This window comes from Olleya sp. KKT75 (genome assembly GCF_055635485.1).
The window spans coordinates 2,950,415-3,411,787 of sequence record NZ_CM145759.1 but is presented as its reverse complement, the minus strand read 5'-3'; the positions used below and the strand labels follow the sequence as shown (position 1 = coordinate 3,411,787).

The following is a 461,373-nucleotide window of genomic DNA, read 5'->3' as shown; positions in this document are numbered from 1 at the left end:
ATCAAAAAGGATATACAAAGATTATCGAATATAAGAATGGCGCATTATGGATGGCCTTTTATGGCGAATCTAATAATTTTACAACACCATTATTTGCTTCAGAAATAATACAAGCATTTGATAAGGTGACACTGCCAGATTTTAATGAAACAGCAACACCAGAATACGTAAAAGCATCTATATATGAGCCAGAAGAGTTAGACCGTTCTGGATTTTATAAAATGCTTTGGGGAGAACATTTTAGAAAAGATTATGCTACAGCCGTAAATGTAAAAACAGCGCTTTTAGATACATTATATGGTGGATTATCTATTATTAGAAAAGGGGGAGGACATCAAACCAATTCACTACGTTTAGAAACAAAAGATGGACGCGAATTTGCTATGCGCTCAGCTAAAAAAAGTGCGTTGCGTTTTATTCAATATTTCCTGTTTAAAACTCAGTATTTAGAGCCAGATGTTGAGGATACTTATTTTATTCAGTTATTACAAGATTATTGGACTACAGCAAATCCTTATGGAAGTTTAACTATAGGAGACTTATCTGATGCGTTAGATATTTATCATGCTAATACTGAAATGTATTATATCCCAAAACAAAAAGCATTAGATAATTATAACGATGCTTTTGGTGATAAAATTTATTTTATTGAAGAACGTATAACAGATGGTCATGGAGATGTAGCAAGTCTAGGAAGCACAAATACTATAGAAAGTACTACGGATTTACTAGACAAACTACGTAGAAAAGACAAAATAGCGATAAACGAGAGTTTATATATTAGAACCCGTTTATTTGATAATATAATTGGAGATTTTGATAGACACGCAGACCAATGGCGTTGGGCAGTCCAAAAACAAGAGGATGGTACAGATCTTTATGAAGCAATACCTAGAGATCGTGATCAAGCATACGCAGATTTTGATGGTTTTATGCTTGGTGCTTTAACCGTATTAAGTCCCCCTATGCGTTTTATGCAACGTTATGACGGTACATATAATTCCACACGATGGTTTAATGATGCTGGAGATGATGTTGATTTTGCTGTGTTGACCAAGCATACACAAGAAGATTGGCTGCGCGAAGCACGTTTTATAAAAGAAAACTTAACGACTGAAGTTATTGATAAAGCATTTAGTAATTTTCCTAAAGAGATTGATCAGACAAAAGTAGCTAGAACAAAAAAAGCCTTATTAGGACGATTAGCTAAAGTTGAAGAAAATGCAGTAAGCATTTATGAATACCTTCGTACTTGTGTTATTGTAACAGGAACCGATAAAGATGATCATTTTGTAATTACACGTAAGCCTGACGGAATTACAAACGTTAGTATCTACCGAATTAAAAAAGGAGAGAAAACAGATAAGTATTTAGATGTTGATTATGATAAGTCCATTACTAACGAAATATGGATTTACGGATTGGATGACGAAGATATCTTTGAAGTGAATGGAAAGAGTAATAAGTACATCAAAATTAAAATAATTGGTGGACAAAATAATGATACGTACCGTATTAATAACAAAAGAAATCTGCGTGTATTTGACCAGAAATCAAAGCCTAATACGTTTGAAACTCCTGTGTCAAAAACATTGTCTGATAATTACGATTTAAATACATATTATTTTAAGAAAAACCGTAGAGATATCAGAAACACACTACCTATTATTGCTTTAAATCCAGACGATGGACTTAAAGTAGGAGCAACGTTTAACTACACAAAAAACTCTTTACAACGTAACCCATTTACAGCAAAACACAGTTTAAGTCTTGCTTATATTACTGAAACATCGGGAGTGCAAATTGATTATTCTGGAGAATTTGCCAACGTATTTGAAAAGATAAACCTTGGTATAGAAGCAGGATATTCTTCTTCTAGTTATACTAACAATTTTTTTGGCTTCGGAAATGAAACCCTAAATTTTGAAGACGACCTAGATCTAGATTTTAATAGAGTAAGATTAAGAACACTGTCTTTTGCGCCATCGCTTATTTATCGCGGGTACTATGGTAGTTCTATAACCTTAGGTGCAAGTTATGAAAATATAGAAGCAGAAAAAACAGCAGGTCGATTTATAGAAGTCGTTGGTGTTAATCCGGATGTTTTTGAGAGTCAAAGTTTTTATGGTGTAGAAGGGGTTTATGAGTATAATAACTTTGATAATGCAGCATTACCTAAATCAGGAATTGGATTTAAATTGACAGCAGGTTACAAAGCTAATTTTGAAAGCGATAAAAGTTTCTCATACGTTATTCCTGAGCTTAGGTTAACAAAAAAAATTGACAGTCGTGGTATTTTAGTCTATGCTACAAAACTTAAAGCACATGTTAATTTAAGTAATGAGTTTGAGTTTTATCAAGCAGCATCCATAGGAGATGGAGATGGTTTAAGAGGATTTAGACAAGAACGCTTTAGCGGAAAAAGTGCCTTTTATCATAACTCTGATTTAAGACTATCTCTTGGTAAAATACGAAATGCTTTTATTCCGATTGCTTACGGCTTTTATGGTGGATTCGATTATGGTCGTGTATGGGTAGAAAACGACAATTCTAATGAGTGGCACACGTCACCAGGTGGAGGTGTGTTTTTTAACATTGCAGGATTTACTACTGCCAACTTCGGCTATTTTAGTTCTGACGAAGGTGGAAGATTAAACATATTACTAAGTCTAGCATTCTAATTAAAAACCAACGATATGAAAAAACCAATACAAGTATTTAAAGTCAGTGAATTAAAAAATAAAGAACCGGAACATGCATTAGTTAATGGATTAGATTTAGTTATTGTTAAGTTTGACGATGCTATTTCAGTCCTTTACGGACGTTGTTTGCATCGTGGCGCATTAATGTCAGACGGTCATATTGATGGTCATAATCTAATTTGTGGTGTTCATGGATGGGATTACCGTGTAGATTCTGGAGTTTCGGAATATAATAATAAAGAAGTACTTCATAAATTTTCGACTAAAATAGAAGGTGATGACTTATATGTAGACGCATTTGAAATAGATGCCTATTTGGTTAATAGCCCGCAACCCTTTAATCGTGATGCTTATTTAGGTGCTTATGCAGATACACATCCAGAAGATACAGAGCCATACACAGGTTATATTAAAGAACTAGCACAAAATGGCTTAAAAAACATAGGGCATCATGGGTTTTCAGCATCTATGGGTGTGGATAGAAATACGTTACCAAAATGGAATGACATTCAGTTTTTACCAGCACAATTAGCAACAAGACCATTGTTAGATGAGGAGGCAGTAGCAACTAAGGTTACAATTGGTTCAAAAGCAAAAAAACCGTTACATCTTGATATTCCGTTATTTGTAAGTGATATGAGTTTTGGAGCATTATCTCGAGAAGCTAAAATAGCACTATCAAAAGGTGCAGAGTTAGCAGGAACAGGAATTTGTTCTGGAGAAGGTGGTATGCTTCCGCAAGAACAAGCTAATAATAGCAAGTATTTTTACGAGTTGGCTTCGGCTCAATTTGGATTTTCATGGGATAAATTAGATCATGTACAAGCCTTTCATTTTAAAGGCGGTCAAGGTGCTAAAACAGGAACAGGAGGCCATTTACCAGGCAGTAAAGTTAGTAAAGAAATTGCTGAGGTTAGAGGCGTAAAAGAAGGAGAGACTGCAATATCACCTGCAGCAAATCCTAATTTTCATACTGTTCAGGATTTTAAAGCGTTTGCAGATAAAGTACGTCAACGTACAGGAGGGATTCCTATTGGATTTAAAATAGCAGCAAGTCATATTGAAAAAGACATACAGTTTGCTTTAGATGTTGGTGTGGATTATATCATTCTTGATGGTCGTGGTGGCGGTACGGGTTCTGCACCAACCATATTAAGAGATCATATAAATGTACCAACCATACCCGCTATAGCTAGAGCTAGAAAATATTTGGATCGTGTGGGCGCTACAGAGGTTACGTTGGTGGCTACAGGAGGCTTACGTGTGGCAGAAGATTTTGCAAAAGCAATGATGTTAGGTGCCGATGCAATTGCGGTTTCTAATTCGGCATTACAAGCTATTGGTTGTTTAGGGATGCGTGCTTGTGGTACAAATAATTGTCCAGTAGGTATCGCAACTCAAAAAGAATCGTTGCGTAGTCGCTTGATTATAGAGTCTTCGGCTAAACAATTATATAACTATTTTGATGCGACTAATGATTTAATTAAAGTAATTGCAAGAGCTTGTGGTTATGATGATGTGACTAAATTTAATCAAGAGGATTTGTCAACTTTTGATTATGAGATGCACAAACTAACAGGGATTAATTACGCAGGAATACAATAACATATTATGGAAAAACAAATGCATTTAGCAGCACAATATTTAGCTGCAGCAGGAATTAGTTTTCTTGAAAAAAAAGACGATGATAGTCATACAAATTTAGGGTTTAGTATTAAAGACCAATGTTTATATACGCACACACTTTCTAAAAACGAAGACGTATTAGGTTTAGATTACAAAAATTTTGCACTGGTTTGGAGCTCTAAAACTGGGACTACAAGTTTAAATCTGGATGGTGCGACGCACAGTACAATTTTACAATGGCTTTCAAACACCGCAAAAAGCAATCTTAATAAATTGTATACCTATAAGTTTCATTATGACTTACCATATACCATAGATGCTACTTATACTTTTAAATTATCGGATATTGATAGATTAAAAACGTTATCAGCACAACGTGTATTAGTAGAAAAAGTAATTCAACAATTAAAAAAGGCATACCATTTAGAGACACCTTGTAGAGTTTGGCCTCATCATTTTGATACAGGTATTTATACGGCGTTTCCAGATAGTAATATCACGATAGGATTGGGCTTAGCTATTCCCGACAGTGTTTCAAAAACATTCTATTTTTATATTTCTGGTTATAAAAATGGTAAAACTATGGATACTTCTGGTTTTTCTAATTTAGCTCTTGGCGAGTGGAAATCGGATGGGTTTACGGGTGCAATTTTAGAATTATCAAATACAACAGAAGCTGATGGCGTTTCCTTTTTTAAGGAAGCTATTAGTCAATTACAAACAAAATAAATAAATAAGATGAATAATAAATTTTTAAAAAGTATTGTAGCCGGAATTATAGCAACGATTGCCATGACAGTATTAATGGTAATATCAGGAAAATTAGGAATGCCAAAAATGGAACCGCCACATATGTTAGCGACAACTTTAGGAGCTCCCGTAGTGGTTGGATGGATGATGCATTTTATGATTGGGGTCTCGTTTGCACTAATTTATACTTATGTTATTAGTGGTTGGTTTGAAAAGATTAATTCTGTTGTACTAAAAGGTGTTGTTTTTGGAGTAATAGCAGCTGTTATGGCAAAGGTAAGTATGACAATAATGGGTAAGATGTTTGATACAATGCCTGCGCCTTCTGGTAACATGGCTTTAGTATTAATGGGACTAGTTATGGGACATATTTTATTTGGTATTGTTGTCGTGTGGTTTATCCACCGTAAATAATCTCATTTTAACTGCTGTTCTGAGAAGAGAATAGCTTGAATTGTTATAATCTTAACAAGAATTATAAGTCTTAATTTACAACGTATTGATATGAGTAGTAAAAAAACAGAAAAAGCAGAAGATAACTACCTTATGGATGAGTTAAAGATTGATAAGGATACACTTAAATCTTTAAAGAAAAAATTAGCTAAAATTGAACCAAGGTCTGAGCGTGGTGTCGAAACGTTGTTTCGTTTATTATCCAAAAACCAGTACACCTTAAATACGATGATAGATAGAAAATCTAACATTCTTATTTCAATTAATGCATTAATTTTGTCATTAATAATCGGTACTGTAATGAGTCAGTTAGATGCTGATCCACATCTTATTTTTCCTGTGGTTATGATACTTGTTACAAATTTGATATCTATAACGTACGCTATATTTGCAACACGTCCAGAACTAGTGCATGGTGATAAAGGTGCCCGAAATCTTATGTTTTATGGTAATTTTCAAGATATGGAAGAAGCTGAATATGTGGATAGTATTACTCAGTTAATGAATCAAGGAGATGAATTATACAAAACTATTGCAAAAGACACCTTCTATCTAGGGAAAACAATCGATAGAAAATTTAAGCTCTTACGTAAATCTTTTAATGTGTTTTTAGTGGGAATTATTATGTCAGTTATGGGCTTTATAGCTTGTCACGTATTTTTTGGAGGACTGATGTAAAACACAAGTCACTTGTAAAACATGTAATTACAATTAAAGTATTATAAATAAAAAAGCCTTACATAAAAATGTAAGGCTTTTTGCGGAGAGTAAGGGATTCGAACCCCTGGAGGTGTGACCCTCAACAGTTTTCAAGACTGCCGCATTCGACCACTCTGCCAACTCTCCAAAGTGTCTCATTAGGTATTCCCTAATTGCGAGTGCAAATATAGATAGGATTTTAGTTTTATTCAAATAAAAAAGAAGATTTTTTTGTTTTTTTTTCAATCAAGGTCATAGTTTGTTAGTAATCAATTAATAAGATAAATTGATTGCTTTCTAACCTAAATTAAAAGCATAACCGTTATTTTTGACGAAAATTGAAATATGGATATAATAAAGCAACTTAACTGGAGATACGCCACAAAAAGTTTTGATACACAACGGTTAGTTTCAGATAAAGATATAAAAGCGCTTACAGAAGCTTTTAACCTAACTGCTACGTCTTATGGTTTACAACCATTAAAATTGATGGTTATTAAGGATAAAGACTTACAATCACAATTGGTTCCGGTTTCTTTCAATCAAAAACAAGTAGGAGAGGCTTCTCATCTATTAGTATTTTGTATAGAATCGCAGATGGATACTACATTTATTACTAGTTATTTTGATAGGGTTAAATCTATTAGAAATACGGAAGATGCTATTTTAGATCCTTTTAAAACATTTTTAATCGAAGATTTTAAAAACAAATCACAATCAGAAAAAGAAGCTTGGGCTGTAAAACAAGCCTATTTGGCTTTAGGTAATATAATGACGGTTTGTGCATTATTAAATATTGATGCTTGTCCAATGGAAGGTTTTAGCCCATCGGATTACGATACTGTTTTAGGATTGGAAGCGCTTAAGCTTAAATCGGTTTTAGTAATGCCAATTGGATATAGAGCTAAAGACGATTTTATGGCGGACTTACAAAAAGTAAGGCGTCCAATAAAAGACACCGTAATTATGCGTTAACACAATAAAGTGGCAAGATTATTGTTATTTCATAAAAAGCAATACTTTTGTAATGCATTAAATTTATTAAAAAATGAAAAAATTACTGCTTGTATTTACTTTATGTGTATCATTTTCAATGCTTGCGCAGGATGATGATTACGAAGATTATTCATCTAATTTAAATTGGCTGACAGATTTAGCAGAAGCTAAACAAGAATCAATAAGCTCTAAAAAGCCAATTTTAATTTATTTTACAGGAAGCGATTGGTGTGCACCTTGTAAAATGTTGAAAAAAGATTTTTTCTACACAGAAGCTTTTGAAGAAAAAGCAGACCAATTTGTACTTCTAATGATTGATATGCCAAGACGTACGGACATCATCTCTAAAGAGCAACAAGAAAAAAACAATAATGTTGTTAGTAAATACAATACATCAGGAGGTTACCCTAATTTAGTAGCTTTAAATGATCAATTACATATTATAGGAGAATTATCTGGTTATACTTTTTTAAGAGAAACAGACAGACATTTTGCTTTTATAGAAGCGATTCTAGAAAATTACTAGACTACAAGAATATAAGACATTTAAAAAACGCCCAAATTAAGTTTGAGGCGTTTTTTTTATAGCTTAAATTCTTTTAAATTTGACTAATAACAAAAAATATATAGATGCCAGGATTTGAAAGCTTTGGAGATTTAGAGCGAAAAGAAGTAGAAGATGTACTAGATAATGGAGTATTAATGCGTTATGGTTTTGATGGCATGCGTAATGGACATTATAAAGCAAAGTCTTTAGAATCAGAAATACAAAAAACACTACAGGTTAATCACGCACAATTAGTAACTAACGGGACAGCAGCTGTATCTGTAGCTTTAGCTTTAGCGGGTATTGGAGCAGGAGATGAGGTAATTATGCCTTGTTTTACGTTTGTCGCTAGTTTTGAAGCTATTATGATGTTGGGTGCTATTCCTGTATTAGTGGATATAGATGATACATTAACCTTAAACCCAGAAGCGGTTAAGGCTGCTATTACATCTAAAACAAAAGCAATCATGCCTGTACATATGTGTGGTAGTATGGCTAATTTAGATGCGCTTAAACAAATAGCGGATGATCATAACTTAAAACTGGTAGAAGATGCTTGTCAAGCTATTGGAGGAACCTATAAAGGAAAGTCTTTAGGTACCTATGGTGACTTAGGATGTTTTAGTTTTGACTTTGTTAAAACAATAACTTGTGGAGAAGGTGGAGCAGTAGTTACTAATAATCCAGAGTATGCAAAACATGCGGATTTGTTTACAGATCACGGTCATGACCATATTGGGAGTGATAGAGGGGCAGAGACACATCCTTACTTAGGTTATAATTTCCGAATATCAGAATTGAATGCTGCTGTAGGTTTAGCACAAGTTAGACGTTTAAAAGACTTTATTGCCATTCAGAAAAAAAACTATACCATTTTAAGAGAGGCGTTATCAGCTATTCCTGAGGTGACATTTAGAACTGTACCCGAAGGAGGAGAAGAGAGTTATGCTTTTTTAAGTTTCTTTTTACCAAATTTAGAAACGACAAGAAAAACATCGGCTGCATTTAAAGATAAAGGAGTAGATGTTTGTTTTCATTATTATGATAACAACTGGCATTATATTAGAAAATGGGATCATTTAAAAGATATAAAAACCTTATATCCAGTTTCTAAAGAAGTTAAAGACGGACTAGCATATCTAAAAGACAAAACATTTGAAAAATCAGACCATTTTATTGGTAGAAATATTTCTTGTTTAATCAAGTTATCTTGGACGGAAGAAGAAACAAAACAACGCGCTAAACTTATGGTAGAAGCCATAAAAGAATCACTTTAGTAAAACATAATTATAAAAAAAGCTCCAATTATTATAATTGGAGCTTTTTTTTATGTCTTATAATTAGCTTAGTAAGCGACGTACTCTACAATCTCTAAACCATATCCTATCATTCCAACACGTTTAGTTTGTTGAGAATTAGAAATTAGTTTTAATTTATGAATGTTTAAATCATGAAGTATTTGTGCTCCAATTCCAAAATCTCTACTATCCATTGCAATTGCTGGTGCTTTTACAATAGTATTTGGTTTTTGCTCACTTTTTAATAATGATAAACGTTGTAAAAGATTCATCGATTCAGCTTCCTGATTGATAAATAGGATAGCTCCTTTTCCTTCCTCGTTAATAACACGGAACATGTCATCTAATTTTTCGTCAGCATTGTTGGTTAATGTTCCTAAAATATCATTATTTACTAAAGTAGAATTAACACGTGTTAAAACGGTATCTTCTTTTTTCCAATCCCCTTTAGTTAAGGCAATATGTACTTGGTTATTTGTTGTTTGTTGGTAAGCTCTTAATCTAAAACTACCAAATCTAGTTTCAATATCAAAATCATCTTTCTTTACAATTAAAGAATCGTGATCCATTCTATAAGCAATCAAAGCTTCGATAGATACTAGTTTTAAGTCAAACTTTTTAGCAACTTCAATTAATTGAGGTAAACGTGCCATTGTTCCGTCTTCGTTCATAATTTCTACAATAACTCCCGCTGGTTGTAAACCTGCTAGTCTTGCAAAATCTATAGCTGCTTCTGTATGTCCTGTTCGTCTTAAAACACCACCTTCTTTAGCAACTAAAGGAAAAATATGACCTGGTCTTGCTAAATCAAAAGGTTTAGTCTCTCCATTAGTCAATGCTTTAACTGTTTTAGCTCTATCTCCTGCAGATATACCCGTAGTAACACCTTTACCTTTTAAATCTACAGAAACCGTAAATGCGGTCTCCATATGATCTGTATTATTGGTAACCATCATGTGTAAATCTAATTCCTCACAACGTTGCTCTGTTAAAGGTGTACAGATTAAACCACGACCGTGAGTGGCCATAAAGTTTATCATTTCTGGTGTTACTAATTCGGCAGCAGCCACAAAGTCTCCTTCGTTTTCTCTGTCTTCGTCATCAACGACTATAATAACTTTTCCTGCTTTAATGTCTTGTATAGCTTCTTCAATTGTATTTAATTGAAAAGAAGTTTTGTTTTCTTTATCTGTAGTAATCATAATAAATGTGTTGTGCTGCAAAGATATTGCATATTTATTACTTAGTGTAGCTAAGCGTTTGTTTTTTGGCGCCTTTTAAAGTGTACTAATGGGTAACCTATAAAGCCTAATAGCGTCAAAAATGGGCTTTCTTTTTTCTGTTTTAACGTCTGTATTATTGTATTGTAAGCAAAGTATGATTTTACGTAATTATAAATAAATACAATAAAACTGATAGCACTAATTTGTATGCCTGCTAATGCTAACTGTGGTTGCTTATTGTTTTTTAATATAAAATAAGAGACAAATAATATCGCTGTAATGGTAAAGAATAAAAGACTTAATCTTGAAATTATCCTATAGTCTTTAGTATCTGCATCCGTTAAAACAATAGGAGCTTTTTCTGTCACATCAATTATCGACTGTGGTTTTAAACCATTGTAATTAGTACCTATAGATAGTTTTTGCTTACGTAAAAAGTTAGTTAAAGGGTATATAATAGCCCCAATAACTTGTTGTACTATCGTTTCTTTTTTATGCTCGGTTTTAGAAATTAAACTATTAAAAGAAGTACAAGATTTTATATAGTTAAACACAAATACTATTAATGCAATCGCACTTATTTGTAATCCTGCAGTTGCAATTTGTGGTAGTTTATTGTTTTTTAGTACAAAGTACAGCAGTGCTAATACTATGGCAATAGCAAAACTTACACTGCTTATTTTTGAGAGTATTTTATTATTTTGAATGTCTTTGTCTTCAAAATATACAATAACAGCATCATTGTCTAAAGCATTAACTTGTAGTTTTCCTTTATTAAATTTTTGGTTGAACCATTGCTTAATTGGCTCAGTAATATGATCAAATTCAAAAATACCGCGATCTTGCGTTGCTCGCTTGGTTAAAAAGATACTTAAAGGTAGCATGATTAAGGTTGAGAACCATGCGGAGAGGGCGGGATGGAGGTTTCCATTTTTTGCGCTATTCTCTGCAAATAGACCAATAAAGTGATAGCTTAAAAATAATACAATAGCTATTACCATTGGTAATCCTAATCCTCCTTTTCTTATTAATGCGCCCAATGGTGCACCAACAAAAAAGAGTATAATACAAGCAACAGCCAAAGCAAACTTTTTATGTAATTGTATTCCGTGTTTATAAATCGAAGAATTTTTAACTTTGATTTGACCTTTTTTTGACTTTATAATTTGTTGTGTACTAGAGATACTATTAATAGCGTAGTCTAAAATTTGTATTTTACGCTTATCATTAAAAATATCAAGTATTACGCCATCATAAACACTGTCTTTTTTAGCATTTACGGTTAAGTTTAATGTTGCTAAATTGGTTCTGGCAAATAAAGCAGTTGAAAATTCTTCAATAACATTATTACGGTCTGTTTTTAATGAGTCAATAGCCTCATTTAACTCCGCAACATTTAGCATGGTATATTTACTATCAATATTTTTCTCGTCTAAATCAATATTATTTAATTTAGATAAGTCCATATTCATAACGTGCTTTTTAAAAGCAACTTTAGTAAAAGGCTTTTTGTTACGGTCAGCTATTTTTTTAGGAGGAGTATCATCATAATAATAGCCATCATGTAGGATTAGTTTTAAAATATTGGAATCTTCAGCACTAGCTAGTTCTCCAGTTTTAGCTATTATTGTTGTGTAGTTACCAGAAAAGCCTTTACCGCTTTTTTGATGTATTGTAATTCCTTTTAAAAACTTACCGTTTAACCCAGATTTTTCTACAACTTTTATATTGAAACTTTCATCGATATCATTAAACTGTCCTTCTGCAATAATCATTGCCGGTTTTACTTTAGCAATGTTTTTACGTAGGTTATAACTATTGTATTCCGCCCAAGGAATAACATTATTACTAAAAAAGAAGGTTAGTACGGATAAGCCAACAATAAAAATCCCTAAGCCTGACATGGCCCGTTGCAGGGATATACCTGTAGATTTCATGGCTGCAAACTCATAATTCTCGGCAAAATTACCAAAAACCATAATAGAAGCCAATAAGATTGTAAGTGGTAAAATTAAAGGAATTAGCGTAGGTGTTATGTACATCAAAAACTTTAGGACTGTTGCTAAGTCTAAGTCTTTACCTGCTAATTCTTTAATATATAACCAAATGGCTTGTAAAACAAAAATCAGCATGAGTATAACAAACACGCTGATAAAGGTTTTAAGATATGATTTTAATATGTACCTATCTAATATTTTCACTTAAGATTAATCCAGTTTATTGATGTAATAGTCCTTGTACTTTGTTTCGTCAAAGGTAAATAAGGATTTTGATAAAGGCTCATTAGTTTTAAAAGAATTTACAGTTAAAGTTGTTTTTGTACCATTTTTTCCAACTTCAATTAATCTGTAAATATGTTTTGTTTTAGTGTCAACACCTAGCAGTACATATTTGATTTCAGAATTTGAATCAATAGGAATTAACTTTACATATTGTATCTTTCTTCCACTAACATCTTGTATGATGTCCATTTTATAAGTAAACCCTTCTTTATAAAAAGACAACATTTTACTTGGTGTAATTGTACTTTCATCTTGGTCACTACCTTTAGAGACAGTCACTTCTTCATCTTCAGGACTGATACTGTAAATAGTTGTACCATCAAAAATACGTGTAATACCTAGGATGTTTAAGCGATAGTTTTCGCCTTGCATCACTACGTCACCTTTAGTTTCTTGTTTGATGTTTTCTTCGCTATTTTCTAAAACATATTTAAAATCTATAGCAATGTTATCATAACCTTTTGCTTTAGCAGACACTTCATTAAGTAACTTTTTTGCATCGTTATCTTGTGCAAAAATGGTACTGCTAGCTAATAAAAATAATACTAATAATTTTTTCATTTTAAATGTAATTTATTTCTTTTCGTTTTCTAATAGTTGATCAAGAGCTATTAAATCTGGTACTAACACTTGTCTGGCTTTACTACCTTCAAAACCTCCTACAATACCTGCAGCTTCTAATTGATCAATTAATCGACCTGCGCGGTTGTAACCTAGTTTTAATTTACGTTGTAATAAGGAAGCAGAACCTTGTTGTGCTGTAACAATAATTTGACAAGCATCTTTAAACAAAATATCTCTGTCTGATATATCTACATCAAGACTTGTGCCACTTTCTTCACCTACATATTCTGGTAACAAATACGCATCAGGATATGCTTTTTGATTCCCAATAAAATCGACAATTTTTTCTACCTCTGGCGTGTCCACAAATGCACATTGTACACGGATCATATCATTACCTTGTGTGTATAACATATCTCCACGTCCTATTAGTTGATCTGCACCACCCGCATCTAAAATAGTTCTAGAATCTATCTTACTAGATACTCTAAAGGCGATACGTGCCGGGAAATTGGCTTTTATAATACCTGTAATAACATTTACAGAAGGACGTTGTGTTGCTATAATTAAGTGGATACCAATGGCACGTGCTAATTGCGCTAAACGTGCAACAGGGGTTTCTACTTCTTTTCCTGCAGTCATAATTAAATCTGCAAACTCATCTACCACCAAAACAATGTATGGTAAATACGCATGTCCATCGTTTGGATTTAATTTACGTGCTTTAAATTTAGTATTGTATTCTACAATGTTACGACACAATGCATTTTTAAGCATTTCGTAACGGTTGTCCATTTCTATACATAACGAGTTTAATGTATGTATAACCTTGGTATTATCTGTTATAATAGCTTCTGCTTCATCAGGAAGTTTAGCTAAATAGTGTCTTTCAATTTTATTGAATAACGTCAATTCTACTTTCTTAGGATCGACTAATACAAATTTAACTTCCGCAGGATGCTTTTTGTATAGTAATGACGTTAATACGGCATTTAAACCAACAGATTTACCTTGTCCTGTAGCACCTGCCATTAATAGGTGAGGCATTTTTGCTAAGTCAATAACTAAAGTTTCATTACTAATAGTTTTACCAATTGCAATTGGTAAATGCATTTCTGTTTTTTGGAATTTTTGAGAGGCAATTACAGAACGCATCGATACTATTGTCGAATTTTTGTTTGGCACCTCAATACCAATCGTTCCTTTTCCAGGAATAGGGGCAATAATCCTAATTCCTAAAGCGGATAAGGATAGTGCAATATCGTCTTCTAAGTTTTTAATTTTTGAAATTCTAACACCAGCTTCTGGTACAATCTCGTATAACGTTACGGTAGGCCCAATGGTTGCTTTAATACTAGAAATTCCGATTTTGTAGTTATTTAATGTATCTACAATACGGTTTTTGTTTTCTTCTAATTCCTCTTGGTTAATAGTAACCCCTTCGTTATCGTACTTTTTAAGTAAATCTAAAGGCGGAAATTGATAATTACCTAACTCTAAAGTTGGATCAAACTGTCCAAAGTCTTCCACTAACTTATTCGCTAAATTATCAGTTTCAGACAGTTCTTCTTTTACTGCTTCAACTTCAATTTCCATTGGTAATTCTTCCTCTTCTTCAACTTTCGGAATTTCAATTTCAATTGGAGGCGATGTTACAGCTGCTTTGACAACAGGTTTAACAGGTTCTTGTGTTAGCTCGATAGGTTTGTTAGCTTCAATTTTTGAATGATTAGAAATTGTAGGTTCTACTTTTTTATCGACATCAAAAGCAGATTTTATGTCTTCGGCTTCATCAGAATGTGCATTATCAACAGGCACAAAGTCTTCATTAAAATCGTCTTTAATATTGTTTTTTGCTTTCTTAAATATAGCAGCAATACGTTGTGGCGTAAATTTAAATCTAATAGCTAGGTAGCTAATAAATGCGAATGCCAATAGTAGGATGGTTCCAATCTTACCAATATAATCTTGAAAAAAGCTATTAATTTCAAAACCTATTGTTCCGCTAAGGCTATCATTTTTGTAAGTAAAAAATCCAAAAAGAACAGATAACCAAATCATTACTAAAATCCCCCAAAACCAATGCTTACGTAATTTGTCTTTACTCAAGTCCGTTAGTACGTATACTCCAGATAAAAAGGTGAGTCCAGAAATAATAAAAGCAGCAATACCAAAACCACGTTGGATAAACAGATCACTGATCCAAGCACCAAGCTTACTTAGCCAGTTTTTTGTTTCAATATCTCTTGATGCAAACTCACTTAACGCGCTTTGATCAATTTTTCCGGTAAATAAATAGGATAAAAAAGCGATAAAAAACAAGACACCTAAGATAATCAAGAAGCTCCCAAGAACTAATTTTTGTTGACTACTTAGTTTAAAATCAGGGGTTTTAATGCTGATTTTCTTTTTAGGTTTAACTGTTTTTTTTGCTTTAGCCATTATTGGGTTTTAGTTTGGGTAAAAATACAAATAGTTAACGTTTATCCTAATGGATAATTGTTTAAAATACCTTTGGAATATAAATAATCAAACCAATGATGGATGCAGCTATAGACGCTATAAAAACAGCACCAGCAGCAATATCTTTAATAAAACCAATTTTTTCGTGATGTTCAGGATGGATAAAATCGGCAATAGCCTCAATAGCGGTATTAACACCTTCTATACTCATTACTAATCCTATGGCAAAGCATTGCATTATCCATTCTGTAGAAGATATGTTGTAATAAAAACCACCTATGGTCATAATAACAGCAATACAAAACTGAATTTTTATACTAGCTTCTGTCTTTAAAAGTAAGAGCATGCCTTTAAAGGCATACCCTACACTTTTTAAACGATTGATTACAAAAGGTTCTTTTTTACTCATTTAATAACGCCTCAAGTGACGCTTTGTAATTAGGTTCGTCAGCAACTTCTTGTACTTGTTCTGTATATTTTACAACGCCATTTTCATCTAAAACAACAACGCATCTAGAATCTAATCCTTCAAAAGGACCAGTAGCAAACTCTAAACCATAGTCTTTACCAAACTGTCCTGTTTTAAAATCTGATAACATCACTACATTATCAAGCCCTTCTGCACCACAAAAACGGGCTTGTGCAAATGGTAAATCTCTAGAGATACATAATACTTTAGTGTTTTTCATTTCTGCAGCTTCTTTATTAAAAGAACGTACAGAGGTTGCACAAGTACCAGTATCAACACTTGGAAAGATATTTAAAACCACTTTGTGTCCTTTAAAATCTGATAGTTTTTGAATTGATAAATCACTTGCAGTTAAAGTAAATTCTGGAGCTTGAGATCCAACTTCTGGAAGATTTCCTATTGTTTCGACAGGAGTACCGCCTAATGTTATTTTTGCCATTTTGAATTGTTTTGGTTAAAGTATAAAATTAACAATAAATAGATGTTTAAACTATTTGTTTTCTTTTTTTATTCATTTTTAAAATTGAATCTGAAAATCAATGGATTGCTACTATGGTTTAGTTAATAAAGTGTTAAACGTCTATTTTTTAAAAACCGCCTTGCTTGTGTTCTCGTTTATATGGCTGTAACAAATAAATAACCATTTTAATAAAACACTAAAATTATGAACACTACAACATTAATTAAATCAGCAGTATTTACAGTCGCATTATTTACATCAATCAGCGGTTTTTCTCAAGATAAGATGATGAAAAAAGACAAAATGAAAACCGAAAAAACAGTTATGGTTGGTGGCGCAGAGATGTATCCAAGTAAAACTATTGTTGCAAACGCGGTAAACTCTAAAGATCATACCACATTAGTAGCAGCAGTAAAAGCAGCAGGATTAGTAGACACTTTATCTAGCGAAGGACCATTTACTGTATTTGCACCAACTAACGCTGCTTTTGAAAAATTACCAGAAGGTACAGTAGAGACATTATTAAAACCTGAAAATTTAGAAACATTACAAACGGTATTAAAAAACCATGTGGTGGCAGGAAAAATAAATGCAAAAGACCTTTTAAAGTTAATTAAAAAAGGAAACGGAAAAGCGACAATCACAACAGTTAGTGGTGGGACGCTTACTGCTTGGTTAAAAGATAAGGACGTGTACATCACGGATCAAAACGGAAACTCAGCAAAAGTAACTATCGCAGATGTTAATCAATCTAACGGTGTGATTCATGTTATTGATACTGTAGTATTACCTAAGTCTTAATTTACTAGGGATTTATTAAGCTTAATTAAAGGCTACTTTGTAATAGAAGTAGCCTTTTTTTTGTTTGATTAGTTAGGTTTGGTTAACTTTAAAGACCTAATAGGTGATAAGCTGTATAAGTAAAAGTTATGCTAAAATAAATACAATCAATTTTATTTATCGATTATCGATTAAGTAATAGATTAGTTTTATCAAAAATTAAAACGTAAAAAAACATATCATATGGATCATAGTAATAGTGGAGACGCAAGCAAGTGCCCTTTTTTAAGTGGAACTGTTAAACATACTTCGGGAGGAGGAGTTGAAAATAGAGATTGGTGGCCAAACGAATTAAAATTAAACATTTTACGTCAAAATGCTTCAAAATCAAATCCAATGGGAGACGATTTTGATTATGCAGAAGCATTTGCCAGTTTAGATTTTGTGGCGCTTAAAAAGGATGTTACAGATTTAATGACAGACTCTCAAGACTGGTGGCCTGCAGATTATGGACATTACGGTGGATTAATGATACGTATGGCTTGGCATAGTGCCGGAACCTATAGAGTTGGTGATGGACGTGGTGGTGCAGGAGCAGGAAACCAACGTTTTGCACCTATTAATAGTTGGCCAGATAATGGTAACTTAGATAAGGCACGTTTATTATTATGGCCAATTAAACAAAAATATGGTAACAAAATATCTTGGGCAGATTTAATGATTCTTGCTGGTAACTGTGCGTTAGAGTCTATGGGCTTTCCAACGTTTGGTTTTGCTGCGGGACGTGAAGATGTTTGGGAACCAGAACAAGATGTATACTGGGGAAGCGAAACAGAATGGGGTGCAAATGAAGACCGTTACGAAAATGGCGATTTAGAAGATCCGTTAGCAGCAGTAATGATGGGATGGATTTATGTAAACCCAGAAGGACCAAACGGTGTTCCAGATCCATTAGGATCAGCACATGATGTTAGAGAAACTTTTGGTAGAATGGCAATGGATGATGAAGAAACCGTAGCTCTAGTTGCAGGTGGGCATACCTTTGGTAAAGCACACGGTGCAGCAGATCCAAATAAATATGTTGGCAAAGAGCCGCATGGCGCAGCAATTGAAGAAATGAGTACCGGTTGGAAAAATAGCTTTGGTACAGGTGTTTTGGATGACACTATTACTAGTGGGATTGAAGGGGCATGGACACCAAACCCAACACAATGGGATGCGGACTATTTTGACGTGTTATTAAACTATGACTGGGAGCTTACAAAAAGTCCAGCGGGTGCACACCAATGGAAGCCAACAGCAGCTTCTAATGCTAAACGTGCACCAAAAGCAGGAGATGCTAATGGTAGACAAGATTTAATGATGACTACCGCAGATATCGCTTTAAAAGTGGATCCTGCATATTTAGAGATTTCTAAACGTTTTCACGCAGACCATAAAGCCTTTGAAGATGCATTTGCACGTGCTTGGTACAAATTAACACACCGTGACTTAGGTCCTGTGTCACGTTATTTAGGACCAGAAGTCCCTAAAGAAGAATTGTTATGGCAAGATCCAGTACCAGCAGTAACTTACACATTAAGTAATGCAGATATTACAACTTTAAAAGACGCTATTTTAGACTCAGGATTAACTATTTCTCAAATGGTAACTACCGCTTGGGCATCTGCGTCAACGTTTAGAGGATCGGATAAAAGAGGTGGTGCTAATGGTTCTAGAATTAGATTAGAACCACAACGCAGTTGGGCAGTAAATAATCCAGCAGAATTGGATGCGGTTTTAATAATATTAGAAGGCATTAAAGCTGACTTTAAAGGCGAAGTCTCTTTAGCCGATTTAATTGTATTAGCCGGTAATGTTGGAGTAGAACAAGCAGTTAAAAATGCAGGGTATACGTTAACACCAGGATTTACTCAAGGTAGAGGAGATGCAACGCAAGCACAAACAGATATCGAACAGTTTGGTTATTTAGAACCTTTAGCGGATGGCTTTAGAAACTATATCAAACCAGGCATTAAGATTGCAGCAGAAGATTTATTAATAGATCGTGCTAACTTATTAACCTTATCAGTACCAGAAATGACGGTTCTTGTTGGTGGTTTACGTGTGTTAGGTGCTAATTATGATGGTTCAAATCATGGTGTTTTTACAGAAAATAGAGGACATTTAACTAACGATTTCTTTAAAAACATATTAGACTTTACTTATACTTGGAAAGCTACTGATGATGATCAAACTGTTTTTGAAGGACGTAACCGTAAAACTAACGACGTTAAATTTACTGGGACACGTGCCGATTTAATCTTTGGTTCTAACACAGAGTTAAGAGCTATTGCGGAAGTATATGGTGCTAACGATGGTCAAGAGCGTTTTGTAAAAGACTTTGTAGCAGCTTGGACTAAAGTGATGAACTTAGATCGTTTTGATTTAAAATAATAAACAATACAGTAATTATAAAAGGAATGGGTCTAACAACGCATTCCTTTTTTTTATAAAAAATATCCAAAATGGAAACTATAAAGACCCTTTTTGAAAGTATAAAAAATAACGATAATGCCACTTTAAAAGCATTGTTAAGTGCTAATCCTAAATTAGCAGACTCTAAAGATCAGCGTGGTTTTACACCCTTAATTTTAGCCACTTATTTTGATAACGAAGCTGCCACTAAAATTTTAGTAGAACATAACGCGCCTATTAACGCTAAAGATGCCTCAGGAAATACAGCTTTAATTGGTGTTAGTTTTAAAGGAAACGTCGCTTTTGCCCAGTATTTAATTGAAAATGGTGCCGATTTAAATGCAGTAAATGCCAACGGAACAACTGCTTTGACCTTTGCCACACAATACAATAAAGTAGACATAGTAAAACTACTTTTAGATCATAACGCAGATGCAACCATTAAAGATAACGATGGTAAGACAGCTTTGGAGTATGCGGTGGATAAGAAGTTTACTGAAATTGCTACGCTTTTAGGGTAGTTTTTTTGTGGTGTTTTAAAATGAAACCAAGTTTAAATTAGGTTAATTATCTGGTTTTGAACTTGGTTTTTTGACTATAAAATTATATTGTTTTTAGTAAATTTAAAATGCTTGATTTTTTTATAACCAAATCATTTAATTTGTGTTCGTATTCATATCTTTCTAACTGTAATGTATTTAAATCATGTGAATAATCGACACCTCCATACCATTTAAATTCATTGGCGTATTTGCTTCCAGTTGTTTTTCCATATAATCGGAAAGAAAATATTTTTTTTCCATCTCTTTCAAAGGGTGTGAAAATTTTAATTTCCCAACCAAGTCCTTTTTTTATTTCTATACAATGTTCTTTGCTGTTTTCATATTCAGAAAAAATTGAAGTTAATTCATTTATTGATTTCATAAATAATAATGTTTTGTTTCTGTGAGAAAATTAATTTTTTATTTTGCGGAAACTGCGGTAGTATTAGTCTAAAATTTTTTGAACTTCTCAAGTTCATTTTCTAACTAAATATCTTTATTATAATGTTTCTCATACTCTAACATAATTATCTAAATCCCTAATTTTAAATGTATCTCCAACGGATTTTCCTTTCAGAGCAACTAATAAAGCTAATAAATATCAAATAGAAAACCCACGAGTATTCTCATAAGTTTGCTAGAACTAGCTATAAATTATATATTTCGTTTGCAGTAGTTTTACCAATCATTCTCTTTATCAACTTTATCAGCAATGTTGTTTTTTAGAGTTTCTATAAAACTATTGAAATATGATTCTATTTCTAATTTAGTATTTATAGCTCTTTTAATTATTTTGCCTTTTTTATTGAATACACTCCAGCCACTAAAGTTTTTATTTACATTAAAGGTTATTTTTTTATTTTGATACATATAATACATTTCGAAGGAAACCACTTCAAATTTGACTTTTCCATCCTTAAATTCTAAGGCAATCATATAATTTGATTCAATATTATGTTTTCCATTAAGCGGAATATTATATGTTGCAATTTTGTTTGTATGCGTACTGAAACTTATAAATTTGTTTTCAATATTTCCTTTTGTAACAAATTCAGGATTTTTATAGTTTTTTTGAATAAATGCTATTGAGTTATTATATAATTCAGAAGCATTTTTTTTAGGAATTTTTATTACAACATAACTCTTATTTAAATCGTCAGAATTCATAATTCCTTTCGGCGTTAATTCGATTGTTTGACTAAAAGCAAACTGGAATGAGATAAAGTATATTAAAAATAGAAATTTTTTCATGGTGATGAATGTATTAAACTAACGTCTTTATGTATGATTAGTTACGTGTTTTAAGCACGTAATCTAGCAATAAATTATATACAGTGTTAGCTACTGGTTTTTTCTTCAAATGTATATTTCCCAAGTCTTAAGATACAGAAAAAAACTAATGTAACTGCTTGTAAATTATAGTCCGAATATTGTAAAAATGAATGAGCAATATTATTCCTTAAATTCTTTCCCTTTTGTGTGAAAGTGTATTTGAACAATTCAATGTCTTTTGCTGTAAAGTGTTTTTTGGTTGTTGGATTATCCAATAATTCTTCAAGAAGCTGTTCTTTTATTTCTCCTCTTTTTGAAGTGGACGTATTTCCACCAGATAAGCGAATAAAATCTCTCAAGGCACCTTCAAACTTTACAGTCAATGAATCCATAGCTAATATGAAATTATTTATTTTATTAGTATTCATTAAAACGGAAAGTTCAAATTGTGCAAATAAATTATGAATTCCAGGTGCAAGCATTGTCAACCAAGATGAGTTTTGGTCAATCTCATTGTCAGTCATTCCTCTTTTGAATTTCATTCCATACCACGTTTGGACTTCTAAAAACTCGAATATTTTATAATAATTTAGTTTACCTGTTATAATTCCATCAACGAATACTTTTAAGAAAAGACTAAAGCATTTAACTCCGTGAGCAATTGTGTAGCTTTGAATTATTTCTTTGTCAATTTTACCCGAATCTTCAAGATTTTTAAAATTACTGTTTATATCAAAAACGCTGGTAATGAATAGATTACTAATAGAATTTTTTATAGATTTTTTTGCATTTTCTTCATTTTCAATTGGGTCAACAAGAATATCTTCATTTATCGAAAAGAAAGCAAGAATTCCGTCTGTTGGCATATCCAAAATGATTTTTGATTTCATATTTAGATACTCATTAAACATTTCTGTTTCCTTCTCACCAAGTTCCCAATTTACTTTTCCAAGTTTTACCGTTTGCTTTAGTCTATTATATTCTTTTAGATTTTCTTCAGCTTCTTCTATTTTACCTGCAAGTCTTAAATATTTTGCTTTTGTTCCGATTGTAGTAAACTTAACAAAATCAGTGTCTTCTTGATGTTGTTCTAAAATTAGGTCTTCGTTTTTTGCTAATAATTCATACAGTTCATTTAGAGGAAGTCCAATTAAATTATAAAGTCTAATTCCAGTTTCGAGTTTGTTTTTATTAGTGAAATATGAAACTGGTTTATCATCTTCAATCCATTTTGGTAATTTAGATGCTATATCATTTAATTCTTCTTTTGAGAGCGTATTATTATCTAAAATAGAGTTTAAGATGTTTGGTTTAAACCATTTTGGTAAGTCATTAACTAATGTTATAGCTGTCTCTTTAGCTATATCTATTTTCTTCTTTGATATTTTTGAAATGTGCAATATGGCAGATAGAATTATTGGTAATTCACGAGCTTCTTCTGCCTTAATTCTATTTATCGTTTGGATATAATTGTCAATTGCAATTTCTGCATATTTGTTATGCTTTGTTCCTTGCCATAATAAATGTGAATATCTGGATTTTAACCAAGTATTTTCAGTTGTCTCTAACCTATTCTTTAAATATTCAAGGTCATCTTTGTCTAATCCAATGCTCGCTATTTGACCTTTCGTATCAGTAACTTGAACATTGGTTATTAATTCTCCTTTATTTAAATTATAGTTTAATGATTTTCTCTCAACGATTAGCTTTTTTTTCCAATCGCCTTTTATTCTTTTTGTTGGTTTAAGTTCTCTTTGAATATTCCAAATACTCAATGAATTCAGATTTTCAATTGAGTTATAGAATTCTTTTAATTCATCTGGAATTTCATTCATATGAGTTTTGTTAAACTTGTAGCTAACGGGTTTGTGTATGATTTCGTTGCGTGTTTAAGCACTAAAGTTAGCAAATAAATCACAGATAGAAAGTCCGCGAGGACTTTCGTAAGCAGGCTAGAATCTAGCAATTAATTTTATACGTTGTTGGCAATAGTTACTTTACGGTTTGTTCAAATTTAACTGACTCTTTTCCATTTGTTATAACAATGTTATAAATCCCTTTTTTTAGTCCTAGGTTGCAGTTACTTGTTTTGTTTTCAACTTCCATTATGTCAATCGGAACAGCCAAATTAATATTTTCTCCTTTTTTAAATGCCAAAACCATAATAGGAAATTCTATTTCTATATCTGTTAGTTTTATTGAGATATTTTTATTTCCATTTTCAAATAACCATTTTGGTCTGTCATTAACATACTCTGTATTTGGATGAAAAACAGCAATATCTGCGTATGATTCATCACGTTCATATTTTAATGGATTATCTTCATTGTCAATTAGAATAGAAGATTCTTCAATCTTAATGGCTTTTAAAAAAGGATGATTAAATTTTGGATTACTAACTTCACTATATTTAGTTTGATTAATCGTTAAAGGATTTATTCCTGTATATTCAAATAGTCTGCTAGCCATCGCTTTTTCAAAATAATCGTGATTACCTTCAAGTACGTGGTCATAACCACAATGAATTAGAAATTTTTCATTTGGTCTTTTTTCAATTACTTTTTGAATGTTTTTTGCTTGTTCTATTTCTCTTTCTTTTCCATTTACATTTTTCGTTTGCTCGTAAGCAAATAAGTTATATCCAATTTCTAAAGCGTCTCTAACTAAATTTCCAAATTGTGGGTCTTTTATATAATAACCTGTTTTCCAAATTGGATATTTTTGATTGTTTAAAGCAATATTTAAACTATCTGAAGTATCTAATGCCTCGAGTCCTAAATTTGTATAACCATTGTCATATAATTTTTTAAGAAGTGATTTAGTGAATACACGATGGAATGAATTATGATGAGCTTCGTTTATTATCACTATTCTATTCTCTTTGGATTTTTCAATTATATAATCGGAAGCATTTATTGTTCTGTATTTAAGGTTTATTGAATCTATTTGCGATTTAGAAAAGTTTTTTTCTTTTCCTTCAGATTCCAAATCTGATTGAATTAAAGCATTTCTATAATCTCCTTTTGCTGCATAAGCAGTAGCAGATATTTGATATTTCCAAGGAACAGTATCTTTAGCCGTTTTTTTGTCGATTTCAGATGAAAATTGATACTTCGTTTTAAAATCAATTTTTTCAATTACTCTTTTTTCTTCTTTACAAGAGATTAATAAGAGAATGATTGTTAATGTGTAAAATGTTTGTCTCATAATTATTGCCAACGTGTTTGTGTATGATTAGTGGCGTGTTTAAGCACCTAATTTAGCAAATAAAAACCGAATAGAAAATCCGCGAGGATTTTCGTAAGTAGGCGAGAACCAGCCATTAATTATACACGGTGTTGTGTGCAGTTTTTTATTCCGCTTTTATTTGTTCTGTTAAATATGAAATTTCAGGATTTTTCTTATTCACTAATATTTCAATTTGTTTTCCTTTCTTTAATTCACCAATTTTTTCAAGAATTACATCTCGTTCATAATTTTCATTCTGATAGTTATAAGAGAATGAAAGAACACTCAAACTTTCTTTTTCAAATGTTTTAGTTACTATTCCATTTGTAAAATCAAAGTCGTTTTGGTTTAATATTATTGGTTTTGTATAATCAACTTCCGAAATTTCAGGTTTTGATTTAGAGTATTTAATTCTATAAAATTCTCCAATATTAAAGATTCTTGAACTTAAAGGTCGAGTTTCGTATTTTATTCCGTCAACATTATATTCGAGAAAGTTTGTTTTTGATTTGTATGTATTATTTCCAATAATTCTGCAAAATGTAAACTCAAAATTTTCAGACAATAATTTTTCTCGATTTTCATTGTCGTAATTTTTGTAAAAGAAAAAAGCACAGATAATAATTCCGAGTAAAAGTATTTTCAGATAAACGTTTTTCTTTTGTTTCGGTGTTAAATTGTCTTTTTCTGTTTTCATTCAGTTTTTTGAGGTCTGCTGAGTAATTGCACACAACGGATTTGTGTATGGTTAGTTGCGTGGTTAAGCAACTAATTTAGCAAATAAATCACAGATAGAATATTCCGCAGGAATGTTCGTAAGTCGGTAGTGACCTAGCAATTAATTATACACGGTGTTGTGCACTGTTTTTATTTTTTCAGATACTGTTTAGCATCTCTTATATTCAATTCCGTTTCGTCAACTCCTTGTCCAGTTCGGTTTTCGTTAAAGACAGGTTCGCCAAGTCGGTCAAGTCCAATTAATATTTGAAAAACTGCAATTCCATTTTCGTTTTCCAATTCCGTTCGCAACCACTTTTTATATTCGGCTATTAAATTCCGATTTCCGATTTTTGATAAGCTCCAATATCCACTAACTCGTTCGCCCTCGTTTTTATAAATTCCAGAGTTCAGTCCGTCGACTATTATATTTTCCAATTCAGTCGGTTTATATTTGGTCAGTTTAGATTCCGCAATTATTCCTTTTTCAAATTCCGAGTGAGAATTTCCGTTTTCCTTTTCGAAAATAAAAGCAACTTCTGTAAACTGTTCATTTGTTAATTTCATCACTGTTTTCAATTCGGCGTAACGGTTTTCTCAAATAGTACACAACTAGTTATATGATTACTTTTGTTCCTCATATCCCGTAAATATACCGGATATGGTTAGTTTAGTTTTGCTTATATCTATTAAGACATAAAAAACGAAGTTACTTTTTATTCATTTAAAAAACTATAAGTAGAACTACGTATTTTTCTAAACTACAGCCAAGTTACAAAAGTCTGATTACTATACTTTACGGGAAACCGTAACCACCATTTATTTTAAATAAAATAGTCTCTATTAATTATATAAACGGTCTGTTTACATAGCTATTAGAGACTAAAAAAGGGTAAAGCCTGAAAACGAAAAGCAGTTATAATAAGGGGTGTTTATATCTGGTTAACTTTTTTGTTGACATCGGGATCTGCTTTTGTTTTGCAAAGTCTTTGTTGTTTTAAAGCGTTTATGATTTGTTGTGTTTATTATCAGTTTTTTTGAATTAGATTGGTGTTTGGTGTTAATTAGTTAGCGTTAATTGCATTGCTAACAGGTTGTATTTGTTTTTTTTCTTTTTTGTTGTAACAATATTTTCCCAAATTCGATTCCATTTACCGCCAATAAAATACCAACTATTTTGGTCTGTTTCTGAAAAAATTGTTCCAAGAGCAGGTTCGTAAGAAATTCCATTTTCTTTGGTCTTTGTTTCGGTATTGGTGTATCTGTATTCGTGTTTGTTGGTTTCAATTATTAACCATTCTATTGCAATAAAAAAACCATCTTTTGGGAATTCGATATTTAAATTTGAGAGGTCAATTTCAGTAAATTTTTTGCCTTTTTTTGCGATTCCAATAATATTTTTGTCATAGATGTAATTTTCTGGAGCTCCATTTTTTGCTACACTGTATAATCTAATATTAAATTTAGAATCGGATACATCGCTATTAGTTAGAAGTTTAAGTTTGCTTAAAAACGGTGTTTTGTTGTAAGTTGAATCAAATTTAAAATAACGCGCTGTTATCCATGGTTTTGTTGAACAAGAAAAATAGCTACTAATATTAGCTTTTTTAAACTGTCCTATGGTTAAATTTTTAGTTTCCTTTTTTGAAGTTAAGACAACTTCGCTGAGCTGTGTTATTATTGGTTTTAATTTAAGTTTGCTTTTTATGGCATCTGATGCTATTTTTTTTGTTTCAAATCCAATAGCCGAAAAATGAATAACTTTAGGTGTATCTATATCTAATGTAAATGCTCCGTTAATATTGGAAGTGGTTCCAATATTTTCATTTTCAACCCAAATATTAACATAAGCTATAGCTTTGTTGGTAGTGCTGTCAATTATTACTGATTTTAATTGACTATAACAATGGTTTGAAAGTAGTAAGACTGCTATCGCTACTAGTTTTTTCATATACTAAGAATCTCTTTTTATTTTGGTTAAACTACTAATTAATAAAAGTATAAAGTATTAGTACACTTGTAATGGACTTCTTTTAAAAGTATTGTTGTCTAGTTATTTAACTCTAATTTGATTAAACAATTAGTCTGTTAATTATCACTAGGTTTTAAAAAAAGCTTGTAAAACGTTATAAATTTATTGCGTTTTAATGCACATCAATACCGTCAAAAAATATTTGAGATAGTGCAGTATCCTCATATTTATCGCCTTTATAGACTTCTAAGATTTCAAATTTAATCTTCCAATTAGGTAATGTTTTTAGTTTTTCTTGATATTTTCTTTGAGAATACCCAATAGGTTTATCTAATCTAATGGATTGCAATGCATAACAATCTTTAAGATTAATGACCCCATAAACGGTATCGTTTATATATAGTTTAAGCTTTTTTACACGGGAGTTATTCTTCCAAGTGGTTTTGCTTTTTATATAACCATTTGCAATTTTAATAGTGGTTAAGCGCGGGTGGTTTGGAACAAATGAAAACGTAACAGATTCTCCAATACCATAGCCTTTTACACCTTCTACCCAAGCTGTTTGATAACTAAAGTCAGAAATGTTATTGACGCTATACGTATTTGCGTTTTCCGATTTTAAAAAGGAGGAAGCGCTAACGGTGTAGTCTCCCGCGCCACAATACCAGGAGCAACCTGCACCTTCTACATCCCACATTGTGCTGTAGGTTTCGTCATATTTTTCTAAAAGCGCTGCTTCTTGGTCTGTTAGGTTGTTCCAACTTTTTTTATTGGAAGCAATAGCTTCAAGTAATTGGTCTCTTTGTTGCCAGTCCTTTTGCACCTGAATCCCAAAATCGAAATCCATTCCAATTATTGTTTCCAGTTGTTTTAGATCCTGAATAAAAACGTGACACGTTATAAATAAAATGATGATGATTAGATGTTTCAATTTGAGTTGTGTGTGTGTTTATGGTGTTTTATTATTCTGATCCTTCTAACGTTTTCTGTAACTCAGAATGTGTTTGATTGTCTATAATATCGCTTAGTGTTCCGCTTTTAAAATCATATCTCTTGATTAAAATAGGTTCGTTATAAGACTCGTATTGTCCGTCATTATTTTTGTCTATTCCAAATTCAATAATTAAATCAGTACTGTTATTTAAAAACTTATAATTGAAAACATCCATGCCTTCAATACTTACTTTTTTCATTTCTTTTTGCTTAAACGAATAGATATAAAGTGATTTAAAATCTTCTAAATTTAAAACGCCATCTTTATAGGTGTCCTTTTCTGACGCTTGCATTAATAACAGTATATCATTATCAAAATACGCTGTATGTATGGTATTAAAATTGACACGCTTGTCAAATAGTTTTTTGTTGATCTGATTGTTTTGATCATAAATAATAACATTGTTGTAAGCACCATAAAAGCCACTAGAGTATCTGTTGTTAGAGCTTGCATATTGTTCTCCTGAAGCACTTACAAATCCATTTAAGATGCCATTAATATCTTCTTTTTGATTCAGCATTTTATGAGACACCGGGATTATGTAAACAGATTTTAAGGTGTCAATTAATTTTGGTGTTTCGTAGGATATGACTTGTAGACGTTTATTTTCTTTTTGTAGTTTTTCAATTTTTTCGTCAGATAATATTCCTGTTTCAACATCGTCATAAGAAGAGTAGTCACGATTTTCTTTAATTATAATTGAAATAAAAGCTATTAAAGCTATTACTAAAAAAAGGGCTGCTAGTGTTCCTAGAATTGCCAGTAGTTTTTGATTGTAATTTTTTACTTTTTCAATTTTCATTGTGTAATAGCGTTAGTTGTAATGGTGTTATTTGTGATTAGTTTAGGTAAACTGTCTTTGTTGGATGTCTAATTTAGTGAATAAAAGCGGAAGAGTAGGGCTTTGTTTATAATATTGGTTGTGCCTTTTGTTATTTACTTCTAACTGTATTAGTCCGATGCTGGTGGCGGTGGTGTAATCCTTTTAGCTTCTAAGTCCGTGAAATCAAAAAAGACCAACTTTTGATCGTTTAATGCGTCAATTGCTATTTTTTTGTCCTTTTCTAACTTAGCGTATTCCGTTTGATACCATTTTTTTGACAAATAGTTTTTGTAATCAGTAATGCCTTTACTTATTTCAGTTATTACTGGTTGTAAATAAGTAACAGGAATGTGTTTTTTGTAGAAATGAAATTCAAATTGACCTTTAGAAATGGAATCGAATACATCTGTATTTGGAACTCTGATTTTATATTTTAATTTTGATGAAACTTCCATTGTTCCGTTTGCATTTTTAAGATAGTTGAAGGCTAAATACCTTAACGAATCAATAGTTGTTAATGACTGATTAAACAGTAGTTTAGTATTGTTAACTGAATCAATTGTGGCATTGTATCTATTGCAAACAATAAAATCCGAAAGGCTATCTTTTAAAAATAAATACTCTGAAATAGCATTTTCTAAATTGTTAGAATTAGGATGGTTCTGAATGAATGTAGCGTAGTCTCTATAATGCCTTGATGTTTTTACCACATCCCAATCACGCTCTTGCACGTCTTTTTTCTCAATGTTTTTGCATTGAGTGGCAAATATTAAAATAAATAAAACGTTTACTTTTATTCTCATTTTTCTAATTAAGCAAGTAATTTACAACAGTTTATTTTATAAATAAAGTAAGCGATTAATTATAACTAACCCGTCAGAATGTAAGCTACTAATTGGAAATTATTTAAACAGTCATAAGATCTTAGAATAGATAATATTAAAAATTGATGTGAAACTAGACGTTATGCGACATAAAAAAAGCCACTTTACAACTGTAAAGTGGCTTTTAAAATAGTATAAATTAGTAGCGTGGTTTAATCGTTTTTAGCAAAATACCCATCATTTGATACAGCTTTATCACTTACAGATATGCTTCCTGTTTTAAACCATACTTCTGCATAGTTACCATCTGCATATTGCTTTTGGATATCGCCACCATGTGTTTCTGCTCCAGAGCACCAGTTTTTATTTACGTCAGGAGATTTTCCGTTAGTCTGATTGTAACATCCAAGTTTAAAGAAACAACCTTCTCCTGTGTATGCTTCTTTACGCTCCACACCATCTTGACCAATTGGAAAAAATAGTTTTTGAGTTTGTACAGGGATATCTGCTTTAGTAGCGTATTCTGATTGTAATAAGTTTTTAGTAAACGTTTTAGTTTCGTGTCCTGGACTTGTAAATGTAAGATGCATAATACCTTGCTTTACAACTACATTATAACTAAATTCTTCGCCTAAGGCTATACCATCTTCAGGTTCTGCCGGAAATGTATTAGCATCGCTACCCACTACAGAAAAATCGTTACCCCAAACAGCAGAAGAATAATCCCATCGCTTAGCATTATCGTCTCCTGCAGTATTAATTTCGTAATGCCAAAAGACAGAACCTTTAGTTTGACCAGGGTATTTTTTGTAAAATATTTTTAATGGCTCGTTTTCAAAAGCATCAGCACTATGTATTTGACCAACTACCACAGCGTGCGATGCAGCAACACGTGCATCTCCTGTTGCAGACACATTCATTACTTTTAATGTCGCAGATAGTTTGTCATCAGCAGTTTCTGGATACCATTTTTTTGTTTGTGCTAGTTCGGTTCTGGTGTTATTTGATGTTCCGTGAGTATCACCACCATTTGGCGATTTAAACACAACCCAGTTGTCTTTTCCATCGTTTTGTGTGTAGAAAAAATCTTTGTTTTCAAAATTTGTTGCAATTCCTGCATTTGAACCATCACCTAAAATAAGTTTCCATTGATCAAAAAACGGAATAACACTACTAGCGTATACTGTTTTTGGAGCGACTTCCGTTTTAGGCATTTCCGCTTGTTTTGTTTCTTTTTTACAGCTACTAAGTGTTGTTAAAGCACATAGAAGTAAAGTAGCTGAAATTGTTGAGATACTTTGTTTTGTCATTGTAGTTTAGTTTTTTTTGGTGGTATAGCGTAACAATACATTTATATTGCCTTGCATTAATAACAAAACCAAGGTATGCAAAATTTGGTTAACCAATTATTTATTTAACAAAAAAAACCACTTTGCTAGCACAAAGTGGTTTTAATAATTACTAATTTTTCTTTTTCAATTACTTATCAATAGACCCTAAAACACGTTTCATAAATCCGTTTACTGCATCTTTTTTAGTTGCACCGTCTTTAATCATTTTATTAACTTCAATTGCACCGTACATATTAGAGATTAACTCTCCAATAACGTCTAATTCTTCATCTTTAAGAGATGGTACTTCAGTTAAGGCTTCTAGAGTTTCAATAGTTTCAACGATGTAATCTTCGTCATTGTCCTCTATAAATTGTGTTAAGTGTTTTATTACTGGTAATTTCATTGATAATTGTTTTTTGTTGTCTGTTTAAACGCAGTTAAGCTTTTGGCTGTAACTGCGGGCAACCTGACATTTATGTGTTATGCTACTTCGTCAACTAACTCTTTTAAAACGTCAAATTTGTTAGTCTGTGTTTGATTTACAAATTGTCCACCTTTAAATGTTGCAAACGTTGGTAAATTATCTACAGTAGCTAATTTTCTTGATTCCGGAAATTTTTCCGCGTCAGCGATAACAAATGTTATATTTTCTAACTCGCTAGCTAATTTCTTAACCTTTGGTTTCATGATACGACAGTTACCACACCATGTAGCCGAATATTGTACTACTACAGTGTCGTTATTTGCTATAATTTCGCTTAAGTTATCTTGACTTAGTTCTTGTAACATAATAATTTAGTTTACGTGATTTGCTAAATAAGCTGCAGTACCTTTAGCGTTAGCTTGCATTGCATCTTTACCTTCTTCCCAGTTTGCAGGACAAACTTCACCTTTTTCTTGTACATGCGTTAATGCATCTACTAAACGTAAGTATTCTCCAACGTTTCTACCTAATGGCATGTTGTTGATACTTTCGTGTTGTACGATACCATCTTCGTCAATAATATAAGTTGCTCTGTAAGTTACGTTGTCACCTTCTACTTGTACAGTTCCAGTTTCTTCATCGTAAGTTTCGTTTTTGATATCTAAAATACCTAAGATGCTAGATAAGTTACGGTTACTATCTGCAAGGATTGGGTAAGTAACACCTTCAATACCACCATTATCTTTTGCTTGACTTAACCATGCAAAGTGTACTTCTGGAGTATCACAAGACGCACCAATAACGATTGTGTTTCTTTTTGCGAATTCTGCCTTAGCAGCTTCAAAAGCATGTAATTCTGTTGGGCAAACAAAAGTAAAATCTTTAGGATACCAGAATAATACTACTTTTTTGTTGTTGTTTTTTGCTTCTTCAAGAACGTTGATTTTAAAAGTATCACCCATTTCGTTCATTGCATCCACATGTAAATCTGGGAATTGTTTTCCTACTATTGCCATTTGTTTAAAATTTTATAATTAATACATTGTTTTTTCAGTGTGCAAAGATACATTAGAAGGTAAAAAAAAATAGCCTAATAAAATTTTTAAATCTTATTAGGCTATAAATTTTAATTATAGTAAACTCTAAACTGTATAATTTACAGTTATTTATCTTTTAGTTGTCTGATTTTAATATTAAGTGCAGCAAAAAATAAGGTTGTAAATGGACTTAGCCAGTTAAAAATGGCATAAACAAAATACTCTCCAACACCTACGCCTAAAACACCAGATTGGTATGCACCACAGGTATTCCATGGTATAAGTACAGAGGTTACAGTACCAGAATCCTCTAGTGTACGACTTAAGTTTTCTGGCGCTAGTCCTTTATCTTGATATGCTTTTTTAAACATTTTACCAGGTATAACCAGCGCTAGGTATTGATCTGATGCAATTGCATTTAACCCTAAACAGCTTATTACCGTACTAGCAAACAATCCAAAGACTGTAGTGGCTAGTTTTAATAGTTCTCTTGTAATACGTGATAAGGCACCAATTGCGTCCATTGTACCACCAAATACCATTGCACAACATATTAGTAGGATGGTCCAAAGCATCCCGTTCATCCCACCTGCACTAAATAATTTTTTTAATCTTTTTATGGTGATTAGTTTTTCTAAGTTTTCGGCTTTAGCCTTAACAACAGCAGCGTCTGCATAATCTGGAGCTAAAAAGCTTTGTAAACTTTGTAGTGTATGCACACCTTTTAAATCGTCATCTGAAAATAGATTTTTAAGTTGTGGGTCGTTATTAACTTTCTCTATATCTGCAGGAGATAAGTTAGCTAGATATTCTGCGTTATCAATTTCTACACTAGTATCTGTTAATATAGAGGTTACAACTGTTTTGGTAGAAGAGTTTGTTATGTTTTCAATTAATTTAGATTGAAATATAAAGGCGAATACTGCTGCTAAAAGTACACCAGAAATTAAGGCTGCTACAGGTTTAACTTTAAAAAGAATTAATACAACTACAGCTACTGGTACTAAAAAAAGAAGCGGTGTAATATTAAAGTATTTGTCTATTGTTCCTAAAATGAAAGAGGTATCAGAGCTACCTGTAGATTCTATGCTTACACTCATGATAGAAAACGCTATAAGTGTAATAATTACTGTTGGTACAGTAGTAATACTCATGTATTTTATATGTGTAAATAAATCTGTTCCCGCCATTGCAGGCGCCAAGTTTGTTGTATCACTTAAAGGTGACATTTTATCTCCAAAATAAGCTCCAGAAATTACGGCTCCAGCAATCATACCTGGGCTAATCCCTAAAGCTGTACCAATACCAATAAGCGCAATACCAACAGTTGCAGAGGTGGTCCAAGAACTACCTGTAGCAATAGATATTACTGCACAAATAATAACAGAAGCCGGTAAAAATATGGATGGATTTAAAACTTGTAATCCATAATATACCATAGCAGGTATTACACCACTAATTAACCAAGTTCCGGCTAAAGCACCAACTAAAAATAAAATCATGATCGGGACAAATACACTTTGTAAGTTTTCCCATATTTCCTTTAGCATTAGTTTATAGTTTACTTTATTAAAGAAACCGACAACTGCTGCAATAGCACCTGCGATTAATAAAATAAACTGATTAGAATATGCACCTAAAGCTTCGCCATCTGCCACAAATATGTTGTAAGCTAGCATACACATTAGCAATACAACAGGTATTAATGCTTCCCAAATGTTTAGTTCTTTATTCTCTATAATGGTTTGATCTTGGATTTCTATTTCCGAAAGATTGTCGTCTTGCATTTAGTTAGTTTTTTGGATATGTAATGTTACGATTTTACAAGAAGCTATGCAAATGGATTTGAGTGCTGACAATTAGGCAGTTATCTGTAATTGTTAAGTTGAGTCTTTAAAGGAGTAACTTTTTGCTAACAATCTCAAAAAAAAGGGATAGATAATATACCATTGCTTTTGGGGTAATTTTGTGAATGATTTTAACTTTTGTTACAAGCGTGTTGCTTTTTGTTTTAACCAAATTAAAAAAGGTAAGCTGTTTTGTGTTTTTATAATCGTTTAAAGTGTTGATATTAATAGCCATAAAAGGTTCATATAAGCCTATTTTAACTGACTTTATACACACTTAATCTAAAATTAGCAACTTTAAGTATACTATAACATTATTTTACGACTAACGCTCCTACATTAGCAATGTAAATTAAGATTCTAGCTATGAAAAAAATATTATTTTTTGTTTTATTACTTTCTTTTATTGATAGTAATGCCCAAGTTGGTATTAATAACGTAGATCCTAAATCTCTTTTAGATGTTTCTGTAACTACACCTGCAGCTCCTAATTTTAACGATGGGTTGCTGTTACCTCGTTTGGATGTATTTCCAGCAATTAATCCAAATGTGGATCAAAATGCTATGGTAATTTACTTAAACAATAATTTAACAGGCGTAAATATAAGTGGAACAACTAAGGATTATAGTTCTGGGTTTTATTATTGGGATAATGCTGTGACAGATTGGAAGCCTTTTGATACGGTTGATTTAGATGACGATTGGTATAAGGCGGAAACTACTATTCAATCAACAAATATAGCAGATGATATTTTTACTGAAGGTAAGGTTGGAATAGGACATGATAAACCATTGTACGGATTAGATTTATTATCTAATGACGAAGAACGAGCTTTAAATATTAAAGTTCAAGGACTTAATAATAATAGTGTTTTTGCGATGTACAATGAAATGAGTATTGAAGGAAGCGGTATACACCATGGTCTTTATAATAGATTTAGCCAACCCATTACAGCATCAGGTGAACATAGAGGTGTTGGTACATTTTTTATAAGTGATAATAACAATACGCACACAGGCATTTATAATGAAGATAATACTGATGGTACGGGTAACCATCGTGGTGTTTACTCTCAATTAGGAGGTGATGCTAGTGGTATTATTGAAGGGGTAAGAAGTAGAGTAACCGCTTCGGGAAATGGCTCTCATTATGGAACTAGAAGTGAATTATCTGGTACTGGAACAGGTACCCATATTGGTAGTTTTAATTTACTCTCAGGAGTTGGAACTGGTGTTCAGTTTGCCATGAGAAATACAATTACCAACTCAAATAATAATACACATTACGGTATTAGTAACACAATCTCTGGAGTAGGAAACGGAAGTCATTTTGGGGTTAATAATGTTTTAAATGATGGAAATGGGACTAATATTGGAGTCAATAATCAAATAAGTGGTACTGGAAATGGAACTAAGATAGGAACTAGTAATAATATAAATAACGAAGGATCAGGAAATCATTTTGGAACAAAAAATGAGTTAAGTGGAATAGGGAGTGGTGTTAAATACGGAACACAAAATATAATTGATACTGATGCAGGAGGTATTCATTATGGTGTATATTCAAAAGTAGAAAAAGTAGGTTCTTGGGCTGGTTACTTTTTAGGAGATGTTAGTGTGTCACAAGATGTAACTGTATTAGGAAGAGTAACTGCTAATAATTTTGTAGCCACTAACGGTGGTTTCGCTACAGGTTATGCGGATTATGTTTTTGAAAAGTTTTTTACGGGAGAATCAGGAATTAATTCAGAGTATAAATTTAAGTCTATTGAAGAAACAGAAGCTTTTGCAAAAAAATACAATCATCTTCCAGGAGTTAAATCTTATGAAGAAATTAAAAATAATGGATTCAGAATTGATTTAAGTGAATTGACTTTATCTTCATTAGAAAAATTAGAAGAACAATTTTTATACATCACACAATTAAACAAAAAAATAAAGATTCAGGATGCTGTTATTGAATCTCAAGACAAAAAAATAAAGAATTTAGAAGATAGACTTCTTAAAATAGAAGCCCTTTTGAATCAATAATCTAATTTTTAAATAGAATCAAAAAAGCCTGAACATTAAACATGTTCAGGCTTTTTTATTGTGTGAATTATTTTGGTTATGCCATTGCTGTTTGTAAAACACCAACTTCAATCATGCATGCTTTTATCATGTTAAAGGTGCGTTGGATATCATCATCTAAACCAATAGAAAATCTAATTAGACCTTCGCTTAATCCCATTTCAGCTTGTTCCTCTTGTGGTATTTCAGAAGATGTAGAGGTTCCGGGAGCACTAAATAATGTTTTGTAAAACCCTAAACTTACAGCTAAGTAACCCACATTTTTTTCTTGCATTAATTCCATTAAGGCGTTTGCCTTGTCTAGTGATCCTGCATCAATAGTTAGCATACCTCCAAAACCATAGGCTTCATTCATCATAGACTTAAACACATCATGAGAAGGGTGAGAAGTTAATCCTGGATATACGGTCTTTATGCCTAAGTCTTCAAATTTCTCAGCTAAATAAGCTGCGTTTTTACTGTGTTGCTTCATTCTAATATGTAACGTTCTCATATTTTTCAATATTGAAGATGAGCGCAAACTATCCATAGAAGCACCAAGTAACATGCTAGCGCCATCAATGACACTTTTAAGTGAATTAACAAAGTCTGCACTACCACAAACAACACCTCCCATAGTGTCCGAAGAGCCATTAATAAATTTAGTTAAACTATGTATTACAATATCTGCTCCTAATTGCGCAGGCGAAATTGATAAAGGAGAAAACGTATTATCTACAACTAATGTTAGATTATGTTTTTTTGCTAAAGCGGCTAAGCCTTTAATGTCTGCAACTTCTAATAAAGGATTACTAACAGACTCGCAATACAATACCTTTGTGTTTTTAGTAATTGCAGCTTCTACAACGTCTAGTTTAGTAATATCCACAAAAGACGTTTCAATGTTCATTCTAGGTGTAAAGTTCTTTAAAAAAGCATAAGTACCACCGTAAATCGTTCGGCTAGATACTATATGATCACCAGCACCACAAAGTTGTAAAAGAGTAGGTGTGATAGCGCCCATTCCTGATCCTGCAACATTTGCGCTTTCTGTTCCTTCCATAGCAGCTAATGCTTCGCCTAAATAAAGGTTAGAAGGTGTAGAGTGTCTAGAGTATAAATAGCAACCATCTGTATTACCTTCAAAAGTATCAAACATGGTTTTTGCTTTCAAAAAAGTATAAGTAGATGAGTCTGAAATAGAGGGATTTACACCTCCAAATTCTCCAAAATATTGTAAGTCCTGAATGTTGTCTGCTGGTTTAAATGACATAAGTATGATTTTAGTATTTATTATATCAAATATGCATATTATTAGAATAATAATCAATGCTTGGTTAAGTATTAGGAATATAAAACTATATAATTGTGTTTTCTCGGAAAATAAAGTATGTATATTTGAATTTAATCTAATTAGACTGAAAATTTTTCGATTATGACCTTTGATGCAATAGACAGAAAACTCCTTCAATTACTACAAAATGATAGTAAACAGACTAATAAAGAGTTATCTAACAAACTAAATTTATCCGTAACCGCTGTTTTTGAGCGTATTAAAAAGCTCGAAAATAATGGCGTAATAAATAAATATGTAGCGTTAGTTAAAAAGGAGAAGGTCGAAAAAAGCTTTGTTGCGTATTGCCATATTAAACTGTCACAACATATCCAAGAGTATGTGGTACAATTTGAAAAGGAAGTAACAAACTTAACAGAGGTTTTAGAGTGTCACCATATTAGTGGTGATTACGACTACATTTTAAAGGTTATGGTTAAAGATATGGAAGCCTTTAGAGAGTTTATGGTAGAAAAACTAACCAACATTAATCATATTGGTAGCACGCATAGTATGTTTGTTATTAGCGAAGTAAAGAGTACAACTGCAATCCCAATTTAATAAATGGCACATGTTTTGTATTTAGATAAAAATCTTAAAAAGAAGATTAGTTTGATGTTATTTAGCATTGTAGTTTATTTTTTAGTTAAAAAAAACACATACCAAAGCAACCCTTTCTTCTTTTTTTGCGTCTTTATAAATAAATACAATCATTTAAAATCGCTATAATTATGAGAAAGTTGTTTACTTATCTGAGTGTTATATTATTGTTAGTGTCATGTAACAGTATCGAGACCTATAATTTACAAGTCACCAAACAACATCCGGTACAGGATTTACAAGATGATGTTGATGCTATTTATAAGCAGTTAAAACGCAACCATCCACATTTATACCAATTTACTCCAAAAGAAACTTTAGATTTTAAGTTTGATAGTTTAAAAACCGCCATTACTAAACCAATGGACAGTCGCACGTTTTATAAGCAATTAGCAGAGGTTACAAAATATGTAGGTCAAGGACATTTTTCTGTTGCACCACCTTCAAAAAGATTTGATAAAAAAGAGCGAGAAAAACAAAGTAAATTAAAATTTGGAATCAATTTTTTAGAGTTTGAATATTTGGATGATCAACTTTTTGTTGTTGATGCATTAGGACAGGATTCGGTTTTAATTAATGCTCAAGTTTTAAAAATAGGAAATGAAGCACCTCAAAAATTAATAAAAAAATACAAACGTATTATTGCTTCAGATGGTTACAATACAACATTTCATGATAGGGTAGCGGGTAGACGTTTTCTTAATTATTACATTAAAGATAAAGGTCATTTTGATAGTATTTCTTTGACTTTAAAAACACCAGATTCTACTTTTATAAAAAAATATAAAAGAGTTAGTAATAAAGATAGCACAGCGTTAAGCTTAGAAATCGACAAAAAAGAGGTTAAAAAAGATACAATCAGACTAACAAAAGCAGCGCGTAAAGCTAAAAAAAGAGAAGCAAAAGCGTTAAGGGATTTTAATAGTAAACATGGCTATACGTCAATAAAATTTTTCCCGGAAGTAAAAACATATAACCGGAACTTAAATTTTGTTGGTAAGGATAGTACTGTAGCTTTATTAAAGATAAAATCGTTTACTAAAGGTAATTTTAAAGGCTTTTATGACGATACTTTTACATCTTTAGATTCTTTAAAAACAAAAACATTAATTATTGATTTAAGAAATAACTTTGGCGGACGCTTGTCTGAAATTGCTTATTTATACTCCTATCTTTCAGATAAAAATGTGACGTTTATTAATAAAAGTGAAACCAAAACCAGATTGCCATTTCTAAAAAGTATTATGAGTAATGCTAACCCTTTTGGAATTAAAGTTTTAGCGGGTGTTTTATCTCCGGTTATAGCTCCGATTGAGTATTTTAAAAGCAGCAAAAAAGATGGTAAACTGTATTACACATTAAAACAAGCAAAACTTAGCGAGGCGAACCCATTAAATTTTAAAGGTAAAATTTATGTGCTAATTAATGGTAATTCCTTTTCGGCATCATCTGTATTATCTTCTCAGCTTCAAGGTACAAAACGTGCTACTTTTGTTGGAGAAGAGACCGGTGGCGCTTATAACGGGACAGTAGCAGGATTAATGAAAATGTATATATTGCCTAATACAAAGGTAGAAGCTAGGATAGGGTTATTGCATATAGATACTAAACAGAAAACTGGTACCGATGGTTATGGCGTTAAACCTGATGTAGAAATAATTCCGACTTATCAAGATCGTTTAAATAACATTGATCCAGAATTACATTGGGTTTTAGAAGATATAGAAGCGCAAAAGTAAACTTGGATATTGAATTAGAACTTATCTCTGATTTAAAAGTGAATACCACATATGGTTTTCATTTGTCTATATTATTATAAAATTAGCTTTAAGTCGTTAGTAAATAATCACACAAAATTGTACTTTTGTTATAGAAAGTAACAATTAATAATTTCCGCGAAAGCGAAAAAATAAAATATATGAGTCAATACGACGTAGCAATTATCGGTTCAGGACCTGGTGGATATGTAGCAGCAATACGTTGCGCACAATTAGGAATGAAAACTGCAATTATTGAAAAATATTCTACTTTAGGTGGTACATGTTTAAATGTTGGATGTATACCAAGTAAAGCATTATTAGCCTCTTCACATCACTATGAAGAAGCAACTAAACACTTTGAAGATCACGGAATTGAAATTCCGGGTGAAATCAAAGTAAATTTAGAAAAAATGATTGGTCGTAAGCAAGCAGTTGTGGATCAAACAACTGGTGGTGTTGACTTTTTAATGAAGAAAAACAACATTGATGTTTTTACTGGAGTTGGAAGTTTTAAAGATGCTACTCACATTACTATTGAAGGTGAAGAAACAACTGTAATTGAAGCAAAAAACACCATTATTGCTACAGGAAGTAAGCCGTCAAGTTTACCATTTATTACTTTAGATAAAGAACGTATAATTACATCTACTGAAGCTTTAAAACTAAAAGAAATCCCTAAACACATGATTGTGATTGGTGGTGGTGTTATTGGTTTAGAATTAGGTCAAGTTTACAGACGTTTAGGTGCTGAGGTTACTGTTATTGAGTATCAAGACAGAATCTTACCAACAATGGATGGTGCATTGTCTAAAGAGTTAAATAAAGTCTTTAAAAAGGCTAAATTTAAAATGATGTTATCTCATAAAGTGCAATCTGTAGAGCGTGCTGGAGATGAGGTTATTGTTAAAGCTGAAAACAAAAAAGGAGAGGTTGTGGAGTTTAAAGGAGACTATTGTTTAGTATCTGTTGGACGTAAGCCTTTTACTGGTGGTTTAAATGCTGAAGCTGCAGGTGTAAAATTAACAGACAGAGGTCAAGTGGAAGTTAATGAGCACTTACAAACTAATGTATCTAATATCTACGCTATTGGAGATGTTGTAAAAGGTGCAATGTTAGCGCATAAAGCGGAAGAAGAAGGTGTTTTTGTTGCTGAAACTTTAGCAGGTCAAAAACCACATATTGATTATAACTTAATTCCTGGTGTTGTTTACACATGGCCAGAAGTTGCTGCTGTTGGAAAAACAGAAGAGGAGTTAAAAGAATCTGGAGTAGATTATAAAGTTGGTCAATTTCCTTTTAGAGCGTTAGGTCGTGCTAGAGCAGGAGGTGACTTGGATGGATTTGTAAAAATCCTTGCAGATAAAAAGACGGACGAAGTATTAGGAGTACACATGATTGGAGCACGTTGTGCAGATTTAATTGCAGAAGCGGTTACAGCTATGGAATTTAGAGCATCTGCCGAAGATATTTCGCGTATGTCACATGCACATCCAACATTTGCAGAAGCGGTAAAAGAAGCTGCTTTAGCTGCAACTGATGATAGGGCATTACATGTTTAAAAGTTAAGTTGAGAATCCGCTTTCGCGGAAATAAAATTTAAAAAAAAAGCGAACCAATTTGGTTCGCTTTTTTTATGTAAATAATTTTTAAGGGTAGAGTTGATTTATTATAATTATTTATTATTGAATTGTTTTTGGTTTTAGATGTAACTATGCGTAAAGTTAACTAATTGACTACGGGAACGCTAATACGCTTTTATAATTGACTGTTTGTGTAGTACTTTGGTTGTTAGATAAAAGTATGTTTAAAGCACAAAAAAAAAAGCGAGCTAAATAGCTCGCTTTTTTTTTATTTATTATTACGTTTATTGTAATTTTTATCTCCTCTAGTTTTAGGTTTCTTGTATTTGGCAGCAATCTTAAACTTATAACTCCCCCCTAAGTTTTCCTTACTGTTTTTTTCTGATTTTTCATGAAAAGCAGGTCCAGGTGCGTCTATATCCTTTCGTTTGGTTGGATTGTTACGTTCCTTAATTACAGTACGTTCTTCTTCAATCAACTCCGTAGAGATCACAACTTCCTTAGGAATTTGTAATTCAGGAATTTCCATTTGCATTAATGTCTCAATCTTTTCAAGGCCTTCTTGTTCTTTTATTGTAGAAAAGATAATGGCTTGCCCTTCGCGCTCTGCACGACCAGTTCTACCAATTCTGTGCATGTAGTTTTCTGGATAATCTGGCGTATCAAAGTTAAATACGTGTGATACGTTATCAATATCTAAACCACGTGCCATAACGTCTGTAGCAACAAGAATACGATTTACACCTTCTCTAAATTGCTCAATACTACGTAATCTATAGTTTTGTGTTTTGTTAGAGTGTATAACACATAATTCTTCATTAAAAAACTCGTCTAAAGCTTCAAATAATCTATCAGCCATACGTTTGTTAGACACAAAGACTAAGGCTTTATTATAGGTTTCAGCATCCTGAAATAAGTGTACTAATAAATTAAGTTTAGTATAATAATTAGGAACACTGTATTTTGTTTGTGATATATTTTCTAATGGCGTACCAGAAATTGCAATAGATACTTTTTGAGGAGCAGTAAAGAAATCTGTAATTAACGCGTCAACATCATCCGTCATTGTTGCAGAAAACATAATGTTTTGTCTACGTTCCGGAAGGATATCAAAAATATTAATTAATTGATGTCTAAACCCTAAATCTAACATAACATCTACTTCATCAATAACTAGACGCTCTAAAGACTTAAGTTGTAGTACACGACTAACCGCTAAATCATATAAACGTCCCGGCGTTGCAACAATAATATCTTGACCTTGTGCAACTGCTTGTTTTTGTGTGTTAATGTTTGTTCCTCCATAAACACCAAGCACACGTGTGTTTATATATTTTGCTAATTTTTCAATCTCATCAACAACTTGTACTACTAATTCTCTAGTAGGTACTAAAATTAAAACACGAGGGTTTTCTTGCTTAGAAAATTTTAGGTTTTTTAGTATTGGTAACATGTAGGCAAAAGTTTTACCTGTACCAGTTTGTGCAATACCAACCATATCTGCCCCACTAGCAACTACATTAAAAGCTTCTGCTTGTATTGGAGTTGGTTGTGTAAAACCTAGGTCGTCAATTGCGTTATATAAAGGGGTATTTAAATTTAAATCTCTAAAGCTCAAAACGTATTATTTTAGCCTACAAAATTACTACTAATATTTTGTTTACCCTAAATGATGCTCATGTATTTGTATACTGTAATTTGCATTAAAGGTTTCGTTTTGTGGTAATTTGATAATCCCTTCTTTTTCGGTTAGTTTTTGTGATGTGTTTTCAGCATCAGCAATACCTAACCAAGGTTCTATACAAACATAAGGTGCGTTTGGTTTTGCCCAAATACCTAAATAATTAAAGTCTTTAAAGGTCATATTTAGTATTTCGCCATGAGTTTTACTAACTAAAGCGACCTGTCTAGATTGTAAATCCTTGAAAATAAGCGCATCTTTAGTAAATAAATCGGGTCTTAATTGGATGCTGTTTTTAGTGTCAAAAGCAGGTTTTGTTTGATTGGTAACTAAACCATTATCCATATTTAACAAATAGGTTTGAGCGGTTTCGTCAGTCTCAAAAACCAAGTTGTAATCGGTATAATTTTCATCTTTATAAACAGGACATTTAAAAGCAGGATGTCCGCCAATACTAAAATAAATGCTTTGATTATCTAAATTTTTAACCGTGTGATTTATATGTAACGTGTTATTAATTAAAGTGTAAGTGATTAAAAATTCAAACTTAAAAGGAAACTGTTTCAGTAAGTCATCATTGTACATTAAACTAAACGTCAAACTGTTTTTGGTTTGATCTATTAGTTTAATAGCATCACTATGTCGTGTAAATCCATGTTTTGGTAATGTGTATGTTTTGCCTTCAAAGGTGTATTTGTCATTTTTTAAAGCACCAATTATAGGAAACAAATTAGGTGCGTAGCCGCCCCAAATGTTAGGATCTGCATGCCACATAAACTGATTGTCATTTTTTACGGAAGCAATCTCACATAATTCTGCGCCTTTCGGTTTAACCGAAATTTTTAATACCTCATTTGATAGTTCAAACATCTGTTTTATATTTAATCTCATGACTAAAATACTCGTTTTTTTTAACATTTCTGTTTAACTTTACACAACATTTTTATAGTGAGAACAACGACAAAACATAAACTGACTAATCCTGAGGACTTCAAGCAAAATTTATTGTCTTGGAGCCAACAATTTGACGATGTCGTTTGGCTAGATTCTAACCAATATCAGCAACAGTATTCTAGTTATGATGCCGTTTTAGCTGTGGATGCCTTTACAGGGTTTCAAACGGATTATAAGAATGCGTTTGAACAGTTTAAAGAATACCAAACGTTAGCTAATGACTGGGTTTTTGGTTATTTGTCTTACGATTTAAAAAATGATGTAGAGCATTTAAAATCTGCTAATTATGATGGTTTAGCATTTCCTGATTTGTATTTTTTTCAACCTAAAAAAATCTTTTTAATTAAAGGTGATACTGTCGAAATGCAGTATTTAAAAATGGTTGATGATGAAGTGGAAATGGATTTAAATCAAATACGTCAGTACAAGGATGAACGACGTGACAATTTGCCGAATGAAAACGACCCAATTAAAATTGAACTGAGAATAGAAAAAGACGCGTATTTTGATAAGATAAAAACCATGCTTAGTCACATACACCGAGGTGATATTTACGAAGCTAATTTTTGTCAAGAGTTTTATGCAGAGGACACCGTTATAAATCCGTTAGAGATTTATAATAAACTTAATGCCATTTCAAAACCACCATTTGCGACGTTTTTAAAGCTAAATGATAAATATCTGATGTCAGCGTCACCAGAGCGTTACATTAAAAAAGAAGGCACTAAAATTATATCGCAACCTATAAAAGGGACCGCAAAACGTGAGGACGATTTTATATTGGATTCTATTTTAAAAAACAACTTGGTTACGGACCAAAAGGAGCGTAGTGAAAACGTGATGATTGTAGATTTGGTGCGTAATGACTTATCGCAAACCGCAACAAAAGGGAGTGTTAAGGTTGAAGAGTTATGTAAGATTTACACCTTTGATCAAGTACATCAAATGATATCTACAGTAACCTCTCAGGTGGCAGAAAACACACATCCAATAGATATTATTAAAAGTACGTTTCCTATGGGAAGTATGACTGGAGCTCCAAAAATTTCGGCAATGAAAATTATTGAAACTTTAGAAGAAACCAAACGCGGTTTATATTCTGGTGCAGTCGGCTATATTTCGCCAACAGGCGACTTTGACTTTAATGTTGTAATACGTAGTATTTTATATAATGCCAGTGATAAATACGTGTCATACTCAGTTGGAGGCGCCATTACTGCAAAATCAGATCCTTTAAACGAATATGAAGAATGCTTGCTTAAAGCGAAAGCCATGAGGACGGTTTTAGAAGGTGGTAATTAGGCAAAAGGCATAAGTAAAAAGGCATAAGATATTAGCTAAAGGTTAAATTAGAAAGAAAAGAAGCTAGTATAAAAAAACGTAAATTTGGTAAATGAAGAGTTATAGAGATTTGATAGTTTGGCAAAAATCAGTAGACATGGTAACTCATGTTTATCGTTTATTGAAGGGGTTTCCTGAAGATGGAAAATATGGCTTGACTTCGCAAATAAAAAGAAGTGCTGTCTCTGTTTCATCTAATATAGCAGAAGGTTATGGTCGTAATTATACTAAGGAGTATGTTCGATTTTTAAATATTTCTAGAGGATCATTATACGAAATGCAAACACAGTTACAAATCGCAATTAATTTAGAGTTTTTAAAAAGTAATGACTTAAATGATGTCAATGACTTGTCTTTACAAATAGAAAAAATGCTTAACGCTTTAATAAAAAAGTTGGCTGTATAATTTATGCCTTTTTACTTATGCCTTATAACTTAAAAGAACACTTCCAAAATCACATTAACAATACGCTTCCTTTTCTTAAAAACAGCAAACTATTACTTGCTATTTCAGGAGGTTTGGACAGTGTTATTTTAACGCATTTATGTAAAACATCTGGTTTAGATATTACATTGGCACATTGTAATTTTAATTTACGAGGTATTGAAAGCGATGGAGACGAAAAATTTGTTTTGAATCTAGCTAATAGTTTAGATTTAGAAGTGTTTACTGAAAGTTTTGATACTAAGGCTTACGCCGAAAGTAATAAAGAATCCATCCAAATGGCAGCAAGAACATTGCGTTATGATTGGTTTCAGGAATTAGCAACACAGTTGGGTTTTGATTATATTTTAACTGCTCATCATGCAGATGATAATTTAGAAACTTTTTTAATTAATCTGACTCGAGGAACAGGTTTAGAAGGTTTAAAAGGTATTCCGGAAATAAATGAAAACATTGTTAGACCATTGTTGCCATTTTCTAGAGAAACTATCGAAGATTTTGCGGTTTCAAACCAAATACAATGGAGAGAAGATAGTAGTAATGCATCTACAAAATACCTGCGTAATAAGTTAAGACATGATGTTATTCCGGTTTTAAAATCTTTAAATAGCAATGTTTTAACCAATTTTAAAAACACATTAAATAATCTTAATGATACAGCAGATATTGTGGAAGAAAGTGTGCAAGCGGTTTTAAAACGTGCAATAATTGATATTGATGATACTCAAATAAGTTATAAAATTTCGGAGTTTATTAAAGTTAGTAATCCTAAAGCATATCTATTCGAAATATTTAAAGATTACGGATTTACCCAATGGACAGATATTGTTAATTTGTTGACCGCACAAAGTGGAAAGCAAGTGTTTTCTGCAACGCACCAATTACTTAAAAATAGAGAGACTTTAATTTTAAGTGAATTAAAAACGGAGGATAGTCAGCATGAAAATGAAGGGTCTGTATTAATAACTAATTTTAAAAACGAGTTAGATGTGTCGTTAGGCGTTTTGTCTTTTGAAACCACAGAGAGTATAGAAAAATTGGACACCTCCACGGTGTTTATTGATAAAGAAACGTTAAAATTACCATTAACTGTAAGACATTGGGAAGAAGGAGACTATTTTTACCCTATTGGCATGCAAGGTAAAAAGAAGCTTAGCAAATATTTTAAAGATCAAAAGTTGTCTTTGTTAGACAAGAAAAAGGTTTTATTATTGTGTAGTCAAGATAAAATTGTTTGGGTTATTAATCATCGTGCAGATGATAGATTTAAAGTAACCAATCAAACCAAATCAATACTAAAAATTAAATTATCAAAATGAAGCATATAACCGCTTTTATACTGTTTTTTATTACAGCATTTACTGTAAATGCGCAGTTAGATCCTGTAAAATGGACCACTGAGGTCGAGAAAATATCTGACACAGAATACAACTTGATTTATAATGCTAAAATTGACAACCATTGGCATGTCTATTCTCAGACGTTACCTGAAGGAGGCGCAATTCCTACTGAGTTTTTTTATCAGGAAGATGTTTTAAACAAAGATTTTGAGTTAGTTGGTAAGGCTGTGGAAAGTGAGAGCATCACTGAGTTTGATAAAGTCTTTCAAATGGAGTTGTCTTATTTTGATAATGCGGCAACATTCACTCAAAAAATAAAGGTTACAAATCCAAATATCTCTTCAATTGAGGCTGAAATTAGTTTTCAAGCGTGTGATGACACAAAATGTATTTTTGAAAGCGAAATTGTAACGTTTCAGTTAAAAGAAGAGAAGCAATCTAAAATATTTGATCCTGTAAAATGGACGTCTTCAATAAAAAAGTTAAACGATACTGATTATGAGTTAGTTTATACAGCAACGTTAGAAGACAAATGGCATATTTATTCTCAGAATAATACGGAACCAATGGGACCTATTCCAACTGAGATTACTTTTAAGGATAACGAGAATAAAGATTATAAGACTATTGGTAAGCTAGAGGAGTCTCAAACTATTACAAAGTATGAAAATGCGTTTGCAATGGATGTTACTTATTTTGAAAAACAAGCAATCTTCACTCAAAAAATACAAGTACTAAATCCTGCGATTAAAAAAATTGAGGCGGAAGCGTATTATCAAGCTTGTGACGACGAAAAATGTTTGGCGCCAACGACATTTCAATTTATAAACAATCTTGATGGAAGCCAAGGTCTTGTGGAGACTTTAGCTATTGATCCACAAGATTTAGAAAAATCAAGAGCACTTAGTTTAGGTGTTACTGGTTGGGATAAATACAAAAAGGAAGACGTTAAAGAAGAGACTAACTTCGGAATATTTGTCCTTGGATTTATTGGAGGTTTAATAGCTTTATTAACGCCTTGTGTCTTTCCAATGATACCTTTAACGGTTTCATTTTTTACAAAAAGTGCTGAGAATTCTCAAAAGGGATTAGCTAACGCGATCATTTATGGGCTTTTTATTTTAATCATATATGTGTTATTATCATTGCCATTTCACTTTTTAGATTCATTAAATCCAGAAATACTAAACACGATATCTACTAATGTGACGTTAAATATTATTTTCTTTTTGATTTTAGGCTTTTTCGCATTTTCATTCTTTGGATTTTACGAGATTACTTTACCTGCATCATGGGGAAATAAAATGGATGAAACATCGTCTAGAATTGGTGGTTTTATCGGTATCTTTTTTATGGCGTTGACCTTAGCAATTGTATCTTTTTCTTGTACTGGTCCTATTTTGGGGTCATTATTAGCAGGCTCGCTAACAAGTGATGGTGGCGCTATGCAATTAACAGCCGGAATGAGCGGTTTTGGATTAGCTTTAGCTTTACCGTTTACATTATTTGCAATGTTTCCAAAATGGTTAAATTCATTACCTAAATCTGGAGGTTGGTTAAATTCAGTTAAAGTAGTTTTAGGATTCTTAGAATTAGGGATGGCATTTAAGTTTTTATCAAATGCAGATTTAGTTAAACATTGGGGACTTTTAAAGCGTGAAGTATTTATCGGTATTTGGATTATAATTGGGATAGGTCTATTACTTTATTTATTAGGAAAAATTAAGTTTCCGCATGATAGTCCACTAAAAAAGTTAAGCTTTAGTCGCATATCATTTGCTGTACTAGTGGGAGCATTTGTTATTTATTTAATTCCTGGATTGACTAATACAAAATATGCTAACTTAAAATTATTGAGTGGTTTCCCACCACCTTTACCATATAGTCTTTATGAAAAAGATAGCGATTGTCCGTTAGGTTTAAATTGTTATAAAGATATAGACCAAGGTCTTGCAGCAGCAAAAGAAGAAAATAAGCCAATCATGTTAGATTTTACAGGTTGGGCATGTGTCAACTGTAGAAAAATGGAAGAACAAGTGTGGAGTCAAGATGCTATTTATCAAATCTTAAAAGACGAATACATTATTGTATCTTTATATGTGGATGACCGAAAAGAATTACCAAAAGAGGAACAATTTAAATTTGTTAAAGCCAATGGTAATTTAAAAAACATCAAGACCATTGGGGACAAGTGGGCAACATTACAAACTTTAAATTTCCAAAATAATTCGCAACCATTCTATGTTTTGGTTAATGATAAAATGGAACTTTTAAATCATACAACTGCATATACGCCAAGTGCAGACGAGTATCTTGAATGGCTGAAAGAGGGATTAGAAAATTTTAAAAAATAAATAAAAAATCCTGCAATTGCAGGATTTTTTTACTGTTATATAGTACAACATGAAAACAATACAAGGACAAATAGTAGACATACAAAATAAACGTATTTTTAGTGGAGAAATCACTGTGGATTCAGGTAAAATACAATCTATCACAGAAAAAGAACACGATGTAAAACATTATATTTTACCAGGTTTTGTAGACTCACATATACATATTGAAAGCTCGATGTTAGTACCATCAGAGTTTGCTAAAATAGCAGTTAAACATGGTACAGTGTCTACCGTTAGTGATCCGCATGAAATTGCCAATGTATTAGGTGTCGCGGGAGTGGAGTTTATGATTGATAACGGTAAGAAGACACCGTTTAAATTCAATTTTGGAGCACCAAGTTGTGTACCAGCAACTACTTTTGAATCGGCTGGAGCAGTTATAGATTCTGATGACATTAAAACGCTTATGGCTAATCCAGATATTAAGTATCTAGCCGAAATGATGAATTACCCTGGCGTGTTGTTTGATGATGAGGAAGTACTTAAAAAAATAGCGTGGGCAAAACACTATAATAAACCCGTAGATGGTCACGCACCAGGTTTAAGAGGTGATGACGTTACTAAATATATCAATGCAGGAATTAGCACAGATCACGAATGTTTTACCTATGATGAGGCATTAGAAAAGCTTCAAAAGGGAATGAAAATCTTGATTAGAGAAGGTAGTGCTGCTAAAAACTTTGAAGCTTTAATCGATTTATTACCTGAGCATTATCAAAACATGATGTTTTGTAGTGACGATAAGCATCCTGACGATTTATTATTAAACCATATAAACGCTCTTTGCGCTAGAGCAGTAGCAAAAGATATTGATGTGTTTAAAGTGCTGCAAGTAGCTTGTGTCAATCCTGTAAAACATTATAATTTAGATGTTGGATTATTACAAAAAGATGATGTTGCAGATTTTATTATTGTTGAAGATTTAAAAGATTTTAAAACATTACAAACGTATATAAATGGTGAGTTAGTGTTTGACAATGGAACGTCTTTAATTAAGCACGTAGATTTTGAAAATCTTAATAATTTTGATACTGAAATTAAAACGATTGAAGACTTTAAAGTCGAAAGTACAGCTAAACAAATACGCGTTATTGAAGCTTTAGAAGGACAGTTGGTAACTAATCAATTAATTGAAGAAGCAACAATCTTAAACGGAAATTTAGTATCAAACACAGTTACTGATGTCTTAAAAATGACAGTAGTTAACCGTTATAAAAACGACGAGCCAGCGTTAGCGTTTATTAAAAACTTTGGTTTAAAAGAAGGTGCCATTGCAAGTTCTGTGGGACATGATTCTCACAATATAATTGCGGTAGGTGTTAGCGACGAAGCCATTTGTAAAGCAGTTAATTTAATAATTGAAAATAAAGGTGGTATTTGCGCGGTGTCTGATACTGATCAAAAAATAGTATCGCTTCCTGTTGCTGGAATTATGAGCGATAAAAATGCCGAAACTATTGGGCACGCTTACGCGGAATTGGATGCGTTTGCTAAACAATTGGGGACAACATTAAATGCACCTTACATGACCTTGTCTTTTATGGCATTATTAGTTATTCCTTCACTAAAATTGAGTGATAAAGGCTTGTTTGATGGTGGAAAATTTGAGTTTACTAGTTTAGAGGTTTAGTGTTTATATACTAGCTAAACAATTGTCATTTTGAGCGCAGTCGAAAAACTTAAGTTTTTTAGCATTTTGAGTGCACACAATGTGACAGAATTTTTAAAAATAAAAAAACAACCATTAAATGCCAATCCTAAAATCCACATATAAACCTAAATTTATGTTCAGAAATGGGCATATTTCAACGATTTATTCAGGTGTATTACGTAAAGTAGAAGGCGTAACTCAAAAGCGAGAACGTATTACTTTACTAGATACTGATTTTATAGACTTAGATTGGAGTTATGCTGGTAATAAGACTAAACAACTACTAGTGGTTTTACACGGTTTAGAAGGTAATGCACAACGCCATTATATGCTAGGATCTGCTAAAATGGCTAACCAAAACAATATGGATGCGGTTTGTGTTAATTTTAGAGGGTGTAGTGGCGAGGTAAACAAAACCTTTCAATCTTACCATTCAGGAAAGACGGACGACTTAGCTTCAGTTATAAAACACATTACGACTCAGTTTGATTATGATACAATCTACCTAAATGGATTTAGCTTGGGTGGTAATGTTATTTTAAAGTATTTAGGTGAAACATCAGATTTACCAAAACAAATTAAAGCAGCAGTAACAGTATCTGTTCCTGTATATTTAAAAGGATCTTTAGAACAACTAATGTCCTCTAAAAACTATGTGTATTCAAAGAAGTTTCTAAGAAATTTGAGAAGTAAACTAGTAGAGAAACAACAGTTGTTTCCTCAAAAAATAAACAATCAAGATTTGAGTGCTGTAAAAACTCTAAAAGATTTTGATGATGTATATACTTCAATAGCGCATGGTTTTAAAGATGCTTATGATTATTATGAACAAGCTAGTAGTCTGCAGTATTTAAAACACATTTCAATTCCTACTTTACTGATAAATGCACAAAACGATTCTTTTTTATCAAAAGAATGTTACCCGATTCAAGAAGCAGAACAAAATGCTAATTTTTATTTAGAAATGCCTAAATATGGTGGACATGTTGGTTTTTATGATGAACAAAACACCTATTATTCGGAAAAACGAATGCTTCAGTTTATTACTAATTTATAGCGTACAGCTCTAGTTTCAGTTTAGTAATAAAATACCTATCTTTAGTTTTTTTAAATCAAAAATTAATGAAACGTATCCTTCTTTTATTAGCCATAACGCTAGTATTTTCGTCTTGTAAAGACCAACTAAAATTAGACACCACTACCACGGGAAAAGTAAAAGACACTTTTATTGTAGCAGAACATTATAATAAAAAAGAAGTCTCTATTGCTATGCGTGATGGTGTAAAATTACATACCACTATTTATTCGCCTAAAGATACTTCTAAACAGTATCCAATTTTAATGCAACGTACACCTTACAGTTGCAGGCCTTATGGAGATGCCGAGTTTAAATCAAAGATAGGACCTAATCAATATTTAATGAGAGAGGGTAATATTATAGTTTATCAAGACGTTAGAGGACGTTGGAATAGTGAAGGGGTTTATGATAACATGAGACCGTTTATACCAAATAAAACAGGCAAACAATTTGACGAAGCTAGTGATACGTATGACACTATAGATTGGTTAGTAAATAATGTAGATAATACTAATGGTAATGTGGGGACTTGGGGAATTTCTTATCCTGGGTTTTATGCGACTTATTCTACATTATCGGGCCATCCTGCTTTAAAAGCAGCTTCTCCTCAAGCTTGTATTAGTGATTTCTTTTTTGATGATTTTTTCCATAACGGTGCTTTTTTGTTAAGTTATTGGAGAGCAACGACCCTATTTGGTTACATGAAAGATAAACCAACAACAGAATCTTGGTATGAGTTTCCAAAACTAGGAACAGAAGATCAGTACCAATTCTTTTTAGATGCAGGACCACTTAGCAATTTAAATTCATATTTTAAAGGTGATAATGTCTTTTGGAATCAAATTCAAAGCCATCCAAATTATGATGAATTCTGGCAGAGTAGAGGAATTCTACAACATTTAAAAGATATTAAACCAGCGACGCTAGTCGTAGGAGGTTTATTTGATGCAGAGGATTTATACGGACCATTTAATACGTATAAGTCTATTGAAAAAAATAGTAAAAACTATAACGGTGTTGTCTTTGGACCTTGGAGTCATGGGGATTGGGCAAGAAGTAATGACCGTCAAGTAGTCGGTAATATTCATTTTGGAGATAGTATCTCTGATTACTTTCAGAAGAATATCGAAACTAAATTCTTTAACCATTTCCTAAAAGAAAAAGCAGATGGTACAGTGGATTTACCAGAAGCTCACTTTTTTAATACAGGAACCAAACAATGGTCAGATTTTACGGCTTGGCCACCAGAAAATAGCGTTAAAGAAAACTATTTTATGCAGCCAGATCAACGTTTAACGCAAAAAGCAAATCGTATGATAGCGACTAGCGATTTTATTAGTGATCCAAAAAAGCCTGTACCATACACAGAAGATGTTAAAGTAGTATTTACACCACGTAAATTTATGACGGACGATCAACGTTTTGCTTCAAGACGTCCTGATGTTTTAACTTTTGAAACTGAAGTTTTAGAAAACGATGTGACTTTGGCAGGAGATATTTTAGCTAAACTACAGGTGTCTACAACCGGTAGTTCTGCAGATTGGATTGTTAAGGTTATTGATGTTTTTCCTGCTGACACAGAAAATACTGAAGACGTACAAGACCACTTAAAATTAAGTAATTACCACATGCTAATTAGAAGCGAAACCATGCGTGGACGTTTTAGAAATAGTATGACTAATCCAGAACCATTTGTTCCAAATCAAAAAACTGCTGTAAATATTACGTTGCAAGATGTGTTACACACTTTTAAAAAAGGACACAAAATACAAGTACAAGTACAAAGTACATTTTTCCCTTACATAGATATCAATCCACAAACGTACGTTGATAATATATTTGAAGCTAAAGCATCTGATTTTAAAGCGCAAACACACAAAGTTTATAACGATTCTGCAATAGAGTTTTCAGTTTTAAAGTAATGTCTTGAATCTTTTTCCTACTTTTAGTATCTAAACCAACCATTTTATGCTAAGAAAAGTTTTTGGAAGTGCGGTCTTTGGCGTTGAGGCTACGACAATAACAGTAGAAGTTAATATAGATAGTGGTATCGGCTACCATCTTGTTGGACTACCGGATAATGCGATTAAAGAAAGTAATTTTAGGATTGCGGCAGCGCTACAAAACAATGGTTATAAAATTCCTGGAAAAAAGATAATTATCAATATGTCACCAGCAGACCTTCGTAAAGAAGGTTCTGCTTATGACTTGACGTTGGCAATGGGTATTTTAACCGCGTCTAAACAAATTGCAGCAGACAATTTAGAAGACTTCTTAATCATGGGAGAATTATCCTTAGATGGAAGCTTACAACCTATTAAAGGGGCTTTGCCAATTGCAATTAAAGCAAGAGAGGAAGGTTATAAAGGTTTTATATTACCTATCCAAAATGTAAAGGAAGCTGCGATTGTTGACGGATTGGAAGTGTATGGTGTAGAAAATATTAGTCAAGTCATTAAATATTTTGATAAGGGTCAGCCTTTAGAACAAACCATCATTAATACACGAGAAGAGTTTGAAAAGAACTTAGATTTTCCTGAATTCGATTTTAGCGATGTACGTGGTCAAGAAAGTATTAAACGTTGCATGGAAATTGCAGCAGCAGGCGGACATAACATAATCTTAATTGGTCCTCCAGGTGCAGGAAAAACAATGTTAGCCAAACGTTTGCCTAGCATATTGCCTCCAATGACCTTACATGAAGCTTTAGAAACTACAAAAATACATAGTGTCGTGGGACGTGTTAAAGACACCGGTTTAATGTCTCAAAGACCATTTAGAAGTCCGCATCATACTATTAGCGACGTCGCTTTAGTTGGTGGTGGGGCGTATCCACAACCAGGAGAAATATCGTTATCTCATAATGGGGTGTTGTTTTTAGACGAATTACCAGAATTTAAACGAGGTGTTTTAGAAGTTATGCGACAACCTTTAGAGGATAGAGAGGTGACTATTTCTAGAGCTAGATTTACAGTTACGTATCCCTCATCTTTTATGTTGGTGGCTAGTATGAATCCTAGTCCTAGTGGTTATTTTAACGACCCAGATTCTCCTATAACCAGTAGTCCAGCCGAAATGCAACGCTATTTAAGTAAAATCTCAGGTCCACTTTTAGATAGAATAGATATACATATAGAAGTTACACCGGTACCTTTTGAAAAATTATCTGAAGAACGTAAAGGCGAATCATCTGTAGACATAAGAAAACGGGTGACTAAAGCCCGAAAAATACAAACCACCCGTTTTGAAACATTTGAGAACGTACATTATAATGCACAAATGTCTACCAAACAAATTAGGGTGTATTGTAAACTAGAAGAAGCTTCTAAACAATTATTAAAAACAGCAATGGAACGTTTAAATCTTTCTGCAAGAGCTTATGATCGTATTTTAAAAGTATCCAGAACTATTGCTGACTTAGAGGAAAGTCAAGACGTTTTAGGGAGCCATATTAGCGAAGCCATACAATATAGAAGTCTAGATAGAGATGGTTGGTTAGGATAATTTAATTAGTAGGTGCTACAATCGGTTTCTTTTTCATAATTTAGCAAGGCTATTAATTAATAACTATATGCTTAAAAAGGAAACCTAAATAAGGTTTTTGTTTTTAAGTAAAACTAAACTTATGGAACAAACTGAAAACGGATTACCAAAGGGAATTATCACATCAACAGAAGCAAAAGTGCTAAGTGATGAATGGACAAACTTAAGAAAAGAAGCCAATGACAAGGCGCAAGGAGGTAAAGGAGACAACAGGTCTTCTTGGTACTCTTTAGATGATTTACAAGCATTTATTAACAGTGTTAAAGAAAAATATGAAACGGCTAACGGGTTACGTTTTTATTTAGGTGTAAATAAAGATGCTGGCAAAGGAAATGGTTTAACTACAATTTTTATGGTGCCGACAGAGCCAAGTACTGAGGATGATGACGATTTAAATACTGATATTACAGATGCTGATGGTTTAGATAGAGGATCAAATGGACACCCTCCAATAGGTGCTTACCCTCAATAAATTTTATTTGTAGATATCCTTAGTATTATTAAAATAGTTTAATACTATTGTAAAAAAAATGGCAGCCATTAAAATATATACGCCTGTTGAAGGCATTATTTGATGGCTGTTTTTTGTTTGTAAAACATCTCATGTTTTGAGGTTAATTTAATAAACTAAACAATAATAAATAAAAGTTATACAATTAATAATGAGCTCTTTTCTTTTAGAAAATTATGTATTGATTTATCGTAGTGCAGAAATACTAGCAGCAGTGGCGGGTTTGGTTTTGTATAAAAAATTTAAAACTAAAGCAGTAAGGCTTTTTATTTGGTTTTTGGTTTATGTCCAATTTATTGAAATAGTTGGAGCTTACCCATTGTTTTTAGCTAAAACGGAGCAGTTTAGTTGGTTAAAAAGCATAATTAAAAACACGATTTTTGATAGAAATTTTTGGTTTTTTCAAGTCTTTTGGACTGTTTTAAGCACAGCTATTATAGCTCTTTATTTTATTTTAGTAAATAAAAATAATGGAATAAAAAAAGGTTTAAAAATACTCTTAATCAGCTTTCTAATATTATCAACAATTATTCTTATTGTGGACTACAATGCGCTACACACTAATTCTATTTTTTCATTAGAAATTTTAAGTTTAATCGTTATTTTAAGTGTAACAATATGTTACTTTATTCAATTACTTGATTCTGAGCAAATATTAAAATTTTATAAATCTTTAAGTTTTTATATCGCTATTGGCGTTTTCTTTTTTTGGTTAGTGACAACACCATTGTATTTTTTCGAGCAATACTTTAATGCTAATGACTACGCTTATGTACATATAAAAAATTATGTGTATTTATTTTCTATAGTTTTTATGTACCTTTCTTTTGCTATTGGTTTTATTGTGTCCACGCCAGAAAAGGAAATTGAAAAGTAAAGTGTTAGTTTTAAAGGTTTAAATGTTGTTTAGGTTTTTTTTAGTACATTTAAAACGCTATTAATTACTAAACAAAAAACAAATGAAAAATTTAGGAACTCTTATCCTAGGTATTCTTCTTGGTGCATTACTTATGTATTTTTACTTAAATACATCTAATACAGGAGAAGCAGTAACCACGACTATCAAACCAAATGGCATTATTACACCAACTGAAGCCAAATTATTAGATTACACTTTTGACTTAAGACATAAACTTGTTAGTGACAGTATTGTTAAAAGACCTGATAATAGATCCTGTTGGTGGTCCATAAATGACATTACAAACTACTTACAGTATTCTAAACACAAAGCAGATAGTTTGGGGTATGCTATGAATGGTTTAAGAGTCTATTTAGGCGCCTATCCTGAAACAAAAGGTTTAGTAGGTTATACTACGATGTTTATGGTGCCAACTGGTGTTAAAACGCAAATAAATAAAGATGCTAAATTTGGTCCTTCAAAAAGTAATGATCTTACCCAAATTGGACCTTTAAATATGGGGTCTGCAGGTAATCCGCCAAACTCTAATTATCCTCAATAATTAAATATTGGAAACATTTTTAAAACAAAACTATACTATAATTACTCATGGGATTGAGTTTTTAGCAGTGTTGGTAGGTATATTGTGTTTAAAAAAATACAAACGTACGACAGCTAGATATTTTATCTATTTTTTAATTTATGTCTTTTGTGTCGATTTTATTGGATTGTACCCAAGTATGTACGGGAAAATTGAATGGTTGTCTGTGGTTAAAAACTCTAGGTTTCAATATAATTATTGGCTATTTACTATATTTTATATACTAGGTAGTATTTTGTTTTTTATGTTTTACTTTAATAAAATACTAAACAACAAGACCTACAAAACTGCTGTATTACTTATTGGGAGTATCAGTTTTATAATAGCGGTATTTTATATTGTATTTAATATTGATCTCTTTTTTATAGGATTTTTACCGTTACTTAGTGTTTTGGGTTGTATATCCATATTAGCTTACACTATTTTTTATTTTATTGAATTATTACAAAGCACTAAAATTCTAAATTTTTATAAGCTTTTAGATTTTTATATAAGTATCGCATTATTTTTTTGGTGGTTAATAACAACACCAGTTGTATTCTATAGCGTTTATAACTCCACCGAAGACTGGGATTTTGTGTTTCTAAAATGGCAAATATTTATGTTTTCAAACCTATTTATGTATTTAACATATGCTGTAGGACTAATAGTATCAAAACCACTTACTGAAGATCACCTTTAAATATGATAGAATTTATAACCAAGTATTTTAATTTTATTAGCTATGGTTTTGAGCTGTTACCAGCTATAATTGGTCTTGTAGTGTTTAAGAAACATAAGCACACAGTAACAAGGTGTTTTATCTACTTTTTAGTCTATATTGTTTTTGTGGAATGTGTAGGTATTTGTTTTATCTATTTTAGAGAACTAGGGGTAATACAGTTTTTAAGGCTATATGGGTTGCGTAGTACTAATTGGTTTAATGCTTTTTGGATGTTTGGAAGTATTTTATTTATTTTAAAATATTACCATTTACTTTTAGAAACAAAGCTTTATAAAACAATAATTAAGTACACCGCTTTGGTCTTTACGATAATTTTTGTGCTACATGTTATCTTTAATTTTGAGTTGTTTTTAAAAGCACATCCGCCAATATATTTTATTTTGGATGCTTCTGTTGTTTGTATATGTGTTGCTTTGTATCTGTTAGAATTATTAAAAAGTAATGCTGTTTTAAACATGTTTACAAGCTTTGGTTTGTACGCATCAACCGGGCTTTTTGTTTGGTGGTTAGTAATTACACCAATAATATTTTACGATCAATACAATACCACTGCAGATTGGGATTTTGCAAATTTAAAACGACGTGTATTTCTGTTTGCTAATATATTTATGTATACTTGTTTTGCTATTGGTCTTATTATTTCTAAACCACATTTAAAAAATGACTAACCTTTTATTGTTTATACAAAAACTTCCTGTGTCTACAGCTGCAGAGCGCTATCTATTAATATACATGATTGGCGTTTTACTTATTGTAACGTCTTTAGTTGTACTTTTTTTTATTGTATTTCAGAAGCGAAAAAACAAGCTTTTAATAGATAAGTTTGAACAAGAAAAAACCTTTCAAGAAGAGTTATCCATTGCACAAACCGAAATTCAAGAACAAACACTAAAAAACATTGGATGGGAGCTTCATGATAATGTTGGTCAGCTATTAGCAGCAGCAAGTATGCAGTTAAACATTTTAAAGACAAAAGTGGATGAAGAGACTAAAGAAAATTTTTCTGAAGCTTCAGACTACGTCAAGCAAAGTCTTAAAGAAGTAAGGATGCTGTCACGGTCTTTAAACAACGAGGTTATTTTAAATATAGGGTTTGAGAAATCAATTTCTAACGAGTTAAGTAGACTTAAAAAAATGAAGTTTGCAACAGCAGAGTTGCAGGTTAAAGGAGACGTTGTGCCTTTTAATAACAAAAAGCACGAGATAATTGTATTTAGGATATTACAAGAGTTTTTCTCTAATACAGTTAAATATTCTGAAGCTAAAAACTTAAACGTTATACTTCATTATTTAAAAGATCAATTACTAATAGAGGCCACAGATGATGGTATTGGTTTTGATATGGCCACCGTACAAGAAGGCTCAGGGTTATTAAACATGAAAAGTCGTGCCGAGCTTATAAATATGTCTTACGCTTTGACGTCTACAAAAGGTGAAGGCGTAAAATTACAATTAGGATATCCTTTTGTTAATCTATCAAACTACTAGTAATTGGTATATTATAACCAATTTAATACTTTTCTAACCAAGTCTAATTTTCCATTATAAGGTGCATAACGCACAGGTATATCTAGCCAATTGGCTTTTTTAACAACTCCTTTTTTATGGCTAAAAGTGTCAAAAGTATAGTGTCCATGATAAGCCCCAAGACCACTATTTCCGACACCTCCAAATGGTAATCTGTGATTAGCAAAGTGTACAATGGTGTCATTGATACAACCACCTCCAAAAGAGAATTTTTGTATTAATTGTTTCGCTTTCGCGGAATTTGAGCCAAATACGTATAAGCTTAATGGTTTGTTATAAGACAAAATAATAGTTTCTAATTCCGAATCATTTTGATAAGAAATCACAGGAAGAATGGGGCCAAATATTTCGTCCTTCATGACTTCGCTATCAAGCGTTGGGTTATCAATAACAGTAGGCGCAATGTATAACGTATCAGCATCTGTTTGACCACCAATAATACAGTTTTGATTGGTTAGCATTTTTGATAAACGCTCAAAGTTTTTAAGGTTTATAATACGCGCAAAATCTTTAGATTGTTGCGGTGTGGTAGAATAGGCTAATTCAACCTCATGTTTCATAGCTTTATAGAACGCGTCTTTTTTGGAATGATGAATTAAGATATAGTCAGGAGCAATACACGTTTGTCCAGCATTAACAAATTTACCCCAAACGATACGTTTTGCTGCTAACTTAATATTAGCAGTATCGTCAATAATACATGGGTTTTTACCGCCTAATTCTAAAGTGGTTGGTGTTAAATTAACAGCAGCAGCTTTAGCAACTATTTTACCGACGTTAACACTACCTGTAAAGAAAATATAATCCCAATGTTGCTCTAGCAATTTAGTAGAAGTGTCAACACCACCTTCTACAACTGTAACGTGTTCTGGCTTAAATACTGTTTTAATAATATCACTGATTAAAGCAGAAGTATGTGGCGTTAATTCGCTTGGTTTTAAAACAACCGTGTTTCCTGCAGCAATAGCGCCAACTAAAGGAGCTATTGCCAATTGGTAGGGGTAATTCCATGGTGCGATAACTAAAACGCTTCCATAAGGTTCTGCATACAAATAGTCAGAAGACGGAAAGTTTAATAACGCAGGAAATACACGTTTAGGTTTGGCCCATTTGTTTAACTTTTTAATGGTGTGTTTTAAATCCTGAATAACTATAGCTGTTTCTGTTAAAACAGATTCGAATTCTGGTTTTTTGAAATCGTTATACAGCGCATCGGTAATATCTTGCTCTCTTGCTACTAATTGATTTAAAAGTGCTTTTAAAAGTGTTTTCCTATGGGTGATGCTTAACGTTTGACCTGTTTTAAAATAGCTTTTTTGATCGTTTAGTAATTCCGGAATCATGCGTGTGTGTTTATATAAAGGTAACGTATTTTATTGGTTTGCTATTGTTGCGTTAGTGGTAGTAATGGCATCCTTTTTTTGCTGCCATAAATGGCGAAAAAAGATATAACCCTTCGACTGCGCTCAGGATAAATTTAAATACGACCCTTGTGGTAACGCCTATAAACTATAAACAAGCGTCCCAAATAGGATCTTTAGGTAAGGGTGCTGTTATGTTTAAATTGTCTTGAGAAACTGGATGGATAAACTTTATGTTTCTGGCATGTAAACTAATACTTGCGTCTTTGTTGCTGCGATCAAAACCGTATTTTAAATCGCCTTTAATAGGAGAACCAATATTAGAGAGTTGCGCGCGTATTTGATGATGGCGTCCCGTTTCTAGGTTAACTTCTAAGAGATAATAATTATCTAATGTCTTGATTGTTTTATAATGCAGAATAGCTTTTTTGCTTTCTGGAATTTCCTTTATATAAGCGGTAGACTTATTATTTTTAGGATTCTTTTTTAGCCAGTGTATTAAAGTATCTGCTTCTTTTTCGGGTTTGTTTTTAACTAAAGCCCAATAGGTTTTAGAAATTTCTTTGGATACAAATAACTTATTTAAACGGGGTAGGGCTTTACTGGTCTTTGAAAAGATAACTAAACCAGTGGTTGGTCTGTCTAATCGGTGTACGGTCCCTAAATAGACCTTACCTGGCTTGTTGTATTTGTCAGCTATAAATCCTTTAACAACATCACTTAAAGGTTTGTCTCCCGTTTTATCGCCTTGTACAATATCTCCTGCACGTTTATTTACTACGATGATATGGTTGTCCTCGTAGATGACTTTTAGGTTGTCTTTATTGGAAAGTATTTTAGGCACAAGTTATAAGCTAAAAGCCAATAGCAATAAGCTAAAAGCTGAATTAATACTGTTCTTTATCACTAGGGAAGTCACCACTTTTTACATCTTCTCCGTATTGCTTCATAGCATTAGTCATGTCTTCGTAAAGATTCATGTATCGACGTAAAAATCTTGGGTTAAACTCGTGTGTCATACCAATCATATCATGTGTAACTAGTACTTGTCCGTCAACACCAGCACCAGCACCAATTCCGATAACAGGAATAGAAACACTTTCTGCTACTTCTTGCGCTAATTTAGCCGGTATTTTTTCTAATACAATTGCAAAACAACCTGCTTTTTCTAACATTAAAGCGTCTTCCTTAAGTTGTACAGCTTCTTGCTCTTCTTTAGCACGTACAGTGTAAGTACCAAATTTATATATAGACTGTGGCGTTAATCCTAGGTGTCCCATAACAGGGATACCAGCATGTAAAATACGTTTTATTGAGTCTTTTACTTCTTTACCACCTTCCATTTTAACAGCATGTCCGCCAGATTCTTTCATGATTCTGATAGCAGAACGTAACGCTTCTTTTGGATCACTTTGGTAACTACCAAATGGTAAATCTACAACAACTAATGCGCGATGTATAGCACGTACAACAGAAGAGGCGTGATAAATCATTTGATCTAAAGTAATAGGTAAGGTTGTCTCATGTCCAGCCATTACGTTACTTGCAGAATCACCTACTAATATAACATCTGTACCGGCACCATCTACTATTTTAGCCATAGTGTAATCGTAGGCAGTAAGCATGGAGATTTTTTCTCCATTCTTTTTCATATCTACTAATGATTTAACGGTAACTCTTTTGTATTCTTTTTTTGCTACAGACATATTGCGTTGTTTATATAGATTGTAAATGTACTAAATTAAAGACGTATTGCTAAATTTTTCTTTTAGACTGAGTCCCTTATACTTAGCCTTTTTATATGTTATTGGTGCTAGTAAAAGCTAATGGCATTGTATTGTTAAACGGATTAGCAATCGGACATGTTTACTCTAACAGCTAAACCGCCTTCACTAGTTTCTTTGTATTTTGTATTCATGTCTTTTGCAGTTTCCCACATGGTATCCACGACTTTGTCTAATGGTACCTTTACATTTTTAGGGTCTGTATCCAAAGCAAGCTCTGCTGCATTAATAGCTTTTATGGCACCCATACTGTTACGCTCTATACATGGTATTTGTACTAAACCTCCAATAGGGTCGCAAGTAAGACCTAAATGATGTTCCATTGCAATCTCTGCTGCAATCATAACTTGTTCTGTACTTCCGCCAAGTAAGTCGCATAAAGCTGCTGCCGCCATAGCAGAAGATACACCAATCTCCGCTTGACAGCCTCCCATTGCGGCACTAATAGTTGCGCCTTTTTTAAAGATGCTTCCAATCTCGCTGGCTACAAGTAAGAATTTTTTAATGTCATCAAAGTTGGCATCATGATTTTCGATTACCATATAATACATTAAAACAGATGGTATTACTCCAGCACTTCCGTTTGTAGGCGCTGTAACAACACGTCCAAGGGATGCGTTAACCTCGTTTACTGCTAAAGCGAAGCAGCTTACCCATTTTAAGATTTGTCTAAATTTGACTTCACTATTCCTGATGCTTTCTAACCACTCTTGAGGTGTAGTGTAAGGCATTTCTATATTTAAACGTTTGTGTGTGTCAAAAGCGCGACGTCTTACGTTTAGTCCTCCAGGTAAATTACCTTCTGTATGACACCCAATAAACATGCACTCTAGCATAGTGTCCCAGATGCGGTGTAATTCAAAATCAATTTCTTCGTCCGTTCTAAGAGAGCGTTCGTTTTCTAAAACTATTTCTGATATTGTTTTGTTTTCACTTTGACAAAAGGCTAGTAACTCGGTAGCTTTATCAATAGGATACGGGAATTCTTTTTTTAGTTCTTTATTTTCGGCATCGACCGTACGTTCTTCTTTAACAACAAATCCACCACCAATGGAGTAGAAGGTAGAGGTATGTATTTCTGTTTCAGCGTAAGCGGTAAATTTTATTCCGTTAGAGTGAAACGGTAAAAAAGCACGGTTAAATATAATGTCTTCTTTTTTGTCAAAAGAAATAATACGTTGGTTGTCTAAAACAATTTTATGAGTATTAGTAATAGAGGCAATTATAATATCAATAGTATCTGTAGGTATACGTTCTGGATCTGCGCCACTAAGTCCTAACATGACTGCTAAATCTGTGGCGTGCCCTTTTCCTGTTAAAGATAATGAGCCATATAAGTCAATAGTAACACGTTGAACTTGGTCAAATAAGTTAGCTGCTTTAAGCTCGTGTATCCAACGCTCTGCAGCGCGCCAAGGACCCAAAGTATGAGAACTAGAAGGACCTACACCAATTTTAAGCATGTCAAAAACCGAAATACATTCCATATTACTATATCGTTTTAGTATTAGCCGACAAATATAGTTTTTTGTTGGACATATAATAGTTAAAATAATAGTCTTCTTTATTAAGATTCTGCCATCATGTCAGTTAGGTTGTCTTGGCATAATCATTGACTTACTGATACCGTAACAATTACAATACAAAATTTAAATTATATAAAATTATGAGTAAGATTATTGGAATCGATTTAGGAACAACAAACTCTTGCGTTTCTGTAATGGAAGGTAACGAAGCAGTTGTAATCCCAAACGCAGAAGGTAAACGTACAACACCTTCAGTTATCGCTTTTGTTGAAGGAGGCGAAATTAAAGTTGGTGATCCAGCAAAAAGACAAGCAGTAACTAACCCAACAAAAACTGTTTATTCTATTAAACGTTTTATGGGTAACAAGTACTCTGATTCTAAAAAAGAAGCAGAACGCGTACCTTACAAAGTAGTTAAAGGTGATAATGATACACCACGTGTAGATATTGATGGTCGTTTATACACGCCTCAAGAATTATCTGCTATGGTACTTCAAAAAATGAAGAAAACTGCTGAAGACTATTTAGGTCAAGATGTAACTGAAGCAGTTATTACTGTACCAGCTTACTTTAATGACTCACAACGTCAAGCAACTAAAGAAGCAGGAGAAATTGCAGGTTTAAAAGTACGTCGTATCATTAACGAGCCAACAGCAGCAGCTTTAGCTTACGGAATGGACAAGAAAGGTACTGACCAAAAAATAGTAGTATTTGATTTTGGTGGAGGAACACATGATGTATCTATCCTTGAATTAGGAGATGGTGTATTTGAAGTATTATCTACAGATGGAGATACGCACTTAGGTGGAGATGATGTTGATCAAAAAATTATTGATTGGTTAGCTGATGAGTTTAACGCAGAAGAAGGTATGGACTTAAGAAAAGATCCAATGTCTTTACAACGTGTTAAAGAAGCAGCAGAAAAAGCGAAGATTGAATTATCTTCTTCTGAGCAAACAGAAATCAATTTACCATATATTACAGCTACTGCAAGTGGACCAAAACACTTAGTACGTACATTAACACGTTCTAAATTTGAGCAGTTAATTGACGATTTAGTAAAACGTACTATTGAGCCTTGTCAAACAGCTTTAAAAGCAGCAGGTTTATCAAAATCTGATATTGACGAAGTTATTTTAGTAGGTGGATCTACACGTATCCCAGCAGTACAAAAAGCAGTAGAAGCATTTTTTGGAAAAGCACCTTCAAAAGGAGTTAACCCAGATGAGGTTGTATCTTTAGGAGCTGGTATCCAAGGTGGAGTATTATCAGGAGATGTAAAAGATGTATTACTTTTAGACGTAACACCTTTATCATTAGGTATCGAAACTATGGGTAACGTATTTACTAAGTTAATCGAAGCAAATACAACTATACCAACTAAAAAGTCTCAGGTTTTCTCTACAGCAGCAGATAACCAACCATCAGTAGAGATTCACGTATTACAAGGTGAACGTGCTATGGCAGCAGATAACAATACAATTGGACGTTTTCACTTAGATGGATTACCACCAGCACAAAGAGGTGTTCCACAAATTGAAGTAACTTTTGATATTGATGCAAACGGAATTATTAAAGTTTCTGCAGGAGATAAAGCTACAGGAAAAACACAAGATATTCGTATTGAAGCATCTTCTGGTTTAACTGAAGAAGAAATTAAGCAAATGAAAGCTGATGCAGAAGCAAACGCTGAATCTGATGCTTTAGCAGCAGAAAACGCTAAGACTTTAAACGAAGCTGATTCTATGATTTTCCAAACAGAAAATCAATTAAAAGAATTTGGTGATAAATTATCTGATGATAAAAAAGCACCAATTGAAGCAGCTTTAACTGAATTAAAAGCAGCTTACGAATCTAAAGATGTAGCAGTTATTAAGCCAGTTTTAGAGAAAATTAACGAAGCTTGGAAAGTAGCTAGCGAAGAAATGTACAAAGCACAAGCAGATGGACAAGCTGGGCAACCAGGTCCTGATGCAGGAGCAGATACAACTGAAAACAGTGATGTTGAAGATGTAGATTTCGAAGAAGTAAAGTAAGCAGAGAACCAAGTTTTGTTTTGTAAAACTTGAGTGAATCACTTATGCTCAGCTTGACTGAGTATCTTATTAGATTTAACATATATAAAAACGCAATCATTAATTTGATTGCGTTTTTTTGTGTTAATAATTGGAATAAAAAAACTATGCATGCATAATAAATTTATGCTATATTTGTTTAAACAATTTAATGATTATGGAAACTAAATTAACTCAGCTTTTAAATATAAAATATCCAATTATACAAGCACCAATGTTTTTAGTGTCTAACGTTGCTATGGTAACGGAAGGGATGAAGGCTGGTATTGCTGGATGTATTCCTGCACTTAATTATAGAACATTAGAGCAGTTAAGAGTTGCTATAATAGAGTTAAAAGCTAATAAGGTTGAAGGAGGCTCTTTTGGGTTTAACCTAATAGTTAACAAGTCCAACATTAAATATAAAGAACAACTAAGGGTCTTATGTGAAGAAGGTTGTGATTTTATAATTACATCTCTAGGAAGCCCAGAAGAAACTATAAAACAGGCTCACAAAGCAGGTATAAAAGTGTTTTGTGATGTTACAGACTTACGTTTTGCTAAAAAAGTAGAGCAGTTGGGTGCAGATGCTGCTATTGCTGTTAATAACGAAGCAGGAGGGCATAGAGGTAATTTAACACCTCAAGAGTTGACTAATCAATTAAGTCAAGCCTTAACAATTCCTGTAATATCTGCAGGAGGTGTAGGTTGTAAAGCGGATATTGATAAAATGATAAGTTACGGCGCAGAAGGTGTGTCTGTTGGTAGTCCATTTATTGCATCTGTAGAAGCAGGAGTTACTGACGAGTATAAGCAGGCTTGTGTCGATTACGGCGAAAAGGATATTATCATGACAGAGCGTATCTCTGGGACACCTTGTACAGTAATCAATACACCTTACGTACAAAAAATAGGTACAAAGCAAACGTGGATAGAGCGCGTTTTAAATAAAAACAAGAAGTTGAAAAAATGGGTTAAAATGATTCGTTTTTCAATAGGGATGAAAGCCACAGAAAATGCAGCTAAAAAAGCAACTTATAAAACTGTTTGGGTTGCAGGACCAAGTATTGAGCATACTAAAGCAATATTACCAGTTAGGGATATTGTTGCTAACCTTGTAGCTTAATACTAGCAATACATGTCTAATAATTCTAAAAGAGTTAAAAGAATTGTTTTTGCTGGTCTCTTCTTTTTTGTAATCATGTTTATTGGTGTTTTTTGCGCTTTGATGTATGATTCTAAAAAAGATGTGTCTGAAGACGAACGCTATGCTAAATGCTTAAATATACCATTCAAACTAAAAGAGCATGCTACTATACGTTGGAATGCTAATAATTTAAGATTTAAAAATTACAGCTTAATTTTAAATGAAGCTACAGCATATGATACGCCAGAGGTAAAATCTGTCAAAATATATCAACCAGGAGAGACTGTTACTTTTATTTCGGCAAAATCTTATTCTAGTTTACATGTTGGTACAACGTATTATTTGATTGGACGTGATACCTTAGATACAGGAGAAGTTATTGATTTTGAGTATTATTACACAGGAGACTTCCCTCTGTTTGAGTAGTGTTATTATTTGTTTTGATTATGATTGCAGTAATTGACTTTATAAAACAGCCTTATTTCAACCTTATATTTCCGAATTTTAATTCCTATTTTTACATTCTAAAACAAAATAAGTGCAAAATATTACCATAGCCATAGACGGTTTTTCATCTACAGGAAAAAGTACAGTAGCAAAGCAATTAGCAAAACATTTAGGTTACATTTATGTAGACACTGGTGCAATGTATAGGGCGGTTACTTTATATACTATGCAAAATGGTTGGATTGATAAAGATCAGTTTGATGTTGATGCTTTAGTTTCAAACCTTGACAAAATAGTAATAAGCTTTACTTTTAATCCAGAATTAGGATTTGCAGAAGTCTATTTAAACGGTGTTAATATAGAGCGAGAAATTAGAACTTTAGAAGTCTCTAGTTTTGTTAGTAAAGTAGCAGCGATCCCAGAAGTGCGTTACCAGTTGGTTAAACAGCAACAAAAAATGGGTAAAGATAAAGGTGTCGTTATGGATGGTCGTGATATTGGAACAGTTGTGTTTCCTTACGCAGAATTAAAATTGTTTATGACAGCATCAGCAGATAAACGTGCCATAAGACGTTTTGATGAGTTGATTGGTAGAGGAGATGATGTAAAATACGAGGACGTATTAAGAAATGTACAAGAAAGAGACTATATAGACTCTCATAGAGAAGACTCCCCATTAGTAAAAGCAGAAGATGCTATAGCCATTGATAATTCTGATTTAACATTAGAAAAACAATTTGATACTGTACTTAATTTAGTAAATAAGACACTAGAAGATTTAGCCTAATTAGATTAAAGCATAAAAAAAAAGCGAATTGTTGGCTTACGCTTAACAATCCGCTTTTACTAATTGGTATAAAATGCCTATAAATTAGGGATTTTTAGTTCTTGATCTACATTGATCATATCAGGATTCTTTAAGATATCCTTGTTAGCTTCAAAAATAGCAGTGTATTTAGATGCGTTACCGTAGTAATGCTTAGCAATTTTACCTAAAGTGTCTCCACCTACAACAGTATGTCTTGCATACAGACTTTCGTCTGCAACATCAATGTTTGCCATAATATCAGAAGGGCTATCTCCACCAGCAGCTTTGATTGCATCCCACATTAAGTTTTTCTCATATTGCGTACCAGCAGTTCCTTTAACTTTTAATACACCATTTTCTTCAGTAACGTCTCCGTTAGCGATCTTTAATTTTTCTCCTAAATCAAGTACACCTTGATATTTTGCTCTTACAGCCATAAATAATTTGTTTTTAAATATTAATTCTTGATTAAATATAGTAAATAAAATAATAGGTTGATTATCTAAAACCTTATTTAGAATCAACTTAGATAAAATGATTGATTTATCCGATTAAAAGCATTTTTTAGTTTAAAACTATAATTAATTAGTATGCTGAAGCTCAGTGTTTTAATATTTTTATATTACTATTAGGCTGTATTATTAAAAAGTAGTATTTTTGCACTCCTTTTTGGCGCATACAAGAAAGATGAAAAGGGATTAAAACAATTTTATTTATAACACTTCTGTGTGTTAGCGCCTAAATCTTCTAGACATAACAGAATACAAAAACATAATGTATTTATATTTCAGCGAAAGCGGGAAGTACATTATTAAATTTATTTAAATGGCTGAAAAAGCAAAACAAGCAGAAGTTGCATCTCAAGAAGCAACTGCAGAAACAAAAGTAGCTCCAGTAGTATCTGAAGCTCAAGCAAACCCTGAAAAATTCTTAGCAGATTTTAACTGGCACAATTACGAAGAAGGAATTGATGAAGTTGAAGATTCTCAATTAAAAGAATTTGAAAAATTAGTATCAGAAAATTTCGTAGATACTTTAGATGATGAGGTTGTTGAAGGAACAGTAGTGCACATGACAGATCGTGATGCAATTATTGACATCAACGCTAAATCTGAAGGAGTTATTTCTTTAAACGAATTTAGATACAATCCAGACTTAAAAGTAGGAGACAAGGTTGAGGTGTTAATTGATGTACGTGAAGACGCAACAGGACAATTAGTATTATCTCACAGAAAGGCTCGTGTAATTAAGGCTTGGGATAGAGTAATTAAAGCTAATGAAACTGGAGAAATCGTTAATGGTTTTGTTAAATGTCGTACTAAAGGTGGTATGATTGTAGATGTTTTTGGTATCGAAGCATTCTTACCAGGATCTCAAATTGATGTTAAGCCAATTAGAGATTACGATCAGTACGTAAACAAAACTATGGAATTTAAAGTTGTGAAAATCAACCACGAATTCAAAAACGTAGTAGTTTCTCATAAAGCTTTAATTGAAGCTGATATTGAAGAGCAGAAAAAAGAAATCATTGGTCAACTAGAAAAAGGACAAGTATTAGAAGGTGTTGTTAAAAACATTACTTCTTATGGTGTGTTTATTGATTTAGGTGGTGTTGATGGATTAGTTCACATTACAGATTTATCTTGGTCAAGAATTAACCATCCAAATGAGATTGTTGAGTTAGATCAAAAATTAAATGTTGTAATCTTAGACTTTGATGAAGATAAGTCTAGAATCCAATTAGGTCTTAAGCAATTATCTAAACATCCTTGGGATGCTTTAGGAGAAACTGTTGCTGTAGGTGATAAAGTTAAAGGTAAAGTTGTTGTAATCGCTGATTACGGTGCATTTATCGAAGTTGCAGAAGGAGTTGAAGGTTTAGTACACGTTTCAGAAATGTCATGGTCTACTCATTTACGTTCTGCTAACGACTTTGTAAAAGTTGGTGACGAAATTGACGCACAAATCTTAACTTTAGATAGAGAAGATCGTAAAATGTCATTAGGTATCAAGCAATTATCTGCTGATCCATGGACAGATATTACAACTAAATATCCTGTAGGTTCTAAGCATTCAGGTATTGTACGTAACTTTACAAACTTTGGTGTTTTTGTTGAATTAGAAGAAGGTATTGATGGATTAATTTACATCTCTGACTTATCTTGGACTAAGAAAATCAAGCATCCATCTGAGTTCTGTAACGTAGGTGATACATTAGATGTAGTAGTATTAGAGTTAGATGTTGAAGGACGTAAATTATCTTTAGGTCATAAACAAACAACTGATAATCCTTGGGATAAATACGAAACTGAGTTTGCTTTAGGTACAACACACACAGCTGAAATCGCTGATGTTGTAGATAAAGGAGCTACTATTGAATTTAACGAAGATATCGTTGCTTTCGTACCATCTCGTCACCTTGAAAAAGAAGACGGTAAGATGTTAAAGAAAGGTGATTCTGCAGAATTCAAGATTATCGAATTTAATAAAGAATTCAAACGTGTTGTTGCATCTCATACTGCTATATTTAAAGCAGAAGAAATGGCAAATGTAAAAGCAGCTGTTAAAAAGGCAGCTTCTCAAGCTGACGAAGCTAAACCAACTTTAGGTGATGCTAACGAAGCTTTACAAGCGTTAAAAGATAAAATGGACGGTAAAGTATAAGCTTTAAAGTTTTTATCAATATTAAAAGCCTCTCAGAAATGAGAGGCTTTTTTATTTGGTACAAAAACAGCTTTCAACTTATAATAATTTACTTTACCTTTGTTTACCAAACCCGTTTGGAATACTATGAGTCAAAAAGTGCTACTTAACGCTACAGAAGTCAACATCATTCTACATAGATTGGCTTGTCAACTCATTGAAAATCATAATGATTTTTCTAATACCGTTTTAGTTGGTATACAACCTAGAGGTAAATATTTGGCTAACCGTTTAGCAACCATGCTAAAAGAGGATTACAAAATTAAAAACTTACAATTAGGACATCTAGATATTACGTTTTATAGAGATGATTTTAGAAGAGGAGACACCACATTAGAAGCTAATACTACAGAGATTAATGTACAAGTTGAAGATAAAAATATTGTTTTTATTGACGATGTACTTTATACTGGACGTAGTATTCGTGCAGCTTTGACCGCAATTCAATCTTTTGGAAGACCTAAAGAAATTGAATTATTAACCTTAATAGACAGACGTTTTAGTAGACATTTACCTATACAACCAAATTATAGAGGTCGTCAAGTAGATGCTATAAATAACGAAAAGGTAAAAGTAAATTGGATGGAAAATGAAGGGGAAGATGCTGTATATTTAGTTAATAACTAAACATAAAATTGCTTAAATGCTTTACATAGCATTTGTCTAATAACATAGTAAGTTAATTAAAGTAACAAGATTATAATCATCAATACAATAGCAATTAAAAAACTGCTATTTAAAACTGAAAACAAATAATATGGGCGAGTTAAGTGTCAAACATTTATTAGGAATCAAGTATCTTAATAAACAAGATATAGAGCTTATTTTTAAGACAGCAGATCACTTTAAAGAAGTTATTAATCGTCCTATTAAAAAAGTACCATCTCTTCGTGATATTACTATTGCGAATTTGTTTTTTGAAAACTCTACACGTACAAAACTGTCTTTTGAATTAGCAGAGAAACGATTGTCAGCGGATGTCATTAATTTTTCGGCTTCGCAATCGTCAGTAAAAAAAGGAGAAACATTAATAGATACTGTAAATAATATATTATCCATGAAGGTGGATATGGTTGTTATGCGCCATCCAAATCCAGGAGCAGGTGTCTTTTTATCCAAGCATGTTAATGCTAGTATCATCAACGCAGGAGATGGAGCGCACGAGCATCCAACACAGGCCTTATTAGACAGCTATTCTATAAGAGAGCGTTTAGGTAGTGTTAAAGGTAAAAACGTGGTTATTGTTGGAGACATACTACACAGTCGTGTTGCATTATCTAATATTTATGCTTTAAAGTTACAAGGCGCTAATGTCATGGTTTGTGGTCCTAAAACATTATTACCAAAACATATTGAAAAATTAGGAGTAAATGTAGAAACTAATTTAAGAAAGGCACTTAATTGGTGCGACGTAGCAAACATGTTACGTGTGCAAAATGAGCGAATGGATATAAGTTATTTTCCATCTACAAGAGAATATACACAACAATACGGAGTTAATAAGGCATTATTAGATAGCCTAGACAAAGAGATTACAATAATGCACCCTGGACCAATAAATAGAGGTGTAGAGATTACTAGTGACGTTGCAGATTCTAAACAAGCCATTATTTTAGATCAAGTACAAAATGGAGTAGCGGTTAGAATGGCGGTAATTTACTTATTAGCTTCTAAAATAAAACAATAGTTATGATTATAGATCAAAATGAAAACTTAGCAATTATAACCCAAGAAAATGCTACGGTTATAGAATTAGTTAAAAAAATAGAAACACTATATCCTAAATTTAAAAATAATAATATTATCGTTAATTTAAACGCTACAAAAGTGGTGTCTTTAAAAGATGTTATTGAGTTTTTAAGAGTATCTAATCAACACCGCGCTGCAAAACATTCTTTTGTAATAGTTAACGAAGGTGCAGATACAGACAACACGCCGGACGAAATAATAATTGTACCAACGCTTCAAGAAGCACACGACATTATTGAAATGGAAGTTATGGAACGCGATTTAGGGTTTTAAAACACCTTTTTAGTGAATTTTATTTTGTCTTATAATTAAATTAATATTCTTTAATGAAATTAAATATCTTAGGTTGTTACAGTGCAACACCGCGTACATTTACTAATCCTACATCTCAAGTATTAGAAATTAATAATCACATTTTTTTAATAGATTGTGGAGAGGGAACGCAAGTACAACTAAGAAAAAATAAAATTAAGTTCAGTCGCATTAAGCACATTTTTATTTCGCATTTACATGGCGATCACTTTTTTGGGTTAGTCGGATTAATTTCTACTTTTAGATTATTAGGACGTGATACAGAACTGCATATTTATTCCCCGAAAGGGTTAAAAGAAGTCATTACACTTCAAATGAAGTTAGCCAATTCTTGGACTAATTATAAGCTTACGTTTCATGAGTTAACTAATAAAGATTCTGAAATTGTTTTTGAGGATGAAAAGGTTGAAGTACACACCATCCCTTTAGATCATAGAATTTACACAAACGGGTTTTTATTTAAAGAAAAGCCAGGAGACCGTAAATTAGATATGAATGCTGTTTTAAATGAAAATATAGATGTGTCTTATTATCGAAAGTTAAAACAAGGGGCAGATGTTACAAATGAAGTGGGAGAGGTTGTAAAGAACGAAACCGTAACCAAAGCACCTAATAAACCTAAAAGCTATGCATTTTGTAGCGATACTGCTTATAAAGAAGATATAATACCACTTATAAAAAACGTAGACGTATTATATCACGAATCTACTTTTCTAGAAAAACATGCTAAATTAGCAGCCCCAACAAAACATAGTACTGCAAAACAAGCAGCAAGTATTGCAAAGCAAGCTAATGTTGGACAGTTAATATTAGGACATTATTCTACACGTTACGACGATTTAAATGTTTTTAAAACCGAAGCACAAACAATCTTTGACAATGTTGTACTTGGTGACGATGGTAAAGTTTTTGAGTTTTAAATTTTATAACGCCTATTAACTACAAAAAGGCTTAGAAGAAGTAATACAATTAATAGTACACTATTAAAGTATAAGATGTTTTTGTCACTTACGTGGTTAAGTGTTAATAATAAAAAGGATACTATATTAAGTATTCCTAAACCAACTAATACTTGTTTTAAAAATAAGGCTAAACCTTTACTATCTATTTTTGCTTTTTCAGAAGGACTTAATGTATTGTATCCAGCAATTAGATCTGGATATTTCTTCACTAAAAAACCACAAATAATTAGAATTATACTTACCAAAAGTTGAGAATACATCATGCCTTAAAAATAGTAAAAAACGCGTAAATTTACATATAAATTAATGTTATGGAAAAAGACTTAAGTAATTACAGAAAAACTTACGAGAAAGGAGCGTTGTTATTAAAAGACACACCTGAAAACCCATTAGAGCTTTTTAGGTCTTGGTTTAATGAAGTGGATCAACATTTTCCTGAAGACGAAACTAACGCGATGACAGTTGCTACTATTGGTAGCGACGGATTTCCTAAAAGTAGAGTGGTGCTTCTTAAAAAATTTACATATGAAGGCTTTATTTTTTATACTAATTATGATAGCGAAAAAGGAAAAGCGATACTTAATAATCCAAATGTATGTTTATCCTTTTTCTGGCATGGTGCAGAACGACAAATCATAATTAAAGGAAAGGCGGAAAAAATAGCAGAGAATTTAAGTGATGGTTATTTTGAATCTCGTCCACGTGGTAGTCAACTAGGTGCAATAGTATCAAATCAAAGTAGTATTGTAGAGAGTAGAGAGGTATTAGAATCTAAATTAAGGCAGCTTGAGCTTGATTATGAAGGGAAAGAAATTGAGAGACCTTCGTTTTGGGGTGGCTTTATTATAAAACCTATTTCTATTGAGTTTTGGCAAGGTAGACCTAATAGATTACATGATAGAATTCTATATGCATTAGATGCTGAGTTTAATTGGGTTAAAAACCGTTTATCGCCATGATTTAATCGTTTAAATACATTTAAAATATGTATTTCATCGATTAAAAGCATATTGAAACGTCAAAAAGCATGTTTTTAATCGATTTTAACATTTCTTTAACAGTTTGTTAGAGTAACCTGTTCTATTTTTAAAGTCCCAAACCTACTTAACTCTTTAAAAATGAGAAAATTTACCTACCTACTGACTGTTATGTTACTAACAATAACCTTAACATCTTGTTCAACTGATAGCTTAGATGAAACAGCAGATTATAATGTTGAAGCTCTAGTTATCCCAGAAGCAAAACCAATTGAAATTGAAATTTTAGAACTTATTAATCAACACCGTATAAGTATTGGTTTAAACGTTTTGGTTAGTCACCAGCTTATAAAAGGACAAGCTTTTAGTCATACAGATTATATGACAGATATTAATGAGGTAAATCACGATCATTTTTTTAACAGAAAATCGTTCTTAGTAGATAATGCAGATGCCGTAAAAGTATCTGAAAATGTCGCTTATGGATTTTCAAGTGCTGCATCAGTAGTAAATGCCTGGTTAAATAGTGAAGGACATAGAGGTAATATTGAAGGTGATTACACAGATTTTGAAATTTCTGCAGAGTTAGGAGAAAATAACAAATGGTATTTTACTAATATTTTTATGAAGAAATAATTATATTTTTTACATGATTTTTAATTGATGTAAAAATCACGGATTTATAATAGTATTAAAAAGCCTCAACAATAGTTATATTGTTGAGGCTTTTTTTATGTAGACCAAATTTGTAACAATTATTTAGGGAATGGCGTTTATAGTTATAGATATAAGTCTCTTTCTGTTATTAGGGATTACGAATTTTAACTAATGTAATATGTACATGCTATTTTAGTTATAAGCGTTGTTTTAAGGCTTCTTGTGTAGGAGTTAATACTTTTGTTGTATAATAACTGTTATAGCAAAGCGGCTGCGCTTAATGTTGTTAATTGATACAATTGCCTATAAAGTTTCAACGTATTATAAAAGAATGCGAAAAATACAATGTTGTTTTTAGATATAATTATTCACTAATCCGCATAACATAAAAAAAGCCTTTCTAATTTAGAAAGGCTTTTTTTTATTTATTTGTATTGATTTGTGATTATAAACTTAGATCGTCTATTCTCTTCATGTTCTTTATCAGTACATTTTACACCGTTAGTACAGTGATTTAGTATTTGTGATTCTCCATACCCTATAGCACTTTGTATTCTGCCGTCCTCAATACCTCTTGAGTAAAGATAATCTCTAGTTGACTTAGCACGTCTATCAGACAATTTTAAATTGTAAGCATCACGTCCTCTAGCGTCAGTATGAGATTCGATTTTAATAATCATCTTAGGATGTTCTCTCATTACAGCAACAATATTCTCTAATTCATATGCAGCATCAGTTCTAATGTCTGATTTATTGTAATCAAAGTAAATTGGGTTAATAACTATTTCATTATCTACAATTAACGGATCTAAGTATAAATCTATAGTTGTTTCATCTCCGTTATTTGGCGATGTTACAAATCCTTGTTTGTCTGGTCTATAAATTACTCGCTCACCTAAAACTGTAAACGTCTTATCGCAAGCGATATCTTTAAACTCGTATTTTCCATCTTTTTCAGTAAAGTAGGTATCTATAACTTTACCATCTATGTCTAGTAATGCTACTCTTACTTTATCTAAAGGCTCGTTAGATAGTTTATCGTATGCTACTCCAGATACAGTTTGTTTACATTCATATTTACCAAAAGCATAGATGTCATCACCACCTTTTCCTCCTTCACGATTTGAAGAGAAGTAACCTGATTGCGTTTCTGTATCAATAAAGTAACAAAAATCATCAAAAGGACTATTATAAGGCGCTCCAAGATTTTTGATAAATACTTCCGTAGAATCGTTTCTTTTTATCTTTAATAAGTTAGTTTCAAATATATCAAGTAATCCTAAATTTAAATTGGCATCACTAGAGAAGTATAGGGTAGAATCTTTTGCTACAAATGGAAACTTTTCGTTTCCTTCCGTATTAATTTCTGCTCCTAAGTTTTTAGGTACACCGTAAGTGCCATCCGATTTTATTGATACTTTATATAAGTCGGTTTGACCAAAACCACCTTCCATATCAGATACAAAATATAACGTTTTGTTATCAGGACTTAAAGCTGGTGCGCCACAAGAATAAGCATCGTTATTAAAAGGAAGCTCTACTACATTGCTCCATTTTTCTCCCGATAGCGTTGCTTTATATATCTTTAAATTAGAGGTTCCTTCTTTTGAATATTTACGTTTCTCTTTTTTATTAACGTTATTTCTAGTAAAGTACATTGTTTTACCATCATTGGTAATAGTCACTAAACCTTCATGATCATCTTTTGTATTAATTGACGAATTAAGTTTTTGTGGTTCACTAAATGTTTTTGCAGCTTTTTCTATTTTAGTATCAACTTCAAAAATATTTAAGAAAGGCTCGTTATTCCAATCATATAATTCTTTTTCGTCTGTAATAGAATCTTTAACCCAAGTAGAGTAGAAGTACATTTTATCTTTAAACTCATAACCTCCAAAATCAGAATACTGTGTGTTTAATTCTAAATTTTCAGTATCAACATACACTTTTTCAGTATTAGTTAATTGGTTATAGTTTTCCATACTAAAAACTTCAATATCCTTGATACGTTTATCTTTGGTATTTTTTAGTTTGAAGTCTCTTAAATACTCATTTGCTAAATCGTATTTTTTTTGACTTCTTAGAGTTTGTATATACTTATAAATATATTCAGGATCAATTGTTGGATATTTGGTTATTGCTTTATTGTACCAGAATTCAGCTTTTTCAACTTTACTGATATTAAAGTAACTATCACCAATTCTTTTTAGAATATACTCCGTACTATCTTCTTTTTTTAAAGCCTCTTTATAAAGTTCTGCTGCTTTTTCATAAGAGAAATCTCTAAAAAAGTTATCCGCTACTTTTGTTTGTGCGACAGCTTGTTGTACAAATAAGAAAAGTACTAAATATGAAATAATTTTTATTTTCATTTTAAAAATATCTAGGTGATTTTACACGTTTTGTAGGTTTGAATACTTCAAACATTATTAAGATTTCATGTGTTCCTCCAGTATATGGTCTCAAGTCAGTAATATAATGTTCGTAAGCATATCCAATTCTCATTTGTGGCGATACTTGAAAATCTGCTAAAGCTCCGATTGTTGATGTATCTCTGTTATATCTATAACTACCACCTAACCAGAATTTTTCGTTAAATAAGACGTGTGCACTAAGATCAAAAGATATAGGTGCTCCGTTAGTTACTTTTACTAGGGCAGAAGGTTTAAGTTTTGTGTTTTCGTCTAAATCAAACACATAACCTCCGGTTAAATAGTATCCAACACGTTCTAGCGCTATATAATCTACTTCAGGATCTAAAGCACTTTGATTGTAATCCGTATTAAGAATTCTTGGTGCAGATAAACCTACATACCATCTGTTTTGGTGCAAGTATGCACCAACACCTATGTTAGGGTTCCATCTATTAGTAAAGTTACTAAAGAAAGGGTCTATAGCTACTGATGGATCATCTAAGAAACCTTCTTGATCTAAATTATAGTGTGTAAAACCGGCTTTTAATCCGAATGCTAATTTTGTTTTCTCAGAAAGCTCTATAGTATATGAAAAGTCTCCGTAAACAAAAACAAAATTTTCGTAACCTAACTCATCATTAATTACAGATAATCCTAGACCAATTTTCTCATTTTTAAGCGGAGCATGCACAGATACTGTTGAAGTGGTTGGCGCACCTGCTAATCCAACCCACTGGCTTCTGTGTAAACCAACAACACTAATAGTTTCTCTACTTCCAGCATAAGCAGGATTAATAGCAATAGTGTTAAACATGTATTGAGAAAATTGTGGTAATTGTTGAGCTAATGCATTTGCACAGCTCAACAGTAATATTACTCCAATACTATATAATTTTATTTTTTTCATTTATAGTTTTTATTTTGTTCCTAGGTAAAGAGGACCTGCTATTGGTTCGATTCCACTATCTAATATTTTTACTACATAGTAATATGTTCCGTTTGGTAGTCTACCTGCAGATCCAACTGATCCACTTGGACTTTGACCATTCCAATCATTTTGGTAATCTTTAGTTTCGAAAACGATATCACCAAAACGGTTAAATATTTGTAATTCTATTATGAAACCACATTCGTTTAATCCACCAACTGTGAAATACTCGTTATAGTTATCACCATTTGGAGTAACAGCTTTAGATATTTTTAAATCATCTTCTCCACATGGAAGTACTGTACAGTCATCATTAATATTAATAGTTAATTCATATGTGTTTAAACATCCTCCATTTAAAGTTGTGTAAGTAAAGACATAGTCTCCTAGTTCTACTTCAAGAGGATCAAACATTCCATCAACAATTTCTGTACCATTAGTTACAACCGTCCATTCTATAGTTGTATCGGCATCGGTTGGTAAGAATTGGTAAAGATCTATCACCCCATCTTCATTACATCTATCAGCCGTTAATGGTGTAGTAAAGTCTTCTGTAATCACATTAATTGTATGTGTAATTACTGTATCATTACCACAGTCATCAGTAGCTGTCCAAGTCCATACTAAGTTGTAAACTTCTTCATTACCAGTAAATGTTGTAGTTTCTTCAAATGTAATCTGTACATCATTTACAGAACAGTTGTCTTCAAATACTAATACAGGTACTTCAGGAACATTAGAACATATAACACTTGTTGGTAATTCTAAAGGTGTAACTAATGCAGGGCCTGTTGTATCCACTATAGTAACTGTAGCAGTGAATGTACTAGCATTACCAGTAGCATCCGTTAAAGTATATATTACTTCAATTGTTCCGCTAGCACCACAAGTAGATACTAAATTAGCAAAGTCATAATTTGAAGTTACTGTAACGTTATTGTCACATGCATCTGTAGCACAATTTTCAAGAGCTGTAATATTAGTCTCGTTCCATACTTCAGCAAGTAAAGCATTATTGTCACCATCACATTCAATCGTTTCATCTAGAACCGCACAAGTTGAAACGTTAGGCGGAGTAGTATCTTCGATTAAGTCTGTAGTTGTTTGACCTGTAGCTGTTGCTATTTCTCCATTTAGAATCGCTGTAGCTGTTACAGTAGCTGTATTGACAACTTCTGTAGCATCAATATCTGATTGTGTTACTAAATACGTTGCAGTATAAATCCAAGTTTCAGTAGGTTCAAGAATATTGTTACTGTTTACATCACCAGAAACAAATGTTACTGATACAGGCGTCGCTGCATTATCTAGTAATGGGTCTGTTATCACTACATTTTCTAATGATAGAGTACCAGGGTTTGTAACAGTGAATGTATATGTTATTGTTTCACCTACTTCAGTACATTCATTACTATTATCATTATTGAAAACACCAGTTTTAACAATATCAAGTAAAGCTGTAGGCGTACAGAAAGTTACTTCTGTATTATTCTCATCAATCACATAAGTATCCGTAGCAGTTACATCTGTATTACCAAGAATTTCAATACCATCCACAGTTACTGTGTTAGTAATCATTCCAGCATCAACATCCGCTTGCGTTACTGTGTAGTTATTAGCAGTATAGATCCAAGTTTCTGTTGGCTCAATCACACCGTTAGTGTTAGTATCACCAGCAAGTACTAGATCAGCAGTAATATCACCACCTAATAAAGCATCTGTAATAGTTACCGTATTAATAGATACTGTACCCGTATTAGTTACAGTGAAAGTATATGTTACTTCGCTACCAACTACTAAACACGCTTCACCGTTTGCAATTGCAGCGGACTTAACAATGTTTAAACCATTAGTAGGCGTACAGAAAGTTACTTCTGTATTATTCTCATCAATCACATAAGTATCCGTAGCAGTTACATCTGTATTACCAAGAATTTCAATACCATCTACAGTTACTGTGTTAGTAATCATTCCAGCATCAACATCCGTTTGCGTTACTGTGTAGTTATTAGCAGTATAGATCCAAGTTTCTGTTGGCTCAATCACACCGTTAGTGTTAGTATCACCAGCAAGTACTAGATCAGCAGTAATATCACCACCTAATAAAGCATCTGTAATAGTTATTGAGTTAACCGATACTGTACCCGTATTAGTTACAGTGAAAGTATATGTTACTTCGCTACCAACTACTAAACACGCTTCACCGTTTGCAATTGCAGCGGACTTAACAATGTTTAAACCATTAGTAGGCGTACAGAAAGTTACTTCTGTATTATTCTCATCAATCACATAAGTATCCGTAGCAGTTACATCTGTATTACCAAGAATTTCAATACCATCTACAGTTACTGTGTTAGTAATCATTCCAGCATCAACATCAGCTTGCGTTACTGTGTAGTTATTAGCAGTATAGATCCAAGTTTCTGTTGGCTCAATCACACCGTTAGTGTTAGTATCACCCGCAAGTACTAGATCAGCAGTAATATCACCACCTAATAAAGCATCTGTAATAGTTATTGAGTTAACCGATACTGTACCCGTATTAGTTACAGTGAAAGTATATGTTACTTCGCTACCAACTACTAAACACGCTTCACCGTTTGCAATTGCAGCGGACTTAACAATGTTTAAACCATTAGTAGGCGTACAGAAAGTTACTTCTGTATTATTCTCATCAATCACATAAGTATCCGTAGCAGTTACATCTGTATTACCAAGAATTTCAATACCATCTACAGTTACTGTGTTAGTAATCATTCCAGCATCAACATCAGCTTGCGTTACTGTGTAGTTATTAGCAGTATAGATCCAAGTTTCTGTTGGCTCAATCACACCGTTAGTGTTAGTATCACCCGCAAGTACTAGATCAGCAGTAATATCACCACCTAATAAAGCATCTGTAATAGTTATTGAGTTAACCGATACTGTACCCGTATTAGTTACAGTGAAAGTATATGTTACTTCGCTACCAACTACTAAACACGCTTCACCGTTTGCAATTGCAGCGGACTTAACAATGTTTAAACCATTAGTAGGCGTACAGAAAGTTACTTCTGTATTATTCTCATCAATCACATAAGTATCCGTAGCAGTTACATCTGTATTACCAAGAATTTCAATACCATCTACAGTTACTGTGTTAGTAATCATTCCAGCATCAACATCAACTTGCGTTACTGTGTAGTTATTAGCAGTATAGATCCAAGTTTCTGTTGGCTCAATCACACCGTTAGTGTTAGTATCACCCGCAAGTACTAGATCAGCAGTAATATCACCACCTAATAAAGCATCTGTAATAGTTATTGAGTTAACCGATACTGTACCCGTATTAGTTACAGTGAAAGTATATGTTACTTCGCTACCAACTACTAAACACGCTTCACCGTTTGCAATTGCAGCGGACTTAACAATGTTTAAACCATTAGTAGGCGTACAGAAAGTTACTTCTGTATTATTCTCATCAATCACATAAGTATCCGTAGCAGTTACATCTGTATTACCAAGAATTTCAATACCATCTACAGTTACTGTGTTAGTAATCATTCCAGCATCAACATCAGCTTGCGTTACTGTGTAGTTATTAGCAGTATAGATCCAAGTTTCTGTTGGCTCAATCACACCGTTAGTGTTAGTATCACCCGCAAGTACTAGATCAGCAGTAATATCACCACCTAATAAAGCATCTGTAATAGTTATTGAGTTAACCGATACTGTACCCGTATTAGTTACAGTGAAAGTATATGTTACTTCGCTACCAACTACTAAACACGCTTCACCGTTTGCAATTGCAGCGGACTTAACAATGTTTAAACCATTAGTAGGCGTACAGAAAGTTACTTCTGTATTATTCTCATCAATCACATAAGTATCCGTAGCAGTTACATCTGTATTACCAAGAATTTCAATACCATCTACAGTTACTGTGTTAGTAATCATTCCAGCATCAACATCAGCTTGCGTTACTGTGTAGTTATTAGCAGTATAGATCCAAGTTTCTGTTGGCTCAATCACACCGTTAGTGTTAGTATCACCCGCAAGTACTAGATCAGCAGTAATATCACCACCTAATAAAGCATCTGTAATAGTTATTGAGTTAACCGATACTGTACCCGTATTAGTTACAGTGAAAGTATATGTTACTTCGCTACCAACTACTAAACACGCTTCACCGTTTGCAATTGCAGCGGACTTAACAATGTTTAAACCATTAGTAGGCGTACAGAAAGTTACTTCTGTATTATTCTCATCAATCACATAAGTATCCGTAGCAGTTACATCTGTATTACCAAGAATTTCAATACCATCTACAGTTACTGTGTTAGTAATCATTCCAGCATCAACATCAGCTTGCGTTACTGTGTAGTTATTAGCAGTATAGATCCAAGTTTCTGTTGGCTCAATCACACCGTTAGTGTTAGTATCACCCGCAAGTACTAGATCAGCAGTAATATCACCACCTAATAAAGCATCTGTAATAGTTATTGAGTTAACCGATACTGTACCCGTATTAGTTACAGTGAAAGTATATGTTACTTCGCTACCAACTACTAAACACGCTTCACCGTTTGCAATTGCAGCGGACTTAACAATGTTTAAACCATTAGTAGGCGTACAGAAAGTTACTTCTGTATTATTCTCATCAATCACATAAGTATCCGTAGCAGTTACATCTGTATTACCAAGAATTTCAATACCATCTACAGTTACTGTGTTAGTAATCATTCCAGCATCAACATCAGCTTGCGTTACTGTGTAGTTATTAGCAGTATAGATCCAAGTTTCTGTTGGCTCAATCACACCGTTAGTGTTAGTATCACCCGCAAGTACTAGATCAGCAGTAATATCACCACCTAATAAAGCATCTGTAATAGTTATTGAGTTAACCGATACTGTACCCGTATTAGTTACAGTGAAAGTATATGTTACTTCGCTACCAACTACTAAACACGCTTCACCGTTTGCAATTGCAGCGGACTTAACAATGTTTAAACCATTAGTAGGCGTACAGAAAGTTACTTCTGTATTATTCTCATCAATCACATAAGTATCCGTAGCAGTTACATCTGTATTACCAAGAATTTCAATACCATCTACAGTTACTGTGTTAGTAATCATTCCAGCATCAACATCAGCTTGCGTTACTGTGTAGTTATTAGCAGTATAGATCCAAGTTTCTGTTGGCTCAATCACACCGTTAGTGTTAGTATCACCCGCAAGTACTAGATCAGCAGTAATATCACCACCTAATAAAGCATCTGTAATAGTTATTGAGTTAACCGATACTGTACCCGTATTAGTTACAGTGAAAGTATATGTTACTTCGCTACCAACTACTAAACACGCTTCACCGTTTGCAATTGCAGCGGACTTAACAATGTTTAAACCATTAGTAGGCGTACAGAAAGTTACTTCTGTATTATTCTCATCAATCACATAAGTATCCGTAGCAGTTACATCTGTATTACCAAGAATTTCAATACCATCTACAGTTACTGTGTTAGTAATCATTCCAGCATCAACATCAGCTTGCGTTACTGTGTAGTTATTAGCAGTATAGATCCAAGTTTCTGTTGGCTCAATCACACCGTTAGTGTTAGTATCACCCGCAAGTACTAGATCAGCAGTAATATCACCACCTAATAAAGCATCTGTAATAGTTATTGAGTTAACCGATACTGTACCCGTATTAGTTACAGTGAAAGTATATGTTACTTCGCTACCAACTACTAAACACGCTTCACCGTTTGCAATTGCAGCGGACTTAACAATGTTTAAACCATTAGTAGGCGTACAGAAAGTTACTTCTGTATTATTCTCATCAATCACATAAGTATCCGTAGCAGTTACATCTGTATTACCAAGAATTTCAATACCATCTACAGTTACTGTGTTAGTAATCATTCCAGCATCAACATCAGCTTGCGTTACTGTGTAGTTATTAGCAGTATAGATCCAAGTTTCTGTTGGCTCAATCACACCGTTAGTGTTAGTATCACCCGCAAGTACTAGATCAGCAGTAATATCACCACCTAATAAAGCATCTGTAATAGTTATTGAGTTAACCGATACTGTACCCGTATTAGTTACAGTGAAAGTATATGTTACTTCGCTACCAACTACTAAACACGCTTCACCGTTTGCAATTGCAGCGGACTTAACAATGTTTAAACCATTAGTAGGCGTACAGAAAGTTACTTCTGTATTATTCTCATCAATCACATAAGTATCCGTAGCAGTTACATCTGTATTACCAAGAATTTCAATACCATCTACAGTTACTGTGTTAGTAATCATTCCAGCATCAACATCAGCTTGCGTTACTGTGTAGTTATTAGCAGTATAGATCCAAGTTTCTGTTGGCTCAATCACACCGTTAGTGTTAGTATCACCCGCAAGTACTAGATCAGCAGTAATATCACCACCTAATAAAGCATCTGTAATAGTTATTGAGTTAACCGATACTGTACCCGTATTAGTTACAGTGAAAGTATATGTTACTTCGCTACCAACTACTAAACACGCTTCACCGTTTGCAATTGCAGCGGACTTAACAATGTTTAAACCATTAGTAGGCGTACAGAAAGTTACTTCTGTATTATTCTCATCAATCACATAAGTATCCGTAGCAGTTACATCTGTATTACCAAGAATTTCAATACCATCTACAGTTACTGTGTTAGTAATCATTCCAGCATCAACATCAGCTTGCGTTACTGTGTAGTTATTAGCAGTATAGATCCAAGTTTCTGTTGGCTCAATCACACCGTTAGTGTTAGTATCACCAGCAAGTACTAGATCAGCAGTAATATCACCACCTAATAAAGCATCTGTAATAGTTATTGAGTTAACCGATACTGTACCCGTATTAGTTACAGTGAAAGTATATGTTACTTCGCTACCAACTACTAAACACGCTTCACCGTTTGCAATTGCAGCCGACTTAACAATGTTTAAACCATTAGTAGGTGTACAGAAAGTTACTTCTGTATTATTCTCATCAATCACATAAGTATCCGTAGCAGTTACATCTGTATTACCAAGAATTTCAATACCATCTACAGTTACTGTGTTAGTAATCATTCCAGCATCAACATCAGCTTGCGTTACTGTGTAGTTATTAGCAGTATAGATCCAAGTTTCTGTTGGCTCAATCACACCGTTAGTGTTAGTATCACCCGCAAGTACTAGATCAGCAGTAATATCACCACCTAATAAAGCATCTGTAATAGTTATTGAGTTAACCGATACTGTACCCGTATTAGTTACAGTGAAAGTATATGTTACTTCGCTACCAACTACTAAACACGCTTCACCGTTTGCAATTGCAGCGGACTTAACAATGTTTAAACCATTAGTAGGCGTACAGAAAGTTACTTCTGTATTATTCTCATCAATCACATAAGTATCCGTAGCAGTTACATCTGTATTACCAAGAATTTCAATACCATCTACAGTTACTGTGTTAGTAATCATTCCAGCATCAACATCAGCTTGCGTTACTGTGTAGTTATTAGCAGTATAGATCCAAGTTTCTGTTGGCTCAATCACACCGTTAGTGTTAGTATCACCAGCAAGTACTAGATCAGCAGTAATATCACCACCTAATAAAGCATCTGTAATAGTTACCGTATTAATAGATACTGTACCCGTATTAGTTACAGTGAAAGTATATGTTACTTCACTACCAACTACTAAACACGCCTCACCGTTTGCAATTGCAGCCGACTTAACAATGTTTAAACCATTAGTAGGTGTACAGAAAGTTACTTCTGTATTATTCTCATCAATCACATAAGTATCCGTAGCAGTTACATCTGTATTACCAAGAATTTCAATACCATCTACAGTTACTGTGTTAGTAATCATTCCAGCATCAACATCAGCTTGCGTTACTGTGTAGTTATTAGCAGTATAGATCCAAGTTTCTGTTGGCTCAATCACACCGTTAGTGTTAGTATCACCCGCAAGTACTAGATCAGCAGTAATATCACCACCTAATAAAGCATCTGTAATAGTTATTGAGTTAACCGATACTGTACCCGTATTAGTTACAGTGAAAGTATATGTTACTTCGCTACCAACTACTAAACACGCTTCACCGTTTGCAATTGCAGCGGACTTAACAATGTTTAAACCATTAGTAGGCGTACAGAAAGTTAACTCTGTGTTGTTTTCATCAATTACGTATGTATCATTTGCTTCTATGCTTGTTGTTCCGTCAGGCTCTAATCCGCTTACTGTAACACTGTTCGTGATTATACCGGTATCAACGTCCTCTTGTGTTACGGTATAATTTGGAGCTGTATAAACCCAAGTTTCAGAAGGATCAAGTAAACCATCGTTATTGGTGTCTCCTGTCAAAGTTACATCAGCAGTAATATCACCACCTAATAACGTATCAGCAATTGTTATAGAGTTAATAAGTAAATCACCAGGATTTGTAACTGTGAATATGTATGTTACTAAATCTCCAGCTACAATACAGTCATTTCCATTAGCATTAACCGCAGATTTCACAACATTTAATCCTGCTAAACCATCAATTGTAATATAAACTGTAGCTGTATCACAAGCTTGGTCAGTGTTATCATCACAAATAGTATAAGTGAAAGAATCTGTACCAGAAAACCCTGGGTTAGGAGTATAAGTAAAGTCACCGTTTTCTTCTATAGTCACTATTCCATTAGTAGGGTCTGTATTAGCAGTTACTATTTGATTATCCCCTTCAATATCATTATCATTTACTAATACATTAGCTACTAAATCAGTTGTTGGTGTTGTAAAGTATGCATCATCATTAGCATTAGTTGTATTAGGCGAATCAGTAGGTTGTACAGTTACTGTTACAGTTGCAGTATCACAAAGTGCAGGATTAGCATCATCACATATAGTGTAAGTAAAAGTATCCTCACCAATAAATCCATCATTAGGAGTATAGATAATTTCACCTGTAGGACTAATAGTAACTGTTCCGTTATCCGGAGTAGTCGTATTAGTTACAGTAATTGTATCACCATCAGGATCAAAATCGTTAGAAATTACAGGAATAGTAATCGGTGTTCCTTCTGGAGTTGTCGCAGTATCAGCGTTAGCGATAGGCGCTTCATTTTCAGGACCACTTACCGGTAATACTTCAATGTATACAGTAGCTGTATCACATGCTTGTGGGTTACCATCATCACAGATTGTGTACGTGAAAGTATCCTCACCAGTAAATCCAGCGTTAGGAGTATAAGTATAGTTACCAGCAGCATCAATAGTTACTGTTCCGTTAGCAGGATCAGTATTAGCAGTTACTGTTTGGTTATCACCTTCAAAATCTTCATCATTAGTTAATACATTACCAGTTACCGGTTGGTCTTGGAATGTATTATTAATATCTGCGATAGCATCAGTAGTATTAGCAATACCACCCACTGTAATATATACTGTAGCTGTATCACAAGCTTGGTCAGCATTATCATCACAAATAGTATAAGTGAAAGAGTCCGCACCAGAGTACCCAGGGTTAGGCGTATAAGTAAAGTCACCAGAAGGAGACATTGTTACAGTACCATTAGTTGGGTTTGTATTAGCAGTTACTGATTGATTATCACCTTCAATATCATTATCATTTACTAATACGTTTTCTGTTACATCAGCTCCAGGAGTTGTAGTATAGGCATCATCATTAGCATTAGTTGTATTAGGCGAATCAGTAGGTTGCACAGTTACTGTTACAGTTGCAGTATCACAAAGTGCAGGATTAGCATCATCACATATAGTGTAAGTAAAAGTATCCTCACCAATAAATCCATCATTAGGAGTATAGATAATTTCACCTGTAGGACTAATAGTAACTGTTCCGTTATCCGGAGTAGTCGTATTAGTTACAGTAATTGTATCACCATCAGGATCAAAATCGTTAGAAATCACAGGAATAGTAATCGGTGTTCCTTCTGGAGTTGTCGCAGTATCAGCGTTAGCGATAGGTGCTTCATTTTCAGGACCACTTACCGGTAATACTTCAATGTATACAGTAGCTGTATCACATGCTTGTGGGTTACCATCATCACAGATTGTGTAAGTGAAAGTATCCTCACCAGTAAATCCAGCGTTAGGAGTATAAGTATAGTTACCAGCAGCATCAATAGTTACTGTTCCGTTAGCAGGATTTGTATTAGCAGTTACTGTTTGATTATCACCTTCAAAATCTTCATCATTAGTTAATACATTACCAGTTACCGGTTGGTCTTGGAATGTATTATTAATATCTGCGATAGCATCAGTAGTATTAGCAATACCACCCACTGTAATATATACCGTAGCTGTATCACAAGCTTGGTCAGCATTATCATCACAAATAGTATAAGTGAAAGAGTCCGCACCAGAGTACCCAGGGTTAGGCGTATAAGTAAAGTCACCAGAAGGAGACATTGTTACAGTACCATTAGTTGGTTGTGTGTTAGCAGTTACTGATTGATCATCACCTTCGATATCATTATCATTTACTAATACGTTTTCTGTTACATCAGCTCCAGGAGTTGTTGTATAGGCATCGTCATTAGCATTAGTTGTATTAGGCGAATCTGTAGGTTGTACCGTTACAGTTACAGTTGCCGTATCACAAAGAGCAGGATCAGCATCATCACATATAGTGTAAGTAAAAGTATCCTCACCAATAAATCCATCATTAGGCGTATAAATAATTTCACCTGTAGGACTAACCGTTACCGTTCCGTTATCTGGAGTCGTTGTATTAGTTACAACTATTGTATCACCATCTGGATCAAAATCGTTAGATATTACAGGAATAGTAATCGGTGTTCCTTCTGGCGTTGTCGCAGTATCAGCGTTAGCGATAGGCGCTTCATTTTCAGGACCACTTACAGGTAATACTTCAATGTATACAGTAGCTGTATCACATGCTTGTGGGTTACCATCATCACAGATTGTGTACGTGAAAGTATCTTCACCAGTAAATCCAGGATTAGGGATATAAGTATAGTTACCAGCATCATCGATAGTTACTGTTCCGTTAGCAGGATCAGTATTAGCAGTTACTGTTTGGTTATCACCTTCAAAATCTTCATCATTAGTTAATACATTACCAGAAACTTCTTCATCTTGGAATGTATTATTAATATCTGCGATAGCATCAGTAGTATTAGCAATACCACCCACTGTAATATACACTGTAGCCGTATCACAAGCTTGATCATCATTATCATCACAAATAGTATAAGTGAACGAGTCTGCACCAGAATATCCAGGGTTAGGCGTGTAAGTAAAGTCACCGTTATCCTCTATAGTTACAATACCATTAATAGGGTCTGTATTAGCAGTTACTATTTGATTATCCCCTTCAATATCATTATCATTTACTAATACGTTTTGTGTTACATCAGCTCCAGGAGTTGTTGTATACGCATCATCATTAGCATTAGTTGTGTTAGGCGAATCAGTAGGTTGTACAGTTACTGTTACAGTTGCAGTATCACAAAGTGCAGGATTAGCATCATCACATATAGTGTAAGTAAAAGTATCCTCACCAATAAATCCATCATTAGGAGTATAGATAATTTCACCTGTAGGACTAATAGTAACTGTTCCGTTATCCGGAGTAGTCGTATTAGTTACAGTAATTGTATCACCATCAGGATCAAAATCGTTAGAAATTACAGGAATAGTAATCGGTGTTCCTTCTGGAGTTGTCGCAGTATCAGCGTTAGCGATAGGCGCTTCATTTTCAGGACCACTTACCGGTAATACTTCAATGTATACAGTAGCTGTATCACATGCTTGTGGGTTACCATCATCACAGATTGTGTACGTGAAAGTATCCTCACCAGTAAATCCAGCGTTAGGAGTATAAGTATAGTTACCAGCAGCATCAATAGTTACTGTTCCGTTAGCAGGATCAGTATTAGCAGTTACTGTTTGGTTATCACCTTCAAAATCTTCATCATTAGTTAATACATTACCAGTTACCGGTTGGTCTTGGAATGTATTATTAATATCTGCGATAGCATCAGTAGTATTAGCAATACCACCCACTGTAATATATACTGTAGCTGTATCACAAGCTTGGTCAGCATTATCATCACAAATAGTATAAGTGAAAGAGTCCGCACCAGAGTACCCAGGGTTAGGCGTATAAGTAAAGTCACCAGAAGGAGACATTGTTACAGTACCATTAGTTGGGTTTGTATTAGCAGTTACTGATTGATTATCACCTTCAATATCATTATCATTTACTAATACGTTTTCTGTTACATCAGCTCCAGGAGTTGTAGTATAGGCATCATCATTAGCATTAGTTGTATTAGGCGAATCAGTAGGTTGCACAGTTACTGTTACAGTTGCAGTATCACAAAGTGCAGGATTAGCATCATCACATATAGTGTAAGTAAAAGTATCCTCACCAATAAATCCATCATTAGGAGTATAGATAATTTCACCTGTAGGACTAATAGTAACTGTTCCGTTATCCGGAGTAGTCGTATTAGTTACAGTAATTGTATCACCATCAGGATCAAAATCGTTAGAAATCACAGGAATAGTAATCGGTGTTCCTTCTGGAGTTGTCGCAGTATCAGCGTTAGCGATAGGTGCTTCATTTTCAGGACCACTTACAGGTAATACTTCAATGTATACAGTAGCTGTATCACATGCTTGTGGGTTACCATCATCACATATTGTGTAGGTGAAAGTATCTTCACCAGTAAATCCAGGATTAGGCTCATAAGTATAGTTACCAGCATCATCAATAGTTACTGTTCCGTTAGCAGGATCAGTATTAGCAGTTACTGTTTGATTATCACCTTCAAAATCTTCATCATTAGTTAATACATTACCAGTTACCGGTTGGTCTTGGAATGTATTATTAATATCTGCGATAGCATCAGTAGTATTAGCAATACCACCCACTGTAATATATACTGTAGCTGTATCACAAGCTTGGTCAGCATTATCATCACAAATAGTATAAGTGAAAGAGTCCGCACCAGTATACCCAGGGTTAGGCGTGTAAGTAAAGTCACCAGAAGGAGACATTGTTACAGTACCATTAGTTGGGTTTGTATTAGCAGTTACTGATTGATTATCACCTTCAATATCATTATCATTTACTAATACGTTTTCTGTTACATCAGCTCCGGGAGTTGTAGTATAGGCATCATCATTAGCATTAGTTGTATTAGGCGAATCGGTAGGTTGCACAGTTACTGTTACAGTTGCAGTATCACAAAGTGCAGGATTAGCATCATCACATATAGTGTAAGTAAAAGTATCCTCACCAATAAATCCATCATTAGGAGTATAGATAATTTCACCTGTAGGACTAATAGTAACTGTTCCGTTATCCGGAGTAGTCGTATTAGTTACAGTAATTGTATCACCATCAGGATCAAAATCGTTAGAAATTACAGGAATAGTAATCGGTGTTCCTTCTGGAGTTGTCGCAGTATCAGCGTTAGCGATAGGCGCTTCATTTTCAGGACCACTTACCGGTAATACTTCAATGTATACAGTAGCTGTATCACATGCTTGTGGGTTACCATCATCACATATTGTGTAGGTGAAAGTATCTTCACCAGTAAATCCAGGATTAGGCTCATAAGTATAGTTACCAGCATCATCAATAGTTACTGTTCCGTTAGCAGGATCAGTATTAGCAGTTACTGTTTGATTATCACCTTCAAAATCTTCATCATTAGTTAATACATTACCAGTTACCGGTTGGTCTTGGAATGTATTATTAATATCTGCGATAGCATCAGTAGTATTAGCAATACCACCCACTGTAATATATACTGTAGCTGTATCACAAGCTTGGTCAGCATTATCATCACAAATAGTATAAGTGAAAGAGTCCGCACCAGTATACCCAGGGTTAGGCGTGTAAGTAAAGTCACCAGAAGGAGACATTGTTACAGTACCATTAGTTGGGTTTGTATTAGCAGTTACTGATTGATTATCACCTTCAATATCATTATCATTTACTAATACGTTTTCTGTTACATCAGCTCCGGGAGTTGTAGTATAGGCATCATCATTAGCATTAGTTGTATTAGGCGAATCGGTAGGTTGCACAGTTACTGTTACAGTTGCAGTATCACAAAGTGCAGGATTAGCATCATCACATATAGTGTAAGTAAAAGTATCCTCACCAATAAATCCATCATTAGGAGTATAGATAATTTCACCTGTAGGACTAATAGTAACTGTTCCGTTATCCGGAGTAGTCGTATTAGTTACAGTAATTGTATCACCATCAGGATCAAAATCGTTAGAAATTACAGGAATAGTAATCGGTGTTCCTTCTGGAGTTGTCGCAGTATCAGCGTTAGCGATAGGCGCTTCATTTTCAGGACCACTTACCGGTAATACTTCAATGTATACAGTAGCTGTATCACATGCTTGTGGGTTACCATCATCACAGATTGTGTATGTGAAAGTATCCTCACCAGTAAATCCAGCGTTAGGAGTATAAGTATAGTTACCAGCAGCATCAATAGTTACTGTTCCGTTAGCAGGATTTGTATTAGCAGTTACTGTTTGATTATCACCTTCAAAATCTTCATCATTAGTTAATACATTACCAGTTACCGGTTGGTCTTGGAATGTATTATTAATATCTGCGATAGCATCAGTAGTATTAGCAATACCACCCACTGTAATATATACTGTAGCTGTATCACAAGCTTGGTCAGCATTATCATCACAAATAGTATAAGTGAAAGAGTCCGCACCAGTATACCCAGGGTTAGGCGTGTAAGTAAAGTCACCAGAAGGAGACATTGTTACAGTACCATTAGTTGGGTTTGTATTAGCAGTTACTGATTGATTATCACCTTCAATATCATTATCATTTACTAATACGTTTTCTGTTACATCAGCTCCGGGAGTTGTAGTATAGGCATCATCATTAGCATTAGTTGTATTAGGCGAATCGGTAGGTTGCACAGTTACTGTTACAGTTGCAGTATCACAAAGTGCAGGATTAGCATCATCACATATAGTGTAAGTAAAAGTATCCTCACCAATAAATCCATCATTAGGAGTATAGATAATTTCACCTGTAGGACTAATAGTAACTGTTCCGTTATCCGGAGTAGTCGTATTAGTTACAGTAATTGTATCACCATCAGGATCAAAATCGTTAGAAATTACAGGAATAGTAATCGGTGTTCCTTCTGGAGTTGTCGCAGTATCAGCGTTAGCGATAGGTGCTTCATTTTCAGGACCACTTACCGGTAATACTTCAATGTATACAGTAGCTGTATCACATGCTTGTGGGGTACCATCATCACAGATTGTGTACGTGAAAGTATCCTCACCAGTAAATCCAGCGTTAGGAGTATAAGTATAGTTACCAGCAGCATCAATAGTTACTGTTCCGTTAGCAGGGTCAGTATTAGCAGTTACTGTTTGGTTATCACCTTCAAAATCTTCATCATTAGTTAATACATTACCAGTTACCGGTTGGTCTTGGAATGTATTATTAATATCTGCGATAGCATCAGTACAGTTAATAAGTATTTCAGTAGTTACTGTTGTTGTACATCCATTAGCATCTACTACTGTTATTGTGTAGTTAGCTTCAGGTAAGCTAGCAAATGTACCATCTGTTTGGTAGTTAGCTCCACCGTCTATAGAATAGGAGTAAGGAGCAATACCTCCGGCACCTTCTATTATAATTGTACCTAAACCTTCACAAACAATATCTGTTTGAGTTGTAATAGTTGCAGAAACACTAGTTGCAGGTTCTAATATTGTTGCTGATTGTGTTGTTTCACAACCTTTAGAATCCGTAATAGTTACAGTATAAGTACCAGCAACTACATTAATTAAATCTTCAGTAGTTGAAGCGTTAGTGTCATTCCATAAAAAAGTATAACCTCCATTACCACCATTAACCGCTAAGTCTAAAGAGCCAGTAGCATCATCCTTACATAGTATGTTAGAAACAGCAATAGCAGAACTTAAGATGTTTGGTTCGTTAATTGTTATCGTTGTACTTGTAGTACATTGTGTTACAGTATCCGTTACTGTTATAGTGTAATCTCCAGCAGGTAAATTGCTAACAGAAGTTGTCGTATTAGGAATAGTATCCCAACTATAATTAAAGTTTCCAGATCCACCAGTTACGGTAGCTGTTATACTTCCATTGCTTTCGCCAAAACATATTGCAGGATTAGAAGCACCTGTTACAGATAGATTATTACAAGTCCCCGGGTTAACAGTTACTGTAGTAGAATCTGTACAACCATTAGCATCGGTAACAGTTATAGTATAATCTCCGGCACTTAATCCTGAGATTGCATTTGTAGTTTCTCCTCCAGGAGACCAAGAATAACTATAAGGTTCAACACCTCCAGTAACCACAGCTGTCGCTGTACCGTCACCTGTAGTTGGTCCAGACTCATCCGTTGTTGTAGCTGTTACGTCTAGCGCATTACTTGGTTCTGTAATAGCAATTGTTTCTTCCACCGCTTGACATACGGTCCCATCAATCGTTACACTTACAGAATATACACCTGAAGATAAACTAGCTAATGTACTAGATGTTACAGCTGTATCAGTTTGTACGTCAGAAACCCCATCGTTCCAAACAAAAGTAAAAGTAGCACTTGGATTAGCATCAGAGTTAGCTGTTACCGTTCCAGAACCAGTTGTGTCACCTGTACAAAGTACATCGGTAACATTTGTAATTGCAATTTCTGCATCACAAGTATTAACACATTCAATTACTATACTTTGAGTTATTGTACAATTATTAGCGTCCGTTATAGTTACACTGTGAGTTCCATCAGATAATCCTGTAGCATTTGCAGTCGTTTGACTTCCAGCAGAAGCACTCCATAGGTATGTGTAATTTGCTGTACCACCAGATACTATGGCAGTAGCTTCACCGTTAGAACAACCTTGTGCAGTTGTCGCATCTACTTTAGTTATATTTAAACTTAAAGCAGAAGTAGGTTCAGTAATTGTAGCGCCAATAGATGTAGTACAGTCGTTAGCATCTGTAATAGTTACATTATATGCACCAGCTATTACATTTGATAAATCTTGACTAGTTGAATTACTTACATCATTCCAAACATATGTATAAGGAGCTGTTCCTCCTGTTACTGTAATATTAATACTTCCGGTTGCTTCACTGTTACATAATACATTTGTAACACTTGTTATTGAAGCTTCTAAAGCAGCTGTAGGTTCTGTTATTGTAATCGGTTGATTAAATGTACATCCATTTGCATCTAATACGATAACAGTATAATTTCCTTCTAAAAGATCATTAAAAGTTCCTGAAGTCACATAATTAACACCATTATCTATAGAGTAGGTGTAAGGCGTAATACCACCCGCACCTTCAACAGTTACTGTTGCAGAATTAGTACCAAAGCAATCCACGTTAGTTTGACTTGTAATTGAAGCTGAAACAACAGCAGCAGGTTCTAATATTGTTGCAGAGTTTGTTGTTTCACAACCTTTAGAATCCGTAATAGTTACAGTATAAGTACCAGCAACTACATTAATTAAATCTTCAGTAGTTGAAGCATTAGTGTCATTCCATAAAAATGTATAACCACCATTACCACCATTAACAGCTAAATCAAGAGATCCAGTAGCGTCGCCTTTACATAATATATTAGTAACTGCTATCGCCGAACTTAAAACATTAGGTTCGTTTATTGTTATAGTTGTGTTTGTAGTACATAAAGTTACATTATCTATAACTGTAATAGTATAATCTCCAGCAGGTAAATTGCTAACAGAAGTCGTCGTATTAGAAATAGTATCCCAAGAGTAACTAAAGTTTCCAGATCCACCAGTTACAGTAGCTGTTATACTACCATTACTTTCTCCAAAACATATTGCAGGATTAGAAGATCCTGTTACAGATAGATTATTACAAGACCCTGGGTTTACAGTTACACATGTAGTATCTGTACAACCATTAGCATCGGTTACAGTTACACAGTATTCTGCTGCACTAAGCCCTGTAAGAGCATCAGTAGTTTCTCCATTAGGAGTCCAAGAATAAGTATAAGGAGCTACACCGCCAGTTACTATTGCAGTAGCAGTACCATCACCAGTGGTAGGACCAGACTCATCAGTAGTTGTAGCAGTAACATTTAAAGCATTACTAGGTTCTGTAATAGCAATAGTTTTAGCAACAGCTTGACAAACTGTTCCATCAATTGTTACGCTTACAGAATATACACCAGCAGATAAATTGGCTAATGTACTAGAAGTTACAGCTGTATCAGTTTGTACGTCAGAATTTCCATCGTTCCAAACAAAAGTAAAAGTAGCACTTGGATTAGCATCAGAGTTAGCTGTTACCGTTCCTGCACCAGTTGTGTCACCTGTACAAAGTACATCGGTAACATTTGTAATTGCAATTTCTGCATCACACGTATTAACACATTCTATTACTATACTTTGAGTTATAGTACAATTATTAGCATCTGTAACAGTTACACTATGCGTTCCATCAGATAATCCTGTTACTGAAGCAGTAGTTGCACTACCTGCAGATGCACTCCATAAATAAGTGTAATTTGCTGTACCACCAGATACAATTGCAGTAGCTTGTCCATTTGCACAACCTTGGGCAGTTGTAGCATCTACTTTTGTTATGTTTAAACTAAGAGGACTAGAAGGTTCAGAGATTGTAGCTCCAACACTTGTAGTACATCCATTGTCGTCTGTAATTGTTACATTATATGCACCAGCTAAAACATTTGATAAATCTTGACTAGTTGAATTACTTACATCATTCCAAACATATGTATAAGGAGCTGTTCCTCCTGTTACTGTAATATCAATACTTCCGGTTGCTTCACTGTTACATAATACATTTGTTACAGTTGCGATAGTAGCTCCTAAAACAGGTTGTGTTACGGTTAACGTTTGTATGTGCTCTGTTGTAAGATTACATTCATCAGTTGCAGTCCAAGTCCTTGTAATTGTTATTGTTCCAGTACAAATATCACCCGTAGTAGTTTCACTAAAAGTAACATCAGCATCTCCGCAATTATCTGTAGCAGTTAATGTTGGAGCAGTAGGAATAGCATCATAATCTACAGTATCATTAGCAGGTAAATTTTCATTAAAAGTAGGAGGGGTCGTATCTTCTATAGTTAATATTCCTGTTATTAGTGTAATATTTCCACAATCATCAATTACGGAGTATTCAGCTTCTATTGTCCCACCTCCACAAGCGTTTGCTACAAAATCAGAATAATTAAAATCTGAAGTTACATTGTTTGCAGAGTCCGTGTTACAATCATCAGTACCACAGATTCTTAATGCTGCTATGTTAGCATTATTCCATTGGAAAGCTTCAGATTGATTTGAAACATTATCACATTCTATAGTCTTATTAATGTCTGCGCAATTGGCTAAATCTGGACCTGTTGTGTCTTCTATAGTTATTGTTGCACTTGTTGTTGATGTATTATTACATTCATCTTTAACAGTATAAGTTACAGTTATACTACCACTAGTTCCACAATCATATATAAAATTAGAGTAAACATAGTTAGACGTTACCACTAGGTCTGCAGAGTCAGTACAATTATCGGTACTACAATTTTGTAATAAGTTAATATTATCAGTATTCCAAGTATCTATTATAGTTTTGTTATCAGAACTTGAGCACTCTTCGTTTGTTTGTGCAATTAGGTTACAACTAGATAAATCAGGTGCGGTAGTATCCTTAATTGTAATTGTAGTAATAGCAGTTGAAGTATTACCACAATCATCTGTTGCAGTAAAAGTTCTACGAACTACTATAGTACAATTAGCGTTAGATGTTATAGTATCTATATAAGTTACAGATTGTACTTGTGTATCATCTGATGTATTATAATTTGAAAGTGTACCAAAAGTAGTAAGGACATTATTAGAAACTGAAGTACTATAATTAAACTCAGTATTAGTAGCTGTTATATCGTTTGCATTACAACCTTCTATACTTAATGTACTAGGTACTGTAATTACAGGGTTAGCATTGTCTTGAGAACCAACAATAATATTATCCATGTAAGCCTCGCAACCGTTTGTGTCTGTTACTAAAACACTATAGGTTCCGGTTGGAACGTTATTTAGGTCTTGTGTTAGAGCACTGTTACTCCATGCGTAAGTATATGGACTTGTACCACCAGAAATTGTAATGTCAATAGCTCCGGTATTTCCGGTATCACATGCAGCATTAGTTAAGGCAACATTAGATATCTCTAAAGCACTATTAATTGTTGTAGATGTAAAGCTAGTACACCCAAGTGTGTTAGAGACTAATACAGTATAACTCCCTGGTGCTAAATTATTAAATGTTGGAGAACTTTGATAAGGACTTCCATTAATAGAGTAGGTGTATTGACTTCCAACAGGGGACGTCACCGTAATGGTACTAGTATCATTAGTATTATTACAACTTATATCTAAAACAGGACTAGCAGGTAAAGGTTGATAATTTAACGTAACTGTTGCTATATCACAAACGGATTGGTTTGGTGCAGGTAGACATACTTGATATTGAAAAGTAACAGTTCCTGTAAAACCAGGTGTTGGTACATAACTGTAATTTCCGTTTGAAGCTAAAGAAAAAGATTGCCCAGCTGGACTAGGTCCAGATATTAAAGTGTATGTAGAGTTATCTGGTGCAGTTGCTATTTCGCTTAATTCACCTCTAGCGGTATCATTTACACACTCTTCGAAATCGCCATCAAGTGCATATTTTTGAAGTAGAAAAAATTTACCATCACCATGATCTCGTGTTGCAGCAACAAATTCTATCTTAGTAATTTTAGATCCTGTAGGAGCAATAGAGTTTAAATAAAATAATCCAATACCAATAGTTTGTCCGTTTTCATTACAACGTCCAGACCTCCAATAGTCAGAGTTGTTTGCAGGAACTCCAAAAGTACAATCTCTATAATCACCAGTATTTCTAACAAATGTATTTCCTAATTGTTGCTCTGGACCTCCACCAACTGGTGTACCCCATACTTCAACATAAAAACAGTTGTTTCCACCTCTTTCTGTAACCGCCAAAATACCACCTTGATTAGATGGTATAGGATTACTATAAAAAATAGTTTGTCTTTGCGCATTGGAAACTTCTGCTTTGGTAAAATTACCACACATATTTTCTCCATTTGGATTGGCAGTAAAATAATGATTCAAGTTTTTGTCTTGAAAAGCACTCAATGCTTTAGTGTTCCAGTTTGGGTCACTACTTGTATTTGCTAAAGTAGTTCCATTTTCAAGAATCATGTTTGGAGAGTTTCCGTCAGGACCTAGAATTGTCATCTCATAAGATGTCGGTACAACAAACGTATTATATACGTCTCCGTTTACAGTAACAGAACTTATTGTAGCTGGATTACTAATACCAGCATTTTGATTATCCGACCACTGAAAGGTAACTCCAGTTTGAATCGATGGTGATTGTGTTTGCGCAAATGCAAAACAACTAAACATCAATCCGATTAGCACAGCTAACACTGATTTTGAATATTTCAAATTATTTTCTATTTTTCTCAAAATTTATAATTTTTTAACTTATATCTTATTTTTTTTGTAAAATCTATAACAAACACAAAACCACCGACCGCATTAAGCTGTAAGTGTATTACGATTAAATAGTAAAAGAGAATGTTGTATTCCCATAACATTATATGTCTTTACTGCGTTATATTATATTTTTAACTAATCATTTCAGCCAAAATATGCTACAGTTTAAGGGAGGTGCCACATAGTGACAAACGTAGGTATTCTGTAATTACTTAGATTCAGGGACAAATTTAACTAATTCTTTAACAAAAGAAAGCTGATTTAGGTGCCTAATCAAATATATATGTTATAGCACATATAAAACCGATAAAAGGTATTACTTAATTCGGTAAACGTAAAAATACGTATTTTAACGACAACTATGAGTAAAATTTTACAATTTATTAGACACTCTAAATCTTCTTGGCAATTTCAAGTGGATGATCATGACAGACCATTAAAAAAAAGAGGAGTAAATGATGCGCTTTTAGTCTCTAAACACTTAAAAACTATTCTTTTAAAGCCAGATGTTATTTTTTGTAGTTCTGCACAAAGAACAAAATCGACAGCAACGTTGTTCGTCGATATATTGGAATTGAAAAACGTCAATTTTGAAGTAAAAAAAGCACTTTATGACTTCTCAGGACCATCGGTTTTAGACGCTATTAAAACATGCGATGATTCTGTTACCGTTTTAATGCTTTTTGGACATAATTTTGCTTTAACAAATTTATGTAACTCTCTAGGAAACATAAGTATTGACAACGTAACAACGTCAGGTTTTGTACAAATAGAATTTGATCAAAACTCATGGAAAAATATACAAAATGGTAAAACCACAAAAATTGTATTTCCAAAACATTTAAAATAGACAATCTAATTAGATATATTTGTAGTAAATTCTGAAAATAATGACTAACCATATTATTGATAATAAATATGTAAACAGAGAATTAAGTTGGTTACAATTTAATCATCGTGTGTTACAAGAGGCTGCAGACGAGTCTGTTCCGTTAATAGAGAGACTCCGTTTTTTAGGTATTTTCTCTAATAATTTAGACGAATTTTTTAAAGTACGTTATGCAACTGTCAAACGTATTGATTATGCAGGAAAAGCTGGTAAAAGTCAGTTAGGTGGTATAAAGGCTTCAGAGCTTTTGGATATTATAACAAACACGGTAATTAAACATCAAACCGAAAGTTTGAAAATATTACATGATATTCAGAAAAAATTAGAAGCAGAAAATATTTTCATTTTAAGAGAAACTAAAATCTCAAAAACTCAAAAGCAATACCTTAGAAGTTACTTTTTAGAAAAAGTGAGTCCTGCGTTAGTTACTATTGTTTTAAATTCTGAAATAAAACTACCAAATCTTAAAGACAGTGCAGCTTATCTTGCTGTTAATATGTATATGGAAGATGGTAGTAATCAATATGCTTTGATAGAAATTTCAAAAAGCATGGATCGTTTTGTTGTATTACCCAAAAACGGGGATACAGACAATATTATAATGTTGGATGATTTGTTACGTTTATTTTTAGACGATATATTTAACATTTTTGATTACAAAAAAATTACAGCTCACATGATTAAAATTACTAGAGATGCCGAGTTGGATCTAGATAGTGATTTGACCAAGAGTTTTATGGAAAAAATCAGTGACAGTGTAAAGGATAGACAAGAAGGAGAGCCGGTTAGATTTGTTTACGATAAAACCATTGATAAACCTACATTAGCATTTTTAATGGATAAAATGGGGATTGATAATACGGATAGTATTATCCCTGGAGGTAGATACCATAATCGCAGAGATTACATGGGGTTTCCTAGTTTAGGACGTAAAGATTTATTGTATGAAAAAATTGTGCCATTAAAAGTAAAAGGATTGAGTCTAGAAGGTAGTATTTTTGAGGCAATTGCTAAAAAAGATTATTTGCAATATGCGCCTTATCATACCTTTTCTTATGTGGTTAAATTTTTAAGAGAAGCTGCTTTAGATCCTAAAGTAAAAGCAATTAAAATTACTATATATAGATTAGCTCAAATTAGTCATGTTGCAAGTTCTTTAATTAATGCAGCAAAAAACGGTAAAAAAGTGACGGTCTCTATGGAGATTCAAGCACGTTTTGACGAAGAAGCTAATATCGCTTACGCGGAACAAATGCAGCGGGAAGGTGTTAATTTAATCTTTGGTGTGCAAGGATTAAAAGTGCATAGTAAAATGTGTTTGATAGAAAGAGAAGAAGATAATAAATTGAAACGTTATGGTTTTATAAGTACTGGAAATTTTAACGAATCCACAGCAAAAATTTATACAGATTACACCTTATTTACTGCCAATCAAAAGATTTTAAAAGACGTAAATAAAGTGTTTAACTTTTTTGAAGTCAATTATAAAATTTACAGATTTAAACATATAATTACGTCTCCGCATTATACAAAAAACAAGTTTTTTCAACTAATTGACACCGAGATTAAAAATGTAAAAGAAGGAAAGCCTGCCTACATTAAATTAAAAATGAATAGTATTTCTAGTTACCAAATGGTAGACAAGTTATACGAAGCAAGTCAAGCAGGTGTTAAGATACAGATGATTGTTAGAGGTATTTGTTGTTTGGTTCCTGGTGTAAAAGGGATTAGCGAAAATATTGAGGTTATTAGTATTGTAGATAAGTTTTTAGAGCACACAAGATTATATGTATTTTGTAATGATAATGCACCTAAAGTGTATATTTCTTCTGCAGATTGGATGACTAGAAATATTGAAAATAGAGTAGAAGTAAGTTGTCCTATTTATGACGAAGAAATTAAGGAAGAATTGATAGATACCTTCCACATTTGTTGGAAGGATAATGTAAAAGCTAGGATTTTAAACAAAGCACAAAACAATACTTATAAAAGAAATAACGAACCTAAATGTAGGTCTCAATTTGAAGCTTACACCTATTTAAAAAATAAATTAGATGCTTAATATTCAAAAATATGCAGCTATAGATATTGGGTCCAATGCCGTTAGATTACTTATATCTAATATAGTCGAAGAAAGAGATAAGCCAACGCGTTTTAAAAAAAGCTCGTTAGTCAGGGTTCCGGTGCGTTTGGGTGCAGATGTATTTATTAAAGAGCAGATTTCAGAATACAACGTTAATCGTATGTTGGATACCATTCATGCGTTTAAATTGTTAATGAAAACGCACGGTGTTGTAAAGTATAAAGCATGTGCAACATCAGCAATGAGAGAAGCAAATAATGGAAGAGAAGTTGCTAAGTTTATAAAACAAAAAACAGGAATTCAAATAGATATTATTGAAGGCGAAGAGGAGGCTGCCATAATTGCAGCTACAGATTTACAGTCGTATATAGATGCCAATAAGACTTATCTTTATGTAGATGTTGGTGGAGGGAGCACGGAGTTTTCTGTAATTGATAAAGGTCAAAAAACAGCATCCAAATCGTTTAAAATCGGAACCGTCCGTTTATTAAACGATATGGTGAAAAAAGAAGCTTGGTTAGAACTTGAAAACTGGATTAAATCTGAGACTGTAAAACATGAAAAAATAGAAGTTATTGGATCCGGAGGAAACATAAATAAAATATTTAAAGTCTCTGGTAAAGCCATGGGAAAACCATTGTCTTATTTTTACTTAACCTCTTATTATAACATGCTTCAAACGTATTCTTACGAGGAGCGTATTTCTATTTTAGATTTAAATCAAGATAGGGCAGATGTTATTATTCCAGCAACACGTATTTATCTGTCAGCAATGAAATGGTGTGGCGCAAAAGATATTTATGTACCCAAAATTGGACTTGCAGATGGTATCATAAAAAGTATGTATAATGATACTGTTTCTAGTCATACAAAGTTAAAATAATACATTTTATCTATTTAATGTATCATATTATTGAAAAAAATATATCTTTACTTCTACAATCAAGTATTAAATAAACCAATTTAAGTTTTCAAAACATGAAAAAAACTATTTTACTATTAACTTTTGTTTTAGCCTCGTTTTATGGGTATGCACAAGACGCGTTATACGGTGTAAGAGCTGGATATAATATTTCTAATTTAGATTTTGATCCTAGTGTTCCTGCTGGAGTTGCAAATGCACATAGAAACGGATTTGCTATTGGTTTTTTTGGCGAATATAGTTTAACGGATTCATTTTCTTTTGCACCAGAAGTTCAGTTTTCTGCAGAAGGAGCAAAAGATCAAGAGTTACGTATCAATTATATTCAAGTGCCATTATTTTTTAAATATAAAATAGACTCAGCTTTATCTGTTGGTTTAGGTCCTCAAGCGGCTTTAAAAGGACATTCTTATGAAGACGGATTGACAAATTTAGGTTTTTCGGTATTAGGAGGTTTAGAGTATTTAATTACTGACGAGTTTTTTATCGATTTTAGATATTCGTATGGATTATCTAATGTTTTAGATGATAATGATGCTGGTTTAGAAGCAAAAAACACAAACATGCAAATAGGTTTTGGAGTAAAATTCTAAACATAATATATTATAATAAAAAAGCCCATTCTAATTTAGAATGGGCTTTTTTATTTAGCAATTTTATTTATCCGTGTATGGTTTCTTTTTTACTTAAATCTTGCATTATTTGTGCTTCATATTCTAGTAAATCATTCCATTTTTTATCAACTTCTGTACGATCGCCATATTGTCTTGCAAATCCTAAAAACATGGTGTAATGGTTAGCCTCACTAACCATTAATTTACGATAAAACTCAGCTAAAGATTTATCCTCTAATTCTTCAGACAATAATCTAAAGCGTTCACAACTTCTAGCTTCTATTAATGCGGCATATAACAGTCTATGGACTAACTGTGTTGTTCTACTTCCTCCTTTAGGAAAAAAGGTAATCAATCTTAAAACGTAATCGTCCTTGCGGTCACGACCTAAAATCCAACCGTTTTCTATTATCAAATCATGGACCATTTTAAAGTGGCTAATCTCTTCTTTAACTAAAGCAACCATTTCTTGTACTAGATCCGTATATTCAGGAAAACTAACTATTAAGGAGATTGCTGTACTTGTTGCTTTTTGCTCGCAGTAAGCATGATCTGTTAAGATTTCTTCTATGTTTTTTTCTACTATATTTACCCAACGTGGATCTGTTGGTAATTTAAGTCCTAGCATGTCTTAGGTGTTAAAAGTTAACTCTGTTTTGTTATGTTGTAATCCCCATTTGCTTCAATAGTTAAATTGTATGTTGGGCAATTTGTTGATCTAGGAATACATTGGGATGCAATAATGTGTACTTTGTTTGTTTCCAAGCTTTTTTGTTGGTCTATATAAATCTCAGTGCTTACATAGTCGCTAACTTTTTCAGACAGAAAATTGTCATCCATGACTTGCTTAAATATTGGTCTATCATCTTTGAAAACTTCAATTTCAGAGACAAATTCTCTATAGTAATTATTGTTAGTTATATAGTCTTCTTCAAAAGATTGTAACACAGCTTTAGTCATGTCTGTGTAACTTTTTATTGTAACTCTGTAACCATTGCTTAAAATGGTATCTGTGCTTGTTTCAGTATAGCTTTCTGGGAAGTATTGTGTCTGTTCTGCAAAGGATTGATATAGGTTTTTTTCAATAAGAATATCCCTTGGTTTTTTATTAACATGATGACGACCATCACAACTTAATAATACAAGGATCAGCGCAAATAGTAAAAAAGCAAATTTGTTCATAGTTAAACGTCTAAGTCAAAAGTGGTACGCAATAGCTCTAAATTAGGGTTTTTCTCCTTTAGCTTCTCGTATTTTTCTAGAGGCGTATAGGCATATTTAGTATCTAATTCTTCATTAATAGTTATATCTAATGTGATATCGTAATTTTTTAAGTTTTTACGTAAATAAGACATGAGATCAAAAGACTGACGCTCCACTTCAACTTTGTTTGTCGCGTTTGGAAACGTTAGTTGAATAGAAAATCCATCAGGAGCCAAAGTAGGCTTGTCAATAGATAAGATAGAGGCTAAATTAAATTTACCTTCGCCTTCAATTTTAGTTACAAAAGCATTCCATACCTCCGTTAATTCGTCTTGATTAAATGGTTCTCTTGGTAAGTTTTCTTCGTCCACAACAACATCTAATTGTCTAATTTGATGTTCCTTTTTAGCTCTGATACTTTTTAAAGATAAACCAGAAGTACGTTTTGTTTTAGAGGCTATACCGTTTTCTAAAACAATTTTAGGTGTTACAGGTTTAGCGGGTTGTTGTGGAGTAGGTGTAGCTTTTACAACAGGTACAGTAGCTTGTGGTACATTAACCTTTACAGGAGTAATGCCTATTTTTTTAAAGTAAGATGGCGGAATTATGAACCGACTACTATTTTTTTTTTCTCCATCAAAAGTGATAGAGGCAAGTTGCATTAAAGTTAATTCGACTAAGAGTCGTTGGTTTTTACTACTCTTATATTTTAAGTCACACTCATTAGCTAAGTTAATTCCTTTTATTAAAAAGTCTTGACTTGCTTTTTGAGATTGTTCTAAGTATTTGTTTTTGGTGTCTTCACCAACTTCTAAGAGCTCTATAGTAGTTGGGTTTTTGCAAACTAGCAAATCTCTAAAGTGAGAGGCTAATCCAGCGATATAGTGATGACCATCAAAACCTTTTGCTAATGTTTTATTAAATTGTATCAACAGTTCAGGGATCTTATTTTCTAAGATATACTCTGTGCTTTCAAAATAGGTTTCGTAGTCTAAAACGTTTAAGTTTTCAGTTACAGCTTGCCTTGTAAGTTCTTTACCTGCAAAACTTACAACTCTATCAAATATAGATAGGGCATCACGCATGGCACCATCAGCCTTTTGAGCGATGATATGTAAGGCGTCATCCTCAGCATTTACACCTTGTTCTTTAGCAATATATTTTAAATAGTTTTTAGCGTCTTTAACAGTAATACGTTTGAAATCAAAAATCTGACAACGTGATAAAATGGTTGGAATTATCTTATGCTTTTCTGTAGTTGCTAAAATAAAAATACAATGTTTTGGTGGCTCTTCTAACGTTTTTAAAAAGGCATTAAAGGCAGCTTGAGATAACATGTGGACCTCGTCAATAATATAGACTTTATATTTTCCAACTTGTGGTGGTATACGGACCTGGTCTGTTAAATTTCTAATATCATCAACCGAGTTGTTTGATGCGGCATCTAGTTCAAAAATATTAAAGGCGTAATCTTCCTCTCCAGTTTCGTTACCGTCACTGTTAATCATTTTTGCTAAAATACGTGCACAACTTGTTTTACCAACCCCACGCGGACCCGTAAATAATAAAGCTTGTGCTAGGTGATTGTTTTCAATAGCATTAAGTAGTGTATTGGTAATAGCAGATTGTCCAACAACATCCTTAAAGGTTTGTGGTCTGTATTTTCTTGCCGATACTACAAAGTGTTCCAATGCTACAAAATTTATTTTAGCGTCTTTTTGATGCTATTATTAAGATGTAACAAATTTAAAAAATAGAAGGCTAATTAAGAAGTCTAAACTGTGATTTTATTTATAGTTATCAACAAAACAGTATTAATCCTTAAAGTGGAAACAATTTAAAGATTATAGCTTTAAAAATGTCTAGTTTATTGTAGTTTTGCTTTCAGTAAATTGCCTTATCGCTTTAAATTTATTTTAAAGAGGAAAGTCCGGACACCGTAGTGTAATCATAGTGGTTAACAGCCATCCGCCGAGAGGTGAGGAAAAGTGCAACAGAAAGAATGTACAGGTCATGCTGTAGTGAAACCAGGTAAACTCTATGAGGTGCAATACCATGTATACTAACGTTTGAGCGTACACGCGCGATTGTTAGAGGGTAGGTAGCTAAAGCGTGTTGGTAACAGCAAGCTCAGATAAATGATAGGGGCTTCTTAGGAAGTACAAAATCCGGCTTATAGATTTACTTACTTATAAAAAAAACCATCTAGAAATAGATGGTTTTTTGTTTTTACTCTTCTTCGTCTGAAGTTATATTTTCAAAAAAGCTAAAGGTGTTTCCTCCATAACTTTTAGAGTGGCTATAATTTATTATGCCTGATAGGTCTGTATATTTAGAGTGTTCTACAATAAGTAAACCGTCAGTTTCTAAAAGATTATTAGCAAATATTAAATCTGGAATTTTAGTGAAATCTTCAACAGAAAAATCATAAGGCGGATCCGCAAAAATAATAGTATGTTGTTGTTTGCTGCGTTCTAAAAATTTAAATACATCACTTTTTATAGTTTGTATGTCCATTTCAAAGCTAGCAGCGGTCTCGTTAATAAACTTAATGCAACCATGATCTTGATCTACACTTAAAATATTTTCTGTACCTCTAGAGGCAAACTCGTAGCTTATGTTTCCTGTTCCTGCAAATAAATCCAATACAGAAATGTCATCTAAATAATATTGGTTATTTAAAATGTTAAACAAGGCTTCTTTGGCCATGTCTGTTGTAGGTCTTACGGGTAGCTTTTTTGGAGCAGTGATTCTTCTTCCTTTAAATTGTCCTGATACAATGCGCATTATAAGCTTTTTAGTAATGTGAAATTTGAGTGATTGTGTGTTGGTTTTTCCGCGAAAGCGTAAGTGTCCATTCTATTGCCAAAAGATACGTGTCTGATGTATTTATAAGCTATTTCAAACAACGGACTGTCCTTGGTTACTTCACCTAGAAACAGTACTTCTATGGTTTCTGGGTTAAGCTGTAATTGCTCTAAGGTAAACAATAAATAATAAATAAAATCTTCTTTTGTCTGATGTTCAAATGTATTGTATAGGGTTAGCTTTCCTTTATTGATAACAATAATTTCAAAATTTGTGTCTGACACATGGACATAAACTTTTGGAGTATTGCTGTGTTTTTCAAAGGTCAATAATTGTTCTATTAAAATAGTAGAAAAATGATTGTAAGTAAAGCTGCCAAATTGATCAAATATAAAGTTATTAATGTTAGTAAAAGGCACGTAAACATTAACACTATCGTTTGGATGGATGTCATCAAACGTTATAAAATCAGTTTTTAAAATTTTAGTATTAAATTTTAAATAATCGGCTAAAGTGTCTTCATTAAATAATGGTTTTGGAACAACTGTGGACCAATCATTAACATGTATGACATTTATAGCTTTAAAAGGCTGTTTTAATACAGTTTCTGTATTAAAAAGATGTTTGATAGCATCTAATAATTCTGATGGCGTTTTCTTAACAGAAAAGCGTTCAGATTTAAGTGTAACTATAGTTTTTGTATTTGTATCTAAAACACAAAAAGAATGTCCACTCAAACTAATTTGAATGGACAATTCTAAGTTGGTTAATTCGTTATTATTACTAGTCGTTACTGCCATAAGTTTTTGGCCAGTTTCCGATTGTTTTTACTTCATCCATAGATCCTACACGTAGTGCATCTCCATTTACTCCTTCAACAGATATTACTTGACTTTCTTTAAGTACTAAGTTTTTATCTTGATCATATAAGACATCTGTTTTCATTACAAACGCTTCAAATACTGGAATTTTATTTCCATTTTCATCTTCAATCTCTCCTGCGTTCATTGTAAATTTAGTTCCTTCTTTTCCAAGAGGTACATTCATCATTTGCTTATATCTATCAGTACCTTTGAACAAACGATTTTTTACAGGTTCAAATCCGATAGTATCTGTTATAACAATTTCCTTAGTTGTTGTTACACCACCATAACGTTTTGTAGCTTCAACATCAATAACTGTTGAATCTCTTCTGTCTATTAATGTGAATTTACCGTTTTCAATAAATTTAATTAAAGTATCATAACTTTTAGTAAACTTACCTGTAACAGTTCTGTGTGCTAATTGAGAATCTCTAATGTCTACTAAACGTTCAATTGCAGCTCTGTATCTTTTTTCTTTTAATTGGTTAAACTTAATTTCTCCATATACAGAGTTAAAAGTTAAGTATCCTAAATAAGCAATAAGTGCCCAAAGTGCGATGGTAATAAATGGTTTTGCTTTTGTTGGAATAAATTTGTCAATAAGCCAAACAATCAAAATTGTTAGTAAAATTGCTCCAAGTATAATAAGTGCTAATTTTATCATAAGTATTTTATTAAATTTAATTAAGGTCTGTGACAAATCTACAATTTTTTTTTATTCGTAAAAACCATTGTTGGTAAAAATGATTTATATATTTGATAAAAAGTTTTCAATCCACACTATTTAATGACCAGTTCTCAATTTTATTCCCTTATAAGACAGCATTTTCCGTTCAATCCAACCTCAAAACAAGATATTTTACTTTTACAACTTTCTGAGTTTATTTTAAATGATAAAGAAAATGGCGTGTTTTTGTTAAAAGGTTACGCTGGTACTGGTAAAACCACCATTATTGGTACGATTGTGACAAATTTGTGGCACGCAAAAAAAAGTGCAGTTTTGATGGCTCCAACGGGTCGAGCAGCTAAAGTTATCTCCAATTATTCTAAAAAAGAGGCGTTTACTATCCACAAAAAAATATATTTTCCGAAAAAAGAAAAGGGTGGAGGTGTAAAATTTGTGTTACAACCAAATAAACATAAAGACACTATTTTTATTGTTGATGAAGCTTCGATGATACCAGATTCGCCAAGTGATTCTAAACTTTTTGAAAATGGATCGCTTTTGGACGACTTAATGCAATATGTTTATCAAGGTCAAAGATGTAAATTGCTTTTAATAGGAGATACAGCCCAATTACCTCCAATAAAATTAGATTTAAGTCCTGCATTGGACGAAAACACACTAAGTCTAAATTACAACAAGTCTGTGACTAAAATGGAATTAGATGAAGTTGTAAGGCAAGGTGAAGGCTCTGGTATTTTAGAAAACGCAACTATTTTAAGAGAAACTATCGCTGATGGCTTTTTTGATAGCTTTAAGTTTAATTTAAAGTCTTTTAAGGACATCGTTAGGCTTGTAGATGGTTATGAGATTATGGACGCTATAAATGATGCGTATAGTTCTTTTGGATATGAAGACACAAGTATTATTGTAAGAAGTAATAAACGCGCTAATTTATACAACCAGCAAATACGTAGTCGTATTTTGTTTAGTGAGAACGAATTGTCTTCTGGAGATTATTTAATGGTTGTAAAGAATAATTATTTTTGGTTAAAACCTACATCCGAAGCTGGTTTTATTGCTAACGGAGATATTGTAGAAGTTTTAGAAATTTTTAGCATTAAAGAATTATATGGCTTCAGATTTGCAGAAGTAAAGGTTAGGATGGTTGATTATCCTAAAATGCAACCTTTTGAAACTGTTTTGATGTTAGATACTATTGAGGCAGAAACACCGTCTTTACCTTATGAAGAGTCTAACAGATTATATCAAGAGGTTCAAAAAGATTACGAAGATGAAACCAGTAACTATAAAAAGTTTTTAAAAATAAAGGGCAATAAGTTTTTTAATGCCTTACAAGTAAAGTTTAGTTATGCAATAACATGTCATAAGTCTCAAGGTGGACAATGGAATACTGTTTTTGTAGAACAACCTTATCTTCCTAACGGAATTGATAAAGATTACTTAAGATGGCTGTATACAGCTATAACTAGAGCAAAAGATAAATTGTATTTAATTGGTTTTAAAGACGATTTTTTTGAAGAAGACCATTAAATTATTATATTTTTATGCTCCAATTTAATTCTTAGATGAAAATAATAGCAATGATTCCGGCACGATATAGTGCCTCACGTTTTCCTGGTAAGCTAATGAAAGATTTAGGCGGAAAACCGGTAATTACTCGTACTTATGAAGCTACAGTAGAGACCAAACTATTTGATGACGTTATTGTGGTTACTGATAGTGATATTATTTTTGACGAAATCACTAAAATTGGTGGTCATGTTTTAATGAGTACTAAGCAACACGAATGTGGAAGTGACCGTATTGCAGAAGCAGTAGAGAATTTAGATATAGATGTTGTTGTAAACGTGCAAGGTGACGAGCCTTTTACTGATACAGAATCTCTTAAAAAACTAATAAAAGTATTTAAAGAAGATACAGATAAGCAAGTCGACTTGGCATCATTGATGGTGCATATTACAGATTGGGACGAAATTAAAAACCCTAACACGGTTAAGGTTATTGTTGATCAGCAAAACTTTGCGTTATATTTTTCAAGAAGTCCAATACCGTATCCAAGAGACGAAGCAGTACCTGTTAAATACTTTAAACATAAAGGCGTTTATGCTTTTAGAAAAGAGGCCTTAATGGATTTTTATAGGTTACCAATGTTGACTTTGGAAGCTTCAGAAAAAATTGAGTGTATAAGATATTTAGAATACGGAAAGCGTATCAAAATGGTAGAAACAGATATTCAAGGTGTAGAAATAGATACTCCTGAAGATTTAGAGCGCGCAAAAAAACTATGGAAGTAGATTACAGACATATTAAAGTTATTGGTTTTGATGCTGATGACACGCTTTGGGTTAATGAAACCTATTTTAGAGATGCAGAAGTGCAGTTTGCTAAATTGTTAAGCCAATTTGAGACTGAAAATAAAATAGATCAAGAGCTGTTTAAAATGGAGATGAAAAATCTTCCAGTTTATGGTTACGGTGTTAAAGGGTTTGTGCTGTCAATGGTAGAAATGGCTTTGGAACTATCCAACAATACAGTCTCTAATCAAACCATATTTAAAATTTTAGATATTGGTAAAGAAATGATTAATCAAGAGGTAGAGTTGTTAGATGGCGTGGAAGAAGTCTTGAAGCAATTATCTCAAAAATATAAATTAATAGTTGCAACTAAAGGCGATTTATTAGATCAGGAACGTAAACTTGAAAAATCAGGATTATTAGATTATTTCCATCATATTGAGGTTTTAAGCGATAAAAAAGAAGCTAATTACTCTAAATTATTAAATCATTTAGAGATTAAACCTTCAGAGTTTTTAATGGTAGGTAACTCTTTAAAGTCAGATATTTTACCATTAATTAATATCAAGGCAAGTGCAGTACATGTACCTTTTCATACAACTTGGTTGCATGAACAAGTAAATGTAAATCAAGAAGAATCTAAACAATACAAAACAATAAAAAGTCTTAAAGACTTGCTTAAAATTTTACAGTAAAAGTGAAACTATTAGATATTAATACATGGGACAGAAAGCAACATTTTGAGCATTTTTCAAAGCTTAAAGATCCCTATTTTGGTGTTACTATTCCGTTTAATGTGGAACATGCTTATCAGTATGCAAAAGATAATAAAGTAAGCTTTTTTGGTGTGTATTTACACGCTTGTATGACGGCTATTAATGCGGTAGAAAATTTAAAATATAGAATTGTAGATAATACGGTTCAAATTTGTGATACAATACATGCATCGGCAACAATTATGCGATCCAATAATACTTTTGGATTTTCATTTATAGATTATGATAAAGACTTACATGTGTTTTTATCTAATTTATCTGCGGAAAAACGAAGAATAGAGCTTACACCGGATCTGTTTCCACCGGTTAATGGTTTAAATTGTATACATTGTTCTGCGTTACCTTGGCTTGATTTTTCAGGTCATAAAGAGCCTGTATCGGGTCAAATGGATTCAGTACCAAAATTAGCATTTGGTAAAGCAGTAAAACAACAAAGTAATCTGGTTATGAATGTAGCTATTAATGTTAATCATGCTTTAGTAGATGGTTATCATATTAGTTTATTTTCAGAAATATTTCAGAAAAACTTAAATAAGTAATAAATTTACAATCTAAGACGAAAAGTCAATGAGTTATAAAAATTTTCCAATGGTGTCCAAAGTTATATTTGGACGAGGTAGTTTTAATCAATTAAGCGATATTTTAGAGCCTAATAGGTTAAATACTAGTGCGCCATTTATCTTTTTTGTGGATGATGTTTTTAAAGGTAATCCTTGGTTAACCTCCAGAATACCGTTATCCTATCAAGATAAAGTCGTTTATGTTTCAGCTAATGAAGAGCCAAAAACAGAACAAATAGATGCATACGTAGAAGATATTATTGTTTCCTTTAACGAAAGACCATCTGGTATCATAGGTATTGGAGGTGGATCTTTATTAGATATCGCTAAAGCTGTTGCTATTATGATTAATAATGATGGTGAAAGTAAAGACTATCAAGGATGGGATATCGTTAAAAATCCAGCGGTATATCATGTTGGTGTACCAACTATTTCAGGAACAGGAGCAGAGGTGTCTAGAACCACTATTTTAACTGGACCAGAACGTAAACTTGGTATTAATAGTGATTACACACCATTTGACCAAGTGCTTTTAGATCCTGAATTAACAAAAGATGTCCCAAAAGACCAATGGTTTTATACAGGAATGGATTGTTATGTACATTGTATTGAGTCACTTAACGGAACATATCTTAATGCATTTAGCCAATCTTATGGCGAAAAAGCGTTAGAATTATGTGAAGAGATATTTTTAAATGATGATTTACCAGCTGAAGAATCTCAAGATAAATTAATGATGGCTAGTTGGCACGGTGGGATGAGTATTGCTTATTCTCAAGTAGGAGTTGCACACGCTATGAGTTATGGTTTGGGATATTTATTAGGTGTTAAACATGGTATCGGTAATTGTATTGTTTTTGATCATTTAGAAGCGTATTATCCAGAAGGTGTTGCTGTTTTTAAGCAAATGAAGGAAAAACATAATATAACGTTACCGCAAGGTATTTGTGCAGATTTATCTGATAAGGATTTTGATATTATGATTAATGTCGCTCTAAGTTTAGAACCACTTTGGGAAAATGCAATTGGTAAAAACTGGAAAAAAACGATTACTCATGACACGCTAAAAGCGTTGTATAAAAAGATGTAACATGCATTGGTTAGCTAAATTTGTTTATTTTAAAATCATGGGTTGGAAAGTTGTAGGTAATACTAACTTTTCAAAGGATACTATTAAAAAAGCTATCATTATTTCTGCGCCGCATACTAGTAATTTAGATTTTATAATCGGAATCTTGTTGCGAAAAATCACACAGGTAAAAACAAATTTTATTGGTAAAAAAGAGCTTTTCACATGGCCTTTCGGCTATTATTTTAGAGCAGTAGGTGGTGTGCCAGTTGATCGAAAAAATAAAGAGAATAAAGTACAGACAATTGCCAAGTTGTTTGAAAATAAAGAGGAGTTTAGATTAACGCTTGCGCCTGAAGGGACAAGGAGTAAGGTAGACGAGTGGCGTACGGGGTTTTACTATATAGCAAAGCAAGCTAACGTGCCCATTATAATGTTTACATTGGACTTTGGAAATAAACAAAATACTATTTCTGAACCTTTTTTTCCTACCGATAATATTGAAGAAGATTTTAAGTTTATGAAATCTTTTTTTAAAGGTGTAAAGGGTAGGATTGAAAAAAATATTTAGTTTTTTTATTAAAATTAGAATCTTGGTATGACATTTGATTTATAATAAGTGTAGTACACAATGAAACATAAAGTAAACTATAAGTCCCTAAAAAGAAACATTTATCTACTACAACACAACGCTATAATAAAAAAAGCGACTTTAATTATAAATTAAAGTCGCTTTTTTGTTACTAATTAGATTTGAATCTAATTTTTATTATGAATTTCTTCAGTTTCGCAACCAAATAAACTCTGCTCAGAGATTAGTTTAGAGACTCCTTCTGGTAGCATTTGTTGCCATCCTTCTTCGCCTGTAGCAATCATTTTTAGCACTCTTCTAGAGAACACGTCTAAAGTTGCAGGATCAAAGTCTGTAATGTCTACAACCTTTCCGTTATATTTAAAAAACTTATAAAGCTCCTTCATTCTAGGATGTACTTTTAAAGTATCGCTTGTTGTAAGTGTACCATCCGATTCTTTCATTGGATATAAGTAAACACGTAAATCTTTAAAGAATAATTTACCAAACGCTTCTAAAATACCACCACTTAAATGTCTGTAGTATTTTTCATCAAAGATATCCACTAGGTTATTGACACCCATCGCTAATCCCATTCTACTCTTAGAGTATTGAGAGAAATATTCGACTAACTTATAATATTCTTGGAAGTTAGAGATTAATACAGTGTGACCTAAAGAACATAGTAATCTTGCACGATCCATAAAATCCTGTTCGTCAATTTCACCTTCGGCTCTTAAGTTTGAAAGGGTAATCTCAAAAATAACTTGCGTGTTATTTTCATCAACCTTATTTTCTTTGATAAACATGTCTAACGATTTCTCGTACATGTCAATATTTACTTTGGTTACGGGTCTAAAACTACCACGTAAGGCTAATATGTTCTTTTTATATAATACTCTTGCAGGTAATACGTTATTTCCGTCAGGAGCAAACATAATAGCATCAGTCATACCATTTTTAACCAGTTGTAAACTCATTAAACGGTTATCAACGTCTTTAAAAACAGGACCTGAAAAGTTAATAGTATCAATTTCAATTTGATCTTTATCTAAATGATCGTATAAGTAACGTAGTAATTTTCTAGGTTCGTTATACTTATAAAAAGCACCGTAGATAAGGTTTGTTCCTAATATACCAAGTGTTTCTTGTTGTAATCTTGCATCGTTTTCTTTAAAACGTATGTGTAATACAATTTCATTATATTCTTCTTCTTCAGGATCAATTTGGTATTTGATACCAACCCAACCATGTCCTTTATACTTTTTTGCAAAATCTATGGTAGCCACAGTGTTTGCAAAACTAAAAAACATTTTGTGTGGATTTTTTTCACGATCAATACGCTCTTCAATCAATTTAATTTCATGAGATACCATTTTACGTAAACGCGCTTCCGTTACATAACGTCGGTCGTTTTCAATACCATAAATAGCATCACTAAAATCTTTATCGTAGGCAGACATTGCTTTCGCAATAGTACCAGAAGCACCTCCAGCTCTAAAAAAGTGACGAACAGTTTCTTGTCCAGCTCCAATTTCAGCAAACGTACCGTAAATATTTTCGTTTAAGTTAATACGTAATGCCTTGTCTTTCAGAGAGGGAATGTTTTCAAACTCTTTATCTCCTTTTAGCCTAATTTCCATATAAAAATCACAATATTGTTAAGTTTTACAAAGGTATCAAATAAGTATATCAAACAAAATAAATAACTTATTTTTGTGTAAAATCTTCGACAATTGAAAATTACATTTTTAGGCACAGGTACATCACAAGGTATTCCCATTATTGGAAGTACACATCCTGTGTGTTTAAGTACTAATTCTAAAGATAAACGTTTACGAGTATCTATAATGGTAGAGTGGGATGACAAGATTTTTGTTGTAGACTGCGGACCAGATTTTAGACAACAAATGTTATTGGCTAATCCAGAAAAGATTGATGCGCTTTTATTTACACATGAGCATGCAGATCATACTGCTGGCTTAGATGATATTAGACCGTTTTGTTTTAGACAGGGCGATTTACCAATATATGCTCATAAACGAGTTATAGAACAGCTTAAAATAAGGTTTGAATACGTTTTTGCAACAGAAAACAGATATCCAGGTGCGCCAACGGTTTCTGTAAATGAAATTAAAAACGAAGCTTTTACTATAGCTGGAAAATCAATTATTCCTATTGAGGCTTTGCATTATAAATTACAAGTCTTTGGTTTTAGATTTGACAATTTTGCTTATTTGACGGATGTTAAAACTATTACGCAAACAGAATTGGATAAGCTAAAAGATTTAGATGTTTTAGTCATCAATGCCTTGAGAATTAAAGAACACATTTCGCATTTAAATTTGGAACAGGCTTTAGAGATTATTGCTTTGCTTAAACCTAAACGCGCTTACTTGACTCATGTTAGCCATTTATTAGGGTTTCATGACGAGGTGGAAAAACAATTACCAGAAAATGTTTTTCTGGCTTATGATCAATTAAAAATTACAATCTAAATAATTATTAGAATGAAGAATAAAATATTTATGTACCTGTTTATTTTCGCCTCACTAATCGTGGTGTTTCAATATGTAAATTCTAAAAAAATACTAGATGCAGGCGAAAAACGTATGGGCATTTTTATTGCTAAAAACGAAGCACTTAAGGACTCTTTAGCAAACCAGAAAGAGGAGTTGTCTGATTTGTCTTTGTTTGATTTGCGTTATAACCAAGAGGCTCAAGATTATTTTTATAACAAGAAACTAGATAGCGATTCATTAATTCCGTTTATAAAAAACGAATTATATAAATTAAATGAAACGGATGGTCAACATCCTTTAATACCATTTGCAGCGTCAGAAGGCAGAAAAATGCAATTTAACACCATTAAAATGCTTAATCACAGATGGATTGTTGCCGATTTCTCTGATGGTCAATATTGGGGAGAAATATTAATAAAGTATTTTGTAACGGGTGCTGAAGAAGTAGAATTTGAGGTATTAGACTACTTATTGTATACTAGGTAATCATCTAATATATAATTTACTTAACGCCTAAGGGTTTGTTTTTTAGTGTTTTGATCCAAGTTTCACCATAGTTTCTCCTTAAAAATTCTGAAATAATTTTGTTATTTTCAATTGCAGCACCAAAAGCTAGAGGATCGATAGCACAGTTTTCAATAATAAAACCAATATTGTATTCTTTTTTAAATTGAATGTATTCCTCGGAGATGTTATTAGTAATTCCGTTGGCTATAAAATTTACGCTTCCTGACTTTATTCGGTCTGCAATGTCTCCGTCCGAAAGTTTATCCTGCTTAGTTAAGTTTTTTTGTAATGAATATTTATTTTGAAACGCATTGTTTTTCGCAATTAATCTAATATAAATTATATTTTTATTTTTAGTGATTTTTTTAGGATAGGATATGGAGGAGATGAAATTGTAGGTTGAAAAACTAAAATTATACTTTCCTTTTTTGGGTAGTGTAATATTAAAACTATCTGTGCTAGTTACTAATACTTTGGTATTTGTTTCAGAGATTATAAACTGACCGGTGCCAAATGGGGTATCTGATAAGTTTTCAAAAACCACCTCTGCGACTATTTCTTTATTTGATGCGCTGGAGGTGGTTATAGTAAATAATAGGATTGTTGTTAATAGTAGATGTTTCATAATACTGAATTTATTTTATTCAAATATTACAAATTAGTAGTATCCCAAAAACTTACAATTAGTTAAAACCTGTTTTTGATTAGGGAACCATACGTTTTATTTAGGGAACAAAATCTATATCAAAGTATCTAGCCAATTTTTGAACTCATAAAAATTTTGAGGTGCAACACCATGACCAACAGGAAACTCCTTAAATTGGTTTTTAATGTTTAAAGCATCTAAAAATTTTGGTGCTTGTCTTGCCCAATCTACAGGTATTACTTGATCAACACTTCCATGAGAACAGTAAAAGTTTAAATGCTTGTAAGCAGACTGATCTTTAACGTCAAATAAATCTTCGTTAACATAACCGCTTAGTGCAATAATATTGTTGACTTTTTCTGGGTAGGTTAGGGCTACTGCGTAGCTTAATATACAACCTTGACTAAATCCTAAAAGTGAGACACTGTCTTTGTTTACAGGATAATTGGCTATAGCTTGATCTATAAAAGTAGCTATTAAATCTCTAGATTTTATGGCTTGTTCATTATCGCTCCATTTACCTTTGTCCGCATCAAAATTGATAGCATACCAAGCATTTCCGTAAGGTTGCATTGGATAGGGGGCTCTTACCGAGATTATAAATAATTCTTCCGATAATTCCGTTGCAAAACTAAAAAGGTCATTCTCGTCACTTCCATAACCATGAAAGAGTATAAGTAAAGGGGCGTTTTCTTTTAAAGACGATGGCCTTGTGATGTGATGTAAGTTAAAGTTTTCCATTATTAACCAATTGCTTTAAATAGTTTTTGAAATAGAGGTCCAATAACGGGAATAGGTTTCATTGACCCGTTTACTGCTGTCATTACGCCTAAAAATAATAAGGCTCCCATACTTACCCAAAAGGCAAGTGATATTTGCATATTATCAAATTGACTAACAAAATAACCAATTAACATCCATAAAAGACACAAGCCTAAGCCTTGTCTATTATGGAAGCTTGTAAATTCGTTTTTCTTTTCGCCATTCATTATTATAGCTATAACGCTACCAATTATTGTCAGGTAACTAACTACAGCGTATATTTTTCCTTCTTCGATTGTCTCTTGATTCATTATATTATAATACTATTTTATTATTTGCAATTATCCCGTATGCTTTTCCTTTTAAAGCTTGGCCTAAAAAAGCACTATTCTTAGATTTTGAAACGATATCAGATTCCGTGAAAGCGTAAGTAATAGTTGGATTAAATAACGTAATATTTGCTATTTCTCCTTCGTTTATACTACTTGTTTCTTGACCAAATCTAGTTTTCCCTTTAGTTAACAATTGGATTGCTTTTTTAGTAGATACCACTGTGTTTAAAGCGCCAAAAGCACTTTCTAGTCCTATGGTTCCAAAAGCAGCATGGTCAAACTCGACCTTTTTATCTTCAATAGTTTTTGGATTATGATCACTAGTAACCATGTCAATCGTACCGTCCTTTAGACCTTCTATTAAAGCGTCAATATCCTTTTGTATTCTAAGTGGTGGGTTGACTTTATAATTAGTATCAAACTCTACTAAAACGTCATCTGTTAAGCATAAGTTGTGGATTGCTACACTACAGGTTACATCCAACTTTTTACTTTTAGCAGCTCTAATAAGGGCAACACTTTCTGCAGTAGAAATAGTTGGAATATGTAATTTTCCTCCCGCATATTCTAATAAAAACAGATCACGCGTTACTTGCAAAGCTTCGGCTAAATTAGGGCTTCCTTTTAAGCCTAGCGATGTACTATTAAACTCTTCGTTTACAATTCCTTTTCCAGAAATTTTAGTTTCTAATGGGAATGAGCACACTAAACCATCAAAATTACTAGCATATTGCAATGCTATTTTTAAAAGGTTAGGATTACTAATTGGTTTTTTATAATCAGAAAAAGCAACTGCTCCGGCATTTTTCATATCAAAAAGCTCTGCCAAATCAACACTTTCGCTATTTTTAGTTAACGCACCGATAGGTAATAGTTTGACAGCATGGTTTTGCGCTTTTGATAATACAAAAGCAACATTTGCATTGGTATCTATTACTGGATATGTATTGGCTTGAAGCGCAACAGTAGTAAAACCAGATTTAGCAGCTGTTTTTAAACCATTTTCTATGGTTTCGCGATCTTCAAAACCAGGTTCTCCAAAACAAACACTACTATCAAACCATCCTTGTGAAAGGTGCAGGTTATCTAAGCTTATTGTTTTGTAATTATTGGTATTGTCAATGCTTGTAGCAATTTTAGTAATCTTACCTTTTTCAATTAAGACATCACAAATTTCGTTATGAAATTTGCTTAAAGGGTCAATGATTGTTGCTGTTTTTATTAAGACGTTCATTTCAAGTATTTTAAGATGAGCATTTCTATAATTAATAACACGAGCCCCAAAATTACAAACCATTTCCATAACTCGTTAACTTTGGTGTCGTTATTTATGTTTTCAAACACGGTAGTAATATTGTTGTTAACCGTGGCGTGTTTTACATCATCTAAATTAATGTAGTTTAAATTACTTTCTGCTCTATTATAATTATAGCTTACGTTTTGGAGGATTGTAGTATTGTTTTTTAAATCGTATATCCCTGATTTTTCGGGAATATCATTAGTCTTAATAACCACTTTGTTATTAAAATAATTTTGTTCTGGTATTATTTTGTCAGTACCATTAACTAAAGTTAAAACACGGTCTTGTTGGATATTAACAGGGACATCATAACTATTATTTTGTCCAATTGTGTAATATAAAGTGGTAGTGTTTAAACTTTGTTTTGCAATGTTGTAAAACGTTGGAACAATTAAATTTATATTTTTAAAATTAGAATTAGTCTTATTTATTGGCGCAGAAAACACATAAACAGATTTGTTTTGAGATAAAAAGGGTTTGGCATCTTCAAATTGTAAAACAGCGGTTGTTTTAGTATTTGTTTGCGGGTAATAACGATTAACTTTTGGGTATTGAAAATTATCTACTTGTTTTTCAAAAACACCATTGGCGTACAATGGATGTGCATAATTGATGGTTGTGATACGTTTTTCGGCTGTATTTAAAGCTTCAAAAGGAGCAAAACCAAAACGTTGTAAAAACGTATTGTAATCGGATAATTTACCTTTTAGAGATGGTATTAAAACCACTGCGCCTCCTTTGTCCGTAAAAACTTTTAAAGCGGTTACTAAGCTGTTTGGTAAAGTTTCCGTTTCATCAATAACTATTAAATTTTGTGTATCAAATAAACTGTAATCTAAATTGCTTGTTGTTTTTGTAGTTAATACAAATTCATCTTCAGTAAAAATCCGACTTAAATACGATGTATTAGTATCACTAATGGCTAAAACATTAATTTTTGAAGTTTCATTAATATTAAAATATAGCGCATTATCAAACTGTAATTGCTTGTCTTCAATAGTGACTTGACCCTTGATAATTTTATTATTAGGAATATTAAAAATAGCAGTTGCTTTGCCATCTAAATCGACAGAGGCTTTGGATAATAAATTACCGTTGTCAAATAATGAAATTGGTAAATTCTTAACCTCTAAACCATTATTTTTTAAAACAACAGTTAACTCTAAACTATTAGGATCTTGTTTGGAAATAAATAAGCTATCTACAGCAATGTTATTAGCACTTACGGGTTTTAATTGTACTAAATTTATAGCGATAGTCGTATCTTGTTTAATGTTTAATGTTGCTTTTTTTTGCTGAAAATCAGATATAAATATTAAGTTTTTAAGCGTGTTTTTATCACTAGAAAAGGCCTTTTTAGATTTTAGCAAAGCAGCGTCATAAGGCAATTGGTTAGAAACATAATCCAGTTGTAAAAGCTCATTTTTTATGGCTTTAATAGTTGTATTTCTATAACTTTCTGTATTAGTTATTAAAGATAATGTTTCGGTTTCCGGTATGGTTTCAATTAGATCCTGAACGGCACGTTTTAACAGGTCTCCTTTTTCACCTTTTGCTTGCATACTAAACGAGTTATCTAGGTAAATAACGGTTTCGGTTTTAGTATTAAATGCGTTTGTTTTTGATAAATAGGGTTGGGCAAAAGCAATAATAATTGCTGCTAATAATAGCAATCTAGTTAAAAGGGTTAACCACTTTTTAATTGTTGCACTTTTTCTAGTTTGTAATTGTACTTTTTTTAGAACAGCTACATTAGTAAAATAAACTTTTTGAAATTTTCTAAGCTGAAATAAATGAACAATAATAGGAATAAGCAGTAAGAAAAGCGCGTAAAGAAGTTCTGGGTTTTTAAACTGCATTAATTTTAAAGTTTGTCAAAGATAATAATTGCATTTATAATAAGTGTATATCCAAAATAACATTTTAACAAAAACTTAATGTATGTATTGTGTAACAAATTTTACATTTGAGCGTCTTTTAAGCAAGACCATTAACAAACACACAGATTTAATATGAAAAAACTTCTAGTAACAACTATTGCAACAGGCCTATTATTAGTGGGTTGTAACAGTACCAAAACATCGGATAAACTTGCATCACAGTCGCCAATAGCAACGTCTATAGATTTATCTAAAGTAGTAGATGATAAAGCACCTGTAACTATTAATCCAGGACGTTTTACAGCTCAAACCGTAACGTATAGATTGCCTAGAGTTGTGCAAGGAACATATTCTGTGAGTGATTTTGGGAAGTATATTGACGATTTTAAAGCAGTAGATTATAAGGGTAATGCTTTGCCTGCAACTAAAGTAGACACTAACACATGGACTATTGCAAACGCAACACAGTTAGACTACATTACGTATAATGTTAACGATACATTTGATCAAGAAGTTACAGGTGGAATAGGTGGAGAGGCACCATTTTCTCCAGCAGGAACAAATATAGAGCCGACTAACTATGTCTTAAATTTACATGGGTTTATTGGTTATTTTGATAGTTTAAAAGACAATCAATACAGTTTGGACGTGACTGCTCCTGCAGACTTTAAACGTACATCCGCATTACAAGAAACGGGTAAAAAAGTAAGTCAAGATGGTAAGTTTGCAACGTCTAGTTATTTTGCACCTCGATATTTTGATATTACAGATAACCCAATGTTTTATGGAGATTTGGATGTTGAAGAATTTCAGGTTGGAGACATCAAGATTGTATTAAGTGTTTACTCGCCAAATAAAGTACACACAGCAGCAAGTATTAAAGCTGTAATGGAAAAAATGATGCAAGCACAAAAAGCATATTTAGGAGATGTAAATAGCACACCGCGTTATGATATCTATTTATATTTATCTGAAGGAAAGCCAGACTCTCCAAAAGGTTTTGGAGCTTTAGAGCACCATACGTCTACGGTGGTTGTTTTAGAGGAGAATTCGCCTTTTGAAGCTTTAGCCGAAAGTATGATAGATGTTGTATCACATGAGTTTTTCCATATTGTAACTCCGTTGAGTGTTCATTCTGAGGATGTTCATTATTTTGATTATAATAAACCAACATTCTCTAAGCATTTATGGATGTACGAAGGTGTAACAGAATATTTTGCTACATTATTTCAAGTTGATCAAGATTTAATTGACAGTGAAGAATTTTACGGAGATATTTTAGGTAAAATCCAAACATCAGCTAATATGGATGATAGCATGAGTTTTACTACAATGAGTGAAAACGTATTAGATCAACCCTACGCGCCACAATATTATAATGTATACATGAAAGGTGCTTTAATTGGTATGTGTGTAGATATTTTAATGCGTGAAGAGAGTAACGGAAACAGAGGTATTTTATCTTTAATGAAAGAATTATCTAATAAATATGGTAAAAACAAGCCTTTTGAAGATGATAAATTAATAGAAGAACTTACTGCAATGACGTATCCAAGTGTTGGTGAATTTTTAAATACACATGTTGTAGGTGGTACACCAATTGATTACGCTGTGTTTTTTGAAAAAGTAGGTTTATCTTTAGATAAAGGACGAGTTAAAACTAATTATATCCAGAATGATGGTGCTTTAATCTTTACACCAAATAGAGAAACAATGACTATTCCTTTTGGAGAAGCAGTTAAAGACAACAGTTTTTGGGCAGAAAACGGGGTATTACCGGGAGATGTTATTAAAACGGTTGATGGTAAAGAATTAAATATGGGAACTGCTCAAGCTATTATTACAAGTATGTATATGTGGCAGCCAGGTACTGATATTAATGTTGTATTAGATAGAGGTGGAAAAGAAATTGTTATTAAAACAAAAACGACACAATCCTATACAACAGGGACTAAATTAATTGAAAATCCAAATGCTACTGCTGCTCAAAAGGCAACTAGAAAAGCGTGGTTAAAAGGTTAATTTAATTACAAAAAGTTTGGCATAGAAGTTGAATTAACTAACTTAGAGAATGATTTATAGTAGTTATAAATTGTTTGGGCTAATAAACTTTAAAACATATTACAATGAAAAAATTAATTCTTATTGCTTTTACTTTATTTTTAGGAGTAAATACAGCAATGGCACAGGATGCTAAACAAATTGAAGATGCTAATTACGTTATTCTTTTAGACAGTAAAGTGTTTCATTATACAGCAAATGGTGTTGTACAATTAGATGAAGCAATAACGTTACATGATGGGACGGTTGTAGAGACAAACGGAACTTATGTAAACGGTAAGAAAACAGGTAAGCTTGAAGATGGACAATGTTTAGGAATGAGTGGTACATTGTATAAAGACCAAGAAACATTAACAAAGAAGCTTATTAAACTTATGAGGAAATCATAACTTATAATACTGATAAAAAAAAGCCTAATCTTTAGATTAGGCTTTTTTTTTATTTTGAAATAGTAAAAGTAAACGTGCTTCCCACATCTATTTTGGACTGTAAAGTAATAGTCCCGTTTAATTTTTTTACTAAGTTTTTTACTGTAAATAAACCAATTCCAGTTCCTTTTTTACCTGAGACATCAGTTTGGTTATTGTTATTAAACAATTTAAACACTTCGTCTTGCTGATTAGCAGGAATTCCATTTCCGTTATCGGTAACAGAAAAGATATGAAAATTTGAGTCTTCAGAATAATTTAAAACGACCTCAGGATTAGGTTTGTTGTTATACTTTAATGCATTATCAACCAAGTTTATTAATACTTGTGTTACAGCTGCTTTATTAATAAATATTAGAGCTGAATTTGGTGTTGTTTTAAAATGCTTATCATCTAATAAATGGATGCGTTGTACACTAGAAAATAGAGTGTCTATTGCAATATATTCTTTATCTGCATTTAAAAGTTCGTTGGCTTTATAATGGATTAAGATACCATCTATGTAATTTTTAAGCGATTCAGCAGATTCTTCAATATAATTGATATACTCTACAGAGGCTTCTGTTAAAGTATTGTCTTCTTCCTCTTTTAAAAAACTAGTTAAAGACATGATATTAGCTAAAGGCGATTTTAAATCATGTGAGACATGACTAGCAAATTTATTTAGCTCAGCATTACGATCTAATAATTCTTGTTTAGAGTCGGCTAAAAGGCGATTATTCAACTTTAAATCAAACAAATTAATAACTTGTTTAGCAATTGTAATTAATGCCTTTTTTTGCAGTTTAGTAAGTTGTCTAGGTTTATGATCATAGATGCATAAAGTCCCTAACGCTAATCCGTCTGTATTTCTTAAAGGCACACCGGCATAAAATATAGCTTTAAAACCGTCAACTAACGGGTTATCTTTAAAACGAATGTCTTCGCGGGCATCTTCTACAATAAAAATATCGTCTTCGTGTAAAATAGCGTGCCCACAAAAGGAGATGTCTCTTGGAGACTCCTGTATATCTATACCATGATGTGATTTAAGAAAATTACGATCAGTATCTAATAGCGTAATTAAAGAAATTGGTACATCACAAATAGTTGCAACTAAACTAGTAATATTATCAAAATCACTTTCAGGAAGTGTATCTAATAAATTATATTTTTTGACACAGGATATGCGTTCCAGTTCATTTTTAGGAAAATCAGGTTTGATCATTAAAAGAAATAAATATTACACTATTTTTTACGAAAATACTGATAATTTGGACTTTAAGTGTTAAAATTTTTCAAAAACACCTAAGCCGAATAACGCAAAATCATATTTAACAGGATCATTGCTATCCAAAGCTCTTAAAGCAGTATCTAATTCGGCTAAAGCCTTCCCATCATTTTGTTTGCGTTTTAATAACCCTAGTTTTCTAGCAACATTACCGGAGTGTACATCTAACGGGCATGATAGCTGTGCAGGGTTAAGGGTAGTCCAAATACCCAAATCTACATTTGTATTATTGGGTCTAACCATCCAACGTAAAAACATGTTTATTCTTTTAGCTGCACTATTTTTTAGCGGATCACTAATGTGTTTTTGTGTACGTTGCAAGTGTTCTATTTCAAAAAAAGTTTGCTTAAAGTAATGGATAGACTGCTGTAAGCTATCGTTTTGGGCGTGTTTATTAAATACTGCTTCTAGACCGTCGTGGTTTTTATAAATGTGTTGTAACCCTTTTATAAAAGTTATAAAATCTAAGCCATTAAATGTACGATGCACAAACGCTTCTAGCTTTTCTAAATCAGACTCTTGATGATTCATAACAAAATCAAATGGTGATTGGTCTAATAAATCCATCATTTTATGACAATTAGTAATAATGCTTTTACGGTTTCCCCAAGATATTGTAGCACTTAAAAAACCAGAAATTTCAATGTCTTCCTTTTTTGTAAATAAATGCGGAATTTGTATTGGGTCACTTGTAATAAAGTCAGGTTTATTGTACTGTTCTACTTTATTATCTAGAAAATCTTTAAGGTCTTTTTTATTCATTTATGTTATTCTATGATATAAGTGTTTGATACTGCTGTAAATGTTTCTTGATTAGAGTTTTGTATAGCTACTGTTAAGTTAAAAGGGCTATCTGATTGAATGGTTTGATCAAAAAATAAAACGATTGAATCAGGAGCTCTTGACAATGTGTTTTCTTCACTATCTGTAGTGTTGTAAAATTGACTAATATCTAACGGATTGTCTATATTATAATAAGCAAATTTCATTATGCTATTTAAACTTTGACCAGCAGCAATACCATTAATTTCTTGGTCTGCGGTAATATTTAGATCTGTAAATTCTGATTGATATATGTATACATTGTCAGGACAACTTGTTGCTACAGCAGTATTAAAGTTGAATGATGATGCATTTATTACACTAACATCATCGTAGTCATAAATTATATTAAGATAGACTATTAAGTCTTCTGACGTCGTAGTAATTGGATCTTCTGTGTCGTTAAAAATTTCAATAGATTGTAAATTAACCAAATAAGTTTTTTCTTTACAACAGGAAAACAATACAAATTGAAGACTTAGAAAAAAGAGTAGGGAATAAGCGGTTTTTTTTAACATTGCTTTTATTTATAGATGTCAAAACTACACTTTGGTTGCGTGAAAAAATCTGATTTTAATTTTTAAGACATAAATATTACAGACGGAATAATTAAAACAGCATTATAACACGCATGTAATAACATGGAGTATATCAAACCTAATCGGACACGTACATATCCAAAAACTAATCCAACAACAATCTGTGGAGCGACTAATAATGGTGATAAAAGTATAAGTTGTGGCGTTATTTCAAAATTAAAAAGATGGACATACCCAAATAACAGAGAAAATGTATAAAATGCTATTTTAAAATACTTTTTACTAAAAAGTGTAATAGGTCCTCTAAAAATTAATTCTTCTATTATTGGTGCTAAAATTACTGCTGAAGATATAATATAAAGTGGTGTTTCTTCTTCAAATAATTTTGATACCGCGTGATCATCGGAGCTATAAACACCTAAAGCTTCTAAGAGCGCAATTATAAGACCAAAACCTAGTCCTAAAGCTATACAAATAGGGACACATGCTAACACAATGCCTACTTTTTGTTGTATAGTAGCGTGTTTAAGTTGTTTTAAACGTGGGTTTTTTACATACTTTAAAATAGAGGAAAATAACTGCTTCATATGTTATATTATTTTTCCGTCTACCATAGTTAATTTTCGGTCTGCTAGATTTGCTAATTCTTCGTTATGTGTAACAATTACAAAGGTTTGTCCAAATTGATCTCTTAATTTAAAAAATAAGTTATGAAGATTCTCTGCACTTTCACTATCTAAATTTCCAGAAGGTTCATCAGCAAAAATAAGTTCGGGATTATTTACTAACGCTCTAGCTACTGCTACACGTTGCTGTTCTCCTCCAGATAACTCGCTTGGTTTATGATTGTAGCGATGTGATAAACCTAAAAAGTCAAGTAATTCTTTAGCTCTGTTTTCAGCTTCAGCTTTATTTGTTCCTTTAATAAAAGCAGGAATACAGACGTTTTCCATTGCTGTAAATTCAGGTAATAACTGATGAAACTGAAAGATAAACCCTATATGTTGATTTCTAAATTGTGCAAGTTGCTTGTCTGATAATCCAGTAATTTGTTTACCATTAATTTCAAGCGTACTTTTTGTTTTATTATCAATAAAATCTAAGGTTCCTAATATTTGTAACAATGTTGTTTTTCCTGCTCCAGAAGCCCCAACAATAGATACTATTTCTCCTTTTTTAATATGGACGTCTACACCTTTTAAAACGTGTAAATCGTCATAATATTTATGTATATTTTTTGCTTTAATCATAGTTACTTATAAAGTACGGAAATTACTACTTTATATATTCTTAGGCAACAATTAACTGGTTTTGCTTTTCTTTTTGAATACGTTCTTTAAATCGTTATAATCAATAAAGTAGACTAATTTTAACGAAAACGTATTACGTTGCTCTTGTTTAAATAGGTCTTCTGTGCTATCAAAGAAGCTAGCTTCAGAGTCGTTAGAAAAATTAAATATTTGATTTCTATATAAGGCAGTAAGGTTACTTCCTGGCGCAAATTGCCAAGTATAACTTAAATCTAAATTCCATGTGTTAAAGTTAATGTCTGGATCAAAATCGGGATCACTGCTTATGTTGTTTTTGGTATATATATCAGATCTGTTTAAAGTCCCATTGTCTTGTAATACATACAAACTATTGTCATAGGTTACTGTACTTAAATAGTTTCTAAAACTTAAGGTTAAAGCATTAAAAGAGTTAAAGTTATAACTTCCAGAAATACTAGCAGTCATATCCACACGGTCACGCTGTCCAAATAAAATTCTGTCGTCAATTTCTTGACCATTAACATAACCTCTATCGGCAGTATAGTTGTCATAATCAAACCCAAGCACCATTAAAAATTTGTCGTTAAATTTAAATCTAGGATTTAAACCAAACCATATATTATTAAAATTTTTACGAGTATCGTTAAATAAACGTCCGTATCCTAAATTAGCATCTAAAGCAAAAAACAAGTTGTAGTTACTAGAAATCCACATATTAGCTTGCGCATAATTTTCTGTAACAAAATAGCTGTCAAATCCGTTTCTAGGCTCAAAATAGTCATATTGTTTTCCAAAATTCCAATTACCGTTTATTCCAAGATTGTGTAGTGTTTTTGTTTGTCCATTAAAATTAAACCCAGTATTAGCCCCAGTAAATGTATTAGGATTAGCCAATTGATTGTAGTTTATCCAAGTCCCTAAATAGGTGTTATTAAAGTTTTTTGAAGGCTCAAAAGTACGATAGCTAACCTCTGCATTAAAATTGCTGTAATTGTTTCTAAACAATATCCCTAAGTCGTTGATATCATAGTTTTCATCAGCATAGTCATAAGTTGCACTATAACGTAAATTACCACTGTTTTTACCTAAACCAAGACGTGCAGTGTAACCATTGTCTTTATTCTGAACATCATTAAATGTGCTCATTTTAACTTCGGCTATAGCCCCATAAGTATTGCTTTTGTTTACTAAATCTAATAATAGACCAGTAACATTGGCATCTCTAAAATCACCATCTCTAGTCACATTAGTATTAATTAAGGTAATAGCAGAGTTTTTATTAAACTGTTGGTCTAATACCATAATGTTATAATTGGCAAGAGGCTCTATAACTTGGCTTCTTTTAAGACCAGTATCTTCATTTGTAATGGATACTTCGGTTTTTTCGGTAACAGCATTAAAAAAACCAATTCCTAATCCATTTTTAGTACGTCCAGAAACCTTAACTGCATTTAATAGCTGTATTTTTTCAGGAAAATCGCCAACTGACTCATTATCGTCTAAACTTAATCGTCCTGAGGCACGGTCTCCAATACGTCTAGAGTAAAATAGATTTCCTTTGCTAAATAAATCGACACCTTCAGTAAAAAATTGACGTTGTTCAGAGAATTGTTGTTCAAAAGGTCCTAAGTTTAATTGTACATCGTCAAATCCAGCTTGACTAAAATCGGGGATTAATGTAGCATCTAAAGTTAAGTTTTCGGTTAAACCGTATTTAATATCCATTCCGGCAGCAAAATCACTATCTGTTTCGCCATCAAAAGTACTTACCAATCCAGAAGCGTAAGGAAAAAAGCTAAGTCGGGTAGGAGGTGTGATGTTTTTAATTCCTTTTAACTCGGCATTATACAATCCAATATTACCTTTTGTAACATCAATTGCACTCCACGTCATTTGCTCACGTGTTTTTCTGTAATGTCTATGAAATTGAATTCCCCAAGTCGGATCTTCTTGTTGCGTAAAACGTAAAGCACGGTACGGAATTTTAATCTCTACAATCCAACCATCATCCACTAATTTGACGCTACTTTCCCAAACCGCATTCCAACCAAAGTCTTCACCATAATTTGGGCTTTCAACAGCGTCAGCTTGTGTTCCGGAGCTAAACACAAAAAATTCAGTATTATTTTGGGCGTCATTATTAGGATTAAAAATTAAACCAAAAAAGTCTGACTGTCCAAAATTATCACGTTGTGTAAATTGACGCATAATATCTTCTGGGTTGTCATAACAATATGCAGCGACATAAATACCAGTATCGTCATAGGTCATTTGGACCTTTGTCTTTTTATTATCGGGCGCTGTATCTCCTACATCTGGTCTAAACTCTGTAAAGTCTGTTGCAATTTGTGCATCGCTCCAAGCTTTATCATCCAAAACACCATCTATTTTTGGAGGGTAGTCGGTACGTTTAATTTGATAAGATTTTTTGTCTTGGGCTAAGGTCTGAAAAGAGATTAGTAATGCAAAAAAAGTGATTAAAAAAGGTTTCATTAAATTTTGATTGATGGTTTCTGTAGTAAAGACAGTAAAATTATTCCTTTGTTACAGTTTTAGATTACAAATCTAAATTTGATGTTAAAAAAAAACTCCTAATTAAACGTTAAAAATTTATTTTGACTATTGTCGAATAAAGAAAAGCTATGCGGAATTAGTTATTTTTATACTATGAAAGAAGAAAATTTACAAATAGCCACTTTTGCTAATGGCTGTTTTTGGTGCACAGAAGCTGTGTTTTTAAGAATAGAAGGAGTGGAAAAGGTCGTGTCTGGTTATACAGGTGGGACTATTAAAAACCCTGCTTATAGAGAAATAGGTACAGGACGAACAGGACATGCAGAAGGTATTCAGATATTTTATGACGAAAATAAGGTTACTTTTACAACGTTATTGGAGTTGTTTTTTGCAACGCACGATCCAACAACATTAAACAGACAGGGACATGATGTGGGGACACAATATAGATCTGCTATTTTTTATAATTCTGAAAGTCAAAAAGAACAAGCGGAAGCTTTTATTGATTTATTAGAAAACGAAGCTGTTTTTGATAGTCCTATTGTTACAGAAGTTACTGCGTTAGGACCATTTTATATAGCAGAAGCCGATCATCAAATGTATTATGACAGAAACCGAGAAACATCTTACTGTCAGTTTGTTATAGATCCAAAAATTAATAAGATAAAAAAGTATTACAGTACTAAATTAAAAGAAAACACGCCTAAAGATGCCATATAAAAAGTTTGAAGAGTATAACGTTAAAGTTACAGATGATGTTAAAAACCGTTATAAAAATATTATTGAAGATTTAGGTGAAGACACACAACGTGAGGGGTTACTAAAAACACCAGAACGTGCTGCAAAAGCAATGCAATATTTAACGCAAGGGTATGATCAAGATGCAGCAGAAATCTTGAAAGGTGCTATGTTTAAAGAAGATTACAATGATATGGTTATTGTTAAAGATATCGAGTTTTATTCGCTTTGCGAACATCACATATTGCCATTTTTTGGAAAAGCGCATATTGCTTACATCCCTAACGGACATATTGTAGGTTTAAGTAAATTACCAAGAATTGTAGATGTATTTTCTAGACGTTTGCAAGTACAAGAGCGATTAACACATCAAATATTAGATTGTATAAATGACACATTACAACCGGAAGGTGTAGCTGTAGTAATAGAAGCAAGTCACATGTGTATGCAAATGCGCGGTGTGCAAAAACAAAACAGTGTCACGACAACTTCTGGGTTTAGAGGTGCTTTTCAAAACATAGAAACGCGTACAGAGTTTTTAAATTTAATAAGTTCTAAATTAAGCTAGATTTTTGGAATACTATTTGCTTTATATTAAATAGAATTACAAAATATTATAAATGATTTTTAACGACACAAACAAATACACAAAACTATTTTTAGGGCTAATTTTTGATGCTCTAGGATATGTTTCTTTTATTATACCTGGTATTGGCGAATTTGCTGATATTGTTTGGGCGCCTGCGTCCGCATGGTTAATGACTAAATTATACAAAGGTCGAACCGGAAAAATAGCTGCTGTTTTTACCTTTATTGAAGAAGCATTGCCTGGGTTTGATATTATACCATCCTTTACCTTAATGTGGTTATATACGTATGTCTATAATAATAAGTCTAAAGAGGAAACCATAACGGTTAAATAAAAAAACAAGTAACAAAAAAGCTGCATCCTATTAAGATGCAGCTTTTTTATTTATAGTATAGTTTTCTAATGGCAATAAAAATTAAAATCATCCCAGAGTAACCAACAAAAAACGGTATGATGTAGTCTTTTAATCCTAAAACTAATAACACAGCAATTATCAATAACTGAAAACCTAATCCAAAAGTAGAAATTGAGGTCATTAACCATTTAGGCACTATTTTACCGTACGCCGCTCTTGGGTCTAGAAAATAGATGGTTTTATCAAAACCGCCATATAAGGCTGTATATAATTTAAAAAGAATATTGACATGGCGTTGTTGTTCTCCTTTTAAAGCAGTGGGTATTTTAGTTTCAAAAATGCGACTGGTTGTATCACCATCAAATTTGTTTCTTAAAATAACGTAGTAATAATTGTATAAAGTACCTTGTAATTGTATGCCTAAAAAGGCTAATAGTGTTAACCAAATTGAGGTATCCGTTATATACCAAATAGCTATAAAAATTATGGCATTTAATAATATATCTGCAACCGAGTCTAGGTAACGCCCCGTATAAGATGGTGTTTGTTTTACTCTAGCTAACTCGCCATCCGCTGCATCCAAAATTGATTTTAGAATTAAAAAAAAAGCAGCCCACCAATAATTGCCATTAATAATAAAATATACAGCTATTAAACCGGATATAATAAAGGCTAAAGTAACATGGATAGGCGTAAAAGAGGTGTTTTTTAAACTGTTGGCAATAATTTGAGCAATAGGTCTTCCATAGTCTGAAAGATCTATAAATTTATGCGCTTTTGGTAATTTTGACATGTAAAGTCATAAGATAGATAGGTGTTGCGGAATATACCAAGTTGATACTTAAAATAGAAACTTCCAATTATAGTAAAGTATGCAAAGATAAGACTTTATAGATTGTACTGTATTGCTAAATTGTTGATTATAATATTTTAGTTAATAGTCCGATATTCTTTTTAATTATAATTGAAAACAAGAAGTTGCAACATATAGGTTTTAACTAAATCATAATTTACTATTGCGTGATACCGTTTAGAATAATATCACGCTCTAAGATTGAATAATTACCATAACAATTATAACTTTAGTTACAAGTTGTTATGCAAAGCTAAAATTTCAGATTCAGTTAAAGCCACATTGTAAAGCCTTACTTCGTCAATAACACCTTTAAAAGTATTACTTTCTAATCGTAACCTTGAACCAATTAATAAAGGGAATGAATTTGTATTACTTTCTCCATTAATAATAACAGAATCTTCCAGGACTCCATTTACGTATAAAAACATCTCAGAATCCTTTAAGACTCCCGTTATTAAATACCATTCATTTATTTGATACCCTTGCTTACTGACGTGGTTTATTGTTGCTCCATTTTCTGTAGTAGCAGTAAATGAGATGGTACCTGTCGCGGACATACTTAATCCATAAGGCACAGTTCCTATTCCATTTACGGCAGCACCTTTTCTTATAATTGTTTGCGATTTGATTTCTTCAGTGTTAACAAGTGCTGAGATTGTAAATTCATTTGTTAAATTTAATGCCGCACTGTGGTTAATTTCTATAATATCATCTATACCATTAAATCTAAAAGCACTGTTGTCTATCCCTTGGTTGTCAGTACTTAAAATGGCACCTTTAACCAAACTAGTATTCTCTAAATTTACTTGGTCAATAGCATTACCATTAAAAGGAAAATAAGCGACTAAATTTTTATTGCTTGTATCAATGGTTTGCATATCATCATCGTTATTACAACTAATTAGTGCTAAAAATAAAAGTCCAAAAAGTAATGTTGTGTTTTTCATAATTGATAAGTTAGGTTTAGTCTCCATCTAGCACATTTATTATGCCAATTTGAGTAATTTTTAATTTAAATTTGAGAGGCTTAATTTCGTTTTTAGTAAAATAATATGCTAATATATTTTAGACTTTATTTTTACTCAAAAAAAGGCATGATTTTAATAGCTTCTTTAGAATACGTTACCTGTTTGTTTTTTAGTTTTTTAAATTCAGCTTTAATAAAATCATTGCAATAGTTTCTAAAAGCTTCTTCTGATATTTGAGAACCGCAATAGGTAATATAAAACTTGAATGTATCGTCATACAACTGATAATGGTGTGGTCGCTCAATAGCTGATCGGTGAATTATTTTATTTAAAGCTTTCATGTTATTTAAACTATATGTAAAATAACGAGAACGTATGGTATCCTTTTTTAAATTGTAACGACTATTCATTTTAATAATTGGACGGTTTAAATATTCAGGAGTGGGTTTAAAATATGTGAAAATAATAAATTGGTCTAAAACAGTATCGGCGACAATAGTTTTTACTTGGCGCGACACGTTGTTAAATTTAGTTTTAACCTTTAAAACCTTTTTTTCTTTCTGTAAATAAGTATTTAATGCTTTTGTAGCTGATTTATTATATGATATTTGACTGGTAGGAAAATGCTTTTTTAAAGCATAATAATCTAGTGATGGATAAAGTGTTACATCGCTTGTTGTAAATAAACTATCATTTGTACACACATATATAAATGGATAATTTTTTTGAGTTTTTTTTATTAGCTGACTAACACTATCTAAAGATTTGGTATAAACCTCTATTGAATTTTCTAATTCTTTATCGGAACCTCCTATATTAATTTGACGATGTTCTTGTTCTAATTTGTAATTTTTTATCAGACTAGGACCAAACCAACCTATCAGATAAATTAGTACAACCGCACCTAATATAGCTACTTGGAAAGTCCTGTATTTTAGTTTTTCGTTCATTTTTTTAATAATTTTGAACATTATAAAATTATAAAAACTAACCTATTTTATAGTGTTTTATGGAGGTTTTACCATATATAATCGTCTAATTTAATAAATAAAATACAGATATTAATAGCAAGTATTTTTATAATTAATATAATGCTAACCTTTAAGTATGCGTAGCAGTTTTCTATATGGAGCATACTTGATTTAAATCTAAGGTTGTATTTTTACTTAGCCTAAATTTTATAAGAAATGTCATCTACTAAATATCAATTTAATCAAGTATTAGAACGCAAAGAAACAAATGCCATGTCTCTTGAAGGTTATAGAGGGTATCTTTTTGATCCAGAGGAAGACCTTAGTGGTAAATATCAAGAGGCAGATTTTATCAAAATGTGGGTTGCAGATATGGAGTTTGCTATTGCTCCAGAAATTATTAATGCTATGAAAGCGCGTTTAGAGCATCCTTTATTGGGATACTCTATGGTTGCTGATCCTTCTTATGCTTTAAGTTTTAAGCAATGGTGTATTAAGCGTTATAATTGGGCGATTGACATAAAGCATTTAGTACACGCCAAGGGTGTTGTCCCTGCTTTATATGATTTGATTGGTCATATTTGTAAATCAGATCAAAAAGTATTGATTATTACGCCTTCTTATGCCTTTTTTAAGCATGGAACGGATTATAATGAGGTAGCGTTGGTCTGTTCTGATTTGCTAGAAGAAAAAGGTGAATTTAGAATGGATATCGATGATATAAAAATTAAAGCTTCAGACCCTAAATGTGTTTTAGCAATATTTTGTAGTCCACATAATCCTTCGGGAAGATTATGGTCTAAAGAAGAGTTAGTAGCGTTTGGCGACGTTTGTTTAGAAAACGGATTGACTATTATCTCTGACGAAATTCATTGTGATGTGCTCCGTAAAGATAAAATTTTCACACCATTGGCTAGTCTTTTTCCTAATTCGGATAAGATTATCACTTGTATGGCACCAAGTAAAACATTTAACCTTGCGGGGAATATGTTTGCTAACATTATCATTCCTAACGAAGCATTACGCCTTAAGTACAACGAAAATTATTTACCTGTAGAAAATCCATTAAGCATCGTAGCAGCTAAGGCTGCTTATTCAGAAGGGCATGCTTGGTTGGTTGAGTTGATAGATTATTTAGATGATAACTTTAAGTACTTAAAAGCACAATTAGATACCTATTTACCTAGGGCGACATTCAAAATTCCGGATGCAACGTATTTGGCTTGGGTAGATGTTAGTTATTATTTTAAGGATAATGAAAACCTTACTTTATTCTTTGCTAAAAATGCTGGTGTTTTACTTGAAGGAGGCAATATGTTTGTTGCTAATGCTGATGGCTATATTAGATTAAACCTAGCGTGTCCTAGAGTAATATTGGAAGAAGGCTTATGCCGAGTAATAAAAGCTATATTAGAAAAGTAATTGTTTTTATGTGGTATTGTAAAACGTTTTTTAGTTTTTATTCTATTTAATATTTGAAGGAAGCTAAAGTTTCTGTCAATTGTTGAATATTAATATTTTGGAATTATTATCAAAGTCAATTTACTTAATTTGATATTTAGTAAGAGATGCTTTTAAATATTTAGCTTAAAGCGTCTAGAGTTTTTTATCATAAATCTAATGATGCCAATTGGTATAATATGGTATTTAATGATCTTGTTGTTTTTCTATCAACTCAGAACCAAAATCTTTAATTTGATCTATTATTGGTAAAATTTTTTGTCCTTGAATAGTTAGTGAATATTCTACTTTAGGCGGAATTTCTGGATAAGCTTTTCTATTTAAAATTCCTGCTTTAGTTAAGTTTTTTAGCTCTTGAATCAGCATTTTTTCACTAATTTGAGGAATAAGTCTTTTTAGTTCTCCAAACCTTCTTTTTTCATTACCAATTTGAAAGATTATAAGTAATCTCCATTTTCCTCCTATGACGCCTAGCGCAATATTTACAGGACAGTTTTCACTTATTAACATTTTTTTAATTTTTATTAAGTATTTGATTATCAGTTTTACATACCTTTTTGTAAGTACCTTACTTTTATGTAGGTACTTGTAAAAAGTCAGGTAATGTAATACTTTTGAATTATAAATTAATATATAAAATAATAAACATGAAAATATTTGTATTAGGGGCTTCTGGTTTTCAGGGAGGTAGTATAGCACAAGAGTTAATAAGAAAAGGACATGATCTGGTAACATTAAGACGTTCTGAAGGCAATCTGCCACTTCTACCAAATATAAGTGTTGTAACAGGAGGGTTAGAAAATATTGACGCTTTAAATAAAGCATTAATTGGTGTAGATGCAGCTGTTTTTACTTTCCCTTTATTATTTGATTTAAATTTAGTGAAAGAATATACTTTGAATTTTATTAAGGCAGCAAAAGCACAAAATATTCCCCATGTTGTATTTAATGTTGGTTTTGACTTACCAGAACAAAAAGAGGGGTTATTAGCTCTTAACATTAAATCTCAGATTAAAACATTATTTGATCAATCTGGGCTTAATGTAACAACATTAGTACCTGATATTTATATTGATAATATTTCTGCACCATGGTCAATTCCTGTAATTTTAAACAATGGTATTGTTCCTTATCCAGTTGCATCAGGACATAAGGTACCTTGGATTAGTCATTCAGATTTAGCAAAATATGTTGCGTCTGCTATTGACAAACCGGAATTGTCAGGTAGTGTTTTACCTATTGGTGGTAATTTATTTTCTGGTGAAGAAATAGCAGCTGCTATTTCATTAGAAATAGGAAAAGAGCTTCGTTTTATTTCAGTAACTCCGGATGAATTTGAGAATAAAATTTCACCAACTTTTGGAGAAGTTGCAGGAAGAGAAATCTCAAATCTATATAGATATGTGGAAAGCAATAGAAATCAAATCATTGCTAAAGATTTTAAAAGAACACAAGAAATATTAGGGGTGACTCCACAAAACTTATCGGAATGGGTTAAGTCTGTAAATTGGGAATTACCAGCATAATTTTTAAAGATTTAGTACAGGTTGCTTCATAAAGTAATCTGTATTAAATTTAGTTTAAAAGGTCCATGGAGACATTCTTAAATTTAACTTTTATATTGTAATATGTGTATTTAATCATGGTTTAATAAAGCTGAAAATCGAAAAGAATTATGTCACAAAAATAACTGACTACTAATTAGTTAACTTTTGGATACAGAAATTAAATTATAATTAGAACAGATTATAAGCATGTTGTTAGGTAAATTTAGAATTGTCTGTGTTTTTATTTCGTTTTTAGATTGAATCAGTTTTTGATTTTTGACAACCCAATCCATTCGTGTTCAATATCCTTCATTAATAAAGCATTATCAAATTGGACAGAACCTTTTGGGAAAATACTTTCATTTTCAAAAAAACTTGATCTTACGTGATCAACTTCTAAAAGAGATACTTTCCAATTATAGACTTTTAATTCAAGGCCATCAAAATTATTTTTGTCGGGAGAATAGCCCACTGCGCCATTTTCAAAGAATTTAGAAGCACAGTCTAAATTTTCAAATACACTTTCGGTATTCCAAGTATTTGTTTCTTTTGCTGTTATGGATAGTGCAGTACCGTCATGACTTATAAAAGCGACTTTGTACTGTCCGTCTTTTTCATTTATTGTGAAATTTGCTAAATGATGGATTCCTGGAAATATAGTTCCTCCAGCTAATGCATTTAACTTGGAAGACGTATCTCTTCTTGGTATATAAACACCTTCTTTTTGCTTACCATTTTCAGTCCATACAACAGCAATACGATGTGCGCCATTTTCAGATGAAATTCCGATTTGTTTAGGCAAACCTTTTGGTCTGATGTCCTTTAATCTTATCAAACAGATTCCTGCAACACCTTTTCCATTTACTAATTTAGGTTTAAAAGGTTTTGGTAAATAATTTTCTAAGACCGCTTTATCAATTTGATAATTGATTAAAATTCGTCGGTCTATAATTCCTTTTATTTTTGGGATTTTCATTTGATTGATTAAATATAAAGGACTTTTTTTACTAAGTTTTTTTGTTTAATGTTGGTTCTGTTTTTGTGCCTATTTTAACATGATATTAAAATTCTGCTAAAGCAAAACTATAGACTGTTTTACCTTTATTTTATTACAGTAATCGTTTTCTATATTTAGTTTAATTGAATAATAATTAAATCTCAGTTAATAAGTTAAGAGAGCTTGTCATGTCGTTACTTTTAAAGCTTATTAAATATACTGGTTTATCCTTTTTGGAAGGGTTAGCTATTATAAATTCCATTTTATTATTTGTGTATTTTTCCAATATTACAGACGCTTTCTCTTTTGCTTCTGTGATTGTTATCTTATCGGTCTCTAATTCCTTGTTTAATGCTTCAATTTTAGGATTAACCTCGTGTTCATTCATTAATAAACTTTCAAGTGAGACTCCTTTTTTGTCCAAAATTTTTACCGATTTATTAGCTATTAAAATATTGGCAATCTGCCATTCTTTTTGTCCTTGACCGTTAGTTTCAAAAAGAATATATCCAATGCTACCGGTCAATGAATATACAGGTGTAGTTCTGTCTAATTTAATTTTGTATATTTTTTTTATAGAGTCTATTTCTTTCCCTGTTAGGGTTCTTTCTGTACTTAAAGTCTCTAATAGACTAGACTGTGTCCTTTTCATTTCTCCTTTATCTTGATAATAACTAATTACACTAATTAGACCTATTATAAACATAATAGCAAAAATAATTAATTGGATAGCTCCCATAAAAATTGGTGTTTTGGTAAAAAAAAATGTAAGATAATAACGTTTATTTAAAACTCCTTTTTTTTGTAAGATTTTTCGATATTTAATTTTAATTCGCCTTTAACTAATTCGTAATGATTTTTTATAAGCACTTCACCTTCTTTATATATAAACTCATTATAATATTCGTTGATTTGATTAAATTGAAAAAGATGACCAGTATTTGGTTCGCCATCTTTAAAATTTATTTCAACAGTTTTACCGTTTATTGGATTTATGGATCTTTCTAAAACCACGGTATTATTAACAAAAGTTTGTTCTGATAATAAATCGCCTTCATAAAAAACTTTTTGAATACCTTCTCTTTTACCATTTTTATAGTTTGTGTGAATAGCTATTAAAAAATCATTTTGAATATCTAAACCATCAATAATTTGTGAACTTGAAGAAAGGTATATCCCTATACCTATTAATTTATCACCTTTATTACTCATCCAATATACGGTATCTTTTTCTGCACCAAATACACGTGTTTCTAGGTTACGAAAATAATTTGGGGCTTCTAATTCTACTTGTTTTATTAATTTGCCCTTTTTATAGTATTGCTTATAGGAATTGTAAGCGTAAACACCATCATAAACTTTTCCGTTTCTATATTCAGTGGTATAGTCGATTTTACCATTTTTTAAATAAGTTGTACTTAAACCGTGTAGTATGCCCTTTTTGTAATGAGCCGAACTGAGTTTTTTTCCATCAGAATTATACCATACTATTTTGTCTTCTAAGGTTTCTTTTTCTAGATCAGAAAAATACCCTTCCATTTGTAGGTTCCCATTAATGTAAAAATCTTTTATATGAAATAGAGAGTCGTTTTTTTTAGTAAGTATCCTGTAAAATTCAGCTTTATCTTTAGTCGATGTATTCCATTCTGAATCAAAATAAATTTTGGTTTGACTGTAAGTATTTATTGATATAAATAGAAATAATATTATAGCTACTAAGCGTTTTAAATCTTTTCTCATTTTTTAATACTGTTTTGATTCTTTAGAAATGTCTATATTAAATAAGGTTTGTTATAAATTTTACAACCTAATTTAGTAAATAAAATTAGAATAGAAAATTTTCTAAGATTTGTAATAGTAGTAGAGAAGCGTTAGTATTTATTGTTTTTCAGAGATAATGTATATGTTACATGGATTATAGATCACTTAAAATTATGCTACTCTTATAATTATTAACAGATTAATAGCAAGCGGCTATTTCCACCTTTTTCCTTAGGTGCGCGGTGTATACAAGGTAGGACTTGGCTTCTTGGGTGATCAACTGCTAGCTTCCATAAATGACCAACGCCTAGGTTTATAATATTAGCATTAGGTTTGGGCTGATAGTGTAAATCAAAGAAATACTCGCTTAAAAACGATTCAAAACCATCATCAGCACCATCATATAGTTTTTTTAATTCCTGACGTATTTCTGGTACCAATATTTTCTGATTGGCTTGTGTATTGGGTAATATCTCACTAGGTTCTCCGTGATAAGTGCATAAAAAAGTATTGGTTGGTATAGGAGAACGGTCTACATGAAAAGAGTACACATCCGTTGGAAAAAGGGGATAGGCATCGTCTCTTTGATAACTCTTGATCACATTAAGTATTGGAGAGGCGCCTTGCGCTTTTAGCGTCTCTAAATCATTTAAAATAATATTACGGGCGAGTTGTCCCTGTGCACTCAATTTTAGATCTAGTAGCTCTTCTTGATTAAGTTCTACTATAGTTTCGTTTTGTTCTATTTGCTTAATAATTTCAGAAAAATCACCTACTAGATTACGAGTCCAACAACTTGCGTTAATTTCCGCTTGAAAAGGTATAGATATAAGATCTTTAAAATTTGTGACATATCTAATTTGTTTCTCAGTTTGAGATAAATCTATCATATTGGTGTATAATGTGATTGTATTTGATTAAATGAGTGTTTAAACGTCTAATTTAGGGAATAAAAAACAGAAATAATACTACGTAGGAAATCTTTTAAAGTGAATTTAACGTAGGTTAACTATTCATTATATATGGTGGTGCAAAATGTTTTTTAGACCATTTAAGAGGGGTTAAGTTTTACGTTTTCAGGAAATCCAGATGCCACAAAAACGCATTTTTGATTATTTTGTTACTAACCGCTTTTTTTATTTTCAGTTTAAATTCAAAAAATAATTCCAATATTTAATCCAATACCATTTGCTTTAATAATATTATCAGATGTTCCAATGCCTTCGTTGGTTAAACTAACATTTTTATGAGAATAGGAAAGATCAGATATTAAAAATAATTTTTCAGAAATTTTAAATTTATAGCCTAAACCAATATTGAAAGCCAATCCTTTTCTTAATTCAGAGTTTTTTCCGCCAATTTTTAATGTAGGTCCAATATCTAAAAATGCATAAAATGAATCCGCTTTATCAGACATATAAGTTCTTATATCCAGCATGACAGGTAAAGTGGTGAAATTATTATCACTATCAAGTCCAATTGCAATTCCAAGTGAGAGATAAGGAGAAATAAAATAACCATTTACAGTTTGCAAACTCCAAGCATGAGACTCACTATTATCAAGATCCGATAGTATGATTTTTTCACCTTCTATAATTAATTCTTGTTTTACAGAGGTGTTGGTAAAATATCCAATTTTTGTAATGTTAAAGAATCCTTTATTTTTTATTGACATCTCCAATGCCAATTTCATTTTGTGCAAAACTAAAAACAGTGGTTAATAGTAGAAAGAGTAAAATAAATTTTTTCATTTATTTTAGGTTTAGTTTGGTAAAAGCTTTAATATTTGATATTTGCACCTAATTTAGTAAATATCTATTGACCAATAAAATCCGCGAGAGTTTTAATAAGTAGGCTATAATTAGAAATAAATTATATACATTGTTATGCACAGGCTTTCTACTCAATTTTTTCAGCTAGTTTGTTTTTTAATCCCATTACTGTTGTTTGCTTCAATTCTAATGTAATTTCTTTTTTAGAGCTTATTTCGAATTCAATTAAATCAAAATATGGTAAATCGTCTATATAAGAAGTTGCCATAATATAAGCTTTCTCTCCAATGGGTAAAATTAAATCCTCTGCGTCATTATGAGTGAATCCGAAAGAACCATCCATTCTTTCGTAACCAGGAATGTACATATTTTTATTTGGTAATAAAAGCGAAGTAAATACATATGAAAAATCCTCATTTTTAACTTTTAGGCTTAAGTCTACAATTTCAGATTTTGGGTCATTAAAAAATTTGTCAATATTCGCCCAACCTAATTTTTTGACAGAAAAGATATAACTCGTATTAAAATCTTCTACAAATCCATTTTCTCCTTTTTTTGTTATAATCTCTGGAATAAATAAACCATTATGACTCTCTTTTAATTTAACTGTATCTCTTGAAATTCCGATTATCACGATATTAGCTTTTTGAAATTGAATTTTATCTCCTATTTTTCGTTCAGGATTCCAAAACCATTTGCCAAGTACCTTATCATCAAAGTTAGCGATATTGTCAAATTGATAAGTTATAGTTTTATAGGATTGTTCTAGACTTTTTAGTTTGTTGTTTAGAATACTATCTTGATTTATCCAATTTATTGATAAACTATCCTTTATTCCCTCAAAAATCAACATTTCATTGTCCAATTTTTTTGTCGGAATTATAATTCCGATTTCTTTTCCGTCTTTTAATTTTATTGTTTTGTTGTTTGAGTAAGCAGTTATTAATAGCATTCCACCACTTGATAAAAGTTTATTATTACTCGTGGTTGTTAAATTGCCATTAATAAAGTCAATTGGATTGAAAACCTCTTTTATTTCTACTTGAATTTTATTTATTGAGTTCTCTTTTTTAAGTTGAAAGGAATTAGCATAAATTCTATATTTAGAACCTTTTTTTGTTACAAGAATAGTGTCCGTTTTTGCGTCAATATTAAAATATTCACTTTCAATATTTTCTTGATTGTATAATTCAGTGAATATTTTAGCTTTATTTTCAGCTATTGTATTTCTGCCATCTTTACACGATGAAAAAGCTAAAATTAATAATAAAGCAATTACGATTGTTTTTCTCATAGGTGTTTTTTTAGCTTGCGTAGAACGTTGATGTATAAGAATAGTTGCGGGTTTGTATGCGAGGAATTTCCGAAGGAAAATCAGACTTAACAAAAGTGCAATTACCTTTGATTAAGCACAATGTAGCAATTATTTTTATATGGTGTTAGGCAATGTGTTTGTTCATCTTATTTAAATTATCTTTTAAACTATCCATAAGCATAAGTGTCAATTAATTAAAAGTGCTTTTTAATAACTGTAATAAATTTTTCTGGAATACTAAAAGAAATTGGAGGTTGTGCAGCTGAATGTTTTTATAAAGACATTTTTTAACTTTTTTTTAACACAAAATCAAACAGACCAGTCTGTTTGATTTTGTAAGTTTGCATTCAACTTTAAATTATAAAAATTATGTACGACATGAAGCAATTGAATAAATTAGGAGCTTTAGGAAAAGGCGCACCTGCTGCAATGGAAGCTTTTCAAGCATTGGATAAAGTGGCTATGGGAGAAGGCGCAATTCCTATAAAATATAAGGAATTAATCGCTTTAGCAGTAGCACTTACTACTCAATGTCCTTATTGTCTTGAGATTCACAAGAAACATGCACTTGAAGCAGGAGCGACTGAAGAAGAATTAGCAGAAACAACTTTTATTGCAGCAACCTTAAGAGCAGGTGCAGCAGTGGTTCATGGTACGCACCTTATGAAGTAATTGTTTTAACTGTTTATTAGCGCAAGTCTCCCAATGGGAGACATTTGTGCTAGAAACTTATAAATAGCTGTAATGAATTACTCAATAAGGAATAACTTATATTTAGGAGTTTAAATCTTTAATCAATAATAAAAACGGATGTCGATAACTAGAACAGATATAACTCCACGTATGAGTAGGATTGTTGAACATAATAATACTATTTATCTTTGTGGCCAAGTGGCAAAAGATGGTACTAAAGGCATCAAAGAACAAACGATAACAACACTAGAAAAGGTTGAAGAATTGCTTAACAAAGCGGGATCTGATAAAAAACACATCCTTTCTGTAACCATTTATGTGAGAGATATGAAAGACTTCGCTGCAATGAATGATGTTTGGGATGCATGGGTAGCGGAGGGTTATCAGCCTACACGTGCATGTGTTGAAGCGCGTATGGCGAGACCCGAATTACTTGTAGAAATGTCTGTAGTTGCTGCAAAAATAACAGCATAAAAAACCTAAAATAACCTTATACTTTTTGTCAATTTAAATTTTTAAAATCATGCCATCTAATAACTACCAATTTAATCAAGTATTAGAACGTAAAGGAACCAATGCTATGTCTGTTGAGGGCTATAGAGGTTATCTTTTTGATCCAGAAGAAGATCTTAATGGTAAATACTCGGAAGATGATTTTATTAAAATGTGGGTGGCAGATATGGAGTTTGCTATCGCTCCAGAAATTATCAATGCTATGAAAGAACGCTTAGAACATCCATTATTGGGATATTCTATGGTAGCCGATCTTTCTTATGCGTTAAGTTTTCAAAAATGGTGTGTAGATCGTTATCAATGGAAGTTTAACATAGCACATTTAGTGCATGCAAAAGGTGTTATTCCTGCTTTATATGATTTGATTGGTTATCTCTGTAAACCAGATGAAAAAGTATTGATTGTTACTCCTTCTTATGCGTTTTTTAAGCATGGAGCTGATTATAATGGCGTAGAGTTGGTTTGTTCTGATTTGACAGAAGACCATGGTGAATTCCATATTGATATGGATGATATTAAAAAGAAAACGTCTGATGAAAAATGTGTTTTGGCGGTTTTCTGTAACCCTCATAATCCAACAGGGAGATTATGGTCTAAAAAAGAATTAGTGGAGTTTGGCGAAGTTTGTTTAGAAAATGGATTGACTATTATTTCTGATGAAATTCATTGTGACGTAATCCGTAAAGATAAAATTTTCACACCTTTGGCGAGTCTTTTTCCTAATTCGGATAAAATTATTACGTGTATGGCGCCAAGCAAAACATTTAACCTGGCAGGTAATTTGTTTGCTAATATCATTATTCCCAACGATGCATTGAGAATGAAATACAATGAGCATTATTTGCCTGTAGAAAACCCATTGAGTGTTGTAGCTGCTAAAGCCGCTTATTCAGAAGGTCATGCTTGGCTTATGGAATTGACAGATTATTTAGATGCTAATTTTAAGTACCTAAAAGAACAATTAGATACCTACTTGCCTCAAGCAAAATTTACAATTCCAGATGCAACCTATTTGGCATGGGTGGATGTTAGTTATTATTTTACGGATAATGAAAACCTAACCTTGTATTTTGCAAGACATGCAGGTGTTTTATTGGAAGGTGGAAATATGTTTGTCGCTAATGCAGATGGCTTTATTCGATTAAACCTTGCTTGTCCTAGAGTCATTTTAGAAGAAGGTTTGCGCAGAGTTATACAAGCTATTTTAGAAAAGTAGCTGATTTTAGTCGGTCTTTATGGAAGTATTTTTTTTATTTAATAGCATAGCACACAAATCTTTTGCTTCCTTAATAGGCCAATCTGCTTGATGTAAATTGCTTTCAACTACTGCTCCTTCATATAGTAAATATATTTTTCGTGATAGCGACTTGATTTCTGCTTCTTTAATATCGTCCAAGTTATCTGTTACGAGTTTAGAAATAAATTGAAGAAACTTATTTTTTTGATTTTGTATTTCATTTCTAATATTCTCATTATCTCCTGATATTTCTGACACAGTTTTGATAGACCAACACCCATTAAAATCTTCGGTATGATAGAATAATTCAAGAAAACCGAAAATAGCTAGTATTTGTGATTTTCCTTTTGGTTTGGAAGTGGTAAATTCTTCAATTTCTATATTAAAATTTGTGTCTTTGAAACGCAGAAAGGCAATACAAATATCTTCTTTGGATCTAAAATGAGCATAAAGTGTCGATTTAGCAATGCCAGCTTCAGAAACAATTTCATTTATTCCTGTAATATTATAACCATTCTTATAAAATAAGGATGATGCTGTCTCAATAATTCTATTTTTGATTTCGGAGTGTTTCACTTAGCAAATATACAAAACATTATAAAATAAGACAGGTCTGTCTTTTATCTAATAATGCTTAACGTTTAATTTATGATACATTTTGTAAAATGTTTCCATATTAATGTTGTTTTTCTTTCCTTCTGTAACTACATAGCCCGTTAAACTTTCTAGTTCCGTATTTTTTTTTCTGCTTCGAAAGTCAGAGTGCATAGAAGTGGTCGCATCATCTGGAAGTGATTTAAGTTTCTCTATAACTAGCTCTTCCTGATTTTTATCAATATTAATTTGCTTTGATATAGCCAAATTCGTGACCTCGTTTATTAAACTGATTAACAAGTCAGACTTTTCTTTACTCTTTAAAATAGTACCAATCTCTGTATCAAAGTATGCTGTAGCCGTAGCAATAGAAGATAAAAAAATGAACTTCTCCCAAATGATTTTATTAATGTCCTTTGATAAATCAGATTTAATATTTGATTTTAAAAGCGCATTCTGAAGAAATTGTAGTTTTTCATTTCCTCCAGTATCAATACCAAAGAATAATGAATGAACATGCCCTCTTTTTATAATCAATCCAGGCTCTTCTAATCTTGAAACAAGATACACACAACCTTTTGCAATAAGGTTCTTGGGCAGTTGCTTAGAGATCTTATCTTTACTATCAACTCCATTTTGTAAAGGTATAATTATGGTATCATCATTAATAGATGGCAATAGTTGTATTACAGTTTCCTTCAAGTCATATGTCTTGGTACATATTAGAATATAATCAACAATACCAAAATCACTTACTTCATCCGAAATTAGGTTTGGTTTGATAATCGATTCAACTTCATTGTCATTAATTCGTAATCCAGATTCTTGAATTTTTATTAAATTCTTTCCTCTAGCAAGAAAAAAGATATCAAGCTCCTTACTATCATAGTATTCTTTAGCGAGTAATCCTCCAAAGTATCCACCTATGCCTCCAATTCCAGCGATTAATATTTTCTTTTTTGACATTTTTGATATAATTGTGCCTAACTCGTTATATAACAACTAAAGTAGTGAATATCCCACAAAATTCCCGGGATATCCACACTTTTTGTAATAATTGTTACATAGTATACCCCAGACCAATGCTGATATTACGTCCCATATTTGCAATGCCTTCAGATTTTAATCTTGATAGGTGATTAATGTAGACTTTGTCTGTTAAGTTAGTACCAGATAAACTAATTTGTAAAGGGTTATTAAATAAGCTAACGGTTGTACCAAAACCTGCACTTAGTAGTGTATAACTTGGTGTGGTGGTTTCAAAAGCACTAATGTTACTTTGTAAAAAGGTGCTTTTTAATTTTACAAACGCATAACTTTTTGTAAAGGTTGTGTTCTCAAACTCTACACGTAAGGTATTAGTTAAGCTATTGGCAGGGATTAATGGCAAATAGTCTTTGTTTTCTTGCTGTCCAATAACGGTTTCAAAACTAGACTCAACATGTAACCAATCTAAAGGGTGTGGATGTAAATGTAATCCAAATTCGCCACCATACAAACGGGCATCACTTTGCAAGTAGTTATACACTGGTGTATCATCAATAGTTTCGCCATTAGGCGCTAAGAAAATATAATTATTAATATGATTGTAAAAACCGTTTGCGAATACTTCAAAGTGTTTGTTGTTATATTCTAAAGCTAAATCGCTTTGGAAGTTTTGCTCATTTTTAAGTGCAATATTTCCAATTTCATAACGGTTTGTTCCTTCGTGGGTTCCGTTTGAGGCTAATTCAGATAAATTAGGAGCTCTAAATCCGCTAGCTAAATTTAATCTTACTACTGTGTTTTTTAACAAGCTAGCTTTGATTCCGGCTGCACCATTAATACTATTATATTGCTTTTTTATACTGTTATTAATGTTGATATTACGGTTGTCAAATCTTGCTCCTAATTGGACGTCAAAGGTTTCAAAATGTATGTGAGACGTTGCTAGTACACCAACATCATTAGTGGTTGCATCTGGTATTAATAATTCTTCTCCATAATTGGTATTTACTTGATTCATCCCTTGCAAGCCAACAATAGTTTCAAATTTACCTAACGTTGGTAAATTATATTTTACATCATAATTAAACGTCTTAAGTTTCATGTGCAACGCAGGTGCTTCTGCTTCTAGCTCGTCGTCATGGTCTTCATCTTCATGTGCTTCTTCGTCGTGCTCTTCATCCTCGTGCGCGTCTTCGTCGTGGTCTTCATCATCGTGGTCCGCGTCATGGTCGTGATGATGGTCTTCAAATTCTTTTCTATCGTTATAAATAAATCCAAGATTAACATCTAAACTAGAATTGTTAAAAAACCAAGTACTTTTAGAACTTAAAATATGATTTGTTAAGGATTGGTATGGCTCTAACGGTGTCCTGGAGTTTGATTGTGCTCCGATTTCTTCTGGGATACCTAATTTAGATAAGTTAACGTTGTATCTAAAATCAGTTTTAAAATTAGTGCTTTGGTAACCTAAACCTGCTTTTAAATCTTGCTCTCTAAACCGTGTATTTGTTACACTATAATTTTTAGTTTCGTAATCACTATGTTCCGCTTGACTAGCACGTATTAAAAACTTAAACTGATCTGCAGATTTTTTAAAGCCCACATTAGTACTGTAACCTTCTGTATTTGAAAAATAGCGCGTATTAACATCTGTTTTACTGCTGTTTGATGCGGCATAACGTTCTGGATTTAGATATAACACACCTCCAAGTGCATCACTACCATATAGGAGGGACGCTGGTCCTTTTATAACCTCGACACTTTCTATACCAGCATCATTAACTCCCAAGCCATGCTCAGCTCCAAATTGTTGATTTTCTAGTCGTACGCCTTGTGCATACACTAAAACACGATTACTACTTAGTCCTCTAATGACTGGTTTTCCAATGCTTAAACCAGTAGTAACACTTTCTACACCTGCAATATTTGTAATACCTTCAGACAGGGTAACAGCTCCTTTTGCTTGTAAATCTGATATTTTTTCCTGTTCCACTTTCATAACGTTATCTCTTTGAAGTTTATGAAACGGAGTGGATAATATGACCTCGTCCATTTCGATAACAGAAGGGATGATTTCAAATGTTAAAAGTTGGGTAGTAGGAAGGGTAATATTTTGAGATATAGTTTCAAATCCAATAACGGAAACCACTATTTTTTGTGTTCCCGATGGTAAATTATTTATTGTGAATTGACCATTACTATCTGTAGTTGTTCCTTTTTCTAACTGAGGAAAGTAAATGGTAGCATCAGAAACGGTTTCTGACGTATTTATAATTGAGACCTGCCCAGACAGGCTTTGTTGTGCTATTGATACAGTAGAAACTACAGCCAATAGCATAAAATATAAAGTTTTCATTTTATGAATTTTTAGTATAAATGTTGAATGATAAAAGATGTTTTCCGAAGAAAACTAACATGTATTTATACTAATTGTGGGGGACCACGAAGTGCAAAACCAAGTTTTTGGTAATCGCTAACAAACTGATATTGAGAGGTGATTAAAGTTTGCTTTTTATATGGTTTTAAAAATGTAACTGTTTCAAAATTAATAGAAAAAACAGGGTTTACTTTAAACTTGAAAAACTCACATTCTAAATTAATTTCATGCATATGTTTTGTTGAATAATCTGTACAAACCTCATGCTTGTGATTTTCAAAAATATGCGTAAACTTTACCGCAGATGGCATTAACACAGCTAATAGAAGGACTATTGCTGCAATTTTAAATGCGATGTGCTGTTGTTGTTTCAATTAATCTACAAATTTGCCTAAACCAAAACGCCTAATCATTTTCTTTTCAAATTCCCAAAAAAATTTGTGTTGACCAGATAGCCAACCAAAACAAACTAGCATTATTTGGTAAAATATTATGCCAATGATAATGTATAATGCCCAATAGACAAAAACATTTAAGTTTTCTTTAGTAATTCCAAGCCAAGAAATAATTGGTCTTCCAATAAATACGGAAGAACTTCCGGTTACTGCAAAGACAAGAAAAATACGAATCATTTCCCATCTGTAATCAACTTTCCATTTGTTTTCTAGTTTTTTAAATAGAAATAAAAAGAACTTTAACAACGCATATGTAATTACAATTGCTAAAACAATTGTTAAGATTAGATTGTTGTCAAACAGCAATTTAGCCAGTTTAAAGCTAGAGTAACCTAACCCTACAATACCAAGTAAGGGGAAGAGGAGTTGCCAATTTTGTTGGATGTCCCAACGTGTTTTAAATTTTTCCATTTTAATTTTTGTCGTCGCAAAGGTATTAAAAGGGCTTTAATTAGTAGGTATACGACCGCCTAAAAGATTTTGTTTATATCTATTTTGAAAGTACACAAAGTAGTTATATAATTGGTAATTAACGTCGTAACCATAGTCTATGTTAGATCTATAATCTATTTGCATCTCGTATAAAGTAGCATTATAGCGTTGTGGTTGCATTACACGCGTATTCCATTGTGTCACATAAAAAATATTTTTATTTTCTAAAAAGGACTGAGAGTGAAACCCTTTAGGTCGCGCTCTACTTGCTAACCAAGCATTAAATCCAGGTTCTATAATCAAGATTTCGTAGTCAGAATCGTCACTACTTAAGGTAATAGTATCTCCAACCTGTGCTGCGTCTTTTGTTATTGTAGCAGTTTTTTTATTTGTACCACAGCTAAAAGCTATAAATAGGATAGCAACAATTAATATTAAATTTTTCATACTATTAGATTTTATTAAAAATACAACATTTATCAGGCATTATAAAACAAAAAAGAAGCCAAACAATTGTTTGGCTTCTTAATATTATAAATAGGGGTATATCTTATTTTCCGAAAAGACCACCTAGTAAACCACCTAGTCCTCCTTTATTAGATCCTCCTAAAACCATTCCTGCAACATCATCAATAATGCTACCATCACCGTCGCTGTCTAACATTTTTTCAAGAAAGCTTTGCTCTTCAGTTACAGCACCTTGACTACTAGCACCACCAAGTAAACCACCTAGTAAATCACCGATTCCGCTAGAAGAACTTACATTGTTTTGTGACGCTTGTTTACCTAAAACACCCATTAATATTGGTGCAGCTACTTTTAAGATACTGTCTACAGCGCTTGAGTCCATACCAGCCTTTTGACCTAATACTTGCTCTACGCCAGCTCTTTTGTTTCCTAAAACATGACCTAATATTTTATCTCCGTCATTAGTTACTTCTTCGTTAACACCACCACCAAATAAACCACCAAGGTTATCTAGTATACTTCCGTTGTGCTTACCGCTAATAGCTCCCATTAATCCTTCAGCACCTTCTGGTGTAGAAGCATTACGTTCCATTGCTTTCATTAAAACTGGTAAAGCCATCGCTAAAAGACCTCCTGTTTTTGCTTGGTCTTGTCCAGTTGAACCTGCAACACCGCTTATTATTGTTTTACCTAAATCTGAGTTTAAAAGATCGAAAATTCCTGCCATTGTATATAAAAATTAATAGTTAATAATATTGATACTTACAAAGTACAAAAAAAAGCCACATCTTAACAATGTGACTTCTTTATAATTTAATCCGAACTAAAGAATCGACAAAACGACTGATTTATCCGTTTAAAAGTATATTTTTGATTTGAGTTGCTAATTCAGTACCAATTCTATCTTGTGCTTCGTTTGTAGCAGCTCCAATATGTGGTGTTAATGATATTCTACCATTCATTAATAACTGTACAGCTGGCGTTGGTTCGTTTTGAAATGTATCTAAACCAGCAAAGGCTAGTTTACCATTTTCTAAAGCAGTAACCAATTCTACTTCATTAACTACACCACCTCTTGCAGCGTTAATAAGGGCAGAGCCATCTTTCATTAAATCAAATTCAGCTTTACCAATCACGTAATCCTTTTGAGCCGGTACATGTAATGTCACAAAATCTGATTGTTTTAAAACGTCTTCCATAGATTCTGTTTTAATAGAAAAATTTACAGACTGTCCATCAAAAAAATCAACCTTTACATCTGCATTTTCAATAAACTTATCTGCAGCAATTACTTTCATTCCTACACCTAAACCTATTTTTGCTACTTCTTGACCAATACGACCAAATCCAATAACACCTAAAGTTTTTCCTCTTAACTCAACACCTTTTGCGTAATTTTTCTTTAATTTTTTAAACTGAGAATCACCATCTAAAGGCATGTTTCTGTTAGCATCGTGTAAAAATCTTACGCCACCATATAAGTGAGCAAACACTAACTCTGCTACAGATTGAGAAGATGCTGCAGGTGTATTAATAACATGCAATCCTTTTTCTCTAGCATATTCTACATCAATATTATCCATACCAACACCACCACGACCTATAATTTTTAGGTTTGGACAAGCATCAATTAAATCTTTTCTTGCTGTAGTTGCACTTCTAACTAATAGTACGCTAATAGCGTTATCGTTAATATAATTTATCAATTGTTCTTGGGCAACGGTTGTTGTGTTAACTTCAAAACCTGCTGCTTCTAATGCATCAATTCCACTTTGAGATACACCATCGTTTGCTAATACTTTCATAATAATTGTAATTGCGTTATTCCTTATTATTTAGGATAACCATTTATTCTATTTATTTTTTTGCCTATGTAGTAAACACTTATTTATTGTAACTGTTTACATTACTAGTTTAGGCTTTACTTTCTAACTCGTTCATTACTTCAACAAGTACTTTTACACTATCTAATGATAAAGCATTGTACATACTTGCTCTGTAACCACCAACGCTTCTGTGTCCGCTTAAGCCATTAATTCCAGCTTCTTTCCACATCGTATCAAACGTTTCTTTTAAATCCTCGTTAACTAATGTAAATGTTGCATTCATGTCAGAACGGTCTTCTTTTGCTGCAAATCCTTTAAATAAAGGGTTTAAATCAATTTCAGAATACATTAAACGTGCTTTTTTATCGTTTTCTTGCTCGATAGCTTTAATACCACCTAAGTCTTTTAACCATTGCATAGTCAACATAGACGTATATACTGCAAAAACAGGAGGCGTATTAAACATACTACTTTTGTCAATATGTACTTTATAGTCTAACATTGAAGGAATTTTACGTGATACTTTACCTAAAATGTCTTCCTTAACTATAATTAAAGTTGTACCTGCTGGTCCCATATTTTTTTGAGCACCTGCATATATTAAATCAAATTGAGAGAAATCTAAAGTACGAGAGAAGATATCACTACTCATATCACAAACTAATGGGATTGGAGACTTTGGAAAACTTTTCATTTGTGTTCCAAAAATAGTGTTGTTGGAAGTACAGTGAAAATAATCAAGATCTTCAGGAATATCAAAACCTTTAGGAATGTAGTTGTAGTTAGCGTCTTTTGATGAGGCAACTTCTATAATATCGGCATAAATTTTAGCTTCTTTAATGGCTTTATCTGCCCATGTTCCTGTATTTAAATACGCTGCTTTTTTTTCTAATAAATTTTGAGCAACCATTAAAAACTGCATACTAGCACCACCTTGTAAAAATAAAGCTTTGTAACCTTTACCTTCTAGTCCTAATAACTCTAAAGCTAAAGATCTAGCTTGTTCCATTACATCCACGAAGGACTTGCTTCTATGCGAAATCTCGATTAATGATAATCCATTATCAAAATCTAATAAAGCTTCTGATGCTTTTTGTATTACTTCTTTAGGTAAAACGCATGGTCCTGCGCTAAAATTGTGTTTTTGCATGAGTACAAGTTTTTGTTTCTGTTGTAACAGAAATTATCTTTATTTTTCAGTTAACAAAGGTGCTAAATATTGATTTAAAATAAGTTAAGAATATAATAATTTATTAACTAGATTTCTAATAAAAATGCAATAGTATCAACATCATCAGCATAGTCTGAAAGTTCTGGTTTTTGTGTTTTTCCAAACGGAATTTCATTTTTATAAAAGCCATCGGCGACAATACATTGTATTAGATCTTTATCAATATCAAGCTTTTGTTTTAAGGTGTCTTCAGTGTCATAATACTCATAAAACACTGTAGCTATAGGTGACCCATAACTTTGGTCTTCTTTTATCATCAAAAACCCATTTTCTAACATATCAAATTCGCTCATTATATACACGGCTTTATTATAGTCGTAATTATTAGCGTATTTAGATTCGTTAACAATAGGATGCCATTTGTACATCGCTGCAAAGAAAGCATCAAAATTATAACCTTTTGGTATAAACAGTTTGGATACATTTCTGCAACCTAAACCATAGTATCTAAAAATATCTTCAGAAAGTAAATCTAATTGCTCTTTAGTTTCGTTACCAGTTAATATGGCAGCAGAATTTCTGTTTTTTCTAATTATGGAAGGCTTGTTTTTAAAGTAGAATTCAAAATAACGCGCCGTATTATTACTACCGGTAGCAATAACAGCATCAAATGCCTCTAATTTATCTTCTGTAAATTTTATTTTTCCTTTTAATTCAGGTGCTACATGCTCTAGATATTTAGCTAAATAGGGTAGTAGGTGCTTATCGTTAGACGATTGTTTAACCAAAACATGGTGACCTGAAACTAAAACACATAAAAAATCATGAAACCCAACAAGTGGTATGTTACCTGCCATTATTATGGCTACTGTTTTTGGGGTTACTTGGTCTGTATTATAATTGTTTAGCCATTGTTTTATATTGTCTTCAGAAAGTTGCGTGCTCCAACCATCTAATGAAAATCTAATATTTTCTTTTGTAAACCAACCGTTATATTCTTTCGCTAATTTAATTTGATGCTTAAAACCATCAAAAAATAAATCGTTGTGAAGTATGTTTTCCTTTTTTTCTACTTCTTCAGAAGAAAATTGGCTGATAAAACGCCCTAATTGTATAAAAGCTTCAGTAATGTGATCTTTGTTACTCATTATTATTTGTATAACACCTTTTTTGGCTTTATTTTTGTACCGCAAAGTTAAGTAAACAAAAAAGATTAAAAAACGCTATGGCAATTATTATAACAGACGAATGTATTAACTGTGGAGCATGTGAGCCGGAATGCCCAAATACTGCAATTTATGAAGGTGCTGACGATTGGAGATACAAAGATGGTACTAGTTTAAATGGTAAGTTGGTTTTAACTGATGGAAAGGAAGTTGATGCTGATGAAGCGCAAGAGCCTATTAGTGACGAGATTTATTATATAGTACCAGATAAATGTACAGAATGTGTTGGTTTTCATGAAGAACCACAATGTGCTGCAGTATGTCCTGTAGATTGTTGTGTACCGGATGACGAGCATGTAGAAACTAAAGACACCTTATTAGGAAAGCAAAAATTTATGCATCCTGATGGATAATTAAAATATTTAAATCTAAAAAAGCTCAAGTTTATACTTGGGCTTTTTTTTATTTATAGTTTTTGAGCAACCACAGCGTAACAATCAAACATGTAAGCGGGTTTATCAATAAACGCTAAAATTTTATAGTTATTAAGATAGAGTAGTAGTTCCCATTCGTTTTTAGTGAAAGCTCTAACTTCTGATGTGTCATTTGCTATTAGTTTTTTGTTATGACCCTCTATTTTATAATATTTAGAATCCCAATCAAACATAAAATTGTTAGACGTATTAGTGTTTAGTTTGCTATCTCTGGAGTAATGGCTATTGTTAAACGAAGCCTTGTGCGTTAGAGTTGTACCTCCTTTTATTTGTTTAAAAAAACGATTAGCGTCAATAAAATCAAAACACAAAATACCATTAGGTTCTAAATTAGTATAAATAGATTGTAATGCGTTATTAATGTCTTGATTAGTTAATAGATAGCTTGAGGTGCGTCCGGTAATTATGACACTTTTAACGGGAGTACTTAGTTTAAAATTTCTCATGTCTCCTTGAGTAAATAATCCCTTTGGATTGTTTTGTATGGCTAAATCAATCATAGCTTGACTATAATCCAATCCTTGATAGTTGCACTGGTTGTCAATAAAATATTTTGCCAAATGACCTGTGCCAGATCCTATTTCTAAAACACTGTCTTTATTATGGTCTTTTAAAATGGTATTGTAAAACAGATATTCTTGCTTATAATCAATAAAGCTTTGATACATGTTATCATATATTTTTTCGAAACCATTGGAATATAAACTTTGCATAATAATTGTAATTGATAGGTTAGCTTACAGGGTTTGCTTGTAATACTTAAATATAAAAAAAAATGCTGCTCAATTTGAGCAGCATTTTAAATATACTTTTTAAACTAAGTTAAATTAGAACTTGTAGTTTACAGAAAAGTTAAACATTGTTCCTAATTGACTAAAATGGAAACCATCATAAGTCATTTGAGAATAACGTTGATTAAATGTAATTAAGTTAGACTGATTTTGCGTTGCAGCAGCATCAGCAAGAATAGCATCTCCAGCAGCATTTTCTGCTTTAAATTTCCACTCAGGTAATACATTTAAAAGGTTGTTTACGTTTAATGATAACGTTAATTTGTCCGTTGCATTAAAGTTGATACCTAAATCTGTAACAATTTTTGGAGTAAACTCAGTACGTAAATCAGTACTCATACCTTGTTGCTTAAATGTAGTTTTACCAAAATAAGTATTGTTTAAAGAGAAACTAAATTTATTAATGTCATAGTTTGCACCTAAAATCCACTTAGTTTCTGGTCTAGAAGTAAAGAATAAAGCTTCTTGAGTTGCATTTACAACAGATTGTCCTGCGTTAGCTACAATAGCAATATCTTTTACAGCACCATCTCTTTCGTTTTGGATCGTATAATTTCCTGATAAGTTAATATCTAAATCACCTTCACCTATTTCGATGTTTTTCTTACTTAAAACAACATCAATACCTGATGTTCTTGTGTCTATAGCATTAGAGAAAAAACTTAAATCACTTAAATTGTTGTTTGTTAATAAGATATCTAACGGGTTAGTAGCATCTCCAGTTGCACTGATTTCTGATCCTAATACAATACGGTCTTGTACGTTGATACTGTAATAATCAACAGTAAATGTTAAGTTATTAGCTAATTTTCCACCAAAACCAATAGTAAAGTTGTTAGACGTTTCTGCATCTAATTCTGGAATACCTAATAATTTAGCTTGTGTAGATACATTGTTAATTAAACCTCCAACTTGAATACCTTGTCCTGGTACAAAGCTATATTGTGCTTTTTGCGTATAGATTTGGTGTAATGTTGGTGCTCTAAATCCAGAAGAGATAGATGCTCTAGCAGTTAAATTATCAGTTATTTTGTAACGTGTACTAAATTTGTAAACAAATGTATTACCAAAATCAGAATAGTTTTCTGTTCTAACAGTACCACTTAATAAGAAAGCATCAGATACATCATAATCTAAAGAGAAATAAGCTCCAATATTATAACGGTTGAATTTACCAGAGTTTTCAGGACTATTTCCTGCAAAAGAATCTGCTCCACCACCATCATAAGATGATAATTCACCTTCAATTACTTCAAAAGTTTCATTTCTAAACTCAGCACCAAAACCAACACTTACTTTATCAGATAATACTCTTGAAATATCAATGTTACCTACGTTATGTGTGAATTTAGTTCCTCCTGGGTTAAAAGATTGTTGACTATTCGCACCGTATAAAGGCGTTGCTTCAAATTCATCAGTTGCTGGGTTATAACTAACGCCATAAACTTCATTTCTGTTATGAGATTGGCTAACAGTATATGTTTGTGTGTTTCCACCTGTAGTGTAACTTAAGTCAACATTCCAGTCGTTTATTTTAGTTTTAACACCTACAGTTCCATGATAATCATTCAATAAACCTTCAAAAGTAGGTACATAACCATCATATCCACCAGCTGTATTAGGATTGTCCCCAGGGAAAAAATCAGCTAAATAAGGGTAGTCATCAACAGTTCTCCAATAAGGTGTTCTGTAGTTAGCAAAACTGTTTACTTTTTTGTAAACATATGCTGCATTAAAATATAATTCTGTGTCTTCACTTAAATCTAATCCAGAATTGATTAAGAATTTAGAAGATGCATTTTCAGGTGATCCATTAATGTTATTAGCATCAGGGTTACGAGATAAAAATTCTTGTACATCTGCAAGGTCAGCACCAAAATCGGCAGCTTCTCCTTCTGCATTTACAGTACCAGGTCTGTTTGCTAAGTTTGTTTTAGAAAAATCAATTGTATAATTGATAAAACCTTTATCATCACCAATTGTAGAACCGTTGTTTACAGCAATTCCAATCATTTCTCCATCACCTTCACTAGTAATACCTGTTCTTAATGTTGCAGAACCTTTGTTTACTTCGTCTTTTAATATAATGTTCATTACACCAGCAATTGCATCAGATCCGTATTGTGCAGAGGCACCATCACGTAAAATTTCTACACGCTTTATTGCATCTGTAGGTATTGCAGAGATATCTGCACCTGTTTCTCCACGACCTGGAGACGTTTGTGTATAAAGTAATGCACTTAAATTTTTACGTTTACCATTAATTAAAATTAATGTTCTACTTGGTCCCATGTTTCTAATTTCATAAGGATCTAATAAAGAAGTCGCATCATTAACAGGTGTTTGTACCGTGTTAAAAGATGGTATTCTGTACTGTAGCGCTTTGTCAAAAGTTGCTTGACCTGTAGACGTTAATTCTTTAATTCCAACAACGTCAATTGGTAATGCACTATTAACATTACTTCTTGGTGCTGTTCTAGATCCAACTAATACAACCTCGTCTAACGTTTCTCCGCTAGCCATAGTAATATTAATACTTGTTTTACCATTAACAGCTACTTCTTTAGTGTCGTAACCAACATAGCTAAATACTAATGTTGCTCCACTAGAAACACTTAACGAGTATTTTCCGTCAAAGTCAGTAGTTGTTCCGTTACTTGTACCTTTTTCGATAACATTTACGGTTGGGATACCAAAGCCATCATCTCCGGATACCGTTCCGGACACATTGGTTTGGGCATTTGCAAAAGCTACAGAAAGAAGTAGCAGAAACAATAATTTAAGTTTTTTCATTTTTGATAGGTTTTAATTAATTGATTGCTAAATTATGTTAAAATTTTCACAATACAATTACGTATACTTAAAAATTTAGCTATTTAATTGGTTAGAATATAAAATTAACATCATAAAAATGATTTTTTTTCAGTGTAATTCTAAAAAAATTAAAAATTTATCAAGTCGTTAATTGTTGTTCAGATAGTACTATATTTGCAGCCTTAAATTATCATAAATTTTTTGTACATGAAAGCAGGTATAGTAGGATTGCCAAACGTTGGGAAGTCAACGTTATTTAATTGTTTATCTAACGCAAAAGCGCAAAGTGCCAACTTTCCGTTTTGTACTATTGAGCCTAATATAGGTGTGGTAAATGTGCCAGATCCAAGATTAGAAAAATTAGAAAGCTTAGTTAACCCAGAACGTGTTTTACCAGCAACTGTAGAGATTGTTGATATTGCAGGTTTAGTAAAAGGGGCAAGTAAGGGAGAAGGTTTAGGGAATCAATTTTTAGGAAACATTAGAGAAACTGATGCTATTTTACATGTATTACGTTGTTTTGATAATGATAATATTATACATGTTGATGGTAATGTAAATCCTATTAGAGATAAGGAAACTATCGACATGGAGCTACAACTTAAAGATTTAGAGACTGTAGATAAAAAATTAGATAAAGTTAAACGTGCTGCAAAAACAGGAAATAAAGAGGCTCAAAAAGAGGAAGCTGTTTTATTAAAATTGAAAGCAGGTTTAGAAGCAGGTGTATCTGTAAGAGCATTAGAGTTTTCTGATGAAGATTTAGAGGAGTTTGTTAATCCGGCGCAATTAATTACAGGAAAACCTGTATTATATGTATGTAATGTAGATGAAGAAAGTGCTGTCTCTGGAAATGCTTACGTGGATCTTGTAAAAGATGCTGTTAAGGACGAAAACGCTGAAGTAATTGTTTTAGCTGTTGGTACAGAAGCTGATATTAATGAGTTGGATGATTATGAAGAACGTCAAATGTTTTTATCAGATATTGGTTTGGAAGAGCCAGGATCTGCTAAATTAATCCGTTCTGCTTACAAATTATTAAATCAACAAACGTATTTTACTGCAGGTGTAAAAGAGGTAAGAGCTTGGACTATAAATGTGGGTTCTACAGCGCCACAAGCTGCGGGTGTTATTCATACTGATTTTGAAAAAGGGTTTATTCGTGCTGAAGTTATTGGTTATAACGACTATGTTGAGTACGGAAGTGAATCTAAAGTAAAAGAAGCAGGAAAAATGAAAGTAGAAGGAAAGGCATATGTCGTTAAAGATGGCGATGTAATGCATTTCTTATTTAATGTATAAATAATATCACTATTGGAGTTAAATTTATCAATTTGATTCTAATCAGATATAAATCACTAAAACGAGATGAATTTTCATCTCGTTTTTTTTATTTCACTACCTTTGTATTATGCCTTTAATCGAAATAAAAACAATAATACATTCAGATATTCAAACCTGTTTTGATCTGTCCAGAAATATAGATTTCCATAAGGACTCTATGGCACATTCTAACGAAAAAGCTATAGCAGGAAAGACTTCTGGTTTAATTGGTTTAAATGAATGGGTGACTTGGGAAGCGTTTCATTTTGGCGTAAAACAGAAGTTAACGTCTAAAATAACAGCGTTTGATTCGCCTCACTATTTTGTAGATGAAATGGTCTCCGGAGCCTTTAAAAGTTTTAAGCACGAGCATATTTTTGTTTTTGAAGGCGGTAAAACAATTATGACGGATAAATTTTGGTTTAAATCACCTTTTGGTGTATTGGGCCGATTAGCAAATAATCTGTTTTTAAAAAAATACATGACAACACTTTTAAAAACTAGAAACCAATATTTAAAGGATAAAGCCGAAAATTGTTAAAAATCAACGTTCTGAACAATAATATCTATTTATTGTTAATTACTTTATCGCCTCAAGGTTTCATTTTTTAAAGGGTTATATTATATTAGCAACGTATCTCAAATTGCACCTAAATTTTATGTCAGAACAAACTAAATATACCGAAGACAATATACGATCACTAGACTGGAAAGAACATATCCGTATGCGTCCAGGGATGTATATTGGTAAGCTTGGTGATGGATCGTCTCCAGATGACGGTATATATATTCTGCTTAAAGAGGTGTTAGATAACTCGATTGACGAGTTTGTAATGGGTGCTGGTAAAACTATTGAGATTTCTATACAAGGTAGTAAAGTTATAGTGCGTGATTATGGTCGTGGTATTCCGTTAGGAAAAGTGGTAGATGTTGTGTCTAAAATGAATACCGGTGGTAAATACGATTCTAAAGCCTTTAAAAAATCGGTAGGATTAAATGGTGTTGGTACAAAAGCAGTAAATGCATTATCTTCTTATTTTAGAGTAGAATCTTCTAGAGACGGAAAAAGTGCTTCAGCAGATTTTGCACAGGGTAATTTAATGGACGAAGAGTTTTTAGAAGAAACAACGCGTCGCAAAGGGACTAAAGTCTCTTTTGTTCCGGATGAAATTATATTTAAAAACTACAAGTATAGAGCAGAGTATATTGTAAAAATGCTTAAAAACTATGTGTACTTAAATCCGGGGTTAACCATTGTTTTTAATGGAGAAAAGTACTACAGTGAAAATGGTTTAAAAGATTTATTAGCTGAAAAAATAGCCGAAACGGATTTGCTATATCCAATCATTCATCTTCGTGGAGATGATATTGAAGTGGCGCTTACACATAGTAAAACGCAGTATAGTGAGGAGTATAATAGTTTTGTAAACGGACAAAACACCACGCAAGGTGGAACACACTTAAATGCCTTTAGAGAAGGAATAGTAAAAACTATTCGTGACTTTTTTGGAAAACAATATGATGCTTCAGACATACGTAAATCTGTTGTTAGTGCTGTAGCTATTAAGGTTATGGAACCTGTTTTTGAGAGTCAGACTAAAACAAAATTAGGGTCTACGGACATGGGAGGAGAGCTTCCAACGGTACGTACTTATATCACTGATTTTTTAAAAACACAATTAGATAATTATCTACATAAAAATTCTGATACAGCAGATAAAATTCAACGTAAAATTTTACAGGCAGAGCGTGAGCGTAAAGAGTTGTCAGGAATTAGAAAATTAGCCAAAGACCGTGCTAAAAAAGCGAGTTTACATAATAAAAAATTACGAGACTGTCGTGTTCATTTTGGAGACGCCAAGCACGAGCGTAATTTAGAGAGTACGCTGTTTATAACAGAGGGAGACTCTGCATCTGGTAGTATTACTAAATCTCGTGATGTTAATACACAAGCTGTTTTTAGTCTAAAAGGAAAGCCTTTAAATTGTTATGGGTTAACTAAAAAAATCGTTTACGAAAACGAAGAGTTTAACCTCTTGCAAGCGGCACTAAATATAGAAGAATCTTTAGAAGATTTAAGATATAATAACGTCGTAATAGCAACGGATGCCGATGTGGATGGAATGCACATTAGATTATTGTTAATCACTTTCTTTTTGCAATTTTTTCCAGAAGTTATAAAAGAAGGACATTTATATATACTACAAACACCTTTGTTTAGGGTCCGAAATAAAAAGGAAACTATTTACTGTTATAGTGATCAAGAAAGACGAGATGCTATTGAAAAGCTAAAACCAAAACCAGAAATTACTCGATTTAAAGGTTTAGGGGAAATTAGTCCAGATGAATTTGTGCATTTTATTGGAGAAGACATAAGATTGGATCCAATTATGCTGGATGATAATATGTCTATTGAAGATTTACTATCCTTTTACATGGGAAAAAACACGCCAACACGACAAGAGTTTATTATTGATAACCTAAAAGTTGAACTTGATTTAATTGAAGAGGATAAATAGATGATAGAAGAAAACGACGACCTAACCAACGACGACTTAGTTAACGATAACCAAGACAATTTAGAGCATCAAGAACCCCAAGAGCCTCAAGAAACTATTACCAGAATTACTGGTATGTATAAGGAGTGGTTTTTAGATTATGCCTCATATGTAATATTAGAACGTGCAGTACCAGCTATAGAAGATGGTTTTAAACCTGTACAACGACGTATCATGCATTCCATGAAGGATTTGGATGATGGTAGATATAACAAAGTAGCTAATATTGTTGGACATACTATGCAGTATCACCCGCACGGAGATGCAAGTATTGCAGATGCTATGGTCCAAATTGGACAAAAAGATTTACTAATAGATACGCAAGGTAACTGGGGTAACATCTTAACCGGAGATCGTGCAGCAGCTTCAAGATATATTGAAGCTAGGATTTCTAAATTTGGTTTAGACGTTGTTTTTAACCCAAAAATAACACGATGGCAATCGTCTTATGATGGTCGTCGTAAGGAGCCTACAAATTTACCAGTTATGTTTCCTTTATTGTTAGCGCAAGGAGGAGAGGGAATTGCGGTAGGATTATCTACAAAAATATTACCTCATAATTTTATCGAGCTTATTGACGCTTCTGTAAAACATTTACAAGGCAAGCGTTTTACGATATTACCAGATTTTCCAACAGGAGGTATTGCAGATTGTAGTGATTATAATGATGGTTTACGTGGTGGAAAAGTGCGTTGTCGTGCAAAAATCAGTCAATTTGATAAAAACACGTTAGTAGTTAATGAGTTGCCTTTTGGAACAACAACATCGTCATTAATAGATTCTATTTTAAAAGCGAATGACAAAGGGAAAATTAAAATAAAGAAAATTGAAGATAATACTGCTGCTACAGTAGAGATTCTGATTCATTTACCTGCAGGTTTGTCTCCAGATAAAACTATTGATGCCTTGTATGCTTTTACTGCGTGCGAATCGTCAATTTCGCCATTAGGCTGTGTTATTGAGGATAATAAACCATTATTTGTCGGAGTAACCGAAATGTTACGTCGTAGTACAGATAATACGGTCGATTTATTAAAACAAGAACTTGAAATAAAGCTAAGTGAATTTGAAGAGCAGTGGCACTTTGCTAGTTTAGAGCGTATTTTTATTGAAAATCGTATCTATCGTGATATAGAAGAAGAGGAAACTTGGGAAGGTGTAATTAAAGCTATAGATAAAGGACTTCAACCACATATTAAGCATTTAAAACGTGCAGTTACAGAAGAAGATATTACACGTTTAACAGAAATTAGAATTAAGCGTATTTCTAAATTTGATATTGATAAAGCACAGCAAAAAATTGATGCACTTGATGCTAGTATCGCAGAAGTAAAACATCATTTAGCTAATTTAATTGAGTATGCTATAGCTTATTTTGTTAGGCTTAAAAAAGAGTACGGAGAAGGACGTGAGCGTAAAACAGAATTACGTGCATTTGAGGATGTGGATGCTACAAAAGTTATTATTAGAAATACTAAACTTTACGTAAACCGTGAAGAAGGGTTTATAGGGACGTCTTTAAAGCGTGACGAGTATGTTGGTGATTGTAGTGATATTGATGATATTATTGCGTTTACTGCGGAAGGTAAAATGATGGTTACCAAAGTAGATAGTAAAACGTTTATAGGTAAAAACATTATTCACGTTGCTGTTTTTAAGAAAAAGGATAAGCGTACTATTTATAATATGATTTATCGCGATGGGGCAAAAGGACCATCTTATGTCAAACGTTTTGCGGTAACCTCTATAACTAGAGATAAGGATTACGATTTAACTAACGGTAATAAAGGGTCTAAATCTTGGTATTTTTCAGCTAATCCAAATGGAGAAGCAGAAGTTGTTGCTATTAGTTTAAGACAAGTCGGTAGTGTTAAAAAGTTAAAGTGGGATTTAGATTTTGCAGACATTTTAATTAAAGGGCGTGCGTCTAAAGGAAATGTTGTCACTAAACACGCAATAAAAACTGTAGAGCTTAAAGAAAAAGGAATCTCCACATTAAAACCGCGTAAAATATGGTTTGATGATACTGTTCAAAGACTAAATGTAGATTCTAGAGGAGAATTGGTAGGTGAATTTAGAGGTGAGGACAAGTTGTTAATTATAAACCAAAAAGGTATTGTAAAAACAGTTACACCAGAAGTGACATTGCATTTTGATGACGATATGATTGTTATGGAAAAATGGGTGCCTAAAAAACCTATTTCTGCTATTTATTTTGATGGTGAAAAAGAGCGTTATTACGTGAAACGTTTTATTATCGAAAATGAAAATAAAGAAGAGTCGTTTATAACGGAGCATGAAGGGTCTCAGTTAGAAATAGTTTCTACAGATTGGAAACCAGTTGCAGAAATTGTTTTTGCTAAGGAAAGAGGTAAAGAACGAAAAGAAAATGAAGAAGTTAATTTAGAAGAGTTTATTTCTGTAAAAGGAATTACTGCTCTAGGTAATCAATTAACTAAGGATAAGGTAAATGCTATTAATTTATTAGAATCTATTCCATACGAAGCTCCAGAAGAAGTGCCTGCACAAGAGGTGGAGGTTGTTGAGGAAGAAGTTGTAAAGGTAGAAAAAGAAACTCCTAAAGCAGAGCCAAAATCTCCAGAACCTATAGTAAAACAAACATCTAAACCTGATTCTAAGGAAGAAAAGCCGAAATCAGATAAAAAAGATGATGATGATACGGACACAGGTTATGGGTTGGATGATAAAGGTCAGGTGACGTTATTTTGATAAATCTATTATTCTTTTAACTAAAAAAAAAGCCCAACTATAAAGTTGGGCTTTTTTTTTACTAATGTTTTCGAAGGGGTTTATATTAATTCTTCTTGCTAATTTTTTGATTCAGAAATTCAATAAATAAAGAAAAAGCAATTGCAAAATACAAATACCCTTTAGGGATTGCACCTACTGTATTCCCGAAAAAGGTGGTATGCGATAGGTGACCAGCTTCGGTAATAAGCATAAACCCTATTAAGATCAAGAAGGATAAACCTAAGATTTGTACACTAGGATTTTTGTCTATAAATAGTCTTATTTTGTTAGCAAATGCAATCATAATACCTATCGATATAACAACAGCAATAATCATCAAAATCAGGTTGTAGTTGTGATTATCTGATAATCCATTGGTCATTCCTACTGCTGTTAATATAGAGTCTATGGAGAATATAAAATCTAAAATCAATATCTGAATAATAGCTTGTTGAAAGGACTTAATCACTTTTCCTTTAACTTCATCTTCATCATGTTTTGGTGTTTCTACCTTCTCTCTTATTTCTGATGTAGATTTATATATTAGAAATAAACCTCCAAAAAACAGAATTAGTGCTTGCCAGCTAATTTCCAAATGCATCCAATTTAAATCTAGTTTATAAAACGGTTCAGAAAGACCAACTAAAAACGACACAAAAAATAGCAATATAATACGTTGCACCATAGCTAAAAGCAATCCAATGTTGGTGACTTTAGCGCGCTGCTCTTCGGGTAGTTTATTGGCTGCAATAGATATAAATACAATATTATCTATTCCTAGAATTATCTCTAAAAACGTTAAAGTAATTAATGCAAAAATAGCATCGCTGGAAGTGAAAAATTCTAACATAATTTATTTTTTAATATAGGCAATACCTTTTTGCTTGTTAGTCTCGCCAACATAAGAATATTCAAAAGTATAAGACGAATCTGTCGTGGTTAGTATTTTTAAATGAACATCTTTACGTTCGGCCATGTTTTTGGGATTAATGGTTTTGTAAATAACTTCACAGTTGTTTACCCATCTTACGCTTGAGCTATCAATTTTACCATCGTAGGATTCTATTTGTAAATTTTCAGTTCTAGTAAATGTAGATTTATATATTTTGTCAGCAACTTTGACTTCGCTATAAAATTGCCCAGTTTTAAAATCGGTACAATTACGTTCCACATTATAGCAGCTAAAAAAAGAGGTCAATACTATTAGGTATAAAAATTTTAATTTCATCAAAAAAGAGTTTAAACAAAATTAATGAAATGTTTGATTATAATATCAAAAATCCAACCTTTCTATAAATCGCGTATTTGAAAATTTTATGTACCTAACTACAAATTCGTGAAATTTGAAAATTATAAGAAAAAGTGATCAAAATCAATAATTCTAAAATTTTATAGTTTTTTGTTGAATTTTCAAATTATATCAATTTTCTAAATTTTCACCAAATAGAAAATTTCTTGAAAAAAATATTTTCAATTTGAAAAATAAAATAGTGGAGGCAGAATTACGAATTTTCAAAATTTGAAAAACTTCCATCCGAATAAAAAATTACGATGCGTTCAATAATTTTTCCATTGGAAGATTTATGATTTAAATTTTTTAATAAATCAGAATTTTTTGGTTCTACTGGATTTTCATTTTTTGAATCCGTGAATAAATTTTGGTCATCTTTTTTTGAAACTGATGCAATTGGTTCTTGTCTATTTTGAGATTCAATTTTTGGAAATTCACCCTTTCCATTCATCAACCAATATAATTCTACTTCCGGAAAAGAGGAGAGTACTTTTAAAACAAACTCCAAACTTGGCTTGTTTCTACCTGATAAAATGTGCGATATGCTAGAGCGTTGAACGCCTATTTTTTCGGCAAAAGAAGAGGCGCTTTCACTATAGTATTCGATGACTTTTTGTAGTCTTTTTGAAAAATCTGCGTTGTTTAACATGGTGGTACAAATGTAAACATTTACAGGGTATAAACAGTGTTACAAATGTAAAACTTAACTAAGTATTATGATTTTGAAGAGGTAAGCAAGTGTTAATACATTAAATAATAACTTTAAATAGATTAATGTAAGTAACTGAAAACAAATTGTTTGTATTTATAAATGGTTATTTGGTAATATTCAGAACTTTAGTAAGTTAAATTTGCACACTTTCTAATCACTTTTGTTTACAACCGTAAATTACAAATGTAAATTATAGTGTTTACATTTGTAAATAAGTATTTGGTTACATTTGTAAACGAAACAAGCACGCATGAATCATACATTATTAAACAACTTATTTAAGACCTATAAAGAGTCATCACTTTATGGGCGATATATTACCTTAGATAATCTTACTCCCTTAATAACTAACTTGCCCTCTAGGTTTAAATCAGAAATTATTGGACAGTCAGTTCTAGGAAAAGATATCTATACTATTACATTTGGTACAGGACCAAAAAAAGTATTGCTTTGGTCGCAAATGCATGGCAACGAATCCACGACAACGAAGGCTGCTTTTGATATGTTAAACAGCTTTATTGAAGATGATTTAAGTTCTATTTTAGAAACTTGTACCATTAAATTGATACCAATGCTTAATCCAGACGGATCAGAAGTCTATACTAGATTAAATGCTAATCAAGTGGATTTAAATAGAGATGCTCAAGAGTTGACACAGCCAGAAAGTCGTGTGCTTTTAGATTGTTATAATGCTTTTAAACCTGATTTCTGCTTTAATTTGCATGGGCAACGTACATTATTTAGTGCTGGCGAAACTAATAATGTGGCAACCTTGTCGTTTTTATCACCTTCAGCAGATAGTGATAGAAGCTTAACTGTGGCTAGAAAAAAGGCGATGTCTATTATTAATGCTATAAATACAACGTTGCAATCGGACTTACCTGATCAAATAGGGCGTTATGATGACGGTTTTAATATTAACTGTGTTGGTGATGCTTTTCAGTTTTTAGAAACGCCTACGGTGCTTTTTGAGGCTGGACATTATAAGGATGATTACAATAGAGAAGAGGTGAGGCGTTTTATTTATAAGTCTTTATTGGTGGGTTTAGATTGTATTGCAAACACGGTTGTTAGTGGTGATGATTATGTAGATTATTTTTCTATTCCAGAAAACGGTAAGTTATTTTATGATATAATTATTAAAAATGCTCAATTTGATGATGGTATTAAAGATGTAGGTGTTAATTATCAAGAAAGATTGGTGGATAAGGAACTAATGTTTGTGCCGCAAATTGTTTTTATTGGTGATTTATCCGATTTTTACGGACATAAAGTGCTGAATGCGAATAATAGTAGGATTTTTACTGCAAGTAATCAGGTGGTGTTTGAAGGTTACGAAAACGATTTCGTAAATATAGATAATGTGAAATTATCATTAAATCTTTAATTTTCTTCAATTTTGATGTAGATAATTTATGAAAAATGTTTTATTTTTGTGTTTTATTTAATAAAATTACAAAATGGCAAAGTTTAAACTAGACGAAATTGATCACCAGATTCTTGATATGTTAATCGAAAACACAAGAGTTCCTTTTACAGATATAGCAAAAAAATTATTAATTTCTGCTGGTACTGTTCATGTTAGGGTGAAGAAAATGGAAGATGCAGGGATTATTAAAGGGTCTTCTTTAACATTAGATTACAAAAAATTAGGGTATTCATTTATAGCTTACGTTGGTGTTTTTCTTCAAAACACTTCAAAAACATCATTCGTTTTAGAGCGTATTGCTGAGATTCCTTATGTTACGGTTGCGCATGTTACTACAGGTAAATTCAATATTTTCTGTAAAATTAGAGCTCGAAATACAGAGCATGCAAAGGATGTTATTTTTATGTTAGATGACATTGAAAGTGTTTATAGAACAGAAACTATGATATCTTTAGAGGAGAGTATAAATGATAAAAAACGTTTAATGCATAGCATTTTTAACGATTTATAGATTTTTGCAGTACACAATTATAAAGCGCTTCATTTTATGAGGCGTTTTTTGTTTAATTTTATTAAAAAATATTTTAATGACTATTTCAGATTTACAAAAAGATGAGTATTTACCTTATTTTAAAGGTTATATCGATCAAGCAGAGGGTGTAACGTTATTATCGGGCTTAGAGTCTAGCTTTAAAACGATATATGACTTCTATCTTACAATTGCTCCTGCAAAATTAGAGTATAGATATGATGAGGGTAAGTGGACCATAAAAGAGATTATTAGTCATTTGATAGATACTGAGCGTATATTTTGTTACAGAGCTTTGCGCTTTGCTAGGCAGGATAAAACCGCACTTTCAGGATTTGATGAGAATGAGTACGTGTTAGCTTCTGGTGCTTCAGAGCGTTCTATTGCAGATTTGTTAGAGGAGTACACTTTAGTTAGGAAAGCAACAGTAGCTTTGTTTAAAAGCTTTTCTGATAACGCGCTTAAGAGTAAAGGTGTAGCTGGTAGTGGAGCAGTTTCTGTTAGGGCTTTAGGGTTTTTAGTTATCGGACATGAGAAGCATCACGTAAATGTGATTAAGGAGCGTTACTTGAAGTAGTTATTCTTCTTCGTTAGAAATAATGTAGTTGCTATCTTCTGGCCTGTTTTCTGGGTTGTCTTTAAAATCAATTACTATATGACCATCACTGTTTACTGTAGCATCATCAATAGTATCAACATTGGTCATGGTGTAATGTAGCTTGCTGCTAACCTTTACTAAAAAGATGGTGTCTTGGCTTGTAACCTCATTAGCTTCAATGGTTTGGTTGTGGTGGTTGTCAAAGGTAATAATATCCTTGTCTCCATAACCATCGGGAAACTTTTGAGTTAACAGTGTTAGTACTTCTGGTGTTAACTTTTTATAATCTACAATAACTTTTCGCATACCAATATGTTTTAAATTAACTGGTTAGGATAGTCTTGCATTGCTGCAATTACTTAAAATTAAGCAATTTTTTAATACAATGAAATTATTCGTTATAAAAATTTAAAGATTTGATTAATAGGTCGTTATGGATGACGCAATTAATTTCAGGATTACCAATAGCGTTTAGTAATACAAAGTTAATGGTGCCTTTTTCGTTCTTTTTATCAAACTTCATCAATTCAATAATAGGTGCGTAGTCTTTTTCCGGAATGTCTATTTTTTCATACACTTTTAGCGTATTCTCTTTGATTGATTTTGTTTTCTCAGTTGGAAAATTTAGTAATTGACTAGATAAGTAGGTTTCTAAAATCATTCCTATTGCAATAGCCTCTCCATGTAGTAAAGATTTGGTCTCATGATTTAGATAATAAGACTCAATTGCATGCCCTAAAGTATGACCAAAATTAAGCGATTTTCTTAAATTTTGCTCCGTTGGATCTTGTTCTACAATATCTTTTTTAATTAAGACAGAGTCGTATATAAGCTGATCTAAGTCTTCAAGTGTTAGATTAGATAAAGCGGATAACTTGTTGTAATACAATTCGTCACGTATTAATCCGTGCTTTAGCATTTCGGCCAAGCCAGAACGCATTTCTCGACTAGATAACGTTTCTAAATAGTTAGTATCAATTAAAACCATGTTAGGTGTTTTTATAATTCCTACCTGGTTTTTTATGTTTCCTAAATCCACACCATTTTTACCACCAATAGAAGCATCTACCATAGATAAAAGTGTCGTTGGGATATTTATAAATTTAATTCCTCTTTGGTAGGTGCATGCAACAAAACCACCTAGATCAGTAACAACTCCACCGCCTAAATTTAGCATTAGTGTTTTTCTGTCTGCTCTTAACTCAGATAAAGTTTGCCATACGCCGGAACAAGTTTCTATAGTTTTATTTTGTTCTCCTGCTTCAATTTCTATTACTTCAATAGTTAAGTCAGTTTCTAATTGTCTTAAAAAGATTGGTAAGCAGTGCTCTGAAGTGTTGCTATCTACTAAAACAAAGATGTTTGAAAACGAATGCTGGTTAATGTATTTATTAAGCGCTGTGTAACAATCATCATTGAATTGTATGCTGTAATCTTGAGTTTGAATAGGAGTCATAAATACTTTAAAACGTTAGAACGTAAAATTAATAGTTTTTTTAAAAAATAATGGTAATAGATGGTATATTTGTTTTGACTAAAACGAAATTATAATATGGCAAAGGTTACTTTTTTTGAAAACACAGAAGTTGCATTTAAGCTTAAAAGCGATTCTGAATTAGAACGCGCTTATTTTTTATTTAAAATGATATCTAACCAACCGTTGGTTAGGATAGGTACGGCAGCTACTAATTTTGCTTTAAAAGCACATCTACCGGTAGAAGGTTTAATACGTGCTACCGTGTTTGATCATTTTTGTGGTGGTGTTAATGAGGACGACTGTTTGTCTGTTATTGATAAGATGTATACTGCTGGTGTATGTTCTGTTTTAGATTACTCGGTAGAAGGAAAAGCTATTGAAAACCAGTTTGATTCTGCTAAAGAAAAAATAATGAAGCTGGTTGAGTTTAGTGATGAGAAAGAAGCTATGCCTATTGTTGTGTTTAAACCAACAGGTTTAGGGCGTATTTTCTTGTTTCAGAAAAAAGGAGAAGGTAAAGTATTTACTGAAGAGGAAGCGCAGGAGTGGAATAGAATTGTAGATAGATATCATTCTATTTGTAAATTAGCTAAAGCCCGTGATGTTGAAGTTTTGATTGATGGAGAAGAGAGTTGGATGCAAGATGCTGCAGATCAATTGGCGGAGGATATGATGAAAATTTATAACACGGATAAGCCTATTGTGTATAATACGTTACAAACTTATAGACATGATCGCTTAGCGTTTTTAAAGGCTTCTCATGCGCGTGCTAAATCTGGAGGTTATACTTTAGGTTATAAGATAGTTCGTGGCGCATACATGGAAAAAGAGCGTGAACGCGCTAAAGATAAAGGGTATGCATCCCCAATTTGTAAAGATAAAATCACCACAGATAAAAACTTTAATGATTGTCTGTTGTATATATTAGATAATTTAGAGACTATTTCCATCTTTATTGGAACGCATAATGAAGAGAGTTCTTATTTAGCATTACAATTGATGGAAAAATTAGGTGTTGATAAAAAAGATAACCGCGTTTGGTTTGGTCAATTATATGGTATGAGTGATCATATTAGTTTTAATTTAGCAGCTCAAGGTTATAATGTTGCAAAGTATTTGCCATTTGGACCTGTTAAAGATGTGATGCCTTATTTAATTAGACGTGCAGAAGAAAACACTTCGGTTGCAGGGCAAACAGGTCGCGAATTAACATTATTAAAAGCAGAGCGTAAGAGAAGAAAACAAAAATAACACGTTAGTTGTTATGCGGTAAAATAAAAAAAGAGCGATTTGTTATAACAAATCGCTCTTTTTTGTATTTAAAATAGAATAGTCTTTAGTCTAAAAATGTTATGTTTTTTAAAGTTGCAATACTGTCACAGTTCTCAATATAAAACTCTAAATTTTTATTGTCTTTAGTTTCGCCGTATATATAATAGACGCCACAAGGTTTTTTTCTAGCTTCACTTTTAGAGAAATCAATATCTCCTTCTTTAAGAATATAACTTATTGAAGCTGTATCAATAGTTTTTGATGCTATTAATGCTTCGCTTTCTGAAGAAAAATGTAGTGTTTTTGTTCTAATGTTTTTAAGGACTCTAGCTTCTGGGCCATAACTATACTCGCAAGACACACCTCTTCCGTTTAAGAAAAAAGCTAAAATTACAAGTCCAATTGCAAATCCACCAAAGTAATAACCAAATCTGTGTAATATTTTCATTCTAAAGTTTTGAATTGCAAATTTAGAATATTAATAGGTTAATATCACTATGTTTTAGGTCAAACCATTCTCCAACTGCACGACTAGTTAAAATACCATGATAAAAATACAGCCCATTTTTAAGTCCTTTATCAAAACGAATAGCGTGTTCTAATCCACCATCATCCGCAATTTTAAGCAGATAAGGCGTAAATATGTTGCTTATAGAGGCCGAAGCTGTTCTAGAATAACGTGCTGGAATATTTGGAACGCAATAATGAATAACTCCGTTTTTACGATAAGTAGGGTTATCATGTGTTGTGATTTCGCTAGTTTCAAAACAACCTCCCATATCAATACTAACATCAATAATTACAGAGCCTTTTTTCATGTTTTCAACCATGGTTTCGGATACTAAAATTGGAGATCTGTCTTTTCCTCTTACAGCACCAATAACAACGTCACAACGTTTTAAGGCTTTGCTTAAGTATTTTGGTTGAATAGTTGATGTGTATATTGTACGACCTAAATTAGCTTGTAAGCAGCGTAGTTTAGTAATAGAGTTATCAAACACTTTTACGTTTGCTCCAAGACCAATAGCGCTTCTTGCTGCAAATTCGCCCACTGTACCAGCGCCTAAAATAACAACTTCTACAGGTGGTACACCGCTAATATTACCAAACATTAAACCGTTACCGTTGCTAGAGTTGCTTAATAATTCTGATGCAATCAAAACGGAAGCAGTACCCGCAATTTCACTTAATGCTCTAACAGCAGGAAAAGCCCCATCTTCGTCACGAATAAACTCAAAAGCCAAAGCGGTAATGCGTTTAGCAGCAAGTTTTTCAAAATATTTTTTGGTTTGTGTTTTTATTTGAAGCGCAGATATTAATGTAGTCTGTGGGTTTATTAATTCTAATTCGTCTAGAGTAGGAGGTTCTACCTTTAAAATCATAGGACAAGAATATACTTTTGCGGTATCTTTTGTGACTTCCGCTCCAGCTTCGCTATAATCTTTGTCACTAAAATTAGCGCCTTTTCCTGCTTCTGATTCTATTAAAACGCGATGTCCATTACTTACAATTGCAGAAACAGCATCGGGAGTTAGGCAAACACGCTTTTCTTGAAAAGCAGTTTCCTTAGGTATTCCTATAAAAAGCTCGCTTTTATGTTTGTATATTTCTAAAGTTTCCTCTTGAGGAAGTAATTGTTCTTTAGAAAAAGGAGAGAGCGGTTTAGACATAATTAGAGTGATTTTTAAAACTGAAACAAATTACAAAATTATTATAATTAAAAGCATTAAAAATGTAGTCTTATTTTAGTCTAAAGTAATGATAGTCTTTTTGTTTGAAAATTAGTTACTGGAAGTACGTTAGGTTTAGAAGTATTGCTTGACTTTTCCCCAAAATGTTTTAGGTCTAAAGGTTAATTCGTCTTCTAAATCTTGCATTGTTTGTCCAGCACTATTAATTGAGTTGAATAGTCTGGCTCTTACTAAATAAATAGAAGGTACTATAATACCCATTATAGGTACTAGATGAACTAATTGGAATTCGTCAATAAAGTAAAGTTCTTCATTCATAACACCAATTGATTGGTAACTGTACATAGCAATAGGAACAAGTAATGCGTGATACCACCAATGACGACAGGTGAAAAACCAAATAAATAGTAATATCAAGGGGATAGCTTTCATTAAAAACACCCAAAGCCCAATTTGTACGCTACCGAAATGACCACTACTTACAGTTCCGAAAGATGTTGTCCAATTTTCATTGTCAGGAACATATTCATATAAATAAAACAAAAAGGGAGTTACAGCTATAAATATAGCTATAATACTCCCCTTAAAGATGTTCTTTGAATAAGTAATCTTATCCGTGCTTTGCGATTTTAATTTTTCGTTTATCAACTTCTGTTGTTTGTTGTCCATTTAAATCAATAAGATTTGTTGCTTGAGCTGTAAATAATACACCTCCGAAAATAGCCATAGCTATTACATACTTTTTAGTTTTCATTTGTTAGGGATTTAATTAATTATACGTCTAAACTATATAAATTATCCTTACAAAAATCGACTAAATGTTAAAATTATGTTAAAAAACGTGTTTTATTATTTTTTTGATGTGGTTAAAACCGCACTTGGTCAAAAATACACTTTTTATTGAAAGAAAAAAGCGAAAGTTTACTTGATATTTTCAATCGATATAGTTCTTGATGTGTTTTCTGACAAAGTTATTTTTACAACAGAATATTTGTCTTGTATCAATGGTTTCAATAGTTCTGGCCATTCTACAAAAACAAAGTTGTTATTGTAAATGTAAGTATCTATACCAAAGTCATATAGCTCGTCTTCGCTTTCTATGCGATACAAATCAAAGTGATAAATGGACTGGTTTTTTGCTAAATACTCGTTAACTATGGAGAAGGTAGGACTGCTAACAACGTCATTACTCCCTAAAAGTTTAATTAAAGTCTTAATGAGTGTTGTTTTACCAACACCCATTTCGCCTTCAAATAATATTATTTTAGAATCTACAGTCTCAAGAAGTGTTTTTGCTACTGTTTCAACGTCATTTAATGTATAATGTATTACCACTGTATTTATTTTTTGAGCAAAAATAAATTATTTAGGACTTAAAACTACAAACGGAATAATCATTTCTTCTAAAGAGACGCCACCATGTTGGTATGTATTACGATAATAACTAACATAATGGTTGTAGTTATTTGGATAAGCAAAGAATAAATCGCTTTTAGCGAATATAAAAGAGCTATTCATGTTAATAGAAGGTAGGTGTATTGTTTTTGGATCTTTAGCAGCAAGGACATCTTTGTTTTCGTAACTTAAACTACGTCCTGTTTTATAACGTAAGTTTAAACTAGTATCTCTATCTCCAATAACTTTAGATGGGTTTTTTACATTTATTGTACCGTGATCTGTAGTTATGATTAATTTAAAGCCCATTTGTTGCGCTTGCTGTATCATTTCTAATAAAGGTGAGTTTTTAAACCAACTCTGTGTTAAACTACGGTAAGCTTTGTCATTAGAGGCTAGTTCTTTTACTACATCCATTTCCGTTTTAGAGTGTGATAGCATGTCTACAAAATTATAAACAACAACAGTTAAGTCGTTATCTTTTAGTCCTCTAAAATTGCTTGCTAATTTTTTTCCTGAAGCTAGATTCGTGATTTTGTAATATTCGTGTTTTAGGTTGCTTAGACCTAAGCGTTTCATTTGTGCGTTTAAAAAATCTGCTTCATGCAAATTTTTACCACCTTCATCTGTGTCGTTTTTCCAATATTCAGGGTGTAGTTTTTCCATATCACTAGGCATTAACCCAGAAAAAATGGCATTTCTAGCATATTGTGTTGCTGTAGGTAAGATGCTATAAAAAGCTTCTTCTTTTTGTTTTTTATAATGGTTACTTATAAAAGGTTCAAACGCTTTCCATTGGTCATAACGTAAATTATCTACTACAACTAAAAGTGTAGGTTGCTCTTTGCTTAGTTCTGGCGCAATACGTTCTCTAAACAACGTGTGTGATAATATAGGTGCATCCGTATTTGGCTCAAACCAAGACGGGTAATTTTTGTCAATAAATTTACCAAATTGTGTGTTGGCTTCGTTTTTTTGAGATTCTAAAATCTCAAACATACTTGGATCCTCGATGTCTTCAAGCTGAATTTCCCAATAGATAAGCTTTTTATATAGATCTACCCATTCTTCATAACTATTTACCATAGCCATATCCATAGCTATTTTTCTAAACTCTTGTTGGTAGTTAGATGTTGTTTTTTCTGATACCAATCTAGAGTGGTCTAAGTTTTTCTTCAGACTTAGTAAAATCTGATTCGGATTAACCGGTTTTATAAGGTAATCGGCAATTTTGTTACCAATAGCTTCCTCCATAATATATTCTTCTTCACTTTTAGTAATCATTACCACAGGAAGCGTGTCTTGTTTTTCTTTAATTTCATTTAAAGTCTCCAAACCTGTTAAGCCAGGCATGTTTTCATCTAAAAAAACAATATCAAACTTCTGTTCGTCTAGGATTTCTAAAGCTTCTGTTCCAGAATTACAAGTGGTTACATTGTAGTTTTTTTTCTCTAAAAACAGGATATGAGGCTTTAATAAATCTATTTCGTCATCAACCCAAAGAATATTTATATTGTTCATGTATATTTGTGTATATTAATTAAATAAAGGCTTAAGCTTGAAAGCAAGTAACAAACTTAAAATACTAAACGACCCAATTTACGGATTTATTACTATTCCAAATTCGATAATTTTTGATTTGATAGAACATAAATACTTTCAGCGTTTGCGACGCATATCGCAAATGGGGTTGTCTTATTTAGTATATCCAGGAGCACATCACACTAGATTCCATCATGCTATTGGCTGTATGCATTTAATGCAAAAAGCAGTTCAAGTACTACGTTTTAAGGGTGTTGCCATTTCTGAAGATGAAGAAAAAGCGTTATATATAGCTATTTTATTACATGATATTGGACATGGTCCTTTTAGTCATGCTATGGAACATAGTATTGTAAGTGGTATATCTCATGAAGAGATTTCGTCCTTATTCATGCAAGAATTGAATAAAGAATTTAACGACGATTTAACACTTGCTATTCAGATTTTTAAAGGTGAGTATCACCGTAAGTTTATGTTGCAGCTAATTTCTAGTCAAATAGATATGGACCGCGCAGATTATTTAAAACGTGATAGTTTTTACACAGGTGTGTCAGAAGGTAATATTAATAGTGAGCGTTTAATCACCATGCTTAACGTTAAAAAAGACGAGCTGGTTGTAGAGGATAAAGGTATTTATAGTGTCGAAAAGTTTTTAGTAGCACGACGTTTAATGTATTGGCAAGTATATTTACATAAAACAAGTTTGGTAGCAGAACAGTTATTAATAAGAGTTTTAAAACGCGCTAAAGAGTTAGTTAAAAATGGTGTAAGTCTAGAAGCCAGTAAACCATTAAAATTCTTTTTAGAGAATGAAATTACTTTAAAGGAATTTGACTCTACGTGTTTAGAGACATTTGCAAAGTTAGATGATTACGATATTGTTACTGCAATGAAAAATTGGCAATACCATGATGATTTTGTTTTGAAAAACCTTTGCGACATGATTATTAATAGACATTTGTTAAAAATTAAAATCAAAAAGAAACCAATCAAAAAACAAGTTTTAGCAGATCATATGACATCCTTATTAGGTAGATGTGATATATCAGAGCATGAAGCGAGTTATTTTGTGTTTACAGGTCAGATTAGTAATCAGGCGTATTCACAAAAAAAACAGAACATAAATATTTTGCACAAAAGTGGTAAAGTAGAGGATATAGTTAAGGCTTCAGACCAAATAAGTCTTAAAGCGCTCTCAAAACCTGTGACTAAATATTATATATGTTATCCAAAAGCCCAACTTTAGCACATTTTTTCTATTTTTGTTGACAATGAAATTTACTGCAGAACAAATAGCTGGTATTTTAGATGGTACTGTAGAGGGTAATCCTCAAGCAGAAGTCTCTAAACTATCCAAAATTGAAGAAGGAGTGGAAGGCGCTTTGACCTTTTTGGCAAACCCTAAATACACTCCTTATATATACACAACAAAAGCAACCATTGCTATTGTTGGTAATGACTTTGTACCGGAGCATGATATAGCGTGTACATTAATAAAAGTAGAAGATGCTTATAAATCGTTTTCAAAATTATTAGAATATTATAATCAGGTTAAACTTAATAAGTTTGGAATAGAACAACCAACATCAATCTCTGAAACCTCTAAAATTGGTAAGGATATTTATATTGGTGCGTTTTCTGTAATAGGAGAGAATGTTACCATTGGAGACAATGTAAAGATTTTTCCTAATTGCTATGTAGGAGATAATGTTAGTATTGATGATAATACAGTGTTGTTTTCTGGAGCTAAAATATATTCTGAATGTGTTATTGGAAAAAACTGTGTTATTAATTCTGGAGTAATAATTGGAGCTGATGGCTTTGGTTTTGCGCCTAATGAGGCAGGAGAATACACAAAAGTACCACAAATTGGTAATGTTATTTTAGAAGATTTTGTGGATGTTGGAGCAGCAACTACAATTGATAGAGCAACCTTAGGGTCGACTATAATTAGGCGTGGTGTTAAGTTAGACAATCAAATACAGATTGCACATAATGTTGAGATTGGTAAAAACACTGTAATTGCAGCCCAAACGGGTATTGCGGGTTCTACCAAAATTGGCGAAAATTGCCAAATAGGAGGTCAAGTAGGTTTTGCTGGGCATTTAACTATTGGTAATAACGTAAAGATACAAGCCCAATCCGGTATTGGAAAAAACATAAAGGATAACGAAATTTTACAAGGATCTCCAGCATTTGGTTATGGAGATTGGAATAAATCGTATGTTTACTTTAAAAATCTTCCAAAACTGGTAAAAACTATAAACGAATTAGAAAAAAAAGGCAATGGGAATAATTAGTACTGACATAAAGCAAAAAACCATCCAAAAGGAAATATCCCTTAAAGGTGTAGGCTTACATACAGGAAAAGAGGTAACATTAACTTTTAAACCTGCTCCAGTAAATGCTGGATTTGCTTTTAAAAGAATTGATTTAGAAGGAAGCCCCGTGATTGAGGCAGATGCCAATTATGTTACAAACACGCAACGTGGTACTTGTTTAGAAAAAAACGGAGTTACTATTCAGACTTGCGAGCATGTTTTAGCAGCTTTGGTAGGTTTGGATATTGATAATGCCATTTTAGAAATGGATAATTCTGAACCACCAATTATGGATGGATCTTCTAAGTTTTTTGTCGAAGCAATTGAAGCTGCAGGTATAGAGGAGCAAGATGCTTTTCGCGAAGAGTATGAGGTTTCTGACGTTATATCTTATATGGACGAAGAAACGGGGAGCGAGATTTTAGTAATGCCAGCTAAAAACTACCAAGTAACAACTATGGTAGATTTTGGAACTAAAGTATTAGGGACTCAAAATGCAACTTTAACAAAGTTAGCAGACTTTAAAAAAGATATTTCAGACTCTAGGACTTTTAGTTTTTTACATGAATTAGAAGCGCTTTTAGAACACGGATTAATAAAAGGAGGAGACTTAAATAATGCTATTGTTTATGTAGATAAAGAGTTATCAGAGTCTACAATGGAAAAACTAAAAAAAGCATTTAATAAAGACTCTATTGCGGTTAAACCAAACGGGATATTAGACAATTTAACATTGCATTACCCAAATGAAGCAGCAAGACATAAGTTATTAGATGTTATTGGAGATTTAGCTTTAATCGGAACACGTATTAGAGGTAAAATAATAGCTAATAAACCAGGCCATTTTGTAAACACTCAGTTTGCAAAAAAGATGTCTAAATTAATTAAAAACGAAAGACGTAATAACGTACCAAAAATAGATTTGAGTCAAACACCAGTTATGGATGTGATGCAAATCATGGATATGTTACCACATAGACAACCATTTTTATTACTAGATAAGGTTTTTGAATTATCAGATAGCCATGTTATAGGACTTAAAAATGTGACCATGAACGAAGAGTTCTTTAAAGGTCATTTTCCAGGAGCTCCAGTAATGCCAGGGGTTTTAATTATTGAAGCTATGGCGCAAACAGGAGGTATACTAGTATTAAGTACTGTACCGGATCCGGAGAATTATTTAACCTTTTTTATGAAAATGGATAAAGTTAAATTTAAACAAAAAGTAGTACCAGGAGATACGTTAATTTTTAAGTGTTCGTTAATAACACCAATTAGACGTGGTATCTGTCATATGCAAGGTTACGCCTATGCTAACGGTAAATTATGTGCTGAAGCAGAATTGATGGCACAAATTTCAAAAGTAAAATAATACAAAAACGTTATTGTAATTTAATTACTAAAATGTTTTTACAAATTTATTAGAACAAAACAATAAAGATGAACCAACCCTTAGCATACGTACATCCAGGAGCAAAAATCGCCAAAAATGTTGTTATTGAACCATTTACGACTATATACAATAATGTAACAATAGGAGAAGGTACTTGGATAGGTAGTAATGTAACTATAATGGAAGGCGCGAGAATAGGGAAAAATTGTAATATTTTTCCAGGTTCTGTAATTTCGGCTGTACCACAAGATTTAAAATATAACGACGAAGACACATTAACTATAATAGGAGATAATGTTACTATTAGAGAATGTGTTACGATAAATAGAGGAACTACAGATAGAATGAAAACCGTAATTGGTGACAATTGTCTGATTATGGCCTATTGCCACATTGCACATGATTGTATTGTTGGTAATAACTGTATTTTTTCTAATAATTCTACATTAGCAGGACATATTAATATAGGTGACTATGTTGTATTGGCTGGGATGACGGCTGTACATCAGTTTTGTTCAGTGGGTAGTCACGCATTTGTAACAGGAGGATCTTTAGTACGTAAGGATGTACCACCGTTTGTAAAAGCGGGGCGTGAGCCATTATCTTACGTTGGTATTAATTCTGTTGGTTTACGTAGAAGAGGTTATACTACAGAGAAAATAAGAGAAATTCAGGATATATTCAGAATTTTATATCAAAAAAATTATAATAATACCCAAGCTGCAGGAATCATTGAAGCAGAAATGGAAGCGACTACAGAACGAGACGAAATTCTTCAGTTTATAAAGAATTCTCATCGTGGAATCATGAAAGGGTATTTTAAATCAAATTAAAAATTAAAAAAAAAGATAAATGGCAAGTACTTCAGATATTAGAAACGGACTTTGTATTAAATATAATAACGATATTTATAAAATAATCGAGTTTTTACATGTAAAACCAGGAAAAGGACCAGCGTTTGTTAGAACAAAAATGAAAAGTGTAACTAACGGAAAAGTGTTAGATAATACATTTTCTGCAGGTCATAAATTGGAAGATGTAAGAGTAGAGACACATAAGTTTCAATATTTATATAATGATGGCGAATTTTATCATTTTATGAATGAAGCGGATTACACTCAAATTAGATTATTAGAATCTGCTTTAGATACGCCAGGTTTAATGAAAGAAGGTGAGGTAGTTACTATTCAAATTAACTCAGAAGACAACATGCCACTTTCTGTAGATATGCCTGCAACGGTTATATTAGAAGTAACAGCTACGGAGCCTGGAGTTAAAGGAAATACTGCAACTAACGCAACTAAGCCTGCAACTGTTGAAACTGGAGCTACTGTAAACGTGCCTTTATTTATTAATGAAGGAGACAAGATTAAAGTAGAAACAGAAAAAGGGACGTATAAAGAACGTGTTAAAGAATAGTCAAGTCGCACAATGAGATTCCCTAAACCATATACTTTAGAGACTATTGCTAATCTAATAGATTGTAAATTTATTGGAGATGCAAATTTTGAGGTGTTAGGCATGAATGAGATTCATGTTGTGCAACCCGGAGATATTGTCTTTGTAGATCATCCTAAATATTACGATAAGGCATTACTTAGTGCAGCTACCATTGTTTTAATTAATAAAGAGGTAGATTGTCCTGAGGGTAAAGCATTGTTGATTAGTGATGATCCGTTTAGAGATTTTAATAAATTAACGTCACATTTTAAGCCTTTTACTAGTTCAAACTCTGCTATTTCGGCTTCAGCCAAAATTGGAAAAAACACAGTAATACAGCCTAATTGCTTTATTGGAAACAATGTTGTGATAGGAGATAATTGTGTGATCCATTCTAACGTTAGTATTTATGATGATGCTGTTATTGGTAATAACGTTACCATCCATGCAGGAACCATTTTAGGTGCTAGTGCTTTTTACTATAAAAACAGACCAGAAGGATTTGATCAGTTAAAATCTGGAGGTAGAGTCGTTATAAAAGATAATGTAGATATTGGAGCACTTTGTACTATAGATAAAGGTGTAACAGGAGATACTATTATTGGAGAAGGCTCTAAATTGGACAATCAAATACAAGTTGGACATGATACCGTGATTGGTAAAAAATGTTTAATAGCTTCTCAAACGGGTATTGCTGGATGTTGTATTATTGAAGACGAAGTAACACTTTGGGGACAAGTAGGTACAACTAGCGGTATAACTATTGGTAAAAAAGCAAATGTTTTAGGACAAACAGGTGTTACAAAATCAATTGCTGGAGGAAAGTCGTATTTTGGAACACCAATAGAAGAGTCAAGAGTAAAATTAAAAGAGCTAGCTTATATTAAGCGAATTCCTGAAATAATTAAACAATTAAAAAATAAGTAGATGTCAGCCAGAGCAGTTGTAAAAGCCTTTTATAATTTAGATTTAGCAAAAGCAGAAGATGCTATTAAAATGTTTGACAAAGATTGTCAGTTACATTGGAATAGTAGCAATGGTTACACAGCTTTAGATTATGATGGCATAAGTAAAAAATTAGCAGAAGTAAGACAGTCTTTTGTAACGTTTACTTATAAATTAAGTCATTTGTTAAAAGAAAATGATACAATAACTGCAAGATATACGGCGTATGCGGCAACTATTGAAAGACCGGATAAAGTAGAGCCAATAGCGCATTTTATTTCTATTTGGGAAGTCAAGGACGGACTTTTATACAAAGGACATGAAATAAGTCAATTGTTTGACGAAAATCCATCTAGCTTATCTTCATATTCTTAAAAATAAAAATTTAAAATACTTTTAGTAATAGCAATCAAAATCTTACTTTTGCATTGCAAATAACAATTCAATACAAAACTTCTTAATCAATACAAAACATGAGCGTTTTAGTAAACAAAGATTCAAAAATAATAGTTCAAGGATTTACAGGTAGTGAAGGTACTTTTCACGCCGGACAAATGATTGAATACGGAACAAATGTAGTAGGTGGTGTAACACCAGGTAAAGGTGGTCAAACACATTTAGACAGACCAGTTTTTAACACAGTTCAAGAAGCTGTAGATAAAGCAGGAGCAGACACAACTATTATTTTTGTACCACCAGCTTTTGCAGCAGACGCAATTATGGAAGCTGCTAATGCAGGAATAAAAGTAATCATTTGTATTACAGAAGGTATTCCTGTAGCAGATATGATTAAAGCTGCAGCATATATCAAAGATAGAGACTGTAGATTAATTGGCCCTAACTGTCCAGGAGTTATTACTCCAGGAGAAGCTAAAGTTGGTATTATGCCAGGTTTTGTTTTCAAAAAAGGAAAAGTAGGTATCGTGTCTAAATCTGGTACTTTAACTTATGAGGCTGCTGATCAAGTTGTAAAACAAGGATTAGGAATCACTACTGCTATTGGTATTGGTGGAGATCCAATTATCGGAACAACTACTAAAGAAGCTGTTGAGTTATTAATTAACGATCCAGAGACTGAATGTGTTGTAATGATTGGTGAAATTGGAGGTCAATTAGAAGCAGATGCTGCTAACTGGTACAAAGCTTCAGGTAGTAAAAAACCTATCGTTGGTTTTATCGCAGGAGAAACTGCACCAGCAGGACGTACAATGGGTCATGCAGGAGCAATTGTAGGTGGATCTGATGATACAGCTCAAGCTAAAAAAGCAATTATGAGAGAATGTGGAATTCACGTTGTAGATTCTCCAGCAGAAATTGGAAAAAAGGTTGCCGAAGTTATGGTATAATCAATTTAACGCTAATGTGTTAAAATATTCCAAATAAATAAACGTTTAAAGTTCGTTGGCTTAATTTAGCTAACGAACTTTTTTTATTAATATAACCAACCAAAAAACATGAAACATTTAAAATTAGTCTTGGCTTTAGCTATGATTACTTTTGTTGCCAGTTGCAAAAAAGGTAATTCGGATCAATTAGCTGTTAAGACAGAAACACAAAAAGATGCCAATGGTTTTAGTTACGAGAGTGTAACTAACGATCCAACGGGTCTACGCTTATATACTTTAGACAATGGTCTACAAGTGTATTTAAGTAAAAACACAGAAGAGCCTAAAATCCAAACTTATATTGCTGTAAGAGCTGGGTCAAACTATGATCCTAAAGAGTCTACGGGATTAGCGCACTACTTAGAGCACATGGTTTTTAAAGGAACTGATAAAGTAGGTACTGTAGATTGGGAAACTGAAAAAAAGTACTTAGATACTATTTCTAATTTGTACGAAAAGCATAGAGCTACTAGAGATGGTGGAGAGAAATTAGAAATTTATAAAGAAATTGATAGAGTATCTTTAGAGGCTTCAAACTATTCAGTAGCTAATGAGTATGATAAAATGTCAAGTTCTTTAGGAGCTACTGGTACAAATGCTTATACGTGGTTTGAGCAAACAGTATATACAAATAAGATTCCTGCTAATGAGTTGGATAAGTTTTTAGCTTTAGAAAGTGAGCGTTTTAGCCAAGTAGTTTTGCGTTTATTTCATACAGAATTAGAAGCAGTTTTTGAAGAATTTAATAGAGGTCAGGATAGTGATGGACGTAAGCGTTATGCTGCAATGTTAGAAGGTTTATTCCCAAAGCATCCTTATGGGCAACAGACTACTATTGGTACTGCAGAGCATTTAAAAAATCCATCAATGGTGGATATTCACAATTATTTTGATAAATATTATGTACCAAACAATATGGCTGTAGTATTAGTTGGAGATTTTGATTTTGAAGCAACTATTAAAAAGGTAAATACAACGTTCGGGAAATTTGAAAGAAAAGAAGTAGCTCATCCAGTATTACCTACAGAAGCACCATTAACTACAATTGTAGAAAATGAAGTCTTTGGACCAACAGCAGAAAGTCTTTCTATTGCATTTAGAACAAGTGGCGTAAATACAGAACAAGAAAAATTTGTAACATTAGCAGATATGATTTTGGCTAATGGTAGTGCTGGTTTATTAGATTTAAACTTAAATCAAAAACAATTAGTGCAATACGCAGGATGTTCGACTACATTTTTAAATGACTATGGTTATCATTCTTTTAGTGGTTCGCCAAAAGAAGGTCAGTCTTTAGAATCCTTAAAAGGTTTAATCTTAGAGCAAATTGAAAAGCTTAAAAAAGGTGAGTTTGAAGACTGGATGATTGATGCAGTGGTTAACGACTTAAAAAAATCTCAATTAAGTCAATACGAAAACAGTACAGCTGTTGCTGATGCATATGTGAATGCTTTTATTCATGACGAAAAATGGGAAGATAAAGTTAAGTTTATAGATGACTTAAAGAAAATTACAAAACAAGAATTAGTAGATTTTGCCAATTCATTTTATAAGGACAATTACGTTGTTACGTATAAACGTAAAGGTGCAGACGATAAAATTGTTAAAGTATCAAATCCAGGAATAACGCCAGTTAACTTAAATAGAGGTGCTAATTCTAAGTATATCGAGGACTTTAATAAAATGAAATCTGAAGATTTAAAACCTGTATATGTAGATTATGCATCAGCTATAAAAGAAACTAAAACAGATAGCGGTATTAAAGTATCATATATTGAAAATGAAACAAATGACTTGTTTGACATGAACATCATTTTTGACATGGGAAGCGATAATGATAAAAAATTGGATTTAGCTGTTGGTTACTTAGAGTATTTAGGGACTGAAAAATATTCAAACGAAGATTTGAAAAAAGAGTTTTATAAGTTAGGTGTAGATTATTATGTAAACACTGGTAACGAGAAAACATACATTGGTTTAAGTGGTTTAAAAGAAAACTTACCTAAAGGACTAGAATTATTAGAAGAGTTACTTGATAATGCAGTGCCTAATCAAGAAGCGTATAATAAATATGTGCAATCTATTGCTAAAGGAAGACAAAATAACAAAACTAATAAAGGAAGTATCTTAAGAGGTGGGTTATTAAATTATGCTAAATACGGTGAAAACTCTAGTTTACGTAATATCATCTCTGTTAGTGATTTAGAAAAAGTTAATCCTCAAGAATTAGTGGATTTAACTAAGGATTTAAAAAACTACAAACAACGTATGTTTTATTATGGTAAGGATGTGGACAATGCAGTTTCTGCTTTAAATACATCTCATAAAGTAAGTGCTGATTTAAAAGACTACCCAGAAGCAATGACTTTTGAAGAAAAAGAAACAGGTGGAAACGTGTTTTTCGTAGATTTTGATATGGTACAATCAGAAATGATGTTTTTAGCTAAAGGAGAGCCTTTTAAGGCAGAAAACATGGCTGCATCAACATTGTTTAATACATATTTTGGTGGAGGATTGTCTTCTATCGTTTTTCAAGAGATTAGAGAGTCTAAGTCCTTAGCATATTCAGCTTGGTCTAATTACAGCACAGCTAGAGAAAAAGGGGATGCAAATTACGTTATGGCTTACATTGGTACACAAGCAAATAAGATGCCTCAGGCGGTTGATGCTATGATGGAACTTATGAATGATATGCCAGAATCTGAAGCGCAATTTAACGCAGCTAAAGAGTCTACATTAAAAAAGATAGCAGCGCAACGTATTAATAAGTCTAGTATTTTCTGGAGTTATGAAAGACTTCAAAAATTAGGAATGTCTGAAGATAACAGAGAAGCAATGTATAATGCTATTAAAGATATGACTTTAGCAGATTTACGCGAGTTTTTTAATGCAAATATCAAAGGAGAAGATTACAATGTTATGGTAATCGGAAACAAGAAAGATGTAGATTTAACAGCATTAAATAAATTAGGTAAAGTTCAAGAAATGGACATTGACCATATATTTAATTACGAAAAATCTGAAGATGTTAAAATGTAGTATGACATAAGTAGTGTAACTGCATCTTATAGACCTATTAAAACCTCATAATTAGTATAAATTATGAGGTTTTTTTATACATAACAATTTGTAATTACTATATTTGAAATAGAAAACTAACAACTGGTTTTCGGTTAAACCGAAAACAAATTAAATATAATTTTAATGAAACTTTTAGAAGGAAAAACAGCAATTATTACAGGTGCTTCAAGAGGTATTGGTAAAGGTATTGCTCAAGTATTTGCTCAGCAAGGTGCAAATGTTGCATTCACATACAGCTCATCTGTAGAAGCTGCTAACGAGTTAGAAAAAGAATTAATAGCTTTAGGTGTTAAAGCAAAAGGATATAAAAGTAACGCAGCTAGTTTTGAGGAAGCTCAACAATTAGGTGAAGACGTACTTGCAGAGTTTGGAAGTATTGACGTATTAATTAATAATGCAGGAATTACTAAAGATAATTTATTAATGAGAATGGGTGAGGACGATTTTGATAAAGTTATCGAAGTTAACCTTAAGTCTGTTTTTAACATGACTAAAGCGGTACAACGTACAATGCTTAAGCAACGTAAAGGGTCTATTATTAACATGAGTAGTGTAGTAGGAGTTAAAGGTAATGCTGGACAAACTAACTATGCGGCTTCTAAAGCTGGTATTATTGGTTTTTCTAAATCTGTAGCTTTAGAGTTAGGATCAAGAAACATTAGAAGTAACGTGATTGCTCCTGGTTTTATTGAAACAGAAATGACAGCAAAACTAGACGAAGAGACAGTAAAAGGATGGCGTAATGCAATTCCATTAAAACGTGGTGGTACTCCAGAAGATATCGCAAATGTTTGTGTGTTTTTAGCATCAGACATGTCTGCTTATGTAACAGGTCAGACGTTAAATGTTGATGGAGGAATGTTAACATAATCTAATTAATGTCAACAGAAACACTATTATATATCATATTAGCAGGAGTAGTCGCACTATTATTAGCGTTATTCCAGTATAATTATAAAGCAAAAGGCGCAGCTAAATCTAATGCGCTTTTTGCTTTTTTGCGTTTTATTACCTTGTTTTCAGTATTGTTATTGCTAATCAATCCAAAATTTGATCAAGTAAAGTATTATACGGAAAAACCCAACTTAGTTGTTGCAGTTGATAATTCTTCATCTTTAAAGCATTTAAAACAAGATGATAATGCAAAAATAGCTTTAAATACAATTACTAATAATTCAGCATTAAAAGACAAATTTAATATTGAAGTGCTTTCTTTCGGAAATACATTAAATAGTAGTGATAGCTTATCCTTTTCAGAAAGTCAAACAAATTTAGATAAGGTTTTTAGACAACTAACTCAAGTTTATAAAAACACAATTTCGCCTACCATACTAGTCACTGATGGTAATCAAACCATTGGTAGTGATTATCAGTTTTCTGCTAAAAAATATAACCAACCCATCTATCCAATTATATTGGGAGATACAATAGTATATTCAGATTTACAGATAAGTAAGCTAAATGTCAACAAGTATGCTTATTTAAAAAATAAGTTTCCATTAGAAGCTATAGTTGTGTACAGCGGTAAGCAAGCTATTACTAGTAAGTTTATAGTAACAAAAGGTAATACTACTGTGTTTTCTAAAGTTGTACGATTAGATCAGACTAATAATAGTCAAATTTTAAACGTTACGTTGCCAGCAAATAGTGTTGGTGTACAGAGTTATAAAGCGCAAATAATTCCGTTAGAAACAGAGAAAAATAAGGTTAATAATTACAAGAATTTTGCAGTAGAAGTTATTGATCAAAAATCGAAAATTGCTATTGTTAGTAGTGTTTTGCATCCTGATTTAGGGGCTTTAAAAAAGAGTATTGAAAGTAACGAACAACGTGTCGTTGAATTTGTTTCTCCAAAAGAGATAGTAAAACAATTAAATGATTTTCAATTAGTTATATTGTATCAGCCAAACAATCTATTTAAGGAATTAATTACGGCATTAGAAAAACAGAATAAAAACAAATGGATTATTTCAGGTCCTAAAACGGATTGGTTGTTTTTAAATAATGCTATATCAGATTATAGTTTTGAGGTCACGTCTCAGACCGAAGATTATCAACCAAATTTAAATACTAATTACACACCTTTTATTGTTGATGATTTAAACTTTGAAAGCTTTCCGCCTTTAAACGCTACGTTTGGAGATGCAGAATTTAATCAGCCTTTTGAGACCATTTTATTTAAAACAGTATCTGGTATAAAAACCGAACAACCATTATTAGCAACTTTAGAGATTAGCGGAAGAAGGGAAGCTGTTTTATTTGGAGAGGATTTATGGAAATGGCGTGCACAGAGTTATTTAAATGCTTCTAGTTTTATAGAATTTGACAATTTTATTGGCAAATTAGTGCAATACTTAGCCTCTAATAAACGTAAAAACCGATTAGAAGTCGATTATAATTCGTTTTATAACGGAAGTGATGATATGATTATTAGCGCTCAGTTTTTTAATAAAAATTACGAGTTTGAAGCTAATGCCTCATTAGTCATCACATTAAAAAATAAAAAAACAGGTGAGACTATAACAAGACCTTTAGTTTTAAAAGGGAATAATTATCAAGTCAATTTAAATGGATTAGCTTCTGAGGACTATGACTTTACGGTTAAAGCGTCACCTGATAATATTTCGGTTGGTGGTAGATTTAAAATAATAGAATACAACGTCGAGCAACAATTTTTAAATGCAGATGTAACAAAACTACAGCAACTAGCTACTAATAGTCATGGAGAAGCTTATTTTGTTAATAGTTACACGGCATTAGCAGATAATTTATTAAACGATAAACGTTATCAAGCCATTCAAAAAAGTAATAAAAGTGTCGTACCTTTGATAGATTGGTATTATTTGCTATTTATTATAGCCTTAAGTTTAGCTATAGAGTGGTTTTTAAGAAAATATAAAGGATTAATTTAAAAATATAAAAAGAAGTTATGGAAAAATTACCAAAAATTGCATTTCCGTTTTTAATTGCGGCTGTGATAGTAATAGTTTTAATTGCTAAATCTGCGGTTACAATAGATTCAGGAGAGGCAGGTGTCCTTTTTGAGACTTTTGGTGAAGGGGTTGTTATTGATGAGCCACCAATGGGAGAGGGGTTTCATATTGTAGCACCTTGGAATAAAGTATATGTTTACGAAGTACGTCAGCAAGAACTTTTTGAAAAAATGAAGGTGTTATCTTCAAACGGTTTAGAAATTCAAATTGATGCTTCAGCTTGGTATGAGCCAGTGTATGATCAATTAGGAAATCTTCACCAATCTTTAGGTCAAGATTATTTACAACGTGTAATACAACCTGCTATTCGTAGTGCTGCAAGAAGTGTTATTGGTCGTTATACACCAGACGATTTGTATTCTACTAAACGTGATGCTATTCAAGTTGAAATTTTTCAAGAAACTAAGAAAATACTTGATAAACAATATGTTCAATTAAATGAGGTGTTGGTTAGAGATGTAACGTTGCCTCCAACAATTAAAGAGGCTATTGAACGTAAATTAAAGCAAGAGCAAGCATCATTAGAATATGAGTTTAGACTTGAAAGTGCAAGAAAGGAAGCTGAGAAAGTTATTATTGATGCAAAAGGTAAAGCAGAATCTAACCGTATTTTAAGTGCATCATTAACAGATAAAATTTTACAAGATAAAGGTATTGAGGCTACAGTAAAGTTGTCTGAATCACCTAATAGTAAAATTATTGTTATTGGATCTGGAGATAGTGGTATGCCAATTATCTTAGGAAATCAATAATTTATTGTACAAATATTAATATTTTCATAAAAATTAAAACTAATTACATTTTGGTTTGGTTTTTAAAATAAAATTTAACAATATTTGTAAAGAAGAAAAAGAAGACATGAACTTTATTCAATTACATCATCATCATTTCCATACTAGCACTCAAGCCAGTTAGAAATGTATTGAATAAAATCAAAATATATTTTAAAACCGTTTGAGTAAATCAAGCGGTTTTTTGTATTTATATACTTTCCGAAAGATTTACTCAAATTTTCAAAAGAATCTAAAAAATTAAAAAGAAAAGAAAATGAGTAAATTAAAAATTGCAGTTCAAAAATCAGGAAGATTAAACGAGGATTCTATGCGAATTCTAAAAGAGGTTGGTATTTCCATAGATAATGGTAAAGACCAATTAAAAGCGTCTGCAAAAAACTTTCCACTAGAAATTTTTTATCTACGTAATGGGGATATTCCACAATACCTTAAAGACGGTGTGGTAGATGTTGCTATTATTGGAGAAAACGTATTAATAGAAAAAGGGAATGGGATTACAATTTCTGAAAAACTTGGATTTTCTACTTGTAAAGTTTCTGTGGCAGTACCAAAAGGAGTAAAGTACAATTCAGTAAAAGATTTAGAAGGAAAACGCATCGCAACGTCTTACCCAAATACTGTTAATCAGTTTTTAGAGAAAAACGGAGTAACAGCCAACTTACACATTATTAATGGTTCTGTAGAAATTGCTCCAAATATTGGATTAGCAGACGCTATTGTAGATATTGTCTCTAGCGGAAGTACTTTATTCAAAAACGGATTAAAAGAAGCAGAGGTTATTTTAAAGTCAGAAGCTGTACTAGCGGTTTCTCCTCAGATTTCTGATGACAATCAGGCTATTCTTGATAAATTACAATTCAGATTACAATCTGTTTTAAAAGCTAGACAATCACGTTATGTATTATTAAATGCACCAAATAACAAGGTGGAGGATATTATAAATATTTTACCAGGAATGAAAAGTCCAACGGTCTTACCATTGGCGCAAGAGGGTTGGAGCTCAATCCACTCTGTAATTAATAAAAACGATTTTTGGGAAATTATTGACGAACTAAAACTAAATGGAGCAGAAGGTATCCTAGTTTGTCCAATCGATAACATGGTATTATAATGAAAACTATAAACAACCCAGAAAAAGCAACGTGGTCAGACATTTTGCAACGTCCAACACAAACTGTTAATGATATAGAAGCTACGGTAACTCAAATTTTTGAAGACGTACAACGTAACGGTGATCAAGCAGTTGCTAAGTACACGCAATTATTTGATGGTGCAGAATTAAAAACAAATATCGTTACAGTTGAAGAAATTGAAACAGCAAGTGCCAAAGTTTCAAAGCCATTAAAAGAAGCCATTCAGCAAGCAAAAAGCAATATTGAAGCGTTTCATACCGCGCAAAAAACCGAAAAAGTTAGCGTACAAACAACAGAAGGTGTTAACTGTTGGCAAGAAAAAAGAGCGATTCAGAAAGTCGGGATTTACATACCTGCAGGTACAGCGCCTTTATTTTCGACGGTTTTAATGCTAGCAGTGCCTGCGCAAATTGCAGGCTGTAAAGAGATTGTATTATGTTCGCCACCAAATAAAGAAGGTAAAATTGCTAACGAAATTTTATATGCAGCACAACTTTGCGGAGTGACTAAAATTATAAAAGTTGGAGGAATCCAAGCTATTGCTGGTTTAACGTTTGGTACAGCAAGTATTCCTCAGGTTTATAAAATATTTGGACCAGGAAATCAATTTGTAACTGTTGCTAAGCAATTATCAACTAAATATGGTGTTGCTATTGACATGCCTGCAGGTCCAAGTGAGTTATTAGTTGTGGCAGATGATACTGCAAATGCTAGTTATGTGGCTTCGGATTTATTAAGTCAAGCAGAACATGGTGCAGATAGCCAAGTCATTTTGGTGTCTACCTCTCAAAAGTTAATTGACGCTGTCGCGGAACAGATTCAGCTTCAGCTAAAAGCGCTTCCAAGACAAGACATTGCACAACAAGCTATAGATAATTCTAAATCTATTTTAGTTGAAACTGATGCCATAGCACTAGATTTAATTAATCAATACGGACCAGAACACTTTATTGTTTGTACAGATAATAACGATTTTTATGTGGACGGTATCGAGAATGCAGGATCGGTATTTTTAGGTAATTACACACCAGAAAGTGCTGGAGATTATGCGTCTGGAACTAATCACACCTTACCAACTAATGGATTTAGTAAAGCCTATTCTGGCGTGAATTTAGATAGTTTTACAAAAGCGATTACCTTTCAGAATATTACAAAACAAGGGTTGCTAAATATTGGAAACACTATTGAGTTAATGGCTGAAGCCGAAGGATTACAAGCACACAAAAACGCTGTAACAATTCGTTTAAAGGATTTAAAATAATGCAACGTCATACTGAACTGGTTTCAGTATCACACAAGTTTAAATAATGAGACACTGAAATAAATTCAGTGTGACGCGATGTTTGAAAGAAGAGTTAAGAAACGAGAAACGAGAAACAGGAAACAAGAATCATGGATTATGAATCGTGAATCATGAATTAAAGTTCGAAACACCATCGCAACGTCATACTGAACTCGTTTCAGTATCACACAAGTAAAATAATGGGACACTGAAATAAATTCAGTGTGACGTGATGTTTGAAAAAAGAGTTAAGAAACGGGAATCATGAATCGTGAATTGTAAATTATTAATCATTATTTAAAGTTAGAAACACCATTGCAACGTCATACTGAACTCGTTTCAGTATCACACAAGTATAAATAATGAGACACTAAAATAAATTCAGTGTGACGCGAGATTTGGAACGATAGTTAAGAAACTAGAGTTATGAAACAAGAATTATGAATCGTGAATCATGAATTAAAGTTCGAAACACCATCGCAACGTCATGCTGAACTGGTTTCAGTATCACACAAGAATAATACAACAGAATACTGCCAATACATTTAGTAATAAGAGAAAATGAACCAAAAAATAAACATAAACAATCTGGTTAGAGCTAACATAAAAGCGTTAAAACCGTATTCTTCTGCAAGAGATGAGTTTAAAGGGACTGCAGATGTTTTTCTAGATGCAAACGAGAATCCATTTGGAGATTTAAACAGATATCCTGATCCGCAGCAAAAAGAGATTAAGGATAAATTATCTGCTATCAAAAAGGTCGCAACAGACCAAATTTTTATTGGAAATGGTAGTGACGAAGTTATTGATTTAGCGTTTCGTATTTTTTGCGAGCCAGGAAAAGACAAGGTTTTAACCTTTACGCCAACGTACGGGATGTATAATGTGTCTGCCAACATCAATAATATTGAAGTTATAGAACAACCGTTAATTAATGATTTTCAGATTAATTTAAATCAATTACAACCGTATTTAGATTTTGAAGATGTTAAAATCATATTTATATGTTCGCCTAATAATCCAACAGGAAACAGTTTAAATCCAGATGATATTGAATATATTTTGGAGAATTTTAATGGTATCGTGATTGTGGACGAAGCTTATATTGATTTTAGCGCACAAGCGTCATTTATTAAAAATATTGATAAATATGATAATTTAATTGTTAGTCAAACTTTTAGTAAAGCGTGGGGATTGGCAGGTGTTAGAGTAGGTGTTGCTTATGCTAGTCAGGCTATAATTACACTTTATAACCGTGTTAAACCGCCTTATAATGTTAGTACTTTAAACCAAGAAGCTGTTTTAAAAAGTTTGAATAATTTGGAAGAAGTGACTCAAAACATAGAGACTATTCTTGAGGAAAGAACGAAGTTAAAAGAGGCTTTAAGCAAATTAGCGATAGTAAAAAAAATATATCCTACAGACTCTAATTTTTTGTTAGTAGAAGTGGAAGATGCTAATAAAACGTATCAATATTTAATTGAGCAGAAGGTCATTATTAGAAATAGAAATACACAAGTTAAAAATTGCATTCGAATAACTGTTGGGACACCGGAAGAAAACAATACATTAATCGAAACATTAAAATTAGTATAACGTGTCATTCTGAACTGGTTTCAGAATCTCACTACAAAAAATAGCACATGAAAAAAGTATTATTCATAGACAGAGACGGAACATTGGTATTAGAGCCACCTGTAGATTATCAATTGGATAGTTTAGAGAAGTTAGAGTATTACCCAAAAGTGTTCCAATATATGGCTAAAATAGCTTCAGAATTGGATTACGAACTGGTAATGGTTACTAATCAGGATGGTTTAGGAACAGATTCATTTCCTGAAGATACCTTTTGGCCTGCACAAAATAAAGTGATGACTGCTTTTGAAAAGGAAGGCGTTGTTTTTAGTGCTGTTTTTATTGATAAAACATTTCCGCATGAAAATGCAGAAACACGTAAACCTAGAACTGGTTTATTAACGCAGTATTTTGATAAAGAAAAGTATGATTTAGCAAATAGTTTTGTTTTAGGAGATCGAATTACGGACATGGAATTGGCTAAGAATTTAGGCGCTAAAGGTATCTTTTTGTCTGAAGATCCAGAATTGGGAGTTGATGAAATTGAAACATCAAAACAAGCTATTTTAGATTGTATAGCATTGACTAGTACAGATTGGGAAGCAATCTATGAGTTTTTGAAATTAGAAGATCGTGTTCAAGAAATTACTAGAAACACTAACGAGACTAAGATTTATATCAAATTAAATTTAGATGGTTCTGGAAAAAATGATATTAATACTGGTTTATCCTTTTTTGACCACATGTTAGACCAAATTGGTCGTCATGGCGCAATGGATTTAACTATTAAAGTAGAAGGCGATTTAGAAGTAGACGAGCACCACACGATAGAAGATACGATGATTGCTTTAGGGGAGCTGTTTAATAAAGCTTTAGGTAATAAATTAGGTATCGAGCGTTATGGTTTTTGTTTACCAATGGATGACTGTTTAGCGCAAGTTGCAGTTGATTTTGGTGGTAGAAACTGGTTAGAATGGGAAGCTGATTTTAAACGTGAAAAAATTGGTGATATGCCAACTGAAATGTTTTTTCATTTATTTAAATCGTTTACAGATGGTGCAAAATGTAACTTAAATATAAAAGCAGAAGGTACTAATGAGCATCATAAAATAGAAGGGATCTTTAAAGCATTTGCTAAAGCTATGAAAATGGCAGTAAAACGTGATTCCAACAAAATGTTTTTACCATCAACAAAAGGGATGTTGTAAATCAGCTATTAGCTGTTAGCCATTTGCTGATAGCGAAAAACGAAAAGCCAAAATATGAAACTAGTAATTATAGACTACGGAGCAGGTAATATAAAAAGTATACAATTTGCGTTTAAACGCTTAGGGTATGATGCTATATTATCTAATAATCCAGAAGAAATCAAAGCAGCAGATAAAGTGATTTTTCCTGGTGTTGGAGAGGCAAGTTCTGCAATGAAAATGCTTAAAGCAAGTGGTTTAGACACTTTAATTCCAACATTAAAACAACCTGTTTTAGGAATTTGCTTAGGTATGCAATTAATGTGTAAATCTTCTGAAGAAGGAAATACAGAAGGTTTAGGTATTTTTGATGTGTCTGTTAAGCGTTTTGACAACTCAGTTAAAGTACCGCAAATGGGATGGAATACTATTGCAAATCTAAAGTCTGATTTATTTAAGGATGTCAAAAATGAAGCGTTTATGTATTCTGTACATAGTTTTTATGCCGAAAACTGTAAAGAAAGTATCGCAACTACTACTTATAGTATAGACTTTGCTTCAGCTTTGCAACACAATAATTTTTATGGCGTGCAATTTCACCCTGAAAAGAGTAGTACGGCAGGAGAGCAAATATTAAAGAATTTTATTGAATTGTAAACCACAATGGTTTCACCTTGAACGCAGTAACAAGGATTCAATTTAAACTAATAGTAATCAAAAAATAAATTCCCACTTTGTGGGCTAGAGATATGAGAATAATACCAGCAATAGACATTATAGAAGGGAAGTGTGTACGTTTGACAAAAGGAGATTATAGTACAACAAAAATCTATAGTGAAAACCCATTAGAAATCGCTAAGCAATTTGAAGATGCAGGAATTGAGTACTTGCACATGGTTGACTTAGAAGGTGCAAAAGCTGCACACGTAGTTAATTATAAAGTCTTAGAGCAAGTCGCATCTAAAACCAATCTTAAAATTGATTTCGGGGGTGGTTTAAAGTCTGATAACGATATTATAACAGCTTTTAACTCTGGAGCAAAACAAATTACAGGAGGAAGTATAGCTGTTAAAAACAGAGATGCATTTGAAGGTTGGATACGTAAGTATGGTTCTCAAAAAATAATTCTTGGTGCAGATTGCAATAATGAGAAAATAGCAATTAGTGGTTGGCTAGAGGAGAGTAGCTTGGAAGTTATTCCGTTTATAAAAGATTACCAAAAACAAGGCATACAATATGTGGTTTGTACGGATATTTCTAAAGATGGCATGTTGGAAGGACCTTCTATAGAATTGTATAAAAATATTATTGAACAATGCAGTAATGACAGTTCTGGTCAGTCGGTTAAATTAATTGCTTCAGGAGGAGTAACAACTATAGCAGACTTAGAAAAGCTTGCAGAGATTGGATGTGAAGGTGTAATTATAGGAAAAGCATTGTATGAAAACAGAATTACTTTAAAAGAATTAGAACGCTTTTTATAATAGTGATTAGAATGCTATTGTGGCATTGAAAATTACAATTTTGACGTCACACTGAGCGCAGTCGAAGTGTCTCTAAAATAAAATATAGTAGTATAATAATTAATAATAATCCTTGATTTCGAGGACCTAAATATGCTTACAAAACGAATCATACCATGCTTAGACATCAAAGACGGAAGAACCGTTAAAGGTGTCAATTTTGTAAACCTACGTGATGCAGGAGATCCTGTGGAATTAGCGAAGCAATACGCCTTAAAAGGTGCAGACGAATTAGTGTTTTTGGATATTTCAGCGACACTAGAAGGCCGAAAAACCATGATTGATATGGTTTTAAAAGTGGCTGAGCATGTAAATATTCCGTTTACGGTTGGAGGTGGTATTTCTTCAATCGCAGATGTTGATGTGTTATTAAAATCTGGTGCTGATAAAGTATCTATCAATTCTTCAGCAGTAAAAAGACCAGAATTAGTTAACGAATTGGCTAATAAGTTTGGTAGTCAATGTGTTGTGGTTGCTATTGATGCTAAACAAATTGATGGCGAATGGATTGTACATTTGGCTGGCGGAAGTATTCCAACAGATTTAAATTTATTTGATTGGGCAAAAGAAGTTGAGAGTAGAGGGGCAGGAGAGATTTTGTTTACATCTATGAATAACGATGGAACAAAAGCTGGTTTTGCAAATGAAGCATTAGCAAAGTTATCAGAAACATTAAATATTCCGATAATAGCTTCAGGAGGTGCTGGAACAGTGCAACATTTTGTAGACACTTTTAAAGATGGTAAGTCTGACGCAGCTTTGGCTGCAAGTGTTTTTCATTTTGGAGAAATAGCAATACAAGATTTAAAAGAAGCGTTAAGAGAAAATAATATAGAAGTACGATTATAATAGATGTGTCTCCTCGAGCGCAGTCGAGAGGTTATTAGAAGACAATAATAGAAAAAGACGAATGTAAGACGGCAGACAAAGTAATAATCGTAACGTCATACTGAACTTATTTCAGTATCGCATAAAGTAAAGCATAAAAGTGTAGTTTACGCTAAATTAAACAGAGCAAAGAAAACATAACGTCACTTCAAGTGATTTGTGAAGCATGAGCAAATTGGATCGAGAAGCACAACAAAATAAGTTCTCGATACAAAATTGCAGAAAAAGCAATTTCACTCGAACTGACGGAACGATAATAAACATAATGTCACACTGAACTTGTTTCAGTATCACATAAAGTAAAGCATAAAAGAGTAGTTTGCGCTAAATTAAACAGAGCAAACAAAACATAACGTCACTTCGAGTGATTTGTAAAGCATGAGCAAATTGTATCGAGAAGCACAACAAAATAAGTTCTCGATACAAAATTGCAGAACAAGCAATTTCACTCGAACTGACGACGCAGAAATAATCGCAACGTCATACTGAACTTGTTTCAGTATCGCATAATTAAGAAAATATTGCTAAAAAAAATACAATGTATTTAGCAATGCCAATATATAACAAGATGACTATAGATTTCAACAAAAACAATGACGGTTTAGTACCAGCAGTAATTCAAGATGCCACAACAAAAAACGTATTGATGCTGGGTTACATGAATGAAGAAGCTTTCAATAAAACTAAAGAGACTAAATTAGTTACTTTTTTTAGTCGCACAAAAAACCGTTTATGGACTAAAGGAGAAGAAAGTGGTAACGTATTAAACTTAGTTGATGTAAAGCTAGATTGTGACAACGACACCTTATTAATACAAGTCAATCCCAAAGGACCAACGTGTCACAAAGGATCTGATACGTGTTGGAACGACACTAATTCTGAAAATTTCGGTTTTATTTCAAAATTAGAAAACACTATTGAAAGTAGAGTAGCAGCGGGCAATACAGAGAAATCTTATGTGGCGTCGTTATTTGCTTCAGGAATTAATAAAGTAGCACAAAAAGTTGGTGAAGAAGCTGTAGAAGTTGTTATTGAAGCAATGGATAACAAAGACGATTTATTTTTAAGTGAAAGTGCAGATTTACTGTTTCATTATTTAATGTTATTGCAAGCAAAAGGGTTTAAGCTTAATGATGTTGTGGATGTTTTAAAAGGAAGAGAGAAGAAATAAATATATAAAACTGTCGCTAATTTTTTAGCGACAGTTTATCTAATGATAAAATAGAAAGTTTAATCGTGCATTAGAACCACGTAAAACCTTTATATATAATTAATTAGATGTATTTTTTATTATTGCTAACGTTTGCTCTAACCAGTCTTTACTAAAGTCTAAAGCAATTTCTGGAGTGACACCTTTTCCTTCATAAGCTAAATACTCGTTAAAATCCATATCTGTTGGAGTAATATTAAAATTTCCAGAAGGTGTATTGTAATTGTAACCATAATTCATTCCGTAAGCAATAATACCGCGAGTTGTCTGTCCTAAATGTTTTACGTTTTTAAGTGCTTTTAGTTTTAAAGTAAATTGCTCACCATTACTTCCTGTAAAGCAATTGGTTAAAATATAAACGTTTTTCTTCTTTAATAATTTTAAAAAGGGATCAGATAGTTTACTGTTTCCACCAGCATTACTTCTTAAATCCACAATTACATTTGTAGCACTTAGCTCTTTTTTTACTTTAGCATAAAAGTCTTTAAATGCTTTTCGATTAGATTTACTAAATGAACTAAAGTTACCAAAATACAAGTATTGAGTATCTGGTGTTAATTGTCTAAACTCCCAATTAGATTGGTCTTTTATAGGTAATTCTTCGTTATTAGTATTAGTTGTTTTTTTATATATCCAAAGTCTTCCATTTTCAAAAGAAATGCTTTTAACAAAACCAGGAGTTCTAGTGCTTGGGTTGTAGTAAAACAGATTATATTTTAGTTCTGCGGTATGGGTAGCATAAACTATTATTTGTCCTGCTTCCCATTGTTTTAGATTGCTTTTTAAAACAACACCTACTAAGGTATCACTATCTTTTTGTTGGTAAATTCCTATTTTAAGATCGTCACCATAATTATAAATACCTTCTAATTCTTGTTCGTTTTTTTTAGATAATTCAGCCTCCAAATCGTTTAGGTTATATTCTGATTTTGGGTGATTTTTAAAAGCATTACTAGCTTTAAAGTCATTTAGTTTTAAAGTGTCGTTTAAAATCTCCTTATTAATTGGTGTTTTAATATAGCTTAATGAGGCATGCACATCATTTACTAAAACCATTTGTTGTAATAACATTTTATAGCAATCCTCTATTAAAATGGGCTGCTTCATTTGGTTAGATAAGTTGGTGTAAGTAATTTCAAATTCGGTTGCTTTCGGACCTTTAATTTGTGTTTTAAAAGAAGGCATTGCTTTTATTTTTTCAACAATAAAATCTAAATCGGTTTTACAGTCGCAAGTTTCGGTTTGAGAAAAAGCAGGCTGAATAGAAGCTAAAAAAAGAACAAAAAGTAATGTGAAATTTTTCATTGTAACGGGTTTTAATTGATTAAACTTTCTTTAACAAAGATAGTTCTCAAATAAAATAAAAGTCAGTATTAGTAGGTCTTTGGGGTGAAATGCTATCCTGCAGTGGTGAAATTTAAAGTGCTTTTAATGGCCTCTAAATAAGTTTTGGATATTGGCACTTCTATGTTGTGCGATAGTACTAAAAAGTGTTTTCCTTTTTCGGTTTTCCAAGATTGAAAATGATAAGGATTTATTATATATGACCGATGTATGCGTTGTAATTCTGAAAAAGTAGTTTCTATTTTAGATAATTTATTTCTGATCAAACTTTTTTTAAGAATAGACCCAGAAATATAAAAAACCTCAATATAATTTTCTGAAGATTGTACCGCAATTAAATCGTTTAAATGAAGCTTTAAACTTTCATAATTACCTTCTCCTTTAATCTCAATTTTTGTGTCCTCAAGTTTTTTTTCAAAATATTTTCCAAAAGCAAAACGACCAATTACTATAATTGGCAGAATAATGGCTAATGCAGGTAGTAAAAGTGACATAAGCATATAGCCTAATGTATGTGGGTTTGCTTGACCAGCAACCACAACATATAAATAGTAAGATCTAGCTAAAATAAGAGAAACAACAGATAAACTTAACAAAAACAGTATTTCGTGTTTTACTAACCAATTATTTTGAGACTTTTTATAAATGTAATTTTGTAGTGGTAAAAATAGTAAGTAGGATACTGTAGCGATTAGACTATAAAAAGGTAAATATTTTAGTTTTTCGGATGTGTTAAGCTCACTTATGTCTAAAGGCTCAGTTACAAATAAAAATAAAAAAATCCATAAAGCAAGACCAAATCCAATAATGACGTGGTGTTTCAAAGAAGGATCAAATGGATATTTAAATTTCAAATTATAATAATTTAAAAAAGCATCAATTATTTAATTAATGCTTTTATGTTTTAATAAGTTTAAGACAACCATCCTTTTTTTGTTGCATAATCTGCTAGCCAAGCTAAAGCCATACCTACTATAATAATTAAAGGTGTCATTGTATTTGCCATTTTTAGGACAAAAGCTAAGTAGTACATTTGTGCAATAGCTGCTACTAAAGATATAATTAACACATAAAAAGCCCACTTTTTTTTAATTACTAAACCTAGGCTACCAATGGTACCAGCAAAAACAGCGACTGCAAATGCACCAATATACCATGAAGGTAGGTTGGCATACATTTGTTGATCCGCTTCCGGTAATTGTGCTAACATCTCATCTGTCATTAAAGATTGTCCTAAATAAGCAAAAACGCCTAAGGCATTCCAAACTAAGGCAATAATACTAATTACTAAAAACCACATTGGCGGTTTTTGGATAGTTACATTTGTCATGAAATTTTATTTTAGTTAGTTAAAGAGTTTCAATGTATAAAAATTTTGCGAGACGGTAACTAAAGCAGTATTTTCGGCATTCATAATTTATCATGCAAAAAAAGTATTTCTACGTCATTACAATTCAATATTTAGGCTATAGGTTTCATGGTTGGCAAAAGCAACCTAACTTAAAAACCTTGCATTTAATGATTGACAGAACTTTAAATTTCATCTTAGAAAAAAAGAAATTTAAAACATTGACTTCTGGTCGTACGGATGCGATGGTAAGTGCGGAGAGTGCTGCTTTCGAGTTGTTTTTAGAAGAGCCTATTGACGATTTTGATGCATTTATGGCTTTGTTTAATACTAATTTACCTCAAGACCTTAGAGCATTAACTATTAGAGAGGTTGATAATAAATTTAATATTATACAACATTCAAAAGTTAAAGAATATCTATATGTTTTTGCTTTTGGAGATAAATTTCATCCGTTTTGTGCGCCAATTTTAACAACTATTCTAGACCCTTTAGATGTCGAGTTGATGAAAAAAGGAGCTAAATTGTTTGAAGGCGAGCATTATTTAAAAAAGTATTGCTACAAACCTACAGACAACGGAATTTACAATCGTACTATTTTAAAATGCGAAATAGTAGAAAATACGATTTATACTGCCAATTTTTTTCCTGAGAAAAGTTACATTTTGCGTGTAAAAGGAAAAGGTTTTATGCGTAATCAAATCCGATTAATGATGGGTGCCTTAATCCATTTAGGACAAGGAAAACGTACTTTAGAAGATATTGAAGCAAGTCTAAAACCAGATTTTACAGGAGAGGTTTATTACGTTGCGCCAGCTTCAGGATTGATTTTAAAGGCTATTGAATTCGAATAGACTTTGTTCGTTTTTCTTTATTTTTGACTCTTTTTTATCTTTTTAACAGCATTTTAATAAGAAAAGACCGTTTTTTAAGGTGTTTATTGAAATTCTATAACATTCTTAAAAAATCATATAACATGACAGCTTGATTAGTGTTGCATCTTTGTACCGAAGATATTTATTAACACTAAAAAACAGAAGACATGAATTATTTGAATATGCAAGACGAAAAAGTACTACCTGTAGTTGTAGAGTTAAACACACTATTATCAGATTATAATTTATACTATCAAAAACTAAGAACATTTCATTGGAATATTTTAGGAAAAAACTTTTTTGATTTACACGAAAAGTTTGAAAATATGTATAATGAAGCTAAGCTAAAAGTTGACGAAATAGCAGAGCGCATCTTAACATTAAGACATCATCCAGTAAGTAAATTTAGCGACTATTTAAAAATCTCATCATTATCTGAAGGGTCAGTTATGACTACTGATGATGAAATGATAGACGAGTTGTTAAATGACCATAAAACTATGTTATCTCAAATGAGACAGGTTTTAAACAAAGCTGAAGATGCAGGAGATGAAGGTACTATAGATTTAATTGGTGCTTATATCAGAGAGTTAGAAAAATCAAGTTGGATGCTTAATGCTTGGTCTAAAAGTACTTCAGACCATTTATTAAAAGTAGCTAGCAAAAGTTAATCCCATTTTTAGTAAACAACTAAAAAAATCAGATTAATTTAAAATATACCTATTATGAAATCACAATTATCAGAAGCCTATAATTTACTTGTTACAAAATTAGAAGCTTGGTTTAACGCCATTGTATCAAACATACCCAACTTAATTTTAGCAATTGTTGTATTAATTGCAGCATATTTTATAGCAAAATATGTTAAAAAGTATGTCACCAAATTTGTGGCAAAAAAAGTACAACAAAACTCAATTACAAACATGATAGGAACGTTATCCTCTGTAGTTGTTGTTCTAGCAGGACTATTTCTTGCTTTAGGTATTCTAAATTTAAGTAAAACATTAACCTCTTTATTGGCAGGTGCAGGTGTTGCTGGTTTAGCTATTGGGTTAGCTTTACAAGGCACGTTATCAAATACGTTTGCTGGTATTGTATTGTCATTTAGAAAGAAAATACAAATTGGACATTGGGTAGAAACTAACGGGTATTCTGGAGAGGTGATTGACATAAATTTAAAAGACTTTACTATTAAGGAAGCCGATAACAATATGGTGATTATCCCTAATAAAATGATTTTAGATAATCCTATGAAAAATTACACATTAACCACTAAGATGAGAGTCTTTTTAGAATGTGGAGTAGGATATGAGTCCGATTTAGATCATGTACAACAATTAACTAAGGAAACCATTTGTAATACGTTTGATCAGATAGAAAAACCTGAGGATGTGGAGTTTTATTATACTGAGTATGGCGGAAGCTCGATAAATTATCTATGTAGATTTTGGATTGATGCAGACAATGCCTTAGAGAAAATGAGATCAAAAAGTAAAGCAATCATTGAGATAAAGAAAGCTTACGATAAAGAAAATATAAATATACCATTCCCAATCAGGACGCTTCAATTTGATAATAAATTATCTGTTGATTCTTCAAAGGGAGTAGAGAAGCAATTCTCAAATAATTAAAAGTAAAGTGCTTTTAGTTTATCATATTAATCATTAAAAACCAAAAATTATGTTACGTTGGACAATCACATTTATTATAATCGCATTAATCGCTGGAGTCTTAGGATTTGGCGGAATAGCAGGAGCTTCTGCTGGAATTGCTAAAATTTTATTCTTTGTATTTATAGTACTGTTTGTACTATCTCTATTAAAAAAAGGAGTAAAATCATAAATTAAGAATGCACGACTTACCAATTTTATAATTCATTTTATTAAGCAAAAATAAGTGATTGGTAAGTAGTGTAATACTTAAATTTAAAACGAATCAACAAAAATTAAAACTTAAAAACCATGAAAAAAGTAGCAAAAACATGTATTGTATTATTCTCACTATCTCTGTTGTTAACAGGATGTAGAGAAGAAAAGTCTACAGGAGAAAAAGTTGAAGATGCTGTAGAGAATGTTGCAGATGATGTAGAAGATGCAGTAGATTAACTGAAGAAAAAAATAGCTATAATAAGAAAATTTAATTTTATATATTTTAAGGATATAGAAGATTAATAGCAGCAAAAGTCCTAATTAAATTTAGGACTTTTGTATTTTTATAGCATAACAATAATATATGGACATTACAGTCGCTTTAAATTTTCTAAAAAAGTTAGAAAAGAATAATAATCGTGAATGGTTTGCCGATAATAAACCAGAATATGAAAAAGCTTTAAAAGAGGTTAAGGGCTTATATAATGAAGTATACAGTGGTATGCAAGTGCATGACGAATTTGAAAAAATGAAGGTGTTTAGAATATACAGAGATGTTAGATTTTCTAAAAACAAACAACCTTATAAAACAAATTTTGGAGCAGCTTTCCATAGGGTTAAGCCTAGACTTAGAGGAGGTTATTATTTACAAATACAACCAGGTAATAGTTTTATAGCTACAGGGTTTTGGAGTCCTGAAAAAGAAGATTTATTAAGGATTAGGAAAGAGTTTGAAATGGACGACCAAGAGGTTAGAGATATTATAAGTAATCCAAAATTACAATCTGTTTGGGGAGAATTGCAAGGCGAAGAACTTAAAACAGCGCCTCGTGACTTTGACAAAACACATCCTGCAATAGACCTAATTAAAAAGAAACAATTTATTTTTAGCAAACAGTTTACGGATGCAGAGGTTATTGCAGAAGGATTTGCTCAAAAAGTGAGTGATGATTTTAAAACCATCCGACCGTTTTTTGATTATATGAGTGATGTATTAACTACAGATTTAAATGGAGTGTCTTTAATTAAAGACTAAACCACATCTGTAATTGTATACTTTGTGCCATTAAACTCAAAGGTATCTCCTATAGTTTTTTGTTTTAACAACAATCCAATTGGTGATTGTAAGGATATCGCGTAATAGTCTGTGTTTTCTAAAACTATTTTACCCACACTAATGGATATAAAAAAGTGTAAACTATCGGTTTTTACCAAGCTTCCTAAGGCAGCAGTGGTGGTTAATAGATTTGCTTTTACTTGTTTTAAATAGTCTTGGGTTTTACGGGCTTCGTAAAGAAAGTCCATGTTTTTCTCAAGATCATTTAAAAGTTTACCATTTCCTGAGTCATCGCCTTCAGAACTTCCTTTGTCATTACTTTCAATTGATTCTTTTATAAGATCAATTTCATTGGTGTAATCTGTTATGCGTTGCGCAACATGTTGATTACAAACTTGCAAAAGTTGTTGTTTTATTGTCATTTTTTAGCCTATACAGCCTTTAGTATTTTAGGGTTTTCAAATAATTGAATATTGCTTTGTAAACGCTGTTTGACAATGGTCATCATACGTTTGTTTAAAGCGGACGAATGTAGCATATAATTTTCATATTCTGACACACTAAATTGACCAATTATTAGTCCTTTTAAATTATTTCTAAACTTGATATCCTTCTGTATCGCATTTTCTATATAATGCAGTCGTTTTTCAACAGTTAGCTCATAGAATACGTTTTTATGTTTTGCTATATAATGTCTAAAAACGGTAATAAATAAATCATTCTGAAATTTAATTATAGGGCGTAGCGTTATATTTTGAAAGCGTTCTTCAGGGCTCATATCGTCACTGATTTTTATACTTGATATAACAGGTCTAATAGCCAATAATTGTTCTTCTCTAGTAGTCATAATTATTAAGTTTTATTAAAAATATTGATAAATAACGCCAATAGTAGTATAGTAAAATATACTTTTTAACGGTGTTATTAACAATCAAGATTATTTATCTTTGAAGTAAAGAAAAACTATGAGATTTCACACAAGAAAATGGGTTAAACCCGAAGATTTAAATCCAAACGGAACACTATTTGGAGGACAGCTATTAGCATGGATTGATGAAGAAGCTGCATTATATACTATTATTCAGTTGGAAAACAACAGAGTAGTTACAAAATACATGAGCGAAATTAACTTTATGGCCAAAGCTGTAGAAGGCGATATTGTTGAAATAGGTATGGAAGTTCAAAAATTTGGACGTAGTTCTATTACTTTAAATTGCGAAGTTAGAAACATGCGCACTAGAGAAACGATCATTACCGTAGAAAATATTATTATGGTAAACTTAGACGAAAACGGGCTACCTAAAGCACATGGTAAGACTAAAACAGAATTTATTAAAGACAGGTTAGCAGAATAATTATTCTGCTAACAACTGCTTAATGCGTGCTTCTAACTTGCGACCAGATATTTTGTCGCTAGCTATATTTCCTTTTTTGTCAATTAAGATTTTATAAGGGATACTTTCCACACCATACCTAAAAGCTATGGTTTTATTTTTGTCTAAAACGTGGTATTGCCATGTTAAATTATCAGTGTTTATGGCATTCATCCATTCCGGAATTCCTTTGTCCATACTAACGCTCATTATTTCTAAGCCGTCTTCATTATATTTATTATAAAGTTGTACTAAGTCAGGATTAGTCGCGCGACATGGTCCACACCAGCTAGCCCAGAAATCTAATAAAACTACTTTTCCGCGAGGGATAGAGTTTAAAGACATGGTTTCGCCATATTGATTCTTACCTTTTACGCTGTATGCTTTTGGTCTATACTCTCCACTTGGTGCTGTTTTGGCAACTACCGTTGTGGTTGTTTTTGCAGGTGTAGGTTTGCTAATAACGGTTTCTTTTTCAATTAAAACAGCATCAATCGCCTTTACAAATGCTAAGTTTTTTAGTTCAGGCGTTAGGTTATTATAAAACCCGCGCATTTTTGTCTTGTCATAAGTTTCAATATTATCTCTAATTAATAATGCTGAAAAATACGTTTGTGGATTAGCGGTAATATGCTCCGTTGTATATTGCCCACTTTCCGTAAATAACTTAGAACGATCTTTTTTTAATTTTGAAATATTTGCTGAAGAAAAATCACCTTTTAAATTGTAATATAAATCCACGCCTTTATTTCTAAAACCATACATTTTTTTAGCGTAAGTAGCATATTCCTTTTGAATTGGAGTGGAAGAGTAGCTTGAAGAATTTTCTGTAGTTTCATTTAAAAACACATCTATAACAGATGCGTCTACTAGTAGTTTAAAACGTTTATTGCTTAAGTTGCTAGATAAACTATAATAATCAGGGTTTGCAATAGTCCCCTTAAACTTAAACTGTTTATTACTAACAGTAACAGAGTCTATTATAACGGGTACTTTGTTATCAAGCTTATGTAAATACACGGTTTTTAAATCGTCACTAAAGCTGTGTCCATTAATCAAAAATTCTTGATCTGTTAAGGCTGCAATTTCTTTAACATTACCATCATTAGTATTTGATAATCCATCTCCTTTTTTACTATCAGAAGTATTACAAGCAACCAAAAAAAGGGTTGTTAAAAGGAGTGAGGACTTATAAAAAATGTTCATATTGAATGTATTAATAATCCAATATTAACATATTTAAGCGTAACTGTTAAGACTTTAAATACTTTTTATCTACATAGAAGGTTCCAAACGGTAAAATAGACGCCAATAATACAATTCCAAATACTTTTAAAGACCACTTTTGATCCGGTTTAATCAAAAACGCTAAGATGATATAGCCAACAAACAGTAAACCATGAGGATATCCTAAAAGTTTGACAAAAAAATCATCACCTCCAGGAAGTCTTTTGTAGACAGAAGCGCCCATTAATAATAGGTAAGAAACCCCTTCTAACAAAGCAACAATTCGGAATGTTTTTAGCATAATAAATAACTTTTTTACAAAGATAAATATTGTTTTTTTAATTATGATTTATAATTGATTAATCATTAATTTCGTTTAAAATTTATTTCATGGATAGCACTAGAAAATCTATACTAATTGTCCTTTCTTTTTTTTCTATATACTGTATTTGGGGATCAACCTATTTATTAAATAAGATTGTTGTGTCAGAAGTGGCCCCTTTTTATTTAGCTTCAATCCGATTTTTTTGTGCTGGATTATTAATTTTTATTATTGCTAAGGGCTTAAAACTATCTTTAAAAGCAACACCAAAACAATTACGCAACTCAGCTTTAGCAGGATTTCTGTTTTTAGTTTACGGTAATGGTGTCTTTGTATGGGCTTTAAAGTATGTGGATAGCGGATTTGCTGCATTAATTGCAGCCACACAACCATTGTTTGTTATTTTTTTAATGCGAATCTTACAAGGGTCAAAGATAAAATCGAAATCTATTATTGGCGTTGTTCTAGGGATTATTGGAATGTACTTATTAGTTAGTCAGGATAGTTTAGAGTTAAACAGTGAAAGTATTATAGGTATTGCTATGATTTTTACCTGTGTTTTAAGTTGGAGTTACGGTAGTATTTTTGTGTCTAAAGCAGATTTGCCAACAAGTTTTTTTGTCGCTACCGGCTATCAAATGTTATTTGCTAGCTTGTTTTTAGTCTCTTTAAGTTTGTTTTTTGGCGAAACTTGGAAGCTACCAACAACATGGAGTAGTAAAGCACAATGGTCCATGTTATTATTAATTGTATTTGGTGGGATTGTTGCTTTTACAGCGTTTAACTACTTATTAAAAGAAGTTAGTACAGAAAAAGTATCAACCTCAGCCTATGTAAATCCAGTTATAGCGATGTTTTTAGGATGGTATGTTCTGGACGAGCAGATAAGTACGCAGTCTTTAGTTGCTGCTTTTGTGCTATTAATGGGAGTTTATTTTATAAATTCTAAGAAAAAAATTGTTGTTTTTTCTAGGTTTAAACGCAATAAAGTGCAAAAAATCAAAAATTAATTATAATTAGGATAAAGACCTTATATACAATTATTTAAAAATTCACTATCTTTGTAGCTCATTTTAGCAAGTAAACCTTTCCTTAATCTAACTTTTAAGTAGTTTTGAATCGTTAAGCAGAAGATAGCTTTTAATTACTTTCTTTTAAATGAATTCATTTAAAACACACATTTAATAACGCTAATGGCTAAGTCGCAACAAACATTTAATAAAAGTGAAAAAGAAAAAAAACGCTTAAAGAAAAGAGAAGATAAGCGTAAGAAGATGGAAGCTCGTAAGCTTGATAAAGAAGCTAACGGAGGTTCTGATGGTATACAGTTTGCATATGTAGACTACAACGGTAACTTGGTGGATACTCCGCCAGATCCAGAGTTGAAAGAGAAGATTGATGCAGAGGAGATTGTTTTAGGAGTACCTAAAAAAGTTGAAGGAGAAGAAGAAGATCCAGTAAGAAACGGAAAAGTATCATTTTTTGATACCTCTAAAGGTTTCGGATTTATTATTGATACAGAAAACAACGAGAAATACTTCTGTCACGTAAGTGGTTTAATAGACCAAATTGCAGAAAACGACAAAGTATCTTTTGAACTTGAAAGAGGGATGAAAGGTATGAACGCTGTAAAAGTGAAGAAAATATAATCTAACAATATCATATAGATTAAAACCCATTAAGAGTAAATCTTAATGGGTTTTTTGTTTTTCTTCTCAAAATGGTAATAACGCTGTTTATTCTTTATTAGGGAGTAAAATGATAATTAGGGTAGCTTATTAGGTGAATTCTCAATATTTACAGCATGTTCTTCCCGTAGTTAGTCGTGTACATTACAAAAAAATGACTAATATTGTAACTGAAAAAAAATACAACAGCGTATAGGTTGTTATATCATGTAAAGAAATTTTTAGTGCATGGTATTGGTAATCAAGCTAAAATGCTTCGTTTTAATAATCATAAACTCGAAGTTACGTCTGTTATTATAACAAAAACACAAATTTAAAGTACACAAACAATGTTAAAACAATTAATAAGTAAATTATTTGGTTCAAAAAAAAGCGAGACTGGAAAACAAGGAACTGTAAAGTTTTTTAATAACTCTAAAGGGTTTGGTTTTATAGCAGAAAATGATACAGATAAGGAGCACTTTGTTCATGTTACTGGTTTAGTTGACAAGATTCGCGAGGGTAATAAAGTTTCTTTTGATTTACAAGCAGGTGATAAAGGATTAAATGCAGTAAACGTAAAACGTATTAAGTAAAACAAGACACAAAGTTTTATAAAAGCCTATTAATTATTTTAATAGGCTTTTTTTTATGCAGTAATACTTCATCTATAAATCTGTTAAACCAATAAAACTCTACTATCTTTGCATAAAATTATAATTTATGTCACAACAGTTTTCTAGTTTAGGTATTAATACAGCATTGCAGAGTGCTTTGGCAGATTTACAAATCACAACGCCAACAGATATACAATCTAAAGCCATCCCTGTAATACTTAATAATACGGACGATGTTGTTGCTATAGCAAAAACGGGAACCGGAAAAACAGCTGCTTTTGGATTGCCTTTAATACAATTAATAGACGTTACTAAAAGTAATATTCAAGCGGTTATATTAGCACCAACAAGAGAGTTAGGGCAACAAATATTTAAAAACCTAGAAGCATTTAATGCGGCTAGTTTAGGGGTAACTATTGCAGGTGTATTTGGAGGTATTCCAATAAAACCACAAATAGAAACATTAAAAAACACCACACATATCGTTGTAGCTACACCAGGACGTTTAGCAGATTTGATAGAGCGTAACGCGATAAACGTTAAGGATATCACGTATTTTGTCTTAGATGAAGCGGATGAGATGGTTAGTGCACACAAAGAAGGTGTAGATGCTATTATAAAAGCATTACCAAAAACAAGAAGAACATTATTGTTTACAGCAACCATGCCTGGTACAATCAAACAATTGGTACAAAATAGTTTGGCTAAAAAAGTCGTGACTATTGAAGCTGATATGGAAACAATTGGTCACCAAGGGATTGATCACCAATATGTCGTAGTGGAGCCTATCGAGAAATTAAATGTATTAATGCATTTTTTAAACACGCATGAAGGGCAACGTGGTATTATCTTTTGTAAGACTAAAGCAGCAGTTAATAAGTTGGCAAAAAACTTAGCGATAAACAAATTTTCTTCCGGTGCCATTCATGGTAGCTTATCTCAAGGAATTCGTGATCGTATTATGGGACAGTTTAGAGAAAGTCATATTAATATATTAGTGGCTACAGATTTAGCTGCTCGTGGTATTGATGTTAAAGACTTAGCGTTTGTAGTTAACTACCATTTACCAGATACGTATGATGCGTATGTGCATAGAAGTGGACGTACGGCTAGAGCAGGAGCCAATGGATTAGCATTAAGTGTTATTCAGGAGGACGAAGTACAAGAAATTCCAGAATTTGAAGATGAGTTAGGGATTACATTCAAACAATACCAAAAAGCAGACGCTAAAAGTATTGAGGAAAACAACGGATTACTTTGGGCAAGAAAGATTTTTAAAACAAAGCCTAATCGTGATATTCCAGAGGATTTTAAAGCGAAAGTAAAAACTATTTTTCATCATTTAACAAAAGAAGAATTAGTAGATAAAATCTTATCCAATTACATTGCCGAAAACAATACTATTATTGAGAAGCAAGAGGTTGTAAAGAAAAAAAAGAAGAAATAAATAATGAGTAGTTATATAAAAGTACAGCAGGATATTTTAGACAAACTAAATATCAAAACGCTTAATCCAATGCAGGAGGAAGCGTTGTTGTCTATTACCAATGCAGAAAACACGGTATTATTGTCTCCTACGGGAACAGGAAAGACGTTGGCCTTTTTATTACCCACTATTGCAGCATTAGACACCAATTGCAAAAATGTACAATTACTAATTTTAGTGCCATCTCGAGAGTTGGCTATACAAATAGAACAAGTCATCCGTACTATGGGTACTGGTTTTAAAGCCAATGCGGTATATGGTGGACGCCATTTTAGTAAAGATAAAATAGAGTTAGCACATACACCTGCAATCTTAGTCGGGACACCAGGTCGTGTGGCAGATCACTTAAGACGCGAAACGTTTTTAGTAGATGATATTAAGACCTTAGTTTTAGACGAATTTGATAAATCTCTAGAAGTTGGTTTTGAAAAGGAAATGAGCGAGATTATTAATAATCTACCACACATTAAAAAACGTATTCTGACCTCAGCAACGCAAGACATGGAGATTCCGCGTTTTGTAGGTTTAGAAAACGAGTTAATTATTGACTATTCAGATACGGAAGTTTCTAATCTAGAAATCAAGCAAGTAATATCTCCAGATAAAAACAAACTACAGACCTTAGTCGATTTATTACATGATATTGGTAACAAGCCAGGGATTATCTTTTGTAATTATAAAGACACGATTCAGTTTGTAAGCGACTTTTTAGATAAAAACGACATTCCGCATGGGTGTTTCCAAGGGGGCATGGAGCAAATAGATAGAGAGCGTGCTTTAATAAAGTTTAGAAACGGAACCCATCAAATTATTATCGCGACAGATTTAGCTGCGCGTGGTTTAGATATTCCGGAGTTAAATTACATTATCCATTACCAACTTCCGTTAAAGGCAGAAGAGTTTACACACCGTAATGGTCGTACAGCGCGTATGAATGCAGAAGGAACTTCTTACGTTATACAATGGGAAGGAGAGCGTCTACCGGACTTTATTAAGTTTGATGACACTGTGACTCCAAAAGGAACCGTTAAGACGTTAGGAACAGAGTGGGTAACGCTATTTATTTCTGGTGGTCGAAAAGATAAAATCTCTAAAGGAGATGTTGCAGGTATGTTGTTTAAACAATGTAATCTTGAAAAATCAGAAATTGGTATTATAGAGTTAAAGCAGGATTGCGCTTTTGTTGCGGTTCCTAAAGCTAAAGCTGAAAGTATTATTGCCAAAACCAATAACTCGCGTTTAAAAAAGAGAAAAGTACGTATCCATACCATTTAAAGATTTGGATAAAAATGAATAAAAAAAGGGTTGCTAGTTTAGCAACCCTTTTTTTTGTGCTCAATATGTAAATCATGTAAGGCTGACTTGTAATTGTATAATAGACTGGCTAGTGTTTGTGGGTAACTTTGTAATCAGTAAGAAACAAACAAGTAATGCACGGGGTTAGTATAGTAAATACAGCCATTACATTACACAAACTATAAAGCAACATGATAAAGCCAAGAGAAAAAGCACCAGAACTAGAAGTACAATTAGTAAATGATACCACATGGAAGCTAAGCGATCAGTCGCCAGAAAACTTCACATTAGTATTGTTTTACAGAGGTAAACATTGTCCTGTTTGCAAGTCTCAGTTAGAAGACCTAGAACGTAAACTAGATAAGTTTACAGATCGCGGTGTAAATGTCATTGCAATTAGTGCAGATACAGAAGCAGTAGCAAAAGAAACGCACAAAGCATGGGATATTCCAAACATACCATTAGGATACGGCGTATCTATTGAAAAAGCTAGAGAATGGGGATTATTTATTTCTACAGGAATTAAAGAAGAACCAGAATTATTTACTGAGCCTGGATTATATTTAATCACTCCGGAACAAACTGTATATTGGGAATCTATCCAATCTATGCCATTTGGAAGACCAAGTTTTAATGATGTTTTAGGTGGTATTGACTATATCCTAAAAGCAGATTATCCTGCTAGAGGAGAAGCGTAATAATCAAAAAACAGATAAACAAGTATAACACGTAGCAACACCAGTTAGGAAAAAGTAATCAGGAATCAGGAATATGAGCAAAAGTACAGCATTTAAATGGGTTAATTTTCCTAGCTTGGTTGTTAGTACGGCACGTGCTTGGTATGCAGGAGAACCTTTTGAACGTAGCGCCATTGTAGCTTATTATGCTATTTTGTCGCTGCCTGCATTAATGATCATAATTTTAAATGTCGTTGGTGCGTTTTGGGGACGCGAGATTGTTCAAGGCGAATTATTAGGACAAATTTCGGATGCATTAGGTCCCGATACTGCGGAGTCTATCAGAATAATGATAGTCGGAAAGGGTGACGAGGCCACTTCTGTATTTGCAACAGCAGTAGGTATTGGGACATTAATATACGGATCTACAGGAGTGTTTTTTCAAGTACAATCGTCTTTAGATAAAATTTGGGAACAGGAAGAAGACGATACAAACGGTGTTTTGGCGGTAATAATAAGTCGTCTAAAAAGCTTTAGTTTTATATTAATCATCGGATTTTTATTATTAACAAGCTTTGTATTAACATCAGTACTAAGCACCTTTGGTAAAAGCCTAGAACGTTTACTACCAGACAATCTTTTCCAATATTTATATGTTTTTGATTTTTTAATATCAATCGGTTTTATTTATGTATTATTTGCTGCCATGTTTAAGTTTTTGCCATCAGCAACAGTTCCTTGGAAGTCAGTCAGAGTAGGCGCATTATTAACAACCATATTGTTTTTATTAGGTAAATATCTATTGGCAATTTATTTTAGTACAATGCAACCGAGTTCAACGTATGGCGCAGCAGGATCTATAATACTAATTATGCTTTGGGTATCTTATTCAAGTCTAATCTTATTATTTGGGGCGCATTTTACTAGGCAATATTCTAATGTATTTGTTAAAAATAATAACTAATTTTAAAAACAGCAAAACAAGGCTTACCTATTGTTATAGTTACGTTATAAGTATCATAAAGTAGTCTTAAAAGCCATAATTTAAACGTTACAATGTTGTATCTTTAAGTATGCAAAAACAGTAAGGTCTTTTAAAGATAATTAGTCTTTAAAGCACAACATCGTATAAACATGATATCAAAAGTCCTTTAGTAACTAATCCCAAACTAGTTAAAACTAAAAGGCAAACTATAAAAGCTCAATAATTACAGTACTTGTTCAAAATGGACAAGGCAGAGCATACACAATATTTAATACTAAACACACATGAGTACTAACACAGATAAAGGATTTACAACTATTAATCCTGCAACAGAAAAAGAAATACAACAGTATACATACATGACAGCGGACCAAGCTATAAAAGCGGTAGAAACCTGTCACAACGCATTTTTAGACTGGAAATTAAAACCATTAGAAGATCGTGCTAAAGTTATAAAAGCCATCGGACAAGAGTTAATCAATGCTAAAGACGACTATGCAAAGCTAATGACTCAAGAAATGGGAAAATTAGTAAAACACAGTCATGATGAAATCGAATTATGTGTCGGTATTTGCGAGTATACAGCAACCGAAGGTATCAAACAATTACAAAACGAGGTTCGTACCATGGAAAATGGCGGAAAAGGAATCATTCAACAAGCACCATTAGGTGTTATATACGGTATTCAACCATGGAATTTCCCATTGTACCAAGCCATGCGTTACGCTATCGTTAATCTAATGGCAGGAAACGGTGTGTTATTAAAACACGCTAAAAACGTCACAGGATCAGCTTTAAAATTAAAAGAAGTCTTTGAAAAAGCAGGCTTACCAAAAGACTTATTCACGGTATTAATTATAGACCATGAAACGTCAGATAAAATTATCGAACACGATTTAGTAAGAGGTATCACCCTAACAGGAAGCTCAAAAGCAGGACAATATGTGGCGCAAAAGGCAGCAAAAGTAATTAAAAAGACTGTCATGGAGCTGGGTAGTAATGATGCTTACCTAGTGTTAGACGATGCAGATGTGGATTTAGCAGTACAAACCAGTATTGTAGGACGTACCTATAATAACGGAGAAACCTGTGTGGCTGCCAAACGTTTTATTGTCGTAGATAAAGTGTACGACCAGTTTAAAGACGCCTTTGTAAAAGGGATGCAAGACGTTACTTATGGAGACCCGATGGATAAGGATTCTAAATTAGGACCTATGGCCAGAAAAGATTTAAGAGACAAGATTCACCAACAAGTAGAAGACAGTGTCGCAAACGGAGCAACCATTTTATGTGGTGGAAAAATACCAGACGTTACAGGCTATTTTTACCCATCAACAGTAGTGGGAGATGTAAAACCAGGACAACCAGCGTATAGCGAAGAGTTATTCGGACCTGTAGCCTCATTAATTAGAGCCAAAGATAATGACGATGCCATGCGTATTGCTAACGACAGTCGTTTTGGACTAGGTGGTGGCATATTTAGTAAAGACGAAGACAAAGCGATCGAGCTTGCTAAAAACCATTTTGATACCGGAATGATAAACATTAACTCCTACGGATTAGCACACCCAAACATGCCATTTGGAGGTGTAAAAGACTCTGGTTATGGACGTGAACACGGTGGATTTGGTATTAGAGAATTTGTAAACTCTAAATCTATTATGCTAAATAACAGTAAATAATATTTGAGGGAATATTAATTAATGAAGAAAAGATCAAGTTTTATACTTGGTCTTTTTTTTGTTTTATTGTGAAATTTCTGAGGGATGAGGCTTCCCGTAAGGTTTGTGTTTTAGATTGAAGTAATTTGCTTATTTATTCTGTTTTTGTATAAACAGAAAGGGTATACGATTATTTTCAAAAAGGTTGCTGTTTAATAATGTAATTTTAAATCAAATAATTGTTTGAATAAAATTTTATGAAATTTCAAATAAATAAAACATATATCAAAAACTGATGCACAACTAAAATACTTGGTTTTGAATATCAAAAATTAGTTACATTATTTAAATGTCTTGAAGCAAAAGAGCATAAATTTAAAGCCTAATTTTTTTTACAGTTAATATTGAGAATTTTGGACTCTCACAAGAGTTTAATTCATGCTTATACAAAAAGCTTTCAATTGATGTTAAAGGAAACATTAAAAACTCCCCTTAAATGAAAGACAGTAATGGTACATTAGGTGATTTAAATATAACTGAAATTATTAATAGTTCAAAGTATAAAAACTATGATTTAATAACTAAGGAGAAAGTAAAAGACTGTAAAGATTGTGAGTTTAGATATATTTGTAAAGATTGTAGAGTATTTATAAAAGACAAAAACGATTTGTTTTCAAAACCAGAAAAGTGTAATTATAATTCGTAAATAGCAAAATGGGAAAATTTATCCAAATAAACAAGCTACGATCCTTATTAGAATGTTTCATCCTTTTACTGGAAAGTATAGTGGGCCAGATACAGAGATTTATACTACTCAATCGAGCTCTGATGCTATTTATAACCGTTTAAATAAACTATATCCTCAATATAATTACATTGTTACAACTATTAATACTAAAGACTTAGTTTATGAATAGAGTTATAATAACATTCTTCTTCTTCTTCTTCTTCTTCTTCTCATGTGAAAAGAAAGAGTCGATAATACTTAACGAATTAAAATCATGCATAAATAGTACATTAAACGATAATCTACCGTTAAGAAATGAAAAACAAAATTTCGATTTTTATGAAATGATAAATGAATTTGAAAAAAAAATTATTTTATCCAAAGTTTTAATTGAAAACACACAAGAAGGTTATATTAATTTATTCAATTCAATTATTAGTAAAAATCAAGATTTTGAAATTCTACATAAAGAAATGAACTCTATTATTGAAAAATTTGGATTTAGTTCTTTTTCAACTGAATCCATTTTTAATCAATGTCCTTATAAAACATCGCAAAGCACAAGAGATACTAATGGTCGATTTATTTATAAACAAGGAGAGTTATTAAATGGTATGATTGCTGATGGATTCAATAATATTAAATTATTGGATGAATTTGTTAATGTTATTAATAGCAATAGATTTGAAGATATTATATATAGAGCACCAACAATTCTTTTGATAATGATAAATCTTGACATAAAATATAACCCAAATAGATGGAAAAGAATAATGATACATAAGTAACCCCACGCTAGCTCTAGTTTGCAACTAGTGCCAACAAAGCTTGGTAAAGTATAAGAGCTAATGTAATAGGTGGATTTTTTATTGCACCCGCTGCCGCTAGTTTGTAACTAGTGGAAACAAGAGTAAGAAATTAAATAAATTTAATATTAAGTATTGTGTTGTTTATGATAAAGATAATCACCCATCAAAGTCTATTGGAGTGCATGAGGATTCTAATAAATTATCTAAAGCAATTGGTAATTGTATAGATACAAACTTAGGTGAGATTGTAATTTTGAATTATGATATAGAAGAGGAGTTAGAATTGAACATAAAAGGTAAAGAATCAAAACCTTTTATTGCGATAAAGCATGTTAATGACAGTGAATTTAAGATAACATAATCATTAAAAAAGAAAATAAATAAAATTTTCAGTTACTAAAATGAAAAACGAAAATCAAATAAAATGTCCTAATTGTGGGACTTCCATAGATGTTCAAGATATTTTATCACATCAATTAGAAGAGGAAATAAAACAAAAGTATCAGTCGCAAATTGCAGCGGAGAAGAAACGATACGAGGGTCAGCAAGAGAAGTTAAAGCAAGCGCAACATGATTTTGAACAAAAGAAGAAGCGCGAAAACGTGTTATTCCAAGAACGTTTAGAGAATCAGCTTAAAGAAGATAAAAAGGAAATAGAAGCCAAACTTAAGCTTAAGTTAAAGGAAGAGCAGTCGGAACAATTTGATGCGTTACAGAAGGAATTAAATGAAAAGTCTGAGCAAGTCAAGGAGTTAAACCGTTCTAAAGCCGAAATTGAAAAGCTTAAAAGAGAAAAAAGCGAACTTAAAGAAGCTGCTGAGGCCGAAGCACAGAAAAAGCTTAATGAGATTTTGATTTCCGAAAAGGAAAAAATTAAAAAATCTGAGGAAGACAAAAACGAATTGCGTTTTAAAGAAATGCAAAAGCAACTAGAAGACCAGAAGAAGCTTACCGAGGAGATGAAGCGTAAGCAGGAGCAAGGCTCGATGCAGTTGCAAGGTGAAGTTCAAGAATTAGCAATAGAGGAGTGGTTGGCAGCTCAGTTTCCGTTAGATACTATTGAAGAAATTAAAAAAGGCGCTAGAGGTGGAGACTGTTTGCAGATTGTACATTCTAGAACAGAGCAAAACTGTGGTACTATTTATTACGAGAGTAAACGTACTAAAGATTTTCAGCCTAGCTGGATAGAAAAATTTAAAGCAGACATTAGAGATAAAGGGGCTAATATTGGTGTGTTGGTAACTGAGGTAATGCCATCAGACATGGACCGTATGGGTTTAAAGGATGGGATTTGGATTTGTAACTACGACGAGTTTAAAGGCTTGTGTGCGGTATTAAGAGAGGGAATCTTACAGGTTAATAACGCTATAATCACACAAGAGAATAAAGGAGACAAAATGGATTTGTTATACGATTACTTAACTAGTAATACGTTTAGAATGCAAATTGAAGCAATTGTAGAAGGGTTTACACAAATGAAGAGTGATTTAGAGAGCGAAAAACGATCTATGCAGCGTATTTGGAAGCAAAGAGAGAAGCAAATTGAGAAAGTTGTGACCAATACTATAGATATGTATGGCTCTATTAAAGGTATTGCAGGTAATGCAATACAGTCTGTAAAAGCTTTAGAGTTACCCGGTTATGATGACGAATTAGACTTAGAATAGACTGTAAACGACTTATTTTTAGTGTAAAACGAAAATAAACAAAAAAAAATGTTGCAGTTTCAATTAATGGCACTATACTTGTAATGTATTAAGTATTAATAAAATAAATTATATTACAATGAGTAAAGGAACAGTAAAGTTTTTCAACGACACAAAAGGATTTGGTTTTATCACTGAAGAAGGAGTAGACAAAGATCATTTCGTACACATTTCTGGATTAATCGATGAGATTAGAGAAGGTGATGAGGTTGAATTTGACTTACAAGAAGGAAACAAAGGATTAAACGCAGTTAACGTAAAAGTTATCTAAGATATATATTCAGTACAATTCAAGAAAAAGGTTACCTATAAAGGTATCCTTTTTTTGTGCTTAAAAAGTAATGACAATCACTGTAAAGTTTTAAAAGCGAATTAATAACAAAGGTTTGGTGTTAAATTGAGTGGTAAATGCATCATTTATGATTAATAATGTTGCCCTTTCAAATAATGGCACTATACTTGTAATGTATTAAGTATTAATAAAATAAATTATATTACAATGAGTAAAGGAACAGTAAAGTTTTTCAACGACGCAAAAGGATTCGGTTTTATCACTGAAGAAGGAGTAGACAAAGATCATTTTGTACACATTTCTGGATTAATCGATGAGATTAGAGAAGGTGATGAGGTTGAATTTGACTTACAAGAAGGAAACAAAGGATTAAACGCAGTTAACGTAAAAGTTATCTAAGATATATATTCAGTACAATTCAAGAAAAAGGTTATCTATAAAGGTAGCCTTTTTTTGTGCGTTATAGTTAACAAAGGCAAGTAGTAGTGTCTCTAATAGTAGATAAATAAAGGCAGGTAATAATTATTTTTTAAAAAAACAAAAATAATTAAGAAATAAAACGAAATATTAAATTAATGGCATTATCTTTGTAATCTATTAAGTATTAATAAAATAAATTATATTACGATGAGTAAAGGTACAGTAAAGTTTTTCAACGACACAAAAGGATTTGGTTTTATCACTGAAGAAGGAGTAGACAAAGATCATTTCGTACACATTTCTGGATTAATCGATGAGATTAGAGAAGGTGATGAGGTTGAATTTGACTTACAAGAAGGAAACAAAGGATTAAACGCAGTTAACGTAAAAGTTATCTAAGATATATATTCAGTACAATTCAGAAAAAAGGTTACCTATAAAGGTAGCCTTTTTTTATGCTCTAAATTTAGCTTTAGTTAAATAGTATCTTACAAAGACATAGACAAAGTTTAGATAAGCCTGAGATAGGTCATAACTAAGTGTTAGATTGGTTTTAGCATAGTATTACAAACAAAAAAAAGGTTGTCCATTTGGACAACCTTTTTTACTAGTATATAAAGTGAAACTTATTTTAAGCTCTCTAATAATTTTTCTGCAACTAACTCCGACGATGCTGGGTTTTGTCCAGTAATTAAATTACCATCTTGAATAGCATAAGCTGCCCAATCTTCTTTCTTAGAATAGATCCCGCCATTTTCACTTAGCATATCTTCTACTAAAAATGGTACAACATCTGTTAATCCAACAGCTGCTTCTTCAGTATTAGTAAATCCTGTTACTTTTTTACCATTCACTAATGGTTTTCCATCAGTTCCTTTTACACCTTTTAAAGCTGCAGGTGCGTGACATACAAATGCAACTGGCTTCTCTTGTGTGTTAAATTTCTCGATTAATGCAATAGAAGTTGCATCGTTAGCTAAATCCCATAATGGTCCGTGTCCACCTGGATAGAAAACAGCATCAAAATCGTCAGCATTAATGTCTGATAATTTGCTTGTGTTTGCAATCTTAGCTTTTGCAGCAGCGTCTTTATTAAAACGGTCTGTTGCTTCTGTAGCAGCATCAGGAGAATCACTACTTGGATCTATTGGTGCAGCACCTCCTTTTGGAGTAGCGATAGTAATATCAGCGCCTTTGTCTAATAATGAGTAATATGGACTTGCGAATTCTTCAACCCAAAATCCTGTTTTCTTTCCTGTGTCTCCTAATTGATCGTGAGAGGTTAATACAAATAATACTTTCATAGTTTTTTCTTTTTTTAGTTCTGTTTTTACTTCTGAAACTTTTTCAGAGGTGGTTTTGTTTGATTTATTGTTACAGCTTGAAGCTGTTACTATAGTTAGCGTTAATGCTAATGTTTTTAATATATTCATTTAAATAATGGTCAATCTTAATTTGTCATTTTTGGCACAGTCATAAACCTATTACAGTTTTGCTTTTGATAGCATTTTGACTTGCGGATAATGTGACGGGTAAAAACTTATAGTAGCCAATATGAACACAGTCGAGACCTTAACACTTGTGCCATTACAGCAATTCGACTGTGCTCAATATGACCTTTTTTATATTAGATGCTCTTTTTAATGTTAAATATAATTGTCAGTTTGGATGTAGTCAGGACCCTTAGAATATTGCGTTTATAGCAGTTTGACCACACCCATTGTGACCTTTATATTTAATAAGCCATTTTTACTATTTTCTCAACCTTATCTGGAGATAATGTTTGGTGTTCTCCTAATCCTGTCCAACCACGATCTGTAAAGCGTTGTGATATTTTTTCAGCAGTACCTTCATAATCTTTAGTATAATCTGATAATTTGGTATCAATACCTAATTGATGGAAAAAGTCTACTGTTTTTTCTATTGCAGCATAGGCTTTGTCATCCGTGCTACCTTCCGTAATATTCCAAACACGCTCACCATATTGTGCTAATTTCTCTTTTTTGTCTTCAAAATTAAACTTGTAGTGGCTTGGTGCAATTACAGCTAATGTACGTGCGTGATCAATACCAAATAAAGCAGTTAACTCATGACCAATAGCATGAACAGCCCAGTCTGTAGGTACTCCTTTTTGAATTAATCCGTTAAGCGCCATGGTGCAACTCCACATAAAGTTAGCAGCAGCTTTATAGTCCGTTGGGTCTTTTAATACTTTAGGAGCAACTTCTACTAAGGTTTGTAAAATACTCTCCGCAAAACGATCTTGTAATAAAGCGCCAATTGGATACGTCATGTATTGTTCTAACACATGTGTAAATGCATCTGTCAATCCATTTGCTAATTGACGTTGTGGAATAGATTGTATTACTTGAGGATCTAAAATTGAAAACTCAGGAAATAAACCAGGTCCGCCCATAGCAAGCTTTTCTTGAGTTTCTGCTCTTGTAATTACTGCACCAGAATTCATTTCAGATCCTGTAGCTGGTAACGTTAAAACAGTTCCAAAAGGCATTCCTTTTTCTGTTCTGATATTTTTTGTTAAGATATCCCAAGGTGTATCACCGTCATATACTGCAGCAGCCGATAAAAACTTAGTTCCGTCAATTACAGAACCACCACCAACAGCTAATAAATACGTAATGTTTTCGTCTTTAATAACTTGTAATGCTTCCATTAAAGTGGCGTACTCTGGATTTGCAGGAATACCTCCAAACTCAACAACGTCAACACCTGCTAATGCTGTTTTTACTTGGTCGTAAATCCCGTTTTTCTTAATACTTCCTCCACCGTAAAGCAATAATACTTTAGCATCTTGAGGAATTTCTTCTTTTACTTTTTTTATAGTATCCTTTCCAAATATAATTTTGGTTGGATTTTTAAATTCAAAATTGTTCATCTTCTTTTCTTTTAATTCGTTCTTAATTTATAAATAAACATCTCTTTAGTCCCTTTGAGGGGAACGTAACAAGGAGGTTTAGATTTTAACAATCATTTTCCCTTTGTTTTTACCTTCAAATAAATCGATAAAAGCATTTGGGATATTATCAAAACCTTCAACAATAGTTTCTGTATATTTTAATTTACCATCAGCTAACCAAGTGGATAGCTTTTGCATTGCTTCTGGGAATTTATCTGCATAATTAGAGACAATAAACCCTTGCATTAAAGCACTATTTTTCACTAAAAATGGTTGTACACTAATACTTGTAGGTAATTCGGTTTCGTTATAAACAGAGATTGCTCCGCAAATAATGATTCTAGCAAAATGATTTATATTAAATAATACAGCATCAGATATTGGACCTCCAACATTATCAAAATAAACATCGACACCATTTGGCGCTAGTTTTTTTAGCTCCGCATTAATATCTGTACTTGTGTTATAATTAATACCTGCATCAAAACCAAACTTGTCTTTTAGCATGTCAATCTTCTCATCAGTTCCAGCAATTCCTATAACATGAAGTCCTAAGATTTTTGCTATTTGACCAACAACACTACCAACAGCTCCTGCAGCACCAGAAACTACAATAGTCTCACCTTTAACCGGTTTACCTATCTGAGTTAAACCTAAATATGCAGTTAATCCGGTCATCCCTAAAACACCTAAGTATGTACTTAATGGCGCTTTAGACCCGTCTACTTTATTTAAACCCTCACCATTTGATACTTGTTGAGTAGACCAATTTAGCATACCAGAAACATAATCGCCTATAGTAAAGTTGTCATTTTTAGACGCTACTACTTTGGCAACCACTCCAGAATGTACTGGCTGATTTAATTGAAAAGGGGGCACATACGATTTTGCATCGCTCATACGTCCTCTTAAATAAGGATCAACTGAAACATAAGCAGCTTCTAACAATACTTCGCCTTCAGATATGTTTAGCTCTGAATCTTCAGTAACAAATTCAAAATTTGAAACTGTAGGTTTTCCTACTGGTCTGTTATTTAATAAAATGGTCTTTCTCATAATAGTTTTTAGTCAATTACAGTTACTAATTCTGACATAGGTTTTCTAACTTTAACTAAGTTTACTAACCAGTCTTCGTCTTCTTTTCTATAACCAATAGGTAACATTACAGCACTACGTAATCCTTTTTCGCGTAAGCCTAAAATTTTATCTACTGCATCTGGTTCAAAACCTTCTAATGGTGTTGCATCTACACCTTCAAAAGCTGCAGCTGTTAATGCTTCCGTAAAAGCGATGTAAGCTTGTTTTGCAGCATGGTTAAAGTTTTCTTCTGGATCTTTTTGAGGGTACATACCTAATAACATTTGACGGTAATTTTCCCATCCTTCGTTTTCAAAACCACGAATCTCGTTAGTTAAATCAAACATATGGTTTATACGTTCTGGTGTATAAGTGTCCCATGCAGCAAATACTAATAAGTGAGAACAGTCTGTAATTACAGATTGATTCCATGCTACAGGCTTAATTTGTTCTTTAATATCTTGGTTTTTTACTACAAAAATTTCAAAAGGTTGTAAACCACTAGAAGTAGGCGCTAAACGTGCAGCTTCTAAAATACGTTCTACTTTATCTTCTGCTACTTTCTCACCATTCATTGCTTTTGCAGCGTATCTCCAGTTTAATTTGTCTAATAATTCCATAGGGTTAATTTATTTTGTTTAATTGTTTTTAGTAATTCTTTTTATATCTGTTGAAGTAATAATGACTTCGGCATAACTTGTACTATTTGCCAGATTGATCATGGCTTGCGCGATATGATCAGGTTCTGTAATTTTATATTGTTTTAATTTGCCTATAAATAATGGCTGAAGCACTTTAAAAATGGCTAAGCCGATTTTTTCTAACATACGACGCTCTTCACGTTGTCCTCCAATTAATGAAGGTCTTAAAATAAAAGTTCTGCTGATGTTTTGTTGCTTAACATCACGCTCCATTTCGCCTTTAGTTTTATTGTAAAAAATAGAACTGTTAGGATTAGCACCCATTGACGAAATAACGACAAACGTATCAATACCGTTAGCTTTTGCTAGTTTAGCAGCAGCTACAGGAATACCGTAATCAATTTTTTTATAAACCGATTTGTCCGGTGTTTTACTGGCAGTTGTACCAATGCAACAAAAGACTTGGTGTGCTTTAAAATCCGCTTTGAATTGTTCTAAATCCAACAAATCACCAATATATTGTGTGACTTTACTTGGTAGACCTTCTATTTTTGTACGCGAAAACAGTTTAATGCTAGAGTAGTCTTTATCTTCAATTAATTTTTGAAGTAATAAACCACCAGTTAAACCGGTCGCGCCTAATATTATTGCTGTTTTATTCATGTTAACTACAAACTTTTATGCTGCTCCAAGCAGATTGATAGGCTTCGTCTAAATGTGTTTGATCTAATTTAAAGGCACCACGTTTTTCTGTCATCATTAAAAAGGATAGTGGATTTATGGCGTAAGCATATAACAAGTAATCAGATAACGGTTTTATAATGCCTTCCTTTCTGCCACGTTGCCAAAGATCTAATAGTGGCTGTAGGTGTTTTATACCTTCTTGTCTACTATATTCATCAATCATTGGTGTATTATCACATTGCGCTAAAAACAAGGCATTATCGCACTCCTTGAGCTTAAAATCAGCAATACGTTTCCAGATCAATTCAAAACCTGCTTCTACAGGCATATTTTGGTCAAAATTTTCAAACGCATATTTTGTGTATTCGGCTTTAACTTCGACGTAAGTCTTATTAACCAAATCTTGTTTATTTTCAAAATACAGATAAATGGTAGCAGGAGAGACGTTAGCCATCTTTGCTATCTTACTCATTGGTGTGGCGTGAAAACCGTTGTTGTTTACCAACTCGATAGTCGCCTTAATCAATGCGTTACGTTTATCAATACTTTTTTGAAGTTTTGCCATTACGCGTTTGTTTTATATAATTTAAAAGACAGTGCTATTAATACTAATTGCATTGGTAATCTGATTAATGCTGCTTGATGACTTCCAATTGCTGGTGTGTCTGAAAAAACATCCCATAAATGTATTGGTAGAAAAAGGAGCATTAAAACAAAAATTGCTAAAGCCGCTTTGCTAGCAAATTTTGGGACAAGTAAAAGGATACCTAAACCAACTTCTAAAATCCCTGACCCGTAAATGATAGCAGTTTTAAAAACCAATACATCTGGTACAAATGGGTTAAAAAAGTCTGGACTTATAAAATGCTGACTACCTGCATATATCATAAATACAGCTAGAAGTACTTTTAAAATGTTCCAAATTAGTTTCATGTCTTTGTTTTGAGTGCACAAAGATATGTAAAAATGAATGTTCATTCTTTTTTTTTAACAAACATTTATAACATGTAACAACAAGCCTTGTTTATGCTATTGGAAGAGACCTATTAGTTTGTGTTAAGCTGTTGTTAATTAGTCTTATAATTTAATTTTATGACATTTTAGGTGTTTGTATATTCTAATAAGGTCATCAAACCATTTACATGCTTATTAAATAGTTTTTACTAAACATTTTGTTATAAATATCCATACTGAACATGTATAACTGTGCAGGCTTTTTAGAAACGCCTACTTGTTTTTCGTCTAAAGCAATAATATACTTTTTGTTTATTAGTTTACGTCTAAAGTTTCTGTTATCAATATCAATACCCAATATGGACTGATATAAATCTTGTACTTCATTAATAGTAAACTTGTCTGGAAGTAATTTAAATATAATAGGCTCTGACAGGCATTTTTCTTTTAAATCCTCATAAGCTTCTAGTATTATCTTTTCGTGATCAAAACCCAAATCGGGTAGGGCATTAATAGGAAACCATTTGGCTTCAAACGTATTCTGCTCTAAATTGACATCTTCTGTTTTTAGTAAAAAATAATAGGCTATGGTTATGGTTCTTAGATTAAAGGCTTCGTTTGCAATCCAAACTAAATCTTTTGGATTAGTCAATCTATCAGGATCACCAAACGCTTTAAATTGCTTTTTATATTGATCAGTCAATCCTGTTAACTCTTTTAATACACGCGTAGCAGTATCATCTAAAGTTTCGGTTTTAAGGACGTGATATCCTGTTAACACATAATCGTCCACTAAAACCTCTGATGTAAACTTCGATTTTAAATAGCGTTTGATTAATAACACATTTAAAGATTTAGTATTGGTATCGTATCCAAAAACGACACAATCCACAGATAGATTCAATATTTTTTCTGATTCCATAGGTTTATTTCTTTAGAAATCTAATTTTTAATTAGTTAACCATTTTAGTGGTTAGATTTTTATTAAACGTCAGTTATACATTACTAATACTGTAATTTGAGAGTGACAATATACTCTAATTAGAGGTAAAATAGCACATAATAATGATAAAATAACATATTTTTTTACACTTTTATTAGGATTTAATAATTTATTTATGATACATTTGAAAAACAAACGTATTTATGACGTTTATAAAATGTGAGTAATTTAAAATCCTAATAAGATGACATTAAGCCAACTAACCACAACAAGACAAGTAGCGATTACTAAACCGTCAAATTTTAAAGAAGCATTACAATTATTGATATGCCTTTTTATGGTTTGTGCAGTAAGTATTAGTTATGCACAGGAGGACGATATGACTGCGGATAGTTATGAGCCTTTTAGTATTGGTGCTCATCTTAAAAACATGCACACTTGGCATGGTTTTGTCGTGCATCCTGGAGCGTTGTTTGCTGCTAATTTGGAATATAATTCTAGAAATAAGAAATTTACTTTTGGATTTTGGGGAGGTGCAAGTTTTTCTTCTGTTGATGTTAAGAATATTGTTACTGGCGAAAATGAAAGTGCTTACTATAAGGAGTTTTCAATCTATACAAAATATCGTTTTTCTGACCAATTTTTTATTGAAGCAGTATCACATAACAACTACACTGGTGTTGAAGAGCGAGGTGATAAACTCCATTATTGGAGTTATGACAAGACGCAAGGCTATAATTTTGTGGATTTAAATTTTGGTTACAATATTACACCTAACACCTTATTATATCTAGCAACTATTATTAATGGAGGTTCTGGTGATTATGAGGTGCAAGCTAACGGAGACTTAGAAAATTCTTGGACACATTACTTTGAAGTAAACAGTAAAGTTTGGGAAAATAAGACCTCTAGCTTGTCTTTGTTTGCTGGTGGTGCTTGGTCTTTTATTACAGATAAAACGTTTTACACAACAGGCTCAGGAAATATTATAAATGTAGGTGCTACGTTTAGTAAAAAATTAACGATTAGTAATTATAGTGTGCCTGTGGATGTTACCGCGATGTGGAATCCAGAACAAGAAAAAACAGTATTGCAATTAGATATTACATTATTTTAAATTGAACCTAAAATAGTAGTAACTAACATATAACGATAAAGTATTAACTTACATAATAGAATAAAACCTTTAAGTAATATTTAAAATCATGAGAATAAAAAACTTAAAATTCGGACTAAAATTAATAGGTATGCCAATGCTGGCAATGCTATTAAGTCTATCACTAAACAGTTGTGTGGAGCATTTAGATGCCAGTAAAACAACTGCAAATAGTGGTGAAGCGGAAGGGGCACTATTTGCAAGTGCTATTGATCTTACTGGTAAGAAAATCGGGTATTGTACACCGTCTTTAAATGCACCGTATTATCAAGCGTTATTACAAAGTATAAAAGCAACAACAGAGAAAAACGGTATGATATTTTTATCTGCAGATGGTCAGGATGATATTACAAAGCAAATCGCAGCAGTAGAGGATTTAATTACCAAAGGTGTTGATGCGTTATTGTTAAATCCAAAAGATCCTGATGCTTTGGTTGGGATAACTAAAGTGGCTAAAGCAGCAGGCATTCCGGTATTTATTATTGATAGTTCTATTAATCCTTCGGCTGATTTTGTAACAACTATCCAGTCTAATAATCTAGCAAATGGTGCATTAGCAGGCGAGTGGTTAGCTAAGAAAATGGGAAAAACACCTATGAATATTGCTTTGTTAAGCGGTAACGCAGGTAACCCCGTAGGTCGTACACGTAAACAAGGCTTATTACAAGGGATTACGGAAGAGCAATTACGTACTCAAGGAAAAATTGACTTAAATGTAAAAACACAAGCGTATACAGAATGGTCTTATGCTGGTGGTTTAAAAGCTATGGAAGATATTTTAGTAGCGCATCCAGATATAAATGTGGTGATTACAGAATCTGACGTGTGTGTATTAGGTGCTATAAAAGCTATTGCACAGGCAGGTAAAACGGATGATATTTTAATTGTTGCAGGAGCGGATGGACAGAAAGAGGCTATTAAATATATTATGGAAACCGATTTTTATGGGTGTACCGCAATGAATAGTCCAGTCCAAATTGGAAAAAATGCTGTAAAGTATGCAGTGGAATATATGAATGGGAAACGTGATTTTGATAAAAAATCATACACAGCACCTTTATTAATTACAAAGGAAAATGCTGCTAAGTATTACAATCCTAATGCTTTATTCTAATAGACATTGATATGAAAAATTCAGAAAATGAATACCGTCTTGAAATGTCCGGCATATCCAAAAGTTTTGGTGTTGTATCAGTACTTAAGGACGTGACTTTAAAAGTAAAGCCAGGAGAAATCCATGCCTTATTAGGCGAAAATGGAGCAGGTAAATCAACACTTATAAAAATATTAAGTGGTGTACACCATAAAGATTCTGGTACAGTCCTTTTAAATGGTGAAGAAATAAACCCAAAAAACACGCATGAGGGCCAAGTGCTTGGGATTAGCGTGGTGTATCAAGAGTTGTCTCTAGTGAATGATTTATCTGTTGCCGAAAATATTTATTTGCACAAATTAGGCGCAAGTAAGTTTTGGATGAATTGGGATAAAATTACTAAAGATGCACAAGCTTTAATTGATTCTTTAGGGTTTACAATAGACGCTTCGGCAAAAGTTAGAGACTTAAGTATTGTTCAAAAACAAGTAGTCGAAATTGCAAAAGCATTGTCAGAAGACACTAAAGTTTTGGTTTTAGATGAGCCCACAACCGTTTTTGATCCTACAGATACAAAAAAGCTGTTTGATAACCTGTTTAGATTAAGAGATCAGGGAATTTCAATAATATATATATCGCATCATTTAGACGAGATTATAAAAATAGCAGATTCGGTTACCGTTCTAAGAGACGGTGTTGATACAGGTAGTATGGCTGTTAAGGATACAGATACGGATGGTATTATACGTTTAATGATTGGTCGCGAATTGAAAGATTTGTTTCCTGTTAGAGATGCGGTAATTGGTACAGAACCTATTTTTGAAGTTAAAAATCTAACTGCAAAAGACACTATAGTGCATGATGTTTCATTTTCAGTACGTCCGGGAGAAGTCCTTGGTATTGCTGGATTAGGAGGGAGTGGAAGAACAGAAACTGCAAAACTTATTTTTGGAGCTGACAAAAAAAAATCTGGAACTTTAATTTTAAATGGTAAAGAGATAAAAACAAAATCTCCGGTAGATGCTGCTGCCCATCAAATTGGCTTTGTGTCTGAAGACAGAAAGGAAGAAGGTGTGTTTTTACCATTATCCATAAGAAGAAACGTTAGTGTCACTAATTTTAAATCCATTTCAGGAAAATTAGGATTTATTAATGTGGACAGCGAGTATAAAAAAGTGCTAGGCTTAATTGATAAGTTAAATATTAAAACACCAAGTTCTGAGATTGATGTTAAAAACTTAAGTGGTGGAAATCAGCAAAAAGTAGCCTTAGCTAAGTGGTTAAGTATAGATAGTAAAGTAATTTTTATTGACGAGCCTACTAGAGGTGTGGATGTTGGAGCTAAAATAGAAATCTATAACCTAATAAACGAAGTCGCTAAAAAAGGGGTTGGAGTCGTTGTAATATCATCAGATATGCCTGAAATAATGGGTATTTCCGATCGTATTCTAGTCATGCATGAAGGGACCATTTATGGCGAGTTACAAAAAGAGCAATTTTCTGAAGAAAACATACTGCGTTACTCTATTGGTAAGGCATTAAAACAACACAATTAAATATTAAAAATTTCACGTTATGGCTTTAACATTAAAACAACAACTTAGCAGCCCAAGTGGTTTTCTTAAGTTTTTAGTAAAGTATAATACTATATTTATTTTTATTTTACTAGTAATCTTTTCAGCGTTAATATCTGATGTTTTCTTTACTTCAGTAAACTTGTCTAATTTATTAAAACAAGTCTCAGGTATTGGTATTATTAGTATTGGAATGCTAATCGTAATCTTAACAGGCGGTATTGATCTATCTGTAGGGTCCATGGTGGCTTTGTTGGCGGTTACTTTCGCTATTCTAATAAACCTAGTCATACTACCATTAGCAATAGTATTAACCATTGCAATAGGTTTTGGTTTAGGTAGTATTTCGGGATATCTTGTCGCCTATCAAAAAATGGCGCCTTTTGTTGCAACATTAGCTTTAATGACTATTGCAAGAGGATTAGGGTTTATATATTCTAAAGGCTCTCCAGTTACTTTTAAAACAGCGGGAGGCGTACACATGTCAAATTTTGCAAACAACGCTACTTTAGGGATACCAAATATAGCAATTGTCTTTTTTCTAATTGTTATAGCAGCCATGGTTATGCTGCGTTATAACGTCTTTGGAAGACTAATTATAGCTATTGGAAGTAACGAGGAAGCGTCACGTTTATCAGGTATAAAAGTTAACAAATACAAGTTTTTAGTATACGCTATTTCTGGTGCTTTAGCAGCTACTGCAGCTATAATTGTAGCATCTAGAACTAATTTAGGGTCACCAAATATGGGTATGTCATGGGAGTTGGATGCCATAGCAGCTGTTGTTATTGGTGGTGCTAGTTTAAATGGAGGTCGAGGAACCGCAATCAATACATTAATGGGGGTGCTTATTTTAGGATTAATAGGAAACATATTAAACCTTTTAAATGTACCATCATATCCACAACAAGTAGTAAAAGGAGCTATTATCATATTTGCTGTATTACTTCAAAGATTTGAAAGCAAATAATTAAATAATTAAGATGAAAAATTACAAATTAAATTCTGAGAATCTTTCTTATATTTCTGAAAGAATTACAGTGCCACAATACGACAGAACGACCATTAAAACGGGCATAGTACATGTTGGTATTGGTGGTTTTCATAGATCACACGAAGCTTTTTATACAGACCAATTATTAGAGGATCCAGATAATAAGGATTGGGGAATATGCGGTATTGCGTTATTAGATTTTGATAGCAGAATTTATAATACGTTAAACGAGCAAGACGGATTATATACTTTAATAGTTAAAGAATTAGATGGTAGACATACTAATCGTATTATTGGATCTATAGTCGAGTATTTATATGCACCAGAGAATCCAATTGCGGTTATCGAAAAAATGGCAAGTCCTGAAGTAAAAATTATATCATTAACCATTACAGAAGGGGGTTATAATTATAACGAAGCAACTAAAGCATTCGACTTTAATAATCCTTTAATTCAGCATGATTTAGAGTTTCCTAAAGCACCCAAAACTATTTTTGGATATATCACACAAGCATTAAAATTAAGACAGTCACGTGGTTTAAAAGGAGTAACGGTACAGTCTTGCGATAATATTCAAGGTAACGGTCATATGACAAAAACAATGGTATTGAGTTATGTTGGCAAAGCTGAACCTAGTTTAGTGGATTGGATAGAATGTAACGTGTCGTTTCCAAACGCAATGGTAGATCGTATTACACCTGCAACAGCGCCATTAGATATTGTAAATTTAATTAAGACCGATGGTGTACATGATGCTTGGCCAGTAGTATGCGAGCCTTTTAAACAATGGGTTATTGAGGACGATTTTATAGCAGGTAGACCAGCTTGGGAAACCGTGGGCGCGCAGTTTGTTGATAATGTAGAACCTTATGAGAAAATGAAACTTAGTTTATTAAATGCTGGACATTCTGTATTAGGTATACTTGGGGCATTAATAGGATATAATACAATTGATCAATCGGTTTCTAATCCAAATATCGCTACGTTTTTACATAATTATATGGATGTAGAGGTGACGCCAACTTTAGGCGATTTGGAAGGGATAGATTTAGGAAATTATAAAACATCATTATTAGAGCGTTTTGGTAATATTAATATTAAGGATCAAATAGACCGTATATGTTCCGAGAGTTCTGCTAAGTTTCCCATTTTTATATTACCAACAGTAAACGCACAATTAGAAGATAAAGGTGATATTACTAATGCTGCATTTGTGGTTGCCGCTTGGGCTATTTACAGTTTAGGAAAAGATGAAAAAGGAAATACTTTAATTATAAAGGACGCCATGCAACCAGTGTTAAGCGCAAAAGCTTTAGAAAGCACAACAAATCCAGAAGCTTTTTTAGAAATAGATGCTGTTTTTGGATCTTTAAAAGACTCAAAACCATTTGTTGAAGCTTACACAACAGCATATAATGCTATTTTAAAGCATGGTGTGGAGCAATGTGTATTTGATTTAAACGCTAACATTTAAACCGATCTGAATGAAAAATATAGTTTGTTTTGGCGAAGTCTTATGGGATGTTTTTCCAACACATAAAAAAATTGGAGGCGCACCTCTAAATGTGGCTTTACGCTTAAAATCTTTAGATAATAATGTGTCAATTATTAGTCGTATTGGGGATGATAAAAAAGGACGGAAAATAAAGAAGCATCTATTAAAACAAGGTGTTAATGTTGCAAATTTACAAATAGATAGCCAGCTAAAAACAGGAAAAGTAAAAGTGATGCTTAACGCGAAAGGATCGGCGTCTTATGACATTATGTTTCCTAGAGCTTGGGATAAGATTACCCTTACAGACACCAGTAAAAGTATAACGCAACATGCGGATGCTTTTATTTATGGCAGTTTAGTGGCAAGAGATGATATTTCTAGAGCCTCATTGTACGCACTTTTAAAGCTAGCGAAATACAAAATATTTGATATTAATTTAAGAGCACCATATTATACTAAGGAGGTTTTAAATCATTTAATGAATGAAGCTGATTTTATAAAATTTAATGATGAAGAGATTTTTGAAATCGGAGAAGCGCTTCACTCACAAACCCATTCTTTAGAACAGAATATTACATTTTTAGCAGAGCAGACTAATACCAAGACAATCTGTGTTACCAAAGGTCGTCATGGTGCTATTTTATATTATAATGATACGTTTTATTACAATAGTGGTTATCAAATAGAAGTCGTAGATACTGTAGGTGCAGGAGATTCCTTTTTGGCTACATTAATTAGTAAATTACTTAAAGGAGATAACCCACAGGAGGCAATTGACTATGCTTGTGCAATTGGTGCTTTAGTTGCCGGTAGTGAAGGTGCAAACCCTCAATTTAGTACAGAAGACATTAATGCGTTTATTAACCCTAACTAAATAAACGTGTTATTTATATATTGAGAAGATTGATAGCAGTAAAAAAAGGTTTTGTAATAATACAAAGCCTTTTTTTTATATTGATTTGAGTCTTAAGTTCCCTAAAAGTATAAAAACCTACTAAAGTATTATGTTTGATAGGCCTTATAGTAATAATTTTAATGATCGTGATTAGAATGGTCTTCCGCTTTCATGTCACCAGACTGACTCATTACCATGTCATGTTTATATTTACAACAGTCAGGTAAGCTGTTATAGGAAATTTTACTACCTAAAACTTTATCCGTATCGTAACCAGAAGCAGCAATGGCATTATGTATTAATATGGCATCTGTTTTTGAGTCATTAAGAGTGATATCAATTTTCTTTTTTTCTACATCCCAAACAGCATTTGCGACACCTTCTACTTTATTTGCTGCCTTTTCGATTGTGCTTTTACACATACCACAATTTCCTCTTACTCCAAAAGAAACAACTGCATTTGCCATATTTTCAGAGACTTCGATTGTTGTTTTTGTTTCTTGTTTAGTTTCATTTTTACAACTTACTAAACCTAATGTGGCCATAATAGCCAAGCTTAAAATTACATTTTTACTCACGTTGTTCATCTTAATAATTTTGTGTTTGTGATTTTTATTTGAAAAGTTCATTGTTTTAAATTTTGGTTATTAATTAGTTTATGGTTTGTCTTACCTCTCCACAAGTCAGCATTTTACCTCCAAAATAAGGATTGATTACTTTTTCTTCCTTACTCAACCAAAAAGCACCTTTGTTATTATCTCCCATAGGACAAAACTGGTTATACACTTTTTGGTTTATTCCAAAAACTTTGATTACCTCTGTTAATTTTGAAGACAGATCTTTAAAATGCCCTCTTAGATCTTCAATTTCAGAAGTATTTGAAAGTAACGTAGTAACAGATTTTAGTTCTTTTTCAAGTGACATCCATTGTTTATGAGCCTCTTGACTTGTTAGTAAGGTCATGTCAACTTTAGACAAATCATTTAGTAGTTGTTTTGATTCTGCTTTAATTGTATTTATATCATCTTTAAGTAAGGCTTCTTTCAATTGGATATAATCATTAAAGACAACTTTTAATTGGTTTTGAAATTGTTTTGAAACGTCTATTCGTTCCGTGTTAACTCCTTTTTGACGCGTTGTATTTGTGGTAGTTTCCATTCCTAAATGGCTTTCATGTCCCGTCATAACTTTACCTCCTTTTTTATTCATCATAGATTTTTTGCCTTGTAACTGTGCAGCAGCATCTACTGTAAAGGTTCCGTTGGTTACCACTTCATCACCAGCGTTTAAACCTTCTAAAATTTGGTACTTATCACCAATTTGAGTGCCTAATGTAATTTCACGCATTTCAAAAACAGGTTCATTTGGATTCGATTTAATATAGACTACAGAGCGTTTTCCTGTCCATAAAACGGCTGTTGTGGGTATAGATAAAGCATCGGATTTACTTGCGGTGATTCCTTTTATTTTCCCTTCTACAAATAGACCAGGTTTTAATATTTGATCTTTGTTATCAAGTACTACGCGTAATTTTACAGTTCTAGTTCTAGTATCTAAAATAGGATCTATAAAATCTACAGTGCCTTTAAATACTTTATTAGCGTAAGCGTTAGTAAAGACGTCAATATTTTGTCCTTTTTTAAATTGACTAATCTGATTTTCGTACACATCAAAGTTTGCCCAAACTGTTGCTAAATTAGAAACTTTAAAAATGGGTTTGCCATTCATAATATGCGCGCCATCACTCACCGCAATTTCTGTAACAACACCAGACACATGAGAATAGATTGTAAAACTTGTTTTTACTTGACCCGTTTTTAAAACATCGTCTAATTGAGCCCCATGGATTTTCCAGTTTTTAAACTTGTTTTGCACTGCTTTGTATAACTGAGGTTGGGATGCTCTAATACTATAGGTCGTTATCAATTCTTGCTGTGCTGCAATTAAATCTGCCGAATAAATTTTAGCAATAGCTTGTCCTTTATTAACCTTTTCGCCTAAAGACTTAATATATAACTTTTCTATTCTTCCGTCAAAATGCGCAGGTTGTATAGCTGTATTGTCTTCGTTTTCTACAATTTTACCTGATAGTGTTATGGCATTATCTTCCGTATTACTATTACCAACTATTGACGTTTGAATATTGGCCAATGCCATAGCATTTTCAGATAGTTTAAACTGGTCGGCTAATAACCCTTTAGCGCTACTTTCTGCAGGAATTAAATCCATACCACAAATAGGGCATGGGCCAGATTCGGGTTGCATTATTTGTGGATGCATAGAACAGGTCCACATTTGGTTAGTTTCTGCTGCAGCATCATGCTTATGTTCTGTTTCAGTATTAGAAGTGCCTCCAAAAAGAAACCATCCCAGTAGTAACCCAACCGCTAATACTGCTGTATAAATTATATATTTTTTCATTTGACTATATTTTAATATTTCTTAAACGTAACGCATTGGCTATTACTGATACCGAACTAAAACTCATTGCTAAAGCAGCAATCATTGGAGATAATAACAATCCGAAAAATGGATATAATATTCCTGCTGCAATAGGTACACCGATAACATTATAAACAAAAGCAAAAAACAAGTTTTGTTGTATGTTTTTAACCACACCGTGACTTAAGTTTTTAGCTTTTACAATACCTTGTAAATCTCCTTTAACTAAAGTAATTGTAGCACTTTCAATAGCAACATCGGTTCCTGTTCCCATTGCAATACCAACGTCCGACTGTGCTAACGCTGGTGCATCATTAATACCATCTCCAGCCATAGCAACTACTTTTCCTTGTTGTTGCAATTTTTTTATTTCGTTTAGTTTATCTTCTGGCAGACATTCTGCTTTATAATGTTTTAGTTTTAATTGTTCTGCGACTGCTTTAGCTGTGTTTTTATTGTCACCAGTAAGCATAATAACGTCAATACCATTGTCCTGAAGTTGTTTTATAGCCTCTTGACTTGTCTTTTTAATGGCATCGAAAATAGTAACATATCCTACAGCTTCATTTTCTACGGTGATGTAAGACACGGTTTTTCCTTGTTCTTGTTCTGCAATTACTTGACTAGCCAAGCTTTCTGATATAGAAATAGAGAATTGCTCTAATAATTTAGCATTTCCTAAAGCTACTTTTTTATTATCAATGGTACCAATAACGCCTTTTCCTGCTACAGCTTCAAAGTCGTCTACTTTGGTAATAGTTACCTGTTTTGATTTACCATAATTGACAATAGCTTCTGCTAAAGGATGCTCGCTATATTGATTTAAAGAAGCAATGTAGTGGAGTAGTAGGTCTTGTTCAATTTTAGTCACAGCAATCACTTTTTCAACAGATGGTTTTCCTTCTGTAATTGTTCCCGTTTTATCTACAATAAGGACATCTACTTTATTCATTGTCTCTAAAGCTTCTGCATTTTTAATTAATACACCAGATTGTGCACCTCTACCAACACCAACCATAACAGACATTGGTGTTGCTAACCCTAAAGCACAAGGACAGGCAATAATTAATACAGCAATGGCATTTACAAACGCAAATACATACGCTGGTTCTGGACCAAAGACTGCCCAAAGAATAAAGGTAATTATAGAAACTAGTAATACGGTAGGCACAAAATACTTGGCAATTTTATCTGCCAGTTTCTGTATTGGTGCTTTAGAACGACTGGCGTTATTAACCATATGAATGATTTGAGACAGTAATGTTTCCGAACCTACTTTTTCAGCTTTCATTACAAACGACTTTGTACCATTTATGGTTCCTGAGGTTACTTTATCGGCTACAATTTTATCAACAGGAATAGGTTCTCCGGTAATCATAGATTCGTCAATACTACTCTGTCCTTCAACAATACTACCATCTACAGGTATTTTCTCTCCAGGTTTTACACGTAATAAATTGCCTTGTTCAATCTTATCAATTGCAATAACTTTGTCTTCGCCTTCTGTTACCAATGTTGCGGTTGCGGGTACTAATTTTAGTAATTCCTTTATTGCACCACTAGTTTGACTATGCGCTTTTGCTTCTAATAGTTGTCCTAATAATACTAAAGTTAGAATCACTGTTGCAGCTTCAAAATACACAAAAACATTGCCATCTGCGGTTTTAAAATCTATAGGAAATACGTCTGGAAATAACATAGCGAATACACTAAATAACCAGGCAATACCAGAACCTATTCCGATAAGCGTAAACATGTTAAAGTTTCTTGTTTTAATTGAAGTCCAAGCACGTGTAAAGAACATCCATGTGGCATAAAACACAACAGGAATAGACAATACAAACTGGATCCAATTCCAGGTTTTTTGCTCTAAAACAGTATACAACGGATTGTTGTTGAGCATTTCTGACATGGCTATTAAAAATATGGGTACAGTAAAAGCGACTGCAATCCAGAATTTTTTTAATAGTTTATTATAGGTTTTGTCTTCTGCTGAAGCATCTGCTTCCAATGGCACTAAATCCATTCCGCAAATGGGACACGCTCCGGGTTCGTCTTTAATAACTTCAGGATGCATTGGGCACGTCCATTGCGTTGTTGTGGTATTTGATAGGTTTTGTTCTTCCACTAAATCCATTCCGCATACTGGGCAATCGCCAGATTTGTCATAGGTTTTATCGCCTTCGCAATGCATAGGACAGTAAAAAGTACCGGTACCATGTCCTTTTTTTATGTCTACGGACGTGGTACTATTGTCCTTAGCATGATTATGGTCTCCTAAATGATGTATGCTGTATCGACCACCATCGTTTTTTAAAGCCTCCTGAAAGGTTTCTAAGGGGATATGTGAATCCATTTCTATCGTAGCTTCTGCTTTTTCTAAATCAACTGTAGCTTTTAAAACACCTTTTACTTTTGAAAGCGTGTCTTCCACATGACTGCGACATCCGTTGCAAGTCATTCCGTGTATGTGATATGTATGTTTCATTATTATTGAATTAAATAATTAATAATTGTCGTTTGTAAATAGTAACTTTTAATAGATTCTATTTGATTCATTTGAAACTTCAATTGTAGTTCCTGAATATCTAAAACATCATTAAAATCAATAGTGCCGGTTTCGTAACTTCTTACTAAAATCGATTCGGCATCCATAGCTTGTTTTAAGTTTTTTACTTGTGTATTGTAACTTATTCTAGCTGATTTCCTATCATTTATTGCTTTGTCTAATAATGTTTCTAACGTGTTTAAACGGTCTTGTTTTTGAAATTCGATTTCCTGTTGTTGTAATTTGTTTTGCTTGGTTTTAGATTTGTATTTCTTATTAAATATTGGGATTGAAACCGAAACCATTGGCATAACTATATCCTTTCCGTTATCATTAAAATTCATATTTGGTCTTTCTGAAATGGCGATATAATCTAAACCAAAACCAATCATTGGATTGCTTTCTTTCTGATTTACTAGTTCTGATTTTTCTACGGAAGCAAACAGTTTATCATACTTCAACAATTCTGGATGTAATACTAAATTTTCCAAATTTATTTTAAAATCTTCTGAAGGCATATGCAATGCATTTAAAACATTTACAGCAATAGTTTTATCCCGATTTAGTAGCTTATTAAAATTAGTTTGCTCTGCTAAAAATTGTTGACTTAAGATGTCTAATAATTGTTGCATTTCATTCTGACGCATTTGCAATCGCAATACATCTACTGCAGATGCTTTACCAACTTCAACAGAGGTTAAAGCTAATGTTTCGTAAGTGTCTAATAATTTAATATTCTCTTTTAAAACTTCTTGCTTTGCTTTATTAGCGTAAAGATTATAATACGATTGGGACACCGAAGCAACAAGCTTTCGTTTAGCAATTACATTGTCTTCATATTTTGCATCAGCCAATGCGCTTACATAATTTTCGCGTGAAGTAATAGTCCCAAACCAAGGTAACATTTGCTTAGCTGAAACTTTAAAACGTTGTGCTCCTGTTCGTGTTTCTGGTTCACTTACAAAATAGCCAGCACTAAAATCGGTGTTTGGAAGCGTATTAACTTCATTCACTTTTTCTGTAGCAATAGCGTATTGTAATTCAAATTTCTGAATCTCAGGATTATTTTCCAAAGCAGTAGCAATGTATTTTTCTAGTTCTTGTGAATTACCTTGTATAACAAAGAATAAAGAACAAAGAAGCAAGACAACTTTATGTTTGATATGATTTTTATTGTATTTCATTTTATGTTTTTTTAGTCTAAGCTATATTTTCTTTTTCTGAAGCCTTTTCACTTTAATCTCTTCTCTCCAGCTATATAAAACCGGAACAATAAAGTAGGAGGTAATGTCAATAACCATCCCTCCAAATATTGGAATTGCCATCGGAATCATGATATCACTTCCTTTACCTGTGGATGTCAAAACGGGTAACAACGCTAAAATGGTGGTTACTGTAGTCATTAAACACGGACGAATACGTTTTTCGGCAGCATGTAAAGCAGCAGCTCTAATACTTTTTTTATCAGCAGGTTTTTCGCGATCAAAAGTTTGTGTTAGGTAGGTGGCCATAACCACACCATCATCGGTAGCAATACCAAATAGTGCAATAAAACCAACCCAAACAGCAACACTTAAATTAATGGTTTTCATGTTAAAGAGGTCTCGCATATTCTCGCCAAACAAGCTAAAGTTGAAAAACCAATCTTGACCATATAGCCAAATCATGATAAAACCACCAGCAAATGCAACTGTAATTCCGGTAAATACCATTAATGATGTGCTAACAGATTTAAACTGAAAATAAAGTATTAAAAAGATGATAGCCAATGCTAACGGAACAACCACAGACAATGTTTTTTCTGCACGTAATTGATTCTCATAAGTACCAGTAAATTTGTAACTGATTCCTTTTGGAACCATTAGATCTCCAGATTCTATTTTTTGTTGAAACAAGGCTTGTGCATTTTCTACAACATCAACCTCTGCAAAACCATCCAATTTATCAAACAAGACATAGCCTACTAAAAAAGTGTCTTCACTTTTTATGACTTGTGGACCTTGTTCGTATTTAATAGTTGCCAATTCACTTAAAGGAACTGGACTACCCGTTTCTACAGGAATATAAATGTCTTTTAAATCTTCCGGATTACCACGTAACTCTCTTGGGTAACGTACTCTTACAGCATAACGTTCTCGTCCTTCAACGGTTTGTGTTAATGCCATACCACCAATGGCTACTTTTAAAACACTTTGTACATCTGCTATTGAAATACCATAACGTGCTATTTTTTCTCTGTCGATATCAATTAACAAGTAAGGTTTACCAACAATTCTATCTGCAAAAACAGCTTCTATTTTAACACCTTCCGCTTGTTTTAGTAGTCGTTCCAATTCTAAGCCAAACGCTTCAATTTGTTTTAAATCTTGACCTTTTACTTTTATTCCCATTGGCGCACGCATACCGGTTTGTAACATAACCAATCGGGTTTCAATAGGTTGTAATTTTGGTGCAGACGTCACACCTGGTAATTTGGTGACGCGTACAATTTCGTTCCAAATATCATCAGGAGTTTTAATTTCTGGTCGCCAGTTTCTGTAGTATTCACCGTTATTATCTTCGATAAGTTGTTCTTTTGCATTAAGAGATTGCCACGCTTCACTTTGTTCTGCTCGCAATGACATTCCGTTTTTCAACTCAAACAACCCGTCAGCATTCACTTTATAACGCTGTCTTTTTCCTTCGGAATTGCGCATGTATTCCGATTTATATTGAATCATGTTTTCATACATGGATAAAGGTGCAGGATCTAAAGGTGAATCTGTTCTACCAGCTTTTCCGACTACAGTTTCAATTTCTGGAATAGTCGCAACCGCCATGTCTAATTGCTGAAGCACACGTTTGTTCTCTTCAACACCAGCATGAGGCAAGGAGGTTGGCATTAATAAAAACGAGCCTTCATTTAAGGAAGGCATAAACTCTTTTCCTGTATTTTTCATAATCCAAAATCCAGATATAAGAACGGTCGCAGGAATTATTAAAAACAACACTTTATTGGCTAGAGCCCAGTTTAGAATCTGACTATAATACCTTCTGAAAATAGAAAACACACCTAAAATTCCGAAGCATATAATAGCAACAAAAATAAGATTGACAATGATACTGCGGTTAAAACCTAACGGTCTCCAATATTCTGCCAATAGAAATACAATTGCAATCGAAGAAATAATAATATTTATTAGATTTATTTTCTTCTTATCTAATCTCTTTAAAACACCTAGTAAACCAGTGATACCAAAAGCGACTAAGAGTAATCCTAACCAAAAACCGTTAATAATAATTGCAATTCCTGCAAGTATCAAAACGCCATTTAAAAAATATCTAAAGGAATTTTTTAATGTTGTTTTTCTGAATAAATACGCCGCAAAAGGTGGAATTAAAAACAAGGCGATCACCAAAGAGGCTGACAATGCCATCGTTTTTGTAAAGGCTAAAGGTCTAAACAATTTCCCTTCTGCACCAATCATAGTAAATACGGGTACAAAACTGATAATAGTAGTTAAAACGGCAGTTAAAATAGCGCCAGATACTTCCGCAGTAGCGTTGTAAATAACTTCATTAATAGTGTATTCTGTTCCATCGTCACGAAGTCTTAAAGCATCGTCGTCCAGATGTCGAATCATGTTTTCGGCGAGTATGACGCCCACATCAACCATAGTTCCAATAGCAATAGCAATACCCGAAAGCGCAACAATATTAGCATCTATGTTAAACAGTTTCATGGCAACAAAAACCATTAAAACAGCCACTGGTAATAATCCTGAAATTAAAATGGAAGCTCTTAAATTAAAAACCATTATTATAATCACCAAAATGGTAATTAATATCTCTAATGTCAATGCTTCGTTAAGGGTGTCTAAGGTTTCTACAATCAGTTCTGTACGATCGTAAAAAGGAACCACCGTTAATTGAGAGGTGCGTCCATCTGCTAATACTTTAGATGGTAAACCGCCTTTAAGCTCGTTAATTTTTGCTTTTACATTGGTAATGACTTCCATAGGATTGGCGCCATATCTTGCCACTACAACACCACCAACAACTTCGGCACCTTCTTTGTCTAAAATCCCTCTTCGCGCAGCAGGACCTAAGGTAACCTTACCAATCTCTTTAATTTTAATGGAAGTAAAGTCGGCTGAAGTTACTACAGCATTTTCAATATCTTCAACAGATTTTACATAGCCTAAACCACGTACTAAATATTCCGCTTGATTAATTTCTAAGGTCTGTGCACCAATGTCTTGATTACTATTTTTAACCGCTTTTACAACTTGGTTTAAACCAATATTGTATTGGCGCATTAATTCGGGATTAACATCGACTTGATATTCTTGAACATAACCACCAATAGAAGCGACTTCAGCGACACCACTAGCAGAAGATAAGCCGTATTTTACATAGTAATCTTGAATGCTTCTTAGTTCTTGTAAGTCCCAACCGCCAGTCACGTTTCCGTCTGCGTCACGACCTTCTAAAGTGTACCAAAATATTTGCCCTAAACCTGTAGCATCCGGTCCTAAAGCAGGATTTACGCCTTCTGGCAATAAGTTACTTGGTAAAGAATTTAGCTTTTCTAAAATACGGCTACGACTCCAATAAAACTCAACATCTTCTTCAAAAATGACGTAGATACTAGAGAATCCAAACATAGAAGAACTACGAATGGTTTTTACTCCAGGAATTCCCAATAGGGAAGAGGTTAATGGATAGGTAATTTGATCTTCAATATCTTGAGGCGATCGCCCATCCCATTTTGTGAATACAATTTGTTGGTTTTCGCCAATATCAGGAATGGCATCTACAGCAACAGGATCGCTTGGTAAAAAGCCAGTATCCCAATTAAATGGTGCATTTACAGTTCCCCAACCAATAAAAAGGGCGAGTAATAATACGGCTACGAGTTTATTTTCTATTAGAAATTTAATGCTTCTATTTAGCATAAAGTTTGATGTTTAAAACAATTAGAAAGAGGTGACATCCCAAAAAGGAAAACACCGAATACAGTACATTATCCTAATGATATAAATCACTGGATAATACAGTCTATTGTTTTAAAATCAGATTAAATACGTCTCGTCTAACTTAAAGATTTGCGTTCTGACGAGTGGTGGGTGATACGTTTCAAACGTAGCGGTGTTATTTTCGACACCTTCAAAAAGAGTGCTATAGGTGTAAACAAATGAAGCAATAAAAAACTGTTGCTCAAAAGATATTTGATCTAAATTAAGCTTAAGCTCATTTTGACCATCTACAACAAGTTGTTCGTCACTACAGCAGCTTTTTTTTGTAATAACACAACCTTCTTTTGCTGGTTGTATCATTTCCATTCCGCAGCCTTTTGCTTTTTGGAATAGCGCTGTTTCTACTAAAGTATCACCACAATAATGCATGTTAAATGTGAATGACATTGTAGATAGTAACACTACCAAAGCCATTGCAAAAGACATTATTTTATGTAATACTTGCTTCATAATTAATTGTAAATTTATTAAATGTTTTTTGATCTATAAACAAAGTTATGTTAAACTAGTATTTAATATTTAGAAAATACCATCTTTGCACTATGCATGCACCTATTGTAAAACACATCACTAATCACATTTCGCCATCTCAAGACGATCTGGAATTATTTAATTCTGTTTTAACGCAAGTGTCTGTTTCTAAAGGGCAGTTTTTACTTAAATCAGGAACTCATGTAAAACATCAGTATTTTGTGGTAAAAGGCTGTTTAAAAGCATATTATTTGGACGATAAAGGTAATAGTCACATCATACAGTTCGCGGTAGAAAATTGGTGGATAGGCGATTTTGAAGCCTTTTTTAACCAAGCACCAGCTAAATTATATATCGAAGCCATAGAGGATGCACAACTGTTATCTGTTAGTTATGATAATCTTCAAAAAATCTATGACCAAGCCCCTATATATGAACGCTATTTTAGATTGCTACTTACCAAAGCATTTATAGGCCAGAGTAAGCGTATATTATCTTCGCAAGAAAAAAACACTAAAGAGCGTTATCTAGAGTTTTGTGCCTCGTATCCTTTAATAGAAGACCGTGTGCCAAATTATGATATAGCTAATTACTTGGGGGTCACACCAGAAAATTTAAGTAGAGTCCGAAGGCTTATTAAAAGTTAAATCTATCTTAATTGACTTACATCAATGATATTGGCTAGTATGTAATGTAACTTTGTTATTATTAATAATTTACATTATTTACAATGAGCAAACAACCCCTATTAACTCCATATAATAAAAATATTAATCTTAAAAACCGCGTAGTTATGGCACCTATGACACGTAGTCGTGCAGATAACGAAGGTAAAGTTGCTACAGACCAATTACAAGGCTTGTATTATGAGCAACGTGCTTCGGCAGGTTTAATTATTTCTGAAGGTTCTCAAGTATCAACTCAGGCAGTAGGATATATTCATACACCAGGGATTCATACAGATGCCCAAGTAGAAGGTTGGAAAAAAGTAACGAAGCGTGTACATGATAAAGGTGGGAAAATCTTTATTCAGCTTTGGCATGTTGGACGTATGTCGCATCCAGATTTTCATAATGGAGAGCTACCAATTTCGGCTTCAGCCTTAAATCCAAACGCTAAATCATTTACGCCAGAAGGTTTTAAAGATACAGTTACGCCAAGAGCAATGACTATCCAAGATATCAAGCAAACAATTGAAGATTTTAAAAACGCAGCAGCAAATGCAGTAAAAGCAGGATTTGATGGTGTGGAGATTCACTCTTCAAATGGCTATTTGTTTCAGCAATTTTTTAATGGTACGTCTAACAAGAGAACAGACAACTATGGAGGAAGTATAGAAAACAGAGCACGTTTCTTTTTTGAAGTTTTAGATGCTATGAAAGAGGTTATTCCTCAAGAAAAAATAGGCGCACGTTTTAATCCGTCTTTAGATGGGTTATTTGGTATTACTATGGATAAAGAGACAATCCCAACGTTTGAATATATTATCAAAAAATTAAACGATTATAATTTAGCTTACGTACATTTATCAGAACCGTTTACAGATGTTTCTGAAATTCCTTTTGCTGTTACAGAAATAGCAAAACACTTTAGACCATTATATAACGGTACTTTAATGATTAACACAGCGTTTGATCAAGACAAAGGAAACAAAGTGTTGGAGGCTGGTGATGCAGATTTAATAGCCTACGGAAAGCCATTTATTTCTAATCCAGATTTAGTAGAACGTTTTGAAAACAATTTAGAGTTAGCAGAGTGGGATCAAGACACGTTTTATACAACAGGAGTAAAAGGATATACAGATTATCCAAATGCAACTAAATAATTAATAAATAGTTTAACTTAAAACACACAACATGAAATTTACAAGAAAAGCAAATGCAGAATGGAAAGGTAGTGGTAAAGATGGACAAGGAAACCTAACAACAGCTAGTAAGGTTTTAGATAAAACAGCGTATTCATTTCATACACGATTTGAAGATGGTGAAAAAGGAACAAACCCAGAAGAATTAATAGGAGCAGCACATGCAGGATGTTTTGCAATGCAGTTAAGCTTTTTATTAAACGAAAATAAATTTACAGCAACTACTTTAGATGTAGACGCTACCGTTACTTTTGAAGATGGTGCAATTACTAAAATTACATTAAATTTAGTAGGTGATGTTCCAGAAATTGACGCAGAACAGTTCCAACAGATTGCTCAAAAAGCAAAGGAAGTATGCCCAATTTCAAAAGTATTAAATACAGAAATCGAGTTAATTGTAACTCTTAAAAAATCATAATTATGGCAAGTACAACAGTAAAAGCATATGGTGCAACAGCAGCAACAGAAGATTTAAAACCTTTAGATATAGAGAGAAGAGCTGTGGGTGCAGACGATGTAAAAATTGATATTACGTTTTGTGGTGTTTGCCATAGTGATATACACACCGTTAGAAACGATTGGAAAGGATCAACATATCCGGTAGTGCCAGGACACGAGATTATTGGTCGTGTTTTAGAAGTTGGTGCAGGTGTTACTAAATACAAGGTAGGAGATAAAGTAGGTGTAGGATGTTTAGTAGATTCTTGCCAAACGTGTTCTTCTTGCGAACAAGATTTAGAACAATTTTGCGAAAAAGGAACAACATGGACTTATAATAGTCCTGATAAGCATATTGAAGGTAAACAAACATACGGTGGGTATTCTACCTCTGTAGTTGTTGATGAGAAATTTGTATTACGTATTCCTGAGAATTTAGACGACGCAGGAACAGCACCATTATTATGTGCAGGAATTACAACTTGGTCACCTTTAAGTCACTGGAAAGTAAAAAAAGGAGATAAAGTAGGTGTTATTGGTCTTGGTGGATTAGGACATATGGGTGTTAAGTTTGCACATGCTTTAGGAGCACATGTTGTTATGATTACAACCTCTCCAGAAAAAGGTAAAGATGCTAAAAGATTAGGAGCACATGAAGTATTGGTATCTAAAGATGCTGACGCTATGAAGAAGCATCAAGGAAGTTTTGATTTTATCTTAAATACCATTCCTGTAGGTCATGAAATGGATCCTTATTTAACGTTGCTTAAAATTGATGCTACAATGGTGTTAGTTGGTGCAATAGAGGCTTTAAAACCTTTTCATGGAGGTAATCTTATTGGAGGACGCAAGCGTATTGCAGGATCTTTAATTGGAGGTATAAAAGAAACTCAAGAAATGTTAGATTTTTGTGGAGAGCACAATATTATTAGTGATATTGAGCTTATTGATATGCAAGATATTAATAAAGCCTACGATCGTGTAACTAGTAACGATGTTAAATATCGTTTTGTAATTGACATGAAATCTCTTAAAAACTAAAACGGTTTTTAATTTTATAATACAGCAGCATCTAAGGTAATTAGATGCTGTTTTTGTTTTTAGGCTAAAGCCGAAAAAATCTCATCGATAAATAACGGGCTTTTGTATAGTCAATTGCCTCAAACGTCTATCGCTTTATAATAAGATTACATATAGTTTCATCTTTGAAGTGTTAAATCAAAACACTCAAAAAAATGAAATTATATCTAATCCTAGCAAGTCTATTCTTCGTGCAGTTTTCTTTTGCACAAGACGCTTCAACTACCACTGCATCTAAAGTGTGGTCGTTAGAAGATTGCATCACTTACGCTATAGAAAATAACATAACGGTTAAGGAAGCTGCTTTAAATAAAAGCATTGCCGAAATTGATTATAGTAAAGCAAAATCGTCAAGATTACCAAACTTGTTTGGTAGTGCATCTCAAAGTTTCTCTAGCGGAAACACTATTGATCCTATTACAAGTAGTTATGTTACAGATCAAATAAACAGTACTAATGTTGGTATAAACAGTTCTATGACCTTGTTTCAAGGTAATCAGATTAGCAATCAAATTAAACAAAATAAATTACTATTAGAGCAACGTGTGTTTTTGGAAGAAGTAGAAAAGAATAACATTGAGTTAAACATTCTAGAAGTCTATTTACAAACACTTTATAGTAAAGAAAGTATCGCTATTGCGGAAAATAACTTAGAAGCTTCAGAAAAAGAAGTATTAAGAGCAAAAGCACGTTTAGACGCAGGGACTATTGCACTAAGCGATTATACAGAAGCGCAAAGTCAAGCAGCAACAAACAAGTACAACGTTATTGCTTCTAAAAACGATTACCAACAATATATCATTCAGTTAAAGCAGTTATTAGAATTATCGCCTTTAGAAGATTTAGAGATTGAAACCATTGATGAAAACATGGATTTAATTAATCTAGAAATTGATAAAAACCAGTTATACAATAACGCTATTGGTTTTTTACCAGAGATACAAGCAAGTAAACTAAACATAGCTGCAAACGAGAAAGAATTAGATATTGCAAAAGGTGGCTTTTTACCAACGTTGTCTTTAAACGGAAGCATTGGTTCTGGTTACACAAGTATTAATGATAATACGTTTTCAGATCAGTTTGATATAAATTTTAATCAGAAAATAGGACTGTCTTTGACAATTCCCATTTTTAATAGAAATCAAACTAAAGCAGCAGTTAAAACGGCATCAATAAATATTGAAAAAGCTGAGATTCAAAAACAGAATACAGAAAAAGAAGTTTATAAAAAAGTAGAAACAGCGTATCAAAACGCAGTGTCTGCTCAAGAGCAAGTCATTGCTGCGGAAGTCTCTAAAACTCCAGCAGAGCAATCGTATAAACTAGCACAAAAAAAGTATGAGTTAGGAGGTTTAAGTACAACGGATTTAGTGATTAGTCAAAACACCTTTACTAATGCACAGCAAAACTATTTACAATCTAAATACTTAAATATTCTATACCACCAATTATTACAATTTTATCAAGGAAACGACATTAAACTTTAAACCATAATACCATGAACCTTCCATAATTTAAATTCGATATCTACGGAAATGATTATATGGAAGCACCATGTGACCGAACAAAAAACAAAATATATAAACTCATGAAAAATAAAAAAAATATAATAATAGTAAGTATTGTACTTGTAGTACTCGCTATTGCAGGATACGCATTATTAAAAGGAGACGATGCTATTGTAATTGAAGCTAAGACCGTTTTAGCTAAAAAGGCTAATGTTACCACCATGGTTACTGCAACAGGTACAATGGAGCCTATTACGCAAGTTGAGGTTGGTACACAAGTGTCTGGAGTTGTAGAAAAAATATATGTGGATTATAACAGTGTGGTTACGGAAGGACAATTAATAGCAGAATTGGATAAAACCAATTTAAATGCAGCAAAAACGCAAGCACAAGCAGCGTACGATAATGCGGTTAGCCAAAGAAATTATACACAAACTATTTACGACAGACAGAAAACGTTATTTGATAATCGAGTGATCAGTAAATCAGATTTTGATGATGCGACTTTCAACTATCAAACAGCAAAAGGAACGGTGACGCAACGTTATTCAGATTTACAACAAGCCAGAACTAATTTAGGTTATGCTAATATTTATTCGCCTATAGATGGTGTGGTTTTATCTAGAGCTATTGACGAAGGGCAAACGGTAGCAGCAAGTTTAAGTACACCAACGCTATTTACTATTGCACAAGATTTAAAAGAAATGCAAGTAGAGGCAGATGTAGATGAGGCAGATATAGGACAAGTAAAAGAAGGACAACGCGTCACATTTACAGTCGATGCTTACTTAGGAGAAACCTTTGAAGGAGAAGTAACACAAGTAAGATTAGATCCAACGGTTACTTCAAATGTAGTAACGTATACCGTTGTAATTAAGGCAGATAATCCAGATTTAAAACTGAAGCCAGGATTAACAGCAACTATTTCAATTTACACATTAGAATTAAATGATGTATTAACTGCGGAAGCTAAAGCCATCAACTTTAAACCAGAAAAAGAAGTCTTTGCAAGCTATAATTTACAACACCAATTAGAAGCTAATAACACTGAAATAACTAAAGAAGGAACAACACTTTGGGTATTGGAAAGTACTGGGTCTATTTCACCTAAAACAGTAACACTTGGCGCAAGTGATGGTGTAAATGTGCAAGTGGTAAGTGGCGTTTCAGAAGGAGATAAACTTGTATATAGTTTAAAAGGGGTTTCAAAATCGGAGGCTAGTGTTTCCGCTAAAAGCGAAAGTCCGTTTATGCCACAAAAACCAGGAGGTAACAGGAAAAAATAGATAATCATGAGTAAAGCAATCATAAAAATAGAAGATTTAAAACGAGAGTTTACCATGGGAACCGAGACGGTTCATGCATTAAGAGGTATTTCGTTTGATATTAAAGAAGGAGAATTTGTCACTATAATGGGATCTAGTGGTTCTGGAAAAAGTACGATGTTAAACATTTTAGGATGTTTAGATCAACCAACGTCTGGAACCTATGAAATTGATGGTGTAAGAGTCAAAGATTTATCTAGAAATGAATTGGCAACTATTCGAAATGAAAAAATAGGTTTCATTTTTCAATCTTATAATTTATTAGCCAGAACATCGGCTATTGAAAACGTGGAGTTGCCCTTATTATATAACAGTAAAGTAAATTCCGAAGAGCGAAGGGAACGTGCAATCAAAGCTTTAGAGATGGTTGGTTTGGGCGAGCGATTGCATCATACACCTTCGCAGCTTTCGGGAGGACAACAACAACGTGTGGCTATTGCCAGATCGTTGGTTAATAATCCAGTAATGATTTTAGCTGATGAAGCCACAGGGAATTTAGATACAAGAACGTCGTATGAGATAATGGCGTTATTTCAGGAGTTAAACAAACAAGGGATTACAATCACATTTGTTACGCACGAGCCAGATATAGCTACATTTAGCAGTAGAACTATTGTGTTAAAAGATGGTGAAGTGATGCAGGATTATGAGAATCATAATATTCAATCTGCAGCAAATGAATTGGCCAAACTACCTAAACAAGACGGTTAATTATGAAATGCCATATCAAAATTCTAATATGAATTTATATGTAATTGTGGCATTCCATTTGACCTTAAAAAAACACTAAATATAAACAGATGAGACTATTAAATTTATTTAAAATCGCAACAAAAGCCATCATTCTTAATAAAACAAGAACCTTATTAACGATGCTTGGGATTATTATAGGTGTGGCTTCTGTTATTGCAATGTTAGCTATTGGAGAAGGCTCCAAAGAGAGCATTCGGACTACCATATCAAGTATGGGATCTAATATGATAACTATAAAAGCAGGCGCAGACACCCGAGGCGGTGTAAGGCAAGAGGCAAGTGTTATGGAATCGCTGACTTTAAGTGATTATAAAGCCATTAAAGCGCAGTCGACTTTACTAAGTTATAGCACGCCAGTGGTAGAAGGTAAAGGACAAGTTATTAATGGCTCTAGCAACTGGCCATCCTCGATTTACGGTGTTAATCCTGAGTATTTAAACATTAAAGTGGTCGATTTACAAAGTGGGAGCATGTTTACAGATGCTGAGGTTCAAACAGCATCTAAAGTGGCTGTGATAGGTCAAACGGTGGTAGATAATATATTTCCTGATGGACAAGAGCCTGTAGGGCAAATGATTCGTTTTAATAATATTCCGTTTAAAGTCATAGGTGTTTTAGAAGAAAAAGGAGAGAACACCTTTGGTCAAGATCAAGACGATGTAGTCATTGCACCTTATACAACGGTGCAAAAACGTATTTTGGCTATCGATCATTTAAATCAGATTATGTCATCTGCTATTAGTGAGGAAGAGGCGCCAAATGCTGTTTTAGAGGTCTCTAAAATTTTAAGAGAACAACACAAATTAACCGATAGTGATACAGACGATTTTACTGTGCGTTCTATGGAAGAGTTAATTTCAACCTTTAGTTCAACTAGTGAAATGCTTACAATACTGCTAGTTGCGGTAGCTAGTATCTCTTTATTAATTGGAGGAATTGGGATTATGAATATTATGTATGTTTCCGTAAAAGAACGTACCAAAGAGATTGGGTTACGTATGGCTGTAGGAGGAAAGGGCTCCGATATTTTAATGCAATTTTTAATAGAAGCCATTTTAATAAGCATAACTGGTGGTGTTTTAGGTGTATTATTAGGGCTTGGAGCAACGGTGTTCATAGAAAAATTCTTAAATTGGCCTACAAGCGTGGCGATGTATTCTATAATTATTTCTTTTGCAGTATGTGCTGTAACAGGTATCTTTTTTGGATGGTATCCCGCTAGAAAGGCATCGGCTTTAGATCCTATAACCGCGTTGCGTTACGAGTAAAGACTCGTGATTCTAACTCATTAATAAAACGGAAAAACATGAAAACCAGCAAACATTTAAAACCATTTTTACTTTTAGTAATCACCATTGTATTGGCGTCCTGTAAATCAGATAAAAACACAGAGTTAATTAAGGTTGTTTCAGTAAATCCAGATTATTTTATAGCAGATAATATTATTGGAAAAATTACTCAGGAAACTGTAGAACTAGACGGAACACCAACATTATGCTATGTATTTAAAACCAATTCAAGACCATCGGAACATCAAATGGGACCTTGGTGTCCAAGACATATTGATGATGCTAAAGAAAAAGGAGGTATTTGGTTTGAAGATGGAAAAGTCTATGATGTAGATGGTCATTTTATTGCAGAATTAGCCGAGTTTTATAAAGATGATGAATGGAAAGTGTTTAGAGAAGATGGTAGCGTAAAGTATACCGCTACACAAGAAGAATGCGAAGGAGCAGCAAAGCCAGATGTGGAAGAAGCCTATCAAAATTATTGTGTAGAGTGTTTACCTAAATATTATAAAGACCAAGTAACAACGTATACTATTCCGGTTACACCAGTTTATACAAATAATGAACAACGCTTTAGAAGAGGTGCGATTGGTGTCGCTTTTAATGGTGTTAATTTTGATCCGCCAGCACCAACAGAAGCTATATTGGCTGCACATACTATTGCGCCTTTAGATGATCAAGGAGGACATGTAAATCCGCATGGAGGCTACCATTATCATGCAGCTACAGGATTTACTAAAGAAGTAAATCAAGGAGATGTGCACGCACCAATGTTAGGGTATGCTATTGATGGTTTTGGTATTTATGCACTTTTAGACGAAAATGACCATAAACCAACAGGCCTAGATGATTGTGGAGGTCATGAAGACGAAACTAGAGGTTATCATTATCATGCTGGAGAACCAGGAGGGAATCAAGTAATAAAATGTCTAAATGGTGTTGCAGGAAATGCAATTGTACAGGAGTAAATAGACCTTTTTGTAACAAAAGAATAGTAAAATTAAATTAAAGTTAATGTACAAGAATAAAAACATAACCATCTTTTTACATCTACTAGTTTGGCTAACATTAGTCAGTTTGCCTTACTTGTTATCTTATAGTCAAGATCAAGAATTAGATAGAGTTAAAGCACATTTTTGGATTCCTTTGTTCTTTTCTGCAATTATCTTTTACTTCAACTACTTTGTGTTGATAGATCGTTTTTTGTTTCCTAAAAAAACGTTGTTTTTTATAGTAATAAATATTGCATTGATAGGATTGTTCTTGTTTTTAAAAGAATATATTGAAGATAACTACTTTCAAGATATTTTAAAAAAGCGTCTCGCAAATACCGAGAGAACAGAGCCTCCATTTAAAATGGCGGTATATATTCAATTGTTATCTTATTTAGCACCTTTGTTTTTTTCAGTAGCATTAAAATCAACAAAACGTTGGGCTAAAACAGAAGCAGAACGTAAGGAAGCAGCTAATTTTAAATTGAAGTCGGAGTTACAGCATTTGCATTATCAATTGCAACCACATTTCTTTTTTAATTCGTTAAATAACATTTATTCTTTAGTTGATATTTCGCCAGATCAAGCAAAATCTTCGATTCACAGTTTAAGTAAGTTAATGCGTTATATGCTGTATGAGACTAATTTAGAAGTGGTTCCGCTTAGTAAAGAAATCGATTTTCTTAAAAAGTATATTGATTTAATGACCTTAAGAGTATCGGATAAAACGACTGTTAATTATAGTTTCCCTTCCGGGGAAACAGGTATACAAATAGCACCTTTATTATTTATTTCATTAATCGAAAATGCTTTTAAACATGGTGTTTCGGCGACTAAACCAAGTACTATTGATATTAACATGACTTGTGATGATAATACTGTTTTGTTTTCAGTTGAAAACCATAATTTCCCAAAGAAAACTGACGATAAAAGTGGCTCTGGTATAGGACTTCAGAATTTAGAAAAGCGCTTAGAATTATTGTATTCGGATAAATTCAACTTTAAAACCATTTTAAAAGATGACCGCTTTTTAGTCACTTTAAAAATTGAAACCAATTAAATTATGAGCAATATAAAAATATCGTGTGTTATTGTGGACGATGAGCCGATGGCTTTAAATTTAGTAGAAAGCTATGTCGAGAAAACACCTTTTTTAGAACTAAAACAAAAGTGTAGTAGTGCTATTGAAGCGATGGAGTTTATAAAAAATGAACCTGTTGATTTATTGTTTTTAGACATACAAATGCCAGATTTAACAGGTATTGAGTTTTCTAAAATGTTACCAAAAGAAACACGTGTAGTTTTTACAACTGCTTTTGATCAATATGCTTTAGAAGGTTTTAAAGTAGAAGCCTTAGATTATTTATTAAAACCTTTTGATTATGCTGAGTTTCTAGCAGCAGCCAATAAAGCAAATCATTATTTCTCGTTGTTAAAAGGAAAACCACAAAACGAAGTTTCCGAAGTAAAAGAATTTCTTTTTGTAAAATCCGAATACAAACAATTACGAATTAAGCTGTCTGATGTCTTATATTTTGAAGGCCTGAAGGATTATATTAAAATTTGGTTAAAGGATAACCCGAAGCCTATTTTAACCTTAATGAGCTTAAAATCTTTGCAAGAAGAACTCCCACAAACTCAATTTTTACGTGTGCACCGTTCTTTTATTGTATCATTAAAAAACATTGAAGTTATTGAACGTAGTCAAATTATTATCAATGATCAACGTATTACGGTTTCTGAGCAGTATAAGCCTGCTTTTTTAGAATTTGTGAATAATAACTCGCTATAAATACATACTATTTATTGTTTCGTCTATAAAATCATGTATTTAATAGATTACTAAATAGCACACGTCTATTATTTAGTAGAATATTTAAAGGTGTAACTACCTTTACTGAAACATAAAATAAGATAAATTAAAATCATGAAAAAAATAGCACTAACATTAGCAATTACAGTAAGTTTATTTAGTTGTAATGGCGTTAAAAACGTAAACACATCAAATATTGCAAATGCAGCAACATTATTAAGTTCATTAAGTTCTAATTCTACTGTACAGCAAATTTCAAGCCTTTTTAGTTTGTTAGATGCTAACAAGGATGAAGCTATAAGTTCTACAGAAGCTATTGGTACTGTGTCAGAAAACTTTAATGTTTTAGATACAGATAGTAACTCAAGTTTAAATCTTACTGAATTAACAGGTTTATTGGGTTTATTGAAATAATATTTTTTTAGAATTAGTTTAAAATGAAGGTGTACTTAATTGTATACCTTTTTTTTGGTCCAAAGACTAAGGGATTTCTATAAATTAAGATAGGAGTTATCAATAGAATAATCTAGTTGGTAGATAGAATGTACGAGTTGGTCTATTTATGTTTTTTAGAAGGTTTATTGCTTGTACTTTTAAACTATTAATACAAAATAGAGTCAAAGTATTATGTAACGTTTAATCTTAAAAACTTAAAATTATGAAAACATTAATTAAAACATACGTCGTCCCATTCGCTTTTTTAATAGCAATAACAACTCATGTGTCTGCACAAACTAAACGCAGCACTAAAGAGAAAACAGTAACCACAACAACTACAAAAAGAAGCACCGTTAATAGTAGAGTGCCAAGTACTAAAGTGACTTACAAAACACAAAAACGTAAAGTAGCCTCGGTTAGAACAGTACCAAATAGAACTGTTGTTAAACATAAAGGACAAAACTATTATTACGCTAATAATAAGTATTATACACAGTCTAGAGGTCGCTATATTGTTATTGCACCAAAGGTTGGTTTTAGAATAAAAGTATTACCTACAAATTATAAGCGAGTACGTTTTATTAGTCACAATTATTATAATGCGCATGGTATATTTTACACACAAGTAAATAACGAATATGAGGTTGTTGATCCAGAAGTTGGAACTGTAGTATATGAGCTTCCTGAAGATTACGAAAAAGTGGTAATTAATAACGAGACGTTTTATGAATATGCTAATATTCTATACGAGAAAGTACAGATAGATGGTACTAGAGCTTATGAAGTAGTAGGTGTTATTGAAATGAATTAAGAATTGGTTTGGTAGATTAGTGGTTAAGGAGGATAATCTTAGGGTTATCCTCCTTTTTAGCTTAAAAAAATCTTTTAACACTTACTTTAATCGTAATGGTTTAAAGCTTATAAATATCAATGTGTAGATTAGTAAAAGCAATAGATACCATGTGTTAGCCACTAAATCTAAATAATTAATTTTTCCATTAGTTAAGCTTAAAATCATTAATACTTGAGCACCATAAGGTAAGAGTCCTTGAGTAATACAGGCAAAAATATCCAATATTGAAGCTGTTTTTGTGTTGTCTAAATCATACTCGTCATTTATTGTTTTTGCAATTGGACCAGCAATAATAATGGATACGGTGTTATTTGCAATTGCTAGGTTAATGGTGCTAACTAATGCAGCAATACCAAACTGAGCTGACGTTTTACTTTTGATTAATGTTTTTATTTTAATTAGGATATATTCAATCCCTCCGTTTTTAGAAACTAAAGCAGCTAAACCTCCTGTTAATAAAGAAAGTAAGAAAATTTCGGTCATACTAGTAAAGCCGGTATAAGCAATTTTAGTAGATTCAATTAATGTGAAATCACCATAAATAATCCCTAAAAGACCTCCCGAAATTACACCTAAAAGTAGTGTAACAAATACATTTACACCTATTATAGAAAGTGTGATAACTAGTAAGTAGGGAAGTATCTTGATTACAGAATAACTATAAACGGTAGTGTCTTCCAAGTTAGATTCTAATCCTAAACCTTGTATGATCAATATGACAATAGTAAATAGGGCAGCAGGGAGCGCAATTTTTATGTTTTGCTTAAACTTGTCACTCATTTTAACACCTAAGGATTGTGTGGCAGCAATAGTTGTATCAGAGATTACAGATAAGTTGTCTCCAAACATACTTCCTCCTAATAATGCACCGCATAAAATACCAAGATCAGCACTGCTTTTATCCGCAAAACCAATGACTATTGGAGCTAAAGCGACAATGGCACCAACGGAAGTTCCGGTAGAAACAGATAAAAAGGCTGCGATTATAAAAACACCAAAATAAATGTATTGAATCGCTATAAAATCAAGGCCTAAATTAACAATTGCATCAACACTACCTGTCGCTTTGGTAATAGTTGCAAATGCACCAGCTAAAAGATAGATTAAACACATGGTAAGTATTTTGTCATCACCGCAACCTTTTAGTAACGTTTTAATTTTGGAATTTACAGACTGTCTAAACATTAAAAAAGCAACGATAATTCCTACTATAACAGCTATTGGAGCTGGAAGTGCATAAAAATCGTTTTGATAAATACCAACGCCTAGAAACGTGAATACAAATACGAATAGTGGTATTAATGCTGATAATTTGGGAATGATTTTTTTTGAATTTGCCATTTTACTTTATTCATTTTAAAAAGGAATAAACAAGCAAGTAATAAGAAAGATGTGTTAACATTTGTTCCAATTAATGGCTTATCTATTTAGCACCTTGCTTGTTATTGCAGGTTGCTATCTCCTTTTATTGAGATTCTTGATAATTAATTTAAGTCGGCAAATTTAGGATATATAAGTATACCTGTTTCTTAAAAAATGTTAATTGTTAGAGTTTACAATTTTCTCTAAATCGAAGTGTCGACAAAGAGTATGCAAGTGGTTTATAATAAGTTGTTTAAAAGCGGTAAGCAGTAGTATTTAAAAATATTTTCTTTTGACGTCTTTAGTGTCTATTACTTTAGTTGTTGAAATAAATCTCATAAAAAGATAAAGTGACATGTAATGACAAATAAGGATTAAAACCGTAAACGTCTGGTTGTATAAAAAGTACTCGTTTATAGGAGATAAGCCTAAGTTAAATATGGTGGCAACACCTGAAGCTAATAAAACAGTACCATTAGAGTAGTTATCACTAATATAAATCATGGCAAATGTGGCTGCATAAATAAACAAACACAATGCACAAATAAACACATAAATTAAATTTGAATTAGGGATTTGCCCTATTAGCAAATCCACGACCGCGTATATAATATAACCAACAAGGAAAAAACCAATAATAACAGATAACGATAGAAAAGATTTTAATCTACTTTTTACTAAATACTTTTTAAGTATCAGTGTAAATAAAATTAAATAACCTGATGTTAAAAGGCTGATAGCGTTAAAGTATTTATTAAAAGAATAAAAGCTTAAAATATTTAGTCCTAAAAAAGCAAGTAATGCCAATAAAAACAAGGGGTCTGCTTTCTTTTTGGTAACACTCAAGTATTTTGCAATTATGGCTAAGATGACTACCGGAGCAATATAAATCATGTTTTTTTTAACCGTAAGGGTAATACTCATGGTTATAGCCGTAAAAAAAGCAACAAAAAAAAGAATATCAAAAACATTGTTCTTTTTTAAAAAGTGAAATGTGCTAATTTTTTTAATTGTCATTAATTGTAGGTTAGTAGACTTTGGTTCAATAAATATAAAAAATAGTTTGATTAAAAGGGGGTAAACTAATTTAGATTTAATCTATAATATAGTTTTGTTTAACCGAATAAAAATCTATCCTGCATTAAAAACACAGTTAAAAAGCATTATAAACACCTGTTTTGTAGGGTTATTCGTGATAATTAAATCATAAATGTTATATTTTTACTATTCAAACACGTTAAACAGAATTTTTGATTTTAAGTTATTCATCTGTTTAAATTATTAGCATACAGAATTATACATAAAATATTTAATTTCTATAATTCATGGAAATTCGGATATATGCATTAAAAAATATGTTAAAATACGTTCCTTCATAAATATAATCGACAAACTACAAGTATAATCGTCTAAATTTGCATCGCCCAAATTAAAGTTGCTATAAATGAAATACTTACGCTTACTATTATTTTTCTGTACAATAAATTCTTTTTCTCAAGTAGGGATTAATACAACAACACCTGATGCATCAGCTATTTTAGATGTAACTAGTACTGATAAGGGATTATTGATTCCTAGAGTTAATTTAACGTCCTCCGCTGATACAACTACAATAACATCGCCAGTAGCTAGCTTGTTAGTCTATAATACTGCTACTATTGCGGATGTCATTCCTGGGTATTTTTATTGGAGTGGTACGGAGTGGTTGCAATTAGCAACTGCAAAAACAACAGGCACTGATTGGAATATTTTAGGGAATTCTGGAACAAATGAATCCGTAAATTTTATAGGAACTACAGACGATCAAAATGTTATTTTTAAACGAAATAGCATACAAGCAGGTTTATTAGATTCTAATAATGTCTCATTTGGGGTTAATGGTTTACCGCTTAGTACTTCAGGAGCTGAGAATGCTAGTTTTGGTGTAAATGCGATGTCTTCAAATACGTCAGGGGGACAAAATACGGCTATTGGCCAAAACGCTTTAAGGGACAATTTAATAGGAAGTAGTAATACAGCGGTTGGTTACAATACGCTTATTGCTAATACAGCGAGTTCTAATACAGCTCTGGGATCTAGTTCACTGGTTAATAACACGTCTGGTTCAGGTAATACAGCAGTCGGGTCATTAACTCTAAATCAAAACACTATTGGAGCTAACAACACAGCATTAGGTATGCAATCACTAACTAAAAACACAACAGGAACTAATAATACTGCAACGGGGATTTTTTCTTTATTTGATAATACAACAGGAACACATAACACAGCAAGTGGGTCAGAATCTTTAACTTTTAATACTAGTGGTGATTACAATACCGCTGTCGGTACTAATGCGCTGTATTCTAATAAGACTGCTAATGAAAATACTGCAGTTGGCGCAAACACGTTGTATTCTAATACTACCGGTGCGCACAACACTGCTTTGGGAGCAAATGCACTTAATGCAAATACAACAGCAAGTAACAATACTGCAGTGGGTGAAAAATCTCTTTTTATAAATACTTCGGGTAGTAGTAATACGTCTGTTGGAGTAAATGCAATGTCTTCAAATACAAGTGGAGCTTTTAACACCGCAAGTGGAGCAAATTCACTTTCTACTAATACAATAGGAGCTTATAATACGGCAATTGGTGCAAATTCATTAAGCGCTAATTTATCAGCCCATTATAATACTTCAACTGGTTACAACGCTATGGTATCTAATACCGCTGGAGGCGGAAATACTGCCAATGGCGCAAATGCTCTTTTTTCTAATTTAACAGGTGCAAGTAATACAGCTATGGGATATAATTCGCTTTATAGTAATCTTTCTGGGGTTAATAATACAGCGATAGGAAATACTTCTCTGAGAGATAATACTACTGGAGTTAATAATACAGGAGTAGGTACTAATGCACTTAGTAATAATATAGGAGGGAGTAGTAATACAGCTTTTGGTGTTAATTCAATGTTGTATAATACAACAGGTGCAAGTAATACTGCAAACGGATTAAATTCTCTTTTAGATAATGTTTCAGGAAGTTATAATGTTGCTATGGGACAATCAGCTCTGAGTAATAATACCGAAGGAAATTATAATATTAGTATTGGTATAAATAGTATGATAACTAATTTAACTGGGAATTATAATACAGCTACCGGTGGAGGGGCTATGGCTGGTAATACAACAGGTATTGGTAATATTGCATCAGGTTATAGTTCTCTTCCAAAGAACACTTCTGGAAACTATAATTCTGCAATAGGTTATATAGCCTTAAATTTAAGCACAACAGGAAATAACAATACTAGTTTAGGTTACCATTCTTCCAGAGTATTAACTACCGGAAGCGGTAATACAGCTGTTGGACACAGATCCTTAGACAATGTAACTACAGGAAGTAATAATATTGCAATAGGATACTTGTCTAATGTTCCTGACGGTGCGGCAGATAACCAAGTTAGAATTGGCGGTATTGCAATAACATATGCAGGAGTGCAAGTAGCATGGACGATAACCTCTGATAGACGTTGGAAAAACACCATTGAAGATTCAGATTTAGGACTAGATTTTATAAACAAATTACGTCCAGTATCTTACTTCAGGAATAATGACAAAAAGAATAAATTGGAGTATGGTTTTATAGCTCAGGAATTACAAGAAACATTAAAAAATAGTAGTTCAAAAATAAACGGAATTATTACAGAAGATACCGAAGGTATGCTAAGTGTAAGATATAACGATTTAATGGCGCCAATGGTAAAAGCTATTCAAGAACAAACAAAGGAAATTAAAGTGTTACAATCTGAAAATGAAGCTTTAAAGTTAAGACAAGAAGCTATGGAAAACGAGCTGAAAGAGATCAAAGACTTGTTATTAAATAAGAAATAATTAAGCTCTAATATTAGAAGCACAACTACCGCGTTTTAACAACATATACTCTCCATTATTTTTAAACTCACGTATTGATGTTCCAGCGTAGCGTTTAAACGTTTTAGATAAATGACTAACATCTGTAAACCCTAACTCGTCAGCAATTTGAGTTAATGTAAAATCAGAGTTTAGTAGTCTTATTTCTACTAATTTGAGCTTCGCTTTAATAATATATTCACGTAAAGGCATATTAACTTGTTTTTTAAAAAACTCGCTAACATAAGTTGGAGACATCATAAAGACATCGGACAGATTTTCCACTTTAAGTAACTCTGTTTTATCAATATTTTCATTAATATAAGTTAACATTTTTGTAATTCTATCATCCGAATTATTTTTAGGTAATTCAAAATAGCTACCTTTTTTTATGTTCCTAATTAGTATTTCAAGAATGCTAGTCATTAGGCTTGTCACAAGGTTTATAGATGATTCTCCGTAGTTTCTAGATTCTTGCAAAATCATACTGATTAAGCTTTCTAGGTGGTTTCTATCTACATCATTCTTAATAATATCTCCTGGTAATTGGTTGTAATTTGATAAGATATAAGAGGCTTCCTTAAACCATTCGTTTCTATCAATAGTAATGCGATTTATGTTTTTAAAGAATGAATCTGTAAATTTAAGAAACACAAATTGTGTAGGTTGCGCTATTGTAAATGAGTGGCATTTTAAAGGTGGTAATAAAAAGATGCTGCCTTTATTATAGGCGTGCTCGTTATAGTTAATACATTGCGTTCCTGTACCATTTTTAACTAAAACCAATTCAAAAAAGTTGTTTTTAACAGGACGTTGTTTCCAGTCTGTTAATTCTATTTCTTGTATTTCGAAAGGTTTAAAAGATTCAATTACTTGCATTTCTGTCTGATTGTTTACAATTTCTATTCAAATTTAGAAAAAAAAGAAATAACAACCTGATTTTTCATGCTTATAACCTTTATTTATACATTAATATCCATTTAAAGTACATTAAAAGAGGTCAATTCAATCATACCTTTGTATTGTATTTGAGACTAATCTTAAAACTATTTAAATATTTTACTCATGAAAAAATCGTATTTAACAATTGTAGCAAGAATTTTAGTAAAAGAGGAGCATAGAGCGTTTGTAAAAGCAGAGCTATTAAAACTTTTAGATGTGACTAGAGCAGAGGAAGGTAATATAAGTTATGATTTACATCAGGATAATGAGAATCCAAACTTTTTTATATTTCATGAAAAATGGGTTAATCGTGAGTTATGGCAAAAGCATATGGGTAATAAATATTTAGCGCATTATTTAAAAGTAACAGAAGTAAGGTTGACGAGTTTATTTTAAATGAAATGACAGAAACGGTAAATTAGAAAACCATACAGTTATAAATTATTTAATAGGGATTAGGATTTAAATTCTAATCCCTATTTTTGAATAAATCAAAACAGCTTTAATGTTAAAACACATCCAAAAACACTCCATTTTATCAATATCAATAAGTATCATATTTGCGTGTACATTGGTTGTGTTTTTTGCTACTGAAGCAAGTTATAATGCTATTGAAAGTGCTTCATTATGGGTGCGTAACTATTTTGGGTATTTTTATCTGTATTTAGGTTTTGGTTGTGTTTTGGCGCTTTTGTTAATTGCGTTTTCAAAATATGGACGAATAAAACTAGGAAAGCCATCGTCTAAACCAGAATACTCTTTATGGTCTTGGACGGCTATGCTTTATAGTGCAGGAATGGGATCTGGTATTTTATTAAGAGCAGTGCAAGAGCCTGTTTTTATGCAACAAAAGCCGCCTTTTACTTCTGGTTTATCTGCGCAAACTGTCGCTTTAGAGTTTACGTTTTACCAATGGGGACTTACAGCGTGGGCTTTTTATGGACTTTTTGCAGTAATTGTTGGTTACGCCTTGCACGTCAAGAAAAAGAAGGTAAGAATAAGCGCAACTATAGAAGACGATGTTAAAAACAAGACCTTAAAAAACAGTGTAGATGTTATAACTATTATAACGACTGTATTTGGTTTGGTGGCAGCAATCGGATTAGGAACAACCCAGATTAATGGTGGTTTAAATCATATTTCAAATCAAGATTTTGGACTAATAACTACAATTTTACTATGTGTGTTTATTTCTACTGTGGCTTGTTATTCTGCTTGGCAAGGTGTTAATAAAGGGATTAAAATATTCTCGAACTTAAATATCATTGTTACTTTTGCGATCTTGTTGTTTATCTTTTTTACTAGTGATGTAAAACAAATATTAATAGCATTTTTTACGTCTACATATCATTATATAATCGATTTTGTACCAATGAGTTTAGCGCTTGGCGATTATAATCCTGGTTTAGAATTCTTAACCGGTTGGACCTTTTACTATTGGGCCTTTTGGTTGGCTTGGGCACCATTTACAGGTATATTTATTGCGCGTATTTCTAAAGGTCGTACCATTAGACAACTGCTATTGGGTGTTTTAATCATTCCGTCTTTGGGGACTTTTTTCTGGTTTTCCGTTTTCGGAACCTCTGCCTTTCAATTAATAGAAGAATGGGGAACTTATAATAATGAATTTAGCAACGTATTTTCTTCCATTTTTGTATTCTTTGAACATTATCCGTTTGCGACATTTTTAAACATAACTTCAATTATATTATTGATCAGCTTTTTAATTACTTCTGTAGATTCGGCAGTATTTGTATTAAGTATGTTTACAGATAAAGGCGCTAAAAATCCAAGTAAAGCACATCGTGTTATCTGGTCTATTTTTATTTTATTAGCAACCATAGCTTTAGTACTGTTGGGTAATATTAAGGCAGATATCAATGTTTTAGAAGCAGTACAGCGTTTACTAATAATCACGTCGTTACCGTTCGCTTTTTTTATTATAATTATGTTGATTCTTTTTGTTAAAGACCTAAGGAAAAACAAAGCAATACCTAGTAAAATAGAGCAGTAATTACTGTAAGTTTTTAGCTCTTTTTTCGATTAATATATAAACAATAAAAGTATGGATGTGTTTAGTCAACCTAACTTATTTTCTACAGATCAAGTCGTAAAAACAGTATTTGATTTACCAGGTGCAGATGTTACTTTATTCGAAAATTTCTTCAGCATAGAAGAAAGTAATGCCTTATATACAAGTCTATTAAATAATACAACTTGGGAGCAGGACCAAATGGCTATTTATGGTAAGCAAATAGATTTACCTAGACTTACAGCATGGTATGGTGATACCGATTTAGAAGTTGCTTATGTTGGAAAAACAACAAAGTTACGTCCTTGGACTGCAGAATTAATTAAAATCAAGAAACGTATAGAACAGGAGGTCAATGTCAAGTTTACACGTTGCTTACTTAACTATTATCGCGACGGAAAGGATAGTGTAGATTGGCATCAGGATTATGAAGTCGGTAAACGTAAAAACACGGTAATTGGATCGGTAACTTTAGGAGCCACACGACCGTTTCAGTTAAAACACGCCACACGTAAGGATTTAAAACGTATCGAAATTCCGTTAGCCCATGGTAGCATGCTAATAATGCAAGGTGCTACACAAGAAAATTGGAAACACAAAATTCCTAAAACAGTAAAACCAATTTTACCAAGAATTAACTTAACCTTTAGATGGGTTCAGTAATTTTTTTTGGTATTAATAAAGGATTACGATGGTTTTAAAAGTATAAATGGTTGGCTATATTCGGGTTATTTCATAAAAATTAAGAAATATTTATGTTTTTTAAAGTCTAAAACCTCCATTTATACCTAATTCACCTTTTTTTATACTTCAATTTACCTGTGTACTGGTTTTATCTTTGTACATAACTAAAAATTAATCATTAAAACATATAAATATGAATTTAGAAGAAACACTAAACTGGAGATACACAACTAAAGAATTTGATACTACCAAAAAAATATCTGAATCGGATATGGCACAGGTTAAAAATTTATTAAGGATGAGTCCATCAAGTGTAAACCTTCAACCTTGGCACTTTATAGTTGCTGAAACTACAGAAGGTAAAGCACGTATGGCCAAAGGTACTAAAGGCTTTTTTCATTTTAATGAACCAAAAATAACGAATGCATCAGCAGTTGTACTGTTTTGTTCTAAAATTGATGCTGATGAAGACTATTTCAAGCACATAGCTGACATAGATGACAAAAATGGAAGGTTCCCAAATGAAGACATTAAAAATGGCTTTTTAGGGGCTGTAAAAGCATTTGCAGACATTCATAAATACGATTTAAAAGATTATCAACATTGGATGGAAAAGCAAGTATATCTAAACATTGGTAGCTTTTTATTAGGAGTAGCTAGTTTAGGTATTGATGCAACGCCAATGGAAGGTGTTGATGTTAAAGCTTTAGATGAAGAATTCGGGTTAAGAGCAAAAGGATTTACGTCTTTAGTAGCTGTTTCCTTAGGCTACAGAGCAGAATCTGATTTTAACTCAACAGAAAAAACACCAAAATCTAGATTACCACAAAGTGAAATTATCACTGAAATATAATTTATTAGAACGACATAAGTAAAATGAAAGCAATAGGATATAAAGAGAATCTTCCAATAGAAGATGTTAACTCATTACAAGACATAGAATTAAATACGCCAAAAGCTACTGGAAGAGATATTTTAGTAGAAATAAAAGCCATTTCTGTAAACCCTGCAGATTACAAAGTACGTGCAGGAATGCCAGTAGAAGGTGACGATTGGAAAGTTATTGGATGGGATGCTACAGGTATTGTAAAAGAAATTGGAGAGGATGTCTCTTTATTTAAAGTTGGTGATGAAGTTTGGTACGCAGGAGATTTTACACGTCAAGGAAGTTATGCGCAATACCAAATAGTAGACGAACGTATTGTTGGTAAAAAACCTTCAAGTTTATCTTTTCCTGAAGCTGCTGCTTTACCATTAACATCGCTTACTGCTTACGAAATGTTGTTCGATAGATTACAGGTTTCTAAAGACGATGCTAGCAAATCTATTTTAGTTATTGGTGCTGCTGGAGGTGTTGGCTCTATATTAGTGCAATTGGCTAAAAAGCTAACAAAACTGAATATTATTGGTACGGCTTCTCGCGAAGAAACTACAGATTGGTTAAAAGAATTAGGAGCAGATGCTGTAATAAATCACAGAAATAAATTAAGTGAAGAGTTTGAGAAGTACAATTTAGCTGCACCAGATTATATTGTGAGTTTAAATGCAACTGAACAGCATGCAGATGAGATTGTTAAAGTAATAAAACCACAAGGAAGATTTGGTTTTATTGACGACCCAAAAACGTTTAATATTATGCCGTTTAAATTAAAATCGGTTTCAACACATTGGGAATTTATGTTCACACGATCTATGTTTCAAACGGAAGATATGATAGAACAGCACAATATTTTAAACGAAGTTTCTGGTTTAATTGACAACGGAACGATTAAAACCACGTTAGGGGAAAATTTCGGAATTATCAATGCAGAAAACCTTCGTAAAGCACAAGCTTTCTTAGAAACAGGAAAAGCAAAAGGTAAAATAGTTTTAGAAGGATTTTAATATGAAATATAAATCAATTATAGCTGCATTAGCAGTAACAGCACTGTTTGTTGGTAATACTGCAAATGCGCAAGTAACAACTAAAGATTCTATAGCCACTTCAAAAGTGCAGCATTTCAATTTTGACGATATGCAATCTGAAACTATTGGAGAAGGGATCCAACGTAAATGGTTTCATGGTGAAAAAGGACAGATGACCATTTTTAATCTAGAAAAAGATGCACATATTCCTTGGCACCAGCATCCAAACGAACAGATTACATACATTATGTCTGGAAAAGTAAAAATCAAAACCATTATTGATGGTAAAGAAACGTTTGTAGAAGTTGGAGCAGGAGAAGTGATTGTGTTTCCTGAAAATGTACCGCATGAGTTTTGGGCTTTAGAAGAAACCGTAGATTTAGATGTGCATGTTCCTGTTCGTGAAGATTGGTTATCTAAAGAATTACCAGAGTATTTAAAAAAGAGCAAGTAAAACTTTAAAATATCGTCACTTCGAGTGAATTTTGAGGCACGAGAAATTAGTATCGAGAAGTTTGGGTAACGAAAAAATTCTCGATACAAAATTCTGAAAAAGAATTTCACTCGAACTGACGTCATAATTATATTCAAGATGAAAAATATTAGTTTCTTATTAATTTTAATCACATCTGTTATGTCCATAAAAGCACAAAACACAGTAGGTGAAACCGAAGTTTTTGCGACTACAGCGCAAGCAGTTGGTAATATTACGTTTACGGATACTGGCGATTTAGTTTATAGTCATCATCCTTTTTTCTCACCAGAAAACAGAGTCATGATTATGGATGCCAAAACTAAAGAAAGCAAACCATTTCCTAATAAAGCTTGGAATACACCACGAACTACAGACGATAATTATCTAAGTAATGTTCTAGGTATTAGAAACGATGAAAACGGAATTGTTTGGATGTTAGATATGGCGCAACGCGATAATGTAACACCTAAAATAGTGGGTTGGAACACAAAAACTAATCAGTTAGAACGTATTTATTATTTACCTAAATCTTCCGTACCAAAGCACTCGCAGCCAAATGATATGGTTGTTGATACTAAAAACGGTTATTTTATAATTGCAGATGAAGGTATTGGTAATGGAGGCGATGGAACTGGTGCTGCTTTCATTATTGTAGATATGAAAACAGGTAAAACACGTCGTTTATTAGAAGGTACGCGCACAACATTACCAGAAAATACGCCAACAGTAATTAACGGTAAACATTTAGCGGTTAACGGTAAAGATTTGTTGGTAGGAAATGACGGAATTACTGCCGATGCTAATTTTGAATACATTTATTATGGTCCGTTAAACGGAACTAAAATCTACAGAATTAAAACGTTAGATTTAGTAAATGAAGATTTTACGGAAACAGCATTAGATGGCAAAATTGAAACTTATTCTGAAAAACCAAACAATGGAGGAATGAGTATTGATACAGCAGGTAATATTTATATAACAGCTTTAGAGACCAACAGTGTTGCTGTTGTTTTGGCCAAAGATAAAAGTGTAAAAACCATGGTGAAAGATTCTAACATGGTTTGGCCAGATGGTGTAAGCTACAATCATGTAGACGGTTATATGTATGTGTCCGCTGCCCAAGTAAACAAAGGTGCTGCGTTTAATGATGGTAAAGATTTATCTACAAAACCATTTTGCATTTTCAGGTTTAAGCCTATTACAACAGGTGTTTCTTTTAGATAATTTATGAATTGATTAATAGTTGAATCCCTTTTATTATTATTAAATAAGAAGAGAAGCCACTGTTTAAGTGGCTTTTTCTATTTACAAAATGTTTAACTTAAGAAAAAGCAAATTATGCCAAGAACTATCATCGAGAATATTGTTATTGCAGAATATAAAAAGCAAACCTTTTTTGACTTTTGTAAGTATACTACCATTCGTTTTTTTGAAATTGTTTATTTTGAAGAAGGCACAGGAACTATAAAGATTAATGGAAAAATGGTAAACTACACCTCAAATAGTGTGTTCGTTTTTGTTCCAGATGATATTTATATTGTTAATCCAGAAACACCAACATCAACTGTTGCTATAAAGTTTTTAAAGAGTTTTTTCAGAAATACGAATACGCAAAACGACACTCTTCCTGTTAACGATTGGTTTCGTAAAATTGAAGGTATTTTAAATAGCGAAAGTCACCAACTACGTGAAATGCAGTTTGAAACAGAATCAGACAAACTACATTTAGTGTCTTTAATTAAAATGGTTTCTACTGAAAATTTGAAAAAACAATCCTATGATCTATTCATCATTCAAAATTCATTATCCGTAATTCTTCATTTGATTGCTAGAAACATTCAGTTTTTAAATACCGATATGACTGCCAAGGTTGTGGAGTCTTCAAAAATTCAGCAAATCATAAATTTTATTCATACAAATATTTATAATTCAGATTTGTTATCTACTAGAAGTCTTGCAGAAGAATTTCATATGGCAGATAATTATATGAGCGAGTATTTTAAAAAGCATACAGACATTAGCCTAAAAAAGTACATCATTAATTATAAATTGAAGTTAGTAGAAACACGACTTAAATATACAGATTTACAATTCTCAGAAATAGCAATCGAACTCGGTTTTACAGATTCTAGTCATTTAAATAAAACTTTTTTAGCCTATAAAGGCATTACTATTGGTGCTTTTAAGGCTGCTTTAGCCTAAGTTTTTACTAATAACCTTGTTTTTTACTAATAGTGCTTTGTTTTATACCAAATTAAACCTTGGTTCCTCCTGTAAATTTGCAGTGTAATTAAAACACAACACTAATAATTTAAAACATAACACCATGAAAACAACAGGATTTAAAACATTTAAAGTAGCAGTAAAAGAAGGACAAGCTTGGGTAACTTTTGATAACCCACCAGTAAATATTCAGGATATTCCAATGATCAAAGAGTTGGATGATTTAGCAGCATCTTTAGAAGAAGATAGAAGTATTAAAGTAGTCGTTTTTCAATCTGCTCATCCAGAAATTTTCATTGCGCATGCAGATACTAATTTCTTAAAAGAGATGTCTACAACAGCTGTAGCTAGAGAAGATATTGAGTTATTAGACTTACAAAAAGTATTACAACGTATTAGTAAATTACCGCAAATTACCGTTAGTAAAATAGAAGGTTTTGCTAGAGGTGGCGGGCACGAATTTGCTTTAGCAACAGATATGCGATTTGCAGCACGTGGTAAAGCAGTATTTATGCAAATGGAAGTTGGTATGGGAATTTTACCTTGTGGTGGTGGATCATCTCGTATGGCACGTCAAATTGGTTTAGGTAGAGCTTTAGAAGTGATTTTATCTGCAAAAGATTTTGATGCAGACCAAGCAGAAGCCTACGGACTTATAAATAGAGCTTTAGATGCGGATAAAATTGGTGATTTTGTGGAAGATTTAGTAAATAGAATGTCACAATTTAATTCCGATGCTATCGAAGCTGCAAAACGTACTGTTTATGCATCTATTGATTTACCAATAGAAGATGCTTTAAAAGAGGAAGCCTACTGGTTATACCAAGCAACAAGTAAGTCGCCAGCAATCAAACGTTTTACGTTAGCTGATGATACCGGATTTCAAAATGATATGGAAAACCAAAGAAACTTCGAGACTTTATTAATGGGATTACAAGGTGTAAACTAAAAACTAGAAATTATGAACACAGCACAAAATAAACAAACGATACTTGATTTTTTTGAACGTTTTTCTGCAGGTGATGCTGCAAGCGCTTTAACTTATTTAGATACAGATGCAACATGGCAATCTATGGGAATTAAAGGGGATCTACCAGTTTCAGGAATCATGGATAAAAACGGAATTGGAGAACTTATAAAAATGGTAAAATCTGCTATTCCAAAAGGATTAGAATTAACACCGGTGGGTTGGACCGCAGAAGGAGATAGGGTAGCTGCCGAATTCATTTCCTATGGAAAATTAACCAATGGAAGAGAATATAATAATCCGTATCACTTTTTATTTCAATTTTCTGATGGTAAGATTCTTAGAATAAAAGAATACATGGACACATTACACGTAAAATCAATATTTGTAGACTAACAAAATTTAGTATAAATGCCTCTTGTATAGGAGGCGTTTTTTCAATTTAATATCACATTATGAAACTTAATAATAACATAGCTTGGACGGTAGATGGCAAAATAATAAACAAAACCAAATTCAAGGAAGCCATGGAAAAAATAACAGCAGCTACATTTAAAGAAGAAGGTTCGCTTAATCACGAATGGTATGTAGCAGAAGATCTAGAAAGCATTCATATTTATGAACGTTACCAAGATGCAGATGCCGCTTTGGCACACCTAAAAGTATGGTCTCAATTTGCAACTCTGTTTTTAGAAGGTGCTACTATGGATACATTTAATGTTTATGGGGATGTAACTCCAGAATTAAAAAACGCGGTAGCTGGTGCAACTAGCATTATGAGTCGTTACGGCGGATTTGTAAAATAATTTTAATAAAATAAAACCTTGAAATATACCTAAACAACCGTTTTTACTACCAAAAAAATATTACTATCTAAGACTACCTTTGTAGTGAGATTAATTGTTATTTAAGTACAAATAAGGCGATTAATTAATAGGTAAACAGAAATACATAAAAACCAAAATATCCTATTACGACAGTTTTTGGCAAAAAAAATATAGAAACAATGACAAATAAAAATATATTAGCACAAGCTCGTGCACTTACTTTACCTTCTCGTGAAGCCTCGTTAAATCGTGAAACTTCAGTTTCACACTTTTGGAATAGTAACCGAGATTTACTCGAAGAAGCATGGACGGAATGGGAAATTGAAAACAAAGACAATTTATTAGTTCCTGATGAGACGTTGCTAGATCCACGATTACAAAAGGCGATTAAAGAAGCATGGGAAAACCCAGAAAAAGAATCTGCTGTTGCCGATTTATGGGAAGAAATTAGTCCTGGTGTTTATGTTGCTCAGTTTTTTAACCCAGAACGCTTAGCGGATTTCCGTAAATATCTAGAAGCTGTAGTAAATTCACAAATACCTAAACGAGCACCACACGGAATACAATTGAATCGTTATGGAATTATGCTTGATCCACGCTCAGAAGGTTATCTTGCAGCACCGAATTTTCAGGCATTTTATAACGAAATTATGGATCGTTATATGCGCCCAATTGCACGTTTGTTATTGGGGACTTATGGTTATGATAACCAAACATTTGGTTTTTCTATTCAGTACAATCCCGATAAAGACAAGGATTTAAATGGTCACACGGATGCTTCTGCTGCTACTTTGAATATCAACATTAACTTACCCGATGAAGCATTTACAGGTTCGCAAGTTGATTTTTACGATAAAACCACGGGGAAAACAGTACAAACTACGTTTGAATCAGGGCAAGCAATAATTCACAGAGGTGATGTAGCGCATGCAACGCACCCAATTATCAGTGGACAACGTAGTAATTTGGTTGTGTGGTTATACGGAGACCGTATGCAAATTCCAAGAGGTGGAGCTAGTAGCTACGGTAGTGTCGATAACTCAGAGCCTAAAGTTGTTACATCTGATAGTATTAGTGCTCGTGAGCGTTGGACTGTGTCAAAGAGTCCCAAAGACACCTTTGCACCTTTTTAAAAAGACTAAAAATCATTTATCTTTCTTTAGGCAATGATTATATGCAAAAATAGCTACTGGGCTATTTATTAGAATTTTATAATAAGATAAAAAAAACTAGAAAATGTCACCGTGAGCACAGCCGAAAGGTTTTATAGTTAGCATCTGAACTCAAGGTGATATTTTAATAAAAAAACAAAAAATGATGAGTAAAACAATAATAGTAACAGGAAGTACAGACGGCATTGGAAAGTTAACTGCTTTTAGTTTAGCCGAAAAAGGACATACGGTTTATGTACATGGAAGAAATGCAGTAAAGGTAGACGCGGTTGTTTCAGAAATAAAAACAACAACAAATAATCAGAATATTTATGGTTTAGTTGCTGATTTTTCGGATTTAGAAGCTGTTTCAAAATTAGCAGAAAAGATTAAAAAGGACCTTCCTAAAATAGATATACTAATCAATAATGCAGGAATTTTTAAAACGAAAGAGGTTAAGAATAAAAGCGGATTAGACATTAGAATGGTGGTAAATTATTTAGCACCTTATGTGTTGACAAATGGCATATTAGAAAACATAAAGCAATCCGAAGCACCAAGAATTATTAATTTAAGTTCTGCTGCACAAGCACCAGTTTCTGAAGCTGTTTTAATAGGGAAGGAGCAAGATTCAGAAAATAGCACTTACGCACAAAGTAAGTTAGCATTAACGATGTGGAGTTTTAATCTAGCAAAACAAGAACCTAATATTACGGTTATTGCTGTAAATCCTGGGTCCTTATTAAATACTAAAATGGCTAATGAAGCCTATGGTCAGCATTGGTCTCCAGCAGAAAAAGGCGTTGATATTTTACTTGATTTGGCTTTGTCTGATGATTATAAAAATGATTCAGGAAAGTATTTTGACAATGATAAAGGGGATCCAAAAGGATACTTTTCTCCAGCGCATCCTGATGCTTATGATGAAGCTAAAATAAAAGCGTTATTAGCAACTACAAAAACTTTGATTTAGTTTTTAAGCCTTTTAACATCTTCAAGTAATTGTTTTTCGGTTATATTTTTTTTAGTTTTTATTCTTTTTCCATTCTGATATTGTCTGTAATCATAAGTACCATCTTTATTAACTCTGGTTATAATACCATCGTGTTCTTTTCCATTTTTGGAAGTACACGTGCTAACTAATGTCTTTTTATCCTTTAAATAATAATATAAGATACCATCAGTTTTAAAAAAGAGAGGTTCCCAAATTTTTAAGCCTATTGGGCTTATTTCTAGCTTTTTTGACCTTTGATAATCTAATTGTATCAACTGTTCTTTTGTTTCTATGGTTATTGTTCCTTTATTTAATGCATTACTTTGAATGTTTACTGTTGCCGAATTTTCTTTAAATGAAATATTAACTGTTTTGATACCTTTTTCAGTAAATGTAAATGATCCAATTTCGAGATTTTTTGAATAAATTATAACGCGACCTTCATTTTTAGATGGATTTGTATAACTTACTTTGTTGTGTTTTATATATCTATTTTTTGAAGAACGCGTTGTTGTATTAAATCCATCAGAAGTATAGTTTACTATATAATTTGGAGAAGATTCTATTCCAAAAGAATACAAATTACTTTTGAGTTTTATACCATTTTCGTAAATATCTTGAGATGTTACACCTTGATATTCGCTTAGTACGCTTCCTTTAAAAGGGTGTCCTTTTATATACTTTATGCTGTCTAAAACTTTTTCTAAATGAGACCCCGTTACAGTATAATATTGAAAGCCTGATTTTTCTCCATTTTTATAATGGTTTATTAGGCTGATGCTAGATTTTTCTTGTGTTTTTTTATCTAGTAAATCATTAAAAAAAATACCAGAAAAGGGTTTGCCATCTTTATAAATACCTATAAGACTATCGTTAGTTTTAAAAGGAGTAAATAATACTTTACGTATTGGATTACCTTTTTGGTAATTTGTAATTTGCTCTAGTCTTTTATCTTTAAAATGGATTAGTTTTTCATTGCCATTTTTTTGTCCGTTTTTATAGTTTGATAACGTATATCTTTCTGGATAATAATGCTTATCTACAGCTTCAATTTTAGCAAAAACACCATTATATGGTAGTTTGTTTTTAAATTTTCCTTTAGCTATTAATTCATTTTTATAATAATATTCTCCTTGACTTATTTTTTGATTTTTATAGGTGAATTTGTTTTTAAAGTCATGCGTTATTTCTTCTTTAGTTAATATTTTTCCATTTTTAAACGTGGAGATATTGTAGTTTCCTTCCTCAGGTTCATCAAAGAAAACACCAGTATAAGCCTCATCATTTTTATAGCGTCCTTTTGCTAAAAATCTTGATGCTTTATAGTATTGTGCTTCTCCTTCTAACTTTCCGTTTTTGTAATTTCTAGTAATACTATCAAAAGGTGCATTTCTGTAATTGTTGTCTGCTCTAAAAGTTGTTTCTAATCCATGTTTTAAGCCCTTTTTATATGACGACACTCGATTAGTATGTTTATTTATTATTGCACCATTTATTGGAGAACCTTGCTTGTAAATGCAACTTGTTGTTTTTCCTGTGTTAACGTTTTTAAATATTATTTTACCATGACGCTTTCCATTAACTTTATTTCCTGAAATGGCTAATTTTGAATAATAGTTATTGTTATAAAAAGTGCCATGTTCTATACCATCTTTAAAACTTTCTATATTGCCTGAAAGCCTATTGTAACTTTGACCAGAATAGCGTCTGTTGTCTTTATAAATTAGCGTGTACACTTTATCGTCTACATATTCTGCTTCTTTGGATATTTCGCCATTTTTATAATAATGAACACTTTCTAATTGAGAAGGATTAGCGTATTGAAACGATGTCTTTTTTAGTATTTTACCACTAGCGTATAAAACTATTGTATAGTCTTTACAAACCTCTCCATTAAACGGGGTGTTGTTTTTGTATTCGCATTCGCAAACTCGGTCTTTAAAAAAGCCGGAAGACGTGTTTTTACCATTAGTAGTGCTGTTTTGAGCGACTAAGTTATTGGTGATACTAATAAGTAAAATGAACAGTATTTTTTTTATATTATATTTAATTCCCATTAAAATGGTACTTTTTTAAGCGTTATTATTTCAATATTTTTAAAAGCGCTTCTTTACTTAAATTCACTTTTTTATCGACACGTTCACCTTTATTCATTTTATAGTAGTTGTAGGTGTTATTGTAGGTTCTAATATGTATTCCATCAAACATTTGTCTGTCTTTTAAAACACCAGAAGCCATCTTTATATTATCAATATAGGCATCCATAACAACTATACCATCTGCGACAAAGAGATTCTCAATATCAAGGAAATCTTTGTAAGTAAATGTTTCTATATGTGAAAAGGTGGGATATATTTTAAACATGGTATTTTTACTTTTTGCAGTGATAACCAATTGCTGATTAACAAGTGCGTAATCCATTTGATGTCCGCCGTCATAAAAGGTTACATCAATAGCTGTGATTTTATTGTTATGAAATGTTACACTACCATTATATTCTTTTAATTCTGGTGCAAAAACTAATTTAGCTTTGGTTTTTGAATCGTTTAAATAGGTGAGTTGCCCCATTACTAAATCAGAGTCTTTATCTGTAATTACATATCCTGTAGTTGTGTATTTAATAGTATTTCTTACTCTGTATATGTCATTATCATCTGTTACAATCGTTTTTATAAGTTTACCTTGATTAAAAATGTGCTTGTGTATATTATCATTGTCAAATGTTATTAATTGACCTTGATACGGTTTGCCAAACTTATATGTTAGGCTATCATTATAAACTTCTGGATAATCCACATAACCTTGGATTTGACTGGTTATGTCTCCATTTTTGTAATAAATTGATGACCATATAACAGAAGATTTACTATAAAAGCCACCATTAAACGGTTTGCCATTTTTATAAAAACCTTTAAAGTCTGTTCCTTGTCGATTTAACAAATTATGCCATGTGTCTGTTAAAGGAACTCCTTTATCATATGCTGTGGTTTTTATAATGTCACTAGATAGTTTACCATATTCTAAGGTTTGTTCTAATCCTTGTTTTAAGCCATTTTTATACCGTGTTATAACTTTATTGTTTACAGCGGTACCCGCTATTGGTTTTCCTTTTTTATAGCTACAGGTATACTCGTTTTTTGAGTTTATGTCCGAAGGTTGTAACAATAAATCATCATCTTTAAATGTGATCATGCCATCCCAAAGCCCATTTTTATAGTTTCCGTTAATAGCTAGGTACCTGTTGTCATTTTCTAGCTTCGAAAAAGGACCATGTTTCTCACCCTTTTTATAGGTAATGGTTTCATCATTATAACCTATATAAACACCACTATAAGGGGTTTCATCTTTAAAGGTTAACGTGTAACTTTCGCCATGTTTAATATTTGTTGTTGCAATTACTAATCCATCAGCATTATAAGTAGTTGCGCTCCTAAATAATATTGTGTCTGTTTGATAATCCGATTCGTAATTTTCTCGCTTTATTATAGCTCCATTTTTGTAATGAAGGATGGTGTATTTTTCACACACTATTCCAGAATATGGATTACCTGATTTATAGATGCATTCGCATTTTTTATCTGTAAAATAACCAGAACTAATTACTTGACCCGTAAGCTTGTCATCCTCATATTCTTGCTTTGCAATAATTTGACCTGATCTATCATACTGAATAAACAATCCATGTTTTAACCCTTTTTTATAGGATGACTTAATGTTAGTTCCTGTATCAAAGAAAGTGCCATCCCAAGGCTGTCCGTCTTTATATAAACCTTTTGCTAGTTCTAATCCTTCTTTATTGTAATAAGCACTTTCGCCTTCTTTTTTGTTGCTTAAAATATGATGATATGCTTTTATTGTTTTATAATCTCCAGAAAAATAGAATGTTTGTTTGCCCTCTAATACTCCCTTGTTATAACTATAAATTCTATTTTCATAATACTCAAGAAACTGTCCTTGCCAATGTGCATTATCTTTATTTATACCTTTTGTTAGTTGCTTTAATCCATCAGAATAACCGATTTCTGGACCTTCTAATTTTCCGTTAACATAGTTTTGTACACTGTTATATCTATAGAAAGTCCCTGAAATGGGTTCGTGATTTTGGCTAATACCTATCGCTAATAATTCACCTTGTTTATTGTAAGTGGCCTCTTCACCATTATCTTTTCCATTTTTGTAATGAGAATAGTGGCTAAAACTTAAAACATCATCTTCGTTATTTAAATTATAACTAGCCAAAAGTCCATCTTTAGGCTGGTGATTTATGGATTTAAGACTATCAATATTTTCTCCTTTAGTATTAAAGTGATTTGCGATTACTAGGCTATCATTTTTAAAATCGTATTTAACAGCAATTTGATCTGAGTCCGCATGAAATAGTAATTGCCCTATTTTCTTACCTGCTTTATATTTTGGGATATATCCATTAAAACAGCAGTCGTCAATAAAAGTTCCTGACCAATAATTATCGTCTTTATAAAGACCTTTTGCTCTTAGAAACCCTTTTTTTGAGAAGTTTAATGCTTCACCGTTACGTTTTGCATTTTTGTAATTAAGTACTTGAGAACGTTTACCAGAACTATAGTACCAAATAGCTTTTCCTTCTAATTCTTCTTTTTCCAATTTGGAGTAGTAGCCCTCCATTTGTACGTTACCGTTGATATGGTAATCTTTTACCAGATACAAGTCACCAACTTTTGTAAGTGGCATTGGTCTGTAAAAATCTGCACTATCTTTAACTGTTTTATGCCAATTTGCATCAAAATAAATAGTGTCTTGTTGCGCGAAATTGTTAGTTAGAAAACCAAAACAGATTAATACTAGTATTACTATTTTTTTCATAATTCTAATCTATAATTGTTTAGTGCTTTTATTCAAATTATTGTTTTGTTTTTTATTTGAAATCTTATTAAATACCCATTGTAAACTTAGCAGTAAATATTTTATATATTATTAATGGTAACCAAATGACAAAAAGAATACGCATAATTTTATAAAAGCACTTGATAGATTCCTTTTTTTCTAAACGGTCTTTTTTATCAGTAAATAATCTATTTAAAGCATAAATGATAGTTAATGAAATTGGAGCAATTAGTATACATAATAAGAAAGCGACTTCTACTGTATCTTTTGTAAAAAGGGTTTCAGAATAATCACATTTAAATAGGATTACTAGACATGATATATACACTATTAAAGCGCTAATACTAAGTCTAACTATTCTACTTTTTTATACATATAATTGATTTGCAGTAAGTGCTTTTGTGCGCTTTAAATACGTTATTAAATAGTACTGTTTTGGACTAATAGTATAAATATAATAACAGCATTAGAAATAAAACATATGGATTTATAAGCGATTGGATTAGTTTTATATTCGTAATAAAAACTATTGTAAACAAAAAAAGCTACCGTTAGGTAGCCAATTATATTACTTTTTATTAGAATTAATTCTCTTCAAACAAAAATACTCCTTATTACTTGGAGCATTTGCTATAATATCTATTATATCAAAAAAAATGCACACGTTTTTATATTAAACTGACCTAGGTCATCTAAGGGACTTTGTTAGAGGGTTAGTTTTGCTTATAGATAATCTTTAAAGCAATTATATATTTCATCAAGAAATATTAAAGTTTTTACCACTTCCTAAAACAAAAAACATGTCAATCAAATTTAAGGTGTTAACAGTGTTCTGTTTTTCTATGCTAGTTTCTTCTGGATTTGCACAAAATTACAAGGATACAGTAGCGCTAAAGCAACATAATATTACAAAAGACAATCAGGATCCGCTTCCGGTTCGCGAAAAAAGAAATAGCTATTCAGATAATAAGAAATCGAAAAAAATATCCCTCGATTTTATCGGCTATATTAAGTTAATAGGTGGCTTGGATTTAGGTAATATTCAAAATACTAGTGAGTTTTATCCTAGTAAAATTCCTATTTATCCAACATTACGTGAAGAAAAACCACGTAGTTTTTTAGATGCAAGACAAACACGATTAGCTGTAGATGGTGTATATGAAATATCAAATGCCGATAAAGTACATATTTACGTAGAAATGGATTTTTTTAATACAGAAGCTGCCACCAGTTTTGTACCGCATTTACGTCATGCTTACGGAGAATATAAAGGGTTTTTAATTGGTCAAACGTGGAGTACCATGAAAAACACATCTGCTTTTCCTGTACAAGTAGATTTTGAAGGTCCCAATAGTATTGCAGGACCAAGAAACCCAATGATTAGATATACACAGTCCATAAATAATAAGTATTCTTTTGCAGTAGCTCTAGAAACTCATAATGAAGATTATACACCCTATGATGTTAATATAGATGATAGTATGGCTTTTCAATATGTTCCAGATTTAATAGTATACATACAAAAAAATGGAAACTGGGGAAACCTTAGGTTAACAGGTATCTTGAAAAATATGTCGTATACAAACGCCAGTTCAGATGCTATTAAAAGTAAAACAAGTGGAGGTGCAGAAATTTCTGGTATCGTTAAATTTTTTAATAGAAATGAAATTAATGATGATGTTAGATTTGGATATACCTATGGATTTGGCATTGCACATTATATAAACGATTTAAGAGGTCAAGGGTTAGATGCTGCACCAGATAATAACGGTGATATGCAACCAATACCAGTTATGGGAGGATTTATAGCTTACAAACATGCGTGGAGTAAAACATCAACGTCTAGTGCTGTTTTTAGCTTTACAAGTATTGATAATTCTGATTATGTAGATGATGACATGTATGATTTCTCTACTTACGGCGCAGTTAATTATATGTGGTCGCCCGTGGATCGATTGGATTATGGAGTGGAGTTAATTTATGGTAAAAATCAAAATAAGTTAAATGATAATGGTGTTGGCTATCGTGCTCAATTTATGGCTATTTATCACCTTTAAATAGTGATAATAATTATTAAAAATTAAAAAATATATTATGGATATTATTTACAACACACTCAGAAACTTCCCTTATCTAACCTTATTCTTAGCAATTGCAATAGGGTATTTTGTAGGGAAATTTAAAATCGGAAAATTTACACTTGGCGGAGTAGCCGGAACATTAATTATGGCTGTCGTTATTGGTCAAGTAGGTGGATTTGAAATTAGCGGAGAAGTGAAAAGTCTTTTCTTTGCCTTATTTATTTTTATGGTTGGATATTTAGGTGGTCCACAATTCTTCGCTTCATTAAAGCTTTCCTCTTTAAAATTTTTATTAGCTGCATTTTCAATGACTGTTTTAGGTCTACTGGTTGTGGTTGGACTTTCTATTTGGATGGGTCTAGATAAAGGTATGGCAGCTGGATTAGCTGCTGGAGGGTTAACACAGTCTGCAATAATTGGTACAGCAGGAGAAGCTATTGATAAGTTAGGACTAGCAACAGAAGCTGCTAAAATAATGAAAACAAATGTTGCTGTTGGTTATTCTATAACTTACATTTTTGGTTCTATAGGACCTATATTAATGGTGTCTTTTATTCCTATTCTCATGAAATGGGATATCAGAGCAGAAGCTAAAAAATTAGCGGTAAAACTTGGTGGTAGTAAAGAAATGGTGGAAGGGGAATTTGATCCTATTAAGAGAGTAGATACTAGAGTCTTCAAAATTTTAAAATCATCAAAGTATTTAAATCAAACGATTCAAAATTTTGAAACTGATTTAAAATCTAATTTAACGGTAGAGCTTGTTATTAGTGATGGTAAAAATTTAGAGTCTAAAGCAGATTTACAAATTAAAGAAGGCGATATTTTATTTGTAACAGGATTAATAACTGCCTTTTCTAAAGCTGGTAATATGTTAGGTGAAGAGATTTCAGAATTTGGAGCAAACATTGATTTTACAGAGGAGGAAAGACACATCATTCTTTCAAACAAAAAACTACATGGTAAATCATTAGCTGAAATTCGTGAGAAATTAGGATTAACTAAAACACATGGTGTCTACATTAATAGTATTGTTAGAATGTCTCACGAATTATCAGTTTTAGATAATACCGAAATTCATGCTGGTGATGAAATAACACTAGTTGGTAAGAAAAAAGATTTAGATAGAATTGAAAAAGAAATAGGGTACAAACCAACGTCAATAAATAGCACAGATTTTATAGTCTTTGGTTTAGGTATGGTCGTTGGTTATTTAATAGGCGAAATTAATTTTGACATCAACGGAACAAACGTAGCGTTAGGCTCAGGATTGGGATGTTTAGTTTCTGGTTTAATTATTGGGTTTTTAAGAACAAAACATCCAAAAATGGGAGGTATAAACGTAGGTGCAGCTAGTTTTATCCAAACCTTCGGGCTTGCTGTATTTGTTGGTATTGTTGGACTAAATGCTGGTGCTCCTGCTTTTCAAGCTATTTTAAAAAGTGGTATAACCTTATTTCTTTTAGGAATTCTAGTCACTATGATTCCTATGATCGTTCAGTTTTTTATGAATTTTTATGTATTAAAAATTAAAAATCCTGTAGAGGCTTTGGGTGTACTTGCAGGTAGTAAAAGTGCAAATCCAGCATTTTCTTCTTTATTAGATAAAACACAAAATGCAACACCAACGCCAACATTTACAATGACATACGCGGTTGCAAATATATTTTTAACACTTTGGGGACCAATAATTATTGCATTGATGCCTTAAATTATAAAACACAATAAAATGAAAAAACAAGAAGAAGTCCAACTTAATACATTAAGTCCGTTCGAGGTAAAAGACACGCTAATAAAACTTGCAAAATCAAATCACCAACATTCAATGATTAATGCAGGTAGAGGTAACCCAAACTGGATAGCAACAAAACCTAGAGATGCCTATTTTCAACTTGGTTTATTTAGTTTAGAGGAAAGTAAAAGACAATATCAAGAATTAGATGGTTTTGGAGGTATTACAGATAAAGATGGCATAACTAAAAGGTTTCAAGCCTATTTAGCTTTAAATAAGAATGTTATTGGTTTACGTTATTTAAATGATTTATTTCAATTTGCAGTAGCCAATTATGGTATGGATTCTGACGATTTAATGTTTGAATGGGTTAATGGAATTATCGGAAACAATTATCCAGAGCCAGGAAGAATGTTAAAGCACTCTGAAACAATTGCTCATGCTTACTTAATGAAAGAAATGAGTGCAGGAACAACACCACCAAATTCTAAATATGATGTATTTGCAACAGAAGGAGGTACAGCTGCTATGGTATATATATTCAATTCTTTAAAAGCAAATAAGTTTTTAAAAGCAGGAGATACTATTGCTATCGGAGCACCTATTTTTACACCATATTTTGAAATGCCAGCCTTAAAAGATTATGATTTGAAAATGGTTTTGATTAATGCTGATGAAAATAATAACTGGCAGATTCCAGATTCTGAAATTGATAAATTGAAGGATACTAAAGTAAAAGCTTTCTTTTTGGTTAACCCAAGTAATCCGCCATCAGTAAAATTAAGTAACGAAACATTAGATAAAATTGCGCAAATAGCTAAAGATAGAGAGGACTTAATTTTATTAACGGATGATGTTTATGGATCATTTACAGAAAATTTTACGTCGTTAGCAATTAAAGCTCCAGAAAGTACGATTTTGGTGTATTCTTATTCAAAATATTTTGGTGCAACAGGTTGGAGACTTGGGGTAATAGCACTTAATGAAAATAATATTTTCGATAAAATGCTAGCCAAACTTCCAGAGGAAGATAAAGTTGAATTACGTGAGCGATATGAGACAATTTCTTTAAATCCTGATGGTATAAAAATGATAGACCGTTTTGTTGCCGACAGTCGTAGTGTGGCTTTAAATCATACCGCTGGTTTATCTACACCACAACAAATTCAAATGTCGTTATTTTCTTTAGCAACTTTGATTGACAAAGAGAATAAGTACAAAACTGATGTAAAAAAACTAGTTAGAAATAGATATGATAAATTGTATAAAGACTTACCAGGAACCCCGTTAATTTCTGATGACAATAAAAATGCCGCCTATTATTACACATTGGTAGATTTCTTGAATTTGGCAAAAGATAAATACAGTCAAGAATTTAGTACATGGGTTGGCGAAAATTACAATGCTTTAGACCCTGTAATACGTTTGGCTGAAGAAGAATCTATTGTAGCTATGCCTGGAGGTGGTTTTGATGGACCGGATTGGACTATTAGGTTCTCGCTTGCTAATTCTTACTCTGAGGATTTTGAAAAAATCAGTATTCTCATAAACGATATCATTGATGAATATTATTACGCTTATCAAAGTAAGTAAAAACGTTTTATTTACCGTTGCACCTTGGGTTACTATTCAAAAAACACAAAGAAAGTACTCATTTAAAGTATCAGATTTTCAATAGAAAAAAGAATTGATACTAAAATGCTCCAATTAATCACATAATTAATTGGAGCATTTGTTATTTATATAAAAACAAAATAGCGTTTTTTATTATCCTTATTTCAGATCACTCTTTATTAAAATAGGCTTAGGATTTGTTATCTCCATAGTGTTATTAGCGTCTTCTGCTATTTCTTTTTTAATTTGCTTTATAGTTAATGTACTTCCGTCATGGCTCCAACCTGGGGCAGCAAAGGCATATTTAAATTTATGATACCAATTACTCGATTTTTTCATATCATCCCAAATATTTTTATACTCGTGTGTTAAAATAATAAACAAGTTATAAGATTCAGGTGGAACAGAAACGCCATATTTTATGTCAATAGTGTGGTCTATTTTTTTCCAAGTTCCAAAAACACGATCAAATACATTTAGGATTCCACCATGGTTTTTATCCATGTATTCAATATTTTGGGCGTGATGCACTTGGTGCATCGTATGTGTATTTAAAAAGGTTTCTAAAAAACCTAAGTTTTTGACATATTGTGTATGAAGTTGAAATTGCCATAACGCTTCTATACCCATGCAAACGACTAACATTTCTGGCGGGAAGCCAATAATTACAATCCAAACATAAAAAAAAGGCTTGTAAAAAATAGTAAACCAACCATTACGCACAGCTGTCCCTAAGTTAAAATTATCTGAAGAATGATGTACAATATGCGCTGCCCATAAAAAACGAACCATGTGGTTTTGTCTATGGAACCAGTAATAAGAATAATCGTCTAAAAGCATGCAAATAATCCAAACATACCAAGCGTAGCCAAAAGATTGCCACCCCATAATATTGGTGCGGACACCATCCACAAGAGGATTGAAGAGCTCATAAGCAAAATTAAAGACTAATATTACGGCTACTGTTTTTACAAGTGCACCTATAATTGCAGATCCTATTCCAAGCGATAAGCTTGAAAAAAAATCTTTCCAATTGTATAATTCTTTATTGTCAAGTGTTTTGCTATAAGTAAGCTCTATTGCTATAAAACCTAAAAAACAAGGAACACCGTAAACTAGCGGGTTTGTAAAATCCAATATTGTAGTTGTTTTGTGTGTGATTATATAACGGAAATTTCCATTATACATTTTGCATGTGGGCAATATACTTCATTTAAATGCATTTAGGCCTTGATATTAAATTCATTAATTATTTAAATGTCAAAATGTTTTTAAATGTGATAAGGCTAAATAATCTATCTAAAGTACCTAAATTAGTAATAATATCAGAAAATAGATAGCTTTATAAAGGTATCTTTTTGTTGCTAATATTTTTATTTACTATTAAAAATGCGATAATTAATTTAGTGATTAATAGTAGCATTTATTATATTATACAATATTGTTAAAAAAACTATAATAAATCATAATTGGTTTGGTCAAACAGAAGTATTTCAAGTTCTTTCCGGATTAATAATTTAACACTAAATGGAGAACATTACAACATTTGCAATCACAGTCTTTACAGCGTTTTTTGCTATTACAAACCCAATATCAAATATGACCGTATTTGTATCTTTAACGCAAGGTGCAGACAAACAAACTAAAAATGAAATTAATAAAAAAGCCAATATAATTGCTTTCATAATTGTAACCGTTTTTATTTTATTAGGTAAGTATATTTTTGAGTTATTTAATATTAGTATTCCTGCTTTTAAGATTACTGGAGGTATATTAATATTTTTTATCGGTTTTGATATGCTGCAATCTAAACAGTCTAATGTAAAAAGTTTAAATGATGTACATATTGACGAGGATATTGCAGTTTCTCCATTAGCTATTCCAATTTTAGCTGGTCCAGGAACTATTGTAACAGCTATGAATTTTGTTTCAAACGCAGCGCCTTTGCAGATGTTTTTGGTTATAGCTATTTTCGGTTCTATGAGTTTAATTACTTATTTTACATTTAAATTAAGTGATTTTATTGTAAAATTAGTAGGTCATAATGTTATCTCTGTAATTGGAAAAATTATGGGATTAATTATTGCCATTATTGGAACAGGTATGATTATCCAAGGTATTAAAATCTCTTTTGACTTAATCGCTAGTTAAAAAAAACTTCGATTAAAATATTGTGTGTTTCTAATTCAATAATTTGTTTTAATAGCTAAATAATAATGAAAAAAGTACTCGTCTTATTTTCTCATCCAAAGTTTGAAAAATCTAGAGCTAACACAGCGCTAGTGGATCATATAAAAGACATGGAAGGTGTTACTTTTCATGATTTGTACGAGCGTTACCCCGATTTTCATATCAATGTTTCAGCAGAAAAAAAACTTTTAAGTCAACATGATATTATTATATGGCACCATCCTTTTTATTGGTATAGTTGTCCACCGTTAATGAAGCAGTGGATTGATATGGTTTTAGAATTTGGTTGGGCGTATGGACCAAATGGAGATGCGCTACAATCTAAAACCTGTTTAAATGTTATAACTACTGGTGGTTCTAGAGAAGTGTATTGCTCAGAAGGTAGTAATAGTTATACTATCCGTCAGTTTTTAAGACCATTCGAGCAAACTGCAAACTTATGCGGGATGAATTATTTACCGCCATTTGCAGTCATGGAAACTCATAAATTAAGTGATGATGATTTAATTAAACATGCTAATAAATATGGTGCTTTAATTACTTTACTTAAAGACAACCTTTCTAATACAGATTGTAATGGGTTTTCATTTATAAATGATATTCCAAAATTAAATACAACATAAATTATGAGTGGAAGCATACTTTTTGAAGCGATAGTTTTTCTTGCAGGTGCCATAATATGTGTGTCAATTGCTAAAAAGTTAGGATTAAGTTCTGTTATTGGATACTTATTTGCAGGTGTTTTAATTGGACCTTATGTTTTAGGATTTATTGGAAATGAAGGCGAAGATATTTTACACTTTGCAGAGTTTGGTGTAGTTATGATGTTGTTTTTAATTGGTTTAGAGATAGAACCTAAAAACTTCTGGAACATGCGAAAAACCATTGTAGGTATGGGCGGTATACAGGTAGGAGGCACCATGTTACTATCCTATATATTATTTGCTTTACTAGGTTTTGATTGGAAAGTTGCTTTGGTAATATCTATGGCTGTTGCGTTATCATCTACCGCAATAGCATTGCAAACTATAAAAGAAAAGGGCTTAATGGATACCACTTTTGGGACGTCGTCTTTTTCCATTTTATTGTTTCAAGATATCATTGTTATTTTCATGTTGGGTTTTATTCCGTTATTATCAAGTACAGATAGTAACGCTTCCGCGGAAAAACATAGCGACCATACTAATTTATTAGAAAGTTTACCCATTGGTCTTCAAACGTTAGCTATTATAATGTCGGTTGTTTTAATCATTGTTGCTGGACGTTATTTAATTGTTCCAATGCTAAGAAAAGTGGCAAAAACAGGTGTTAGAGAATTGCTAATTGCGGCTGCGTTATTAATTGTTTTCGGAATTTCATTTTTAATGGAATATGTCGGGATAAGTCCAGCTTTAGGTGCGTTTTTAGGAGGTGTTGTATTATCTAATAGCGAGTTTAAGCATGAACTAGAAAGTACGTTAGAGCCCTTTAAAAACTTACTGCTTGGTTTGTTTTTTATGGCTGTAGGTGCATCTATTAACTTTATTATTATTGCTAATAGTCCTTTGACAATTGGAGGATTATTAATTGCTATTATAATATTAAAAGCAATTGTTTTATTTATCACAGGTTACATTTTTAAACTAAAATTAGATCAAAATTTACTACTAACTTGTAGTTTAGCCCAAATTGGAGAATTTGCGTTTGTATTATTGTCTTTCGCATTTGGATTAAATATTTTAGAGCAAGAACAGATGGACATAATGCTAGTTATTACAGCACTTAGTATGTCTTTAACGCCAATTATTGGTATTATAAACGAGCGTTTTATCCTGCCTAGAATTGGAACTAAAGAGTCGGTAAAACGCCCAATGGATCACATTGCAAAATCTCAAAAAATTATATTGGTAGGATTTGGTCATTTTGGAAGTACTATTGGACGCTTTTTACGTTCGCATGGTGTAGAAGCAACTATTTTAGATCATGATTCTAACCGTGTTGATTTTCTTCGTAAAATGGGATTTGAAGTCTATTATGGAGATGCAACCCGTTTAGATTTATTAGAATCTGCAGGTATTGCAGATGCCAAAATAATTATTTGTGCTACTAATAAGATAGACGTTTCTAAGGCTATTAGTAAAATAGTTAAAGAAAACTATCCTCATGTAGAAATGATGATTCGAACTAAAAACCGTTATGATGCTTATGAGTTACTTAATCTAGGTCATGAAAATATTTATCGCGAATCTTTAGAAACCTCTTTAACATTAGCCAAGGATGTACTAAGTAAAATGGGGTTTAGAAAATACACGTTGACTAGACAAGTTCAAAATTTTATTAAGTATGACGAAGATAGTTTAAGACGTTTAGCTTCTGAGCCAAAACGAGAGGAAGACTACATTTTTAAAGCAAAAAAAGAATTAGAACAACAAGAAAAGTTTTTAAACGAAGACTTTAAACGTGGTATTGTAGAATATGATAACCATTGGGATAGCGAACATATTAGAAAAGCTTTAAATAAGTTTAACGAAGAATAAGAAGCATGCATAAAGAGATTCCGCATATCGTTTTCGATTCTCCAAAACCAGAAAATTCTGGTATTGACATATTAACTATTTCTAGCCTAGCAGAGCGTAAAGGTGATATTACACATAATCCTGAAAAGGCTCACCAATTAGCTTTTAATATGATTGTGTTTTATACAGCGGGTCAGAGTAGGCAATTAGTAGATTTTGTTTGGCATGATGTTAAAAAAAACACGATTATTCACTTATCTAAAGGTCAAATTAATGCGTTTCAATTTAGCGATGGCTTGGAAGGTTACATCATACTTTTTACTGAAGACTATTTAAAAAAACAGATTAACACATTGCCTAAAAACGAAGTGATAAGACTGTTTAATGCACATTTGTTTTCTCCAATTATTCAGGTTCCAAAAGATTCTAATGTTTCAAATTACATACAATTGTTTTTTCAAGAATATTCTAATATTCAAGAAGACTATAATCAAGAAAATACTTATAGTGCGTTGTATTCTATTATCTTTTCAAAATTGGAACGTTTAAAGCAATATCAAACGTTTCATTTAAAACGATCGGATAAATTAAATAGTTTCTTAGCATTTAAGTCTCTTTTAGAAATTCATTTTAATACAAGTAGAAACGCCGATTTTTATGCCAAAAAATTAAACATTACTTATAAGCATTTAAACAGTATCTGCAAAGACCTAGTAACTATTACAGCAAAGCAGTTTATTGATGCTTTTGTAATCTTAGAAGCCAAACGTTTACTTATAAATTCGGAAATTAAAAGTACAGAACTGGCGTATTCTTTAGGTTTTGAAGAGCCTACAAATTTTGTAAAATACTTTAAGAAACATACAGGATTTACCCCTAATAGCTTTAAAAAAGACTTTATCTAGTGTTTTAGGTTCGGTATTTACCATTTTTAAAACCAATTTCACCTTTAGTTAGCTGTGGTGTTGATTTAATTTTGTCCTCATAAAAATAACATTTATGAAAACGACAATTACAACATTAGCATTAGTCATGACACTTATATCATGTAAATCTGAAAAAGATTTAAACACAAAAACAATAATTAAAGACACCACTAAGATGGAATTATCAAACAAAAACAAAACAGTAGCAATATTAAAAAGTATTGAAACAGGAGATAAAGTAGCTATTGGTTATATTAATCCAACAAACTATAAGCAACACAACCTTGCTGTAGCAGATGGGTTGGATGGGTTTGGAGCTTTATTATCTCATGCTCCAGAAGGTGGCTTTAAAGTAAAAACAATAAGAGCATTTCAAGACGGAGACTACGGATTTGCACATACAGAATATGATTTTTTTGGTCCTAAAATTGGTTTTGACATCTTTAGATATCAAAATGGTCAAGTAGTGGAGCATTGGGATAACTTAATAGAGAAAGCAGCTTTAAATCCAAGTGGGCACTCACAAACAGATGGTTCAACTGTTATAACTGACTTAGAAAAGACAGAAGCAAATAAAACACTAGTATCCAATTTTATAAATGACATTTTAGTTAACGGTAAAATGGATATAATTGCAAATTATTTTGATGGAGACAACTATATCCAACATAATCCAAATATTGGTGATGGTTTATCTGGTTTAGGACAAGCTTTGGAAGCAATGGCAAAACAAGGTATTACAATGCAATTTACTAAGGTTCATAAAGTATTGGGGCAGGGTAATTTTGTATTGACTGTAAGTGAAGGTGAATTTGCGGGGCAACCAACGTCTTATTATGATTTATTTAGAGTTGAAAACTCAAAAATAGCAGAACACTGGGATATTATAGAAACTATTGCACCAGAGACAGATAGAAAAAATACAAACGGAAAATTTAATTTCCCTAAGTAATTAGGAACAAAATATTTAAAAGGCTATCCATTTGGTAGCCTTTTTTCTATTGTAATTATTAATAGTAAAAACTCAAAAATATGTCAGACGTAAGAACGTGTCCAACTTGTGGCGCAAAAGCAAAGTTTAAAGTAAAAGAAACTATTGAAACCTATACCGCAGTGCAAGATGACGACGCTTTTAAAAAGATTGCACAGTTAAAAAAAGCTATGAATGCCTTTAAAGAAAAAGCAGAAGCATTGGAGCAAGAGTTGGAAGAACTTAAAAGAAAATAACTATATTTTAAAAATATTTTTGTTTGATATCCTTTGTTTTAATTGCTTCAGTGGTGGTAATAAATCGCATAAAAAGATAAATGGAGAGCACATGAGAAATGACAATTAATACAGTAAATGTGTCATTGTAAGCTATAAACTCATTTATAGGTGTTAAGCCAATATGGAATAAACAAAAAATAGCAGCTCCTAATAATATTGTAGAGTTATCGTAATGGTCATTAACATATATTAGAGCACATAAAATAGTAAAGATTAAAACACTAAATGCATTTAAAATTATATACATCAGCATTGGTTCTGGTATAAAATCTAATATCAAATCTAATACAGAATAAATAATGTAACTCACTAATAATAAGCCTATAAATACTGAAAAATAGAGAATGGATTTTAGTTGTCCTTTGAGTAGATATTTTCTTAAAATTAAAGCGCTTGATATTAAATAGAGGGAAGTTAAGATTGTAATCCATTTAAAATGGGTATTAAAATCTAAAAATGTTAATAAATCGGAGACTATGATAGCTAACAATCCAATAATATATAAAGGCTTTACATTTTGCTTTGTTAAACTTATATATTTTAAAAGAATAGCAAATATGGTGACAGGCATAAAGTAAGTTAATACTTTTTTGTCTGCTATGATACTAACCAAAACGGTAGCTATAAAGCTGAGATATACAAAAAGATTAAAAATTACATCTTTTTGTTTTAAGTAGTTAAAAGAAAACAACTGTTTTATAGTCATTTAAATAATTAAGTTTTTGTTAGAATTGGGGATTTTAAAGATAATAAATTCTTTTAAAGAAACTGACAACTAATAGATTATAATTAATCGTTATAACATATCTTATATATTAGTTAGAATATAAAAACGACACAACTTTTTCTTTAAGAAGCATTAATAATGGCGCTAATATGTTAAAAATACAGTTATTTGATATGATTTTTTAATTATAAATATGATTAATGTCAGTATTGTGCTAATTATTAATTTCAAGCAGTAGGATATTAATCTTTGGCATTATCTTTGCTTTATTTAAAGTATTAATAATAAAATTACATTACAATGAGTAAAGGAACAGTAAAATTTTTCAACGACACTAAAGGTTTTGGATTCATCACTGAAGAAGGAGTTGATAAAGATCATTTTGTACACATTTCTGGATTAATCGACGAGATTAGAGAAGGTGACGAAGTAGAATTTGATTTACAAGAAGGAAACAAAGGATTAAACGCGGTTAACGTAAAAGTTATCTAATATATAGTCAACAATTTTCAGAAAAGCCCATCTATTTTTAGATGGGCTTTTTTAGTATACCAATGTTGCACTCCAAAAAAGAGTGATTATATTTGCACCAAGTAGTTACAGTAATTTATGAGTGATAATAACACAAATCAAGACATACAAAATTGTATTTTGACATTACAGCGTTTAGTAGACGATACTAATCAACTGTTTGATATGCCAGAAGAACAGCGCGTTGCATTATATAAAGTAGCAGGAGAATTATCTAGACCTAATCGTGACGAGTTTCAGCGAAGACGCAAAGATGCTAAAAAGGCTGCAAAACGTAAAATGATTGAAAGCGATAAACATGCTAGAAAATTAACAGGAATAAGATCTGCAAGAGAAGCAACTTTATTTGTGGCACCAAAATTATTGGCTGCAGCTGTAATTCCGGAGGATACTCCAGAGTTAGAATCTCCAAGAAATTGCTATGTCTGTAAAACGGTGTACACAAAATTACATCACTTTTATGATACAATGTGTACTGATTGTGGTGACCTAAATTATGCTAAACGTTTTCAAACAGCCGATTTAAAAGATCAAGTGGCTGTAATTACAGGTTCTAGATTAAAAATTGGATATCATATTACTTTAATGTTATTACGTTCTGGAGCTACAGTTGTTGCAACCACACGTTTTCCGGCAGATTCTGCTATTAGATTTTCTAAAGAAGACGATTATAAAACGTGGAGTGATAGATTACACATACATGGCTTAGATTTAAGACACATCCCTAGTGTGGAAATATTCTGTAATTATATAGAGCAGAAATACGATAGATTAGATATTTTAATCAACAATGCCGCACAAACGGTAAGACGTCCGTCTGGTTTTTATTTCCATTTAATGGAAAACGAGAAATTACCAATAGACCAATTACCTAAATTAGCACAAACCTTATTACAAGATCACGAAAGTTGTTTAGAAGAATTATCAAGTTTAAGTGTTGGGCCTTCAAAAACAGATAAAAACAATGTACTACCAGTAACATGGCATGGTCCTGAACCTGGAATAGGATTACGTAATTCGGCAGAATTATCACAAATCCCATATAGTTTTGACAATTCATTGCAAGCAGAAGAGGTTTTTCCAGAAGGACAACTAGACGCGGATTTACAACAAGTAGATTTAAGAAAAACTAACAGTTGGCGTCTAAAACTAGGTGAGATAGAAACTACAGAGATGGTAGAAGTGCAGCTAGTTAATGCAGTAGCACCTTTTGTGTTGTGTAATCGTTTGTCAAATATTATGATGAAGGAAAACACAGGTAAAAAACACATTATAAATGTGTCTGCTATGGAGGGTAAGTTTCATAGATTTAAAAAAGAAGATAGACATCCACATACAAATATGGCAAAAGCAGCTTTAAACATGCTAACACATACATCTGCTGCCACTTTTGCCAAGTCTGGAATATACATGAATGCTGTAGATACTGGTTGGGTTACTGATGAAGATCCTGCAGCGTTATCAAGACAAAAAGTAGAAGTACACGATTTTCAGCCACCATTAGATATTGTAGATGGTGCAGCGCGTGTTATGGACCCATTAATTGATGGTATTAATACAGGAAAACATTGGTGTGGTAAATTTTTAAAAGATTATTTCCCTATAGATTGGTAGGTAAATGTCGCTTGTTATACATATAAAAAACGCCCTTCAAATTATTGATGGGCGTTTTTTATTGTTTAGTCTTAAATATCTAATTTGAACTAATTATTTATTGGCTATTTTTTAACTGTAATGCTTTTGTTTTATCATATTTCATAAAGATGTTAATCCAAATATTTCTAGAAATTCTAAGTATTATAGGAAGTAACAATAACATCACAATTATTAATATAATATAAGAGGTCATAAAAGGAAGGTTTAAGAGGTAAAAGGTTATAAAAAATGAAATACTTCCAAAAAAGATACCTACCGGATAACTAACATACATCGCTCCAAAAAAGAAAGAAGGTTCAATCTTATACTTGGTGTTGCAATGGTTACAACGCGCTTCCATAGTTAAAGTGCTTGTAACCTTATAAGGATTAGGGACAGTATACATGCTTTCGTTTTGACAAACAGGACAACTTCCACTTAAAATACTATTAATTTTGGTGCCTTTTAAAAATTCCATAATTTATGATTTATATCAATTAATTATAATGCTTTACTATACAAAAAACTTAAACAAGTTATATGTTAAATAGTCTTATAGTGTTGTGCGTTTACAGTGGTAAATATTACTACTTATGTACTACAAAGATAAGCTATGTCTAAAATGGTATTGTTGTAAGAATGTCGCTAATATTTGTATATTTAGGACATATTTTAGAATTATGAACACAATACCAATTTTAAATATTGAAGAGTTTGAAGAAGATTCCTTTTCAAATTTTTATAGTAACGATTTAAGTATTCACTTAAAAAACAATGCACAAATGGTGCACAAGCCTCATAGTCACAATTTTTATCTATGTGTCTTTTTTTTAGAAGGAACAGGAACACACGAAATAGATTTTAGTAGTTATGACGTGCTTGAGGGCAGTGTCTTTTTTCTAAGACCGGGACAAACACATAGTTGGTCTTTTACTAGCGCTCCAAGAGGTTATATCTTTTTTCATACCCAAGAATTTTATGAATTCTATTTTTTGAATAAAAGCATTACTCAATTTCCGTTTTATTATTCTTATGAAAACCCACCATATTTAGTTTTAAATGAAACAGAAATCAAGAGTATTAATTCTAGATTTGAAGCTATAAATATAGAGTTTCACAAAACAGATATCTATAAAAAGCAAAAATTAGCAAGCCTTATTAACCTTGCTTATATTGATTTATCTCGTATTTACACTACTATAGATGCCAAGATGGAAGTTTTGTCATCGTCATATTTAAATGCATTAAGTGTTTTAGAACAAACTATTGAAGCCTTCTATAAAACAGAAAAATCCGCAAAATTTTATGCCGATAAATTAAGTATAACAGTTAAACATTTAAATAGGATTACTAAGTCTACTATCAATAAAACCACAACGCAATTAATAACAGAACGTGTATTATTAGAAGCTAAACGATTAATAGTACATTCTAAAAATTCCTTTTCTAGAACAGCAGAAACTTTAGGCTATAATGACTATGCGCATTTTTCTAAACTTTTTAAAATGAAAGTAGGAATAACGCCTTTAGACTTTAAGAAGCGATACGAAATTAATGATGACTAATTGTTTGTTTAAACGCGAATACATTGGATAAAATAGAGTAGCAGCCGTATTTACAAGCTTAGTATTGTAAAACCAATTGTTAAATTTAAGTAATTAGTTGGAATATAGTATTAGAAACACACCAAGCATAATCCCGGCTAAAGGAATCAATTTTTGACGTTTATTCTGCTCTTTAAAGACCAAACCGCCAATAACAACAGCAATTATAATCTGACTTCTTTTTATTGCAGATAATAACATGATTAATGCATCAGGATCTTGTAAAGCTTTAAAATAGAAATAATCGGCAGCTTGCAGTAATACCCCGACAGCTATAATAGACCATCTAAATTTAAAGGCTTTTCGTTTTTTTGCATACGGAAACCAAGTTATAGATAAGATTACTAGTAAAATTAATATGGTATAAAGGCAAAACCAAAACTGTAATGTTTGCGGATTTAAATGTAATGTTTGGATCAGGTATTTATCATACAATCCACTTGATGCACCTAAAAAGGTAGCACCAATTATTGCAAATATCCATTTGTTACTCTTAAAATTAATACCTTCTTTTTTTCCAATTTTAGAATACAGTAATACTGAAAAAATAATAAGAAAAAATCCAATCCATTGGTAGGGATTAGGACTCTCTTTATAAATTACAATTGCACCAATAAACGTAAAAAAGGGTCCTGCAGAACGTATAGGCGTTACAATAGTTATAGGTAAATGTTTTAAAGCCTGATAAGCTAAAACCCAAGAGCTAGCCATGATAATGGATTTTATAAAAATAAAACCATGCAATTGCCATGATAATTCCTGAAAATGGTAACCATGCGCTAATGCATACTCTGGGTATATAAAGGACAAAATATAAAAGGTACCCACAAACAAAAAGCCACTAGATACAGTTCCCAAAAGTACAGGAAAAACCTCATTGCCTTGTACTGCATGTTTTTTACATAAGTTGTGTAAACCTAAAAACAATGCTGCTAATAATCCTAAATACATCCACATGGCGCGAATATAGTTGTTTCGTTAATTTTCTAATTAATTTAATTGCAATTTTTAATGGTAATTAGTGATTCATTTTAGTGTATATGTTCCATGTAAGTCCCAAAACAAGAGTACTCTAACAGATTTTTACTGGTTTTTATTTAGAAATTAAAATAATATGTAAAATTTGCAAAATATCAAAGTGATAAATATCAACACAAAAACCAATAGTCTTACTAAATTTTATCAATAATTAATTACGATTCTTTAAACAAATGCTCTTGGTTTTATCAAATCCATAATGCCCGATATCACTGGTCTCACATCGATTTTAAAATATTTAAAATAAATATTCATTGTTATAATCAGATGTTGTTTATTTGCAAGCCTTTTCAGAAAATTCGTATAAAATCGAATAATTTACTAAAGGAATAATTTATTAAAATTTAATTTATGAAACATTATTACAAGATTTTTACATTAACATTAATTTTTGGGTTTTGCGCACAAATAGCGTTTGCTCAAGATACTGAAAAACGTTGGTCTTTTGAGACTGGTTTAAGTACTATAGATCTTTACCCTGTTGGAGAGAACAGTCCTCAAGGTGATTATTTTGACGAGTTTTTTAACCTTAACGATCATTACAACTTAGGTTTTTACGTAGGTGCTACTAGAAATTTTACTAGTAACTTATCGTTAACAGCTAAAGGTACAATTGGTAAAATTAGTAAATGGGGAGATTTAGGTCAAGCTGATGAAAGTGTATTAGTTGATAACCTTAAATATTACGGACTTGATGGTATGTTAAACTATTCTTTTGGTCAAGGAAAATTACAACCTTTCGTAGGAATTGGTGGTGGTTATACTTGGATTGAAGAAGGTCTTTATAACACATCTACTGCAGATGCAACTAACAGTTTAATAGGTGCAGGAACAGCAAATGGTTCTGTAGGTATTAAATACTGGGTTAGCGAAAGATTTGGTTTAAAATTACAAACTACTTACAAGCATTCTTTTGAAGATTACTTACCTAAGCATTGGGATCATAACTTTGGTATTGTTTACAAACTTGAAAAAGGAGAAGACAAAACAATTGAAACTAAATCAGTTTCTCAAAACAAAAAACGTTGGTCTTTTGAGGCTGGTGTAGCTGTTGTAGATCTTTATCCTGTAGGAGAAAATAGTCCTCAAGGTGATTATTTTGACGAATTTTTTAACCTTAACGATCATTATAACTTAGGTGTTTATGCTGGTGTTACAAGACATTTTACAGATCATTTATCTGTAACTGCTAAAGGTACTGCTAGTGAGTTAAGCAAATGGGGTGATTTTGGACAAGCTGACGAAAGTGTTTTAGTTGATAATTTAAAGTATTATGGACTTGACGGTATGGTTAACTACAGTTTTGGTCAAGGAAGATTACAACCTTTCGTAGCAATTGGTGGTGGTTACACATGGATTGAAGAAGGTCCTTTTAACACATCTACTGCAGATGGTACTGATAGTTTAATTGGAGCAGGAACAGCAAATGGTTCTGTTGGTGTTAAATATTGGGTTACTGATAATATTGGTGTTAACGTTCAAACTACTTACAAGCATTCTTTTGAAGATTACTTACCTAAGCAATTTGTACATAACGTTGGTTTAGTTTACAAATTAGGTTCTGAAAGAAAAGCTAAAGAAGTTGTAAACAATGATAGAGATGAAGATGGTGTACCAAACGATTACGATTTATGTCCTGACACATTTGGTTTAGCTGCTTTTGGTGGTTGTCCTGATACTGATGGTGACGGTGTTGCTGATAAAGATGATTTATGTCCTAAAGTAAAAGGTTTAATCGAATTTGGTGGATGTCCTGATACTGACGGTGACGGTGTTGCTGACAATAAAGACAAATGTCCTGATGTAAAAGGTACTGATAACGGTTGTCCTGCTGAAGTTAAAGAAGTAGTTAAAACTGTTACTAAATCTATTGAAGGAGAAAGAAAAGTATATTTCCCTTACAACAGTGCGGAATTAGATTTAAATGCTAAAGTTATTTTAGATGATTTAGCTAGCGATATGACTGCAGATGCTGCATACAATGTTTCTATTGTAGGTCATGCTGATAATAGAGGTTCAGTTGGTTATAATGATAACCTATCTGTAAGAAGAGCACAAGCTATTAGAAACTATTTAGTATCTAAAGGGTTTACTTCTGCTTCAATCTCTACTAACGGTGTTGGAGAAGCGCAACCAGCGTCTACTAACAATACTGATTCTGGAAGAGCAATTAACAGAAGAGGTGTAATAACTATAAATATTTCTGCTAAGTAAATATTTAATTTATTGTTAATTTAAATTGTGCTATCATATTTATATGATAGCACTTTTTTTATGCGGTAATTTCTTGTAGAAAGTGATGCCTGAAGTAAAATAAGCACAAAATAGTTAGATGTTATATTTAGTGATTATACTTTCTGTTAAACGATTTATAATTAAAAAGATGAAGTAATCATTCTTTTATTAAGTTATTCTCATACCTTTAAAGAATAACCAATAAACCAGTATTATGAAAAACAAAATTTTTGCGCTATTAATGATTTTTACATTTTCAACATCTATGCTAGCTATAGAGATTAGAGGGAAAAGAAAGGTGCCATCTCAAGGATATGCACAACAACAAAATCAGGATAATTCTAATTTAATTGAAGATGGTACTAATACAGAATCATTTAAGGATAAATTTTAAAAAGAATAGAAAAACAAACTAGACCTTACAAAGTGTTAGATCACTTTATAAGTTATGTTTTATTAAGTATTCAGAAAAAGTAATGTTATTGAGCATTACTTTTTTTTTGCACTAAACTTTCAATAGCGTAGAACAAGCGATTTTGAGCGTTTTCTTGAGATCCAAAAACAGAACGGAACAATTCACCTTTATCAGAAATTAACAGCCATTGTGGCGTACCTTCTGCGTTAAACTGATCATATATTTTATGATTTTTATCGATGTAAATAGGAAATGGATTTTCACCACTAGTAAAAATTGCTTTAATAGAAGCTTTACTACCTTCTCTGTTAACAAAATCACTGTGTATACCTATAACTTGAATAGAGGGGTAGTCTTGCATAAATTGATATGCTAATGGTATAGCGCGTCCTGTGCAACCCAAACAATCATTATTATACATAATTAGTAACAAAACTTTGTTTTTATAAGCGGACATTAAATTTACTGATTCGCCTACTAAATTCGTTACTGCTATAGTCTCTATACGTGTATTCATTTATTCAAAAGTATGACGCTGTTCTTGTGTTGACGATGCATTTAATAATTGATTAAATAACTTAATACTATCAAAATCTTGAGTGATTGCATCAGAAGCAGCAATACCCGAAATATCAGTATTTAAAAGCGGTGTTACATCTTGTAAGCTTACACCGCCATAAGCTAGAATTGGAGTCGGTGTTTTTAGTACATCAGTAATCGCAGTATAACCACTTAAACCTAAAGCAGTCTTTGTATTGTTTTCTGTATCAGAATTTTTAAACGGTCCTAAATAGATATAGTTAATTTGATGATCTAATAGGTTTTCGCAATCTGCAAGGGTATTGGCATAACCTCCAATACTTTGCCAAGTATACAAATGCTTTTTAACAAAAGTTACTGTTGCCTTAGAGGCTTCTAATAACACACCATCCGCTTTTATATCTTTTGCTAGTTTATAAAAATCAGTTATAATCAATCTAGTTTGATAGTGCGTTGTAATTTTAATGACCTCCTTAGCTAATTTTAGATATTTTTTTTCAGAAGCATCTTTATAACGTAACACAACTAATTCTGCACCAGAAGTACAGGCTTTTTGTATGTTTTCTAAAATCTCTTTAGATGTGTTTCCTTGTGATATGTAATGTAATTTAGGTATAATCATGTGGTAATGTATTGCAATGCTTTAGCAGTTAGACAAAGATACTTTAGTTATGTGATAATAGAACGGTTTACAGTTTTAAAGTTGAATAAAATGAAAATGATTAACTAGTTATATTGTGAGACCTTAGACTTAATACTAGTAATTAATAGCTACTAATCAACTGTTTTTTTAACACGTTGTTAAAATTGGTTAAAAAAGTTAAAGCTTTTATAATTAGCAAACTACCTGTTTAAAATCGTAGTTATTTGTTTTAATCAATTAAAACAATATATAATGAAAAAACTATTACTTATTACCGTGATTTCTGTTTTTGGATTTACAAAATCGCAAGCACAAGATGTAAAATTTGGGGTAAAGTTAGGTGCTAATTTTTCTTCAATCTATGGAGATACTTCGGATGAGATTGAAACAATAACAAGTGTTATTAGTTTTGGGGCTTATTCTGAAATTGCTTTTAACGAAAAATTTTCCTTTCAACCAGAATTAATGTATTCTATTCAAGGCTTTAGTGTTGGTGATGACATTGTCACACTTAATTATTTAAGTTTACCATTAATGGGAAAATATTATGTAACCAAAGGACTAAGTTTAGAAGCTGGACCACAAATAGGTTATTTATTGTCTGCTAAAGATGAAGGTCGCGATGTGAAGGATAATTTTAAATCTCTTGATTATGGGCTTACTTTTGGTGTAGGTTATAAGCTTGAAAATGGATTAAATTTTAGTGCACGTTACAATGCAGGACTGTCTAATATTAACGACGTAGTAGGCTCCAAAGATAAATTTAGAAACGGTGTGGCACAATTATCTATTGGGTACTCTTTCTTTTAAAAGGATTTTAGTCACTATTATAATAAATAAAAAAGGCATTACAGTTTTAAACTATACTGCCTTTTTTTGTAGTTTTAAACTAGCTATAAAATTGTTTCATTTTATTAAAGACAGCAATAGGCGTTTTACTACTCCAAATACCACCCAAAACACCAACACCTTTATAGCCTAAATTTGTAAACTTGCTTATATTGTCCGCTGTAACGCCTCCCATACCAATTATTAGCTTGTCAATAGCGGTAACATTAAAACCACGTCCACTAACGTTTGTATTAGAAATTGATGCAAAAACAGGGCTTAGTAAATGATAATCAAATTCAAAATAACAGTCTTCTAAATCTTTTGGATCATGAAAAGAAGAACTTATTGTTTTTCCAAATAAATTAAGATTTTTAAAATAACGACCAGGATTATCAATGTTATCTATTCTTGTTTGTTCCTGAAAATGAATGCCTTTTAAATTAAACTCATTAACCAGCTCATGAAAATAATGCACGACAATTCTGTTGTGATACTGTTCTTCAATTGTATGTATATAGTCAACATGTTGTTTATAATCTTTATCCGGTTTTCTAAGATGAAAATAAGCTAAACCTTCTGCAAACAATTGATTAACAAGTTTAGCTTCGTTTGGAATATCCTTTTCAGGTGAAATTACAATAATCATTAGTCCTTAATTTATGGCATTAATTGGTGATTCTTCATTAAGACGCTGCATTTTAGCAAGCTTTAATTCAGTAAAAAAAATAAATTTTCATCTTAATTTTATAAAGATACAATACCACAAGCATAAATCTAGTATTACAAATAGGTTAGAGGCATTATACCGTTAAACCTATCTAAAAAAGAAGGATAACAGTATTACAATTGGTAAATTTGTGGTCTTACTTTTAGTTATCAATCAAGATAAACACAAACGATTGTAGACACCCATGGATACTCATAAAACATTATATTCTATATTAGACCTTGCTTTAGTTTCAGAAGGTCATACACTTAAACAAACGTATGAAAATGCGTTGCAATTGGCACAAAGTGCGGAAGCTGCAGGTTATACTAGGTATTGGTTGGCAGAACACCACAATGCACCAAATATAGGTAGTAGTGCAACGTCAATATTAATTGGTTATGTTGCGCAAGGTACTAAAACTATTACCATTGGATCTGGAGGTATTATGCTGCCTAACCATTCGCCATTAATTATTGCAGAACAATTTGGGACTTTAGCAACGTTGTATCCTAACCGTATAGATTTAGGATTGGGACGCGCACCAGGTACAGATCGCGAAACAGCAGAAGCTATTAGATCAGATTTTATGTCTGCTGCACACGCTTTTCCAACTATGTTGGGACAAATACAACAATATTTTAGGGCAGATAATGCGACGTCAAAAGTACGTGCTACAGTAGCAGAAGGTGTAGAGGTGCCTATTTATATATTAGGATCAAGCACAGATAGTGCACATTTAGCAGCTAAAAAAGGATTGCCTTATGCGTTTGCCAGTCATTTTGCAACAACACATTTATGGGATGCTTTGGCTATTTATCGTGAAGAATTTAAGCCATCCGAAGCACTAACAAAACCATATACAATTGTGGGTTGCAATGTTATAATTGCAGATACAGATGAAGAAGCAGAGCGGTTATCTACCTCGTTAATAAAGATGATAGTTGGAATATTTACAGGAAAACGCGATTATGTGCAACCACCAACAGCTATGACTAACGAGTTTAGAGATATTTTACAAAACCCTCAAATACACCAAATGCTTAAGTATTCTTTTATAGGAAGTAAAGCGACTGTTAAGGAGCAAATAAAAGACTTTTTAGACAAAACTAAGGCAGACGAGCTTATTGCGGTAAACAATATTTATGGCATAAAAGATCGTATAAAATCGTATCAATTATTTGCTGAAATAATGCAAGAGTTAAATTGATTTAAAACTTCAAATAAAAACACCTATAGTGTTGTATTGTAAGTTTTTATGATTTTTAAAAACAGTCTTTCAAGTATTAAAAAGGCATTGCATTTTTAGCTATATAAACTGTTATTTTAGTGTATACATTATTCCCATGACAATGGATTTAAAAGTATAAACACAATTTTGATTATGCTAATTTATACAATGTACTAAAAAAAGTAAAGCCCATTAAAACTATTGTTTAATGGGCTTTTTTAGACTGTAACAAATTGCTGCTAATCCAAAATTTTATATAATAACATTATACAATTTTTGGGTTTACATGTTTTGTTTTTTAGTACTAGTTTTAAACTTGTAAGTAATACCAAAGTTAACTCCGAAAGAAGAATATGGTACTTTTTGAGATAGTTTTTTAGAGCTATCCGTATTACTGTTTGATAAGTTATCCACGTAAGTAGTCTTTTTATTCACATCTGAAGGTAAATTATCTATGTCATAAAAACCATTTAACACAACTGTACCATCCGCTAAAACAATGTCTGTATTAAATTCTGAGATTTCAGAATCTTTACGCTTTAAACTAATACCATAATACTCAGCTTCTACAAATAATTGAAAGTTGTCATTTAAGTTAAATTTATATCCTAAAGCACCTACAAATCCAAGTGGAAAATGTCCATGAAAATCTTCTTTATAATTAGTTTCAGAGTATGATCCTAATGGGATTCCGAAAGCATCAACCTCTGCTTGAGATAATACTGTTTTGTCATAAATAACAGCTTCCGTTTTACCACCTAATTTTAATAATGCTCCAAAACGACCATAAAAGTTGTTTGTAAATTTATAAACTATAGATGTAGATGCTCCAAAAGCACGTGCTCTTGCAACTGCATCAACATTACGATTTGGAAGAGTAACCTCAGAAACAGTTTGATCTGTACCGTGTAAATAACCAATACCTAAATCTACTCCAAATGAGTCGTTAAAAAAGTAAGTACCTCTTATTTGTACGTTAGCACCTTCACCATAACTTCCGTAAGAATTTTCAGTTTCAGAAATAGTAACAGTTTCACCTAACTTCATTCCAGCACTATCAAAAGCATAACCTGTACTAAGTGACATTTCAAATTGAGAATAAGACACTGTGCTCAACATTAAAGCTGTAAACACAATAAATAAATGTTTCATAATTTTTTGTTTTGATTTATTAATTTTAGAAAAAAAAGATTGAAGCTCTAGGTTAATAAACCGTGAAATTCAATCAAAACAAATATACTTTTTTTACCAATGTAAGCCCCGTAAATGCTTAAACTCTTCAATAAATTGCAGTATGTTTTATTTTTTAACAATTAAATATAAAGACTATTAAAAATAGCTCTAATTTTTAGAGAATATTATCGAGATTAAGTAACTGTAAGTTGTGCTTTTTTTAGGAATTATTACCAGTTAAATTTTAAATGATAGTCCCTTTTAAAAATAGTAAAGGCATTTTTATAGTGTTTTGATTAAGAATATTAATTGCCTGTTTGGCGCGTACACCAGATTTGCAATACACAACTACTGGTTTGTCTTGAAATATTTCAGAGCTTCTAAGGTGTAATTCTCCTAACGGAATATGTTGTCCACCTATATTGTATAATGCGCGTTCTTCCGTTTCCCGGACATCTAATAAATTATATCTTTCGGGATGTTGTTGTAGTTGTTCTAGGGTAATACTTTTATGATTATCTGGTGTAATCCCACAAATAGCGTCGTAATTGGGTTCTAAATCAGTTATGTTTATAGACGTGTTTTTATTAAAATCCAACATCAATTGCGTCATACTTAACGTGTTGTAGGTTAGTAGTTTGCCTGACAATACGTTGCCAATATTGCAGATTATTTTAATTACTTCGTTAGCTTGAAAACTACCAATTATTCCTGGTAAAACACCTAAAACACCAATCTCTGAACAGTTTGGTACTTCATTAGGGTTTGGAGCATTTGGATATAAACAACGATACGTTGGTCCGTTTTGATAATTGAAGACAGAGACCTGGCCTTCAAACTTAAAAATTGAACCAAATACCACAGGTTTGTTAGTTAAAACAGCTGCGTCATTTACTAAATAACGTGTCGGAAAGTTATCACTACCATCCACTACAATATCATATTTAGAAAATAAAGAGATGGCATTATCCACTGTTAATCGCTCTAAATGCGTTTCAAAAGTTATAAATGGATTTAATTGTGATAACCGTTTAGTAGCTATTTCAGCTTTAAGCTTACCAACATCGGCATAGGTATATAAGATTTGACGTTGCAAGTTGCTTTGTGCGATGGTGTCATGATCTATAACACCAATAGTACCAACACCAGCAGCTGTTAAGTATTGTAATATCGGGCATCCTAAACCTCCTGCACCAATAACTAGCACTTTAGCTTGCTTAAGTTTTAACTGCCCTTTTTGACCTATTTCATCTAAAATTAGATGACGATCATATTGTTGTTGTTCTTGTTTTGATAGTTCCATTATTTCCAATTATTTGCCCAATCTTTCCAAACTACTTCAAGACCTTTAGTTTTTAGCATGGTTGTTATTGCTTCAGTTGATCTTTCGTCAGAGATTTCAAATTGTTCTAGAGATTGAGGTGCTACCGCATAACCACCCGGATTTGTTTTAGATTCCGCACTTATAGAAGTGATACCTAAATTGACAATATTATCTCTAAACACTTCACTTTCGCGTGTAGACATGGATAATTCTACATCTTCATCTAACAAACGGAATGCACAAATTAGCTGTACTAAATCAGGATCTGTCATTTCTACTTTTGGTTCTAATCCTCCAGAATGCGGTCTTAACCTAGGAAAGGAGATGGAGTATTTAGTTTTCCAGTATGTTTTTTGTAAATAATTTAAATGAAGTGCAGTAAAAAAACTATCCGCACGCCAATCTTCCAAACCAAATAAGGCGCCTAATCCTATTTTATGAATACCTGCTTTACCCAATCTATCAGGAGTATCTAGTCTAAAATCGAAGTTGGATTTTTTACCTTTTGGATGGTGTTTTTTATATTCGTCTCGGTGATACGTTTCTTGATAAACTAATACGGCATAAAGTCCGCTATCAATTAACGTTTCATACTCATCTTGAAGTAATGGTTGCACCTCGATAGTGATATTTGAAAAATGCGAACGAATAAGTTGCAACGCATTATCAATATAATTTACACCAACGGTTTTATTAGCTTCTCCTGTAACTAGTAAAATATGATCATAGCCTTTAGATTTTAAATACTCCACTTCCTCAAGGATTTCAGGGTTTGTTAATGTTCTACGTGGAATTTTATTAGTCATACTAAAACCACAATAGGTACAAATATTTTGACACTCGTTACTCAAATACATTGGTGCATACATTTGGATAGTATTACCAAAACGCTTTTTAGTTAATTGTTGACTTAATTGTGCCATTTGCTCTAAATACGGTTTAGCAGCAGGCGAAATCAGCGCTTTAAAGTCTTCTAAATCTCGTTTTGGTTTATTCAAAGCATGCAAAACATCCGATTCTGTTTTATCAAAAATGCTTTGTAACGTGTCTTCCCAATTGTATTTATCAAATACCTCTTTAAAACTGCTCATATGCTTAATTTAAGAAACTAGTTAACGGACTGCTTGCCATAGCTTTTTTATTAATCACAGGTGCTAATTTGGCTTCGTAAGCTAATCTACCAGCTTTTACAGCAAGCTTAAAAGCTTCAGCCATTTGCACAGGGTTTTGAGAAACAGCAATGGCTGTATTAATTAAAACGGCGTCTGCACCTAATTCCATTGCAAAAGCAGCATGAGAAGGCGCACCAAGACCCGCATCTACAATAACGGGGACGTTACTTTGCTCTATTATAATTTCTAGAAATTCTTGTGTTTTAATGCCTTTATTACTTCCAATTGGCGCCCCTAAAGGCATCACACATTGTACACCAACATCTTCTAATCGTTTACATAATACTGGGTCTGCATGGATATAAGGCATAACTACAAACCCTAATTTTACCAATATCTCTGCTGCTTTTAAGGTTTCGATTGGATCTGGTAATAAGTATTTTGGATCGGGATGTATTTCTAATTTAATCCAATTGGTTTCCAAAGCTTCTCTTGATAATTGTGCTGCAAAAATGGCTTCGTTTACATCACGAACGCCAGACGTATTTGGTAATAAATGTATATTAGGATGCTTTAAATGACTTAAAATATCATCTTGTTTATCTTTTACATCAACCCGCTTTAATGCTACGGTTATAAGCTCACTCTCTGAGGTTAATAAAGCGTCTTCCATTATTTTAGACGAACTAAATTTGCCTGTTCCTGTAAATAACCTGGAGTTAAATTGTTTATCTGCTATTTGTAACATAGTATGTATTATTTTCTTTTGATGACTATCTTGGTTATTGTGTGATGTCAGCATTGATTAATGTCTTAAAATTTAAAATTGAATTAAAATCACGAGTAATTTCGCCGGAAACAGCAATACCATGAACACCTGTTTTTATAATAGAGGAAACATCTGTTTGAATAATGCCACCTATAGCTATAATTGGTGTTTTGGTTTGTAATTGCTTTACTAGGGAAGCATACCCTTGTTGCCCTAAAACAGGACTTAAGTTGGCTTTAGTTTTGGTAAATTTGAAAGGTCCTAAACCAATATAATCTACCTTTTTATCTATTAATGTTTGACAGTCTTCAAGTGTATTTGCTGTTCCTCCAATAATTTGCCATGTTTCTAAAGTCGCTCTAGCTATTAGTGGACAGGTATCTGATTTTCCTAAATGAACACCATCTGCTTGGACTTGAACAGCGATTTTAAAATGATCGTTTATAATTAGTAAAACACCATGTTTTGAGGTGATTTCTCTTGCTTTTTTTGCGGTTTCTAGTACCACGTGTTTAGTCTCGTTTTTTAGTCGTAATTGTACTAAGTCTATTCCTGAAACGCAGGCTTTTTTAATGTTCTCTAAATGTTGGGTAGGAGAGGCGCCTTGTGATATATAATGTAGTTTTGGTATCATATTATTTTATTTAATACTGCCTTTTTTAATGCTATAAATTGATCAAAAGGATTTTTTGTATTCCAAATACTCCCTAAAACTGCAACACCTTTAAAACCTAGGGATAATGCTTGCGGTATATTGTTAACAGTAATACCGCCCAAAGCAATAATTGACTTATCAATAGCAGTAACGTCAAAACCTTTACCGGAATAGTCTTTTTTTGATATCGAATCAAATATTGGACTTAGTAAATGGTAATCCAATTGAAAAGAACAATTAGCCAATACTTCAGGATTATGAAAAGAGGCACTAATTGTTTTTCCAAATAGGTCTAAATTTTTTAAATATGGACCAGGATTATCGATATGATCTATTCTTTTTTGTTCTGTAAAATGAATCCCTTTTATGGGGAATGTATTAACCAGTTTATGATGATGATGGACTACAATTTTATGATGGTATTTAGTCTCTATTTGATTTAAATACGAAACATGCTCTTGATAGTTTTTTAAAGGTTTCCTTAAATGAAAACACTCTAAACCATTATGAAACAATGTGTTTAATGTTTCAGTTTCTTGAGGCACATCTTGTTCTGGAGCAATGACAATGATCATGTGTTTTTGAGTTAAGGATTGCAATGAAAATCCTTTTGCTTTTTCTGCAAAAGATTGTAATGGAAAGCCTGCCCACGCTTTTTTTGCGTGGGAACTTCCTAATTATTTTATAGATATACTTCGGAACCTTTGGCTTTAAATTCTTTAGATTTTTCGTCCATTCCTTTTTGAATGACCTCGTTATCTACAATTTTGTTTTCGGCAGCAAAATCACGGACTTCCTGAGAAATTTTCATGGAACAGAATTTTGGTCCACACATCGAGCAGAAATGGGCGATTTTAGCACCAGCTGCTGGCAACGTTTCGTCGTGGTACTCTCTGGCACGTTCGGGATCTAATCCCAAATTAAATTGATCTTCCCATCTAAACTCGAATCGTGCCATACTTAGTGCATTATCGCGATGTTGTGACCCTGGATGCCCTTTTGCTAAATCGGCAGCATGAGCAGCCAATTTATAGGTTACTACACCAACGCGGACGTCCTCTTTATTGGGTAAACCAAGATGTTCTTTTGGGGTTACGTAGCACAACATAGCGCAACCATACCAACCAATCATGGCAGCTCCAATTCCGGATGTAATGTGATCGTAACCAGGTGCAATATCTGTGGTTAATGGCCCTAATGTGTAAAAAGGAGCCTCGTCACAAAGCTCTATTTGTTTCTCCATATTTTCTTTAATCATGTGCATTGGTACGTGACCAGGACCTTCTATAAAGCATTGTACGTCATGTTTTCTGGCAATTTGTGTTAATTGACCTAAGGTTTCTAGCTCGGCAAACTGCGCTTCGTCATTGGCATCTGCAACAGATCCAGGACGTAAACCATCACCTAAAGAGAAAGCGACATCGTATTGTTTAAGAATCTGGCAAATGTCTTCAAAATGAGTATATAAAAAGCTTTCTTTATGATGGGCTAAACACCATTTAGCCATAATAGAGCCACCACGAGATACGATACCGGTAACGCGATTGGCGGTCATAGGTACATAACGTAATAAAACACCTGCGTGAATGGTAAAATAATCAACACCTTGTTCTGCTTGCTCTATTAACGTGTCTTTAAAAATCTCCCATGTTAAGTCTTCTGCGACACCATTAACTTTTTCTAAAGCTTGATAAATAGGTACGGTACCAACGGGAACAGGGGAGTTGCGAATGATCCACTCTCGGGTTTCATGAATGTTTTCTCCGGTAGATAAATCCATAATGTTATCTGCACCCCAACGACACGCCCAAACTGCTTTTTCCACTTCTTCCTCAATAGAAGAGGTGACTGCTGAGTTACCAATATTGGCATTAATTTTAACCAAAAAGTTGCGTCCTAAAATCATAGGTTCGGCTTCTGGGTGATTAATATTGGAAGGTATTACGGCGCGACCTCTTGCAACTTCAGAACGTACAAATTCTGGTGTGATTTTATCAGGAATAGAGGCTCCAAAATGCTCGCCCTTATGTTGCTTTCTTATTTGGATCATCTCATCAATACGCTGGTTTTCGCGGATAGCAATGTATTCCATTTCTGGTGTGATAATACCTTGTTTGGCATAATGTAATTGGGTTACATTTTCTCCTTTTTTAGCACGTAATGGCTTTTTTAGTAGTTTAAAACGCATGTGGTCTAAACTTTTATCGTTTAGACGCTGATTACAATAGGTAGAAGAGTAGGCGTCTAATTGTTCCACATTATTACGTTGTAAAATCCAAGATTCACGGATGCGCTCTATTCCGCTATGGATATCGATTTGTTTGTTTGGATCTGTATACGGACCCGAAGTGTCGTACACTGTTACTGGCTGGTTAGGTGTTTTCTTTTTAGTCATAGAATCCACGGTGTCGCTCAACTCAATTTCCCGCATAGCGACTTTGATTTGTGAGTGAATTTTACCACTAACGTAAATCTTTTTAGAATTAGGAAAAGGGTTTCTGGTAATGCCGCCTTTTTTGGGCGCAGTATCTTTGTTTTTCATCGTTTAAGGGTTGATTATTTTTGGTCTTTTATTGTATTGAAGTATTTGAAAGTGGCAATTATCCGCCTTGAGTAGCTTTAATAATTAGCACAGCATCACCATCATTAGGCGTTGTAGAGATCCAATCTGATTTGGTGATAATACTTTGATTTATAGCAACAGCAATCCCGTTAACCGAAATATCTAGTTGGTTAATTATTTGGTCTAGTGTGACCGTAGATTGAAATTGGTACGTGGTGTTATTAACCTTTATGTTTATCATATTAATTACAATTTAGAAGCATAAAAGCTTCAGTTATGTAAACAATAAAGGATTGAGAATGGTAAGAATTGAAAATAGAGGAAGTGTACAGTAAAAAATACTGTTAACTTTTCCCTACGTTGGTATTAACCAAATCAGGTTCTAAGGATTTTTCTCAAACTAATTTAATAGCTACTCCTAAAGTTTACTGTAACAAAGCTAGTAATTTGAATTTGTAATTAGTTACAAAATGAATAAATTTTAAATTTTATTTTAATTCTGTATACTTACTACCTTAAGGACGATATTTTAAATAATTTTTGAAACCTGTAATGCTAATTGAAGCTGATAACTTTAATTTATTGGCTAAAAAATAAATGTCTTTTCCTATTTTTAAGACGTGAAAGTGGATTGTGGTAAATGAAGATAAAAGTATATATTTGAATCCAACCACAAAATACTTTTTAGCACATTGAAAATTACATTTTACCTTTATTTTATATTACTCGCATTATTTATCAATCAATCTTCCAGAAATAAGTTATCATTAAAAGATCAAGAATTAGATAAAACAACAATAATAAACACGTTGCCAGAGTGTACAGCATTATCTGGTTATTTAACTGACAATGCTTTTACTTGGATTTCTATTGAGAATGCAACAGGCTATTTAGTCTCGGTAGGTACATCTCCTGGCGCTACAGATATAGCAAATATGGTAGATGTAGATTTTAATGCTTTTAACTCTCCTATTCAATTTCCTTTAGGAGAGCAAGTATATGTAACTATTATCCCATACAATTCAGAAGGATTAGCAACGGGATGTTCAGAAGAAAGTTTTTTTGTTAATGACGATGCAGGGTGCTCTAATGTTACCTTTCCTGTATATAACGCAATGAATGTCCCAGTAGATACTAATATTAGTTGGGATGAGAGTACAAGTACAGTAGGTTACACTATTGGTTTAGGTACATCTACTGGAGATTCTGATATTATGGTTGCTGTAGACGTGGGAAATGTAAATACATTTAATCCTCCTTTTGATTTACCAGAAAACACAGAAATATATGTTACTATAACTTCATATAATCATTTAGGTTTGGGTACAGTTTGTGGAGATGATATGTTTACTACAGGTAGTTCAACCACTTTAGGTTGTACTAATTTAAGTGCACCAGTGAACGATGATACAAATGTATCAATAACTGCGAGTTTAAGTTGGAATGCTATTACAGAAGCTACAGGTTATTTATTATCTATAGGAACAACATCGGGCGGAACGGATATATTAAATTCTGAAGATGTTGGTAATGTTTTAAGCTACACGCCGCTTGACAATTTTCCTGACAACACAGTACTTTATGTAAATATAACTCCTTATAACGTTGTTGGTTTAGCAAATGGTTGTGTAGAAGAAAGTTTTACAACCGAATCGCAGCTAAATCTACCCATTTGCACAAACTTAAATGCGCCAAGCAATGGAGATTCCAACGTATTAGCAACTGCTATATTATCTTGGGATGCAAGTTCTAATGCCACCGGTTATTTATTATCGATAGGAACAACATCAGGGGGAACAGATATAGTGAATTCTGAAGATGTTGGTAATGTTTTAAGTTACACGCCAATTGACAATTTTCCTAATAGCACAGTGCTTTATGTAACTATAACACCTTATAATGTTGTTGGTTTAGCAAATAGTTGTGTAGAAGAAATCTTTACAACCGAAACGTTACCAAATTTGCCTAGTTGCAGTAACTTAATAAGTCCAAGTAATGGAGCAGTAGATGTCTCTATTTCAACAAATATTACTTGGAGCTCGGCCAATAATGCCACAGGATATTTAATATCTATTGGGACAACCTCGGGAGGAACTGATATTTTAAACAATGAAGATGTCGGATCAGAAACAACTATTGATTTAGCTTTAGACTTACCCGAACAAACAGACATATTTGTATTAATTATACCGTATAACGACAACGGAGAAGCTTTAAGTTGTGCAGAACAACAGTTTACAACAGTAAGTCGCTTAGTGTCCAATTCTACGATGATAATTCCTAAATATTTTACGCCAAATAATGATACTGTCCATGATCAATGGGAAATTCAAGGATCGGTACTTAAAATAGAGGTTGTATATATCTATAATCGTTTTGGGAAATTATTAAAAACTATAAATAGTGCTCCGTTTTCTTGGAATGGTACCTATAATAATCAGTTATTACCACAAAATGATTACTGGTACGAGATACAGTTGTTTTCAAGCGAAACTATTACAGGTCATTTTACTCTAAGACGTTAACAATTAGATTTATTTCATAAAAAAGCCACTCAGTTTATTTAATAAAATTGAGTGGCTTTTTAACTATATTAAACAGTTATTTAATTAAAATCTACATTTTGATCCATTCGCACAATTCACCTTCATAATTAGTATAACGCAAAATTGCTTGAGATTTATCAAAAGTTATTGTATAATCGTCGCCTTCTTCTCTAACATAAGAAGTTTCTGAAGTACGCATCCAAATTATTTCATTACCGTTAACAATCTGTACTAAATGCAACCCTTTTTCTTCCGTTTTTTTGACTTGTAATGTAATTTGATCTACATCACAATTAGATATATAATCACCTTGCAAAAAAGCTTTAGTGGTTTTAAACTCAGAATCCTGTAGTGACGTTTGCTCTTGACTTGAAGCGGTACTAGCTATAAACAATATAAAAGTTGCAGCCATTACTATATTTTTATACATTGTATTTGATTTTTTCATTTTACTAAATTACGAAGTTTGTTTTAAATAAATCTATTTTATTTTTTTTGATCTATCATTCTAGTATAGCTATAATTATGCCATAAACTTAATAGTTCATCGATTTCTATCTTTTAATTTTTTTAAAAATATTGATAAAATGAAGGTGAACTTTAATAATTACTTTAGATTTTTACTACTGTAAAAAGTTAGGTTAAAAAGTGAAACTATTGGTTTTCTTTATAGAAAAATTACTGGTTGTTAACGGTTGGAGTAAACAAACAGATAACGTTAAACGAGATTGCGTTTAGTCAAATAGATTATTATTATTATTATATACTTTTATTTAGCTATACATATAGTTAGTTAAATATTTTTGTGTCTTTGTAATTTAAAATTAATAGATCACAATTATGTTTAAAATATTAAAAAAGAAATCAGAAAAATAAAAATTACAAGCTATAATCAATAGCTTGTAATAATAACATTAATGGTTGTAAAGAAAAACACAACACCATTTAGAAAAAATTAAATACTATTGTACTAGTATAGCTTTTAAACATTAAAAGCTGCTGATAATTTACCTGTGTTTTAACTAATATCCTTAAAAAAAATAAAAGTTTTGCAGTATTTTTGCAATTGATATTTTACGCATAAATACTAAGATTTGTTAGAGAAAACACAGCAATTACCACAAGTAGAATTAATAGATACAGATTATTTTATTTACTGTCTAGAAGCAGTGGAAGATATAGAAATTGATCAGGTTACAGAAGCACAAAAAAAGCTAGAACAACTAACATTGCAATATGGCGTTGCCAGTATTTATAATACCTGCGATACTATTGAAGGATTAGAATCTAGTTTAGATGCATTGGTCTTGGATGATCATAATTTTAAAGACTACGAAATAATTTATTTAGTTATAGAAGGAGAAGCTAATAGCATTTGTTTAAATGACTATTACTACAGTCTACAAGAAATTGCTGAACTTTTTGAAGGGCGTTTAGAAGGTAAAATTTTACATTTCTCAAATGCTAAAGTCACAGATTTAGACGAAGAAGAAGCCCAATACTTTTTAGATATAACTGGCGCAAAAGCAGTTTCTGGCTACGGATATGAAAGTCAAGGAGTAACTAGCTCTAATCTTGACATCGCATTCTTTAATTTATTTAAAGAAGACGATAATATGTTAGATGTAGTGGAAGAGCTGCATCAAAGACATTACAAACTATGCAAACTACTCGATTTTAGAATGTATTATTAAGTTTGAAGTTGTAATACAGTTTCGGAATAAATCTTCTTTTATTTCTACCATGGAGAAATAAAACAAAGAATAGCGCTATTTTTTGTTTTTTGCATAGCTCAAGCCAATCTTAAAATAAGCATAATCAATTGTTAATTATTTGAATACGAGCTTTGTTTAATTATCTTTGTTAAAGAATAAACAAAACACGAAAGCAATGGAATTAATAAACGAAGCATTAGAATTTGAACATGCAAAAATGAGCCATATGTCTACAAGTGATAGAGTGGTTGCATCAAGAGAAGCAAAGCGTCTAATATTAGCATTAAACGAGATTTACAAAAAATCAAAGGATACAAGTTTAATGGATATCATGAAACGTTTAACTGCTAAGAAGAAAAAAATTGAAAAGCGCTTAATAGGTAGACCTGAATCAGCTTTTTAGATGACGGAACTAAATGTATTAGGTACAGAATTAAAACCCTGTTGTACAAATCCTGCAACAGGGTATTTTAGGGATGGCTATTGTAGAACAATGTCGGAAGATTCAGGAACACATATTATTAGTGCAATAATGACAACCGAATTCTTAGCGTATACAAAATCAAGAGGCAACGATTTAAGTACGCCAATACCGCATTGGCAATTCCCGGGACTTGTCGCAGGATCAAAATGGTGTTTATGTATCTCACGATGGTTACAAGCGGAAAAAGACGGTGTCGCACCTCCTGTTGTACTAGAAAGCACACTTCAAAAGGCGTTAGACTATACTTCAATAGAATTATTAAAACAATACCAAGCTAAGGTTTAAATCTCTATGACTAAATCTTATGTTTAAAACCTATCTAAGATTTGTTTTAAAAGCCCAAAAATTAAATACTAGTAACACTAATATAGCAAGGCTTTCAGTTATGTCTTACATGCTATATATCTTAAATAATCTATTAACTGTAATCTAGTATTAATTCATTTCCATTTGAAAATCTATCACATTATTTTAATCATTTTCTTAGCAATATCATTTTTGTTTTATGGATACGGATGTTTGTTTTTAGATAAAATGAAGTTGGAATTTGTACGTTTTAAATTAAGTGACACCCAACGAAAAATAACAGGAGTTTTACAAATTATCGCAGGGGTTGCACTTCTTCTAAGTTTTATAAGTCCCCTTGTAGGTATTATAGCCACTGGAGGATTAACTATTCAAATGCTTTTAGGATTTATGGTAAGACTAAAAATTAAAGATTCAATTATTTTATCTTTACCATCTTTTGTCTTTATGATTTTAAACGGTTACTTATTTGTCCATTTTCTAGCTATCTATAGTTAATTATTGTACTAAAGCTACTATTAAAGATAGCGACAAAAATATAAAAGCAGGTAAAGATTTTTTTATAGGATCACCTATTTTTAGGTGCATTAAAATGGCTCCAAACATTAAGACTATAATACCTAATGCTGACGGTATTTCCAATTGATTATAATAAAATGAGACTAAAAGACCTATTGAAAACAGCACCTTTAAAGTACCAACACACAGCATTACCCATTTAGGTAATCCATAAGCCTTAAATTCATCAGCCATAGTATCAGCATTATTTCCACGCCATGCTGTAGATTTATTAAACCTAAATAACCACACGTTTAGAATACTAAGTGCGATTGCAATTTTGATTATGTTTATTAAATAGTCCATTGAATTAATTTTTAAAGTAAGTGTAATTAAATTTATTTTGAATGTACTGTATTTAACAGTCCTTTTATAGTCTAACGTCTATTGTTTGTATAATTTGTAATGCTGCTTTTTCTCCTGAAAGCATTGCAGCATTTAAAGAACCATTTAGTTGGGTATCACCAGCAAGGAACACACGATCACTAAATTTTGTATCCGCCGGTAACATGTCATACTTCAAACCCTCTAATTTTGGTAATGCATGTGCTATCGCATAATGTTTTAAACAAGTGCTAGTATCTATTTTACAATACTGCATCAATTCTTGTTTAACACGCATTATTAATGATTCAGAATTTAAACCGTGCGTTTTTACTACAGTAACAGATAATAATTCCTTTTTATTAACTGCGTTAGATGGTATGCTAGTGTGGTAAAATATGTTGTTAATTAGCGCATCATTGTCTACAATAAGTCCAATAAGCGGTTTGTCTATCACTCTAATATCTGTTTCAAAATATAATGTATCGCAAGATTTCCATTTAACCTTTGGCTGTTTATTACGACCAGTAAGTTTGCTAGCGTCAGTAGCTATAATTGTAAAATCACTTGTTAATTTGGTATTATCTTCAAGTATAATTTTACCATCCTCCACAGACTTTACTTTGGTGTCAAATTTAAAAGTCGTTTGTTTTAAATTGCCTTTTAGTTGCTTTGGTATCGCTTCAATGCCGTCTTTTGGTAATGCAGCAAAACCTTCACCAAACATTTTGTAAACAAATTCAAACATTCTACTTGATGTTTCTAGATTAGGCTCTAAAAAGATACCACTAAAAAATGGTTTAAAAAACCGAGCAATCATATCTTCAGAAAATCCAAAATCTGTTAAATATTGAAGCGTTGTTTGTTCTGTTTTATCAAAAATTTCAGTCAATGCTGCATTTTTTAATAGACTATTTAACTTCAGTATTTTAAACTTGTCTTGTAATGTTCCAATACCCGAAAATAAAGTCGGAAAAAGTAAGGTCATGTTTCTTAAAGGGTCTCCAATAGTCTTTTTGGTTCCGTTACTAAAAACAGTAGCGCCAGGTAAAAAATGTTGTAACTCTAAAGCTTCAATATTTAAATATTTTTGAGCACTTGGGTAAGCTGTAAGTAGGACTTGAAACCCATGATCCAATTGATAACCATCAATAATATCTGTTTTTACTCGTCCTCCAACACGATCTGTTGCTTCAATTATAGTTGATTTGTATCCATTATCTTCCAATACTTTAGAAGCTATTAATCCGCTTATTCCAGCACCTATAATATGTATTTTATAATCTTGTTTATTCATATTAAATTTAAAATTACAACAGCATATAATTGACGTTAATTGCTACTGACCTCAATCTGACAATCACCTTATCTTTTATTTTAGTTGCCTGTTTTCTTCTTCATTTAAATTTTGATTTAAATTAGGATAGTTCTCTTCCTTTTGCTTCTTGTTAGAGTAGAAAATATTGTAAAATGTTAAAAACATGTACGTCGCAAATATTACACCTCCAATTATAAAAAATGAGATATTCATGATTTTCTTCTTTGTCTAATTGCTATTGCAAACAATAATATTGTTCCAGGCCAGTGTGCCGAATATTGAGCTTCAGCGGTCATTCCGAACAGTCCCAATCCTACTGAATACAGTAAACATAGAAAGGCCAAAATTACAGGATACCATTTTAAAATTATTTCTTTCATTTTTATTTTTTTTAGTAACAGTGTAAGTGCTTGTTTTGATGTTAGAGGTATTACAAAGCCATTTTTAAGCCTGCTATTTGTTATTTTAACTGCTCTAATTTTTTCATAATCTCTTCAGCTTCATAAACCTTTTGATCACTTAGTTTTCTGTTAGTAGAAGATAAACTATGTGCTTCTTTAGTTAGTTTTTGATATTGATCGTACAACTTGTCTTTTTCTGATTTCTTTTTAAATAATCCAAACATAATGTTAAGTTTTAAGTGGTATTTCTATTAATAAAAATATAGACTTATAATTATTATTGTCTATAAAAAATCCATCTCTAATTGAAATGGATTTTCTGCTAAAAACTAGCCAATTGTCAAGCTAATAGTTATGGCATAACTACTGTATCAATTGCATGAATAACACCATTGGAAGCATCTACATCAGCTATAACTATTGTTGATTTATTTCCTTTAGCATCTGTAAGTATAACATTAGCACCACTTAGTGATGCAGTTAAAATTCCTCCTTGAACCGTTGCTATTTTAAATTCTCCATTGTTAGCGTTTATAGCTTTTATAACATCTGCAGCCATAAATTTACCAGAGACTACGTGGTAAGTAAGAATAGAGGTTAATGTTTCTTTATTTTCTGCTTTAAGCAAAGATGCTACAGTACCTTCAGGAAGTTTTGCAAATGCATCATTTATTGGAGCAAAAACAGTAAAGGGACCTTCACTATTAAGCGTTTCTACTAATTCGGCAGCTTTTACGGCAGCTACTAAGGTTGTAAATTTTTCATTACCAGCTGCAATAGCAACAATTGTTTTGTCAGTATTAAATACTTCATTTTTAATAGAAGAATTTTCTGTAGAAGAATTTAAACTAGTAAATGCCGTAAAAACAAAGACAATTCCAGCGACAATCGAAAGTGTGATAAATTTTTTCATAATATTATATTTTTTTATCAAAGATACTTCAGGTTTCTCATTGTAAACTAATTATTTTGTTTAATTCTTTGTTAAAATGTTTAAACAAAAAAGTTTTACTATTTATCATTACGTGATTAAATGCATAAAAAAAATGCGTTATTTTAACTTTTTCCAATTATTATCGGCTTTTATTTTTAAAGTATCAGTAGATTCTTCTAGCCAAGTTTCAAGCGTATTGTTTATCCTAGAATTATAAAAAAGATATAGTTTTCCGTCTCTTATTTTAAAAGTCTCTGGATCGATAGATACTTTTTTATTTTTTATAGTAATGGCATAAGCAAAATAACCTCCGTATTGGGGGACATATTGCATTGGATTGGCATTAAATGTGTCTAAATTGGTTTGAGATGAAAATTTATAGTTTACACCATCATGTGTCGCTACATAGTTGTTGTTTCCTACTTGAACGGTATTATTAAAATACGAAACCACACCATATCCATCCGCTATAAAACCTTTTTTAGTATTATAATCTATTGTTTGTGCGTTTACAGAATATGCTATTACTAGTAATACTATGGTGAGTGCTTTTTTCATTGTTTGATATATTTATATGATAATCTGTATCTAATAATTGGCTTTACTTTCAAATTAGAGATGCAATAACTATAGTAATAATTAAAATATCAGTCGTTGTTTAGTAAGTATATTTATTATATTACTCCTTTTATTATAATACCTAAGTTGTCAGAATTAACTGCATTCCCAACAAATAGCATGAAGTTTAAATTTTTAAAAAAACGAAAATTCTGGTGGCGATTTATTGCTATTATAATCTTTTTACCAATACTTATTTTTAGTACCGTGGTATTATATATTTATTCAGAACAAGACCATATTATTCAAAATGAAATTGCTGTTTTAAATAAGCAGCACAAAGGTTTGATTACGATTGGCGACAGTCATTTGTCCCTTTTTAACAACTTTCCTGATATTTCTTTTAAGGTAGATGATGTAAAGATTTATGAAACTAAAGACGCTACTGTAGCACCAATACTAGATGTTTCTGATATCTATACGGGTTTTAATATATGGGATATTATAAATGGAAACTATACTATTAGGTCCCTTATTATAGAAGAAGGATTTTTTGATGTTGTGATACATAAAGATGGAACAATCAATCTTCAAAATGCTTTAGACTCTTTTGAGGAAACAGAATCAAAAAGTGACGACTTTGTAAATATTCAGCTAGAGCGTATTAAGTTACGTAATCTAGATATTCATAAAAAGGATGAAACCGAAAATACAGATCTAGAAACGTTTATTCACGAGGGTAAAGGTGGGTTTAATATAAATAATCAACTGATTTCTGGACATATAGACACAAAATTTGAAATGAATTTGATTGATAATGGAGACACCACTTATATCCGTCACAAACATTTTGAACTTCATACAGACCTCAAACTCAATCAAAACACAGGATTGCTTACCGTTAACCCTTCTGGTATTAAAATGGAACACGGTGATTTTGAGATAGAAGGCACTATAGACACTAAAAATGATGTAGACCTTGACCTTGCTATAAAAGGAACCAAGCCAAATTTTGATATGCTAATTGCTTTTGCACCAGAAGATGTTATTCCTGTACTAGAACGTTACAGTAATGCAGGAAACATCTATTTTAACGCTATTGTTAAAGGTCCTACACTGAACCAACAAATGCCCTTTTTTGATGTGCATTTTGGTGCTAATGAGGCTTTTCTTGAAAACACAGACAAGGGTAAACGCGTGGACAATATGGGGTTTAGTGGCCATTTTACCAATGGAGAAGCACGCAATTTACGTACAACAAAATTCTCGTTAACAGATATGACCGCCAAATTAGAAACAGGAACGTTTTTAGGTAATCTTGTTGTTGAAAATTTTGAAGAACCGGAAGTTAATATGCAATTACATGTTGATTTTAATTTAGAATTTATGGCTAGTTTTCTTAACATTACAGACATAGAAAACGCTTCTGGAAATGTTGCATTAGAAATGAATTTTCATGATATTATTGATATAGATCAGCCAGATCTTGCACTCAGTACACTTAATCAAGCGTATTTTACAGAGCTGAAAGTAACCAATCTAAGTGTGTCATCTGCAACGCTTCCTGCACCATTAAAACAACTTAATGCGCACCTTATAATTAATGGTAAAAAAGCAACACTTGATCAATTTGATATGGTAATGGGTAAATCCGATGTATCCATAACAGGATATTTATCAGACCTTCCTGCTGTTATACATCACACTAACACGCCTGTAAATGCGCATTTAGATATTACCTCTAATGTCCTTGATATTGCAGAGCTTACGCGATATTCTGCAATAGACAGTACAGGAATAGATGAACAGATTAAAAATTTTAGCACGGGATTCTCGTTTAAATCTTCCGCTAAGGGTTTTACAGAATCTCAATACTTACCACAAGGAGCCTTTTTTATAGATAGTCTTCACGCGCAACTTAAACATTACCCGCATAAATTACATGATTTTCATGTTGATTTTCTTATTGGCGAAAAAGACCTCAAAATTGTAGATTTCACTGGTTTTATTGACGATTCAGATTTTCATTTTAATGGTCAAGTCTATAATTATGGCTTTTGGATGCAAGACCAACTTAATGGAGATGTAGATTTGGACATTACGTTAACATCCGATTTATTACGCTTAGAAGACATATTTTCATATCAGGGCGAGAATTATGTCCCTAAAGACTATCGTCACGAAGAGTTCGAGAAACTAGTCTTACATGTTAACTCTAGTATGCATTATAAAGATTCAGCATTACATTCCATAGATCTAGATCTTGATAAGCTTAATACTAAAATGCATTTGCATCCTTTACGATTTCAAAATTTTAAAGGGCGTTTTCATTATGAAGATGACCACCTGGTCATTCAAAATTTTAATGGTAAAATAGGTAGAACTGTTTTTGGTGTAGACCTTAACTATTATCTAGGAAATGATGTGGCTATAAAAAAACGAGACAATTACCTTGCATTAAAAGCAAATTACATAGATTTTGATCAACTTTTTAATTTTAATACATCACCGTCAGCAACCACTCCAATAACAACAACTAAAATAGAAACAGAAACTGCAGATGTTAAAGCGCATGCAGATGCTTTTAATCTCTATCAACTTCCATTTACAGATATGACATTTGATGTAAATGTAGTTCATTTTATATATCATCGTATTGATTTGCAAAATATTAATGCAAATTTTCGTACTACACAAAATCATTATATCCATGTGGATACATTTGCTATGGATGCGGCTGGAGGTAACTTTAAAATGTCAGGCTATTTTAATGGTAGTGACCCAAAACATATTTACATGAAGCCAGATTTAGTGGCTGAAAATGTAGATATAGATAAACTACTGTTTAAGTTTGAAAACTTTGGCCAAGATCATTTAGTGTCAGAAAATTTAAAAGGTACCGTATCCTCTCGGATAAAAGGAAAAATTAGAATTTATCCAGATTTTGTTCCAGATTTGGATCAATCAGAAATTCATATGGATGTAGAAGTACTTAATGGTAAATTACAAAATTACGATCCCATCTCTATGTTATCAGATTATATGGGTGATAAAAATCTTAAAAACATAAAATTTGATACCCTCAGAAATCATTTAGATATTACTAATGGACGCATAACAATACCTAACATGACTATTGAGTCTACGTTGGGACATATGGAGCTGTCAGGAACACAAGATAGCGATCATAATATCGAATATTATGTAAGAATCCCATGGAAAACAGTAAAGAAGGCAGCACGTTACAAACTATTTGCTAATAAAAATAATAATGGTGAAGCAGGAGATATTGAGGATGACGAAATTATAGAACTAGACCCTAACAAAAAAGTACGCTACCTCAATATAAAATTACATGGAAACATAGACGATTTTAAAGTATCCTTAGAGAAGGCTAAAAAAAGTAAAAAGGAATGAGAGGTTATATAATCCTTGCTTTAAGTTTCTAATTACAAAGTGGGAGAGGAGCAGTACGTTTTTATACAAAGGTTAATAATTTACAAATAATGAGATTTTTAAGACATCTAAATATAATAATCCTCTTAGGATTTGTACAAATTACATTTTCTCAAACGTTTGTTGATGATATTGATAAAGTAGCTGTTGTCGTTATTGATTACTGCGTTAATGAATCTGGCCAGCGTTATAATATCGAAATAAATAAGGAGAAAACCACATATAATAACGAACCTTGGAAACAAGGTTGTCTGCAACATTTTAAAGATGGAACGTTAATTTATCCAATGAAAATGGTAAACCAATGTTGGCAATCTGTTTATTATTTTGTGAATTTAAAATATAAAACTGCGGAATTACAAGCGTCCGATAAAGTAAAATGTAAAGTATTTCATGAAGGTGAATTTAAGTATCAAAATCCAGCATATTCTAATACCAAAATTATTAGAAGAAAGCATAGACAAATTGAAAAAAGTCCAGATAAAGACCAACGACAAGTCTATAAAATTGAATGGATTAAAGATTATATTTATACTTTAAAAACACTTAAACAGCCCTTAGCAAAGGATAAACACAAAATAGGAAGACTCATTTATGTTGAAATCATTGAAATTTTGGATAAAAACACCTATTTGTATAAAGCTTATGAAAAAGGGGATGACAACGTGATTTATGGTATTATAAAAAAAGTATCTTAACTGTAAACATGAAAAACATACTATTTATATGTTCTGCCAATAAGGATAGATCAAAAACTGCCGAAGATTATTTTAGCACACAGTATCCAAACTTATCTTTTGATTCGGCTGGAACTAACAGAAACACCTGTAATAAGCTTGGGACAAACTACATATGTAAAGAACAATTAGATTTAGCTGATGATGTGATTGTTATGGAAAACAAGCATTTACAAGCAATTAAAGACACTTTTGGTAATACTTATTATAATAAAATAACTGTACTTAACATTAATGATATCTATAAATATGGTTCTAAAGAATTAATAGAAATTCTAAAGGCTAAAGTTATTTTATAAAATAGCATTTAACAAACTACACATCTAAATTATTCTAACAAAGCCACAATTAGCTTGACATAATTACTATCGATATAAGTCTGCGACATTATATCTGCAATTATGTCAAATATCGCCCAAAAGCGCTATTTCGCTAATTGTTATAAAATGTTCTATAATTTATATTATGTAAAATAGACTTTTTAACAACATATCTTTTACTCTTATTCTTTCGGTTTGAATAACTATTCTATAAAATGCAAAATATGCTAAAAATACTACTGCTTCATAAATCGCGTATTTGAAAACAATTGCACAATGGTACAGAATATTCAATTTATAAGAAACATGACATTGTTGTGTGTTTTCAATAATTTAAAGTTACTTAAATAAAAAGCATAAAAAAGCCCAACAATTATGTTGGGCTTTTAAAATATGTGCTATTTAATTTATTATGTTACCATTGGCTCTAAACTCGACATCCTTGTTTTTTCCTTTTTGTTTAAATTCGACATCATAAAAAGTACCTTTAGATGCGCTTTGTACAAATTCGATTTCAGTAATATCTTCGCTACCAAATTTGTTTTTAATAACGGTTCTGATTGCTTTTGGTAATTCGTCTTTTTTAATACTAGATTCCGTTTCAATCCATTGTCCGTTTGGACTAAAATCTGCACGATACTTTTCGCCTTTTTTCTTAAAGTGCGCTTCGTAGTTATTATGTGCGTCAACTTCCCAATCAGGATCAGTTTCGCCTGGATATTTGTTTTCAAAAGCAGTTTGAACCACATCCGGAACTTGCGCTTTAATGGCATTTTGACAACTAAATATGACTAATGCTATTATTATATATTTTAAATGTTTCATGTTATTATTGGTTTAAGATGTTAATGGAAATAACTTCAATTTCGCTGTAAATATTATCTTCTGTGGTGTTTTTCAATTTTAAATTAAAGGCATCACCAACATGTAAATTGATATCTAAATTATAAGCATCTAAGACATTACTAGCTTTTAGATCTTCGATAATAATCATATTATCTTTTATATCTGTAAAGTAAAATAGTCGGCCATCATAACCATCATATCGTACTTGTTTGGTCACCTCTCCTCTATCTTTTTTTGTTTTTGTATGGTCTGAATTTATAACTATTGTTGATGCAAAAAACAGACTGATTATAATACTTATTAGTTTCATAATTTATGTTTTAAAGGGTTACTATTCTGTTTTACAAAGATGGCAACAACCCGCAGTAATTGCATTATACAATTTTAGGAGACCGTTATAAGATTCACATTTAAGTGGTTAAAGTGCACAAAAAAGCCCAACATAACTGTTGGGCTTTAAAGCACTATATTAGGTAATAGACGTTAGATCTTATTTCCATAAATATCAAGTTGTACAACAGGTTTCCCTAATTGTTTTACTTCTTCAAATTGAGTGGCTTTATCACCAACAATTAAATAAACCATTTCCGACTCGTTTAAATATTGGTCAATAATAGCTTTATAATCCGCTAAAGTCATATTTATTAACTCGTCTTGATCGTTACCCAAAAAGTTATCCGCTTTATTATACTTACTAATCTCTCTTAAAATACTTAATTGTGCACCTAAACTTTCGTAAGCTCTGGTGTTTCCTTTCAAGATTTTATTCTTTGTTAATTCTACTTCAGTATCAGTAAAATCGTCTTTGTAATTTGTTACCATGTCTTTAATAATCTCTAACGATTTTAGAGTTGCATTGGCGCGGACACTAGATCTGATTGCAAATGGACTAACTGCTTGACGTGAAGCAATACTAGAATAGGCACCATAAGTATACCCTTTTCCAATTCTTAAGGTTTGGAATAATTTTCCGCTAGAACCACCTCCTAAAATTTCGTTAGCAAAATCAAGGTTGTTTGCGTTTTTATCTGTTCCTGATAACGCTAATTTACCAATATAAACTACTGATTGTTTAGCATCTGGTACATCTACAAAGTATAATGTCCCTCCTGTTCCGTTATCCTTAACATCCATTTTTGGTAAAGTAACTGCGTCACCTTGCCATGCTTTTAAAGGACTTAAAGCACTAATAGTTTGCGCTTTATTAATGGCACCTGCAATATGGAATGTTGCCGCTTTTGGTGATAAGTTTTTGTAATACGCTTTTAAATCGTCCATAGTTATCGCTGCAGTACTCTTTAAAGTACCAGAGCCATTAATTCCGAAACGATGACTTTCACCATATATTAATTGATTAAAGACGTTAGAAGCTATGGCATTAGGATTTGCTTCGCTACCTTTTAAACCTGTTTCTAGAGCTTGTTTTAATCTTGTAAACTCTTTAGCATCCCAACGAGGTTCTAAAATAATCTCTTTAACTAGCTTAATAGTCTCGTCTAAGTTTTTTGTTAAACACGATCCCGTAATATGAAAATCTTCATTGGCACTATACATATTGATACTAGCACCAAGTAAACCAATTGCTTCCTCTAAATCTGCTGCTGTTTTAGATTTTGTACCCTGCATCATTAAATCGCTAAATAGGTTAGCAACCCCTTCTTTTCCTTTAGGATCTAATAACTGACCACCAGGAATAGTAATGTCAAATTGTACTAATGGCACCTCATTGTTTTCGATACCATATAATGCCATTCCGTTATCTAAATCGCCTTTCCAAATGGTTGGTGATTTAAAGACTGGTAATTTTCCAAATCCAGGTTCGCTTCTATCATGTTTGCTAGGTGTTTTTTCGTAAACTGCTTCTTCACCTTGACTTACTTCTTCATTGGCAACATCCTTTTTAACTTCTTCAATCCAAACGGTTGCTTCCTTACTATCTGCAATAGCTAGGTCTAATTGCCCTTTTGGTACTACACTTGTCATAACATAGTTTTGACCTTTAATATACTTGTTATACACACGCATTACATCCGCAGCAGTAACTGCATTGGTTAACTTAGCACGTTCTGTAATAAAACTAGGATCACCGTTAAACTCATTATCCTGTACTAACTGGAATGCTTTGTTTAAAACAGTACTAACCCCTTGGTATAAACCTGTTTCAAGTTCGGCCTTGATACGCTTTAAATCGTCTGTATTAACTCCATTAGTTTCAAATTTAGTTAAACCAGCATCTATAGCGGCTTTAACTTGATCTAAGTCCGTCCCTACATTAGCACGTACTCTAAAAACAAACTCTCCAGCCAACTCACTACTGTTTTGGTAGGTTCCAACACGCGGTGCTAGTTTTTGTTCTTCGACTAATACATTATATAAAGGTGATTTTTTACTACCACTTAGCAATTCGCCTAAAATATCTAAAGCATAACTATCAGCATCATAATTTTTTACTGTTGGGTATACCATACGTACCTCAGGTAACTTGGCAAAGTTGTCTTCAAAATATAACGATTTTGTGTTTTCTAAAACCACAGGTGCTATATTTTGCTCTTCTACATCTGGTCCGCTAGGGATTTCTCCAAACCACTGCGCCACTAGTTTTTTAGTTTCGGCAATGTCAATATCTCCAGCAATTACTAGAGAGGCGTTTTTAGCACCATAATACTGTTTGTAAAACTCTTTGACATCAGCAACAGTTGCAGCTTGTAAATCTGGTAATGCACCAATTACAGTCCAATTGTATGGATGTCCTTGAGGATATAAGTTTTTTCTAATAATCTCATCCGTGTAACCATAAGCTGCGTTATCGACACGTTGACGTTTTTCGTTTTTAACCACTTGCTTTTCACGTTCTAGAGCAGCCTCTGTTACTGTATTAATCATGTAACCAAAACGGTCTGAATCAATCCACATAATTTTTTCAAAAGCATCCTTTGGTACCACTTCATAATACACAGTATAGTCATTAGAAGTCCCTCCATTACGACTTCCACCCCATTCTGGAATCATTTTACGATTGGCACCTACCGGAACGTTTTCGGAATCATTAAAAGACATGTGCTCAAAAAAGTGAGCAAAGCCTGTTTTACCTGGTTTTTCACGGTTAGAACCAACGTGCATCAGGGTTGCTACAGCAACTATTGGATCAGAATGGTCTTCATGAAGGATTACTTCTAAACCATTATCGAGTGTAAATTTTTCATAATCGATTTTAAAATCGGCAGTCTTCTCTACTCCTGAAGTACCAGAGTCTCCACAAGAGACTAAAGCTAAACCAGTTAGTAGAATTAAAGATTTAATTGTACGCATTACTTATAGTTTTATTTGATTGTGCCCTAAAGATAGCCATTAATTTTTTGTCTTAAAATTTTAATAAATATGTTAAAAGGAAACCTATTTTTAGTATCTTTAAGTAAATATAAAATTTAAGAATATGGATATTAATTTTGAATATGATAAGGTAAAAGCAAGTGAAGAGTTAGAGCAATTTACTGCAGAAAAAATCCAAAAATTGTTTAATAAATACGAATTTATAGTACGTGCGGACGTATTTTTTAAATTAGAAAATACAAGTGACGATAAATCTGGGAAAATTGCGGGAATTAGATTAAGTGCTCCTGGACCAAGATTATATGCTGAAGAAAGTAAAGACACACTACATAAAAGTGTTAGTGAGGTTGTTAGCCAATTAGAAAGACAACTTTCTAAACGTAAAGGAAAAATGAATGCCCATTAGTAGCATTATAATTGATAAAAAAAGCAACTCTATTCGAGTTGCTTTTTTTATGCTTTAGTTTTTGGTGAAGCAGAAAAGTTTAGTGCAATTATTATATGAAAAAATAACAACCCGGAGGATTTGCCTTAAACGCGAAGCTGTTTTAAAGATTTTAAACAAAAAAACACGCTAACTATGGTTATATAAAACCTGTAGTTAGCGTGTTTTGATTATTTTATAATCCGGTTACTATACTTACACCGATAATTGTTTGAATTTGATCCCTAAAGTAGATTCTACCTTTTTAAGGTCATTACGCTCACTACTTAAAATCAACGCAATAGATTCTCCTTTTTTACCAGCTCTTGCTGTACGTCCACTTCTGTGCGTGTAATACTCAATATGTTCTGGTAATTGGTGGTGCATTACAAAAGCTAAATCATTTACATCTATTCCTCTTGCAGACACATCTGTAGATATTAATAATTGTAACGTCGTATTTTTAAACGCACGCATTACTTTATCACGTTCTCTTTGTTGCATATCTCCTTCTAAAGCACCAACATTAAACCCTTCGGTTTCTAATTGGTGTCTTAATGCTTGCGCACCAGCCTTAGTTTTAGTAAATATAATACCACGTTGGTCTTCTCTTTCTTCTAATAATCGGATTAAAGCCGATGCTTTTTCGTGTACTGAGGTTTCAACAAAAAAGTGAGATATATTTTGATTAACAATGCTACTTCTGTCTATTTCTAAACGTACTGCTTCATCTGCGATATAACGCTTAACAATCTCTTTTAAATCGTCAGACATCGTAGCACTAAATAACCACGTGTTTTTTGGATCTGCTACAGAACTTAAGATTGTTGTTAAATCGTTTTTAAAACCCATGCTTAGCATTTCATCAGCTTCATCTAAAACAATAGTTTTAACATCTGTTAATTTTACTGCTCCACGATTAACCAAATCTACTAAACGACCAGGAGTAGCCACAATAATATGTGTTGTTCTAGCTACATTTTTAAGTTGAATATCAATTTTTTCGCCACCATAAACACCTTCTAAGAAGATTTTAGTATCGTTATATTTGATATACTTAAACAGTTGCTTTTTAATTTGTTGTACTAACTCTCTGGTTGGTGCAATAATTAAAGCCTGTACTGTATCCTTTTTAGGGTTTATTTTATGTAATAAAGGTAATCCAAAAGCAGCGGTTTTACCAGTTCCTGTTTGCGCCAATCCGATAAAATCAGTTGACTTTTTTAGTAACGTTGGTATGGCTTGTGCCTGGATATCTGTAGGTGTTTTAATACCTAATTCCTTTAGTGATTTTATATAGTTTTTATCTAAACCTAGATCTTTAAAAGTCATAATTAATAGTAATTAGTCTATAGTTATTTTAATGTATTTACAAAAGTAAGCAACTGCAAACTGCGACTGAATACTGTCAAATGTATTTTATTCTTCTGGTGGAAAACCATTGATCTCTTCAAAAACCTGATCAAAATTAGTACGTAAATACGCATTTAATTTTTTACGGTAATCGTCTTTTAACCATTCTACAAAGTTATAAGTACTTTTACTAATACACTTTGTATAACGCGAAATACGGTAATCTATATCGTCTCCTAAAAGCTTAGCTAATGCTAATGCATCCCAAAGATCCTCACTGTTTTCTGTACAAATATGTGCATGGTGTTGGATAGAACGTTCTAATACTACTTTAGAGCTTTCTCCTGCTCTAATACTATCAATATAGCATTTTTTAATATCAAAATACACCTGCTCAGACTTTTTGAATTGCTCACGCAACTCGTCCGGCATTTCATATCTAAAGTTATTCTCAAGCTCTTCATCACTTAAAATTCCATCTAAGTAATAATTTGGAGAACGGAATATTTTATGCCAATCTAAATCACTTCCCCATGGTCCAAAACGGTGTAGGTTGTTACCTAAATCTATAACAACAAACTTGTTTTTATCTTTTAAGATACGTGATCCACGACCAATCATTTGGTAATACAATGTTAATGATTTGGTTGCTCTGTTAAGCATAATACAATCTACTGTAGGCTCATCAAAACCAGTAGTTAAAATACTTACAGACGTTAAAATGGCATCCGGTGTTTCTTTAAACCATTTTAGGATGGCTTTACGTTCCTTTTTTGTATTGTTATTATCTAAATGTGCTACGGGATAACCACCACGTTTAAACGTGTCATACACGTGTAAAGAGGTATTAATACCGTTATTAAATATTAGTGTTTTTTTACCTTTACAACGTTCTTCATAAGCTTGGATAAGCTTAGTTAACATGTCTGTATTGGTATACAAATCTTCAGAAGATTTTACGGTATAATCACCGTTTGCTCCAACAACTAAAGAAGTTAATCCTACGTTATAAGAGAAAATTTCGGCACGAGCCAAAAACTCATTAGCAATTAAAGAGTGGATTGTTTCTCCAACAATAAGTTCGTTATAGTTATCCTTCATTGGAAGGTTAATATTACTACTTAAAGGTGTTGCTGTTACCCCAAGGATAAACGATTTCTCAAAAAACTTAAATAACTTAGTAAAACTGTTATAATGCGCTTCATCAATAATAACTAAACCTATGTCTGAAATATCTAGTTTGTTATCCGTCAAACGGTTATTAAGTGTTTCTACCATTGCCACAAAGCAATTAAAATCACCTTGATCACTTAAATCTGCTTTACTATCTACAATTTTATTACTTACACCAAACTCGGTAAGCATTTTAGACGTTTGTCTACAAAGCTCAATACGGTGCGTCATAACAAGCACTTGCTTTTTATGCGTCTTTAAATATTGTCTAACAATTTCAGAGAAAATTACCGTCTTACCACCACCCGTTGGTAATTGGTATAACAAGTGATAATCTTCTTGTGCTTCTTCAAAACATTTAAAAATCTTATCAATAGCCCCTTTTTGGTAGCTATAAAGACTTTTTCCTTCTGTGCGTTCTTGTAATTCTAGGGTTTTAACAGACATTAATTAAGTGTAAATTTTTAGATTTTAAGATGTGCAAAAATACAACGAATTAAAGGGTTTCAACGAATAATATGTAAAAAAAATTATTATGTCTACTTTTACACCTTACTATGAGTCATAATTCAGATCTTTTTCAAGCCCAATTTAGTGGCTTTTATAATACACCCCATTTATTTTATTCTGAAATTTTCGGAATACAACCCTTTGTAAAACAATTAGATAAAACGTTTGTGTTTAATCGTGATGTCAGGCCTACCATAAGACTAGGGCAGCGTGTCGAGCAATTTGTGTTTGAAGAGTTAAATCAGTTTGAATCCATTCAGGTTATAGCAGAAAACATACAAATCCAAGAAAATGTAAACCATACTATAGGCGAATTGGACTGCTTATATCTTGATGAAACGGTGCCATTTCATCTAGAAATACAGTTTAAATACTACTTATATGATGCTACTTTAGGTCCTAAAGAAATTGATTGTTTAATTGGACCGATGCGTCGTGACTCGTTATTAGAAAAACTGAATAAACTAAAAATAAAACAGCTTCCCCTACTCTTTAATCCTGCGACTAAACCAGTATTGGAGTCGTTAAATTTAGAAAGCAATACCGTAAAACAACAAATCTATTTTAAAGCGCAAATTTTTGTGCCTTACGGAACCTCTGTTACTTTTAAAACCATAAATAACGACTGTATTTATGGGTTTTATTTTAATTACAAAGCGTTACCTGAGTTTTCTAACTGTAAGTTTTTTAAACCTGAAAAGACAGATTGGTTATTAGATTTAGATGTTAATGTCAATTGGCAAACTTTAGAGCAAATCACCCCACAATTAACCATTTACGAAACCGAAAAATATGCGCCTTTATTATGGTTAAAATTCCCTAATGGGGAATTAACAAAATGTTTTGTAGTCCCTTGGTAATGGCCTTTATGTATTACAGATAGGTGTTTTTAAGCGTTTATAATATGCTTAATTATAACTTGTTTAAACTTTTTGACATCATAAGGTTTTACTACAAAATCAGTCATTCCGCTATTAAAAATTATAGATCTGGCTTCCTCAATTTCTACCGCGGTTAAAGCTATAATTGGTAGTGTTGTATTAAATTGACGAATTTCTTTAGTAGTTTCGATACCATCTTTTCCAGGCATATTAATATCCATTAAAACAGCGTCATAAGCATTAGTTTTAATCATAGCAATCGCATCATCCCCGTTACTAGCTACAGCGCAAATAACATCCTCTTTGTCCAACATCTTTTTAGTCACAATTTGATTAATACGGTTATCATCAACAATTAATATCTTTTTGTCTTTTAATAACGTGTAATCAAATACCATTAATGCTTGATTATCAGCTAAAGTACCTTCATTAACAGTCTCATATTTCAAGGTAAAGTAAAACAATGCCCCTTTTCCTAAATCACTTTCAAGATGAATATCAGAATCTAAAAATTTAAGAAGTTTAGATACAATAGGTAGACCTAATCCAGTCCCTTGATAGTTATAATTAGCAGAATTAGCTTGTGTAAATTCTTCAAAAATAGTTTTTTGTTTATTTTTTGGAACACCAATACCTGTATCGCTAATTTTAAATTTAATAGCCAATATTCCATCCTTTGAAGGCGTTGTTATTAGGTCGATACTTATAATACCATCTTCAGTAAACTTACACGCGTTTCCTATCAAATTCATTAAAATTCGTGATAAATGAATAGAATCTCCGTGAATTAATGTTGGTGTGTTATCCGAAATATTAATTTTAATTTCATTTTTATTCTGAATTAGCATGTATTCAAAAGACGCACAAATGGCTGTTATATAATTACGAATGTTAAACGTTTTTTTAGCGTTTTCGATTTTATTAGAGTCTATTTTACTAATTTCCAAAACATCATTAATAAGTGCTAGTAAATAGTCTGCCGAAAATTTTAAAACATTAAGATCCTCTTTATGTTTATCTAAAGATTCATCTTCTAATAAAATTGTACTCAATCCAATTACTCCATAAAGTGGTGTCCGTAGCTCGTGACTAACAGTAGAAAAAAAGGCGCTTTTAGATTTAGATAATTGCTCTGCTTCTTCCTTTGCTTTTAAATATTCTTGATTTTTTATATTAACTTCTTGTACTAGTTTTTTACGCCTTTTAGAGGTTAAATAAAAATGTGTTAAAAAAAACAAAGAGACAATGGTACCGATAATTAAACCATAATTCATGTTGCTTTTATTCTTGATTTTCTCTGTTTTTAACTGCGATTCAAACTCTGATTTTAAAGCGTTTTCTTTATATTCATTAACCTTGAACTCCGCTGTTATTACAGAGGCTTCTCTTGTTTTTTGTTTATTAAAATTAAATGTTTTTAAAGAATCATATAACCTAGTATAATATAAAGCCTCTTTATAGTCTTTTAATCCTTCTAAAGCATAACTATATTCTTTATAAAGATTAGCCATATTAATTGTAAAACGTTCTTTTTTAAAATTAGGGTCGTCTAAATATGGAATAATATATTTTGTAGCTTGTTTATAATCTTTTTTTAAGTTGTAAAATGTGGCAGCTAAAGGAATGTAGTCTAAGTAAAACAAACTATCTCTGGATACAGCCATTTTAGGTAGTACTTCATTAATTTTTGTTACAATAGCTTCACCTTTATCTAGATAGTTAACTTTTATAGCATTATTTAAATAATTGTAATACGTATTAGTCAAATTAATAGTGTCTTTCATTTTTATATTAAGCGCTACAGTCTTATCCATATAATCAAAAGCCTTACGTATTTTAACCGCATCTCCTTTTATAAAATATATAAAAGAAAGAACCATATAACACTCGCCTAACGATCGGTCATCTTTAATTTTTATTGCATATTCCATAGCTTTAGTGATACTTTTTTCGGCACTTATGGTATCATGCTGCTCTAAAAAATCATAGCCTAATCTAGAATTAGCTTTTTGTATAAAATAATCGTTATCCGCTTGTTTTGCTTTATCTAATAATTCTGCATGTGTTTTAAAAGAATCAGAATAACGCCCTTCCATAAAGGCAGCCCAGCCTAAAGAATCTATTTTTTTTAGTGTAGTATTCTCCTTTGTTTTAGAGACATCAGTAGCGGGATTAGGGTCAGAATTTTGGGCAAAACTGAAAGAGGAGATTATAAAAACGAATAAATATAGAGGAAGTTTAAATGGCATTAAGTAGGGTTTATTTCTTTAAGATAACTAGTTATGCTTTTATAAACAAAGAAAATTAATGTTTTTCGGTGTACAACAACAAGATTTCATAATAGTTTAATCAGTTTGGTTAACCAATATGTTGTAGCCTTGTTAAAAGTATTAGTTGACTCACTCAAACTTTAGGTTGACTCATTGGTCTTAATTTTTGTTTGTATTTACGATAGCTTCGTAAAAAACAACGTTATGAAAAATATATTTACACTATGCATCTTAATGCTAACCACATTGGTTACCGCACAAACTGAAGTACTGTCAAAAATAGAAGCCGTAAAAGTATTTAAAAGCAATGCTGAGATAAAAAGAGAAGCGTCATTTACAACCAAAATAGGACGACAAGATATTGTGTTAACCGGTATTTCTACAAGTATAAATCCTTCTAGTTTGCAGGTTTTGTTTAATAATTCTAACACAGTATTGATCTCTGCCAAATATGAAACTAATTATTTAGTCTCAAAACCAAACAACAAAGAGATTGAAACCTTAAAAACACAATTAGAGGCTTTAAATAGTAATTTACTATGGATGTCACACCAACGCAATAGCTTACTTGGTATGGAGCAAATACTTAATAAAAATCAAGATCTAGGTTCTGGAAATTCTAGCTTTACACCACAACAAGTTTTAGAGTTAAGTAATGTGTATCGTGCTAAATATTTAGAGATAAAAAAAGAACTGATTGCATTAGAAACATCAGAAAAACCTATTAGAGCACAAGTTATAAAGTTAAACCAACAATTAAAAGAGCTTAGCGCAGAATTTGATAAACCTAGTGGTAACATCGTATTACAAATAGAATCGAAACAAGTAGAAAAAGTAGTTTTAGATTGTAAATATAGTGTTGGTAATGTTGGATGGGAACCTTTATATGACTTAAGGTCAGAAGGAATTACCGAAAAAGTTAGCCTAACATACAAAGCAGGAATTTATCAAAATACAGGTTTAGATTGGAACGATGTTACATTAACTATTAGTACCGGGAATCCATCACAAAACAACGATAGACCTATTTTAAATCCATTATATGCTAACATCTATTATCAACAACAATTTAAGAAAGAACAAGATGCTGCTATGGAAGAAGTTATAGTTACAAATATGGCCTATAGACAAAAATCTAACGGGTATGTTGACCAATCAAGTGTCTCTGAAAATCAATTAACTATTGACTTTAATATTCTAAGTAAACGCACCATTGTTAGTGATGGAAAACAAAATTTAGTTGCACTACAAGCATTTGATTTAAATACAGATTACATCTATCACACGGTTCCTAAATTAGATAGAGGTGCCTTTTTACTAGCTAAAATAACGGATTGGAGTCAGTATAATTTAGTTGCTGGACAAGCTAATATCTTTTTTGAAGGTGCTTTTGTGGGGACTACTTTTATAAATCCAGAAGTAACCGCTAAAGCATTATTGATATCTATGGGACGTGATAACAGTATTATTGTGGAGCGCACACCTATAAAAGATTATAGGTCTTCTAAATTTATTGGCAGTAATACTAAAGAAACTATTGGCTATGATATTGTTGTAAAAAACAAAAAAGGAACACCAATTACTATCGAAATTTTAGATCAGATACCTGTCTCTAAAAACAAAAATGTTCAAGTGGTTTTAGAAGAAAAAGGTCAAGCTGAATATACTGAGGATGTGGGTAAACTATTATGGACATTACAGGTTGGTGCAAGAGAAACCGTTGTAAATTCGTTTATGTACAGTATTAAATATCCAAAAAATGATACAGTAACAGGGATAAAATAAGTTTTAAGGCTTTATTAAGCAGAATGAAAAGTCCCTTTTTGGGGCTTTTTCGTTTTTTTAAATTAATTTTGTGAAACACTTATATGTTACAATTACTTTTAACCTTTAAATGGAGTTAAACAACGTATCATTTATCTAAACGTAAACCTATAGCACCCTTTGTTTTATTAATGAAAAAGCATAAAAACATTAGATCGTTTACCATAATTACACTATTAATTATACAAATGGTGTTTTTATTTATGATAGCTAAAGAAAAATACGAAGCTTCTAATTTTACAATACTGTTTTATATTATCGTTATTACTGTTGCTGTGTTTTTTGCTTATCGGTATTTGGATTTACACCATGATACCTACGATTACGAGAAAATAGGAGTTGCTATTTGGGTGCCTATTGGCGCAGTGTTTTGTTACGGACTAAACATTCATCTTGGTTTTAGTAGTGTTTTATCTGCCGGAATTACAGGCACTTTAGCTTCATTTGTTCCTGTATTGAATAAGCAATCCATGTACATAAAAAAAATACCAGGTGCCATATATTGTGGTGCTTTTGTTGGTATGTCCAGTGCTGAAATCACTCCGACAATAACATTTGTAATAGTTGCAGGATTAATTACTGGGGGACTTTTTATGTTGTCTAAAAATTTATTCTTGGGTATTGGTGGTAAGTTAGGTGCATTAGCATTTGCTGGTGTTTCTATGGTTTCATTACTTTATTATTTATTTATATGAATTTAATCATTTTAGCTATAACCGGAATACTTGGCGCGACATTAACTTATTATGTTAGTGAGGAGCTAAATCAGGGTGCTGTTAGGGCATCTGCTGTTTTAGCTCTAATTGTTGGCTTGTTTTTTTACTGGTTTCCAAACGTGCTAAGTAGTTACCTTACCAATACAATTCCTATTGTTTTTATCGGAACGTCTTTTATCGGCATGGCTTCGCCGAAAGGCTCAAAAAACTATTTATTATTGGCTATCGCTGGTGTATTTTTTAGTGTAATTTACGTTAATAAAAGCCACTTTTTTAATGGATACGGTGGCGCTTTAGGAACTTTAGCTTTTATAACTTTAATTGCAACTATGGCGTGTTTTAACTGGTATGCTAATAAAACCAAAATAACACAACGAATTGTGCTTATTAAAAACAAGATTTTTAATCGTAATAAATAACTAAATTTCTGCGATTACTTGAACAAAAACGGGCTTAAAAAGGTTTCGTTAATAACTCCTTACAAAACCCTTTCATTACCTTAACAAATTCACTTATTTTGCAACCCTAAATTTAGTCGTAAAAAGTGTCATTCTCATTTAAATGATCCAATAGATTTGTTGGTTTTTAAGAATGTTACACGCGTCTTTTTTAAAATAATAGATACCACAACATGAAAGTCTGTATTGCCGAGAAACCAAGTGTAGCAAGAGAAATTGCGCAAGTATTAGGTGCCAACACAAAGCGTGATGGTTACTATGAGGGTAACGGGTACGCAGTAACTTATACGTTTGGCCATTTATGTACTTTAAAAGAACCAAACGACTATAAACCGTATTGGAAAAGTTGGGATTTAAACAACTTACCAATGCTTCCTGAAAAATTTGAAACTAAAGTTACTAAAGATTCAGGAATCCAAAAGCAATTTAGAATTGTAAAAAGCTTATTTGATAAAGCAGATGTAGTTATAAATTGTGGGGATGCCGGGACAGAAGGAGAATTAATACAACGTTGGGTTTTAGATCAAGCTAGTTATAAAGGAGAAGTGCAACGCCTTTGGATTAGCTCTCTAACAACGGAAGCTATTAAAGAAGGCTTTTTGAAGTTAGAACCAAGTTCTAAATATGATAATTTGTACTATGCTGGGTTTTCAAGAGCAATTGGAGATTGGCTTTTAGGCATGAATGCCACACGTTTGTATACTGTTAAATATGGTGGTTACAAACAAGTATTAAGTGTTGGACGTGTACAAACACCAACCTTAGCAATGGTAGTAAACCGTTGGAAAGAAATCGAAAATTTTAAGCCCCAACCCTATTGGGAACTGCAAACCATGTATCGTGACACCTTATTTAGTTATGAGGAAGGGCGATTTTTAAAAATGGAAGATGGTGAGAAGTTAGCCAATATTGTAAAAGCACATGATTTTGAAATTGTGTCAATTACAAAGAAAAAGGGTAATGAATATGCGCCAAAACTATTCGATTTAACAGGGTTGCAAGTCTATTGTAATACAAAATTTGGGTTTTCGGCAGACGAAACTTTAAAAATAGTACAGAAATTGTACGAAATGAAAGTAGTCACCTATCCAAGAGTAGATACTACGTTTTTACCAAATGATATTTATCCAAAAGTAGCAGGGATTTTAAAAAACCTAACTAAATACGCGACATTAACTGCTCCAGTTTTAACAAAGAAGATAAAAAAATCAAAAAAAGTTTTTGATGATGCAAAGGTTACGGATCACCACGCGATTATACCAACGGGGGTCCAAAGTAATTTGCAATACAATCAGCAACAAGTGTATGATATTATTACCCGTCGTTTTATTGCTGTATTTTATGACGATTGTAAAGTGGCAAATACTACGGTTATTGGTAAAGCCGAAAGTGTAAACTTTAAAACTACAGGTAAAGAAATATTAGAAAAAGGATGGCGAGTTGTATTTGAAACTAAAGACAGTTCTAATCGTGAAGCTGGTCTTTTACCAACGTTTGTAAAAGGCGAAAAAGGACCACACGAACCTAGTTTTCTAGAAAAACAAACCAAGCCGCCAAATCAATTTACAGAAGCCACCTTATTACGCGCAATGGAAACAGCAGGTAAGCAAGTGGATGATGATGAGTTGCGAGATTTGATGAAAGAAAACGGTATTGGAAGACCTTCTACCCGTGCCAATATTATCGAGACGCTATTTAGACGTAAGTATATAAAACGTAATAAAAAGCAAGTACTACCAACTGTTACCGGTATTCAGTTGATTGATATTATTAGAAATGATTTATTAAAATCGGCAGAATTGACTGGTCTTTGGGAAAAACAGCTAAAAGATATTGAGAAAGGCGAATATTCTGCTTCAGCATTCATAAAAAACATGAAGCATATGGTAGATCAATTGGTCTACGAAGTGCGAAGCGAAAAAGTAGAAGCCAAAATTAGTTACACTAATAACAAATCTGAAAAAGCAACCAAGGCTAAACCAAAAGCTAAAGCTAGCGCTAAAGGCATTGTTGGAAAAGCATGCCCAAAATGTAAAGCAGGACAGATTTTAAAAGGAAAAAGCGCCTATGGATGCACTAACTATGGTAAGACATGTGATTTTGTGCTTCCTTTTAGTTTTGGTGAAAAGACTATATCCGAAAACCAGTACAAGCGTTTATTAGATAAAGGATCTACAGTAAATTTGAAAGGTTTTAAGATTAATGATACTTCTGTTGAAGGTTTGCTACGTTTTGACGATAATTTTAAATTGAAGTTAGAGCCTAAGCAAACTAAAGCAACTAATACTACAGATGACAAAACGTGTCCTAAGTGTAAAAAAGGAACTATTATTAAAGGTAAAACAGCTTATGGTTGTAGTGCCTACAAAACGGGTTGCGATTTTAGATTTAGTTATGATTTGATTCGTGAAAAGGCTAATGGGCAACCTTTAACTAAAGATTTAGTGTTTCAGATTTTGAATGGTTAGTGGAGTTTGAATATGGATATTTTTTATAACGTGGATTCTGCGTCGTAGCGCAGAATGACAATCGAGATGATTAAACTATGGAAACGAAGCTAACATTTCGATAATCATAACGTCACTTCGAGTGATTTTGAAGCATGAAAAATTGTATCGAGAAGCGCATTAAACGATCTGTTTGTAATAGTAACTAGAGGAATTAAAAGTGGATTCTGCGTCGTAGCACAGAATGACAAACGAGATGATTAAACTATGGAAACAAAGCTAACATTTCGATAAACACATCGTCACTTCGAGTGATTTTGAAGCATGAAAAATTGTATCGAGAAGCGCATTAAACGATCTGTTTGTGATAGTAACTAGAGGAATTTAAAGTGGATTCTGCGTCGTAGCACAGAATGACAAACGAGATGATTAAACTATGGAAACAAAGCTAACATTTCGATAAACACAACGTCACTTCGAGTGATTTTGAAGCATGAAAAATTGTATCGAGAAGCGCATTAAACGTTATGTTTTGATAGTAACTAGAGGAATTAAAAGTGGATTCTGCGTCGTAGCACAGAATGACAAACGAGATGATTAAACTATGGAAACAAAGCTAACATTTCGATAAACACATCGTCACTTCGAGTGATTTTGAAGCATGAAAAATTGTATCGAGAAGCGCATTAAACGATCTGTTTGTAATAGTAACTAGAGGAATTAAAAGTGGATTCTGCGTCGTAGCGCAGAATGACAATAGCAATAAATCAATTAAAGTAGTAATTTATAAACATATCAAAACCCGCATTATAAATTAAAACGACAAAATCATTATTTTGGAAAACGAGAACCAGCAACACTTTAAAATATACAAACCCTATAAAATGCTTAGTCAGTTTTCTAGTAATGCTAGTAAAGAACAACGTAAGCGTTTTTTAAGTGAGTTGGGTGTATTTCCAGAAGGTACAATGCCTATTGGTCGTTTAGACGAAAAAAGTGAAGGTCTACTCCTACTTACTACAGACGGAAAATTAAGTGACCATATTAATCAATCCGGAATTGAAAAAGAATACTACGCTTTAGTTGATGGCGCAATTTCCGCGGAAGCGATACAAGAATTATGCGATGGTGTAGAAATTGGTTTTAACGGTAAAAAGTACATGACAAAACCATGTAAGGTTTTTAAATTGGAAGCATTACCAGATTTACCAGAACGGTCTCAAAAAATAAGAGACGGCAGACATGGTCCAACCACTTGGATTTCTGTAACTTTAACAGAAGGAAAATTTAGGCAAGTGCGTAAAATGACAAGTGCTGTTAACTGTCCAACCTTAAGATTAGTGCGTGTTAGAGTTGGTAATATTCTATTAAATGCTATGCCTTCTGGTGCTGTTTTTCCTATAGAAAATCTAAAAGAGATACTTTAACGTATCTTTAATTTTTAATACTATAGTAATCGTATAAAACACATTACTTTTGTACTAATTAGCAACATATTTCATGATTAAATACGCCCATTTTTTTTACGATTATTTTATAGATTTAGGAGTTAGTAAAGTAACCTCTAAATACTTGAATTTATTGGTGCTTTTAATAGTTACGTTGGTTGTAATTTTACTATTAGATCTATTAATTAGAAAGGTTTTAAGGCTATTGTCTGCTAAAGTGGCATCGACTACTAAATCTAATTTTGACGATTTACTAATCGCTAACCGCGTCCCAAGAAACATAGCACATATTCCTGCTTTATACTTAGCGATAGAAAGTATTCCTTTAGTTTTTAATGATTTTGAAAATCTACATGTGTTTTTTGAAAAATTAATGCAAGTTGCCGGGATTATATTAGGTTTATGGATTGTTAGAAGCTTATTAAATACACTTAAAAATTACTTTAAAACCTTACCAAGATTAAGAGATAAACCTATTGATAGTTATATTCAGGTATTTATGATATTTGCTTGGGTGGTTGGAGCTGGTTTGGCATTGGCAGTAATTATTGGAGGCGATTCGCTTTGGAAATTTATTACAGGTTTTGGTGCTGCTACAGCCATTATTTTATTGATTTTTAAGGACACCATTTTAGGATTTGTAGCTAGTATACAAGTGTCTATTAATGATATGGTCCGCATTGGCGACTGGATTACATTTGAAAAGTTTGGTGCAGATGGAGATGTTATTGAAATAAATTTAGCGACAGTAAAGGTTCAGAATTTTGATAATACTATCACCACTATTCCAACTTATGCGTTGATATCGGATTCGTTTAAAAATTGGAGAGGAATGACAAACTCTGACGGTAGACGTATTAAAAGACACATGCTAATCAAGCAAACGTCTATAAAGTATTTAAATACAGAAGATATTGAACGTTTGAAAAAAATCGAGATCATTTCGGTATATTTAAACACAATGCAGGATAAAATAAATAGCTTTAATGCGTCACACACTATTGATAAATCTGTTTTAATTAACGGACGAAACCTAACTAATATTGGTGTTTTTAGAAAATTTATTCAAACATATTTAGAGCAACATTCTGCTATTAATAACGACATGTTATTAATGGCTAGACAATTACAACCAACCGCACAAGGTATTCCTTTAGAGATTTACTGCTTTACTAAGGATAAGCGTTGGGAAAGTTATGAATACGTAATGAGCGACTTGTTTGATCATTTTTTAGCTGCTGTACCTTACTTTGATTTAGAATTGTTTGAATTACCAAACGATACGTCTTTTAAGCAATCCTAACCTCTTAAATTTTATTGAAAGTTAATTTTTAGTTAATTCGATTTCAATATTAATAGTATTACTATTATATTTGCAATCAAATTAAATATTATGCATACTTTACTTTCAAATTTAAAGATTAATATTAACGAGAAAATTTACCTTAAAGATCCGGAATCTTCTGCTTTGGGTAAACGTATCGTAGAAAATAGTATCCTACTAATTGACGAAATTGGTTTTGATGCTTATACTTTTAAAAAATTAGGTGCTAAAATTGGCTCTAATGAAAGTAGTATTTATCGCTATTTTGAGAGTAAACATAAATTACTAATCTATTTAGCGTCTTGGTATTGGACTTGGTTAGAATATCAATTGGTGTTTACAACAAATAGTATTGATAACACAACTGCAAAAATTGATAAAGCCATAAATATACTGACAAGAACTACAACAGTAGATTCTAACTTCTCACATATTAACGAGGTTATTTTAAAGCGTATAGTTATTAATGAATACTCAAAATCTTACTTAACTAAAGAGGTTGATAACGAAAACAAAGAGGGTTACTTTTTAGTATATAAACGTTTAGTAACCAGGTTTCATGACATGATTTTAGCAATAGACAGCAACTACCCTTACGCATTTAGTTTAGCAAGTACGGTTATAGATGGTGCCTTACATCAACACTTTTTAAAAGATCACTTTACAACCATATCAGACTTAAAAGCTTCTGATGCACCTACAAATTATTTTAAAGATTTAGTATTCAAAACCCTTAACATTTCTACAAATGAGTAAAAAAATCCTAACCGCTTGGCAACGTTTTATTGGTTTATTAAAATTAGACAGAAAAGATGTTAGACAAGTGTTTTTCTACGCCATTTTTGCTGGTTTAGTTAACCTATCCTTACCCCTGGGGATTCAAGCTATTATCAATTTACTACAAGCTGCACAGATTAGCACATCTTGGATTGTATTGGTAGTTTTAGTGACCTTAGGTGTTGTTTTTGTTGGAATTTTGCAATTGATGCAAATCAGAATTATTGAAAATATTCAGCAAAAAATATTTACGAGAGCTTCTTTTGAATTTGCTTATCGTTTTCCTAAAATGAAAATGAGTGGTTTAAGTGGTTATTATCCACCAGAATTAGCCAATCGCTTTTTTGATACTATTAATGTACAAAAAGGAATCGCCAAAGTTTTAATCGATTTTCCTGCAGCTATTTTACAAATTGTATTTGGATTGATTCTTTTATCTTTTTACCATCCCTTTTTTATTATATATGGTGCTTTATTACTAATCTTAATATACGTTGTATTTAAGTTTACAGCAGAAAAAGGATTACGAACAAGTATTGATGAGTCTAACCACAAGTATAAAGTGGCACACTGGCTGCAAGAAATTGCACGCTCTATAGTTAGTTTTAAATTGTCTGGAAAAACGAGTTTAGCACTTAATAAAAACGACAAATTGGTTACTAATTACTTAGAAGCAAGAGAGAGCCATTTTAAGATATTAGTTACTCAGTTTATTCAGCTTATTGGTTTTAAAGTCTTAGTAACAGCCGGTCTTTTGATTATTGGTGGTGCTTTAGTGCTTAATCAGCAAATGAATATTGGGCAGTTTGTAGCTGCTGAGATTATAATATTATTAGTCATTAATTCTGTTGAAAAACTAATTTTAGGTTTAGAAACATTTTATGATGTTTTGACTTCAATTGAAAAATTAGGAAAAATTGTAGATAAAGATTTAGAGTCTCAAGATGGCGAGATATTAGATGTCACTGATACTGATTTTGATATAGAACTTGATAATATTTCATACAGTGTGCCAGACCGCAGCACTCCTATTTTAAAGGATATTTCCTTAAAAATTAATGCTAAGGACAGGATTTTAATTCAAGGTGACAGTGGTTCTGGTAAATCTAGTTTGCTAAAATTAATTGCTGGCGTTATTGCACCTACAAATGGAAGTATTTACGTTTGCGATAAATCATTAACTAGTATTAATATCAATAGTTACCGTTCTAATATTGGTCAGATTTTAGTAGAAGAAACACCGTTTGAAGGGACGTTACTTCAAAACATAACCTTTGGAGATACTTCTATTACTACAAAGCAATTGGATTGGGCTATTCAAAATGTGGGACTAAAGGACTTTGTAAAACAATTACCAGATGGCATGAGTACGATGTTATATCCAGAAGGAAAAGGGGTGTCGTTTACAATTTCTAAAAAAATAATGTTAGCTAGAAGTATTGTAAAACAACCACGCTTGCTAATGCTTAAAGAACCATTAGATCAATTTGAAGCTAAAGAAGCACAGCAAATAGTAGACTTTTTAAGTCAAGCACAGCATCCTTGGACTTTAGTTGTTGTTAGCCAGAATAATATCTGGAAACAAACACTTAACCAAGTGATTATTTTAGATAAAGGTCAAATAATTAACACTAAATAGCATGTTAAATATTTCAACAAATAACGTCAACAAAAGTGTTGATATCAGTCGTTTTAGTTCTGTGCAAAAAGCATTTAACAAAAAACATTATAAGCATTTTAATCGCTTATTAATAATATTTGCCATTATTGGTATTATAATATTGTTTTTACCTTGGACACAAAGCATCACTGCTTCAGGTTTGGTAACAACACTAACACCAGATCAAAGACCACAAACCATTCAATCGCCTATACCAGGTCGTATTGAAAAATGGCACGTCAGAGAAGGTGATTTTGTGAAAAAAGGAGATACTATTTTATTTATTTCTGAAATAAAAAACGAATATTTTGATCCTAATTTAGTAGAAAGAACAGGACAGCAGATTAAAGCTAAAAGTGCTTCTGTAGTCTCTTACACTGGTAAAGTTAAAGCGTTAAATAATCGTATTTCAGCTTTAGCTAACGAAAGACAGTTAAAACTGCAACAAGCCGAAAATAAACTATTGCAATCTAAATTAAAGGTTAAAAGTGATAGCATCGATTTTCAAGCTTCAAAAACCAACTTAAATATTGCCGAAAAACAATTTTCGCGTACAGAGCAATTACAGTCTGAAGGATTAAAAGCTGTCACAGATGTCGAGGAAAAGCGTTTAAAACTTCAAGAAACTCAGGCTAAACTGATTTCACAAGAGAATAAGTATTTAGCTGCTCAGAATGAAGTTATTAATGCAAGAGTAGAATTAAACCGCATCAGTGCAGAGTATTCAGATAAAATATCCAAAGCGCAGAGTGATAAATTTACTGCGGAATCTAGTGGATTTGATGCGGAAGCACAAGTCACCAAATTAGAAAATGCGTACACTAATTATTCTATGCGAAATGATATGTATTATATCAAAGCACCGCAAGATGGCTATATAAACAAAGCTATAAAAGCTGGTATTGGAGAAACGTTTAAGGAAGGTGAGCAATTAGTTGGAATCACACCATCTAAGTTTGATATCGCTATCGAAACTTTTATAAATCCAATAGATTTACCTCTAGTCCATTTAAATGAGCAATTTAGAGTACAGTTTGACGGGTGGCCAGCTATTATATTTAGCGGTTGGCCTAATGTATCTTATGGTACTTACGGTGCAAAAGTAGTGGCAATAGAACGTTTTATTAGTCCTAACGGGAAATTTAGAATCCTTTTAGCGCCAATTGAAGGAGAACATAAATGGCCAGAAGCAGTACGCGTAGGTTCTGGAGCAAGAGCTATTGGGTTATTAGAAGATGTACCGATTTGGTTTGAGTTATGGAGACAGTTAAATGGCTTCCCTCCTAATTATTATCAGCCAAACGGAGCAAAAACAGGCAAAGCAGATAAAAAGTAAAGATGAAAAACATATTTAAATACATAGTACTAGTCATTCCTTTTTTAATTAACGCACAGTCTATTGAAGGCTTAAGTTTTACTGAATATCTAGGTTACGTTAAACAGTATCATCCTGTTGCAAAACAAGCAGAATTACGCTTGGAAGTAGGCCAAGCCGCTTTAATGAAAGCGCGTGGTGGCTTTGATCCAAAGTTTCAAGTGGATTTTAATGAAAAAGATTTTAAAAGCACTGAGTATTACGAACGTTTAAACGCTACGTTTAAAGTTCCAACTTGGTACGGGATTGAGTTAAAAGCTAATTTTGAAGAAAACTCAGGTTACTATCTTAACCCAGAAAACACCGTACCAGATGATGGTTTATTTAGTGCAGGTATAGGGTTTTCTTTAGGTCAAGGTATGTGGATAAACAAGCGTATGGCTGATGTTAAAAAAGCTAAGTTTTTTAAAACACAGACAGAAGCCGAACGTAATTTATTAGTAAACACAGTAATTTACGATGCATCTCTAGCTTATTTTGATTGGTTGCAAGCGTATAACGAAACTAAAATTTACGAACGCTTTTTACAGAATGCAGATATTAGATTTAAAGGTGTGCGATCAAGTGTTTTAGCAGGTGATAAAGCAGGAATAGATAGTCTAGAAGCCGGAATTATTGTAAAAACAAGAGCTTTAGAATTAGAGCAAGCAAAGGTTAAGTTGTTAAAAGCAAGATTAGAAGCGTCAAACTTTATTTGGATAAATGATACGCCGGTGGATATTAATGCTGCGGTAACGCCTATTACTATTATTGAAGAGGAGATTGATAACGTGTTATCTTTAAATCAGTTGAATAATTTTAATATCGAAAGCCATCCAAAACTATTGGCTTTAGGTAGTAAAATTGATGGTTTGGATGTGGATAGACAATTAAAAGGGAACAAACTGTTACCTGTGATTAATGCGCAGTATAATTTTTTAAGTGAAACACCAGATCAAGCTAATACCTTTAATGCTGCAAACTATAAAGCAACTATAAAAGTGGCGTTTCCTTTGTTTTTAAGAAAAGAAAGAGGTGATTTAAAGCTATCTAAATTGAAAATACAAGAAGCTAAGTTTGATCTATCAAATACCCAATTGCAATTAAAAAATAAGATTGAAGCAGTAACTAAAGAGTTAGATTCTTATCAAACACAAAATGTATTAATTGAGACTATTGTAACGGACTACAATACCTTATTAAATGCTGAAGAACGCAAATTTAGTTTTGGAGAAAGCTCAGTGTTTTTAATTAATAGTAGAGAAAATAAGCTGATAGTAGCGCAAGTAAAAGCAATACAGTTGAAAAATAAATTTTTTACAACCAAAGCCAAGCTATTTAATAATTTAGGGTTAGTCCCAAATTAGATTACTCTTCTTTTTTAGTTTTGGAAGATGCTTTAGTAGTATCTTCCTTTGTTTTTGTAACTGGTTTAGAAGCAGGCTTAGTCGTATCGGCTTCTGAATCGTTTATACTTTTTTCAATAAGTTGAAGCTTACTCTCTTCGGTTTTAGCCAAAATAATAATAGCTTTACGTCCAGTCCTTAAATTCCATTGATTAGAGACAATTACATTGTTAGCTTCGTCAAAAATCCTAAGTTCTGCTGTATTTGGTCCAGAAAGACCTTGATTTAATGCTTGGAATTCTATTTTGAATACTCCTTCGTTAAAATCTATATTAAACCCTTTAAAACCATGTGTTAACACTTCTTGAAGCACAACAACATCACCATTTATTATAACACGTATTAAATCACCATCAGCAGCACCAAAATCACGATACTGTATGTTAAGTTTTTTTGCAGTTGTTCTAAATTCACCTAAAAATTGATTGGTATCTGCAGGTAGTAATTGCTCACGCTCTCTAACACTTTCGATTTGCTTGTCTAACTGTTTTGTGTAAAGCTCAGCAGGATTTCTGAAGTTATTATCTTCTTCATAAATAGAAAATGCTTTTTTAGGTTTTTCAGCAGCAACCACCTTTTTAGGTGTATTAACTTCCGTATTGCTATCCTCGTTAGGCTTTGCTTCTTCTGCCTCAGGAGCAGGTTCTATAATTAATTCTGGGTCATCTTTTGGATCCTCACTCTCTACTGCAGGAATAGCAAAGCCAATCTCCTCGCTGTCTATTTGACCATAGGTAGCTACAGAAAACGTAAAAAGTATAAAAAAAGAAATGTAAAATTTCATCATGTTTATTTATTTGACCAAAATAAACCAAAAATCGTACCTAAATGCTAAAACTATGCTAATAGTCCATTAATTTAAGTAATTCTCCTTCAAATTTATCTCTAGAAAGGTATTGATCTTCTAATTGATTGATAAACGGAATTGGCGTATCTAAACTAGCTACACGTTTTACAGGCGCATCTAAATGCTCAAAGCAATGTTCCATAATTAATGCGGAAATATCACTAGCTATACCTCCAAAAAGTGAATCTTCTTGCAATATAATAGCACGCCCTGTCTTTTTAACGGAAGCATAAATAGCATCGGTATCTATAGGCTGTAAAGATCTTAAATCTATAACGTCCGCGTTAATATCTGGATGTTTCTCCAAAGTACTTAATGCCCAATGTACCGCAGCACCATAAGCAATAACAGTAATATCACTCCCAGTTTGAAGTAAAGCTGCTTTACCAAACGGAATAGTAAAATAATCTGTAGGCACTTCTTGTCTAATACTTCTATATAGTGCTTTATGCTCGAAAAACAATACTGGATTAGGATCGTTAATAGCTGTTGCCAACAATCCTTTAGCATCATAAGGAAATGCAGGATAAACGACTTTTAAACCTGGTGTTTTTGTAAACCAAGCCTCATTAGTTTGACTATGAAACGGTCCTGCTGCTACTCCTGCACCACAAGGCATTCTTAAAACAATGTCTGCTTTTTGGTTCCATCTATAATGTGATTTAGCTAAATAATTAACCACAGGATTAAATCCAGAGGTTACAAAATCTGCAAATTGTAGTTCTACAACACTTTTTATTCCGGCAACACTTAATCCCATTGCGGTCTCAATAATTGCCGATTCACATATTGGCGTATTACGGACTCTGTCCTTTCCAAACTGCGCTACAAAACCATCTGTGATTTTAAAAACACCACCATATTCGGCAACATCTTGACCCATTATAACAAGATCGTCATGACGTTCCATTGATTGTTTTAATCCTTCAGAAATCGAATCAATTAATCGCAATTCTGAAGTTTCGTTGTTTTCTTTAACTTCTTGATAAACAAAGTCTTGATACACATCATTTAACTCATTACTTTCAGTAGAAACGATTTCAGTTTCCGCGTAAGCGATATCTAAATTATCACTAATTTCAGTAATATATTTTGCTTTTAATTCTGAAATTAAGTCAGTGGTTAAAACGCCTTCTTTTAGTAAAAATTCTTGGTAATTTTCGATTGGATCTTTAGTTGCCCATTCGTCCATCAACTCCTGAGGCACGTATTTTGTACCACTAGCCTCTTCATGCCCGCGCATTCTAAAGGTTTTAAATTCGATTAAAATTGGTCTAGGATTTTCACGAACACTTGTTGCCAACTCATCAAGTTTAGTATAGACTTCTAAAATATTATTTCCGTCAATTATATGGCTTTCCATTCCGTAACCAATGGCGCGATCCGCTAAATCTTTACAATTATATTGCTCTGTAGTTGGCGTAGATAAACCGTAACCATTGTTTTCTATACAAAACAAAACAGGCAATTGCCAAACGGAAGCGACATTTAAAGCTTCATGGATATCCCCTTCACTAGTCCCTCCTTCTCCTGTAAAAACAGTGGTTACTTGATTTTTATTTTTTAATTTAGAAGCTAAAGCAATACCATCTGCAACCCCAAATTGAGGTCCTAAATGACTAATCATTCCCACAATATTAAACTCTTGCGTTCCAAAGTGAAAACTTCTGTCACGTCCTTTTGTAAAACCATTAGCTTTTCCTTGCCATTGCGAAAATAATCTATGCAATGGAATGTCTCTTGTTGTAAAAACGCCTAGATTTCTATGCATTGGTAAAATATACTCATCCTTATGCATTGCAGCTGTTACACCAACAGATATAGCTTCTTGACCAATACCAGAAAACCATTTACTAACCTTACCTTGTCTAAGCAAAATAAGCATTTTCTCTTCTATTAATCTTGGTTTTAGCATACGCTTATAAAGATTTAAAAGCGTAGTATTATCTAAAGATTGTTTGTCAAAAGTCATGTTGGTTTTTTCTAATGCTGATGTTTTCATAAAAGCGTTTGTCAAATATAGAATAATTGCTCAGAAGTAAATCAGTGCTTTAAAAAAAAATATGAGCACCATTTTTCCAATGTTTTCGCTACATTTGTATATATTACACTTATAAAATATAAAGATGAATAGCATACCTAGCGTTAATTTAAAGGATTTTACATCTGGAGATCCTGTTAGAAAACAACAATTTGTTGATCAAATTGGAAAAGCTTACGAAGAGATAGGATTTGTTGCTTTAAAAGGGCACTTATTAGACGATTCCTTAGTAGATAACCTATATACAGAAATTAAAAACTTTTTTTCTTTACCATTAGAAACAAAACATAAATACGAAATACCAGGAATTGGTGGACAACGTGGATATGTGTCTTTTGGAAAAGAAAGTGCAAAAGGTAAAAAAGAAGGCGATTTAAAAGAATTTTGGCATTTTGGACAATATGTAGAAGATGATGCTGAACGTGCTAAAGAATACCCTGAAAATGTAAGCGTAAATGAGCTTGCTAAATTTAATCAAGTAGGAAAAGAAGCTTACCAAAGATTGGAAGAAACAGCTAAATACGTATTACGTGCATTAGCTTTACATTTAGGATTAGAAGAAACGTATTTTGATAATTATATCCATAACGGGAATTCAATTTTACGCCCAATTCATTACCCACCAATCACGCAAGAACCAGACAATGCAGTCCGTGCTGCAGCACATGGTGACATTAACCTAATTACATTGTTAATGGGTGCTCAAGGTCGTGGTTTACAAGTACAGAATAATGCTGGCGAGTGGATTGATGCTATTGCAGAACCAGATGAATTAATGATTAATGTTGGAGATATGTTATCTAGACATACTAACAACAAATTAAAATCTACTATACACAGAGTAATTAATCCACCTAAAGAACTTTGGGGAACATCACGTTACTCAATTCCTTTTTTCATGCACCCAATAAGCGAAATGAAACTTGATGTTTTAGACAGCTGTGTGGATGACAAAAACCCTAAACAGTTTGATGATATTACTGCTGGTCAGTTTTTAGACGAGCGTTTAAGAGAATTAGGTTTGAAAAAATAGTATTCAGTTTACAGTCTCAGTCACAATCACAATAGATTGTGGTACTGAGACTGTAAATGTGAACTATAAACACTACAAAATGGATTTACAAGATCAATTAAAAAATCTCTTCCCAGAACACGAACCTGAAATTGTTGAAAAACAAGACAAAGCGAGTGATATATGGCTTCAAGATGACCCAATACTTTGCAAATACGAAAAGCGTAAAGGCAAACCTATTACCATTTTAGAAGGGTATACAGGTGCAACCGAAGATTTTAAGTTATTGGCAAAAGAGCTGAAACAAAAATTGAGTGTTGGCGGTAGTTTTAAAGATGATAAAATTATAATTCAAGGCGATTACCGTGATAAAATCATGGCAATGCTAAAAGAAAAAGGGTTTAATGTAAAACGCGTTGGCGGATAATTATGAGCGAAAACAGTCTTCATATCACAAACGGTTCTAGCTTAACAGATTATTTATCTAAAATAAACTTTAAAGGAGATACTTTAACTTGGCACGAAATGCTTTGTGAAGGTCCAACCGCAAAAGAGATTGATACACCTGAGTTTTTTAAAAATAGAAAAGCATTTCTTGAGGAGGCTTATGCGCTAGAATATGATATTGATAGTATTAAAACCGAGTTTGATAAACTAAACGATGTTTCAAAATACACAGATATTGTATTATGGTTTGAATATGATTTATTTTGCCATATTAATCTAGTAGCTGCTATTAGTTTAATTAAACAAAAAGGTATCAAGCTTCCACTCTATTTAGTTTGTAGTGGGCGTATTGAAGGCGAAAAGGAACTTAAAGCATTATCTGATTTATCAGAACAGCAACTTTTAAAAGAATATAATAATAGAATTAAGTTAAATGTTGATGATATTGCTACAGCCCAAAAAGCGTGGCGTATTTATTGCGAATATGACCATAATTTATTAAAAGAATTAATTATAAGACCCTCTAGTTTTAAATATTTAAGCAATTGCTTAAAAGCACATTTAAGACGTTTTCCGGATACTAGAAGTGGATTAAATACTTTAGAATTTAACACCTTGGTACTTATAAAAGAACACAGCGTAACGTCCCGTAATCACTTATTAGGTTATTGTTTACATTATCAAGGTTACTATGGCTTTGGGGATTTACAATTAAAACGAATGATTGATAGATTAGCATTGTTTTATGACGAAACGGAAAACACATTAACGTTAAACAGAAATGGTCATTTGGCTATAGAAGACCAAAAAAACTTCTATAAATTAATAGATACCAATCTACAATTTGGAGGCGTAAATAAAGCGGACTTCCAATACAATAAAAAAGAGAATAAATTAATACAAACCATTTAATGGCTATACAAGAATCAGAATTAATTCTAAATCCAGATGGTAGTGTTTACCATCTTAATTTATTACCAGAACATATCGCAGACACAATTATAACAGTGGGAGATCCCGATCGTGTGCCTGGTGTTACAAAATATTTTGAATCAATCGAATTTTCTACTCACAAAAGAGAATTCCATACACAAACAGGCGTTTATAAAGGTAAGCGTATGACTGTAATTTCTACAGGAATTGGAACAGACAATATAGATATTGTTTTTAACGAATTAGATGCTCTTGTTAATATCGACTTAAAAACAAGAACAATTAATAAAACACATAAATCACTTGATATTGTGCGTATCGGAACCTCTGGATCTATTCAGAAAAATATTGGTATTGATACTTTTGTAATTAGCGAAAAAGCCTGTGGTTTTGATAGTTTACTTCATTTTTATAATAGTAAACACATCCAGGAAACAGATGTATCTGATGCTTTAATAGCCCATACAGACTGGTCTGAGGACAAATCTAAGCCTTACGTAGTAACTGCAGATAAAGTGTTATTTGCTAAGTTAGAATCTAATCAAACTACAAAAGGTTTTACAGCAACTAATGTTGGGTTTTACGGACCTCAAGGTCGTATTTTAAGACTATCAATCCAAGATAATGATCTTAACAATAAACTAGCTACCTTTAGTTATAATAATCAGGCGATTACTAATCTAGAGATGGAAACAGCCGGAATCTATGGTTTAGCAGGCTTATTGGGGCATCGAGCTGTATCCATGAATGCTATAATTGCTAATCGTGCTACAGGAGAATTTAGTAAAGATCCTAAATTAGTAGTAGAGAACTTAATACAATATACTTTAGACAAATTAGTACAATAAGATGAAGCAGATTAATATTGGTGGTGTGCCAGAACATTTTAACCTAGCTTGGTATTTAGGCTTAAAAAATGGCGAGTTTAAAGAGCAAGATATCAACTTACGTTGGAAAGATTATTTTGGCGGTACAGGCGCTATGTGTAAAGGTTTACGCGATGGTGACATTGATATGGCAGTTATACTTACTGAAGGGATTATAAAAGATATTATTGCAGGTAACAAATCTAAAATTGTTCAGGTATTTGTAGATACCCCATTAATATGGGGAATTCATGTGGCTGAAAAATCTGATTATAAAAACATTCAAGATTTAAAAGGAACTAAAGCAGCAATAAGCAGATATGGTTCTGGATCACATTTAATGGCGTACATTAATGCTGAAAATAATGGATGGGATCTAGAAAAAGATTTAAACTTTGAAGTTATAAAAAACCTAGATGGTGCTGTTGAGGGTTTATCCGTAGGAAAAGCCGATTACTTTATGTGGGAGAAATTTACCACAAAACCACTAGTAGATAATGGTACTTTTAGACGTGTTGATAACTGTCCTTCTCCTTGGCCATGCTTTGTTATAGCAGTAAGAGAAGACTTTTTAAAAACCAATAAAGCGGACGTTAAAGCTATTTTAGACATTGTAAATGCAACTACTAAAGAGTTTAAAGAAATACCAAGTATAGACCGTATGATTGCCAACCGTTATGAACAAGAGATTGAAGATGTTCAAGAATGGTTAAGCTTAACAGAATGGTCACAAGAAAACATCTCAAAACAAACCGTTAAAAAAGTTCAAGACGAGTTATTTGCTCTAAATATTATTCCTGAAAAATGGAAATATGAGGATCTTGTTGAAGATTTATAATTTGAAAAGGCCTCACTTATTAGTGAGGCTTTTTTATGTATGAATACTTAAACTCCTCTTTCTTACAATTTGCCTTTAATTAAGAAATTGAAATTCATGACTCGGCTTAAATTTAAGAGGAGAGCTGCATTAACACAACATCTGTAATAATCTCAAATAATAGTAAAAACACCTTACCAACTTATCAAATCCAAGCCATCGGATGCTAACAAACTATTAGTCTGACTAAAGTGTTTGTTACCAAACCAATATCCACGATTAGCGCTTAAAGGAGAAGGATGTCCAGACGTTAAAATATGATGTTTTTTAGCATCAATTAACTTAGCTTTCTTCTTAGCAAAACCACCCCAAAGTAAAAATACCACGTTTTCTTTTTGGTCACTAATCGATTTAATTACAGCATCTGTAAAAGTTTCCCAACCTTCCTTTTGATGACTCCCTGCTTCGTGCGCCCTAACCGTTAACGTCGCATTTAGCAAAAAGACCCCTTGCTTAGCCCAACACTCTAAATTTCCGCTTGACGGATAACTTATATTTAAATCCGTTTCAATTTCTTTAAAAATATTAACTAAAGATGGTGGATGTTTAACACCATCTGTAACACTAAAACATAAACCATTGGCTTGATTATAATTATGATACGGGTCTTGACCAATAATAACAACTTTTAAATCTTCTAAATGGCAGGTTTCAAAAGCATTAAAAATTTGATTTTCAGGCGGAAAACAAGTCGCTTCTTGATATTGCTTAGTTACAAATTGCGTTAAATCTTTAAAATAAGATTTATCAAATTCGGTTTGTAAATAAGTTTTCCAACTTTGATGAATATTCACGTTCATATCTTGTTATTTTTGCTGCCATTATTAGGTGTAACGGAGTGCTAAAAATAATACTATCTTTAATAACTCTAACTTATTTACTAAATATTAAATGACTATTACAAACGCCACATTAACGGATATTGACACTATTTTTGAGTTATACAAAATAGCCTCAGACTATCAAAAAACTAAGAAAACCGTTGTGGTTTGGCCTGATTTTGAACGCGACATGGTTGTTTCAGAAATTAAAGAAAACCGCCAATTTAAACTCATAATCAACAATACAGTGGCTTGTGTTTGGGCAATTGCCTTTAAAGACGAGCAAATTTGGGAAACCAGTAAAGATGACAATGCTATTTACATCCATCGTATTGCGACTAACCCTAAATTTAGAGGACAACAGTTTGTATCTAAAATTGTCGCTTGGGCAAAGGACTATGCAAAAACCAACACGATAGATTATATTAGATTAGACACTTTAGGAAACAACACGGGTTTAATAGACTATTATAAAAAATCAGGATTTGACTTTTTAGGGATGTTTGAATTAAAAAACACAGATGGTTTGCCTGACCATTACCATAATCAGCCAGCGTGTTTGTTTCAAATACAATTAGAACAATAACCATTTACTTACCTCAAAAAGATAATTATTTTTTAGATGAAAAACATAAAATTCCCTTCAGCACAAACCATTTTACTAATCATAGCGGGATTAGTAACACTATTAACTTGGTTAGTTCCTGCGGGTAAGTACCAGACTTTGGGGTATAATAAAGACGCGAATCAATTTACAAGAGTGGCGTTAGAAAAAACTGAAACATTACTAGCAACTCAACAAACCTTAGAAACGCTTAACATTAAAATTCCTTTAGAAAAATTTACTAATGGAGACATTAACAAACCTATTAACATACCTAATACGTATCAAGAGCTAGAAGCGCAACCACAAGGGTTTTTCGATTTTGTACAATCGCCAATAAAGGGGATCATAGAATCGGCAGACATTATTTTCCTTGTTTTAATTATCGGAGGATTAATAGGTATAATAAATAGTACAGGTGCGTTTGATGCTGGAATCAGCAAATTGGCAACAGCCTTAAAAGGACGCGAGTTTATTTTAATTATATTAGTAACAGTTTTAGTGGCAGCTGGAGGAACAACCTTTGGTTTTGCTGAAGAGACTATTGCCTTCTACCCTATTTTAATCCCAGTATTTTTAGCAGCAAAATATGATGCTATGGTTGGTATTGCCTCTATTTTTTTAGGTAGTGCTATTGGGACTATGTGCTCAACAATTAATCCGTTTAGTACTATTATTGCTAGTGATGCAGCAGGTATTAGTTGGACAACAGGACTTGGCGGAAGACTTTTTATGCTACTAGCCTGTTTAACTATTGCTTTAACGTATATTATTAGATATGGTAAACGGGTACAAAAAGACCCAACAAAATCTGTAGTTTACGATCAGCAACAACAGATAGCAGCATTATTCTCTCATAAAACCGAAACCGTACAATTCACAACCCGTTTACGTCTTTCTTTAATAGTGTTTGCTTTGTGTTTTATAATCATGATTTATGGTGTTGTGGCTTTAGAATGGTGGTTTGTAGAGATGACCTCTGTCTTTTTAGTAGGTTCTATCTTAATTGGAGTAATTGCAAAAATTAAAGAAACAGAGTTTATAGACACATTTGTAAAAGGTGCAGGAGACTTATTAGGAGTCGCTTTAATTATTGGTATAGCACGTGGTGTAACTGTAATTATGGCTGATGGATTAATTAGCGATACGTTATTATATTATGCTAGTTCCATGACGGAGGGCATGAACAAAGGTGTGTTTGCAAGCGCCATGACCGCAATTTACGGAGGATTATCCTTTTTTATACCAAGTAGTTCTGGTATGGCAGTATTAACAATGCCAATCATGTCGCCTTTAGCAGATAGTGTTGGTGTAGGAAGAGAAATTGTTGTAAACGCGTATCAATACGGATTAGGCTTATTTTATTTTATAAACCCAACAGGTTTAATATTAGCCTCATTGGCAGTGGTAAAAGTAGGCTTTAACAAATGGATTAAATTTGTAATGCCACTATTTATAACCCTTATTGTATTTACATTAGTGGTTATGACGGTATCAAGTTTTTTATAAAATGATAATAGAAATCAAAATATCTGCCCTAAAGCGGATATTTTAAATTATCTGCTTTTAAGCGTATATTATTGCGTATCTGCTTAAAAAGCGATACATTTATAAAAAGTAATCAAAATGGTAGCAGTTTTAACAGGAGATATTATCAACTCTAGACAAGGTAATGTTGTGCAATGGTTAGATATATTAAAGCAAACCTTGGACAAATATGGACAAGCACCACACCAGTGGGACATTTATAGAGGGGATAGTTTTCAGTTAGTTACCACACCACAACACGCCTTATTTGCAGCGTTACACATAAAGGCAGCCATTAAGAAAAACGATAATTATGATGTCAGAATCGCTATTGGATTAGGACAGCAAACACATAATGCTAAAAAAATAGCCGAATCCAATGGACCTGCGTTTATTAACTCTGGCGAAGCTTTTGAAGCACTAAAAAAGCAAACGCTTACTATCAAATCTAATATTCCAGATTGGGATCAACCGTTAAATATCATGCTTAATTTAGCAGTATTAACCGCTAATAACTGGAGCAGTACAGTAGCAACAGTAATATTAGCCGTATTAGAGCATCCTACAAAAAACCAAAAACAAATAGCAGACCTATTAAACAAATCTCAAAGTAACATCAGTGCAGCCCTAAAACGCGGTGGCTATGAAGAGATTATGCAACTAAACCACTACTACCAAAACCAAATAATAAAGTTATGATGCTACTAGTACTTAAATTGGTATTAGCACATGCCATAGGCGATTTTGTGCTGCAACCAGACCATTGGGTAAAAGACAAAATACTAAAAAAACAAAAATCTAAATACCTATACTATCACGTCCTAATACACGCTATAGCCTTATTAGTTATACTTCAATTTGACACCACCTATTGGCTAGGAATAACAACTATAGTCGTTTCGCATTATATTATAGATCTAATTAAATTACACTTAACTTCTAAAATAAATGTTAGACGTCTATTTTTAATGGACCAAATTGCACATCTAATAATTATAATATTAGTCGCTGTAGCATACACCTCATACAGCGTAGATATAGACGTGCTATATACTAAAAACACATTAGCATTACTCCTATCACTAATTGCTATAACATCCATAGCATCCGTAATAATGCGCTTAATAATGAGTAAATGGATTCTAGACGAAGATGATGCAAATGACTCCTTAGAAAAAGCAGGAAAATACATTGGTATCCTAGAACGGTTATTTGTTTTTGGATTTATAATCATAAACCAATGGAGCGCCATAGGTTTACTAATAGCAGCAAAATCAGTGTTTAGATTCGGAGATTTATCAAAAGCGAAAGACCGCAAATTAACCGAATATATCTTAATTGGAACACTCCTTAGCTTTGGTATAGCCATAACTGTAGGCTTATGTTATAACTACATCATTAACTTAAAATCGTAAACTAGCAACTTTCTGGTTGTAATTTAGATAATATCGCTTTCGCGGAAATAAAGCCAAAAGCATCAGGATTTCAGTTGAAGCTTAAGCATAGCTATATCTACAACGTCAGACATAACATGTTTCAGTATCACGCAACAGGCTAAGAAAAGCATCACGATAACTTCAAATAATGAGAATCTGAAATAAATTCAGATTGACGTAAAATACTAATTCAATTATAGTTAAAACCACAAACACAACCAAAACCAGAACAGGAATCAGAACCGTAACCACTATCACAACCACAACGTCATACTGAACTCGTTTCAGTATCACACAACAAGCTAAGCAAAACATCACGATAACTTCAAATAATGAGAATCTGAAATAAATTCAGATTAACGTCAAGTACTAATTCAACTATAGTTAAAACCACAAAATCAACCACAACCATAACCGGAACAGGAATCGGAACCGTCACCACTATCACAACCACAACGTCATACTGAATTCGTTTCAGTATCACACAACAAGCTAAGAAAAGCAACACCATAACTTCAAAGAATGAGAATCTGAAATAAATTAAGATTGACGTCAAGTGCTAATTCAACTATAGTTAAAACCACAAAATCAACCATAACCGGAACAGGAATCGGAACCGTAACCACTATCACAACCACAACGTCATACTGAACTCGTTTCAGTATCACACAACAAGCTAAGAAAAGCAACACGATAACTTCAAATAATGAGAATCTGAAATAAATTCAGATTGACGTCAAGTGCTAATTCAACTATAGTTAAAACCACAAAATCAACCATAACCGGAACAGGAATCATAACCGCGACTACTATCACAACCACAACGTCATACTGAACTCGTTTCAGTATCACACAACAAGCTAAGAAAAGCAACACGATAACTTCAAATAATGAGAATCTGAAATAAATTCAGATTGACGTCAAGTACTAATTCAACCAAAACCACACCCAAAACCAAAACCAGAACCACTATCACAACCTGAACCGCATACTAAACTCGTTTCAGTATCCATAAGAAAAAACACTTCAAAACGCATAAGTGTTGCAAATAAATACTGATAATTGTAACTTCGTTCTTACTTTTTTACAAAAGCAAACCAAACAAATTACTTAACCAATCAACCAAATGAAAAAAAACCTAATTGTACTGCTAATTCTATTAACGTCAACAATTGTTAACGCACAATTTATAAAAGAGAAATCAATAAATGCACAAATTGGATATGGACTTACTTTTCCGTCTGACAGTACTGACGATTTTGCCGATGAAGGTTTTTTTGCACAATCTGAATTAGTATTAAAAATAACCAATTGGGTAGATTTTAGACCGTATGCCGGTTTTATAATAACAAATTCAAACGGTAAAGATTTAGATGGTAATCCAACCAATCAGATTGCCGAAAGTCAAGCCTTTTTATTAGGCGTAAAGTCAAGAATCAGAATTCCGATTCCGTACGTAGCTCCATATGCCGAGGTTGGTATAGGAACATCAATCGGGAAATTTAGAACATTAACGCGTTTTTATAATTTTGATAAAACCGGAATAATTTATCATATCCCTTTTTCTCTTGGACTAGAATTAGGACGTAAACATAATGTTGACATTAGTTTTACGTATTTCTATCAGCCATCTGTTAAACAATATGTGGGTGCATTTGCTGCTGGTCTAACTTTCCCTTTAAACTAAGAGGTTACAACATTTAAATAGCATTAAATATATTGGACCTTTTTTATAAAATCATACAAATATTTGGGCTTTTCGCCTTTATTTATCTTTGGAACAAGTTTATTATTAAAACCATGATTAACACTTTGGTAAACTTTCATAAAAGAAATAATTCTCAAAACATTGACAAGCAACCTATCAAGTTTCTTGTCAATAATCAGAATAATATTTACACTTTTTACGCTTTAACTTTTTGGCTTGGAGGAATTGTAATTTCTTCTAATTTATTATTTAGATAAGTAGCAACTATCAAATCTATTCTCCTCAAATCAAACACATAAATATGGACACAAAAATGGGATTTAATATAGAACCTTGCAGCAAAGACAATATAAAAGTAATTGTTGACGGAATTAACAACTACAATTTAAAAAAAGTAGCTGCTATTGCTCCAATTTGGACACCTTTAGAGTTTGTTGCTAAAGATGAAAATGGTATTGAAATTGGCGGAATCCTAGCTGGAATTGGGTATTGGAATGGTTTAGAAATTAAGATTCTTTGGGTAAAAGATGGCTTCCGAAAAAAAGGGGTTGGTTCTCAAATTTTAAAATATGCTGAAACGATAGCCATCCAGAAAGGTGCAGAAATAGCAATGCTTGACACCTTTGATTTTCAAGCAGAACAATTTTACTTAAAAAATGGCTACCAAGCTATTGGCGAAATAAAAGATTTCCCCAAAGGTCATAAACGTATTTATTTTTCTAAAAAACTTACTAAATAAAGCCTACCAATAAATCACTACTACCCAATCTTAAAAAGTACAAACTTGTTTTTTAGAGGACTAACCAATATTTGAGTTAGTGTCTTAAAAAAAATCCAACCCAATTGCGTAAATTTGTAATGCTAGAAAAAGACTAATTAAAGATTAAAGGATTTTCCGCCTTCACGGAAAAAAGCATAGATGATAAATATTCACGAAAAGACATTACAAGATTTAGAGTTTTACACCGTATTGCAACAAGTTAGCGAATATTGCGTAACTGCATTAGGTAATCAAGAAACCCTAACCATTTTACCATATAAAGACAAAGAAGAATTACTACGTGCGTTACAGCTCACCAATGAGTATTTGTCGTCTTATTACAATGATAATCGTATTCCTAATCACGGTTTTGATACCATTACAAAAGAATTACAACTTTTAAAAATAGAAAACACTTATTTAGAGACGCATAGTCTTAAAAAGTTAGTCTCAATATCATTGACTGCTAATGAGATTGTCAAGTTTTTTAAAAAATTTGAAACCTACTATCCAGGATTACATCAATATAGTTTACGTATTGAAGTAACCACTGCTATTATTGAAAAAGTAGATAGTGTTGTGGATAGATTTGGAGACGTAAAGGATAATGCATCTGCTTTATTACAACAATTAAGACAAGAAATTAATAAACTTAAAGGTAAAATTAATTCTAGTTTTACATCGGCATTAAACCAATATCATAACTTAGAATATCTGGATGATATCAGAGAATCTGTTGTGGATAACAAACGTGTGTTAGCGGTAAAAGCCATGTACAGACGTAAGGTTAAAGGTGCTATTATGGGCGGAAGTAAAACCGGAAGCATAGTATACATTGAGCCTGAAACAACATTACAACATACTAGAGAACTTAATAATTTAGAATACGAACAAAGCGAGGAAGTGGTTCGTATTTTAAAAGAAGTGACCAATTATATGCGTCACTATCTACCATTATTAAATTTATACCAATCATTTTTAACTGAGATTGATGTGATTTCCGCGAAAGCGAAATACGCAAAATCTATGAACGCTATCTTACCAGAAATCTCTGAAAAGAGAGAGTTACACTTGCGTGATGCGTACCACCCTATACTCTATTTAAATAATTTAGAGAAAAAAGAAAAGACATTTCCGCAAACCATAGGACTTAAGGAAGACAGCAGAATTATAGTGATTTCTGGACCTAACGCCGGAGGAAAATCGATTACACTAAAAACTGTTGGGTTACTACAAGTTATGCTACAATCCGGACTTTTAATTCCGGTACACGAGCGTAGTAAAGCCTTTTTATTTGATCGTATATTGAGTGATATTGGTGATAATCAGTCTATTGAAAACCATTTAAGCACCTATAGTTACCGATTAAAACAGATGAATTATTTCTTGAAAAAGATTAATAAAAATACGCTGTTTTTAATTGACGAATTTGGTACAGGGTCTGATCCAGAATTAGGTGGCGCTTTAGCGGAAACCTTCTTGGAAGAATTTTATGCTCGAAATGCTTACGGGATTATTACCACGCATTATGCTAACTTAAAAATGTTGGCTAATGAAAAAGATGAAATGATTAACGCAAACATGATGTTTGACGAGCGTACACTAGAACCAATGTACAAATTAGCATTAGGACAAGCCGGTAGTAGTTTTACGTTTGAAGTCGCACAGAAAAACGGAATTCCGTATAGTCTAATTAATCGTTCTAAAAAGAAGATTGAGCGAAGTAAAGTTCGTTTTGATGCCACGATAGCTAAATTACAAAAGCAACGTGCTAAGCTTGAAAAAACAAGCGAATCGCTGAAAGTAAACGAAAAGAAAAAACAAACCGAAGCCGATAAGTTAGAAGAAATCAATGCTAAGGTTCAGAAAAAACTAGAAAACTATCAAGAATTATACGATAGTAATCAACGACTGATTTACTTAGGTCAGAAAATGAATGACATTGCAGAGAAGTTTTTTAATGATAAAAAGAAAAAGGAGTTAATGTCAGAATTGTTCCGTTTGGTGCAAATTGAAAACTCTAAGCGTAAAAAAGTGACTGCAAAACAAGCTAAAGCTGAAAAAGCTAAAGAAACGCAGGTTAAAAAGGAAGCAGAAAAAACTGTAGAAGTTATTCGCAAAAAGAAGAAAGACGCTAAAGAAAAAGAGAAAAACAAACCTGTGGCACCAAAACCAATTTTAAGAGTCGGAGATCGTGTAAGAATGAACGATGGACGTGCAGTTGGTACTATTGATAAGTTTGAAAAAGGTAAAGCAATTGTTAACTACGGTATTTTTACCACTAACGTTAATGCAGACTTATTGGAGCTTGTTGAAGCAATTAAAAAGAAATAGTAATTGAATTATAAGTGGTATTGAGACCGTTATTACTAAATAAATAAATAAAAGCTCTCGATACACTCCTCCCGGGTCGAAGCACTCGAACTGACGTGTTGTGATTACTCTTATTCGCTTAGATGTGAAAATTCTGCGCTTAATCATTTATCACATCATACTCCAAGCCGTCATTTTGAGTGATTTGTGAGGCACGAGTAAATTGTATCGAGAAGCACATTATCATAAGAAAAATAAAAAGTTCTCGATACACTTCTCCTACGTCGAAGCACTCGAACTGACGTGTCGTTATTACTCTTATTCGCTTAGATGTGAAGATTTTCTGAGCTTAATCATTTATTACATCACACTCCGAACCGTCACTTCGAGTGATTTGTGAGGCACGAACAAATTGTATCGAGAAGCACATTGAAATAAAAACAATCATAAAAGCACTATAAATTTCATATATTTAAAAATGAGATTATCATACGTGTACATATTAAAATGTTCTGATAACACTTACTACATAGGTGTAACTTCAAACTTACACCAGCGATTAATCGAACACAAAGATGGTAAACACCATGAAAGTTACACCTACAAAAGAAGACCTGTTAAATTAAAGTTTTATGCTGAATTCACTAATATTAACGTTGCAATTTCCACTGAAAAGCAAATAAAAAAATGGTCAAAAGTAAAAAAGTTAGCACTGATAAATAATGAGTTTGAAAAACTTACTAATCTAGCTAGAAAGAGTTTTGATTGACAGTTTTAAACTGGTTCTCGATACACTTCTTCTTCGTCGAAGCACTCGAACTGACGTGATGTGATTACTCTTATTCGGTTATATATGACTAACTATTAAATGTATTATCAATTATCACGTCATACTCCAAACCGTCACTTCGAGTGATTTGTGAGGAACGAGCAAATTGTATCGAGAAGTAAATAAACATAAGAAACAGAGAAAAAGTTCTCGATACACTTCTCCTTCGTAGAAGCACTCGAACTGACGTGGTGTGACTACTCTTGTTCCTTTATATTAGATTATCAAAAGTATTATCAATTATCACGTCATACTCCAAACCGTCACTTCGAGTGGTTTGTGAGAACGAGCAAATTGTATCGAGAAGCACATTGAAATAAGAGACAGAGAAAAGTTCTCGATACACTTCTCCTGCGTCAAAGCACTCGAACTGACGTGGTGTGATTGGTCTTATGAGATTACAATTAACGTAGTTTTCTATTAATTAAAACAATTATCCTACTTACCAAAAAGTTTAAAAATAACCCAAGCAGGACCCACTAATAAAAACTGAAGATCGTCAATAAAACTAGGTTTTTGACCTTCTACTTTATGACCGTAAAACTGTCCAATCCAAGCAACTACAAACAATATAATCGAAAAGTATAATATAGACACATATTGAGAAATGTAATAATTAAGGACTAAGCAAAATGCTGAAAATAACAACATTTGCAATCCAACTTTTACCGATAGTCTAAAGTAGAATAACACCAAAATAACTGCTAAAACTACAAATGCCCAATTGGCAATAATTGGATGTGGTAAAAATGAATTTAAAAACCCTGATGGAATAGACATAAATAGGCCGACAACACTAAAAAAGATTGCAGGTACACAAATATAATGTATTGCTATGTTAGTCGGGTCTTGATGACTTACCGCATAACTATCAAACCATTGTTGTAAAGTTTTCATAATATTGATTTTTGTAAATATATTAAATTATTTTTGTGGTATGTTACAGTTACCAAAAGACAAATCTCTAATTCTTTTTGATGGTGTTTGCAACCTTTGCAATACCTCAGTGCTTTATGTTATAAAACATGATGCAAATAACAGGTTTCTATTTGCCCCTTTACAAAGTAATATTGGACAGCAAATCATAGCTAAATACAACTTAGATACGTCTAAAACAGATTCGATTTTATTATACTCTGCAGACAAAGGTTTAAAAGTAAAATCTACCGCTGCGTTATATATTGCAAAACGTTTAGGACTACCAAACAATTTACTATCTGTGTTTTTAATTGTCCCTGCTTTTATAAGAAATGGGGTCTACGATTTTATAGCGAAAAACAGATATAAATGGTATGGAAAAAAAGACAATTGTATGATTCCGACACCTGAATTAAAATCTAAATTTATAGATTAAACAAAGACTCTTAAACAGTTTTAAAACAAAGCTTTACTTTAATATTTTTTTCAATGTATTATAAGCTATTTTTTCCATTTGATCCATTTCTCCATCAGCAAAAGCCATAAGCTTAATATCTGCAAATAAATCTGCTAAATCATTTCGATAATAGTCGTGTGTTTTTACCGCTTCAACAATATTCTGAATACTTTGATAATCATTATCTTCTTCAAATTTTTCATGCACACGTTGGTACACACTTTTATCTACTCTTGATAAAATATACTCTTTTTCCGATTTACTTTCGTCTAAATCAGAATGTGCTATAAAAAGTAATATATAAGCTAATAATTCGTCTTTTGACCACTTATTTGGGTGTTCCATTGTTTCTGTTGTTAAAGTTCCGTATTCTGTCCACGAGCCATCGTAAACACTATTACTATATCCTAAAATTGTTGCAGCTAAACTTAATACTGATGCTGTTATACCAGAGCCACAAGTAAAGACTAATTGTTGATTGCTTTTTGCTAAACCACTAAACAGAGACTGCCAATCTTTGATTGATCTAAAAGTATTACCTTCCAAAAGCGCAGTATATGGTAAGTTAACCGAGCTTGGTATAGTTCCCGATCGTAATCCCGCTCTAGGCTCACTTACTTTAGATGTAAACCTATCGTTTGAACGGGCATCTATAATTTTAAATTCTGAATCTTTTCCTATAGCATCTAAAGACTCAAAATAGACCACGTTACTCGGGTTATATTTTGCTTTAAAATCACCTGTTAATTTTATATTGTCTTGACACAATTCTGTTTTAAAATGGTGTGCGTTCCATTCCGGTAAACCACCATCTAATACCGCTACATTAGCATGCCCAAAGGTTTTAAACAACCACCAAGCTCTTGGGCTTGAGTAAACACCTTTACTGTCATAAACCACAATAAAACTATCCTTGTGTATACCTAAATCTCGAGCTGACTGCTCAAACTGTTGTTCTGACGGGATAGTACTAGGAAATTCTGCCATAACATCACTAAAGTCTTTCTTTATATCAAAAAAACGAGCATTAGGTATTTGTTGTTCTTCCGGATTTGATTGACTACCCGCTACTCTAGCAATAGTTGCATCTAAAACAATTAAATTAGGCTGTTCTAAATTAGCTTGCAACCAGTTTACAGATACAATATTATCAAATCCTTCCATAGTTGCTTTATTTAACGTTTTCGTAATTATCGTCCCATTCTTTTGGTTTAGGATTGTCATGAAGTTTTCCTAAAGATTTTGCCACAATCATAGATACTGTAGCATCTCCCGTTACATTCACAACCGTCCTACACATATCTAAAGGTCTATCTACAGCAAAAATCAACGCTAAACCAATTGGTAATAATTCTGGTGGAAAACCAATAGCTTCCAATACAATAACCAACATAACCATTCCAGCACTTGGCACTGCAGCACTACCTATTGACGCTAATAAAGCGGTACCAACAATTACTAACTGATTTGTAAATGTTAATCCTTCTGGCCAAATTACTTGCATAATAAAAACAGCAGCAATACCTTGATACAAACTAGTACCATCCATATTTACTGTAGCCCCAACTGGTAATACAAAACCAGACACTTCTTTGTCCACTCCCAAATGCTCCTCTACACGCTCCATAGTGACTGGTAATGTTGCAGCACTACTACTTGTAGAAAATGCTAATAACTGTGCAGGACTGAAACGCTGAAGAAACCATAACGGTGATTTTTTTGTAAATATTTTTATCAATAATAAATAAAAACAAATCATTAAAAACAAACCAAATACTACACAGGCTGCATAACCTAACAGTTTAACCAATATTGTAGTGTCATCAAAAGCGATAATAACGTTTGCCATTAATGCAAAAACTGCATAAGGCGCAAATAGCATGATTAAATCAACCATTTTCATAACCACTTCGTTTAAAGAATCAAAGAAGTCTACTAATGGTTTTGCTTTTTTTACTGGAATTAATAATAGACAAATACCAACAAATAATGCAAAGAAAATAACTTGAAGCATTGCCGGTTTTCCATTAGCATCACTAAAAGAAAAGAAAATATTACTAGGAAAAATATCAACTAAAGCTTGTAATGGCCCGGCATCTTGAGTTACTTTTGCTTTACCAATCATTACATCAGCATTACCTTGATATGTTGTTTTTATTTTATCAATAGTTTCTTGAGGCATCCCCTCTCCTGGTTTAACAATATTTACAATACTTAAACCTATTATTATTGCTATTACAGTTGTTCCAATATAAATACCAATGGTACGTAACCCCATTGTTTTGATTTTAGAAATATCTTTTAAATCTGAAATCCCTTTAATTAACGATGCTAATATTAACGGAACTGCTATTAATTTTAAAAGATTAATAAAAATTTTACCAAAAGGAGCTATCCAATCGCCAACAAATCCTTTACCTCCATCTACGCTATTCATTAAAAAACCAAAAATGATTCCTAAAACCATTCCTATTATAATTTTCCAGTGTAATGCAAGTTTTTTCATAAGTTGTTAGTTGTTTTTCCTTTTAGTTAGTTAGTTTTCGTCCTATAATTTTATGTCTCCAAACTTCATAAAGACAACATGTCGTGTCGTCTTGGTCTGGATTATTTAATGGTAATTCACGCTGTATTCTTTTCACCTTATTGTAATCGGATATTAAGCCAAATGTATTTAAATCTGTCGCTAAAAAAGTGTTATCAAAACCACCTCCATTACTTAAAGCGCTAGTATCCCCTCCTATTGTGATTAAATCATAACCAACAAACTCAAATTGGTCGGACAAGTCTGCTTTTCTAGCATTAGGTTCTTTAACAATTGCTAGCAAATTAAAATAAGGAATCGCTTTTACTTTTTCTAATACATAATCCAATGTATTAAAATAAAACATGACTAAACCTTGATCTGTTACCAAATGCTCCCAATCTGCTTCTGTATCCATCTCTGGTACAAATAACAACCTATTAAGATTACCATCTAAAGATACTAATTCTTTTAAATGATTAATTTCAGAAAATGCTAAATAGTCCTCCCAACTAAATCCATGCTTATGATTAGCATCAAAAGGCTGCAAAGCTGTATAGTAAATCTTAGATTCCATTTAAAAAACAAAGCTAAACGTGATATTTATAATTGTAATACGGGTTTTATGAGTACGTTTTATTGATCAATAAATAATCCGCTAAAACCAATGCTGCCATAGCTTCCACTATAGGTACCGCTCTTGGCACAACACAAGGATCATGACGTCCTTTACCGTGCATTTCTACTTTTTCGCCGTCCTTATTTATCGTTTCTTGATTTTGCATGATGGTTGCAACAGGCTTAAAAGCCACTCTAAAATAAATATCCATTCCGTTGCTAATACCACCTTGAATACCTCCTGAAAGGTTCGTTTTAGTGCTTCCGTCTATATTAAATAAATCGTTATGCTCACTACCTTTCATTTTTGCGCCACAAAATCCGCTACCATATTCAAAGCCTTTAACAGCATTAATAGATAACATGGCTTTACCTAATTCGGCATGTAATTTATCAAAAACAGGTTCTCCTAATCCAATAGGTACATTCTGTAAAACACAAGTTACTGTACCTCCAATAGTGTCTCCTTCTTTACGAATTTGCTTAATGCGGTCAATCATTTTTTCAGCTATAGCTGAATCCGGACAACGCACATCGTTACTTTCTATATTAGAAAAGTCTAAATCTTGATATGGTTTATTTATAAAGATATCTCCAACCGAAGATGTAAACGCATTAATTTTTACATTTTTAAGCATTTGCTTAGCGATAGCACCTGCAACAACGCGACTTGCGGTTTCTCTTGCAGAGCTACGTCCTCCACCTCTATAATCTCTTAAACCATATTTTTTGTCGTAAACATAATCAGCATGACTAGGTCTATAACTATCTTTAATATGCGAGTAATCGTGAGATTTTTGATTAGAATTTTCTATAACAAAACCAATTGGTGTTCCGGTAGTTACACCTTCAAATACACCTGACAAAAACTTAACTTCGTCTGGTTCTTTACGTTGTGTTACAATAGCAGATTGGCCAGGTTTACGTCTATTCATTTCTGCCTGGATAGCCTCTAAATCTAATTCGATTCCTGGAGGGCATCCATCTATAATTCCACCAATTGCGACACCATGTGACTCTCCAAATGTGGTTAGTTTAAATAAGTTTCCGAAGCTATTACCTGCCATAAATCAATTAATTTACGCTAAAGTAATCATAAATAATAGCCAAACAAAACTGAAGTAAATTCAACTTCAAAAAATTGATAATATTAACTTAACAATTAGCTCATAATTAGATAATTATCCAATAATGTTAGATTAACACTAGAAACTGATATTTGCATATCATAATTGAAACCCCAATTGCTTTGAAATTAAAAAGAAAAGTTGAGATTGTTGTTATATCGGATGTGCACCTAGGCACTTATGGCTGCCATGCAAAGCAGTTACTAACCTATTTAAGTAGCGTAGATCCCAAACATTTAATTCTAAATGGGGATATTATTGATGTTTGGCAATTTAGCAAACGGTATTTTCCGAAATCACATATGCAGGTCATTAAAAAAATTGTGGCTTTAGCTGCTAAAGGCACAAAAGTGACATACATAACGGGAAACCATGACGAAATGCTTAGAAAATTCACGGATTCTGAAATAGGAAATATTTCAATAGTTAATAAGTTAGTTCTAGAATTGGACGGTAAAAAAGCATGGTTTTTTCATGGCGATGTCTTTGATGCTTCCATACAAAGTGCCAAATGGTTAGCTAAACTTGGTGCCTACGGTTACGATCTTTTAATTTTAATAAACAGATTAATAAATTGGCTACTAATTACTTTTGGAAAGGAACGTTACTCATTATCAAAAAAAATAAAAAATAGTGTCAAAGGAGCAGTTAAGTTTATCAGCGATTTTGAAAAAACAGCAACAGACTTAGCTATAGAGAATGGTTATGACTATGTTATTTGCGGACATATCCATCAACCTAAAAACGAAATAGTAGAAACTAAAAAAGGAAAAACAAACTACTTGAACTCCGGAGATTGGGTAGAGAATTTTACTGCTTTAGAATATCAGTTTAACCGCTGGAAGCTTTACAGGTATAGTGAAGATAAACTCTCTGCCTTTTATGCAGACGAAGAATTGAAAGACATGTCGGAACAAGAATTAATTGCTGCCATTACGGTTATGAAACCTTTTAAAACACCTAAATAACATTTTAAATTTGTGCTGTTAGTTTTAGTTATTGTTTATTTGTTAAAAACAATATTAAAATGAAGCCATTAAAACTTACTCTGCTTTTTGCTATTTGTACCGTTATTTTCAACTGTTCTAGTTCTGACTTAGATGATAATAATGGTTTAACTCAACAACAATTTACTGGTGATTTTTTCCCTTTAAACATGGGTAACACTTGGGATTATGATGTACAAAACACAGATAACGATACTAACCAAACTGTAACTAGCACAGATTTTATAGAAGTAGAAAGCCAAACAAATACAGGATTTTCATTAAGTGTAAATCAAAATGGGATTCCAAATGGTATCATGAGTGGGATTTTAACAAGCGGTGCATTAACCCGCACAGAAACAACATTAATCTCAAACGGTACTGTAGAATTACCAATAGATGGTTTTGATTTACAAATTGAACTAGAAAATGCCTTACTTTATAATACACAAGTCGCCAATGGTGAGTTATTATCAACACAATCAGGAGTATTTACTCAAGATTTTGAAGAATACCCGATAACCATTAATTACACACTAACAAGCACGCAATTAGCTAACTTAGAAACGTTAACGGTGGATAACACGACTTACAATACTATTACTTCAGCTAATATAAGTTTAACACTATCTGTAACAACAGAAGTTACTTTTGGTATTACCCAAACCATTCCGATATTAGATGACACAACCCCTGTATTATCAGTAATTAGTTATTACGCAGAAAATATAGGACTTGTAAAAGCAGAAGCGACTAGCGGTTACACATTAAATGCTAATACTGTAAGTATCTTAGAAGGTATTGGTGTCGATTTAAGTCAATTACCAACAAGTTTATCTGTACTAAATAATCAAACATTAATTAGTTATAGTGTTACACAATAATTACAACAACGCCTGCTTTAAAATAGTTATTGGATGTAATGCTACGCGTTGTGTTCCATCTTTAATTTGATGCCTACAACTGGTCCCATTAGCACTTATAACTGTAGTCATTGGCGCTTTTCTTACAGCTGGAAACAAGGTTTGTTCTCCTACTTGCATACTAACTTCGTAATGCTCTTTTTCGTAACCAAAACTTCCCGCCATACCACAACACCCACTGGGTATTAATGTTACTTTATAGTTTTTAGGAAGATTCAAGACGTTAAAACTGTAAATTTGACTAGACTGTGCTTTTTGATGGCAATGCCCATGAAATTTAATTGTTTTAACCTCCTCAGAAAACTGTGCCGAAGTTATGTTTCCTAATGCTATTTCGTTAGCTAAAAAAGCTTCAATTAAATACGTGTGTTCTGCTATCGCTTTCGCGGAAATTTTGTCGTCGACCAATCTTGGATATTCATCTTTAAAGGATAAAATAGCAGAAGGCTCAATACCTATTAAAGGCGTGTTTTCTGAAACTAAATCTTTAAAAATTGACACATTTTTATCGCCCACTTTTTTAGCCTGTTCTAATAGTCCTTTAGACATAAATGCACGACCCGATTCTACATTATCAACAAGCTTTACATTGTAATTTAAGCCTATTAATAATTGTATCGCATCCTTCCCTATTTCAGAATCTAATTGATTAGTAAATTCATCATTAAACAAATACACCGTTTTAATATAATTTTTACTAACTAATTCTTTTTTAATTAATTGATACTCCTTACTTAAAGTTTTACTTGATAATAAAGGTAAACTTCTTTTAGGTGCAACACCAATACTTTTTTTAATCAAAGATGATGTTACAGTATTAGAAAACATAAAATTTGTAACTCCCTTAAAGCGTCTCCCTAAATGATTTAACTTATCATTGTAAGCAAAGAGTTTTGCTCTTAAAGATGTTCCGTTTTCTTTCTGATATTGATATAAAAACTCAGCTTTTAAACTAGCAACATCTACGCTACTTGGACACTCGCTAGAACATGCTTTACAACTTAAGCATAAATCAAAAACTGACTTCAATTCTTCATGATTAAACTTGTTTGCTTTCTCTGAATTTGTCAAGTATTCTCTTAACGCATTTGCTCTTGCTCTTGTCGTATCTTTTTCATTTTTTGTTGCGCGATAACTAGGACACATTGTACCTCCAAATTCTGGAAGCTTTCTACAGTCACCAGAGCCATTACATTTTTCTGCTTCACGCAAGATACCTTCCGATTTAGAAAAATCTAATATGGTCTTAATTTCTGGCGCTACGCTATCTGTTTGATAACGTAAATTTTTATCCATTGGAAACGCATCTACTATTTTCCCAGGATTAAATATGTTGTTTGGATCAAAAGAAGACTTAATACGTTTTAATAATTGATAGTTTTTATTACCAATCATTAATTCTACAAATTCCCCTCTAACAATACCATCACCATGCTCTCCACTAAAAGAGCCCTTATATTTTTTAACTAAAAGCGCAACATCAGTTGTGATTTGTCGGAATAACTTAACATCTTCTTTCTTTTTTAAATCTAAAATAGGACGCAAATGCAACTCACCTGCTCCCGCATGCGCATAGTAGACCGCTTTTTGATTGTACCCTTTCATTAAAGCCGTAAAATCAGAAATGTAATTTGCTAAATCTGGCAATGCCACAGCTGTATCTTCAATACACGCCACTGCTTTTTTATCACCAATCATGTTACCTAACAATCCTAACCCAGCACTCCTTAAATTATTAGCTTTATCTATTTGATCTTCAATTAATATAGGGTTAGCATAACTTTTGGTGTTATTTTTTGCAGAGAAAATCAAATTTTCAGCCTTTAACGTAGCATCCTTAAGACTAACACCCCTAACTTCACACATTAAAATAGCTTCCGGATCTCCTTGTATAAAATAGCGATTGTCTTGTTGCGTTTTATTGTGCCTTGTTAAATCTAAAATGGTTTTGTCCATCATTTCACAAGTATACAAATCATGCTCTATTACTGGATTTACAGCATTTAAACAGTCTTCAATAGTTTTAAAATGCAATGCAACCATTACTCTATTTTCAAGAGGTAAATCGTTTAACTTTAATGTTATTTGTGTTGTAAATGCTAATGTACCCTCGCTTCCTGTTAATAAGTTACAAAGGTTAATATCTTCAGTATTTAAAATCTTATCTAAAGCATACCCCGTGTTTCTTCTATGTATTTCTGGTTTTGGAAAGTGTTTTAAAATTTCAGCCTTAGCGTCTTCAGTAAAAACATCGTTTTGTATTTGATTATAGATTTGACCTTCTAAAGTGTTTAATGTCAATTTCTGTTTAAATTCGTCTTTAGACAAACTTTTAAATTCCGCTTCACTTCCATCGCTTAATATGGTTTGTAACGCAATAACCTTATCTCTTGTTACGCCATACTTTATGGAAGTTGTACCTGATGAGTTATTACCAACCATACCGCCAATCATGCAACGGTTAGATGTAGAGGTATTGGGACCAAAAAATAAACCATGTGGTTTAAGGTAGTTATTTAATTGATCTCTAACCACTCCAGGTTGTACAGTAACTGTCTTATTATTTAAGTCTATAGATAGGATGTCTGTAAAATGCTTAGACACATCCACTACAATTCCTGTACCTACACATTGTCCCGCTAAGGATGTTCCTGCTGTTCTTGGTATTAAAGATGTATTGTTTTGTTTAGCAAAAGTTATAAGTTGTTTTATATCCTCTTTATTTTTAGGGTAAGCAACCGCTAAAGGCAGCATTCTATAAACAGAAGCATCTGTTGCATAAATGGATTTTGTTAAATCATCATGATACAATTCTCCTAATAAACTGTTTTTCAACTTGTTTAAATCCATATTACCCTTTAATAATTACAAAAAAATCAATATTTTACGTATTTCATCGGTAAAATAAGCGTTTTAACGATATGAAACATTTAGTATGCTCTCAAAAATAGGAAAGATAGTTAGATAATTACATTTGTATTATTAACAATTAACATAAAACAAAATAAATGTCAACAAATCTATTAAACTTATTCAAAGAACAATTATCAGACAACGTACTTAGCAATGTATCTAACCTAGTTGGAGGAGAGAAAACAGAAACAATACAAAAAGGGCTTATGGCTGCTGCACCTGCATTATTAGGTGGTATTATGGACAAAGCCTCTACAACGGAAGGTGCTGCTTCAATTTTTAACATGTTAGGTGATGGTGCCGAAATGGGTAATTTATCAAATGCATTAGGTGCAGGCGGTGAAAAATCTGATGGGTTTTTAAATAAAGGGTTAGATTTTGTAAAAAATATATTAGGAGATAAAGCTTCTGGAGTTATTGATTTAGTAAGCTCTGTATCAGGAATGGGTAAAGATTCGTCTTCATCTATATTAAGTGTTGCAGGGTCTGTTTTAAGTGGTGTTTTAGGAAAACAAAAATCTTCAGGAATGGATTTAGGAAGTTTTGTTGGAATGTTATCTGGACAAGGTAGCTTTTTAGACAAGTTTGCTCCTGCTGGATTAGCTTCTTTATTAGGTTTAAGTTCTTTTTCTGGAATTTCTGATAAATTAGGAAGTTTAGCTGGTGGTGCTTTAGGTTTTGCTGGTGATACAGGAAAAGCTGCTTTAGATGGTGCTGGTAAACTAGTTGGTGGTGCTGCAGATGTTGCTGGTAACCTTGGAAAAGGTGCTGTTGATGGCGCAGGAAAAATAATAGGTGGCGCTGCAGGTGTTGCTGGTAATGTTGGAAAAGGTGCTGTTGATGGTGCGGGAAAAATATTAGGTGGTGCTGCAGGTGTTGCTGGTAACCTTGGAAAAGGTGCTGTTGATGGTGCAGGAAAAATAATAGGTGGTGCTGCAGGTGTTGCTGGTAACCTTGGAAAAGGTGCTGTTGATGGTGTTGGAAAAATAGGTGGTGCTGCTGCAGGTGTTGCAGGTAACGTTGGAAAAGGCGCTATTGATGGTGTTGGTAAAATAGGTGGTGCTGCTGCAGGTTTAGCAGGAAGCGCAGGAAAAGCTGGAGGATCTTTAATTAAAAAGATTTTACCTTGGGCAATTGGAATTATTGGATTGTTACTAGCATTCTTTTTAGTAAAAGGTTGTGATAGTGATAAGTCTATATTAGATAATGTAAAAAATGCTGCAAACGAAACTACAGGTGCTATTTCAAACACAGCAAACTCTGCTGTAGATGCTGCAGGAAACGCCGTAAACAAAACAGTAGACGCTGCAGGAAATGCTGTAGATGCAACTGGTAACGCTATCGGTAATACAGTTGACGCTGCAGGCAATGTAATAAACAAAACTGTTGACGCTGCAGGTAATGCAGTAGATGCTACAGGAAAAGCGATAGGTAATGTTGCAGGTGGTATTGTAGATGCTTCAGGTAATGTAGTTAATGCTTTTGGTGAAGCTATCGGAAACTTTTTTAGCTCTGATTTACCAAACGGAACAAAATTAAACATTCCAGAAGGTGGATTTGAAGATAACTTCTTAAGTTATATCAAAGACGGAAAGTTTGAAGCTGGAAAGTACTATGCTTTTGATAGATTATACTTTAACACTGGATCTTCTTCTTTAGATGCAAACTCTATGAATCAAATTGAAAACGTTGCAGCTATAATGAAAGCGTATCCTGAAGTAAAGATTTTATTTAGAGGTCATACTGATAATACAGGATCTGTAGCAGGAAATAACAAATTATCTGCTAGCAGAGCACTTTCAGTAAAAAATAAATTAGTTGAAATGGGTGTTGCTACTTCTCGTATTAATACAAAAGGAATGGGATCTGCTGATCCGATTGCTGATAACGGTACTGCTGAAGGAAGAGCAAAAAACAGAAGAATTGATGTTTCTATTGAAAAATAGAACTACAAAATAGTTAGTTAGTTTAAGTTGAAAAAGGTTGGTAAACATATGTTTCCAACCTTTTTTTATACCTCAATTTTAAATTTAATTTAAGAATAAGTAAATTATAATCACAATATATTTGTACTAAACAATCTAAGCATACCGTTTAGACGTATATAGTATAACTAATAAACAAATTAATATGAAAAAATATTTTTTATTCGCTTTTGCGATTTTTGGATTTGCAACATTGACGTATGGTCAGGATATTGCTGATAATGCTATTGGATTAAGATTAGGAGATAGTGATGGCTTTGGAGCAGAAATCTCTTACCAACGTGCTTTAGGTGACAATAACAGATTAGAAGTAGATTTAGGATGGCGTACGGGAAGTGCGTATAATGGATTTAAACTAGCCGGATTATACCAATGGGTTTGGGTTTTGGACGGAGACTTTAATTGGTACGCTGGAGTTGGTGGAGGTGTTGGATCTTATAGCTTTGATAACAATGCTATTGATGATGAAACTTTTGTTTTTGCAGCTGGAGATATTGGTGTTGAATACAATTTTGATATTCCTTTACAATTAGCTTTAGATTTTAGACCAGAATTAGGGTTTGGAGACTACAGAGATGATTTAGATTTTGATATCGCATTAAGTGTACGTTATAGATTTTAATAACAATCATCATTAAACATAAAAAAACCACCTATTTAAGGTGGTTTTTTTATGTTCTTAATTTAAGATTTTACATTTATTTAATGTCTCTTGATATATTGCTTCGTACTGCGGAACAATTTGATGAATATCAAATGTTTTAGCTTGCTCCCTAGCATTTATTTTAAATTGATTTAATATTGCATCATCTTCCAAGATTTTAATTGCATTTTCACTCATACTATCTACATCTCCCACATCACTTAAATAACCAGAAAAACCTTCTTTATTCACCTCTGGAATCCCTCCTGTATTACTTGATATAACCGGAACACCTGATGCCATAGCTTCTAAAGCAGATAATCCAAAACTTTCCGTTTTACTTGGCAATAAAAATAAATCTGAAAAACATAGTATTCTGTCTATCTCATTACTATTACCAAAAAAGACTACTTTATCCATAATTCCCAATTGTTCGCATAAACGTTCGGCCGGTTCCCTTTCTGGACCTTCTCCAACCATCATTAATTTTGCAGGAATTTTTTTCTGAATTTTGTTAAAAATATTAATAACATCAGGTATGCGCTTTACTTCTCGCATATTACTAATGTGAGTAATAATCTTTTCGTCTTCATTTGCCATCATGCCACGTTGACAATCTGTAAATCCATTACTAAACTTTGTAATATCTATAAAGTTAGTCACTACATGAATATCATTTTTAATATCAAATAAACGTAACGTATCGTCTTTTAAGCTTTGAGACACCGCTGTAACAGCATCTGATTTATTTATACTAAATGTTACTGCTGGTTTATAGAATGGATGACTCCCCACTAAAGTAATATCCGTACCGTGTAAAGTCGTTACTATTGGCACATATATATTATCTTCTCTAAGCATTTTTTGAGCCATATAGGCTGCGTATGCGTGCGGAATTGCATAATGTACGTGTAAAACTTCAATGCCATGCAGTTTTACCATATCCACAAGCTTACTAGATAAAGCTAACTCATAAGGTTGGTAATGAAACAAAGGGTATTCTGGTACATTTACTTCATGAAAATGCACATTGTTACCTAACAATTCTAGTCTTACAGGTTGATTATAAGTAATAAAGTGAATCTCATGACCACGTTTTGATAACTCTAAACCTAACTCTGTTGCTACTACGCCACTTCCTCCAAATGTTGGATAACAAACAATACCTATTTTCATGTAATATCTATGGTTTAATACTTGGTCTGATTATTTTTAAAAACTTTACAATTTAATCTATAATTGCATCGTAAATGGCTGCTTGAATATTGGTTCTAATATCTTGTCTTAATAGTGTATTGGGACCTTTTGAAGATGGATACGTTCTATTAGCCATAAAAACATATACAATTTCTTGTTCTGGATCTGCCCAAGCATAGGTCCCTGTAAATCCTGAATGTCCAAAACTAGTCATACTTACACAACCACAAGTTGGGCCAGCATCTCCTAATTGAGGTTTATCAAACCCAATTCCTCTCCTATTATTACTTTCGCAATAATAACACGTATTAAATTTATCTAACGTTTCTGTTTTAAAATAACGACGTCCACCATAGTATCCTTTTTGTAAATACAATTGCATAATCTTAGCAATATCATTAGCATTACTAAAAACACCTGCGTGACCTCCTACACCGTCTTGCATAGCTGCCCCCATATCATGCACGTAACCTTGTACTTTTTGATATCTGTAATAGTCATCTATTTCAGTTGGGACAATACGACTATTACTAACTTTATTATATGGATTGTACATCGTGTTATTAGCACCTAAAGATTTGTAAAAATGGTCTGCAGTCAACTCGTCCAAACGTTTGTCATAGTGCGACTCTATGTATTGTTTTAAAATATAGTAAGGTAAATCACTATATCTATATTTTAATCGCGTTAATAAATCAGTATCTTTAATTCTAGTATTAATAGAATCTTTATAGTCGTCTCTTAAATACAATTCTGGAGAGACTTTAATAGAAAAACCCTGAGACTTAACTTTTCTATAATATTTTGTCGAAGGTTGTTTAGTGTCAGGATCTAATGTTGCGAAATAAAACGGAATCCACGGTTTTAATTGTGCGTAATGCGACAACATTTTTTTTAAAGTGATATTCTTTTTATTCGAATTTTTATACAATGGTATAATTTCAGAAAGCTTAGTATCTAAAGACACAATACCTTGTTCTTCTAACTCCATTAACAACGGTAAAGTTGCTACAATTTTAGTTAAAGAAGCGATATCATAAATATCATCTGGTTTTACTTGCTCCGAACCTTCGTACGTATGTTTACCAAAATTTTTGTTATAAATTACTTTTCCTTTTCTAGCTATTATCAACTGTATACCAGGTGTCATTTTACCATTAACAGCGTGATTAGCTATAGAGTCAATCTTTTTTAAAGCATAACTAGACATACCAACACGTTCTGGAATACTATATCCTAAACGCTCTAAAGAGTTTTCTTGTTTCCCTTCTCCTACTTTAAAATATGGTCCAGCCGAAACAGGTAATTTCCCTCGAGCGGCTATAGCTCCGAAAATTAGCTGAGCCGATTTTTCTTGAGAGATTTTACTATTTTGATAACTAACTACTACACTTTCTATATTAGTAACTGACTTTAAATCTAAAAGCGCATAAGGTTTAGCAAAAACATCTAAAATAACATTATTAGTTCTAGCTATTTCCTGCAACCACACTAATTCTTTATTTGAAAACTTATAACTTTTCCAAGGACTAGCATTAGACTTATGAAACCCTACTATTACAGTATTATAGTTTTGTAATTTCACAATCAATTCGTCTAAATTCTCAGAGGACACTTCATGTACTTTAGTGTATTTTTTAAGCTCATCCACAAAATAAGAACCATCCGCACTACCAAGCTTTACATAAGCTATTTTTTTAGTCTCAAGATTTCTAAGTGGTAATTGATTAGTTGTATCTCTTGCAATTGTAATGGCATTTTCCATTAGCATCTCATACAATGCATCATCTTTAATTCTATTTAAATCAGATACAAGGTGGTATGGACTAACAGGTCTGTAATTATTTAAACCTACTTTATATTTTGCTTTAAGTATTTTTTTGACTGAATGCGCTAAACGTGCTTCTGAAATATCCTGATTATTATAAGCTTCAATAAACTTAGCAATAGCAGTTGGAACATCTCCAGACATTAACATCACGTCATTACCAGCTTGAAAAGCAGCTAAATCAATATCTCCAGGTGCGCTAAAATTTGAGGCACCCTTCATGGTTAAAGCATCCGTAAATATTAAACCTTTAAAACCTAAACGTCGCTTTAATATATTAGTTACTATATTTTCTGATAATGTTGATGGGTAACCATCTCTTGGCTCTAAACTAGGTATGTTAAGATGTGCCACCATGACACTTGATAAGCCTTCTTTTATTAATCTTCTATATGGGTATAACTCTACTGAGTCAATACGTTTTTCGTCAAATGTAACTGTTGGTAATGTTTTATGAGAATCTGAATCCGTATCTCCATGACCTGGAAAATGTTTTGCATTGGCTAATACGCCAGCGTTTTGCATCCCTTTCATAAAGGCTAGAGCTTTTTCAGTAACATTATCTCTATCTTCTCCAAAAGAACGGTTTCCAATAATAGGATTATTTGGATTTGTGTTAATATCTACTACAGGTGCAAAATTAAAATGAACACCTATGCGTTTACAATGCTCTCCTAACTGACGACCTGTTTGCTCAATTAATTGATTGTTTTGAATGGCTCCTAAAGTCATATTCCATGGAAAAGCATACGTAGAATCTAAACGCATACTCAAGCCCCATTCCGCATCAATACCAACTAATAATGGCACTTTTGAAACTGCTTGAAGTTCGTTATTTAGTTTTGCTTGTCTAACAGGACCTCCTTTAGAATAAATTACACCACCAATTTTATTATCTCTAATTAAATTAATAACATTACTTTTTTCTATTTCTGATTGATTAGAAAAAACCTGAACCATATACAACTGTCCAATTTTCTCTTCTAAAGTCATGGCGTCATACAAATCATCAACCCATTGTTTCTGGGCGATTGGGTCTTTATCCAATAAAGGATCAGGCGTGTCTTGAGCGTGTAAAACACTAGAAAACACTAAAAATAAGGTGAGGGCTTTTAAATATTGCATATACTGAATTTGACTTTTTAAGTGGTACTTTAATATACCACTAAAAACTATGCCAAATTAGTACTTTTAAGATTATTAATAAAGGACTTTATGATAGAATTATAAGCGTTTTTTGAACAATTTAACTCAAAAAACGATTATGCCAGCTCTCGCTTGCAGGTACTTCCCAACTTTCGTTAAGTTCTTCAATATTGGTCACTAGGTTGTTAAATACAATCGTGTTTTTAGAAACAGCTTTTTGCTTCGCCATTTTTCTGAAATCTGTCAACGTTTTGTGTGCTACAAATTCACCTTGCTTATAAGACACATTCATTTTATCTAATAAGTCAACGTCGTATTCTTTTTCTAATTGCTGAATAAAAACAACAGAAGCATCAATACTACAACCCGTAGCTTGATTTAGTTCTTGATCTAAAGCGATAATAATAAATCGCTTATATCTGATGTCATAACCAGATTTTAAGTCAGCACCATGTGCTGTCCAACTTTCTATAAAAACATCTAATTTAGACTTAATATCTTCTAATTCTGTATCTGAAAAAGAGCGATTAGCTTGGTAAATCCAAACTCTTGAAGTTTCTGGTAATGTGTTAAAATCTACTAACATTATATTGTTGTTATTCTATTAAATCTATATGTCTATCGTGATACCCTAATAAATACAAGACACCATCTAATCCTATGCTAGAAATGGCACTTTGGGCATTGTTTTTTACTTTTGGCTTGGCATGAAATGCAATTCCTAACCCTGCTAAATTAAGCATTGGCAAGTCATTTGCTCCATCTCCAACTGCTATGGTTTGACTGATATCAATCCCTTCTTTTTCTGCTATTTCTTTAAGGTATTCCGCCTTTTTATTACCATCTACAATATCTCCAAGATAACCGCCAGTTAGAACACCATCTTTAATTTCTAATTGATTAGCATAGACATAATCCATACCCAATTCTTTTTGCAGATAGTGTCCAAAATAGGTGAAACCTCCTGATAAAATAGCGGTTTTAAAACCGTACTTTTTTAAAGTATCAATTAAACGTCTTGCCCCTTTTGTTATTGGTAGATTAATGGCAACGTCATGTAAAACATCTTCACTTAATCCCTTTAATAGTCTCATACGTTGTATAAAACTTTCATTAAAATCTATTTCTCCTTGCATTGCTGATTCCGTAATTGCTTTTACTTCATCTCCAACACCTGCTAATTCTGCTAATTTATCAATAACTTCTGCTTGAATAAGTGTTGAATCCATATCAAAACAAACCAAACGTCTATTACGTCTATAAATATTATCTTCCTGAAATGCAATATCTACATCTAAATCATGAGAAATTTGCATGAATTTTTCTGTAAATTCAGACTTACTTTCTATTTTACCTCTAATAGACAACTGAATGGATGCTCTAGGATATTCGGCTTCCTGTACTAAAGACGTACGACCGGTTAAACGTTTAATGGCATCAATATTTAAGTTTTTATCAGAAATAAACTTAGTGACTTCCGATATTTGCTCGGCAGTTAACTTATCTCCCAAAATAGTCACAATGTATCTGTCTTTACCTTGTAAACTAACCCAGTTTTCATAATCGTCTAAAGAAATTGGTGTAAACTTAGCTTTAACACCAAGCTCATACGCCTTAAACAATAAATCTTTTAATACTGCAGCCGAGTTATTTCCGGACTCTATCTCAAACAAAAAACCTAAGGATAGTGTATCATGTATATTGGCTTGTCCAATATCTAAAACCTTAGCGCCATAATTGGCTAATACATTAGTTAAACTTGATGTTAATCCTGGCTTATCCTGTCCTGAAATGTTTAAAAGAAATATATCGTTTGCCATTATTACTGAGTTGTTAACTACTACTAAATGCGTATTAGTTAGTCTATACTTATTATTTATTCAATTTTTTGTGATCTCTTCTATACGTTAAATACCCGTTAAGCGCTGCAAATAAAACTAAATGTGCTATAAATTTAATGACAGAAAATGGCAACTCTTTATAATAGTCCCAACCAGCCATAATTAAAGCAAATACTAACCCTGATATTAAACCTGATAAAATATACTTTTTCATATTTTACTATAGGTTTTGTGCGCTAGCGATAAGCTCCGCAATATCCATTACTTGTATTTCGTTTTCCTTTTCTTTGACTTTTACACCATCGGACATCATAGTCATACAATATGGACAACCGGTTGCGATAATATCTGGTTTTGTTTCTAGAGCGTCTTCCGTTCTAAGTTCATTTATGTCTTTGTTTCCTTTTTCTGGCTCTTTAAACATTTGCGCACCTCCTGCTCCACAACATAATGCTGTAGATTTACTACGTTTCATCTCTATTAGATTAGCATTTAAAACGGATAATACATCTCTTGGTGCTAAATACTCTGAGTTTGCACGTCCTAAATAACAAGGATCGTGAAATGTAATACGTTTACCACTAAACGTACTGTTCTCTATTTGAATAACTTTAGAGTCTATTAATTGTTTTATAAATTGTGTGTGGTGTAAGACTTCGTAATTACCACCCAATTCTGGATATTCGTTTTTTAAACAATTATATGAGTGCGGATCGCATGTTACAATACGTTTTACCTCGTATGCGTTTAACACCTCAATATTCATAAACGCTTGCATTTGAAACAAAAACTCGTTTCCTGCACGCTTAGCTAAATCTCCTGTAGCACTTTCTTCTGTACCTAATACAGCAAAATTAACATTGGCTTTGTTTAATATCTTAACAAATGCTTTTGTTATTTTTTTTGCTCTATCGTCATAACTTCCTGCTGATCCTACCCAGAATAAAATATCTGGAGTTTTTCCTTGGGTCATCATTTCTGCCATAGTTGGCACTATAAGTTTTTCGCTCATAATTAAGTTTTATTTTATTGCTGAAAAATCGATTTTAGATAACCTGATGTAAATAGACAAAATCTTGATACCGTTTTTCATTTTATTTTTTGGATCGTCCTGCTCTAAAGCTGCTAACTTTAATGCTTGTAATCCTAATTGCTCTGTCTGTTTTTCTGTACAAAAATCACACAGCACTTTTTTTAATTTGATATGTTCTACATTACTAGACTTGTACTTAATACTAGTAATGATTTTAAATTGAAGCGAGTCTTTTTTATAATCCTGAGCCTTTAGCTTGGTTAAGCTAAAAGTTAAGATTAGTAGTATTAAGACGCTATATTTCAATTAATTATTCTTTTTTGTTTCGTGTTACAATTAACACAAATCCTAGTGTTGTACAAAAGCCCGCTAAAAAACCTCCCAAACCTCCTGTGTCAAATTTGCCAACAACAAAGAATGATAACAGTCCTATTACTAATATGGCAATGCCACTAATTAATCTTGTTTTGGATGGTACTTTGTATATAAAACTCATTGTTTTTTATGCGTTAGCGGTAGTAATGACATCCTTTTTTTGCTGCCATATATGGCAAAAAAAGATACAACCCTTCGACTGCGCTCAGGGTAAATTCCAACGCGACCCTTGTGGTAACGCCCAAATAATTTTACTCGTCTTTCCAGTTTAAACGGTCCATTTGGTTGTAAGGCCAAGGTGCACCATTGTTTTCTATATTAGTCATCATGTTATTTAACTCTGTGGGCGCCGAACTTTTTTCCATTACAGAATATTGACGCATTTGCATGATAATATTTAATGGATCAATACTTACCGGACAAGCCTCTACACAGGCATTACAACTTGTACAAGCCCAAAGCTCCTCGTCTGTAACATAGTCACCCAATAATTGCTTTCCATCATCCACAAACACTCCTTTGTTAGCGTCTATATTTTTACCAACTTCTACTAGACGATCTCTAGTATCCATCATTATTTTACGCGGTGATAATTTTTTACCTGTTAAATTTGCTGGACACTCGCTTGTACAACGTCCACATTCTGTACACGTATATGCGTTAAGTAAGTTTACCCAACTTAAATCTTGCACATCACTTGCTCCAAATTTTTCTGGCACTGCATCCTCTTCTCCTTCTGGTGCTGCCGCAAACGGATCTGCATCTGGATCCATCATCATTTTAACTTCCTTAGTTACTGTTGCGTTATTAGGAAATTGACCTTTAGGTGTTAACTTACCGTAATAGGTGTTTGGGAACGCTAATAAGATGTGTAAATGCTTTGAAAAGTATAGGTAATTTAAGAAAGCTAAAATACCTACAATATGCATCCACCAAGCAGCACGCTCTATAATATGTAATGTAGACGCTGATAAACCATCAAATAATGGTGCTATAAACTGACTTATTACATTTCCTGAATTGTATCCTTGAAATACAGTATCTGTAGCATTCATTACTAAAAACAAGCACATTAAAACAACTTCAAAATAAAGGATAATGTTACCATCTGATTTTGGCCACCCTTTCATCTCTGAACTCATGAAACGTTTTAGTTTTATAACATTACGTCTTATCCAAAACACAATAACTGCGACTAATACTAATAATGCTAAAACTTCAAAACTACCAATTAAAAAGCCATATAATGCGCTTGGTAAGATTGAATGCCCTATCCTGTGTGTACCAAATAATCCGTCTATTATAATTTCTAAAACTTCGATATTAATAATAACAAATCCTACGTAAACTACAATATGTAAAATTCCCGCTATTGGACGTTTCACCATTTTACTTTGCCCTAAAGCAATGTAAGCCATGTTTTTCCAGCGTTGTGGTTTGTTGTCGGAGACATCTAAATCTTTACCTAAATTTATGTTCCTAACAAGTTTTCTGACATTATTTGCAAAATAACCGATACCTGCAGCAAGTATGATAGCAAAAATTATATTTGGTATGTATTCCATGTTTGTTTAGTTAGTTTTGGTCTTAATTTTTCTTTTCTTCTTTAATTTCGTTTCCATCAGCATCATAACGTTTTGCTTTTTTTCCGAATAAAGAAAAATGTACATAACGTTTAGGATTAAGCTTCATATCCTCTAAAAGTTGCTCCATTTGTAATGCTGCTCCTTCTAAGTTTGAATATAATTTATCGTCATTTAATAGTTTACCAATAGACCCTTCTCCGTTTTTAACACCCGCAAGCATACTATTTACGCTACCTAATGTTGCTTCTAGATCGGCTACTGTTTTAGTAATATCCACTTTATTTAACTTCTCGCTCATTTGATTTAAATTAACGCTAGTTTTATTAAAGTTGTCGACCATTGCTGTTACGTTTTGGTCATTTTTTTTAACTAATGAATTTATTGAGTTTGCTAAACCGTTGTATGATTTTAAAGTCGAATTTAACTCCGCTAACGTACTTTTTAAACCATCACCTGATTGATCTGAAACCAGACCGTTTAAATTACCCATTAAGGTATCTACAGTTTTTAAAGTCCCGTCTAAATTTGTGCTTAATTGAGAAAAGTCACTAGATAGACTTGTTACTAAACCTTCTTTTACTGATGATTTTATTAAATCTCCGTTTTGTGCCATTTGATTGTCTTCCGCAGGAATAATCTCCAAAGCATTACCTCCCATTAGTCCTGTTTGAAACAAACTAATTGTACTGTTTTTAGAAAATTGCAATTGCTTATCTACAGAAAAGGCTACTCTAGTTTTACCTGTTTGAAAATCGTAAATAATTTCTTTAACCTTACCCACATTGTTACCTTTAATAGTAACTGGTGCAGATACTGCTAACGAGTTATAATCAAACTCTGTATAATACGTGTTGTTAGAATCAAAAATGTTATTCCCTTTTAAATAACTAAATCCAAAAATGAAAAAGATTATTCCAAGTATAACTAGTATGGCTGTTTTAACTTCAAGTGTTAGTTTCAATATGCTAAATTTAGATTGGTAACAAAATTAGAAATAAATTACAAAAGAATGGGTCTAATTAGAGTCGGTTTTTAAGGCTTCCGATAGTTTAATTTGCTTTCCATCCTTAAGTGCAACAATATAAGCGTCTTTATAACCTTTGTTTTTAGCTTCAATTTGTAGTTTTTGAGCTATATTATAGTCTGATGTATAGCCATAATAATACTTATACAAACGTCCTTGCTTTTCTCTAGATATTTCTTTTAGACCTTTAAAATTATAGGCTTTAGGCTCTAAAGCTTTAGCACTAGCTGCTATCTGTATTTTAAATACTGTGTTTTTTATAGTTTTTTTTGCTGTAGAAATTGTATCCTCAATAACAGGATCTACAATATAATTGTCACCAACATTTAAATCTAAAGATTTTTTATAAGCATTAACTGCTTTTAATATAGAGGTTGCCATTTTAGACTGTCCGCTTTTAGAATTTAAAAATTTACCTTCTGCATTATTAGTTAAAAAACCAACTTCCACTAAAACACTTGGCATATAGGTATTGTGTAACACCCATAGACTAGCTTGTTTGATACCTCTACTTTTACGTTTAGATTGGTCTATAAAATTATCTTCGATTAATCGTGCTAATTTAATACTCTGCTCTACATAATCTTCTTGTTGTAAAGCCAAACCAATTAATGACTCTGGTGCATTAGGGTCAAATCCCTTATAATTTTTCTTATAATCTTTTTCTAAAAAAATAACTTCGTTCTCTTTTTTTGCGACATCAAAGTTACGTTTTGTATTAGCAACTCCTAAAACAAACGTTTCTGTACCTGATGCTTGAGACGAGTGAGAATTACAGTGTACAGACACAAATAAATCTGCATCTGCTCTATTTGCAATAGCTGCACGCTCGCGCAACTCAATAAACACATCTGTTTTTCTAGTATAAATAACTTTAAAATCCTTTTTACCTTCTAAGGCTTTACCAACTTCTAAAACTATTTTTAAAGCAATATCCTTTTCTTTATGACCATTACCTAAATTACCAGGGTCATCTCCTCCATGACCTGCATCTAGGACCACCACAAATTTACCATCGTTAGATTGCGCAGTAATAGTTTGGGTACTACCAAATGTTAATACTATTATAAAGGATACTATAAGTTTAAAAATGTACGTTTGCATATAAGTTATAACCAATTATTATTACGATTAGTATGATTTATAAATTTTAACGAATATTAAAACATTCACAAAAAAATATATGTAGTTTTGTCTTTTCAAAAACCAAGCCATACTTTTACAAAAATACATTTAAAAGCGTTGCGTACAAATAGTCTTCATATACTTTTTACTTTGAGTTTTACAGTGTTTATTAACACGTTTAGCTTTGCACAGCAGGATTTACCTAAAGATGGTGAGTCAATACCTGCTATTCAAGAAAAAGAACAGCCCATTACAACACTAAAAGATTCCACTTCTATTAACGTAGAACAATTATTAGGATCTAAAAAAGAAACCGATAGTGTCGTAACAGATTCTATTAAACCAAAACCTTTATTAAGCAGCACCATTTCTTACAAAGCTAAAGATTATATGTCTTTTAAAAAGAAAGAAGCTAAAATGTACCTTTATAATGAAGCGCAAGTGGTTTATGAAGATATGGATATTTCTGCTGGACTAATTATTATAGATTATACCAAAGATTTAGTTTACGCAAAAGGGATCAAGGATTCTTCAGGAGTTTATAGTCAACGACCAACTTTTAAGCAAGGTGCTAATGTAATTGAGCCTGATTCTATTGTGTTTAACACAGAAACTAGAAAAGGATTAATTTATAATTCTCAAACCGAACAAGACCAAGGTCGAATAATTACGGAAGTTACTAAGCGTGTCAATGACTCCGTTTACTATCTTAAAAACGCAAAATTTACCACGTCAGACAATTTAGAAGATCCAGAATACTATTTTCTAATTAGAAAAGGAAAACTAGTCCCGAATAAAAAAGTAATTACAGGACCAACAAATTTGTTTATTTATGACGTCCCTACTCCCATTGGTCTACCTTTCGCTTTTTTTCCATTGACAAAAACACGTCGTGCAGGTATATTATTTCCTAGTTTTGGAGAAGATGGTAACAGAGGTTATTTTTTACAAAATGGAGGATATTACTTTCCTATAAGCGACAGAGTAGATTTAGCAGTTATGGGAGACTATTATACTAACGGTAGTTACGGTTTAAGATTAGAAAGCAAATATGCTACTAGATATAAATACAATGGAAACTTAGGTTTTAGATATGAAAACTTAATTACCAGTGAGCGTGGATTTCCAGATTATGCAAAATCAACAATTTATAACTTACGTTGGTCGCATGCACAAGATGGTAAAGCCAATCCAAGTTCTAGGTTTTCAGCATCTGTAAACTTAGGTAGTAGTAATTATTACACACAATCTATAAATCAGTTAAACCTGCCAAACACACAAAACAACACCTTATCGTCTTCTATATCTTACTCTAAAACCTTTGAAGGAGAACCGCAGGCTAACATGAGTTTAACCGCGACACACACACAAAATACTCAAACGGAATCTATTAGTATGACGCTACCAACCTTTCAAGGTAGTTTAAGTAGAATTTATCCCTTTGCAGGAAAAGATGGCGTTAAAAAAGGAGCAATTCAAAATATTAACTTACAATACAGCGTAAAAGCAGAAAACAGAATCACCACTACAGATTCGCTTTTCTTTAAATCAGGTATGTTTGATGATGCCCAAATTGGAGCACAACACAGCATTCCTATTAGCACAAACTTTAAGGTTTTTGACTACTTTAGTGTCTCTGCAAGTACAACTTTTCAAGAAAATTGGACTTTAAAAACTGTTGAAAAATATTATGATACTACCAATGAAGAAATAGTAACTCAAGACGTTAATGGTTTTGATGCCTTCAGAACTTATAATTTTAGTACCAGTATCGGAACAACACTTTATGGTGTATTTAATTTTGATAAAGACAAAGAAGGAAAAAAACTGCAAGCCATAAGACACGTTATTAGACCAAGTATTAGTTATAATATTAATCCTGCTTTTGATAATTATTATGACGATTTTGAGATTATTGATGCAGACGGAACTACAAAAGGTGAATACACGCGATTTGAAGACAATCTTTTTGGCGCTCCTAATAACACCTTCTCAAGCTCTATAGGATTAGGTCTTTCTAATAATTTTGAAGCCAAAGTAAGACATCCAGATTCGACTAAAACCGAATCTAAAAAAATAATATTACTTAATAGTCTTAACTTTTCTACGTCTTATAATGTCGCAGGAGATTCTTTAAAATGGAGTCCTGTTAGAGTTACTGGAGGAACACAGTTATTTGACAATAAAATGAGTATCAATTTTGGAGCTACTTTAGACCCTTACGCGCTAGATACAAACAATACCAGAATTAACACTTTTAATGTAAATAACGGAGGAAGCTTGTTTAGATTAACAAGTGCTAATCTTAATTTAAGTTATAGTTTAAGTAGTAAAGATGGCGGTAAGAACAATCAAAATGATGCTGTAGACGATAGATTGTTAAGTGGTGGTCGTGCAGATGATTTGTTTGGTGTGTCTCAAGATTTTGCTGCGCAGCAAGGCTCTGAATATAATGAGGAAAAAGAAGAACGAGAGTCTGACGAGTTTTACAACAACAAAATACCTTGGAGCCTAAGATTTGCTTATGCTGTAAACTATGGTAATAGCACAAGACAAAACGAGATATCATCACATTCCTTAATGTTTTCAGGGGATATTGAGCTGTCTCCTAAATGGTCTATTGGAGGATCTTCAAGTTATGATTTTAAAAACAATGGTTTTGGTTTAACACAATTGCGTTTTGAACGTGATTTATTAAGTTGGAGAATGAACTTTACATGGGTACCATTTGGAACTTATAATAGCTGGAATTTCTTTGTTGGAATTAAGTCTAGCATCCTAAAAGATTTAAAATACGAACAACGTCGTAAAGCTGACGAAGGTCTATAATAGTTATATTATTTCGCTTACGCGGAAATTAAACACACACATAATGAAAAAGATAATTTCTACATCAAAAGCTCCTGCTCCAATCGGTCCTTACAACCAAGCTGTTTTAAGCGGAAACACGTTATATACGTCAGGACAAATAGCATTACATCCTGAGACTGGAGAACTAGTCATGGGTGATATTAAAACAGAAACTAAACAAGTTATGGAAAACATGAAAGCGGTTTTAGAAGCTGCAGACATGACTTTTGAAAACGTTATTAAAACCTCTATATTTATTAGTGATATGTATAATTTTGCACAAATTAATGAAGTATATGGTACTTATTTTGATGATGCCACTGCTCCTGCTAGAGAAACGGTTGAAGTCGCTAACTTACCAAAATTTGTAAATGTAGAAATTAGTATGATTGCTATTAAATAATAATTCACTTACTATTTATTATATAAAAAAAGCCTGAACAATAGTTCAGGCTTTTTTTATGCTTTGTTCTTTTATTAGAAGCACTATCGTTTTAACGTAAAGTGTGCTTTAAATTGCTTTCTATTATTATCAGCACCCATATAGTCTATTGTAAACCAATAGTCGTTTGTAGGCATTAGATTTCCGTTATAGGTCCCATCCCACCCTAAGCTTGTTGGACTTAATTGTTTTAATAATTTACCATACCTATCAAAAATGTAAATAACAGCATCTGGTTGGTCTCCGATACCATAAATAGCCCAAGTATCATTATAACCATCACCATTTGGTGTAAAGACATGTGGATATCCAATGATGGATACTGATGCACTTGCCTCACCACAACCATTACGATCTCTTACAGTAACAATATGTTCTCCTGCTCCAACATCTGTAAAAGTATACGTTCCATTATTTGGAACATTTATTTCCCAAGGTCCATTATCCAAACTAAACTCGTATTCTGAAGCCCCATTACCTACTGTTGTAACAAAAATATTCTGCTCATCAGAAAAGGCTTCGGTCAATACTTCAACAGTTATTGCTGGTGGTGCACTCTCTATAACTACAGTAGTTGCAGAAGCTTCGCACAATGTTACTGTACTTGTTCTAATATCAGTTACAATCACAGAGTAGTTTCCACCCACTAATGGTTCTAAAGTATTCCCAGAGGCCCAAGGAATTGTAACATTTTCTAACAACCATTCAAAAGTATAGTCAGTAGTATTTAAACCTGTATCAATAATGGGCGAACCAATTACTTCTGTCCCATTGGTATTAACACATAATAAATAAGTAGCATCTAACTCAAAATCTGCTAACGGGTTAACTTGAAGCGTTAGTGTTGCAATATCATAACATAATGAAGTATCCACCATTGCTCCGGTACCAGAACCATCATCTGCCATAGTATCATTATCAACACGCACATAAATTATTTGTGGATTGCTTATGTTTTCATAGACCAATGGTAATGAGTTTAAACCTGCATTTGCATCGGTTTGATTTAGGTAATAAGTCACACTAAAATTAGCTGCACTTTGACCATCTAAAATATCAGTATTTTGTGTTATTAAGTCAAATTGCACACTATCATTAGTTGTGTTTCCATCCCCATCCAAAGCATCATCACATAATTGGTAAACAATTGGAACCATATCCATATTAGCTTGCGCACCATCTTGTATGATTATATTAAAACTAGACTCATCAGTACACGTATTTGGGCTTGTACCAGCCTCTGCATATATAAATAAAGTTGATGATACTGTAATTTCTGTAAAATCAGAAATCGCAACGCCTGTTCCATTTGGACCACCTGACGCTGTATAGTAGGTATTATTCTGACTTAATGCCGGCAAAATATACGAACCACATATGGACACATCCGTAACCGTTTCTGCAACAATACTAGTAACCCAAGTTAGTGTTACAGCAATCCTACTACTTACACAACCTGTCACAGATTCTTCTGCTTCAGCATAATACGTATAGGTTGTTCCCGGAATAAAAGTACCTGTTGGTAAATATGTTAGACTATTGGATTGTAAAAGAGAGCCTCCAACAGATGCATCGTACCAATTAATTTGATTCCCTACAGCAGGTAATCCAGGTATAGCAACAGTTAAGTTTGGTGTAGAAGATCCTTCACAAACAATCGGGTTATTAGGTGATATAGGCTCGTCTACAAATATACAAGCACAATTTGGTGCTGTTACGTTTGAAACGGCATCACAGGATGTGTTTACCGAGTTTGATGCAGTAATTGTAATATCTGTTCCTACAGGAATATCTGTAATGTTACCAGAACCAACAGTCCCTGCAGAGGACGTAATTACAGCAGTATTTGACGATACTGAAAATGACACACTGTACGTTAATAAATCAGTACTACAATTTGTATTTATTAATGTTAGTATCGGAGATGTATTAATAGTTACCACAAAACTACTCTCATTTGTGCAATTATTTGGAGCTGTTCCAATTGATTTATAAATATATAATGTTGTCGTCGTCGTAATGTCTGTTCCTGCAGAAACTTCAGTGCCTGAAGCTCCTCCGGTTGCTGTGTGATAGGTATTATTAGCAGTCAAACCTGGTAAAATATACGAATCACAAGCTTCTACATCCATAAGTGAATCTGCTACTGGTGCTGCATCTATTGTAACTGTAAAACTGGTTTCGTCAGAACAAATATTAGGCGCTGTTCCTGTTTCAGTGTAAATGTACAACGTACTTGTTGCTGTAATATCTGTTCCCGAAGCAATTAAATTCCCCGTTCCATTTGGTCCTCCTGTTGCTGAATAATAGTCATTATTAACCGATAATACTGGTAATATATACGAAGAACAAGATTGCTCATCGGCAATAACATCTGCTGTCGGTGATGTATTAATAGTTATTACAAAACTACTTTCGTCTGTACAATTATTTGGAGCTGTACCAATTGATTTATAAATGTATAATGTCGTTGTTGTCGTAATGTCTGTTCCCGCAGAAACTTCAGTGCCTGAAGCTCCTCCTGTTGCTGTGTGATAGGTATTATTAGGAGTCAAAGTTGGTAAAGTATACGTATCACACACCTCTACATCCATAGGTGAATCCGCTACTGGCGCTGCATCTATTGTAACTGTAAAACTAGTTTCGTCAGAACACGTGTTTGGAGTTGTTCCTGTTTCAGTGTAAACGTACAACGTTGATGTTCCTGAAATATCAGTCCCCGAAGCAATTAAAGTCCCCGTTCCATTTGGTCCTCCTGTTGCTGAATAATAGTCATTATTAACCGATAATACTGGTAATATATACGAAGAACAAGATTGCTCATCGGCAATAACATCTGCTGTCGGTGATGTATTAATAGTTATTACAAAACTACTTTCGTCTGTACAATTATTTGGAGCTGTACCAATTGATTTATAAATGTATAATGTCGTTGTTGTCGTAATGTCTGTTCCCGCAGAAACTTCAGTGCCTGAAGCTCCTCCTGTTGCTGTGTGATAGGTATTATTAGGAGTCAAAGTTGGTAAAGTATACGTATCACACACCTCTACATCCATAGGTGAATCCGCTACTGGCGCTGCATCTATTGTAACTGTAAAACTGGTTTCGTCAGAACAAATATTAGGCGCTGTTCCTATTTCAGTGTAAACGTATAACGTAGTTGTTGCTGTGATATCTGATCCCGAAGCAATTAAAGTCCCCGTGCCATTTGGTCCTCCTGTTGCTGAATAATAGTCATTATTAACCGATAATACTGGTAATATATACGAAGAACAAGATTGCATGTCACTAATAACATCTGCTGTAGATGTTGCATTAATAGTTACTACAAAACTACTTTCGTCTGTACAATTATTTGGAGCTGTACCAATTGATTTATAAATGTATAATGTTGTCGTACTTGTAATTATTTCGCCAACAGGCAACTCTGTTGAAGAAGCGCCTCCGGTTGCTGTGTGATAAGTGTTATTAGCAGTCAAAGTTGGTAAAGTATACGTGTCACAAGCTTCTAAATCCATAGGTGTATCCGCTACTGGTGCTGCATCTATTGTAACTGTAAAACTAGTTTCGTCAGAACAAGTGTTTGGAGTTGTTCCTGTTTCAGTGTAAACGTATAACGTAGTTGTTGCTGTAATATCTGTTCCTGCTGTAACTATAGCCCCCGTTCCATTTGGTCCTCCTGTTGCTGAATAATAGTCATTATTAGTTGATAATACTGGTAATATATACGAAGAACAAGATTGCTCATCGGCAATAACATCTGCTGTCGGAGATGCATTAATAGTTATTACAAAACTACTTTCGTTTGTACAATTATTTGGAGCTGTTCCAATTGATTTATAAACGAATAATGTTGTCGTACTTGTAATTATTTCGCCAACAGGCAACTCTGTTGTAGAAGCGCCTCCGGTTGCTGTGTGATAGGTATTATTAGCAGTCAAAGCTGGTAAAATATACGAATCACAAGCTTCTACATCCATAAGTGAATCTGCTACTGGTGCTGCATCTATTGTAACTGTAAAACTGGTTTCGTCAGAACAAGTGTTTGGAGTTGTTCCTGTTTCAGTGTAAACGTATAACGTAGTTGTTGCTGTAATATCTGTTCCTGCTGTAACTATAGCCCCCGTTCCATTTGGTCCTCCTGTTGCTGAATAATAGTCATTATTAGTTGATAATACTGGTAATATATACGAAGAACAAGATTGCTCATCGGCAATAACATCTGCTGTCGGAGATGCATTAATAGTTATTACAAAACTACTTTCGTTTGTACAATTATTTGGAGCTGTTCCAATTGATTTATAAACGAATAATGTTGTCGTACTTGTAATTATTTCGCCAACAGGCAACTCTGTTGTAGAAGCGCCTCCGGTTGCTGTGTGATAGGTATTATTAGCAGTCAAAGCTGGTAAAGTATACGTGTCACAAGCTTCTACATCCATAGGTGAATCCGCTACTGGTGCTGCATCTATTGTAACTGTAAAACTGGTTTCGTCAGAACAAGTGTTTGGAGTTGTTCCTGTTTCAGTGTAAACGTATAACGTAGTTGTTGCTGTAATATCTGTTCCTGCTGTAACTATAGTCCCCGTTCCATTTGGCCCTCCTGTTGCTGAATAATAGTCATTATTAGTCGATAATACTGGTAATATATACGAAGAACAAGATTGCTCATCGGCAATAACATCTGCTGTAGGTGATGTATTAATAGTTATTACAAAACTACTCTCGTCTGTACAATTATTTGGAGCTGTTCCAATTGATTTATAAACATATAATGTCGTTGTCGTCGTAATGTCTGTTCCTGCAGAAACCTCCGTTGTTGAAGTCCCTCCTGTTGCTGTGTGATAAGTATTATTAGCAGTCAAAGCTGGTAAAGTATACGTGTCACAAGCTTCTACATCCATAGGTGAATCCGCTACTGGTGCTGCATCTATTGTAACTGTAAAACTAGTTTCGTCAGAACACGTGTTTGGAGTTGTTCCTGTTTCAGTGTAAACGTACAACGTTGATGTTCCTGAAATATCAGTCCCCGAAGCAATTAAAGTCCCCGTTCCATTTGGCCCTCCTGTTGCTGAATAATAGGCATTATTAGTCGATAATACTGGTAATATATACGAAGAACAAGATTGCTCATCGGCAATAACATCTGCTATCGGAGATGCATTAATAGTTATTACAAAACTACTTTCGTCTGTACAATTATTTGGCGATGTGCCAATTGATTTATAAACATATAATGTTGTTGTTGTCGTAATATCTGTTCCTGCAGAAACTTCCGTTGTTGGAGACCCTCCGATTGCTGTGTGATAAGTATTATTAGGAGTCAAAGCTGGTAAAGTATACGTGTCACACACCTCTACATCCATAGGTAAATCAGCTACTGGCGCTGCATCTATTGTAACTGTAAAACTAGTTTCGTCAGAACAAATATTAGGCGCTGTTCCTGTTTCAGTGTAAACGTATAACGTAGATGTTGCTGTAATATCAGTCCCCGAAGCAATTAAAGTCCCCGTTCCATTTGGTCCTCCTGTTGCGGTATAATAATTATTATTAGCACTTAATGTTGGTAATGTATAAGGTCCGCAAGATTGGACGTCACTTATAACATCTGCTGTCGGTGATGTATTAATAGTTATTACAAAACTACTTTCGTCAGTACAATTATTTGAAGCTGTTCCAATTGATTTATAAACGAATAATGTTGTTGTCGTCGTAATATCTGTTCCTGCAGAAACTTCCGTACCTGAAGCTCCTCCGGTTGCTGTGTGATAAGTATTATTAGGAGTCAAAGCTGGTAAAGTATACGTGTCACAAGCTTCTACATTCATAGGTGAATCCGCTACTGGTGCTGCATCTATTGTAACTGTAAAACTAGTTTCGTCAGAACAAATATTAGGCGCTATTCCTGTTTCAGTGTAAACATACAACGTTGATGTTCCTGAAATATCTGTTCCGGAAGCAATTAAAATCCCCGTCCCATTTGGTCCTCCTGTTGCTGAATAATAGTCATTATTAGCACTTAATGTGGTTAATGTATAAGGTCCGCAAGATTGGACGTCACTTATAACATCTGCTGTAGGTGATGTATTAATAGTTACTACAAAACTACTTTCGTCAGTACAATTATTTGGAGCTGTTCCAATTGATTTATAAACGAATAATGTTGTCGTACTTGTAATTATTTCGCCAACAGGCAACTCTGTTGCAGAAGCGCCTCCGGTTGCTGTGTAATAGGTATTATTAGCAGTCAAAGCTGGTAAAATATACGAATCACACGCTTCTACATCCATAGGTGAATCCGCTACTGGTGCTGCATCTATTGTAACTGTAAAACTGGTTTCGTCAAAACAAGTGTTTGGAGTTGTTCCTGTTTCAGTGTAAACGTACAATGTCGTTGTTGCTGTAATATCTGTTCCCGAAGCAATTAAATTCCCCGTTCCATTTGGTCCTCCTGTTGCTGAATAATAGTCATTATTAGTCGATAATACTGGTAATATATACGAAGAACAAGATTGCTCATCAGAAATAACATCTGCTGTCGGAGATGCATTAATAGTTATTACAAAACTACTTTCGTCTGTACAATTGTTTGGTGCCGTTCCAATTGATTTATAAACGTATAATGTTGTCGTACTTGTAATTATTTCGCCTACAGGCAACTCTGTTGTAGAAGCGCCTCCAGTTGCTGTGTGATAGGTATTATTAGCAGTCAAAGCTGGTAAAGTATACGTGTCACAAACCTCCACATCCATAGGTGAATCCGCTACTGGTGCTGCATCTATTGTAACTATAAAACTGGTTTCGTCAGAACAAGTGTTTGGAGTTGTTCCTGTTTCAGTGTAAACGTACAACGTTGATGTTACTGAAATATCTGTTCCCGAAGCAATTAAATTCCCCGTTCCATTTGGTCCTCCTGTTGCTGAATAATAGTCATTATTAGCACTTAATGTTGTTAATGTATAAGGTCCGCAAGATTGGACGTCACTTATAACATCTGCTGTAGGCGATGTATTAATAGTTACCACAAAACTACTTTCGTCTGTACAATTATTTGGCGCTGTGCCAATTGATTTATAAACATATAATGTTGTTGTTGTCGTAATGTCTGTTGCTGCAGAAACCTCCGTTGTTGAAGTCCCTCCGGTTGTTGTGTGATAAGTATTATTAGCAGTCAAAGCTGGTAAAGTATAAGTGTCACAAGCTTCTACATCCATAGGTGAATCCGCTACTGGTGCTGCATCTATTGTAACTGTAAAACTAGTTTCGTCAGAACAAATATTAGGCGCTGTTCCTGTTTCAGTGTAAATGTACAACGTACTTGTTGCTGTAATATCTGTTCCCGAAGCAATTAAATTCCCCGTTCCATTTGGTCCTCCTGTTGCTGAATAATAGTCATTATTAGTACTTAATGTTGGTAATGTATACGAAGAACAAGATTGCTCATCAGAAATAACATCTGCTGTCGGAGATGCATTAATAGTTATTACAAAACTACTTTCGTCTGTACAATTGTTTGGTGCTGTGCCAATTGATTTATAAACATATAATGTTGTTGTTGTCGTAATGTCTGTTGCTGCAGAAACCTCCGTTGTTGAATTCCCTCCTGTTACTGTGTGATAAGTATTATTAGCAGTCAAAGCTGGTAAAGTATACGTGTCACAAGCTTCTACATCCATAGGTGAATCCGCTACTGGTGCTGCATCTATTGTAACTGTAAAACTAGTTTCGTCAGAACAAATATTAGGCGCTGTTCCTGTTTCCGTGTAAACGTACAACGTACTTGTTCCTGTAATATCAGTTCCTGCTGTAACTATAGTCCCCGTTCCATTTGGTCCCCCTGTTGCTGAGTAATAGTTATTATTAGCACTTAATGTTGGTAATGTATAAGCACCGCAAGATTGCACGTCACTAATAACATCTGCTGTAGGTGATGTATTAATAGTTACTACAAAACTACTTTCGTCAGTACAAATATTTGGCGCTGTGCCAATTGATTTATAAACGAATAATGTTGTTGTACTTGTAATTATTTCGCCAACAGGTAACTCCGTTGTTGGAGACCCTCCTGTTGCTGTATGATAAGTGTTATTAGCAGTCAAAGCTGGTAAAACATACGCGTCACAAGCTTCTACATCCATAGGTGAATCAGCTACTGGTGCTGTATCTATTGTAACTGTAAAACTGGTTTCGTCAGAACAAATATTAGGCGCTGTTCCAATTTCCGTGTAAACGTACAACGTTGATGTTCCTGTAATATCTGTTCCTGCTGTAACTATAGTCCCCGTTCCATTTGGCCCTCCTGTTGCTGAATAATAGTCATTATTAGCACTTAATGTTGGTAATGTATAAGGTCCGCAAGATTGCACGTCACTTATAACATCTGCTGTCGGAGATGCATTAATAGTTATTACAAAGCTACTTTCGTTTGTACAATTATTTGGCGCTGTTCCAATTGATTTATAAACGAATAATGTTGTTGTACTTGTAATTATTTCGCCAACAGGCAACTCCGTTGTAGAAGCGCCTCCTGATGCTGTGTGATAAGTATTATTAGCAGTCAAAGCTGGTAAAGTATACGTGTCACAAGCTTCTACATCCATAGGTGTATCGGCTACTACCGTTCCATCAATAGTAATTATAAAACTAGTTTCGTCAGAACAAATATTAGGCGCTGTTCCTGTTTCCGTGTAAACGTATAACGTTGTTGTTACAATGATATCTGTTCCTGCTGTAACTACGGTCCCCGCTCCAGTCGGTCCTCCTGTTGCGGTATAATAATTATTATTAGCTGATAACGCTTCTAGTGTATAAGATGTACAAGATTGCTCATTGGTTTTTATATCTGCTGTTGGAGCCGGTATAAACTCAACCAAAACTTCATCGGTACTTGTACACGTTGGCGATATTGTAATATCAGCACTATAAGTTCCATCTACGGTCACATCTAATGTAGCCCCAGTTTCTCCAATAATTTCCGCACCATTAAAATACCAAATATGACCAGCTGTTGGTAAGCTAGATGATAGCGTTACCGTAGTGCCTTCACATTGCGCTGTACCATTTGCAATAGTAATATCATCACCTAAAGAACCTCCCGCTGCATTAAATGAGTTCTGACCAAGAAAAACTGCTGAGTTCAAAGCATGATCTTCATAATCTGCAATAACTAGTTTTATTCTGTAATTAGTACCAGGGGTTACTGGAGAAAAAGCAGTCATAGATTGTGTATGCCCTCTAAGTCTAAGAGGATTATTAAAACCTGCAGGACCAACAGCGTAATAAGCATCAAAATATATTGGATTTTCAGAAGCACATAATGCATTGTTAGCCATATCTCTAACCGTCAATACAGAAACAACATCTGTTGTTCCAGGTACTACAGCTAAATTTACTGGTGGACCAGGATTATCTAAATCTGTTAATATAAAAGCAAAAGCATCTCCAAAATCGCACTGCTCTTCGCCATATTCTTCAGAAGCAAATAGAAAATCAAAATTTAAGGTATTTCGTGTTGGTGTAAAATCGAATTGGATTGAGGTTGCATCTCGTGATTGTCCAATCATACCAGGAATTAATGCTTCTAACTCGGCATCTCCTGACCAAAAACCAGTACTCTCATCTCCTGAAAAATGAGGTCCGGGTAATACAGTAGCATCTCCCGTGCTTAAGACTATTCCAGATTCAAAAGGGAAAGCACCAGGATCTGCACTGAAATAAGCAATCCCGTTATCAAATCCAAATCCTGTTCCAAAATCACTACCAGTACTAGAAATTACATTTGATATTGTAGCACAAGGATTATTAACTAAAATATCCGTAATTAATTGTTCCGGTGTATATGTTGTTTGATCAATATCAATAAACGTTCCAGCCTTATATTGACTTTGTAAACTAGCCATTTGTAAAATAACATCATTTTTATAAAAGTCTTCTTGCAGTGCATTATAACTTTCAAAAACAACATCCTCTATAAAACAGACTCCTGTTTTAGGCAGTATAGCTATCCCTTGTTCTATATTACAATTAGGGTTAAATCTAGTTTTAGTGGGTAAAGTATATAACGGATTAAGAACCTCAGTATCGGCAACAGCAACTGTTGAATAATTTATATTTATAACTGCATCAGGAGTATCCGATGTAACGTTTAAATTAAAATAACCTGATAAAGCAAAAGCTGTGAGGATTATTAGGTGTCTCATAAAATTAATTAATTGGGACAAAATTACCACTTAATTAATGTTCTTCTGAAGAAAAATTAACATTTTTTAACAAATAAAATAGTACAAATACAAAATAATTGATTTTTTCAATTAATTATAATGCAATTGATTTACAACTATTTATCCTAAAAACCAATACATAGTTATACGTATGCATTAAAAAAGGGTATAAAAAAAACAAGACCTAATATGCTATATATAGGTCTTGTTTTTTTAAACTAGATAGTATTTATCTACTTATATTTCTATTTACCTTAAAGCTTTCATAAACAGCTCTGCGCTAGCCAAATTAGTAGCTAATGGTACATCGTGTACATCACAAAGACGCATTAACATTAAGACATCAGGCTCGTGTGGGTGTTTTTCTAAAGGATCTCTAAAAAATATTACCATTTTGCATTTGCCTTCTGCTACTCTCGCAGCTATTTGGGCATCCCCACCCATTGGGCCTGATAACATACGTAATACTTCAAAGCCTGCTTTTTTTACTTTTTTACCAGTAGTACCTGTTGATATTAAAGTAATTTCTTTTTGATGAAAAATAGCCTGATTTTCGTTTAAAAACTGAACCATTTCTGCCTTCTTACCATCGTGTGCAATTATAGCTATTTCCATTTATTTTATTGTTTTAGTATGAAATGCAACCAAACCTTCTATTGGACGCCTTTCAAAATTTCCAACTTTAAAACCTAACTCTTTAGCAACTGCTTTGATTTCATCTTGACAGAAAAACGCAATTGAACCCGCAAAATGTACTGGTACCGTTTTAAGCTCTTCTTGGTACTGTAAAATCATATTTTTTGCAAAACGTCTGATTCCTGATTTGATTACTTCAACTATATATTCTGAATCCTTATTTAATATCATAAACTCTGCAAACTGCGCTAAGTAAGCATTAGGATTAGGTTGTTTGTATAAATTATACTTTATATAATCTGCTTCTAGGTTATACTTATCTGCAAAAGCAATTCTGATTTGCTCTGGCATATGATTAAAATAGTAGTCACGTAATAACTCCTTACCATAATAATTACCTGAAGCGTCATCCATAATAGTATACCCTAAAGATTTTACACGTTGATGTAAAATAGTACCATCGTAATAACTACAATTAGATCCAGTCCCTAAGATGCAAACTACTGCAGCTTCAGTTGGTGTATTAATGGTAGCGTATACAGCAGCCATAGTATCTTCGTCTACTAATATAGTTGCTTTTGGAAAAAATTCTTGTAAAACAACCTTTAGCATTAATCGTGGATTTTCTGTCCCACAACCAGCACCATAGAAAAACACATGTGTGACCTTGTCTTTATTATCCTTTAATGGCGTACTCTTTTTTAAGATTTTTTTAATTTTCTTTTCAGATAGTATCGCAGGATTTAAACCTTTGGTACGTATTTTTTCAAATAATTGGTTACCGTCTTTATCTACTGCAATCCAATCGCATTTTGTAGAACCACTATCAACAACTAAAATCATATTTTTAAATATTTATGGTAAGATAAAAAAAAAGCACAGTAAAAAGATAAATTACATCTATTTACTGTGCTTAAATTATATAAAATTAAACGTATTATAGTGCGTTAACTTTTTGAGCTAAGTCTACTAATTTGTTTGAATATCCAAACTCATTATCATACCAAGATACTAACTTGAAAAACTTAGAATTTAACTCGATAGCAGAATCTGCATCAAAAACACTAGTTTGTACTTCTCCAACAAAATCTTGAGATACAACTGCATCTTCAGTATATCCTAAAACACCTTTCATTGCACCTTGAGATGCTTTTTTCATAGCTGCTTTAATTTCAGCTAAAGACGTTTCTTTTTTAGTTCTTACCGTTAAATCTACAACAGATACATCAACCGTTGGCACTCTAAAAGCCATACCAGTTAATTTACCATCTAATTCTGGAATTACTTTCCCTACTGCTTTTGCAGCACCTGTAGATGTTGGTATAATATTATTAATTGCACTACGTCCTAAACGGTAGTTTTTACGTGAAGGTGCATCTACAGTAAATTGTGTAGACGTCGCTGCGTGGATAGTAGTCATTAAAGCTTCTTCAATTCCGAAGTTATCTTCTATAACTTTAGCTAAAGGCGCTAAACAGTTAGTAGTACAAGATGCATTAGAAACTATAGTATCTGCAGCAGTTAATTTATCATCATTTACACCCATTACAAACATTGGTGCATCTTTACTTGGTGCAGAGATTACTACTTTTTTAGCACCACCTTCAATATGGTAATTTGCTGTTTCTAAAGTTGTAAAAATACCAGTACATTCTGCAACTACAGTAGCTCCTGCTTCATCCCATTTTAAACTTTTTGGGTCTCTTTCTGCTGTTACACGAATTGTTTTACCGTCAACAACAAGGTTTCCGTCTTTTACTTCGATTGTACCATCAAATCTTCCGTGTACAGAATCGTATTGTAATAAGTAAGCTAAGTGGTCTACATCTAACAAATCGTTAATTGCAACTACTTCTACATCGCTACGTTTTACTGTCGCTCTAAACACGATACGACCAATTCTACCAAATCCGTTAATTCCTAATTTTAATGTTGACATATGATTTTTATTTATTTGTATTCAATTTATATTATGTGGTCATGATATCTGACACACGTATTAATTCTTCGTTAATTTTTGATTTTCCTTTTACAGCTTGCTCTAAAGGTGTTAATTGTATTGTATCACTTAATAGACCAACCATATAATTAGATTTACCCTCTAATAAGCTCTCTACAGCTTTTACACCCATTCTACTTGCTAACACACGGTCAAAACAAGATGGAGAACCACCACGTTGCATGTGCCCTAATACAGATACACGTACTTCGTACTCTGTCATATTTTCTTCAACGTAATCTTTAAGTTCGAAAACGTTTTTACCAATTTTATCGCCTTCTGCTACGACAACAATACTTGATGATTTTCCGGATAATTTACTTCGTCTTAACGACTCTAATAAACGTTCTAAACCTAAATCTTCTTCAGGGATTAAAATCTCTTCTGCTCCAGCACCAACACCTACGTTTAAAGCAATATGTCCGGCATCTCGGCCCATAACTTCTACAAAAAACAATCTGTTGTGAGAACTGGCAGTATCTCTAATTTTATCAATAACTTCTACAACCGTATTTAAAGCGGTGTCGTAACCTAATGTATGTGAGGTTCCAAAAATATCATTATCAATAGTTCCTGGTATACCCATTACTGGGAAACCAAATTCTTGATTAAAAATTAATGCTCCGGTAAAAGTTCCGTCTCCTCCTACAACAACTAAAGCGTCCACATTGGCAGCGACCAAAGCATCATATGCTTTTTGACGTCCTTCTTTAGTACGAAACTCTTTTGATCTAGCAGACTTTAAAACAGTTCCTCCTTTATTAATAAGTCCTTTTACATTACGTGCAGTTAACTCCTTAAAGTCACCTTCAATCATACCTTCGTATCCACGATATATTCCGGCACATTCAATATTGTAATAGGCACATGTTCTGGCTACAGAACGTATTGCAGCATTCATCCCTGGAGAATCTCCTCCAGAAGTCATAACTGCTATTTTTTTTATGGTTTTTGACATGTATTTTTTACTTAATAAAGTAAAACTAATAAAGATATATTAGATAATACATTGCTTTTGCTAAAATTTAACGATAAGCTTAAAACTATAACGTTATCGTTAATAACTTAATAAAATACAGCGTGTTAAATTGAATAAAAGAAGACTTTTGGTAGAGATTATTCTTCTTTTTTGAAAGTCATATCGTCTGGAAATGGCGAGTTTGAATCTGTCTCTGGTTTGGGATTTTGGTCTTCTTTTTGAGGTTCTAAACTTTCCTCCTCTTTTTTAGGACTAAAAACTTTACGAAGTAATTCTCCAAACGTATCAAAAGAAACGCTGTAAGATAATCCTACACCTTGGGTATATCCAATCTCTTCCCCAAAGTTTCTAATACTATTTTCTCTATTAAATACTTTAGCGGTTAAAGTCCCGTCTTCATTTAATAAAAAATCTATTTGTAAATCTCCAGCAATTACTGAGTCTCCCAATCCTCCAACCGGAACCCCAACTTTACCGTTAATTAAAACACGATCAGAAATTTTGGTTTGCAATGTCACCCCTACTCGATTATCCGTTTGATAATCTGGATTGTTTTGCCCAGCTTCAAAGTTTAGTCCAACGTTAAATTTACCATCTCCACTAGACAATAAACTATTAACCAGACCATTTAATCTTTCGGTTAATGTTCCTGAAAAATTAAGATCATTAATACCACTACTAAATCCACCTGTCAAAATTAAATATAAAGCTTGGCTATCTCTTTCTTCTTTTGAGTCTAATCTATAGTTTAACTCAGATTTTATACTTGATTCTGTTGTTGGAAACGTAAAGACATAATCTATATCCGGACGTTCTAACTTATCTGATAACTCTATAATTAACTCGACAGGAATACTCCTACTTATAGGATTATCTAATAAAGGAGATGGGTTTGCACGCGTCTCATATTTCGCATTAATATTTATAATTGCATCTAAAGGAGAACCATTCCATTGTATGTTACTAACATATGGTTCTACTGTAAATTTCTTTTCTATTACACCTCCATACAAAAAGTTATAAACCCCTTCATATACTACAAAATCACCATACATATTAAACTTATCATTGGTGTTTATCTCAATTAACAAACCTCCAACTCCGCGTCCTTTTATTGTACTTCCCGAGGTTTTATCAATTAAAATCTCGATCTCAGCATCTTCCGTAACATCTAAATCAAAATTTAAATCTAACCCTGTATCTAAAGTATTCTCTAATACAATTCCTTTTTGTCTTGCAGCTTTTTCTTCTGCTGTTATAAAATGAATTATTGAGTTATCACCAAAAGACTCGTTGTCATTTAAAGGTATTTTAAAAACCGTTCCTTTTTTAGTTTGGGCAATAACATTAATACTTAATCCTTCGGCTGGACCGCTAATAGAGGCACTACCACCTATAAATCCTGTACCATAATATAAAGAGTCTTCGCTTTCTTTTGTGTCTAAAACTAACAGTCTTGATGTTAGCACTTCTAAATCAAGTTTCCATTTAGAAAAATTAGTATGACTAATACTACCATCTAATAGACCTTTAGTATCTTCTTTGATATCTGTGATATTAATTTTATTAAAGTAAAACGATTGGTCTTTTAATGTTACCGAAGCTTGTTCTTGGAAAGCATAGTCCACATTTAAATAAGGGACTCCTAAACCTCCATTATCAATTTTAAACGCACCATTAAAGCTTGGTTTGTTTAAATTACCAACGACCTTAACACCTCCATAAACATCTCCTCTAATCTTATCCAAGACGCCTTCTAAAAATGGATTTAATATTTGTAAATCGAATTTATTAAAATCTAAATTAACATCAATAAAAGCATCATCTCCTTTAACACTTATGTCTCCTGTTGCAGTAAACGAATTAGCAATATCATCCTTTATTTTTGCATCTACTGTGTAATTAGACAACGTCGAGTTTCCTTTTATTTTTGCATCAAAAGAACCTAAAAAGGTTTCATTAACTTCTAAATCATCAATTGTAACTAAGGCATTAGGAATGTAGTTTCCGTTTTCTTGAAGGATATCTAAATCTCCGTTAATATTTCCCGCTAAGGACAATTTAGTAACCTCTGGAACAATCTTATTTAAATCAACATTTTTAAAATTCAGCTTTAAATCTTTATAAGTCGAATCTCTTAAAACTCCTGCTAATTTGATTTGCTCATTTTCATGATTCATCATCAACTCTTCAATCTTGAAATTTTTAAAATCACGATCAAAAATCACTTTATTTAACTTGTTTTTATCTTCATTAACATACCATTTGTTGCCTTTAAAAGTGACATCACTCTTTTTAAAACCAACAACAGATAAATTATCTTTATTTATAGTGTGATAAAAACTTAAATTATAAGCATCGTCATTACGTTTACCTCCTTTAAATTCTGAACGCATAAACAGTGTGTCGTTAAGCGTCACATTAATTAAATTAAACTTAGAAATGTTGTAGTGTTTTGTATAAACACTATCCACTTCTACATAAGTATTAAATAGTGGGTTATTGTTATCCACTTGCAACTCTATGGTGTCTGCAAAGTAATCTAATAACTTAATTTTTGGTGATTTAAAGGTTAGTTTAAACGCTTTTTCATTACTCTCTACACGCCCTTTAATAAAGGTATTGGCGCCTACCTCTACTTCAGGAAAAAAGACTTCAACAATTTTGTTATATATCTTAAAATTAAAATCAATGTATTGATTCCCTTCTATAGTATTTGGAACATAATTAGCGTACACACTTTTTATAGAATTTTCAAAGAGTAGCTCTAAATCTTTAAATTTAAAATTCCCGTTTAATTGCCCTTCTACAATTTCTGGAGAGTTTACTTTTATTAGCCTTTCATTATCAAAAAACTCAGAACTAATAGCAAAATCTTTAAACGTGTATGTATCGTTCTCATTTTTATACACTGTGTTTTTAAATGAAATATTACCCACAGCATCATCAATAGTATTTGCATTCATTTTCATGTCTACAATACCAGTAAACTCTGATTGCTCATCTCGGTTATAAAAATTAAGTGCTTTCAAATTGGCATAATCTACTCTGGCAACAAAATCAAACGACTTTACCTCTTGAGATAAATCTGCTAAACCATCAAATTCTAATTTTAAGTTTTTATCCCTAGACACCAACTTTCCATTAAATTTACTTTGCTTATACTGTCCATTAACTACAATATTCTGGTAATTATAATTGTTGTAATTAATGTTATAAACATCCCCTTTTAATTGCGTTTTTAAGTTTTCTTTTTTAAAACCTACACCATCAACATCTACGTTTAATGAGGTAGTCCCAATTTTAGGATCTTCTAATAATTGTCCTAAATCAAACTCGTCTAAAATTATATTCCCTTTATACGATGCATAATCTATATTGCTAATATCAGACATCTCAAGATTAGAATTAACATAGCCTAATGTTGTGCTAATCTCTAAATCTGCTCTAATCTTATTTGGTGTAATATTAGAAGTACCAACTGCAGTAAAATTACCTAACTTATCAAATAAAGACGGAATTGATTCTCCTAAAACATTCGGTAACAAATCTTTTAAGTCTTTGTAATTAGAAGATAAATTGGTAAAATTACCTTGCATGGCAAAATTATTATCTTCACTATTAAATAGATTTTTAAAGTTTATTGTCCCGTATATCTTAGTGTTTCGGCTTGTATCTAATCTTAAATTTTCTGTTGTTAGATTATTTAATGTTCCTGATAGTTTTGTTGAAAAATTGGCACGTTGATTTTTACCAAATTCATTATAAAACACATTTAATTCATCTAACAAAACACTACCCTCTGTAAAATTAGCAGAAACTTTTACTTTATCCTCAAACTCTTTAAAATCCGATCTATTATAATTAAAGGCTAGTTCTCCTATTATAAAAGATTCTGGTGTTTTTAAATTTAAATTATCAAAACGCATTTCTGACAGTGTATAACTAAAATCAGAAGATAAATTTTTTAATTGTATTCCACGACTGTCAACAAACTGCATGGTATTTATTCTAGTCCTTACATTACTACCGTCAATAACAAAATTGGTTCCGTTTAAATTAATAGTATTAAATTGAATAATTTGTGGCGTTTCTTTATTTTGATCAATTAAATTAAAAGTCCCGTTAGTAATATTAACATCACTTGATGTCAATAAAAAATTACTTTTTTCCGGTCTAGGGTTATCATCTTCAAATCGATCCACAAACACATCTAAATTGGTTTGGCTTTCGTCTTTATAAGTCACAATATTAAATACCAAATCCTCTAAATCAATATCCCCAAAATTTAATTTACTGTTATATAGATTTTTAAAACTAACAATTGATGTATTTAATTCTGTCGCACTAATTAATGTATCCTTTTTAAAATCTCTAATCAAAATACCTTTAATCTGGACATCTCCATTAAATTGCAATCCGATTTTTTGAATATTTATATTGGTTTTATAAGAATCATTAAGCCAATCCGTAGCGTATTTACCAGCTTTAGTTTGAACAGCAGGAATAAACATGACCAACACCAAAATGATGAACAACAATAGCAAGATTGCTATTAATTTACCGACTATTTTAAGAAATTTTTTGATACTGTTTTTAAGCTTAAAAATTATATATAATATCTTACTTTTGCTTTTAAGTAAACAAAAGTAATTTAGTTGTTAATCATTACACCAAAATTAACAATTATTATGCCTAAAAATACCTAATGACTACACAAAATATTTATATCCTCGGAATTGAAAGCTCTTGTGACGATACTGCTGCCTCTATTATATATAATGGAAAGATATTAAGTAACGTTGTTGCAAGCCAAAAAATACATGAAGAATACGGTGGTGTTGTACCTGAATTAGCCTCTAGAGCGCACCAACAAAACATCGTACCTGTTGTAGATCAAGCTTTAAAAAAAGCAGGAATAACTAAATCTCAACTTAGTGCTGTAGCTTTTACTAAAGGACCAGGATTAATGGGAAGTTTATTAGTGGGTACATCTTTTGCCAAATCGTTGGCATTCGGATTAAACATCCCATTAATTGATGTTAACCATATGCAAGCACATATTTTAGCTCATTTTATTGACGAAGATGGATTTAACAAACCGCCTTTTCCTTTTTTAGCAATGACCATTTCTGGCGGACACACGCAAATTGTAAAGGTGAACCACTATTTTGATATGGAGGTTATTGGAGAAACAATTGATGATGCTGTTGGAGAAGCGTTTGATAAAAGCGGAAAAACATTAGGCTTAGGTTATCCTGCGGGTCCTAAAATTGATAAATTAGCAAAATTAGGTAATCCAAAGGCTTTTAAATTTACAAAACCAAGAGTAGATGGTTTAAACTTTAGCTTTTCAGGTTTTAAAACGGCTGTTTTATATTTTATCCAAAAGCAAGTCAAGTTAAATCCTAATTTTATAGAAGAAAACTTAAATGATATTTGCGCCTCCATACAGTATACAATTATTGGTATTTTAACGGATAAACTTAAGTTAGCAGTTAAACAAACCAGTATCTCTCATATCGCTATTGGTGGTGGTGTGTCGGCAAATTCTGGCATAAGACAAGCTTTAAAAGATGGTGAAGCAAAACACGGATGGACAACCTATGTTCCTAAATTTGAATTTACAACAGATAATGCAGCAATGATAGCAATTGTGGGTTATCTTAAATTTTTAGATGGTGATTTTGCCGAACAAAATGTAATGGCAAATTCTAGATTAAAAATATAAATACAATATCTAAAACCTAAAACTACTGTTAACAATCACAACTAAAACTATTTATTTTTGTTTTTTTGCTGAAATTAAAACACATACACTACCCAATGAAATTTTTACTTTACCTTACTATCTGTCTATTGTCGGTCTCTACTTTTGCTCAAAGAGCTTTAAAAAAAGAATTAGACACCATTACAACGGTTGCACAAGCTGAAAAATTTTTAGAAACAAAAAAGTCTAGAAAAAATAAAATATTAATCTTTAATGAAGAAAAGCATAAAACTAAGCTAGCAACAAAGCTTTTAAGCACAAGCGTTGGAAGTACAGAAGTTGTAAAGACAGAATTTAATGTCACACATTATAAAGTGGTTGATAGGACAGATGACAGGCACTACAGGCTTAGTTATATCTACTTTGATGGAAATAAAATAGAAGCTTCCAAAATTGTAGAATACAAAAACAATATTTTAAAATCTTACGAAGATGGTGTTAGATTTGACGATTTAGCTAAACGTTACTCGATGGACAGAAACGCTAAACGTGGTGGAGATTCTGGATGGTTAAAAGAAGGAAGCATGCCAATTGAAGTAGAAAATGAAGCGTTTAATTTGGATCACAAATTAGGAGAAATTTATACTGTAAGAATACCTGAACCTAATGGTTTTTATGTGATCTTAAAAACGGAACGCATTAAGAAAATCAAAGAAATTAAAGTACTTAAAGTAATAGCAAAAGATTAAATGCAACTATTTTACAATCCAGACATACAGCCCGATACAACCCAATTTTCTTTTCCTAAAGACGAAAGCAGGCACATTGTTAAAGTCTTAAGAAAACAAACGGGAGACACCCTAAATATTACCAATGGTAAAGGGTATTTGTTTGAAGCTGAAATTACTATTGCTGATCAAAAAAACTGTGTTGTTACTATTTTAGAAACCACCTTGCAACAACCACAACATTACAAATTGCATTTAGCAGTAGCACCAACAAAAATGAATGATCGTTACGAGTGGTTTCTTGAAAAAGCTACCGAAATTGGAATTACAAGCATAACGCCAATTATCTGCGATCATAGCGAAAGGAAAGTCGTGAAATTAGAGCGGTTTAATAAGATTATCCAATCTGCAATGAAGCAATCTCTAAATTGCTACTACCCTATTTTAAATGAACCATTACATTTTAAAGACTTTTGTAATCAAGAATTTTCTGGAGATACATTTATTGCGCATTGTGAAGAAACAGACAAAAAGTCGTTAAAATCTCAGGTATTACCTAAAAACGAAATCACCATTTTAATTGGACCAGAAGGTGACTTCTCTATAAAAGAAATAGAATTAGCTATTAAAAATAATTTTACTCCAGTAACTTTAGGACAAACAAGATTACGCACGGAAACTGCTGCTATAGTAGCTTGTCATAGTGTTGCTTTTATAAATGAATAGCAACAATACAAATACAACTTACATTGTTTAGATTTTTGACAATCATAAAATAGAAACAGAAGTATTATCTTTAGTAAATAAAATTGAAACTGAATATTTATAAATGAAAAACATTCTAACATTATTTCTTTTTCTATCTACTTTCAATAGTTTCTCTCAAGACTTAGCGATACTTAAATATAAAGGTGGCGGAGATTGGTACAGTAATCCTACAGCCATTCCTAATCTTATCAAGTTTTGCAACGAAAATATTGACACACAAATCAACGAAAAAACAGAAACCGTTGAAGCAAATAGTATAGATATATTTAGATTTCCATTGTTACATATGACAGGTCATGGAAATGTGCTGTTTGAAGAAGACGATGTAGACAACTTACGTAACTATTTGCAATCTGGTGGTTTTTTGCATATCGATGATAATTACGGTATGCAGCCATATATAGTCAAAGAACTAAAAAAAATATTCCCGAATCAAGACTTAGAAGAATTACCAAGCACACATCCTATTTTTAGTACAGCTTTCACTTTTAAAGAAGGCTTGCCTAAAATTCATGAACACGATGGTAAACGCCCGCAAGCCTTTGGTTTGTATTATAAAACTAGGTTAGTTGTTCTTTTTACTTTTGAAAGCGATTTAGGTGATGGATGGGAAGATCAAGAAGTACACAACGACGATGACGCCATCCGTCTAAAAGCTTTAAAAATGGGAGCTAATATTGTAAAATATGCTTTCGAAAATTAAATCTTTTGGAAATTAACTTATTAAAACAATTGCCAATCCATGCAACTAACGCATTATACTTCAAAATTTAAACAACATCAATTTCCTATAACTGTTATTTGCGAAAACGTTACAAACGCGCCAAATATTGGTAGTCTATTTAGAGCTTGTGATGCTTTTGGAATAGAAAAACTAATTTTTTGTGGTGCAGATATTCCGTTAGGACGAAAAATGACTAAAACTTCTCGTGCGACAGAAAAAGTAGTTAATTATCAAGTTGAAGACTCAGCACTTGAAACCGTAAGCAATTTAAAAAAAGAAGGTTATAAAATTGTAGCTTTAGAAATAACTTCGGACAGTAAAACCATAAGTCAGTGCCAATTTAACTCAAAACAACCTATCGCATTAATTATTGGTGATGAGAATTTTGGGGTTTCTGAAGCCATTTTAAAACTAACTGATACCGTTGTACATATAGATATGTTTGGGCAAAATAGTAGCATGAATGTAGTCCAAGCAACAAGTATTTGTTTATATGAAATTACTAAACAGTTAGCACAAAAATAAAATTCAATATTTTATATTTACAGTATGACATCAAGAACAATATCAAATGGAATTTTAAGGGCTGCAGCAACATTAGTTGGTGTTGTTATACTTTTATGGTTTTTATATAAAATACAATCTGTAATAGTTTATTTAGTAATTGCTGGTATCGTTGCTTTATTAGGGCGTCCGTTAGTGGTGTTCTTAAAAAGCAAACTAAAATTCTCGGATACTTTAGCTGTGGTTTCTACCATGGTTATTTTTCTTGCACTAATCTTTGGTGTAATTAGTCTTTTTATACCCTTAATTATAGAACAAGGTCAAAACTTAGCTTTATTAGATATTGATTTATTACAAACCAATATTGAAAACTTATATAAAGAAGTTATTAGTCATTTTGGATTAAGTTCTTCTACAGTTGAAGAGTCTATAAAAGACTCTAAATTTATGTCAAGTATTAATTTTGGTATAATACCAGAATTTTTAAACTATTTAATTGCCGGTTTTGGAAGCTTTAGTATTGGTCTATTTTCAATACTATTTATATCCTTTTTCTTCCTAAAAGATAGTAAACTAATGAGTACAGGATTGGTTACTATATTACCTAAAAAACATGAAAAAAGATTAAGAGAGTCATTTGTTACAATACGCGATTTACTAACACGATATTTTGGAGGATTACTATTACAGTTGTTAATACTGTTCACAATTTACTCAATTGTTCTTTTAATCTTTGGAATACAAAATGCAGTAATTATAGCAACACTTTGTGCTCTATTAAATATAATTCCATACGTTGGTCCTATTATTAGCGCCTTTTTACTAATACTTTTAAGTATGTCTAGCAATTTAGGAGAAAGTTTTAGCGATGTTATACTTCCAAAGACCATTTACGTAATGGTTGGGTTTTTAATAGCACAATTAGTAGATAATTTTGTTAGCCAACCTTTTATATTTTCAAAAAGTGTAAAATCTCATCCCTTAGAAATATTTTTAGTTATTATTATCGCTGGATTATTATTTGGTATTGTTGGTATGATAGTCGCTATTCCAATGTACACAGTACTTAAAGTGATTTCTAAAGAGTTTTTATCAGAATACAGAGTGGTTGACAAATTAACTAAAGGTTTAGATGATTAAGTTTAATAAGGCCATTCTTGATAGCGACATACAAGATTTTATAAACGCTAACATAAACTCTGACATATCTAAATTAGCGCTAAAAGGTATTCCCTTTTCTGAGTATTTAAAACAAGATATCTTTACACAAATAGAAGCAAAAAAAAGATGTCAAAAAAAGCTTCCTACTTGGTTTAACACGCCAAACATTTACTATCCAACAAAATTAAATATAGAGCAAACGTCCTCAGAGATTACAGCAAAGTATAAAGCTAATTTAGTTTCAGGAGAAGCATTAATAGACTTAACTGGAGGATTTGGGGTAGACAGTTTGTATTTTGCTAAAACGATACAATCTGTCGTGCATTGTGATATAAACAAAACGCTATCTGAAATAGTCGCTTATAATGCTTCTATCTTAAAAATTAAAAATAGCAACTTTTATCCCCAAAACGGAATAGAGGTTTTACAAAACATAACCACCAAATTAGATTGGATATATGTTGACCCCTCTAGAAGAAATGATATAAAAGGAAAAGTGTTTTTATTAAAAGACTGTTTACCAAATATACCTGAGCATTTAAATTTTCTATTTACAAAGGCCAAAAATGTTTTGATTAAAACCTCTCCTCTTTTGGATTTAACTTCTGGTATAAACGAACTTCAAAATGTAAAATCAATACATTGTGTTGCTGTCAATAATGAAGTTAAAGAACTATTGTGGGTGTTAGAAGAAGGTTTTGAGGGCGCAATAAGAATTAATACAGTAAATCTTAAAAATAACGAAGAACAAGAGTTTTCTTTTTTATTAGGTGATGAAAATAAAGAAGATCCTGACTACAGCCAGCCTCTAACCTATTTATACGAACCTAATGCAGCCATTTTAAAGTCCGGAGCGTTTAACAGTGTCGCAAGTCAGTTAAAGCTTTTTAAGTTGCACAAACACGCGCATTTATACACTAGTGATACATTAATTAAATTTCCAGGAAGAATATTTAAAATTGAAACTAGTATTAATTACAACAAAAAGGAATTCAATAAAAAAATAGGATTAAAACAAGCTAATATAACGACTCGTAACTTTCCTGAGTCAGTAGCCAAAATAAGAGAAAAGCTTAAAATAAAAGATGGTGGTAAAAACTATTTGTTTTTTACCACCAATTTAGACAATTCAAAAATCACTATTCTTTGCTCTAAACTTTAGTTTAGACTATTTACTATAGGTGTGTCAATTTTATTTTGAGCATTAACAACAATTTCAATTTCTGAGCAGTTATTAATATTTATAGCTATTTTATCATCAGAAACACCAATAACATTACTGTCCAAATTAAAAATAGTATCTCCTTCTGTAAAACTAATCCAAGAAGTACTTGCACCTGCAGCTACATCTACAAATTCAATCATATTACTATCAGAATCTATGATTTGAAAAGTAAAAGCGACAGTTCCGTTGTTTATTAGTTTTGTTTTTGGGTCTTGATCATTGCAAGATTGATTTGCTTCGGCTGCATTTTGACTTACTGTACTTTTACTTACGGCATCATCCAAAGACTCTACAGTACAACTAGATACAGTTAATAATAAACAAATTGCAACTGATAATTTTAATAGATATTTCATTATTTTTTCAAGTTTAAACCAGCAAATAAATATGCTGAATTTGGGGCTGCAAAAGTACCATTTAAAAGAGGATAAAAAATTTGTACACTTAAAAAAATAGCTGAATCGATGAAAAACAAAATAAATCGATATAGTGTTAAAAACTAAACCGTTAGTAAAATATAAAGGCGATAAAAAATAAGTAAATCGTAAATATTTAATTACTCAAGAAACTAATTGCCTTGAAAAATTTGGACAATAACTAGAACAAAATAGTAATAAAACAAATTGTAATAAAACTAAAATAGAACAGAACTATAACTAATTAAAGACTATTAGTTAAGAAAACTATATAAAACAAAAAAGCCTCACTATTTCTAGTGAAGCTTTGAGTGAGCCCTTCAGGATTCGAACCTGAGACCGCCTCCTTAGAAGGGAGGTGCTCTATCCAGCTGAGCTAAGAGCCCGTAGTTTTATTGTTTCTACGAAAACAGTGTCGGGGTGGCAGGATTCGAACCTGCGGCCTCCACGTCCCAAACGTGGCGCGATAACCGGGCTACGCTACACCCCGAAAAACGGTTATCTTAAATCAAAATACAATTTTGATAAAAAAATTGCGGAGAGACAGGGATTCGAACCCTGGGTAAGTTTTAACACCTACGACGATTTAGCAAACCGTTCCTTTCGGCCACTCAGGCACCTCTCCGTTATTGTAATGAACTTGCAAGTAATTGCGGGTGCAAATTTAGAATACTTTATTAAATATCACAACCTTTTTTCAAGTTTTTTTTGAATTTTATTCAGGATATTCAATTCTCAAATGGTAAATATTTGCAAGCTTGCGCTTTAGCACTTTTTTAATTGATTCAATTTCTTTAAAAGTTATGTCCGCATTTAAAAATTGACCGTCATCTTTCTGTTTATTTATGATATTTTCGACAAAATTATCAATTTTACTAGAGGTTGGCTCCTTCAAACTTTTAGAAGCTGCCTCTACACTATCACACATCATTAATATTGCAGTTTCTTTACTAAAAGGTTTTGGACCTGGATATGTAAAGTCATTAATGTCTACATCTTCATGATTGGCTTTCTCCTTCATATAAAAATAATAGACCTGACTTGTACCATGGTGCGTTCTAATAAAATCAATAACACGATCTGGTAAATTATTTTTCTTTGCTATTTCAATACCATCCAAAACATGATTTATAATTATTTTAGCGCTTTCTTTTGGCGATAATTCATCATGACTATTAATTCCTGAAGATTGATTTTCGGTAAAATACGTCGGAGACTTCATCTTACCAATATCATGATACAATGCCCCTACTCTAACTAACATCGCATTCGCATTAATTTCGTTAGCAGAAGCTTCAGCTAAATTAGCAACATTTAAAGAGTGATGAAACGTTCCTGGTGCTTTATTAGACAACTCTTTTAATAGTTTCGAATTAGTATCAGACAATTCTAATAAAGACACATCGGACACTAATCCAAATAACTTCTCGTAAACGTAGATTAACGGTTGTACAAATAGCGTGGCTAATCCACATAATACAAATAACCCAAAAGTTTCCCATTTCAAATTATCTATACTAGCTTCATGAATTACAAAAAAGGCGAAATAAGCGATGATATACACCAAAGTTATCTGACCCACGGAAATAAATAGATTTGCTCTTTTATATAGCTCTGATACCGTTAGGATGGTAACAATACCCGCTATGATCTGAAGAAACATATACTCATAACTATTAGGCACTATAGATCCTAACAATAATACTGTAATAACGTGAGTAAATAATCCAAGACGTGCATCAAAAAAGGCTTTTAAAACTAAAGGTAATATCGCAATTGGAACCAAATAAACGTACTCTGAATTGTAGTTAACAATCAAAGTCGTTAATAATACCATTATAAAAACATTAAAAAAGATGAAGGTTACTTTTGTGTTATTTTTATAAACATCTAACCTATACTTTCTTATAAAAAGCAACAACATTAATAGCGCCAAAGCTACTAATAAAGTATAAGCAAAAATTATCCAATTATAACTTGACTTACTCCAAACTTGAGATTCGTATTCTTTAGATAAAGATGTTAGTACTTGATACTTTTCGTCATTAACAACTTCTCCTTTAGAGATTATTAAAGTCCCTTTATCCACTACACCTCTATTTTTAGAAATCTTACTTAAAGATTCGTTTAACACATTATCTGTTAAAGCGCGATTGTAAGTTAAATCCGATTTTATAACATCAAAAAACAAAGCGGTTAATCTATTAGAATACGCTTCTAAAGAACTTCCTTTTAATTCTTTATCAATCGTAGTTTTTATAGCACCTAATTTTTGTAAATTAGAATATGTAGTTATTTTTTTCTCAACATTATCTACTAAAATAACTACTTTATCTTGATCATTTAAATCTAAATCTTGACTTAAAATACCATATTTATAAAAGTCTTTCAAAATAGAAAACCCTTTAGATTTTATCTTTTTGTAATCCCGTAGTGTATCATTAAATACTTTGCCAAAGTTCTCTTCAAAACTATCACTAACTTCTGCTGCTAAATCTGCTTTCTTGTTAAAAAAACGACTAGTTTGAGAAATAATAATCGCATTTTCGTTTAAAACTTCAACATTAGATTTTTGAATGGCAAAATTAAAAGGAGCGTACAGATTTTCTGTTTGCCAAGGCTTACCTTTCTCAAAATTATATTTAAACCGTCCACTTTTAGGAAAAATAAAGACTATTAAAATAGTAGTAACTACAAATAGTAATATTTTATAAAATTGCGAATGATTTTTATAAATCGCGTTAATATGATCTTTCATGCTTAAAACTCGTGTTTTTCAAATGTAACAATTTATAATACTACAATTAACCTATAATATTAAGATTACAGTAAAATTTTCTAAAAAAATTAGTAATTTCGTGCTTTACTAAATAATAGATATTATGAGCAAAGAAGTTGTTATTGTTTCTGCAGCTAGAACACCAATTGGTAGTTTTTTAGGTGCTTTAAGTACTGTTCCTGCTACAAAGTTAGGAGCTATTGCTATAAAAGGAGCTTTAGATAAAATAAATTTAAACCCAGAATTAGTACAAGAAGTATTAATGGGTAATGTTGTACAAGCTGGTAATGGTCAAGCACCTGCTAGACAAGCAGCTATATATGCCGGAATACCTAATACTGTGCCATGTACAACTATAAATAAAGTATGTGCTTCAGGTATGAAAACAGTTATGCAAGCTGCACAAAGTATTGCTTTGGGTGATGCTGATATAATTGTTGCTGGTGGAATGGAAAACATGAGTATGATCCCGCATTACTTTCATGCTAGAACTGGAACTAAATTTGGTCCAGGTACACTAATTGATGGTATGCAAAAAGATGGATTAGTTGATGCTTACGACCAAAATGCAATGGGCGTTTGTGCTGATGCTTGTGCTACTGAGTATAACTTCTCTAGAGAAGACCAAGACGCTTACGCTATCCAAAGTTATAACAGATCTTCAGCTGCGTGGGAAGCAGGTAAATTTGATAATGAAATTGTTCCTGTTGAAGTACCACAAAGAAGAGGAGAACCAGTAATAGTTAGTAAAGATGAAGAATTTACTAATGTGAAAATGGAAAAAATACCTGCTTTACGTCCTGCTTTTTCAAAAGACGGTACAGTAACTGCTGCTAATGCTTCAACTATTAATGATGGTGCAGGCGCAATGGTATTAATGAGTGCTGATAAAGCTAAAGAATTAGGTTTAAAACCTCTTGCAACTATAAAAAGTTACGCTGATGCTGCGCACGAACCTAAATGGTTTACAACTGCCCCTTCTAAAGCGTTACCAAAAGCAATAGAAAAAGCAGGCATGTCAATTGACGATATTGACTTTTTTGAATTTAACGAAGCTTTTGCTGTTGTTGGATTAGCTAATATGAAAATTTTAGGATTAAACGATTCTAATGTAAATGTTAATGGTGGTGCTGTTTCTTTAGGTCATCCATTAGGATGTTCTGGTGTTAGAATACTAATTACCTTATTAAATGTGTTAGAACAAAATAATGCTAAAATAGGAGCTGCAGCCATTTGTAATGGTGGTGGTGGTGCCTCTGCTGTAATTATTGAACGTCACTAAAAAGACCTAATGCAATTCGGAATCTGTAATTTAAGTATTGTTCCTTTAAGACTTGAAACCTCTGATACAAGCGAGTTAGTCTCGCAGGTTATTTATGGAGAAACATTTAAAGTTTTAGAGCAGCGCAAGCAATGGAGTAAAATAAGATTAGCTTTTGATAAATACGAAGGCTGGATTGATAATAAGCAATATATTGAAATTACAGAAGAGCAATACCATCTAATAAACAGTCAACCTCTTAAATTGTCAACTGATTTAGTTGAATTTATTCAGGATAAAAATAACCAGTTAAATACTATTGTCTTAGGTTCTCAATTAAATGGTTTAGACTTAATGCAACATGCTTTTGAAGGTGATTTTTGTGATAAGAAAAATTTAAAAGAAGAAATAATTACGACTGCATTTCAGTACCTAAACACGCCATATCTATGGGGTGGTAAAACACCGTTTGGAATTGATTGTAGTGGCTTTACCCAAATGGTTTATAAACTTAATGGTTATAAATTATTACGTGATGCCTCTCAACAAGCAACACAAGGAGAAGCTTTAAGTTTTATAGAGGAAAGTGAGCCAGGTGATTTAGCCTTTTTTGATAATAATGAAGGAAGCATTATACATGTTGGAATTATTATGCAAGATAATTATGTTATCCATGCTCATGGACAAGTAAGAATTGACAGATTAGATCATACAGGTATATATAATGCAGACAGGCGCATGCATACGCACAAATTACGAGTCATTAAAAAGATTATATAATAGAGAAAAAAGCCTTCAGAAATGAAGGCTTTTTTAGTACTACAGCATAGTGTTTTAGATTGTACTACTCGCATTAAATATTTAAGTTTTGCATCCTCATAAAGTATGTTTATAATATTTAGCACACTTAAACTAACTTCTGTGACTTCTATAATTATTTACTAAGCAAATACTACTTTTCGATATTATAAGATATACTATCAATCTACCTAACCATACTTAAAATTGGACATAAAAAAAAGCCTTCATTACTGAAGGCTTTTTTTATTATTGAGTTTTGTTATAAATATAACTTAAATCTTTTTTGCTTTAATTGCTTTAGCTTTATCGTCTTGACCAACAGCACCATAAATACTAACCAAAGTATCAATGATTTTATTGTCTGGAGCGATCTCTACAACTTTCTCTAAATATGGAATTGCTTCGTTATATAAAGATAATCTATTTGCTTTAAGCTCATCATATTTTCTATTATCTGCAGCAGAAGTACCTAAACTATTCATTTGATCGATTATTGACTGTTCGTCAGCTAAAATCAATACAGCTAAATTAGTTAATGTATTTGCGTTAGTTGGATCAATCTCTAAAGATTTAGAATAATACGTTTTAGCTTTTTCAGAATTACCTGAATCGTTTGCTAATACAGCTAAATTGTAAAGCAACTCTGAGTTGTTAGGATCATTCTTTAATGCTTGACTAATTAACTCTTCATATTTTGCTGTATTCCCTAATTTATATTGAAGGTTTGCTTCAGTAACTAATAAGTTAGAATCGTTTGGATTAGCATCTCTAGCTTTTTTCATTGCTGCTAAAGCCTTTTCAGTCTCACCTTTGTTAGTATAAATAATTACAATATTTTTAGTAATTTCACCTTGTCTAGACTCTGTTTGTCTTTCTCCAGGATTAGTATGCGTTTTTAATCTCACATAATTATCTCTTACATTTTTATCAAGAACTTCTTCTTTTCCCTCTAAATTAGTAGCAAAATATTCTGTTTCTACTCCTGTATAGTTTAATTCATCAAGCATAACATAGTATCTTAATGCTTCGTCCATATCTTGTGCTGTTAATGCACTAACTGCTGCATAATATAAGTAAGAAGGATCTGTTTTGTTTACATTATAAAGATTTTCAAAACCTATTGCTGCATTAGCAAAATCCTTATTTGTATAAGAATTATTTGCTTTAGTAAGCAAACCATTTTCAATCGTTCTTTTTAATTTATCTCCTTCAACAGAATTATTTGATAACTTACCAAGTAACTCAACTGCTTTACTAATATCACCGTAAGATGCTGTACCATTTGCAAAAAAGGCATTAGCAGAAGCTAAATAATATTTATCTTTTAATTTACCATCCATAGCACCTTCCATAGATTGCAATTGTGTAACTAAACCTTTTGCTTCAGCATAGTTACTATTTTTTACTGCTTTTTCTAGAGCTTTGATTTCTTTTTTCTGCGCAATTGAGCTTACAGATACAAGTAACGCTATCCCAAGTATTAATTGTTTTTTCATTATTAGTTATTTTTAAATTTGTTGTTATTTATTCTTCTTCTGTAATATCAATAGTTGTGCCATCCTCTGCTTCAGTACTGTTTTCAACGCCTTCTAGAGTTTCATCTAGTTCCTCGTTTTCGTCTTTCATTACTTTTGCAACAGCTGCTATTGAGTCTTTACCTTTTAGGTTAATCAATTTAACTCCTTGAGTTGCTCTTCCCATAGTACGTAGACTTTCTACCGCCATTCTAATTGCAATACCCGATTTGTTAATTATCATTAAATCATCAGTATCTGTTACTGTTTTAATAGATACTAAACCACCTGTTTTTTCAGATATTGAAATGGTTTTAACTCCTTTTCCACCTCTGTTTGTAATTCTATACACTGCTTCTCCATCTTCTGGGTCGTCAATATAAGTACGCTTACCATATCCGTTTTCAGAAACCACAAGTACCGTTTCCTCTTGAGGGTTTTCTACGATCACCATCCCTATAGCTTCATCTTTTGGATGTGCTAAAGTAATACCTCTAACTCCAGAAGCATTTCTTCCCATTGGTCTAGTTTTAGCTTCTTCAAATCTAATAGCTTTACCAGATTTTAGTGCTATCATAACTTGACTATTACCAGTTGTTAATTTAGCTTCTAATAATTCGTCATCCTCCTTAATAGTAATAGCATTAATACCATTAGTTCTTGGTCTTGAATATTGCTCTAAAGAAGTCTTTTTAACTTGACCTTTTTTAGTTGCCATAATCACATAATGACTATTAATATAATCTTCATCTTTTAAATCTTGAGTACAAATAAACGCCATTACTTTGTCGTCTTGCTCAATATTTATAAGGTTTTGGATAGCTCTACCTTTAGACGTTTTACTTCCTTCTGGGATTTCGTAAACACGCATCCAGAAACATTTTCCTTTTTGAGTAAAGAATAACATATATTGGTGATTAGTACCAACAAATAAGTGTTCTAAGAAATCTTCATTCCTAGTAGTTGATGCTTTTTGACCAACACCTCCTCTATTTTGTGTCTTATACTCAGTTAAAGATGTACGTTTAATATAACCTGCATGAGAAATAGTAATAACTACTTGTGCATCCGGAATCATATCTTCGATACTTAAATCTCCACCAGCATATTCTATTACAGAACGACGCTCATCTCCATATTTTTCCTTAACAACTTGCAACTCGTCCTTAATAATAGTCATTCTTCTTTCCTTCTTAGCAAGAATGTCTTTAAGATCATCAATAGTTACCATGATATCATCATACTCGCTACGTAACTTGTCTTGTTCTAGACCAGTTAATTGGCGCAAACGCATCTCTACAATAGCTTTTGCTTGTATTTCAGAAAGTTTAAAACGTTCAATTAAATTAGCACGTGCTTCATCTGCATTATTGGAAGCTCTAATAATACTAATTACTTCGTCTATATTATCCGATGCAATTATAAGTCCTTCTAATATATGTGCTCTTTCTTCAGCTTTACGTAACTCATAAGTGGTACGTCTTACTACAACTTCATGTCTGTGCTCTACAAAATAATGAATCAATTCTTTTAGATTCAATAATTGAGGTCTTCCATTAACTAATGCAATATTGTTTACACTAAAAGAAGATTGTAATGCTGTATACTTATACAATTTATTAAGTACAATATTAGGTATAGCATCACGCTTTAAGATATAGACAATACGCATTCCATTTCTATCAGATTCATCTCTAATAGTAGAAATACCTTCAAGCTTTTTATCATTAACTAAGTCAGCAGTCTTTTTAATCATGTCTGCCTTATTGACCTGATACGGAATCTCCGTTACAATAACACACTCACGACCTTGCACTTCTTCAATAATAGCTTTGGCACGCATAACAATACGCCCTCTACCTGTATGAAAAGCTTCTTTTACACCATCATAACCATAGATTGTTCCTCCTGTAGGAAAATCTGGAGCTTTAATATGTGTAATTAACTCATCTATTTCAATATCATTGTTTTCAATGTAAGCAATAGTACCATCTACTACTTCCGTTAAATTGTGAGGAGGCATGTTTGTTGCCATACCTACAGCAATTCCAGATGCTCCATTTACTAAAAGACCCGGTATGCGTGTTGGTAAAACCGTTGGTTCTTCTAAAGTATCATCAAAGTTTAATTTATGGTCTACAGTTTCTTTATCAATATCTGCCAACATGTCTTCAGATATCTTACGCATACGTGCTTCTGTATAACGCATTGCAGCTGGACTATCTCCATCTACAGATCCAAAGTTACCTTGACCGTCTACTAACATATAACGTAAACTCCACTCTTGAGCCATACGTACCATTGCATCGTAAACTGATGTATCCCCGTGTGGGTGATACTTTCCTAAAACTTCCCCAACTATTCTTGCCGACTTTTTATGCGCTCCGGTTGCTCTAACACCCAGTTCATGCATACCATATAATACACGTCTGTGTACAGGTTTTAACCCGTCCCTAACGTCTGGTAATGCACGTGACACAATGACTGACATTGAATAATCAATGTAAGCCGATTTCATTTCATCTTCAATATTAATTGGAATGACCTTCTCTCCTTCTGCCATATATAAATTTAATTAGTTTTATTCATTATTTCAAAACACGCTAATATAAAACTTTCATTAGTAACCGTACGCCTTTTAAGTCTATTTTTTGATGTTTTTTATTAACAATTTGATTCCCTTTTTTAGTTAATAACTCAATTGTGCTTTATTTTGAAATTATCTGTACTTTCAAGCTTTAAACAATTAACATATTATTTAAGGTATAGTTTTTGCCATTAGTAAATATGTTTACTATTTTTAAAGCTGAAAGGAACAAATATATGGATGATAATTTTTCACCAAGAGTAAAAGACGTCATTGCCTATAGTAAGGAAGAAGCATTACGCTTAGGACATGACTTTATAGGTACTGAACATTTAATGCTTGGTTTATTAAGAGACGGGAACGGAAAAGCAATTAATATTTTAAATGCGTTAGATATTGATTTAAATCATTTAAGGCGAAAGGTCGAAATATTAAGTCCTGCTAATCCTAATACCATTATTACTTCTAACGAAAAGAAAAATTTGCACTTAACGCGTCAAGCAGAACGTGCATTAAAAACCACTTTTCTAGAGGCTAAACTGTTTCAAAGTACATCAATAAACACAGCACATTTATTATTGTGTATACTTAGAAACGAAAACGACCCTACAACTAAGCTTTTAAATAAGCTTAAAGTAGATTATGATAACGTTAAAGAACAATTTAAGTCTATGATAACAAACGACGATAACTTCGAAGACATAACTGGAGCACCAAAAGCTGAGTCATTTCAAGATGACCCATCTTCTGAAGACTCTAGTTCTAAAGACATATTTAATACTCCTGGGGGAGCTAAAGGAAACAAAAAATCTAAGACACCTGTGTTAGATAATTTTGGACGTGATTTGACAGCTATGGCTGAAGAAGGTAAACTTGACCCAGTGGTAGGACGAGAAAAAGAAATTGAGCGCGTATCTCAAATTTTATCTCGTCGTAAAAAGAACAACCCATTACTAATTGGTGAGCCAGGTGTTGGTAAATCAGCAATTGCTGAAGGATTAGCCAACAGAATTGTAAGTAAAAAAGTATCTCGTATATTATTTAATAAGCGCGTAGTTACTTTAGATTTAGCTAGTTTAGTTGCTGGTACTAAATATAGAGGCCAATTTGAAGAGCGTATGAAAGCGGTAATGAATGAGCTTGAAAAGAATGATGACGTTATTCTATTTATAGACGAAATTCATACTATTGTTGGTGCTGGTGGAGCTACAGGAAGTTTAGATGCTTCTAACATGTTTAAACCTGCATTAGCAAGAGGAGAAATCCAATGTATTGGAGCTACCACTCTTGATGAGTATAGACAATATATTGAGAAAGATGGTGCTTTAGAAAGACGTTTCCAGAAAGTAATTGTAGAACCAACTACTGTTGACGAAACTATTGAAATACTTAACAACATTAAAGGTAAGTATGAAGAACACCATAATGTATCCTATACTGACGAAGCTATTGCGGCTTGCGTAAAGTTAACCAACCGTTATATGACGGAACGTTTTCTTCCGGACAAAGCAATTGATGCCTTAGATGAAGCTGGCTCAAGAGTACACATTACCAACATAAGTGTACCAAAACAGATCATAGAATTAGAGAAAAAATTAGAGGACGTTAGAGAAACAAAAAATTCTGTTGTTAAAAAACAGAAATACGAAGAAGCAGCACGTTTACGTGATGACGAGAAACGTTTAGAGAAAGAATTAGCTGTTGCCCAAGAAAAATGGGAAGAAGACACCAAGTTACATAAAGAAATTGTTAGCGAAGATAATGTTGCAGATGTTGTAAGCATGATGACAGGAATACCTGTTAATCGTATTGCTCAAACCGAAAGTAACAAACTATCGCTATTACCAGACCTTATTAAAGGAAAAGTAATTGGTCAAGATGAAGCAGTTGCAAAAGTTGTAAAAGCGATACAACGTAACCGTGCTGGACTTAAAGATCCAAACAAGCCAATCGGGTCATTCATCTTTTTAGGTCAAACAGGAGTCGGTAAAACACAGTTAGCCAAGGTCTTATCTAATCAATTGTTTGATAGCGAAGATGCTATGATAAGAATCGACATGAGTGAGTACATGGAAAAATTTGCTATCTCAAGACTAGTAGGTGCACCTCCAGGATACGTAGGATATGAAGAAGGTGGTCAATTAACAGAAAAAGTACGTCGTAAACCTTACGCTGTAATTCTTTTAGATGAAATTGAAAAAGCACATCCAGATGTCTTTAATATGTTACTTCAGGTATTAGATGATGGTTATTTAACGGATAGTTTAGGTCGTAAAATCGATTTTAGAAATACTATCATTATAATGACATCAAATATTGGAGCAAGAAAATTAAAAGATTTTGGAACAGGTATTGGTTTTGGAACAGCTTCTCAAAAATCTCAGGAAGACGCAAATGCAAAAAGTGTTATTGAAAATGCACTTAAAAAATCGTTTGCTCCAGAATTTTTAAACAGAATTGATGATGTAGTTGTCTTTAATGCTTTAGAAAAAGAAGATATTAATAAAATTATTGATATCGAATTAGATAGACTGCTAAGACGTATTGACGGTTTAGGTTATAAATTAACTTTAACTGATGCTGCTAAAGATTATATCGCGGATAAAGGATTTGATAAACAATACGGTGCACGTCCTTTAAAGCGTGCTATTCAAAAGTATGTTGAAGATGCTTTAGCTGAAGAAATTATTAGCGCTAAACTGCAAGAAGGTGATAAAATAGTGATGGATTTAGATTCAAAAACTGACGAAATCACTATAGCAATAGAAAAAGCAGAAAAGCCTGCAGAATCTTAAGATTAAAAGTATATTTGCAAAATATTAAAAGCTTCACTAACTTTAGTGAAGCTTTTTTAATTGACTTAAAATGTACGCAAAAACAAAATTATCCTTCGGAACACTATTAGTTTCTAATAGTATCCTTATTTCGGAGATTAATGAAGGGGTTACTCTAAATAAAGAGCTGTCTGATGCCATCATTCATTTTGCAAAAGTCACTTTTCAAAATAGACCATTTGTTTATCTTACTAATAGAGTCAATTCTTATGCTGTAGATCCTATTATATATAGAGACGTCTCTCAAATTGAAACTTTGCGTGGTTTTGCTGTAGTCTCTCAAACGCTATCAGCTAGAAATGCGGAAATAGAGCGCTTATTTCTAAATAAGCCTTTTGAAATATTTTCTGATTTAGATAAAGCCAAAGCTTGGGCCTTAAAAAGATTAAAAGAAAACCAATCAGAATCTTTTATTGATTAAACCAATTAGTTTAAGTTATTCAAATCTATTCAATAACATTAAAACAATAATGAAAACTAGATCAAAATAAGTATTTTGACGAATAAAATGACTTTTAAGCGATAAATAGCTTAAATCATTCTGTTGTATTTATTTTTTTAGTCTACAATTAGTACCTTAAGTAGCCTAAGTAAATGCTATTATGAGTACAACAATAAAATTAAATTTCTGTTCCTTAGAAATTTTCAAAAAAAACAAAATAGTAATTGGTACAGTTAACGAAGGCGTACATCTTACTCCTGAATTAAGTGAGACCATTGTATTAACCGTTTTTAAACATTTAGGAGATTATCCAATGGTTTATATTACAAATCGCATAAACTCCTACTCTATTGATCCTACATTATATACCAATATTTCTAAAATCAAAAATATCATAGGATTTGGCGTGGTTTGTAATAAAACTAGGAAAACAGAAATTTCTGAAATAGAAAAACTGTTCTATAAAAACAAATTCAAACTATTTGAAACTATGGACAATGCCATGTTTTGGGCTATAAAAACACTTGAACATAACGCTATACGCGCGCAAATCTCTTAGAATAATTCATCTGAATCAATACCAATAGTCTGAATAAATGCAATAGATGCCTGAATATCATCATGCAAAATTTCGTCTTCTTTTATAAAAGGAACAACATCACGATAGCTAGATAAAAAGGCCTCTATAAAATCACTTGACTTTAATGGCGCTCTAAAAGCTAATGCTTGAGACGCATTAAACAACTCGATAGCTAAAACACGTTCTACATTATTTATTAAAGTATAGGCTTGTGTTGCTGCATTAGCACCCATACTAACATGATCTTCTTGACCATTACTAGATACAATACTATCAATACTGGCAGGAGATGCCAACTGCTTATTAGCACTTACAATACTTGCTGCAGTGTACTGCGGAATCATAAAACCAGAATTTAAACCTGGATTATCCACTAAAAATGCAGGTAAACCTCTTAGTCCTGAGACTAATTGAAACACACGTCTTTCCGATATATTTCCAATTTCCGCCATCGCTATTTTTAAATAATCTAAAGCTAACGCTAATGGTTGACCATGAAAATTACCTCCAGAGATAATCTCATCATCTTTTGCAAAAATATTAGGATTGTCCGTTACAGAATTAATTTCGGTAGTAAACGTTTTTTCAACAAAAGCAAGCGTATCCTTAGTTGCACCATGTACCTGTGGGATACATCTAAAACTATAAGGATCTTGCACGTGCTGTTTTTCTTGAGTAATAATTTCACTTCCTTCTAAAAAGTCACGCACACGTTTGGCTGTTTTTAATTGACCATTATGCGGTCTTACCAAATGTATTAATTCATTAAAAGGCTCTATTCTACCATCAAAAGCATCAATAGACACACTTCCTATTAAATCTGCTAAATAAGATAATTTATACGCTTTTAATAGTAAAGACGTACCATAAGCACTCATAAACTGTGTTCCATTAAGCAATGCTAATCCTTCTTTAGACTGCATCGTTATTGGTTCCCAATTAAATTGCTCTAACACTTGTTTTGCTTCTAAAGTTTCGCCTTTATAAAACACTTTTCCTTTACCAATTAATGGTAATGACATATGTGCTAAAGGTGACAAATCTCCAGAGGCACCTAAAGATCCTTGTGTGTAAACCAATGGTAAAACATCGTTATTATAAAAATCTATTAGACGTTGTACAGTTTTTAACTGTATTCCAGAATGTCCGTAGCTTAATGATTGTATTTTTAATAGCAACATTAATTTTACAATCTCATTAGGTACCAAATCTCCGGTACCACAAGCATGAGACATCATTAAATTCTCCTGAAGTTTCGTTAAATTTTCGGTACTAATCTTTACATTATATAAAGACCCAAATCCTGTATTAATTCCATAAATTGGTCTAGTTTCAGATTTTAGTTTTTCGTCTAAATAAGCTCTACACTCATTAATCTTAACAATAGATTGCTCTGATAATTCTAATTGTTTTTGTTCTAAAATTATCGATTGTATAGTCGCCAAATCTAATGGCGTTGAAGATATAATGTGCGTTGTTTTCATTTGCTTAATTTAACTAGTCAAAAGTCATCAATACTATAATAATATGCAAGTAATTGTTAATAATTAAAAAAAAACTTTATATCTATAAGAATTCTATATATTTTTGGTTTAAATAAAATTAAAACAATGAAAAAACTATTAGTTTGTATAGCAGCATTATCTATTGTTGCTTGCAAAAAGGAAGCCCCTAAAGATTATGCTACAATATCTGGTAAAATAGAAAATAAAAACAGTGACTCTTTATTTGTATACCAAGGTAGAGACTTTAAAAGAACGATAAAAGTTAATGAAGACGGAACGTTTAGTGATACACTAAAAGTTAAATCTGGAGTTTACGGATTATATGATGGTAAAGAGCAAACTAATATCTTTTTAGCTAATGATATGGATATCAAAATGACTTTAGACACTAAAGCATTTGATGAAACGATTGCTTTTTCTGGAAAAGGTGCTGAAAAAACTAATTTTTTAGGTGAAAAACTAAAATTTGAAGAAGGTTTAATTGATATCGAAGCTTTAAAAAGTTTAGATGAAACTGGATTGAATTCTAAAATGGAGAGTTTAAAAAATGAAATGATTGCTTTTTATGATAAAAACGTAAGCATTGACTCTACACTTATTGCACAATCTAAAGAACAAGTTAGCCCAATGCTAGACGGTTTAAAAGGATATGTATTAGGTGGTATTAAATTAAAACAAGAATTACCTGCAGGAACAGTGTCTCCTACTTTTGAAAATTACGAAAACTATAAAGGTGGAACAGTGTCTTTATCTGACTTAAAAGGTAAATATGTTTATGTAGATGTTTGGGCAACTTGGTGTGGACCTTGTATTGGCGAAATTCCTGCATTACAAACTTTAGAAAAAGATTACGAAGGTAAAAATATTGCTTTTGTAAGTATCTCTACAGATGATGGAAGAGGTTATAGAGCTGCAAGCAAAGAAGAATCTTTTAAATTATCTAAAGAAGCTTGGAGAAAAATGATTGCTGAAAAAGAAATGAGTGGTATTCAACTATTTGCTGATAAATCTTTCAGCTCTGATTTTGTTACAGGTTATAAAATTAACTCTATACCTAGATTTATCTTAATAGATCCAAATGGTAATATTGTTAATGCTGATGCTCCAAGACCATCATATCCAAAAATAAACGAGTACTTAAGTTCTTTCGGAATCTAAGCTAGTTTAAAACTGATATAAAAAAAAGCGAACTTTTCAGTTCGCTTTTTTTTTGTACTTATATTTAATTTATCCTTGTGGTTCTACACCTTCTTCTTCAGTTTCAACTTGTGGTGGCTCTGGTTGCTTAAACATATCTAAATAGGCCAACGATATACCTTCAATAACATGACTAGCTATAAAGCTTTGGTAACCCAAATCCTCGATTAATAAATCGGCAGATTTTCCATGTAAATACACACCAAAAATTGCAGCAGACAAAGCGTCATAACCTTGTGCTACTAAACCAGCAATCATACCTGTTAAAACATCTCCAGTACCAGCTGTTGATAACCCAGGGTTTCCTGTTGAGTTTACATACAACTTATCATCAAAAACAGTAATTGTATTGGCACCTTTAATAACAACAATACACTTATATTTTTTAGCAAATGCTTTCGTTTTTTTAAGCTTATCAAAATCATCTTTCCATGTTCCAACAAGTCTTTCAAGCTCTTTTGGATGTGGCGTTAATATTGTGTTTTCTGGCAATAATTTTAATAATGCTTTCTTTTTAGATAGTATATTTAAACCGTCCGCGTCAACAACTAAAGCTGTTTTGTTTGTTTTTAAAAACGTTTCAAAAGCAGTAACTGTTTTAGCATCTGTACCAACACCAACTCCAAACGCAATAACGTTTGGTGTTATATCATAATTTATAGCCGTAATTTTTTCCTCATCGCTATCTGTAATAACCATTGCTTCAGGAAAACCAACTTGTAATGGAATATAACCACATTTTGGTGTGTACGCTGTAACCTTACCAGCTCCAATAGCTAATGCGCCTTGACTAGCTAACGTAACAGATCCTATTTTACCGTAACTCCCACCTATAATTAAAGCATGTCCAAAATCTCCTTTATGGCTAAACTTAGTTCTAGGCTTATAAATTGGTAAGACTTCATTTTTTCCAATTAACTCAGCTACAGTTGGTGTCGTAAATAAATATTCTGGATCAATACCAATATCTAAAACTTCCCATTGTACCGTATATTTAGCCAATTCTGGCAAAAAGAAAACCAATTTTGGTGTTTGAAAACTTAAGGTGTATCCTGCGTTTACAACACTTTCTTCATCAGTTGGCGCTGCATCTGTAGATAAACCTGAAGGCACATCTATGGCTAAAACAAAAGCTTTAGTAGCTCTAAAGTGATTAAATAATGACTTTACCCAAGGATCCACAGGACGATTAATACCTATACCCAAAATAGCATCTACAATAATATCTTTCTCTTCTATTACAGGCATCTCACAATCATCAGCTAATACTACAGGCCAATCTTTAGTTGTGCTTTTAATACGATCATAATTAAGTAAAAAATCTTTAGATCGTGTTGTACTATAATTAACAATGTAAGTCTTTACATTATATCCGTGTGTTATTAAATGTCTAGCAACTACTAAACCATCTCCTCCATTGTTTCCAATCCCACAAAACACGTGTATTGGGACTTGTGCGCCTTGCATACGCATATGCAACCAATTAAAAATTTGTATACCTGCACGCTCCATCAAATCGGTAGATGTAATACCTTGTTTTTTAGCTGTTAAAGCATCGCCTTCATAAATTTGTTCTTTCGAAAATATTTTCATTTTAATAATATATTGGCTATTAATTATCAATCTCGCAAAAATTGATGTTTAGTTTTTTTGATAAAAGTAAAAGTAATACATTTGATAGGTATAGATGCATAAAATGAAAAAAAGACATACTATTTTTACGTTAATTATGACCATTACCCTTTTGGGTTAATGACTATATATTCCTTCCGTTTGGGTAGTTTTTCAACTACAATTTTTATCACAAAATAATTTAAAAATGAAAGTATTAAAATTTGGTGGAACCTCTGTTGGTTCAGCACAAAACATAAAAAAAGTTATCGCCATTCTTCAAAAAGAATCGCAATCTAGTACTGTCGTTTGTGTAGTATCCGCTGTTGGTGGTATTACTGATAAATTGCTACAAGCTGGAACATTAGCTAAGCAAAAAGACAAAAGCTACCTTACTATTTTTGAAAAAATAAAAACCACTCACTATAAAGTTATTGAAGGCTTAAGTACAAAACCTAAAGCAATCACGTCTGAAGTAGATGTAAAGTTTGAAGACTTAAAACAACTACTAAATGGTATCTATTTGATTAACGAGTTGTCTCCAAAAACATCTGATAAGCTAGTTAGTTTTGGAGAGCTACTTTCGTCTTTTATAATTGCAAAAACAATGGAAGAAATGGGCTTAAATGCTGTCTTAAAAAACAGTCAAGAGCTTATTGTTACTAACTCTAATTTTACAAAAGCAGAAGTTAATTACGACATAACTAACAAGAATATTACAGATTACTTTAATAACGCCAATCAGCAAATTACAATACTTCCTGGGTTTGTATCAAAATCGCAAGCTGGAGAAGTAACAACTCTAGGTCGTGGTGGATCAGATTTTACAGCAGCTATTATTGCAGCTGCTTTAAAAGTAGACCAATTAGAAATTTGGACAGACGTTAGCGGGATGTATACTACTAATCCAAAATTAGTAAAGCAGGCCTACCCGATTACTAATTTGTCGTATCAAGAAGCTATGGAACTGTCGCATTTTGGTGCGAAGGTTTTATACCCTCCAACAGTACAACCGGTTTTAAATTTAGCTATCCCGATACACATAAAAAACACATTACACCCGGAAGCTAACGGAACAGTGATCTCTAATCAAGACAATAAAAGTAACCTGACCGTTAAAGGGATTAGTCATATAGATAATGTCGCACTTTTAACATTAGAAGGTAGTGGTATGGTTGGTATCCCAGGGTTTTCTAAACGTCTGTTTGAAACCTTAGCCAACGAAAAAATAAACATCATTTTTATAACACAAGCGTCTTCAGAGCATTCTATTTGTTTTGGAATAGATGTTAGTAATGCCCAACAGGCAGAACAAGCCATAAACACAGCATTTGAATACGAAATATCTTTACATAAAATAAATCCTATTATCGTTGAAAAAGGACTTTCAATTATTGCATTAATTGGTGATAACATGAAAAGCCACCAAGGTATTAGCGGAAAGCTTTTTAGTACCTTAGGAAAAAACAATATTAATGTCAGAGCTATTGCGCAAGGTGCGTCAGAAAAAAACATCTCAGCTGTAATTAATGAGCATGATGTTAGCAAGGCATTAAACAGTTTACACGAGCGTTTCTTTGAGATTAACACTAAACAATTAAACGTATTTATTACCGGAATTGGAAACGTTGGAGAAAAGCTAATAGACCAAATACAGCAACAACATAGTTTTTTAAAGAAAAACTTAAAATTAGATGTCAGAATTGTTGGAATGGCAAATTCTAAAAAAATGATTTTTGATCCAAAAGGTATTGATTTAAATAATTGGACAGCACAATTCCATCACGCAGAACCATCAAGCATCACTGCCTTTTTAGATAAAGTAAATAGCCTAAATCTTAGAAATAGCATATTTGTAGATGTAACCGCTAATAAGGATGTCGCAGCAATATATGACAGTTATCTTAAACAAAGTGTCGCAGTAGTTGCTTGTAATAAAATAGCCTGTTCTGATAAGTATGTTAACTATAAAAACTTACAAGATTTATCATTAAAATACAACGCACCTTTTTTATACGAAACAAATGTTGGTGCCGGATTACCAATAATTAATACACTTAATAATTTAGTTGCATCAGGAGACAAAGTAATTAGTATACAGGCAGTTCTATCTGGTAGCTTAAACTTTGTGTTTAATAATTTTAGTGATAAAAAGAATTTTCATGATACAGTAAAACAAGCCCAATTTGAAGGGTATACTGAGCCTGATCCGCGTATTGATTTAAGCGGAATTGATGTCGCAAGAAAGATATTAATTTTAGCCCGTGAAAACGGAATTCCGATGGAAATCGAAGACATTGTAAACGATTCATTTTTAACCGAAGCTAATTTAAATAGCACTTCTGTTGACGATTTTTACGATACTTTAATTAATGACGAAGCACATTTTCAAAAACTATACGCTTCTGCACAAGCTAATAATTGTCAACTAAAATATGTTGCCGAATATAAAAATGGAAAAGCTAAAGTAGGATTACAAGAAGTACCAGAAGGACATCCTTTTTATAATCTTGAAGGAAAAGATAACATTGTTATGTTTTACACACAACGCTATCCAGAACAGCCTTTAATAGTCAAAGGTGCTGGTGCAGGTGCAGATGTTACAGCATCCGGATTATTTGCAGATATTATCAGAATAGGTAATAAATAAGCCATAGTAAAGGCAGTAATTAGTAAAAAGAGTAACGCTTTCGCGGAAATTATAAAAAGGAGTTTTAAATGAACGAAATCAAAATATTCTCACCAGCCACAGTCGCTAACGTTTCTTGCGGTTTTGACGTCTTAGGCTTTTGCTTAGATACTATTGGTGACGAAATGGTGATTAGAAAAACCACTGAAAAAGGAATCAAAATCACTAAAATCGTTGGTGCTGATCTTCCTTTTGAAGCGCATAAAAATGTAGCTAGTGTTTCGGCTTTAGCCTTATATAATCACGCTAATCCTGATTGCGGTTTCGAAATAGAAATCTATAAGAACATTAAGCCAGGAAGCGGGATTGGAAGCAGTTCTGCAAGTGCTGCCGGAAGTGTGTTTGCTATAAACGAGCTATTAGGCAGACCGTATAATCAAACACAATTAACCAATTTTGCTATGAAAGGCGAAGCGGTTGCTAGTGGTTGCGAGCATGCTGATAATATTGCTCCTGCCCTATTTGGCGGTTTTACTTTAGTAAAAAGCACAACACCTTTACAAGTATTACAATTACCAACTCCAGAAGATTTATTTGTGACTATTATACATCCACAAATTGAAGTTAAAACCTCTGAAGCGCGTGCTATTTTACCAAAACAGATTCCGTTGCAAAACGCCATAACACAATGGTCAAACGTTGGTAGTTTGGTACATGCGTTGCATACTAACGATTATAAATTGCTAAGCCAAGCCTTAGTTGATGTAGTTGTAGAGCCTTATAGAAGTCAATTAATACCACATTTTGATTCGGTTAAAACCGAAGTTATAAAAGCAGGCGCTTTGGGTGCCGGAATTTCTGGATCTGGCCCGTCTATATTCGCTTTATCAAAAAGCAAAAAAACTGCGGAAGATGTAGCTAAAGCGATGACTACTATTTATGCTAAAACAGCTATTAATTTTAATACTTATGTCTCTAAAATTAACACTCAAGGGATGAAAATATTAAGTTAATCGGCATTACCAGTAAACAAAATAATTAAAATAGAGTGCCACGTCCTGCGTCCGCGTAAAGACAAACAAAAACAAAAAAATGAACTACTACTCATTAAACCATAAAGCACCAAATACAACATTTAAAGATGCTGTTGTAAAAGGGTTAGCGCCAGACAAAGGATTGTATTTTCCAGAAAGCATAACGCCTTTACCGGCTTCATTTTTTGAAAATATTGACACTTTAAGCTATACAGATATTGCGTTTGAGGCCTTACAACAATTTGTGAGTCCTGATATTCCAAAAGAGGTTTTAAAAACAATTATTGCCGAAACCTTATCGTTTGAGTTTCCTGTGGTAAAGCTTAATGATAACATCTCAACATTAGAGCTATTTCACGGTCCGACTATGGCTTTTAAAGATGTTGGCGCCCGTTTTATGGCGCGTTGTTTAGGCTATTTTAATAAAGATAACACTAATCAAGTAACGGTATTAGTAGCCACTTCTGGAGACACAGGAGGTGCTGTTGCCAATGGGTTTTTGGGTGTAAAAGGTGTAAATGTTGTAATCTTATATCCTTCAGGAAAAGTAAGCGATATTCAAGAAAAACAACTAACAACGTTAGGACAAAACATTAAAGCTTTAGAGGTGGACGGTGTCTTTGACGATTGTCAAGATATGGTTAAGCGTGCCTTTTTGGATGATACGTTAACCAGTAAAATGCAATTAACATCTGCAAACTCTATTAATGTAGCACGTTGGTTACCACAACTACTCTACTTTATGTTTGCTTATAAACAACTACACAAAACACAAAAAGAGATTGTATTTTCTGTACCTAGCGGAAACTTTGGAAATGTATGCGCCGGAATGATGGCACAGCAGTTAGGCTTACCAATTAAACATTTTATTGCGTCTAATAATCAAAATAACGTGGTTACTAATTACTTAAAAACGGAACTGTACACTCCAAAACGATCAGTTCAAACCATTAGTAACGCGATGGATGTTGGTAATCCAAGTAATTTTATACGTATCCAAGAAATTTACAAAAATAACTTTAACGCGTTAAAAGAAAACTTATCTTCTTTTAGCTTTACTGATGAAGAAACAAAAGTGGCTTTAAAAGAGATTTACGATACCTATAACTACGTTGCAGATCCACATGGCGCTGTTGGCTATTTAGGATGCAAATCTTACTTAAAAGCGCATCCTAAGGCACATTGTGTGTTTTTAGAAACTGCGCATCCAACTAAGTTTTTAGATGTTGTTGAAGACGTAATTAAAGAAAAGCAAGCCTTACCACCACAAATTGAAGCGGTTATGGACAAAACCAAAGTCGCTACTAAAATTAGTGATTACGATGGTTTAAAAGCCTTTTTATTACAATAATTCAAAGCCTTTTGATTAGTTTTAAATGCTAAATATAAAAGAGACTAACATGACATTTGTATTGGATCACATTGCACTTTCTGTAAAGGACGTCGACCTATCGGTTGCTTTTTATCAATCCGTTTTTAGGATAGAAGAAGTTAAAAACACTGCGTCCAGTTCTAAAACCAGATGGTTGGCACTTACAGATCATAAACAAATCCATTTAATACCTAGACCAGAATTAGAGGTTAAAACCAATAAAGCCATTCATTTTGCTTTAGCAACTGCTAATTTTGACGCTTTTGTAAAGCACCTTAAAAGTTTAGAAGTATATTACTCTGATTGGCGTGATACGCCTAAAAAAGATTATGTGCGGGATGATGGTATCCAGCAAATTTACTTTCAAGATCCAGATGGTTATTGGATTGAAGTAAACAATGCGGTTTGATTATTTTTGAGTAAAGGCACTCGTTAATTTTAGAAATTAAGACACTATTTAATGTAAGGCATTAAAACAAAGTGCTACTATATTTAGGGAACTACTTTATTAAAAATCAGACGTAATAATGGACAATCAAAACACCAAAATAGTAATTATTCCTGGACTTGGAGGTTCTGGAGAAAACCATTGGCAATCCTTTTGGTTAAAGCAATTTGACAATACTATCGAGGTCGTACAAGACGATTGGAATGCTCCAAACCTTGAAGATTGGTTAGATAAATTAAACAAACAACTTCAAAATCTTGATGTACCAACCATATTAGTTGCTCATAGTCTTGCAGTGTCATTAGTATTACATTGGGCTACCAAGAATACTAACCCGTATATAAAAGGCGCATTATTAGTTGCACCTGCAGATGTAGATTCGCCTAGTCATACACCTGAAAGTGTTCGAGATTTTTCAGTTATGCCAACCTCAAAACTTCCCTTTTCTTCCATTGTAGTCGCTAGCGAAAATGATAATTACGTAAGTCTAGAGCGTGCTAAATACTTCGCAGACTGTTGGGGTAGTCAATTTATCAATATCGGCTCTAAAGGGCATATAAATTCAAATTCTAATCTAAAACATTGGAAAGAAGGGCAACTAATTTTAGAAACCTTAATTACTACGGTTATTTAAAACCTTCAGATTAATAATTATGACATGTGAAACTTTAATCTTAATTGATTTAGTTTACGCTTTGGACCATATAGAATTAGTAATGACTAAAATATAGAAACACCTCCACTACTTCTGACTGTCATCCAAACCCCATTGATCTAAACTTCTTAAAATAGCCTCTAGAGACTTCCCTCTTGTAGTTAATTTATATTCCACTTTTGGAGGAACAACAGGATATACTTTTCTAGAAATCAGTCCATCTTTTTCTAAATCTCTAACGGTTTGGGTAAACATTTTATTTGAAATTCCTTGAATTTGCTTTTGTAAGATTCCAGAACGCATACTACCTTCCAATAAATGAAATAAAATTAAAGGTTTCCATTTTGTGCCTATCAAATTCATTGTATAATTCAGAGGACAGTTAATTTCTTTATTCAATATTATATATTTAAAGTGTTGATTTATATTATTTTACTCGTTTAGGTAACTATACTACTTTTTGGTAAGTTATTGCCTATAAAGCAAATATAGATTAATTTTGTAATCTAAAATAAATGTTATGACAACAAATCAAAATTATCCAAAATCATTTTCTCATATAGGACTTACGGTTCCCGAAATAAAAGAAGCTGTAAAATTCTATTCTGAAGTTATGGGTTGGTACATTATAATGGAACCATCTACTGTCAAAAAAGAAACAGAAACTGCGATTGGTCAAATGTGTATTGATGTTTTTGGTAACGATTGGACCGAATTTGAAATTGCACATTTAGCAACGTCTGACGGTATTGGAATAGAGTTATTTTCTTTTCCGAATGGTATAAAAGAAGCACCCGAATTTAATCCGTTTAATACTGGATTATTTCATTTTTGCATCCAAGACCCAAATATTGAAGACCTTATTGAGAAAATTTTGGCTTACGGCGGAAAACAAAGAATGCCAATTAGAGAATACTATCCAAAAGACAAGCCTTTTAAAATGTGCTACGTGGAAGATCCTTTTGGAATTGTATTTGAAATTTACACGCATAGTTATGAGCTTACCTACTCGTCTGGCGCTTATTCAAAATAAAAAATCATTTACTATAAATACTTGATTACAAGTCTAAAAAAGTCACCAATTTGGTGGCTTTTTTTTGATAAATAAACATTTTACTACAATACTTGACGCAACATTTTGTAATAAAAAGATTCAAAGATTATTTTAACATCTCACAATTATTAATTTAAAGACAGACTAAAATTATAGCTAACCAACTGTTATCAAGCAAATGTTTTTTTATTTAGAAATTAAAACAAGTTTAAAATGAATTTATTGTAAGAAAAGCTTGACTTAACTACTTAAAACCTTTAAATTCGATGCAGAAATTAATCATAAAAAAAACTAAACCCTATGAAAACAAAATTACTATTTATTTCAATTCTTATATTTCAATTTAGTTATTCTCAAAATGGAAGCTTAGATACTTCATTCGGAACAAATGGAATTGTAATTAATGACATTTCTGACAATCTTTTAAGTGATAAAAGTCTTTCAATTATTGTAAAGGATAATGGTGCTTTTGTGGTATCTGGTTATACTACAAATAGTAATGGCAATAAAGATATTGCTCTAGCACAGTACAATTCTGATGGCTCATTAGATACTTTATTTGGTACTAACGGAATTGTAACTTTGGATATAAATGGTTTAGATGAAGATGCAATAAGTTCTACTTTTCAGTCGGATGGAAAAATAATTACAGTTGGCGAAACAGATAACAAAGTAGTAGTAGCGAGATTTAATTCTAATGGAACTATAGATACTTCATTTGCTACAAATGGTATTTTTGTTTACAATATTAGTTCTGAAGACGTCGCTATTGCTGTTGCAATATCAACAAATCATGAAATTTATATTGGTTGTAGATTCTTTTTTGACTACGGTGTAATTAAATTAACAGAGCTAGGTACTTTTGATTCAACATTTGGTACAAACGGAATTGTAACAACAGATTTAGGATCGGTGGATTATTTAACTGATATAAAACTGCTATCAGATAATAAATTAATAGTAACAGGAACTAGCGGTAATAATCATTCTGGAATCAATGGCGATTCATTTGACAAAGCTATAATAAAGTATAATTCTGATGGTAGTTTAGATACTACCTTTAATTCTAATGGAATAATTTTTACAACTTATGAAGATGGAGGTGATGATAGTGGAAATGCTTTAATTATTCAACCTGATAATAAAATAGTTGTTTGCGGATCTTCTTACATAGGAACAGAAGATGATAATTTTGCATTAGCTAGGTATAATATAGATGGAAGTGTAGATACTTCATTTGGTATTAATGGTGTTTCAATAATAGATCATGGATTAGATTTTGAAATATGTACTTCTGCATTACTGCAAGGCGATGGGAAGATTTTAGTTGGAGGTTATGTTATTAATGGAACCACATTTGATTTTAATTTTGGATTAGCTAGATATAATTCTGATGGATCCATAGATTCCAGTTTTGGTAATAATGGAATTATATTAACAGATTTAAATAACAATTCTTCCGATTACGCTTATTCTATGGCGTTTCAAAATAACAAGATACTATTGGCAGGATCGACCAGAGTTTCAGGAAATAGTGACGATTTTGCTATCGTAAGATACCTCGCGGATGAGACACTTGGGATAAATGAATTAACCGAAAATACTAACACCTACTCTATCTATCCTAACCCTACTTCTAGAGTTTTCTATATAACAAATAAATCTAAAAAAAATACAATTTCTAACATCGTAATTTATTCAATTAACGGAACAAAAATTAAATCATTTAGTGATTTTGACCTTAGTCAAAAAATTATTTTGGATAATTTGTCTAATGGTGTCTATTTTGTAGAAGTATCTGATAAATTGGTCACTGAAACTTTTAAATTGGTTATAAAATAGAGGTAAATATTCAAAATTATTTATTTAAAGGTAATTAGCACTGCATATCAAAAGCATAAGCTTAAAGCCCCTAAATAAATCTCTTTATAAAAATACACATCAAAAAAAAGTCACCAATTTGGTGGCTTTTTTTGGTTAGAAAAATTAAAATTTGAACGGTTAAAATAAAACCACTAAATTAACCATTTAAGAAACTAAACTGCCTGTCTTATATAAATGAAAATCACGAACAAAAAATATAAAAATCTTAATTTAGCAAATGAGGATGATCGTGGTGAAAACCTAATAATGGATTTTATTATATCTTCTTTTATGGGTGTTTTAATAGCTTTTTACACTTATAAAAACCTCCCATTAGCTTTTTTAATTTATATACTTGTCAGATTTATTTACTATTTTTCTTTTGAATATATTTCGGGTAGAACACCTGGTAAGTACCAAACACAAACTCAAGTTGTAAACCATGTTGGAGAAAAGCCAACAGTGATACAGTTAATTAAAAGAAATATAAGCCGATTTATTAGTATATTTTCTGGATTAAGTGATGACGAAAAAGCTTTACACGATAATGTATCCAATACTTTTGTAATTAAAAACGAAGCTTTAAAAAAAATAGAATTCAAACTCCCTTTGATTTTACTCTTTAATCTGATATTTTTTGGGTTTTGGAGCTATTATTTTTGGACTAAAACTAAATTAGAAACCTTAGATAAACTTTTACTAATTATTTATAGCTTCGGTTTTATCTATTGTTTGATAATAGGATTAAAAATGATGAGAAAATCCACTAATAACAGGTAAACTAATTACTATTTTCAGACCTATTCTATTCAACCTAAAACTAACCACAAAAAACATGTCTCTAACGCTAAAACAAACGTATCTCCTTTTTATAGCATCTCTTGTTTTTATAAGCTGTAATAGTAATAAAAACACTACTACGTTTAAATTAAAACAAGGCGATTTACTGTTTCAAAATACGGGCACAAGTGATGTAGCTAACGCAATCAAAGATGTAACAGCAACATCACTATCTAAAAACTACTCTCATGTTGGCATCGCCATGCAAATAGACGACCAATGGTTTGTTGTGGAAGCCTATCCAAAAATCGGGGTTTCTCAAACCTCTTTAAAAACGTTTCTAGACCGAAATAAAAACAAATTAAACAAATCGCAAACTACAGTCGCCAGATTAGATAGCATTTACCAACCCTATATTGCAAAAGCTTTGGACTACGGAATGGAGAGACTAAACACACCTTATGACGATATTTTTTTATGGGACGATACATCATATTATTGCTCAGAATTAGTCTATAAAATGTTCTCCACTCAAAATTTAGCAACAGCAGCAATTCCTTTTTTGACACACCCAATGACCTTTAACGATAGTACAGGACACCCAATGCCAAGTTGGATAACCTATTATAAAACACGTAATCAACCCATTCCTGAAGGGATTGAAGGCACAAATCCTAACTTAATGGCTAGCAGCCCACACATTACTTTTGTGCATGATTATGAGCAGGAATAAATGTTGAATTTACTACACAAAGAAGTATAAGTTTCTTAAATTCTAGACGTAATCTAAACTTGATTTTAAAAAATAAAACCATTACCTTCGGATTTAAAATAACTACTGATATAAGCATTATAAACGATGTCATATCAGTTTTAAGTTGTAACACATTTGAGCAGAACCTAAAAATTTGAGATTAAAACTTGAAGTCGCTAAATTCTTGAGAAATCAATGGACTTATATTTACATCTCTAGATTTGTGATAAATTTTGTTTCCCTGAACTCTTTCAATTCGAACTTGTTGAAACTTCATCATTTTTTCATCAATTAGAAAATTTGAATCATAAGTAATATAATAGTTGGTTTCATTTATTCTATTCGCAACAGACGAATATGACATAATAGTTTTACGATCAAATTGACTATAAACTTCTTTTAGGTTTGTGTAAAAACCGATAAAACTATTTACTTTTTTTAGTGTACTGCTTGACTTTTTTCTATCAATTTCAATTCCTTTAACGATATATAGTTTCATAATAGTAGAAGTTATTAACAAAATTTATAATATATAGGTCATATTCTAAATATGAAAAACAAAAATACCTATTTTAATACATATTTTAGTTTACCAAGTAAAATATAAGATTATATTCTAAAACGACGTTGATAACTATTAACCAAAGCTATTGAATATTAAATAGTTGAAATTTATCTTTGTATGGAGATAATACAACTGAATGGCAAAAAAAAGTAAAATAAAAAAGAACATTAAATTCTATAAAAAAGAAATGGAAAAATGGGAATTAAGAATTCTTATATCTTTAGTACTGATATTTATAGGAATTACTATTTTTTACATTTTTTATTTAAAAGCCTATGATTGGAATATTGCAAATATTGATTTTGGAAATTTAGAATTACCGAAATTAAGTTTATTAACACCATTTATTTTCTTTTTAGTTTTCTCTACAAGACAATTCAATTATTACAAAAAGCAGTTAGACTTATACAAACTAAAAAGTACGGAATCATAACTGTAAATCGGAATAAAAACGTGTTACAACAACGTGTATAATTAATTGCTTTGGTAAGTCCTTATTTGGAAAATTCCTTCGGAATTTTCTCGCGTTCGTTTTTGTTTACTAAATTAGTTGCTGAAACACGCAACTAACCATACACAAGACCGTTATTTTAAACCCGAAAACAAAAAAAACAAGAAACTCTTATTCTATTTAGACAATGTATTTAAGGCATCTCCAATTAAGGTGTCTCCTTTTAAAATTTCGAAAGTGGCATTATTTGCAACATCGTCATTTAAAGATCTAACTAAGGTTTGAGTTTAATTTATAGATTATTACAATGCAATAAGGCCTTTACTTTACAAAATAAAACCATTACCTTCGGATTTAAAATAACTACTGATATAAGTTATTAAAAACGATTTAGATCAGTTTTAAGTTAGCATACATTTGAAAATGACACTTTCCGAAGTATATTTTTATATAATTATTATAATTTACCAACTCTTTAGTATGGTAATAATAACATTTACGGAAGACCTAAAAGATGACAAATATTATAAACGGTATTTAAAAATTACTTTTTTAATTGGATTTCTTGGAATTATAATGGAGTTAATGAATTGGACTTATTTCTGTCCATTTAAATGCACTCTTCTGACTTTTTCACCTTTTCTGACTTTGTTAATCTCAAAAGGGATTATTGAGTTTTATAAAAAAGTTTTTAAAAGAGAAGCTTTTCAAATGCAATGGGGAAGATTGTCAGACGGAATTTGGATAAAGAACAATGGAGATTTAAAAAATAAAGGATATTATGGTTGGTATAGCGTAAATATTGGGAGCTTTCCGATTTTTATAATTACAGCTATATTTTTGCTAATAGAAAAAAACGTATGCTAACATTGTATAAAAATAATGCGTAAGTTTATTCCTAAATCAAACAAGCACAATTCTTATACGTCACCGTTAGCACCAAAATAAAAAAACCGATAAAGATTTAAACTTCAAATTTTGGACACAACTTATAAACTTATAGGATTACTAAAAGAACAATCTGAAAAACTAAAACTCCTAACCGAGAATTTAAATTTTCCAAATTATACTTTTAAAGAAACTGATAGGATTTTTGCGAAATTCGGCTGGTACATTCCTCCTTTTATAGAAGTAAAAACAGTTTTCGATTTAGTTGAGTTATTCGAAAATGATAAAATTATGGAAGCAGAAAGTATTTTGATTAAGTACTTTAAGAAAAATATAAAAGAAATTGAATCTAACCTTATTAATTATCATAATAATAGAACAGATATACTTTCAGAAGCATTTAAAGCCTATCGAAAAAAAATGTTTTATTCTTCCACAATATTGTTTTTATCCCAAGCAGATGGAATATGTGATTCAATAATATTTAGCGGAAGCAAAATCAAAAAAATCAAGGATAAAGAAAAAAATCATCCAATTATAGATGTTCTATCAGAAAAAAACTCATTAACTGATTATTACAATTCAAAAACTAAAAACTCTAATTATTTTAGTGACCTAAATAGACACGGAGTTATGCACGGAATTTCAAATGATTATGGAAAAGAATTAAATAGTTTAAAGGCATTATCTCTTGTGTGTTATGTTTCTGATTTTAGCAGATATGATAAATAGAAAAAATACTGGTGCTAACAAAGTATATAATCCATTGTTAGTTCTAGCCTACTTACAAATATTCCTACGAAATATTCTATTCGATTTTTATTTGCTAAATTAATTACTTAAACACGTTATTTTAAACCCAAAAACATAAAAAAAGCTACCAAACGGTAGCTTTTTTGGTTAATCAAATATATTAAAACAAGAAATTGTTATTCTATTTAGACAATGTATTTAAGGCATCTCCAATTAAGGTGTCTCATTTTAAAATTTCGAAAGTGGCATTATTTGCAACATCGTCATTTAAAGATCTAACTAAGGTTTGAGCTTAATTTTTAGATTATTACAATGCAATAAGGCCTTGACTTTAAAAAATAAAACCATTACCTTCGGATTTAAAATAACTACTGATATAAGTTATTAAAAACGATGTCATATTAGTTTTAAGTTAGCAAACGTTGAACCAAGATTATGAATAGATTTTTTAAAGACCTAACAATTCCTAAATCTATTTTAATGACCTTTATTTTATATATAATTATATTATTTCTGATTTTTATTAATGTTAAATTATTGAATTTTGATTTTAACACAACATCTTTTATAAGCCAACTTCTAATCCTAGTAATAATAATTATATTATTTAACAATTACTTTTTTGAACCTAAAGACTTAGATTGTAGTTTTTTGAAAATAATATATTTTACGGTGTTAGGTGTTGCAATTGGAACAATTTATTATATATACCAATTTATTTTCAATAACAAAATATCTCAACAATATGAAATAACGATTAGTTTATTAATTGAAAGTATTTTCCTTGGAGTTATTTATGAAGAATTATTTTTCAGAGGAATTATTCTGAAAGGACTTTTGAAAAAATATAGACCATACGTTGCTATTATTACTTCATCTCTTCTATTCTCATTAACCCACATTAATCAAATATTAGATCCATTAAAATTTCTTAGCTTATTAATCTTAGGGATTACCTGTAGTATCTTTTATGTTAAAAATAAAAAAGTAATAATTCCTATAATAATTCATGCATCATATAATATTGGAATAATATTTTTCCCCAAAATCCTGAATTTAATATAATAAAAACGTTTGCTAACAAAGTGTAAAAATAATAAGGGTTTTAGTGCTTAAACCAAAGTTCAGAGCATTTTACAAAGTCCGCAAAATTTACAATTTTGCGTGTTTATTTAAATTAAGAAAAAATTGTAAATTTGACTAAGTGATAAATTGAAAGTTCAGTCATTCTAAATCCTTTACTATTCTTACACAAAACGCTATTTTAAACCCGAAAACAAAAAAAAGCTACCAAACGGTAGCTTTTTTTATTAATCAAATATCTTAAAAACAAGAAATTCTTATTCTATTTAGACAATGTATTTAAGGCATCGCCAATTAAGGTCTCTCCTTTTAAAATTTCGAAAGTGGCATTATTTGCAACATCGTCATTTAAAGATCTAACTAAGGTTTGGGCTACATCGTTTCGGCTAATGTCTCCACTTTTATTTAGCTTAGTGTCTAACTGTATTTTGTTAGTTAATTCGCCATTAGTTAAAGATCCTGGTCTAACAATACTATAATTTAATCCGCTTGATTTTAAATACTCGTCTGCGTTATGTTTTGCTTTTAAATACGCTTGTAGTTGTTCTGCTTGTTCTGGATGGTCTGCTCCCATTGAGCTTAACATCACAAATTTTTTGACATTGTTTTTGTTAGATGCATCAATTAGACGCTTTGCGCCTTCTTGATCTACTTCCACTACTTTTTTTCCTCCAGATCCTGCAGCAAAAACAACCTTGTCTATAGTGTTATTAAAAGCTACAGAAACGTCTTGTTCTAAATCTGCTAAAACCGTATCAATATTTTTGGCTTTAAAATAAGCGACTTGCTCTTCTTTTCTAACCATTGCAATTGGGTTAAAATACTGAGATTCGTTTAAAAGATTTACTATTTTTTTTCCTGTGGTACCGTTGGCACCTGCTACTAATATATTTTCCATACTTAAAGATAACAGCTACACACCCGCTTACCAAATTTCAAGGATTGGTTTAACTTTAGTTTAATAGAAAACACTTGATTTTACATGCAACTACTAATTTTTTTAACATTTGAAGTGCTTCTAAACGGGACATGCTTCGATTATAAATTTTAACTTGATATTATTTCTATTACTAAAAAGCAACTCGATAATTTTCAATACTTTTGTTAGACAATTGCTAATCATTTCCGCTTGACGGTAAAATCAAAAATATATTAAGAATGAAAAACACAGCTTTAACAGCAACTCACGAAGCACTAAGTGCAAAAATGGTTCCTTTTGCAGGTTACAACATGCCTGTACAATATGATGGTGTAAATATCGAACATGAAGCCGTAAGAAAAGATTGTGGTGTATTTGATGTATCTCACATGGGAGAATTTTTAATCTCTGGTCCTAACGCTTTAGCTTTAATACAAAGTGTAAGTAGTAATGATGCTACTAAATTAACTATTGGTAAAGCGCAATATTCTTGTTTACCAAATGATGATGGTGGAATTGTTGACGATTTGATTATTTACAAACTAAAAGAGGAACAATACCTATTAGTTGTTAATGCTAGTAATATTGAAAAGGACTGGAATTGGATTAGTTCTAAAAACACAGTGGATGCGGATATGCGCGACTTGTCTGCAGACTATTCGCTTTTAGCTATACAAGGTCCTAATGCTGTAGCAAAAATGCAAGCGTTATCTAGTCATGATTTATCTGCTATTAAATTTTACAACTTTGAAGTTGGTGATTTTGCAGGTATTGACAATGTTATTATCTCTGCAACTGGTTATACTGGAAGTGGTGGTTTTGAAATTTATTGCAAAAATGACGAGGTTAAACAAATTTGGGATAAGGTAACTGAAGCTGGTGCAAAACCTATTGGTTTAGCTGCACGTGATACCTTACGTCTAGAAATGGGGTACTGTCTTTACGGAAACGATATTGACGATACAACATCACCTATTGAAGCTGGTTTAGGATGGGTTACTAAGTTTAGTAAGACTTTTACTAATAGTGAAGCTTTAGAGGATCAAAAACGTCGTGGTGTAGACCGTAAATTAGTCGCTTTTGAACTTGACGAACGTGGTATACCAAGACAAGGTTATGATATTGTAGATGGTCAAGGTAAAAAGATTGGTGTTGTTACTTCTGGTACAATGTCTCCAATGTTAGGTAAAGGTATTGGCTTAGGTTATGTCCCAACCGTATTTACTGATGTAAACAGCAAAATAAACATACAAATACGTAAAAACGCAGTGCCAGCAACTGTAGTAAAACTTCCGTTTTACAAAGCGTAATTATTTATGCTAGACTTCAATACTATTATAAACAACATCCATAGCGACTTAAAAAACGAAGTTGTTAAGGGTGTTGTTGCTTCTTATATTCCTGAATTGTCAAAACAGGATGTTAATCACTTTGGTATTTTTATGCAGCACATGGATGGTCGTACATTTATGGCTGGAGATGCTAATGTCCCATTTTCCATACAAAGTATATCTAAAGTTCTAACCTTATCTAAAGCCATAGCGTTTGAAGATAACAACTTATGGACCCGTGTAGATGTGGAGCCTTCTGGAAACCCATTTAACCATTTATCTTTATTAGAATTAGAAAACGGAATACCTAGAAATCCTTTAATAAATGCTGGTGCTATTGTTGTGGCAGATATATTGTGTACACAATTTAAAAACCCAAAAGCAGACTTTTTACAGTACGTTAGAGATATTAGTAATGATCAGTCCATAAACTACAATTATAAAGTGGCGGCTTCAGAGAAGCTTACGGGTTATAATAATTATGCGGCTGCCAACTTATTAAAGTCTTTTGGCAACTTGCATAATGATGTGGAGGTGGTCTTGGACTTTTATTTTCATCAATGTGCTTTAGAGATGACTTGTGCGCAAGTCGCTAAAGCGTTTTATGTATTTGCTAACAGCGGAAAATGTGTTAATAACAAGCAACATGTTACCGTTAGTCAAGCAAAACGGATCAATGCTATTATGTTGACTTGTGGCTTTTATGACGAATCTGGCGAGTTTGCATTTGAAGTCGGTCTACCAGGAAAAAGTGGTGTTGGTGGCGGTATTGTGGCACTTCTACCAAATAAATTTGTAATTACTACTTGGTCTCCAGGACTAAATGCTAAAGGAAACTCTTTAATTGGAATGCAAGCTTTAGAACAATTTACTACCCAAACCAATTTATCTATTTTCTAAACGTTATAGTCTTTAAATGAAAACGATAAATAACAAACATCGCATACTTATACTTGGCGCTAGTGGGTTTATAGGACAAGCTTTATATAAAGAGTTGTGTGGCTATTTTAACACCTACGGGACGTATTGTGTAGATAATAAAGCGTTTAGTAAAAATCAGCACTACTTCCAATATAATATGGAAGAGGATGATATTTTCGAAATTCTAGAGATTGTAAAACCTACAATTATAATCTCGGCAGTACGTGGTAATTTTTCGGCACAAGTTATTGCGCATCATCATATTGCAGAATATGTGGTGGCTAATAATAGTAAGTTTATCTTTTTATCTTCTGCAAATGTCTTTGATGCTTATAGTAAGTATCCTAGTTATGAAGACGATAAAACATTAAGCCATAGTATGTATGGTCATTTTAAAATTAAGATTGAAAACATGCTATTGCGCTTGCCTAAACGCAACTACGCAATTATAAG

The 461,373-nt window shown here is 32.5% G+C and carries 403 protein-coding genes, 4 tRNA genes, 1 other RNA gene and 2 riboswitches (2 of these 410 only partly in view); of the genes, 231 read left to right on the top strand and 177 right to left on the bottom strand.

The genetic code is table 11. The annotated features are described in order from the left end of the window. From ACZ2G2_RS15250 to ACZ2G2_RS15230, 5 genes are all read left to right on the top strand, one after another. Positions 1–2,681 carry the 3' portion of a ShlB/FhaC/HecB family hemolysin secretion/activation protein gene (locus tag ACZ2G2_RS15250; RefSeq protein ID WP_470393137.1) on the top strand. The gene continues 883 nt to the left of window position 1, outside the view, so 2,681 of the gene's 3,564 nt are visible here — the last part of the coding sequence; its start codon lies beyond the left edge, outside the window; the stop codon is at positions 2,679–2,681. Positions 2,682–2,696: 15 nt separating this feature from the next. Continuing rightward, positions 2,697–4,307, top strand: coding sequence for a glutamate synthase-related protein (locus ACZ2G2_RS15245; RefSeq protein ID WP_090840306.1), 1,611 nt, complete (start codon positions 2,697–2,699; stop codon positions 4,305–4,307). A 6-nt stretch (positions 4,308–4,313) separates the two neighbouring features. Further along, entirely contained in the window at positions 4,314–5,057 is a 744-nt protein-coding gene (locus tag ACZ2G2_RS15240) for a hypothetical protein (protein WP_470393135.1), read from the top strand. 9 nt (positions 5,058–5,066) lie between these two features. Continuing rightward, positions 5,067–5,492, top strand: a complete 426-nt coding sequence (locus ACZ2G2_RS15235; RefSeq protein WP_090840302.1) for a DUF6789 family protein — start codon at positions 5,067–5,069, stop codon at positions 5,490–5,492. Positions 5,493–5,582: 90 nt separating this feature from the next. Then, positions 5,583–6,209 (top strand): Pycsar system effector family protein, encoded by a 627-nt coding sequence (locus tag ACZ2G2_RS15230; protein ID WP_101202594.1) that lies wholly within the window; start codon positions 5,583–5,585, stop codon positions 6,207–6,209. A gap of 83 nt (positions 6,210–6,292) precedes the next feature. On the opposite strand, the gene ACZ2G2_RS15225 is transcribed toward ACZ2G2_RS15230, so the two are convergent. Continuing rightward, a tRNA-Ser gene (locus tag ACZ2G2_RS15225) sits at positions 6,293–6,377 on the bottom strand. A 198-nt stretch (positions 6,378–6,575) separates the two neighbouring features. Here ACZ2G2_RS15225 and ACZ2G2_RS15220 point away from each other — a divergent pair. The 3 genes from ACZ2G2_RS15220 (at position 6,576) to ACZ2G2_RS15210 (ending at position 9,050) form a co-directional block, all read left to right on the top strand. After that, a complete protein-coding gene (locus ACZ2G2_RS15220) occupies positions 6,576–7,205 on the top strand; it encodes an NAD(P)H-dependent oxidoreductase (RefSeq protein ID WP_470393132.1) in 630 nt (209 codons plus the stop codon). Positions 7,206–7,278: 73 nt separating this feature from the next. After that, complete coding sequence (locus tag ACZ2G2_RS15215; RefSeq protein WP_090840296.1) at positions 7,279–7,752, top strand: thioredoxin family protein; 474 nt, start codon at positions 7,279–7,281, stop codon at positions 7,750–7,752. 104 nt (positions 7,753–7,856) lie between these two features. After that, positions 7,857–9,050: a DegT/DnrJ/EryC1/StrS family aminotransferase gene (locus tag ACZ2G2_RS15210; RefSeq protein WP_470393130.1), complete on the top strand. Its 1,194-nt coding sequence runs from the start codon at positions 7,857–7,859 to the stop codon at positions 9,048–9,050. Between the two features lie 68 nt (positions 9,051–9,118). Here the strand turns inward: ACZ2G2_RS15210 and ribB are convergent, their stop codons facing one another. The 6 genes from ribB to tpx form a co-directional block, all read right to left on the bottom strand. Then, on the bottom strand, positions 9,119–10,273 hold the full coding sequence (gene ribB / locus ACZ2G2_RS15205; RefSeq protein WP_090840290.1) for a 3,4-dihydroxy-2-butanone-4-phosphate synthase: 1,155 nt from the start codon (positions 10,271–10,273) through the stop codon (positions 9,119–9,121). Between the two features lie 50 nt (positions 10,274–10,323). Next, entirely contained in the window at positions 10,324–12,495 is a 2,172-nt protein-coding gene (locus ACZ2G2_RS15200) for an LptF/LptG family permease (RefSeq protein WP_470393128.1), read from the bottom strand. Between the two features lie 6 nt (positions 12,496–12,501). Beyond that, entirely contained in the window at positions 12,502–13,137 is a 636-nt protein-coding gene (gene lolA1, locus ACZ2G2_RS15195) for an outer membrane lipoprotein periplasmic chaperone LolA1 (RefSeq protein ID WP_090840286.1), read from the bottom strand. Between the two features lie 12 nt (positions 13,138–13,149). Beyond that, positions 13,150–15,582 (bottom strand): DNA translocase FtsK, encoded by a 2,433-nt coding sequence (locus ACZ2G2_RS15190; RefSeq protein WP_470393126.1) that lies wholly within the window; start codon positions 15,580–15,582, stop codon positions 13,150–13,152. 61 nt (positions 15,583–15,643) lie between these two features. Continuing rightward, the gene (locus tag ACZ2G2_RS15185) at positions 15,644–16,012 is read right to left on the bottom strand and encodes a diacylglycerol kinase (RefSeq protein ID WP_090840282.1); all 369 of its coding nucleotides are present in this window, start codon (positions 16,010–16,012) and stop codon (positions 15,644–15,646) included. Then, positions 16,005–16,511 (bottom strand): thiol peroxidase, encoded by a 507-nt coding sequence (tpx, locus tag ACZ2G2_RS15180; protein ID WP_470393125.1) that lies wholly within the window; start codon positions 16,509–16,511, stop codon positions 16,005–16,007. Before tpx ends, ACZ2G2_RS15185 begins: the two co-directional genes overlap by 8 nt. Before the next feature lie 225 nt (positions 16,512–16,736). On the opposite strand from tpx, the gene ACZ2G2_RS15175 reads away from it, so the two are divergent. The 3 genes from ACZ2G2_RS15175 to ACZ2G2_RS15165 all read left to right on the top strand — a co-directional run bounded on the left by ACZ2G2_RS15175 (position 16,737) and on the right by ACZ2G2_RS15165 (position 20,290). Then, positions 16,737–17,333 carry a fasciclin domain-containing protein gene (locus ACZ2G2_RS15175; protein WP_470393123.1) on the top strand — a complete coding sequence of 199 codons (597 nt, stop codon included), beginning with the start codon at positions 16,737–16,739 and terminating at the stop codon, positions 17,331–17,333. 222 nt (positions 17,334–17,555) lie between these two features. Continuing rightward, entirely contained in the window at positions 17,556–19,748 is a 2,193-nt protein-coding gene (gene katG / locus ACZ2G2_RS15170; RefSeq protein ID WP_090840276.1) for a catalase/peroxidase HPI, read from the top strand. 71 nt (positions 19,749–19,819) lie between these two features. After that, complete coding sequence (locus tag ACZ2G2_RS15165) at positions 19,820–20,290, top strand: ankyrin repeat domain-containing protein (RefSeq protein ID WP_470393121.1); 471 nt, start codon at positions 19,820–19,822, stop codon at positions 20,288–20,290. Positions 20,291–20,372: 82 nt separating this feature from the next. Here the strand turns inward: ACZ2G2_RS15165 and ACZ2G2_RS15160 are convergent, their stop codons facing one another. The 15 genes from ACZ2G2_RS15160 to ACZ2G2_RS15090 all read right to left on the bottom strand — a co-directional run bounded on the left by ACZ2G2_RS15160 (position 20,373) and on the right by ACZ2G2_RS15090 (position 34,723). After that, positions 20,373–20,693: a hypothetical protein gene (locus ACZ2G2_RS15160; RefSeq protein ID WP_470393120.1), complete on the bottom strand. Its 321-nt coding sequence runs from the start codon at positions 20,691–20,693 to the stop codon at positions 20,373–20,375. Positions 20,694–20,989: 296 nt separating this feature from the next. Further along, positions 20,990–21,562, bottom strand: a complete 573-nt coding sequence (locus tag ACZ2G2_RS15155; RefSeq protein WP_470393118.1) for a hypothetical protein — start codon at positions 21,560–21,562, stop codon at positions 20,990–20,992. A gap of 86 nt (positions 21,563–21,648) precedes the next feature. After that, positions 21,649–23,418 (bottom strand): DUF4209 domain-containing protein, encoded by a 1,770-nt coding sequence (locus ACZ2G2_RS15150; RefSeq protein WP_470393116.1) that lies wholly within the window; start codon positions 23,416–23,418, stop codon positions 21,649–21,651. A 157-nt stretch (positions 23,419–23,575) separates the two neighbouring features. Continuing rightward, positions 23,576–24,790, bottom strand: coding sequence for a hypothetical protein (locus ACZ2G2_RS15145; protein WP_470393114.1), 1,215 nt, complete (start codon positions 24,788–24,790; stop codon positions 23,576–23,578). A gap of 145 nt (positions 24,791–24,935) precedes the next feature. Then, a complete protein-coding gene (locus ACZ2G2_RS15140; RefSeq protein WP_470393113.1) occupies positions 24,936–25,508 on the bottom strand; it encodes a hypothetical protein in 573 nt (190 codons plus the stop codon). Between the two features lie 170 nt (positions 25,509–25,678). Beyond that, the gene (locus ACZ2G2_RS15135) at positions 25,679–26,107 is read right to left on the bottom strand and encodes a hypothetical protein (protein WP_470393112.1); all 429 of its coding nucleotides are present in this window, start codon (positions 26,105–26,107) and stop codon (positions 25,679–25,681) included. 481 nt (positions 26,108–26,588) lie between these two features. Beyond that, positions 26,589–27,479 carry a carboxypeptidase-like regulatory domain-containing protein gene (locus ACZ2G2_RS15130; RefSeq protein ID WP_470393110.1) on the bottom strand — a complete coding sequence of 297 codons (891 nt, stop codon included), beginning with the start codon at positions 27,477–27,479 and terminating at the stop codon, positions 26,589–26,591. Positions 27,480–27,672: 193 nt separating this feature from the next. Then, the gene (locus ACZ2G2_RS15125) at positions 27,673–28,347 is read right to left on the bottom strand and encodes an NADase-type glycan-binding domain-containing protein (protein WP_470393109.1); all 675 of its coding nucleotides are present in this window, start codon (positions 28,345–28,347) and stop codon (positions 27,673–27,675) included. Between the two features lie 115 nt (positions 28,348–28,462). Then, positions 28,463–29,296 carry a hypothetical protein gene (locus tag ACZ2G2_RS15120; RefSeq protein ID WP_470393107.1) on the bottom strand — a complete coding sequence of 278 codons (834 nt, stop codon included), beginning with the start codon at positions 29,294–29,296 and terminating at the stop codon, positions 28,463–28,465. 149 nt (positions 29,297–29,445) lie between these two features. Then, on the bottom strand, positions 29,446–30,120 hold the full coding sequence (locus ACZ2G2_RS15115; RefSeq protein ID WP_470393105.1) for a hypothetical protein: 675 nt from the start codon (positions 30,118–30,120) through the stop codon (positions 29,446–29,448). Positions 30,121–30,353: 233 nt separating this feature from the next. Continuing rightward, positions 30,354–31,451, bottom strand: a complete 1,098-nt coding sequence (locus ACZ2G2_RS15110) for a polysaccharide lyase family 7 protein (RefSeq protein ID WP_470393103.1) — start codon at positions 31,449–31,451, stop codon at positions 30,354–30,356. Between the two features lie 169 nt (positions 31,452–31,620). Continuing rightward, entirely contained in the window at positions 31,621–31,878 is a 258-nt protein-coding gene (locus ACZ2G2_RS15105; protein ID WP_090840235.1) for a DUF6952 family protein, read from the bottom strand. A 77-nt stretch (positions 31,879–31,955) separates the two neighbouring features. After that, positions 31,956–32,264, bottom strand: a complete 309-nt coding sequence (locus ACZ2G2_RS15100; protein WP_101202575.1) for a thioredoxin family protein — start codon at positions 32,262–32,264, stop codon at positions 31,956–31,958. 6 nt (positions 32,265–32,270) lie between these two features. Beyond that, positions 32,271–32,915, bottom strand: coding sequence for a peroxiredoxin (locus ACZ2G2_RS15095; RefSeq protein ID WP_090840231.1), 645 nt, complete (start codon positions 32,913–32,915; stop codon positions 32,271–32,273). A 146-nt stretch (positions 32,916–33,061) separates the two neighbouring features. Then, on the bottom strand, positions 33,062–34,723 hold the full coding sequence (locus tag ACZ2G2_RS15090) for a Na+/H+ antiporter NhaC family protein (RefSeq protein WP_470393100.1): 1,662 nt from the start codon (positions 34,721–34,723) through the stop codon (positions 33,062–33,064). 426 nt (positions 34,724–35,149) lie between these two features. Between ACZ2G2_RS15090 and ACZ2G2_RS15085 the strand changes: the two genes are divergently transcribed. Further along, positions 35,150–36,814 (top strand): autotransporter outer membrane beta-barrel domain-containing protein, encoded by a 1,665-nt coding sequence (locus ACZ2G2_RS15085; protein WP_470393098.1) that lies wholly within the window; start codon positions 35,150–35,152, stop codon positions 36,812–36,814. A gap of 76 nt (positions 36,815–36,890) precedes the next feature. On the opposite strand, the gene ACZ2G2_RS15080 is transcribed toward ACZ2G2_RS15085, so the two are convergent. Continuing rightward, positions 36,891–38,105, bottom strand: a complete 1,215-nt coding sequence (locus tag ACZ2G2_RS15080; RefSeq protein WP_470393096.1) for an aminotransferase class I/II-fold pyridoxal phosphate-dependent enzyme — start codon at positions 38,103–38,105, stop codon at positions 36,891–36,893. 162 nt (positions 38,106–38,267) lie between these two features. Here ACZ2G2_RS15080 and ACZ2G2_RS15075 point away from each other — a divergent pair, with 162 nt between their 5' ends. From ACZ2G2_RS15075 to lpdA, 3 genes are all read left to right on the top strand, one after another. Beyond that, positions 38,268–38,726 (top strand): Lrp/AsnC family transcriptional regulator, encoded by a 459-nt coding sequence (locus tag ACZ2G2_RS15075; protein ID WP_101202573.1) that lies wholly within the window; start codon positions 38,268–38,270, stop codon positions 38,724–38,726. Between the two features lie 170 nt (positions 38,727–38,896). After that, positions 38,897–40,504 (top strand): S41 family peptidase, encoded by a 1,608-nt coding sequence (locus ACZ2G2_RS15070; RefSeq protein ID WP_470393093.1) that lies wholly within the window; start codon positions 38,897–38,899, stop codon positions 40,502–40,504. A 179-nt stretch (positions 40,505–40,683) separates the two neighbouring features. Beyond that, on the top strand, positions 40,684–42,084 hold the full coding sequence (gene lpdA, locus ACZ2G2_RS15065; RefSeq protein ID WP_470393092.1) for a dihydrolipoyl dehydrogenase: 1,401 nt from the start codon (positions 40,684–40,686) through the stop codon (positions 42,082–42,084). A 289-nt stretch (positions 42,085–42,373) separates the two neighbouring features. Here lpdA and ACZ2G2_RS15060 read toward each other — a convergent pair whose 3' ends face one another. Both ACZ2G2_RS15060 and ACZ2G2_RS15055 read right to left on the bottom strand, forming a co-directional pair. Next, a complete protein-coding gene (locus ACZ2G2_RS15060; protein ID WP_101202571.1) occupies positions 42,374–43,723 on the bottom strand; it encodes a DEAD/DEAH box helicase in 1,350 nt (449 codons plus the stop codon). Between the two features lie 42 nt (positions 43,724–43,765). Next, complete coding sequence (locus tag ACZ2G2_RS15055) at positions 43,766–44,677, bottom strand: aldose 1-epimerase family protein (RefSeq protein ID WP_470393091.1); 912 nt, start codon at positions 44,675–44,677, stop codon at positions 43,766–43,768. A gap of 57 nt (positions 44,678–44,734) precedes the next feature. Between ACZ2G2_RS15055 and ACZ2G2_RS15050 the strand changes: the two genes are divergently transcribed. From ACZ2G2_RS15050 to ACZ2G2_RS14985, 14 genes are all read left to right on the top strand, one after another. Continuing rightward, positions 44,735–46,042: an anthranilate synthase component I family protein gene (locus ACZ2G2_RS15050; protein ID WP_470393090.1), complete on the top strand. Its 1,308-nt coding sequence runs from the start codon at positions 44,735–44,737 to the stop codon at positions 46,040–46,042. Positions 46,043–46,133: 91 nt separating this feature from the next. After that, positions 46,134–46,487: a four helix bundle protein gene (locus tag ACZ2G2_RS15045; protein WP_470393088.1), complete on the top strand. Its 354-nt coding sequence runs from the start codon at positions 46,134–46,136 to the stop codon at positions 46,485–46,487. A gap of 17 nt (positions 46,488–46,504) precedes the next feature. Beyond that, the gene (tilS, locus tag ACZ2G2_RS15040; protein ID WP_470393086.1) at positions 46,505–47,845 is read left to right on the top strand and encodes a tRNA lysidine(34) synthetase TilS; all 1,341 of its coding nucleotides are present in this window, start codon (positions 46,505–46,507) and stop codon (positions 47,843–47,845) included. Further along, complete coding sequence (locus tag ACZ2G2_RS15035) at positions 47,842–50,220, top strand: protein-disulfide reductase DsbD family protein (RefSeq protein ID WP_470393084.1); 2,379 nt, start codon at positions 47,842–47,844, stop codon at positions 50,218–50,220. Before tilS ends, ACZ2G2_RS15035 begins: the two co-directional genes overlap by 4 nt. 49 nt (positions 50,221–50,269) lie before the next feature. Further along, positions 50,270–51,892, top strand: a complete 1,623-nt coding sequence (gene ade, locus ACZ2G2_RS15030) for an adenine deaminase (protein WP_470393082.1) — start codon at positions 50,270–50,272, stop codon at positions 51,890–51,892. 118 nt (positions 51,893–52,010) lie between these two features. Continuing rightward, positions 52,011–52,970 carry a YheT family hydrolase gene (locus ACZ2G2_RS15025; protein WP_470393080.1) on the top strand — a complete coding sequence of 320 codons (960 nt, stop codon included), beginning with the start codon at positions 52,011–52,013 and terminating at the stop codon, positions 52,968–52,970. 65 nt (positions 52,971–53,035) lie between these two features. Next, positions 53,036–54,913: a CocE/NonD family hydrolase gene (locus tag ACZ2G2_RS15020; RefSeq protein ID WP_470393079.1), complete on the top strand. Its 1,878-nt coding sequence runs from the start codon at positions 53,036–53,038 to the stop codon at positions 54,911–54,913. Positions 54,914–54,959: 46 nt separating this feature from the next. Then, positions 54,960–56,495, top strand: a complete 1,536-nt coding sequence (locus tag ACZ2G2_RS15015) for a YifB family Mg chelatase-like AAA ATPase (protein WP_470393077.1) — start codon at positions 54,960–54,962, stop codon at positions 56,493–56,495. A 121-nt stretch (positions 56,496–56,616) separates the two neighbouring features. Further along, positions 56,617–57,006, top strand: a complete 390-nt coding sequence (locus ACZ2G2_RS15010; protein ID WP_470393075.1) for a hypothetical protein — start codon at positions 56,617–56,619, stop codon at positions 57,004–57,006. Between the two features lie 190 nt (positions 57,007–57,196). After that, complete coding sequence (locus tag ACZ2G2_RS15005; protein ID WP_470393073.1) at positions 57,197–57,922, top strand: hypothetical protein; 726 nt, start codon at positions 57,197–57,199, stop codon at positions 57,920–57,922. Between the two features lie 82 nt (positions 57,923–58,004). Next, the gene (locus ACZ2G2_RS15000) at positions 58,005–58,505 is read left to right on the top strand and encodes a hypothetical protein (protein WP_470393071.1); all 501 of its coding nucleotides are present in this window, start codon (positions 58,005–58,007) and stop codon (positions 58,503–58,505) included. A 7-nt stretch (positions 58,506–58,512) separates the two neighbouring features. Further along, the gene (locus ACZ2G2_RS14995; RefSeq protein WP_470393069.1) at positions 58,513–59,226 is read left to right on the top strand and encodes a hypothetical protein; all 714 of its coding nucleotides are present in this window, start codon (positions 58,513–58,515) and stop codon (positions 59,224–59,226) included. 2 nt (positions 59,227–59,228) lie between these two features. Then, positions 59,229–59,936 carry a hypothetical protein gene (locus ACZ2G2_RS14990; RefSeq protein ID WP_470393067.1) on the top strand — a complete coding sequence of 236 codons (708 nt, stop codon included), beginning with the start codon at positions 59,229–59,231 and terminating at the stop codon, positions 59,934–59,936. Then, on the top strand, positions 59,929–60,756 hold the full coding sequence (locus ACZ2G2_RS14985) for a sensor histidine kinase (RefSeq protein ID WP_470393065.1): 828 nt from the start codon (positions 59,929–59,931) through the stop codon (positions 60,754–60,756). The genes ACZ2G2_RS14990 and ACZ2G2_RS14985 overlap by 8 nt, the downstream gene beginning before the upstream one ends. Positions 60,757–60,767: 11 nt before the next feature. Here the strand turns inward: ACZ2G2_RS14985 and ACZ2G2_RS14980 are convergent, their stop codons facing one another. The 4 genes from ACZ2G2_RS14980 to ACZ2G2_RS14965 all read right to left on the bottom strand — a co-directional run bounded on the left by ACZ2G2_RS14980 (position 60,768) and on the right by ACZ2G2_RS14965 (position 65,427). After that, on the bottom strand, positions 60,768–62,138 hold the full coding sequence (locus ACZ2G2_RS14980) for an aldehyde dehydrogenase (protein WP_470393063.1): 1,371 nt from the start codon (positions 62,136–62,138) through the stop codon (positions 60,768–60,770). 166 nt (positions 62,139–62,304) lie between these two features. Next, on the bottom strand, positions 62,305–63,000 hold the full coding sequence (locus ACZ2G2_RS14975; protein ID WP_470393062.1) for an RluA family pseudouridine synthase: 696 nt from the start codon (positions 62,998–63,000) through the stop codon (positions 62,305–62,307). A gap of 43 nt (positions 63,001–63,043) precedes the next feature. After that, positions 63,044–63,862 (bottom strand): 3-methyl-2-oxobutanoate hydroxymethyltransferase, encoded by an 819-nt coding sequence (gene panB / locus ACZ2G2_RS14970; protein WP_090840181.1) that lies wholly within the window; start codon positions 63,860–63,862, stop codon positions 63,044–63,046. Positions 63,863–64,005: 143 nt separating this feature from the next. After that, positions 64,006–65,427 carry an L-serine ammonia-lyase gene (locus ACZ2G2_RS14965; protein ID WP_090840179.1) on the bottom strand — a complete coding sequence of 474 codons (1,422 nt, stop codon included), beginning with the start codon at positions 65,425–65,427 and terminating at the stop codon, positions 64,006–64,008. 179 nt (positions 65,428–65,606) lie between these two features. Between ACZ2G2_RS14965 and dnaK the strand changes: the two genes are divergently transcribed. From dnaK to cmk, 4 genes are all read left to right on the top strand, one after another. Further along, on the top strand, positions 65,607–67,502 hold the full coding sequence (gene dnaK / locus ACZ2G2_RS14960) for a molecular chaperone DnaK (protein ID WP_090840176.1): 1,896 nt from the start codon (positions 65,607–65,609) through the stop codon (positions 67,500–67,502). A 196-nt stretch (positions 67,503–67,698) separates the two neighbouring features. Then, entirely contained in the window at positions 67,699–68,646 is a 948-nt protein-coding gene (locus ACZ2G2_RS14955) for an NAD(P)H-dependent flavin oxidoreductase (RefSeq protein WP_470393059.1), read from the top strand. A gap of 12 nt (positions 68,647–68,658) precedes the next feature. After that, the gene (locus ACZ2G2_RS14950) at positions 68,659–69,093 is read left to right on the top strand and encodes a hypothetical protein (RefSeq protein ID WP_470393057.1); all 435 of its coding nucleotides are present in this window, start codon (positions 68,659–68,661) and stop codon (positions 69,091–69,093) included. A 112-nt stretch (positions 69,094–69,205) separates the two neighbouring features. Next, entirely contained in the window at positions 69,206–69,901 is a 696-nt protein-coding gene (cmk, locus tag ACZ2G2_RS14945) for a (d)CMP kinase (protein WP_470393056.1), read from the top strand. A gap of 77 nt (positions 69,902–69,978) precedes the next feature. On the opposite strand, the gene ACZ2G2_RS14940 is transcribed toward cmk, so the two are convergent. After that, entirely contained in the window at positions 69,979–70,359 is a 381-nt protein-coding gene (locus tag ACZ2G2_RS14940) for a LysM peptidoglycan-binding domain-containing protein (protein WP_470393054.1), read from the bottom strand. Positions 70,360–70,747: 388 nt separating this feature from the next. Between ACZ2G2_RS14940 and rpsA the strand changes: the two genes are divergently transcribed. The 5 genes from rpsA (at position 70,748) to ACZ2G2_RS14915 (ending at position 75,606) form a co-directional block, all read left to right on the top strand. Then, on the top strand, positions 70,748–72,586 hold the full coding sequence (rpsA, locus tag ACZ2G2_RS14935; RefSeq protein ID WP_101202554.1) for a 30S ribosomal protein S1: 1,839 nt from the start codon (positions 70,748–70,750) through the stop codon (positions 72,584–72,586). Between the two features lie 126 nt (positions 72,587–72,712). Beyond that, positions 72,713–73,252, top strand: coding sequence for a bifunctional pyr operon transcriptional regulator/uracil phosphoribosyltransferase PyrR (gene pyrR, locus ACZ2G2_RS14930; protein WP_090840165.1), 540 nt, complete (start codon positions 72,713–72,715; stop codon positions 73,250–73,252). 130 nt (positions 73,253–73,382) lie between these two features. Further along, positions 73,383–74,312, top strand: a complete 930-nt coding sequence (locus ACZ2G2_RS14925; RefSeq protein WP_470393052.1) for an aspartate carbamoyltransferase catalytic subunit — start codon at positions 73,383–73,385, stop codon at positions 74,310–74,312. Positions 74,313–74,314: 2 nt separating this feature from the next. After that, complete coding sequence (locus ACZ2G2_RS14920) at positions 74,315–74,647, top strand: ribonuclease Z (RefSeq protein ID WP_090840161.1); 333 nt, start codon at positions 74,315–74,317, stop codon at positions 74,645–74,647. A gap of 53 nt (positions 74,648–74,700) precedes the next feature. Beyond that, positions 74,701–75,606: a ribonuclease Z gene (locus ACZ2G2_RS14915; protein WP_470393051.1), complete on the top strand. Its 906-nt coding sequence runs from the start codon at positions 74,701–74,703 to the stop codon at positions 75,604–75,606. Here the strand turns inward: ACZ2G2_RS14915 and ACZ2G2_RS14910 are convergent. Further along, positions 75,603–75,911 carry a DUF3784 domain-containing protein gene (locus tag ACZ2G2_RS14910; RefSeq protein ID WP_470393049.1) on the bottom strand — a complete coding sequence of 103 codons (309 nt, stop codon included), beginning with the start codon at positions 75,909–75,911 and terminating at the stop codon, positions 75,603–75,605. The genes ACZ2G2_RS14915 and ACZ2G2_RS14910 overlap by 4 nt on opposite strands. 48 nt (positions 75,912–75,959) lie before the next feature. Between ACZ2G2_RS14910 and pdxH the strand changes: the two genes are divergently transcribed. Both pdxH and ACZ2G2_RS14900 read left to right on the top strand, forming a co-directional pair. Beyond that, positions 75,960–76,607, top strand: coding sequence for a pyridoxamine 5'-phosphate oxidase (pdxH, locus tag ACZ2G2_RS14905; RefSeq protein WP_101202551.1), 648 nt, complete (start codon positions 75,960–75,962; stop codon positions 76,605–76,607). 159 nt (positions 76,608–76,766) lie between these two features. Next, on the top strand, positions 76,767–77,261 hold the full coding sequence (locus ACZ2G2_RS14900) for a CAP domain-containing protein (RefSeq protein ID WP_470393047.1): 495 nt from the start codon (positions 76,767–76,769) through the stop codon (positions 77,259–77,261). 446 nt (positions 77,262–77,707) lie between these two features. Here ACZ2G2_RS14900 and ACZ2G2_RS14895 read toward each other — a convergent pair whose 3' ends face one another. Genes ACZ2G2_RS14895 through ACZ2G2_RS14885 form a run of 3 tightly spaced genes read right to left on the bottom strand, consistent with a single transcriptional unit; the run spans position 77,708 to position 102,164 of the window. Next, on the bottom strand, positions 77,708–79,654 hold the full coding sequence (locus tag ACZ2G2_RS14895) for an OmpA family protein (RefSeq protein ID WP_470393045.1): 1,947 nt from the start codon (positions 79,652–79,654) through the stop codon (positions 77,708–77,710). A 1-nt stretch (position 79,655) separates the two neighbouring features. Beyond that, the gene (locus tag ACZ2G2_RS14890; RefSeq protein ID WP_090840145.1) at positions 79,656–80,603 is read right to left on the bottom strand and encodes a PorP/SprF family type IX secretion system membrane protein; all 948 of its coding nucleotides are present in this window, start codon (positions 80,601–80,603) and stop codon (positions 79,656–79,658) included. Between the two features lie 9 nt (positions 80,604–80,612). After that, on the bottom strand, positions 80,613–102,164 hold the full coding sequence (locus ACZ2G2_RS14885) for an Ig-like domain-containing protein (RefSeq protein ID WP_470393043.1): 21,552 nt from the start codon (positions 102,162–102,164) through the stop codon (positions 80,613–80,615). A 391-nt stretch (positions 102,165–102,555) separates the two neighbouring features. On the opposite strand from ACZ2G2_RS14885, the gene ACZ2G2_RS14880 reads away from it, so the two are divergent. The 4 genes from ACZ2G2_RS14880 (at position 102,556) to ACZ2G2_RS14865 (ending at position 106,681) form a co-directional block, all read left to right on the top strand. Continuing rightward, entirely contained in the window at positions 102,556–103,044 is a 489-nt protein-coding gene (locus ACZ2G2_RS14880; protein ID WP_470393041.1) for a SixA phosphatase family protein, read from the top strand. Between the two features lie 40 nt (positions 103,045–103,084). After that, positions 103,085–105,145 carry a polyphosphate kinase 1 gene (gene ppk1 / locus ACZ2G2_RS14875; protein ID WP_090842234.1) on the top strand — a complete coding sequence of 687 codons (2,061 nt, stop codon included), beginning with the start codon at positions 103,085–103,087 and terminating at the stop codon, positions 105,143–105,145. Further along, on the top strand, positions 105,138–106,049 hold the full coding sequence (locus ACZ2G2_RS14870; protein WP_470393039.1) for a Ppx/GppA phosphatase family protein: 912 nt from the start codon (positions 105,138–105,140) through the stop codon (positions 106,047–106,049). The genes ppk1 and ACZ2G2_RS14870 overlap by 8 nt, the downstream gene beginning before the upstream one ends. A 95-nt stretch (positions 106,050–106,144) precedes the next feature. Next, positions 106,145–106,681, top strand: a complete 537-nt coding sequence (locus ACZ2G2_RS14865; protein WP_470393037.1) for a porin family protein — start codon at positions 106,145–106,147, stop codon at positions 106,679–106,681. Between the two features lie 67 nt (positions 106,682–106,748). Here ACZ2G2_RS14865 and ACZ2G2_RS14860 read toward each other — a convergent pair whose 3' ends face one another. From ACZ2G2_RS14860 to dnaX, 3 genes are read right to left on the bottom strand one after another with little or no spacing between them, the layout of a single operon-like run. Next, a complete protein-coding gene (locus ACZ2G2_RS14860) occupies positions 106,749–107,330 on the bottom strand; it encodes a MiaE family protein (protein WP_090842229.1) in 582 nt (193 codons plus the stop codon). 17 nt (positions 107,331–107,347) lie between these two features. Next, positions 107,348–107,884 (bottom strand): hypothetical protein, encoded by a 537-nt coding sequence (locus ACZ2G2_RS14855; RefSeq protein ID WP_101203419.1) that lies wholly within the window; start codon positions 107,882–107,884, stop codon positions 107,348–107,350. 2 nt (positions 107,885–107,886) lie between these two features. Beyond that, positions 107,887–109,596 carry a DNA polymerase III subunit gamma/tau gene (gene dnaX / locus ACZ2G2_RS14850; RefSeq protein ID WP_470393035.1) on the bottom strand — a complete coding sequence of 570 codons (1,710 nt, stop codon included), beginning with the start codon at positions 109,594–109,596 and terminating at the stop codon, positions 107,887–107,889. Positions 109,597–109,789: 193 nt separating this feature from the next. Here dnaX and rnpB point away from each other — a divergent pair. Further along, positions 109,790–110,097: RNase P RNA component class A (gene rnpB / locus ACZ2G2_RS14845), an RNA gene on the top strand. A 37-nt stretch (positions 110,098–110,134) separates the two neighbouring features. On the opposite strand, the gene ACZ2G2_RS14840 is transcribed toward rnpB, so the two are convergent. From ACZ2G2_RS14840 to ACZ2G2_RS14830, 3 genes are read right to left on the bottom strand one after another with little or no spacing between them, the layout of a single operon-like run. After that, on the bottom strand, positions 110,135–110,692 hold the full coding sequence (locus ACZ2G2_RS14840) for an RsmD family RNA methyltransferase (protein ID WP_470393033.1): 558 nt from the start codon (positions 110,690–110,692) through the stop codon (positions 110,135–110,137). Continuing rightward, positions 110,692–111,513 carry a DUF3822 family protein gene (locus ACZ2G2_RS14835; RefSeq protein ID WP_101203422.1) on the bottom strand — a complete coding sequence of 274 codons (822 nt, stop codon included), beginning with the start codon at positions 111,511–111,513 and terminating at the stop codon, positions 110,692–110,694. Before ACZ2G2_RS14835 ends, ACZ2G2_RS14840 begins: the two co-directional genes overlap by 1 nt. After that, positions 111,497–112,240 (bottom strand): hypothetical protein, encoded by a 744-nt coding sequence (locus ACZ2G2_RS14830; RefSeq protein WP_470393030.1) that lies wholly within the window; start codon positions 112,238–112,240, stop codon positions 111,497–111,499. The genes ACZ2G2_RS14835 and ACZ2G2_RS14830 overlap by 17 nt, the downstream gene beginning before the upstream one ends. A gap of 123 nt (positions 112,241–112,363) precedes the next feature. Between ACZ2G2_RS14830 and ACZ2G2_RS14825 the strand changes: the two genes are divergently transcribed. From ACZ2G2_RS14825 to ACZ2G2_RS14800, 6 genes are read left to right on the top strand one after another with little or no spacing between them, the layout of a single operon-like run. Beyond that, positions 112,364–113,794 carry an ATP-dependent DNA helicase gene (locus ACZ2G2_RS14825; protein WP_090842216.1) on the top strand — a complete coding sequence of 477 codons (1,431 nt, stop codon included), beginning with the start codon at positions 112,364–112,366 and terminating at the stop codon, positions 113,792–113,794. Positions 113,795–113,829: 35 nt separating this feature from the next. Further along, complete coding sequence (gene kdsB, locus ACZ2G2_RS14820) at positions 113,830–114,558, top strand: 3-deoxy-manno-octulosonate cytidylyltransferase (protein ID WP_090842214.1); 729 nt, start codon at positions 113,830–113,832, stop codon at positions 114,556–114,558. Next, a complete protein-coding gene (locus ACZ2G2_RS14815) occupies positions 114,549–115,253 on the top strand; it encodes an HAD family hydrolase (RefSeq protein WP_470393028.1) in 705 nt (234 codons plus the stop codon). Before kdsB ends, ACZ2G2_RS14815 begins: the two co-directional genes overlap by 10 nt. Positions 115,254–115,255: 2 nt before the next feature. Next, a complete protein-coding gene (locus ACZ2G2_RS14810) occupies positions 115,256–115,873 on the top strand; it encodes a CatA-like O-acetyltransferase (RefSeq protein WP_470393026.1) in 618 nt (205 codons plus the stop codon). A 28-nt stretch (positions 115,874–115,901) separates the two neighbouring features. Then, complete coding sequence (locus ACZ2G2_RS14805) at positions 115,902–116,984, top strand: iron-containing alcohol dehydrogenase family protein (protein ID WP_470393024.1); 1,083 nt, start codon at positions 115,902–115,904, stop codon at positions 116,982–116,984. A 1-nt stretch (position 116,985) separates the two neighbouring features. Then, complete coding sequence (locus tag ACZ2G2_RS14800; RefSeq protein WP_090842208.1) at positions 116,986–117,534, top strand: 1-acyl-sn-glycerol-3-phosphate acyltransferase; 549 nt, start codon at positions 116,986–116,988, stop codon at positions 117,532–117,534. A 188-nt stretch (positions 117,535–117,722) separates the two neighbouring features. Here the strand turns inward: ACZ2G2_RS14800 and ACZ2G2_RS14795 are convergent, their stop codons facing one another. Further along, entirely contained in the window at positions 117,723–119,177 is a 1,455-nt protein-coding gene (locus ACZ2G2_RS14795) for a nicotinate-nucleotide adenylyltransferase (RefSeq protein WP_090842206.1), read from the bottom strand. Positions 119,178–119,270: 93 nt separating this feature from the next. Between ACZ2G2_RS14795 and ACZ2G2_RS14790 the strand changes: the two genes are divergently transcribed. Further along, complete coding sequence (locus tag ACZ2G2_RS14790; protein ID WP_090842204.1) at positions 119,271–120,032, top strand: MBL fold metallo-hydrolase; 762 nt, start codon at positions 119,271–119,273, stop codon at positions 120,030–120,032. A gap of 12 nt (positions 120,033–120,044) precedes the next feature. Next, positions 120,045–120,542 carry a hydrolase gene (locus ACZ2G2_RS14785; protein WP_143067841.1) on the top strand — a complete coding sequence of 166 codons (498 nt, stop codon included), beginning with the start codon at positions 120,045–120,047 and terminating at the stop codon, positions 120,540–120,542. 16 nt (positions 120,543–120,558) lie between these two features. On the opposite strand, the gene ACZ2G2_RS14780 is transcribed toward ACZ2G2_RS14785, so the two are convergent. The 5 genes from ACZ2G2_RS14780 to ACZ2G2_RS14760 all read right to left on the bottom strand — a co-directional run bounded on the left by ACZ2G2_RS14780 (position 120,559) and on the right by ACZ2G2_RS14760 (position 125,462). Beyond that, on the bottom strand, positions 120,559–121,188 hold the full coding sequence (locus ACZ2G2_RS14780; protein WP_470393021.1) for an FEKKY domain-containing protein: 630 nt from the start codon (positions 121,186–121,188) through the stop codon (positions 120,559–120,561). A 114-nt stretch (positions 121,189–121,302) separates the two neighbouring features. Further along, the gene (locus tag ACZ2G2_RS14775; RefSeq protein WP_282070322.1) at positions 121,303–121,950 is read right to left on the bottom strand and encodes an alpha/beta hydrolase; all 648 of its coding nucleotides are present in this window, start codon (positions 121,948–121,950) and stop codon (positions 121,303–121,305) included. Between the two features lie 2 nt (positions 121,951–121,952). Continuing rightward, positions 121,953–122,282 (bottom strand): hypothetical protein, encoded by a 330-nt coding sequence (locus tag ACZ2G2_RS14770; protein ID WP_101203433.1) that lies wholly within the window; start codon positions 122,280–122,282, stop codon positions 121,953–121,955. Positions 122,283–122,286: 4 nt separating this feature from the next. After that, positions 122,287–123,537, bottom strand: a complete 1,251-nt coding sequence (locus tag ACZ2G2_RS14765) for a dihydroorotase (protein ID WP_470393018.1) — start codon at positions 123,535–123,537, stop codon at positions 122,287–122,289. Next, positions 123,534–125,462 (bottom strand): vWA domain-containing protein, encoded by a 1,929-nt coding sequence (locus ACZ2G2_RS14760; protein ID WP_470393016.1) that lies wholly within the window; start codon positions 125,460–125,462, stop codon positions 123,534–123,536. The genes ACZ2G2_RS14765 and ACZ2G2_RS14760 overlap by 4 nt, the downstream gene beginning before the upstream one ends. Before the next feature lie 153 nt (positions 125,463–125,615). Between ACZ2G2_RS14760 and ACZ2G2_RS14755 the strand changes: the two genes are divergently transcribed. Both ACZ2G2_RS14755 and ACZ2G2_RS14750 read left to right on the top strand, forming a co-directional pair. Further along, a complete protein-coding gene (locus ACZ2G2_RS14755; protein ID WP_470393014.1) occupies positions 125,616–127,505 on the top strand; it encodes a M61 family metallopeptidase in 1,890 nt (629 codons plus the stop codon). Between the two features lie 104 nt (positions 127,506–127,609). After that, positions 127,610–127,933: a DUF6799 domain-containing protein gene (locus ACZ2G2_RS14750; protein ID WP_090842190.1), complete on the top strand. Its 324-nt coding sequence runs from the start codon at positions 127,610–127,612 to the stop codon at positions 127,931–127,933. 49 nt (positions 127,934–127,982) lie between these two features. Here ACZ2G2_RS14750 and ACZ2G2_RS14745 read toward each other — a convergent pair whose 3' ends face one another. From ACZ2G2_RS14745 to ACZ2G2_RS14720, 6 genes are all read right to left on the bottom strand, one after another. Then, entirely contained in the window at positions 127,983–129,179 is a 1,197-nt protein-coding gene (locus ACZ2G2_RS14745) for a sensor histidine kinase (RefSeq protein WP_470393012.1), read from the bottom strand. Between the two features lie 60 nt (positions 129,180–129,239). Then, entirely contained in the window at positions 129,240–130,004 is a 765-nt protein-coding gene (locus ACZ2G2_RS14740) for a TIGR02757 family protein (protein ID WP_470393010.1), read from the bottom strand. A gap of 5 nt (positions 130,005–130,009) precedes the next feature. Continuing rightward, positions 130,010–130,582, bottom strand: a complete 573-nt coding sequence (locus ACZ2G2_RS14735) for a hypothetical protein (RefSeq protein WP_470393008.1) — start codon at positions 130,580–130,582, stop codon at positions 130,010–130,012. Between the two features lie 62 nt (positions 130,583–130,644). Further along, positions 130,645–131,190, bottom strand: a complete 546-nt coding sequence (locus tag ACZ2G2_RS14730) for a CPBP family intramembrane glutamic endopeptidase (RefSeq protein ID WP_470393007.1) — start codon at positions 131,188–131,190, stop codon at positions 130,645–130,647. Between the two features lie 3 nt (positions 131,191–131,193). After that, positions 131,194–131,853, bottom strand: coding sequence for an ABC transporter ATP-binding protein (locus ACZ2G2_RS14725; RefSeq protein WP_090842181.1), 660 nt, complete (start codon positions 131,851–131,853; stop codon positions 131,194–131,196). Between the two features lie 51 nt (positions 131,854–131,904). Then, positions 131,905–134,367 (bottom strand): DUF5916 domain-containing protein, encoded by a 2,463-nt coding sequence (locus ACZ2G2_RS14720; protein WP_470393005.1) that lies wholly within the window; start codon positions 134,365–134,367, stop codon positions 131,905–131,907. 174 nt (positions 134,368–134,541) lie between these two features. Here ACZ2G2_RS14720 and msrA point away from each other — a divergent pair, with 174 nt between their 5' ends. Genes msrA through ACZ2G2_RS14705 form a run of 3 tightly spaced genes read left to right on the top strand, consistent with a single transcriptional unit; the run spans position 134,542 to position 136,049 of the window. Further along, the gene (msrA, locus tag ACZ2G2_RS14715) at positions 134,542–135,108 is read left to right on the top strand and encodes a peptide-methionine (S)-S-oxide reductase MsrA (protein WP_090842177.1); all 567 of its coding nucleotides are present in this window, start codon (positions 134,542–134,544) and stop codon (positions 135,106–135,108) included. Beyond that, positions 135,098–135,694 carry a GTP cyclohydrolase I FolE gene (gene folE / locus ACZ2G2_RS14710; RefSeq protein WP_090842175.1) on the top strand — a complete coding sequence of 199 codons (597 nt, stop codon included), beginning with the start codon at positions 135,098–135,100 and terminating at the stop codon, positions 135,692–135,694. Before msrA ends, folE begins: the two co-directional genes overlap by 11 nt. A gap of 52 nt (positions 135,695–135,746) precedes the next feature. Beyond that, the gene (locus tag ACZ2G2_RS14705) at positions 135,747–136,049 is read left to right on the top strand and encodes a hypothetical protein (RefSeq protein WP_090842173.1); all 303 of its coding nucleotides are present in this window, start codon (positions 135,747–135,749) and stop codon (positions 136,047–136,049) included. A gap of 46 nt (positions 136,050–136,095) precedes the next feature. On the opposite strand, the gene ACZ2G2_RS14700 is transcribed toward ACZ2G2_RS14705, so the two are convergent. From ACZ2G2_RS14700 to ACZ2G2_RS14690, 3 genes are all read right to left on the bottom strand, one after another. Then, a complete protein-coding gene (locus tag ACZ2G2_RS14700) occupies positions 136,096–136,863 on the bottom strand; it encodes a CDP-alcohol phosphatidyltransferase family protein (protein ID WP_470393004.1) in 768 nt (255 codons plus the stop codon). A 293-nt stretch (positions 136,864–137,156) separates the two neighbouring features. After that, complete coding sequence (locus ACZ2G2_RS14695) at positions 137,157–137,873, bottom strand: LamG domain-containing protein (RefSeq protein ID WP_470393003.1); 717 nt, start codon at positions 137,871–137,873, stop codon at positions 137,157–137,159. Positions 137,874–138,004: 131 nt separating this feature from the next. Beyond that, complete coding sequence (locus tag ACZ2G2_RS14690) at positions 138,005–138,844, bottom strand: hypothetical protein (protein ID WP_470393002.1); 840 nt, start codon at positions 138,842–138,844, stop codon at positions 138,005–138,007. A 237-nt stretch (positions 138,845–139,081) separates the two neighbouring features. Here ACZ2G2_RS14690 and ACZ2G2_RS14685 point away from each other — a divergent pair, with 237 nt between their 5' ends. Further along, positions 139,082–140,287: a MalY/PatB family protein gene (locus ACZ2G2_RS14685; RefSeq protein WP_470393000.1), complete on the top strand. Its 1,206-nt coding sequence runs from the start codon at positions 139,082–139,084 to the stop codon at positions 140,285–140,287. Between the two features lie 225 nt (positions 140,288–140,512). Here ACZ2G2_RS14685 and ACZ2G2_RS14680 read toward each other — a convergent pair whose 3' ends face one another. Beyond that, the gene (locus tag ACZ2G2_RS14680; RefSeq protein ID WP_470392998.1) at positions 140,513–140,836 is read right to left on the bottom strand and encodes a winged helix-turn-helix transcriptional regulator; all 324 of its coding nucleotides are present in this window, start codon (positions 140,834–140,836) and stop codon (positions 140,513–140,515) included. A 137-nt stretch (positions 140,837–140,973) separates the two neighbouring features. On the opposite strand from ACZ2G2_RS14680, the gene ACZ2G2_RS14675 reads away from it, so the two are divergent. Further along, a complete protein-coding gene (locus ACZ2G2_RS14675) occupies positions 140,974–141,852 on the top strand; it encodes an SDR family oxidoreductase (RefSeq protein WP_470392996.1) in 879 nt (292 codons plus the stop codon). 283 nt (positions 141,853–142,135) lie between these two features. On the opposite strand, the gene ACZ2G2_RS14670 is transcribed toward ACZ2G2_RS14675, so the two are convergent. From ACZ2G2_RS14670 to ACZ2G2_RS14645, 6 genes are all read right to left on the bottom strand, one after another. Then, entirely contained in the window at positions 142,136–142,849 is a 714-nt protein-coding gene (locus tag ACZ2G2_RS14670) for a DUF2071 domain-containing protein (protein WP_470392995.1), read from the bottom strand. Positions 142,850–143,024: 175 nt separating this feature from the next. Continuing rightward, entirely contained in the window at positions 143,025–143,609 is a 585-nt protein-coding gene (locus tag ACZ2G2_RS14665) for a hypothetical protein (RefSeq protein WP_470392994.1), read from the bottom strand. Positions 143,610–143,656: 47 nt separating this feature from the next. Then, entirely contained in the window at positions 143,657–144,610 is a 954-nt protein-coding gene (locus tag ACZ2G2_RS14660; protein WP_470392993.1) for a toxin-antitoxin system YwqK family antitoxin, read from the bottom strand. 212 nt (positions 144,611–144,822) lie between these two features. Beyond that, positions 144,823–145,521, bottom strand: coding sequence for a hypothetical protein (locus ACZ2G2_RS14655; RefSeq protein ID WP_470392992.1), 699 nt, complete (start codon positions 145,519–145,521; stop codon positions 144,823–144,825). A 263-nt stretch (positions 145,522–145,784) separates the two neighbouring features. Continuing rightward, positions 145,785–146,324, bottom strand: coding sequence for a hypothetical protein (locus ACZ2G2_RS14650; protein ID WP_470392991.1), 540 nt, complete (start codon positions 146,322–146,324; stop codon positions 145,785–145,787). 206 nt (positions 146,325–146,530) lie between these two features. Beyond that, on the bottom strand, positions 146,531–147,697 hold the full coding sequence (locus ACZ2G2_RS14645) for a hypothetical protein (protein ID WP_470392990.1): 1,167 nt from the start codon (positions 147,695–147,697) through the stop codon (positions 146,531–146,533). 390 nt (positions 147,698–148,087) lie between these two features. On the opposite strand from ACZ2G2_RS14645, the gene ACZ2G2_RS14640 reads away from it, so the two are divergent. From ACZ2G2_RS14640 to ACZ2G2_RS14630, 3 genes are all read left to right on the top strand, one after another. After that, positions 148,088–148,390, top strand: a complete 303-nt coding sequence (locus tag ACZ2G2_RS14640; protein ID WP_470392988.1) for a carboxymuconolactone decarboxylase family protein — start codon at positions 148,088–148,090, stop codon at positions 148,388–148,390. Between the two features lie 171 nt (positions 148,391–148,561). Then, the gene (locus ACZ2G2_RS14635; RefSeq protein ID WP_470392987.1) at positions 148,562–148,885 is read left to right on the top strand and encodes a RidA family protein; all 324 of its coding nucleotides are present in this window, start codon (positions 148,562–148,564) and stop codon (positions 148,883–148,885) included. Between the two features lie 49 nt (positions 148,886–148,934). Then, the gene (locus ACZ2G2_RS14630; RefSeq protein WP_470392985.1) at positions 148,935–150,140 is read left to right on the top strand and encodes a MalY/PatB family protein; all 1,206 of its coding nucleotides are present in this window, start codon (positions 148,935–148,937) and stop codon (positions 150,138–150,140) included. 6 nt (positions 150,141–150,146) lie between these two features. On the opposite strand, the gene ACZ2G2_RS14625 is transcribed toward ACZ2G2_RS14630, so the two are convergent. The 10 genes from ACZ2G2_RS14625 to ACZ2G2_RS14580 all read right to left on the bottom strand — a co-directional run bounded on the left by ACZ2G2_RS14625 (position 150,147) and on the right by ACZ2G2_RS14580 (position 159,619). Then, positions 150,147–150,737: a TetR/AcrR family transcriptional regulator gene (locus ACZ2G2_RS14625; protein ID WP_470392983.1), complete on the bottom strand. Its 591-nt coding sequence runs from the start codon at positions 150,735–150,737 to the stop codon at positions 150,147–150,149. A 48-nt stretch (positions 150,738–150,785) separates the two neighbouring features. Further along, positions 150,786–151,721: a ketopantoate reductase family protein gene (locus ACZ2G2_RS14620; protein ID WP_470392981.1), complete on the bottom strand. Its 936-nt coding sequence runs from the start codon at positions 151,719–151,721 to the stop codon at positions 150,786–150,788. Between the two features lie 94 nt (positions 151,722–151,815). Further along, the gene (locus ACZ2G2_RS14615) at positions 151,816–154,098 is read right to left on the bottom strand and encodes a TonB-dependent receptor (protein WP_470392979.1); all 2,283 of its coding nucleotides are present in this window, start codon (positions 154,096–154,098) and stop codon (positions 151,816–151,818) included. 65 nt (positions 154,099–154,163) lie between these two features. Beyond that, the gene (locus tag ACZ2G2_RS14610) at positions 154,164–154,493 is read right to left on the bottom strand and encodes a hypothetical protein (RefSeq protein WP_470392978.1); all 330 of its coding nucleotides are present in this window, start codon (positions 154,491–154,493) and stop codon (positions 154,164–154,166) included. Continuing rightward, a complete protein-coding gene (locus ACZ2G2_RS14605; protein ID WP_090841132.1) occupies positions 154,494–154,985 on the bottom strand; it encodes a DUF6787 family protein in 492 nt (163 codons plus the stop codon). 36 nt (positions 154,986–155,021) lie between these two features. Beyond that, positions 155,022–155,453, bottom strand: coding sequence for a DUF6146 family protein (locus ACZ2G2_RS14600; RefSeq protein WP_470392977.1), 432 nt, complete (start codon positions 155,451–155,453; stop codon positions 155,022–155,024). A 103-nt stretch (positions 155,454–155,556) separates the two neighbouring features. Then, positions 155,557–156,201 (bottom strand): DUF937 domain-containing protein, encoded by a 645-nt coding sequence (locus ACZ2G2_RS14595; protein WP_090841128.1) that lies wholly within the window; start codon positions 156,199–156,201, stop codon positions 155,557–155,559. A gap of 121 nt (positions 156,202–156,322) precedes the next feature. Beyond that, positions 156,323–157,279, bottom strand: coding sequence for a D-2-hydroxyacid dehydrogenase (locus ACZ2G2_RS14590; RefSeq protein WP_090841126.1), 957 nt, complete (start codon positions 157,277–157,279; stop codon positions 156,323–156,325). Between the two features lie 109 nt (positions 157,280–157,388). Further along, a complete protein-coding gene (gene serC, locus ACZ2G2_RS14585; protein WP_090841124.1) occupies positions 157,389–158,450 on the bottom strand; it encodes a 3-phosphoserine/phosphohydroxythreonine transaminase in 1,062 nt (353 codons plus the stop codon). Between the two features lie 107 nt (positions 158,451–158,557). Then, the gene (locus ACZ2G2_RS14580) at positions 158,558–159,619 is read right to left on the bottom strand and encodes an acyl-CoA reductase (RefSeq protein ID WP_470392974.1); all 1,062 of its coding nucleotides are present in this window, start codon (positions 159,617–159,619) and stop codon (positions 158,558–158,560) included. Positions 159,620–159,696: 77 nt separating this feature from the next. Here ACZ2G2_RS14580 and ACZ2G2_RS14575 point away from each other — a divergent pair, with 77 nt between their 5' ends. Beyond that, the gene (locus ACZ2G2_RS14575; protein ID WP_090841120.1) at positions 159,697–160,050 is read left to right on the top strand and encodes a 4Fe-4S dicluster domain-containing protein; all 354 of its coding nucleotides are present in this window, start codon (positions 159,697–159,699) and stop codon (positions 160,048–160,050) included. A gap of 53 nt (positions 160,051–160,103) precedes the next feature. On the opposite strand, the gene ACZ2G2_RS14570 is transcribed toward ACZ2G2_RS14575, so the two are convergent. Both ACZ2G2_RS14570 and ACZ2G2_RS14565 read right to left on the bottom strand, forming a co-directional pair. Continuing rightward, positions 160,104–160,844, bottom strand: coding sequence for a class I SAM-dependent DNA methyltransferase (locus tag ACZ2G2_RS14570; RefSeq protein WP_470392972.1), 741 nt, complete (start codon positions 160,842–160,844; stop codon positions 160,104–160,106). A gap of 114 nt (positions 160,845–160,958) precedes the next feature. After that, the gene (locus ACZ2G2_RS14565; protein ID WP_470392970.1) at positions 160,959–163,715 is read right to left on the bottom strand and encodes a TonB-dependent receptor; all 2,757 of its coding nucleotides are present in this window, start codon (positions 163,713–163,715) and stop codon (positions 160,959–160,961) included. Positions 163,716–163,943: 228 nt separating this feature from the next. On the opposite strand from ACZ2G2_RS14565, the gene ychF reads away from it, so the two are divergent. The 4 genes from ychF to ACZ2G2_RS14545 all read left to right on the top strand — a co-directional run bounded on the left by ychF (position 163,944) and on the right by ACZ2G2_RS14545 (position 170,347). Continuing rightward, positions 163,944–165,038, top strand: coding sequence for a redox-regulated ATPase YchF (gene ychF / locus ACZ2G2_RS14560; protein WP_470392968.1), 1,095 nt, complete (start codon positions 163,944–163,946; stop codon positions 165,036–165,038). A gap of 109 nt (positions 165,039–165,147) precedes the next feature. Further along, a complete protein-coding gene (locus tag ACZ2G2_RS14555) occupies positions 165,148–165,600 on the top strand; it encodes an SRPBCC family protein (RefSeq protein WP_090841110.1) in 453 nt (150 codons plus the stop codon). A 118-nt stretch (positions 165,601–165,718) separates the two neighbouring features. After that, a complete protein-coding gene (locus tag ACZ2G2_RS14550; RefSeq protein ID WP_470392966.1) occupies positions 165,719–167,578 on the top strand; it encodes a DNA topoisomerase IV subunit B in 1,860 nt (619 codons plus the stop codon). Beyond that, positions 167,579–170,347: a DNA gyrase/topoisomerase IV subunit A gene (locus tag ACZ2G2_RS14545; protein WP_470392965.1), complete on the top strand. Its 2,769-nt coding sequence runs from the start codon at positions 167,579–167,581 to the stop codon at positions 170,345–170,347. It abuts the gene before it with no gap. An 85-nt stretch (positions 170,348–170,432) separates the two neighbouring features. On the opposite strand, the gene ACZ2G2_RS14540 is transcribed toward ACZ2G2_RS14545, so the two are convergent. From ACZ2G2_RS14540 to ACZ2G2_RS14530, 3 genes are all read right to left on the bottom strand, one after another. Beyond that, positions 170,433–171,218, bottom strand: a complete 786-nt coding sequence (locus tag ACZ2G2_RS14540; RefSeq protein ID WP_090841106.1) for a TerC family protein — start codon at positions 171,216–171,218, stop codon at positions 170,433–170,435. A gap of 3 nt (positions 171,219–171,221) precedes the next feature. Then, positions 171,222–171,596 carry a DNA topoisomerase IV gene (locus ACZ2G2_RS14535; protein WP_090841105.1) on the bottom strand — a complete coding sequence of 125 codons (375 nt, stop codon included), beginning with the start codon at positions 171,594–171,596 and terminating at the stop codon, positions 171,222–171,224. A gap of 274 nt (positions 171,597–171,870) precedes the next feature. Continuing rightward, on the bottom strand, positions 171,871–172,308 hold the full coding sequence (locus tag ACZ2G2_RS14530) for a helix-turn-helix domain-containing protein (RefSeq protein ID WP_470392963.1): 438 nt from the start codon (positions 172,306–172,308) through the stop codon (positions 171,871–171,873). 313 nt (positions 172,309–172,621) lie between these two features. Between ACZ2G2_RS14530 and ACZ2G2_RS14525 the strand changes: the two genes are divergently transcribed. From ACZ2G2_RS14525 to ACZ2G2_RS14515, 3 genes are all read left to right on the top strand, one after another. After that, entirely contained in the window at positions 172,622–173,758 is a 1,137-nt protein-coding gene (locus ACZ2G2_RS14525; protein WP_470392961.1) for a M14 family zinc carboxypeptidase, read from the top strand. Positions 173,759–173,831: 73 nt separating this feature from the next. Then, positions 173,832–174,311: an Lrp/AsnC family transcriptional regulator gene (locus ACZ2G2_RS14520; protein WP_101203462.1), complete on the top strand. Its 480-nt coding sequence runs from the start codon at positions 173,832–173,834 to the stop codon at positions 174,309–174,311. Between the two features lie 76 nt (positions 174,312–174,387). Further along, positions 174,388–174,906 (top strand): DinB family protein, encoded by a 519-nt coding sequence (locus ACZ2G2_RS14515; protein WP_470392958.1) that lies wholly within the window; start codon positions 174,388–174,390, stop codon positions 174,904–174,906. Here the strand turns inward: ACZ2G2_RS14515 and ACZ2G2_RS14510 are convergent, their stop codons facing one another. Together ACZ2G2_RS14510 and aroB are read right to left on the bottom strand one after the other, a co-directional pair. Further along, positions 174,907–175,233: a hypothetical protein gene (locus ACZ2G2_RS14510; protein ID WP_470392956.1), complete on the bottom strand. Its 327-nt coding sequence runs from the start codon at positions 175,231–175,233 to the stop codon at positions 174,907–174,909. It lies immediately after the preceding gene. 85 nt (positions 175,234–175,318) lie between these two features. Then, positions 175,319–176,383 (bottom strand): 3-dehydroquinate synthase, encoded by a 1,065-nt coding sequence (gene aroB / locus ACZ2G2_RS14505; RefSeq protein ID WP_470392954.1) that lies wholly within the window; start codon positions 176,381–176,383, stop codon positions 175,319–175,321. 96 nt (positions 176,384–176,479) lie between these two features. On the opposite strand from aroB, the gene ACZ2G2_RS14500 reads away from it, so the two are divergent. Continuing rightward, entirely contained in the window at positions 176,480–177,655 is a 1,176-nt protein-coding gene (locus ACZ2G2_RS14500; protein WP_470392952.1) for a proline dehydrogenase family protein, read from the top strand. Positions 177,656–177,740: 85 nt separating this feature from the next. On the opposite strand, the gene ACZ2G2_RS14495 is transcribed toward ACZ2G2_RS14500, so the two are convergent. The 6 genes from ACZ2G2_RS14495 to porX form a co-directional block, all read right to left on the bottom strand. Next, positions 177,741–178,124, bottom strand: a complete 384-nt coding sequence (locus ACZ2G2_RS14495; RefSeq protein ID WP_101203467.1) for a DUF4258 domain-containing protein — start codon at positions 178,122–178,124, stop codon at positions 177,741–177,743. Positions 178,125–178,146: 22 nt separating this feature from the next. After that, positions 178,147–179,346, bottom strand: coding sequence for an alanine dehydrogenase (locus ACZ2G2_RS14490; RefSeq protein WP_090841087.1), 1,200 nt, complete (start codon positions 179,344–179,346; stop codon positions 178,147–178,149). A gap of 135 nt (positions 179,347–179,481) precedes the next feature. Next, entirely contained in the window at positions 179,482–180,015 is a 534-nt protein-coding gene (locus ACZ2G2_RS14485; RefSeq protein WP_470392949.1) for a hypothetical protein, read from the bottom strand. Continuing rightward, positions 179,978–180,121, bottom strand: a complete 144-nt coding sequence (locus ACZ2G2_RS14480) for a hypothetical protein (RefSeq protein ID WP_470392947.1) — start codon at positions 180,119–180,121, stop codon at positions 179,978–179,980. Before ACZ2G2_RS14480 ends, ACZ2G2_RS14485 begins: the two co-directional genes overlap by 38 nt. A 167-nt stretch (positions 180,122–180,288) precedes the next feature. Beyond that, the gene (gene tsaE / locus ACZ2G2_RS14475) at positions 180,289–180,702 is read right to left on the bottom strand and encodes a tRNA (adenosine(37)-N6)-threonylcarbamoyltransferase complex ATPase subunit type 1 TsaE (RefSeq protein ID WP_470392946.1); all 414 of its coding nucleotides are present in this window, start codon (positions 180,700–180,702) and stop codon (positions 180,289–180,291) included. A 27-nt stretch (positions 180,703–180,729) separates the two neighbouring features. Then, positions 180,730–182,283: a T9SS response regulator signal transducer PorX gene (gene porX, locus ACZ2G2_RS14470; protein ID WP_470392944.1), complete on the bottom strand. Its 1,554-nt coding sequence runs from the start codon at positions 182,281–182,283 to the stop codon at positions 180,730–180,732. A gap of 37 nt (positions 182,284–182,320) precedes the next feature. Here porX and ACZ2G2_RS14465 point away from each other — a divergent pair, with 37 nt between their 5' ends. The 20 genes from ACZ2G2_RS14465 (at position 182,321) to hisIE (ending at position 205,415) form a co-directional block, all read left to right on the top strand. Beyond that, a complete protein-coding gene (locus ACZ2G2_RS14465) occupies positions 182,321–183,550 on the top strand; it encodes an HD domain-containing protein (protein ID WP_282070372.1) in 1,230 nt (409 codons plus the stop codon). A gap of 25 nt (positions 183,551–183,575) precedes the next feature. Continuing rightward, positions 183,576–184,604, top strand: coding sequence for a UDP-3-O-(3-hydroxymyristoyl)glucosamine N-acyltransferase (gene lpxD / locus ACZ2G2_RS14460; RefSeq protein ID WP_090841077.1), 1,029 nt, complete (start codon positions 183,576–183,578; stop codon positions 184,602–184,604). After that, positions 184,591–185,997 carry a bifunctional UDP-3-O-[3-hydroxymyristoyl] N-acetylglucosamine deacetylase/3-hydroxyacyl-ACP dehydratase gene (locus ACZ2G2_RS14455; protein ID WP_101203470.1) on the top strand — a complete coding sequence of 469 codons (1,407 nt, stop codon included), beginning with the start codon at positions 184,591–184,593 and terminating at the stop codon, positions 185,995–185,997. The genes lpxD and ACZ2G2_RS14455 overlap by 14 nt, the downstream gene beginning before the upstream one ends. Before the next feature lie 68 nt (positions 185,998–186,065). Then, a complete protein-coding gene (gene lpxA, locus ACZ2G2_RS14450; RefSeq protein ID WP_090841073.1) occupies positions 186,066–186,851 on the top strand; it encodes an acyl-ACP--UDP-N-acetylglucosamine O-acyltransferase in 786 nt (261 codons plus the stop codon). Between the two features lie 19 nt (positions 186,852–186,870). Continuing rightward, a complete protein-coding gene (efp, locus tag ACZ2G2_RS14445) occupies positions 186,871–187,437 on the top strand; it encodes an elongation factor P (protein WP_470392941.1) in 567 nt (188 codons plus the stop codon). Positions 187,438–187,449: 12 nt separating this feature from the next. Next, entirely contained in the window at positions 187,450–188,385 is a 936-nt protein-coding gene (locus tag ACZ2G2_RS14440) for a UDP-3-O-(3-hydroxymyristoyl)glucosamine N-acyltransferase (RefSeq protein WP_101203472.1), read from the top strand. Continuing rightward, a complete protein-coding gene (locus ACZ2G2_RS14435; protein ID WP_101203473.1) occupies positions 188,386–188,778 on the top strand; it encodes a nuclear transport factor 2 family protein in 393 nt (130 codons plus the stop codon). It abuts the gene before it with no gap. Between the two features lie 98 nt (positions 188,779–188,876). After that, positions 188,877–189,749 (top strand): succinate--CoA ligase subunit alpha, encoded by an 873-nt coding sequence (gene sucD / locus ACZ2G2_RS14430; RefSeq protein WP_470392939.1) that lies wholly within the window; start codon positions 188,877–188,879, stop codon positions 189,747–189,749. A gap of 108 nt (positions 189,750–189,857) precedes the next feature. Next, positions 189,858–192,827: a M16 family metallopeptidase gene (locus ACZ2G2_RS14425; RefSeq protein ID WP_470392937.1), complete on the top strand. Its 2,970-nt coding sequence runs from the start codon at positions 189,858–189,860 to the stop codon at positions 192,825–192,827. A 165-nt stretch (positions 192,828–192,992) separates the two neighbouring features. Beyond that, complete coding sequence (gene fabG, locus ACZ2G2_RS14420; protein WP_470392935.1) at positions 192,993–193,739, top strand: 3-oxoacyl-[acyl-carrier-protein] reductase; 747 nt, start codon at positions 192,993–192,995, stop codon at positions 193,737–193,739. An 8-nt stretch (positions 193,740–193,747) separates the two neighbouring features. After that, entirely contained in the window at positions 193,748–195,781 is a 2,034-nt protein-coding gene (locus ACZ2G2_RS14415; RefSeq protein ID WP_470392933.1) for a VWA domain-containing protein, read from the top strand. Positions 195,782–195,798: 17 nt separating this feature from the next. After that, positions 195,799–196,614, top strand: coding sequence for a prohibitin family protein (locus ACZ2G2_RS14410; protein WP_101203477.1), 816 nt, complete (start codon positions 195,799–195,801; stop codon positions 196,612–196,614). Positions 196,615–196,909: 295 nt separating this feature from the next. Next, entirely contained in the window at positions 196,910–197,767 is an 858-nt protein-coding gene (gene hisG, locus ACZ2G2_RS14405; protein WP_470392932.1) for an ATP phosphoribosyltransferase, read from the top strand. Further along, positions 197,767–199,050 (top strand): histidinol dehydrogenase, encoded by a 1,284-nt coding sequence (hisD, locus tag ACZ2G2_RS14400; RefSeq protein WP_470392930.1) that lies wholly within the window; start codon positions 197,767–197,769, stop codon positions 199,048–199,050. The genes hisG and hisD overlap by 1 nt, the downstream gene beginning before the upstream one ends. 582 nt (positions 199,051–199,632) lie before the next feature. Beyond that, on the top strand, positions 199,633–200,667 hold the full coding sequence (gene hisC / locus ACZ2G2_RS14395) for a histidinol-phosphate transaminase (RefSeq protein WP_470392928.1): 1,035 nt from the start codon (positions 199,633–199,635) through the stop codon (positions 200,665–200,667). 47 nt (positions 200,668–200,714) lie between these two features. Continuing rightward, positions 200,715–201,854, top strand: a complete 1,140-nt coding sequence (hisB, locus tag ACZ2G2_RS14390) for a bifunctional histidinol-phosphatase/imidazoleglycerol-phosphate dehydratase HisB (RefSeq protein ID WP_470392926.1) — start codon at positions 200,715–200,717, stop codon at positions 201,852–201,854. Positions 201,855–201,908: 54 nt separating this feature from the next. Next, positions 201,909–202,490 carry an imidazole glycerol phosphate synthase subunit HisH gene (gene hisH / locus ACZ2G2_RS14385; RefSeq protein ID WP_470392924.1) on the top strand — a complete coding sequence of 194 codons (582 nt, stop codon included), beginning with the start codon at positions 201,909–201,911 and terminating at the stop codon, positions 202,488–202,490. 92 nt (positions 202,491–202,582) lie between these two features. Beyond that, positions 202,583–203,317: a 1-(5-phosphoribosyl)-5-[(5-phosphoribosylamino)methylideneamino]imidazole-4-carboxamide isomerase gene (gene hisA / locus ACZ2G2_RS14380; protein WP_090841043.1), complete on the top strand. Its 735-nt coding sequence runs from the start codon at positions 202,583–202,585 to the stop codon at positions 203,315–203,317. 132 nt (positions 203,318–203,449) lie between these two features. Beyond that, on the top strand, positions 203,450–204,205 hold the full coding sequence (gene hisF, locus ACZ2G2_RS14375) for an imidazole glycerol phosphate synthase subunit HisF (protein ID WP_470392922.1): 756 nt from the start codon (positions 203,450–203,452) through the stop codon (positions 204,203–204,205). A 607-nt stretch (positions 204,206–204,812) separates the two neighbouring features. Beyond that, positions 204,813–205,415: a bifunctional phosphoribosyl-AMP cyclohydrolase/phosphoribosyl-ATP diphosphatase HisIE gene (hisIE, locus tag ACZ2G2_RS14370; protein WP_090841039.1), complete on the top strand. Its 603-nt coding sequence runs from the start codon at positions 204,813–204,815 to the stop codon at positions 205,413–205,415. A gap of 99 nt (positions 205,416–205,514) precedes the next feature. Here the strand turns inward: hisIE and ACZ2G2_RS14365 are convergent, their stop codons facing one another. From ACZ2G2_RS14365 to ACZ2G2_RS14355, 3 genes are all read right to left on the bottom strand, one after another. Further along, on the bottom strand, positions 205,515–206,759 hold the full coding sequence (locus ACZ2G2_RS14365) for a S41 family peptidase (RefSeq protein ID WP_470392920.1): 1,245 nt from the start codon (positions 206,757–206,759) through the stop codon (positions 205,515–205,517). Positions 206,760–206,851: 92 nt separating this feature from the next. Next, positions 206,852–207,652: a LytTR family DNA-binding domain-containing protein gene (locus tag ACZ2G2_RS14360; protein WP_470392918.1), complete on the bottom strand. Its 801-nt coding sequence runs from the start codon at positions 207,650–207,652 to the stop codon at positions 206,852–206,854. 59 nt (positions 207,653–207,711) lie between these two features. After that, positions 207,712–208,128: a hypothetical protein gene (locus tag ACZ2G2_RS14355; protein WP_090841032.1), complete on the bottom strand. Its 417-nt coding sequence runs from the start codon at positions 208,126–208,128 to the stop codon at positions 207,712–207,714. Between the two features lie 92 nt (positions 208,129–208,220). Here ACZ2G2_RS14355 and ACZ2G2_RS14350 point away from each other — a divergent pair, with 92 nt between their 5' ends. The 6 genes from ACZ2G2_RS14350 (at position 208,221) to ACZ2G2_RS14325 (ending at position 211,925) form a co-directional block, all read left to right on the top strand. Continuing rightward, positions 208,221–209,000, top strand: coding sequence for a tRNA pseudouridine synthase A (locus ACZ2G2_RS14350; protein WP_470392915.1), 780 nt, complete (start codon positions 208,221–208,223; stop codon positions 208,998–209,000). A 188-nt stretch (positions 209,001–209,188) separates the two neighbouring features. Next, positions 209,189–209,692, top strand: a complete 504-nt coding sequence (locus ACZ2G2_RS14345; protein WP_470392913.1) for a Dps family protein — start codon at positions 209,189–209,191, stop codon at positions 209,690–209,692. A gap of 54 nt (positions 209,693–209,746) precedes the next feature. Beyond that, on the top strand, positions 209,747–210,652 hold the full coding sequence (locus tag ACZ2G2_RS14340; RefSeq protein WP_090841026.1) for a mechanosensitive ion channel family protein: 906 nt from the start codon (positions 209,747–209,749) through the stop codon (positions 210,650–210,652). Between the two features lie 49 nt (positions 210,653–210,701). Next, positions 210,702–210,863 carry a DUF1328 domain-containing protein gene (locus tag ACZ2G2_RS14335; protein ID WP_090841024.1) on the top strand — a complete coding sequence of 54 codons (162 nt, stop codon included), beginning with the start codon at positions 210,702–210,704 and terminating at the stop codon, positions 210,861–210,863. 119 nt (positions 210,864–210,982) lie between these two features. Further along, on the top strand, positions 210,983–211,126 hold the full coding sequence (locus ACZ2G2_RS14330; RefSeq protein ID WP_177183535.1) for a hypothetical protein: 144 nt from the start codon (positions 210,983–210,985) through the stop codon (positions 211,124–211,126). A 127-nt stretch (positions 211,127–211,253) separates the two neighbouring features. After that, complete coding sequence (locus tag ACZ2G2_RS14325; RefSeq protein ID WP_282067738.1) at positions 211,254–211,925, top strand: DUF2461 domain-containing protein; 672 nt, start codon at positions 211,254–211,256, stop codon at positions 211,923–211,925. Here the strand turns inward: ACZ2G2_RS14325 and ACZ2G2_RS14320 are convergent. Both ACZ2G2_RS14320 and ACZ2G2_RS14315 read right to left on the bottom strand, forming a co-directional pair. Further along, complete coding sequence (locus ACZ2G2_RS14320) at positions 211,922–212,368, bottom strand: hypothetical protein (RefSeq protein WP_101203490.1); 447 nt, start codon at positions 212,366–212,368, stop codon at positions 211,922–211,924. The genes ACZ2G2_RS14325 and ACZ2G2_RS14320 overlap by 4 nt on opposite strands. A gap of 8 nt (positions 212,369–212,376) precedes the next feature. Continuing rightward, positions 212,377–212,793, bottom strand: coding sequence for a glyoxalase (locus ACZ2G2_RS14315; protein WP_101203491.1), 417 nt, complete (start codon positions 212,791–212,793; stop codon positions 212,377–212,379). Between the two features lie 118 nt (positions 212,794–212,911). Between ACZ2G2_RS14315 and ACZ2G2_RS14310 the strand changes: the two genes are divergently transcribed. After that, positions 212,912–213,301, top strand: a complete 390-nt coding sequence (locus ACZ2G2_RS14310; RefSeq protein ID WP_090841015.1) for an acyl-CoA thioesterase — start codon at positions 212,912–212,914, stop codon at positions 213,299–213,301. Here ACZ2G2_RS14310 and ACZ2G2_RS14305 read toward each other — a convergent pair whose 3' ends face one another. Together ACZ2G2_RS14305 and ACZ2G2_RS14300 are read right to left on the bottom strand one after the other, a co-directional pair. Then, complete coding sequence (locus ACZ2G2_RS14305; protein ID WP_470392909.1) at positions 213,302–214,525, bottom strand: redoxin domain-containing protein; 1,224 nt, start codon at positions 214,523–214,525, stop codon at positions 213,302–213,304. A 46-nt stretch (positions 214,526–214,571) separates the two neighbouring features. Next, positions 214,572–214,847: a DUF3817 domain-containing protein gene (locus tag ACZ2G2_RS14300; protein WP_090841010.1), complete on the bottom strand. Its 276-nt coding sequence runs from the start codon at positions 214,845–214,847 to the stop codon at positions 214,572–214,574. A gap of 89 nt (positions 214,848–214,936) precedes the next feature. Here ACZ2G2_RS14300 and ACZ2G2_RS14295 point away from each other — a divergent pair, with 89 nt between their 5' ends. The 14 genes from ACZ2G2_RS14295 to ACZ2G2_RS14230 all read left to right on the top strand — a co-directional run bounded on the left by ACZ2G2_RS14295 (position 214,937) and on the right by ACZ2G2_RS14230 (position 227,610). Continuing rightward, on the top strand, positions 214,937–215,878 hold the full coding sequence (locus ACZ2G2_RS14295; protein ID WP_090841008.1) for an EamA family transporter: 942 nt from the start codon (positions 214,937–214,939) through the stop codon (positions 215,876–215,878). Positions 215,879–216,061: 183 nt separating this feature from the next. Next, on the top strand, positions 216,062–216,517 hold the full coding sequence (locus ACZ2G2_RS14290; RefSeq protein WP_090841006.1) for a cold-shock protein: 456 nt from the start codon (positions 216,062–216,064) through the stop codon (positions 216,515–216,517). A gap of 368 nt (positions 216,518–216,885) precedes the next feature. Beyond that, positions 216,886–217,131, top strand: a complete 246-nt coding sequence (locus ACZ2G2_RS14285) for a cold-shock protein (protein WP_090841005.1) — start codon at positions 216,886–216,888, stop codon at positions 217,129–217,131. A gap of 127 nt (positions 217,132–217,258) precedes the next feature. Then, complete coding sequence (locus ACZ2G2_RS14280) at positions 217,259–218,599, top strand: DEAD/DEAH box helicase (protein ID WP_470392907.1); 1,341 nt, start codon at positions 217,259–217,261, stop codon at positions 218,597–218,599. A gap of 3 nt (positions 218,600–218,602) precedes the next feature. After that, positions 218,603–219,913 (top strand): DEAD/DEAH box helicase, encoded by a 1,311-nt coding sequence (locus ACZ2G2_RS14275; protein WP_272022522.1) that lies wholly within the window; start codon positions 218,603–218,605, stop codon positions 219,911–219,913. A gap of 212 nt (positions 219,914–220,125) precedes the next feature. After that, positions 220,126–220,632: a peroxiredoxin-like family protein gene (locus tag ACZ2G2_RS14270; RefSeq protein ID WP_470392905.1), complete on the top strand. Its 507-nt coding sequence runs from the start codon at positions 220,126–220,128 to the stop codon at positions 220,630–220,632. A 73-nt stretch (positions 220,633–220,705) separates the two neighbouring features. After that, positions 220,706–221,575, top strand: a complete 870-nt coding sequence (locus tag ACZ2G2_RS14265) for a YihY/virulence factor BrkB family protein (protein ID WP_470392903.1) — start codon at positions 220,706–220,708, stop codon at positions 221,573–221,575. A gap of 305 nt (positions 221,576–221,880) precedes the next feature. Continuing rightward, positions 221,881–223,278, top strand: coding sequence for an NAD-dependent succinate-semialdehyde dehydrogenase (locus ACZ2G2_RS14260; RefSeq protein ID WP_470392901.1), 1,398 nt, complete (start codon positions 221,881–221,883; stop codon positions 223,276–223,278). A gap of 475 nt (positions 223,279–223,753) precedes the next feature. Continuing rightward, positions 223,754–223,963, top strand: coding sequence for a hypothetical protein (locus tag ACZ2G2_RS14255; protein WP_470392899.1), 210 nt, complete (start codon positions 223,754–223,756; stop codon positions 223,961–223,963). A gap of 203 nt (positions 223,964–224,166) precedes the next feature. Next, entirely contained in the window at positions 224,167–224,772 is a 606-nt protein-coding gene (locus ACZ2G2_RS14250; RefSeq protein WP_470392897.1) for a hypothetical protein, read from the top strand. Between the two features lie 422 nt (positions 224,773–225,194). Next, the gene (locus tag ACZ2G2_RS14245; RefSeq protein ID WP_101203500.1) at positions 225,195–226,460 is read left to right on the top strand and encodes a DUF2130 domain-containing protein; all 1,266 of its coding nucleotides are present in this window, start codon (positions 225,195–225,197) and stop codon (positions 226,458–226,460) included. Positions 226,461–226,578: 118 nt separating this feature from the next. Beyond that, positions 226,579–226,770 (top strand): cold-shock protein, encoded by a 192-nt coding sequence (locus ACZ2G2_RS14240; RefSeq protein WP_028282170.1) that lies wholly within the window; start codon positions 226,579–226,581, stop codon positions 226,768–226,770. 228 nt (positions 226,771–226,998) lie between these two features. After that, the gene (locus ACZ2G2_RS14235) at positions 226,999–227,190 is read left to right on the top strand and encodes a cold-shock protein (protein WP_090840989.1); all 192 of its coding nucleotides are present in this window, start codon (positions 226,999–227,001) and stop codon (positions 227,188–227,190) included. Positions 227,191–227,418: 228 nt separating this feature from the next. Beyond that, positions 227,419–227,610 (top strand): cold-shock protein, encoded by a 192-nt coding sequence (locus ACZ2G2_RS14230; protein ID WP_028282170.1) that lies wholly within the window; start codon positions 227,419–227,421, stop codon positions 227,608–227,610. A 227-nt stretch (positions 227,611–227,837) separates the two neighbouring features. Here the strand turns inward: ACZ2G2_RS14230 and ACZ2G2_RS14225 are convergent, their stop codons facing one another. The 8 genes from ACZ2G2_RS14225 to ACZ2G2_RS14190 form a co-directional block, all read right to left on the bottom strand. Then, positions 227,838–228,644: a type 1 glutamine amidotransferase domain-containing protein gene (locus ACZ2G2_RS14225; RefSeq protein WP_198551059.1), complete on the bottom strand. Its 807-nt coding sequence runs from the start codon at positions 228,642–228,644 to the stop codon at positions 227,838–227,840. 302 nt (positions 228,645–228,946) lie between these two features. Continuing rightward, positions 228,947–230,107, bottom strand: a complete 1,161-nt coding sequence (locus tag ACZ2G2_RS14220) for an iron-containing alcohol dehydrogenase (RefSeq protein WP_470392894.1) — start codon at positions 230,105–230,107, stop codon at positions 228,947–228,949. Between the two features lie 78 nt (positions 230,108–230,185). Further along, the gene (locus tag ACZ2G2_RS14215) at positions 230,186–231,184 is read right to left on the bottom strand and encodes an NADP-dependent oxidoreductase (protein ID WP_470392892.1); all 999 of its coding nucleotides are present in this window, start codon (positions 231,182–231,184) and stop codon (positions 230,186–230,188) included. An 8-nt stretch (positions 231,185–231,192) separates the two neighbouring features. Beyond that, positions 231,193–231,825 (bottom strand): NAD(P)H-dependent oxidoreductase, encoded by a 633-nt coding sequence (locus tag ACZ2G2_RS14210; protein ID WP_090840983.1) that lies wholly within the window; start codon positions 231,823–231,825, stop codon positions 231,193–231,195. Between the two features lie 18 nt (positions 231,826–231,843). Then, complete coding sequence (locus ACZ2G2_RS14205; RefSeq protein WP_281846453.1) at positions 231,844–232,509, bottom strand: NAD(P)H-binding protein; 666 nt, start codon at positions 232,507–232,509, stop codon at positions 231,844–231,846. Between the two features lies 1 nt (position 232,510). Continuing rightward, positions 232,511–233,095, bottom strand: a complete 585-nt coding sequence (locus ACZ2G2_RS14200) for a TetR/AcrR family transcriptional regulator (protein WP_470392890.1) — start codon at positions 233,093–233,095, stop codon at positions 232,511–232,513. Beyond that, entirely contained in the window at positions 233,095–233,463 is a 369-nt protein-coding gene (locus ACZ2G2_RS14195; protein WP_470392889.1) for a DoxX family protein, read from the bottom strand. The genes ACZ2G2_RS14200 and ACZ2G2_RS14195 overlap by 1 nt, the downstream gene beginning before the upstream one ends. Positions 233,464–233,668: 205 nt before the next feature. Continuing rightward, complete coding sequence (locus ACZ2G2_RS14190; protein ID WP_101203581.1) at positions 233,669–234,406, bottom strand: NUDIX hydrolase; 738 nt, start codon at positions 234,404–234,406, stop codon at positions 233,669–233,671. Positions 234,407–234,671: 265 nt separating this feature from the next. Here ACZ2G2_RS14190 and ACZ2G2_RS14185 point away from each other — a divergent pair, with 265 nt between their 5' ends. The 6 genes from ACZ2G2_RS14185 (at position 234,672) to ACZ2G2_RS14160 (ending at position 241,613) form a co-directional block, all read left to right on the top strand. Then, positions 234,672–235,544: a hypothetical protein gene (locus tag ACZ2G2_RS14185; protein ID WP_470392887.1), complete on the top strand. Its 873-nt coding sequence runs from the start codon at positions 234,672–234,674 to the stop codon at positions 235,542–235,544. A gap of 88 nt (positions 235,545–235,632) precedes the next feature. Beyond that, positions 235,633–236,697, top strand: coding sequence for a substrate-binding domain-containing protein (locus ACZ2G2_RS14180; protein WP_090840973.1), 1,065 nt, complete (start codon positions 235,633–235,635; stop codon positions 236,695–236,697). 11 nt (positions 236,698–236,708) lie between these two features. Beyond that, positions 236,709–238,232, top strand: a complete 1,524-nt coding sequence (locus ACZ2G2_RS14175; RefSeq protein ID WP_101203579.1) for a sugar ABC transporter ATP-binding protein — start codon at positions 236,709–236,711, stop codon at positions 238,230–238,232. Positions 238,233–238,251: 19 nt separating this feature from the next. After that, positions 238,252–239,220, top strand: coding sequence for an ABC transporter permease (locus ACZ2G2_RS14170; protein WP_470392886.1), 969 nt, complete (start codon positions 238,252–238,254; stop codon positions 239,218–239,220). Positions 239,221–239,233: 13 nt separating this feature from the next. Next, a complete protein-coding gene (locus ACZ2G2_RS14165) occupies positions 239,234–240,718 on the top strand; it encodes a mannitol dehydrogenase family protein (RefSeq protein ID WP_470392884.1) in 1,485 nt (494 codons plus the stop codon). 10 nt (positions 240,719–240,728) lie between these two features. Then, positions 240,729–241,613 (top strand): carbohydrate kinase family protein, encoded by an 885-nt coding sequence (locus ACZ2G2_RS14160; protein ID WP_470392882.1) that lies wholly within the window; start codon positions 240,729–240,731, stop codon positions 241,611–241,613. A 158-nt stretch (positions 241,614–241,771) separates the two neighbouring features. Here the strand turns inward: ACZ2G2_RS14160 and ACZ2G2_RS14155 are convergent, their stop codons facing one another. The 6 genes from ACZ2G2_RS14155 to ACZ2G2_RS14130 all read right to left on the bottom strand — a co-directional run bounded on the left by ACZ2G2_RS14155 (position 241,772) and on the right by ACZ2G2_RS14130 (position 252,092). Next, a complete protein-coding gene (locus tag ACZ2G2_RS14155; RefSeq protein ID WP_470392880.1) occupies positions 241,772–242,221 on the bottom strand; it encodes a heavy-metal-associated domain-containing protein in 450 nt (149 codons plus the stop codon). Between the two features lie 64 nt (positions 242,222–242,285). Then, a complete protein-coding gene (locus tag ACZ2G2_RS14150) occupies positions 242,286–244,055 on the bottom strand; it encodes an efflux RND transporter periplasmic adaptor subunit (protein ID WP_470392879.1) in 1,770 nt (589 codons plus the stop codon). Between the two features lie 4 nt (positions 244,056–244,059). Continuing rightward, a complete protein-coding gene (locus tag ACZ2G2_RS14145; protein ID WP_470392877.1) occupies positions 244,060–246,564 on the bottom strand; it encodes a heavy metal translocating P-type ATPase in 2,505 nt (834 codons plus the stop codon). A gap of 2 nt (positions 246,565–246,566) precedes the next feature. Next, positions 246,567–247,808, bottom strand: a complete 1,242-nt coding sequence (locus tag ACZ2G2_RS14140) for a TolC family protein (protein ID WP_470392875.1) — start codon at positions 247,806–247,808, stop codon at positions 246,567–246,569. 21 nt (positions 247,809–247,829) lie between these two features. Continuing rightward, positions 247,830–251,561 (bottom strand): efflux RND transporter permease subunit, encoded by a 3,732-nt coding sequence (locus ACZ2G2_RS14135; RefSeq protein WP_470392873.1) that lies wholly within the window; start codon positions 251,559–251,561, stop codon positions 247,830–247,832. 117 nt (positions 251,562–251,678) lie between these two features. Next, complete coding sequence (locus ACZ2G2_RS14130) at positions 251,679–252,092, bottom strand: HYC_CC_PP family protein (protein ID WP_470392872.1); 414 nt, start codon at positions 252,090–252,092, stop codon at positions 251,679–251,681. 92 nt (positions 252,093–252,184) lie between these two features. Here ACZ2G2_RS14130 and ACZ2G2_RS14125 point away from each other — a divergent pair, with 92 nt between their 5' ends. The 13 genes from ACZ2G2_RS14125 (at position 252,185) to ACZ2G2_RS14065 (ending at position 264,424) form a co-directional block, all read left to right on the top strand. Next, positions 252,185–252,760 (top strand): Crp/Fnr family transcriptional regulator, encoded by a 576-nt coding sequence (locus tag ACZ2G2_RS14125; RefSeq protein WP_470392870.1) that lies wholly within the window; start codon positions 252,185–252,187, stop codon positions 252,758–252,760. 83 nt (positions 252,761–252,843) lie between these two features. After that, a complete protein-coding gene (locus tag ACZ2G2_RS14120) occupies positions 252,844–253,938 on the top strand; it encodes an alkene reductase (RefSeq protein WP_281846445.1) in 1,095 nt (364 codons plus the stop codon). A 31-nt stretch (positions 253,939–253,969) separates the two neighbouring features. Beyond that, a complete protein-coding gene (locus ACZ2G2_RS14115) occupies positions 253,970–254,395 on the top strand; it encodes an OsmC family protein (RefSeq protein WP_090840947.1) in 426 nt (141 codons plus the stop codon). A gap of 2 nt (positions 254,396–254,397) precedes the next feature. Further along, entirely contained in the window at positions 254,398–255,456 is a 1,059-nt protein-coding gene (locus ACZ2G2_RS14110; RefSeq protein ID WP_470392868.1) for an NAD(P)-dependent alcohol dehydrogenase, read from the top strand. Positions 255,457–255,650: 194 nt separating this feature from the next. Next, the gene (locus ACZ2G2_RS14105) at positions 255,651–256,982 is read left to right on the top strand and encodes a TolC family protein (protein WP_470392866.1); all 1,332 of its coding nucleotides are present in this window, start codon (positions 255,651–255,653) and stop codon (positions 256,980–256,982) included. Positions 256,983–257,083: 101 nt separating this feature from the next. After that, positions 257,084–258,289 carry an efflux RND transporter periplasmic adaptor subunit gene (locus tag ACZ2G2_RS14100; protein WP_470392864.1) on the top strand — a complete coding sequence of 402 codons (1,206 nt, stop codon included), beginning with the start codon at positions 257,084–257,086 and terminating at the stop codon, positions 258,287–258,289. Between the two features lie 6 nt (positions 258,290–258,295). After that, positions 258,296–259,039, top strand: coding sequence for an ABC transporter ATP-binding protein (locus tag ACZ2G2_RS14095; RefSeq protein ID WP_282067768.1), 744 nt, complete (start codon positions 258,296–258,298; stop codon positions 259,037–259,039). Positions 259,040–259,128: 89 nt separating this feature from the next. Beyond that, positions 259,129–260,349 carry an ABC transporter permease gene (locus ACZ2G2_RS14090; RefSeq protein ID WP_470392862.1) on the top strand — a complete coding sequence of 407 codons (1,221 nt, stop codon included), beginning with the start codon at positions 259,129–259,131 and terminating at the stop codon, positions 260,347–260,349. 38 nt (positions 260,350–260,387) lie between these two features. Then, positions 260,388–261,338, top strand: a complete 951-nt coding sequence (locus ACZ2G2_RS14085; RefSeq protein WP_470392860.1) for a YHYH protein — start codon at positions 260,388–260,390, stop codon at positions 261,336–261,338. 46 nt (positions 261,339–261,384) lie between these two features. Continuing rightward, positions 261,385–262,422, top strand: coding sequence for a sensor histidine kinase (locus ACZ2G2_RS14080; RefSeq protein WP_470392858.1), 1,038 nt, complete (start codon positions 261,385–261,387; stop codon positions 262,420–262,422). 3 nt (positions 262,423–262,425) lie between these two features. After that, on the top strand, positions 262,426–263,154 hold the full coding sequence (locus ACZ2G2_RS14075; protein ID WP_470392856.1) for a LytR/AlgR family response regulator transcription factor: 729 nt from the start codon (positions 262,426–262,428) through the stop codon (positions 263,152–263,154). A gap of 135 nt (positions 263,155–263,289) precedes the next feature. Beyond that, complete coding sequence (locus ACZ2G2_RS14070; protein ID WP_470392854.1) at positions 263,290–263,589, top strand: hypothetical protein; 300 nt, start codon at positions 263,290–263,292, stop codon at positions 263,587–263,589. A 244-nt stretch (positions 263,590–263,833) separates the two neighbouring features. After that, entirely contained in the window at positions 263,834–264,424 is a 591-nt protein-coding gene (locus ACZ2G2_RS14065) for a DUF6515 family protein (protein WP_470392852.1), read from the top strand. An 81-nt stretch (positions 264,425–264,505) separates the two neighbouring features. Here ACZ2G2_RS14065 and ACZ2G2_RS14060 read toward each other — a convergent pair whose 3' ends face one another. Together ACZ2G2_RS14060 and ACZ2G2_RS14055 are read right to left on the bottom strand one after the other, a co-directional pair. Beyond that, positions 264,506–265,807 (bottom strand): Na+/H+ antiporter NhaC family protein, encoded by a 1,302-nt coding sequence (locus ACZ2G2_RS14060; protein WP_470392851.1) that lies wholly within the window; start codon positions 265,805–265,807, stop codon positions 264,506–264,508. Positions 265,808–265,857: 50 nt separating this feature from the next. Continuing rightward, a riboswitch (SAM-I-IV-variant riboswitch) is annotated at positions 265,858–265,955 on the bottom strand. A 149-nt stretch (positions 265,956–266,104) separates the two neighbouring features. After that, entirely contained in the window at positions 266,105–266,752 is a 648-nt protein-coding gene (locus tag ACZ2G2_RS14055) for a hypothetical protein (protein ID WP_470392849.1), read from the bottom strand. Positions 266,753–267,272: 520 nt separating this feature from the next. Between ACZ2G2_RS14055 and ACZ2G2_RS14050 the strand changes: the two genes are divergently transcribed. After that, the gene (locus ACZ2G2_RS14050; RefSeq protein ID WP_470392847.1) at positions 267,273–269,699 is read left to right on the top strand and encodes a tail fiber domain-containing protein; all 2,427 of its coding nucleotides are present in this window, start codon (positions 267,273–267,275) and stop codon (positions 269,697–269,699) included. Here ACZ2G2_RS14050 and ACZ2G2_RS14045 read toward each other — a convergent pair whose 3' ends face one another. After that, complete coding sequence (locus tag ACZ2G2_RS14045) at positions 269,700–270,596, bottom strand: AraC family transcriptional regulator (protein WP_470392845.1); 897 nt, start codon at positions 270,594–270,596, stop codon at positions 269,700–269,702. It lies immediately after the preceding gene. 186 nt (positions 270,597–270,782) lie between these two features. Here ACZ2G2_RS14045 and ACZ2G2_RS14040 point away from each other — a divergent pair, with 186 nt between their 5' ends. The 13 genes from ACZ2G2_RS14040 (at position 270,783) to ACZ2G2_RS13980 (ending at position 281,896) form a co-directional block, all read left to right on the top strand. Continuing rightward, positions 270,783–271,055, top strand: coding sequence for a putative quinol monooxygenase (locus ACZ2G2_RS14040; protein WP_470392843.1), 273 nt, complete (start codon positions 270,783–270,785; stop codon positions 271,053–271,055). Between the two features lie 109 nt (positions 271,056–271,164). After that, positions 271,165–272,673, top strand: coding sequence for a BCCT family transporter (locus ACZ2G2_RS14035; RefSeq protein WP_470392841.1), 1,509 nt, complete (start codon positions 271,165–271,167; stop codon positions 272,671–272,673). Positions 272,674–272,724: 51 nt separating this feature from the next. Continuing rightward, positions 272,725–273,354: an alpha-ketoglutarate-dependent dioxygenase AlkB family protein gene (locus ACZ2G2_RS14030; protein WP_470392839.1), complete on the top strand. Its 630-nt coding sequence runs from the start codon at positions 272,725–272,727 to the stop codon at positions 273,352–273,354. A 214-nt stretch (positions 273,355–273,568) separates the two neighbouring features. After that, positions 273,569–274,228, top strand: coding sequence for an oxygen-insensitive NAD(P)H nitroreductase (gene nfsB / locus ACZ2G2_RS14025; RefSeq protein WP_470392838.1), 660 nt, complete (start codon positions 273,569–273,571; stop codon positions 274,226–274,228). 23 nt (positions 274,229–274,251) lie between these two features. Continuing rightward, a complete protein-coding gene (locus tag ACZ2G2_RS14020; protein ID WP_470392837.1) occupies positions 274,252–275,259 on the top strand; it encodes a zinc-binding alcohol dehydrogenase family protein in 1,008 nt (335 codons plus the stop codon). A gap of 1 nt (position 275,260) precedes the next feature. Further along, positions 275,261–275,734: a cupin domain-containing protein gene (locus ACZ2G2_RS14015; protein WP_470392835.1), complete on the top strand. Its 474-nt coding sequence runs from the start codon at positions 275,261–275,263 to the stop codon at positions 275,732–275,734. A gap of 138 nt (positions 275,735–275,872) precedes the next feature. Further along, positions 275,873–276,979, top strand: a complete 1,107-nt coding sequence (locus ACZ2G2_RS14010) for an L-dopachrome tautomerase-related protein (RefSeq protein ID WP_470392834.1) — start codon at positions 275,873–275,875, stop codon at positions 276,977–276,979. Between the two features lie 114 nt (positions 276,980–277,093). Next, the gene (locus ACZ2G2_RS14005) at positions 277,094–277,957 is read left to right on the top strand and encodes an AraC family transcriptional regulator (RefSeq protein WP_470392833.1); all 864 of its coding nucleotides are present in this window, start codon (positions 277,094–277,096) and stop codon (positions 277,955–277,957) included. 124 nt (positions 277,958–278,081) lie between these two features. Further along, positions 278,082–278,927, top strand: coding sequence for an enoyl-CoA hydratase/isomerase family protein (locus tag ACZ2G2_RS14000; protein ID WP_470392831.1), 846 nt, complete (start codon positions 278,082–278,084; stop codon positions 278,925–278,927). 12 nt (positions 278,928–278,939) lie between these two features. Continuing rightward, positions 278,940–279,341: a nuclear transport factor 2 family protein gene (locus ACZ2G2_RS13995; RefSeq protein ID WP_470392829.1), complete on the top strand. Its 402-nt coding sequence runs from the start codon at positions 278,940–278,942 to the stop codon at positions 279,339–279,341. Positions 279,342–279,400: 59 nt separating this feature from the next. Continuing rightward, positions 279,401–279,751 carry a putative quinol monooxygenase gene (locus tag ACZ2G2_RS13990; RefSeq protein ID WP_470392827.1) on the top strand — a complete coding sequence of 117 codons (351 nt, stop codon included), beginning with the start codon at positions 279,401–279,403 and terminating at the stop codon, positions 279,749–279,751. Between the two features lie 200 nt (positions 279,752–279,951). Further along, positions 279,952–280,905 carry a 2OG-Fe(II) oxygenase gene (locus ACZ2G2_RS13985; protein WP_470392826.1) on the top strand — a complete coding sequence of 318 codons (954 nt, stop codon included), beginning with the start codon at positions 279,952–279,954 and terminating at the stop codon, positions 280,903–280,905. 181 nt (positions 280,906–281,086) lie between these two features. Continuing rightward, the gene (locus tag ACZ2G2_RS13980; RefSeq protein ID WP_470392824.1) at positions 281,087–281,896 is read left to right on the top strand and encodes an SDR family NAD(P)-dependent oxidoreductase; all 810 of its coding nucleotides are present in this window, start codon (positions 281,087–281,089) and stop codon (positions 281,894–281,896) included. On the opposite strand, the gene ACZ2G2_RS13975 is transcribed toward ACZ2G2_RS13980, so the two are convergent. Both ACZ2G2_RS13975 and ACZ2G2_RS13970 read right to left on the bottom strand, forming a co-directional pair. Further along, positions 281,893–283,974 (bottom strand): hypothetical protein, encoded by a 2,082-nt coding sequence (locus ACZ2G2_RS13975; RefSeq protein WP_470392822.1) that lies wholly within the window; start codon positions 283,972–283,974, stop codon positions 281,893–281,895. The two genes, ACZ2G2_RS13980 and ACZ2G2_RS13975, sit on opposite strands and share 4 nt — an antisense overlap. Positions 283,975–283,999: 25 nt before the next feature. Further along, positions 284,000–286,759, bottom strand: coding sequence for a toxin-antitoxin system YwqK family antitoxin (locus ACZ2G2_RS13970; RefSeq protein WP_470392820.1), 2,760 nt, complete (start codon positions 286,757–286,759; stop codon positions 284,000–284,002). An 821-nt stretch (positions 286,760–287,580) separates the two neighbouring features. Here ACZ2G2_RS13970 and ACZ2G2_RS13965 point away from each other — a divergent pair. The 3 genes from ACZ2G2_RS13965 to ACZ2G2_RS13955 are packed head-to-tail and all read left to right on the top strand — an operon-like array spanning position 287,581 to position 292,186. After that, a complete protein-coding gene (locus ACZ2G2_RS13965) occupies positions 287,581–288,837 on the top strand; it encodes a DcaP family trimeric outer membrane transporter (protein ID WP_470392818.1) in 1,257 nt (418 codons plus the stop codon). A gap of 37 nt (positions 288,838–288,874) precedes the next feature. Then, the gene (gene aspT, locus ACZ2G2_RS13960; RefSeq protein WP_470392816.1) at positions 288,875–290,572 is read left to right on the top strand and encodes an aspartate-alanine antiporter; all 1,698 of its coding nucleotides are present in this window, start codon (positions 288,875–288,877) and stop codon (positions 290,570–290,572) included. A gap of 18 nt (positions 290,573–290,590) precedes the next feature. Continuing rightward, positions 290,591–292,186: a bifunctional aspartate transaminase/aspartate 4-decarboxylase gene (locus ACZ2G2_RS13955; RefSeq protein ID WP_470392814.1), complete on the top strand. Its 1,596-nt coding sequence runs from the start codon at positions 290,591–290,593 to the stop codon at positions 292,184–292,186. A gap of 180 nt (positions 292,187–292,366) precedes the next feature. Here ACZ2G2_RS13955 and ACZ2G2_RS13950 read toward each other — a convergent pair whose 3' ends face one another. Next, a complete protein-coding gene (locus ACZ2G2_RS13950; RefSeq protein WP_470392812.1) occupies positions 292,367–293,344 on the bottom strand; it encodes a sterol desaturase family protein in 978 nt (325 codons plus the stop codon). A 390-nt stretch (positions 293,345–293,734) separates the two neighbouring features. Here ACZ2G2_RS13950 and ACZ2G2_RS13945 point away from each other — a divergent pair, with 390 nt between their 5' ends. From ACZ2G2_RS13945 to ACZ2G2_RS13920, 6 genes are all read left to right on the top strand, one after another. Further along, positions 293,735–294,358: a MarC family protein gene (locus ACZ2G2_RS13945; RefSeq protein WP_090840866.1), complete on the top strand. Its 624-nt coding sequence runs from the start codon at positions 293,735–293,737 to the stop codon at positions 294,356–294,358. Positions 294,359–294,423: 65 nt separating this feature from the next. Beyond that, positions 294,424–295,020, top strand: a complete 597-nt coding sequence (kefF, locus tag ACZ2G2_RS13940) for a glutathione-regulated potassium-efflux system oxidoreductase KefF (RefSeq protein WP_470392810.1) — start codon at positions 294,424–294,426, stop codon at positions 295,018–295,020. A 3-nt stretch (positions 295,021–295,023) separates the two neighbouring features. Next, entirely contained in the window at positions 295,024–296,913 is a 1,890-nt protein-coding gene (locus ACZ2G2_RS13935; RefSeq protein ID WP_470392808.1) for a monovalent cation:proton antiporter-2 (CPA2) family protein, read from the top strand. 5 nt (positions 296,914–296,918) lie between these two features. Then, the gene (locus tag ACZ2G2_RS13930; protein WP_470392807.1) at positions 296,919–297,797 is read left to right on the top strand and encodes a helix-turn-helix domain-containing protein; all 879 of its coding nucleotides are present in this window, start codon (positions 296,919–296,921) and stop codon (positions 297,795–297,797) included. A gap of 94 nt (positions 297,798–297,891) precedes the next feature. Further along, the gene (locus tag ACZ2G2_RS13925; protein ID WP_470392805.1) at positions 297,892–298,770 is read left to right on the top strand and encodes a nuclear transport factor 2 family protein; all 879 of its coding nucleotides are present in this window, start codon (positions 297,892–297,894) and stop codon (positions 298,768–298,770) included. Positions 298,771–298,850: 80 nt separating this feature from the next. Beyond that, on the top strand, positions 298,851–299,045 hold the full coding sequence (locus ACZ2G2_RS13920) for a hypothetical protein (protein ID WP_470392803.1): 195 nt from the start codon (positions 298,851–298,853) through the stop codon (positions 299,043–299,045). 7 nt (positions 299,046–299,052) lie between these two features. Here the strand turns inward: ACZ2G2_RS13920 and ACZ2G2_RS13915 are convergent, their stop codons facing one another. Then, complete coding sequence (locus ACZ2G2_RS13915) at positions 299,053–299,793, bottom strand: hypothetical protein (protein ID WP_470392801.1); 741 nt, start codon at positions 299,791–299,793, stop codon at positions 299,053–299,055. 321 nt (positions 299,794–300,114) lie between these two features. Here ACZ2G2_RS13915 and ACZ2G2_RS13910 point away from each other — a divergent pair, with 321 nt between their 5' ends. Together ACZ2G2_RS13910 and ACZ2G2_RS13905 are read left to right on the top strand one after the other, a co-directional pair. Beyond that, positions 300,115–300,306: a cold-shock protein gene (locus tag ACZ2G2_RS13910; RefSeq protein ID WP_028282170.1), complete on the top strand. Its 192-nt coding sequence runs from the start codon at positions 300,115–300,117 to the stop codon at positions 300,304–300,306. 117 nt (positions 300,307–300,423) lie between these two features. After that, entirely contained in the window at positions 300,424–301,959 is a 1,536-nt protein-coding gene (locus ACZ2G2_RS13905) for an SDR family NAD(P)-dependent oxidoreductase (RefSeq protein WP_470392799.1), read from the top strand. Positions 301,960–302,056: 97 nt separating this feature from the next. Here the strand turns inward: ACZ2G2_RS13905 and ACZ2G2_RS13900 are convergent, their stop codons facing one another. Continuing rightward, positions 302,057–302,458: a DUF983 domain-containing protein gene (locus ACZ2G2_RS13900; RefSeq protein WP_470392797.1), complete on the bottom strand. Its 402-nt coding sequence runs from the start codon at positions 302,456–302,458 to the stop codon at positions 302,057–302,059. 202 nt (positions 302,459–302,660) lie between these two features. Here ACZ2G2_RS13900 and ACZ2G2_RS13895 point away from each other — a divergent pair, with 202 nt between their 5' ends. Beyond that, the gene (locus ACZ2G2_RS13895; protein WP_470392795.1) at positions 302,661–303,545 is read left to right on the top strand and encodes a helix-turn-helix domain-containing protein; all 885 of its coding nucleotides are present in this window, start codon (positions 302,661–302,663) and stop codon (positions 303,543–303,545) included. Between the two features lie 93 nt (positions 303,546–303,638). Here ACZ2G2_RS13895 and ACZ2G2_RS13890 read toward each other — a convergent pair whose 3' ends face one another. After that, positions 303,639–304,541, bottom strand: a complete 903-nt coding sequence (locus ACZ2G2_RS13890; RefSeq protein ID WP_281846422.1) for an EamA family transporter — start codon at positions 304,539–304,541, stop codon at positions 303,639–303,641. Between the two features lie 432 nt (positions 304,542–304,973). Here ACZ2G2_RS13890 and ACZ2G2_RS13885 point away from each other — a divergent pair, with 432 nt between their 5' ends. Together ACZ2G2_RS13885 and ACZ2G2_RS13880 are read left to right on the top strand one after the other, a co-directional pair. Next, positions 304,974–306,836: an OmpA family protein gene (locus ACZ2G2_RS13885; protein WP_470392793.1), complete on the top strand. Its 1,863-nt coding sequence runs from the start codon at positions 304,974–304,976 to the stop codon at positions 306,834–306,836. A 235-nt stretch (positions 306,837–307,071) separates the two neighbouring features. After that, a complete protein-coding gene (locus ACZ2G2_RS13880) occupies positions 307,072–307,251 on the top strand; it encodes a hypothetical protein (RefSeq protein WP_090840837.1) in 180 nt (59 codons plus the stop codon). 85 nt (positions 307,252–307,336) lie between these two features. On the opposite strand, the gene ACZ2G2_RS13875 is transcribed toward ACZ2G2_RS13880, so the two are convergent. Beyond that, positions 307,337–307,789: a TlpA family protein disulfide reductase gene (locus ACZ2G2_RS13875; RefSeq protein WP_470392791.1), complete on the bottom strand. Its 453-nt coding sequence runs from the start codon at positions 307,787–307,789 to the stop codon at positions 307,337–307,339. Next, a complete protein-coding gene (locus tag ACZ2G2_RS13870) occupies positions 307,790–308,434 on the bottom strand; it encodes a thiamine phosphate synthase (protein ID WP_470392790.1) in 645 nt (214 codons plus the stop codon). It abuts the gene before it with no gap. Between the two features lie 273 nt (positions 308,435–308,707). Between ACZ2G2_RS13870 and ACZ2G2_RS13865 the strand changes: the two genes are divergently transcribed. Next, on the top strand, positions 308,708–309,265 hold the full coding sequence (locus tag ACZ2G2_RS13865) for a porin family protein (protein ID WP_470392788.1): 558 nt from the start codon (positions 308,708–308,710) through the stop codon (positions 309,263–309,265). Between the two features lie 79 nt (positions 309,266–309,344). Here ACZ2G2_RS13865 and ACZ2G2_RS13860 read toward each other — a convergent pair whose 3' ends face one another. Then, positions 309,345–309,932, bottom strand: coding sequence for a thiamine phosphate synthase (locus ACZ2G2_RS13860; RefSeq protein WP_470392786.1), 588 nt, complete (start codon positions 309,930–309,932; stop codon positions 309,345–309,347). Between the two features lie 265 nt (positions 309,933–310,197). Between ACZ2G2_RS13860 and ACZ2G2_RS13855 the strand changes: the two genes are divergently transcribed. Then, positions 310,198–311,202, top strand: coding sequence for an LLM class flavin-dependent oxidoreductase (locus ACZ2G2_RS13855; RefSeq protein ID WP_470392785.1), 1,005 nt, complete (start codon positions 310,198–310,200; stop codon positions 311,200–311,202). Positions 311,203–311,505: 303 nt separating this feature from the next. On the opposite strand, the gene ACZ2G2_RS13850 is transcribed toward ACZ2G2_RS13855, so the two are convergent. The 8 genes from ACZ2G2_RS13850 to thiS all read right to left on the bottom strand — a co-directional run bounded on the left by ACZ2G2_RS13850 (position 311,506) and on the right by thiS (position 319,060). Next, entirely contained in the window at positions 311,506–312,375 is an 870-nt protein-coding gene (locus ACZ2G2_RS13850) for an outer membrane beta-barrel protein (protein ID WP_470392783.1), read from the bottom strand. A gap of 265 nt (positions 312,376–312,640) precedes the next feature. Further along, positions 312,641–313,699 carry a molybdopterin-synthase adenylyltransferase MoeB gene (gene moeB / locus ACZ2G2_RS13845; protein ID WP_470392781.1) on the bottom strand — a complete coding sequence of 353 codons (1,059 nt, stop codon included), beginning with the start codon at positions 313,697–313,699 and terminating at the stop codon, positions 312,641–312,643. Further along, entirely contained in the window at positions 313,699–314,811 is a 1,113-nt protein-coding gene (gene thiH / locus ACZ2G2_RS13840; protein ID WP_470392779.1) for a 2-iminoacetate synthase ThiH, read from the bottom strand. The genes moeB and thiH overlap by 1 nt, the downstream gene beginning before the upstream one ends. Positions 314,812–314,815: 4 nt before the next feature. Continuing rightward, positions 314,816–315,634 carry a thiazole synthase gene (locus tag ACZ2G2_RS13835; RefSeq protein WP_470392777.1) on the bottom strand — a complete coding sequence of 273 codons (819 nt, stop codon included), beginning with the start codon at positions 315,632–315,634 and terminating at the stop codon, positions 314,816–314,818. Then, positions 315,615–316,235, bottom strand: a complete 621-nt coding sequence (gene thiE, locus ACZ2G2_RS13830; RefSeq protein ID WP_470392775.1) for a thiamine phosphate synthase — start codon at positions 316,233–316,235, stop codon at positions 315,615–315,617. Before thiE ends, ACZ2G2_RS13835 begins: the two co-directional genes overlap by 20 nt. After that, a complete protein-coding gene (locus ACZ2G2_RS13825) occupies positions 316,232–316,831 on the bottom strand; it encodes a thiamine phosphate synthase (RefSeq protein ID WP_470392774.1) in 600 nt (199 codons plus the stop codon). The genes thiE and ACZ2G2_RS13825 overlap by 4 nt, the downstream gene beginning before the upstream one ends. A gap of 107 nt (positions 316,832–316,938) precedes the next feature. Continuing rightward, on the bottom strand, positions 316,939–318,798 hold the full coding sequence (gene thiC / locus ACZ2G2_RS13820; RefSeq protein ID WP_470392772.1) for a phosphomethylpyrimidine synthase ThiC: 1,860 nt from the start codon (positions 318,796–318,798) through the stop codon (positions 316,939–316,941). Positions 318,799–318,856: 58 nt separating this feature from the next. After that, the gene (gene thiS, locus ACZ2G2_RS13815; RefSeq protein WP_282067832.1) at positions 318,857–319,060 is read right to left on the bottom strand and encodes a sulfur carrier protein ThiS; all 204 of its coding nucleotides are present in this window, start codon (positions 319,058–319,060) and stop codon (positions 318,857–318,859) included. Positions 319,061–319,154: 94 nt separating this feature from the next. After that, a riboswitch (TPP riboswitch) is annotated at positions 319,155–319,249 on the bottom strand. Positions 319,250–319,511: 262 nt separating this feature from the next. On the opposite strand from thiS, the gene ACZ2G2_RS13810 reads away from it, so the two are divergent. Continuing rightward, positions 319,512–321,344 (top strand): T9SS type B sorting domain-containing protein, encoded by a 1,833-nt coding sequence (locus ACZ2G2_RS13810; RefSeq protein ID WP_470392770.1) that lies wholly within the window; start codon positions 319,512–319,514, stop codon positions 321,342–321,344. 91 nt (positions 321,345–321,435) lie between these two features. Here ACZ2G2_RS13810 and ACZ2G2_RS13805 read toward each other — a convergent pair whose 3' ends face one another. Then, a complete protein-coding gene (locus ACZ2G2_RS13805) occupies positions 321,436–321,795 on the bottom strand; it encodes a hypothetical protein (RefSeq protein WP_470392768.1) in 360 nt (119 codons plus the stop codon). Between the two features lie 664 nt (positions 321,796–322,459). On the opposite strand from ACZ2G2_RS13805, the gene ACZ2G2_RS13800 reads away from it, so the two are divergent. The 4 genes from ACZ2G2_RS13800 to ACZ2G2_RS13785 all read left to right on the top strand — a co-directional run bounded on the left by ACZ2G2_RS13800 (position 322,460) and on the right by ACZ2G2_RS13785 (position 324,368). Further along, positions 322,460–323,059, top strand: a complete 600-nt coding sequence (locus tag ACZ2G2_RS13800; protein WP_090840812.1) for a DUF6642 family protein — start codon at positions 322,460–322,462, stop codon at positions 323,057–323,059. Positions 323,060–323,255: 196 nt separating this feature from the next. Continuing rightward, on the top strand, positions 323,256–323,483 hold the full coding sequence (locus ACZ2G2_RS13795) for a hypothetical protein (RefSeq protein WP_090840810.1): 228 nt from the start codon (positions 323,256–323,258) through the stop codon (positions 323,481–323,483). Then, positions 323,484–323,849 (top strand): DUF2237 family protein, encoded by a 366-nt coding sequence (locus ACZ2G2_RS13790; RefSeq protein WP_470392765.1) that lies wholly within the window; start codon positions 323,484–323,486, stop codon positions 323,847–323,849. It abuts the gene before it with no gap. A 165-nt stretch (positions 323,850–324,014) separates the two neighbouring features. Beyond that, on the top strand, positions 324,015–324,368 hold the full coding sequence (locus tag ACZ2G2_RS13785) for a DoxX family protein (RefSeq protein ID WP_470392763.1): 354 nt from the start codon (positions 324,015–324,017) through the stop codon (positions 324,366–324,368). Here the strand turns inward: ACZ2G2_RS13785 and ACZ2G2_RS13780 are convergent, their stop codons facing one another. The 6 genes from ACZ2G2_RS13780 to ACZ2G2_RS13755 all read right to left on the bottom strand — a co-directional run bounded on the left by ACZ2G2_RS13780 (position 324,369) and on the right by ACZ2G2_RS13755 (position 327,963). Further along, positions 324,369–324,734, bottom strand: a complete 366-nt coding sequence (locus ACZ2G2_RS13780) for a DoxX family protein (protein ID WP_470392761.1) — start codon at positions 324,732–324,734, stop codon at positions 324,369–324,371. A gap of 64 nt (positions 324,735–324,798) precedes the next feature. Continuing rightward, complete coding sequence (locus ACZ2G2_RS13775; protein ID WP_470392759.1) at positions 324,799–326,049, bottom strand: NAD(P)/FAD-dependent oxidoreductase; 1,251 nt, start codon at positions 326,047–326,049, stop codon at positions 324,799–324,801. Positions 326,050–326,124: 75 nt separating this feature from the next. Further along, positions 326,125–326,283 (bottom strand): hypothetical protein, encoded by a 159-nt coding sequence (locus tag ACZ2G2_RS13770; protein WP_272022584.1) that lies wholly within the window; start codon positions 326,281–326,283, stop codon positions 326,125–326,127. Positions 326,284–326,530: 247 nt separating this feature from the next. Further along, positions 326,531–326,695, bottom strand: a complete 165-nt coding sequence (locus ACZ2G2_RS13765) for a Lacal_2735 family protein (RefSeq protein WP_157823435.1) — start codon at positions 326,693–326,695, stop codon at positions 326,531–326,533. A 128-nt stretch (positions 326,696–326,823) separates the two neighbouring features. After that, positions 326,824–327,384: a fasciclin domain-containing protein gene (locus ACZ2G2_RS13760; protein ID WP_470392756.1), complete on the bottom strand. Its 561-nt coding sequence runs from the start codon at positions 327,382–327,384 to the stop codon at positions 326,824–326,826. Positions 327,385–327,522: 138 nt separating this feature from the next. Next, positions 327,523–327,963: a YHS domain-containing (seleno)protein gene (locus ACZ2G2_RS13755; RefSeq protein WP_470392754.1), complete on the bottom strand. Its 441-nt coding sequence runs from the start codon at positions 327,961–327,963 to the stop codon at positions 327,523–327,525. 180 nt (positions 327,964–328,143) lie between these two features. On the opposite strand from ACZ2G2_RS13755, the gene ACZ2G2_RS13750 reads away from it, so the two are divergent. The 3 genes from ACZ2G2_RS13750 (at position 328,144) to ACZ2G2_RS13740 (ending at position 332,455) form a co-directional block, all read left to right on the top strand. Then, the gene (locus ACZ2G2_RS13750; RefSeq protein WP_470392752.1) at positions 328,144–331,380 is read left to right on the top strand and encodes an AsmA-like C-terminal region-containing protein; all 3,237 of its coding nucleotides are present in this window, start codon (positions 328,144–328,146) and stop codon (positions 331,378–331,380) included. Between the two features lie 89 nt (positions 331,381–331,469). Then, positions 331,470–332,117, top strand: coding sequence for a hypothetical protein (locus ACZ2G2_RS13745; protein ID WP_470392751.1), 648 nt, complete (start codon positions 331,470–331,472; stop codon positions 332,115–332,117). 8 nt (positions 332,118–332,125) lie between these two features. Beyond that, complete coding sequence (locus tag ACZ2G2_RS13740) at positions 332,126–332,455, top strand: low molecular weight phosphatase family protein (protein ID WP_470392749.1); 330 nt, start codon at positions 332,126–332,128, stop codon at positions 332,453–332,455. A gap of 423 nt (positions 332,456–332,878) precedes the next feature. Here ACZ2G2_RS13740 and ACZ2G2_RS13735 read toward each other — a convergent pair whose 3' ends face one another. The 3 genes from ACZ2G2_RS13735 to ACZ2G2_RS13725 form a co-directional block, all read right to left on the bottom strand. Next, positions 332,879–333,301 carry a PepSY-like domain-containing protein gene (locus ACZ2G2_RS13735; RefSeq protein ID WP_470392747.1) on the bottom strand — a complete coding sequence of 141 codons (423 nt, stop codon included), beginning with the start codon at positions 333,299–333,301 and terminating at the stop codon, positions 332,879–332,881. Positions 333,302–333,305: 4 nt separating this feature from the next. After that, complete coding sequence (locus ACZ2G2_RS13730) at positions 333,306–333,632, bottom strand: hypothetical protein (protein ID WP_470392745.1); 327 nt, start codon at positions 333,630–333,632, stop codon at positions 333,306–333,308. Between the two features lie 173 nt (positions 333,633–333,805). Then, a complete protein-coding gene (locus tag ACZ2G2_RS13725) occupies positions 333,806–336,631 on the bottom strand; it encodes a M16 family metallopeptidase (protein ID WP_470392743.1) in 2,826 nt (941 codons plus the stop codon). A gap of 124 nt (positions 336,632–336,755) precedes the next feature. Between ACZ2G2_RS13725 and hpf the strand changes: the two genes are divergently transcribed. Beyond that, positions 336,756–337,058, top strand: a complete 303-nt coding sequence (gene hpf, locus ACZ2G2_RS13720) for a ribosome hibernation-promoting factor, HPF/YfiA family (protein WP_470392741.1) — start codon at positions 336,756–336,758, stop codon at positions 337,056–337,058. Between the two features lie 234 nt (positions 337,059–337,292). Here the strand turns inward: hpf and ACZ2G2_RS13715 are convergent, their stop codons facing one another. Together ACZ2G2_RS13715 and ACZ2G2_RS13710 are read right to left on the bottom strand one after the other, a co-directional pair. Beyond that, positions 337,293–338,411: a DEAD/DEAH box helicase gene (locus ACZ2G2_RS13715; RefSeq protein WP_470394915.1), complete on the bottom strand. Its 1,119-nt coding sequence runs from the start codon at positions 338,409–338,411 to the stop codon at positions 337,293–337,295. A gap of 84 nt (positions 338,412–338,495) precedes the next feature. After that, entirely contained in the window at positions 338,496–340,049 is a 1,554-nt protein-coding gene (locus ACZ2G2_RS13710) for a DEAD/DEAH box helicase (RefSeq protein ID WP_101203525.1), read from the bottom strand. A gap of 110 nt (positions 340,050–340,159) precedes the next feature. Here ACZ2G2_RS13710 and ACZ2G2_RS13705 point away from each other — a divergent pair, with 110 nt between their 5' ends. Next, positions 340,160–340,972 (top strand): DUF1853 family protein, encoded by an 813-nt coding sequence (locus tag ACZ2G2_RS13705; protein WP_470392739.1) that lies wholly within the window; start codon positions 340,160–340,162, stop codon positions 340,970–340,972. A 29-nt stretch (positions 340,973–341,001) separates the two neighbouring features. Here the strand turns inward: ACZ2G2_RS13705 and ACZ2G2_RS13700 are convergent, their stop codons facing one another. Next, positions 341,002–343,242: a response regulator gene (locus ACZ2G2_RS13700; protein WP_470392738.1), complete on the bottom strand. Its 2,241-nt coding sequence runs from the start codon at positions 343,240–343,242 to the stop codon at positions 341,002–341,004. A 225-nt stretch (positions 343,243–343,467) separates the two neighbouring features. Between ACZ2G2_RS13700 and ACZ2G2_RS13695 the strand changes: the two genes are divergently transcribed. The 10 genes from ACZ2G2_RS13695 to ACZ2G2_RS13650 all read left to right on the top strand — a co-directional run bounded on the left by ACZ2G2_RS13695 (position 343,468) and on the right by ACZ2G2_RS13650 (position 356,638). Continuing rightward, entirely contained in the window at positions 343,468–345,048 is a 1,581-nt protein-coding gene (locus tag ACZ2G2_RS13695; protein WP_470392736.1) for a DUF4139 domain-containing protein, read from the top strand. Positions 345,049–345,218: 170 nt separating this feature from the next. Then, positions 345,219–345,782, top strand: coding sequence for a hypothetical protein (locus ACZ2G2_RS13690; protein WP_101203522.1), 564 nt, complete (start codon positions 345,219–345,221; stop codon positions 345,780–345,782). Next, positions 345,779–346,222 carry a hypothetical protein gene (locus ACZ2G2_RS13685; protein WP_090840763.1) on the top strand — a complete coding sequence of 148 codons (444 nt, stop codon included), beginning with the start codon at positions 345,779–345,781 and terminating at the stop codon, positions 346,220–346,222. Before ACZ2G2_RS13690 ends, ACZ2G2_RS13685 begins: the two co-directional genes overlap by 4 nt. Positions 346,223–346,434: 212 nt before the next feature. Next, positions 346,435–348,729, top strand: coding sequence for a type IA DNA topoisomerase (locus tag ACZ2G2_RS13680; protein ID WP_272022596.1), 2,295 nt, complete (start codon positions 346,435–346,437; stop codon positions 348,727–348,729). 815 nt (positions 348,730–349,544) lie between these two features. After that, positions 349,545–350,135, top strand: coding sequence for a pseudouridine synthase (locus ACZ2G2_RS13675; RefSeq protein WP_470392733.1), 591 nt, complete (start codon positions 349,545–349,547; stop codon positions 350,133–350,135). Positions 350,136–350,208: 73 nt separating this feature from the next. Next, on the top strand, positions 350,209–351,459 hold the full coding sequence (locus ACZ2G2_RS13670; protein WP_090840758.1) for a mechanosensitive ion channel family protein: 1,251 nt from the start codon (positions 350,209–350,211) through the stop codon (positions 351,457–351,459). A 90-nt stretch (positions 351,460–351,549) separates the two neighbouring features. Continuing rightward, a complete protein-coding gene (locus ACZ2G2_RS13665; protein ID WP_470392731.1) occupies positions 351,550–352,236 on the top strand; it encodes a TetR/AcrR family transcriptional regulator in 687 nt (228 codons plus the stop codon). Next, positions 352,229–353,896 (top strand): peptidase domain-containing ABC transporter, encoded by a 1,668-nt coding sequence (locus tag ACZ2G2_RS13660; protein WP_470392730.1) that lies wholly within the window; start codon positions 352,229–352,231, stop codon positions 353,894–353,896. Before ACZ2G2_RS13665 ends, ACZ2G2_RS13660 begins: the two co-directional genes overlap by 8 nt. A gap of 1 nt (position 353,897) precedes the next feature. After that, positions 353,898–355,253: an HlyD family secretion protein gene (locus ACZ2G2_RS13655; RefSeq protein ID WP_470392728.1), complete on the top strand. Its 1,356-nt coding sequence runs from the start codon at positions 353,898–353,900 to the stop codon at positions 355,251–355,253. Between the two features lie 2 nt (positions 355,254–355,255). Further along, positions 355,256–356,638, top strand: a complete 1,383-nt coding sequence (locus tag ACZ2G2_RS13650; protein WP_470392726.1) for a TolC family protein — start codon at positions 355,256–355,258, stop codon at positions 356,636–356,638. 1 nt (position 356,639) lies between these two features. Here the strand turns inward: ACZ2G2_RS13650 and ACZ2G2_RS13645 are convergent, their stop codons facing one another. After that, the gene (locus tag ACZ2G2_RS13645) at positions 356,640–357,464 is read right to left on the bottom strand and encodes a hypothetical protein (RefSeq protein WP_470392724.1); all 825 of its coding nucleotides are present in this window, start codon (positions 357,462–357,464) and stop codon (positions 356,640–356,642) included. Between the two features lie 55 nt (positions 357,465–357,519). Beyond that, positions 357,520–359,526 carry an alpha-ketoacid dehydrogenase subunit alpha/beta gene (locus ACZ2G2_RS13640; RefSeq protein ID WP_470392722.1) on the bottom strand — a complete coding sequence of 669 codons (2,007 nt, stop codon included), beginning with the start codon at positions 359,524–359,526 and terminating at the stop codon, positions 357,520–357,522. 124 nt (positions 359,527–359,650) lie between these two features. Between ACZ2G2_RS13640 and ACZ2G2_RS13635 the strand changes: the two genes are divergently transcribed. The 5 genes from ACZ2G2_RS13635 to ACZ2G2_RS13615 all read left to right on the top strand — a co-directional run bounded on the left by ACZ2G2_RS13635 (position 359,651) and on the right by ACZ2G2_RS13615 (position 363,661). Next, positions 359,651–360,598 carry an isopenicillin N synthase family dioxygenase gene (locus tag ACZ2G2_RS13635; protein ID WP_101203512.1) on the top strand — a complete coding sequence of 316 codons (948 nt, stop codon included), beginning with the start codon at positions 359,651–359,653 and terminating at the stop codon, positions 360,596–360,598. A gap of 79 nt (positions 360,599–360,677) precedes the next feature. After that, on the top strand, positions 360,678–361,004 hold the full coding sequence (locus tag ACZ2G2_RS13630) for a translation initiation factor (protein ID WP_090840742.1): 327 nt from the start codon (positions 360,678–360,680) through the stop codon (positions 361,002–361,004). A 2-nt stretch (positions 361,005–361,006) separates the two neighbouring features. Next, the gene (locus tag ACZ2G2_RS13625; RefSeq protein ID WP_470392720.1) at positions 361,007–361,936 is read left to right on the top strand and encodes a DUF1835 domain-containing protein; all 930 of its coding nucleotides are present in this window, start codon (positions 361,007–361,009) and stop codon (positions 361,934–361,936) included. Then, on the top strand, positions 361,936–362,805 hold the full coding sequence (locus ACZ2G2_RS13620; protein ID WP_470392718.1) for a nucleoside phosphorylase: 870 nt from the start codon (positions 361,936–361,938) through the stop codon (positions 362,803–362,805). Before ACZ2G2_RS13625 ends, ACZ2G2_RS13620 begins: the two co-directional genes overlap by 1 nt. 1 nt (position 362,806) lies before the next feature. Further along, positions 362,807–363,661, top strand: coding sequence for a substrate-binding domain-containing protein (locus tag ACZ2G2_RS13615; RefSeq protein WP_470392716.1), 855 nt, complete (start codon positions 362,807–362,809; stop codon positions 363,659–363,661). A gap of 173 nt (positions 363,662–363,834) precedes the next feature. Here the strand turns inward: ACZ2G2_RS13615 and ung are convergent, their stop codons facing one another. Next, the gene (ung, locus tag ACZ2G2_RS13610; RefSeq protein WP_470392715.1) at positions 363,835–364,500 is read right to left on the bottom strand and encodes a uracil-DNA glycosylase; all 666 of its coding nucleotides are present in this window, start codon (positions 364,498–364,500) and stop codon (positions 363,835–363,837) included. Positions 364,501–364,591: 91 nt separating this feature from the next. Here ung and ACZ2G2_RS13605 point away from each other — a divergent pair, with 91 nt between their 5' ends. The 8 genes from ACZ2G2_RS13605 (at position 364,592) to ACZ2G2_RS13570 (ending at position 373,638) form a co-directional block, all read left to right on the top strand. Continuing rightward, entirely contained in the window at positions 364,592–365,107 is a 516-nt protein-coding gene (locus ACZ2G2_RS13605) for a GNAT family N-acetyltransferase (protein WP_470392713.1), read from the top strand. Between the two features lie 36 nt (positions 365,108–365,143). Next, positions 365,144–366,634 (top strand): YfcC family protein, encoded by a 1,491-nt coding sequence (locus tag ACZ2G2_RS13600; RefSeq protein ID WP_470392712.1) that lies wholly within the window; start codon positions 365,144–365,146, stop codon positions 366,632–366,634. Positions 366,635–366,751: 117 nt separating this feature from the next. Beyond that, positions 366,752–367,351, top strand: a complete 600-nt coding sequence (locus ACZ2G2_RS13595) for a SatD family protein (protein WP_470392710.1) — start codon at positions 366,752–366,754, stop codon at positions 367,349–367,351. Continuing rightward, positions 367,348–368,067 (top strand): DUF3307 domain-containing protein, encoded by a 720-nt coding sequence (locus ACZ2G2_RS13590; RefSeq protein ID WP_470392708.1) that lies wholly within the window; start codon positions 367,348–367,350, stop codon positions 368,065–368,067. Before ACZ2G2_RS13595 ends, ACZ2G2_RS13590 begins: the two co-directional genes overlap by 4 nt. Before the next feature lie 1,147 nt (positions 368,068–369,214). Then, entirely contained in the window at positions 369,215–369,775 is a 561-nt protein-coding gene (locus ACZ2G2_RS13585) for a hypothetical protein (protein WP_470392706.1), read from the top strand. Positions 369,776–370,097: 322 nt separating this feature from the next. Beyond that, positions 370,098–370,535, top strand: a complete 438-nt coding sequence (locus ACZ2G2_RS13580) for a GNAT family N-acetyltransferase (RefSeq protein ID WP_470392704.1) — start codon at positions 370,098–370,100, stop codon at positions 370,533–370,535. Positions 370,536–370,715: 180 nt separating this feature from the next. Further along, positions 370,716–372,890, top strand: a complete 2,175-nt coding sequence (locus ACZ2G2_RS13575) for an endonuclease MutS2 (protein ID WP_470392702.1) — start codon at positions 370,716–370,718, stop codon at positions 372,888–372,890. A 457-nt stretch (positions 372,891–373,347) separates the two neighbouring features. Beyond that, the gene (locus ACZ2G2_RS13570) at positions 373,348–373,638 is read left to right on the top strand and encodes a GIY-YIG nuclease family protein (protein ID WP_470392701.1); all 291 of its coding nucleotides are present in this window, start codon (positions 373,348–373,350) and stop codon (positions 373,636–373,638) included. Between the two features lie 498 nt (positions 373,639–374,136). Here ACZ2G2_RS13570 and ACZ2G2_RS13565 read toward each other — a convergent pair whose 3' ends face one another. Next, on the bottom strand, positions 374,137–374,595 hold the full coding sequence (locus ACZ2G2_RS13565; RefSeq protein WP_101203825.1) for an Mpo1 family 2-hydroxy fatty acid dioxygenase: 459 nt from the start codon (positions 374,593–374,595) through the stop codon (positions 374,137–374,139). A gap of 40 nt (positions 374,596–374,635) precedes the next feature. On the opposite strand from ACZ2G2_RS13565, the gene ACZ2G2_RS13560 reads away from it, so the two are divergent. Then, positions 374,636–375,052, top strand: coding sequence for a thiol-disulfide oxidoreductase DCC family protein (locus ACZ2G2_RS13560; RefSeq protein WP_282067904.1), 417 nt, complete (start codon positions 374,636–374,638; stop codon positions 375,050–375,052). Between the two features lie 33 nt (positions 375,053–375,085). On the opposite strand, the gene ACZ2G2_RS13555 is transcribed toward ACZ2G2_RS13560, so the two are convergent. Genes ACZ2G2_RS13555 through aroC form a run of 4 tightly spaced genes read right to left on the bottom strand, consistent with a single transcriptional unit; the run spans position 375,086 to position 379,282 of the window. Further along, a complete protein-coding gene (locus tag ACZ2G2_RS13555) occupies positions 375,086–376,237 on the bottom strand; it encodes a rhodanese-like domain-containing protein (protein WP_470392699.1) in 1,152 nt (383 codons plus the stop codon). Between the two features lie 7 nt (positions 376,238–376,244). Beyond that, entirely contained in the window at positions 376,245–377,579 is a 1,335-nt protein-coding gene (locus tag ACZ2G2_RS13550) for a dicarboxylate/amino acid:cation symporter (protein ID WP_090840710.1), read from the bottom strand. A 22-nt stretch (positions 377,580–377,601) separates the two neighbouring features. After that, positions 377,602–378,174: a hypothetical protein gene (locus ACZ2G2_RS13545; protein ID WP_470392697.1), complete on the bottom strand. Its 573-nt coding sequence runs from the start codon at positions 378,172–378,174 to the stop codon at positions 377,602–377,604. A gap of 46 nt (positions 378,175–378,220) precedes the next feature. Beyond that, positions 378,221–379,282 (bottom strand): chorismate synthase, encoded by a 1,062-nt coding sequence (gene aroC, locus ACZ2G2_RS13540; RefSeq protein WP_470392696.1) that lies wholly within the window; start codon positions 379,280–379,282, stop codon positions 378,221–378,223. Between the two features lie 182 nt (positions 379,283–379,464). Here aroC and ACZ2G2_RS13535 point away from each other — a divergent pair, with 182 nt between their 5' ends. Together ACZ2G2_RS13535 and ACZ2G2_RS13530 are read left to right on the top strand one after the other, a co-directional pair. Further along, positions 379,465–380,310: a UDP-2,3-diacylglucosamine diphosphatase gene (locus tag ACZ2G2_RS13535; RefSeq protein WP_090840703.1), complete on the top strand. Its 846-nt coding sequence runs from the start codon at positions 379,465–379,467 to the stop codon at positions 380,308–380,310. A 59-nt stretch (positions 380,311–380,369) separates the two neighbouring features. Further along, entirely contained in the window at positions 380,370–381,212 is an 843-nt protein-coding gene (locus ACZ2G2_RS13530) for a hypothetical protein (protein ID WP_470392694.1), read from the top strand. On the opposite strand, the gene ACZ2G2_RS13525 is transcribed toward ACZ2G2_RS13530, so the two are convergent. Further along, positions 381,213–384,101, bottom strand: coding sequence for an FAD-binding and (Fe-S)-binding domain-containing protein (locus ACZ2G2_RS13525; protein WP_470392692.1), 2,889 nt, complete (start codon positions 384,099–384,101; stop codon positions 381,213–381,215). It abuts the gene before it with no gap. 158 nt (positions 384,102–384,259) lie between these two features. Here ACZ2G2_RS13525 and ACZ2G2_RS13520 point away from each other — a divergent pair, with 158 nt between their 5' ends. Both ACZ2G2_RS13520 and ACZ2G2_RS13515 read left to right on the top strand, forming a co-directional pair. After that, complete coding sequence (locus tag ACZ2G2_RS13520) at positions 384,260–386,110, top strand: OmpA family protein (protein ID WP_470392690.1); 1,851 nt, start codon at positions 384,260–384,262, stop codon at positions 386,108–386,110. A 184-nt stretch (positions 386,111–386,294) separates the two neighbouring features. Continuing rightward, positions 386,295–386,771, top strand: coding sequence for a hypothetical protein (locus ACZ2G2_RS13515; protein WP_090840695.1), 477 nt, complete (start codon positions 386,295–386,297; stop codon positions 386,769–386,771). 57 nt (positions 386,772–386,828) lie between these two features. On the opposite strand, the gene bshA is transcribed toward ACZ2G2_RS13515, so the two are convergent. From bshA to ACZ2G2_RS13460, 11 genes are all read right to left on the bottom strand, one after another. Then, a complete protein-coding gene (gene bshA, locus ACZ2G2_RS13510) occupies positions 386,829–387,968 on the bottom strand; it encodes an N-acetyl-alpha-D-glucosaminyl L-malate synthase BshA (RefSeq protein WP_470392688.1) in 1,140 nt (379 codons plus the stop codon). A gap of 52 nt (positions 387,969–388,020) precedes the next feature. Then, entirely contained in the window at positions 388,021–390,942 is a 2,922-nt protein-coding gene (locus tag ACZ2G2_RS13505; protein WP_470392686.1) for a glycoside hydrolase family 3 N-terminal domain-containing protein, read from the bottom strand. 121 nt (positions 390,943–391,063) lie between these two features. Continuing rightward, the gene (locus ACZ2G2_RS13500; RefSeq protein ID WP_090840689.1) at positions 391,064–391,549 is read right to left on the bottom strand and encodes an ABC transporter ATPase; all 486 of its coding nucleotides are present in this window, start codon (positions 391,547–391,549) and stop codon (positions 391,064–391,066) included. A gap of 10 nt (positions 391,550–391,559) precedes the next feature. Further along, a complete protein-coding gene (gene serB / locus ACZ2G2_RS13495; RefSeq protein WP_090840687.1) occupies positions 391,560–392,783 on the bottom strand; it encodes a phosphoserine phosphatase SerB in 1,224 nt (407 codons plus the stop codon). Between the two features lie 52 nt (positions 392,784–392,835). Next, positions 392,836–393,018 (bottom strand): hypothetical protein, encoded by a 183-nt coding sequence (locus ACZ2G2_RS13490; RefSeq protein ID WP_090840685.1) that lies wholly within the window; start codon positions 393,016–393,018, stop codon positions 392,836–392,838. A gap of 6 nt (positions 393,019–393,024) precedes the next feature. Then, positions 393,025–393,816, bottom strand: a complete 792-nt coding sequence (locus ACZ2G2_RS13485; protein ID WP_090840683.1) for a (Fe-S)-binding protein — start codon at positions 393,814–393,816, stop codon at positions 393,025–393,027. A gap of 9 nt (positions 393,817–393,825) precedes the next feature. Continuing rightward, on the bottom strand, positions 393,826–394,143 hold the full coding sequence (locus ACZ2G2_RS13480) for a hypothetical protein (protein ID WP_470392682.1): 318 nt from the start codon (positions 394,141–394,143) through the stop codon (positions 393,826–393,828). A 4-nt stretch (positions 394,144–394,147) separates the two neighbouring features. Beyond that, positions 394,148–394,333, bottom strand: coding sequence for a hypothetical protein (locus ACZ2G2_RS13475; RefSeq protein WP_101203815.1), 186 nt, complete (start codon positions 394,331–394,333; stop codon positions 394,148–394,150). A gap of 130 nt (positions 394,334–394,463) precedes the next feature. Further along, positions 394,464–395,777: a 4Fe-4S dicluster domain-containing protein gene (locus ACZ2G2_RS13470; RefSeq protein WP_470392679.1), complete on the bottom strand. Its 1,314-nt coding sequence runs from the start codon at positions 395,775–395,777 to the stop codon at positions 394,464–394,466. Positions 395,778–395,799: 22 nt separating this feature from the next. Then, the gene (locus ACZ2G2_RS13465) at positions 395,800–396,759 is read right to left on the bottom strand and encodes an MlaD family protein (RefSeq protein ID WP_470392678.1); all 960 of its coding nucleotides are present in this window, start codon (positions 396,757–396,759) and stop codon (positions 395,800–395,802) included. A gap of 54 nt (positions 396,760–396,813) precedes the next feature. Further along, positions 396,814–397,926 (bottom strand): N-acetylmuramoyl-L-alanine amidase family protein, encoded by a 1,113-nt coding sequence (locus tag ACZ2G2_RS13460; protein ID WP_090840674.1) that lies wholly within the window; start codon positions 397,924–397,926, stop codon positions 396,814–396,816. A gap of 87 nt (positions 397,927–398,013) precedes the next feature. Here ACZ2G2_RS13460 and ACZ2G2_RS13455 point away from each other — a divergent pair, with 87 nt between their 5' ends. Together ACZ2G2_RS13455 and ACZ2G2_RS13450 are read left to right on the top strand one after the other, a co-directional pair. Next, positions 398,014–400,776, top strand: coding sequence for a putative LPS assembly protein LptD (locus tag ACZ2G2_RS13455; protein WP_470392676.1), 2,763 nt, complete (start codon positions 398,014–398,016; stop codon positions 400,774–400,776). A gap of 43 nt (positions 400,777–400,819) precedes the next feature. Beyond that, positions 400,820–401,200: a RidA family protein gene (locus tag ACZ2G2_RS13450; RefSeq protein ID WP_470392675.1), complete on the top strand. Its 381-nt coding sequence runs from the start codon at positions 400,820–400,822 to the stop codon at positions 401,198–401,200. An 83-nt stretch (positions 401,201–401,283) separates the two neighbouring features. Here the strand turns inward: ACZ2G2_RS13450 and ACZ2G2_RS13445 are convergent, their stop codons facing one another. The 6 genes from ACZ2G2_RS13445 to ACZ2G2_RS13420 all read right to left on the bottom strand — a co-directional run bounded on the left by ACZ2G2_RS13445 (position 401,284) and on the right by ACZ2G2_RS13420 (position 419,614). After that, positions 401,284–411,438 (bottom strand): choice-of-anchor L domain-containing protein, encoded by a 10,155-nt coding sequence (locus ACZ2G2_RS13445; protein ID WP_470392673.1) that lies wholly within the window; start codon positions 411,436–411,438, stop codon positions 401,284–401,286. A gap of 270 nt (positions 411,439–411,708) precedes the next feature. Continuing rightward, a complete protein-coding gene (locus ACZ2G2_RS13440; protein WP_470392671.1) occupies positions 411,709–412,074 on the bottom strand; it encodes a methylglyoxal synthase in 366 nt (121 codons plus the stop codon). Further along, the gene (locus ACZ2G2_RS13435; protein WP_470392670.1) at positions 412,075–412,938 is read right to left on the bottom strand and encodes an N-acetylglucosamine kinase; all 864 of its coding nucleotides are present in this window, start codon (positions 412,936–412,938) and stop codon (positions 412,075–412,077) included. A gap of 94 nt (positions 412,939–413,032) precedes the next feature. Then, positions 413,033–414,034, bottom strand: a complete 1,002-nt coding sequence (gap, locus tag ACZ2G2_RS13430; RefSeq protein WP_090842318.1) for a type I glyceraldehyde-3-phosphate dehydrogenase — start codon at positions 414,032–414,034, stop codon at positions 413,033–413,035. A 31-nt stretch (positions 414,035–414,065) separates the two neighbouring features. Next, positions 414,066–415,052, bottom strand: coding sequence for a 6-phosphofructokinase (gene pfkA, locus ACZ2G2_RS13425; RefSeq protein ID WP_090842320.1), 987 nt, complete (start codon positions 415,050–415,052; stop codon positions 414,066–414,068). Between the two features lie 158 nt (positions 415,053–415,210). Continuing rightward, complete coding sequence (locus ACZ2G2_RS13420) at positions 415,211–419,614, bottom strand: translocation/assembly module TamB domain-containing protein (RefSeq protein WP_470392668.1); 4,404 nt, start codon at positions 419,612–419,614, stop codon at positions 415,211–415,213. 167 nt (positions 419,615–419,781) lie between these two features. Here ACZ2G2_RS13420 and tsaD point away from each other — a divergent pair, with 167 nt between their 5' ends. The 7 genes from tsaD to ACZ2G2_RS13385 all read left to right on the top strand — a co-directional run bounded on the left by tsaD (position 419,782) and on the right by ACZ2G2_RS13385 (position 425,830). After that, entirely contained in the window at positions 419,782–420,804 is a 1,023-nt protein-coding gene (tsaD, locus tag ACZ2G2_RS13415) for a tRNA (adenosine(37)-N6)-threonylcarbamoyltransferase complex transferase subunit TsaD (protein ID WP_272023532.1), read from the top strand. Between the two features lie 95 nt (positions 420,805–420,899). Beyond that, the gene (locus ACZ2G2_RS13410; RefSeq protein WP_090842324.1) at positions 420,900–421,532 is read left to right on the top strand and encodes a peptidylprolyl isomerase; all 633 of its coding nucleotides are present in this window, start codon (positions 420,900–420,902) and stop codon (positions 421,530–421,532) included. Beyond that, on the top strand, positions 421,533–422,237 hold the full coding sequence (locus tag ACZ2G2_RS13405) for a 16S rRNA (uracil(1498)-N(3))-methyltransferase (protein ID WP_470392666.1): 705 nt from the start codon (positions 421,533–421,535) through the stop codon (positions 422,235–422,237). It begins immediately after the preceding gene. Positions 422,238–422,340: 103 nt separating this feature from the next. Beyond that, positions 422,341–422,982: a DUF4159 domain-containing protein gene (locus ACZ2G2_RS13400; RefSeq protein ID WP_470392664.1), complete on the top strand. Its 642-nt coding sequence runs from the start codon at positions 422,341–422,343 to the stop codon at positions 422,980–422,982. A 39-nt stretch (positions 422,983–423,021) separates the two neighbouring features. Then, positions 423,022–423,528, top strand: a complete 507-nt coding sequence (locus tag ACZ2G2_RS13395; RefSeq protein ID WP_101202531.1) for a TrmH family RNA methyltransferase — start codon at positions 423,022–423,024, stop codon at positions 423,526–423,528. 24 nt (positions 423,529–423,552) lie between these two features. Further along, on the top strand, positions 423,553–424,647 hold the full coding sequence (locus ACZ2G2_RS13390) for an AI-2E family transporter (RefSeq protein ID WP_470392663.1): 1,095 nt from the start codon (positions 423,553–423,555) through the stop codon (positions 424,645–424,647). After that, positions 424,640–425,830 carry a THUMP-like domain-containing protein gene (locus ACZ2G2_RS13385; protein ID WP_470392661.1) on the top strand — a complete coding sequence of 397 codons (1,191 nt, stop codon included), beginning with the start codon at positions 424,640–424,642 and terminating at the stop codon, positions 425,828–425,830. Before ACZ2G2_RS13390 ends, ACZ2G2_RS13385 begins: the two co-directional genes overlap by 8 nt. Here the strand turns inward: ACZ2G2_RS13385 and ACZ2G2_RS13380 are convergent. The 5 genes from ACZ2G2_RS13380 to ACZ2G2_RS13360 form a co-directional block, all read right to left on the bottom strand. Then, on the bottom strand, positions 425,827–426,249 hold the full coding sequence (locus ACZ2G2_RS13380; RefSeq protein ID WP_282067942.1) for a hypothetical protein: 423 nt from the start codon (positions 426,247–426,249) through the stop codon (positions 425,827–425,829). The genes ACZ2G2_RS13385 and ACZ2G2_RS13380 overlap by 4 nt on opposite strands. Before the next feature lie 372 nt (positions 426,250–426,621). Beyond that, positions 426,622–426,695: transfer RNA gene (locus ACZ2G2_RS13375), tRNA-Arg, on the bottom strand. 29 nt (positions 426,696–426,724) lie between these two features. Next, a tRNA-Pro gene (locus tag ACZ2G2_RS13370) sits at positions 426,725–426,799 on the bottom strand. A gap of 46 nt (positions 426,800–426,845) precedes the next feature. Then, positions 426,846–426,934: transfer RNA gene (locus ACZ2G2_RS13365), tRNA-Ser, on the bottom strand. Between the two features lie 90 nt (positions 426,935–427,024). Beyond that, the gene (locus tag ACZ2G2_RS13360; protein WP_470392659.1) at positions 427,025–429,067 is read right to left on the bottom strand and encodes an HD family phosphohydrolase; all 2,043 of its coding nucleotides are present in this window, start codon (positions 429,065–429,067) and stop codon (positions 427,025–427,027) included. Positions 429,068–429,191: 124 nt separating this feature from the next. Between ACZ2G2_RS13360 and ACZ2G2_RS13355 the strand changes: the two genes are divergently transcribed. Further along, positions 429,192–430,370 carry an acetyl-CoA C-acyltransferase gene (locus ACZ2G2_RS13355; RefSeq protein WP_272023540.1) on the top strand — a complete coding sequence of 393 codons (1,179 nt, stop codon included), beginning with the start codon at positions 429,192–429,194 and terminating at the stop codon, positions 430,368–430,370. 9 nt (positions 430,371–430,379) lie between these two features. Beyond that, the gene (locus tag ACZ2G2_RS13350) at positions 430,380–431,129 is read left to right on the top strand and encodes a C40 family peptidase (protein WP_101202505.1); all 750 of its coding nucleotides are present in this window, start codon (positions 430,380–430,382) and stop codon (positions 431,127–431,129) included. A 293-nt stretch (positions 431,130–431,422) separates the two neighbouring features. On the opposite strand, the gene ACZ2G2_RS13345 is transcribed toward ACZ2G2_RS13350, so the two are convergent. Continuing rightward, a complete protein-coding gene (locus ACZ2G2_RS13345) occupies positions 431,423–432,646 on the bottom strand; it encodes a tetratricopeptide repeat protein (protein WP_470392658.1) in 1,224 nt (407 codons plus the stop codon). A 28-nt stretch (positions 432,647–432,674) separates the two neighbouring features. Continuing rightward, positions 432,675–435,227, bottom strand: a complete 2,553-nt coding sequence (gene gyrA / locus ACZ2G2_RS13340; protein WP_470392657.1) for a DNA gyrase subunit A — start codon at positions 435,225–435,227, stop codon at positions 432,675–432,677. Between the two features lie 260 nt (positions 435,228–435,487). Between gyrA and ACZ2G2_RS13335 the strand changes: the two genes are divergently transcribed. The 3 genes from ACZ2G2_RS13335 to ACZ2G2_RS13325 all read left to right on the top strand — a co-directional run bounded on the left by ACZ2G2_RS13335 (position 435,488) and on the right by ACZ2G2_RS13325 (position 439,086). Continuing rightward, complete coding sequence (locus ACZ2G2_RS13335; RefSeq protein ID WP_090842383.1) at positions 435,488–438,046, top strand: ATP-dependent Clp protease ATP-binding subunit; 2,559 nt, start codon at positions 435,488–435,490, stop codon at positions 438,044–438,046. Between the two features lie 70 nt (positions 438,047–438,116). Then, positions 438,117–438,506, top strand: coding sequence for a hypothetical protein (locus tag ACZ2G2_RS13330; protein WP_470392655.1), 390 nt, complete (start codon positions 438,117–438,119; stop codon positions 438,504–438,506). Between the two features lie 181 nt (positions 438,507–438,687). Next, positions 438,688–439,086: a hypothetical protein gene (locus ACZ2G2_RS13325; RefSeq protein WP_090842351.1), complete on the top strand. Its 399-nt coding sequence runs from the start codon at positions 438,688–438,690 to the stop codon at positions 439,084–439,086. On the opposite strand, the gene hutH is transcribed toward ACZ2G2_RS13325, so the two are convergent. Then, positions 439,083–440,591, bottom strand: coding sequence for a histidine ammonia-lyase (gene hutH / locus ACZ2G2_RS13320; RefSeq protein WP_470392653.1), 1,509 nt, complete (start codon positions 440,589–440,591; stop codon positions 439,083–439,085). The two genes, ACZ2G2_RS13325 and hutH, sit on opposite strands and share 4 nt — an antisense overlap. A gap of 126 nt (positions 440,592–440,717) precedes the next feature. On the opposite strand from hutH, the gene ACZ2G2_RS13315 reads away from it, so the two are divergent. Further along, positions 440,718–441,770: a TlpA family protein disulfide reductase gene (locus ACZ2G2_RS13315; protein WP_090842356.1), complete on the top strand. Its 1,053-nt coding sequence runs from the start codon at positions 440,718–440,720 to the stop codon at positions 441,768–441,770. Positions 441,771–441,839: 69 nt separating this feature from the next. Here ACZ2G2_RS13315 and ACZ2G2_RS13310 read toward each other — a convergent pair whose 3' ends face one another. Next, entirely contained in the window at positions 441,840–443,402 is a 1,563-nt protein-coding gene (locus ACZ2G2_RS13310) for an NAD(P)H-hydrate dehydratase (protein ID WP_470392651.1), read from the bottom strand. A 226-nt stretch (positions 443,403–443,628) separates the two neighbouring features. On the opposite strand from ACZ2G2_RS13310, the gene thrA reads away from it, so the two are divergent. The 5 genes from thrA to ACZ2G2_RS13285 all read left to right on the top strand — a co-directional run bounded on the left by thrA (position 443,629) and on the right by ACZ2G2_RS13285 (position 449,537). Continuing rightward, a complete protein-coding gene (gene thrA, locus ACZ2G2_RS13305) occupies positions 443,629–446,070 on the top strand; it encodes a bifunctional aspartate kinase/homoserine dehydrogenase I (protein ID WP_470392649.1) in 2,442 nt (813 codons plus the stop codon). 68 nt (positions 446,071–446,138) lie between these two features. Further along, a complete protein-coding gene (locus ACZ2G2_RS13300) occupies positions 446,139–447,062 on the top strand; it encodes a homoserine kinase (RefSeq protein ID WP_281847860.1) in 924 nt (307 codons plus the stop codon). 79 nt (positions 447,063–447,141) lie between these two features. Further along, a complete protein-coding gene (thrC, locus tag ACZ2G2_RS13295; protein ID WP_470392646.1) occupies positions 447,142–448,434 on the top strand; it encodes a threonine synthase in 1,293 nt (430 codons plus the stop codon). 25 nt (positions 448,435–448,459) lie between these two features. Further along, positions 448,460–448,864 (top strand): VOC family protein, encoded by a 405-nt coding sequence (locus ACZ2G2_RS13290; RefSeq protein WP_470392644.1) that lies wholly within the window; start codon positions 448,460–448,462, stop codon positions 448,862–448,864. A gap of 118 nt (positions 448,865–448,982) precedes the next feature. Next, positions 448,983–449,537: an RBBP9/YdeN family alpha/beta hydrolase gene (locus ACZ2G2_RS13285; RefSeq protein WP_470392642.1), complete on the top strand. Its 555-nt coding sequence runs from the start codon at positions 448,983–448,985 to the stop codon at positions 449,535–449,537. A 108-nt stretch (positions 449,538–449,645) separates the two neighbouring features. Here the strand turns inward: ACZ2G2_RS13285 and ACZ2G2_RS13280 are convergent, their stop codons facing one another. Further along, positions 449,646–449,921, bottom strand: a complete 276-nt coding sequence (locus ACZ2G2_RS13280; protein WP_470392640.1) for a winged helix-turn-helix transcriptional regulator — start codon at positions 449,919–449,921, stop codon at positions 449,646–449,648. A gap of 157 nt (positions 449,922–450,078) precedes the next feature. On the opposite strand from ACZ2G2_RS13280, the gene ACZ2G2_RS13275 reads away from it, so the two are divergent. From ACZ2G2_RS13275 to ACZ2G2_RS13260, 4 genes are all read left to right on the top strand, one after another. Continuing rightward, positions 450,079–450,591 (top strand): VOC family protein, encoded by a 513-nt coding sequence (locus tag ACZ2G2_RS13275; RefSeq protein ID WP_470392638.1) that lies wholly within the window; start codon positions 450,079–450,081, stop codon positions 450,589–450,591. A 321-nt stretch (positions 450,592–450,912) separates the two neighbouring features. Further along, complete coding sequence (locus ACZ2G2_RS13270; RefSeq protein ID WP_470392636.1) at positions 450,913–452,454, top strand: T9SS type A sorting domain-containing protein; 1,542 nt, start codon at positions 450,913–450,915, stop codon at positions 452,452–452,454. 216 nt (positions 452,455–452,670) lie between these two features. Next, entirely contained in the window at positions 452,671–453,255 is a 585-nt protein-coding gene (locus tag ACZ2G2_RS13265; protein ID WP_470392634.1) for an RDD family protein, read from the top strand. 55 nt (positions 453,256–453,310) lie between these two features. Next, positions 453,311–453,988: a YiiX/YebB-like N1pC/P60 family cysteine hydrolase gene (locus ACZ2G2_RS13260; RefSeq protein ID WP_470392632.1), complete on the top strand. Its 678-nt coding sequence runs from the start codon at positions 453,311–453,313 to the stop codon at positions 453,986–453,988. Between the two features lie 181 nt (positions 453,989–454,169). Here ACZ2G2_RS13260 and ACZ2G2_RS13255 read toward each other — a convergent pair whose 3' ends face one another. Continuing rightward, positions 454,170–454,508, bottom strand: coding sequence for a hypothetical protein (locus ACZ2G2_RS13255; RefSeq protein ID WP_470392630.1), 339 nt, complete (start codon positions 454,506–454,508; stop codon positions 454,170–454,172). Between the two features lie 202 nt (positions 454,509–454,710). On the opposite strand from ACZ2G2_RS13255, the gene ACZ2G2_RS13250 reads away from it, so the two are divergent. The 4 genes from ACZ2G2_RS13250 to ACZ2G2_RS13235 all read left to right on the top strand — a co-directional run bounded on the left by ACZ2G2_RS13250 (position 454,711) and on the right by ACZ2G2_RS13235 (position 457,731). Continuing rightward, a complete protein-coding gene (locus ACZ2G2_RS13250) occupies positions 454,711–455,007 on the top strand; it encodes a hypothetical protein (protein ID WP_470392629.1) in 297 nt (98 codons plus the stop codon). A gap of 498 nt (positions 455,008–455,505) precedes the next feature. Further along, positions 455,506–455,892 carry a hypothetical protein gene (locus ACZ2G2_RS13245; RefSeq protein WP_470392627.1) on the top strand — a complete coding sequence of 129 codons (387 nt, stop codon included), beginning with the start codon at positions 455,506–455,508 and terminating at the stop codon, positions 455,890–455,892. Positions 455,893–456,003: 111 nt separating this feature from the next. Beyond that, positions 456,004–456,645 (top strand): hypothetical protein, encoded by a 642-nt coding sequence (locus ACZ2G2_RS13240; protein ID WP_470392625.1) that lies wholly within the window; start codon positions 456,004–456,006, stop codon positions 456,643–456,645. 456 nt (positions 456,646–457,101) lie between these two features. Next, the gene (locus ACZ2G2_RS13235; RefSeq protein WP_470392624.1) at positions 457,102–457,731 is read left to right on the top strand and encodes a lysostaphin resistance A-like protein; all 630 of its coding nucleotides are present in this window, start codon (positions 457,102–457,104) and stop codon (positions 457,729–457,731) included. A gap of 280 nt (positions 457,732–458,011) precedes the next feature. Here ACZ2G2_RS13235 and ACZ2G2_RS13230 read toward each other — a convergent pair whose 3' ends face one another. Further along, positions 458,012–458,647, bottom strand: coding sequence for an SDR family oxidoreductase (locus ACZ2G2_RS13230; protein WP_470392622.1), 636 nt, complete (start codon positions 458,645–458,647; stop codon positions 458,012–458,014). Between the two features lie 260 nt (positions 458,648–458,907). On the opposite strand from ACZ2G2_RS13230, the gene gcvT reads away from it, so the two are divergent. The 3 genes in view from gcvT to ACZ2G2_RS13215 are tightly spaced (at most 16 nt apart) and all read left to right on the top strand, a layout consistent with a single transcriptional unit that may run on beyond the window. After that, a complete protein-coding gene (gcvT, locus tag ACZ2G2_RS13225; RefSeq protein WP_281846500.1) occupies positions 458,908–459,978 on the top strand; it encodes a glycine cleavage system aminomethyltransferase GcvT in 1,071 nt (356 codons plus the stop codon). A gap of 6 nt (positions 459,979–459,984) precedes the next feature. Continuing rightward, entirely contained in the window at positions 459,985–460,899 is a 915-nt protein-coding gene (locus ACZ2G2_RS13220; protein ID WP_090838362.1) for a glutaminase, read from the top strand. Between the two features lie 16 nt (positions 460,900–460,915). Next, a protein-coding gene (locus ACZ2G2_RS13215) for a sugar nucleotide-binding protein (protein ID WP_090838365.1) crosses the window boundary here: on the top strand, positions 460,916–461,373 show its 5' portion. Its footprint extends 373 nt past the window's final position; only the first 458 of its 831 coding nucleotides appear in the window; it begins with the start codon at positions 460,916–460,918; its stop codon lies beyond the right edge, outside the window.

Coding starts and splice junctions, on each gene's coding strand:
- ACZ2G2_RS14260 (WP_470392901.1), top strand. CDS start 221,881: ATGAGTACTAACACAGATAAAGGATTTACAACTATTAATCCTGCAACA.
- ACZ2G2_RS13905 (WP_470392799.1), top strand. CDS start 300,424: ATGAGTGATAATAACACAAATCAAGACATACAAAATTGTATTTTGACA.
- ACZ2G2_RS14640 (WP_470392988.1), top strand. CDS start 148,088: ATGTACGACATGAAGCAATTGAATAAATTAGGAGCTTTAGGAAAAGGC.
- ACZ2G2_RS13665 (WP_470392731.1), top strand. CDS start 351,550: ATGCATACTTTACTTTCAAATTTAAAGATTAATATTAACGAGAAAATT.
- ACZ2G2_RS14350 (WP_470392915.1), top strand. CDS start 208,221: ATGCAAAAAAAGTATTTCTACGTCATTACAATTCAATATTTAGGCTAT.
- hisA (WP_090841043.1), top strand. CDS start 202,583: ATGAGAATAATACCAGCAATAGACATTATAGAAGGGAAGTGTGTACGT.
- ACZ2G2_RS14670 (WP_470392995.1), bottom strand. CDS start 142,849: ATGAAAATCCCAAAAATAAAAGGAATTATAGACCGACGAATTTTAATC.
- ACZ2G2_RS13805 (WP_470392768.1), bottom strand. CDS start 321,795: ATGTATAAAAATATAGTAATGGCTGCAACTTTTATATTGTTTATAGCT.
- ACZ2G2_RS13545 (WP_470392697.1), bottom strand. CDS start 378,174: ATGGAATCTAAGATTTACTATACAGCTTTGCAGCCTTTTGATGCTAAT.
- ACZ2G2_RS14320 (WP_101203490.1), bottom strand. CDS start 212,368: ATGACAATAAAACAACAACTTTTGCAAGTTTGTAATCAACATGTTGCG.
- ACZ2G2_RS13250 (WP_470392629.1), top strand. CDS start 454,711: ATGGCAAAAAAAAGTAAAATAAAAAAGAACATTAAATTCTATAAAAAA.
- ACZ2G2_RS13475 (WP_101203815.1), bottom strand. CDS start 394,333: ATGAGTTTTATATACAAAGTACCATCCAAAACAAGATTAATTAGTGGC.
- ACZ2G2_RS14490 (WP_090841087.1), bottom strand. CDS start 179,346: ATGTCTAAACCGCTCTCTCCTTTTTCTAAAGAACAATTACTTCCTCAA.
- ACZ2G2_RS14245 (WP_101203500.1), top strand. CDS start 225,195: ATGAAAAACGAAAATCAAATAAAATGTCCTAATTGTGGGACTTCCATA.
- ACZ2G2_RS13980 (WP_470392824.1), top strand. CDS start 281,087: ATGATGAGTAAAACAATAATAGTAACAGGAAGTACAGACGGCATTGGA.
- ACZ2G2_RS14915 (WP_470393051.1), top strand. CDS start 74,701: ATGAAATTAAATATCTTAGGTTGTTACAGTGCAACACCGCGTACATTT.
- ACZ2G2_RS13770 (WP_272022584.1), bottom strand. CDS start 326,283: ATGAATATCTCATTTTTTATAATTGGAGGTGTAATATTTGCGACGTAC.
- ACZ2G2_RS14690 (WP_470393002.1), bottom strand. CDS start 138,844: ATGAACGAAAAACTAAAATACAGGACTTTCCAAGTAGCTATATTAGGT.
- ACZ2G2_RS14090 (WP_470392862.1), top strand. CDS start 259,129: ATGAGACTATTAAATTTATTTAAAATCGCAACAAAAGCCATCATTCTT.
- ACZ2G2_RS14005 (WP_470392833.1), top strand. CDS start 277,094: ATGCCAAGAACTATCATCGAGAATATTGTTATTGCAGAATATAAAAAG.
- ACZ2G2_RS15230 (WP_101202594.1), top strand. CDS start 5,583: ATGAGTAGTAAAAAAACAGAAAAAGCAGAAGATAACTACCTTATGGAT.
- ACZ2G2_RS14340 (WP_090841026.1), top strand. CDS start 209,747: ATGAAATCACAATTATCAGAAGCCTATAATTTACTTGTTACAAAATTA.
- ACZ2G2_RS14940 (WP_470393054.1), bottom strand. CDS start 70,359: ATGGCTGTAAGAGCAAAATATCAAGGTGTACTTGATTTAGGAGAAAAA.
- ACZ2G2_RS14055 (WP_470392849.1), bottom strand. CDS start 266,752: ATGAGTATTACCCTTACGGTTAAAAAAAACATGATTTATATTGCTCCG.
- ACZ2G2_RS13330 (WP_470392655.1), top strand. CDS start 438,117: ATGTACGCAAAAACAAAATTATCCTTCGGAACACTATTAGTTTCTAAT.
- ACZ2G2_RS14160 (WP_470392882.1), top strand. CDS start 240,729: ATGAAAAATATAGTTTGTTTTGGCGAAGTCTTATGGGATGTTTTTCCA.
- ACZ2G2_RS14705 (WP_090842173.1), top strand. CDS start 135,747: ATGATTTTTAACGACACAAACAAATACACAAAACTATTTTTAGGGCTA.
- ACZ2G2_RS13850 (WP_470392783.1), bottom strand. CDS start 312,375: ATGAAACATTTATTTATTGTGTTTACAGCTTTAATGTTGAGCACAGTG.
- ACZ2G2_RS13580 (WP_470392704.1), top strand. CDS start 370,098: ATGGACACAAAAATGGGATTTAATATAGAACCTTGCAGCAAAGACAAT.
- ACZ2G2_RS14755 (WP_470393014.1), top strand. CDS start 125,616: ATGAAAAAACTTCTAGTAACAACTATTGCAACAGGCCTATTATTAGTG.
- ACZ2G2_RS15125 (WP_470393109.1), bottom strand. CDS start 28,347: ATGGATTTCGATTTTGGGATTCAGGTGCAAAAGGACTGGCAACAAAGA.
- ACZ2G2_RS13745 (WP_470392751.1), top strand. CDS start 331,470: ATGAGATTTTTAAGACATCTAAATATAATAATCCTCTTAGGATTTGTA.
- ACZ2G2_RS14910 (WP_470393049.1), bottom strand. CDS start 75,911: ATGATGTATTCTCAACTTTTGGTAAGTATAATTCTAATTATTTGTGGT.
- ACZ2G2_RS14220 (WP_470392894.1), bottom strand. CDS start 230,107: ATGAACAATTTTGAATTTAAAAATCCAACCAAAATTATATTTGGAAAG.
- ACZ2G2_RS14595 (WP_090841128.1), bottom strand. CDS start 156,201: ATGGCAGGAATTTTCGATCTTTTAAACTCAGATTTAGGTAAAACAATA.
- ACZ2G2_RS13280 (WP_470392640.1), bottom strand. CDS start 449,921: ATGAATTTGATAGGCACAAAATGGAAACCTTTAATTTTATTTCATTTA.
- ACZ2G2_RS14950 (WP_470393057.1), top strand. CDS start 68,659: ATGTCTAATAATTCTAAAAGAGTTAAAAGAATTGTTTTTGCTGGTCTC.
- ACZ2G2_RS13505 (WP_470392686.1), bottom strand. CDS start 390,942: ATGCAATATTTAAAAGCCCTCACCTTATTTTTAGTGTTTTCTAGTGTT.
- ACZ2G2_RS14630 (WP_470392985.1), top strand. CDS start 148,935: ATGCCATCTAATAACTACCAATTTAATCAAGTATTAGAACGTAAAGGA.
- ACZ2G2_RS13660 (WP_470392730.1), top strand. CDS start 352,229: ATGAGTAAAAAAATCCTAACCGCTTGGCAACGTTTTATTGGTTTATTA.
- ACZ2G2_RS14825 (WP_090842216.1), top strand. CDS start 112,364: ATGACCAGTTCTCAATTTTATTCCCTTATAAGACAGCATTTTCCGTTC.
- ACZ2G2_RS14310 (WP_090841015.1), top strand. CDS start 212,912: ATGAGATTTCACACAAGAAAATGGGTTAAACCCGAAGATTTAAATCCA.
- ACZ2G2_RS13920 (WP_470392803.1), top strand. CDS start 298,851: ATGTCAGACGTAAGAACGTGTCCAACTTGTGGCGCAAAAGCAAAGTTT.
- ACZ2G2_RS15010 (WP_470393075.1), top strand. CDS start 56,617: ATGGAACAAACTGAAAACGGATTACCAAAGGGAATTATCACATCAACA.
- ACZ2G2_RS15025 (WP_470393080.1), top strand. CDS start 52,011: ATGCCAATCCTAAAATCCACATATAAACCTAAATTTATGTTCAGAAAT.
- ACZ2G2_RS14840 (WP_470393033.1), bottom strand. CDS start 110,692: ATGCGCATTGTATCAGGACAATTTAAAGGAAGAAGAATCACTGCTCCA.
- ACZ2G2_RS14065 (WP_470392852.1), top strand. CDS start 263,834: ATGAAAACATTAATTAAAACATACGTCGTCCCATTCGCTTTTTTAATA.
- ACZ2G2_RS15215 (WP_090840296.1), top strand. CDS start 7,279: ATGAAAAAATTACTGCTTGTATTTACTTTATGTGTATCATTTTCAATG.
- ACZ2G2_RS14980 (WP_470393063.1), bottom strand. CDS start 62,138: ATGATTCCGGAATTACTAAACGATCAAAAAAGCTATTTTAAAACAGGT.
- ACZ2G2_RS14870 (WP_470393039.1), top strand. CDS start 105,138: ATGCTTAATATTCAAAAATATGCAGCTATAGATATTGGGTCCAATGCC.
- gap (WP_090842318.1), bottom strand. CDS start 414,034: ATGTCAACATTAAAATTAGGAATTAACGGATTTGGTAGAATTGGTCGT.
- ACZ2G2_RS14660 (WP_470392993.1), bottom strand. CDS start 144,610: ATGAGAAAAGATTTAAAACGCTTAGTAGCTATAATATTATTTCTATTT.
- ACZ2G2_RS14345 (WP_470392913.1), top strand. CDS start 209,189: ATGAATTATTTGAATATGCAAGACGAAAAAGTACTACCTGTAGTTGTA.
- ACZ2G2_RS13445 (WP_470392673.1), bottom strand. CDS start 411,438: ATGAGACACCTAATAATCCTCACAGCTTTTGCTTTATCAGGTTATTTT.
- ACZ2G2_RS14735 (WP_470393008.1), bottom strand. CDS start 130,582: ATGTTAAAAAAAACCGCTTATTCCCTACTCTTTTTTCTAAGTCTTCAA.
- ACZ2G2_RS13990 (WP_470392827.1), top strand. CDS start 279,401: ATGAAACTTAATAATAACATAGCTTGGACGGTAGATGGCAAAATAATA.
- ACZ2G2_RS14290 (WP_090841006.1), top strand. CDS start 216,062: ATGGCTAAGTCGCAACAAACATTTAATAAAAGTGAAAAAGAAAAAAAA.
- ACZ2G2_RS13735 (WP_470392747.1), bottom strand. CDS start 333,301: ATGAAACATTTAAAATATATAATAATAGCATTAGTCATATTTAGTTGT.
- ACZ2G2_RS15155 (WP_470393118.1), bottom strand. CDS start 21,562: ATGAAAAAATTTCTATTTTTAATATACTTTATCTCATTCCAGTTTGCT.
- ACZ2G2_RS15160 (WP_470393120.1), bottom strand. CDS start 20,693: ATGAAATCAATAAATGAATTAACTTCAATTTTTTCTGAATATGAAAAC.
- ACZ2G2_RS13490 (WP_090840685.1), bottom strand. CDS start 393,018: ATGAAAAAGTATATTTTATCAGGTTTAATATCAGGGTTAGTATTTGCT.
- sucD (WP_470392939.1), top strand. CDS start 188,877: ATGAGCGTTTTAGTAAACAAAGATTCAAAAATAATAGTTCAAGGATTT.
- ACZ2G2_RS15055 (WP_470393091.1), bottom strand. CDS start 44,677: ATGAGATTAAATATAAAACAGATGTTTGAACTATCAAATGAGGTATTA.
- ACZ2G2_RS13880 (WP_090840837.1), top strand. CDS start 307,072: ATGAAAAACAAAATTTTTGCGCTATTAATGATTTTTACATTTTCAACA.
- ACZ2G2_RS13680 (WP_272022596.1), top strand. CDS start 346,435: ATGAAAGTCTGTATTGCCGAGAAACCAAGTGTAGCAAGAGAAATTGCG.
- ACZ2G2_RS14655 (WP_470392992.1), bottom strand. CDS start 145,521: ATGATAGATTTATCTCAAACTGAGAAACAAATTAGATATGTCACAAAT.
- ACZ2G2_RS13955 (WP_470392814.1), top strand. CDS start 290,591: ATGAAAAAACAAGAAGAAGTCCAACTTAATACATTAAGTCCGTTCGAG.
- katG (WP_090840276.1), top strand. CDS start 17,556: ATGGATCATAGTAATAGTGGAGACGCAAGCAAGTGCCCTTTTTTAAGT.
- ACZ2G2_RS14075 (WP_470392856.1), top strand. CDS start 262,426: ATGAGCAATATAAAAATATCGTGTGTTATTGTGGACGATGAGCCGATG.
- ACZ2G2_RS13290 (WP_470392644.1), top strand. CDS start 448,460: ATGCTAAATATAAAAGAGACTAACATGACATTTGTATTGGATCACATT.
- thiS (WP_282067832.1), bottom strand. CDS start 319,060: ATGATAAACATAAAGGTTAATAACACCACGTACCAATTTCAATCTACG.
- ACZ2G2_RS14240 (WP_028282170.1), top strand. CDS start 226,579: ATGAGTAAAGGAACAGTAAAGTTTTTCAACGACACAAAAGGATTTGGT.
- ACZ2G2_RS14255 (WP_470392899.1), top strand. CDS start 223,754: ATGAAAGACAGTAATGGTACATTAGGTGATTTAAATATAACTGAAATT.
- ACZ2G2_RS13440 (WP_470392671.1), bottom strand. CDS start 412,074: ATGGAAATAGCTATAATTGCACACGATGGTAAGAAGGCAGAAATGGTT.
- thrC (WP_470392646.1), top strand. CDS start 447,142: ATGAACTACTACTCATTAAACCATAAAGCACCAAATACAACATTTAAA.
- ACZ2G2_RS14645 (WP_470392990.1), bottom strand. CDS start 147,697: ATGAGAAAAACAATCGTAATTGCTTTATTATTAATTTTAGCTTTTTCA.
- ACZ2G2_RS14695 (WP_470393003.1), bottom strand. CDS start 137,873: ATGAAAAACACAACATTACTTTTTGGACTTTTATTTTTAGCACTAATT.
- ACZ2G2_RS13870 (WP_470392790.1), bottom strand. CDS start 308,434: ATGATTATACCTAAATTACATTACATATCACAAGGAAACACATCTAAA.
- ACZ2G2_RS13885 (WP_470392793.1), top strand. CDS start 304,974: ATGAAACATTATTACAAGATTTTTACATTAACATTAATTTTTGGGTTT.
- ACZ2G2_RS14170 (WP_470392886.1), top strand. CDS start 238,252: ATGGCTTTAACATTAAAACAACAACTTAGCAGCCCAAGTGGTTTTCTT.
- ACZ2G2_RS13970 (WP_470392820.1), bottom strand. CDS start 286,759: ATGAAAAAAATAGTAATACTAGTATTAATCTGTTTTGGTTTTCTAACT.
- msrA (WP_090842177.1), top strand. CDS start 134,542: ATGAAAGAAGAAAATTTACAAATAGCCACTTTTGCTAATGGCTGTTTT.
- ACZ2G2_RS14195 (WP_470392889.1), bottom strand. CDS start 233,463: ATGAAACTAATTTGGAACATTTTAAAAGTACTTCTAGCTGTATTTATG.
- ACZ2G2_RS14125 (WP_470392870.1), top strand. CDS start 252,185: ATGCATGCACCTATTGTAAAACACATCACTAATCACATTTCGCCATCT.
- ACZ2G2_RS13620 (WP_470392718.1), top strand. CDS start 361,936: ATGGCTATACAAGAATCAGAATTAATTCTAAATCCAGATGGTAGTGTT.
- ACZ2G2_RS15165 (WP_470393121.1), top strand. CDS start 19,820: ATGGAAACTATAAAGACCCTTTTTGAAAGTATAAAAAATAACGATAAT.
- ACZ2G2_RS14100 (WP_470392864.1), top strand. CDS start 257,084: ATGAAAAATAAAAAAAATATAATAATAGTAAGTATTGTACTTGTAGTA.
- ACZ2G2_RS13500 (WP_090840689.1), bottom strand. CDS start 391,549: ATGTTAGTAGATTTTAACACATTACCAGAAACTTCAAGAGTTTGGATT.
- ACZ2G2_RS14315 (WP_101203491.1), bottom strand. CDS start 212,793: ATGACTACTAGAGAAGAACAATTATTGGCTATTAGACCTGTTATATCA.
- ACZ2G2_RS13630 (WP_090840742.1), top strand. CDS start 360,678: ATGGATTTACAAGATCAATTAAAAAATCTCTTCCCAGAACACGAACCT.
- ACZ2G2_RS14150 (WP_470392879.1), bottom strand. CDS start 244,055: ATGAAAAAATATATAATTTATACAGCAGTATTAGCGGTTGGGTTACTA.
- ACZ2G2_RS13740 (WP_470392749.1), top strand. CDS start 332,126: ATGAAAAACATACTATTTATATGTTCTGCCAATAAGGATAGATCAAAA.
- ACZ2G2_RS14145 (WP_470392877.1), bottom strand. CDS start 246,564: ATGAAACATACATATCACATACACGGAATGACTTGCAACGGATGTCGC.
- thiH (WP_470392779.1), bottom strand. CDS start 314,811: ATGAGCAGTTTTAAAGAGGTATTTGATAAATACAATTGGGAAGACACG.
- ACZ2G2_RS13265 (WP_470392634.1), top strand. CDS start 452,671: ATGAAAATCACGAACAAAAAATATAAAAATCTTAATTTAGCAAATGAG.
- ACZ2G2_RS13575 (WP_470392702.1), top strand. CDS start 370,716: ATGATAAATATTCACGAAAAGACATTACAAGATTTAGAGTTTTACACC.
- tilS (WP_470393086.1), top strand. CDS start 46,505: ATGCCTTATAACTTAAAAGAACACTTCCAAAATCACATTAACAATACG.
- ACZ2G2_RS14120 (WP_281846445.1), top strand. CDS start 252,844: ATGAGCAAACAACCCCTATTAACTCCATATAATAAAAATATTAATCTT.
- ACZ2G2_RS14545 (WP_470392965.1), top strand. CDS start 167,579: ATGATAGAAGAAAACGACGACCTAACCAACGACGACTTAGTTAACGAT.
- porX (WP_470392944.1), bottom strand. CDS start 182,283: ATGAACAATATAAATATTCTTTGGGTTGATGACGAAATAGATTTATTA.
- ACZ2G2_RS14965 (WP_090840179.1), bottom strand. CDS start 65,427: ATGGAATGTATTTCGGTTTTTGACATGCTTAAAATTGGTGTAGGTCCT.
- ACZ2G2_RS13310 (WP_470392651.1), bottom strand. CDS start 443,402: ATGAAAATATTTTCGAAAGAACAAATTTATGAAGGCGATGCTTTAACA.
- ACZ2G2_RS15070 (WP_470393093.1), top strand. CDS start 38,897: ATGAGAAAGTTGTTTACTTATCTGAGTGTTATATTATTGTTAGTGTCA.
- ACZ2G2_RS14620 (WP_470392981.1), bottom strand. CDS start 151,721: ATGTCAAAAAAGAAAATATTAATCGCTGGAATTGGAGGCATAGGTGGA.
- ACZ2G2_RS13325 (WP_090842351.1), top strand. CDS start 438,688: ATGAGTACAACAATAAAATTAAATTTCTGTTCCTTAGAAATTTTCAAA.
- ACZ2G2_RS14795 (WP_090842206.1), bottom strand. CDS start 119,177: ATGGAAATTAGGCTAAAAGGAGATAAAGAGTTTGAAAACATTCCCTCT.
- hisF (WP_470392922.1), top strand. CDS start 203,450: ATGCTTACAAAACGAATCATACCATGCTTAGACATCAAAGACGGAAGA.
- ACZ2G2_RS13600 (WP_470392712.1), top strand. CDS start 365,144: ATGAAAAACATAAAATTCCCTTCAGCACAAACCATTTTACTAATCATA.
- ACZ2G2_RS15075 (WP_101202573.1), top strand. CDS start 38,268: ATGACCTTTGATGCAATAGACAGAAAACTCCTTCAATTACTACAAAAT.
- pyrR (WP_090840165.1), top strand. CDS start 72,713: ATGAGTCAAAAAGTGCTACTTAACGCTACAGAAGTCAACATCATTCTA.
- ACZ2G2_RS15000 (WP_470393071.1), top strand. CDS start 58,005: ATGAAAAATTTAGGAACTCTTATCCTAGGTATTCTTCTTGGTGCATTA.
- ACZ2G2_RS14265 (WP_470392903.1), top strand. CDS start 220,706: ATGAGCAAAAGTACAGCATTTAAATGGGTTAATTTTCCTAGCTTGGTT.
- ACZ2G2_RS14015 (WP_470392835.1), top strand. CDS start 275,261: ATGAAATATAAATCAATTATAGCTGCATTAGCAGTAACAGCACTGTTT.
- ACZ2G2_RS15210 (WP_470393130.1), top strand. CDS start 7,857: ATGCCAGGATTTGAAAGCTTTGGAGATTTAGAGCGAAAAGAAGTAGAA.
- fabG (WP_470392935.1), top strand. CDS start 192,993: ATGAAACTTTTAGAAGGAAAAACAGCAATTATTACAGGTGCTTCAAGA.
- ACZ2G2_RS14740 (WP_470393010.1), bottom strand. CDS start 130,004: ATGAATAAAAAAGACCTTAAAGATTTTCTAGATAATAAAGTAGAACAG.
- gcvT (WP_281846500.1), top strand. CDS start 458,908: ATGAAAAACACAGCTTTAACAGCAACTCACGAAGCACTAAGTGCAAAA.
- ACZ2G2_RS13450 (WP_470392675.1), top strand. CDS start 400,820: ATGAAAAAGATAATTTCTACATCAAAAGCTCCTGCTCCAATCGGTCCT.
- ACZ2G2_RS13780 (WP_470392761.1), bottom strand. CDS start 324,734: ATGGACTATTTAATAAACATAATCAAAATTGCAATCGCACTTAGTATT.
- ACZ2G2_RS15020 (WP_470393079.1), top strand. CDS start 53,036: ATGAAACGTATCCTTCTTTTATTAGCCATAACGCTAGTATTTTCGTCT.
- ACZ2G2_RS14760 (WP_470393016.1), bottom strand. CDS start 125,462: ATGCAGTTTAAAAACCCAGAACTTCTTTACGCGCTTTTCTTACTGCTT.
- ACZ2G2_RS13975 (WP_470392822.1), bottom strand. CDS start 283,974: ATGGGAATTAAATATAATATAAAAAAAATACTGTTCATTTTACTTATT.
- ACZ2G2_RS13555 (WP_470392699.1), bottom strand. CDS start 376,237: ATGGAAGGATTTGATAATATTGTATCTGTAAACTGGTTGCAAGCTAAT.
- ACZ2G2_RS13710 (WP_101203525.1), bottom strand. CDS start 340,049: ATGTCTGTTAAAACCCTAGAATTACAAGAACGCACAGAAGGAAAAAGT.
- ACZ2G2_RS13595 (WP_470392710.1), top strand. CDS start 366,752: ATGGTAGCAGTTTTAACAGGAGATATTATCAACTCTAGACAAGGTAAT.
- ACZ2G2_RS14045 (WP_470392845.1), bottom strand. CDS start 270,596: ATGCAAGTAATTGAATCTTTTAAACCTTTCGAAATACAAGAAATAGAA.
- ACZ2G2_RS14680 (WP_470392998.1), bottom strand. CDS start 140,836: ATGTTAATAAGTGAAAACTGTCCTGTAAATATTGCGCTAGGCGTCATA.
- ACZ2G2_RS14270 (WP_470392905.1), top strand. CDS start 220,126: ATGATAAAGCCAAGAGAAAAAGCACCAGAACTAGAAGTACAATTAGTA.
- lpdA (WP_470393092.1), top strand. CDS start 40,684: ATGAGTCAATACGACGTAGCAATTATCGGTTCAGGACCTGGTGGATAT.
- ACZ2G2_RS14880 (WP_470393041.1), top strand. CDS start 102,556: ATGAGTAAAATTTTACAATTTATTAGACACTCTAAATCTTCTTGGCAA.
- ACZ2G2_RS13615 (WP_470392716.1), top strand. CDS start 362,807: ATGAAGCAGATTAATATTGGTGGTGTGCCAGAACATTTTAACCTAGCT.
- hpf (WP_470392741.1), top strand. CDS start 336,756: ATGGATATTAATTTTGAATATGATAAGGTAAAAGCAAGTGAAGAGTTA.
- ACZ2G2_RS13700 (WP_470392738.1), bottom strand. CDS start 343,242: ATGCCATTTAAACTTCCTCTATATTTATTCGTTTTTATAATCTCCTCT.
- ACZ2G2_RS14900 (WP_470393047.1), top strand. CDS start 76,767: ATGAGAAAATTTACCTACCTACTGACTGTTATGTTACTAACAATAACC.
- ACZ2G2_RS14200 (WP_470392890.1), bottom strand. CDS start 233,095: ATGGCAAAACTTCAAAAAAGTATTGATAAACGTAACGCATTGATTAAG.
- ACZ2G2_RS14280 (WP_470392907.1), top strand. CDS start 217,259: ATGTCACAACAGTTTTCTAGTTTAGGTATTAATACAGCATTGCAGAGT.
- ACZ2G2_RS13335 (WP_090842383.1), top strand. CDS start 435,488: ATGGATGATAATTTTTCACCAAGAGTAAAAGACGTCATTGCCTATAGT.
- ACZ2G2_RS14830 (WP_470393030.1), bottom strand. CDS start 112,240: ATGATAAAATTAGCACTTATTATACTTGGAGCAATTTTACTAACAATT.
- ACZ2G2_RS13775 (WP_470392759.1), bottom strand. CDS start 326,049: ATGAATAAACAAGATTATAAAATACATATTATAGGTGCTGGAATAAGC.
- ACZ2G2_RS13390 (WP_470392663.1), top strand. CDS start 423,553: ATGACATCAAGAACAATATCAAATGGAATTTTAAGGGCTGCAGCAACA.
- ACZ2G2_RS14085 (WP_470392860.1), top strand. CDS start 260,388: ATGAAAACCAGCAAACATTTAAAACCATTTTTACTTTTAGTAATCACC.
- ACZ2G2_RS13750 (WP_470392752.1), top strand. CDS start 328,144: ATGAAGTTTAAATTTTTAAAAAAACGAAAATTCTGGTGGCGATTTATT.
- ACZ2G2_RS13485 (WP_090840683.1), bottom strand. CDS start 393,816: ATGAGCGAAAAACTTATAGTGCCAACTATGGCAGAAATGATGACCCAA.
- ACZ2G2_RS14530 (WP_470392963.1), bottom strand. CDS start 172,308: ATGTTAAACAACGCAGATTTTTCAAAAAGACTACAAAAAGTCATCGAA.
- kefF (WP_470392810.1), top strand. CDS start 294,424: ATGAAAAAAGTACTCGTCTTATTTTCTCATCCAAAGTTTGAAAAATCT.
- ACZ2G2_RS13695 (WP_470392736.1), top strand. CDS start 343,468: ATGAAAAATATATTTACACTATGCATCTTAATGCTAACCACATTGGTT.
- ACZ2G2_RS15090 (WP_470393100.1), bottom strand. CDS start 34,723: ATGCAAGACGACAATCTTTCGGAAATAGAAATCCAAGATCAAACCATT.
- ACZ2G2_RS14570 (WP_470392972.1), bottom strand. CDS start 160,844: ATGCAAAGTTTATATTCCAATGGTTTCGAAAAAATATATGATAACATG.
- ppk1 (WP_090842234.1), top strand. CDS start 103,085: ATGACTAACCATATTATTGATAATAAATATGTAAACAGAGAATTAAGT.
- ACZ2G2_RS14365 (WP_470392920.1), bottom strand. CDS start 206,759: ATGAAAAATTTCACATTACTTTTTGTTCTTTTTTTAGCTTCTATTCAG.
- ACZ2G2_RS13705 (WP_470392739.1), top strand. CDS start 340,160: ATGAGTCATAATTCAGATCTTTTTCAAGCCCAATTTAGTGGCTTTTAT.
- ACZ2G2_RS14635 (WP_470392987.1), top strand. CDS start 148,562: ATGAGTAGGATTGTTGAACATAATAATACTATTTATCTTTGTGGCCAA.
- nfsB (WP_470392838.1), top strand. CDS start 273,569: ATGAATTTAGAAGAAACACTAAACTGGAGATACACAACTAAAGAATTT.
- ACZ2G2_RS14515 (WP_470392958.1), top strand. CDS start 174,388: ATGACTATTTCAGATTTACAAAAAGATGAGTATTTACCTTATTTTAAA.
- ACZ2G2_RS13255 (WP_470392630.1), bottom strand. CDS start 454,508: ATGAAACTATATATCGTTAAAGGAATTGAAATTGATAGAAAAAAGTCA.
- ACZ2G2_RS15110 (WP_470393103.1), bottom strand. CDS start 31,451: ATGACAAAACAAAGTATCTCAACAATTTCAGCTACTTTACTTCTATGT.
- ACZ2G2_RS14165 (WP_470392884.1), top strand. CDS start 239,234: ATGAAAAATTACAAATTAAATTCTGAGAATCTTTCTTATATTTCTGAA.
- ACZ2G2_RS14725 (WP_090842181.1), bottom strand. CDS start 131,853: ATGATTAAAGCAAAAAATATACATAAATATTATGACGATTTACACGTT.
- gyrA (WP_470392657.1), bottom strand. CDS start 435,227: ATGGCAGAAGGAGAGAAGGTCATTCCAATTAATATTGAAGATGAAATG.
- ACZ2G2_RS14525 (WP_470392961.1), top strand. CDS start 172,622: ATGAATCATACATTATTAAACAACTTATTTAAGACCTATAAAGAGTCA.
- aroC (WP_470392696.1), bottom strand. CDS start 379,282: ATGGCAGGTAATAGCTTCGGAAACTTATTTAAACTAACCACATTTGGA.
- ACZ2G2_RS13560 (WP_282067904.1), top strand. CDS start 374,636: ATGTTACAGTTACCAAAAGACAAATCTCTAATTCTTTTTGATGGTGTT.
- hisG (WP_470392932.1), top strand. CDS start 196,910: ATGAGTAAATTAAAAATTGCAGTTCAAAAATCAGGAAGATTAAACGAG.
- ACZ2G2_RS14780 (WP_470393021.1), bottom strand. CDS start 121,188: ATGAAACATCTACTATTAACAACAATCCTATTATTTACTATAACCACC.
- ACZ2G2_RS15220 (WP_470393132.1), top strand. CDS start 6,576: ATGGATATAATAAAGCAACTTAACTGGAGATACGCCACAAAAAGTTTT.
- ACZ2G2_RS14140 (WP_470392875.1), bottom strand. CDS start 247,808: ATGAAATACAATAAAAATCATATCAAACATAAAGTTGTCTTGCTTCTT.
- ACZ2G2_RS14720 (WP_470393005.1), bottom strand. CDS start 134,367: ATGAAACCTTTTTTAATCACTTTTTTTGCATTACTAATCTCTTTTCAG.
- ACZ2G2_RS15095 (WP_090840231.1), bottom strand. CDS start 32,915: ATGGCAATAGTAGGAAAACAATTCCCAGATTTACATGTGGATGCAATG.
- ACZ2G2_RS14105 (WP_470392866.1), top strand. CDS start 255,651: ATGAAATTATATCTAATCCTAGCAAGTCTATTCTTCGTGCAGTTTTCT.
- hisD (WP_470392930.1), top strand. CDS start 197,767: ATGAAAACTATAAACAACCCAGAAAAAGCAACGTGGTCAGACATTTTG.
- ACZ2G2_RS14185 (WP_470392887.1), top strand. CDS start 234,672: ATGACATTAAGCCAACTAACCACAACAAGACAAGTAGCGATTACTAAA.
- ACZ2G2_RS13385 (WP_470392661.1), top strand. CDS start 424,640: ATGATTAAGTTTAATAAGGCCATTCTTGATAGCGACATACAAGATTTT.
- ACZ2G2_RS14070 (WP_470392854.1), top strand. CDS start 263,290: ATGAAAAAAATAGCACTAACATTAGCAATTACAGTAAGTTTATTTAGT.
- ACZ2G2_RS14230 (WP_028282170.1), top strand. CDS start 227,419: ATGAGTAAAGGTACAGTAAAGTTTTTCAACGACACAAAAGGATTTGGT.
- ACZ2G2_RS14955 (WP_470393059.1), top strand. CDS start 67,699: ATGGAAACTAAATTAACTCAGCTTTTAAATATAAAATATCCAATTATA.
- ACZ2G2_RS14555 (WP_090841110.1), top strand. CDS start 165,148: ATGCCTTTAATCGAAATAAAAACAATAATACATTCAGATATTCAAACC.
- ACZ2G2_RS13935 (WP_470392808.1), top strand. CDS start 295,024: ATGAGTGGAAGCATACTTTTTGAAGCGATAGTTTTTCTTGCAGGTGCC.
- ACZ2G2_RS13605 (WP_470392713.1), top strand. CDS start 364,592: ATGACTATTACAAACGCCACATTAACGGATATTGACACTATTTTTGAG.
- ACZ2G2_RS13570 (WP_470392701.1), top strand. CDS start 373,348: ATGAGATTATCATACGTGTACATATTAAAATGTTCTGATAACACTTAC.
- ACZ2G2_RS15005 (WP_470393073.1), top strand. CDS start 57,197: ATGAGCTCTTTTCTTTTAGAAAATTATGTATTGATTTATCGTAGTGCA.
- ACZ2G2_RS14155 (WP_470392880.1), bottom strand. CDS start 242,221: ATGAACAACGTGAGTAAAAATGTAATTTTAAGCTTGGCTATTATGGCC.
- thrA (WP_470392649.1), top strand. CDS start 443,629: ATGAAAGTATTAAAATTTGGTGGAACCTCTGTTGGTTCAGCACAAAAC.
- ACZ2G2_RS13550 (WP_090840710.1), bottom strand. CDS start 377,579: ATGAAAAAACTTGCATTACACTGGAAAATTATAATAGGAATGGTTTTA.
- ACZ2G2_RS15140 (WP_470393113.1), bottom strand. CDS start 25,508: ATGAAAACAGAAAAAGACAATTTAACACCGAAACAAAAGAAAAACGTT.
- ACZ2G2_RS14685 (WP_470393000.1), top strand. CDS start 139,082: ATGTCATCTACTAAATATCAATTTAATCAAGTATTAGAACGCAAAGAA.
- ACZ2G2_RS14210 (WP_090840983.1), bottom strand. CDS start 231,825: ATGGAATTATTAGACAAATTAAACTGGAGATACGCTGCAAAAGCAATG.
- ACZ2G2_RS13395 (WP_101202531.1), top strand. CDS start 423,022: ATGCAACTAACGCATTATACTTCAAAATTTAAACAACATCAATTTCCT.
- ACZ2G2_RS14330 (WP_177183535.1), top strand. CDS start 210,983: ATGAAAAAAGTAGCAAAAACATGTATTGTATTATTCTCACTATCTCTG.
- ACZ2G2_RS13655 (WP_470392728.1), top strand. CDS start 353,898: ATGTTAAATATTTCAACAAATAACGTCAACAAAAGTGTTGATATCAGT.
- ACZ2G2_RS13405 (WP_470392666.1), top strand. CDS start 421,533: ATGCAACTATTTTACAATCCAGACATACAGCCCGATACAACCCAATTT.
- ACZ2G2_RS13915 (WP_470392801.1), bottom strand. CDS start 299,793: ATGACTATAAAACAGTTGTTTTCTTTTAACTACTTAAAACAAAAAGAT.
- ACZ2G2_RS13300 (WP_281847860.1), top strand. CDS start 446,139: ATGAACGAAATCAAAATATTCTCACCAGCCACAGTCGCTAACGTTTCT.
- tpx (WP_470393125.1), bottom strand. CDS start 16,511: ATGGCAAAAATAACATTAGGCGGTACTCCTGTCGAAACAATAGGAAAT.
- ACZ2G2_RS13760 (WP_470392756.1), bottom strand. CDS start 327,384: ATGAAAAAATTTATCACACTTTCGATTGTCGCTGGAATTGTCTTTGTT.
- ACZ2G2_RS14605 (WP_090841132.1), bottom strand. CDS start 154,985: ATGGAAAAATTTAAAACACGTTGGGACATCCAACAAAATTGGCAACTC.
- ACZ2G2_RS13645 (WP_470392724.1), bottom strand. CDS start 357,464: ATGATGAAATTTTACATTTCTTTTTTTATACTTTTTACGTTTTCTGTA.
- pfkA (WP_090842320.1), bottom strand. CDS start 415,052: ATGTCAAAAACCATAAAAAAAATAGCAGTTATGACTTCTGGAGGAGAT.
- ACZ2G2_RS13410 (WP_090842324.1), top strand. CDS start 420,900: ATGAAATTTTTACTTTACCTTACTATCTGTCTATTGTCGGTCTCTACT.
- ACZ2G2_RS13590 (WP_470392708.1), top strand. CDS start 367,348: ATGATGCTACTAGTACTTAAATTGGTATTAGCACATGCCATAGGCGAT.
- ACZ2G2_RS14535 (WP_090841105.1), bottom strand. CDS start 171,596: ATGAAATTAAAATTTTTATACCTAATAGTATTGACCTCTTTTTTTAGC.
- ACZ2G2_RS13900 (WP_470392797.1), bottom strand. CDS start 302,458: ATGGAATTTTTAAAAGGCACCAAAATTAATAGTATTTTAAGTGGAAGT.
- aroB (WP_470392954.1), bottom strand. CDS start 176,383: ATGACTCCTATTCAAACTCAAGATTACAGCATACAATTCAATGATGAT.
- ACZ2G2_RS14500 (WP_470392952.1), top strand. CDS start 176,480: ATGGCAAAGGTTACTTTTTTTGAAAACACAGAAGTTGCATTTAAGCTT.
- hisC (WP_470392928.1), top strand. CDS start 199,633: ATGAACCAAAAAATAAACATAAACAATCTGGTTAGAGCTAACATAAAA.
- ACZ2G2_RS14080 (WP_470392858.1), top strand. CDS start 261,385: ATGTACAAGAATAAAAACATAACCATCTTTTTACATCTACTAGTTTGG.
- ACZ2G2_RS13670 (WP_090840758.1), top strand. CDS start 350,209: ATGATTAAATACGCCCATTTTTTTTACGATTATTTTATAGATTTAGGA.
- ACZ2G2_RS14890 (WP_090840145.1), bottom strand. CDS start 80,603: ATGAAAAAAATAAAATTATATAGTATTGGAGTAATATTACTGTTGAGC.
- ACZ2G2_RS14775 (WP_282070322.1), bottom strand. CDS start 121,950: ATGGAAAACTTTAACTTACATCACATCACAAGGCCATCGTCTTTAAAA.
- ACZ2G2_RS13460 (WP_090840674.1), bottom strand. CDS start 397,926: ATGCAAACGTACATTTTTAAACTTATAGTATCCTTTATAATAGTATTA.
- ACZ2G2_RS14020 (WP_470392837.1), top strand. CDS start 274,252: ATGAAAGCAATAGGATATAAAGAGAATCTTCCAATAGAAGATGTTAAC.
- dnaK (WP_090840176.1), top strand. CDS start 65,607: ATGAGTAAGATTATTGGAATCGATTTAGGAACAACAAACTCTTGCGTT.
- ACZ2G2_RS13930 (WP_470392807.1), top strand. CDS start 296,919: ATGCATAAAGAGATTCCGCATATCGTTTTCGATTCTCCAAAACCAGAA.
- ACZ2G2_RS13640 (WP_470392722.1), bottom strand. CDS start 359,526: ATGAAAACATCAGCATTAGAAAAAACCAACATGACTTTTGACAAACAA.
- ACZ2G2_RS14130 (WP_470392872.1), bottom strand. CDS start 252,092: ATGAAGCAAGTATTACATAAAATAATGTCTTTTGCAATGGCTTTGGTA.
- ACZ2G2_RS13350 (WP_101202505.1), top strand. CDS start 430,380: ATGCAATTCGGAATCTGTAATTTAAGTATTGTTCCTTTAAGACTTGAA.
- ACZ2G2_RS13470 (WP_470392679.1), bottom strand. CDS start 395,777: ATGGAATACATACCAAATATAATTTTTGCTATCATACTTGCTGCAGGT.
- ACZ2G2_RS13260 (WP_470392632.1), top strand. CDS start 453,311: ATGTCTCTAACGCTAAAACAAACGTATCTCCTTTTTATAGCATCTCTT.
- ACZ2G2_RS15100 (WP_101202575.1), bottom strand. CDS start 32,264: ATGTTACAAGAACTAAGTCAAGATAACTTAAGCGAAATTATAGCAAAT.
- ACZ2G2_RS14865 (WP_470393037.1), top strand. CDS start 106,145: ATGAAAAAAACTATTTTACTATTAACTTTTGTTTTAGCCTCGTTTTAT.
- ACZ2G2_RS14510 (WP_470392956.1), bottom strand. CDS start 175,233: ATGCGAAAAGTTATTGTAGATTATAAAAAGTTAACACCAGAAGTACTA.
- ACZ2G2_RS14745 (WP_470393012.1), bottom strand. CDS start 129,179: ATGATCAAACCTGATTTTCCTAAAAATGAACTGGAACGCATATCCTGT.
- ACZ2G2_RS13235 (WP_470392624.1), top strand. CDS start 457,102: ATGAATAGATTTTTTAAAGACCTAACAATTCCTAAATCTATTTTAATG.
- ACZ2G2_RS14730 (WP_470393007.1), bottom strand. CDS start 131,190: ATGAAGCAGTTATTTTCCTCTATTTTAAAGTATGTAAAAAACCCACGT.
- ACZ2G2_RS13245 (WP_470392627.1), top strand. CDS start 455,506: ATGGTAATAATAACATTTACGGAAGACCTAAAAGATGACAAATATTAT.
- ACZ2G2_RS14580 (WP_470392974.1), bottom strand. CDS start 159,619: ATGAGTAACAAAGATCACATTACTGAAGCTTTTATACAATTAGGGCGT.
- ACZ2G2_RS13435 (WP_470392670.1), bottom strand. CDS start 412,938: ATGATTTTAGTTGTTGATAGTGGTTCTACAAAATGCGATTGGATTGCA.
- kdsB (WP_090842214.1), top strand. CDS start 113,830: ATGAAAATAATAGCAATGATTCCGGCACGATATAGTGCCTCACGTTTT.
- ACZ2G2_RS14095 (WP_282067768.1), top strand. CDS start 258,296: ATGAGTAAAGCAATCATAAAAATAGAAGATTTAAAACGAGAGTTTACC.
- ACZ2G2_RS14520 (WP_101203462.1), top strand. CDS start 173,832: ATGGCAAAGTTTAAACTAGACGAAATTGATCACCAGATTCTTGATATG.
- ACZ2G2_RS13230 (WP_470392622.1), bottom strand. CDS start 458,647: ATGGAAAATATATTAGTAGCAGGTGCCAACGGTACCACAGGAAAAAAA.
- ACZ2G2_RS13835 (WP_470392777.1), bottom strand. CDS start 315,634: ATGCTGACATCACACAATAACCAAGATAGTCATCAAAAGAAAATAATA.
- ACZ2G2_RS14855 (WP_101203419.1), bottom strand. CDS start 107,884: ATGAACAAATTTGCTTTTTTACTATTTGCGCTGATCCTTGTATTATTA.
- ACZ2G2_RS14920 (WP_090840161.1), top strand. CDS start 74,315: ATGATTATAGATCAAAATGAAAACTTAGCAATTATAACCCAAGAAAAT.
- ACZ2G2_RS13965 (WP_470392818.1), top strand. CDS start 287,581: ATGTCAATCAAATTTAAGGTGTTAACAGTGTTCTGTTTTTCTATGCTA.
- bshA (WP_470392688.1), bottom strand. CDS start 387,968: ATGAAAATAGGTATTGTTTGTTATCCAACATTTGGAGGAAGTGGCGTA.
- ACZ2G2_RS14030 (WP_470392839.1), top strand. CDS start 272,725: ATGGATGTGTTTAGTCAACCTAACTTATTTTCTACAGATCAAGTCGTA.
- thiC (WP_470392772.1), bottom strand. CDS start 318,798: ATGAAAAACAAAGATACTGCGCCCAAAAAAGGCGGCATTACCAGAAAC.
- ACZ2G2_RS13790 (WP_470392765.1), top strand. CDS start 323,484: ATGACGGAACTAAATGTATTAGGTACAGAATTAAAACCCTGTTGTACA.
- moeB (WP_470392781.1), bottom strand. CDS start 313,699: ATGGAACTATCAAAACAAGAACAACAACAATATGATCGTCATCTAATT.
- ACZ2G2_RS15130 (WP_470393110.1), bottom strand. CDS start 27,479: ATGAAAAAACTAGTAGCGATAGCAGTCTTACTACTTTCAAACCATTGT.
- ACZ2G2_RS15115 (WP_470393105.1), bottom strand. CDS start 30,120: ATGAGAATAAAAGTAAACGTTTTATTTATTTTAATATTTGCCACTCAA.
- ACZ2G2_RS14455 (WP_101203470.1), top strand. CDS start 184,591: ATGGGAATAATTAGTACTGACATAAAGCAAAAAACCATCCAAAAGGAA.
- ACZ2G2_RS13355 (WP_272023540.1), top strand. CDS start 429,192: ATGAGCAAAGAAGTTGTTATTGTTTCTGCAGCTAGAACACCAATTGGT.
- ACZ2G2_RS14650 (WP_470392991.1), bottom strand. CDS start 146,324: ATGAAATTGGCATTGGAGATGTCAATAAAAAATAAAGGATTCTTTAAC.
- ACZ2G2_RS15145 (WP_470393114.1), bottom strand. CDS start 24,790: ATGAGACAAACATTTTACACATTAACAATCATTCTCTTATTAATCTCT.
- ACZ2G2_RS14575 (WP_090841120.1), top strand. CDS start 159,697: ATGGCAATTATTATAACAGACGAATGTATTAACTGTGGAGCATGTGAG.
- ACZ2G2_RS13730 (WP_470392745.1), bottom strand. CDS start 333,632: ATGAAACTAATAAGTATTATAATCAGTCTGTTTTTTGCATCAACAATA.
- ACZ2G2_RS14785 (WP_143067841.1), top strand. CDS start 120,045: ATGAAGAATAAAATATTTATGTACCTGTTTATTTTCGCCTCACTAATC.
- ACZ2G2_RS13875 (WP_470392791.1), bottom strand. CDS start 307,789: ATGAATACACGTATAGAGACTATAGCAGTAACGAATTTAGTAGGCGAA.
- ACZ2G2_RS13755 (WP_470392754.1), bottom strand. CDS start 327,963: ATGAAAAAAGCACTCACCATAGTATTACTAGTAATAGCATATTCTGTA.
- ACZ2G2_RS14665 (WP_470392994.1), bottom strand. CDS start 143,609: ATGGGAGCTATCCAATTAATTATTTTTGCTATTATGTTTATAATAGGT.
- ACZ2G2_RS13925 (WP_470392805.1), top strand. CDS start 297,892: ATGAAAACGACAATTACAACATTAGCATTAGTCATGACACTTATATCA.
- ACZ2G2_RS15185 (WP_090840282.1), bottom strand. CDS start 16,012: ATGAGTAAAAAAGAACCTTTTGTAATCAATCGTTTAAAAAGTGTAGGG.
- ACZ2G2_RS14765 (WP_470393018.1), bottom strand. CDS start 123,537: ATGAACGTCTTAATAAAAACAGCAACAATCATTGACCCTTTAAGCAAA.
- ACZ2G2_RS15190 (WP_470393126.1), bottom strand. CDS start 15,582: ATGGCTAAAGCAAAAAAAACAGTTAAACCTAAAAAGAAAATCAGCATT.
- ACZ2G2_RS14565 (WP_470392970.1), bottom strand. CDS start 163,715: ATGAAAAAACTTAAATTATTGTTTCTGCTACTTCTTTCTGTAGCTTTT.
- folE (WP_090842175.1), top strand. CDS start 135,098: ATGCCATATAAAAAGTTTGAAGAGTATAACGTTAAAGTTACAGATGAT.
- ACZ2G2_RS13795 (WP_090840810.1), top strand. CDS start 323,256: ATGGAATTAATAAACGAAGCATTAGAATTTGAACATGCAAAAATGAGC.
- ACZ2G2_RS15105 (WP_090840235.1), bottom strand. CDS start 31,878: ATGAAATTACCAGTAATAAAACACTTAACACAATTTATAGAGGACAAT.
- ACZ2G2_RS14295 (WP_090841008.1), top strand. CDS start 214,937: ATGGATAGCACTAGAAAATCTATACTAATTGTCCTTTCTTTTTTTTCT.
- lpxA (WP_090841073.1), top strand. CDS start 186,066: ATGAACCAACCCTTAGCATACGTACATCCAGGAGCAAAAATCGCCAAA.
- serC (WP_090841124.1), bottom strand. CDS start 158,450: ATGCAAAAACACAATTTTAGCGCAGGACCATGCGTTTTACCTAAAGAA.
- ACZ2G2_RS13985 (WP_470392826.1), top strand. CDS start 279,952: ATGACAAATAAAAATATATTAGCACAAGCTCGTGCACTTACTTTACCT.
- ACZ2G2_RS14600 (WP_470392977.1), bottom strand. CDS start 155,453: ATGAAAAATTTAATATTAATTGTTGCTATCCTATTTATAGCTTTTAGC.
- ACZ2G2_RS14815 (WP_470393028.1), top strand. CDS start 114,549: ATGGAAGTAGATTACAGACATATTAAAGTTATTGGTTTTGATGCTGAT.
- ACZ2G2_RS14985 (WP_470393065.1), top strand. CDS start 59,929: ATGACTAACCTTTTATTGTTTATACAAAAACTTCCTGTGTCTACAGCT.
- ACZ2G2_RS14060 (WP_470392851.1), bottom strand. CDS start 265,807: ATGGCAAATTCAAAAAAAATCATTCCCAAATTATCAGCATTAATACCA.
- ACZ2G2_RS13890 (WP_281846422.1), bottom strand. CDS start 304,541: ATGTGGATGTATTTAGGATTATTAGCAGCATTGTTTTTAGGTTTACAC.
- hisB (WP_470392926.1), top strand. CDS start 200,715: ATGAAAAAAGTATTATTCATAGACAGAGACGGAACATTGGTATTAGAG.
- ACZ2G2_RS13860 (WP_470392786.1), bottom strand. CDS start 309,932: ATGATTATTGTAATTTCACCTGAAAAGGATATTCCAAACGAAGCTAAA.
- ACZ2G2_RS14700 (WP_470393004.1), bottom strand. CDS start 136,863: ATGTCAAAATTACCAAAAGCGCATAAATTTATAGATCTTTCAGACTAT.
- ychF (WP_470392968.1), top strand. CDS start 163,944: ATGAAAGCAGGTATAGTAGGATTGCCAAACGTTGGGAAGTCAACGTTA.
- ACZ2G2_RS13275 (WP_470392638.1), top strand. CDS start 450,079: ATGACAACAAATCAAAATTATCCAAAATCATTTTCTCATATAGGACTT.
- ung (WP_470392715.1), bottom strand. CDS start 364,500: ATGAACGTGAATATTCATCAAAGTTGGAAAACTTATTTACAAACCGAA.
- ACZ2G2_RS13515 (WP_090840695.1), top strand. CDS start 386,295: ATGAAAAAATATTTTTTATTCGCTTTTGCGATTTTTGGATTTGCAACA.
- ACZ2G2_RS13945 (WP_090840866.1), top strand. CDS start 293,735: ATGGAGAACATTACAACATTTGCAATCACAGTCTTTACAGCGTTTTTT.
- ACZ2G2_RS13345 (WP_470392658.1), bottom strand. CDS start 432,646: ATGAAAAAACAATTAATACTTGGGATAGCGTTACTTGTATCTGTAAGC.
- ACZ2G2_RS14805 (WP_470393024.1), top strand. CDS start 115,902: ATGAGTTATAAAAATTTTCCAATGGTGTCCAAAGTTATATTTGGACGA.
- hutH (WP_470392653.1), bottom strand. CDS start 440,591: ATGAAAACAACGCACATTATATCTTCAACGCCATTAGATTTGGCGACT.
- ACZ2G2_RS13625 (WP_470392720.1), top strand. CDS start 361,007: ATGAGCGAAAACAGTCTTCATATCACAAACGGTTCTAGCTTAACAGAT.
- ACZ2G2_RS14205 (WP_281846453.1), bottom strand. CDS start 232,509: ATGAATAAAACAGCAATAATATTAGGCGCGACCGGTTTAACTGGTGGT.
- ACZ2G2_RS14435 (WP_101203473.1), top strand. CDS start 188,386: ATGTCAGCCAGAGCAGTTGTAAAAGCCTTTTATAATTTAGATTTAGCA.
- ACZ2G2_RS14990 (WP_470393067.1), top strand. CDS start 59,229: ATGATAGAATTTATAACCAAGTATTTTAATTTTATTAGCTATGGTTTT.
- ACZ2G2_RS14480 (WP_470392947.1), bottom strand. CDS start 180,121: ATGAAAACTAAAAAGTATGTAATAGCTATGGCTATTTTCGGAGGTGTA.
- ACZ2G2_RS14180 (WP_090840973.1), top strand. CDS start 235,633: ATGAGAATAAAAAACTTAAAATTCGGACTAAAATTAATAGGTATGCCA.
- tsaD (WP_272023532.1), top strand. CDS start 419,782: ATGACTACACAAAATATTTATATCCTCGGAATTGAAAGCTCTTGTGAC.
- ACZ2G2_RS15175 (WP_470393123.1), top strand. CDS start 16,737: ATGAACACTACAACATTAATTAAATCAGCAGTATTTACAGTCGCATTA.
- ade (WP_470393082.1), top strand. CDS start 50,270: ATGAAAACAATACAAGGACAAATAGTAGACATACAAAATAAACGTATT.
- ACZ2G2_RS13995 (WP_470392829.1), top strand. CDS start 278,940: ATGAACACAGCACAAAATAAACAAACGATACTTGATTTTTTTGAACGT.
- ACZ2G2_RS13360 (WP_470392659.1), bottom strand. CDS start 429,067: ATGAAAGATCATATTAACGCGATTTATAAAAATCATTCGCAATTTTAT.
- ACZ2G2_RS14050 (WP_470392847.1), top strand. CDS start 267,273: ATGAAATACTTACGCTTACTATTATTTTTCTGTACAATAAATTCTTTT.
- ACZ2G2_RS14215 (WP_470392892.1), bottom strand. CDS start 231,184: ATGAGAAAGACCATTTTATTAAATAACAGACCAGTAGGAAAACCTACA.
- ribB (WP_090840290.1), bottom strand. CDS start 10,273: ATGATTACTACAGATAAAGAAAACAAAACTTCTTTTCAATTAAATACA.
- ACZ2G2_RS14550 (WP_470392966.1), top strand. CDS start 165,719: ATGTCAGAACAAACTAAATATACCGAAGACAATATACGATCACTAGAC.
- ACZ2G2_RS13690 (WP_101203522.1), top strand. CDS start 345,219: ATGAAAAAGCATAAAAACATTAGATCGTTTACCATAATTACACTATTA.
- serB (WP_090840687.1), bottom strand. CDS start 392,783: ATGGCAAACGATATATTTCTTTTAAACATTTCAGGACAGGATAAGCCA.
- ACZ2G2_RS13270 (WP_470392636.1), top strand. CDS start 450,913: ATGAAAACAAAATTACTATTTATTTCAATTCTTATATTTCAATTTAGT.
- ACZ2G2_RS14010 (WP_470392834.1), top strand. CDS start 275,873: ATGAAAAATATTAGTTTCTTATTAATTTTAATCACATCTGTTATGTCC.
- thiE (WP_470392775.1), bottom strand. CDS start 316,235: ATGATACCAAAACTACATTATATATCACAAGGCGCCTCTCCTACCCAA.
- ACZ2G2_RS14235 (WP_090840989.1), top strand. CDS start 226,999: ATGAGTAAAGGAACAGTAAAGTTTTTCAACGACGCAAAAGGATTCGGT.
- ACZ2G2_RS14925 (WP_470393052.1), top strand. CDS start 73,383: ATGGGCGAGTTAAGTGTCAAACATTTATTAGGAATCAAGTATCTTAAT.
- ACZ2G2_RS13825 (WP_470392774.1), bottom strand. CDS start 316,831: ATGATCATTGTCATTGCTCCAGAACAAGATGTGCCTCAAGAAACTGAA.
- ACZ2G2_RS14190 (WP_101203581.1), bottom strand. CDS start 234,406: ATGGAATCAGAAAAAATATTGAATCTATCTGTGGATTGTGTCGTTTTT.
- ACZ2G2_RS14770 (WP_101203433.1), bottom strand. CDS start 122,282: ATGAATCAAGAGACAATCGAAGAAGGAAAAATATACGCTGTAGTTAGT.
- hisIE (WP_090841039.1), top strand. CDS start 204,813: ATGACTATAGATTTCAACAAAAACAATGACGGTTTAGTACCAGCAGTA.
- ACZ2G2_RS15080 (WP_470393096.1), bottom strand. CDS start 38,105: ATGTCATTTAAACCAGCAGACAACATTCAGGACTTACAATATTTTGGA.
- ACZ2G2_RS14275 (WP_272022522.1), top strand. CDS start 218,603: ATGAGTAGTTATATAAAAGTACAGCAGGATATTTTAGACAAACTAAAT.
- pdxH (WP_101202551.1), top strand. CDS start 75,960: ATGGAAAAAGACTTAAGTAATTACAGAAAAACTTACGAGAAAGGAGCG.
- ACZ2G2_RS15240 (WP_470393135.1), top strand. CDS start 4,314: ATGGAAAAACAAATGCATTTAGCAGCACAATATTTAGCTGCAGCAGGA.
- ACZ2G2_RS14615 (WP_470392979.1), bottom strand. CDS start 154,098: ATGAAAACTTTATATTTTATGCTATTGGCTGTAGTTTCTACTGTATCA.
- ACZ2G2_RS15235 (WP_090840302.1), top strand. CDS start 5,067: ATGAATAATAAATTTTTAAAAAGTATTGTAGCCGGAATTATAGCAACG.
- ACZ2G2_RS13855 (WP_470392785.1), top strand. CDS start 310,198: ATGGATACTCATAAAACATTATATTCTATATTAGACCTTGCTTTAGTT.
- ACZ2G2_RS14860 (WP_090842229.1), bottom strand. CDS start 107,330: ATGCTAGGACTTAAATTACCAACAGATCCACGTTGGGTAAATATAGTA.
- ACZ2G2_RS14035 (WP_470392841.1), top strand. CDS start 271,165: ATGTTAAAACACATCCAAAAACACTCCATTTTATCAATATCAATAAGT.
- ACZ2G2_RS14835 (WP_101203422.1), bottom strand. CDS start 111,513: ATGGCAGTAACGACTAGTAATAATAACGAATTAACCAACTTAGAATTG.
- ACZ2G2_RS14040 (WP_470392843.1), top strand. CDS start 270,783: ATGAAAAAATCGTATTTAACAATTGTAGCAAGAATTTTAGTAAAAGAG.
- ACZ2G2_RS13400 (WP_470392664.1), top strand. CDS start 422,341: ATGAAAAACATTCTAACATTATTTCTTTTTCTATCTACTTTCAATAGT.
- ACZ2G2_RS14355 (WP_090841032.1), bottom strand. CDS start 208,128: ATGACAAATGTAACTATCCAAAAACCGCCAATGTGGTTTTTAGTAATT.
- ACZ2G2_RS14415 (WP_470392933.1), top strand. CDS start 193,748: ATGTCAACAGAAACACTATTATATATCATATTAGCAGGAGTAGTCGCA.
- ACZ2G2_RS14300 (WP_090841010.1), bottom strand. CDS start 214,847: ATGCTAAAAACATTCCGAATTGTTGCTTTGTTAGAAGGGGTTTCTTAC.
- lolA1 (WP_090840286.1), bottom strand. CDS start 13,137: ATGAAAAAATTATTAGTATTATTTTTATTAGCTAGCAGTACCATTTTT.
- ACZ2G2_RS13635 (WP_101203512.1), top strand. CDS start 359,651: ATGAATAGCATACCTAGCGTTAATTTAAAGGATTTTACATCTGGAGAT.
- ACZ2G2_RS14325 (WP_282067738.1), top strand. CDS start 211,254: ATGGACATTACAGTCGCTTTAAATTTTCTAAAAAAGTTAGAAAAGAAT.
- ACZ2G2_RS14540 (WP_090841106.1), bottom strand. CDS start 171,218: ATGTTAGAATTTTTCACTTCCAGCGATGCTATTTTTGCATTAATTACT.
- ACZ2G2_RS14750 (WP_090842190.1), top strand. CDS start 127,610: ATGAAAAAATTAATTCTTATTGCTTTTACTTTATTTTTAGGAGTAAAT.
- ACZ2G2_RS14895 (WP_470393045.1), bottom strand. CDS start 79,654: ATGAAAATAAAAATTATTTCATATTTAGTACTTTTCTTATTTGTACAA.
- ACZ2G2_RS13765 (WP_157823435.1), bottom strand. CDS start 326,695: ATGTTTGGATTATTTAAAAAGAAATCAGAAAAAGACAAGTTGTACGAT.
- ACZ2G2_RS13530 (WP_470392694.1), top strand. CDS start 380,370: ATGAAGCCATTAAAACTTACTCTGCTTTTTGCTATTTGTACCGTTATT.
- ACZ2G2_RS13865 (WP_470392788.1), top strand. CDS start 308,708: ATGAAAAAACTATTACTTATTACCGTGATTTCTGTTTTTGGATTTACA.
- ACZ2G2_RS13650 (WP_470392726.1), top strand. CDS start 355,256: ATGAAAAACATATTTAAATACATAGTACTAGTCATTCCTTTTTTAATT.
- ACZ2G2_RS15150 (WP_470393116.1), bottom strand. CDS start 23,418: ATGAATGAAATTCCAGATGAATTAAAAGAATTCTATAACTCAATTGAA.
- ACZ2G2_RS13315 (WP_090842356.1), top strand. CDS start 440,718: ATGAAAAAACTATTAGTTTGTATAGCAGCATTATCTATTGTTGCTTGC.
- ACZ2G2_RS14250 (WP_470392897.1), top strand. CDS start 224,167: ATGAATAGAGTTATAATAACATTCTTCTTCTTCTTCTTCTTCTTCTTC.
- hisH (WP_470392924.1), top strand. CDS start 201,909: ATGAAACTAGTAATTATAGACTACGGAGCAGGTAATATAAAAAGTATA.
- ACZ2G2_RS13525 (WP_470392692.1), bottom strand. CDS start 384,101: ATGGATTTAAACAAGTTGAAAAACAGTTTATTAGGAGAATTGTATCAT.
- ACZ2G2_RS14590 (WP_090841126.1), bottom strand. CDS start 157,279: ATGAAAGTATTAGCAAACGATGGTGTATCTCAAAGTGGAATTGATGCA.
- ACZ2G2_RS14335 (WP_090841024.1), top strand. CDS start 210,702: ATGTTACGTTGGACAATCACATTTATTATAATCGCATTAATCGCTGGA.
- ACZ2G2_RS15120 (WP_470393107.1), bottom strand. CDS start 29,296: ATGAAAATTGAAAAAGTAAAAAATTACAATCAAAAACTACTGGCAATT.
- ACZ2G2_RS14495 (WP_101203467.1), bottom strand. CDS start 178,124: ATGAAAATATTACACAGATTTGGTTATTACTTTGGTGGATTTGCAATT.
- efp (WP_470392941.1), top strand. CDS start 186,871: ATGGCAAGTACTTCAGATATTAGAAACGGACTTTGTATTAAATATAAT.
- ACZ2G2_RS14135 (WP_470392873.1), bottom strand. CDS start 251,561: ATGCTAAATAGAAGCATTAAATTTCTAATAGAAAATAAACTCGTAGCC.
- ACZ2G2_RS14115 (WP_090840947.1), top strand. CDS start 253,970: ATGAAATTTACAAGAAAAGCAAATGCAGAATGGAAAGGTAGTGGTAAA.
- ACZ2G2_RS13220 (WP_090838362.1), top strand. CDS start 459,985: ATGCTAGACTTCAATACTATTATAAACAACATCCATAGCGACTTAAAA.
- ACZ2G2_RS14440 (WP_101203472.1), top strand. CDS start 187,450: ATGAGATTCCCTAAACCATATACTTTAGAGACTATTGCTAATCTAATA.
- ACZ2G2_RS13285 (WP_470392642.1), top strand. CDS start 448,983: ATGGACAATCAAAACACCAAAATAGTAATTATTCCTGGACTTGGAGGT.
- ACZ2G2_RS14800 (WP_090842208.1), top strand. CDS start 116,986: ATGCATTGGTTAGCTAAATTTGTTTATTTTAAAATCATGGGTTGGAAA.
- ACZ2G2_RS13895 (WP_470392795.1), top strand. CDS start 302,661: ATGAACACAATACCAATTTTAAATATTGAAGAGTTTGAAGAAGATTCC.
- ACZ2G2_RS14675 (WP_470392996.1), top strand. CDS start 140,974: ATGAAAATATTTGTATTAGGGGCTTCTGGTTTTCAGGGAGGTAGTATA.
- rpsA (WP_101202554.1), top strand. CDS start 70,748: ATGGCTGAAAAAGCAAAACAAGCAGAAGTTGCATCTCAAGAAGCAACT.
- ACZ2G2_RS15045 (WP_470393088.1), top strand. CDS start 46,134: ATGAAGAGTTATAGAGATTTGATAGTTTGGCAAAAATCAGTAGACATG.
- ACZ2G2_RS14285 (WP_090841005.1), top strand. CDS start 216,886: ATGTTAAAACAATTAATAAGTAAATTATTTGGTTCAAAAAAAAGCGAG.
- ACZ2G2_RS15015 (WP_470393077.1), top strand. CDS start 54,960: ATGCTAAGAAAAGTTTTTGGAAGTGCGGTCTTTGGCGTTGAGGCTACG.
- ACZ2G2_RS13380 (WP_282067942.1), bottom strand. CDS start 426,249: ATGAAATATCTATTAAAATTATCAGTTGCAATTTGTTTATTATTAACT.
- ACZ2G2_RS13910 (WP_028282170.1), top strand. CDS start 300,115: ATGAGTAAAGGAACAGTAAAATTTTTCAACGACACTAAAGGTTTTGGA.
- panB (WP_090840181.1), bottom strand. CDS start 63,862: ATGTCTGTAGCAAAAAAAGAATACAAAAGAGTTACCGTTAAATCATTA.
- ACZ2G2_RS14425 (WP_470392937.1), top strand. CDS start 189,858: ATGAAACATTTAAAATTAGTCTTGGCTTTAGCTATGATTACTTTTGTT.
- lpxD (WP_090841077.1), top strand. CDS start 183,576: ATGAAATTTACTGCAGAACAAATAGCTGGTATTTTAGATGGTACTGTA.
- ACZ2G2_RS13585 (WP_470392706.1), top strand. CDS start 369,215: ATGAAAAAAAACCTAATTGTACTGCTAATTCTATTAACGTCAACAATT.
- ACZ2G2_RS14410 (WP_101203477.1), top strand. CDS start 195,799: ATGGAAAAATTACCAAAAATTGCATTTCCGTTTTTAATTGCGGCTGTG.
- aspT (WP_470392816.1), top strand. CDS start 288,875: ATGGATATTATTTACAACACACTCAGAAACTTCCCTTATCTAACCTTA.
- ACZ2G2_RS13565 (WP_101203825.1), bottom strand. CDS start 374,595: ATGAAAACTTTACAACAATGGTTTGATAGTTATGCGGTAAGTCATCAA.
- ACZ2G2_RS14305 (WP_470392909.1), bottom strand. CDS start 214,525: ATGAACATTTTTTATAAGTCCTCACTCCTTTTAACAACCCTTTTTTTG.
- ACZ2G2_RS14175 (WP_101203579.1), top strand. CDS start 236,709: ATGAAAAATTCAGAAAATGAATACCGTCTTGAAATGTCCGGCATATCC.
- ACZ2G2_RS13725 (WP_470392743.1), bottom strand. CDS start 336,631: ATGCGTACAATTAAATCTTTAATTCTACTAACTGGTTTAGCTTTAGTC.
- ACZ2G2_RS15035 (WP_470393084.1), top strand. CDS start 47,842: ATGAAGCATATAACCGCTTTTATACTGTTTTTTATTACAGCATTTACT.
- ACZ2G2_RS15245 (WP_090840306.1), top strand. CDS start 2,697: ATGAAAAAACCAATACAAGTATTTAAAGTCAGTGAATTAAAAAATAAA.
- ACZ2G2_RS14000 (WP_470392831.1), top strand. CDS start 278,082: ATGAAAACAACAGGATTTAAAACATTTAAAGTAGCAGTAAAAGAAGGA.
- ACZ2G2_RS13685 (WP_090840763.1), top strand. CDS start 345,779: ATGAATTTAATCATTTTAGCTATAACCGGAATACTTGGCGCGACATTA.
- ACZ2G2_RS13520 (WP_470392690.1), top strand. CDS start 384,260: ATGTCAACAAATCTATTAAACTTATTCAAAGAACAATTATCAGACAAC.
- ACZ2G2_RS14110 (WP_470392868.1), top strand. CDS start 254,398: ATGGCAAGTACAACAGTAAAAGCATATGGTGCAACAGCAGCAACAGAA.
- ACZ2G2_RS14225 (WP_198551059.1), bottom strand. CDS start 228,644: ATGAATATATTAAAAACATTAGCATTAACGCTAACTATAGTAACAGCT.
- ACZ2G2_RS15085 (WP_470393098.1), top strand. CDS start 35,150: ATGAAAAAAATATTATTTTTTGTTTTATTACTTTCTTTTATTGATAGT.